Origin of the sequence: Psychromicrobium silvestre (genome assembly GCF_013408295.1) — a bacterium.
In the GTDB taxonomy this organism is placed as follows: domain Bacteria; phylum Actinomycetota; class Actinomycetes; order Actinomycetales; family Micrococcaceae; genus Renibacterium; species Renibacterium silvestre.
The window spans coordinates 856,457-1,316,626 of sequence record NZ_JACBYQ010000002.1 but is presented as its reverse complement, the minus strand read 5'-3'; the positions used below and the strand labels follow the sequence as shown (position 1 = coordinate 1,316,626).

Genomic DNA, 460,170 nt, shown 5'->3' with positions numbered 1-460,170 from the left:
TATCGCGGTTTGCTGCTGCCCCGGTCCGAGGCTCTCGCCATCATCACCTTCCGCACCGAGGTCAGTCACCTGCTCCGTGAAGCGATTTTGAACGACGCCGGCCCAGACGCCTTCCTGCAATATCTGCGGCTTCCCGAGGTGGCTCAGGATGATATCGCTTGGCGCGCCGCGCTGAGCCTACTACCGCCGCGCTCCCCGAGACGGGCCGCCGTCGTCGCACATTTGGAGAGGCTAGCGCGGGAGACCCCCTGAGTCGGCTTGAGTCGCACAGCTTCGTGCAACCTGAGTGCAACGTGCGATTCCCTATCCTGACTGCTAAGGACAACGAGGTCTTCCAGCGATTCAAGGAGTCAGCGAATGAGCGTCTATGTAGCCCCGGGACAGCCTAATTCGAAAGTCACTTTCAAGACTCGATACGAGAACTGGATTGGCGGTGAGTGGGTTGCTCCGGTCAAGGGTCAATACTTCGAAAACGTCTCCCCGGTCACCGGCAAGGTGTTTTGCGAGGTGGCTCGCGGGACCGCCGAGGATATCGAACTGGCGCTTGACGCCGCACACAAAGCGGCTCCGGCCTGGGGCAAAGCCTCGGTTGCCGAGCGGGCTTCGGCCTTGAATAAGATCGCAGATCTAATGGAGGCGAACCTGGAGCTCCTTGCGGTGGCGGAAACCTGGGATAACGGCAAGCCGATCCGGGAGACGCTCAATGCGGATCTGCCGCTGGCCATCGACCACTTTCGCTACTTCGCCTCCGCGATTCGAGCCCAGGAAGGTCATCTCTCCCAACTCGATGAGGACATGACCGCGTACCACTACCATGAACCGCTCGGCGTGGTCGGTCAGATCATTCCCTGGAACTTTCCCATTCTGATGGCGGTCTGGAAGCTCGCCCCCGCACTCGCGGCGGGAAACGCCGTGGTGCTCAAACCGGCTGAGCAGACCCCGGCGTCGATCCTGGTGTTGGTGGAGTTGATCGCCGATCTACTGCCTGCGGGCGTGCTCAATATCGTCAATGGCTTCGGTGTGGAGGCAGGGAAGCCGTTGGCCTCCAGCCCCCGGATTCGCAAGATCGCCTTTACCGGCGAAACCACCACGGGGCGGCTGATCAGCCAGTACGCCAGCCAGAATCTGATTCCTGTCACCTTGGAATTGGGCGGTAAGAGCCCCAATATTTTCTTTGCCGATGTGGCCGCGGCCAATGATGATTTCTACGATAAGGCTCAGGAGGGATTCACCCTTTATGCCTTCAATCAGGGTGAGGTCTGCACCTGTCCCTCTCGGGCGCTGATCCAGGACTCGATCTATGACAGCTTCATGGCGGATGCCCTGGCACGTTCCGAGAAGATCATTCAGGGCAATCCCTTGGACACCGACACCCAGCTCGGAGCTCAGGCTTCGAACGACCAGTTGGAAAAAATCCTTTCCTATATCGATATTGGTGTCCAGGAGGGGGCAAAACTGCTCACCGGCGGGGCCAGGACCCAGCTCGACGGCGACCTGGCCGAAGGTTACTACGTGCAGCCCACGATCTTCGAGGGCAACAACAGCATGCGCATCTTCCAGGAGGAGATCTTCGGGCCGGTGGTTGCGGTGACTCGGTTCTCCGATTATGCCGAGGCGATGCAGCTCGCCAATGACACCCTCTACGGGCTGGGGGCCGGTGTCTGGTCTCGTAATGGCAATGTGGCCTATCGGGCAGGCCGTGAGATCCAGGCCGGGCGAGTCTGGGTGAATAATTACCACGCCTACCCGGCCGGTGCCGCCTTCGGAGGTTACAAATCTTCCGGGATTGGCCGAGAGAACCACGCCATGATGCTGGATCACTATCAGCAAACGAAGAACCTACTGGTCAGCCACAGCGAGACCAAACTGGGCTTCTTCTAAACCCTAGGCTCCCGTCGTCGGGAGAATCTTCGGCTTTGCACCCCTAGATGTAAGGTCGCGGATTCCTCCCGGCGGCGGGTTATTTCTTAGCTTTCGCCAGCCCTTTCTCCTTGCTCGCTCTGCCCTTTCACTCCGGAAGGAGGCACCATGTCGGAATTCTCTGCTTTGGGTACTTTGAATGCTGAGATAGTAATTCCCGGCGAGACGGAATCCAGGGTCGCGCTCACCGCCGCCGCCGTGGAACTACTGCATAAGCTGTGGCAACAACACGGGCCACTGATGTTCCATCAATCCGGAGGATGTTGCGACGGTTCCTCGCCGATGTGTTATCCGGTCGGCGATTTCCTCACCGCCGAAGCCGATCTGCTGCTCGGCGTATTTCGGCTGCCGGAGGGTGAGCTCGGATTCTGGATGTCCAAGGAGCAATTCAACTATTGGTCTCACACCCACCTGACCGTGGATGTGGTGAAAGGCCGGGGCAGCGGCTTCTCGGTGGAAGCTCCCGAGGGGGTGCGTTTCCTGATCCGTTCACGACTCGTAGAGGGTTTTGTAGAGTCCCTACAATAAAACATAGAAATACACGCAGATTTGGCATGATGCGTGGGCGAAAACCTCATAAAAGCGCTAGGCTCCAAATGGATGACGTAGAAGGAGTTTTAGTGTCGAATCACAGCCTGCCCACTATCACCAAGGTGTTGATTGCCAATCGCGGTGAGATAGCAGTCCGGGTGGCCCGCGCAGCGCGGGACGAGGGCATTGCCTCCGTCGCCGTCTATGCAGAGCCGGATCGCGATGCGCTACATGTGCGGCTCGCGGATGAAGCTTGGGCACTGGGCGGGCAAACCGCCGCAGAGTCCTATTTGGTGATGGACAAGCTGCTTGAAGTGGCAGCCCAATCCGGCGCCGATGCCGTTCACCCCGGCTATGGCTTCCTCTCCGAAAACGCGGAATTTGCGCAGAAGGTGATCGACGCCGGACTGGTCTGGATCGGCCCCTCACCGAGCGCTATCTCCCAGTTGGGCGATAAGGTGCAGGCTCGGCACATTGCCGAGAAGGTGGGCGCTCCGCTGGTCCCCGGCACCAAAGATCCGGTACAGAGCACCCAAGAAGTTTTGGATTTCGCCGATCAATACGGTTTACCGCTAGCGATCAAGGCAGCCTATGGCGGCGGCGGGCGGGGCATTAAGGTAGTGCGGCAACGCGAAGAGATCGCCGAGGCTTATGAGTCCGCGGTCCGCGAAGCCACTGCGGCGTTTGGCCGCGGAGAGTGTTTCGTCGAACGCTTCCTGGACTCCCCCCGGCACGTCGAGACTCAGTGCCTAGCCGATGCGCACGGCAACGTCGTGGTGGTCTCCACTCGCGACTGCTCCCTGCAGCGTCGTAATCAGAAACTGGTTGAGGAGGCGCCCGCGCCGTTCCTCAGCAACGAGCAGAACACTCGCCTCTACGAAGCCTCAAAGGCCATTCTCCGCGAAGCGAATTATCAAGGTGCCGGAACTTGCGAGTTCCTGGTCGGGCAAGACGGAGTGATTTCCTTCCTGGAGGTAAACACCCGACTGCAGGTGGAGCACCCCGTCTCCGAAGAGGTTTCCGGTATCGATCTAGTCCGCGAGCAGTTCCGTTTGGCTCGGGGTGAGGAACTGGGTTACCAAGATCCCGAGATTCGCGGACACTCCATTGAATTCCGGATCAACGGTGAGGACCCGGGCCGTAATTTCATGCCCGCGCCGGGCACCGTTGACACCCTTAAGTTGCCCACCGGGCCGGGCGTACGGGTTGATTCGGGCATCGAGTCCGGTGAGGTGATCGGCGGCAACTTCGATTCCATGCTGGCCAAGCTCATCGTCACCGGCGCGAGCCGGGGCCAGGCCTTACAGCGGGCGCGGCGGGCGCTGGCCGAGATGGAGGTCACGGGTATGCCTACCGTGCTGCCCTTCCATCGGGCCGTGGTGGCAGACCCAGCCTTCACCGAGAGCCCCTTCCGGGTACACACCCGCTGGATCGAGACCGAATTCGTCAATGATCTGCCCGCCTTTGTCGCTGCCGCAGTGGCTGAGTCCGAGGAGGACACCGAGCGCCAGCGGGTCACGGTGGAGGTTGGCGGCAAGCGTTTGGAAGTGGTTTTGCCAGCTTCACTTGCAGTCTCCGGCAATAGAGGACCGGCGGCCAAGGGTAAGCCGAAGAAAGCCGGGCGGGCCCGTGGCGCAGCCTCGGCAGCGGCCGACGGAGATGCTCTCACCTCCCCTATGCAAGGCACCATCGTCAAGGTGGCAGTGAACGACGGCGATACGGTCACCGAGGGTGATCTCGTCGTCGTGCTAGAGGCCATGAAGATGGAGCAGCCGCTGACCGCGCACCGTTCCGGCGTGCTTCGGGGTCTGAGCGCGAAGGCCGGGGACACCGTCTCCGCCGGGGCCGTGATCGCCACCATAGAGGACTAGCTACAACCTTTGTAAACTCCGCGAGTGTGGAGATCTGCACCTTATGACCCGTTCATAAGGTGCAGATCTCCACACTCGCTGGTGGTTAAGGGCTAAGAGCTCTGTTCGATCAGGTCCGCATCTTTGGTTTCCTTGGAGAGGAACAATGCCAGCAGGGTCAGCAGAGCCATTGCACTGAGGTAAACGCCCACCAGCCAGGTGCTGCCGTGTGCGGCTTGCCAGAGCGCCACCGCAATAAACGGAGCCACCGCGGCACCCAGGATGCTGGAGAGGTTGTAGCTGACCGCTGAGCCGGTATACCTGACATTGGTGGGAAAGAGCTCCGGCAAGAAGGCTCCCATCGGGCCGAAGGTCAGGCCCATTAGGGTGAAGCCGAGGATCAGCCAAGCCATCGCTCCGAAGAACCCACCGGCAACCAGCGGCACAAAGCACAGTCCAAAGACGAAGATCAGGATGGTAATCACCATAAGCGACTTCCGGCGACCATACTTTTCCGCGAGCGGACCGGCCACCAGGGTGAAAATTCCGAAGAAGACCACGCCCACAATAAGCATCAGCAGGAAGTCGTTTCGGGAGTATCCCAAGCCAGGGACAAAAGAATCGATAGCGGCCTGAGCCATTGGCTTACCACTCTTCACAGCGGCAGCCTTGGCGGCATCCAAGCTGGCCGCCGTGGTGCCAAAGGTCAGCGTGAAGGTGGTCATTAAATAGAACAGCACATAGGTCGCCAGCATGATGAAGGTGCCGAGGATTAGCTGGCGCCAACTGCTCCGGAAGACCCTGCCGATCGGCAATTTGGAAACCTCGCCCTGCTCCACGATCTTCTGGAAGGCCGGAGTCTCCACCAGCTTGAGCCGGACGTAAAGACCGATAATCACCATCACGGCACTAGCCAGGAAGGGAATCCGCCAGCCCCAGGCCGCAAAGGCATCCGCGGAAAGTGTCAGGTTGAGCACCAGGAACAGAACATTGGCGATGATGAAGCCAATAGGGGCACCCAACTGCGGAAAGGTCCCGTAGATCGCTCGTTTGTTCTTCGGCGCATTCTCGGTGGCCAGCAGTGCCGCTCCACTCCACTCGCCGCCCAGCGCCAGACCTTGAGCGAACCGCAGCACGACGAGCAAGGCCGGGGCCCAGAAGGTCCAGCCAGCAACCTGCGCGGTGGGTAGGCAACCAATCAGAAAGGTCGCTATGCCCATCGTGAGCAGCGACGCGATCAGGGTGCCCTTCCGGCCAATCCGATCACCGAAATGGCCGAAGATCACCGAACCGATCGGCCTGGCGACAAAAGCCACGCCAAAGACCGCGAAGGAGCTCAAAAGTTGGGTGACGCCGTCGGCATTGGGGAAGAAAATCTTGGGGAAGACTAGAACGGCCGCCGTGGCGTAAACGTAGAAGTCGTAGAACTCGATCGAAGTGCCAACCAGGCTGGCCACAATGACTCGCCCTCGCGTATTGGCTTTAGGAATAACAACATCCGTCGCTGACATGGTTAGGTGCTTTCCGCTAAAGGCAGGCTCACCCGTTCCCCTAGACATCCCGTGCAGCCTGCCGCGTCCTCAATGATCTTGTCATCGTAGACCCGGAGGGCGGGCATTTCTCCATTAGCTGGACGGCGAGTCCACTATGTGAACAATCTCCGCTACATGTGGACGTGCAGGCGGCGGGCAGCTTCGGAGATCGAGCCGGAGAGCGAGGGGTACACCGTGAAGGTGGAAGCCACATCATCCACGTGCATCTTCTGGGTCACCGCGAGCGCGATGGGGAAGATCAGCTCGGAGGCATTTGCACCAACAACTACCCCACCGATCACCGTGCCGGAGCCTTTCCGGGCGATGATCTTGACGAACCCGTCAGTGGTGCCGCGCATCTTTGCCCGGGCATTGGTGCGCAGCGGCAGTTTGATCACATCGCCTTGATAACGATCTGCGATCACATCGGCTTCCGAAACACCCACCGAAGCGATTTCCGGCGAGGTGAAAATATTGGAAGCCACCTGCATAAGTTTGATCGGCCGCAGCCCGTCGCCCAGCAAATGTGCCATGGCGATTCGCCCCTGCATGGCTGCCACCGAAGCAAGCGCCAGCACGCCGGTGCAGTCCCCCGCCGCGTAGACATTGGAGGCCGTAGTGCGGGAGACGCCGTCGACCCTAATGTGACCGGTCTCGGTGAGCTGCACGCCCGCGTTTTCCAGACCAATTCCCTCGGTATTGGGGATCGAGCCCACGCAGACCAGGCAATGCGTTCCGGTGACCTGGCGACCATCGGACAGGGTGACCAGCACACCGTCCTCGGTACGCTCCACCGAGTCCGCGCGGGATCGTGAAAGCACCGTCATGCCGCGCCGAGCAAACACATCTTCCAGCACCTGAGCGGCGTCGGAATCCTCACCCGGCAAAACCTGGTCCCGGGAGGAGATCAGCGTGACCCGCGAACCCAGCCCGTCATAAGCCGAGGCAAATTCGGCGCCGGTCACCCCGGAACCAATCACGATCAACTCACGCGGCAATTCGGTGAGTGAATAAATCTGGGCCCAATTCAGAATGCGCTCGCCGTCCGGCTTAGCGGAGGGCAACTCACGCGGATGCGCACCGACGGCGAGCAGCACCGAGTCCGCTGTCACGGTCTCGACGCCGTCCTCCCCCGTCACCTCAATGGTGTGTCCATCGAGCATTCGGCCTTCGCCGATGATGATCCGGACTCCGAGTTTTTCCAGCCCGGCCTTAATATCGGCGGACTGCTCGCGGGCCAGGCCCAGCAAACGGTCGTTGACCTGCTTCATATCCGCGCGCATCAGCGGCACGCAATCTCCCCCGTCCACGTCGAACCGGACGCCCAGGTCGCTCGCCCCGGCGAAGCGGTTCATCACATCGGCCGTGGCGATCAGAGTCTTGGACGGCACCACATCGGTCAGCACGGCGGAACCGCCCAGGCCGTTGCGCTCGATAATGGTCACTCGGGCTCCGAGGGAGGCGGCTACTGTCGCCGCTTCATAGCCACCGGGCCCGCCACCCAGAATTGCCAGCGAGGGAAGATGCAGATCATTTTGAAGGGTCACAGTCCACTATTCTCGCCCATCCGGCGGCCCGCACCAAGCCTGGACACTCCTTTACATACTCCTGACCCGGCTCTGCCGGTATGTTATGACGGTGAGCAATTTTCAGGAAGCATTCGACGCCGCCGCCGAAGCGGCCAATTACATCGCCGAACAGACCGGCGTCCCGCAGCACGACGTAGCGCTGGTATTAGGTTCGGGCTGGGGTGCAGCGGCCGATCTCATCGGTGAGACCACGGCTACCCTGCAAGCCACCGACGTCCCAGGATTCTCTGCGCCAGCAGTGGCCGGACACGTCGGCACCATCCGCTCGGTGCTGACAAAAGAGGGCAAACGCGCGCTCGTACTTGGCGCCCGCACTCACTACTACGAGGGCAAGGGCGTCCGGGCGGTAGTACACGGCGTCCGCACCGCTGCGGCCACCGGCGCAAAGACACTGGTGTTGACCAATGGCTGTGGCGGGCTCAACCCGGCGTGGACCCCAGGCACCCCGGTATTGATCAGCGACCACATCAACCTGACCGCGGCCTCCCCACTGGAGGGTGCCACCTTCGTGGACCTGACGGATCTGTACTCCTCGCGACTGCGCGATCTGGCTCGAGAGGTCGACCCTTCCTTGGATGAAGGCATTTACGCTCAGTTCACCGGCCCGCACTACGAAACCCCGGCCGAAGTGCAGTACGCCAAGCACATCGGCGCCAGTCTGGTGGGCATGTCCACGGCGCTGGAAGCCATCGCGGCGCGACACGTTGGTATGGAGGTCTTCGGCATCTCCCTGGTGACCAATCTGGCGGCCGGAATCTCCGATACTCCACTAAGCCACCAGGAGGTTATCGAGGCTGGTGAAGCCGCAGGTCCACGGATCTCCGCGCTGCTGGCCGAGATCATCGGACGGCTCTAATAGCTTCAGTTCAACGAATTGTTTCGGCGTGAAGCACGATAGGTTAGAACCATGAGTCCCCTCGACCCCCAGCTCCTCAAGAGTGCCCAAGAATGGGCGGATGCCGATCCGGATCCCGCAACAGCAGGCGAATTGCGAGCATTGCTCGAAGCGGCTGAGGCGCACGACGTCGATCCAGATTTGGCTGCCCAAGCCCACCAGGAGCTCCAAGACGCCTTCGCCGGCACCCTTCAGTTTGGTACCGCCGGGCTACGAGCAGCACTGGGCGCCGGTCCGAACCGGATGAACCGGGTGGTGGTACGTCGGGCGGCCGCCGGACTAGCCGCTTTCTTATTGGAGCAGGCAGCTCAGGCTTCCGAAGCTTACCGGCCACGCGCCGTCGTCGGCTTCGACGCCCGACACAATTCCGATATCTTCGCCCAGGAAACGGCAGCAATCTTCACGGCAGCGGGGATCGAGACCTTTTTGATGCCCTCAGCCCTGCCTACCCCGCTGCTCGCCTTCGCGGTGCGCGCACTCGGTTGCGAGGGTGGCGTGATGGTCACCGCCAGCCACAACCCACCACAGGACAACGGCTATAAGGTCTACCTTGGCGGACGGGCGGTGGAAGAATCCGGCCGCGGTTCACAGATCGTGGCTCCTTTCGATGCCCTGATTGCCGCCAAAATCACCGCGGTTGGCGAACTGAGTTCCATCCAGCTAGCCGATTCCGGCTGGCAGAGCGTGCCGACCGAGCTGATCGCCGGCTACCGTCAAGGACTCGTCGAACTGCTCAAACAGGAAGCGTTCCCGGCCCGCGAGCTAAAGATCGTGTTGACGCCGATGCATGGGGTGGGCGGGGAGACCGCCGAGCAGGTGCTGCGGGCCGGTGGATTCCAGGACGTCACCCTGGTCACCGCCCAAGCCGCACCCGATCCCGATTTCCCTACTGTGGCTTTCCCTAACCCCGAAGAGCCGGGCGCCTTGGACTTGGCTTTGCAGACCGCAGCCGAGGTTGGCGCGGATATCGTGCTGGCCAACGACCCCGACGCCGACCGAGCCGCAGTGGCCGCACTGGACCCGAGCAGCGGATCCTGGCGGATGCTTCGCGGTGATGAGGTAGGAGCCTTACTGGGCGCCCATATTGTCGCCCGATTGGATGCCGGCCGAGCCAAAGGCGGCCAGCCGGATACTTCCGGCTCCCGCGGGGTGTTCGCTAATTCCATCGTTTCCTCCCGCCTGCTGGCCAAGATCGCCGAAGCCAATGGCTTCGGCCATGTCCAGACGCTCACCGGATTCAAGTGGATCTCCCGGGTTCCCGGCCTGACTTATGGCTATGAAGAGGCACTTGGTTACTGTGTGGCTCCGTCTCTGGTGCGAGATAAGGATGGCATTTCCGCCGCCCTGCTGCTCGCCGAGTTTGCCGCCGATGCCAAAGCCGCTGGTCGCAGTATCTTCGACACCCTGGACGAGCTGGCGTTGCGTCACGGCTTGCATGCCTCCGATCAGCTCAGCGTTCGGGTGGCTGATCTTGGACTGCTAGGCGCGATGATGAATAGGCTACGGGAGCACCCGCCGCAGAGTTTCGGTGGCTCGGCAGTAGAAACCTCGGTGGATCTTGCGGTCGGCAGTGAGAGCCTGCCGCCGACGGATGGCTTGTTGTATTTGACTCGGGACGGCAGCCGGGTGATCATTCGCCCCAGCGGGACCGAGCCGAAATTGAAGTGCTACCTCGAGGTGATCGTGCCGGTGGAATCAGCGGCCGATGCCCAGCAATCCCGGCGTAAGGCCAGGGCAGCGCTCGACGCCGTGCTGGACGATGTGCGCGAGGCCCTGGGACTCTGAGAGAATCAGTGCATGACTGAGAATCTGGCCCCGTTCATCGACCATACGCTGTTGAAGCCGGAGGCCTCTCAGACCGATATCCTTCGGGTCTGCGCCGAGGCCGTGCAGTACGGTTTCAAATCGGTCTGCGTCAACCCGGTGTGGATCAAGACGGTACACAATGCCTTGCGTGATTCCTCCGTGCTAAGTTGCTCGGTGGTCGGTTTCCCGCTGGGCGCTACCCCCACCGATGTCAAGGTCTTCGAAGCTCGCGGGGCGACGCTGGACGGTGCCGATGAGGTGGATATGGTGATCAATATTGCCGCCGCCCGGGCCGGAGACAAGGGTGCCCTGGTCGATGACATCGCTGCCGTTGCCGAGGCGGTACACGCCGGTGGCGCCATTTTGAAGGTCATTATCGAAACTTCGCTGCTCAGCGATGAGCAGAAGGTGCTGGCCTGTCAGGCAGCCGTTGAGGCTGGGGCGGATTTCGTCAAAACCTCCACTGGCTTCAATGGCGGTGGAGCCACCGCCGAGGACGTCGCCCTGATGCGTTCGGTGGTCGGGCCTTCTATCGGTGTCAAAGCTTCCGGTGGGGTGCGTAGCCGTGAGGACGCCGAGGCTATGATCGCCGCAGGGGCCAGCCGAATCGGTGCCAGCTCCGGCATTGCGATCGTCACCGGTGGTACCGGTACCAGCTCGTATTAGAATTATCTCGACGTCGATTCCAGGAGGAAATTTTGTCATACCAAGAACCTGAGCGGGAGAACAGCCTGCTCTCCTCAATCCTGCTTTTCCTGCTTTTCTTCGTCCTCTTCCTGGGCGGCATCGTGGCCTTCTCCTGGGGCACCTTGCAGAATGTCTGGCCGTTCGCCATCGGCCTTGGCTTGTTCTTCCTCTCCTTCTGGGTTCCGCAGACCTTCCTGGGCCGCTCGGACACCGGACGCAAGTCAATGGTGAAGACCGCCAAGCGGAAGCCCTCCGGCGAGTTCTAAACCGCACTGGCTCCTAGGCCGAGGCTGCGCATCTAAGTGCTCAGCCTCGGTTTTCTTTGCGTCGGACAAACTTCAAGCCCGACCAATCGTGATCCAGCGCGGCAACCTTCACATCAACCAGCCCCAAGGGCAAAAGCAGCTCACGCAATGAATTCTCGGTAATATCGCTGCGGTGCCCGGCCGCCTTCCGCGGCCAAGCGATCCAAAGCATTGCCCGGTCATCAAGTTCCAGAGCCAGTTTCGAGCTGGCGGCACGCAGAACTGTCAGTTCGCGAAAGAAGGCAAGTACGACGTCGGCTTCCGGGCTGTCCTCCGCCCTCACCTCGGTATCAAATTCGGTGACCTGTTCCGGTAGTCCCGGTAGTTCCCATCCTTCGGGTCGCCCGCTGAACCGCAGTCGATGGCCAGCCTTAATGCCGATTTTCCTCACCAGCGGCGTGCCGGAATAGCCGGCTGAGCCGGACTGATTGTTCGTCATGGCCACACCATACTGCACATTTTTGCGCAGTAGACGCGCAAAAGTCGCGCTTGATGCGCAAGGAACGAAACTGAATACTCCTAAACTAGAAGTGTGTTCCGCCTCACAATGGACAAAGCTGTTGTGGTGAGGTGATGCACCTGTAGCTACAGGGAGGTAGTCAGTGCCAAATAGCAGTCAAACCGCACCTATTCCATCGGGGGAAAGCACGGTCGGAGCAACCAAACAGAACGGGCTCAAGCGGGTGGTAATGGCCTCGATGGCCGGAACCGTTGTGGAGTGGTACGAATTCTTTCTCTACGCCACCGCGGCCACCCTGGTGTTCGGCAAGATCTTCTTCCCGGATACCGGCAATGTGCTGGATGGGATCATCAAAGCCTTTCTGACCTATGCCGTTGGTTTCGTAGCCCGCCCCATCGGCGGGGTGATATTTGGCCATTTCGGCGATAAGTACGGCCGTAAAAAACTGCTGCAATTCGCGATTATCCTGGTCGGCGTAACCACCTTCCTAATGGGCTGCCTGCCCACCTTCGGACAGGTTGGCTACCTGGCCCCGGTGTTCCTGATCATCTTGCGCTTCCTGCAGGGATTCGCGGTGGGCGGTGAATGGGGTGGTGCAGTCCTACTGGTGGCTGAGCACTCCCCCGACAAGGAACGCGGTTTCTGGGCCAGCTGGCCGCAAGCAGCGGTGCCGATGGGCAATATTATTGCCACCTTGGTGCTCCTGGTGCTCTCCGGCACCCTGAGCGCGGACGCCTTCCTGGCCTGGGGCTGGCGGGTGGGCTTCTGGCTCTCCGTGGTGATTGTCGCCGTCGGCTATTACATCCGCTCCCGGATCACCGACGCCCCCATTTTCCAGGAGGCCAAGCGCGAGCTAGAGGAGAATCAGAAGGCCGGCTACGGCGTCTTCCAGGTTTTCCGGCTTTACCCGCGCGGCGTCTTTACCGCAATGGGTCTACGCGTAGGCGAGAACATTCTCTACTACATGGTGGTGACCTTCTCCATCACCTATCTGAGTTCGCAGCTCAAGATGGTCACTTCCACCATTCTGATCTTGTTGCTAGGTGCGCATGTGCTGCATTTCATCGTGGTTCCCCTGGTGGGCCGTCTCACCGACACAATTGGGCGACGCCCGCTCTATGCGCTGGGAGCCGCGCTGATGATCGTTTGGGGCTTCATCTGCTTCCCGCTCTTTAACACCAAAAACGATTGGATCATCCTGCTCACGATCTGTCTGGGGCTAATGGTTCACGCGCTCATGTACGCGGGTCAGCCCGCCATTATGTCGGAGATGTTCCCCACCCGGATGCGGTACTCGGGTGTTTCGCTGGGGTACCAGGTGACCTCCATTGTGGCGGGTTCACTCGCTCCGGTGATCGCTACCTCGCTGTTGAATCAATTCGGCAGCTGGGTGCCCATCTCCATCTACATGGCAATCGCGGCGGTAATCACCTTGGTTGCCGTCTATTTCCTCCGCGAAACCAAGGGCTCTTCCTTGCGAGAACTGGATGAAGTGGATCGGCAGCGATTGGCTACGGCCTAGGCGGCACCTCTATCAGCGCTACTGTCGATGCTCTGTTATCGATGCTCTGTTATCGATGCTCTACTGTCGATGCCTGCGGCGCCTTTGCTCTGCAGAGCATCGATAGTGGCGGCCACCACGGGATTACGCATTGCCTCCTCCCGGACCACCGCCCAGTAGGACAAAGGATGCGCATATTCCTGGGCGAGCAGCCTCCGCAAGCCGGGACGCTGCTCGCCCAGGTAGCTGGGCAGCAGACCGATGCCCGCCCCGGCTTCGGTGGCGGCGACGTGGGCGAAGACGCTCGTGGAGTCGATGCCGCGGCGGCATTGCGGAAGGCTTTCGGTGGCCCGATCCAGATCGTCGATGCGCAGGGCTGACTCGATATAGAAATTAATCCGGTGCCCGGCCAGCTCCGGCAGGCCCTGTGGGGTGCCGAAACGGTCCAGATAGTCCTGGCTGGCGTAAAGTCCGAGCTCATAGTCCATCAGCCGTACGGCGATCGCCTTGTGTACGAACGGCTTGCCCACCACCACTTCCAGGTCCACCCCGGAACGATTCTGCCGGACTCGTTGGGTGGCGCTGATCAGCTCGACCGTGAGACCCGGATTTTGCTGTTGTAATCTAGCCAGCGCGGGCACCGCGAACTCGGTGGAAAAGGCATCCGGCGCCGCCACCCGGATCATCCCCTTCATCTCTCCGTCCTGGCTACGCTGTGCCAAGGACGCCAGCGCCCGCTCAATCTCTTCGGCGGTGGTCAAGGCTTGACGACCCAGGCCGGTGACCTCCCAGCCGGTGGGCGTGCGAACCAGGACCCGCCCACCCATCGCCTTCTCCAACGAGCGGATCCGCCGGGAAACGGTGGAATGGTTCACTCCCAACGCTTCACCGGCCGCGTTGTATCGACCTAGCCTGGCGACCGCCAGGAAAGTCATTAGGTCCTCGAGGTGTCGGTGTTCATCAAAGCCTTGCTCCATCCATACATTGTGCATTCATGCACAGGATGCTTGCAAGATTGGTTCTGTTTGTGCGTTGATCGGCATCTACGTCCGTCATAGAGTGGTTTTCATCACAGCGACTGAAGGAGGACTCGTGACGAATTACGGATGGATCGGCCTGGGAAATATGGGCGGACCGATGACGGCGAATCTGGTCAAGGCGGGCCACCGGGTACGGGCTTTTGATCTAAACCCCGAGGCCTGCGCCGCTGCCGCTGCTGAGGGCGTGGAGATCGTGGAGAACATCGCGGCCGCTGTGTTGGATGCCGAGGTGGTATTTACCATGCTGCCCAAGGGCGAACATGTGCGCAGCGTCTTTGACGGCCCGGAAGGAATCTGGGCCAATGCCAAGACCAGCACGCTGCTGGCGGATAGCTCCACGGTGGATATCGAGACCTCCCGCTTCTGCCATGAGCAATCCGCAGCCCGTGGATTCCGCTTCGTCGATTCCCCGGTCTCCGGGGGCATCAGCGGTGCCGCCGCCGGAACGCTGGCCTTCATGCTAGGCGGCGCGGACGACGCCGTCCGGGACGCCACCGGCTTTATCGAACCAATGTCCGGAAAAGTCATCGCAGCCGGCGCGGCCACTGCGGGTATTGCAGCCAAGATTTGCAATAACATGATGCTCTTCATCGATCTGATGGCCGCTTCCGAAGGTTCCCAGCTGGCCGAGCACCTCGGCTTGGACCCGCAGGTGTTCTGGGAGATCGCCTCGGTCTCCTCGGCTCGCTCCTGGGCCCAGCAGACCTGGTACCCGGTGCCCGGAATCGTGCCAACCTCGGCAGCCAATCACAACTTCGATGCCACTTTCCGCGTTGATCTGGCCCGGAAAGACATCGGGCTGGCCTTGCAGGCGGGGATCGCGACCGGCGTCAAGCTACCCGCCGCGGGCCTGGTTCGCGAGCACCTGGACGCACTGATCGACGAGGGACTCGCGGATAAGGATTGTTCGCTCATCGTCAAGCAGGTTTCCCCCGATGGCAGCGTCCGGGGTTACCTACCCGAAAGTTCCTAAGCACCGACCGGTGTGGGAGCTGAACGCTCGAAGGCGTCTCCTACCGCTCAGCACAGCGGCAGGAGACGCCCCGATGAAGGTGCGAGCCTCAAGGTTACTTGGAGCCGGTCTTAGCCCCCATCTCCTGCACCCCGGTCACGTTGTACGACTTATCGATCTGCACAATGATCTGGGTACCGTCGGTGCGCACCATATGAGCCTCGTAGACGCCATCCGAATCGGTCTCGACTCGCTGAATGGTCGCCGTCGGCTCCTTAGCCTTGGCCGCCGCGGTCACCTTGGTGGCCACATCCCCGGTGAGCAGTTGCTCATCGGTTCGCATCGGCTTTGAGGGATCGGTGTTGCCGTTCCCCTCCGGCGCTTGATTGCTTGGCTGCGTCGAGGAGGTGCTGGTACTGCTGCTGGTCGAGGGCGTCTCGGTTGCAGCGTTAGCCAGGGTGGCTCCGCCCGCTCCGAGCGCAATCACCGCAGCAACCCCGGCCCCGGTCAGGGCCAGTTTGGTTTTGTTCTCCATGGTGCTCCTTTGCTAGTTGCTTGAAACTCCATGGTTGAACCACCAACTGTGCCCGACTTAAGCCTGGTGTAGTCCTCCGCTGAGCATCAGGCCGGCGTCTCGGTGAAAATCGCATTCAGCACCTGTTCCGCCCACGCCAGGATTTCCGAATCCACCAGATCCCGTCCGCCAATCCGGGCGGTCTTTGGCTTGGGCACCAAGATCTGGGACAACGCGGGCTTCACCAAGGAGCCCGGATAGAGCCGCTTGACCCGCATCACCTTGGATTCCGGAAGGTCAGCCGGGGCGAACTTCACGAAGTTCCCCTGCACAGCGACGTCGCTCAGCCCCAGTTCGCGTGCGGCAACCCGGAAACGGGCGACGGCGATCAGGTTCAGTACCGCGGCCGGCGGCTCACCGTAACGATCGGTGAGTTCCTCGAGCACCTCGTCAATGGCTTCGGCGCTCTGTGCCGAGGCGAGTTTGCGATAAGCCTCCAGTCGAAGCCGCTCCCCCGGCACATAATCGTGTGGCAAGTGTGCGTTAACCGGTAGTTCGATTTTCATCTCCGTGGACTTATCATCGGTCTCACCACGGAAATCGGCCACGGCTTCGCCGACTAGTCGAATGTAGAGGTCGAAGCCCACTCCGGCGATATGGCCCGATTGTTCGCCACCCAGCAGATTGCCTGCGCCACGGATTTCCAAGTCTTTCAGCGCCAGTTGCATGCCAGCGCCCAACTCATTGTGCGCGGCCACCGCTTTGAGCCGCTCCAGGGCTACCTCGCCGAGTGGTTTCTCCGCCGGATACAGGAAGTAGGCATAGGCCCGTTCCCTTCCCCGGCCCACCCGGCCACGCAATTGATGCAATTGGGACAGGCCATATTTATCGGCCCCGTCCACGATCAGGGTGTTCGCGTTGGAGATATCCAAGCCGGTCTCGATGATCGTGGTGCAGACCAGTACATCGAATCGCTTCTCCCAGAAGTCCACGATGATCTGTTCCAGCCGTGATTCGCTCATCTGACCGTGTGCCACCGCGATCCTCGCTTCCGGCACCAATTGCTGCACATGCGCGGCGATCCGCTCGATGGAGGATACCCGGTTGTGCACGAAGAACACCTGGCCTTCACGCATTAATTCGCGACGGATCGCCGCGGAGGTCTGCTTATCGGTATAGGGACCGACGTAGGTCAGCACCGGATGCCGTTCCTCGGGCGGGGTCGCAAGCGTCGAGGTCTCGCGGATGCCGGTGAGGGACATTTCCAGGGTGCGCGGGATCGGCGTGGCACTCATCGCCAGCACGTCCACATTGGTGCGCATCTTTTTGAGCTGTTCCTTGTGTTCGACGCCGAAGCGCTGCTCCTCGTCGACAATCACTAAGCCGAGGTCCTTGAAGCGGAAGTCTTTGGAAAGCAATCGGTGGGTTCCGATCACCAGATCCACCGAACCATTGGCCACGCCCTCAGCAGTTTCCTTGGCTTCCTTACCAGCCTGGAAACGGGAAAGCGGCTTGACCCGCACCGGAAAGCCGGAGAAACGCTCAGTGAACGTCTCGTAGTGCTGCTGCGCTAACAGCGTGGTCGGCACCAACACGGCGACCTGCTTACCATCCTGGATCGCCTTGAAAGCCGCGCGCACCGCGATCTCGGTCTTGCCGTAACCGACGTCCCCGGAGACCAGTCGGTCCATCGGGATTTCCCGCTCCATATCGGCTTTGACCTCATTGATCGTGGTTAGCTGATCGGGGGTCTCCACATAGGGGAAAGCCTCCTCCAGCTCTCGCTGCCATGGGGTGTCCGGGGCGAAGGCGTGCCCCTTGGAGGCCATCCTGGCCGAATAAAGCCTGATCAGCTCACCGGCGATCTCCTTGACCGCGCGGCGAGCCTTGTTCTTAGTGGAGGCCCAGTCGGAGCCACCCATCTTGCTCAGTGCGGGGGTGTCCCCGCCCACATAGGCGGTGATCTGATCGAGTTGATCGGTGGGCACAAAGAGCTTATCCCCGGGTGCTCCGCGCTTTGCCGGTGCGTATTCCAGCACCAAGTATTCGCGGCTGCCCTCGGTCCCGGCCACCCGGCGCTGAATCAGCTCCACAAATCGGCCGATGCCGTGCTGCTCATGCACCACTGAGTCTCCGGCCCGCAATTGCAGCGGGTCCACGGCATTGCGCCGTTTGGAGGGCATCTTGCGCATGTCCTTGGTGGAGGATGCGGAACTTTTACCCAGCAGATCGGCTTCGGTCAGCAGACCCAGTTTCAAACCGTCCAGCACAAAACCATGTCCGACGGCGGCAGTGGTCACCTCGATGATTCCGGGCTGTGGCTCGGAATCAAGGGAATCGACCCGGCTGGCCGGGATATCCGCATCATGGAAAAGCTCCGCCAGCCGCTGCGCGGGACCGGGACCATCGGTGGCCACCACAACGCGCCATTGGTCCTTAATCCGACCACCGATGAAGTCGAGCATTTCGGCGACATTGCCCTGATAACCTCGTGGCTCCCGCGCCGGGATGCTCAGCACATCCAGCTCCGGGTTCAATTCGGCATCGGTACCCAGCGCTGAAACCGACCACCAACTTGCCCCGGCCAATAGAGCCGAACTGCGGGTATCCGTCAGGGAGGCGAAGCTAGCACTGGCCAACTGCTGATTGAGCCCACCCACATCGAGTGGCGCCGTACCGCCGTCGGAAGCTGTGGACCACGCTGCCTCCAGGAACTCTTCATTCGTCGCTTCCAGATCGTGTGCCCGGCCGCGCACGCGCTCCGGTTCCAGCACCACGACGATCGATCCGGGCGGCAGTTCGGAGACTACCGGGACCATCCGGTCCACCAGAACCGGGGTGAGCGATTCCATTCCTTCCACAGCAATGCCGCCGGCGATCTTCTCCAGCATGGCCGCCGCTGCCGGGAACTGGTCCTTGAGTTTGGCCGCCCGGGATTGCACGGCAGCAGTGATCAGCAGCTCCCGGCAGGGTGGGGCGTACAGCGATTCGGGATGGCTGATGGTTCCGCTCACCGAGGTCAGCGAGCGCTGATCGGCCACCGCGAACCAACGCATCGAGTCAACTTCGTCGCCGAAGAATTCGACCCGGATCGGATGATCGTCGGTGGGTGGGAAAACGTCGATAATTCCGCCGCGAACCGCGAACTCACCGCGGTGGGTGACCATATCCACCCGGGCGTAGGCAGCATCGGCGAGTTTACGTACTACCTCGTCAAAGGCAATCTGCTGGCCGAGCCGTAGCTCCACCGGCTCCAGCTCGCCCAGGCCCGCGACGATGGGTTGCACGACGGCCCGGATCGGCGCCACCACTACCTTCAGCTGCGGGTCCCGCTTCAGGCGGCGCAGCACCGCGAGTCGTCGTCCCACGGTGTCCGAACGTGGCGAGAGTCGCTCATGCGGCAACGTCTCCCAACTGGGAAAATCCACCACGGTCTCGTCCGGGAGATAGGCCCGCAAGGCTTGGACCAGATCTTCGCTCTCCCGCGAGGTTGCCGTCACCACGAGTAGCACGCCGGGGCTGGAAGCTGTTTGGCCCTCGATCGAGCTGGCCTCCGGCATGGCCTCGGCGATCTCAGCGAGCAGCGGGGCACGGAGGCCATTCGGGGCGCCGATCTGCAGGTCGGTACTGCGCTGGGCATGTGCCCGGGCGGCCTCCCGTCGGACCCTGGCAATGCTCGGTTCCTCGCGCAAGGAGCTGCGCAAACCATTCAGACCCATGGATTCTCCCCATCAGTTGGCAGCACCGGCAGAACGGCCAGCACAAAAGCCCGAAATTCCTAAGAACTCCGGGGTGATGCTTCCATCATATTCCGTCGAGTGTGGAGATCTGCACCTTATACCCCGGTCTTAACGTGTATATCTCCACACTCGGCGGGGGTTAGAGCGGGCCGTAAGATAGTTGAGAACGAAACCACGTGATTACCAAATGATTGAGGAGCACCATGGCCCTGTCCACGTCCGCGTCGTTATCCGCCGGAGTAGAGCAAGTCGTCGAACTGTTCAGCAGCGAAGACTTCGTCCGTCAGGTCAGCGAAGCCGCTGGGGGTACCTTGGAATCCTTCACGCTCACAGGAGACCGGGCGGCTGCCTTCAGCACCGTCTCGGTGCGCTCGATGCCAACCGATCGGCTTCCCGAGCTGGCGAAGAAGTTCGTTGGTGCCCGGCTGAACGTGCAGCAGCAGGAACAGTGGTCCGCGCCCGCGGCGGATGGTTCCCGCGAGGTACAGATCAGCGCCAAGATCTCCGGTGCGCCGGTGGAGGCCAAAGCCGTGCAGCGGATCGTGGCCGAAGGTGCCAGCACCAGGATCGAGCTGGAAGGCACCGTGACCTCCAGCATTCCGCTCTTCGGCAATAAGATCGTGCAAGCAGCCGAGCCCGCGCTGGCCAAGGCACTCAATCTGCAGGTCAGCGAAGCCCGGAAAGTGCTCGAGTCCGCATGAGCCTCCCTCCCTTTCTCAGCCTGGTTCTGATTCTCGCCGGACTATGGTCGTTGATCGTTTGGCCTCCCTTCCTGCGCAGGATTCTCAAGGATCCCCGCGCCCGCGACGAGTCCGGCAAGGCCACCAGATTCTTAATGGTGCATTTCATGCTGGTGAGCATCTCGATGATCCTTGGCTTGGCTACTGCGGTCATCGGCATCCGCACCCTCATCAACGGCTAACCTGATCAACCGCTAACCTCCTTGAGGGTTAGCCTGCGGGGGCGGGACAAAACCAGCTAAACTAGATCATGGTGCGCCGGGAAGTCTGGTCGGCAGTCATTTGCGAGCCCGAATCTTCCTGAGGATCAGCCATGATCACGCACCGTCCCGCCCTGCGGATTTTCCGCCGTAGTTCCTCCTCCGAGCAGTTGCGGATTAGCGCAATCCTGCGCAAGGAAACTGTGGGTGGTGCGCTCTTGTTAGCGGCCACCATTGCCGCCCTGCTCTGGGCTAACTCGCCCTGGTCGGCAGGCTATTTTTCACTACGGGAAGCCAGCTTCGGCATCGATTTCCTGCACCTCAATCTGAGCCTGGGAAGTTGGGCTTCGGATGGCTTATTGGCGGTCTTCTTCTTCGTGGCCGGCCTGGAACTCAAACGCGAATTCGTAGCCGGCGATCTGCGACGTTTCGATCGAGCCATCGTTCCGGTGGCTGCTGCCATTGGTGGGGTGGCCGCGCCAGCGATCATCTACAGCCTGATCAATCTGAATTCAGGCAGCGAGGCGCTGCACGGTTGGGCCATTCCAACGGCGACCGATATTGCCTTCGCTCTCGCCGTGCTGGCGGTAATCAGCACCCATCTACCAACGGCCCTACGGACCTTCCTGCTCACCTTGGCTGTGGTGGATGATCTGATCGCTATCGCCATCATCGCCGTTTTCTATCCGCACGGTCTGCAACCGCAGTATTTACTGCTCGCTCTGCTCCCGCTCGGCCTGTTCAGCTGGCTAGTCCAAAAACGCATTCGTAGCTGGTACTTGCTACTCCCCCTGGCCGTACTGACCTGGGCTTTAGTGCACGCCTCCGGGGTACATGCCACGGTGGCCGGAGTGCTGTTGGCTTTCGCTGTACCGGTCCTGCGTAAGGACCGGAAACCAGAAAACGGCCCGGGGTTGGCGGAGCACTTCGAACATCGGTTTCGACCACTCTCCACCGGGTTGGCCGTACCGGTCTTCGCATTTTTCTCGGCGGGAGTCGCAATCGGCGGCTGGCAGGGCTTCAGCTCGGCACTGGGCGACTCGGTAGCCCTGGGCATCGTGCTGGCCTTGGTGCTGGGCAAGATGGTGGGGGTTTTCGGAGCCACCTTCTTGGTGACCAAAACCACCAGGGCGAGCCTCGACGACGGCTTGGCCTGGATCGATGTGCTGGGCCTGGCGATTCTGGCGGGGATTGGTTTCACCGTCTCCTTGTTGATCAGTGAGTTGGCCTTCGGCAGCGATTCGGCTCATAACGATCATGCGAAAATCGCCATCCTGAGCGCCTCTGTACTAGCTGGTCTGCTGGCCGCGATACTGCTGAGAGCGCGCAACCGGCACTATCGGAGAGCGGCGGAACTCAGCAGGTGAAGGACTTGATCACCAGGGTAATGCTGTAACCAATAGTCCTAGTGGAAACCGGACTAACCCAGTTGGTGCCGGTGATCACCGAATCCACCAGCACGGTGAGTCGACCACTGCTCAGCCCAAGCCCACCCAGCAATGCGCCATCGAAGGCATAGGAGTGTCCGGTACCCACCATCACCGTGCCATTAATTATCCCGCTATAGCGGATCCTGAACTGCGCCCCGGCCGGGAGAGCAGCCGTGGAGTTCCAGGAGACGGTGGCCGAAGAGGGCACGCCGCTCGCAACGCAGTCCGGTGGATTTGGCAGTGGCTGCGGCAGGCTCGCCCCGGTGAAGGTGCCGGAGGTGGCTACCGAGGTGTCCTGGAACACCGCCATTGTGCTTTGTGCCCCGGCGAAAACCAACCCGCCGCTGAGTCCGAGCAGAGTGACAGCGGTGAACAGGCCGCGCCGGCGCCTCGGGGGCTTGGCTGCGCCGACTGTGGCTGCGCTGACTGTCGTCGTGCCGATCGTGGCTTCCGCCGATTCGGGCGAGGCATTCCGACCTCTACTGCCCGGTCGGAACGCCAGCATCAGCAGCACTCCCACCAGCAAGCCGCCCAGGAAAATCGCCCAGGGGCTCTGCAACCAGGCCAATAGATAGCCTAGAATCGGCACCGAGAAAAACACCCGATCGGCCTTGCTGAGCTGATAGGTCTGAACATCAGGCTGCGGATTGGCATCCCCCTTCAGGGTCAGCAGCATTTCTCCATTGCTCATACCCTGAATACCGACCACTCGGTGGGTGACCCGTTCCTGATCTGCGTTTTGCACACTCACCACATCGCCAAGCTGCAACCGGGTAGCTGGCACCTGCTGGACCAGGGCGAGTGCGCCAGTGTCAATGGCCGGAGCCATTGATCCGGAGCGGAAGATCACCGGAGTGATACCGAAAAAGACACCGACCAGCGCGGCTAGCACGCAGAGCAAGCCAAGAATTGCACCCACCGTCAGGGTGATTTCACGGAAAAGTCGCGGACCGCGGTGAAGCTTGAGGGATTCAGTCATTAGGGCACCTGCGTCGCGGTAAAGGAGAGGGTAATGGTGCCGCTCTGACCTTGCAGGGTGTTCGCGGCTGCAGTATCCAGCCAGGCCAGAACACAGAGCGGGTCAGTCGCCGCCGGAACCAGGGTTCGCGAGGCGGTCGCCGCACCACCGATCTTGCCCGAATAGATCGCACCACTGTTGCTCACCATGGTGGGATCACACGTTGCGCTCGCAAAGATTTTGATATCCAAGCCGGTGCTATCGGTCACCAGGGTGCCTGAACCACTCACCGCGATTTGATAACCGAACTTAATGGTGGCGCCATTTTTTACCGTCAGGGATTTCGCCACGGCCGCGCTGATCGGAGTCATCCCGCTGCCGGTGAAGTCGGTGAAAGCAAAGCTCTGCCCCACACCAACCGCACCGTCTGTGCCGGAAGAAGCCTGCCGCAAGGTCAAGTCGATGGTCCCGGCACTGAAAGTTCCTGAGGTGGTGGTGGCGGTGTCCTGCCAAGCGGCCAGGGTGCCCACCGCCCCCAGTCCCAGCACCATGCCCAGACAGAGCAGAACCCGAACCTTGAACCAGGTGGTGTGCGCGGCAAAGTTCTTCACTGCGAGCCACCTCCCGCACTGAATCCCTGCTGAGCCGAGAGACCCGCCTCGGTTGATTGCCGCCGTCGTGCACTCCAGACTGCTAGATAGCCTCCGATAGCGAGCGCGCTACCGAGGAAAAGCGGAAGCAGCACCACCCCGGTATTAGGCAGCGCAGGCTGTACCGTGGCGCCCGATTCCACCGATTCGCTCAGGATCAGTTGGAGGCTCACGGGGACCTTTCGAAGTTGAGTGTCATTGGCCGCAGCGGCAGCCAAGCTGGCTTGCAGGGTCAATTTCTGTCGGCTGCCGGGGGCTATCTGTGCCACTAGCAGTCGTGGACTCTGCCCGGAAGAAGCGTTCCAGCTGGTGCCGCTGCTTGAAGTAAGGCTCAACCCCAGTAAACCGCTCTGCAATAGCTCCCCGAGGGCGCCGTTCAATTCAACGGAGAGCTTGCCCGCCGAGGCCGCCCCATTGCGAACCCAGAACTCCGCACTAATGCTGCTGCCGGGTACCAGTTTCTGGGCGGAATCAAAGAGCGGTCCCGGCAGCGATTGACCCCAGCTGCTACCGTCGCGGCTCAATTCAAGCTCGCCAGCAGCCTGAGCCGCCGGGGCGAAGCAAAGTGAAGCACCCAGGATCAGAGCCAGCATCAGCACAGAATGGCGCCAAAGTTTCATGGGGTCACCTTGCGCTTCCGGCCCAGATAAGCGCTCAGCAGCATATAGGCGGCGTAACCGAGCAGTAGCCCGACGACGATCCAGAGTAACCAGATATGTGCCCCACCGCTGATGGAGCTGTTCAAATACCCAGCCAAGGGAATGGCGTACCAAAGTTTTCCCCTGATCTGCACGGGACGAACGCTCTTGGCATCCGGCGCATTATTGGCATCCCCCTGGGTGATAAACCTCAGCTGCCCATCGGTCGTTGCACTTAGGCCGACAATCCGGTGAGTGACCACCTCGGGTTTCCCCGACTCCAACTGATAGGTGACCACATCACCAATTGCCAGGTCCTTGGGGTCGATCGTTTTGACCACCACTAGGGTTCCCGGTGGGTATCGATGCTGCATTGACCCGGTGAGCACGGTGTAGGCCTGAGCTCCGGCGAATCTGGGGATTCCAATCGCGGCCAGCAACCAAGCCAGGGCGAGGAAAAGCACCAGCCACGACAGGATCTGCGCGCACCACCACAGCAAGCCCTTGGGCTTGCGAAATCTGCGGCCCGCTAGCGGCTCTGCTGGAGCCGGAAAGGGAGTCGGTGAACTCAGCTCTACGCGGCTCATCGTAATTGATCCGCCCGCCAATTGAAGGTCAGGGCGAGCTGCCCTGCCGCACTAGTTTGCGGAGCGGAAGCATTGAAAGTGACCCGCAAGCAGAGCAGACCGGTGGTGGCCGGAAGTAAGGTTTGCACCGCACTGAACTGCGCCGAGGAGGATACCGGTCCGCTGTACAAGGAGGTGCCGGTGGCAGCAGTTCCGTTAACGGGACACTGAGCCGCCGTGCCGACCGCAACAATGCTCACGGTCAGCGCGGATTGGAAGGCCACCGAGGCTGCGTCCCCCGGATTTCCGGTGATCCCGACCAGTCCGTAGGTGAATTTCGTGGTTCCCGCATTACGGATGGTCAGCGGTGCCTGCGCCGACTGCCCGGGCGACATAGCGGTCCCGGAGAGCGCCGCGAAGAGGTAGTTCTTGAGTTGGCTTCCGGAATCTCCGTTGAGTAATACCAGGTTTCCGGTAGTCACGGTGCCAGGGTTAATGGAGGTCTGCGAGCGCCACAAAGCAGCCGTACCGGCCCCGCCCAAAAGGACGAAGGCCAGCACGACCGCGAGGGACGCGAAAATGAACCTCCTGCGCATGAACTGCCAGACTCTCCTTCAGTCCTTGACGGACTTAGTGGATATTTACCAGATCACACCCGCATTAAGGCCGGATTTGTTCCAGTTTGAGCGCAAGGCCGTTCAGATTGGCGCTTTGATTCTCAATCGTCTCGTCATCGGTGCCCGAGGCATTGGTGCCCTTGGCAAAGGCGACCGTGATGCCAACGTCAAAGGTGTAGCTTCCGGGTGCGCTGAAGCTCAGCACCCCGGCTGTGTTGGTGATTCCGGCCGGTAGGTTCGCCGGGGCCACGGTGATGGTGATGTAGGGCTGCCAGGCTACCGGAATGGCTGCCTGCACAGTGGACTGATCAATGGTCAGCTGGCCTTTGAGGTTATTACCGCTCGCCAGAATGGTTAGATTCTGGGTGAAGGCGATAGTGTCCCCGGGAACCAGCTTGAAGGTGGCCGGATCGATGGTCGGAGCGCCGGTAACATCGGTGGAAACGTCTTTCCACACTCCAGCGGCTCCCAGGTTGAGTTTGAGCTGGCCGGTTTGCACCGTACCAGCGTCGACGGTCTTGCTATCCTGCCAGAGCGCGTAAGTGCCAGCGCCCCCGAGCAGAAGGATTCCTGCGATACCGGCAGCGACGCCGGCCTTTGCAACTTTGTTCATTTTCCCTGTCCCCTTATGGTGTTCTGCTCCCCCGGCGCATCTCTTTGAAGATACCGCTATCGGTTAGCGAAGAACATGATATTTGTCCCCAAACGTGTCAATAATGAATAACGTTTCAGCGAAAGAGAATTTCACGACGAAGGCGCGTCTGATTCACACCGAATATTCATTACTGGAATGCCCCAAAAGTCTCGGCTCAGGACAGCTGATTCAGCGCGTCCTCGGCGGCGACCCAGCATAGCATAGCGCATTTTACTCGAGCCGCATAACGGGAGACTCCACCGAAGGCTGCGGCCTCACCCAACACTTCCTCGTCGGGGACGATTTGGCCGCGGGATCGCATCATAGTGCGGAACTCATCGATCAGTTCCCTGACCTCTGCCCGATCCAGTCCTTTGAGTAGATCGCTCAGCACGGAAGCCGAGGCCATCGAGATAGCACAGCCCGCACCGTCCCAACTCAGCGCTTCGACTCGATCCCCTTCAAGATCGAGCCGGACGGTGATCTCATCGCCACAGACCGGGTTCAGCTGATGCGAAGAGGCACTGCGGACGCCGTCACTCCCTGGGGGTTCAGCCAGCGGAGAGCCGTGCCTGGCCTTCGAATGTTCCAAGATGATGCTCTGATACAACGAGTCCAAACCACTCATCGATTCATCACCCCAGTCCAAAGTAGCCACGGACCTCGGAGACCCCTTGCAGGAAGGCCTCAACCTCAGCCGTGGTGGTGTATAGATAGCCACTGGCCCGGGTGCTTGCGGTCAACCCAAGCCTGCGATGCAGCGGTTGTGCGCAATGGTGACCAACCCGCACGGCGATGCCTCGGTCATCCAGGAACTGGCCGACGTCGTGCGCGTGCACACCCTCTACATCAAAAGCCGCCAGACCCAGCCGTTCCACACCGGGAGCCGGGCCGAGTACCCGGACGCCGGGAATCTCCGCCAAACCGGATACCAGCAATTGCCCAAGCTGCGCTTCCCAAGCGGCAATCCGGGACATGCCGGTTTCGCTCAGATAATTGGCCGCAACTGCCCAGGCAATCGCCTGCGAGATACGTTGGGTGCCGGCCTCAAAGCGCTGCGGCGGCGGCAAGTACCCGGCGGATTCCATCGTGACCGAGGTGATCATCGAACCGCCGGTCAGGAAGGGAGGCATTGCGCTGAGCAGCTCGGCGCGGCCATAGAGCGCGCCGATGCCGGTAGGGGCCAGCATCTTATGCCCGGAAAACACCGCAAAATCAACATCCAAGGCTTTTACGTCGACCGGAAGGTGCGGCACCGACTGGCAAGCGTCCAACACCACTAAGGCACCAACCCGATGGGCTAATTCGACAAGTTGCTGGACAGGATTGATGGTACCCAGCACGTTCGAGGCGTGAGAGAAGGCGAAAATTCTGGTCCGCGGCCCGATCAGTTCCGCGGCCCGCTCAAGGTCCAGCTCGCCGTCGTCGGTAATCGGCACGAATTTCAGGCTGGCCCCGGTCCTCCGGGCCAGTTCCTGCCAAGGGATAAGGTTCGCGTGGTGCTCCATCTCGGTCACCAAAAGCTCATCACCCGGGCCGAGCGCGAACCGCTTGGCTTCCGTGCTCACCTCCCCAATGCTGGCATTAGAGAAGGAATAGGCCAGCAGGTTGAGCGCCTCGGTGGCATTGGAGGTCCAGACCAGTTCGTTTTCTTCCGCCCCAATAAAGCTGGCGACGACGGCGCGGGCGGACTCATAAGCTTCGGTCGCCTCCACGGCGAGCCAGTGCGCACCGCGATGGACGGCGGCGTTGCGCTGTTCGTAGAATTCTTGCTCGGCTTCCATCACGCTCAGCGGGTTCTGCGAGGTGGCGCCGGAATCCAGGTAGATCAAGGGAGAGCCATTAACCTCTTGATGCAGCACCGGGAAGTCATTGCGAATGCGTAGCACTTCGATATCAGTCAATGGTGAATCAGTCACTTAACAATTCTCCCACGCTTCACGCGATTGCTTCGGGCCGGAATGCCCTCCGAGCCTATTTAGGGGCGTGAAACTTCTGCTGTGCCTCCAGCAGACCGGTCAGGATAAGGGTTTCGGCGGCGTCCGCGGCATCCTGGATCAGGAACGGTAATTCCTTCTTCTCCGCTGCGGAAAAACCATTCAAGACATGATCCGAGGCGCTGCCGTGCGAGGGGCGGCCCACTCCCACCCGAACCCGGTAATAGTCCTTGGTGCTCAGGGTTCGGCTGATATCGCGCAAGCCGTTGTGGCCGCCCTCTCCGCCGCCAAGCTTGAGCTTGATGGTGTTGAAGGGCAGGTCGATCTCATCTTGGAGCACAATGGTGTGATCGGCCGGGATGCCGAAGAATTTAGCGAGCGCGGCCGTGGGTGCACCGCTTAGGTTCATAAAGGTCTGGGGTTTAGCCAGCACCAGTTTGGGCCGCTCGCCCTCCGAGTCACGCTGGGTGAGCCGCCCTTCGGCGAGCAGGGCTCGGGATTTATGGCTGCGGAAGCTCGCGCCAATCCGTCCGGCTAGTTCGTCGGCTACCAGGAAGCCAATATTGTGCCGGGTACGACTGTAGTCGGGCCCGGGGTTACCGAGCCCGACTACTAGCCAGGTATTGCTCATCTACCGTGAAGGACCGGAATTACTCGGCGGCAGGGGCTTCGGCGGCGGGAGCTGCCTCAGCACCCTCGCTCTCCTCGCCCAGATCCTGAACGGACGGCTCGGAGATGTTCACGATCAACGTCTCGGCGTCGGTCAGCAAGGAAACACCCTTGGGCAGTTCCAGATCGGAGGCGTGCAGGTGCTGGCCTGCCACGCGGCCCTCGATGCTGACCTCCAGGTGCGCGGGGAGGTGAGTAGCCTCGGCCTCAACGCTGACCACATTGGCTTCCTGGTTGGAGACGGCGCCCGGGGCAACCTCACCAATCAGGATGACGGGGATATCGACGGTGACCTTCTCGCCGCGGCGCACGGTCAGCAGGTCGATGTGCTCGATGATCTGCAGTACGGGATCACGCTGGATGTCCTTGACCAGGGCCAGGTGCTCCTCGCCGTTAATGTCGAGGGTAAGCAGTGCGTTAGCGGCACGGGCAGCACGGGTGGTTTCCCGCTCCGGAAGCGCGATGTGTAACGGCTCAGCGCCGTGGCCGTAAATGACGGCGGGGATCTGGTTAGCGCGGCGGGCCCGACGAGCGGCGCCCTTACCGAATTCGGTGCGCAGTTGCGCGGCAAGCTTGATATCAGCCATGAGAACTCCTTCTAGATTGTTCGAGCAAGGACGACTGGGTCGAAACCTCGGAAGGAGTTCGAACCGTGTCGATCACGGAAAACCAAAGGTCTTCCCTCGCCAAGGTACCGACCAAGTTTAGCACCGTTTTTCCGCGCGAATTCGCGTCCTAGTCACCAATTCGCCTGAACTAACAGGCGAATCCGAGACCAAGGCGCGAACTCGCGTGAAAAGAGTGGAGCGCCCCAATCCCTAGGCTTGGCCGTCGAAGAGGGAGGTGACGGAGCCGTCCTCGAAAACCTGCCGGATGGCGTTGGCGATCAGCGGTGCAATCGAGAGCACGGTGAGCGAGGGGAAACGCTTCTCCGGCGGAATCGGCAAGGTGTTGGTCACCACTACCTCGCGAGCACCGCATTCGGCCAGTCGCTGTGCGGCTGGATCGGAGAAGACGGCATGCGTTGCCGCGATGATGACGTCCCGGGCTCCGGCGTCTTTGAGGACCTTGACGGCTCCGGCAATGGTCCCGCCGGTATCGATCATGTCGTCAATCAACACACAGGTGCGACCCTCAATCTGGCCCACCACCTGCTTGGAAACAGCCTGGTTGGGCATGGTCAGGTCCCGGCTCTTGTGCACGAAGGCCAGCGGTGCCCCACCCAAGCGGTCCGCCCACTGCTCGGCTACCCGGACTCGACCGGTGTCCGGGGAGACCACGGTGATCTCTTCGACGTTGACCTTGGTGCGGATGTAGTCAGCCAATAAGGGAGTGGCCATCAGGTGATCCACCGGGCCATCGAAGAAGCCCTGGATTTGGGCGGTGTGCAGATCCACGCTGAGCAATCGATTGGCACCGGCGGTTTTGTACATATCGGCCACCAGCCGGGCAGAAATCGGCTCCCGACCGCGGCCCTTTTTGTCCTGCCGCGCGTAGGGGTAGAAGGGCGAGACCACGGTAATTCGCTTGGCCGAGGCGCGCTTGAGTGAATCGATCAAAATGAGCTGCTCCATCAACCAGTGATTGAGCGGAGCCGGATGGGCTTGCAGAACGAAAACGTCGGTACCACGCACGCTCTGCGCAGAACGGACGTAGATCTCTCCGTTGGCAAAGTCATAAGCGTCGATGGGCAGTAACTCAGTACCCAGTTCGGCCGCAATCTGCTGAGCCAGCTCCGGATGGGCGCGGCCGGAGGCCAAGAGCAGTTTCTTCTCGCCGTGGGCGGTAATTGCACTCATAACTACTTGCCTTCCCCTGATGGAGCATCGATCGACTGGTTGGATGAAGCTTCGAGAGCAGTCAGGGCGGCTTGCGCCAGCTCGGCCGAGCGCGATCCAGGCCGGTGATTAATAACCCATTCCTCGGCATTGCGCTGAGCGGCGATGCTGAGGGCCAGGGCACCCGGTGGCACCGAATTGCGCAGCACAGCTCCGGCGCCGCTGTAGGCGCCGTCGCCGACCTCCACGGGGGCCACGAAAACAGTGTTGGAACCGGTGCGCACCCCGGAGCCGATCACGGTGCGGTGCTTCTTCTCGCCGTCGTAATTAGCAGTGATATTGCCGCAGCCAATATTGGTGTCTTCACCGATCTCCGCATCGCCGGCATAACCGAGGTGGGAAAGCTTGGAGCGTGCGCCGATCCGGACGTTCTTCGTCTCGTAGAAGGCTCCGATTTTGCCTTGCTCCCCCAGCACAGTGCCGGGACGCAGGTAGCTAAAGGGTCCCACGCTGGCACCGGCCGAGATGATGGCTCCCGAACCATGGCTGCGGGTAACCGTGGCGGCTTCGCCGATCTGCACATCGGTGAGGGTGCAATCCGGCCCCACCACTGCGTCGCGCTCGACAGTGGTGTTGCCGTGCAACTGGATTCCGGGGAGCAGGGTGACGTCCTCGGCCAGCACCACCTGAACATCAATCCAGGTGCTGGCGGGATCCACCACGCTCACCCCGGCACGCATCCACGTCTCCAGCAGCCTTCGGTTCAATTCAGCGCCTAGCGCGGCGAGCTGCACCCTGTCGTTGGCGCCCTCAACCTGCCAGCGGTCATCGGTCGCGACGGCGGCGACCCGGCCGCCGTCCTGCGCTGCCAAGCTCAACACATCGGTCAGGTACATCTCGCCCTGCGCGTTATCCGTGGTGACCTGGTCCAGTGCCTTGCGCAGCACCGCAGCGTCGAAGGCATAGATACCGGAGTTGATCTCCCGGATTTCCCGTTCGGCTTCCGAGGCGTCCTTATGCTCGCGGATGCCGGAGACCGTGCCATCGGCGGAGCGCAGAATACGGCCGTAACCGCTCGCGTCGTCGAGTACCGCGCTCAGCACGGTGACGGCATTGGCCTCGCTGCGGTGATGCTCAACCAGTTCCCGCAGGAGTTCGGTGGTCAGCAGCGGTACATCGCCATAGCTCACCACCACGGTGCCGACGGCGTCGGGCATGGCTTCCAGGGCTACCTGCACCGCACGTCCGGTGCCAGGGATCTCGTCCTGGTCCACGATCAGTGCGGCCGGATCGAGCTGGGAAATCTTCGCGGCGACCAGATCGCGTTCATGCCGGACCACTGCAGCCAAGCGCTGTGGCTTCAAGCCACGTGCCGCGGCAAGCGCGTGACCGATCATCGGCAGGCCGCCAATTTCATGCAGAATCTTCGGCGTTCGGGATTTCATTCTGGTGCCGGCTCCGGCAGCTAGGACTATGACCGAGAGTTCGGTGGCCTCAGGGGCCTCGGACGGCACGGAATTCAACCTGAGCACTCCTGTTGTTCGCTTGCGCTTGCCCCAGCCGCTCGGCGAACGACCGGTACTGGGTGATGAGGACCATTCTACCTAGTCGATGCCCCCACACCCTTCCCGACGCAAACCGCCGGGGTTCCGCCCATAGGATTCGAACCTATACTCCACAGCTCCAAAGGCTGGGGTGCTGCCATTACACCAGAGCGGATCGTGCACTGTTGGCACGGACATCTAGTCTGCCATGACTGCGGCCCACTGCGCGAGTCGAGCGCGGAAAGGATGGCCCCAAGCCGCCCTTAGCCCAGCACTTCAGCCGCCTCAAGCCACTCCAGCTCCAAGTTCTCCTTTTCTTGCTGCAGCTCGCGGAGCGAGGCGTTCAGCTGTCCCAGTTGATCAAAGTCTCCGGACATGGAGGCCTCCTCCATTTGCTGGTGGACCCGTTCTTCCTGCTGAGTGAGCTTCGCCAGTTGGCGCTCGATCCGGTTCACATCCTTGCGAGCTTGCCGCAAATCGGCCTCCGAAGCACCCTGGCTTGAAACCGCCTGCGGCGCTGAGGCGACTGCCGCCTCCATGCCGTGCCGCAGCTCCAAATACTGATCCACGCCGCCCGGCAAATCCCGCAATTTTGCATCGCCCAGCAGCGCCATCTGACGATCGGTCACCCGTTCCAGCAGGTAACGGTCGTGAGAAACCACCACCAGGGTTCCGGGCCAGCCGTCAAGCAAGTCCTCCACGGCAGCCAAGGTGTCGGTGTCCAGGTCATTGGTGGGCTCATCGAGCATCAGCACATTCGGCTCCCCCACCAGCAACCGCAGTAGTTGCAAACGACGGCGCTCACCACCGGAAAGCTCGCGGACCGGCGTCCACTGTTTGTCCTTGCTGAACCCGAGCTGCTCGACCAACTGCCCGGCCGTAACCTCTCGGCCACCGATGCTGACCACTCGCTTCTCGGCTTCGATCACCTCAAGAACCCGCAGCTCGGAAACCTCATCGAGTTCGGTGACCTCCTGGCTGAGCAGGGCGGTCTGCACGGTCTTACCGCGTTTTAACCGGCCCGAGTCCGGTGCCAACTGGCCGTTGAGCAGTCGCAGCAGGCTGGTCTTCCCCGCCCCGTTGACCCCGACAATGCCGAGCCGTTCGCCGGGAGCAAGCCGCAGCGTGAGCTTATCGAAGAGGGTGCTCTCCCCCAGCCTCAGGCTGACGTTCTCAAGATCCAGCACGTCCTTGCCCAGCCGTGCGGTGGCGAGCTTATTCAAGGCCACGGTGTCTCGCGCCAGCGGCACATCGGCGATTAATTGGTTCGCCGCTTCGATCCGGAACTTAGGCTTTGCGGTACGGGCCGGGGCACCGCGGCGCAGCCAGGCCAGTTCCTTTTTGACCAGTTGAACCCGCTTGTTCTCCACCACCGAAGCCATTCGATCCCGCTCTGCCCGGGCCAGCACATAGGCGGCATATCCGCCGTCGAAGGCGTCAACGGTGGCGTCATGGACCTCCCAGGTCCGATTACACACCTCGTCCAGGAACCAGCGATCGTGGGTAACCACCAGGAAGGCGCCCTCGTTGGCTCGCCAACGGGTTTTTAAGTGTTCGGCAAGCCAGGCCACGCCTTCCACATCGAGATGGTTAGTGGGCTCGTCCAGCATGATCACCTCATGCTCACCGATCAGCAGTTTAGCCAAGGCCACTCGGCGCTTCTGACCGCCGGAAAGCGATGACACCTTGGCTTCCCAATCGACTTCACTGACCAAGCCACCCATCACTTCTCGGACCTTGGGATTTGCCGCCCACTGGTGCTGTGCGCTTTGGTCGTGGGCGCGTTCACCGACAATCGCGGCACCCACAGTGGAATCGCCGTCGAGCACATCGGATTGATCCAGGTAACCCACATTCAGTCCGCGACGGGCAGCCACCCGGCCGGAATCAGGGCTCTGCCGTCCGGCCAGTAACCGCATCAGGGTGGACTTTCCGTCGCCATTGCGCCCCACCATGCCGATCCGGTCGCCGTCCTCCAGCCCAAGGGTGAGCGAATCGAGCACCGTACGGCTCGCGAAGTGGACGGTGAGGCTTTCGCCGCCTAGTAAATGTGCCAAGGTGTCCTTCGAACTAGTGAATCAAATCGGAGACGATTTTTGCACCATGCACGGGCGAATGCACAGCGAGCGCGCTTCGTCCCGAGAGGCTTAGTCGCTCGGCGAGCTCCGCGGCATGTTCCTCGGAACTCGCAAGCAAGGCCACGGTTGGCCCGGAACCGGAGACGATACTCGCCAGTGCACCGAATTCAGTACCCTGTTCCAGCATTTCGGCAAGTTGTGGGGCGAGCTTGGTGGCGGCCGGCTGTAGATCATTGTGCAGCACCCCGGCCAGGCTCTGGGCATCCCCTGCGCGCAGCGCACGCAGAATAGCCGGATCGATCTGTTCGGGCTCCTTTGGCTCCTTGCCGCGAGCCACCCGAAGCCGGTCCAGGGCGGTGAAAACGGTGGGGGTGGAAAGGCCGAAGTCTGCAAACACCAGGGCCCAGTGCAGCGGATTCGGAGCCAAAGCGGGCGTGAGCTCGTCACCAACCCCAAGCCCGACAGCGGCCCCTCCTAACAGCGCGAAGGGCACGTCCGCGCCCAGCTCAGCGGCCAGATGGGTCAGCTCCTCACGGGATAGCCCCGAGTTCCAGAGCGCATCGCAGGCGAGCAGGGTCGCTGCTGCATCGGCCGAACCGCCGCCCATCCCGCCCGAGATCGGTACCCGCTTGGTGATCTCCAGGTGCACGCCGGTGGCCTGCTCACTCACATCGGCCATTAGCCGGGCGGCCCGGACTGCCAGGTTACTTTCGTCCAAGGGAAGATTCTGTCCCAGGGATCCTGCTCTCAGGCTTACCGTGATTTCTCCCGCGGGCGCGGTGGTTGCCGCGATTTCCTCGTAAAGGGACACTGCCAAGTAGACACTGGCCACCGAGTGGTAACCATCGTCCCGGAGCGGTCCTACCGAAAAGGAGACATTGATCTTCCCTGGGGCCTTCACCCGGACGGTGCGGCGCTGCGTAGGAGCCGGTGCTGGGGTGGCGCGTGATGGCGTCATAGCCCTAACCTATCAATGCTTGGGCCTCTCAACGCTCGGGAGCTCAGGAGTCCAGCCTGGCTTCGGCGATCCTGGCAAAGGCGGTAACGTCCAAGACTTCGCCGCGGGCGCTGGGATCAACTCCGGCGGCCAGGATGAGTTCCTCGGCGCGCGCGCCACTACCGGCCCAACCGGAGAGCGCGGCCCGCAAAGTTTTACGCCGCTGGGCGAAGGCCGCATCGATAACCTCAAAGACCTGAGCCCGCTCGGCGCGGCACTGCGGAGGTTCGCGGCGGATGAACTCAACCAGCCCGGAAGAGATCTTGGGGGCTGGCCAGAAAACGTTCATTCCAATCACGCCAGCTTTGCGGACCCCGGCGTACCAGGCCGCCTTGACCGAGGGAACCCCATAGGTTTTATTTCCGGGGGTCGCGGCTAAGCGGTCCGCCACCTCGTCCTGAACCATCACCAGCCCATGCTGCAAGGACGGGAAGTGCTCCAGTAGGTGCAGTACCACGGGAACGGCAACGTTATAGGGCAGATTGGCCACCAGCGCGGTCGGCTGCCCCGGTAGTTCGGTGACCTTGAGCGCGTCGGCGGCAACGACGTCGAGCGCGGCCACCTTTTCCGGCCGAAATTCGGCAATGGTTTTCGGTAGCCGAGCGGCCAGCCTCGAATCTATTTCGACGGCGATCACCCGCTCAGCGGCATCCAGCAAGCCTAGCGTCAGCGAACCCAGACCCGGCCCAACCTCTAGCACGGTTTCCCCGGGCTGCAACTGGGCAGCCAGCACGATCCGCCGAATGGTGTTGCCGTCAATGACGAAGTTCTGCCCCAGCGTCTTGGTGGGCCGAAGATCAAGTTCGGCCGCCAATCGGCGGATGTCGGCAGCCCCCAATAATGGCAAAGGGGATTCAGTATTGGACGGCGGCAAGCTCACCAGGGAAGTCTACTAGCCGGCAGCGCCCGCGCAGCCCCACGGTCCCAGTCCAGCCTTGGCGTAGTACGTGTTTGCGACTGCGATCTGCTGGGCCCGGGTAGCCAAGTCGGCGCGCGGGGCGTAAGCGCCACCACCGTTGGCGAGCCAGGAACCGGCGTCGAACTGCAGTCCACCGTAGTAGCCGTTACCCGTGTTGATCGCCCAGTTTCCGCCGGACTCGCACTGCGCAATCCGATCCCACATGCCATCGTTCGCGGTGGCCGGAGGCGTTGCCCCGGTATTTGAAGCGGTGCTGGTCTTCGTGTCAGCACTGCTCGTGTCGGTGCTGCTCGCATCGGTGCTGGTATCGGTTGTCTTCGGCCGGTCCTTGCCACCGATGGTGACCTTCTGAGTCACCGGAGCCACGCTCTCAACCTGGCTCAGCAGCGTCCGGTTCACCTCGTGACCGTCGATGGTGAGAATCTGATAAGTCTTGTCGAGCTTACCCACCACACCCTGCTGCGTTACCTTCTTCTCATCCTTGAAAGTCTTAGGGTCAACCGTTTCCACCGTCTGGAAGGGCACGTCCTGGCTCAGCGTCGCCTTGCCGTCCGTCTTCAGGCGGGAAACCTTGATCACCATATCGGCCACAACAGGGGCGGAACCGGGAACGGAGACCAGGTCCTTGGCTCCCACCGTCACGCCAGCTGCCTTGAGCACATCGGCAACCTTGGTCGCCGTCGTGGTCTGCACCTTCCGCTTACCATCGGCAATCACCTGAACCTCTTTCGGGGTGGTGATTTCCAGCTGAGTTCCGTCTTCGGCTAAGGGGGTGTCCTGGGCGACATTGACCACCGCGTTGGAAGCGACGCCCAGTTGACTGATCAGATCGGCAACCTTACCTGCGTAGGTCTGCACCACGGTCTGCGCACCATCGAGGGTGACCGTGACATCCTTTGAGGTGTTCACCGTAATGGTGGAACCATTGGAAACCGAGGCGTCCAGGGCCGGAGCGACATTGTCCTGGGCGGAAACCTTCACATTGGCGCTGTGCAGAACATCGGCCACCGAACCGCCAAAGGTCTGCACCGAGCTTTGCGCTCCATCCACCGTCAGTTTGACGGTTTTATTGGCGCTGATGAATCCGACCAAACCAATCACCAGTGCAATAAGCACCAGCGACTGCCCACCGATTTTCACCCAGCTCAACTTGCCATTACTTGTGAAGAAATTCGCCACAAAGAACTCTTAACTACTCAAGGGTCCGGGCACGGAGACAAGCGCATAGCGATCAACTGACCCGGTACAGACCGAGCCCGATGGGCATAACGCACCGCCTGCACCTGAAAATAGCCGCGAAAAGCTATGTTTTCACGGCTGACGTGAGCCCTCCGAGTTGCCTCGACGAGGGTTCACGTTTCTAGAACCTTCAAGTGCGACGATGTCCGCAGGTCTTCCCCGACCCCGGCTATTCCCCTCCACTGTAACCGAACCGTTACCAATTCACCAAGAAAAGTAACAAAATGATGTGAGCCAGGACACATTACTGTCACCTCGGGCACCGTTTCAGCCTTAGGCAGCATTAGTCCCAGGAGCCATAAACAGCCTCGGTATTAGCTCTCAACTGAGCCCCGAATTTGGCCAGATCCGCTGCCCTCAGCTGAGCCATCGATCGCACCGTATAGGGCACCAAATAGCTCGCATTCGGCTGCCCGCGGAAGGGGTGCGGGGTGAGGAAAGGTGCATCGGTTTCCACCATTAGCAGCTCCTCTTCCGCCAGCAATAACGCTTCCCGCAAGGGGGCAGCATTCTTGAAGGTCACGGTTCCAGCAAAGGACATGTACCAGCCCTGCTCATTGCAGATCTTGGCCAGCTCGGCATCGCCCGAAAAGCAGTGGAAAACCACCGTGTCCGGCGCCCCCTCCTCACGAAGCAGCCGGATAACATCCTGATGCGCGTCCCGGTCATGGATCTGCAGGGCCAGCCCGAGCCGCTTAGCCACATCGATATGCCGACGAAAGGAGTGGTGCTGCTGCTCCCGACCGTCCACGCCGGTGCGGAAATAGTCCAGGCCGGTCTCGCCAATGGCTCGGATCCTGGGATGCGCGGCGAGTTCTTCGATTTCCTGCAGGGCGGCCTCTAGCGACCCGCTTTCAGCCAGCAACGGGGCATCATTGGGATGGATCGCCACCGCTCCAAGCAGCCGTCGGTCCGCTTGCACCGCTGCCACCGTAAATCGGGACGATTCCAGATCACAGCCCACTTGGACCGCCCCTTGCACTCCGACCGCCTGTGCAGCATCCAAGGCCTGGCGAACGGAGACTTCCAGTAGCCCGTCGCGGAAGTCCAAATGGGTGTGGTTATCGATCACCGGCTCGGGAAGCGGCTCCGGCGCGGGTGGGTAATCGAGCTTGCGACGGCGGCCGCCCTCGTCCACCGAAGCGCGAGCCTGGCTGGAGTCTAAGGATGCTTCGACGTCGTCCGGGGCACGGTAGGCCAGCGGGATCTCAGAACTCATGGACACCACTCTAACCAGCTAAGGACGCCCAACAAGCTCCCGGATTGGCGGCGGAACCCGGCGCACCCTGCCAAGCACCGGGCCAAGATAGTAACCTTGATCACACCAGCCAAGCGAGCAGGTAGATGTGGGGAGCATTAGATTGAGTCAACCGCAGTTTCACACCGAACAAAATCATCGTGACCAGCACCCTGTTCCGGCAACTGTTTCAGCGGAGCAATTCCAACTTCTCAGCAGCAATATTCTTCGCGAGATCAACACCGTAATGGATGGCAAGGCGGAAGCCGCTCGATTGGCGCTGACCGTTTTGCTTGCCGAGGGTCATTTACTGCTGGAGGACGTTCCTGGAGTGGGCAAGACCATGTTGGCCAAAACCCTGGCCCGCACCATTGACTGCTCGGTGAGCAGAATCCAGTTCACCCCGGACCTGCTGCCCTCCGATGTCACCGGAGTTTCAATCTTCAACCAGGCATCTCAACAGTTCGAATTCAGGCCCGGTGCTGTTTTCGCCAATATTGTGATCGGTGACGAGATCAACCGAGCCTCCGCGAAAACCCAGTCGGCGCTACTGGAATGCATGGAGGAACACCAGGTCACGGTGGACGGGCAGTCCTACTCGCTGGGTGAACCGTTCATGGTGATAGCCACCCAGAACCCGATCGAGATGGAAGGCACCTACCCGCTACCGGAAGCCCAGCGTGACCGCTTTATGGCGAGGATTTCAATGGGCTATCCCGATGCGGCGGCGGAGCTCGAAATGTTGGAAACCCATCAGTCGGTCTCACCGCTCAACGAAGTGCGTCCGGTGGCCACCGGAAACGATATTGCCGCCATGATCAGAACGGTCCACTCAATCTATGTCTCCCCCGCGGTCAAAGAATATATTGTCGCGCTGGGGCAAAGTACCCGGGAGCATCCGCAGATCAGGCTCGGCGCTAGCCCCCGCGCACTTCTACAACTGCTGCGGGCCGCCAAGGCCACAGCTGCCCTAGCCAAACGCGACTTCGTGCTTCCCGATGACGTTTCAGCCATTGCTGGCGCTGTGCTCTCACACCGGATCATTCTGGACCGCAAGGCGGTGGGAGCCGGGGAGACGCCGGGCGGCATCCTCACCGCTATCCTGGCCAAGCTGCCGGTACCGCAGCAGAGCTCCCCACGGGGTTAATACCGTGGAAGCGTCTAGAGCCAAGTTTCTCAGCACCCGAGGGTGGGGGCTGATTGGCGGGGGCTTGTTCTGCATCGTGCTGGCTCAAATCATGGGTCGCAAGGATTTACTCACGCTGGGACTCTTCCTGTTCCTGCTGCCGCTACTGGCCGCCCTCGGGCTGCGTTTCATCGCCCCCAAATTCACCGTTTATCGGGAGTTCGAGCCGGCTGTCGTCGAAGCCGGTTCCACCACAGCGGTTGACCTGGCAATCGCCAGCCCGGCCAAACTCGGCGCTAAAGTCCGGATGCGGGAGACCCTGCCGGGCAGATTCGGACGCTCCCCGGAATTCAGTTACCCCGGTCGGGTGCAGAACACGGCCGACGTCGGGCAGCGCAGCTCGCGCTATCAGTATCACTTGCGCTCGGCTAACCGCGGACAGTTCGTGATTGGTCCGGTCAGCGCCGAGCTTGGCGATGCCTTCGGCCTGAGTCACCATTTGCGTTCACTGCCCGGCACCGATGTTTTGACGGTCACCCCGCAGGCCGTTGAGCTGCCGATCAACGTGCTCTCCGGGGCGCGCGGCAGCGATGGAATGACGGCCACCCGGCAGCAAGCCAATCCGAGCGATGACGATGTGATGACTCGGGAGTATCGGCACGGCGATCCGATGCGCCGGGTGCATTGGCCAGCAACCGCTCGGCATGGCGAGCTGATGGTCCGGCAAGAGGAATCGGTCACCACGCCCGAGGCCACGATTCTGCTGGACCAACGGGCCAGCAGCTTTGGCCAGGCCGAAGGCTCAGCGCATCGGGGTTGGGAGGAGGAACATCCGGAGCTTCGAAGCACTGCAGGTTTTGAGTGGACGGTCGTGGCCGCGATATCCATCTGCACGCATTTGATCGAGCGGAATTTCGACCTGCGAATGCTTGATGTCTTGGGGCATCCGGGTTTGGCAAGTTCACGTTCCGCGCCGGAGCCGATGGTGGAGGAATACGCTGGCACGGCAGGGCTAGCCAGCATTGCGGAGTCTCTTGCCGCCCTTGAGCTCCAGGAATCCGGCACGGAAGAAGCCTTCAACGATCGGCTACTGGATCGGCTGTCGCTGAACAGGCAACGTGGGCCGATCATCGCACTGCTCGGACAGCTGAGTCCCGATCAGGCACGAACCCTAGCTCCAGCCATCGAGGGCGCCACGGCGGGCTGTGCCATCATCGTCTCCGCTCATCCGGAAGGCGTCGATGAGGCCGGAGCAATCCTCCGACAGGCGGGCTGGCGGGTGGTGCAAGTCGATGAACATAGCAGTCTGGCCGGCGCCTGGAGCTCCTTCGACACCCGCCCGGTGGAGGACCTGGCGGGATATTATTCCGACGCTCAACCAGGACGGCGGCCATGACCTCGCTGCTGGAACACCGGGAGCAGGCCACTCACCAGGCGCAAAAGTCCTCGAAGCGGCAACAGCGGCCACGGCCGGGCTCCGCTCCCTGGGCGATGGCAGCAGCCATCTTCTTGGCCATCTGCGGTACCTCGATTGGCATGGTTGGGGTGTTGCGTGGCAGTAATTGGATTTTCCCCATCGCCTTGACCGTTGGTACCGTGCTGGCTGCTATTGCACTGAGTCGAACGCTCAGGTTGCCTTCAGCCCTGGCGCCCGCCTTCGGTGCCGTGGCGCTGGTTCTGGTGTTGGATCTGTTGTTCTTTGCGGACACCGCCTTCCTGGGGCTGATTCCCAGCCAGGCTAGCCTGGAGCAACTCGGCCCACTGTTCCAGCAGACCTCCGATTCGGTGGTCCGGGAGGTTGCACCAATAGCGGTAAACCCCGGCGTGCTTTTTGTCCTCTGCTTGAGCATTGGTTTGATTACCATCCTGACCGACCTACTCGCCGTCGGACTACTCATGCCTGCTACCAGCGGCCTGCCCTTGGTGGCTATTGCACTGGTTCCTGCAATGATCAAGGCGGATAGTCTCGGAGTGCTCGGTTTCGTCCTGGGGGTCGCCGGCTACTTGCTCATTCTGGTCTCCAGCCGCCGTTTTCAATCGGATTCCGCTGGCCGAAGCTCCACCTCGCAGTGGCTGCGAGTCGGCTCGGTGGGCGCCGGGGCTCTGGTGCTAGCTCTGGTGCTATCGATCATCACCCCGGGTTTCACCTCGGGCACCTTCCCGCAAGGGTCTCGTTTCAACCCCTTCGGCCAGGTAGCCGGGCTAAGCCCTTTCCTTGCCCTGGGGAACGATCTGCGCAACCCCGATGGAGCAGGTCAGGTGATCTATGCGACCTCAGCGGATCATGCCCCCTATTTGCAGACCGTGACGATCGACAATTTCGACAGCGATAATTGGGAACCCACCGACCGGGGAAATGCCATCCAACTGGACGGCGAGATCTCCGATGCGTACGCAGCCCAGGGCGTCATCAACACCCAGGTGAGAACCCAGCTGAGCACGGCAAACTTCTCCAATAGCTGGCTCCCGGTTCCCTACGCGCCTCAGCAGGTGACCGGCCTGATCGGTCGCTGGAGTTTGGACCCCAAGACCTTGAGCATCAAGGCGATTGACCAGAATACTTTGGGTCAGTCATATCAGGTGCAGAGCCTTGAACCTGTGCTCACCCCGGAAATCCTGCGCAGCGCAGTTGGGCGGCCGAGGACCGGCTTTGATCCCATCTTTATGACCCTGCCGCAAAACACTCCCACGATCGTCCGCGAGCGGGCGCACGAGCTCACCGACCGCTCACCCACCCCCTATGACAAGGCAATGGCCATCCAGCAGTACCTCCGAGGCGAAAACTTCAGCTATTCACTACAAGCCCCGGTCTCCGGTGGCTACGACGGCAGCAGCATGGATGCACTGGCTAAGTTTCTGGAGGTGAAGAGCGGCTACTGCGTGCACTTCTCCGCCGCAATGGCATTGATGGCCCGGGTGGCGGGGATTCCAAGTCGAATCGCCGTTGGCTTCGCCCCCGGCACTAGTACCGGGCAAACGGTCACTGTGGGCGATCAAAAATGGAAGCAGTACACCGTGGATGCCCGGCTAGCTCACGCCTGGCCAGAATTGTATTTCGAAGGCCTGGGCTGGGTTCCCTTCGAGCCCACCCCGTCCCGCGGGCAGGTCCCCGATTACGCCATCCCGCCAAGCGGACCGATCTCCAACGATCAGCCACAGGATGAGGTACCTAAGCCCACCTCAAGCCGAAATCCCAGCGAGCAGCCGAGCACCCCAGAGCCTCAAGCCGTCGAAAGCGGAAACTCCTCCTCGGGCTTCAACCCATGGTGGATTGCCTTGCCGCTTGGCTTGCTGGCAGTTCTTGCCGTTCCGGCACTGAGCCGAGCAAGCCTACGACGACGGCGCGCTGCCACCGACTCGGCCACGTCGGCCTGGGGTGAGCTACGGGACAGCGCCGTCGATTATGGCGTGGACTACAGACCGAGTGACACGCCGCGACGCTTCGCGAACCGATTGAAAGACTCTGGCCAGGCCGGATCCAGCGAAATCACGACGCTGGTCCAGGACTTCGAGCGAAGCAGCTACGGACCACCGGGTGATTCCGGATCGAGCTTGAGCGCCGCGGCTCGTACCGAACTGGAGCACACCCGAACCTCGCTGCGCCTGCTGGCTCCCTTAGGGCGGCGCTGGCGCGCGGCCCTCTTACCGGCCTCCACGCTGCGCCGCTGGAGCTCCGGGGTGACTAAAGCGCTAAATCGACTACGCGGCTCCCGGGGGCACTAGCTCTCCTTAGCTGGGATCAGCGATGCCGATGTACTGCGTGTACAGGTATTCTTCGATACCCTCCAGGCCGCCCTCGCGGCCCAGACCGGACTGTTTGACGCCGCCAAAAGGCGCTGCCGCATTGGAAACCACCCCTGCGTTGAGGCCCAGCATGCCGGTCTCCAGCTTCTCCCCCATCCGCAGTCCGCGGTTCAGGTTCTGGGTGAAGACATAAGCCACCAGGCCGTATTCGGTGTTATTAGCCAGCCGAACGGCTTCTGCCTCATCCCGGAAGGTCACAATGGGTGCCACCGGTCCAAAGATCTCTTCGCTCAGGATCCGGGCATTGGCGGGCACATTGCTGAGCACAGTGGGCTGATAGAAGTAGCCGGGGCCCTCCACGGGCGCACCACCGGTTAGCGCCACGGCACCGCCAGAAACCGCGTCGGAGACCAGCTCGTGCACCTTGTCCCTACTCTTCTGGTCAATCAGCGGGCCGACCTTGGTGCTGTCCTCGATACCCGGCCCGGTGGTCATCTCGGCCACCTTGGCGGCAAATTTGGAGCTGAATTCTTCGGCCACTGACTCGTGCACGATAAAACGGTTAGCTGCGGTGCAGGCTTCGCCCATGTTCCGCAGTTTGGCGATCATTGCGCCAGCCACCGCGGCATCAAGATCGGCATCTTCAAATACCACGAACGGTGCATTGCCGCCGAGTTCCATTGAGGTTCGCAGCACATTGTGCGAGGCATCGGCTAGCAGCCGTTGACCAACTTCGGTGGAACCTGTGAAGGAGAGTTTGCGCAGTCGCGAATCCTTCACCAAGCCACCGGTGGTAGCACCGGCGGTGCTTGTGGTGATCACATTGAGTACGCCTGCGGGCAGACCGGCTTCAATCATCACCGCAGCGAATAGCTGCGAGGTCAAGGGGGTCAAGGCGGCGGGCTTGAGCACCATGGTGCAGCCCGCCGCGATGGCGGGGGCAATCTTGCGAGTGGCCATGGCTAGAGGGAAGTTCCAAGGCGTGATCAGCAGGCAGGGACCGACCGGCTTCTTGGTCACCAGCAACCGGGACTTACCATCCGGAGCCACCGAGTATCGCCCAAAGGCCCGTACCGCCTCTTCGGAGAACCAGCGTAGGAACTCGGAGCCATAGGCTACCTCGCCACGAGCTTCGGCCAGCGGCTTCCCCATTTCCAAGGTCATCAGCAGGGCAAAGTCATCCGCTCGCTCGGTAACTGCCTCAAAGGCTCGGCGCAGGATCTCGCCGCGTTCTCGGGGCGCAGTAGCAGCCCAGGATTCTTGTGCCGCGACGGCAGCATCCAGTGCGGCAGCAGCGTCGTCAGCTCCGGCATCGGAGATCGTCAGCAGTACCTCGCCGGTGGCGGGATTGTGCACGTCAAGGGTTTTCCCACTCGCTGCAGGCCGCCACTCACCACCCACCAGAAGACCGGTGGGTACCGACGCTAGAAGTGTTTTGATCCGATCAGCGGAGACAGTCATCGATCATCCTTGAGGTAGAGAGTGGGTTGGAGAATTATCCTCGCGTGTGCCTGCTCTCACGTTATTGCCGAGGATAGCCACTGTCCATGCACGTAAGGTCCTATTAAAGGGAAATTATTTGTGCATTTGACCAGCGTCTAGGAGCTTGATTTCGCAGCCAGCACAGCCTCATAGAGTTCCCTTTTGCTCACTGCCGAGGACTCCGCCACCATCGATACCGCGTCCTTGACTCGCATTCCACCGCTGGATAGCTCCAGCACCGCAGCAACCTGCTCCTCAATCGAACGCACGACGCCGGTGCTGCCGCCCACTACCACCGCAATCTCGCCCCGAACTTCGGAGGAAGAAGCCCAGGAGTGAAGTTCACTCAAAGAGCCACGCAACACTTCCTCGAAAGTTTTTGTCAGCTCTCGCGCCACCGCGGCTTTCCGGGTCCCACCGAAGGCCTCGGCCAGAGCACCCAACATGGGCTCCAAGCGATGCGGCGCCTCAAAGAAAACCAAGGTACGTTTTTCCGCGGCGAGTTCCAACAGCTTACTCATTCGCTCCCCTGCCTTGCGGGGCAGGAAGCCCTCGAAGCCGAAACGGTCAGTCGGCAGCCCGGAGAGGGCAAGCGCGGTTAGCACTGCCGAGGGGCCGGGGATTGCGGTGACTCGGGTACCGCTGGCAATGGCGGCCTGGACCAGCCGGTAACCGGGGTCAGAGACAGCCGGCATTCCGGCGTCGGAAACCATGAGCAGGTTCGCGCCGCCGCGGACCTGCTCAATCAGTTCCGCGGTTCGGCTCGCTTCATTATGTTCGTGGTAGCTGACGATTCTGCCGCTCACGCTCACCCCGAGCGTTGAAGCGAGCTTAAGCAGCCTACGGGTATCCTCGGCTGCAATCAGCTCGGCGGTAGCCAGCCATTCCAGCAATCTCGGTGAGGCATCGCCAGGATTGCCGATCGGGGTAGCACCGAGGACGATCTGACCGGCCGAATCGGCCTCCCGCGAGGACTGCATGCCTTCAAGCCTAGTCTCCGCCGCCATAGTTCCAAGACCCTCCCGGTAGCATGGCAGGGTGAGCCTGAACCTCCTCGACCCCGCGCCGCCGTCGCCCAGGTCCGCCAAGAAGCCAGCTGCTAGCTGGCTGGCCCACCCCAGGGGCGCTTTCAGCTACTCCCAATTGCTACGCAGACTGCAGGGCAATCGTTGGCGTTTCCTGGACACCCCCTTGTCGCTACGGCTCTGGTATTGGCTGACGCCGGTCCTGATGGCGGCCATCGGCGGGGTGCTGAGATTCGTCAATTTGGGCGATCCCAAAACGCTTGTCTTCGATGAAACCTATTACGTCAAAGACGCCTACTCCTTCCTGGTCAGCGGCTATGAGCGCGGCTGGACGGAGAAAGCCAACGATAAGTTCAATATCGGCGACTTCTCCGGCTTACTCAATACCCCCGAATATGTGGTCCATCCGCCGGTTGGCAAATGGATGATCGCCTTTGGGATGCAGATCTTCGGCCCTTCGAGCACTTTCGGCTGGCGCTTTAGCAGCGCCCTAGTCGGCACTCTTTCCATCCTGGTCGTGGCGTTACTGGCCCAGAAACTGTTCCGCTCCACCATTCTGGGCGGCATTGCCGGACTGTTCATGGCCATTGACGGGCACGCCATCGTGCAGTCCAGAACTGCGCTTCTGGACAACTTCGTAATGTTCTTCGCCCTACTCGCTTTTGCCGCGCTGGTGATGGACCGCGACGACGGCAGGAGACGCCTAGCTCGCAGGCTTGCGCTCAAGCTCTCCATCGAACCCAATAAAGCCGATTCCAAAGCCTTGCTCTACGGTCCCTGGCTAGGCATTCGGCCCTGGCGGATCGCGGCAGGCATTGCCTTGGGCTTGTGCACCGGGACCAAATGGTCGGGCCTGTTCTTCATCCTGGGTTTTGGTTTGCTGACCGTTTTCTGGGATATCAATGCGCGCCGGATCGCCGGGGTTCGGTATTGGTTCACGGGGGCTCTACTGAAGGACTCCCCCATTGCATTCCTGACCATCGTGCCGGTCGCACTGGCCACCTATTTGGCGAGTTGGACGGGCTGGTTCCTTTCCTCCGATGGCTGGGGACGGCAATGGGCAGCTAGTCACCCGTCGCCTGGTTGGGACTGGATTCCGGGGCCCTTGCGCTCGCTCTGGAATTATCATTTGGAGGCTTACTCCTTCCACACCGGCCTCGATTCGGATCATCCTTATAAGGCCAATGCTTGGTCTTGGTTTGTAATGGGTCGGCCCACCTCTTTTTACGCTGAATACCCGGATAATCAGTGCGGTTCGGACAAATGCGCCCAGGTGGTCTCCTCAATGGGTAATCCGCTGATCTGGTGGGCTGGCTCGGCCGCGCTGGTGTTCCTGATCGGTTATTGGATTCTGCGCCGGGATTGGCGTGCCGGAGGCATCCTGTGTGCCTGGGCGGTCGGTTATCTACCTTGGCTGATGTACCCGAACCGCACCATCTTCTTCTTTTACGCCATTGCCTACGAGCCCTATATGATCCTGGCTCTGGTGTTCTGCCTGGGACTGGTGTTAGGAAAGCCCAAGGACCCACCCTGGCGCAGACAACAAGGCGCCGTGATGGTCGGCTTCTTCGTGGTGCTCGCCGTGCTACTGAGTGCGTATTTCTATCCGATCTGGACGGCCGAGACCATTACCTATGACTATTGGCGGAGCCATATGTGGATGCCCAGTTGGATCTAAGCAGGTAGCCCTCAAGAATCGAGTACCCCTGAGAGGAGTCGGGAGATCGTGAAGGAAGCCAGTACCCCGCTGATCGTCGAGCTACCAGCCGAGTCGAATATCACCGACCTGCTGTTGGAACGAGTCCGCGCCGATCCACAGGCAGCGCTTTACGAACGCAAGATCGCCGGTCAGTGGGAACCTGTCAGCGCCCAAAACTTTCTGGAGCAGGCAAGCTCCTTGGCAAAGGGCCTCATCGCCTCGGGAATCAGCTCCGGTGACGCGGTGGCCGTGATGTCCGGCACCCGCTACGAGTGGAGTGTATTGGACTTCGCCATCTGGTTGGCTGGTGCCGTCACGGTACCGATATATGAGACCTCCTCGCGGAGCCAGATCGAATGGATCCTGGCAGATTCCGGGGCCCGGCTGGTGGTGGTGGAAGATGCCGGGAAACTTGAGCAATTGCGTGGCGTGATTAGCACCTCGGCGCTGCTCGGACAGGGACCGATTTCGCTCTGGTGCATTGAGGACGACGGCGACTCACCCCACCTCAGTGCCCTGGCCGCCGTCGGAAGCGGAGTGAGCGAGGCCGAACTAGAGGCCGCCCGCAGCACGGCTACGCTAGCTTCGGTTGCCTCCGTGGTCTATACCTCCGGAACCACCGGCCGACCCAAGGGTTGCGAAATCACGCATGGCAACTTCGCCTTGGTGGCCAAGAACGCCATCCCCTTCCTGCCCGAATTGCTCGCCACCGGCAATACCCGCGCGCTGATGTTCCTGCCCTTGGCGCATGTGCTCGCCAGGGCTGTCCAGGTGATCTGCCTGGCCTCCGGCACCACTCTGGGGCACAGCGGTAGCGTCAAGGAATTATTGGCTGATCTGGGCGATTTCCGGCCCACCTTCCTGCTGGTGGTGCCGAGGATCTACGAGAAAGTTCAGGAAGCTGCGCAGCTCAAAGCGGAAGAGTCTGGCCGGGGCCGGATTTTCGCTTGGGCATCGAGTACAGCCGTGCGCTATTCCCAGGCCCTCGATGCACGTTCCCGGGGTTTAGCCGGGCCGTCCCCGCTGCTGCGTACCCGGCACTGGGTCTTCGACAAATTGGTCTATGCGAAATTGCGTCAGACCTTCGGCGGACAAGCAAGATACACGGTTTCGGGTGCCAGTGCGCTCGGCGAACAACAAGCCCACTTCTTCCGAGGAGCGGGCATCGCGGTGCTCGAGGGTTATGGCCTCACCGAATCCACCGCTCCTTGCACGGTCAATACCCCGGAGCACACCCGCGTGGGCACGGTGGGCATTCCGTTGCCGGGCACCACCATCCGGATCGCGGACGACGGTGAGGTCCTGGTCAAGGGAATTGGCGTCTTCAAGGGTTACCACGCAAATCAGGCGGCCACCTCGGAAGCCTTTGTCGAGGACTTCTTCCGAACCGGTGACCTGGGATCCCTCGATTCGGACGGCTTCCTCACCATTACCGGTCGGAAAAAGGAACTAATCGTGACAGCCGGCGGCAAGAACGTCTCCCCCGGCCCGCTGGAGGCCGCACTGCGCAATTCCCCGCTGATTTCCCAGGCCGTGGTGCTCGGCGAAGGCAAGGCTTTTGTCAGCGCGCTACTGACCCTCGACGTAGCGGCTTTCGAGCGTTGGCGGGTTCAGCATGGCCTGAGCGTGGAGCTTCGGCAAGCGGATTCCTCCGCCCCACTCCGCGCCGAGCTCCAGCTGGCCGTCGACGCCGCGAATAGCACAGTTTCCCGAGCCGAATCCATTCGCGCCTTCGCCGTTCTGCCGGAGGATTTCAGCGTTGAGTCCGGGCAGTTGACTCCCTCACTCAAGGTCAAGCGCGCCACCGTGCTGAGCGATTACCAATCGGTCGTCGACCGCCTCTACCCCAAGCCTTAACCTCAAAGCGCGAGTTCGCGTCTAACTCTCGGATTCGCCTGTTTTTAGAGGCGAATCCGAGAGCGACAAGCGAACTCGCGCTAGGTAATCGGGCTAGGCGGCGGCTCGGCGGCCTTGGCTGGGTCGGCCGGCTTTAGCGGCCAATTCACGACGACGCCGGGTGGGCCAGCTGAAGGCGAAAGTCAGCGAAGCGGCCAGCAGAACCAGCACCCCGATAACGGCAGCGGAATCGGTCCAGAACTGCTCGGGGAATAGCCGAATCAGCGTATCCGAGAGCTGGAATGTCCAGGTTCCGTTGGCGAAGAAGAGCTCGTGGAAGTCGGTGAAGAAGCGCTCCCAGCCGAGCAGAGCGAAGACCGCGATCCCGATAATAATGACCAAGGTGGCAATGGAGCCCGCGAACAGCGCACGACGAACGCCGCCAACGCTACGCCGGGAAAGGTAGAACATCCCGATGATCATCAGCACCAGGAGGACCAGACCGATCAGCATCGAAATCTGATAAACACCCTTCACATCGGCCATATGACTCACCTCGCCCGGCTGGAAGAGCTTTGTGGTGCCGTCGCCACCCACCAGGTCACCGAGGAAACGAGGAGCGGTGAAATTGTTCAGGTAATCCACCGCGTAGGAGCCAAAGGTCACCCGGTCTTCAACCCCGAAGCCAAAGGTGTCAACAGGAAAGCCCGGACGGTTGTATTCAATCCAGAGGAATGCTGGAGTGGCAATTGCCCGAATCGCCAAGGTGAGCAGCACGATCGGGAAGAACACCGCGACCAAAACCTGCCAGATCCTCGGTGCCAAAGGGCGCACTTTTGCGGCCTGTTCCCGTTCGGCAGCCCGGCGTCCGACTTCTTCTTCCGGGGGCCGGATTGCCAACATGGTGGTCTCGGTTGGGACGTCCTTCTGAGCCGCGAGCGGAGCCTTCTGCAAGGCTTCCGGCTTCGGCTGCCCCACTTTCTCCTCGGCCTTCTCGGCGGGCTTCGCAGCCTTCTCCGCAGGTACGGCTGGCTTCTCGTTCGATTTTGCCGTCGGGGAAGCGGCGGCCATCCATCCGAAGGCGGGCTCGTTGCTGGCCGAGCTTTGGTGCTCCTTCAGCTCCTTGGCCAGGTCATCTGCTCCCTGCTGGGTGCTGCCGGTGGGGGTATCCGGTTTCTTGTCCTCAGGCTTGCCCGCGGGCGGCTGTACTTTTTCACTCACACAGCGAGATTACCCGCCCGAACCTGCCGGATCGCGCTGCCACCCCGCACGAAACCGGATTAGACCGCCGGAACTGTCGCTCCGGCGTCCTCCTCGGCGAGGTCCGAACTCCGGCCTGCCTTGAATGCTCGGCCGCCCAGCAGCAGCGCGTAACACCAATACGCCGCGAGAACAGCCGCTCCGATGCTGATCTTCAACCAAACCGGAAGCGGTGAAGGAGTAACAAAGCCTTCCACCAACCCAGAAACCAACAGCACCAGAACCAAGCCAATGGCTACCGTAATGAGCGAGCGCCCCTCCTGAGCCAAGGACTCGATACGGCGACGCGGGCCGGGAGCAATCCAAGCCCAGAAAATCCTCAGTCCCGCCGCTCCGGCAATGAAAATCGCTGTCATTTCCATCATGCCGTGCGGCAGAATGTAGCTGAAGAACACGTCTCCACGGTTATAGGCGAACATTACCCCCGCCGACATGCCAAGACTTGAGGCGTTCCCGTAAATCATCGCGGGCACAAAGACCCCGGTAATACCGAAGGCCACTGATTGAGCCGCGATCCAGGCGTTATTCGTCCAAACCTGGCCAGTGAAGGAGGCCGCGGGGTTCTCTGAATAGTAATTAACGAAGTCTTGCTCCACATACCGACGGAATTGCTCATCGCTGCCGAGCGCCTTGAGCACCTCAGGATTGCCGGATACCCACATCCCGTAGAACAAGGAGATCAGCACAAAGGCTACGCCGATGGAAACGGTGAGCCAGCGCAAGCGGTAAAACGCTACGGGAAGGGAGACCACGAAGAAAGTGGAAATGTCCTCAAAGACATTGGATCGAGCGCCGGTGAACTTGGTGCGGGCCTGAGCTAGCAGGGCGGAAAGCGAGGCCGAAAGCGCACCCTCCGGTGCCACCGATCGAATCATCGATAGATGGGTGGAGGTCGATTGGTATAATTTCAGCAGTTCGTCGGCCTCTTGTCCGCTCAGCCGACGGCGCGCGGAAAGCGCTTTGAGCCGGGCCCAATCGTCACGGTGCACCACGGTGAAAGCGTCCAAATCCACAACACCACCCTACTGGATGGCTCGGTCCGGGTGGCAGAGTCACATAGGCTTATCGGCATGAGCAGCATCGTCACGGGTGAAGCGGTTGTCCTGGAACTACGGCCTGCCTCTTTTGCGGCCCGCAGCCTAAGCGCCCTGATCGACGTAGTCACCATCGTGCTGCTCTACATTCTCAGCCTGCTCGTCATTTTCTCGACCATCCGGAACCTCGACCAGGCGGCAGGAACCGCAATTATTACCGGCCTACTGATCTTCTACACCGTCATTGTCCCGGTCACCCTCGAAACTCTGACTCGTGGGAAGTCGCTGGGCAAGTACGCGATGGGCCTACGAGTGGTGCGCGACGACGGTGGCTCCATCCGCTTCCGGCAAGCCTTAATCCGTGGCTTGCTGGGGTTCTTCGAGTTCTACATGAGCTTCGGCACCATCGCTTTTCTGGTGTCGATCTTCAATCAGAAGTCCAAGCGCCTCGGTGATCTGGTAGCCGGAACCTACGCAATGCGCGGGCGGGTGCCCGCCACCCCAGAACTACGGCTGAGCACGCCGCCCTATTTGCTGGGCTGGTCCCAACTGGCAGATATTGCCAGGCTGCCTGATGGACTTGCCCGCCGGATTTCGCAATTCCTTAACCAAGCCCCCAAGATGACCCCAGTTTCCCGGGATAATCTGGCTCGCAGCTTAGCCGACGAAGCGAGCGGATGGGTTTCCCCACCGCCACCCGCTGGCACCATGCCGGATGCGTTCTTAGTGGCCTTGAGTGTTGAGCGTCGAGAACGTGATTACCGTCGCCTGATAGCCGCCAAGGTCCGCTCGGACGCGCTGGGGGCCAGGCTCAATAGGCTGCCCTTCGAATAACTGCTCGTCCGCTACGGCTTAGCCATTTCCCGAAGCGTAGCTCTTGAAGGGGACGTTCCAATCGCCGAAGCCATCGTCATTGGCGATGGTCTCATTGGGTGAATTGATAACGTGCACCACGGAGCCGAACAGGAAGTTATCAAACATGAACTTCGCGTTAGGGGCGTCCATACCGATGCAACCGTGTGACAAGTTAGTCACGCCAATATAGGGCAAGGCGCTGTCGGTAGCCTGGTGAATGAACTCACCGCTGAGGCTGAGCCGGGTAGCATGTCGCACCGTGATCACCCCATAGTCGGCCGGATCGCCGGGCTTAAGGCCAATCGTGGAAGCCTTGAACACTGCAGGGTCCTGCTTATCCCGGAGCACCACCAGATAACCGGAGGCGGAGGGGAACCGTTCGTCACCCATGGTGACTGGAATGGTCTTGACCAGCTTGTCGTTCACGTAATACTTAGCAACGTGGTTGGCTGCATCCGCTTCAAGAACCTGCTTATCGCCGATCTTCATGGTGATGGTTTTGTTGAAGTTACCAATCTGACCATTTCCGAAGTCCACCCCGAAAAGCTTCATATCGACGGTAACGGTGCTGCCAGCCTTCCAGAAAGCGGCCGGCCGCCAGCGGACCATGGTATCGCCGTACCAACGGAACGCCCCGGTCTGGCCCGAAGTGGAAGTGACCTTAATGGCTTTTTCCACGGCCTTCTTGTTCAGCACAGGTTCACTAAACGTCAACTGCACGGGCTGCCCCACGCCCACAACTGAGCCGTCCGGGGTGTAGCTTGAGGCGTCGGCTTCATTGGCTGCGGGGACCGTGCTAAAGGTTTGTGTCTTGCTCGTTTCGTGATTGGCCTGATCCACCACGGTGAATTTGTAGGTGTAGCCGCTATCGAATTTGAGCTGCTCGCTTGCCGTCCAGGTGGAGCCGTCCGCGCTGATTGCACCCTTCACGTCCGCGCCGGAAGTGTTGTTGATCAAACTAACGCTTTTCACCGTGCCATTCGTTGCTTTGACGACGGCGGGAGTCGCCGGGTTGACCTGCAAGGCACCACTGGTGGGGGTAACCCCCACGGTCATCGGCTTGATCACCGGAGCCGCCAAGCTGGGATCGCTGTTTGCGGGTTTCTGAGCGTCCGAAGCATCCGAAGCGACCGAGGCAGCGTTGCTGCTGCTGTTCCAGGTCTGCGCGGTGGCCGCGCCTACCCCGCCAGCGACCGCCAAGGCACAGACCGTGGCGATAACGCCGATCTTCCAGCCCTTGCGGCTCTTTTTGGCCTGCTCAGTGGTTTCAGTCACAACTTGCTCCCCGCGCCGCAGCTCGCACCGGTCTCCCGGCAAAATGTATATCAATTATTTTATCCCATGCCCGAGCTTAAACCCGGCCATGACGTATCTCAGTCCGGCAACGAATTGCTGTGAAATCCTTAGTAGCGGTAATGCTCCGGCTTATAAGGGCCCGCAACGTCCACATCCAGGTATTCGGCCTGCTCCTTGCTCAACTCGCTCAGTTCGACGCCGAGCGCCGACAAATGCAGCCGGGCCACCTTTTCGTCCAAGATCTTCGGCAGCACATAGACCTGATCTTCGTACTCGCCGTTGCCATGCTTGCTGAACAACTCGATCTGAGCAATGGTCTGGTTTGCGAAGGAGTTGCTCATCACGAAGGAAGGATGCCCGGTGGCATTTCCTAGGTTGAGCAGCCTGCCCTCGGAGAGCACGATGATCGAACGCTCCTGCTCACCGCCCTGATCGAAGACCCATTCGTGCACCTGTGGCTTGATTTCAACCTTCTGCACACCAGGAACCCTGCCCAAACCAGCGATGTCTATCTCGTTATCAAAGTGGCCGATATTGCCGACGATCGCCTTGTTCTTCATGGCCAGCATCTGATCGGCCATGATCACGTCTTTATTGCCGGTGGTGGTGATGAAAATATCGCCTTGACCGAGCACCGAGTCGAGTTTGGCCACCTGGTAACCGTCCATTGCGGCTTGCAAGGCACAGATCGGATCTATCTCGGTCACAATGACCCGGGCACCTTGGCCCCGTAGCGCCTCGGCTGCACCTTTACCGACGTCTCCGTAGCCACAGACCACCGCGACCTTGCCGCCGATCAGCACATCGGTGGCGCGATTCAAACCGTCCGGCAAGGAATGCCGGATGCCGTACTTATTGTCGAACTTGCTCTTAGTCACCGAATCATTGACGTTAATGGCGGGGAAGAGCAGCTTGCCCTGTTCGGCGAGCTGGTAGAGCCTGTGTACGCCGGTCGTGGTCTCCTCGGTGACACCTTGGATCCGAGCGGCTATTTTGGTCCATTTCTGCTTGTCCTCGGCTTGGGCGGCACGCAGGCGTTCCAGCACAATCTGCCATTCCTCGGAGTCGTCTTCGGCGGCTGAGGGAACGCCGCCTGCCGCTTCGTACTCCACACCTTTGTGCACCAACATGGTGGCGTCGCCACCGTCGTCCAGAATCATATTGGGGCCAAGTTCCGGATCCTGGTCCGCGCCTGGCCAGCTCAGGATCTGTTCCGCCGTCCACCAATACTCTTCCAGTGATTCACCTTTCCAGGCGAAGACGGGAACACCGCTCGGGTTCTGCGCGGTCCCCCGGCCCACCACCACGGCGGCCGCGGCTTCATCCTGGGTAGAGAAGATATTGCAGGAGGCCCAGCGCACCTCAGCACCGAGGGCCACCAGGGTCTCGATTAGGACGGCGGTCTGCACCGTCATATGCAAAGAACCGGCGATCCGGGCTCCCTTGAGTGGTTGGCTCTCGCCAAACTCCGCGCGCAGGGACATCAGCCCGGGCATCTCGTGCTCGGCAAGCCGAATCTGGTGACGACCGGCTTCGGCTAATGAGATATCGGCGATTTTGTAATCGAAAGACACAAGGGCTCCTCAGGCGTTTTCGCCATGGCTGGGGGTGCTGGGACGATCTTCAGTGGCGCTGCTATAGGCCTCTGTGGGTAGCAGGATGGCGATGCCGTCCTGAATGGGGTAACGCAGCAGCTGCCGTTCGGGGCCGGGCAGTTCACCGATCAACTCATCGTTGTCCTGGTGAAGTCGCGAACCGGTAACTGGGCAGCGCAGGATGCTCAGTAAGCTGCTCTGAAGACGAGACATTTTCCTAGCCTACTGCGTTCGATTCAGTCCCGGAGAATTCTCAGGTGCCCTCGCCGGGTGGCGTGGCTCGGGCCGTCACCGCGCTCGGTAGGAGACTCCAGCGGAGGTGGGGTAGTGCGTTGCGCCGTGCCAGGGCCTGAGGGCTGCTCGGGTGGTTCGGCAGCCGCTTCCCGCACCGCATCGGCCAAGGCTAGGAGATCATCGGGATTGGGCGGCGGCGGACCGTCCGGCATTGCCAGTCGGAGCACTTCCCAGCCGCGCGGCGCGGTGAGCCGCTCGGCGTGCAGCGCACAGAGGTCATAGCTATGCGGCTCGGCGTAGGTAGCCAAGGGACCAAGCACAACCGTTGAATCCGCGTAGACATAGGTCAGCGTGGCTACCGCGGACCGCTGGCACCCAGAACGTGAACACTGACGCATCTTTCCCACGAATATGTAGCCTACCCGTCCGCGCAGACAGTTCACGCCAAGAACGGGATCGAAGGCGGAGATGTCGCTGGATCTGGCATCCAGGACTAGCATCGGAGTATGGAGTTCGAGCAGGTAAAAGGATGGCGGTTCAGGTTCGCCGCAACCGCCGAAAGCTCCGGAGCGGCAGCACATTCCGGGGGCAGATCCTTTCTGGAGCGACGCCGGGATCGGCACGGCCGTGGTCTACGCGGTGCGCTGCTGATAGCTCCGCTCCCCGGAGCCCGCAGCCGCTCGGAACGCTTCGACGATCTAGTGGTCGACTCAGCGGAACGGCTGGAAGATATCTGGGGCGCGTCGATGGACCGTTTGCAATTTGCTGTGGAGGAAATCCCGGGAAACCTGGAAGAACTGGTCGCCTCGGGCGATAGCGCACCATTTGCTGCCTATCGTCCAGCCCAAGACGCCGCCCCCGCAAGCATTACGATTTTTCGTCGGCCCATTTTGCAAAGGGTGGAAAGCGATGAGGATCTGCGTGAGGTAGTACACGATGCCGTGGTGGAACAGGTCGCGGTGTACCTCAATCTCAGCCCCGAAGCGGTTGATCCGCTCTACGGCCGAACCCGACGGTTCTAAGCTTCCACTCGGGCTATAACGGAAGAGTCCCTGCCCAGCTCAGTACCCCAAGGAAATCGGTACGCTCGACTGATTGACCACGCTCCGCGGGATGGCCAGCATTGTCAGCCCGTTGCCACCCTTCTGATTGATCAACTGCGAACCGTAGGCTGCGTCTCCACTTGCCGAGACCAGAAATCCCACCACCCCCGCGCCAGCGAGTTGAGTCGGATCCAGTAGCACCGTGGTGCCACCGTTCAAATCCAAGCTCTTAGCTGCTTGCAGCGTCCCATCTTGTTGGACCGGGGTCAGCGAAAGCTTTGCTTTTCCGCTGGGTGCCGTGAAAACCAGTCTGCTAGCGACTCCGGCGGGCAAGGTGATCAGTTGATTATCGGCCAGCTTCGTGGCTGCGGCGCTGCTTGCCAGGTCAACCGGTTCGCCCGTCTTACTGCCGCGTACGCTGCGCACCGAAGCGGTGATCTGCGCATCTGCAGACAATTCAACGGTGTAGGCTCCTGCCGGTAATCCGCTCAGTGCCAGTTCGGAAACGGCCCCAGCCTTGGCGGTGAAGACACCACCATTCGGCAAGGCTGCCGGACCGCTCTGGCCGTATACCTTGACCTGAACGACGGTATCGGCCGCTCCCGGCACGGCGACCTGCAAGGTGGTCTGCGCGTCGGCATAGTCGGACTGGCTAGAGATCTGGCTGGCCAGGCTTGGGGCCATGGTCAGCACACCCGGAATCACCTGATGCTGGTTCGGGGCAGCCACGGTGCCAAGATTCTCCACTCCCCCAGGAGTCAGTCCGCGCAACACCGATTGCTGTATCACTGCGCTGACCGCGCCACCGGTGGAGCGCAGGTGGACCGCCAATTCCTTCTGGCCTGGAGCCAGGCCTGCCAGCACAATGGCTCGGTTGGTTCCTGGTGCCACCAGCAGCCCCTTGGCCCCGGGATTCTGGATCTGCCCGGCTGAGCCGTAAAGGTCAAGGTTCACCGTGGCAGGAGTGCTGGAGGAATTCGAAAGGTTTAAGACGGCGGTCCGCCCCACCTCGGTGCTGGCGCCCAGCAGCCAGGCATCGTTGGAAGGCGACTGGCAACTGCTCCCAGCCAATCCTCGTAGATCACCATCGCTCGCACTGAACAACTGAACGGCGGAGGCGGGCGTGCGCTGGTCATTGACCGGGTCCACTCGCAGTACCGATGGGCTGTTGGTCGATTTGGCCTGCAGGGCGGCAGCCTTACCCAAACTCGGGGCTGCTCCTGGCGTAGCGCTCGGAACGCTGCTGGGCTGGCTGGAGATTTTGGCCAGCGGAGCGGTCGTGGAGTCAGCCTTGAGCGAGCTCAACACGCTGTTGGGCAGTACCGATTTATCGTTACTCAGCACGAGCGCGCTGATCTCATTCTTTGCGCTGGTAGAGGCGGCTGAGAACTGCGGATCGGTGCCATCTGCACTGGCCTGCAGTAACTGCGCCGGTCCAACGCAGTTGGCAATGGTCTGGCCGGCGGGCAATTGAGCGGCCTGCGCCTCCAGTGATTTACCCGCTGCAGCACCCGGGAACAGGCTGCCCGCGGCCACCACAGCACCGGCAAGAACTGCGATACCTGTTCCGCTGAGCACACCAAAGACAGTTCGCGACTTAGCCGCTGCTCGGGTTTTGGATTCAGCCATTATTGTCCGTCACCATCTCTATTGGAACTATCACTTTCAGCAGCACCACCGGAATCAGTAACTTTCGCGGCAACTCGTTTTTCCGGCGCTACGGAAGCACCCCGCGCTCGGCTGACTCGACTGATCCGGCCGCGACCGGCGGGCATCGGGATAGCGAGCAGTGCGGTCAGGCCCAGCACCACTATCTGGGCCACTATCCACCAAGGTGCCCAGGGCTGTTGGTAGCGCACCTCCAAATGGCCTCCGCCAGCGGGGAGCTGAAATGCTTGAGCCCATTCTGAGCCCGATGGACCAGTCACCGAGTTGAGCTTCTGACCATCGAGCCAGGCGGTCCAACCTGGATCGGCGCGTTCGGCGAGCACCAGCAAGCGTCCATCTTGCCCGGTCGAAAGCTGGGTGCCGACGCTTTCCAGTTCGGAGGGAAGGTAACCAACCGTGGCACCCTTTCCATCCTCGATCCGTACTCGGCCGACGGTATCCGAGGCGTTCGCCACGGAATCGTTGGTCTTCACCTCCGGAGTCACCCGCCAGAGCCAGCCCTGATCGGTCGGCCCCACAGTGGCCAGTCCGGGCACCGCATCGATTTGGCTAGCCAGTAGCTCGGCTGAGGTATCTCCTTGACGGAGCACAACGAACCCTACTCCGAGGCCGTTTAGCTGGGGCAGCGGATTGACACCGGTACCCGCCACGATGGCAGCGACCGCGCTGCGTAGCTGCGCGTCAACGGAATCACCAGAGCTAATGCTCTCTGCGCCGGGCAAGCCGCTGATGCCTTGGGACTCTGCGATGCTGGACAGCGCATCGAGTGTGGTCCCGCCGCCGCGCATCAAGCTGGCAGAGAATTGCCCCTCCGAGCCGACCGTGATCACCAAGGTGCGGCTCTGGTCCTGGCCAAGGCCACGGTCTGTCGCGGTAGCTGGGAGGCTGCGATCGGCAGCTGTCTGAACCGCGGTGCCGCCGCTCAGATTTTGGGAGAGCCACATACTCAAGCTGAGCACGGGAGAGATCAGCAATAGCACCGTGAGCACCCCGGCAACGGTACGGGGAAGCCCGCGCCCCTTGCCTTCGCTACTACCCGCCGAACGCCAGCTCTGCACGCCGTCGAGGCCGATCATGGCGGCACCGAGTAACGCGAATACCAGCACCGAAACAGCGGGGCCACTGAAGGGGGTAACCAAGTCATTGGCTCCCAGAGCAGTGCCAATCATGCTTACGGCGTATCCCAGAACGATCGCCAGTACGGCCACTAGCCAGAGCACCCGCACGGTGGCAGGCCTACGCTTTGGCCAGACCAGGGCGGCCAGAGCCAGCAGCACAAGCGGTGCCCCGATCAGCAGTGCTGCCAACCAAGCCCAAGGAAATCCGCTAGGCAGCCAAGATGCACCGGCTACGGTTGCGTCACTTCCCAGCAAGATCGGTTGGCCCAGTAGCTGCTGCCAACTAGGCGCGTTATTGAAGGCCAGCGGCAGGCCGGGATCGGCCAGCAGCGCACGCGGACGGTCCAGCACCGAAGCGACAAAAGGTCCGAAAAGTACCAAGCTGGGCAGCAATGTCCACCACAGGGTACGGGCGCGTCGGCCGCCGAACACCATCAAGAAAATCACCATCACGACGGCGAAGGGCAGTAGGATCGGTGCACTCGCGGTAAGCACGGCGAGACCAAGGCCAGCGGCCGCGGTGGCCGTCCAGGACACCCGAACGGCCGTATTATTGGCACCCGGTTTACCGATAGGCAAAGCTGCGGTGCTTGCGGGATCCGCGGCGCTACGTCGGTGTGCGGCTCCCATGGCCCGAATGAACCCCAGGAAAACCCAAGGGATCATTAGATGCGCGATCAGAGTGCCGAGCCGCCCCTGGCCCAACGAGATCAGCAGGACCGGAGCGCCAGCCCAGATCAGGGCGGCCAGCAAGCGCGGCCAGCGACTCTTACTCAGAGCCCCGGCACAGAACCAGGCACCCAGACCGGCCAGCGGAAGGGCCAGCAAGACCAGCCAGGTCACCGCAGCAGAGCCATTGCCCAAGCCGAGAACTCCCAGCACCCAAAGAACCAGGTCGAAGGGCTCACCGTGCCCGGGCCAGCCGGCACCCAGCCCCACCCACCAGCTCGTTGCATGCTGCCAAATATCGGACAGCTTGCTGGAGAGCGGCAACAGGGCTCCTCCGGTCAGCGCCTCGGCACCGATGAACCTGAAAAGCGCCACCACGGATACCAGGCCAAGTAGCACGACGGCGAGAACGGCACCGCTGCCAACCCACAGTCGGCGGGAGCTGCTCAGCGCGGCAAAATCATCTTGGGCATCGCCACTGGGCACGTATTCGGCAGAATCCAGCGGCTCGTCCTCGGCATCTTGACCGGTTTCGGTGAGCGATTCCAGTAACGCCCTGCGATAGCTACGTACATCGGGGCCGCTCACCTGGAGGCCTCGAATGACCTTTCGGGATACCCGCCGGCTGCGGTTCGCGGCCGATCGCCCTCTAAAAACAGCGCCGGGTCTAAACAATGCGGCAACGGTAGCCAGCAGCTGTCGAAGGCCGTGTCCGGGATCTTTAAACAGAATCCCGGCCAACAATTGCCAGAAGCCGCCTAGTAGCGCGCCAATCCAGAAGAACGGAAGCTGCCACCAGCTAGCGTGCTTGAGTCGCAGATGGACCTCGGCTTTTCGGGCAACTTGGGCGGTATTGAGGCTGCCCGGACGGTCGCGCAAATGGGACATCCGGGCGCTCGGAACCACCACCACCCGGTGCCCTGCCAGGCGGTTCCGCCAGCACAGATCGACGTCGTCCCCGGTACCCGGCAGCGCCGGATCAAAGCCGCCCAGTTGTTGCCAGACGTCTCGGCGCACCAGCATGCCGGCGGAGTTGACGGCGAACATATCGGTGCGTCCGTCGTATTGGCCCTGGTCCTGTTCGTCGAGCTCAATCATGGTGAGCCGCTCGCCCCAGCGCGAGGTGCTCAGGCCAACGTCGATCAGGCTGCGCTCGTCGTCCCAGTCCAGTTGTTTACAACCTGCGATGGTCACCGATGGGGCACGCTCAACCGCTCGGAGCAGTTCGCCGAGAGCTTGCGGAGCGGGTGCCGAGTCATCGTGAAGCAGCCAGAGAAACTCCGTTTCCGGGGATTCGCCTACCTTCGCCAACTCGGCAAGTCCGGTACGCACCGCCGCGCCAAAACCGGCCCGGCTCTCGGTGTTCCGACCACCTAGTTGGACAACATTTGCCCCACCCAGTGCTTCTTTGAGGATCGCCGCCGATTGATCCGAGGAACCGGAGTCCACGGCGATCAGCCGGTCAACGGCTCTGCTTTGCGCCTGGATGGCTTTGAGAACTCTCGGTAAATACGCAGAGCCGTTGTGGGAGACCACAACGGCTGTGACGCGGATAGCTTCGGAAATCAGACTGCTCGCTTCCGTAACCGGCGACGTTCGCGTTCGGATAGACCGCCCCAAATACCAAACCGCTCGTCGTTAGAAAGTGCATATTCAAGGCATTGACTGCGCACATTGCAGGAGCCGCAGACCTTCTTGGCATCGCGGGTGGAGCCACCCTTCTCGGGAAAGAAAGCTTCGGGGTCCGTCTGCGCGCACAGCGCATCGGCTTGCCAACCAAGTTCGCCTTCATCGGCAGGATCTCCCACCGAGACACCGGGTAGGCCGATCCAGATCGCCTGGCTGACCGAGTGCGGGGCGGCATGGCTCAGGTCGAGCTCTGGTTCCACTCCGGGATACTGCGCTGGATTGCTGTCCAGTTCTTCGTGCGCAGCTAGGAAAGCGGTGGCGGCGTCTTCAAGGGATTCCTTTTGAGTGGCCTGATAGCGTTCGGCGGCCTGCGGATCAGCGGGATCGACATACCAGTCACTAGGAATGCCGCGAGAACGATAAACCGAGGCGGCTTGCGCCGCAATCGCCGATTCGTCGTCGAAGTCTTCGGCCCGCCCGTCCGGAGTGAATTCACTACGCTCCGCTTGCCCCATGCTGGTCCTCCTGGTCATGCCGCAGCTGTATTGCTTTGGTCTTGCATTGTTTGATTCGCTGTTACAGGTTGCTCTGCCGCGGCTTTCGTCCTCTAATTACAACGGTGTAATACGATGTCCGTCAAGTGCAAGGCCGGAATTTTAGCCATCTTCCGAGACAATTCTCGGCTACGCCACGCCCGGGATTTTCCCAGACTCTCCGGCGTGTTGGCTCCACCACGAAGTTTTGAATATCGAAATAGTACTGACCACCGCGAAGAAGGATACCCAGCCGATGCACAGCATTGACCGTCTACTCAGCGAATTTCGCCGCTCCTCCCCCGGCTCACCGCGCCTCACCTGGTACGGTCTTGGCGGCGAACGAGTGGAGCTTTCCGGCAAAGTCCTGGACAACTGGGTGGCTAAAACAGCCAATTTTCTGAGCGAAGAATTCGACTTCGGTCCAGGCCACACATTGGACCTAGCCTTGCCTGCTCATTGGAAATCGCTCTGTCTAGCCCTGGCCGCCCTGTCCTGTGGCGGCGCCGCATCCGCCCTCTCAGGCGATGAAGCTACTCATAACAGCAAGGAATTATTAGCAAGCTCGGAGCCTGGTCCACTGTCCACCCACCCAGGCCCGGTCATCGCCGTCGCTCTCGGAGCCCTTGCTCTGCGCTGGGATGGTGAGCTGAGTGCACAAGCCAGCGACTATGCAGCCGAGGTGCGCAGCTTCGCGGACAGTTTTGATCGTTTCGAGGAGCTCGACGACGACGCGGCAGCCTTGCGCCTAAACGGCAAACAACATGGCGGAGGTAGCCTGAAGCATCGAGAGCTATCTAAGCTCGCGGAACGCTACCCTGAGGGCAGTAGGGTGGCACTGAGCGCACAGCGCGGGCTAGAGGATGTCCTTCTGGCCGCGCTGGCTTCCTGGTCCTCCGGCGGTTCGGTAGTGCTGTTTGAGGACGACACTTTAATCACCGAACAGCTTCTGTCCAGCGAACGGGCCGAACTGCACGAGGGGCGCTGAAACAGCTCAAGGCTTCGGTCCCGGACGGCCTTTCTCAGTCGCGCACTGCCTCACGATGACCGTCCTTAGCCTCGACCAGTTCGTGGTCATGAGCGAACTCCGGCTCGGCATCGAGCTCTTCGGTGAAGACGAAGAAACGATAGGTCAGGAAGCGGAAGATAGTGCCTAGGATCAGCCCGATCACACCGCCGGAAATGAAATCAGCTGCGTAAGTCTCAAATCCCAGTACATATCGGGAAATGTATTGGCAGCCCACCGCGATGCCCATGCCTATCAGGCTCATCACGATGAAAAGGAAGAATTCCCGCCACGGCTTATCGCCGCGGCGATGCCGGAAGGTCCAGTACCGATTGGCGAACCAAGAGAACAGAATAGCCACGCTGGAGGAGATCACCCGGGCCTTGAGCGTACTGTCGGACATCGGTCCGTGCCAGAGCAAGGTGAAAAGACCGTTGTCGATCACCCAGCCCAGACCGCCTACTACGCCGAACTTGGCAACCTCTCGCCACAGCAGGGCGACCAGGCCTTGTACGCGCTGGAACACTGTTTGAATCATGACCCTCCAGGGACTCGCTCCGGTGCATGATCTCGATATTCATGCTGGCGGTCCCGAACTTCGACCAAGCGCCCATTTTACTCGGTTTTCATCGGGCAGGGTGCATCTTCGCTCGCTGCAACCCCCCTTTGGCACTGTGAATTGTGCATAGATTAACCGTTCGCCACGCCGGGAAGGCCGATGCTCAGGCTCAATCGGTACTCTTGATCTTGTGACTTTTCCAGTGATCGGTGTGGTGGGCGGCGGCCAGTTGGCGCGAATGATGGCACCCGTAGCCGTCGAATTGGGTCTTGAACTAAGGGTTCTGGCCGAAAGCCCGGAGGTTTCGGCGGTGGCGGCGGTTCGGACGGCACCGGTTGGGGATTACCGGGATCTAGATACCTTGCGGGCTTTTAGCCGTCAGGTGGATGTGCTGACTTTCGACCACGAGCACGTGCCCAGTGAGCACCTGCGCACCTTGATCGCCGAGGGCGTCAATGTGCAGCCGCGCCCCGCGGCTCTGCAGCACGCCCAGGACAAGCTGGTGATGCGCGCGGCCATCGATCGACTCGGCTTACCTAATCCCTCCTGGGTCGCAGTCAGCTCGGTGACGGAGATCGTCCGCTTCGCGGATCAAAACGGGTGGCCGGTGGTGTTGAAAACGCCACGTGGTGGCTACGACGGAAAAGGCGTGAAGGTACTTGCCTCGACCGGGGAAGCGGAGGCAGCTGCGGAGTGGTTCGACGCCATGACACCGCTTTTGGTGGAGGCAAAGGTTGATTTCAGCCGAGAGCTCTCCGCCCTAGTGGCTAGAACCCCCAGCGGTGAGGCAAAGGCTTGGGCGGTTGTCCAGTCCAATCAGGTCGATGGCGTCTGTGACGAAGTGATTGCCCCGGCACCGGACTTGGCTCCCGAGGTTGCCACGGCCGCGCAACGGGCCGCGCTGCGGATCGCGGAAGAACTCGGAGTCACCGGAACGATGGCGGTGGAGCTCTTTGAAACCCCGGGGCTCGGTGAGGGTTTCCTGATTAACGAGCTTGCGATGCGCCCGCATAACTCCGGGCACTGGAGCATGGACGGTGCCTTGACCGGCCAATTCGAGCAGCATTTACGAGCCGTTGCAGACCTGCCGCTTGGCGACCCCCGCGTTCTGGCCCGCACCGTGATGAAGAACATCCTGGGCGGCGCGAACGAGGATCTCTACGCCGCCTATCCGGCCGCGCTGGCAGCCGAACCCGGGGTCAAAATCCACGTCTACGGCAAGTCCGTTCGCCCCGGTCGCAAGATCGGACATGTCAACGCCCTGGCCACAGCCGAGGAATCCTTGGAATCGGTGCGCGAGCGCGCCAGCCGAGCGGCTCGGCTGATCCGGGACGGCGGAACCGAGAATACCGAGCAAACGCCCGCGCAAACCACGTTGAAAGAGGAGCTCTCATGAGCCAAGGAAAACCCCTGGTCGGGTTGGTGATGGGCTCGGATTCAGATTGGCCGGTAATGCAAGCAGCCGCCGAAGCCCTGGACGAGTTCGGCATCGATTTTGAAGCCGATGTGGTCTCCGCACACCGGATGCCCCTGGAGATGATCGACTACGGCCGGAAAGCTGCGGAACGGGGCTTGCGGGTGTTGATCGCCGGGGCCGGCGGCGCCGCTCACCTCCCCGGTATGCTCGCCTCGGTCACCGAATTACCCGTGATCGGGGTACCGGTGCCGCTGAAGACCTTGGACGGCATGGATTCCTTGCTCTCCATCGTCCAGATGCCCGCCGGTGTGCCGGTCGCCACCGTATCTATCGGCGGCGCACGCAATGCCGGACTACTGGCGGCCCGCATCCTAGCTTCGGCAGACGATCAGTTGGCCAGCAGGCTACGCCAGTCTCTTCGGGAGTTTGCCCAGAATTTGAATCGGCAAGCCAGCGCCAAGGGCGCGTTGCTGCGCACGAAGGCCAGCGAAGCCTTCCCCGACACAGCCTCCGGCCTACCGGAAGGCAGCCTATGAGTTTCTCTTCCGCTGATACCACCAAGGCTTCTAACCGGCCCCCGGTGCTGACCAATCCGGTTCGGTACCCACAGTCCGCCAATGCACCAATGCGCACCAAACGCGCAGTATTACTGCTCATCATGAGCCTCTTCATCCCCGGCTCGGTCCAAACGGTAGCCGGAAACCGGCGGCTTGGTCGGATTGCGCTCCGAGTCACCTTCACGGTGTGGGCCTTGCTAATCCTGGCCTTACTCTTCTTCCTGATCAATCGTGGACAGTTCCTCAATCTGCTGACCAATCAGCTGATTTCGCTTTTGCTCATCGGTGCGCTGATCGTGCTCGCAGTTGGCTGGGCGTTTATCTTCATTGACACGCTGCGGATTATTCGGCCCGTGCTACTCGCTCCGGGCCTGCGCGCGGTGATCCCGGCCGCCGTCGTCGTACTCATGGTGGTGACTTCCGGAGGCCTGGGGTACACCGCCTGGCTGATCAACTCGGGACGCAATGCGATCGGTAATATCTTCGGTGCCAATGGTCCGGATATGACTCCCGTCGATGGTCGTTACAACTTTCTGGTGATGGGCGGCGATGCCGGGGCAGATCGCTCGGGACGGCGCCCGGACAGCATTATCGTGCTGAGCATTGACGCGAACACCGGTAAAACGGTGACCATCTCGATCCCCAGGAATCTGGAGAATGCCCAGTTCAGTGCGGATTCGCCGATGCGGAAGATCTATCCCGATGGTTATAACTGCGGTGACAATTGCATTATCAACTTCCTCTATACCGAGGTAACCGATAAGTACGCCGATCTGTACCCGGGCAAACAAGACCCGGGGGCGCAAGCCATGATGGACGCTGCCGGGGGTACCCTGGGCCTAACCATCCAGGGCTATGTGCTGATCGATATGGGCGGTTTTTCGCAACTCGTCGATGCTCTTGGCGGCGTGAAGATCAATGCCGGTGGCTGGGTGCCGATCAGCGGTGCGGCCACCGCAGACGGCGGGCATCTGCCGCCGGAGGGCTGGATCGCGCCCGGAGAACAAACTCTGAACGGCCAGCAAGCACTCTGGTACGCCAGATCCCGCGAGTGGGTCACCGACTATGCCCGCAGCCAGCGGCAGCAATGTATTCAAGCCGCCATTCTGAAGCAAATGGATCCAGCCACCGTACTCACCAAATTCGACGCTATCGCCAATGCCGGTGCCAAGGTGATTGAATCCGATCTGCCGCAACAACAGCTCGGTAGCTTCCTCGACTTGGCCATTAAGGCAAAGAGTTATCCCTTGGCTCGACTGACCGTTGGACCGCCAGACTTTGATTCCAGTTTCCCGGTCTCCCCCGATTTCACGGTGCTTCATCAAAAGGTCAAAGATCTGATTGCGGACAAGACAGCACCGGCCACCAGCAAGGCGACGACGAGCTCCGCTGCCAAGCCTGCCCAGGGCAGCACCCCCGCTAAGGCTCCCGCCCCAGCCGCGCAGACGCAACAACAGTCCTCGCAGAGTCAAGCCCCTGCCGTTACCAAGGACTACCTCCAGCAACTCGCGGTGAACGGCAATACCACCGAATTGACCAGTTTGCTGGCCAATAATGGCAAGTGCACCCCGGGCTAGACTCGTAACCGAATCCGGCGTCAATTCAGGGCTATGCAGGGTTTTTCAAGGCTAAGGAACCAGATGTACAAGTTGAGCAATGTGCTGCGCCCCTACGCTTGGGGCTCCCACACCGCAATAGCCGAGTTGCTAGGACGTCAGGCTTCGGGTGGGCCGGAGGCCGAGTTGTGGATCGGCGCTCACCCCGATGCGTCCTCGACGCTGCTGCTGGCAGACGGAGCGGAATCCTCCGATTCCTTGGAGCAGCTGATCTCTGCCCACCCCTCCGCGGCCTTAGGTGAAGCTTCTCGGGCGGCTTTTGGAGACCGTCTGCCGTTCCTGATGAAGGTGTTGGCAGCCTCCCAGGCGCTCTCCTTGCAGGTACATCCTCATTTGGCTCAAGCTGCGGCCGGATTCCGAGCTGCGGAGGAAGCCGGAGTACCGCGGAATGCGGAGTACCGCAATTACAAGGACGATAACCACAAGCCGGAGATGATCTTTGCACTGAGCCCTTTCGAGGCGCTGTGCGGGTTCCGCCCGGTCAGCCAGTCGGCGGAGATCTTTGAGCAGCTTGAGCGCGGCTTCCGGGGCGCGGGCATCGAGCCCCCGGCCATCTTGCATTGGGTAATCGAGGATTTACGCAGTAAAGACAGCGCGATAGCCCTCCGAAACGCCTTCGAACGATTGATTAGCGGCGGGCAAGAAGTGAGATCCGCGGTCAACTCCGTCGCCGAGTTACTGCACTCCGGAACCGAGTTGGCTCCCTTCCAGACCGAGCTAGAGACCGTGCTGAGCCTGGACTCGGATTTCCCAGGAGATCCAGGCGCCCTCATCTCGCTTTTGATGAATCGGGTGCATTTGGAGCCGGGCGAATGCTTTGCGATGCAGGCCGGCAATGTACACGCCTATCTGCAGGGACTAGGGATCGAGGTGATGGCTAGCTCCGATAATGTGCTTCGCGGTGGACTCACCTCCAAGTTCATCGATGTTCCGGAACTACTCAAAACCGTTGATTTCCAGGAATTGCCGGTACCGATGGTCCAGGCTTCGGTGAGTGCGCTGGGCCAAGAACTTTATGTGCCAGGCTTCACCGAATTCCAGTTGCAGCGCGTTGAGTTGGGGCCAAATGGTTCCCCCGTCCCGCTCGCCCAAAACGGTGCCCTGCTGGTATTGCTAGTCAGCGGCAAAGCACTGCTGGACTCGCCACGCGGCGACCTTGAGCTTGAGCGAGGTGAGAGCGCCTTCATTCCGGCCACGGAAGCCCCGGTGATGTTGCATTCGATCGAAGGATGCACCGCCTTCGCGGTGACCACGGGCTTGGGCCTCAGCGTTTGAGCAGTCCGCGCACTTTGCGGATGCCCTTCCTAGCCATTGGCAACGCCTTGGCGTACAGGCTGTAGAGCGGCGAGAGCGGCTTATCCCAGCTGCCAGCCAGTAGGTCTTCATGGCTGGCGAATCCGAACTTGAACTGCGAAACCCCATCGTTCAGCAAGCCGTTGAAGTCATAGCGAGTCACCCCGAGCTCCTTCATTGCTGTGATCGCCGCCCATTTGAGTGCATAGTTTGCGCGTAGCTGTGAGCCTTCCTCGGTCATCCCGCCGTAGAGTTCGAAGGCCGTGGTATCGCTGTGGGCGAGCCAGAGGAAAGCCACCACGGTTTCCCCTTGAAAAGCGCCAAAGACGGGAGACTGGGTACCTAGGTTGTCGAAAATATCTAGGTAGTAGCTGTCTTGATGAATGCTAAAGCCCGCACGCTGCGCGGTGAGTTTGTAGACCTCAAGACATTGTTGCAGTTCCGTCCGCTCAACCAAGCGGAAATCCAACTCCTCGCGCCCGGACTTACGAATGTATTGCCGGGTCTTCTTGGTCATCTCGGCAAGTAGTTCGTCCTCGCTGCGCCGAAGATCCAAGATGAGCGTGCGTGGAATCAGAATCTGGGTGGCAGCAGTTCGCCAACCTTCGGTTTGTAATGCCGCAGTTCTTTGCTCAGCGGCCTCCCAATCGGGTTCTGCGGTCAGCACAACGGCATGATGCCGACGCACCGAACGCTCAACTTCGGCAAGCACGACGGCGAGTTTACCCACCTCAGCTTGTGGTCCCCGCGGAATATAAGCCAGCGAACGGAAGGGGAAAGGAAGGGCCCGGTAGAGCACTTGAGCCGAACCGATCAGGGTATCCCCCTCGCGAACTAGCAGGCGTTCTGCTCTCCAGCCATGCTGGGCCTTGGACTGCCCCCAGCCCCAGAGCTGCATAGGGTGACCCAACTGAGCATTGACCGCGGCATCCCAACGGGCACGATCCGGGCATAGCTCAGTATTCAGCGAAGAAGTCGAAGTCATCCATTAACCCTAACCGGCCTAACCGCCCATAATTCCAGTTCGGCGCGGGGCCTCGGCAATCCTTTGGGTGGGTTGCTGAGGTGCCGCTGTGGTCTTTGCCGCTTTCAGCCCCTGGATGTCCAGGCTCAGCCCGCGGGATTCTACAATGACAGTTAGTCCCAGGGGATTCAGATACGGCCAACACAAGTGGCCATGCTCATCGACCATTTTGAACCGCACCTGAGCAAGACTTGGATACCGCGTCACCGTGATATCTACGGAGATCATCGTTGCCTCGCCGGGAAGGGTGTGAGGCACGGCCACGAAATCTGGTGAGTAAGGATAGGTCGCCGAATTCGGGGTCATCCGCTTTAACTGCCTATTGTTCCACGGCACGTTACCCGAATTCCGTAAGGTCCAGGTTTTGGTAAAGGTGGAGCCAAAGGGGAAGATCGTGCCGTCCGGAATGGTCTCGGAGACCAACTCTGCTACGTCACTCCCAGACTCATTCCGTTGAACTTCCGATCCGGGAGGGTTCACACTTTCGCGGTTATCAGCTGCTTGCGATGCACGGAAATCTTGCCAATTCTCACAACAGAACCTCACTGCCCTCGATAGTGCAGCTTGGAAAGACGCCCGGTGGATCTGACCAGACTTGGAACTATAACTAGTCTCCCCCTGTGGGGAAAGGGTGCGCTTGTAGTTCATAAAAGCCCAAGTATCCCGGACCTGCTTCGTCTCTACCCGAAAGTTTTTGAGATTCGGATTTCCGCGTTGTATCAGGAACCTGTCGTGCTCCTTGGGCTGTAAGCAGAGCAAATATGCCAATCCGCCGCGAACCCGGGCACGCTCATCCCTGGATTCGAGTGACTCTTGATAGCGCTCTGCCATCAGCAGGATCAATTTATTCAGGTCTGACGTCTCAACTACATCCTTGTCGAAGACCTCAAGCGATAGCTTCGACAGCGCCGGACAATTCTCGGGTGAAAGGCTAGGGTCCGGTTGTTTAGGGGCGAATCGTCGGGCGACCTCCTCAGTACAAGTCACCGCAAGTAATGAATCCATCCGATCCCCGCATTTCTCTCAAACTAGCTCTTAAATAAATTCAATAAGACTCATTCCTGCCAGGGACGATGTCGGTTACCCGGTTCTCGATGAGCCCACACCAAGTTCCTCGTCTCAATCGCCAAGGTGGCCCCGTAGGGGTACTCATCCGGCCAGCAGAGATTCCCCTGAGCATCGACCATCTTGAACCTGACTTCGGTAAACCCGGGAACATTTCTGGTGGTGACCTCAACGGAGATAACCACCAGTTCACCGGGCAAGGTCCGGGGTACCGGCACCATTGACTCCGACGTGGGGTACAGCGCCGTGTCCGGTGTCAACCTTTTGAGCGATCTACCAATCCAGGGGACTTCACCGACGTTCTTGAGTGTCCAGCTCTTCGTGAAAGTCGTGTTCAGTGGTAGCAAGGTCCCGTCTGGAATCGTCTCCGAAACATATTCAGATGCGTCGATCAATCCACTGCGGATCGCCGCTTGCTCGGCTGCCTCACCGGGACCTACCAAGAGGCGGCTCGCTCGCTGGGCTTGCCTCAGCTCCAAAGCCATCCCCTGGAAGGTGGTCCACATACCAAAGGCATAGCGAATAGCCTCGAGCAAAGCATCCCGGAAGGTGGGGCGTAAGGTCTGCCCTGGTTTTGCCGTATAGCTCTGTTCTGGATCGAACAACAGGGTGCGCTTATAGATCATAAAAGCCCAGGTATCCCTGACCCGTTTGGTTTCGGTGTGATTCTTAGCCACTGTGGGGCTGCCCTGCCGGATCAGTGAGTAATCGCGATCATCTGGTACATACCGGCAAAAAAGAAAGGCCAGTCCGGCTCGAACATAAGCGCTCTCATCCCGCGAGTTGGCTGACCCTTCATAGTATTTAGCAGCGAAGGAGACGAGGTTGTTGAGATCGTGATCGCTTGGGGAAGCAAGCCCAAAAAGTTCCTTGGCCACAGCAGATAACGCCGGGCAAAACTCTACCCTCAAGCTTGAAACGGCTTGCCGCGGCGCGAAGCGGTCCGATATCTCATCTAGACAGGACTTCAAGAGGGACGGTTCCAAACCACTCCAATCTCAATAACGCGGCGACTGCCTCTGATCCTAGCCCATGCTTATAGCAGTGCTGACCGGGAAAAATCCGAGTATTGGGTCAGAGATTCCGGGGTAATTACCGAGAGCAAAGTGTCACCTACGTGATATTAGATTCTGGAATCACCTGTTGTGATCGCGCGAATATCTATCTCAAATCTCACGGAGCCCAGAAGTTGCCTCTTCCGCCTCGGAAGAAAGAGCCAGCTGAGCTCATCAGGACTAATGCTCCGACGCTCATCACTCCCTAGTGTTGAGCGTCGGCTTCCGCCGAAAACCGATATCAAAACGATACCTAGGGGCAATGCCTCTCTCGCGAACTTCGGGGGGTCTACCGCCGCGCGTAGGACTCCCATTTGTTCGCGTGGTGCTCGGCCTCAACAAACCGTACGGTCCCGGATTTCGAGCGCATCACGATCGATTCGGTCTTCACCCGGTCCTTGGAATAGCGCACGCCGCGGAGCAGATCTCCATCGGTAATGCCGGTGGCAGCAAAATAGCAGTTATCGCTGGTGACTAGATCGTTAGTGGAGAGCACTCTGTCCAGGTCGTGACCGGCGTCGAGCGCCTTTTGCTTCTCCTCATCGGAGGTGGGCCACAGGCGCCCCTGGATCACACCGCCCAGAGCCTTGATGGCACAGGCCGCGACGATCCCCTCCGGGGTGCCACCGATGCCCATTAGGGCATCCACGCCGGTTCCGGAGCGAGCAGCCGCAATAGCGCCGGCCACGTCACCGTCCATGATGAACCGGGTACGCGCCCCGGCATTCCGGATTTCCTCCACCAAGGGTTTGTGCCGATCCCGGTCCAGGATCATCACGTTGAGCTGATTGACCTTGACGCCCTTAGCCTTGGCAATCAGGTGCAGGTTCTGTTTGACCGGCAGTCGCAAATCGACCATATCGGCCGCTTCCGGGCCGGTCACCAGCTTTTCCATGTAGAACACCGCGGAGGGATCGAACATGGTGCCGCGTTCCGCCACCGCCAGCACCGCCAACGCATTATTAATGCCCAACGCCGTCAGCCGGGTTCCGTCGATCGGATCCACGGCAACGTCCACCTCGGGGCCGGTGCCGTCACCCACTCGCTCACCGTTGAAGAGCATCGGGGCTTCGTCTTTCTCGCCCTCGCCAATCACCACCACGCCGTTGAAATGCACGGTTTGGAGGAAGGAGCGCATAGCGTCTACCGCAGCGCCGTCGGCTTTGTTCTTGTCGCCGAAACCCACCCAGTGTCCGCCTGCGATTGCCGCAGCCTCGGTGACCCGAACAAGTTCAAGGGCCAAGTTGCGGTCCGGCTCGTCATCGCCCACGGCGAGCGCAGAAGAGAGGGTGGAGTATCGGGCTTCTTCAGGAAGGCCTGCGGGAGTTGTCACGGTAGTTCCTCATCATTGAGCGGTCGTGTTCCCTTCAAGCATAGTTTGGCTTGGCGGCACCGAGAACTCGCGGCGAAGTATTGTGATGGACGCCTCAAATGGTGTTCGACGGCCAGAGTGCGCGATCATAGAGGTATGAATGAGGCACCCGAGCGCACCACCGCGGCAGAATCGGAAGGTTCTGCCGACCCGGCTAAGCCAGTCGAGGCTGCACCCTACGACGGCGCCTCCCCGGTTTTGCTGCAGGCTTCGGCGGCAAAGCGGGCAAATGCTTCGGTGATCGGCATGCTGATCGCCGTTTTGGTCTGCCTCGTGCTCGCACTGCCCCTGGCGTTTTTTACTGCAAAGCCCAAAGACCAGGGTTACCGCCCGGAAGTTGATGTCAGCGCGGCGGCTACCGACGCGAAGGGGGTCGCCGGTTTCCAACCACTCGCTCCTGCACTGCCTGCGAACTGGTCGGTGAACTATGCGCGCTGGAATCCGGCGGGAAGCGACGGCGTCGCCTTCTGGGAAGTTGGTTATGTCACCGCGGCCCAGCAATTCATTTCACTGACCCAGACCGCCCAGCCGAACCCCACCTGGCTGGCCGGCCGAACCGATAACGCTCCGGTGACCGGAACCCGGCCCGAGTCCAGCACGCAGTGGGAGCTGCGGGATAAGCCGGGAACCTCCACCTCGCTGATCCTCAAGTCCACGGCCAGCACCGTGGTGCTACGCGGCGAGTTCAATAACACCGCGGTACCGCTGAGTGACCTCGATGCCCTGGCCCTGGCCGTGGTGCAGGCGAACGGTAACGTCCGATGAGCGGTCTGACTCCCGAGCAAGCCTGGTTGCGGCTGCGCGCCGGAAACGAACGCTTCATCAACGGCACCTCGCAGCATCCCAATCAGGATTCCTCTCACCGGGAGTCCCTGGTTAGGCAGCAGAATCCCTTTGCGGTGATCTTCGGCTGTTCCGATTCGCGGTTGGCCGCGGAGATCATCTTCGATCTGGGCCTGGGAGACGCCTTTGTGGTGCGTACCGCGGGGCAGGTCATAGATCTAGCTGTCCTTGGCTCCATTGAATACAGTGTGGCCGCCCTGGGAGTGCCACTCATCGTGGTGCTCGGTCACGATAACTGTGGCGCCATCACGGCAACCAAGGAAGCCGTGGATACCGGTGAAATGCCGCGCGGCTATCTGCGCAACCTGGTGGAGCGAATCACTCCGTCTGTGCTCGCATCTCGGCGGGATGGCGGCCAAGGGGTCAATGACTACATGGTGGAGCACATCAAGCAGACCTCCGCCAGGCTCGTGGAGACCTCACGCGTGGTAGCCGAGGCAGTGGAAAAGCAGCAGGTCGCCGTCGTCGGATTGGCTTACCGCTTGAATGAGGGCCGTGCGGAGCTGGTCAGCAGCCTCGGCTCCATCTGAGCCGCCAGCGGGCTTTCGGATTTCCGGAGTTCGCCGGGACAAAGATATTCTTGAGCCATGACTGAGACTGGCGCCCTTTCCAACGCAGAATTCCGGATTGAACACGACACGATGGGCGAGGTCCGGGTTCCGGTCAACGCCCTTTACGGAGCGCAGACACAACGCGCTGTGGAGAACTTCCCGATCTCCGGTAACACCCTGGAGCGCACCCACATTGAGGCTCTGGCGCGGATCAAGAAGGCAGCAGCTACCGCAAATGCTGAACTGGGAGTGCTCGACGCCGAGCGTGCCCAGGCGATTGAGTCGGCTGCCGATGAGGTAGCTTCCGGTAAGTACGACGGCGACTTCCCGATTGATGTCTTCCAGACCGGTTCCGGAACCTCCTCTAACATGAACACCAATGAGGTCATCGCAGAACTGGCCAACCGCGCCCTCAAGGCAGCAGGCAGCGAGACCACGGTTCACCCCAATGACCATGTGAATGCTTCACAGTCCTCTAATGATGTGTTCCCCACCTCGGTTCATGTCGCGGCAACCTCTGCACTTAGCAATGACCTGATCCCCGCCCTTGAGTACCTTGCCGCCTCGCTGGGGCGCAAGGCCGAGGAATTCAAGACTGTCGTGAAGTCCGGCCGCACCCACCTCATGGATGCCACCCCGGTCACCCTGGGGCAAGAATTCGGTGGTTATGCGGCCCAGGTGCGCTACGGCGTCGAAAGAATCCAGTCCTCACTCCCCCGGGTGGCCGAGGTTCCGCTCGGTGGCACCGCGGTGGGCACCGGCATCAACACTCCTGCGGGTTTCCCACAACGGGTCATTTCCTTGCTCGCACAGGACACCGGGCTGCCACTGACCGAGGCCCGCGATCACTTCGAAGCTCAGGCGAACCGTGACGGCTTGATTGAGGCTTCCGGGCAGCTTCGCAATATCGCTTACTCGCTGATGAAGATCAATAACGATCTGCGCTGGCTCGGCTCGGGCCCGAACACCGGCCTGGGCGAAATTGCTATCCCCGACCTACAGCCCGGCTCCTCGATCATGCCGGGCAAGGTGAACCCGGTGATCTGTGAGGCCTCGATCATGGTCTGCGCTCAGGTGATTGGAAATGACACTACGATTGCGCTCTCCTCCACTAACGGTGCCTTTGAGCTCAATGTCGGCATCCCGGTGATGGCCGCGAACCTGCTGCAGTCGATCCGCTTGCTGAGAAACACCGCGAAGGTGATGGCCGATAAGATGATCGACGGCATCACGGCCAATGTGGAGCGGGCTCGCTTCCTGGCCGAGGCTTCGCCTTCTATCGTGACCCCGCTGAATAAGTTCATCGGCTATGAGAATGCGGCCAAGATTGCCAAAAAAGCCGTTGCTGAGGGCCTCACAGTTCGTGAAGCTGTTGTGGCGCTGGGCTTCGTAGAGCGCGGCGAACTGACCGAGGAGCAGCTAGACAAGGCACTTGATGTGCTCTCCATGACCCGTCCTCCGCAGTAGTCGAAGCAACTGAAACTAAGGCGGAAACGCCTCCGACCGGCGGTGATGCAAATCACCGCCGGTTTTTTTGCACTCTCAGAGAAATAGTGCAAAAGTATACTTCGTGATTGATAGTGCAATAATCTCGCCCGACGAGTTGAAAGTCAACGAACCGAGCCTCCGCGAGCGCAAAAAACAAGCGACTCGTGCGGCTATTGTCGCCACTGCCCGCGAACTAACCCTGGAACACGGCTTCAATGGCTTCACCTTGGAGCAACTCTGTGAGCGAGTCGGGGTCTCCCGAAGGACGTTATTCAACTACTTCGGAAGCAAGGAAGACGCCGTCCTCGGCTGGGACGGCCTAGATTTCCCCGAGGATCTGCAAGCAGAATTTATTGCTCCCGGCAAAAACACCTCAGCAACCCAGGGGGCACTCACCCCGACTCTGCTTGAGGATCTACTACAGATGATTATCAGCACGACCAATCGCAGCCCGGAGACTCTGGAGCAGCATCGACAACTGCACCAGGTGATCTTGAGCGAACCCCAGTTCCTGCTCAAGGCCCGGGAGAGCTTCGAAAAGCGTGAACGACAAATCCTGGAGTTGGTCGCCAAGCGAGAGAACGCGAATGCCGATGATCCTCGGATTCAGATGGCTGTGACGCTAGTCGGAGCAATCATGCACAAGGCTACCGAAGAGTCCTTCCGTGCAAATCCGGCGAATGGCGACGAAGAGGCAACCCAGATCATGCATCGTTATCTGCACGCAGCCAAAAACCTAATAGAAAATTCCCAGCTAGAGAATAAAGGATCGCTATGAGCACACTCAGTGCAACACAACCGTTTCTTCTGACTAAACGAAGAATCTGGACCATTTTCGCGGCTCTGATCGCCGGAATGCTACTTTCCAGCCTCGACCAGACGATTGTCTCCACCGAGCTACCCACCATCGTCGGTAAGCTCGGCGGCGTGGAGAACCAAGCCTGGATTACCACCGCTTACCTGCTAGCCACCACCATCGTGATGCCGATCTACGGCAAGTTTGGTGATGTTTTGGGGCGTCGAAACCTCTTCTTGATCGCCATCGCACTCTTCACCCTGGCTTCGGTTGGCTGTGCCTTTGCCTCCGACTTTTGGATGTTCGTAGTCTTCCGCGCCCTCCAGGGCTTGGGCGGTGGCGGTTTGATGATCCTCTCGCAGGCGATCATCGCCGATATTGTGCCCGCCAATGAGCGCGGCAAGTACATGGGCCCACTCGGTGGCATCTTTGGCCTCTCCGCTGTGGCCGGTCCGCTGCTGGGCGGTTTCTTCGTCGATCACCTGACCTGGGAATGGGCTTTCTACATCAATATCCCGGTCGGCATTGCTGCCTTCTTGATCGCCATCTTCGCGCTTCGCTTGCCCAGCAAGAAGGCCGAGAAACGCATTGATGTGCTCGGCGTCGCGCTGCTCTCCATTGCCACCACCTGCCTGATCTTCTTCACCGACTTTGGCGGTAAGAAGAATGCTTCCGGCGAGACTCTCTATGGCTGGGGTGGCTGGGGCACCTGGGCTTGGGGCGCTGGCCTGGTCATCGCCGCCGTACTCTTCGTACTGGTGGAGCGCAAGGCCGAAGACCCGGTGATCCCGCTCAGCCTGTTCAAGAACCGGATTTTCGTCAATGCCACCGCCATTGGCTTCACGCTAGGCCTGGGCATGTTCTCAGCACTGGCCTTCATCCCCACCTTCCTGCAGATGTCCTCCGGCGCCTCGGCTGCCGGTTCCGGCTTGCTGATGCTGCCGATGATGGCAGGCTTGTTCGGTACCTCGATCTACTCCGGTATCGCGATCAGCAGGAGTGGCAAGTACAAGATCTACCCGATTATCGGCACCATTTTGACCATCGTGGCCATGCTCTGGATGACCACGCTGACCGCAGATACCCCACTCTGGCTAATCTGCGTCCAGCTATTCATCTTCGGCGCAGGCCTGGGCTTCATCATGCAGGTCATCGTGATGGTGGTGCAGAATGCGGTTCCGCCCACTCAGATCGGTACCGCCACCAGCACCAATAACTATTTCCGTGAAGTTGGCGCTTCGCTCGGTGTGGCCGTCTTCGGCACCATCTTCACCAGTCGCTTGAACGAGTCGCTGACGAATGTCTTCGCTGGGCTGCCCGGCGGTGCCGCGAATGCCTCGCAGGCCGCTGCCACCCTGGACCCGCAGAAGCTCTCCCAGTTGCCGGACGGGGTGCGGGATTCGATCGTGAACGCCTACGCTGACTCGCTGGCTCCGGTGTTCTGGTACCTGGTGCCGTTCATCGCCATTGCACTCATCCTGGCGATAACCCTCAAGCAGATCCCGCTCTCTGACACCTCAGGCATGGTGGCTCGTGGTGAAGCAATCGCCGGAGAAGAGGCCGAGCGTTTAGAGGCGGAGCTAGAGGAGCAGAAGGGTAAAGGCACAACAGCCGGTTCCGTGAGTTCCAACCGCTCTTCCGCTACGGAGGATCCCGGGGACGACGGCAATCCCAAGCTAGAGGATGCCCGGCGCTAAGCCACAGCACCAGCAAGCGCTCTTGTGGATGAGTTCCCTCGTCCACAAGGGCGCTTGTTTTTAAACCGGAAGCATCAAGGCCGCAAAAGTCCCCGCGAACATGAACGGGCCGAAGGCGATACCTGACTTTCGATTACCACGGTGACTAAGCACTAAGTACAGAGCGTAGGAACCGCCCAATAGGAAAGTTGCCAGCACCGAATACAACAGCTCCAGCCAGCCCAGCAACCCCAAATAGGATCCCAGCAGCAAAGCCAGCTTCACGTCTCCCCAGCCCATCCCTTGCGGGGAAAGAAGCCTGAGCAGTAGATAAGCCGCGCTGAGCACCATGGCCGCCAGTGGAACCCGCAGCACAGCCTCCCCGTCCCCCGAGATCAGGGCAACCAGTTCCAGCAGCACGACGGCGATCAGCACCGAAGGGTAAACGATCCGGTTGGGTAGCAAACGGCTTCGCAGATCGATCACGCTCAGCCATAGCGACACCACCAAAAGTCCGGTGCATGCCACCGCGAGCACGAGGAACCCTGGCCATTGCTGCTGCGCTAGCGCGGCAAGGCGAGAAATCATGGATCGGATGTTACTGGATTGTTCACTGCCCCAACAGAGCGCGAGCGTAGACTGTGGATATGGACCTCCAGGCCGATGGTTTCCGCGCCTTATGCCGATCTTCGCCGTGGAAATGGCGCAGTTTGCGCTTCCAACTGCGCTACCTGCCGGAAGCCGTGGACACCCCGGCCGTGAAGGGATGGTTACGCCGCCCGCTGGCCCTGCGGATCGAATCCCTCGACGGCACCGTGCTGCACAGCACCGCCGGAATCAATGACTCGAAAGACTCGCTCTTCACCTCCGGATCGCGTAAGCCCTGGCTGCTCCCTCCGCATTTAGTCACCCCCGGCTATCAAAGCGACGGTTTGGTACGCCGCAGGCCGGAGGCAGCCTATGGCGAACCCGGCTACGGGCTAGACCCCGCTGCGGCCGGGCGGTTTTCCGCCTGGCTCGATCCGGTTGAACTTGCTGGCAATGCTCCGGTACCGATTGAATTCCCCTTCGCCAATGTTGCCGATCCCGGAGAGCTCACTCTTGTTGAGCATGAGGGGCGGGAAGCCTTGGAAACGGTACTCAGTCCCAACCCGAGCTACCAGCCCCGGTATCCGGGCTCGCCGATTCTCTTCCCGGGCCAGACCGCGGTGCGGATCGACACCGGTACCGGTGTTTGTGTGGCAAGTCAGTCGATGGATGGCCCCACTGCGGGGCAGGGCCATTGGCTCAGCATCCTGGCGGTGGACGAGTATATGTTGGATGATTTGTTCACCCAGGAATCCTCCATGTTGACCGATGTCCGCCAGCACATCGAGTGGGAACTCCCCCAGGCGCAGTGATCACCGCTGAGTGCGCCCAGATTTCTAGGCACACTCAGATTTCGGCACCCTCCAGAAGCTCTGTCACAAGGGCGGCAATCGGCGAACGCTCGGAACGACTCAGTGTCACGTGGCCGAAGAGCGGATGTCCTTTGAGGGTTTCGACGACGGCGGCAATCCCGTCGTGTCGACCAACGCGCAAGTTATCCCGCTGAGCCACATCGTGAGTGAGTACGATTTTGGAGTTCTGCCCGATCCGGCTCATCACCGTCAATAAAACGTTCTTCTCCAAGGACTGGGCTTCATCGACAATGACAAAGGCGTCGTGCAGTGAGCGACCGCGGATGTGCGTCAGTGGCAGTACCTCCAGCATGCCGCGATCCATCACTTCCTCCACCACCTCTTGAGAGACCAGCGCGCCCAGGGTGTCGAAGACCGCCTGTGCCCAGGGATTCATCTTCTCGCTCTCCGAACCCGGTAAGAAACCAAGCTCCTGGCCGCCCACGGCGTAGAGCGGCCGAAAGACCATTACCTTGCGGTGTTCACGGCGCTCCAGCACCGCCTCCAGCCCAGCGCACAGAGCAAGTGCCGACTTGCCGGTACCCGCCCGGCCACCCAGTGAAACGATGCCCACTTCCGGATCCATCAACAGATCGATGGCGAGCCGCTGCTCCGCGGAACGTCCATGCAGGCCAAAGACATCTCGGTTCCCCTTGACCAAGCGGACCTGCTTATCTGCGCCTACTCGGCCTAGCGCTGAACCGCGGTTAGAGAGCAGGACCAGCCCGGTATTAGTGGGCAGTTCGGCGGCCGCCGGAACGAAAACCGGCTCATGGTTATAGAGCGCCCCGATCTCCTCATCCACCACATCGACCTCGGCTACGCCGGTCCAGCCGGAGTCCTGGACTAACTCATTACGGTATTCCTCGGCCTGCAATCCCATCGCCGAAGCCTTGACCCGCATTGGCAAGTCCTTGGATACCACGGTGACGTTGAAGCCCTCATTAGCCAGATTTTTCGCTACTGCCAAGATCCGGGCATCGTTATCGCCGCTGCGGAACCCCGCCGGAAGCACCTCGGTGGAGATGTGATTGAGTTCAACTCGCAGCGATCCGCCCTCTTCCCCGAGTGGGATCGCCTTGTTTAAACCACCATGCTCAACGCGAAGATCGTCCAAAAGCCGCAAGGCTTTCCGGGCGAAGTAGCCAAGCTCCGGATCATGCCGCTTCGCTTCGAGTTCGCTGATCACCACAATCGGCAAAATCACCTCATGCTCAGCAAAGCGCATAATCGCCCGCGGATCGGAGAGCAGGACCGAGGTATCCAGCACATAAGAACGCGAAAGACCGGCAGCGTTCTGCGCTTTACCGGTCTTTTTGTCCTGCTTGGATTTCGTCGAGCCGCGCTGGGCGGAAGAGGCCACGACAGTTGGATTATTTGTTAGTGCCACGAGACTCCAGACCCCGGGCCGCAACCCGGTTTCCTAAGGTGCGGCGGGTCAGCCAAAGGCACGGCGCGAGGCCGCTCTCGCCTGGGTGATGCGAAGAATCTCACGGTTCCGCTGGCCTTCCCGATCGACGCCCGGGTGGGTGCCGATAAGACAAAATCTACGCCTGCGCGCAAGCACTGGAAGGAGCAAGCGGCGGCGTGTCGGGTTAACTCAGTGTGAACTCTCCACGCCTAGCGGATTCAGGAGCCGTAGCGTCGGTGCCGTCCGGCGTAGTCACGCAGTGCGCGGAGGAAATCGACCTTACGGAAGGCTGGCCACAGCACTTCGCAGAAGTACATTTCGCTATAGGCACTCTGCCAGAGCAGGAAGCCGGAGAGCCGCTGCTCACCGGAGGTGCGAATCACCAGATCGGGGTCACGCTGGCCACGAGTGTAGAGGAATCGGGAGATGTCCTCGACGTCGAGGGTCTCGGCTAGTTCTGCCATGTCTTGGTGCTGGGCGACGGCGTCGCGCAGCAGTTCGCGTACGGCGTCGACGATTTCCCTCCGGCCGCCGTAACCCACCGCCAGGTTGACATGTAATTTTTCCTTGGCGGGCTTGCGCTGGGTAAGTCGAATCAGCCGTTCGGCCAGATAGTCGGGCAGCAACTCGGGTGCGCCCATTGCGCTGACGCTAATCGTGTCGTCCGAATCGAGCCGGTCCATCATGGTGGCGATGATCACCAAAAGCTCATCGAGCTCCTCCTTGGAGCGATTCACGTTTTCGGTGGAGAGCATGTACAGGGTGACCACCTGCACACCGAACTCTTGGCACCAGCCCAGGAAGTCATGGATCTTCTCGGCACCTACCTGGTGCCCATGCCCCACCGAGGCATTGAGCTGCTTGGCCCAGCGTCGATTGCCATCGACCGTCATCGCGATGTGTTCCGGTATCCGCTGCCCGCGCAGCGACCTTGCCAGCCGACGTTCATAGAGCCCATATAACGGATGCGGCCTTCGCCTAGTCACCGTTCCGCACCCCCTTCCAGCCCAGAGCCCGGTTGAGCTGTTCGAGCTGTTTGATCTCTCCATAGGTTACCCGGAACCGACGAGAGAGTTTGTCCACACGCGGATTCTCAGGGATTACCAATGAGTAACTTACCTTAGGGCGGGGCTGCCGTGGGCTACCATTGGAGCATGGCTCGCCCCACATCCAAGGCAATAGACGGCCTCCCGGAGGCGGCCGTAACGCAGAGTCCTGGGGCTCTGGAGAGCAAGCCCAGCTGGCGAGGTTGGATTCACCTGGTCGCCACCCCAGTGGCAATTGCTGCCGGAATCGTGCTGATCTGCGTGGCACCAACAACCATAGCTAAAATCACTTCGGCTATATATGCTTTTACCGGCATGCTTCTATTTGGGATTAGCGCGCTCTATCATCGAGGCAACTGGACACCCGGCGTCAAGGCTGTACTGAAGCGGCTCGACCACACGAACATCGTGCTAGTCATCGCCGGAACCTACACGCCGTTGGCGGCCTTACTGCTCCCTCAACCCAAGGCAGCGCTACTCCTCTGGCTGATCTGGGGTGGCGCCGTTGCCGGAGTTGCCTTCCGAGTTTTATGGGTGGGGGCACCACGCTGGCTCTATGTGCCGATCTACTGTGTCCTTGGCCTGGCCGCAGTATTCTTCTTCCCCGATTTCTTCGCCGCCTCGGTCCCTGCCTCGGTGCTGATCTGCGTGGGCGGCGCCTTCTACATTGCCGGAGCGGTGTTCTACGGCATCAAGCGCCCGAATTTCTCTAAGGCTCATTTTGGCTTCCACGAGTTTTTCCACGCATTCACCGTGGTCGGCTTCACCTGCCATTTCATCGCGATTATGCTCGCGGTGTTCACCCACTAGAATCGCGGCCGGGGCCCGCTCTGTAGTGTTCTAATCGGTGGAGCCTTGTTCAATAGCGCTTTGTTCAGCGGTGCTTGCCGGCTTTGTCTTCCGGCGGAGCCGCCGATTTCACTTCGCGGGGCACCTCCGCGCTCAGCTCGTCCTCCGGGATCACCGGCAGCGGAAGCTCTCCGGCAACCTGCGCCCGATAGCGCACTCGCCGAATCCTTCGCACCATGTCCACGATCAGGAACACCATAATGGCCACCACAAAGAAGGTGGCTAAGAATCCCAGGAAGCCGGGACTGACCTGATCGGGCGTTAAACCGTCTTTGAGCGAAGGAGTGGGTGAAGGGGTCTGCGAGACAGTGTCTAACAGCAAAATCAGAGAGTGCACCTCATCATTCTCCCGCCAAGCTAGGCTCAGGACGAAATCAGGGCGCCGTGTTCTGGTCGTTCCGCTGGGCTCGGTCAGCGCAGCCCGGCGAAAAGATCATGCTCTGGAAGCTCGCTCTGCACCCTGGACTCGATCAAAGAGTAGTCTTCCCAGGGCCAGACCTTGCGCTGCAAATCGGTGGAGACCGCAAAGAAGAAGCCCTTTGGATCGACTTGGCTGGCGTGGGCGCGCAGCGCGTCTTCACGCACCTCAAAGAAATTACCACAGTCGATCTGGGTGGTCACCGGATGCCTGCCACGAGGTGGTTGATGCCCTTCGGCATCGGACTCCAACCAGGAAGCAATCCACTCAGAGTAGGGCGACTTTATCCCAGCCTCTTCAAGCGCAAAATGCAAAGCCCGGAAGCGCCCAGGGTTAAAAGCCAGGTCGTAATAGAGCTTGCTGGGCTGCCAGGGCTCTCCCGCGTCCGTGTACCGCTCCGGATCCCCCGCGGCTTGGAAGGCTTCAACGGCCACTCGGTGGGCCATGATGTGGTCCGGATGAGGATAGCCGCCGTTCTCGTCATAGCTAATAATCACCTGCGGCTTGAACTCACGCACCAGCCGCACAAGCGGTGCTGCGGCACGCTCCAGAGGCTGGAGCGCGAAGCAGCCTTCGGGCAACGGGGGAAGGGGATCGCCTTCCGGCAGCCCCGAGTCCACAAAACCCAGCCAGCGGTGTTCAATACCGATGATCGAAGCGGCCTTGGCCATCTCCTGGCGACGTAGTCCCGCCATATCGCGCAAGGCATGCGGATCGGACTCCAAGGCGGGATTCTGCACATCACCGCGCTCGCCACCGGTGCAACTGGCCACCATCACCCTGGCGCCCTGAGAAAGATAACTGGCCATCGTGGCGGCACCCTTGCTCGACTCGTCGTCAGGGTGCGCATGCACCGCCAAAAGCCGCAGTCCGCCGTCGTCCATCATTTCCTGACCTGCCATTTCAACCTTCCGATGTTTAGCCTCGTCACATCAGAGGCATTGAGCGAATTAGACTGGAGACCAGCACCTTTTCAGATGCTAAGCAAAACACACGTCCAAACCATAAGTCACTGATGGAACCGGCAGGAGTCAAGGTGTCCAATCCAGCCCCTGCGCAGCGAGTAAGCTCCAGCCTAGCTAATCGCTACGGCAGGCCCCAAAGTAAACTCGGTCGGCGCGGAAAAATCTGGTTGATCGCCGTCGCAGCTGTGCTGATCATCACCTTCGTCAGTTGGCTGACTTTTGGCAATGGACCTACGGCGGATAGCAAGTTGGTTGGATTCACGGTAGTCAATGCCACCGAGACCACCGTCAATTTCCAGGTCAGTAAGGATCCTGCTTCCACCGCTCAGTGCGAGCTGCAAGCCTTAGACAATTCTTTTGCAGTGGTCGGCTGGAAGGTCGTTACGGTCGGACCAAACGGCAGCGATCAGGGCACCGAGGGCGGCCGCACCACGGTGCAGAAGGTCGATTTGCTCACCGACACCCTCGCGGTTTCCGCGGATGTGGACAGTTGCTGGATCGTGAACGAGAACAGGGGCTGAGCGCGGCTCGTCTACCGGATTTTCTGAGATATCTTTTGGGACACAAAGACACGCTCAAGACCAACAGCTCTTGGGTTATTCCAGCGACTTGCCTACACTAGGGAGATATCTCCACCCCGCTTGATGGTCTAGGACAGCGTCTTGGACCAGAGCAGGCGGGGTCTTTGCTTGTCAAACCACGAGGAGGACACCCGTGTCTACCCCTAACGCACCCACCGCCTGGCTCACCCAGGAGGCTTTCGACCGCCTCAGTACCGAACTGGAGCAGCTTTCCGGGCCGGGCCGGGTCGAAGTGGTCAAGAAGATCGAGCAAGCTCGCTCCGAGGGCGATTTGAAGGAGAACGGCGGCTACCACGCTGCCAAGGAAGAACAGGGCAAAATCGAAGCCCGGATCCGTCAGCTCACCGAATTGCTACGTGACGCTCAGGTCGGCGAGGCTCCGGAAGACAATGGCATTGTGGAGCCCGGCATGCTCGTAGTGGCGAAGATCGCCGGCGAGAAAACGACTTTCCTGCTCGGTAGCCGCGAAGTTGCCGGAGACACCGAACTCGATGTTTTCAGCGAGAAATCTCCGCTAGGCGATGCCATTCATGGGCATAAAGCGGGCGATAAAATCAGCTACACGGCGCCGAACGGCAAGGACATCAAGGTGGAGATCATCTCCGCCAAGCCCTACACCGGCTAGGCTGCCCCGCGAGATCCGGTCTAGGCTCCACCCGGCTCCCGGCACCGAAGTCGATTCAGCGCGCAATCTCCTCAGTGCACCACTATGGGCTGGAAGCCTTCGGCGCGCAGATTCATCAGCACCTGTTCGCAGTGCTCATGCCCCTTGGTCTCCATGTTCACGGTGATCGAAACGTCACCCATGCTAATGGCACCACCCACTCGGGTGTGATCTACCCCGGTGACGTTGGCGTCCGATTCGGCAATGATCCGTGAGATGGTGGCCAGCGAACCCGGTCGGTCGTCGAGCAGCATTCGCACGGTCATGAACCGGCCGGCCGCTGAAAGTCCTCGCTGGATGACTTTCAGCATCAGCATCGGGTCGATATTGCCGCCGGACAGGATGACGGCAGTGGTACCGGGTTTTGCGCCGTCCAAGTTGAGCGCACCATCGAGCAAGGCCGCGACACCGACCGCACCCGCCGGTTCCACCACCATCTTGGACCGCTCGAGCAAGAAGATCAGGGCCCTGGCCAGCGAGTCCTCGCTGACTGTTATGACGTCATCGACGAGTTCACGAATGATGGAGAAAGGGATCTGCCCCGGCCTACCGACGGCGATGCCATCGGCCATTGTGGAAACCTTCGCTAAGGGCACCAAGGCATCTGCGGCTAAGGAAGGCGGATAAGCGGCAGCATTTTCCGCCTGGACGCCAATGATTCTGATCTCGCGACCGAGTTCGCGTGCTCGGCTCTTAATAGCCACCGCCACACCGGCCAGCAGCCCGCCGCCACCCACGCCCATTAGCACTGTTTCAACCTCGGGGACCTGCTCCAAGATCTCCAGACCGATGGTGCCCTGCCCAGCCACTACATCGACATTGTCAAAGGGATGCACGAAGACCGCGCCGCTTTGATCGGCATAGCGTTGAGCCTCGGCTAAAGCCTCGTCCACGGTGACTCCGTGCAGCACCACCTCTGCTCCGTGCCCTTGGGTCGCGGCCAACTTGGGTAGTGCGACGCCGAGGGGCATGTAGATTCGGGCCTGAATACCCAGCGCTTTAGCCGCCACCGCAACGCCCTGTGCATGATTTCCGGCGGATGCTGCCACCACGCCACGCGCCTTCTCCTGTGCGTTCAGTCGTGCCATTCGCACATAAGCGCCCCGGACCTTAAAGGATCCGGCACGTTGCAGATTCTCACATTTAAAAAAGACGTCGGAACCGATCATTCTAGCTAAGGCCCGGGAGCTCTCCACCGGGGTCCGCTCGGCAATTCCGGCAAGTAGTTTCTGGGCTTGGTAGATGTCTTCCAGGCTCACCGGAAGCTGCGGAAATGCTGGTGTCGAATCCACTCGTTGCGCTCTTTTCCATCCTGTTACCGCTGCGGCCCAGAGAGCCGGCTACGCTTGTGGATCAATCATTCCGCAGCGGGCATCAATTGCGAAATCCCCTTGCTTCACAATGCCGGAAGCGCTCAGAGTGAGGCTTGGATGCCCCATTCAATACTGAAAATTTGCTCGGGCTCCAACCAGCGCAGCCCCTCCCCGCTATTGAAAGCATTGGCAGGAGCGCTCATTGGTTCGATGGCAACCGCTTTATTCCGGCCAGGATATCCCGTACTGACATATATATGCACAAATTGGCATGTATCGCGCTGCCATAGACTCACCGAGCGCCCATCCGCGGCCTGCAGAGTATGCACCGCAACTCCCCGCTCGTCGAAAGCCAACTGAGTATAGGCGCGATCCATCTCCAGCTCTGCTACCTTCCGACCAGCCCGGAGATCCGTTTCCTCAGTGACCCCTTGCCGCCTGGAAGGAATTAACCGCTCATCCGCCTGCAAGCTCTGCTCAGCCCGGACAGTCAACTCCAGCTCCTCCGTGGGTAGCTCACCCAGCCGCAAGTAGGGGTGCGCCCCCAAGGCGACCGGCGCCGACCGAGTCGAGGCGTTTCGCAGACTCTGCTGCACCCAGAGTGACTCATCGGCCAGAAGTCTGTATTCCACCCGATGTTCCAGCTCGAAGGGGTAGCCGTGCTGGGGATAAATCCAAGCCGCGAGTTCCACCGAGGCTGCCGAGGCAGCGAGCACGGTATAACCGCTATTGCGTAGCAAGCCATGAATGGCGTGCCCTCGAGCCACTTCGGTGATGTCCAATTGCTGGGGCTGACCCTCTAGTGTCCAGCGACCGCCGTCGATTCGGTTGGGCCATGGGGCGAGGGTGATCCCTGATGCGCCCGGGGGCACCGGTTCCAGGGATGGTTCGGTGAGCTGCACCCCTTCGCGGGAGTAACTCCGCAGAGCGGCAGCCAGCAGGGAAATCACTGCTTGGGCGGCACCTTGGGTCAAGGTCACAAACTCGGGCATAGGATCACGGTAACACTAGCCGAACGATTGAATTTGTTAGATTATTTGGTATATTTTGTTTGAATAAGTTCTCAACTGGATCGAGCCTCATGCTGTCACCGGAACGCCACACCCGCATTCTGCAAGCACTGACCGAAAGTCCTGCCGTTCGGGTTGCCGATCTGGCGGCTACCCTCGGAGTCAGCGATATGACCATCCGGCGTGACATTGACCTACTCGACGAAAAACATCTTCTGAAGAAGATCCATGGCGGGGCCAGCCGCCTCGATGTACTCAGCTCAATTGAACCGGGCTTCGCCTATCAGGCGGATAAGCAACTGCGGGCAAAACGGCATATTGCCGCTCGGGCTCGCCAGCTGATCGCGGACGGCATGACCATCGCCCTCGGCGCTGGCACCACGACGGTACAGCTCGCCGGAATGCTGGTTGACGTCGAGCGACTCACCGTAATCACTAACTCAATCAAAGCTGCGGAAAAGCTCTATGCGCTGGATCCCCGCAACACCACGGTGATCCTGACCGGAGGCCAGCGGACTCCCTCCGAAGCGCTCGTCGGCCCGCTCAGCGTTGCCGCCATCAACTCGCTCAAGGTAGACCTCTGCTTCCTCGGTGTGCACGGCATCCACCCGAGCGGGTTGAGCACCCCAAATCTTCCCGAGGCACAAAGCAATGCGGCATTCATCAAAGCTTCCCGCAAGCTGGTCATTCTCGCCGATCACACTAAATTCGGGCTTAGAGCCCTGGCCAGCTTTGCCTCCTTGGATCAGGTGAATGTCCTGATCACCGATTCTGGCCTGCCTAAAAAGACTGAAGAAGACTACCGGGCGTTGGTTCCCGAATTGCTGGTGGCCGCGTGAGCATTTTTATTAGCAGCACGGAACTGGCCGATGGCAGAGAGCTGATCTTCTTCGACGAATCCGAACAACGGCGCACCCAGCGAGACAGTCGTCCGCTACCAGCGCGCAGCGCAGAGGATACCGGGCAGATCCGTTTCGATGCACTGACCGGGGATTGGGTCGCCATTGCCCAGCACCGTAGTACTCGCACCTATTTACCCCCCGCGGATCAATGCCCGCTTTGCCCCAGTACCCCTGAAAACCCCTCGGAAATTCCGGCCGAAAATTATGATGTGGTGGTCTTTGAGAATCGCTTCCCCTCACTGGGGCCAGCCCTCGGCCAGGCCCCACAGCATGCTTCCTGGGGCACCCGGAGCGTAGGCTTCGGACGCTGTGAGGTGGTGGCCTTCACGAGCGAACACGAAGGCTCTTTCGGTTCGCTCAGCCCGAGCCGCGCGCGCACCGTGCTGAGCGCCCTGGCTCATCGCACCAGGTTCCTCAATACCCTCCCTGGCATCGCACAGGTCTTTGCCTTCGAGAATCGTGGCAAGGACATCGGCGTAACCCTGCATCACCCGCATGGTCAGATCTATGCCTACCCCTATCTACCGCCGCGCGCCGAGGTAATGGCCCGCGCAGCGCTCAAACACCAGCATGAGTACGGCAGCATCCTGCTGGAGCATATTCTGCGCTCGGAGCGAGACTCCGGTGAGCGGATGGTGTTAGAGGGCGAACATTTCAGCGCCTATGTGCCCTTTGCCGCACATTGGCCCCTCGAAGTGCACCTGACTCCGCACCGACAGGTGGCAGATTTGGCTGAACTAAACGAAGCCGAACTCGATGAGTTAGCTCCCTTCAGTGTTGAGCTGATGCATCGGATGGACCGAATCTACGACTCCCCTACCCCATATATTGCCGCCTGGCAGCAAGCACCGACGGATCCGCTACTGCGCGCCGCGAGCCGCCTGCACCTGCAGATCACCTCACCGCGCAGGGCGGCCGACAAACTGAAATACTTAGCCGGCAGCGAGGCCGCCATGGGTGCCTTCATTAATGACAGCACCCCCGAGCAGATCGCCAAACAACTTCGAGAGGCTGGAAAGTGACCCTGGTTGAAAACCACTTGGCAGCGCAGTTCGCCGCCCGTTTCGGCGAGCCACCAGCGGGAATCTGGCGGGCTCCAGGCCGGGTCAATCTCATCGGCGAACACACCGACTACAACAATGGATTTGTGCTGCCTTTTGCCATTGACCGGCAAGCCTCGGTGGCAGTGCGTCTGCGGACCGATCAACAGATCACCCTGATTTCCACCAATCCCCTGGTCAATGACGTACATTCTTCGGTTCCCCGGCTACGGGAAGCCACCGGCTGGTCCGGCTATCTGCTGGGCGTCGCCTGGGCCTTGGCGGAGAGCGGATTGCCGGTCCCCGGTTTCGATCTTCTCCTCGAATCCACCGTTCCTAGCGGGGCCGGGCTCTCTTCCTCCGCAGCGTTGGAAAGTGCAACAGCCTTAGCCCTGAACGAGCTCCTGGGCGGGAGGCTGAGCCGTGAGGACCTAGTGCTCATTGGCCAGCGCGCGGAAAACGAGGTGGTGGGAGCACCCACCGGAATCCTGGACCAGTCGGCTGCCTTGCTCGCTGCCGAGGGTCAGGCGGTCTTCCTGGACTGCAAAAGCAGGCATTGGGAACTGGTTCCACTCGATCTCCCCGCCGCGGAACTAGCCATGTTGGTGATCGACACCAAGGTTTCGCACGCGCATGCCGATGGCGGTTACGCCGCCCGCCGTGCCTCTTGTGAGCTCGGAGCCCGGGCGCTGGGTCTGAGCAGTTTGCGTGAGCTTACGGTTTCCGAACTCTCCCGAGCGGAAACCCTACTGGACGGCGAGACCTTCCGCCGGGTTCGGCATGTGGTCACCGAGAACGAGCGGGTATTGCAGCTTGTCGAGGCCTTACGCTCGGAGGGTCCGACGGCGATCGGTGGGCTTCTGAACGAAAGTCACCTCTCCATGCGGGATGACTTCGAAATCTCCTGCCCGGAATTAGATCTAGCCGTCAGCACCGCTCAAGCGCACGGCGCGATCGGCGCCCGAATGACCGGCGGCGGCTTCGGCGGTTCGGCCATTGCGCTGGTGCCGGTGGCGCGCCTTGACCTCATCCGCGAGGCCATTCTGCTGAGCTTCGCCCAGGCGGGGCTAAGCACTCCGGAATTGTTCGCCGTCGTTCCCGGTCCGGGGGCTCACCGGCTGAACTGAACAAGCTGAACTGAAACAAAAAGCCCCGCACCGGCGGCCTCAATTTTGGGCCGCTAGTGCGGGGCGTTTCTAGTGGTGTGTCAGTCGTTACCGCGCAGGATGGCCAGCACCCGCAGGATCTCCACGTACAACCACACCAAGGTGACCGTGAGGCCGAAGGCCGCGGACCAGGAGTATTTGGCCGGCAAGCCATTTTTCACGCCTTGTTCGATCGAGGTGAAGTCCAGCATCAGGGAGAAGGCAGCCAAGCCGATCGCCAGGATGCCGATGATCACACCCAGCGGGATTCCGAAGACCTCAACGCTGCGCAGCCCCCAGGGCTGATTGGTCACGTTGAACATCATTAGGCCAAAGTTCACCAACGAGAAGATGGCGTACCCGCCGAGCGCAATCATAAAGAACTTGGTCATCTTCGGGGTGGCCCGGAATTTGCCGCTCTTATAGAGCACCAGGGTAAGGGCGAAGACAATTAGGGTGCCGAGTACGGCTTGAACCACGATGCCCGAGTAGAGGTTTTCCAGAATGCCGGAGATACCGCCCAGGAACATGCCTTCGAACAGCGCATAAGTGAGGATAAGAACCTTGGATGGTTCGCGCTTGAAGGAGTTCACCAAGCCCAGCACCAAGCCGATAATCGCACCAGGAAGCGCCAAGACCGGGAAGACCCAGCCAAGACCCGCACCAACCAGCACAACGAGCAAGGTACCGATGGTTTTAACGATCACATCGTCAACGGTCATCCGGCCCATCTGTGCGTTGGACGCGGGGGGCTGGTTGTACATCTGCTGCAACTGCTCGGGCGATAAAGGCTGCTGTCCGGGAGCGTAACCGGTGGGGGCGTATCCCTGCTGAGCGTAACCTTGTGTGGGCGCGCCGGGATAACCCTGAGGGTAACCCTGCGGTGCAGCCCCTGGGAACTGCGGCGGTTGTTTGCCGAAGTTCTTGTCGTTGGCGAACACCGGGTTTCCGAGAGCCATTTTTCGTCCTCTTTTCTTGGGCGAGTGATAAATCAAGCCTAATACGACCACGTCCGGCCAGTGCCGAAAGTTCCTCACAATATGGTCAATTTTGATTCAAGTTGTTGCAAATTCGAGGCTTTCCCCCAGCCAAGCCGCCGAAAGAGCTCAGAGTCGGAAGCCGCCGTCGCTGGTCAGCACCTGGCCAATGATCCAACGCGCGTCCTCGCTGGCCAGCCAGGAGATTAATCGTGCCGGATCCTCCGGTGCCCCGAAACGGCCAAAGGGCAGTCGTTTGAGCGCTTTCTGCAATCCCTCAAGCGGCCGGTCAGCCGTGTCCGGGTCCATATAACCGGTGTTCACCGGTCCGGGATTTACGGTGTTCAGAATGATGCCCCTGCTGAGCAGTTCGCTCGCTACGGTTCCGGTCAAGCCTGCCAAGGAAGCCTTCGAAGCAGCATAGGAAACCTCACCGGGCATCGGTCCGTCTAATTGCCCGGAGGTCATCCAGATCACCCTTCCGGTGGCTAACTCGTCCTGCGGCTCCCGGTGCTGACGCACGCCAGGCTCGGTGCGCTGAGCCACCGCCGGTCGGAACTGCTCGGCGAAGTAGCGGGTCAGCAGCAACGTGGAGCGGGCATTCACCGCCCAGTGCCCATCCAAAATCTCCGGCGTCATCTCGAAGATTGAGCCGTCAGAGCCGCTGCGGGCATGATTACAGACCAAAATATCTAAGCGCCCCAGCGCTGCGCCTGCGGCTTTCACCACGGTTTCCGACGACGTCGGCTGGCCCAGATCGGCGGAGAGCTCGCCAAAGCGGGCGTCCGGAACTTGCGCTGCCCGCAGTTCAGCCGTCAATTCGGTGAGCTTGTCATCACCCCAAGGCTGGCCGACATCGTGCGGACTGTAGTGCTGAATGAAGACATTGGCGCCCTGCCCGGCAAAGCGGCGGGCCACCGCGAAGCCGATGCCCCGCCGACGCGAGACTCCGGTAATCAGGGCATTGCGGCCGAGCAGCGGAAGAACTGTTGAATGACTCATCTGATAACGCTATCGCGGCTTTCCGGATCCCGGCCTTGATGTCTACTGGTCCTGAATGCCTAGCGACCTTAGATGTCCAGCGGAGGCAACCGCCGTGCCCCCGGACCTTCCTCCGCCAGGCTGTCCGAGGGATTGAGCAGGCGGCACCGATTCATTGACAAGCAACCGCAACCGATGCAACCGGTCAACTCCGCTTCCAACCGTTCGATCTCTTTCCGGCGGGCTTCCAGGTGCTGTTTCCATCTTCGCGAGATCAGCTCCCAGTCCTTTTTCTTCGCCACCCGGTCTGCGGGCAGCCCTGCAAAGACCTCTGCGACCTCAGAAAGCGGAATGCCAAGCCGCTTAGCCACCTGCACCAGGGAGATTCTGCGCAACATATGGCGCGGGTAGCGACGCTGATTTCCCGAGGTCCGTTCGGCAAAGATCAGCCCCTGGCTCTCGTAGAAATGCAGAGCCGATACCGCTACCCCGGTACGCCGGGAAACTTCCCCGACGGTGAGCAGGTCCTCAGGCCGCAATGGCATTGGATCACCTTTCATAACAGTGACCTCAAGCCTACTGAAGATTCCGCTACGCCCTCTAGTGCGTATGTTTCCTTCGACGCAGGATCAGCAAGGTACCGCCAATAACAATTGCTGCCAGTCCCACTAAGCCCACCACCAGGGTGCTCCCTGCACCCGTTGAGGCGAGCTCACCCGAGCCAGGCGCATTGCTTGAAGCGGTAATAATCGGCCCGCTGCCTGCAGTGGAGGTCGTGCTCGATGCTTGCGCACTGGACGTCGAGGCGCTGGGCATCGGAGTACTGGATGTTGAGGTGCTGGACGTCGAGGCGCTGGGGGTCGGGGTACTGGGCGTGGAAGTGCTGGGCGTTGGGGTTGAAACCGGGGTACTCGGAGTCGGGGTTGCGCTGCCATCACCTTCACCGCCTGCGGCATATCGTTGGACGGTGTTCGTCACCGGAAGGCTTAGACCGTCAACCGTGACATCTGCCGAGTTGGAATAACTGCTCAGCGAGGGGTCGGTGACCACAACATCGTAAGCGATACTGACCACCTGGCCGCTAGGAACCGGGGCGATAGTGGCCGAAAGGCTCGTGGCGGTGCAGGAAGTAATGTTGTAGCTGCTCGCTGGCAAGGGGGTCCAGGCGAGGATCTGGCCTTGTGCATCGAAGCCAGTGGACACCGAGGCGGTGACGCTGGTGCAATCGTTTTGCTGGCCGGCACCCACTTGATCGGTGATCGAAGCCTGGTTAAACGGGCCTTGCGGTGATTCAACAATCCAGTGAATCCGATTGGTAGGGGTAATCGAGATATTGCCCTGTGAATCAACCCAATTTCCAACCTTTTGCGAATCAGCCCGATCAACGGGTACAAACCCGCCGGGAGTGATGGTCAAGGTGGCGGCGGTACCGAAATTCAAGGTGATGGGCTGTCCCGGCGTTACCACCTGAGCGAAGTTGGTGTCGAAGTAGGCAGTGCCTTGGACGGCGGTATGGGTGGTTTTGAAATCGGTCAGGGTGAATGTCACGATTCCACCGCTGACCTGCGCCGTCGCCACTACTTGCCCCGCGCTATTGGTGACGTTGAAGCCGGTAGTCAGTGCAATCAGTTGAGAAGGCAGGGTCAAGGAGAAGGTATCCCCAGCCTGAGCGCTATCGGGCACCGACCAGGCGACCGCAACATGAATCGGATCGTACTGGCTTGGATTCGCTGGCGTAACGGTTACTGAGGTAACCGCCCCGGGGATAACTGCGGCTTGGGCTGTTCCCGCCAATCCGAGCAAGGCCGCGAGGGCGATAACTCCGGAGCAAAGCACGGTCAGAATCGACACCCGGAGCAGTGCCTTTCCTCTGGTTATATGAGCTTCTAATTTCAGTGACATTAATCCTCCAAATATGGTTTAGGGAAACTGCTTCATCCTGGGTCAAGACAGGCGACTAAGCCCATTCCCAGGTGTCTGGTTCGGTCGCCTGCTGGGAAGCGCCGAACAAGGGAAAAGTCGAGGTCATTTGCGCGATCGCGGCAGCCGGGGAATACCCATCGGCAATCAGCTTTGCCAAAGCCGCGATCCGGGTGCTGGCGGTACCGTCTCCATAGGGAGAGGAGACGTTTTGTAACGTGTTCGGTGTTGCTAGCAGGCCTCGTGCGGTGGCGGTAATGTCCTCTCCCGGGCCAACTAGCACGGAGAACCCCACCTCGGAGGACTCCGGCCTTTCGGTACTACGCCGGACAACTAGCAGCGGAACCTTGAGTACCGTGCATTCTTCTTGTAGCCCGCCGGAGTCGGAAATCAGTAGTGCGGAGGCTTGGGCATAGCCCAGAAACTCGTGGTGCTGGATCGAATCGATCATCCAAAGGCTCTTGGCGTAGTGCTCCAAGCCATAGCGGCGCATCGCGTTTTTCGTTCTGGGGTGTGCCACGAAAAGCACCGGGAGCGGAAGCGTTGCCAAGGCGGAGAGCACTCTTTCGAGAGCCGCCTTGCTGTCCGTGTTCTCGGGGCGGTGAATAGTGGCCAGCACGAACGGTTCTTCCGGGATCGATAAAGGTGGCGCGGCGGCGAGAAGCGAGAGGGAGTCCAAGGTGGCCTCCACTATCGGGTTGCCGGTCACCACAATCCGCGAATTATCGATGCCTTCTAGGATCAGATTTCTGCGGTTTTGATCCGTCGCGGCGCAATGTACATCGGCCAGCACCCCGGTAAGTAAACGGTTGATCTCCTCCGGCATCCCCCGGTCATAAGAACGCAAGCCGGCCTCGACGTGGAGCAAAGGAATTCCGGCGAAGTTCGCAGCCATCGCCCCGGCCGCTACGGTATTTGTATCGCCCTGAACAATCACCGCCTTCGGCCTGGAGCGGGTAAATTCTTGAGTGAGAGCGCTCAGACAGCTTGCGACCTGGGTTGCCCGAGTCTCCCCTCCCACTCCGGTGAGTACGACGTCGGCCTCCGGCAGTCTCAGCCCCAAGCGGACTTTTTCGCTCAACTCGTCGTCGAAATGCTGGCCGGTGTGGATCACTCTGGCGCGCTCACCCAACTGACGGATGATGTGCGCCAGCTTTATCATTTCGGGCCGAGTGCCCATAACGACCGCGATATCTGAATCGATCATGTCTGTTCCCCTGAATTGTTTGAGATAGCTGCTCTACCCTGGCGCCTGCGGGATTTTCCGGGCTTGAAGGCAATAAGGAGCACGATGAGAAAACCCAGCGCAAACCCGATCAGGGCAAGTACCGAACCTATGAAGCGATGCCCGAGCGGATAACCGAAGTCAATCCCCCAGATTTGGGTAGTAAGGGCAATCACGGCGAGTCGAAGTTGATTGACCAGCAATACCGAGAAGGCGGCAACGAGCAGCCCCAACCCTGCCCGCAGCCAGCCGATCTTGGTAAAAGCCAACAAAAAGGCGCTCAGGCCCAGCACCGGCATCAGCAGCAGCAGGACGGTGCACTCTTGAGTGATATCGAAAGCGACCAGCTGCCCCGAGGGGATGGTTATCAGAAACCGGGTGTCGCTGGAGCTCACACCATTCGGTAAGAGCGGTGAGAGCCAGAGCGCAAGCAGTTTCGACTCCAGTGCCCGCACTTGATAGTTCTGCAGCAGAAGTAGCACCGCTAAAGCTGCCACGCTCAAGGCAACAACCCCGCGCAGAACCCGCGATAACCGGGGACGCCTGATGGTCGTCGCCCGATGGGAAATCGGCAATGCGCTCATAATTTGGCCTCTCTCAGGGCTTTGCTCGGTTCGGAGGTGCGAGCGGTCTTGGTCCAACCGTGTTCCTTGCGAAGAATGCGGACGAGGGCACGCCAGACACAGGCATAAGACAGATAATTAGTGATCACGAAGGCGTGGCCCATCTTCAATGCTCCCCAAGCCGTCATAGTGTGGTCCCGCCGATGTGCGATCACCGCTGTCACCAATGCCGGCCAAAAGCCCAGAAAATAACCGAAAACCGGATATACCACCAGGGACGCCGGACCCCACTGGAAGAAATCGACCTGGAACAATGCCAAGGCCAACTCAATCAACACCAAGTGATACAAAATTGACCACGGCAAATCGAAAATCCAAGGCACCAGGATGTACAACATCATCTCGATCGCGGCAGCATGGCCCATCCGCGCCGAACGAAGGATCTCAGGTATCCGTTTCGCGGTGAGCATGTGCCCCTGGTACCAACGGGTACGTTGCTTTAGCAGAGCCGGGAACTTCTCCACCCCTTGTTGGTCGACGGCGGCTCGCGGCGTCGAACTCGTCTTCCATCCCATCGTGGCCAAGCTCACGGTCAAATCGAGGTCCTCGGTCAGGGAGCCCGACCACGGACGCTCCCCTACCTGGAGCAAGGCGCTCAACCGGGCGAATTGTCCGTTTCCACCCAAGCTCACACTGTTCGTGCGCACCCGGCCAAGCTGGGTCAGCGCCGACTGCGACCAAAACTGATAGTCCTGAAACCTCAACAGGAAATTCGTGCTTCGATTACGAATCCGCACGGCCAGCTGAACGCCACCGACCTCGGCGTCATCGAATAACGGCAATACCTCCGCCAGGGCTCCTTCTGAGAGTTGCCCATCGGCATCCATCACACAGACAATTACCTTGGTCGGATCAAGTCGCTGTTCGCGAACTTGGTGCACAATCGTGCCAAATCCAGCGTTCAACGCCGCGCCCTTACCTTGCCTAGCCGAAGGTAGCTCCCGGCGAAGCAATGCCACCTGCCCCTGGCCTGCCGTCACCGCTATCTCACCGGTAGCATCATCGCTGGCATCGTCAATCACCACGATCCGTTGTTCTCCAGCCGGGTTAAGCAAGCCGGTAACGGTCGGGCCAATCACGGCTTCTTCATTGAGGCAAGCCACTATGAAGAACACGGTGTAATCCGTTTCAAGTTCCTTCCCGGCAGCGACGAAGGGACGGCCGTATTCCAGATGGCTTTGGAACTCCAAGGTCGTCCGATCGGTGCGCAGCTGAATCAGTCCCATTCCCACGGTCAAGAAGAAATAAGCTGCGGAAAAGGCCATCACGAACGTTGCTAACCCATTCGTGACGGCCCAGAAAATACTCATCACAAACCAGCATTTCCCTCACGGTTCACAGGCTGCTTACGCACCGCGAGAACTCGTAGCAAGACCGTCCCGCAAGCAACCAAACACACCGCGAACAACGCAACAGCAAAAGAGCTGAACCCGGTGTAGGCCAGCGAACCTACTCCCGCGACCCCACTACCAAGAGCAGTCACCAAACCGCCACCACCAATGTTCGGACCAGAACCATACATCGGGGCTAACCCCTCGTCCTGGGCAACGCCGCGGTGGTGCCAATCAACCCAGCTGGCAAACTCTTAACTTCACTGCTCATATTTACAACTCCAGATCTAATCTCTCGTCCTGTCCCGTCGAAGGATCGAGATCAAGCACCTCAACTAGGGGTGCCTGTCTATCGGTGATTCTTTGGGGCGATCATCATTCCGCCCGGACGGCGAACTGCTTTTCGTTGCTAGCAGTAGCAATCCGCCGTCCGGATTCGGAATCGGTGGGTCTGAGCTCTAAATCTCAGCAGCCTGCCGACGACGGCGCACTAAGAGAATTACCGCTCCGACCATCAACCCAACGGTCAGAACACCGCCGCCAACCAAGGGGTCAACAAGCGGTGAGCCGAGGGTGGTGTAAGGCACTACCGCTGTTGAGGGTGCAGAGACCACCCCGGAGCCGGTTGGTGGGGTACCCGAGGCTACCGCCGTATTCGTAACGCTCCCCGCGTCGATATCCGCCTGGGTCACGCTATAGGTAGCCGTACAGGTCACCGAAGCACCCGCAGCCAAAGAAGCAGCGCCCGCGGGACAGCTGATGGCTGGAGCCGAACCAGTGCCAGAGAACGCGGTCTCCGCCACCGTCACGGGGGCAAGAGTCACATCCCCGGTGTTGGTCACCAGGAACGAGTAGTGCAGTACCTGGCCCGCACTCGTCAACGCCGTTTCAGCTACAGACTTCACCAATGAGATCGCCGGGTTGCTCGGCGGAACAGCATCAGGAATCGTGAAGGTGACCGGGAAAACATCCCAGCCATGCATCTGAGCAGCAGTTCCCGAATGCAGTGCTGTAAAGGAACCGATATTGAACGTCAGTGAAGTGACCAAGCCGGTGAACGTCACGGTGCCACAGCCCGGAGGCGCACTCACCGTTGAACAACTCAAGTCGTAGGTATCAGTGACAGTGCGAATTGTATTTCCGCCAACGATCTGGAGATTAGTCCCCGATGCAACGGCCATGGTGACACCTGGGGTAACCAAGGTCAGGTTCGTCGCCGTATCATTCTTCGTCGCAGTACACACGCTATTAACACAACTAGAAGACTCGGTATAGGAGCCTAGCTCATCAATATGCATACTCGGATTAAGCACTGGCTCCGAAAAAGTAAAGGTAATCGTGCCTAAGCCAGAACACTGACCGTAATCCGGACATAAGGTATTACTGCCGGGAACACTCACCATAAACGCTGGGCTCTGATCCGGAACAGTTGGGGTCCAATCACTGGCTGTGTACCCATAACCATCCGTGGTACCAAAACCATCAGCCGAGGCTGGAGCAGAAATACCATCGGGTCCACTCGTCGTGGCGGTTACCGTCACTCCGGAAGGATAAGTCAGAGCGCCGCCAGCGCCCGAGGAAGGTACCTGAGCTGCATTAGCTGGCGAAACCGCAACAAGCGCCCCCACCACAAATACAGCTAGAGCGGCGAGCACGAGCCCCGCCTTACGGAACAAACCCTTAGGCCGAACCGCCTTACGCCGATACAAAAAATAGCTCATACGCCATCCCCTTTCCTGAGGAATCCACCCGGCAAAGTCATCGATCGGTGCATGTCTCCGGTCCCAGCTCGTTTCCAAAAAATTCGATTTAATCGAAATTCTCTGCGGCTTTTCCGAACACGCATCACTCTTCTAATCCCAGCGCGAGAATTAATTCGGAGCCGGAATCCGGTATACGGATGCCGACCTTACGTTTCGAGGTGTCGACATAAGACAATTAGTGCCGCGAAAGTTTCGCATTTTTCGGCTAAGAATGGTTCAGCTACTTTTTAGTGATCAAAACTGACGTTTCAAGGCACCAAAGAAGGAATTGTTATCACAGCCTGCGGCGGCTGCTTAGGACCTTTTCCGACGCCGGGAGGCGAGTAGAGCCGCGCCACCGAGCAAGCCAGCAATAAGGCCCAGCGGTAGCAGCGTCGTGTTGCCTCCGGTGAAGGCCAGCGCGGAATCCAGCCCCCGCTCGAGTGGCGTGGTGACAGAGGCACTTCGGCTGAGCAGCGCTCGCGGTGGGGTGAGCGCCGTCGTGGTGGCTATATTTGTGACCTGACCGGCATCAATATCGGCTTGGGTGATTGTGTAACTCGCGACGGCGGTCACCGACTGGCCTGGCGATAGCCTGCCCGGTGCTCCGGGCCAGGTATAGCTCAGTTGGGACAAACCATCCAGACCATCGGTGATTTTTACACTCGTTAAACTGAGGTTCCCGGTATTCGTCGCGGTGAAGTGATAGGTGATCTTTTCGCCCACCTGTGCGGGCGAGGTGATCCCACTCGCATCCGCTGTCTTCGTCGACCGCAGGCCAGGCACTTGTCCCAACGGAGTATCAGTAGACGCCGGGGGTGGTGTGAGCACTGGGCCCGAGGACGGCGTTCCGGTAGTGGTTGCCGCGTTGGTGACGTGACCGGCGTCGATATCGCCTTGGCTGAGGTGATAGCTCGCGGTCGCTGTAACGGTTTGCCCTGGTGCCAAGACACCCGGCATACCGGGCCAGCTATAGGTCAGAGCGGAAAGGCCAGCAAGTCCATCCGTAATAGACACCTTCGTCAAGGTGACGTTACCGGTATTACTTGCAATCAAGCTATAGGTGATGAGCTGCCCCGGCTGAGCCGGCGAAGTCACCGCGGATGCCTCAGCAGCCTTGGTGATCGTCATCGCCGGAGTCTGGGTGGCCAGGAGTTGTGCGCTCGACGGAGTCGAGAACACAGCAGGACCAACTTGTGGAGTACCCGAGGCCACCGCCGTATTGCTGACTTTCCCCGCCTCAATATCCGCCTGAGTCACCGTATAGCTAGCCGTACAGGTTACCGAAGCACCCGGAGCTAATGACGTCGCCTCTGGCGGACACGAAACAACCGGTTCCATCCCCGTCCCCGAAAATGCCGTCTCGCTGACCGAGACCGGAGCCAAGGCAACATCCCCCGTATTGGTGACCACAAAGGAGTAGTGCAGTACCTGGCCTGCACTGGTCAATGCCACTTCAGCTACGGACTTCACCAATGAAACCGCCGGGTTACTGGGTGGAGGAGCATCAGGAATCGTGAAGGCTACTGGGAAGGCATCCGAGCCGTGCATTTGGGCGGGAGTTCCCGCATTCAGCGAGGTGAAGGAGCCCACATTGAACGTTAAAGACGTGACCAACCCAGTAAAAGCGACAGTGCCACAGCCCGGAGGCCCAATCACCGTCGAGCAACTCAAGTTATAGGTATCGGTGAGGGTTCGGATCGTATTGCCACCGACGATCTGGATATTCGTCCCCGAAGCCACCGCCATGGTGATACCCGGGGTGACCAAAGTTAGGTTCGCCGCCGTGTTGTTGCTTGTCGACGTGCACACATTATTGACACAGCTGGAAGCGGATTGGAGCGACCCTAGCTCGTCAATATGCATACTCGGATTGAGCACCGGCTGAGAAAAAGTAAAGGTCATCGTGCCCAGCCCAGAACACTCACCATAATCTGGACACAGCGTATTGCTGCCCGGAACACTCGCCGTAAACCCAGGACTCTGATCCGGCACTGTCGGACTCCAGGCACCGGCAGAGTAACCGAAACCGTTAGTACTGCCGAAACCGTTGTTTGAAGCCGGGGCAGTGATGCCGTCAGGCCCGCTCGTCGTCGAGGTCACCGTTACTCCGGAGGGATATGTCAGCGTATTTCCAGCCCCGGACGAGGGCACCTGGGCTGCACTGGCCGGCGAAACCGCGACAAGAGTCGTCATCACCAAAACAGCCAAGGCCACCAGTAAACGCAACAAGCCGGTAGACCGAGTTGCCCTACGCCGGTTCAAAAAGGAACTCATACACCGCCCATTTCCTATCCACATCCCCACTCTCGTCCAGCTCCCCCTGAAGTGTTGGGCCGCAGGGGCCGCCTATCAGTTGGTAGTACCACCAAGGGGCCAATAGTGTTACGGAAATCTGAACTTCCAATTCGACAAATCACCACCGCCCTATGATTTGAATCACATCTGAAAATCTCGCAACACTATCTAGCTATGCTTCGAACAACTAACTATGGACGGAAGTGAAGTGGGGATCCAGGCTCGATTGGTCAGCCCCGTGTCCGAAGATGAGCCCTCTAAGATCAGTGATGCCCAGCTTATTGCCAACTCCCGAGCGGGCGACGAAACCGCCTTTGAGATCCTCTACCTGCGGCACTACCCCGTCGCGCTTAGCGTGGCCCGTCAAAATGTCGATCGGATAGCAGACGCCGAGGACGTTGCCTCCGAGGCTTTTGCCGATGTGATGAGCCGTCTAAAGGCCGGGGTGGGCCCGGAAATGTTCTTCCGTTCCTACCTACTTACTGCAGTGACGAGAATCGCTTATAAAACTAACTCCAAAGCCATGCGGATCCGCCCCACCGATAATGAGCAGACCCTCGATGACCCAAAGGAAGCCGCCGACCCGGTCTTGGCAGCCTTCGAATCGCAAGCCATTGCGCGAGCTTTCAAGCAGCTACCAGAACGCTGGCAAGCCGTCCTTTGGTATATCGACGTTGAAGGCTTACAAAGATCAGAGGTAGCTGCAACCCTGGGGATCACTCCGAATGCTGTTTCAAACCTGATAATGCGTGCCCGCAAGGCCTTGCGAACCAGCTATTTGCAGAGCCATCTGACAAGTGATGAGACGAAGGCGCATCATCCCATCGAACAAGACTTGGGCTCTTACGTTGACAGGACTCTGCGCCGAGCGCGGCGAGACGAAATTGACCAGCATCTCGCTCACTGCGCGAAATGCAGCGCGCTCGTTGTGGAGCTCAACGATATTCGATCCACCATGCGCAGCGCACTCGTTCCCCTGGTCACTGGATTAGGGGTCACCCAATACGCCAGCTTGGCCAACTCGCCAATGGTGCTGACCCCAACAACGCGGGCACTCTCAACCGGTAAATATCTGGCCAAAACTTGGACATCCTTGGTAATGACCGGAATGCTCGTTTTCCTTGCTGCAGATGGAATCCAGATCTTTCAGCAGCCGGAGCCTGCCGCTAGCCCAACGGTTACCTTATCGCCGTCGACCATACCTGCACCTTTGACGACACCGGCGCGAACCCCCACCCCGCGACCAGCCTCTTCCGATTCCCCGAGCATACTTGCGCCTATCCCCACACCCACCCCCGCGCCTCCGACCACTTCCACACCCCCTTCACTCCCGGTTGTTCCGCAAATCCCGACGCCTACCCCAACTCTTGCTGCGCCGTCGAAAGTCATCGCTCAGATCACATCCGGAGCTGCCGCGAACGGTTCCTCTGTCGCTACGGTTAGCTTCAAATCCGCAGGCTCTTACCCCATCACTGTGGCAACGGTTACCCTCGCTCTGAGCGGCGGTAGGACATTTCAGACGCAGCAGCCGCAGCAAGCTAGTGGTTGGTCCTGTGCACTGGAGTCAGCCTCCTTGATGCGTTGCCAAAGCCAGGCAGCTGACTCATCAGTAGCTTCGCTTATGACATTTATCGGCGCCGGACCGGCCAGTACCCTGACGGCGAGCATCTCCGGAAAGAACCTCCAAGACGAGACGATCAGCGAAGCTATCTAAGCCCAATGGCCTTCCTAGCGGTAGGAGTGCCAGGTAGCTAACGGGGGCCTGGCCGGAAATTTTCTGGGATCCGTTGTGTGCTACATCAGTTTAAGCTAACATTATTATTAAATCGATTTTTATAATAATGAGGGGTGGTGTTTTGGTGGTTGGTTTGAGGGTTGACGTGCAGGCTTTCACTGCTGCTGCTAAGGCTCTTGTTGCTGCTGGTTCGAAGGTTCAGGACACGAAACCTTTGAGGGATGGCGATCTCGGTACTTCCAACCTGGAACACCAGATCGTTGTCCTTGCCCCGTCATGGTCCAAGGGTACGGCCGCGTTTATTGCCGCGTTGACCTCTGCCGGGAAGCAAGTCGCCCATGCCGGGACCGAGTTCATCCAGGTCGATAAAGCTTTGGCCGGGAAGTTCGGAAACCAATGATGGACAAACACCGTCGGAATCGGTCGGGACGAGAAATGGGTGGTATCCGCCATGGTTAGGCCTGGTGATTGGGAATTATTGGGTGGTTCTGATCCTTGTCCTGGCAGTATCGATGATGTCCAGGCTGCTGCGAGGACGTGGCAGGATAACTACAACATTCTCAACGAGGTCCGTTCCGGACTGGCCTCTTCCGGGATCACCGGTAACGGTCAAGCAGTCACCGCTGTCCGAACCCTCCTAAACCGAAACGCAGCCCTAGCCGGTGCCATCGCCGACCGGGCACAAAGCAACGCTGACGTGTTCTTCACCTGGGGTGGTCAACTCACCCAGTTTCAAGCCGACGCCGACCGACTCCTCACCCAAGCCATCCAGGCCGATGAAGATCGCCAACAAGCCCTCGCACTCATGGCAGCCTCCGGTGGCGGAATACCCACCCCCACCCTCCAATCACCCTTTACCCAGAACACCCAGAACGCACCGGCTTCCCCGTTCCCAGCTTCTACTGATGCGGGGTTGGCGGGGTTGCTTGAAGACCAAGCCCGGGAAGCGGATAGGCAGCGTGGCCAAGCCCTGTTGAATCAAGCCCAACAACACCTCGATGACCTGTCCCGCCAAGCAGACGAACTCCACCAAGCCCACCAAGACGCCGGAAATACATGCGCGAAAAACCTGCAACCCCTCGACCTCGCCGCAGTCACCCACGACTCAGGGATCGATCCAAGCCTCCCCGGTCGGCGCAGGCGCCCTCACCGCGTTGCTGAATCCGGGTAAAGACCCGGACCTGAAAAAACTTGACACCCTACACAGCAAAATCAACACCGGTAACAACTCGGCCCGGAACGACTACCTGGAACAGTTAGCCAAACTCACCCCAGAACAACTCGTCCTCTACAAGTTGTGGAAACCAGAACAAACCCGCAACCCACTCCCCGCCCTCCCCGGCGAAGACGTACCCAGTGCAAAGAAATGGTGGCAAAACCTCAACAAAACAATTCAACTCGCCCTCATGGGAGCCGTCCCCGGCATCATCGGCAACCTCAACGGCATCCCCTACACCACCCGTAGCAAAGCCAACGACGCCCTCATGAAAGAACTCAAAGACGACCCCACCACCAACAAAAACACCCTCACAGCACTGAACGTCATCGAGGACAAACTTGTCCTTGACAACGGTAAGAGAAACCCGGATCGGTCGATCATTTCCTTCGACCCGAACAACGGCAAACCCCTCGCCGCCCTGGCCATCGGGAACCTGGACACAGCCGGGAACGTGACCTGGAACGTCCCCGGCATGAACACCACCGTCTCCGACGGCATGGAATCCTGGGCCGACTCCGCCCAAGACCTCTACAAGAACCAGACCGAGGAGTTCAAACGGCTTCACAAGGACGGGAAGAATGCCGTGGTGGCGTGGATTGGGTACGACACTCCACCGGCACCACCGGCCAGCTGGGGTGTTCTCTTCACAGATGCGGCCGTCAAGGGAGCCGATAAACTTCAGGTCGCCCTCGATGGTTTCCAAGACACCCGCGGACCCGGTAACGGATACACGATCAACGTGGCCGCTCACTCCTACGGCACCACCACCAGCTCCATAGCCCTGACCCACACAAAGTATCCGGTAGACACCGTGGCATTCTTCGGCTCCGCCGGAATCGACCCCGACCGAGTCCCCAACGCCGCAGCCATGCACGTCAACCACGGCACAGACGGCCAACCCGCAGTCTACGAAACCCATGCCAGTGATGACATGATTGCACCGTCAGGGATCGTGGGTTCTAACCTGGGCAAAGCAGTTCCGATCATCGGTGCCTATATCCCCGACCCGTTCGGCCTGGACCCCCGCGAAGATCCCACCGATCCTTGGTTCGGTGGACATAACTTCTCTTCCGAGGGCGGCTACGACACTGCAGGAAATGTTTATGACCGGGTGACCGGCCACGACGCTAACGGCAGTCAACCAGTGAGAACCCTACTCTTCGCCTCAGAAGACCACGGATACTTGAACCAGAAGACCGAATCAGGCCACAATATCGCGCTCGTTACTACCGGGCAGGGTGAGAAGATTCAGACACTCTCCCCGTTGAAGTACAACCCAGACGGCTCCCTGGATGACTCAAAATTCTACGGATCCAATAGGCCACACCAAGGTTGGCAACCCTCTGACTGGGATATCAACGCAGCACATAGGACAGACCCGAACCATCCACTATTCCCGCAGCCGAACCCATCGATAGAGATACCTCAATCAAAACCGCCGGTCGTGCTGCCGCAAAGTAAACTACCACCGATGTTTCCTCAGTCACCTCTTCCTCCTTCGGAGCACTAATGCACCCAGTAGACCGTCGCCAAAAACCTGCCCGCGGCCAGAACACCCTCACCCTTTTAGCGGCATGCGGTGTGTCAGTAATCTTGTTGGCTGGGTGCGCGTTATTCGTTCAAAACCCGACTGGAGACCCCGTGGAAAGCAATGGAGGCACCGACCCGGCTCGCCCCTTCAACGGCACCCGCCCCACCAAAGTCGTCAAACAAGCTACTTACGACACTATCGAGGACATCGTGAAACACTCCGGAGCAAAATTCCCCACCTGGAACCGCGCAGACCCACCAGGTCTTACCTTTAATTCCTGCGAGGCTGGCAGCCAAAAGGGCACCAGCTATTACCTGTGGCTGGAGGGCAGTGCGATTACTGACCCCAAAGCTTCCACAAAGTCGATGGAAGCGCACTGGGAATCCCAGGGTTATAAGATCGGCAACATTTTCGATGAAACTGACAAGCCTTCTCCCGGCATCGATATGTACGCCACTACAGCAGAAGGTGCTGAGGTCAGCTTTTCCCCTGGCACTAATGGTTCATCTATCACTATCAAGAGCGAATGCACCCTCGACCCCACAGCCGACGATCGCCCCTCTCCGAGCACTAATCCAACGCCCTAGATTGGGAAAAGATGTTCGTCGCAGAATCAAAAGAAAAGCTCAGAAATATCTCGTTATTAGCGATCTTTAGCGTGTCAGTGGTGGTGTTGAGTGGATGTGCGTTATTCGTTCAAAACCCGAATGGAGTCCCTGTGGAAAGCAATGGAAGCACCGACTCGGCTCGCCCCTTCAACGGCACTCGCCCTGCAAAAGTGGTTGAGAAGGATTTCTACGACACTGTCGAGGACATCGTGAAGCACTCCGGAGCGAAATTCCCCACCTGGAACCGCGCAGACCCGAAAAGCATTAGCGTCGACTACTGCGTCGTAGGCGATCACAAAGGCACCAAATATTCAGTGACCTTGGAGGGCGGCCCGGTTTCTGACTCGGACAAGGCTATCGAGACGATGAGAGCGCATTGGGAATCCTTGGATTACACCATTGGCAACTACTTCCCAGACATGGGGGCCAACACAACAGGGCGGCAACTGAACGCCACCAGCCCCGTCGGAGCCGAAGTCCAATTCACCCCTGCTGAGGATGGCAGCTATATCAATGTCAAGAGCGAATGCACCCTCGACCCCACAGCCGACGATCGCCCCTCTCCGAGCACTAATCCAACGCCCTAGATTGGGAAAAGATGTTCGTCGCAGAATCAAAAGAAAAGCTCAGAAATATCTCATTACTAGCGATCTTTAGCGTGTCAGTGGTGGTGTTGGCTGGATGTGCGTTATTCGTTCAAAACCCGAATGGAGTCCCCGTGGAAAGCAACGGAAGCACCGACCCGACTCGCCCCTTCAACGGCACTCGCCCTGCAAAAGTGGTTGAGAAGGATTTCTACGACACTGTCGAGGACATCGTGAAGCACTCCGGAGCGAAATTCCCCACCTGGAACCGCGCAGACCCGAAAAGCATTAGCGTCGACTCCTGCGTCGTAGGCAATCATAAGGGCACCAAATATTCAGTCACCTTGGACGGCAGTCCAGTCTCTGACTCGGATGAAGCCATCACCACCATGAAAGCGCATTGGGAATCCTTGGATTACACCATCGGCTTATATTTCCAAGATATGGGAGGGAACACCACCGGACGGGAGCTCAACGCCACCGGCCCCGTCGGAGCCGAAGTCCAATTCACCCCGGCGAAACACGCAGCTACATCAGCGTCAAGAGCGAATGCACCCTTGACCCTTCGGCAGGGGATATAGACTTCCCGACCAGCACCTCGAGTTCTTGAGAGCTGCCAAGACCAGTTTTATTCTGTGTAGTTCCCGATTATCGATGTGATGGGCGTCTTGTCAGAAGGCGAATTTGAAGGTTTCGTATGGTGAGTTGGATGCTGCCGGTACCCAGTTGGACAACGGCCAGGCTGATCTAGAGGGCACGCTTCTGAATTTCAGCGTCAGTTCCAGTCCCTAGTCGCTTCCCGGTATGTGACGGATTCCTCATCGATAGCGTTCGAGACCGCGTATGCCTGGTACACAGCAGACCGTGAGTGGTTTGGATCGTTTAGCAGCGTAATGCGGCTCAGACCTTAGGTCTACGGATCAGCAGTTCGCTTCTAACGTGGCGCGAATCTCCTCGGACGATCGAGCAATTAACCCGGCGGAGCGACGTGCACACCACAAATTTTCATAACCGATAAAATGATCCTGAAAAGAAGAAAGGCCCTGACCGGAAGCTTCGAAACGCTTCTGGCCAGGGCCTTTACCTTGTACCCCAGGTGGGACTCGAACCCACACTGAACAGATTTTAAGTCTGGTGCCTCTGCCGATTGGGCTACTGGGGCGCAGCGTCCAGTGTACAAGGCCAAACACCGACTCGGCCAACGGAACCTGCTTCTAAACTTGAAAGATGACTCATCCGGGAACGCTCATCGAACAAGGCGTGAAGGAATATGGCTACGAGTTGATGATCCAGGCCACCCTCGAACTACTTTGCGGTGAAGTTCCGGCAATCCCCTTACAGGCTTTCGGTGGCACCTCCGGATGGCAACCCTATTGGCTTCCCACCTGGGGTGCCCGAGCCTGCCTCTACCTTTGGCACGAAGACTGCACGGAACCGATTCTTGCGGGCCTGGGTTCCGAATTTTGGCGAGCCCGCGAAATGTGCGCAAAAGTCTGTCGCTATCGGGAAGTTGGCCTGAGCGAGCTATCACCCCTGCTAAACGACCCAATCCCACGGGTTCGGGCTGCGGCGGCTCGAGCCATCGGAAGCTTGGGCGAGGTGGAGCATGCCCAAGGATTGAAGAAGTTACGCACGGATCCAGAGGCTTCGGTCCGCACCGCCGCGAACAGCGCGCTCAAGCAACTCGCGGAGAGGCTAGACCGGCCAATGGACTAAGAGCGCGAGCCGAGTCGGCAAAACCGAAACCGAACAGGAACGCACAGGAGACGAAAAAGGGCGTCCACCGCATTCGAACTGCGAGGACGCCCTTTGACGGCAAAACTACTTAGCTTCGGCTGGTTCCTTAGCCGGTTCGGCAGCCGCATCTGCTGCCGCCGGAGCGGCGGCAGCGGCAGGCTTGGGGGCCGGAGCGGCCGCGGCCCGGAAAGATGCCCTGGGCTGGTCCAGATCCATCAGCGGAGCGATATCGCGCCCCATCAAGAAGCTCAAGATCCAGCCAAAGATCACCCGGACCTTGCGCTCCGCCGTCGGCATTGCCAAACCGTGGTAACCGCGGTGCATCAGCCAAGCCAGCGGTCCACGGAAGCCGAGCTTGCCAACCTTGGCCACGCCCTTCCACAGACCCAGCCCCGCTACCGCACCAATGGTCTTGTGGTTATAGTCCTTCAGCGGCTTATCCCAGCGGGAAGCCCAAAGGTTCTTGGAGAGCCGCTTGGCCTGCCGGATCGCATGCTGTGCGTTCGGCACGCAGAAACCGCCCACGCCGCCACCGCTCAAATCGGGAACGGCAGCCACATCGCCCGCGGTCCAGGCATTCTCGACAGGTCCGAACTCGCCGGTGATCCGCAGATCGGCACCAGCCTTGATCCGGCCACGCTCATCGATCGGGAAATCGGTATTGCGGGCTGCCGGGTTGGCCTGCACGCCAGCGGTCCAGATCAGGGTATCGGTCTCAAACTCATCAGCTGCGGACTTATCCGGCATATTGATCAGCTTGAGGCGACCGCCCTCGGCATCCGCCAGCGAGGTGTTTAGCAGCACCTCAACATTGCGGGAGCGCAGGTGTTCGACCACCCATTCGGCCTGGCTCTCGGTGACTTCGGGCATAATCCGCCCCATCGCCTCGACCAACACGAAGCGCAGCTCGGAAACCTCGAGTCGCGAATTCTTGGAAGCGAGGTTGCGCGCCAGGTCTTCCAGCTCGGCAATGGTCTCGACGCCAGCAAAGCCGCCACCCACCACAACAAAGGTCAGCGCGCGACGGCGTTTGGCCGGGTCGGTTTCGGTGGAGGCGAGCTCGATCCGCTCAGTCACCTGGTTGCGTAGCGCCACCGCTTCTTCGATGGTCTTCAGACCAATGCCCTGCTCGGCCAGGCCGTTGATCGGGAAGGTGCGGGTAATCGACCCAGCCGCCATGACGACGTCGAAATAGGGGATCTCGAAGGAAGGTCCACCGTCAGCGGGCTCAACTACGGCCTTACGGCTCTCGTGGTTGACCGAGGTGACCTTGCCCTGAATGAACTCGGTCTGCGGCAGGTGCTTACGGAACGACACCACGGCATGACGCGGTTCGATGCTGCCGGCCGCCACTTCGGGCAGGAACGGCTGGTAAGTCATATAGGGCAGCGGATCAACCAGGGTGACGATGCCCCCGGCCTTGGCGATCTTCTTCTGCAGTTTGAAGGCAACGTAGAGGCCGACGTATCCGCCGCCTACCACGAGCACGCGCGGACGGTCTTCGAGCTTGAGGGTGGTAGCCATAACCCAAGTCTAACGCTCTTTGTGAAAAAATTCACGAAGTGTTCTGAGATCGCTCCTCTGTTACGGAACGACGCCGCAAAATCAGCAGATGAGTGGCTCCTCCGAGCAGAATCAAGACCAGCAGTACACCGAATCCGATCACCAAAGTCGCCGGAAGGGCGGAGTCTAATTGCTCCGGTGGCAGGGCTACCGGGGTGGTCGGCTGCGGCAAGCTGGAGCTTGGGTTGGCGGTGCCCTGGCTAGGCTGGCTTGTCGACGACGGCGGCGGGCTGGGCTGATTGCGACGATGGATAGTGATCCACTCCTGCAAACTCGGCAGCGGGCTCACCGTTACCGGGGCAACGTCGGCATTGACCGCTGCATCGGCGTCGAGTATCCCCCAGCCGTAAATGCTATTCGGCACCGGTTTCCCGGCAGGTTTGGCGGACCGAATGATCCGATTGATCACCTGGGCAGCCTTCATATCCGGATACTTCGAGCGGATCAGCGCGGCGACTCCGGCGACTATCGGAGCTGCCCCACTGCTTCCACTCCAATTCGCGTACCCCGTTCCTGGAACCGCGCCAACCAGGCCTTCGGCCGGGGCCGAGACCGCGATCGTAATGCCCTGCGTTGAGGAACCTTGGGATGGTGAGCCATCCTTCTTCAGCCCCGCCACCGCTACCACCCCGGGGATGGTCGCGGGTGCACCAACCTGGGTCATCCCGGACTCGCGATTACCTGCGGCCGCGACGATCACCACATCATGCTGTTCGGCATAGAGGAATGCGCTGTCCCAGCTCACCGGCCAAGCCGGCGAGGTACTGCTGAGCGACATATTGATCACCTTGGCGCCGTGATCTACAGCCCAGCGAACCGCTTCCGGGATCTGCTCGTCGATGCCCTTGCCTGCCGGATTATTACTGCCAAGCCAGGTGGAAACCGTGAGTAATTGGGCTTCTGGTGCCACCCCTACGACGCCGTCGGGCCGGGTGGCGTTACCCTTACCTCCGTGGCCCTTGCCGGCCAGCAGGGATGCCACCAAGGTGCCATGAACCGGCTCTTCGCCGATGCCTTTCTGTCCGTTGGAGCTGCCCGCACCAGAGACGTCGGTGCCGCCAACGACGGCACCCTTGAGGTCCGGGTGGCTGCCATCAACGCCACTGTCGATGATCGCTACCTTGACCCCGGCGCCCTTGCTACTCTTCCAAGCATCGGTAATGCCGTACTCGTCAAGCCAGTATTCGTTGTCTCGCATGCTGTCCGCATGAGCGGGTACCGCAACAAATAGGCTGAGCAAAGCAGCCACCGGCATCCCCCAAGCTAGGGCTGCAGGCCAGCGGGGCCTTCGACCGGTACTGCGCATGTGATGCTCTGCCTTCCGGCTTGGGATTGCGGATTGGGCTCGGAGGTGGGCAGGCTAGCCCATCGAGAGCGCAATTCCGTCAAGAATATCGTGTTCGCTGCTGGTAGCTCCGGATATCCGGCCTCCGGTGAGCTCCGCTAAGTCACTAAGGATGGTTGACCAGAGCAAAGCGCCCGCGCCAATTACATCAACCCGCCCAGGGTGCATATAGGGCAAAGCGGCTCGTTCTGCCCTACTCATCCCGAGTAATGAGACCGAGGCAGTGTGTAGCTGATCCAGGCTCAGGGTGCGTCCATCAATCGCATCGGGCTGGTATTTCGGCAGTGCCAGCGCGTGAGCGGTCACCGTGGTAATTGTGCCAGCCACTCCGATCACCCGATCCACCCGATCCAAGGGAATTTCGGCAGCCACACCCGCAACGATCCGCTGCACCTCGGCCTGGGCCGCGACGATTTCCTCCGGACTCGGAGGATCAGACTTCAAGTAGCGCTCGGTGAACCGGACGCAGCCCATGTCCACGCTTTGCGCCGCCGTCACTCCCCCGGCGGTGCCGATCACAAATTCCGTGCTACCACCGCCCAGGTCTACCACTAAGGTGCTCTGCTCTTTGGTTCCGGGAAGCACGCTGGCGGCTCCGGCGAAGGATAAAGCTGCCTCCTCGGAACCGGGAACCACATCTGGTTCCACCCCGAGTCGCTCCCTGACACCGTCGATGAACAACTGACGGTTGGCTGCGTCCCGGGTGGCGGAGGTCGCGACGAATCGAACTCGATCAACCTGGTGCTGCCGGATTAATTTGGCATAGTCATCAATCGCGGCAAAGGTCCGCTGCAAGGCGTCCGCGGCAAACTCTCCGCTGGCGTCAACGCCTTGTCCAAGTCGAACGACCCTCATCTCACGGTGCAGATCAGTCAGTTGCCCGGCTTCCAACTCGGCGATCAGCAGCCTAATTGAATTGGTCCCGCAATCAATGGCGGCTACTCGGCTCATTCCTGTCCCCGCTCGGTCTCGGCCTGTTCGGTCTCGGCTTGTTGCTCCAGACGTTTGACATGCCTACTCAGATCCTTTGTTGGGACCGGCGCCGTTGCGTCCCATGCCCCGGCGCAGTAACACTTCTCCGCCGTCCACCAGGGCCGGATGAGTTCTAGGGTTTCATCACCTAGCCGATTCACTCCCGGCCCGGCAGCCAGTGCGTGCCCCACCAGTACATGTAGACATTTGACCCGCTGCGGCATACCCCCCGCGGAGATGCCATCGATCTCGGGGACCGGGCCGGTTCCCGCCAGCTGTCCTATTTCGGCTCGGGCACAGAGATAGGCTTCGTGAGCGCGGCGGTGGGCAGCGGCTAGCTCAACATCGCTTTCCAACTTGCTATTCATCTGGTTCATCACGCCGTCGGCCTCAAGTCGCGACACGGCAGCGGTCACCACCGGATGGGTGAGATAGAAGGTGGTGGGAAAGGGGATGCCATTGCTGAGCCTCGGTGCGGTTGCCGCTACCAAGGGGTTCCCGCAAACGCAGCGTGCCGGAATGCTCACCACATCGCGCACCGGACGCCCGAGTTGCAAACTCAGGGTGTCAAGGTCCGCTTTGCTCGGTAAATCTCGGGCGGATGCCTCGACGCTGCTCACGGGGTGCTCCTCAGCTTGTTCTCATTCGGTGGCCGACCTGACGATCGATTGCCAAAGGCCGTCTACCCACGGCAGGGATTCGGGATTGACGCTTGTGCCCGCCTGCTGCGGAGCCGCCGGAGTGCTTCCACCACCGTAGACCCAGTAACCAGTCTCACCGGGCATCATCATATTAACCCGATCCCGGGCTTGCTGCTTGACGTAGGCGGGGTCGTTCCAACGCGAAATCTCCGTTTGGAGATCCTTTTGTTGCTGCTGCTGAGCTGCGATATCCGCTTTCAGGCTGGCGATATCGGCACGCTGATGCAGGTAGTTATTCACCGATGGCGCAAGCAACACGGCCACCGCAATTAGGACAGCAACGAGCGCGATCAAGCGCCCGGAGAACGACCGTGCCGCAACCGGAACCGGCGGCTCAACCTGGGCCTTGGCCCGGCTATCTGAGCCCACCCGGCCTGTTCCAACTCTAGAAGAACCGGCAGTTCGCCCGGTTTTTGTGAACCCGCTTCGACCGGATGGGGAGCTGGTAGGTCTAGCTTTCGGGGCTTTGGTGCTACTCACTTTGCTGCTATTAGCCGTGCTGCCGTTCGACTTAGCGCTGCCTGCCTTAGTCGCTGTGCCCTTAGTCGCGGCTGTCTTGGCAGCGATCCGGGGTTCCGCGCTTGGCTGAGGCGCCTCGACCGAGGGTTCCGCCGAGGCCGGTCGAGGCGCACGGGGCACCTTGGGACGACGTGTGGCCATAGTGGAACCTTCTTCGAAAGCGGGCGGGGCTGGCTAAAGTCCTTTCAGCATAGCCAGCCCCATCGCTCAGTTGGTCGAGAAACGCGGGAAAGCGCTACGACCCGCATAACGAGCCGCATCGTCCAGGTCCTCTTCGATGCGCAGCAATTGATTGTATTTGGCCACCCGCTCGGAGCGAGCCGGGGCGCCGGTCTTGATCTGGCCCGCGTTCGTGGCCACCGCGATATCCGCAATCGTGGTGTCCTCGGTCTCGCCGGAACGATGCGAGGTGATCGTGGTGTAACCGCTACGCTGCGCGAGCGAAACAGCCTCCAGAGTTTCGGTCAGCGAACCGATCTGGTTGACCTTAACCAGGAGCGAGTTCGCCGCATTGGAGTCAATACCGCGCTGCAAACGCTCGGGGTTGGTCACGAAAAGATCGTCACCAACAATCTGCACCTTGTCACCGATCGCGGCGGTCAGCGTCTGCCAGCCTTCCCAGTCCTCTTCGTCGAGCGGATCCTCGATGGAGACCAAGGGGTAATCGCGGACTAGCTCTTCGTAGTAAGCGCTCATCTCGCCGGCAGATTTCGCCTGGCCCTCGAATTGATAGGCACCGTCCTTGAAGAATTCGCTAGAGGCCACGTCGAGGGCCAGGGCGATGTCCTGGCCGGGGGTGTAACCGGCACGCTTGATGGCCTCGGTGATCAAATCCAAAGCGGCCCGGTTGGAGGGCAGGTTCGGGGCGAAGCCACCCTCATCACCTAGGCCGGTCGCCAGACCCTTTTCGTGCAGCACCTTCTTAAGTTCGTGATAAACCTCAACGCCCCAGCGCAGACCCTCGGAGAAGGTGCTGGCACCGAGCGGAACCACCATGAACTCCTGGATATCGACGTCGGAGTCGGCATGGGAGCCACCGTTCAGGATGTTCATCAGCGGCACGGGCAGGACATGTGCGTTGGGCCCACCGAGGTAACGGTAGAGCGGAAGATCCGCCGAATCGGCGGCGGCGTTGGCCACCGCCAGGGAGACGCCAAGAATGGCGTTGGCACCCAGCTTGCCCTTATTGGGGGTACCGTCCAGGTCGATCATGGTCTGATCGATGAGTCGCTGATCGGTAGCGTCGAAGCCCAGCAGGGCCGGGGCGATGACATCAAGGACGGCCGATACGGCGTCCAAAACGCCCTTGCCTAGGTAGCGGGTTTTGTCCCCATCGCGTTTCTCCACGGCTTCGAATGCGCCGGTGGATGCGCCGGAGGGGACGGCCGCGCGGCCGACCGAACCGTCGTCGAGCCCGATCTCAACCTCAACCGTGGGATTGCCGCGGGAGTCCAGAATTTCGCGTGCATGAATGGCGTCAATAATGGCCATGAATTGCTCCTTGAGCGTTCAGATGATGCATGCGTGCTACGCGCACGCACTTCAGGACAACTGTCCCTCTAAGACTAGGGCATTTTCGCTCCCGGCCGCGGATAGGTTACCGACTTCGGGATAGGTCAAAGACCGACCATTGGGCTATCCCCAAGCCGGAGGGCTATCGCAAAGCCACTTGAAGAAGGAGTTGACGAAAGAATAATAGCGATATATCGTTGACGTATCGCGATAGAAATCGTGATATCTATCAGAAGGAAGATTCATAATGAGAACCCAAGAACATCACCACGAAGAGCGCCGCTTTCACCACGATCCCCGTGGCCTCGGCGACGAAGAGCAACGCGAGCCCCGAGGACGCGGTCGAGGACCTCGCCGGGGCGGATTCAATCCCGGCGGCCCGCATCGCGGCCGGGGCTTTGGTCCCGGATTCGGACCCGGTTTTGGTTTTGGCCCAGCAGGCCGCGCCAAGAAAGGCGACGTCCGCAGCGCGATCCTCTCGCTACTGAGCCAGTCCAGCTACAACGGCTACGGGCTCATCAAGGCCATTGCCGTTCATTCCGATGGAGCCTGGCGTCCCAGCCCCGGCTCGGTCTACCCCGCTCTCACCCAATTGCAGTCCGAGGGGTTGATCGTTTCCGTCGGCGAAGGCCGTCGCACCGAATTCGAGCTGACCGAGACCGGTCGTAACCATGTGGCAGAGCATCAGGCCGAGTTGGCAGCGGTTTGGGAAGAGGTCAATGAGGAAGCCGGAGCCGCCCAGGACCTGAGGCTGAGCGTGGGCAAGTTGATGGGCGCCGTACATCAAATCGGGCTAGATGGCTCCGAAGAGCAATTGCGCACCGTAACTGCGGCGCTGGATGAAGCCCGGCGCACGATCTACAAGCTGCTTTCCGACTAGGCTCATGACCGTCCTCGACAGAGCAACTACTCGGATAGCGAGCCGTCTGTGGTCAAACACCCGATGGCTCGCTATCCAACCGCGGAGCCCCTCATTCAAGTAGATTGGGTAAATGTCGAATTTCCCACCTCAAGGTTCCCTGAGGCAGCTCCAGGATTTCGTCGCCGAGGTAGAGATCGAACTCGGCTTTCAGAACACCACGGTGGCTCAGAAGTGCCTCTTGCTGGCCGAAGAGGTCGGCGAACTGATCAAATCGCTCCGCAAAAGCCATTTGGGCATGCGGCTGGGCAGCCCCGGCTACGTCCCCGATCCGGAGGCCGAATTAGCTGATGTGCTCTTTGTTGCCCTTGGCATTGCCAATCGTTTGAACATCGATCTGGAACAAGCTCTGGTGAAGAAAGCGGCTTTGGCTGCAGAACGCAGCTGGAGTTAATCGAACCGCCACTGCCGAAAAACCCTGTTGTCAGAAAGCCTGAGTGCCGGAGAGAACGGTTATCGGAGCGCTGGATTACCAGGCAATCCAAGCCCAGGCTTAGAGCTGAAGTTTCATTCCCTGGTGGCTCATCCTGAAGCCCAGCCGCTGATAGAAGCGGTGTGCAGCCGTTCGCCGTTTATCCGTCGTCAGCTGCACCAAAGAACATCCACGACGTCTAGACTCGGCGATAGCCCACTCCACCATTTGGGTACCGATACCGCTGCCACGTAAGGAATCTGCCACCCGAACAGCTTCGAGCTGAGCGCGCAGCGAGCCCCGGCGGGCTAAGCCGGGGATAAAGGAAAGCTGGAAGGTGGCTACCACCTCCCCGTGCTGCTCCCCCACCACCAGGAGCTGAGCGGGATCCCCGTCGATGGCTTCGAAGGCGGCTAGATACGGCGCCAGATCGCCGCCCTCCCGGCTGACTCCTAGCTGATCGGCTATCAGAATCTGAACGATCCTCGGCACATCGGCGGCGGTCGCCCGCCGGAAGGACACCCCCGAAGGGGTGGTGAACAAAGCAGTTGTGAATAACTCAGCCATTCTCTCCCTCTCGATAACGACGCACGGCCAGCCGCAGCGCTCGCTCGGCATCGAGCTCCGGGGCAGCTTTGAGTAACTCTAATAAGCGCTCCCCGAGTTCTTCTTCGCTCAGGGGCGTATCACTAACCGGCTCACCCCGACCGTTCGAGGCCTCAATCGCACCGCGACGCAAGGTCTTCTGCGCCAGGGCAAGGGCCGGTAACCCCGCGGGGATACCTTCGAACCGGCCGCGAGCAGGCTTTTCCTCCGCCTTGACTCGATGCCAGCTGTCGACAATTTCCGCCACCGTGGCGGGGAAGGAGTCCTGCAGTGAACCATCGGCACGGAAGACATGCGGATTCCTCCGCACCATCTTCTCGGTCAAACCACGGGCTACCTCGGGAAAGCCGAAGTCCCCAGCCTCCTCGGCAAGCCTGGCATGCAGCACCACCTGGAGCAACACGTCACCCAACTCGCCTTGCAGTTCGGCGGCGGGGTGAGCGTCCTCGATAGCCTCGACCAGCTCATAGCTCTCTTCGATGAGGTACTGCACCAGGGATTCATGTGTCAGCGCACCCATCCACGGGCAGTGTTCCCGCAATTGAGCAATAACCTCAATAAGCCGGTCTACTTCGACTGACACCCTGAAAGACCCGTCCGCTCAGCGCAACCCCGCGTAAGCCTCAGTGATCTGCTCAACAAGAGATTCACGCTGTTCCAGCGGCAGGAAGGCTGCCTCCGCGGCATTGAGAGTGAGTTCGAGCAGATCGTCCAGGTCATACTCAAAAGTCTCCACCAGGAGTTCGAATTCACTACTCAGGGTGACCGCGCTCATCAGCCGGTTATCGGTATTCACCGTCACTCGGAAGCCCGTCTGGTAAAGCAAATCAATCGGGTGCTGCTCCACGCTTTCACCCCAGGCCGCGATGGCACCGGTCTGCAGGTTTGATGAAGGGCACACCTCTAAGGCAATGCCCCGGTCGCGAACCCAGGCGGCTAGCGGCCCCAAGGTGACCATGCCCAGATCGGCCTCGTTGGCTTCATCGGTGCTGAATTCCACCGAAATGTCCTCGGCAATCCGCACCCCGTGGCCAAGCCGCAGCGCACGCCCATCGACGAGAGCCGACTGGATGCTCTCCAAGCCTGCCGCCTCCCCCGCGTGCACCGTGGTGGGGAAATTCTGCTCTGCCAGGTACCGGAAGGCCTCGGCAAATCGGGAAGGCAAGAAGCCATCTTCCGCGCCGGCGATATCAAACCCGACCGCGCCCTTATCTCGATGCCGCACCGCCAGCTCGGCGATCTCTTGACCCCGATCGGCATGCCGCATCGCGGTGATCAGCTGACCTACCTGGATTCGACCGCCACTCGCCTCAATGGCTTCCTCAATGCCGGCCTGCACGGCTTCAACAGCTTCGTCCAGGCTCAGTCCCTTAGTCAGATGCTGCTCCGGTGCCCAGCGAATCTCGCCGTACACCACGCCGTCGGACACTAGATCCTCAACAAACTCGCGGGCTACCCGCTGGAGGCCCTCTCGATTCTGCATAACCGCAATAGTGTGATCGAAAGTCTCCAAATAGCGCACCAAGGAGCCGGAATCGGCGGATTCCCGGAACCATTCACCCAGCGCCACCGGATCGGTGGAGGGCAGCGTGTGGTCAATCTCCGCAGCCAGTTCGATAATGGTTGCCGGACGCAGGCCACCGTCCAGGTGATCGTGCAAGGAGACCTTGGGCAGGCTACGGAAGTCGAAGGGAACGGTGGGGGAAGTCTGAGCAGCTGTAGTCACTCTTAAACCTTACTTTAGGCCTGCGGCTCGCCGCGTACGGCGACTTTCGGTGCTTCATCCTGGACATCGGGGAGCTCTGCAGCGGCCGCCATCGAGTTTTCCGAGGAAGCCGAGGAAGATGAGGAAGATTCGGAACGCTTAGCCAGCCACTGGTGGAACAGCTTCACCAAGTGATCCACTAGGAAGCCAATAATGATCGCAAAGACAATGGCAATACCCACACCCAACAGGTGATTGTTCTTGATCCAGTGCCCCGCAAAGGTGCCAATGGCTACCCCATAGGCGGACCAGGTAATACTGGCGATGGCGTCCAGCCAAACGAACTTGCGCCAGGGGTATCTGGTGGCTCCGGCCGTAAAGTTCACTGCCACTCGACCCACCGGGATATACCGAGCGGTCAGCACCAGCACGGCGCCGCGCTTGTCCAGTTCCATCCTGGCCCAGTCGAAGGCTTTAGCCACCCTGGGCCTGCGCATCCAACGGAATCGGGAGGTCCCGATTTTGCTGCCGATCCAATAGGCCATGTTGTCACCCAGAATGGCCCCAAAAGCACCACCGGCCATCAGCAGCCAGATATTCGGCTCACCGGTGTGCAAGGCGATCGAAGCCAGTGCGACAATTGCCGTCTCGCTCGGCAGGAAAAGGAAGAAGCCATCGATAAAGCAGAACAAGGTCACTATGGGCACAACCCACCACTGACCGGCCGAATGCGCGATCAGCTCATTCAGGCTGCCAAAGAATGCGATCAGGTTCACGGAGGAAAGGCTCCTTTGAGGGTGAAAGGACCTATCAATCGTCCTAAGTCAATCGTCCCATGCTGCAGAGCCCCGCGCTATCGCTCCTAAGGGTGAATCTATGTGCTTTTCGGCTCACCCCTGGGTATGAGATTTCAGGCGATCCGGTCAATGATCAGCTGATGGTCCGGGCGCGAGCCCTCTGGCGCAATCACCACGGCCTCTGCCAAGGCTTCTTTGGCTCGCTCAAAACGGTCCGGAGTGTCCGTCAGCAGGGTCATCAGCGGCTCCCCGGCACGCACGACGGCGCCCGGCTTAGCATGCATCCGAACTCCAGCCCCAGCCTGCACCTGGTCTTCCTTACGGGCACGCCCGGCGCCTAAGCGCCAGGCGGCAACGCCCACGCTCAGCGCATCCAGGCCTACCAGCACCCCGTCGGCGGGCGCGTAGATGGTCTCGGATTCCTTGGCAACCGGCAAGGTCGCTCGGGGGTCCCCGCCCTGCGCCTCAATCATCCGGTTCCAGGCGTCCATTGCGCGCCCGTCCTTGAGTGCGGCAGCCGGATCGGCACCGTGTACCCCGGCCGCTTCCAGCATTTCCTCGGCCAGCCGCACGGTCAGTTCCACCACGTCCTCCGGTCCACCACCGGCAAGTACCTCAACGGATTCCTCAACCTCGATGGCGTTCCCTGCGGTCAGGCCGAGCGGGGTACTCATATCGGTGAGCAGTGCCACCGTCTTCACCCCAGCATCGGTGCCCAGGGCGACCATGGTCTCGGCCAGTTCCCGAGCCTGAGTAACGTCTTTCATAAATGCGCCGGAACCCACCTTGACATCGAGCACCAACGAGCCGGTGCCTTCCGCGATCTTCTTGCTCATAATGGAAGAAGCGATCAACGGGATGGCTTCCACCGTGCCGGTCACATCGCGGAGCGCATAGAGCCGCTTATCTGCCGGAGCTAGGCCGGAACCGGCTGCGCAGATTACCGCACCGACGTCCTGTAATTGGCGCATCATCTCGTCATTGCTCAGTGCTGCGCGCCAGCCGGGAATCGCCTCTAGTTTGTCCAGGGTGCCTCCGGTGTGGCCTAGCCCACGGCCGGAGAGCTGTGGAACCGCCACCCCGAAAACGGCGACCAGCGGGGCCAACGGCAAGGTAATCTTGTCTCCCACACCGCCGGTCGAATGCTTATCCGCGGTCGGCTTGCTGCCGCTCGAATTGACCGGGCCACCGGCCACCGGTCGCAGCGCGGAAAAGTCCATCCGCTCCCCCGAGGCGATCATCGCGGCCGTCCATTGCGCGATCTCTGCACGGTTCATGCCATTGAGCAGAATAGCCATATTGAGCGCGGACATCTGTTCCTCGGCAATCACCCCGCGGGTATATGCGTCGATGGTCCAGGCAATCTGCTCGGCAGAAAGCACGCCGTGATCACGCTTGGTGCGGATAATATCTACGGCGTCGAACGATTCAGCCATGGTTATGACTCCTCAAGATCTAAGTTTTCGGGTCCAAAGGCATCCGGCAAGACCTGATCCATGGTCTTGATCCCGGAGACCGTCATCAGTTGCATGCCGGGGGCACGGTGTTCATAAAGCAATTGTCGGCAGCGACCGCAGGGCATCAGCACATTGCCTTCGCCGTCCACGCAGTAGAAGGCTGCCAGCCTACCGCCGCCGCTCATCTGCAGCGCACCCACCAAGGTGCATTCCGCGCAGAGAGTCAGACCGTAGGAGGCGTTCTCCACATTGCAGCCGGTGACCAGCCGCCCATCCTCGGTGAACGCCGCGGCTCCCACCGGGAAGCGGGAGTAAGGGGCGTAGGCATGGCTCATGGCTTCTTTGGCCGCCTCCGCCAGCGCCGCCCAATCCACCTCAGCCGCATCCAACTTGGCTCCACCCACTTCAGGCCGGGAGTCGCCGTCGTGTCGAGCCATCTCAGCCCTTGACATAGGGCTCGCCAGAAGCCGCGGGTGGTCTGGAACGTCCCACCAATCCGGCCACCGCGATGATGGTCAAAACATAGGGCAGCATCGCCATAAACTGTCCAGGAACCGGCGATCCGATAATTGTGATAATCGATTGCAAATTATCCGCGAAGCCGAATAACAAGGCTGCCAGGAAGGCGCCAATCGGATTCCAACGACCGAAGATGAGTGCAGCCAGGGCAATATAGCCCTTACCGGCGGACATGTCCTTGCTAAAGGCATCGGCCGAGACCAGGGCGAAGAACGAGCCACCAATACCCGCCACCGCACCGCCCAGCAAGACGTTCCAGAACCGGGTGCGGTTGACGTTAATTCCCACGGTATCCGCGGCCTGCGGATGCTCACCAACGGCCCGCACGCGCAGGCCCCACTTGGTGTAGTAGAGGCCGAGATAGACCACGATCACCGCGATATACATCAGGTAGCCGATGAGCGACTGCCGGAACAGGATCGGGCCGATGATCGGGATTTCCGAAAGGAAGGGAATGGTGATCGGATCCAGCCTGGGCGGCTGGTTGAACTGCTCCGGGTTAGCGGTGAGCACGGTGGAGAACAGGAAGCTGGTCAAACCCGAGACCAGAACGTTGAGCACCACGCCAACAATGATCTGATTCACCAGGTACTTGATGCTCACTACGGCAAGCACCAAGGACACCAGGGCCCCCGCAACGGCGGCAGCCAACAGTCCAATAAAGACATTGCCGGTAATCGTACCGACCACGGCCGCGCTGAAGGCACCGAGCAGCAGTTGGCCTTCGATCGCGATATTCACTACACCCACGCGCTCACTGAGCACGCCGGAAAGCGAACCAAAGACCAGCGGTACTGCCAAGGTGACGGCTCCGGCGATCAGTCCGAGCAAGGAAATCGAGGGCAAGTCATCGCGGCCACCGGCCACAATCCAGACCAGGAAACCAAAGACGAAGAGGAGCGCGAAAACGCCACCCAGCCAGCCCGGAAGCTTCCGCTTCTGCGTGGTTAGCCACACGGCATAGGCCGCGAGTAAGCAGAGCAAGATCGCCACCACCCAGCCAAAGGGGGCTGCCGGCACGCTAATCACCTCCACCTTGGTGACGCCCAGCAGGGCAAGCACCGCAACCACGACGGCGGTCACTAAAGTTACCGGTAACCAGCGAGCTTGCGCTTTGCCACGACCAGCCCACCAGCGGAATCCGAGCCAAGCCACCGCCGCTACCGCGACAACCAGGGTGACCCAGGCGACGACGCCGGCGGTGCCAGCATCCTGAACATCGGTGATTCGGAAACCGGCCGTTTTGTTATTGGCCAGGAAGCCAAAGAGAACCAGACCTAACAACGCCAGCAGGCTCAAGCCGACGCCAGCTTTCCAGCTCACCAGTTCAACTTTTACCGGATTGCGATGTGCACCGTCGGAGGCGCTTTTTGGAGTTTGAGTCACGGTGCTCATACGGTTGCTCCGCCCGTCAGAGAAGTTTCGGCTGAGGCCGGTTTAGCCTTGGTCTTTTTCTTGCGCTTGTTCAGGCCGAAGATGGCCCGCACGAGCGGCGGGGCTGCGATAAACAGGACGATCAAGGACTGAATGACCAGCACAATATCGATAGGGGTTCCGGTTTCCGATTGCATCACCACGCCACCGGCCCTGAAGGCTCCGAAGAGCAGGCCCGCGAAGAAGGTACCCCAGGGGGTAGAGCGACCGAGCAAAGCCACGGTGATCGCATCGAAGCCAATGGAGGCAGAAACTCCGCCGGAAAGGTATTTCTCCGTTCCGGATACCTGCATAACGCCCGCCAGCCCCGCCAGGGCACCCGCAATCGCCATCACCACGATGGTGCTGCGCGCCACGTTGATACCCGCAGTCTTAGAGGCGTGGGGGTTAGCGCCGACGGCCCGGAATTCGAAGCCCAGTGTGGATCGGTTCAAAAGCCACCAAACCAGCACGGTAGCTAGCACGGCCAGTAGGAACCCCGCGTGCAGACGGAACTGTGAACCCAGTAGCAAGGGGAACTGGGCGGTGTCATCCAGGAAAGGTGAGATCGGGTTGCTGGAGCCCGGCCGCTGAAACGCCGGCAGGGTCAGCAGATAAGCCAGCAAGAAATTGGCTACGTAGTTGAGCATGATGGTCACAATGACCTCGTGAGCGCCGGTTCGCGCCTTCAGGAGGCCAACCACGCCACCCCAGATTGCCCCACCCAAGAGCCCAGCAAGGATCACCAGAATCAGATGCAGCCCCCAGGGCAAGTGCCAGGCGAAACCGATATAGGCGCCGAAGAACGCACCAATAATGATCTGGCCCTGGGCACCGATGTTGAACAGCCCTGCCCGGAAGGCGAGCGCCACGCCCAGCCCGGCACAGATCAGCGGCGTGGCCACCGTGAGGGTTTCGGTAATCGGGTAGAACTTAGCCGCAGCATCAACACCTTCCCAGTTGAAGATGCTGCCCTGGATCAAGGCTCCGAAGGGCCTGAGCACCTCGGCGATTAGATCCCCCGGTTTGGCGAAGAAGTATCCCGCGGTCTCAGCCACCTTGGGATTGGTGATGGCCATCAGGATGCCGCCAATAACGATGGAAAGCACAATGGCCAGCACCGAAACCATGGCATTGCCGGTAAAGATTTGCCGCAAGAGCGAATCTTGCTGTTCGGCAGGTTTTGCCGGAACCACCTTGGCTGGCGGTTCGGTTGAGGTCTGGGGTTCAGACATGGCTGCCTCCATTAGCCGAAGGGTCAATCGAGTGCTGTTCGGTGAGCTGTTTCTCGGCGTCCTCCACGGAGAGCCCGGCCATCATTAAGCCGAGCACATCCCGAGAGGTATCCGGCGGCACAATGGAAACGAGTTTGCCCTGGTAGAGCACCGCAATCCGGTCCGCCAGCTCGACGACCTCATCGAGCTCGGTGGAAACAATCATTACCGGGGTACCGTGGTCACGCTCGGCGATCACCCGTTTGTGTACGAATTCAATAGAGCCGACATCCAGGCCACGCGTTGGCTGGGAGGCGATAAAAAGGCTAAGCGGCCGTGAGAGCTCTCTGGCCAACACCACCTTCTGCTGGTTGCCACCGGAGAGCGAGCTTGCCGGAGTGCTGATCGACGGCGTCCGCACGTCAAACTCTTCGACCTTGGCTTGCGCTTGTTTCGCGATGACGCCCGGTTTCATCGCGATTCCGCTCGCAAAAGGAGCCTTGTCGTAAAGATCCAAGACCATGTTTTCGGCGATACTGAAGCTGCCCACCAAGCCATCGACATTGCGGTCTTCCGGGACAAAACCGACTCCGGAGCCGAGTACGTCCTTAACGCTCTTGCCGAGCAGTTCCTGGCCATCCAGCTTGATCGATCCGCTGGTGTGCGCCTGCACGCCCAGGATCGCCTCGGTCAACTCGGTCTGGCCGTTACCTTGCACCCCGGCGACCGCGAGCACCTCACCCTTGGCGATGTCGAAGGACAAATCGTCCACCACATGCTGGCCGTTCTGATCGATCACGGTCAGATTGCGCACCTGGAAAGTCACTTCACCCGGCTGCGCAGGAGCCTTATTCAGGCTCAGGCTCACGGCGTGACCGACCATGGCAGAGGCAAGTTCGGTAGGGCTGGCGCTGGGCTCTGCCGAGCCGACAACCTTCCCTCGACGAATGATGGTGATGGTGTCCGAAATCGCCTTGACCTCGCGCAGCTTATGCGAGATGAAAACAATCGACTTCCCATCTTTTTTGAGCTGCCTGATGATCTCCAGCAACTCATCCGTCTCCTGCGGGGTGAGTACCGCCGTCGGCTCATCCAAAATCAGGATTTCGGCGTCCCGGACCAGCGCCTTAATGATTTCCACTCGTTGCTGGACCCCAACCGGCAGGTCCTCGACCATTGCATCGGGATCTACATCGAAGCCGTATTGCTCAGAAATCTGCCGGATCTTCTTCCGGGTGGCTTCCAGATCCAGCATTCCTGCTGCTTTGGTGGTCTCATTGCCGAGCGCCACGTTCTCTGCAACGGTGAAGACCGGAATCAGCATGAAGTGCTGGTGCACCATGCCAATACCGGCCGCCATCGCATCCCCGGGGTTCTTGAAGACGACTTCTTTGTCATCGACTAAAATCTCCCCCTCGGTGGGGTCGTAGAGTCCGTAGAGCACGTTCATCAGGGTGGACTTGCCAGCACCGTTCTCACCCAAAAGGCAATGAACTTGTCCGGCCTCCACCACCAGGTCTATGTGGTCATTGGCGACTAGGGAACCAAATTTCTTGGTGATTCCCCTGAGTTCGAGTTTCACTTTTTACCTTCCAACGCCGAAAACGCGCTGCCCTTCGGCCCGGCTGATGCCGTGCACCAAAGGGCAGCGCGCCCATCGAGTTCAGCTATTATTTCGGGCTGGCCTTGGATTCGACCTTGATAGCACCGGAGACGATATCCGTTTTGATCTTATCCAATTCGGTCTTCAACTCGGCCGGTACGGCGGAATCTAGATCGTGGAACGGGGCCAGGCCCACGCCACCATTTTCCAGGGTTCCAACGTACGGGGTGGAGTCGAACTTGCCTGCGGCATCGTCCTTGATAACGGCCTCAACCGAGGTGGACAGTCCCTTGGTGACCGAGGTCAGCAGCACCGACTTGTAATCAGGGGCGGAGACGTAGCCATCGGTGTCAACCCAAATCAGCTTGGCGTCCTTGCCAGCAGCCTTCGCGGCCACAATAGCGGCACCTGCACCGGCACCGACCGGACCAGCAACCGGCATCACGATATCCGCGCCCTGATCCAGGAAGCCCTGGGTGAGCACCTTACCCTTGTCGACCTGCTTGAAGTCACCCACGAAGGTGCCGTCCTGCTTGTCTTTGTCCCAGCCGAGCAGTTGGACAGACTTGCTCTTCTGGGTGTTGTAGTACTTCACACCATCGGCAAAGCCATCCATGAAGATGGTCACGGTAGGAATATTGGCGCCGCCGAAGGTCGCTACCTTGCCGGTCTTGGTGGTGCCTGCGGCCAGGTATCCGGCCATGAAGGCTGCCTGAGCCGTATCGTAAACAATTGATTTCACGTTCTTAGGGAACGTGGGGTCACTGTAATCGACAATGGCGAAGTGGCTGTTCGGGTTCGCGGTGGCGATCGACTTCGTTGAGTCTCCCAGCAGGAAGCCGACCGTGACCGTCAGCTTGCAGCCTTGCTGAACCATGGAGCGCAGGTTCGGATCGTAATCGGTGTCAGCCTTCGACTGCACCGACTTCTGCTGGATGCCCAGGTCCTTTTCGGCGGCTAGCAGGCCGTCGTGGCTGGACTGGTTGAACGATTTATCGTCGAACCCGCCCGAATCAGAGACCATGCACGCCAAGAAGTCGCTCTTGGCTGAGCCTGAGTCCGATGAACTGCTGCTCGGTGCGGCCCCACAGCCAGTAAGCAACAGTGCAGTTGCGCTCAAAGTCACGGCGCCAAGGGTGGCTCCGCGTAGTGCGACGCGTTGCAGTGAGTTTTTCAATGTTCCTCCAGAAAGTCCCGCCAGATACGAGCAACACGATGAGTATTCAATGAGTGGCCGTTCCCCCTGGCGCGCTGCGTCAAGAGCATCTCTGTTTTCACTGAGGTCCCGTGGTGCTGCGCTACACGCTCTTCCTGAGAAAAGCCTTAGCGCAATGATCACCTTATCCTAGTGTGACGGTGCCCACTGAAGGCAAGCTCTCACCTCCAGCAGCGGGCATCGTTGGGAATTCGTTACCAACGATGCCCGGAATGCTCACCAGTTCTGGGCCAGCGCCTCAAGAGTGTTGATGCGGTCCTGGAGGTCGTAGGTGTAACCGGTGATCATTAATTCGTCTGCACCGGTCTGTTCTACTAGCGAACGCAATTGAGCCACCACAGTTTCTGCCGTGCCAACGGCCTTGATCGCTGGAAGTCGATCCATGGCGGCCAGCTCGGCCTCGCTGAAGCCCCGTTCGGCGGCTTGTTCCGGGGTGACAATCGGGCCGAGCATGCCGCTGCGCAGGGCGAGCGCCTGTACCCGGCTCGGTCCGGCCAGGAATTCGGCTCGCTCGGCGGTCTCGGCGATCAGCGCGGAGGTTGCGATCATCACATGTGGCTTGTCCAGCGCGGCCGAGGGTTGGAAGGAACGGCGGTAAAGTTCGACGGCGGCCAGGGCGTCGGGCGCAAAGTGGTGAGCGTAGCTGTAGCGCAAGCCCAGCATTCCTGCCATCTGGGCACTGTAGCCCGAGGAACCGAGCAGCCAGACCTCCGGATAGGAGCTGGCGTTTGGGGTGGCCGAAAGCGGTTGGCGAGTTCCTAGAGCTTCAATGAGTTCGGGCCGCACATCGCCAAGCATTGCCATGGTCTCCATCACGTGCAGTGGGAAGTCCTCGATACTCATGGCATCGGTATGCCGCCGTAAGGCTTGAGCGGTTAGGCCATCGGTGCCCGGCGCTCGACCGATCCCCAAATCAATCCGGCCCGGATGCAGCGCCTCCAACAGCGCAAACTGCTCGGCCACCACCAAAGGCGCGTGATTGGGCAGCATCACTCCCCCGGAACCGAGCTTGATCCGCTCGGTGTGTGCGCCGAGATGAGCGAGTAGCACGGGCGGGTTGGTGGAGGCCACGGCGGGCATATTGTGGTGCTCCGCTACCCAGAACCGCGCATAGCCGAGCCGATCCGCGGCCTGGGCGAGCGCCGTCGAGCTTTGCAGCGCTTGGCCAGAACTTCGCCCCACCCCCACACTGGCCAGGTCTAGAACGGACAGTGGAACTGAGTTGTCGTGGGGGTGAGGCGAAGTGTCAGTCAAGGGAAATGACCATCTTTCCGGTATTGGCGCCGCCGAGCATATCGATGAAGGCCTGCGCGGTGTTCTCGATACCGTGCACAACCGTTTCCTCGGAGTGAATCTTCCCGGCTGCCAGCAGCGGGGCCAGGAACTGCGCATATTCATCCGCGTACTGCGCGTAGGAGCCCACAATGAAGCCCTTGATGCTCAGCTGTTTGCCAATGGCAAGAGCCAGGTTGCGTGGCCCGCTCGGCGCATTGCCGGAGGCGGGGTCCAGGTTGTACTGACTAATCGCTCCGCACAGCGCCACTCGACCGAAGGGATTCAGCGCCGAGATGGCCGCTTCCAGATGCTCACCACCAACATTGTCGAAGTAAACATCGATACCGGGCTCATCGCCCAGGGCAGCCTTGAGCTGATCCTTCACCGGGCCGTCGTGGTAATTGAAAGCCGCATCGAAGCCCAGGTTCAGCAACTTGGCGACCTTCTCCGGGGATCCCGCACTGCCAATCACCCGGGAAGCCCCCAATTGCTTAGCGATCTGGCCCACCAGGGAGCCGACCGCGCCAGCCGCGCCGGAGACGAAGACGACGTCCCCGGCCTTGAACTCCGCAACCTTGAGCAGACCAGCATAGGCGGTCAGCCCGGTCATTCCGAGCGCGCCCAGATAAGCTGTGGCCGGGGCCAGCGAAAGGTCCACTTTTTTCGCCGCCTGAGCCGGGAGCACAGCGTGCTCGCGCCAGCCCAAGCCGTGAACGACGACGTCACCCGGCTCGGTGCCCGCAGCCCGGCTCGCCAGCACCTCACCCACGGCGCCACCTTCGAGCGGCTGATCGAGCTGGAAAGGCGGCACATACGATTTCACATCGTTCATCCGGCCGCGCATATAAGGATCCACCGAGACGGCGAGGTTCTTGACCAGAATTTCACCTTCGTTCAGGGTGGGCAGCTCGGCCTCGGCGAACCTGAAGTTCTCGGCCACCGGCCATCCTTCTGGACGCGAGGCTAGTTCGAATTGCCGGGTGCTGGTGGGCAAGCTCATGCGGCAGCCTCTACCACGGTCAGCTCGACCTCGATATTGCCGCGAGTGGCATTGGAGTAGGGGCAGACCTGGTGCGCGGCCTCGACTAAAGCCTGAGCGGTGGCTGCATCAACTTTGGGCAAGGAAACCTCAAGGTGTACACCCAATCCGTAGCCACCCTGGCCGTTGGCACCAAAGTCCACCTTGGCGCGGACGCTTGAATCGCTCACATCTGCCTTCTGACGGCGGGCCACCACCCGCAGCGCGGAGTGGAAACAAGCGCCATAGCCGGCCGCGAAGAGCTGCTCCGGGTTGGTACCCTCGCCGTTACCGCCGAGTTCTACCGGGCTAGCGAGCTTTACCTCGAGCTTGCCGTCCGAGGTACGGGCTTGCCCGTCCCGTCCTTCTCCGGTGGCCAATGCTTCTGCGGTGTAGAGGACTTTCATGATGCTCCTATTTGATAGTGATTCAGAGTTGAGGTGTTCAGAGATTGTCGCGAAGTGAATTATTGAGCTTCGCGAGGATTTGGCAGAGTTGCTCCGCTTCCTCGGCCGTGATTCCGGCTTTCGCAGCCAGCTCCTGCTGAACGGAAGTGACTCGCTGATGGAGCGCTACGCCGTCGTCGGTCAGTTCCACTTGAACCCGACGCTCATCTTCGGCCGCCCGGTGACGCCTGATGAGACCAGCCGTTTCCATCCGTTTGAGCAGTGGTGAGAGCGTGCCAGAGTCCAGCTGCAAGGCCTCGCCAAGTTCGTTGACGCTTGCCTGATCTTGCTCCCAGAGCAACAGCAGGACCAGGTATTGCGGGTAGGTCAGGCCGAGTGAGTCTAATAGCGGCCGATAGGCGGCGGTAAAAGACCGAGAGGTCGAATACAGCGCGAAGCAGGTTTGCTTCTTGAGCGCTTGGCGTTCCGTCATGATTTGATCGTAGTCCACAATTAAATTGTGCACAACTTAATTGTGAAACCTCGATGAGGCAAAACCTCGCTCAGAGGAGGAAGCCGCCTAGTGCTGCTCGCCGATAGTGCGTAATGCTGCCGCCGCGAGCACCCTGATGCCATTGGCCAGCGCGTCTTCATTGAGCACATAATCGCCGCGATGTAGATCGTAGACCTCACCGCCAGGGGTGTGCGTCCCCAACCGCATCATGGCACCCGGAATATCCTGCAAGAACCAGGCGAAGTCCTCACCGCCCATCGACTGCGGCGTCAGCACCACAGCGTCCTCCCCCAACTCGGCGCGGGCTGAAGCCTCAATAATCGCCGTCTCGTGCTCGGAGTTGACCACCGGCGGAACGCCGCGGATGTGTTCCAAATGCACGTCCACGCCGTAGGGGGCCGCAACCTGCTGCACCACTTCGTCGAGCAGCTCACCCGCGGAATGCCAGGCATCCCGATCCAAGCAGCGCATGGTGCCAGCCATGAAACCATTTGCCGGGATCGCGTTCGGCGCAGCTCCGGCCTGGATCTGTCCCCAAACCACTGAGACTCCGCTGCGCACATCTATCCGGCGGGACAGTACGGCAGGCACATTAATAGCAATCTCGGCAAGCGCGAAAACTAGATCTTCTGTCAGATGCGGCCGAGAGGTATGCCCGCCGCGGCCGGTCAGCTCGATCTTAATGGTGTCCGAGGCGGAGGTGATGGCTCCGATTCGGGTACCCACCTTTCCGACGTCGATCCGTGGGTCACAGTGCAAGGCCATGATCCGCGGCACTCCGACCAGAACATCTTGCGCAATGCAGTCCAGCGCACCGCCCGGCTGAGTCTCCTCGGCAGGCTGGAAAATGATTCGTATCGTGGCACCCAGCGGCCTATCCCGATGGATTTCGGAGAGCACCAAGGCAATGCCGAGCATCGTGGTGGTGTGCACATCGTGTCCGCAGGCGTGCGTCACTCCGTGATTAGTGGAGGCGAAAGGTAAGCCAGTTTCCTCGATCACCGGCAACGCGTCGATGTCGCCGCGCAGCGCGGTCGCAATCGGGCCTTCCCCGATATCCACCACCACGCCGGTGCCCTTGAGCCTGCGCGGCTCCAAGCCCGCGGCGCTGAGCCGCTCGGAGATCTTATCGGTGGTTCGGTGTTCCTGCCGGGAGAGCTCGGGGTGTGCGTGCAAATCCCGTCGGAATTCGAGTAGTTCGCCGAGCAGCGGTTCCAGCCAGGGGCCGATCAACTCGGTCGATTCAGTTTCCGGAGAGTAATTGCGCACAACGAAACTCTAGCGACTGGCTGCCACTTCCTCGATACCGCTGCGTAACAGGGCGTTCATCTAAGCCCCACCCAAGGCGCGAGTTCGCTTCCGCTTCTCGGATTCGCGGGGTTTTACGGGCGAATTGGTGACTAGGACGCGAACTCGCGCTCAAGAAAAGCTAGAGTACGTCCATATCGCCATTGGCCTTGAGTGCATCGACCGCGGCCTTGACTCGCTGGGCGTGCGCCGTCGTTGTTACCAGAAGCGCGTCGGGAGTGTCCACGATCACCACGTCGTCAATGCCAATCAGCGCGATCACTCGCTTGGTATCGGTCACCACCACACCCGAGGCATCCTCGGTGAAGACCCGGGCACCATCGCCAAGAACCGTCACATCATCCACTTCATTGGCACTGTTGAGCCTGCCAATGGCAGCGAAATCGCCAACGTCGTCCCAGCTGAAAGCCGCCGGAATCACTGCCACATCGCCCGCCGCGGCGGCCGGCTCGGCAACAGCGTAATCAATGGCGATCTTCGGCAACGTGGGCCAGACCCGCGCGGTCACTTCATCTCTTTCGGCGGTGTCCCAAGCATCGGCGATCTCGGTGAGGCCAGCATGCAATTCGGGTTCATTCGCAGCCAGATGTTGCAGCAGCAGTGCCACCGGGGCAACGAACATCCCGGCGTTCCAGCTGTAGTCACCGCTCTTGAGATACTTCTCCGCGGTTGCCTGATCCGGTTTCTCGACGAACTCGACGACGGCGTGAGCGTTCGGTGCGCCGGCGACTTCCAGAGGTGCGCCGGTCCGGATATACCCAAAACCGGTGGAGGCGTGTGTGGGCGTGATCCCGATGGTCACGATCTTCCCGGTAGCGGCCGTGAGGATCGCCTCGTGCACCGCGGACTGGAAAACCGAGTCGGGACTGATCACATGGTCGGCAGCAAAAGACCCCATAATGATCTCCGGGTCGCGTCGGTAAAGGATCGCGGCAGCCAAACCAATGGCCGCGGCCGAATCCTTGGGCTCGCTCTCCAAAACCAGTTCAGAATCAGGCACCTCGGGCAACTGCCGGCAGACCGCTTCGCGATGAGCGACGCCGGTCACCACCATCATGCGGTCACTCGCCAAGGGTGTCAGCCGGTCATAGGTGGCTCGGAGTAAGGTGCTGCCGGAGCCGGTCAGGTCATGCAAAAACTTGGGGGCTGCGGCGCGGGAAAGCGGCCAAAGCCGGGTACCAACCCCGCCAGCCGGAATCACTGCATGGAAATGGTCTAGCGCCGTCTGCTGCTCGTCGCTCAAATCGTTGGAAGTCATTGCGGACTACTTTAGCCTGTTTGCCTCATGAACCCCGGCATTTCCCAAGGTTGAATCGAGTGGCCATTACCGCCGTCCTACTTCCTGACTTGGCTCTCCGGCAGCCCTGGGGCCGAGAATTAGCGCCTTGTGACCTGCTGCACAGAGAAAGGGAAGCCTAAGTTGAGTAAGCTGTGAGCGAAGCCTAGATTTGGCTTAGGCGAGCAGCACCTTGCACAAATGTTGCTGTGCATTACCAGGAGGTTTATTCAGTGCCGACGAAACCAGCTGGCACCCTATACCGCGGCCATGAAGGCATGTGGTCCTGGGTGGGGCATCGAGTCACCGGTGTGGTGATTTTCTTCTTCTTATTGGTCCATGTTCTGGACACCTCCTTGGTACGCGTTTCACCGGAGGCTTACAACGCCGTAATCGGCACCTACAAGAATCCGCTGATGGGACTGGGCGAGGCTGCACTTGTTGCCGCAATCGTCTTCCATGCCTTCAACGGCCTACGGATTATCTTGGTGGACTTCTGGAAGAAGGGCCCCAAGTACCAGCGTCAGTTGCTTTGGGGTGTGCTCGGCCTGTGGGTCGTCACCATGGTCCCCTTCCTGATCCGACAATTGAGCATTGTGCTCCCGCCACTGTGGGGAGGCCACTAATATGACCGCCATCGAAGCTCCCCGTAGCGGGAAAGCGAGCAAATCGCAGGTCAAATACAGCCGGAACAAGGGTTCAGGCTCTAAGTTCGAGATGTTTGCCTGGCTCTTCATGCGGCTCTCCGGCGTAGTTCTGGTAGTGCTCATCTTTGGCCACCTCTTCGTCAACCTAATGGTCGGCGAGGGCGTTCATGCCATCGACTTCGGCTTCGTGGCTGGTAAGTGGTCCAGCCCGTTCTGGCAGATCTGGGATCTACTCATGCTCTGGCTCGCCATGCTGCATGGCACCAACGGCGTGCGCACCATCATCAATGACTACGCGGAACGCAACGGCACCCGAATCACCCTGAAGACCGTGCTGTACATCGCCACCGTGGTCATTATCACGCTGGGCACCCTGGTGATCTTCACCTTCGATCCCTGCGCGGTCGGAGCGGACGGCGTGCCGCTGCAGGGCAGCTTCTGCCCCGCCCCCTAATTTTCTCTCAGATTTTCTTTTTGCCTCTCAAGGAGTGGTTGCATGCAGGTTCATAAGTACGATGTGGTGATTGTCGGAGCCGGCGGTGCCGGTATGCGCGCTGCCATCGAATCCGGTCAACGCGCTCGAACCGCTGTGCTGACCAAGCTCTACCCCACCCGCTCGCACACCGGTGCAGCCCAGGGCGGTATGTGCGCGGCATTGGCTAACGTCGAAGAAGACAACTGGGAATGGCACACCTTCGATACCGTCAAGGGCGGTGACTACCTGGTTGATCAGGATGCCGCCGAGGTGATGGCGAAAGAAGCTATCGACGCGGTACTGGATCTGGAGAAGATGGGGCTGCCCTTCAACCGGACCCCAGAAGGCCGGATTGACCAGCGCCGCTTCGGTGGTCACACCCGTGATCACGGTAAGGCTCCCGTGCGTCGCGCCTGCTACGCCGCTGACCGTACCGGGCACATGATTCTGCAGACGCTCTACCAAAACTGCGTCAAGCATCAGGTTGAGTTCTACAACGAGTACTACGTGTTGGACCTGCTCACGGTGGAGGACGCCGATGGTCAGAAGCGGGTGGCTGGTGTGGTTTCCTATGACCTGGCTTCCGGTGAATTGCATGTCTTCCAGGCCAAATCCGTGGTCTTCGCTTCGGGCGGCGCTGGCAAGGTTTTCAAGACCACCTCGAACGCACACACCCTGACCGGTGATGGCATGGCCATCGCCTTCCGTCGCGGCATCCCCTTGGAAGATATGGAGTTCTTCCAGTTCCATCCGACCGGCTTGGCTGGTCTGGGCATTCTGCTTTCCGAAGCCGCCCGCGGCGAGGGCGCGATTCTGCGTAACTCGGAGGGTGAGCGCTTTATGGAGCGCTACGCTCCCACCATTAAGGATCTGGCACCGCGCGATATCGTGGCTCGCTCGATGGCCAATGAAGTCCGCGAAGGCCGTGGTTGCGGCCCGAACAAGGACTACGTGCTGTTGGATCTGACCCACTTGGAGCCGGCGCATATCGACGCAAAACTGCCCGATATCACCGAGTTCGCCCGTACCTACCTCGGTGTGGAGCCCTATACCGAGCCGGTACCGGTATTCCCCACCGCGCACTACGCGATGGGCGGCATCCCGACCAATATCACCGCCGAGGTCCTCCAGGACAATGACACCGTGATCCCGGGCCTCTACGCCGCCGGTGAGGTCGCCTGCGTTTCGGTTCATGGCTCCAACCGGCTGGGCACCAACTCCCTGCTGGATATCAATGTCTTCGGCAAGCGGGCCGGTATCGCCGCCGCTGAATATGCCAAGACCGCTGACTTCGTTGAGCTTCCCGAAGATCCCGAGGCTTATACGCTGTCGCTGCTCGATCACATCCGCACTTCCGACGGCGGCGAGAAAGTGGCTGCGATCCGCAAGGAACTGCAGGACACCATGGATGCGAACATGCAGGTGTTCCGCTCCGCGGAGACCCTGGATAAGGCGCTGGCCGATATTGCGGCGCTGGAAGAACGTTACTCACGGATCACGGTTCAGGACAAGGGCAAGCGCTTCAACCTGGACCTACTTGAGGCCATCGAGCTGGGCTTCCTGCTGGAGCTGGCCAAGGTAATGACCGTCGCCGCGCTGCACCGTCAGGAATCCCGTGGCGGTCACTTCCGTGAGGACTTCCCGGACCGTGACGACGAGAAATTCATGAAGCATTCAATGGCTTATTTGGATGACAAGGCCGAATCCGAGCACATCGCCGGGATCCGTTTGGACACTAAACCGGTGGTATTCACCCGCTATGAGCCGATGGTGAGGAAGTACTGATGACAAGCACAATCGAGACCGCCGAGACCGCTCCGGAGCCGGCGTCTAAGGTCACCTTGCCCGCAAGCGTTGGCGGTGGCGGGGAGATTCCGACCTTCGACATCACTCTGCGGGTGCGTCGCTACAACCCCGAGGCCGGCGGCCCCGATGGGGAAGAAGCGCACTGGGACGAGTGGAAACTCACCATGTACGGCACCGACCGGGTGCTAGATGCCCTGCATAAGGTCAAATGGGAGCACGACGGCACGCTGTCCTTCCGCCGTTCCTGCGCCCACGGTGTCTGCGGTTCGGATGCGATGCGGATCAACGGCCGCAACCGCTTGGCTTGCAAGACCCTGCTGAAGGATCTCGACACCAAGAAGCCGATCACGGTTGAGCCGATTAAGGGCCTGCCGGTGGAAAAAGACTTGATCGTGGATATGGAGCCCTTCTTCCAGTCCTACCGCGAGATCATGCCCTTCCTGATCAATAAGGGCCACGAGCCCACCAAGGAGCGCTTGCAGTCCGCCGAAGAGCGTGAGCGCTTTGACGACACCACCAAGTGCATCCTGTGTGCGGCCTGCACCTCAAGCTGCCCGGTGTTCTGGACCGATGGACAGTACTTCGGCCCGGCCGCAATCGTGAACGCGCACCGCTTCATCTTCGATTCTCGCGATGATGCCGGGGATATGCGCCTGGAGATCCTCAATGACAAGGAAGGCGTCTGGCGCTGCCGGACCACCTTCAACTGCTCGGAAGCTTGCCCCCGCGGCATTCAGGTCACCAAGGCCATCTCCGAGGTCAAACAAGCCATCCTCAGCCGCCAAATCTAATCCACCCCTCCCTCTTCTTTACCCAGTTGTCCCACTGCATGTGACTGGTGTGACGGATGTGAACCTTTCGGGTTCACTTCTGCCTCATCCGCAACATTCAGTGGGACAACTGGGTTAAGGGAGCGGGTAAGAGGGGGTTATGCACGACGGCGTTGAGTTGGCTTTTGGTCCTCGACCCGTACCGCTCCCCAACCGGCCGCAATCAGATACACCTGGGACAGTAAGTAGAACCAAACAAAGAGGCCGAGGATCACCGAGAACGGCGCGAGTAGAGGATTCCTGGCGACATTCGCCAGCAGAAAACCGGAGAGACAGCGGAGCAACGTCGATCCCACGGCGGCGATCAGGGCGGTCTGCCAGAGCGTTGCCCGGGGCATCTCCACTTGGGAAGCCACCCGAAAAAGGACAATCGCCACCACAAAGTCGAGCAGTAGAGCCACCACCGTGGACAGCAACCAGCCAGCCGCCGCAAAGGAGTCCAAGCCAATCAAGCCCAACAACCCCTGCAACACGGTGGCGGCCCCCAGCCCGATCGCCGAGGTCAGCAGCAGCGCGACCCCCAGACCGATCAGCGTCGCGGCATCCTTGAGGATCCGCAGCACCGGGTTGGCCTGGGCCGCTTCAAGGCCGAATACGCCACGAATCCCCTCTCGCAGCCCCGAGATCCACCCCAGAGAAGTAAAAAGCAGGGTCAGCAGCGAAACGATCAGGGTAATGCCGAAACCGCCGCCGCTACCGAATAGATCGTCCGGTTTCGCCAAGCCGCCTTGTCCGGTGTCGATAAGTCCGGGAGTGGATTTGGCCACCGTTTGCACCACAAAGTCCTGTAAATCCTTGTTGTCCGCCGCCACCAGGCCGAAAATCGAGAACCCCGCAACCAGCATGGCCGCGACCGAGAAGAACATATTGTAGGCGGAGCCCGCTGCCATCAGGGGACCGTGCCGCAGCGAATAGAGCTGTAGCGCCCGCACCGGGCGGAGCAGGTTGGCCTTTGCCTGAAGCAGACCGATACGGGTGAGCAAAACCGGGAAGAAACCCTTGGCTTCCCGTCTGGCTTTGCCTAGCTTGACCGTGGCAAGAAGCAGTCGGCGTTCTAATTCGATCCGGTCCTGTGGAGCCGGAGCGGCCGTATCGGCAGCTTGGGCTTGCCTAGCCTTCTTCTTCCGTACCGCCACCAAAGCGTAGCTCCTCCTGTAGCTGCCAGACGCCGTCGTCGTCGTGCTCATAGAGTCCCATACTTCGGACTGGGAAGCTGGCTTGATAATCGCTTAGGCGCTCGGCAGCCTCGTCCAGCCCAAGTTCTGAAACGTCGTGCGCCACCGTGACGTGCGGGTGGAACGGGAAGGACAGCTCCCGCTCCAGTACGCCGCGTTGCAGGCGCTCATGCAGTTCTACGCAGTCCTCGAAGCCTTCAACCACTTTCAGATACACCACGGGCGAAATGGGCCGAAATTCACCGGTTCCTTGCAAGGTCACCTGGAATTCTCGCTGATCAGCGGCCACCGCCCGGACATGTTCCAATACTGCGGGCCAGTCTTCAGTGGGGGTGCTGGTCACCAAGGTGATATGGGCTGGCACGACGTCAGCCAAGGGATCCCCGAAGGAGGCTCGCCAACGCCTCAGCTCAGAGGCATAGGGTTCCGGTAGCGCGAGCACCACACCGACAGAGCTGATGCTCCTGCCGGTTGCCGCGCTCCCCCTGGTCTCGGTCATCGGGCGATCAGGCCTGGACCTTCGCCGCCGCGCGGGCCGGCAGGAAGCCTACCTTGCGGTAAACCTCGTCGATGGTGCCCGCCGCGAAGCCGCGCGCTTTCTCCGCGCCGACCGCCAACAAACGGTCCAGTTCGGCAGGATCGGAGAGCAATTCTTCGACGCGTTGCCGGATAGGGCTGAGCCGTTCCACCACGATCTCCGCCAACTCCACCTTGAGGTGGCCATACATCTTGCCCTGGTAATCCGTTTCCAACTGAGCCACCGGGGTGCCGGTGATAACCGATTGGATGGTCAGCAAATTGGAGATACCCGGCTTGGATTCACGGTCGAAGCGAATCTCGGAGCCATCGTCGGTTACCGCGGATTTGATCCGTTTAGCGATCGTCTTCGGATCATCCAGCAGATTCACTAGTCCCGCCGGGGACTGCGCCGATTTACTCATCTTGGCGTTTGGGTGCTGCAGATCGTAGATCTTCGCGGTGTCCTTCTGGATGGCGGGCTGCGGCACCACAAAGGTCTCGCCAAACCTCGAGTTGAAGCGCTGCGCCAGGTCCCGGCTCAGCTCCACGTGTTGACGCTGATCCTCACCCACCGGTACTAGCTGCGGGTTGTAGAGGAGAATATCCGCGGCCTGCAAGATCGGGTAGGTGAACAAGCCGACGCTGGCGTGATCGGCACCTTGCTTCTGGCTTTTGTCCTTGAACTGGGTCATCCGGGAAGCCTCACCGAAGCCGGTCAGGCAGTTGAAAACCCAGGCCAGCTGAGCGTGTTCCGGAACGTGTGATTGCACGAAGAGCGTGCACTTCTCAACGTCTACGCCACCCGCGATGTACTGTGCGGCCGTGATCCTGGTCCGGCGGGCCAAGATCTCCGGATCCTGGGGCACCGTGATGGCGTGCAGGTCCGGGATGAAGAAGAAAGCATCATACTCATCCTGCATCCGGACCCAGTTGAGCAGCGCCCCGAGGTAATTTCCTAGGTGCAGGGAATCGGCCGAGGGCTGCATTCCGGAAAGAATGCGGGCTGGAGTGTTCTGAGGCATCAGAGAGTTCGGACTTTCCTTGACTGATCAGCGAATGCTGTAATCGACAACGAGCGGGGCATGATCGGACCAGCGGCCATCGTAGCTGGCGGCCCGGTCCACCACAGCTGAACTCGCGGTAGCAGCCAGCGCCGGGTTAGCCATCTGGTAATCGATCCGCCAGCCCGTGTCGTTGTCGAACGCCTGGCCGCGCTGGGACCACCAGGTGTACGGTCCCTCCACGGGGCCGGAGAGCTGGCGGTGAACGTCAACCCAGTCCAGGCCACCCTCGACCCCTTCGGCGCTGAAGAACCGGTCGAAGTAGGCGCGTTCCTCGGGCAGGAAGCCGGCGTTCTTGACGTTGCCCTTCCAGTTCTTAATATCCAAGGTGGTGTGCCCCACGTTCAGGTCGCCGACAATGACGGCGTAATCCGAGGCGGCGGCAAGGGCGGGAAGTTTCTCCACCATGACGTCTAAGAAGCGGTACTTATCGACCTGCTTAGGGGTATCTACCTCGCCGGAGTGCACATAGGCGCTCACCACGGTGAGTTGTTTGCCATCAGGCAAGCGGTAATCGGCCTCAACCCAGCGGCCGGAGGTGGCGAAGTAATCATCGCCGATGCCCACCCGGGTGGCGATTGGCTCAATGGAGTCTTTGCGGGAGGCGATAGCCACACCAGCGCGGCCCTTGGCTTCCGCCTCGGCAAGCAGCAGGTGCCATTCCTCTCCGAGGAAGTCCTCCACCACGGAATCGGGTGCCCGGACCTCTTGCAGGCAGAGGATGTCCACATCGCGGCTGGCTAACCAGTCGGCCATTCCCTTGCGGAAGGAGGCACGGATTCCGTTCACATTGACGGTGGCAACCCGCAGGGTGTTCTTCGCTTTTTCAAGGCTTGGAGTACTCACTCGGTCAACTCTACCCGTCGATCACTACGCCGGTCACCGGTTCTTCGCCAGGACCTTCTTTCTTATCCACTCCGATCATGTCGCGGCCGTTGTGCGCGGTGATCTGAATGGTCTCCAAGGCGCGTTCGATGCTCTCTTTTGCGGCCGCACTGGCCGCTCCACCGGCTTCGGAGGCAGCGAGCTGCTCGGCAATAACCCGGGCCTGCACCTGAACGATCTTGAAGCTATGATCAAGCTTCATATCTCGCACCCCATCGCTCGGTGCGCTGTCCACCAAGGTGGTTCCGCCGTCGTCGGCTGTACTGCCTTGCTGATTCTTCTGCAGGGTGGACTGGGCGCGGCGGATCTGATCGGCCCCGAATCGCGCGGCTCGGTGGACGCCGACGTACACCAGCGTGGCCAGAACCAGCCAAGCTAGGGCCACCACCACAATGAACCAGCCCAGCACCGTATTGTTATTGGCGGCCATCACCAGGGCCACCAGGAACACCACGGCCAGGACAATAGGCCCGACGGCGGCCCAGCGGCCGGGGCTGCGACGGTTACTTGTGGATTCGGCACCTGAAGGGAACATATTTCTATTCTCCCAGGGCAACTGGGCAGGTGGGGGCGCTTCCGCGCCGGGCGAACGATTGGTGCTCAGGTTCTCGCCCTTAGTTCGGTACGATCCGATAGCTGAATCGGCCGGAGTATTCATAGAGCAATCCCAGCTGAGGTTGCTCTAAACGCATCGATACCTGCTGCTGACCAGACTCCGAATCGAAGCGTTCACTAATGCAGACCTTGGGCGCTATCGCGGTGGGAATTCGGAGTTTTCTACCGAAGAGACGCAGCCAAAGCGTCTTGCTGCTGAGCACTAGCCCGCCTTGTTCGGAGGTGGGGTTCAGGGCGACGATCAGCCTGCCGTTATGACCGAGATAATCGCTGAGGGTGCCATCCCGCTCCGCTGTAATGGCATCGACCATAACCCGCGTGCCGGAACGGAAGTGAAAGATACGCCGAGCCGAAATCGCCACCCTGCCTCGGGTATCAATAACGGGCCTATTCTCCACCTCAAAAGACACCTCTCGTTCCCACGCCGGAAACACCACACCGTTCCTAGCCAGTACCACGAGCACCGGCCAGAGCCACCGTCGCGGGGTACCCACGCACGCAAAAACCCCCTGACCTCGACCGATCCGCCCAGGCGGAATCTCGCCGAAATAGGGTGCCAGCCCTGGTTCCAATTCAGTCAGCAGTTGCGGGGCTACTAGCTCCCATACCGAACTCATGCTGAGAGCCTACGTCTTGCAGCTTGCTGCTTTTGAACACTGCTTTTGAACACCTGGTTCCGGACTACCACCGTGCAGATCAGATTTTCATCCCACCGGTCGGTGCCGCAGAACAAGGGGGTGCTACCTTCGGCCGGTATTCCCGTGGGCGATGAATCCGGCTCTCGGATGCTCGATAACTTACCGTCGCGGATCGCTGCCCTTCGGCTCGCAAATTTGCGAGCAACTCCTTGACAACCCGAGCCCGTTCAGCCCGTCGGGTCAATTCCCGCTCCTGAAAACCGTACAACTCAAACATCTTGTCTCTTCCCATCGACCAGTACCGATGATGAAATCAATCATTCAGCGTTTGGCCAGCACGGAGAAGGGTATTGCGGACAGCATGAGTCCGCGATCAAGGACCGAAATCAGCGCAGGAAAAGCTTGCGCAATCTGCTCGTGGTCAGCACTAGGCCGAAGGCGATCATTACCAGGTAATACAGAAGATGCCAGAGCGTTCCCAGCCCGATTACTCCAGCACCGAGTTCGCGCAGAAGCTCCACTCCGTGCCATAGCGGCATGGCTTGAATCAACCACTGAATCGGCTCGGGGTACACCGAAAGTGGGTAGAAGGTTGCGGAAAACAGAAACATCGGCAGCATCACGAAGTTGATCCAGTCCATCTGTTGGAAGGTCTTCATGAAACTGGTGATGCCCATACCAAAGCTGGCGAAGCCGAAGGCGATGAAGACCGAGGCCGGAATCATCAAAAGCGCCCACCAGGAGGTGATCAGTCCCATTACGGCCATCACCAGGGTGAAGCCGGTGGCATAGACCAGGCCACGCAGCAAGGCCAGGAAGATCTCCCCTAGCGCTACATCGAGCGGCCCCAGCGAGGTGTAGAGCATGCCTTGGTAGAGCTTGGCGAAGTTCATCTTGAAGAACACGTTCCAGGTGGAATCGTAAACCGCACCGTTCATTGCCGAGGTGGCCAACAGCGCTGGGGCGATATAGGCGGCGTAACTGACCGGCTGGCCACCCGGTCCCATCACGGTACCCACCAGCGCACCCAAGCCAACACCCATTGAGAGCAGATACAGCACGGGCTCGAAGAAGCCGGAAACCATCACTAGCCAATTGGTGCTCTTAGTGGCCAGCAGGCCTCGAGCGATGACCGATCGGGCGTTGCCGGAATACAGCGCGCCAAATCGACGGCTTTGGCGCGGTCCATGCTCGGGAGCCGACAACCCCAGCTGACGCTGCACCGTCTGGCTCATACGTTCATCCTTTTCGCGAAGTTGCGCTGGATGAGCACCCAACCCAAGGCGGCCAGCGCCAAGAGGTAAACGAGATGCACGATGCTCAGCCAGCCTGGCTCCTGATAACCAAAGCTGAGCGCCCTGCCCAGCTCGGTGGCGTGCCAGAGTGGGGAAATCCAGCCGATCCACTGCAAGAACCAGGGCAGCTGGGTGAGCGGGAAGAACGTGCCGGAGAACAGGAAAAGCGGCATCACTATGAACCGCTGTACGACGGCGAACTGGCCGGCGTCGTTTTTCAAGGTCGCGGTCCAGGCCATCAGCGGCAGCCCAAAGCTCATGGCAGCCAGGGTGGCGGTCAGCACGGAGAACCAGCCCCAGGGACTCGGAGCGGCCTGGAACAGCAGCACGATCACGTAGTAAATCGCGGTGGGCAACAGGATCCGCAGGAAGACCGCGATCACATGTCCCTTAGCGATTTGTTCCGGAGTGAGCGGAGAGGCGTGCGGGCCGAAATACAGCCGGCGCCACTTGAAGCCGTCCATCACCGGGAACATGAATTCGCCCGCCGCGGACATTAGCGCCGTGGAAGCGACCAGGGCTGGAGCGATGAAGGTTTGATAGCTGACCCCACCAAATTGGTTCTGCGCGCTGGCATTGACCAAGGAGGCCAGTCCCATGCCCATTGCGAAGAGGTAGGCGAGTGGTGATCCGATCGAATAAGCGATCACCGACCACAGATAAACCCGCATCTGCCGCAACACCTGCTCGGCAAAATACCAGGACCCGAAGCGAACCGCCTTGGCTGCGGATTCCTCCGGGCTGAGCGGAACGGGAAGCGGCGTACGTAGCTCAGTCAATGAGACTCCTCCCGGTCAGCCGGAGGAAAACATCCTCAAGGCTGGAACGTCTCACCAGGGAGGTCAGCGGGTGTAGCCCACGGTTAGAGACCTGCTCAAGCGCGGCCTCGCCGTCGTCGGCATAGATTAGTACCCGATCCGGCAGCGTCTCGCTGCGCTCCCCGATCCCCTTCAGCTCCTCGGCCACGGTGGCGTTCCGTTCCGAACCGAAGCGCAGCTCCAGGACCTCGCGGGTGGAGTATTCACGGATCAAGGACGACGGCGAGCCCTCCGCCATGATCCGCCCCTTATCCACCACGACCAAGCGGTCGCAAAGCTGTTCCGCTTCGTCCATATAGTGCGTGGTCAAGATCAGCGTGGTGCCGGCCTCCTTGAGTCGGAACAAGCGATCCCAGAGGATATGCCGAGCCTGCGGGTCTAGGCCGGTGGTTGGCTCGTCGAGGAGCAGAATCTTGGGATCGTTGACCAGCGAGCGGGCAATGGTCAACCGCCGTTTCATGCCGCCGGAGAGCGAATCCACCTTGGCATTGGCCTTATCGGTCAGCTGAGCAAATTCGAGAAGTTCATCGGCCTTGGGCTTGAGATAGCTCAACGGCAGACCGAAATAGCGACCATAAATGATCAGATTGTCCCGGACCTTGAGTTCCTCGTCCAGATTGTCCTGCTGCGGCACCACGCCAAGGTGAGCCCTGACCTGCGGGCCGTGCTGCTCCGGGTCCAGACCCATAATGTTCAACTGGCCGGAAGTGCGTTGGGAAACACCGCCGATCATCCGCATCGTGGTGGACTTCCCGGCGCCGTTGGGGCCAAGTAGACCGAAAGACTCCCCCGGGGCCACATCAAAGGAAATACCGTCGACGGCGGTGAAGTCACCATACGTTTTGCGCAGCTCCTTGGCCGAAACCACTGGTGCGTTCCGTTGATTTTGGGCTGAGGATGCCGGGGCGAGTTCTTCGTTGAGCACCAGAATAGGCTAGTACAAATATTCGATTTTGATAAGAGGTCGCTGGCGTTTTGTGGTGGCAGGTTTGGGCATTTGCCTTCCACCTTTGGGCTACCCCTCGGCCGGTGGTCGGGTGCGGAAGATCCTGGCGCCCATCATTAGCGGGAATATCCCATGTTTTCGGGTGGGCCAGATGTGATTTCTGTGCAAGAACTGCCAAGACTTGACGGCGGCATTCGCTAAAGCCTTCCACCGACCATCTTCGATGAGCGCGTCTTCATGAGGTCAGAAAGATCATCTGCCACTAAATCGAAAAATATTTAGAGCGTTATTCATTATCTCACTATGAGTTTTAGTATTTTTTGAACTCCCCCTTCATCCGCGTTACTTAGAAAAACACTCTTGGCCAGTCGAATCTTTTAAGAACGTTACTTGCAATTACCCTGCTCTCAAGTTCAAGCTTTTTAAGGGAAACGGAACTTCGTTGACCTAGATCTACGTAATCCAAATAATCAGAATATCCAACACTCAGGGCGATTACCACATTTAGCTCCACAGGAACATCACTCAGCGAGCTATAGATCTTATTTATGACAACCTATAAGTAAAAAGCAAAATTTAGAGAATTCAAAACTCCCAGTGAAACCATTCTAGCCAGATACAATACAACATGAAGGTATTGATCATCACTATTGATCGCAGGAAAATTTAGCTGCCCTGCAATCGTCCGAGAAATAGCGGTCCTCATCCCTGAATCAAGACTCTCGGAATAAGCGGCCAACTCCATTTGTGAAGCACTGTCCACGCCTGCCGCCAAGGCATCGGACGATAATCTACCTAAGTCAATAACCCCAGGAAGATTTAGCTTGTTGGTAACCCGGCGGAATATTCATAAGAGTTCATACAAGTTTCGACTCTCGTCATATTTAAATTTGTTCACCAGCGCCACCTGCGATGATAATGAATTCCTGCCTCCGAGCATTGAGCCTCTTCAATCAAATCATTTCTACGCCGCGGAAGTATAATTCCTTCAAATTATCGAATAAAGACTGAAACTCTGATCAGCGATTAGGCCGATACTCTTATAAGCCTCTTGACCCATAGCCCCCCTCTCGGAGGACCATAATGAATTTCTTCATCAGTAGAGGGGCGTGAAATTATGGGTGCTGTGGCAGACTTAAAACTATTCAAGCTCAAAAAGGTCACCATCTTGATCAAGATTGATACTTACCCAAATCAACGCATCATCCTTATCAAGTTCTTGGGGAGCAGGGCCGCGGAGCTCCAATGTATCCAAAAAGTTTCTTTAGAACGACGTATCCTTCATAAAAAAGTATGCTTGAGCGTTCTCATGGATCCTCGTCCAGCTATTCCTGGTGATCGATTTTATCAATTTGACGAGTGAATACTTAACGGACTAACTCTGACCGTCTTCTAGCATTGAATTACTTTGGAAATAGTAGACTGCTGCCCTAGCATCAAAAAAGCTTCCGCATCATATATAGTGACAATTACAGCCTGGATTGTAGCAGAGATTTTCGACTGCTGATCTACAGTAATCGTAACTCCTGATTCAATTTTAAGCTCCTCTGAGGATACATTGGAAACGTAAGCTACCATTGGATATCCTGTAGCACCTTCCCTCATAAGAGTCACAAGATCCTTAGGACTGTCGGAGAAACTTCGCCATCGTATTACTGTTTCATCAAGGTAGGCTATCTCTCCAAGCGAAGAGTCGTTCCGGACCGGAATATCATCCTCGACGATCAAGGTTTCCATACCACACAATGCTAATCTTTTCATGACATTCTCAGCCACCGTATCACTGTGATTCATTTCAATAAGTCTAGATGTATTATCCACCTCAATTACACTCTTTCCCTGAGGGGGGGCCAAAATAATTGCTGCCGTAAATCGATCAAGAGACTTTGAAATTAATTTATCTAGTTCAGGACCATTCATAAGACAATCCTCGACCCAGGAAATCGCCTGAGATAAATCTGAAGGTACGTCTAGAGATACTTTCATTCCAGCTCACTTCCCGCCTTTAAGAATTATCTTGCCATTTTCAAATATTCTATAAGCTATCTTTCCGGGGGCTGTCCAATCCCAATGAGGCCCAACCGGTGGTCCATGCTTAAGATCCGGATGCAGAGACTCTTTCATACTGGGTTTGAACGGGCTCTTCCTCTTCGCTACTCGCATCACTATTCGCAGCCTTCGTCGCAGCTTCCTCGTGCAGAGCCACCACCTTTGCGCCCTCCACATCAACATCCGGCAGAATTCGATCCAACCAGCGCGGGGTCCACCAGGCAGCCCTACCCAGCAGGTGCATAGCCGCCGGAACAATGGTCATCCGGACCACGAAGGCATCGAGTAATACTCCGAACGCCAGGGCAAAGCCGAGCGGACGAATCATGGTCAGATGGGAGAAGATGAAGCCCGAGAAAACGCTGGCCATGATGATCGCGGCCGCGACTACTACCCGCGCCGCATGACTGAAGCCGCTGCGCACCGCTTGCTGCGGGGTCTCGCCGTGAGCAAAGGACTCCCGCATTCCCGAGGTGATGAACACTTGATAGTCCATCGCTAGCCCAAAGAGCACCCCGATCACGATAATCGGCAGGAAACTCAGCACCGCAGCGGGGTCGTGCACATCGAAGAAACTGCCCAGCCAACCCCATTGGTAGACCGCTACCACGCCGCCGAAAGCGGCTGCCAAGGAGAGCAGGAATCCGCCGGTGGCCAGCAAGGGAACCAGGATCGACCGGAATACCAGAAGCAACAGGATCAGCGATAGACCCACCACAATGGCGAGATAGGGCGGCAGAGCTTCGCCCAGCTTATTGGAGACATCCACGTTCGCCGCGGTCTGCCCGGTGAGACCAATTTGGACGCCGGTCGCGGCCTTAATGCTGCCGCCATCAGCTCGGAGGTCGGAGACTACCTGGACAGTACTGGCACTCGCCGGACCTTCTGCGGGGATCACCTGGAACACCGCGGTGCGCCGGTCATCGCTCAGCACTACCGGGACCGCAGCCTTGACATTGTTGATCTTGCGCAGCCGATCTGCCACATCGTATTGCTTCTGCTTGGCCTGTTCGGCGCTCAATCCGGCGGGCAGATCACCCACCACCACGATGGGGCCGTTCATCCCTTGACCGAAGTTGTCGCCCACCAGGTGATAGGCCTGATAGGCACTGGATTCGACCGGTTCCGAGCCGCCGTCGGGCAGCGCCAAACGCAGGTTCAGCGCGGGCAGAGCCACCACACCGAGTACGATGATACTAGCGACCAAGGTCAGGATGGGATGCCGGGTCACCAAACCTCCCCAGCCACTCCCACGCTTCTCAAGCTCAGCGCGGGCCCCACGTGACTGTGGGCCCACCCAGCCACTCCCACGCTTCTCAAGCTCAGCGCGGGCCCCACGTGACTGTGGGCCCACCCAGCCACTCCCACGCTTCTCAAGCTCAGCGCGGGCCCCACGTGACTGTGGGCCCACCCAGCCACTCCCACGCTTCTCAAGCTCAGCGCGGGCCCCTCGTCCAGTGGACTCGACAGACTCAGCCGGCTGAGCGCCGTCGGCCGCCTGCTTTTGAGACTTTTCCGCAGCTGCCCCCGCGTTCCGCCAAGCCCGCTTGGAAACAATCCGGTTCCCCACCAGGCTCAGTATGGCCGGGGTCAGGGTGAGCGCGATCAACACCGCAATCGCTACCGTGGCCGCCGCAGCCAAGCCCAACACCGCCAGGAACGGCAGGCCGGTGACGGAGAGCGCTGCCAGCGCGATCACCACGGTCAAGCCAGCGAAGAGCACCGCGTTACCGCTCGTGCCGGTGGCCTTGGCAATCGATTCGCGCAGCTCCATCCCGGCCAGCAACTGCTGCCGGTGCCGATTCACAATAAAGAGCGAATAGTCGATGCCAACGGCAAGGCCCAGCATGAGCGCGAGCATTGGCGAAATCGAGCTCATCTCGATCACTCCGGTCAGCGCGAAGGTACCGCCGACGCCAATACCCACGCCGATCACCGCCATCACCAGCGGTAGGCCAGCCGCAATCAAGGTGCCGAGCATCACCATCAGCACAATGGCTGCGATGACCACGCCGATGATCTCCGCGGTGCCAAAGATTTCCGAAATGTCCTGGGTGATCTCCTTATCGTAGAAAACCTTCACCCCGGAGCTGGTGGCCGCGTTGACCACATCCTGGATTTGCTGCCGATCACTGGGCTGCAAGCTATAGAGCGATACCTTGAACTGCACCTGAGCCATCGCCACTTGATTGTTCTCCGAAACAAACCGCAGTCCCGCTGCGGCGTCAATCGGCTTCCGCTCGGCATCGATCTTCGCCTGACCAGCGACCAATTGAGCCTTCGCCGCGGCCAACTGCGCCTCTTGGGCGGAAAGTTGTGCGCTCGCTGCCTGATACTGGGCCACAAGAGCGGGAGGATTGGGCGGCACTGCCTCGGCCAGGGTCGCCTTGAGCTGCCCCACCTGAGTGCGGGCAGCCTCTAGCTCATTGTCCTTTGAACTGAGCTGGGCATTGCCATCGTCAATTTTCTTCTGCGCAGCGGCCAGTTGTGCCTTGCCGTCGTCAAGTTGCTTCTGCCGCTCGAAAGGATCGGCTATCGCCTGCACATAGTCTTTACTTGTCAAGTCTTTAAGAGCCGCAGCCACCGCCGTCTTTTGCGCGGCAGTGAAACCGTTCTCCGATTGAAAAACGATGCCAGCGCTACCCCCGGCAGAAGACGGCAAATCGCGCTCGAGCTGATCGAGCACGCGCTGCGTTTCGGTGCCCGGAATCTGGAAGTTATTAGACATCTGGCCGTGGAAAGCCGCCGCGGCGCCACCGGCGCCGAGCAGGATGACCAGCCAGACCACCACCACCGACCATCGGTGTTTAGCGGAGAATTTACCCAATCTGTACAACAAAAGCGCCATTGTAGAGTCCGTTCTATTCTTGAGAGTCTTGGGGGCTGCTGAGCACGAAACCGTCGCGCAAGTGGCCGATGGCTTCGATGAGAAGTTTTTGTAGGTCGTCCAGCGATTCAGGGCTGATCGTGGTGCCGTGCTTAGCGAACCAGACCTCCATCGAGGCCTTTCCGCAGGCCATAATGGAGCCGATCAGCGACCGCAGATAGAGCACATTCGCTTCCGGGTCGATTCGGAGGGCTGCCGCCTCGACAAGCTTCGCTTCGCAGTCACCCCAGATCTCTGACTGAAAGCGCCCGATCGTATCGTATTGCCAGGTCAGGCTGTACACCTCTGCCACGATGGCCAACTTGGTTGGATCGGCGAGCGCACGGAGCGCCTGCAGGGCGGAGTCCAACAGTGGTTCCTGGGCAGGGCGTTCAGAAAATTTCTCGGTGATCTGTTCCAGAAATGCTTCCGACGTCGAGGCAATAGCGGCTTCCGCAGAGGAAAAGTAATTGAAAAAGGTTCGCCGGGAGATTCCTGCGGCCTCAGCCACATCCTCCACGGTGAAATTGTTCAGGCCCTTGCTCCGCAGCAGTTCCAGGGCCGCATTCACAATTGCTTCTCTGGTCGCCGCCTTATTGAGTTCACGCCGATTCGGCGCCTCGGTGCTTTGATTCACGTAAATACACTAAGTGCAACTTTGCACTATGTGCAAATCAAAAGAAAACGCTGTGATCCTTGGAACCGTTTTGAGTGAACAAGAACGGTTCCAAGGATCACAGCGTTCGAAAAGCCTGGCAGAGCTAGCGGTGGTCCGCGCGCAGCACCTCCAGCCGGGCCCGGTATTCGGTCTCATCCACCTCACCACGGGCGTATCGCTCCCGGAGCACGGACTCCGCCCCTTGCCGGGAAGTGGTTTGGCGGTTCCGCCACCACATCCGACGGCCGAAGAAGATGAAGAAACCGATCAGCAGGATCCAGATGAAGGGGAAGATCAGGAACAAGGGAAAGAATCCGGGACCAGCCCAGGCGCCGTGCGCCGCAACCGCTGTGACCATTGATGTAAACATGACAACTCCTCAGATTGATGCAGCCGCTTTGGCCTTATCTCAAGTCTGTTTCTTCGACACGGGAAGTGCGTCCGACGGCGGGAGTCACCTGAGCGGTCCGGCGTACTCCCCTGGGTTTACGAGCCGGGCTATGAGCCTGAGTACGGGTCCCGTTCTAAACGGCCCAGTTGCACCAGCCCGGACTCATAGGCCAGCACCACTAGTTGCGACCTATCTCGCGCCCCCAACTTAGTCATAATCCTTGAGACGTGAGTTTTCGCAGTCAACGGGGTGATGAACAATCGATGCGCAAGCTCCGCGTTATTGCAGCCCTCACCCACCAAGCTCAGTACCTCACGTTCTCGTTCGGTCAAGGCGTCAAACCCCGGTGGTAAGTGCACGGTGTGGGCACGCTGCGCCAGCTGGGCAAGCATCTTCCTGGTGACCGAGGGCGAAAGCAAGGCATCCCCCTCTGCCACCACCCGGATTGCTCTAAGCAGTTCGGCTGGCTCGGTGTCCTTGACCAGGAACCCCGCCGCTCCGGCCCGGACTGCCTCAATAATGTACTCGTCCAGTTCGAAGGTGGTCAGGATGATCACCTTTGTGCCCGCGAGCGCGGGTTCGGCGCTGATTTTTGCGGTAGCAGCCAAACCATCACCATCGGGCATCCTGATATCCATCAGCACCACCTCGGGGCGGTGCTGTCTGGCCAGTCTGAGCGCTTCCGCACCGGTGCCGCATTCGGCCACCACCTGCATATCTTCTTCCGCGTTAATTAGCGCGGAGAATCCGGCTCGGATGAGCTTCTGATCGTCGGCTAGCAAGACGGCGATGCGCTCGCTCATGGCTTCACCTTCTCTTGGGACAAGGGAACGGCAACCTGAACACTCAGGCCGGGATGCCGTGGCTGGAACTCAACGGTGCCACCCAGCCCGGACACTCGCTCCCTGATTCCCGGCAGGCCATTTCCTTCGGCGTTCCCCTGAAGTCCGCGGCCGTCGTCGTCCACCGTGATCCTCAACCAGCCAGCAGCACTATTGAGCGCCACCGAAACTTGCTGGGCACCCGCGTGCCGGACAATATTGGTCAGGGCTTCCTGGATGATCCGATAGCTGGCTGCCTCCTGCTCGGCACTGAGCGGCTGGCTCAGATTGCTTTGCAGGCTGACCTGCAGGCCGGTACCGCGGGCGTCTTCGATCAGTTTGGGTAGCCGTTCCAGCAGGCTGGCGGGTACCAGCGGTGCGTCCTCTCGGAGTACCCCCAGCAGCTCGCGAACCTCATCGAGCGCTTCCTTGCTGGTGCTCTTGATCGCTTGCAGGGCTGGCTCAATCTGGCTCGGATCCTTCTGTGCCAGGTGCAAAGCCACCGAGGCCCGGACATTGATAGTTGAGAGCGAATGCGCCACCACATCGTGAATATCTCTGGCCAGCGCAAGCCTTTCGGCACTTCGAGCGGCCGCCATCCTTTCCTGACGGCGACGCCTGCTCTGCTCGATTCGCTCCACTCGTAGCCGGATCCCGGTGCCAATCAAGCCCAGGATGATCAACCAAGCACTCAGGGCGGAGGCTTTGACAGCCCAGTACTCCCCGCCCGCCAGGGCGTTGACCACGACAACCCCGAGCACTCCCAGCCCGATGCCGATCCAGGCAGCCAGCCGACGACCCGCGATTAACGCAAAAATGATTGCCACCACAAAGGTGAGCGCCTGCGGGCCGGTCGGGTATCCCCGCACGAGATAGAGCCCACTAAAAAACAGCGCACAGCCCACCATAAGGACAGGGAACTTGTGCCGCAGTAGCAGGCTAAGCGGGCCAGCAACTAAGCAGAGATAAGCCCAGAAATCCAGATGCCTAGCCTCGGGCTGCCAGCGGAGCGCAAATCTGCTACCAGCCACGCCTATTAGCACCAGCAGCACAACAATCACCGCGGTGCGAACATAGGCTGCCCGGAATTTCACTTCTCGAGCCTAGCGTTTCCGGGCAGCCGCCATGTACTCCCCCGGGAGTATCTAGCCCGGGAGTATCTAACGCAGGAGTATCTAGCTCAGGCGCTTAGCCGCTCAGCCGCCGCGACCACATTGCTCATCAGCATGGCTCGGGTCATCGGACCCACTCCGCCGGGGTTCGGCGAGAGCCAGGCCGCCACTTCAGCGGCCGCCGGGTCAATATCTCCCAGCAATTTCGGTTTACCGGTAGCTTCATCGAACTCCCGTGACACTCCGACGTCGAGCACCACCACACCGGGTTTGAGGTCTTCCGCCTTGATCAGGTGCGGCACACCAACCGCTGAGATAACGACGTCGGCCTGCCGCAGGTGGGCGGGCAGATCCTTGGTTCCGGTATGGGTGAGAGTGACAGTGGCGTTGATCGAACGTCGAGTGAGTAGCAGCCCGAGGGCCCGGCCCACGGTGATGCCACGGCCGACCACCACAATGTTCTTACCCGCCAGCTCGATGTCATTGCGGAGCATGAGTTGGATGGCTCCGACCGGGGTGCAGGGCAGCGGTGAGTCGATGGGGCCGTTCACGTTGAGCACCAGTTTGCCGAGATTGACCGGATGCAGACCATCGGCGTCCTTGGCTGGGTCAATCCGTTCCAGCACGGCTTGCTCATCCAGGTGCTTGGGCAGCGGGATCTGCACCAAAATGCCGTGCACCTCCGGATTGGCATTGAGCTCATCGATCACCGCGTCGAGCTCTTCTTGACTGGTTTCGGCGGGTAGCCGACGCTCGAACGAGGCGAAACCCAGCGCCGAAGCATCCCGGTGCTTCATCCGTACATATGCATGGCTGGGGGCATCATCCCCCACCAGAACGGTAGCCAGGCCAGGAGCTATCCCACGAGCAGTCAGCGCGGCGATCCGCTCCACGAGTTCGGATTTGACCTCGGTAGCCGCGCGTTCGCCGTCCAAAATCTGAGCCGTCATGTTCAGCCCTCCAATCCGGGGTAAAGCGGGAAGTCCGCCGCCAGCTTGTCTACCCGGGCGCGTAGTTCCTCAACGGAGCTTCCGCCCTTCAGAGCCAAAGCAATAATCTCGGCGACCTCGGTAAATTCGGTGCCACCAAAGCCGCGGGTAGCCAAGGCCGGGGTGCCGATTCGCAGACCGGAGGTGACCATCGGCGGACGCGGGTCAAAGGGCACTGCGTTGCGGTTCACCGTGATCCCGATGCTATGGAGTAGATCCTCAGCCTGCTGTCCGTCCAGCGCAGAGTTGCGCAGGTCCACTAGTACTAAGTGAACATCGGTACCACCGGTCAGCACCGAAACACCGGCCGCGGTCAGATCGGGCTGGTTCAGACGATCCGCCAAGATTCGGGCACCTTCTAGCACTCGTTCCTGGCGCTCCTTGAACTCGGCCGAAGCTGCCACCTTGAAAGCCACCGCCTTGGCCGCAATGACGTGCATCAGTGGGCCGCCTTGCTGCCCGGGGAACACCGCGGAATTGAGCTTCTTCGCCCAACGTTCCGAATCATTTGCCAAGATCACACCGGAGCGCGGACCCGCCAGAGTCTTATGCACGGTGGAGGTCACGACGTCGGAATAAGGCACCGGCGAGGGGTGCAGTCCGGCGGCGACCAGGCCTGCGAAATGCGCCATATCGGTCCAGAGCAGCGCGCCGACCTCATCGGCAATGGATCGGAAAGCCGCGAAGTCCAGGTGCCGCGGGTAGGCCGACCAACCGGCGATAATCACCTGCGGACGCTCGGCCTTAGCCTGCTCCCGTAGCTTGTCCATATCGATTCGGAAGGTATCTTCCTCCACCTGGTACGCGGCTACCTGGTATAGCTTCCCGGAGAAGTTCAGCTTCATGCCGTGCGTCAAGTGCCCGCCATGAGCCAGCGAGAGGCCGAGAATCTTCTCGCCCGGGTTGAGCATTGCCGCAAGAGCAGCCGCATTGGCCTGCGCGCCAGAATGCGGTTGCACATTGGCATAGTTGGCTCCGAAGAGCGACTTAACTCGGTCAATGGCGAGGTTCTCGGCGACGTCAACGTACTCGCAGCCACCGTAATAACGCCGCCCGGGGTAACCTTCGGCATATTTATTGGTCAATACCGAGCCCTGGGCTTCCAGCACGGCACGGGGAGCGAAGTTCTCCGAGGCGATCATTTCCAGGGTGTCGCGCTGACGGCCCAATTCGTCCTTGAGGACCTGGGCAATTTCGGGGTCGAGTTCGGCAAGGGGAAGATTCGAGGGATCGTTCGACATGGATGCTCCTGAAGACGAAGGGATTTCTACTGGTCAGACTACCGGCTGATACTCACGACATCAGCGGCAGAGATGACCCCGGTCCCAGGCGTTCGATCCATGGTCTGCGTGTGGGGTTGCCCCCGTGTCGCTCCCCGGTGGTGGACCACCTTACGCCAGTCGCGACCTCCTCAGTTTAGCTCAGCCCATGGCCCGAGTCAGCATCCGCGACGATCGAGAATTCCTGCATTGCTCTGTCTTGGCTCAGTCTTGCCAATCCACCGGCGTGGTTTGGCCGGTCTCAAAGTCTTGACGCAAGATCGCATAGGCCACCGAGTCCAGGTAGCGGCCATCCGCCGTCGGCCAGCCTTGACGGTAATGCGCTTCTTTGACGAAGCCGTTCTTGAGAAAGGTCCGACGCATCGCCAAATTGTCCTGCCTGGTCTGTCCCTCGAAGCGACGAACGTCCGGAAAACGTTCAAAGACCAAGGCGGTCAACGCCCCAAGTGCGGCAGCCGCGATGCCCTGGCCCCTGACGCTCTCGGCAAGGCGGAGATCGAAGAGTGGGGCGTCGTCCTGAAGGTCCTCCAGGACTGCGATCCCTACCCGTTCCGGAGTTTCGATCCAAAAAGTCTGCCTATCCTCATTCACATATGCGCCTTCGGCAATCCTGGTACGTACCCCTTCCAGGGTCAGCTCGCTGTAGACGTGGAAGGGCCAGCGATTCTCGCTCAGAAATTTGGCGAGTTCTTCTGCCTCGGATTCCGGTTCAAAGGAGCGGAGACTAATCTGCATTCGGTCAGCCTAGCAACGCCAGTGATCGAGCGATCAGGCATCCCAGTGCCTTCCGCGGGAATTACCACCCGGTTTGGCTCGTTGACCGAAACATGTATCAGATCATCGTCATCGGTGCAGGCCAGGCAGGGCTCTCGGCCGCGTATCACCTCAAACGCCGCGGCCTGCGCCCGGGCATTGATTTCTTGGTGCTGGACGCCAATGCGGGTCCCGGAGGAGCCTGGCGGCATCGCTGGCCCTCCTTGACCCTGGGTGCGGCTCACGGCATCCATGATCTACCAGATTTCCCGATGGGTAGCCCGGACCCGGGCCGTCCGGCATCCGAATTGGTGTCCGAATACTATGCCGCCTTCGAAGAGCGTAACGACCTACAGGTGAAGCGCCCGGTCCGGGTTACTGCGGTGCAGTCTGCACCCGAAACTGTGGAAACTCCAGCCGACGACGGCGGCCCCCTCACCGTTGCGGCCGAGGCCGGCAACTTCAGCACTCGGCTGGTGATCAGTGGCACCGGAACCTGGGATAAACCCTATTGGCCCTATTATCCGGGTGCCGCCGATTTCCGCGGTCGCCAACTGCACACCCATGATTTCCGCAGTGCGGAGGAGTTTGCGGGTGAGCGGGTGCTAGTGGTGGGTGGTGGCACCTCCGCAGCCCAGTTCCTTTTGCAATTGGCTGCGGTGGGAGCCCATACCTTTTGGTCGACTCGCCGTCCGCCCGAGTTCCGGTGCCTGGACAAGAACCCTGATTGGGGTCGCGACGTCGAACAGGCTGTCAATGAGCGCACCCGGGCTGGGTTACCGCCGATTAGCGTGGTCGGGGTCACCGGCTTACCGATGACCCAGATGTACCAGAACGGCATCGACTCCGGCATCTTAGTCTCCCGCGGACCACTGCGCTCGCTCGGCGAGCACTCCGCGGTTTTCGACGACGGTACTGCGGAACCGGTGGACGCTGTGCTCTGGGCCACCGGGTTCCGGGCCGCACTGGATCACCTAGCCCCACTCCGACTTCGCGAACCGGGTGGTGGAATTGTGATGGACGGCGTCCGAGTGATCAAAGAACCCCGGCTGCTCCTGGTCGGATATGGAGCCTCGGCTTCCACCTTGGGCGCCACCCGCGCCGGACGGGCAGCCGCTCTGGCCGCGGTGAAACAACTTGAAGCCTTAGACCGGCAACCAGTGGCCTGAGCGACCCACTAGATTGGAACCATGACTGTCCAGGACCCCACCAGCTACGCCCTGACGCTTTCCTGCCCGGATCGACCCGGCATTGTGCATGCCGTGAGCGGGGCGCTGCTGGAAGCAGGCGGGAACATCGTGGAGTCCCAACAATATGGCAGCCCTGCGGCAGCAAAGCAGCAAGGCCGTGCGGAGCAGCCCAGCGGCCGGTTCTTTATGCGTGTTGAGGTGGCGACGTCGTCGCCCCTAGAACCTTTGCGCGGCCAACTGGCACCGGTGGCCGCAGAATTTGGGATGGAATGGACCTTGCATCCCGTGGGCGCACCGGTACGGACCCTGATCATGGCCTCCAAAGAAGCGCATTGCCTTAATGAGTTGCTTTTCCAACAACGCTCAGGAACGCTGCCCATCACGGTTCCGGCCATCGTCTCCAACCACCCTGAGCTAGCCGAGATGGCTGCCTTCTACGGGGTGCCCTTCCACCATGTGCCGGTGGCTTCCAAAGCCGAAGCCGAGCAAGAGCTGCGCCGCATCATCGAAGATGAGAATATCGAATTGGTAGTCCTTGCCCGATACATGCAGATTCTCTCTGATGAGCTGTGCCGGGATCTGACCGGACGAGCCATTAATATCCACCACTCCTTTCTGCCCTCCTTCAAAGGCGCAAGACCCTATGCCCAGGCCCACGCTCGCGGTGTCAAACTAATCGGAGCCACCGCACATTACGTCACCGGTGATCTTGATGAGGGGCCGATCATTGAACAAGAAGTGATTCGGGTGGATCATGCCCATCCATCCGAGCGCCTAGCGCAGATGGGCCGGGCGGTGGAGGCGCGGACTCTCAGCCAGGCAGTGCGCTGGCATGCCGAGCACCGGGTCTTGCTGGACGGTAACCGGACCGTTGTCTTTAGTTGATCCGATGCTGACCCTGGGTCCTGCTCGATGCAGCGAAACGACGGTACGGTAAGAACATGAGCCCTGTTTATGAGTTCTCCGGAAATGCCCCTGCCGTCGCCGAAGACGCCTTCGTGGCCCCGAATGCCAGCATTATTGGCCGGGTCACCCTCGGTTCGGGGTCAAGCGCTTTTTATGGTGCAGTGCTGCGCGGCGACGTCGCGGACATCAAGGTGGGCAGCAATAGCAACCTGCAAGACAATGTAGTGCTGCATGCCGATCCTGGTTTCCCCACCTCTATTGGCGATGGCGTCAGCGTGGGCCACGGGGCCGTGGTGCACGGCTGCACCGTGGAGAATGATTGTCTGATTGGGATGGGAGCAACCGTGATGAACGGGGCCGTCATCGGAGCCGGGTCCTTGGTGGCTGGTGGGGCTGTCGTCCTCGAGGGCACCCAGATCCCGCCGCGTTCCTTGGTTGCCGGCGTTCCGGCTAAGGTCCGCCGAGAGATCAGCGATCAGGAGTTCGTCGGAATCCAAGAGAACGCCGAGCACTACCGGAAGTTGTCTCAGGAACACCGGAAACTCCACGGCTGAGGCCGGCCTCAGCCCGCTACAGCTATCCGCGCGAGTTCGCGTTTCGGTCTCGAATTCGCCTGTTTTTATCCGCGAATACGCGATTCAAAAGCGAACTCGGCGAGAGTTATTGCGTTCACTTCTTGACGACAAACTCAAAGTGATGCAGGCTACCTATATGTCTGTCGAACCACGTCCAACGACGAAAACCCGTCGCAACCCTGGCTCGCAGTCGGCACTCCGCCAGCTCAATCAGCAGCGCATTGTCGAGACTCTACTGGGCACCGGCCCACTCACTCAGGCGGAGATCTCTCGGCAGACCGGGCTCTCCACCGCCACGGTGTCGAATATTGTCAAGATCATGTCCGACGACGGTTTGGTCTCCACCACGCCGACCACCAGTTCGGGGCGGCGAGCGGTCTCGGTGCGGCTGAATTCGGAGGGGGCAGTCGCCGTTGGAATCGACGTTGGCCGCACCCACGTGCGGGTGATCATCGCCAGTCTGGACTATCGGATTATCGCGGAACGTGCGGTCCCGCTGCCGCTGGGCCATCTGGCGATCGAGGGAGTCGAAGCCGCGGCCAGGCTGCTCAACGAACTTCTGGAGGAGTCCGGATTGCAGCACAGCGCTGTGGTGGGTGCAGGCGTCGGCATCCCGGGCCCCATCGACAGCAGAACCGGCACCGTCATCCAGGGTGCTATTCTGCCCGAGTGGGTCGGTATCAATATCTTGGAACTGCTGGAAAGTGCTCTGGAAGTCCCGGTTTATATCGACAACGACGCGAACCTCGGGGCGCTGGCGCAAGTTACCTGGGGCCCGCACAGCACGATCAGCGATTTGATCTTCGTGAAAATTGGCAGCGGCATCGGCGCCGGGCTAATTCTTGGCGGCAGCCCACACTACGGCCACTACGGAGTCACCGGAGAAATCGGCCACGCCACCATTTTCGAGCAAGGAATGATCTGCCGTTGCGGCAATCGCGGCTGCCTGGAAACCGTTGCTTCCACCGCGATCATGATCGAACTGCTCTCCCGAGGTGCCCCGGAACCAATCACCACGGAGGATATCGTCCGGCTCGCCTTCGAACGCGATCCCGCCACGCTACGGGTGATTGACGACGCCGGTCAGGCAGTTGGGCGGGCGATGGCCAATGTGGCTAACCTACTCAATCCCGAAGTCATCGTGGTGGGTGGCCCGCTGGCTGAACTGGGCGAGCTATTGCTCGATCCGATCCGCCGCGGCCTGATTCGTCACGCCGTCCCCTCCGTGGGTGAGTCCACTCAGATCGTGATGTCTTCACTAGGTAACCGGGCCGAGGCACTGGGCGGCGCCACCCTGGTTTTTCAACAGCAAGGCATCCACTCCGCACTCTGAACGACGCGGTAAGGACATAACCACACGAAGAACTGAGAACTGTTACAGAGCTGTTGTGTTCAAGACTTGACGACAAGCAGTGTGACCTAGTTTACTTTTCTTGAGACATAAGCCTGGAACGAAGTCGTTCCGGAAGCACCACTGGGAGGGATGTTTCATGTCAAACAGCAACACTGTTGCTGCTCCGGTGATTCTGGAGATGCGATCAATCACTAAAGAGTTCCCGGGCGTCAAGGCGCTTTCCGAGGTATCAATCACCGTGCGTGCAGGAGAGATCCACGCCATCTGCGGCGAGAACGGTGCCGGTAAATCGACCCTGATGAAGGTGCTCTCCGGCGTCTATCCCTTCGGAAGCTACGAAGGCGACATTGTCTATCAGGGCGAAGTTTGCCGGTTTAAGGACATTCGCGCCTCCGAGGCCGCCGGCATCGTCATCATCCATCAGGAGCTCGCCCTCATTCCGGAGCTTTCCATCACGGAGAACATTTTCCTGGGCAACGAGCCCACCAAGTTCGGTGTGATCAACTGGGGTGAGGCCCGCAGGACGGCCATCGAGCTGCTGGCTCGGGTAGGTCTGAAGGACGATCCAGATACCCCGGTCAAGGAAATCGGCGTCGGCAAGCAACAGTTGGTGGAAATCGCTAAGGCCCTGAATAAGTCCGTGAAGCTGCTTATTCTGGACGAGCCGACCGCCGCCCTCAACGAATCGGACTCGCAGCACTTGCTGGATCTGATTCGTGGCCTCAAGGGCAAGGGCATCGCCTCGATTATGATCAGCCACAAACTTAATGAGATCGAAGCCGTTGCCGATTCGATCACCATCATCCGGGACGGAAAGTCCATCGAAACCCTCGATGTGAAAGCCGACGGCGTGGATGAGGACCGGATCATCCGCGGCATGGTGGGGCGCACCTTGGAATCTCGATTCCCGGATCACACGCCAAATATTGGCGAGGTGTTCTTTGAGGTTAAGAACTGGAACGTCGCGCATCCCCAGATCGCCGATCGGATGGTCTGCAAAAACGAATCGTTCGCGGTTCGTCGCGGCGAAATCGTCGGCTTTGCGGGCCTGATGGGAGCCGGACGAACCGAGTTGGCTCGTTCCATCTTCGGCCGTTCCTACGGCCGCTTCCTCTCCGGCACCATCATCAAGGATGGCAAGGAAATCACCCTGCACAATGTGACCCAAGCGATCAACCACGGCCTCGGCTACGTCACCGAGGACCGGAAGAGCCTGGGGCTCAACCTGCTCGATGACATCAAAACCACCACGGTTGCGGCGGCCCTCAAGAAGATCACCCACAATATGGTGGTCAACGACGACGAGGAATACTCCGTCGCTGAGGATTACCGGAAGCAACTGCGAACCAAGACGCCGAGCGTCGAAGAGGGCATTTCCAAGCTCTCCGGTGGAAATCAGCAAAAAGTTGTGCTGGCCAAGTGGATGTTCACCGATCCGGATCTGCTGATCCTGGACGAACCTACTCGGGGCATCGATGTCGGAGCTAAGTACGAGATTTACGGCATCATTCAAAAGCTCGCTGATCAAGGCAAGGGTGTCATTGTGATCTCTTCCGAGCTGCCGGAGTTACTCGGCCTTTCTGACCGGATTTACACCATCTTCGAGGGCGCCATCACCGGCGTCCTAGACAAAGACGAAGCCAGTCAGGAAAGCCTGATGAAGCTTATGACAGCCGCTAAAAAGACCGCCTAAGCGAAGTTTTCAGGGAACAGGGACTTTCAACGATGAATAACGTCAAACAAATCTTCGGCGGCAATCTCCGTCAGTTCGGCATGATCGGTGCACTGGTCATTCTGATCTTATTGTTCCAAGTGCTTCACGGCATGAGGCTCGACGATGCCTATAACGGGATGAATTTCTTCAACTTCTTCCCCCGAGCCTGGGACGGGTTCCTAGACGGTCGAATGCTTACACCTGTGAACATGATCAACCTAGTCAACGGCAACGCTTACATTTTGATTCTGGCTATTGGCATGGTGCTGGTCATTATTGCTGGTCACATCGATCTCTCAGTTGGCTCGGTAGCGGCTTTTGTCGGAATCGTGGTCGCTCTGGTGATCCAAGACTGGGGCGTGCCGTGGTGGCTCGGGATCATCATCGGTCTAGCGCTTGGGGCCCTTATTGGCGCCTGGCAGGGGTTCTGGGTCGCTGTCGTAGGTATACCGGCGTTCATTGTGACGCTGGCGGGAATGCTGTTATTCCGTGGCCTAAACCAAGCCATCGGGCACTCCGCGACGGTCCCGGTGCCTGAGGAGATCCAGTTCTTAGGCGGCGGATTCCTCCCCGAGGGAGGGCCAGACACCGGTTTTAATAACCTAACCTTACTTCTCGGTCTGCTCGGTATCGCTGCCGTCATCTTTGGTGAGCTCCGTTCTCGCAGTAACTCAGTGAAGATCGGTTCTACTGTGCCGCCGCTTTGGGTTACGGTAACCAGGATTGGGCTAGTCGGAGTAGTTATCATTTACGCTACATACCTATTCGCTACAGGGAACAAAGGCACTTCGTTCCCCTTCTCCGGGGTCATCCTAGGCATCCTCGTTCTGATCTACGCGTTCGTCTCGTCCAAGACCATTTTGGGCCGACATGTCTACGCGGTGGGTGGAAATAAGCACGCTGCTGAACTCTCCGGAGTCAAGAGTCGCAAGATCAACTTCCTCGTCATCATGAATATGTCCATCCTGGCCGCGGTTGCTGCCATGGTCTTCATTGGACGCGCTGGCGCATCTGGTCCCGGAGATGGTACGGGCTGGGAGCTGGATGCTATCGCTGCCGTCTTCATTGGCGGCGCAGCGGTCAGTGGCGGTGTAGGCACCGTGATCGGTTCAATGATTGGTGGACTGGTGATGGCAGTACTCAACCAAGGACTTCAGCTTATTGGAATGGGCGCTGATATGACTCAAGTCATCAAGGGCCTGGTGCTGCTGATCGCTGTTGCTATCGATGTCTATAACAAGTCGCAGGGTCGTCCCTCGATCATTGGCTTGATGATGAAAAACACCAACCGCAAGGAAAAGGTGGGCTTGCAGTCGCCCACCGAGCAAGTCCCAGTAGAGACCTCTACAAAATAGTCCCCTTATTTGAGAAGAAAGCGATAACCATGGTGAAATTCACTAAGACGCTGACGTCGGTTGCGGCCATCGCGGCGATTTCGGCATTAGCCCTGACCGGATGCGGTCGAAGCGATTCTGGCAGCGGCTCTAGCTCTAGCGGCGCTGCCGGCTTCGACAAAAGTTCGTTGATTGGTGTGGCACTGCCGCAGAAGACCTCCGAGAACTGGGTCCAAGCAGAAGGCTTGTTCAACGACGGTTTGAAGAACGCTGGGTTCAAGGGCGAGGTTCAGTTTGCCAATGGCGGCGTTACCGAGCAACAGAATCAAATCAGCTCGATGATCACTAACGGTGCCAAAGTTATTATTGTTGGCGCCGTCGACGGTGGTCAGCTGGGCACTCAGGTCAAACAAGCCAAGGATGCCGGCGCGACTATCATCGCCTACGACCGAGACTTAACCAAGACTAGCGACGTTGATTACTACGTGGCTTACAACAACTTCAAGGTTGGTGAACTGCAGGGGCAAGCACTATTGGCTGGCATGAAGGCCAAAAAGCCCAACGGTCCCTACAATATCGAGGTCTTTGCTGGTTCCAACGATGACGCTAACTCGAAGCCGTTCTTCGACGGCGCGATGAGCGTACTCAAGCCAAAAATTGATGACGGCACCGTCAAGATCGTATCCGGGCAAAGCACGCAAAACGCTGCTGCTACCGCTGGGTGGCTTGCCGAGAACGCTCGCAAACGGATGGACACTTTGCTGGCAGGCTCGTATTCAACGGCAACACTGGATGGCGTGCTCTCGCCAAATGACACCCTAGCTCGCGCTATTATTGGCTCTGTCAAGGCCGCTGGTAAGCCCATTCCAGTGATAACTGGCCAGGATTCCGAAGTTGACTCGGTCAAGTCGATCATGGCTGGGGAGCAGTACTCCACCATCAACAAAGACACCAGCAATTTGGTGACTGCGGCCATTCAAATGGTGAAGGATCTGCAAGAAGGCAAGACTCCGACCACCAACGAAAAAGACAATAATGGCTCCAAGGAAGTACCAACTCAGTACCTTGAGCCGGTCATCGTCACCAAGGCCAATGCAGCAGAGGCCTACAAGAACAACCCCACCCTGGAAGCGCTGACCAAGTAAGTCCCAGCCTTCCTACTAGAACGACGGCGGTGCCACCTCGCGAAGGTGGCACCGCCGTCGTTTGTCTTTCCAGGCCGCTTTCAATCTTTGGTCCCACCGAGATGGGCAACTCGCTGGGACCAGGCATCATGCCCCAGCGAGACCGCAGACTCAGGGGGTTGGGGTCCCGGGTTCCCCCCTTTGCTCAGGTAAATCATCTGGACCAGCGGAATCAGCTGAATCGGGTTCCGGCCTAGGCTTAGCATCGGGGTCCAGCTCGGGATCCTTGTCCCAGCCGCGAGCAGCAATATATCTCACCGCAGAGTTGGTGACTGCGAGGGTCGGAACGGCGAAGAGCGCCCCGGGGATACCCGCCAGGAAGGACCCCGCGGCAACTGCCAGGATCACAGCCACCGGATGCAGGGAGACTGCCTTGCCCATCACGAGGGGCTGCAGCACATGACTCTCCAATTGCTGTACAACGAGCACCACGATCAGCATAATGAGGGCGTTGACCGGGCCATTAGCAACCAGCGCCAACAACACTGCCACCGCACCTGTCACCAGGGCACCGACAATCGGAATGAAAGACCCCAGGAAAACTAGGACGCCAAGCGGCAAGGCGAGCGGAACCTGCAAGATTGCCGCGCCAACACCGATGCCGACCGCGTCCACAAAGGCCACAAAAACCTGTACCCGAACGTAACTAACCATTGAGGCCCACCCTTTACGGCCAGCCCCATTAGTTGCCGCTCGCGCCCTGCGGGGCATAAGTCCCACCAGGAAAAGCCAGATCCGTTCCCCTTCCAGAAGGAAGAAAATCAGAATGAAAAGCGCCAGGATCAGTCCGGTGCCGAAGTGCCCAGCCGAACTACCGAAGGACAGCGCGCCGCTCACAATGCTGTCGCTATTGCCTTCCAGAGCCTTACCGGCTTGCTGCAGGTAGCCGTCAATCTGGGTTGCGGAAAGATGCAAAGGCCCGGTCGATAGCCAGTCCTGTACCTTCTGCACCCCGAGTAGGGCCTCGGACCAAAGGTCGTGGAAACCCACCACCAGCTGCCTACCGACCAGGGTGAGAGCGGCAACCAGGACGGCGAGCATGCCGAGTTCGGTAATAGCCACGGCCAAGCCACGGGAAACCTTGTGCCGGACGAGCCACTTCACCACGGGCATCAGCAAGCCCGCCAAAAGGGCGGCGACCAGCACCGGGATAATCAGGAAACTGACGAAGCGCAGCAGCCAAATAATGCCACCCGCCACCACCAGGATAGCTCCGAGCCGCCAAGCCCATTCCGCCCCAATGCGCAGCGCATAGGGGATGTCTTGGGCTTCTTGCGCGGCTTTCGCCGTAGTACGGCCTGTTTCATGGTCGGTCATGGATCAATACTTGCCTATCCAGCGCGCAAAACGAAAGCTACCAGGGAAGCTAGAACCTAATCGCGTCGATGACTTTCACCCTGACTGCTACCAAGGCGGGCAAAGCCCCGGCGAGGGCACCAGCCAGCACGGCCGAGGCCAGTCCAATCAAGGCAGCACTGATGGGGAAAGGCGGATAGTCCGCGATTCCCGGACCAATAAAGGACTCCAATTGAGGATTCTTCACAATCGCGATGGCGAGCATCACTCCGAGTATCCCGGCAATAGTGGTCGCCACCACGGACTCCATCAGCACTCCAAAGAACACTCTGGCTCCGGTGGCGCCGAAACTGCGCCGAATGCCGATTTCCCGAACCCGATGCTTGATCGTCACCATAGAGATATTGAGCAGGGAGAGAATCCCCAGGAACATCACCACCCCCGCGATAGCACCAACAACGAGTTCGATCTGCAGATAAGGATCTCCCATGGCTGCGTAATCGGAGCGATTGACCGATACCTGCGCGGCCGGGAAAGCCGACTGTAGATCCCCTCTTAAGCTAGCGGTGAGCTGGTCAGCTTGCCCCACTTGCGACCAGATTTGAGCGTTGAATCCGGCGTCCAAGGCACCCACTCCCAATGACGCGGCGGCCTCCGGTAGTAGATAAGCACTAGCGGGTTCCAGCGGTCCATACTGATTCGGTAGCACGCCAATGATGATCATGCTGGTGCCCTTCTCCCCGGTTGCGGAGATTTCCGGGTCGGTGTTCAGATTCGGACTACCGATTGACTGGTAAAAAGTCTGGTTGACTACCAAGGCTGGCGCCAGCCGCTGCGCGTCATCCGGAGCAAACCAGTGACCCTTGAACAGCTTGAGACGATGGATCACCCCGTAGGCTGGATCGACGGCGCTCGCCTGCGCCTGCTGCACTCCATTGGGAAACTGAAAGGACAGCTGGAATTGCTGTTCGGTACTGAAATACTCCAGCTGGTATTGCTTCATCACCGCTATGAATTTCTGCCGTGAACTCGTCATGGTGACACCGGGACCCGGGCTGATGTAGGCGCTCACCGTAGCCGATCGCCCACCGGAGCGTTCCTGACTTTGCTGAATCGACTCTCGGGCCAAGTCCCCCATTCCTACCACTGTGCTGAGCGCTGCTACCGAAAGAGCAACGCCAATTAAAGAGAGCAGCACTCGGGTTTTGTGCACTTTGAACTCGCCCCAGGCCTCAACCACGGCGGCGAAGAAGCCGGTCATGCCAGCACCTCAGCGGCCTGAAGGAGGCTAGAATCCTCGGTGAGCACACCGCCGTCCAAGCGATAATGCTGACGAGCTAGTCGCGCGATGTTCACGTCATGGGTGATGGTGAGCAGTGCAGCCCCGCTCTCCGCAGCCACCCCATCCAGTAGCTTCATCACGCTCTGGCCGGTTTCGACGTCGAGTGCTCCGGTAGGTTCGTCCGCCAAGATTAGCTGCGGCTTCCGGACCAATGCCCGGGCGATCGCAACTCGCTGCTGCTCTCCGCCGGAGAGCAGCGCCGGTATGGTATCCATCCGCTCCGCTAGCCCTACCTGTTCAAGCATCTCCGCAGCCAGTCGGCGCCGACGCCAAAACGCGGAACCAGCCGAATAGAGCAGCGGCATCATCACATTCTCCAGAGCGGAGCGACCGGGCAACAGGTTGAATTGCTGGAAGACGAAACCAACCGCCGAGCCTCGCAATTTGGCTCGGGTCCGTTCACTCAGATTGCCAGCGTCTCTCCCAACAAAGCGGAGCTGCCCGCTGCTAGGTAGGTCCAACAGCCCGAGTAAGTTGAGCAAGGTCGATTTTCCGGAGCCGGAGCGTCCCACAATCGCGGTGTGGTCCCCTTTTCGCAAACACAAATCAACGCCACGCAAAATATGCAAAGGTTCGTCGTTGGGCAGCACAACGGTTCTGGTCACCTGTTCTAATTCGACCAAGATCTCCTGATCCCTACGGTCCGAAATCTTCGTATCCGTTCGAGGACTCGCCATCTCAACCACCCTGCACCATGACGCCAGGCATCCCCGGCTGCTGCTCACCCGGGGCACCGGGGACATATTGCAAAATGGTCTCCCCCTCAGCCAGCCCCTTGATGACCTCGATCAGCTTTCCATCGTTCAGTCCAAGTTCTACCTTGCGTTCCTCGGCGGCCTGCTGTTCCTTTTGTACCCAAACCACGCCATTCTGGAAGCTTCCTTTGACTGCCGAAAGCGGCACCGCAATCACGTTCTTAGCGGTACCCGCGGTCAGCGCGATCTTCGCGCCCAAGCCCGCGAACACCGGAGTTCCGGTGGGCACCTTGCAACTCACCGTTCCTGAGGTGTCTGCGTTCTCGGCCGTGCCGCTTCCAGCGGAGCCGCTTCCGGTGGTACCGCCTGGTCCGCTTTGTGCCAGCGGCACTGAAAGGCCCCCGGTCCCAGCTCCTAGACCGGTCCCACTCACCCCGGAGCTCCCTGAGGTATCGGAGTTCCCAGAGTCTCCGGGAAGCTTCGCGCTTCCGATGGCCACCCCGACGCAATCAAACGGCGCAGGTCCGCTGTTTACCGTCACGACCGCCGTCGCAGGTTTCTTCATCAGCCGGAACTGCTGATCGGTGCTCATGTCACCCTCAACGGAGAGCGTCTGTGGATTGATGCTGCCGAGGTTTTGTCCCACGCTGAGCTGCTGCTCCAGCAACACCGGAAAACTGTCCAGCACCCCAGAATTAGCAGCAACGACGTCGAGGTATCGATACTTCGGTTGGGCTGCCGCTTTTAGATTCTCATCCACACTGGCCGGCACCTCAGACTTCACCTGAAGCAGCAAATCGCCAACGCTGACCTTCTCCCCGAGCTTCACATAGAGTTGCACCACCTGGCCAGCTGCGGTGGAGAGAATAGGGATTGCCGGATCGTTGCGGATGGAAGCCTTTATCTCCACCACGTTATTGATGGTGGTTTTGCCAACGGTGAGCGTAGCAGGGGTCAGCTGAGCGGCGGGAGCTTCGGCCACGCTCTGGTTCTCAAGTCCACTCCCAAAGGCGATCTTCACCAGAGCCACCGCAATAATCGCGAAAACAGCCAGCCAGAGCACGGGAAATACCACCCGACGCATTATTTTCACCGGAGCACCTCGAGGTTTCTCAATAGTTAGTAGTATTTAAAACCCTCCCACAGCGCCTTAAATCGGACAAGAGAAGCTAACGGTTTTCATCCTCCAGGATGAAAGAATGAATTCATGAGTGCAGACGCTCCAGCCATCCCCACCTTTATAGCCCGCCCCGAGTGGTATGGGGATGGTTCGCCGAACCCCCTGCCCGCTTCCGGCCGAGCGCTGCGCTGGGGAGTGGTGGCCACCGGCTCGATTTCCAACACTGTAACCGCTGACTTAGCTCTGCTAGAGGATGCTGTTTTGCAGGCCGTTTCATCCCGCTCGGAGCAAAGCGCCGCCCAGTTCGCGCGAAAGTTCGGCTTCGCCAGTAGCTATTCGGATCAGGACGGCGTACCGGGCTACCAGCGAATGTTCGACGATCCACTGGTCGACGTGGTGTATATCGGGACCCCGCACGGTCAACATTTCGAGGTAGCCAAGGCGGCATTACTCTCGGGAAAACATGTGCTCTGCGAAAAAGCCCTCACCATCAATGCCCGGGAGGCCGAGGAATTAATTCGGCTGGCTGGTGAGCGTGGGCTATTCCTAATGGAAGCGCTGTGGTCTCGGTTCACTCCGGGGGTGCAGCGAGCGGTGGAGATTGTCTCCAGTGGTGCGCTTGGCGAAATCCACTGGGTACGCGCGGACCTCGGCTTTCCGGCACCGCAAGATTTGAACTCCCGGATTTGGGCTCCGGAAGCCGGAGGCGGCGCGCTCTTAGACCTCACGGTCTATCCCCTGGTCTGGGCCTGGGGCATGCTGGGCGCACCGGATTCGGTTCAGGCTAGCGGAACCCTGACTGACTGGGGCGTGGATGCGCAGAATGCCATCACCTTGGAATACTCGCGCGGTGCACATGCTCAGTTGATGAGCTCATTGCTGGCCCAAGGACCCCGGCAGGCCAGTGTGGCTGGCAGCAAGGGCTGGTTGAGCACACTCGGCTCTGTTCCCAACCCCTCGGGCTTATCTATCCGTTATGGCTGGAACGGCTCCGGCTGGGACGAGGAACGCAGCGAAGAATTCAGCCCGGTGGGCTCCGGCTACACCTATCAGCTTCGCGAAGTCAGCCGATGTATCCAACAAGGACTCCAGCAAAGCCCCACCATGCCCTGGCAGGATTCCTTGGATATTATGCGGCTTTTCGACGGCGTGCGGGCGCAACTAGGCGTTAGCTACCCTAACGACCAGCGCTGAGTAACCAACCCGACTCGATCTAAATACCCCGACTCAGGTCCAGCGGTAAAGGATGTACCACTTGTAGATATCGCTCCAACTACAAGTCTGGACAATAACTGCGCCGTAACTCTTCAGTTCGTAATAGCGATTGATGCACTCCTGCGAGGTCGGGTAATAGCTCATCTCTGTTGCGCCAACTACCGCAGGCCTGGCCGGAGCGGTGCTGACCGCGGCCGCTCCGGCGGGGGCCGCCGTCGCCAGCGCCCCCATCGAAAGTCCCAGCGCCAACACGGCAGAGGCGATGATTCTGTGATTCTTCATTTTTCAACTCAATCCACTGAACAACACTGAGGTGCCAATGCGCCTTAGGCTACACCCAAGTAGGCTTCTTTGATGGCGGGATTGCTGAGCAATTCCTTACCGGTGCCACTGTGCGTGATCTCCCCGGTCTCCAGAACGAAAGCCCGGTGCGCCCGAGCCAGCGCCTGATTGGCGTTCTGCTCGACCAGCAAGATCGTGGTGCCCTGTTTATTGATCTCGGTGATGATCGAGAAGATTTGCCGGATAAATTGCGGGGCCAGACCCATCGAAGGCTCATCGAGTAGCAGCAGCTTAGGGCTGGACATCAGCGCCCTACCGATGGACAGCATCTGCTGCTCTCCACCGGACATGGTGCCCCCAAATTGCTTCTGCCGTTCCTTCAGTCGAGGGAACAAATCGAAGACCCGCTCTAGATCCTGCTCCAGACCGGATTTATCGGCGCGGCCGAAGGCTCCCATATCGAGATTCTCCATCACGGTCATCCCGGGGAAAATCCCGCGACCTTCGGGAGCCTGCGAAATACCCCGAACCACTCGGATATGCGCCTTCACCTTGGTCACGTCCTGACCTTCGAAGGTGATCGATCCCGAGCTCGGATTGAGCAGACCTGAAATGGTTTTCATGGTGGTTGTCTTGCCAGCACCATTCGCCCCGATCAGCGAGACAATCTCGCCCTCTTCGACCTTGAAGGACATCCCTCTGATCGCCTGGATCCGGCCGTAGAAAACATCGACGTTCTTCAACTCAAGCAAGGTCATCTTCAGGCACTCCCAAGTAGGCCGCAATCACTTTCGGATCTTCGCGGATATCGTGCGGCAGGGCATCGGCGATCTTCTTGCCGAATTCCAGCACCACAATCCGATCGGTCACCCCCATCACCAATTTCATATCGTGCTCAATCAGCAACACGGTGTAGCCATCGTCGCGAATGGTGCGGATCAGCGCCATCAGCTCCTCTTTTTCCGCCGGATTGAATCCCGCGGCAGGCTCATCGAGGCAGAGCACCTTCGGATCGGTGGCCAGGGCTCGGGCAATCTCCAACCGGCGCTGGTAACCATAGGGCAGATTCTTTGCCAAGGTCTCACCGTGATCGGCAATGCCAACGAATTCCAGCAAGGCAATGCCTCGCTCAATCGCTGACTTCTCCTCACGGATGTGGCGAGGCAATCTCAACAAGGCACCCACCACGCTAGTCTTGTGCCTGGCATCCAGCCCAACCACCACATTCTCCAGTGCCGTCATTTCACGGAACAACCGAATGTTCTGGAAGGTCCGGGCCAGTCCAATTTGGGTGATCTTGTGTCGCCGCTTCCCACCGATTGAATGACCCTCCAGCAGCACCTTCCCGCTGGTGGGTTTGTACACGCCGGTCATGGCATTGAAGCAGGTGGTCTTGCCTGCACCGTTGGGACCAATGAGCCCGAGGATCTCCCCCCGCTTAATGTTGAAGGAGACATTGTCCAGTGCGGTCAGACCACCAAATTTGACCGTGAGGTTCTGGACCTCGATCAGATTGTCGCCAACCTGGACCTCATAATCCCGATCCGGGGCGGCCTTCTCAGCCACCTCCAGATCAACGCCCTCGGCTGCCAGCGCGGCTTCGTCCACGGAATCCGTACTCATGCCTGCGCCTCCTTACCTTCAACCACGGTGGGACTCAGCTCAGCCGGGGGGGACCCGCCGTCGGACTTCTTTCTTAGCTGGGCATAGGCTCTCCGCCCGTAAGCCAGAAGATTCTGCCGGGCGGCCAGCAAGCCGTGGGTCCGGAAGATCATCAATAGCACCAGCGCCAAGCCGAAGATCAGATACTTGTAATCGGCAATCGCGGTGAAACGTAATGGAATATAGGCCACCACAGCACCACCGATGATCGCGCCGACCTTGTTCCCAGCACCGCCAAGGACAACTGCGGCGAGGAAAAGCACCGAGGTCTGCACATCGAATTTCTGGTTATTGACGAATCCAATCTGGCCGCCATAGAGCGCGCCAGCCATACCACCAACGGCAGCACCGAGCGCGAAGGCCCAGACCTTGTACTTGAAGGTGGGCACCCCCATGATCTCGGCCGCGTCCTCATCTTCACGAATCGCTACCCAAGAGCGTCCAACTCGGCTACGTTCCAGATTGCCCACGAGCAAGAGCACGATAATAATCACCGTCAGGGTGAGCCAATACCAGGGAATACCGTTGGAATTAGCGAAGAGCGGTGTCCCATCGGACTGCTCACCGGGGGGATGCCCAACATCCTGGAAGCCAACCTGACCACGCATGGCCGGGATAATGGTAGCCAGAATACGAACGATCTCGCCGAAACCCAGGGTGACAATGGCCAGATAATCACCGCGCAGACGCAGTGTTGGCACGCCCAAGATCACCCCAAAGAACATGGTGATCGCCATTGCCACCGGCACCGTCCAGAGGAAGGGAATCTTCAAGAACGGTGAATCCGGACTAGTCAGCATGGCCGCTACATAGGAACCGACCGCGAAGAATGCGACATAGCCCAGATCCAGCAGACCGGTGTAACCGACCACAATGTTTAGGCCAACCGCGACCAGGGCATAAACCGCCATCTGAGCACAGGTGATGGCAAAGTTATTGCCCGGCTCGGTGGAGATGATAGGTGGGTTAATCACGGGCAGTAAATAAGCCAGTACCACCGCAATAATGAGCCACATCCATTGCTGTGGCCGTGGAAGTGCCCTCCAACGAGTACCAAGATTGGTAAAGAAGGTTCTCATGCTTTACTCCTTCCCAGCGACGTTCCCAGAATGCCTTCTGGCCTCACCAACAACACCAGAACCAGCACTACGAAGGCCACTACGTCGGTCCACTGCGAGTTACCGAGCAAAATTTGACCGTAGTTACCAATGACGCCCAGTAGTAAGCCACCTAGCAGAGCGCCACGTACGTTTCCGATACCGCCAAGAACCGCTGCGGCGAAGGCCTTGATCCCGAGCACGAAGCCACCACTGTATTGCACACCGGAGGGGATTTTCATCACATAAAACAGTGCTGCCGCACCGGCTAGTACGCCGCCGATCACGAAGGTGGTGATGATAATCCGATCCTTATTGACACCCATTAAGGTAGCCGTATCCGGATCCTGAGCAACCGCCCGGATGCCGCGGCCAGTGCGGGATCGGCTGATGAACTGGTCAACGACGATCATCATGATGACGGCGGCGATCACGATCACCAGTTGCTGAGAATCGATGATGGTGCCGAAGACATCAAAAATGGGGGTTGGCTTGAACATAATAAGCGCTGGCTCGGGGTTCGGACCGCGCCATAGGAAGATCGCGTATTGGATCACGAAGGAGGCACCAATAGCGGTGATCAGGAAGACCAGTCGAGGCGCTTTCCTTCTCCGTAGCGGTCTGTATGCCAGTCGTTCCAGTAAGAAGGCCGTCAACGCTGACGCCGCCATACCGACAATCATGGCTAAGAGAAGATTGAGAATGATAGACCAGATGCTCAGATTAGGAGCTGAGGGACCGAAGCCCAATCCAGCCAGGGTGAAGACAACGCCGTAACAGCCGACGATAAAGACTTCGGAGTGGGCGAAGTTAATCAGGTTGAGAACGCCATAAACCAAGGTGTATCCGAGGGCGACCAGAGCGTAGATAGCTCCAAAGGTCAGTCCGTCAAAGGTGGCACTCCAGAAATTTTGTCCTAAGGAGGCGACGTCGAAGCTAATCCATTCGCCGTCGGTGGGAACAAGCTGCGGAACAGCGTGAATGAAAGATGCGAGCATATTGTGTCCTGGCTCTAGGGAGGGCTAATCAAAAAATGTGCTGTGGGGTCCGAGCTGCGGACCCCACAGCACACCTGCAATGAGCGTTATTCGCCGATCGGCCCGATCGGTACGATCTTGCCGTTCTCTACCTTGTAGCCGTAGACGGTCGGGGCCTGCAGCTCGCCCTTGTCGTCCCACTTGTAGTGCTTGCTCAAACCGTCCTTGTCGTAGCTCTTGACCCAGGACAGCAGATCCGCACGAGTCTGCTTACCGGCATCAATACCGGACAGCAGCACGGTGGTTGCGTCATAACCTTCGATGGAATAGGTGCCAGGTTCCGAGTTGGTCAGTTTCTTATACGCTGATTCGAAGGTCGGGATCAGCTCGCCCGGGATACAGGGGCAGGTAAAGTAGGCGTTCGATGAGGCATCGCCGGCCAGCTTGATGAATTGGTCGTCTTTCACCCCGTCCGGGCCCACGAAACTTCCGGTGAAGCCCTTGCTGGCCAACTGCTGATCGAAGGGCGCGCCCTCAGCGTAGTAGCCCGCGTAGAACACGGCATCTGCCTTTGAGTTCATGATCTTGGAAATGATGGCGGAGAAATCCTTCTGCCCCGTGGTCACCTTGTCGCTGCCGGCCAGCACATCACTGCTGAGTGCGGCCGTAGTGGAGGTTCCCAAGCCAATGCCGTAATCGGAATCGTCCTGAACCACGTAGATCTTCTTGGCCTTCAACTTGTCCGTGAGGAACTTAGCGGCGGCAGGACCCTGCACGGCGTCATTACCGAGGCCTCGGAAGAAGGTCTTCCAGCCATTCTGAGTCAATCCGGGGTTCGTGGCAGAGGGTGTGATGTGCACCAGACCCTTCTGATCGAAGATACTTCCGGTAGCCTTCGATTCGCCGGAGAACGGCAGACCCACAACGCCGATGATGTCAGACTCGGAGACTATCTGAGTCACCGGGCCAGTGGCCTTATTCGGATCACCTTCGGTATCGAACTTCTTGAACTGAACTTGGCAACCCGGATTAGCCTCATTGTGCTCGTTGATGGCTAACTGAATGCCATTGAAGATATTGATGCCGAGTTGAGCGTTGGGGCCTGTTTCCGCACCACCGTAGGCAATGGTTGTAGTCGCCGGGCAGGTAGCCTTGCCATCCCCTTTGGGGAGAACTGCGTCCTTGGGTACATCGACCGTAGTGATCGCGGGAATGTTAATACCGCTTCCGCCCCCAGCAGAGCTGCTTCCCCCCGAGCTAGCTTGATTGGCACAAGAGGTCATCAGCAAGCCAGCAGTGGCGGCAACCGCCAGGCCGGCGAGCACTTTCTTCCGGTTCATAAATATCCCTTCCAACTGTGATCAGTGCCAGGCGTGCGAGTAAGCCCAGCATCAGACCGAATATGTTTCCTGACACTACAGCCAATTTTGTGTTTTTGGACACATTTTGTGGCAAAGATCAGATAACGAATGAGGGTCGATCATGTTACTTATTGTGATCCGGGTCACATTATAGACCTGGGTGAGTCACCCCGGGCAAGCGAGTTGATCCTCCCCCGGGGTGAAAGGCGTTAAACGAACGACGGCGCCCCCTCCAAAGAGGGAGCGCCGCCTTAAGTTTCTAGCTGCTTTGGCTCGGCTGGACTATGCTCGCCGGACTGTTTTTATGAGTCTATGCAGCCAAACGCGCAGAGAGGTTTTCGTCCAGAGCAGCCAGGAAGTCCTCGGTGGTCAGGAAGGCCTGATCGGGGCTGACCAGCAGCGCGAGGTCCTTGGTCATCTTGCCGGATTCCACAGTCTTGATAACCACATCTTCCAGGGTCTCCGCGAAGGTGATGACCTCGGGGGTGTTATCGATCTTGCCGCGGTGCATCAAGCCACGGGTCCAGGCGAAGATCGAGGCGATCGGGTTGGTCGAGGTGGGCTTGCCCTGCTGGTGCTGACGGTAGTGACGAGTCACGGTGCCGTGTGCAGCCTCGGCCTCGACGGTCTTGCCGTCCGGGGTCATCAGCACGGAGGTCATCAGGCCGAGCGAGCCAAAGCCCTGCGCCACGGTATCCGACTGGACATCGCCGTCGTAGTTCTTACAAGCCCAGACGTAGCCGCCTTCCCACTTCATCGCGGAAGCCACCATGTCGTCGATCAGCCGGTGCTCGTAGGTCAGGCCCGCCGCATCGAACTGAGCCTTGAACTCGTTGTCGAAGACCTCCTGGAAGAGGTCCTTGAACTGGCCATCGTAGGCCTTCAGGATGGTGTTTTTGGTGGAAAGGTAAACCGGGTAATTGCGCTGCAGGCCGTAGGCAAAGCTGGCCCGAGCGAAGTCCTTGATCGAGGCGTTGAAGTTATACATGCCCATTGCGACACCGCCCTCTTCGGGGTAGGTGACAACTTCCTGCTTGATCTCCTCGCCGCCGTCGGACGGGGTGAAGGTCAGGGTCAGCGTGCCGGGGCCGGGGACCTTGAAGTTGGTGGCGCGGTACTGATCGCCGAAGGCGTGACGGCCGATGATGATCGGCTTGTTCCAGCCGGGTACCAGGCGCGGGATATTGGAAATGATGATGGGCTCGCGGAAGACCACGCCACCGAGGATGTTACGGATCGTGCCGTTAGGGGAAACCCACATCTTCTTCAGACCGAATTCCTCGACGCGGGCCTCATCGGGAGTGATGGTGGCGCACTTAACGCCAACGTGGTGCTCCTTGATGGCGTTCGCCGCGTCGATAGTCACCTGGTCATCGGTGGCGTCGCGGTTCTGAATGGAGAGGTCGTAATAGCGCAGATCAATGTCCAAATAGGGGTGGATCAGACGATCCTTGATGAACTGCCAAATAATGCGGGTCATCTCGTCGCCGTCGAGTTCGACTACCGGCCCTACCACTTTGATCTTGGACACTGCTTCTCCTTGAATTTTCTTCGGGATTCTCTTGCTAACTATGCCACGAGCGCCCTATCGGGGCTAAATCCGAGAGGCAAGGCGTCGATGCACTAGCACCGATGAAGCTCCCCCGGATTCTGGCTTCAGCCGCCCCAAAAACGGCACCCGTTTCCCCCAAATGCGCCTGTAATTACGGATGCATTTAGGGGAAACGGGCGCCGAAATCGGGATCGCTCGGGATCGCTCGGGATCGGGTCGGTTATGTCGGTAAGCCGGTTAGGCCGGTTAGGCAGTTGGATCTGTGGGTTGCTGAGCGGTTTGCTGCTCCGTGGGATACGGCTGGTTCTGGTTCTGGCCCAGATAAGGCTGCTGGTAGTCCTGAACATTCGGAGCAGCCTGCGCATTCTGCGTGGGATACGGCTGGCTCGGGTACTGCTGACCTGCATTCGGCTGCGCAGGGTAGGCCTGCGCGGGATACTGCTGTGCCGAGTAAGCCTGGCCCTGTGCGGGGTATGCCTGGCTCGGATCCGGCTGTGCCCCCGGCTGGCCTTGCGGGTAGTAACCCGCCGGTCCATGGTTTTCCACCTGCACCGGAGGAGTCTTCTTGAAAGCTGCCGAAAGGTTAGTCACCAGCACCGCGAAAGGCACGATAAACATGTACGCGCTGATGAAAATATCCGTGGTGGAAGGCAACGAAACGTAAATGCCATAGCCAAGGAAAAGTACGCCGAAGATCACAGCGGCTACTCGCTGTCCGGTCTTCAGGCGCGGCAAAAAGGCAGAGCCAATCATGAGAGCACCCGCGATGATGAGACCCCAGACCATGGTGTTGGTCATCGCGTCGTTGAACATTATCTTGGCGGGTAAAGAGGCAAAAGCAGCGAGCATAAGAGGATCCCCCAGTGGATTCAGATGAGCAATACGGCTAAACATTAGTCATAAAACTCCAGGGGCGCCATGGGGAGTTCCTCTATGACGCGGGCCCAATTTCATCCTTCACCAAACCGTTTTAGTGAACAGCGCCAGGCCAAGGTTCTAAAACACTGAGCTCCCGCCTGCCGGAAGAGCCCACCGTTTTAGAAGAGCTAGTGGAAGAAGTGCCGGGCCCCGGTTAGATACAATGTGACGCCCGCTGCCTGCGCCGCCGCGATAACCTCTTCATCGCGCTTGGAACCGCCAGGCTGCACGACGGCGCGTACCCCGGCGTCGAGCAAGATCTGCAAACCGTCCGCAAAGGGGAAGAAGGCATCCGAGGCGGCAACCGCACCGCGAGCTCGCTGCACCGGGTTGCCGTCCGCATCCAGCGACAGGCTGTTCGCCCGCTCCACGGCAAGCTTGCAGGAATCGACCCGATTGACCTGTCCCATCCCAACGCCAACCGCGGCTCCTTCGTGCGCCAGCAAGATGGCGTTGGATTTGACCGCCCGGATGGCGCGCCAAGCGAAGACCAGATCAGCCAGAGTCTGTTCATCGGAAGCCTCGCCGGCAGCAAGTTCCCAGTTGCTCGGATCGTCGCCGTCGGCCGCAATGGTGTCGCTCATCTGAACCAGCACACCACCGGAAACCTGCCGGTACTCGGCCGGGTCGCGACGGTAGCCTTCGGGCAGGGTGAGCAGTCGAATGTCCTGCCGTAGCTTCAGTCGTTCTAGGGCTTCGGGTTCAAAGGAGGGCGCAATGATGACCTCGGTCAGCACGCCCTTGAGATTTGCCGCCAGCCCTGCGGTCACCGGACGGTTCACCGCGATAACGCCACCATAGGCGCTCATCGGATCACAGGCATGAGCCCGCGCATGGGCATCGGCTACCGGATCAACGGCTCCGGGCGAGGCCACCGCGATACCGCAGGGGTTGGCGTGCTTGATGATCGCCACGGCCGGCTCGTCGAAGTCGAAGGCGGCGCGCAGCGCAGCATCGGCGTCCACAAAGTTGTTGTAGCTCATGGCCTTGCCGTGCAGCTGATCGGCTTGGGCGATGCCGGGCGTCGCGGCTTTGTCCACATAGAGCGCGGCGGCCTGATGCGGATTCTCTCCATAACGGAGTACCTCGGAGCGTTCCAAGGACAAACCCGCATAGGGGGGCCAGTTATTCTCCGGATCGGTGCCATCGCCAAACTGAGCAGCCGTCCAGGAAGCCACCGAATTATCGTAGCTCGCGGTATGCGCGAAGGCAGCCGCGGCAAGCTGCTGCCTTTCGGTCAGCAAGAATCCGCCGTCCTGAGTGGCTCGCAGCACCTCCGAGTATCGACGTGGATCGACCACCACGGCTACAGAAGCATGGTTCTTAGCAGCCGCCCGCACCATCGAGGGACCGCCGATGTCGATCTGCTCAACCACCGCGTCCTGATTGGCTCCGGAACGCACGGTCTCAACAAAGGGGTAGAGGTTGACCACCACCAGGTCAAAAGCTTCGATCTGATGATCGGAGAGTTGCTGCAGATGATCCTCCAACCGTCGATCAGCCAGGATTCCGGCGTGAATGCGCGGATGCAGGGTCTTTACCCGGCCATCCAGCATTTCTGGTGATCCGGTCACCTCTTCGACCCCGGTTACCGGCACCCCGGAAGCCTTGATCCGGGCAGCGGTTGAACCGGTTGAAACGATGGTCACGCCCGCGGCGTGTAAGCCGGCAGCCAATTCCTCCACACCGGTTTTGTCGTAGACGGAGATCAGCGCGCGGCGGATCGGGACACGGTCGAATTCAGTGGGAGTCACCATCCAAGTTTATGCCACATCCCTTCACCTAAGCTTGGGGCATGCTTAATACTGGCTCCGATTCGGCGGAACCCACGCAGGAAGAACTACGACGGCTAGTGAACAGCGTCATCTGGCCAGGATTCCACGGAACAACCCTGCCCAGCTGGCTGCGAAAGGTGCTGGGCGAAGGGCTGGCCGGGGTGGTGTACTTCAGCCAGAATATCGATCCGGACTCCCCCGGTCAGATTGCCAAACTATCCGCCGAAGTCCGCGCCGCTCATCCGCTTGCGGTGATCGGCGTGGACGAAGAGGGCGGCGGGGTGAGCAGGTTACAAGCCAAACGTGGCTCGCTGGTGCCGGGAGCGGCACTGCTGGGCAGGCTGGACGACGTCGAACTCAGCGAAGCGGCCGGCCGCACCTTGGGCAGGCTCTGCCGGGAAGCCGGAATCAACCTCAATCTTGCACCGGTCGCGGATGTCAACACCAACCCACTCAACCCGGTGATCGGGGTGCGTTCCTTCGGCGCGGACACCGCATTGGTCGGCCGACACACAGTGGCTGTGCTGCGCGGAATCCAAGCTTTGGGTGTCGGTGCCTGCGTCAAGCACTTCCCCGGTCACGGCGACACCGTGACGGATTCACATTTAGGCCTGCCGCGGCTTGATCTGAAACCCGAGGTGTTGAAGGCACAACATCTGCCGCCCTTCCAGCAGGCAATTGAAGCCGGTGTGCAAGCCGTGATGACTGCCCATATTGTGGTACCCGGCCTGGGGGATCCAGCCCAGTCCGAGACTCCGGCCACTCTCAATCCCGCAGCCGGTGAGCTGCTGCGTAGTTTGGGCTTCCGGGGTCTGCAGATCACCGACGCCTTGGACATGGGTGCCATCAGAGCCACCGTAGGTTCCGGGCTGGGGGCCGTGCAGGCCTTACTCGCCGGGGCCGATCTGCTCTGCTTGGGCAATCCGGCGAACGCGGGCAGCAAATCCGAAGAAGCGGAGTACCTGGAAGTTTTCGACGCCGTGCTGGCCGCGGCTCAGAACGGCCAACTGCCGCGAGAGGTGCTGGAAACGGCGAGCGGGCGAGTAATGGCTTTCGCACGCTGGAGCACCCAAGCCATGGAGGCAGCGGCAGACACCCGCGGCGGAGCCGTTGAGCAGGACTGGGCGGCCAGAATCGTCAACGCCTTCAGCCTCAGCGAACCGCCGAGCGAACCCGGGGAAATCAGCAGGACTACAAATGAGCTCGAAGAATTGGCGAAAAAGCTGGCTTGGCCGACCGGGACGGAGCTGCACTTCCTCGATGCTCGGCGTGGCCACAATATGGCTGCCGGACCAAGCGGTAACTTCTTCGCGGCTGCCCTCTCCGAGCACTACCAGTTGAGGCGAAGCAGCCTGGACCAGCTGAGCTCAACTCCGGGAGCCGTCGTCGTACTCGCTGATGCACTACAACCCGGAAGCGAACAACTAGAAGCGCTTACGCAACTCGCCAAAAAAGCACCGAAGGCTATTTGCATCAATGCCGGAATGGCACCGGGAGTTCAGTTGCCGCTGAGCACCGTGAATTGTTTCGACTCTTCGCGGATCACCGCCCGGGCCGTTGCTGCACTGCTGAGCGGGTCCGTTCCAGGGCGTTGATGGTGGACTCGTAACTGCGCTGGGCGATGGCCACAAAAAGGCAGTCAACAAGCGCCAATTGGGCGATGCGGGAGGCCATTGCACCGGAGCGGAAGGCCGTCTCCCGCACCACGGTAAAGAGGCTGAGGTCCGCTTCGGTCACGATCCGCGACTTCCGAACATTGGTCATCGCTAAGCTGGCACCTCCTGCTGCCTTAGCGGCGCGCAAAAACTGTACCGTTTCCGGAGTTTCGCCCGAATGCGAAAAGGCCACCACCATATCGTTGGGACGCAAAAGAGCCACCCCCATCAGTGCGCCGTGTAGATCGGGATAGGAGATGGCTGTTCGACCGATCCGGGAAAGCTTGTACCGGAAGTCCTCAGCCACCACCGCTCCGGCTCCAATGCCGTAGAGCAATATTCTCTCCGCCTGGTCGAGTTGCTCGGCTGCCCGCCCCAGGGTGTCCAAATCCACGGTCGCCAAGGTTTCCTCAATGGCCATCAACTCGGTGAATCTCACCTTGTCCACGGCATCCGCGAGTGAATCTGTGGGGCTGATATCGTCGCCGAACCGTCTTGGCTCTGGTTCTACGGCAGTTTCCCTGCCGATCTCGGTGGCTAGTGCAAGTCGCAACTGGACATAACCGCTAAATCCGACGGTCCGGCAGAACCTCACCACCGATGGTTCGGAGGTCTGACATTTCTGCGCCAGTTCCGAGATGGTATTCCGCAGCACCACGCTGGGATCAGCGACAATGAGCTCGGCGATCCGACGCGCGGTGGGTGGTAGCGTCGGCAGGAGCGAATGGATGGTGGATTGAATGCTCATGTTGTAAATTTACAGCCCATTAAAGGACAATGTAGGTAATTTACAGATCGTCGAGACAGGACACATGGCAGGCACCGATAAATACACTGCACTACGGGCCGAGTTGGCGACCCTGGTGACCGAATCCTCCAATCCTGCTCTCGAGGATCTGGGCAGCATGAGCACCCTGGAACTCGCCGCCGCTATGAACCGAGAAGATAGCAAGGTGCCACAAGCAATAGCGGCTGCGGTACCGATGATCGCCTCCATTATTGACCAAATCGCCGCGCGAATGAGCCGTGGTGGCCGATTGATCTATATCGGTGCGGGCACCCCGGGCCGGATCGGGGTGCTGGACGCGAGTGAATGCCCGCCAACTTTCGGCACCGATCCGGGACAAGTAATCGGGGTGATCGCCGGTGGCGAGGGTGCGATCCGCAGCGCCGCCGAAAACGTCGAGGACGACGCCGCAGCCGGTGCCGCAGATCTGGGAGCCCTGAACCTGACCGAGGCGGATACCGTGATTGGCATCTCCGCCTCCGGCCGCACTCCCTATGTGCTCAGCGCCATTGAGGCGGCCCGGGCCGTCGGGGCGTTCACCGTCGGCTTCGCCTGTAACAGCGGATCACCGCTGGGTAAGCAGGCCGAGTTGCCGCTCGAAATCGAACTCGGCCCGGAGTTCCTGACCGGCTCCACCCGGCTCAAGGCAGGCACCACGCAAAAGCTGGTGCTCAATATGATCAGTACCATCACCATGGTGCGGCTAGGCAAGACCTACCGGAATCTCATGGTGGACCTGCGCGCCAGCAACGAAAAACTGCGTGCCCGCAGCGAACGCACCGTTATCCGGGCCACCGGGGTGGAAGCCAGCGCGGCGGCCGAGGCTTTGGCCTCGGTCGGCGGATCGGTCAAAGCAGCAATCTTGGTACTGATGACGGGTTTGAGCCCGGCAGAAGCCTCGGAGGCCTTGGAAAAGCAGCATGGCTTCTTACAGGAAGCCATCGATCAGGCTTGAAAACCGGCCTCAGGGAACCGCGCTGAACTCTAGTTCCTGAACCTCGGGAGCGTCCAGTGGGCTAAGCGAGAAACTGCATTTGAGTCGCCCTCGAGTCGCAGGCATGGTCCACTCCAGCTGAGCAGGGTTGCTGGAGTACCCGGCCGACCCTGGCTCCTCAAGCAAAGGGCCCAGTTGTTCCAGTAAGCCCGCCAGGCTCCCCCGCCGTTCGGCCATGGGGATGTCCAATTCGACATTCTCGGCGAAGATGCTGCGCGCTAGGGAATCATCCCAGCCCCGAACCAGCCGCTCGACCACGGCGCGGATCGCGAGCGCCTCCGGCCAGGGTTCCGCCCCCGGAAACTGCCCCTGATCGCCGTGAGCTTCGCGCGCCAAGAGCTCGCCGGCCAAAAGTTCTTCTAAGGCAGCGGCTACCGCTACCCCGACGTTCGCATAGCTGGCGTTCTCGAACCCCGCCAGCACGGTTGCGCTGCCCGGATGCCAACGAAACTGCGAAGAGAATCCGGGATATCCACCCGAGTGATAGATGATCCTGCCATGCACAGGGCTCTGCTGCACCATCAAACCGTAGCCGTAGCCAAGGAGTGAGCCATCCGGAGGCGTGAGCGGCATCAGTTGATGAATCTGCTGCATCTCCCGCCGAGCCGCCCGAGAAAGCACCTGATCAGCCTGACCTCCCTCCGGTTCTTCATCGAAAGCCGCCGCGAGCCAGCTCCCCCAGCGGCCCAGATCCTCCAGGGTGCTGAAGAGTCCACCGATCGCGGAGAACTCGCCCGGGGCGCTGAACGGTAGCAACTGCCAACCGTGGGCAAGTTTGCGAAAGCCGCGGGCCACCCCGCCAGCGGCCGGAACTGAAGAGTCGAATCCCGTCGATAAGAGCCCAAGCGGATGCAATAACTCGGCTTCGACAAAGTTCTGATAGGGCATTCCGGCAAGCTTCCGGATCACCTGACCCAGCAAGGCATAACCCAGATTGGAGTATTGATAATCGCTTCCGGGAACTCCTGCTAACCGGACCCCGGCGGACATGAGCTCCTGCATCTGTTCCACACTCAGGCTCTCCTGCCGGTCCGCCCAAGGATTGTCGGTGGGCAATCCGGAGGACATGGAGAGCAGCATTCGAAGCGTGGGCACAGCAGAGCCGACGATTCGCAAGCCGGGGAGGAAGGTGCTGATCTCATCATCCAAGCTGAGTAGCCCGCGCTCCCGGAGGATCAGCAAAGCCGCTGCCGTGAATGATTTTGTGCAAGAGGCAATTCGGTAGGCGGTATCCAGCCGGGGCTGGATACCGCTGCCGTCGCTGTCCCCAGCCAGATAGCTGACCAGCGGCTCGCCGTTCCGCCAGGCAGCCACGGCCAGCGAGGGGGCCAGCCCCTGGGCTAACCGTTCCGTCAACATGTCCGCCAGCCAAGTTCCGGCGTCCAATCCGGTGCTAATCATCCGGATCACACCTCACTCAGGAAGTCTTGCAAAATCTGCTGGCCGCCCCGCACGCTATGCACCGGAATCCGCTCATCCACCCCGTGCACACCCTGGTAGCTGCGGCCCTCCGGATCTGCGGTCAGCGGCGAGAATCCATAGCAGGAAATTCCGAGCTTACTGAAGGCTTTGGCGTCGGTGCCGCCACCCATACAGTAGGGAACCACGACGGCGGCCGGGTCGTGACGCAGTAGGCTCGCCTTCATGGACTCGAACCAGGGCGAATCGATGGCCGAGTTGGTGGGTGGTTCATGGGCGATGAAGCTCCTGCTCAGCCCCGGACCGAGTAAGCCGTCAATGGTTTCTAGGGTGCTTTCCTCGGTACCCGGTAGGCAGCGGATATCGATATCGGCTTCGGCAACTCCGGGAATGACGTTCACCTTGTAGCCAGCGCGCAACACCGTGGGGGTGGAGGAGCAGCGCACCGTCACTCTGGCCACTTCACCGGCCTCCCCCATCGCCTCGATCGCTGCAGCCACGCCCTCTTCGCTCTCCAAGTTCGCCGCAAAGCCGAGGGCCGCCGTCGTCTGCTCCAGATAGCCACGCACTACCGGGGTGAGCTTCAGCGGCCACCGGTAGACCCCCACTCTTTGCAGGGCAGCGATCAGATTCTTGACCGCATTGACCTCCACCGGGCGGGAGCCGTGCCCGGAGTTACCTTCCGCGCGCACCCTGATATGTAGCGTTCCGCGTTCCGCTGCCGCGACCGGATAGAGCCGGACCGAAGAGCCGTCCTGAGCGGTGAGTAGGTTCGCTGTACCACCGGATTCGCCAATAGCGGCCTGGACTCCGGCGAACAGCTCTGGGTGTTCATCCACCAGCCAGCCCGCGCCGTAATCTCCTTTGTCCTCTTCATCGGCGACAAAGGCCACCACAATGTCCCGGCGGGGCCGAAGGCCGGATTCCGCCCAGTTCAGTAAGGTGACCATCGTCATCGCCACCATGTCTTTCATATCGCAAGCACCTCGCCCGTGGATATAACCATCCTCGATCAGGCCGCTGAACGGGTCCCGGCTCCATTGTTCGGCCTCAGCGGGAACCACATCCAGGTGCGCATGTACCAAAAGTCCCGGAAGATGACGTTCCGTACCAGGCACTCTCAGCAGCACCGAGGAACGTTCCAGATTCGGGCCGAGAATCATTGGCTGATACCCCGCTTGTTCGAGCTTCTGCGCAATGAATTCAGCAATCTTGTGCTCACCATGACTCTTGCCTTCGCCGAAGTTGCTAGTGTCGAATCGAATCAGTTCTGCGCACAGTTCGGCTACGTCCACGCTCACGTTATTCCTCCTGGGGTTCTCTTCCTCACTTTGAGACTATATTGTGCTTGTAAGTGGTTTGCGTCACTGTTAACATTTTTGTAGCTTATTTACACCACGCTCGGTCCGCATCGCATTTGAGTCGAACTAAGGGGTTCTTGGCAATGAAATCGATCACCACTAAACGTTGGGCGGCGGGCTTAATCGCCGCTGCCGTCGCCTTAGCCCCGGCTGCGGTGAGCCTGCCGGCAGCAGCAGCGGATAGCAGCAGCAGCTCTCAGGGAACCAACCTCAAACTTGCCTTGATCGGTGACATTGACTCTCTCAATCCCTTCGTCTCGATCACTGCCCAAGGCACCAACATTCTGGTCCTGCAATATCAGAATCTGGTCTCCTGGGGTACCGACAACCAGGTAGTTCCCGGCCTGGCGGATAAGTGGACAACCTCCCCCGATGGCAAGGTCTGGACCTTCGATCTGCCCGCCGACCGGAAGTGGTCCGACGGCGAGCCCATCACCGCCAATGACGCGGTGTGGACCTTCAATGCGATCAAGGGCAATGAGAAGCTCAAACAAGCCAACGGCGCACTAGTGGAAAACGTGAAGAGCGTCGAAGCCAAGGACGCACAGACCTTGGTGATGACCCTCAACGCCGCCCAGGCACCCAATCCGGGCGGCGATCTGCCGATCATGCCCGAGCATGTCTGGTCCAAGCAGGCAGATCCGGCAAGCTACGCCAACGATAAGGACACGGTTGGCTCCGGCCCCTTCGTGATCTCCAGCTACGATAAGGCCGCTGGCGTGACCATGAAGGCGAACCCTTATTACTGGAAGGGCAAAGCCAAGATCGACGGCATCATCTGGGCTCCGTACCAGAACAGTGATGCTGCGGTACAGGCGTTGAAGAACGGTGAAATCGACATTGCCGGTGGCCTGACTCCGGCTCAGTTCCAGTCCCTCAAGGACCAGCCACATATCACCACCAATGCCGGTCAGGGCCGGCGCTACAGTGCGGTGGGCATCAACCCAGGCACCAAGGCCAAGACCGGCAAACTACTGGGGGATGGAAATCCGGCGCTGCAGGACGTGAACCTGCGCAAAGCCATCGTGATGGCGATCGACAATAAGACCTTGCTGGAAAAGGTGCTCCAGGGTCTGGGTGATCAAGCTACCGGCGAAATCCCCTCGGCCTACCCGCTCTACCACTGGGACACCACGGATTTGCCACTGAAGTTCGACCCGGCGGCCGCGAATAAACTGCTCGATGAGAGCGGCTACACCAAGGGCGCCGACGGCATCCGTTTGGATAAGACCGGCAAGCCGCTGAATCTACGCCTCTTGGGCCGGAACACTGACCCCACCCACCAGCAAATGGCGGATTACATCAAGCCTTGGCTGAAGAACATCGGCATTAACGTCACTACCACTATGAAGTCGAGCGGACAGGTTGGCGAAGATTCGGCTAAGGGCAACTTCGATCTCTACTTCACTGGCTGGGGCATCGGCCCGGACCCGGACTACCAGCTCTCGATCAACCAGTGCTCCTCACTGCCCGATGAGGACGGCTCGGGTAACACCACCGAGAACGCTATGTGTGATCCCAAGTTCGATGCACTGTACAAGCAACAGCATGCCGAGCTGGATCAAGCAAAGCGCAGCGAACTGGTCAAGCAGGCTCAGTCAATCATCTACAACAACGCGGTCAATGACGTGATTTACTACGCCAACTCCCTAGAGGCCTACCGTTCGGATCGATTCCAACCCTTCACCACGCAGCCCGAAAAGGGCGGTGTAATCACCGGCCAGAACGGCCCCTGGGGCTACTACAGCGCCACTCCGGTAAGTTCAAACACGACTGCAGTCGACACCGGCTTCAGCTGGGTTTGGGTGATTGTTCCAGCGATCGTCGTGGTCCTGGCCGCCCTGGCCTTCCTCCTGCTGCGCAGGCGTTCCGCTAGCGCAGACAACAGGGAGTAGCGGTGGCATTACCGCTGATCGAGGAACTCTCCGGTGCGGAAGCCAGGAAGGACTCGGACACCGACGAACCGCGTCGGGGTTCGTCCTGGCTCCGTTACCTGGGACTCAAGGCCGGTGGGACGGCGATCTCCTTGGTCTTGGTGGTGATCCTTGGCTTCTTCGCCTTCCGGGTCCTTGGTGACCCGATCAAGAGCCTGACCGAGGGTCGCAACGTCACGGCGGGTCAGAAGGAAATCCTGATCAAGCAGTACGGTCTGGATCAGCCCCTGCTTGGTCAGTTCTGGCGTTACCTCACGGACCTGGCGCAGGGAAAACTGGGCGATTCCTACTACTACAGCAAGCCGGTCGCCAGCCTCATTGTGGAGGGGCTAGGACCTACTCTCTTGCTCACCGGAAGTGCAGCCTTACTCTCGATCGTTCTCGGTCTCTGGCTGGGACAACGAGCGGCATGGAAACGCAATAGCACCTTCGATAAAAGCCAGACCGGCCTAGCACTGATCTTCTGGTCGGTACCGACCTTCTGGCTGGGCCTGCTCATGTTGCTGCTATTTTCCGGCGGACTGCACTGGTTCCCTTCGGGAGGCATGGTGACGGCGGGCAGCAGTTTCACCGGCTTTGCCTATTTCTGGGATGTGCTGCGGCATATGGTGCTTCCCGTGCTGACCATGGTCGCGGTGGTCTATGCGCAGTATCTGATGGTGATGCGCGCCTCCCTGTTGGAGGAGATGTCCGCCGACTATCTAGTCACGGCTAGAGCTAAGGGCTTGCGGGAAGATTTGGTACGACGGCGGCACGCGGTTCCCAATGCACTGCTCCCCACGGTGACGCTCATCTTCTTGACCATGGGCGGCCTGGTGGCCGGTGCGGTCACCGTGGAAACCGTGTTTTCCTGGCCTGGCCTAGGCCTTATGACGTTCAAGGGGCTTTCCACCCCGGACCTCCCATTGCTGCAAGGAACCTTCGTGGTCTTTTCATCCATTGTCATTCTGATGAACTTCGTAGCGGATATCGTCTACCGCCTAATCGACCCCCGGTTGCGTGCCGCATGAGCGCGACTAAAACCATGAACGTGGTGGCCGCGAGGCGTCTGCAACGTGCCAAGGAGGTCTGGACCGAGTTCGCGGCCACCCGCACCGGGTTAATCGGGCTCATCGTGCTGCTCGCCGTCGTCGCCCTGGCTCTTTTGGCACCGGTACTTGCCCCCGCAGAAACCCTTGATGTCACCCTGATCACCGCGCCGCAAAATCAGCCCCCCAGCTGGGCCTATCCCCTAGGTACCGATCCAGCTGGCCGCTCAGTGCTGGCGATGTTAATCTGGGGTGCCCGGATTTCCTTGTTGGTGGGCTTTTCCGCCACCGTGGTTTCGATGGTTATCGGCACCCTGATGGGCATGGCTGCGGGGCATTTCCCGGGCGTTGTGCAAGCCGTTTTCATGCGGGTGATCGATTTCTTCCTGGTGCTTCCCGGCTTGATCCTGGCAATTGTGCTCTCCATGGTGCTGGGGCCGGGCGCACTGACCATTATTATCGCCATCGGGGTCACCTCCTGGGCGGGCACCGCCCGGCTGGTGCGCTCACAAACCCTCACGGTGGAAGCACGCCCCTATATCGAGCGTAGTTGGGCACTCGGCGCCTCGAACTGGCACATTATCGGCAAGCACGTCTTGCCCGCGGTGATGCCACTCGTGCTTGCCAACACCACCTTGACGGTCGGTTCAGCAATTATTGCCGAATCGACCCTGTCCTTCCTGGGCTTGGGTGATCCGGGCAGCATCTCTTGGGGCTCGATGCTCAAATCCGCGTTGGATACGGGCGCGGCCACTGCGGGCTTCTGGTGGTTCATCCTGACCCCGGGTGTGGCTATCGTGCTGGTGGTACTCTGCTTCACCCTGGTCGGGCGGGCGCTGGAATCCGTGATCAATCCCACCCTGAGAGGTCGCTAATGCTCGGCTTGACGTTCACCGATTTCAGCGTGAGCTACCAGACCCAGACCGAAAGTGGGCCAGGCACCATTAAGGCCGTTGACGGGGTGTCCCTGCAGGTCGAACCGGGTTCCACGGTGGGCCTGGCCGGTGAATCTGGTTGCGGCAAGTCCACCTTGGCGATGTCCGTATTGCGCTTACTTCCGGCCAATGCCAGCATCACCGGGACCGTCCAGCTGGGGCAGGAGGATGTCTCCTCATTGAGTTGGGGGCGGCTGCGTGCGGTGCGCTGGACCGAGGCGGCCATCGTCTTCCAGGGGGCCATGCACTCGCTCAACCCGGTACGCAAGATCCGGGATCAGATCGCCGAGCCACTGCTCATCCACGCTAAAGAGGTCGATAGCGCTTATCGTGAACCCGCGGCCCGGGAAGCCCGGGTGCGCGAGCTGCTGCAGTTGGTTGACTTGCCCGTGAGCAAGGCCGCCAGCTACCCGCATGAGCTCTCCGGAGGACAAAAGCAACGGGTAATGATCGCGATGGCGCTGGCCTGCGATCCGGAGCTGATCATCGCCGATGAGCCGACCACGGCACTAGACGTGGTGGTTCAGGACCAGGTGTTAAACGTGCTCAAGGAACTGGTTTCCAGCCGGAATCTGACCCTGGTGATGATCAGTCACGACCTCTCTGTGCTCGCAGCCACCTGTGACCGGATTGTGGTGATGCAGCACGGGAAAATCGTGGAGGATGGCCCTTCCGCCGAGGTGATGAAGAACCCGCAGCACCCACACACCCAGGCGCTTGCCTCAGCCTTTCCCTTGATCGGCGACCCGGCCTCCCGGCGTAAGCTCCCCGGCTACTCTGCTCCCGAGTCGAGCCGAGAGGAGGCCGAAGAAAAGCCAGTAGCGCTGGAAGCTCGAAACCTCTCGGTGCTCTTTGGCGGTCGGAACGGGAACGTGCGCGCGGTCAATCAGGTGAACCTGAGCTGCCGAGAAGGAGAAATTGTTGCTCTGGTGGGCCAGTCCGGTTCAGGTAAGACCACCCTGGCCCGGACCCTGCTGGGCTTGCAGAAACCATCAGCCGGTGAAGTTCTGTTCCGCGGCAAGCCGCTTGATCAGCACCGCAAAGCCTTGAAGGCTTATCGAAAGTCTGTGCAGTTCGTGCTGCAGGATCCGAGCGCCGCGCTCAATCCCAAGCACACCGTGTACGAGGCCGTCGCCGAAGGGCCGCGGCTGCACCGGCTGCCCGGCGATGAAAGGGCGCTCGTGGTAGAAGCGCTACGCAAAGCAGAGCTCTACCCACCGGAACGCTACCTTTCGGCCATTCCCCAGGAACTCTCCGGTGGCCAACGGCAGCGAGTGGTGATTGCCGGTGCGCTGGCGCTGGATCCGGAGTTCTTGGTGGCCGATGAACCGGTGGCGAGCCTGGACGCCTCAGTGCGAGCGGAAATCCTGGCCTTGTTGCTCCGGCTGCGCTGCGAGTTGGGCTTGGGCGCCTTGGTCATCACCCACGATCTTGGTCTGGCCTGGAATATCGCGGATCGGGTGGTGGTGATGTATCAGGGGGAAATCGTCGAACAGGGAACAGTGGAAGAAGTCCTTTTGGACCCGCAGCACGAATACACCCGCAAGTTGCTCAGCGTGGTGCCAAGCAATAATCCGGTGCGCTGATGACTTCACTTGGTCCGCTGCGCCCGGGTGACCGGGTAGCCGTGCTCTCTGCCTCGGGTCCGCCCGCCGCGGAGTCCTTCGAACGGGGCATCGCGCTCATCGAGTCCTGGGGCTTACAGCCTGTGGTCGATGCGGACTTCCATACTCCCCACCCACGCGCGAAGTATTTGGCTGGTCCGGATGCCTACCGGGCCAGCCAGCTTCAGCAGGCCTGGTGCGACCCACAGATCGACGGAATCTTTTTCGCCCGGGGTGGCTACGGAGCCGTAAGGGTCTTGGACCTCTTGGACGTCGATGCTCTGCGGGCGGCGAGCCCTAAACCTCTTTACGGCTCCTCGGACGTCACCGCCATCCACGAATTCTGGGAACACCGCGTGGGCGAGCCCACCTGGTTCACTCCCATGGTGGCCACCGCGGATCTATTCAACGATCAAGAAGCCACCCGCCAACTGCGAGAAGCGGTTTTTGAGCCCTTTTCGGGACGAGAGTTCAGCAGCCCCGAGGCACTCAGCCTGGTGCCCGGCCACGCCAAAGGAACACTCACCGGCGGTAATCTCAGCCTGCTCTGCATGACCCTCGGCGCCCATAACCAAGTAAAACCTTCCAACGCCGGCAAAATCGGCCTACTGGAAGACGTCACCGAGGATGTCTATAAGCTCGACGGCTATCTACAGGCACTAATGCGAGCCGGCTGGTTCGAGGGCCTCAGCGGCCTGGCTCTCGGCTCCTGGAAATCCTGCGGAACCCTGCCAGAAGTCAAAGCCCTCTGCGAAGAACTACTAGTCCCGTTGGGCATTCCACTGGTCTGGGAACTGGGCTTCGGCCACGGTCCGGCGGCCCATAGCATTCCACTGGGCGTAGCCGCCCAACTAATCGCGAACGACAACCCTAGGCTGGTACTGAACTGATGACCTCGAAGCTTCGCAACACCCTGGAAGATCTCATCCGCCGCGCGGTGGCCGAAGGGGTTACCCCTTCGGCGGTTTGCGCTGTTGCCTCCGGCGGTGAACGGCTGGAACCCATTGCGGTAGGCGATGCGGTACGTTTCGGCGAGAACGGTCAGGAGCTGCCTGAGGCAGAACGAGTCCGGGCCGAGGCAGGCACCAGCTACGACTTGGCCTCCGTCACCAAGATCTTTACCACCATCACCGCGCTGAGCCTGGTGGATGACGGGACCCTTAAACTCGATCAGCCGATCGGAAGCCAGCTTCCGCAATATCGGATCGGAGCCAAATCTCAGGTCACCCTCCGGCACCTGCTCACCCACACCTCGGGGCTGCCTGGAAGCTGGACCGGATGGCTCCGAGCCCTGGAGCGGGCCGAAGGCTTCGAGCGCGAACGTCTACTCAAGGATCTCTTGGCCACCGAGCTCGAGGCAGCCCCCGGAAGCCGTTTTGAGTATTCCTGTGTGGGTTTCAATACCGTGATGGCGCTGGCCGAGACCGCAACGGGCCGGCCCTGGGCCAAGCTAGTGCAAGAACGCCTGCTGGACCGGCTGCCAACTACCGAACTCACCGGGGCTCCGGAGATTGAGCGTTGTGCGGCCACCGAGTTTCAACCGGAGCTGGGTAGAGGGATGGTGCGAGGGATTGTGCACGACGAAGCCGCTTGGTCGCTGGGCAGCGGGCAAGCGGGAGGCTTATCGGGCAATGGCTTGTGCGGCAACGCCGGTATGTTCGGCACGGCCGCGGCACTCTTGGAACTCGGCGAGGCACTGCGGACGGCGCTACCTGGCATCCTCTCCCCCGGCTTGGCCGCGGAAATGTGGCGGAGTCAACTGCCCGAGGGACTCGCTGAAAAGAGCGGTATAGATTTCGGTCATAGCCTGGGGTTACGGATCGGCCAAAGTAGTTGGGTGGGTGATCACTCCGAAGCCAGAGGCCACAACGGATTCACCGGAACCTCGCTTCTGGTGGATCAGCAGGCTGGGATCAGTGTTGTGCTGCTGAGTAACCGGGTGCACCCACGTCGTGAGCTCTCCGATGTTCAGGCCTTCCGACGATCGATTTCGGATGCTGTCTATCAAGAACTAGCTGTCTAGGACTGCCGTGTCCCTGACCTCCGATTACAGCGACGGTGTGCCGGTTGCCAGCTATTGCCTCAGTACCCTGGCGGGTGAGGTGCTGGCCGAACGCAAAGCGGACACCCGATTCTATTCAGCCAGTACCATCAAACTGGCCGTTCTCGTTGCGGCCATCACCGCCGTCGAACGTGGTGAATTGAGCCTGGAACAAGAACTCATCTCGACGCACACCTTCAGTAGTCAGGCGGGCGGCAGCTTCTCCTTCGAGCCTGAGGAGTACGACGTCGGGATGGCGGCCGAGGGTGCCACCATGACTCTCCGCGAGGTACTTGGCCGGATGATTTCGGTGTCCTCCAATGAGGCCACCAATCTGGTAGTCGAGCTGGTGGGTTTCCCCGCGGTGATGACGGCTTTGCGGGCTTGCGGCGCCACCGATTCCAAGATGGAACGCCTAATCGGTGATATTACCGCGCTTGAGCAGGGCCTTACGCACGAGGTCACGGCTAGGGATCTGTGCCGAGTCATGGGCGCCATTGTCCGCGGCGAGGTGGCCAATGACGAGCATACCGAGCTCATGCTCGGCTGGCTGCGCGCCCAAGAATATCCGGTGATCGGCACCGAGTTATCGACTTTCGCCCCGGTTCCGGAATGGGGCAGCAAATCGGGTTGGGTTACCGGTATCCAGCACGATGTAGCCTTCATTTTCCCGGCGAGTTCTGTCGCGGCGAACTCCGCTGCGAGGCAGGGATTTTTGCTGGCCATCTGCACCCGGGCCTATCCGGAACCCGACGCTGCGGAACTAATCCACGCCTTGACCCAGGCTCTACTCGGCCCGCTCCTGGAGCCTACCCCTTAGTCCCTATCCCTTAGTCCTCGGCCCGCCAGAGCGGTAACGCCAAGACCCGGAACATCTGGCAAGGTGATTTCGGGGCCTTGGTAAACGGCCCCGCCAACTACCGGTGAAGACCGCAGCCAGAGCCCGCCGTCCAAATCCTGGGCCATCTCCGGCAGGGTGGCGGCGAGCGCGGCGGCTGCAGAAATGGCTACCGGGCTCTCCAACATGCAGCCGATCACCACTTCAAGTCCCTCAGCGAGCGCGCGGGTCAACATGGCTCGGGCGGTTAGCAAGCCACCTGTTTTGGCCAGTTTAAGGTTGACCATTGGCGCTGCCTTCAACCTCAGCAGCTCCTCCAGGTCCGCCATCGACCAGACACTCTCGTCCGCCATCACGGGAGTGTCCACCGCGGCGCTCACCAAGGCCAGGCCACTCAGGTCATCGGCACGTACCGGCTGCTCGACCAGGCTGAGGCCGACGTCGGCATCCTCCATGGCGCGGATCACCCGGATTGCGTCCCCCGCTTCAAAAGCCTGGTTCGCATCGATGCGTAACTGCATCGCTGGACCCACCAGTTCACGGATGGCCCGCAGCGCGGCGACGGCATCGTGATGGGCATCAATTTTAATTTTCAGGCAGTCGAATCCCTGATCCAGATGATCCCGAACCTTGGGGATTAGCTCTTCGGTGGAAGCAACCGAAAGCGTCATATCAGTGCGCAATCGCAGCCTTCCCGCTCCTATCAGTCGAGCCAGCGGTAGGCTTGCGCGCTGGGCGATCAAGTCATGCAAGGCGCAGTCCATTGCCGAACGGATTGCGGCTGGCTCGCCGCTGACCGCCAGCTTCGTGAGCGCCTCCTCCGGATTCCCGGCAGCGAGGACCAGCGCGCGCAACGGGCCTTCCAGGCTGCGGACGCTGGTCCTCGAAGACACTCCGGTGACCTTACTAGCGGGCACTTCGCCCCAGCCGCTTCGGCCATCCTGATCGGTCAATTGCAGCAGCACGGTGTCTAGTTCCGTGGCGCTGCGCACCGAGGTGGTGAAGGGGCTCAGCAACGGCACTCGAACAGGATGGGTGGTCAGGGAGCTAATGAACGGTGCTATGCGGAATACCCCTTCGGTGGAATCAGGGTGGCCAGTTGATCGAAACTCAGCCAATAGTGATTATTGCCGCTAAAGTTCGCGGGGTCGGCAATATAGACCTGCCAGGTATCGGGGTTATATCCGATGATCGTGAAGTAGTGATAGATCGTCTGGTCGGAGGGGTATCCCGGAGGTTGATTTCCAGGAGGAGCCACAATATTGGCAACAATCGGATAGTTGTTGTTGATATCCAGCACGATATCCCGCCAGAGCAGATCCTTTTGGGCTTGGCTGGGTGGATCGTTGGGCATGTTCTTGGTTTCGTACCAGCCGGTGCCGAGGTAGTTGTTCAGCACCCCGGTTACCTGGCCAATATAGTCCGTGCCGTTGACAGTGGTACCCAGGGCATTGGCCAAGGTCTGCTGGCTAGGCGGGGCAATCCGCGCCGAGAGGGCTATTCTTGTTGCGGCCGGGCCGCACCAGTACCCGGTGGCTTGAGCTTGGTATTCGTGGTTGAGCACCACCCAATTGGCCGCCTGCGCCGGAGCAGCGCTGGTGAGAGTTGCGGCCGAGCCCGCGGCCACCGCGAGCGCCGATATCGCGCCGGTCTTGAGCAGAGTTCGGCGATCAACATTGCTGGTCATCTTGTTCCTCAATCTCTTCGGATCCGATAGTGACCTCACACAGCGGAGTGTTGCCAATCTACCTAAAACATTGTCAATTGGTCAATGATTTTCATACATTCCCCGTTCAGACCATAAAACCTAGGGCACAACCTCCCAGCCGGCACGCCAGAAGGTAGATTAAAGGTGCGCTATCTGCAAATAGCTTGGTGAAAGGACACCCTTGAGTATCCAGTCGACGATCTTGACGGCAAAAAGCTCGTTTTCCCCGTCAATGACCCGGGTGGCCGAGGCAGTGCTGACCAACCCTCGCTTGGTACTGGAAAAGACCATTACCGAGCTAGCCCAATACTGCCAAACCTCGGAAACCACCGTTGTACGCTTCTGCCGCGGAATCGGCTTGGCTGGATATGTTCAGCTACGCTTCGAACTAGCCACCGAAATCGGCAGAGAGGCCGCCCAGTTTAGCGCCGGCGTCGGCCATGGGGCGGATCTCAACTCCGGCAATACCCTAGTGGACACCGTCGCCAGAATCGCCTTCGCAGAGGTGATGAGCATCGAGGAAACCGTGGGGAAGCTGGATGTCGAGGCGCTGGCCAAGGTGATCGACGCCGTGGACCAGGCCCGATCGATTCTGCTCTTCGGAGTAGGCGCGAGCAACCTTGGCTCCCAAGATCTGCGCCGCAAGCTTTTGCGGATCGGCAGAATGGCGCTGGAGTTCACCGATGCGCACGACGCCATCTCCTCGGCCGCCCTGATCGGACCGCAAGACGTCGCCATTGGCTTCTCCTATAGCGGCAATACCTACGAAACCGTGGAGTTCCTGAAACTGGCAAAAGCCTCCGGCGCCACCACTGTGGGCATCACCAACTCCGGTAACTCAAAACTCGCCACGATCGCCGATCACGTTCTGCTGACCTCGGCTCGAGAGACCACCTTCCGGGCCGGTGCAATGGCTAGCCGGATTGCCCAATTAGCGATGGTGGACTTCATTTTCACCGGATTGGCCGAGCGTAATTACGACTCATCGGTAGCCGCCCTCAAAGCGACCTTCGACTCCGTGGAACCCTTGAAAAAGACCCGCTAAAGCGGCGTTAAGCCTGTCTTCGGAGCGACTGAACCTTAGCTACGAGTTTCTCTAAATTTCGTAAATTTATTTCATTAACCTCTGGTGCTCAGCAGATTCACAGGGTGTACTGGTTGGGACGGTTCAGTGAAAACTTTCCTCAACTCCGTCGGAAAGGTAACGAAGCCATGTTCAAACTGTCCAAGTTTCGAACCCTGTCCATCGCCGCCCCAATCGCCCTTTCGCTGGGCCTGGTTGCCGCCAGTGCACTGCCTGCGCAAGCGGCTCCTACCGGTCCGCCAGGCATCGATGTGGCCAGCCATCAGGGCAATGTGGACTGGAACGCGGTCAAGGCAGCCGGCGTGCAATGGGCCTACGTGAAAGCCACCGAGGGCAACTACTACCAGAATCCCTATTTCGCCCAGCAGTACAACGGCGCCTATGACGTCGGACTGATTCGGGGCGCCTATACCTTCGCCACTCCGAATGATTCCTCCGGAGCCAATCAGGCGAACTACCTGGTGGATCACGGCGGTGGCTGGTCGGCCGATAATAAGACCCTGCCGCCCATGCTGGATATTGAAGCAAACCCCTACGGCGCCACCTGCTACGGCCTGAGCCAGTCCGCTATGGTTTCCTGGCTACACGATTTCGTCAATACCATCCACACCCGTACCGGCCGCTACCCCACCATCTATACGGCGACCAGTTGGTGGACTCAGTGCACCGGAAATAGTGCCGAATTCGACGATAGCGCGCTCTTCATCGCCAGTTGGTCCAGCACCCCGGGTACCCTGCCGGCAAGTTGGAGCTACACCACTTTCTGGCAGTACGCCGATAGTGGCCCACTACCTCCCGGCGGCGACCAGGATCTTTTCAATGGCAGTTCCGCCGGCTTGCTGGCTTACGCCAACGGCCACCCCTAAAGAGCTCCAAACAAAGATCCAAGCTAAGATCCAAGCTAAAGCTGAGGCAGTTGATCCCGCTCAGCGCGGGGTTAGCTGCCTCAGTGTTTCTATGAGCAGATCCCGTTCGGCAATCTTGATCCGCTCGTGCAAGCTTTCCTCGGTATCCCCGTCGAGCACCTCGACGGCGCGCTGGGCAATGATCGGGCCAGTATCCACCCCGGCATCGGCATACATCACGGTGCAACCGCTCACCTTGACGCCATAGGCCAGCGCATCCCGCACGCCATGTGCCCCAGGGAAAGCGGGCAACAGGGCAGGGTGCGTGTTGAGATACCGGCGCGGGAAAGTCTCGATGAACTCCGGGCCGACAATGCGCATAAACCCGGAGGAAACCACATAGTCCGGCCGGTAGGAAAGCACCTTCTCCAGCAGCGCCGCATCCCAATCGGCGCGCTCGGCGAAGGCTTTGAAATCCACCACAAAGGTTTCGATCCCGGCAGCCGCCGAGCGCTCGATGCCAAAGGTACCGGGTCGGTCCGCGCCAACAGCGACGAGTGAGATGTCCAGCAACCCTTCGGCCACGGCGTCGATCACGGCTTGTAAATTGGACCCCGTGCCGGAGACCAGAACCACTATGCGCATAGCTTGAATCCTACGACTCTTCAAAAGGCTCAAAGTCCTCATCGAGCGAGCTGCGTTGCCGGGCACCTTCAAGCCAGGGCGCGACGGCGTGCCCCAGCACCACGCCAATGGCCACCTCGCAAGCCAGCCAGGCCGCCGTCGTGAGCGGATCAGGCCCCAAATTTGTCAGTCGGCCAAAGCCAGCCGATCCACTCGAAAGCCAGGCCATCACGGCCCCAAAAACACCTGCACAAGCGCCAACCAGAAGGCCGAGCCCCAGGGTGGAAAGCGAAGCACTGATCCAGCGTTGTGGAACCTTAATAGCCAACCACTCGTCGAAGTGATTCTCACCCTCACGCAGGAACCACCAACCGGCTAGCACCCCGGCCAGCACCGGCAGGATCAGGGCGAGCACGCCCCAACTCAACTGGCCAACCGGCAATGCTCCCAGTAGCGGAATCGCCGGAACCGGAGGCACCACGGTACCGAGTGGTCCGATGCTGGAGCCCACCCCGAAGGCGAAACCCGAACCTGAGCTCCAAGCCATCGTCCAGACCGCAAGATTGGGGAAATACCCTAGCTGCGCCAAGGTCAGCGCGGCGCTACCCATCGGCCCTGCCTTAAGGCCCTCATAAACCGACACCACATCGGCCCAATGCACGGCTAGATTAACGGCAAAAAGCAAGGCTGAGGCGGCCAATAGGACCACGATGGCCAAAAACGCCGCCCGCAGCGCGGACCAGACATAGGAACCGGTCCAACGCGAATACTGACTGGACTTCGCCATCCAAGCCACCGCATCGACCCCGATTAATCTGCCCCAGGAGCCGGCCTCACGACGCGCGCCAACAACCAGGCCCAGCCCAATCGGTAGCAGCGGAATCAAGGTGGCGGCAGCGAGCGAGGCGGAGACGTTCGCGGTGCTGCAAATGTAGCCGGTGGCAAGACCCAGCGCGGCATAAACGGCAAGCGCACCGAGCAAAGCTTGCCAAAGCTGATCGGCATACGATGCTCGGGCCAGCCTTCGCCCGGCCCGCCAGGCAAAGAGGAAGGGAATCAAGGTGAGACCGTAGGGGATCAAGCTCAGCAGCCCGCTTTGGATATCTCCTGAGGAGGCTCCGGTGAGCACCTCGACCTGCAGGGGAACGGCATGGATCAGCAACCAGGCCTGACCTGCCAGCCGGGCGGCGGCGTCGAACCCTTGATTGCCGAAACCGCCGGAGAAGTAAACCGCCCCCACTGGCACCATCACCAGCAGGGCAACAATGATCGCTAACTGCGCCGATTCCAGGGCTCCTTGCAGCCATAAGGGCATTGGGATGCCATGTTGACCGCTCTGGCCCCTAGTCAGTTTCACCAGATCCATGCTGCCACGTTTGACGTCGGGCACGTGCTGACCTCGCCGCTGAAGGGCTATTTCACCCCTCGATTTCTCCCTCCGCAGCTTCCATATCGCCTCCTATGTAATCCCCCTCGTCATCTTCCAGGCCGTAGCTGCCCGGATGGCTATGCTGGGATACATAAACGATGTAGTAATTCGGCTGGGGAACAGGAGCGAATAATGCGATGGTCAGGTTCAAGGAAAGCACGCACGACGGCGGTCGGTCTGGTGGCGCTTTTAGCCCTCGGTCTAGCGGCTTGCAGCCCGGAAGCTTCCTCCGACAGCAGCAGTTCGAGCGCGGGTTCCAGCTATGACGAACTGATCAACGCGGGTCCGACGGCGGATGATGCCACTATCTCGGCGAATCAATGGGCTAGCCAGGTGAAAAAGAACGGCGTGCTGCACGTCGGCGGCACCCAGACTTCACAGTTGTTTAGCTTGCTGGACCCTGCCACCGGCAAGGCCGTCGGATTCGATGCGGGACTCAGCCAGTTGCTGGCCAAGTACATTATTGGCAAGCCGGAAACCAAGCTCGATCAGGTGACCGTGGACACTCGCGAGGATCTGCTGGCGAATAAGAGCGTGGACGCAATTTTCGCTACCTATTCGATCACGGCTAAGCGCGAGGCTCGGGTTGATTTTGCCGGCCCGTACTACTCTTCGCAAGCAGCAATCCTGGTCAAATCGACTAACACCGACATTAACTCGCTCGCTGACCTGGCCGGAAAAACGGTGGCCACTCAGGCTTCTTCTACCGGAGTGACCTTGCTGGAACAGGAAGCCCCGCAGGCTAAGATTCTTGCGCTGCCGGATCACGCTCAGGCTCTCGCTGCGGTGCAGCAAGGCCGAGCCGACGCCTATGTGATCGACCAGACCTTGCTGCTGAACGCAATCACCGCGAGCAAGGACGTCAAGATCGTGGGCGAGCCCTTCGGCCCCAAGGACAACTATGGAATCGGCCTGACCAAGGGTACCGATGCCAAGGCTTTTGTTAACGCTTGGTTGAAAAAGATCATCGCGGACGGTACCTGGCAGAAGCTCTGGCAAGCCACCATCGGCGCAAAGACGGGCACCAGCACGGCTCCGGCGCCACCGACCGTCGGCTAGCTGGTGGAAATCCTGCTCAAGCAGTACCTGGGTAGTTTCGGCCAGGGGCTGTGGCTGACCGCTCAGTTGACGGTTGGCGGCTTCTTGGGTGCCATTGTGCTGGGCTTGGTACTGGCCACCTTCCGGATCGGCCCGGTGCGCTATTTGCGAGGCGTCGGGCTGGTCTATGTGGAGATCTTCCGCAACGTCCCACTGGTTTCGTTGCTGATCCTGATGGTCTACGGCCTGCCGGAGATCGGGGTCACCATTGCCTATGTGCCTTCGGTGGTACTCGCCATGATCCTGGTCGGGGCAGCTTTTGCCTGCGAGGTTTTCCGCACCGGGGTGAACGCTATTCCGGCCGGGCAAATCGAGGCTGCGCGGGCAATCGGCTTGGGGTTCTTTGGAATCCTGCGGGAAGTCGTCTTCCCTCAGGCGGCTCGCGCCATGGTCCAGCCACTGGTGACCCTTTTCATCGGGGTGCTGCTCTCCTCCTCGCTAGCCGGCGTCGTCGGGGTGATGGATCTGACCGCTCAGGTGAGCTTCATCAATAATAAGGAAGCCCTCGGGCTGACCACCTTCCTGGTGGCCGCGGTGATCTATGCTGCAATTGCGTTAGGGGCTGGGGCCATTGGTTCCCGGCTCGAAGTGAAGCTGCGGGTGCTGCGATGAGCGCGCTCTTTGACGCCCCGGGGCCGCGCACCAAGCGGCGGATTCGCTGGCTCACGGTGTTGAGCATCTTGGTCAGCATAGGTCTGCTCGCGCTGGCTTATGCCCAGTTCTACCGTAGCGGTCAGCTCGCGCCGTCCAAATGGGCGGAGTTCCGAGTCTCCACCAGTTGGCTCTACCTTTTGGGCGCGCTGGGGAACACCGCACTGGCCGCTCTCGGGGCGGCAGCTATCGCACTGCCCTTGGGCCTGTTCCTGGCCCTGGGCCGGCTGTCTAAGCTCAAGCTCTTGCGCTGGCCAAGCACCGCGGTCATCGAGTTTTTGCGTTCGGTGCCACTGTTGTTGATCATCTACATCTTCATGTCCGGGCTGCCCAATTACGGTGTTAATCCGGACGTGTTCTGGAAACTGGTGATCCCGATTGGCATCTGCTCGGGAGCTACCATCGCCGAGGTCTTCCGTGCTGGCATTCTGGCCCTTCCGCAGGGGCAGAATGAGGCTGCTATTGCACTTGGTCTTTCCAAGCCGCAGGCGCTCCGGCTTGTGGTGCTCCCGCAAGCGGTGCGGATTGTCCTTCCTGCACTCATTGCCCAGGTGGTCATCCTGCTCAAGGACACCACCTTGGGCTATGTGGTCTCCTATGGTGAATTGCAGCAGGCCAGCAGCGTTCTGGTGGCCTCGACGGGGCATCTGGTGCAGACCTATTTGATCGTCACCGTGATCTACATCGGCTTGAACGTGCTGATCTCCAATGCCGCCAATGCGATCGATCGACGGCTGGCACGACGGCGTGCGGGCACCGGTAGCGCTGAGCGAGGCACCATGGCTTAGCCCGCCCTGGCAATTCTCAGGCGGAGCGGCTAGGTTCAAGAAAGGACGACAGAGAGAAGGAACATCATGGGAGTTCGACTCAGCCACGTTGCCTTGCGCCTGGCCAGCGGCGCCTTCATCCTCAACTCCGGGGTGGGCAAGCTCAACCTGGATGCCGAGGGTGCCGGACATTTACAGCAGCTCGCGATCAATGCCTTTCCGCAGCTTGGGGATCTGGAGCCAGAGAAGTTCGGCAAACTTCTGAGCTACGGCGAATTGGGCCTGGGCGGAGCCCTGCTGGCCCCGTTCCTGCCGAGCCGCCTGGTGGGGCTGGCGCTCACCGGCTTTGCCGGTTCACTGGTTTATATCTATTTGAAAACCCCGGGGATGACCCAGCCAGGGAGTATTCGACCCACTCAACAGGGCACCGCTCTGGCCAAGGATTTCTGGTTGCTGGCCATTGGCTTGGCGCTTTTACTGGACCGTAAGAAGCAGAAAAAAGTTTCCGCTTAGCAAACGCAAAATGCTGGCCCCATCCGTTGCGGATGGGGCCAGCATTTTTGTTGTTGCTTTTCTCGTTAGCTCTTGGCACCCTTGCGTCCGGTGATCATTCCGTAGACCAACAGCACAATGATCGAACCAACGATGGCCAGGATCCAGGTGGGCAATGACCAGAAATCGGTGAGCGGCTGATTGAAGATCAAGCCGCCCAGCCAGCCACCCAGGAAGGCACCGATGACGCCGAGAATCAAGGTTGCGATCCAGCCACCGCCCTGTTTACCCGGCAGAATGAACTTCGCAATGGCACCGGCCGCGAGGCCGAGAATCAAGAAGCCGAAAAATCCCATAATGTATTTCCCTTTCAGCTCCCCGGTGGGGAGCACAATGGTCCCCCTGAGCGGGGCCCTTCGCCCGCTCTATCCATAAGTAGGTCGGGTCGAGTGGCAAAAATGTCACGCGGGAACGCGAACTTTTTCCCGTGTTTCGATCCCCGGACTATTAGCATGGGCGGATGGAACGAATAGCGCTAATCTCCGATCTGCACGGAAATGTCACGGCTTTCCAGGCGGTGCTCGAGGACTTGGCGAAGCGGGGCATCGAGACGATTTACAACCTGGGTGATGTGGCGGGCAAGGGCCCGCGAGGTTCCGAATGCGTGCGGCTGAGCCAGATCCATTGCACTCAAACCATCCGGGGGAATTGGGACGACTTCCTGCCAAGAGAAGAGGACCCCGAGCGGAATGAGGCCGGCTGGTGGTGGCATCGCGAGCTCACCGACAGCGACCGGAGGTGGCTGCTGGAACTTCCGCTGGTGCATACCTTAGAGCTGAGCGGCCGGACCATTCGCCTGGTGCACGCCTCCTCGGAGAGCGTCTATACCAGGGTGCACTTTGCCCACACCCCGCAAGAGTTCGAGGCAATGTTTGCCACTACCGAGATGACCGGCTCAAGCCCAACTCCCTCGGTGGTCTGCTACGGGGATATCCATGACGCCTACCTCGAGGTCCATCAGGGCCGAACCCTGCTCAACGTAGGCAGCGTAGGGAACCCGCTCGATGAGCCCGTTCCTTGCTATGTGATCCTCGAAGGCACACCGGGTGGAACCTTAGCCGATAGCTTTAGCGTGCAATTCGTCCGAGTGCCCTATGACACCGAAAAAGAGATCGCCATTGCCACTGCTCTGGGCATGCCCGATTTGGAGGCCTACGCCGTCGAGCTACGCACCGGTATCTACCGAGGACAGCACGCTAAGCTCGGCCTGCGCTAGCTAGTCCTTCGGTGCCTCAGTTTTCGGCGGTGATATTCGCGAGCAGCTGCTCGAAAGGCAAGGACTCCATGGCTGCGGCTTGGCTCGGCCGGGAGACGCCGTGCAGCACGGCTGCCAGCTCCGCAGCGGCTTGGGATACTCGCTGCGCCATTCTGCTATCGCCCCAATCGTCTGGACCGGCAAAAACACCTGTCGGCATCACCCGGGCACGCAAGTACCCGAACAGCGGGCGCATCGCGTGTTCGATCATCAGCGAGTGCCGCGCCGTACCTCCGGTAGCGCCGAGCAGCGCGGGAGTTCCATCGAGAGATTTGGGGTCAATCAGGTCAAAGAAGGTCTTGAACAAGCCACTGTAGGAGGCAGAGAAGACCGGGGTCACCGCGATCAAGGCATCTGCCTGCGCCACCTGGTCGAGTACCCGTTGCAAAGCCGGGGCAGCATATCCGGTGACCAGGTTATTGGCCATCTCCACGGCCAGATCCCGGAGCTCAACGGTGTGTACCGTAGCGGGTTCTCCCAGCTTGCCCAGCTCCGCGAGGCTTGCGGCGGAGAGTTGGTCAGCCAGCAGTCGACTGGAAGAGGGCGAGCCCAGGCCCGCCGAAATCACCACAACAGAGCGTTCCATGACTATTCCCTCGATTCATACGTTTGCATTCATTATGGTGAACCTCGACGGTTTGAGGATTATTCCGTCCTTCGCCTCACCGGAATGCCGGAACAGTCTTACTGAACGGTTTAGGACATGCTGAACTGGTACTCGTCCGGAATCGGCTCGCTCGGGAAAAGCTGCTGCCAGAGCTGGGCAAGGGAGTTCTCCCCTTCGCGGATATCAGCCACCTGCAGACCCGTTTGCAGAATGGCACTTGCCTCCGCAGTTCGTCCGACGGCGGCGAGTGCCTGAGCGCTCAAAAGGGCCAGTCGCCCCTTGGCCGCCAGTTCGGCACCGTAGCGGGGTGAACCCTCCAATAAGCCAAGTGCTTCCGTGGCTTTCCCGGCGGCTAGTAACGCTGTCACTGCCTCGGTGAGCAGGGCTCGATCGGCCGGTCCCGCGGCACAGGCGGGAAGGTAGTGCTCCACATTGTCCTCGGCGAGAGCGAGGCAGCGCCAAGCCATGGCGCTCTGCCGAAACTCCAGCGACGTCCGATAAAGCTCGCTGGCCGCATTGAGATCGCCTTCGGCTTGAGCCAGAATTCCGCTATGCAGGGCTATTTGTGCGGTATCTCCTTGAGCCGTTTTGAGCAGCTCCCGCCAGCCTGACCCCGAAACGTAGCTCGTTGCACCATCGAATGTTCCGTCTTTGAGCAGTTGGAGCCAGGGCCGCTGGGCCTCCCCCAGGCTCTCGACCGGGAAGGGGGTACCGGCGAGCTGCCACTCCGAGCCAGCGTGACGCCGTCGTGCTGCTTCCAGCGCGCCCCAGCCTGACCCCAGTTGGATCTGCTGCTCAGGCACTAAATCTGCCCAGCCTTGCCAACGGGCGAAGCTCTGCTCCACAACATCCTTAGGTAGCCGTACAGCCAGTCGCTCCTCGGCATGCTGAACTGCGGCCGGCCAGGCGGCATGCGCGGGCTCGGCATCCAGCCCGGCATTGCCGTAACACTCCAGCCAGGACCAGGATTCGTTGGCCGGCAGCGGCAGGTTCTCGAACTGGGTCTGCGCTAAGCCTGCTTGAATTTCGGCGTAACGGCCGCCGTCGGGACTTAGCCACTCCTGCCAGCGTTGGCCACCTTGACCTTCCCCCCAGACGAAGAGCTTCCGGCCCCGTAGCCGCGCCGTGGATAGCATGGCCAGTCCGTCTCCCTGGGCGTCGCTGACCGCAATCCAACGGCGTTGTTCGGGTGCAAGATCGAAAAAGAAGTCCGCCGCAGTGGAATTGCGCATCGGCCAGCTATGATCAACGCCGTCAAGGTTTTGCGGGGTTTTTCTACTAATCCCCCGCTGATAGTCACTGGCGAAGGCACTCTCCGCGGGCGCGATCACTCGGGTCTGCGAATCCTGCGGAACGGCTGCATTGCTCCACCAGTAGATCGGCTTTGGCTGCGGATGGGGATTGCTAATCCGGATCGCGACCTGCAAATAGGCAGAGTCCTCGGGCAGCCAGGCATCGATCTGGAAAACAACCTCCCTCAGCCGGTCGAATTCCCACATCCGCAGCACCTCTACCCCGTCAGGAGTGGTGAGCTTTGCGGCGTGCAGGGGTGAGCAGGTGCTAGGCGAGTGGCCGCGGGTGCCGATATTCCATTCCACTCCACCGGCGAACCAGGCATTCCGCAGGGCCAGATTACCCAACTGAATCTGTCCGGGGGTATGCAGCAGGTTCTTGCCGCTAGCCAGGTCGGTTAGCTCCCAGAGCCTGCCGCCCAACTCGGGCAGAAAGCTGGCCCGCAGGTGTTGATTCTGCAAGGTCACCACGGTTTGCTCAATGCCTTTGAGTTCCCGACTGTACTGGTCTTGAAGCTGGTAGGGATGCAGGGTCAGCGGGTGGCCGTAGCGTGAGTTCTCAATGATCTCGAAGGGAATCGCCCCACCAATTTGATAGGGGTCTTCGAGCGGCTTGCCGAGATTCGGCAGCGGATTGAGCGGACCTGGTTCGGCAAGCCTCAGCCGCCGCCTTTCAATGTGCATATTTGATTGTATTACGCGCTTTGCAGTCATGAATCATCATCAGAGGATTTTTTCTCGCCGTTTTCCTCTGGTTTCCCTCCGGGCGGCCACCGGAAGGTTTACTGTTCCCCTAGGGGAGTGAGTAGCAGACGAAGGCTGGCTCAAGACCGGCCTCGGCAGCCCGAAGGAGTAAACCATGCGAACACTGAGCGTCGTGAACAATATCAGCCTGGACGGAGTCACCCAGGCCCCGGGCAGTCCGGATGAGGATACTCGAAACGGCTTCAGATACGGCGGCTGGTCCGCAGCCTATAACGACGAAATCCTGTCCCGAACCATGAGCAAGGGGATGGCGGGAGAAGGAGCCATGCTCTTCGGCCGACGAACCTATCAGAACTTCGCCTCCTACTGGCCCTTTCAAGGTGATAACCCCTTCACGGTCTATATGAATCGGGTTCAGAAGTTTGTCGCATCGAACGGCCTCAACGAACCCCTCCCCTGGGCCAACTCGGTTCTCCTCAGCGGAGACACTCTACAAGCCATCGCTGAACTAAAGGCCAGCGAGGGTCCGGATCTCACCGTGATCGGCAGCGGCGAGCTGGTACGCTCCCTGCTCGCCGCCCGCCTAGTGGACAAACTCACCCTGGTGATCCACCCCCTGCTTTTGGGAAACGGTCATCGACTTTTCGACGAACGCCCGGAACGGCAGAACTTCCGCTTAGTGGAATCCACCCCGACCAGTACCGGGGTCATTATCGGTGAGTACGAACTGGTTCTCCAGGAATAGCTCAGAGATGCGTGGGAGCGAACATCTGCAAAAGGGTTTCTACCACAACAACATTGGGCCCCTCGGAGGCGAAAGCCTCCACAAGCGCCTGCCGCACCTCGCCTACCTCGACTCGCTTCGCGGGCACCCCGAAGGATTCCGCGAGCTTGACGAAGTCCGGGCGCGATAGCTCCGTGTGAGTGGCCTTACCGAAAGCGCCGACCATGTATTCGCGCAGAATTCCGTAACCGCCGTCGTCAACTATTAGCCAGGTGACCGGGACGTTATGCTGCCTAGCGGTAGCCAACTCGGCAATCGAGTACATCGAGGAACCATCGCCGGAGACCGCGAGGACTCTGGAATTCTTGCCCTGCACGGAGAGCCCGACGGCGCCACCAATGGCGGCGGGGAAGCCGTAGCCCAGCCCGCCCGCACCCTGAGCTGAGTGGAATTGCCCGGAACGCGCGTCCCAGCAGCTCCAGCCCCAGTAAGCGGAGATGGTCATATCCCAGAAGGTTTGCATATCGTCCGGCACGGCGGCCCGAATATCGGCCATGAACTGCCGTTCCTTGGCCAGGTCCTGGCTATCCAGCCGGACCATCACCTTGGCCAGGGTCGCGGCAACCACGGATTCCGGGCTTTCGCCACTCCAATCGGAGTCATGTCCGCTCAGCAGCTCCGGAGTCAGGGCCGTGTCAATGGCTTCGAGCGCCTGGCCCGCATCGGCACGAATGCCCAGGGCCGGACGATTCGACTCCAAAACCCGTGGCTCGGCGTCGATCTGAATAATCCGGCCACGAGGCTCCAGGGTGAAGTAGTTGCTGGTCACCTCCCCGAGCGAAGAACCAACCACCACCAGCACATCGGCTTCCTCCAGCACCTCGGTGACGTGACGGTCCTCGACCCAGGACTGCAAGGAAAGCGGGTGCGTCCAGGGGAAAGCACCGTTACCTCCCGGCGAGCAGACCACAGGAGCCCTGAGCTTCTCGGCAATGGATCGCAGTTGGGCTTCCGCGTGGCCGCGGCGAGTGCCGCCGCCGGCCACGATCACGGGACGCTTCGACTCGGCCAGCCAACGAACAGCCTCCCGCACCAACTCAACCCTAGGCGGGTTATCGAAGGGCTCGGCGAGCGCGTCCTCCACCTGGGGAACCATCACCGGATCTAGCAAGACATTCTGCGGTATTTCGATCCAGACCGGTCCCTGCGGCGAGGAGACCGCCTCGGTCCAGGCATCCTGGATCGCACTAGGAATCCCGGAAGCGTGCTGGATGAGTCGCTGGCTCTTGGTAACATTTGCGGCCGAAGCCTTCTGATCATCGAGCTGATGCAGCATGCCCTTGCGCCGGGCACCCAAGCCATCCAACGGAATCTGCGAGGCAATCACGATCATCGGCACGCCGGTGGCATAGGCCTCCTGCAGTCCGGCCAGGGAGGTGAGTGCGCCGGGGCCGGTGGAGAGGAAAAGCACCCCGACCTCATTGGTAGCCCGGGCGTAGCCATCGGCGGCAAAAGCTGAATTGTTCTCCACCCGGGAGGAAACGAAGTGCAGCTCGGAGCGGCTCAGCGCATCGAAGAGCCCTAGGGCGTGCTGCCCGGGAATTCCGAAAACTGTTTTCGCGCCCAGCGCGGCGAGCGTCTCCACCACCAGATCGCCACCGTTGCGGACATCCCGCTCCACGTTCTCGGCGCGTGCATCGCTCATCGCTTGATCTCCGTATTATCCGTATTGGTAGTAGAAGCCTTGTCCCGGGCTACCCCATCGGCCAGCAGGCTGACCAGATCATAGGCCACATGAGAGGCGGCCACGCCGGTGATCTCGGCATGGTCATAAGCCGGGGCAACCTCAACGACGTCGGCACCCACCAGATTCATGCCGCGCAGCCCGCGCAGGATTTCCAGCAATTCGCGACTGGTGATGCCACCAGCTTCCGGGGTGCCGGTACCCGGCGCATGCGCCGGGTCGAGCACATCAATATCAATGGAAACATAGAGCGGACGATTGCCGATCCGGTCCCGGAGTTTGGCCACCACCTCGTCAACACCCTGCCGGAAGACATCGGAGGAGGTGACGATGCCGAAGCCGAAGCGCTTATCGTCCTCCAGATCCTTCTTCCCATAGAGCGGTCCGCGAGTGCCAACATGGCTAATCGCCTCGGTATCCAGGATTCCCTCCTCGACGGCACGCCGGAAGGGGGTGCCGTGAGTATATTCGGCACCGAAGTAGGTGTCCCAGGTGTCCAGGTGCGCATCGAAGTGCAGCAGAGCCACGGGAGCACCAGCACGCTCGGTGGCGGCTCGGAGTAGCGGCAAGGCGATGGTGTGATCGCCACCCAGGGTGAGTAGCTTTGCGCTCCGACCCGAGGCACCGGGGGCAGTTAGATCGAGGGCGTTCTGTTGAATCTCCTCAATAGCTTCATTGATATTGAAGGGATTGACCGCCATGTCCCCGGCATCGGCTACCTGAGCGAGCTCGAAGGGCGAGAGTTCCTGGGCCGGGTTATAGGGCCGCAGCAGCCGTGAGGATTCGCGCACGTGATTGGCTCCGAAGCGGGCGCCCGGCCGGTAGGAAACACCGGTATCGAAGGGCACTCCGACGACGGCGATATCGGCTTCAGCGACCTGGTCCAGGCGCGGTAAGCGGGCGAAAGTCGCGGCCCCGGCGTAGCGCGGGATACGGGAGGAATCGATAGGTCCGAGGTTGCCATTGACCTCGATGCGCTGCTCATTCATGTGACCCATGCTACAACGCAAAGTTGCCTTATGTGAATCAAATGTTTTCCAATCAGCACCGCCGAGTGTGGAGATCTGCATCTTATGAACCCGTCTTAAGGTGCAGATGTCCACACTCGGCGGAGGCTGCGGACGTAAAGATTCCGTAAAGACCACGGTAATCCGGATTCTTGAGTGCTACGCTCCATTCGCTGGGCCGAGTAGGTCCCTGAAAGGACCATGGTGACTTCGCTTTATAAAGCCCCTGCAGAACCGGGTGACCGCTCGCGGCCAAAACGTGCCGAAGCCTTCAAGAGCTGGCTGCTCGAGGGAATGCCCAGTCCCTCCGGAAAACCGCAACAGCCACATCAGGAAACCGAGAAACCACAGTCCTGGTGGCGGGTGATGTGCCTGACCGGCCTGGATTACTTCTCTACCCTCGGCTACCAACCGGCCATCGCAGCCTTGGCAGCCGGAGTGCTAGCTCCGCTAGCAACTATCGTGCTGGTCATCGTCACCCTACTCGGTGCACTTCCGGTCTATCGCCGGGTGGCTCGTGAGAGTCCTCGCGGTGAAGGCTCGATCGCCATGCTGGCGAAACTTTTCCCGAGGTGGTGGGGCAAGCTCTTCGTGTTGGCGCTACTGGGTTTCGCAGCGACCGACTTCATGATCACCATCACTCTGTCCGCCGCCGACGCCACCGCGCACGTGATCGAGAACCCCTTTGCCCCAGACTTTCTGCACGGTCAGAACATAGCCATCACCTTGGTACTGGTGGCCCTGCTGGGTGCCGTCTTCCTCAAGGGCTTCAAGGAAGCCATTGGGGTGGCCGTGATCCTGGTGTTCAGCTATCTGGTGCTCAACGCCGTCGTGGTGGTGGTCGCGATAGCCAACACCGTGGAAAGCCCCTTGCAGGTTGGCGATTGGTGGGGTGCGCTGACCACCCAGCACGGCAATCCCGTAATGGTCATCGCCATCGCCCTCCTGGTTTTCCCCAAACTTGCGCTAGGACTTTCTGGCTTCGAAACCGGGGTGGCAGTGATGCCACAGATCAAGGGCCGCGACTCAGATACGCCGGAAAATCCGGCCGGGCGAATTAAGGGAGCCCATCGGCTACTCACCACCGCCGCCCTGATTATGAGCACCTTCCTGATCACCTCCAGCCTGGCCACTACGATCCTGATCCCGGCGGCCGAGTTCCAGCCCGGGGGTAAGGCCGACGGCCGAGCCCTGGCTTACCTTGCTCATGCCTTGCTCGGTGATGGTTTCGGCACGGTCTACGATCTGAGCACTATCGCGATCCTATGGTTCGCCGGAGCCTCTGCAATGGCTGGGCTGCTCAATCTGGTGCCGCGCTACCTGCCGCGTTTCGGCATGGCCCCCGCCTGGACGCGAGCGCTCCGACCGCTTGTGCTGGTCTTTATTGCCATTGCCTTCGCTATCACCCTGATCTTCCGCGCCGATGTGAACGCTCAGGGCGGGGCCTATGCCACCGGCGTACTGGTGTTGATCACTTCGGCCGCAATCGCCGTCACAATCTCCTGCTATCGCAAGCGACAGCGCGGGAAGACAATCGCCTTCGGAGCCATCTCCGCGGTATTCCTCTACACCACGGTAGCCAATTCCTTTGAGCGCCCGGATGGGCTGAGAATTGCGGCACTATTCATCCTGGGTATTCTGATCGTCAGCCTGCTCAGCCGGCTCCGCCGCTCCTTTGAGCTTCGCGCCACCCACATTCGGCTGGACTCCCGAGCGCTGGAAATGCTGGCCGCAAATGAGGACGGGCCGCTGCGGATCATCGCCCACGAACCGAAGAAGCTCAGCGCTGCCGAGTACCGGCATAAGATCGAGCACGCCATCGAGGTGAGCCACCTGCCGGACCCACGCCTGGCCCTGTTCATTGAAGTGCTCGTTGACGATTCTTCGGATTTTGAACAGGCCCTGGAGGTGCACGGGGTACATCGACACGGCTTCAACATCCTGCAAGTTCATAGCAATAACGTGCCGAATACTATTGCCGCTGTGCTGCTTCATATCCGCGACGTGACCGGCTTAATGCCACATATCTACTTCCGCTGGACCGAGGGCAACCCGATCACCAATATGCTCAAATTCCTCTTTGTTGGCGAGGGCGAAATAGCCCCGGTGACCAGAGAGGTGCTGCGGGAGGCGGAGCCGGAACTCATTAAGCGACCCTGGGTGCATGTGGGCTAGCCTGGGCCGTTACAGCTAGCTACCCGAAGCCGCCGGAACCAGTATCCAAAGCGCTTCGACCGGCTCCTCGGTGTGATTGATCCAGCTATGCGGTTCCCGCCCGGGGAAAGAAAGCGTATCCCCGGCGGAGAGGTCGTAGCTTTCGTTCGTCATCAGCAGGGTCAGCGTGCCGCTAATGATGTGCAGCACGTCCACTTCACAATCCACCGCGTAGAGCTCACTCTCACCGCGTCCATGCGGGGCGATCTGGGCACGTAGGATCTGTAAGCGGCGCTCCGAGCGGGCGGTTAGCAATCGCTCCACGATGCCATCACCACCGAGGGAAATCCGTGGCCCTTCTTCATGCCGAACCAGGTGAGTTTCCGGGACTGCGAACAGCTCCCCGATCGAGATGGAGAGCACCTGGCACAGGGTGACCAGAGAAGCAACACTGGGCGAGGTCAGATCCCGCTCCACCCGGCTGAGAAAGCCTTTAGTCAGCCCAGTGGCATCGGCCACTTGGTCTATCGTGAGTCGCTGCGCCTGGCGGGCGGCTCGAATCCGGGAACCAATCGCCACCGGCGCGCTGCTCGGCTCGACCGATAGTGCTTTCACCTGTCAGTCCCTTCTCGCTGCTCCGGCTCATCTGGCTTGGTCTGGCTTGGCTGTAATCCTCAGATAACACTCAAGACCCCGTCTATCGTAACTTCCGGTTGACGCTTGACTGTTAGCTAGCTCACCTCTTAGCCTAACAAACAACATATGTTGCCCATAGGGCAATTTTCTCAGGGGACTCTTATGGACATCAATGTCATCATCGTTATTGCCTACCTTGTCGCTATGCTGCTCTTCGGCTTTTGGGGTAAAAGCCGAACCAAGAACAACAGCGACTTTCTGGTAGCCGGACGCCGCCTAGGCCCGGTGCTCTACACCGGCACCATGGCCGCAGTGGTACTCGGCGGCGCTTCCACCGTAGGCGGTGTTGGCTTGGGCTATAAGTTCGGCATCTCCGGGATGTGGCTCGTGGTGGCAATCGGCGTAGGCGTGCTGCTGCTCAGTCTGGCCTTTGCCGGAACCATTCAAAAGCTCAAGATCTACACGGTCTCGCAGATGCTCAGTCTGCGTTATGGGCACAAGGCCACCCAGACCTCCTCGATTGTGATGCTGGCCTACACCTTGATGCTCTGCGCTACCTCAACCAGCGCCTATGCCACCATCTTTGTGGTGCTCTTCGGCTGGGAACGCTGGGTGGCTATCGCGGTGGGTGGCGCGATCGTTCTGGTCTACTCCACGATCGGCGGAATGTGGTCAATCACCTTGGCCGATATGGCCCAGTTCGTGATCAAGACCATCGGCGTTTTTGCCCTCATGTTGCCGTTCGCGCTCAACGCGGCTGGCGGCTGGGATGGCATCCGCAGCCGGGTCGATGAGAGCTTCTTCCAATGGGACGGCATCGGTGCGCAAACCATTGTCACCTACTTTGTGGTTTACACCTTGGGCTTGCTGATCGGTCAGGACATCTGGCAGCGGGTCTTCACCGCCAAGTCCCCCACCGTGGCTCGCTGGGGTGGCTCCACTGCCGGGATCTACTGCATCCTCTACGGCGTGGCTGGGGCGATGATCGGCATGGCAGCCTCCGTTGCCTTGCCGAAGATCGATATTGCCAAGCTCGGTAAGGATGCGGTCTACGCCGAGGTAGCTTCAAATCTGCTGCCCATCGGTTTGGGCGGACTGGTGCTCGCGGCCGCTGTCGCCGCCATGATGTCCACCGCTTCCGGCGCGCTGATCGCTGCCGCTACGGTGGCCCGCGCCGACGTCGTGCCCTTCGTGGCTGGCTGGTTTGGCCGCACCGTGAATAGCTCTGACACCGATAATCCGGAACACGATGTACGGGCCAACCGATACTGGGTGCTAGGCCTGGGCGTGGTCGCCATCCTAATCGCGATCATCACCCCGGACGTGGTCGCGGCGCTGACCATCGCCTATGACATTTTGGTTGGTGGCTTGCTGGTAGCGATCCTGGGCGGGCTGCTTTGGAAACGCGGCACCGGCTGGGGTGCGGCTCTTTCGATGGCCGTGGGAACCGTGGTAACGCTGACCTTCCTCACCCTCTACGCAAGTGGTGCTATCCCCAGCGCCGATGGCATCTTGGCCAATGAACCGATCTATTGGGGGCTAGGGACCTCACTGCTGACCTACCTCGTGGTGTCGCTACTCACCAAGCCGACGCCGGAGACCATCTGGGCTGCTTGGCGAGCCCGCGTTTCCGGCGCGATGGCCAAGGAACCGGTCCTAGAACGGGCGTAACATTACGCCGCAGCGCCTTGCCGCGTACTCCAGCGGAGTTAGAGTGGGTTTGCTTCATGAGTTGTGGTGCCAAGCTCCGACTGGCCACACGCCAACCCCAAGTTCACGGGTGGCTCGGATGAGGAAGCGACCCAGCGGGCCGCGAGACAAACCCGCCGGGTAAGAGCTCTCTGGCGGAGGCGCGCGGTGCGCAGATCTTCAATAGTCCTACCCGTAGTGGATGCTGTGCTGGGCACGGTGTCCTTCGGGTGCGACGGCGAATGGCACAGTTTTTGGGTCAACGAACCGGCCGCCCTGCTCGCCGCCCTGGCCAATCCGGCGCGTCCCAGCCACTGGAGTCCAGAAGCCGGGGAGTTGGTGGTGACCGTGGCCCGTACCGGGAGTCGAGCAGGCGAACCGCTAAGTTTCAGCCTCACCCTCTTGACCGCCGTCCCGCACCACCAAGCCCCGACCGGTTCAAGATAGCCAAATAGCTTCGGGATACCCCAATGACGCGCCAATGGGCTATCCCGAAGTCAACGGACTATCGCGAAGCCGGGAGGAGGAACGATGTGGCGGACCCGACCGGAGTGGCGAAGGAAAAGTTGAGGCACACCGAAGCTTTCGGCTAAGGATTCCCAGCCGAAAAACCCGCAAAAATCCGGCTAAAGTAAGGCTGTGTCCAGCAGTCCTTCACTTCCCGCGCAAGCCAGCAAAGCTCAGATTAAACGTTGGCGTATGCACCTGGCCGATGAGCGTGCCGAGGCTGCCGTTTACCGCGCTCTAGCAACCAAGCGGCAGGGCGAAGAACGCGAGATCCTGCTTGCCTTGGCGGAAGCCGAAAAGCGGCACGAGAACCATTGGCTCCAATTGCTCGGCGAGTATGCTGGGCAACCCCGTCGAGCTTCTTTGAATAACCGAGTGCTGGGTTTTTTGGCTCGACACTTCGGCTCGGTCTTCGTACTGGCCTTAGCGCAGCGCTCCGAAGCCCGCTCCCCCTACGCCACCGACGCCGATGCCACCCCGGCAATGGCTGCCGACGAGGCAATCCACGAAGAAGTAGTGCGCGGCTTGGCCACTCGCGGGCGCAATCGGCTCTCGGGAACCTTCCGAGCCGCGGTCTTCGGTGCCAATGACGGCCTGGTCAGCAACCTTTCACTCGTGATGGGTATGGCAGGGGCCGGGCTCGCTCCCCATCTGGTGTTACTTGCCGGAGTGGCTGGGCTATTGGCCGGTGCGCTTTCGATGGGCGCGGGCGAATACGTCTCGGTACGTTCGCAGCGCGAACTGCTGAGCGCTTCCCGCCCCACCCAAGTCACCCTTTCAGCCGCCAAAGCCTTAGATATCAATGCCAACGAACTCGTCCTGGTCTATCGGGCCCGCGGGATGAGCCAGGCCGACGCGGAGCACCGAGCCGCCGAACGGATGGGCCAATTCGACTGCGATTGCGACCCAAGCCTGTCCTATCAACCGGAGCCAAGGCCCTCGACCAAGAAGGAGCCGGAAGCCGATGAACACGAGACCATCGGCACCGCCCTGGGCGCCGCGCTTTCCAGCTTCTGTTTCTTTGCCTCCGGAGCGATTATCCCGGTGCTGCCTTACCTCTTCGGATTGACCGGGCTGAGCGCGATCATCGTGGCCGCCACCTTGGTGGGCTTGGCACTCTTGGCGACGGGCGCCGTCGTTGGCCTGCTCTCCGGTGCTCCGCCGCTATCCCGCGGCATGCGGCAATTACTGATTGGCTTCGGCGCCGCGGCAGCCACCTATCTCTTGGGGCTACTTTTCGGCACCACCTCGGCCTAAGAATCGAATTATCCCGCAACCCCCAACAGCCAAAGTTTCTGACGAACTTGATCGTAACGAACATGTTCGTTACGATCAATCCATGAGCTCAGAACAGCAGTCCAGGAGCCGTCGTAACCGACCAGCAAAACCGGCCCTGACAAAGCAATGGATTGTTGAAGTTGCCGCGCAGATTATGCGCGCCGAGGGGCTTGAGAAAGTCACCATGCGGCGCGTCGCTCAGCAGCTCGATACCGGGCCGGCCTCGCTCTACGTCTACATCCCTAATACCGTCGGCCTGCACGGCGAAATCCTGGACCAGGTGCTGGGCGGACTGAGCCTGGACAGCGACGGAAGCTGGCGGCAGCAGCTAGATCGACTGCTCGGAGACTACACAGCGCTCCTCTTCGAGAATCCCGGGCTGGCCAGATCCGCTCTGGTCACCCGCCCCACCGGACCCAATTCACTCCGACTCTTCGACCTTCTGATGGGCTTGTTGCTACAAGCAGGCGTGAGTCCCGGTCAGGCAAGCTGGGGTGCCGATTTATTGATCCTGCTGGTCACCGCGACGGCGGCCGAACATTCGCCAAGTCGGCCGGACGACGTCGAAAGCCCCGAAGAGGCCGCGGCCAGTTCGGCGCGGCTACAGGCCACAGTGCAAGGGCTGAACGCCGAGAGCTATCCCGCACTATCGCAACATGCCGAGGTGGCACTGGCCGGAACCCCGGCACAGCGCAGCAGCTGGGCCATTCGCTCAGTGCTGGCGGGTATCACCGCAACCGAACTTCCCAACGATCTTTCCCATCACTCATAAAGCTAAGGAAAAAGATGACTACCGAACACTTCCCGATCGCAATTATCGGCGGCGGCTTGGGCGGGCTTACACTCGCCAGAGTGCTGCACGTCAAGGGCATCGCCTCGACCGTTTTTGAGCTTGAGGCTTCACGGCAGGCCCGCACCCAGGGCGGCATGCTCGATATCCACGAGTACAACGGCCAGCGTGCGCTCCACGCTGCGGAGCTCTTCGAGACCTTCAAAGGACTGGTACACGAGGGCGGCGAGGCAATGCGGATTCTTGATTCGCAGGGTGTGGTGCACCGCGAGGAGCCCGATCAGGGCAACTTTGAACGCCCAGAGGTAGACCGCGGCGAATTACGCAATATGTTGCTCGACTCGCTGCCGGAAGGCAGCATCCGCTGGGGAAGCAAGGTCGTCGCCGTGCGGAAGGTTGAGCGGACACCTGAGCAGGAAGACGCCCGCTATGAGGTGGAGCTCGCCGACGGCACCGTTTTCAGCACCAGCCTGCTGATCGGCGCAGATGGTGCCTGGTCGAAGATCCGACCGCTGCTAACCGAAGCCACGCCAGAGTACACCGGAGTTTCCTTCGTCGAAACGGATCTTCGCAACGCCGATCTTGACCACCCCGCCGAAGCCGAAATTATGGGTTCGGGGATGCTGTTCGCCTTACAAGGGCAGATCGGAATCCTCGGACACCGAGAGAGCGACGGCAGCCTGCACGTCTATTTGGGGCATCGCGCGCCAGAAAACTGGTTGGACAGCATCGATTTCGACGATCCGCAGAGTGGACAAGCCGCCATCCTGAATCTGCTCGAAGGCTGGCATGACGACCTCCGAGGCCTGATCAAGCATGCTGACACTCCCCTCATTCCCCGACGAATCAATGCCCTCCCGGTGGGGCTCTCCTGGCCTCATCAACCGGGCGTGACCTTGCTGGGCGATGCGGCTCACCTGATGTCTCCCTTTGCCGGCGAAGGCGCCAATCTCGCCATGTATGACGCCTCCGAACTCGGCCTGGCTATTGCAGCCTCGCCTGGCGACGTCGAAAAGGCACTGCTGCAGTACGAGGAGAGCATGTTTGCCCGGGCGGCCGAGGCTGCTGCGGATTCGGCGTCCAGCTTGGACGTTATCTTTTCGCCGGATTCACCCAAGGGAATCCTCGAAATGTTCGGTTCATACGACGATGAACGAGCCGAAGCCTAATCCTCAAGGCCAAGCTGGGCCGAGCGAGCTAGCCGAGGCTGACGCCCTCGGCCAGCTTGCTCGGCTCGAACTCGATCACCGAGTATTCGGCAATGCCCTGGCTGTTAAACGGGTCCTCGGCCAGCCGCCGATCCAGCTCGGTCCGCTCCACTCCCGAAGCGAAGATCACCCCTCCGGTGCGGGGAACTTTTCGACCCGATGCTAGGAAGATGCCGTCCGAATAGTTCTTTTCCAGCCACTCAATATGAGCTGTCATGAACTGATCGACGCGTTCCAGCTCAACCAGATAATTTAGCGAGATCACGAACACTGCGGGCTCCTCAACTGACTCGACGTTCTTTCCAAGATCCAACTTACCCGGACTATTGAAAGCACGCTCGGCTGGTCAAGGGTTATGGCTCGCTCCCGGCTGGCCGTGAGCGAGACCGGAAACCGAGGCTGCCCGATCCCGAGTTACTCCAGGAAGTCGAGAGCCTCTTGGGCAGAGTCGGTGAGCAGGATCCGGCTGGCCATTCCGCGGCCCTCGGCAAGCTTTCTCAAGAGCGGCCACACCGGGAGTTGATCGGTCCAGTATTCCCGGCCAAGCAACACCATGGGTGCCACCGCCGCACCAGAGGCATAGTAGTTCTCACAACCGTCCTGGAAAATCTCTTGGACGGTTCCGGCGGCTCCCGGCAGGAAGATAATCCCACCCTGGGACCGCTCCAGAAGAATGGCCTCCCGGACCGCATTGGCAAAGTACTTAGCAATCCGGCTGGCAAATATATTAGGTGGTTCATGACCGTAGAACCAGGTGGGAATCCCCAGGTTGGTGGCGCCCTCGGGAAAGCGCGCCAGCACTTGTTGAGCGGCGAGAGCCCACTGCTGCACCGAGGGGCGGAAGTCCGGGACCTCGGCGAGCCGTTCCAACGCCCAGTCGAGCGCAGAAGTCGGCTGCGGACTGAGCCAGGCACCCAGGTTGGCGGCCTCCATTGCCCCAGGACCCCCTCCGGTGGCAACCGTAAATCCGGCAGCACCCAGTGCCGCACCAAGCCTGGCGGCCGCAGCATAGGACTCGCTACCCCGGCTCGAAGCGTGACCGCCCATCACTCCGACGACCCGCTGACCCGCCAATTCATGATCGAAAAGTTCCTCGAACGCATCCCCAATCGAGTGGTCGTGCATTGCGGTGGCCAGGCTTGTGTCCAGGCTCCTCTCGGTGGCTAGGCTCCACTGGTAGATCCGGCCATCCAGGCTTTGCTCATACCCTTCCGATAGACCGTCATACAGCTCTGCCCCCGAATACAGGCGGCTACGGTAAGGATCAAAGGGCACACCGGGAATCTGCGGGAAAAGCAGGGCGCCCCGAGCGCGCAGCTTGAGCTCCACACCCTCATCAAGTTGGCAGCCCAAAAAAACGGCCCCGCTGACCCGCAAGCCACTGAAATCCTGGCCACGCAAATCGAGGGATTGCAGATGCCAGCCACTCATCGAACGTTCACCGTCGGCAACTAAGGCCCGGAACTGGCTGAGGTCCTCGACTTCGAGATTGCGGGCGCTCACCTGCTCAGCATATCCGGAGCTTCGGACTCCGCTGGATCCTCGGCGTCGAACCCCTCTCCAGTGCGGCATCTAGCCGCCAGCGATGATCTACATCGTGGCGGGCTTACTGATAGCTGGGAAAATCCGGCTATCGCTCTCAAGTTACCTTTTGGCTCCCGAGCCTCACCCGAAACTTCCCTACGAGAGTCCCGGGATTCGGTCAATGATTGACACCACCCAGCTCTGCTCCTATCTTCAATAGCAGGAACCCCACCGAACCGAGGCCGCTTTCCAGCCCGTAGCTGAACATCATGGTGACCGGGCGCCCCAGAAAGCGAGCTGAGCATGAGCACACCCCGGCATCCCGGAACGAATTCGGCAAAAACCGCTTTCGAGGGATTCACCGGTTTCTCCACCCGGGAACTCGATCGTTTGGCCATCGCCCACGATGCCTCCCACTACCTACTGGTGCCGGAATCGGTGCTCACCCCGGCCGATTTCGCCGAGGTTGGCCGGGTGATGACGGCCGCCGCAGCCACCGGCTCCCCCGTGGTGTTCCGCTCCGGCGGCACCTCGTTGAGCGGCCAGGCTCTCACCGACAGCGTCTTGGTGGATACTCGTCGGAACTTCCGCTCGATTCAGGTGCTCGACGGCGGCACCCGGGTTAAGTTAGGCCCCGGCGTCACGGTGCGCAGCGCCAATGCCCAGCTTGCCCGCTACGGGCGTAAGCTGGGGCCCGATCCGGCGAGCGAGAGTGCATGCACGATCGGCGGCGTGGTGGCCAATAACTCCTCCGGGATGGCGTGCGGAACCGAGTTCAACAGCTATCACACTCTCGATTCCTTAGTCTTTGTGCTGCCCTCCGGCACCGTGGTGGACAGCGCAGATCCCCAGGCTGATCAGTTACTCCGTGAACGGGAACCGGAGCTCCACGAAGGGCTGCTCCGCTTGCGCCGCAGAATTATCGGCAATCCCGATTCGGTGCGTACCATCGAGCGATTGTTCGGGATGAAGAACACCATGGGTTACGGGCTGAACTCCTTCCTGGATTTCGACTCCCCGGTGAAGATCTTGGAACATCTTATGATCGGCTCGGAGGGCACCCTGGGATTCATCGCGGAGGCCACCTTCCGAACCATCCCGCTATTGCCGCACGCCGCCACCGGCCTGATCACCTTTCACACCTTGCATGATGCGGCTTCGGCACTTCCCGAACTCGTCGCCTCCGGGCTGGCCACCATCGAGTTAATGGATGCTGCCTCATTGCGGGTTGCCCAAAAGCAGAGTGGCACCCCGGATTCCTTGGCTGAACTACTTGTTGACCGGCACACCGCGCTACTGGTGGAGCATCAGGCCGCCAGCGCCGAAGAACTTGAGCAAAAACAAAGGCACAGTCAGGAGCTTTTCGGTTCTTTTGACCTGGCCGCTCCCTTCGGTCTCTCCGGCAATGCCAAGGAGCGTGCAGCACTCTGGCATATCCGAAAAGGTCTTTACACCACGGTTGCAGGAAACCGCCCACAGGGCACCAGCGCGCTACTGGAGGATATCGCGGTGCCGGTACCAGCCTTGGCTGAAACCTGCGAGGACCTACTGGAACTCTTCCGACGGCACGACTACCGGGACAGCGTGATCTTCGGGCACGCCAAGGACGGCAACATCCATTTCATGCTGACCGAGCGTTTCGACGATGCAGCTCAGCTCAAACGCTACGAGGATTTCACCGAGGATATGGTCAAGCTTGTGCTGGACCGGCAGGGCACCCTCAAGGCCGAGCACGGTACCGGCCGGATCATGGCACCCTTCGTTGCCCGTCAATACGGTGCGGAACTGCACGAGGTAATGAGCAGAGTAAAGCGGCTCATCGATCCGGTTGGACTACTCAATCCCGGCGTTGTGCTCTCCGAAGATCCGCGTTCTTATCTGGACCATCTCAAAATCGCCCCGGCCGTAGAGGAAGAGGTTGATCGCTGCGTCGAATGTGGTTACTGCGAGCCGGTTTGCCCCAGCAAGGATCTGACCTTGACCCCACGGCAACGAATCGTTATTCGGCGGGAGATCGCGGCCGCACTAGGGCGGGGAGAAACCGAATTGGCGGAGCGGCTGCGCCGGGACTACGAGTATGACGGGTTGCAGACTTGCGCCGTTGACGGCATGTGCCAAACCGCTTGCCCGGTGTTGATCAATACCGGAGATCTGGTCCGGCGGCTACGTTCGGAGAACCAGAATGCGGTGGCTGCCGCCGGCTGGGATGCGGCCGCCCGAGGCTGGGGTCTGGTCACCACAGCGGGTGGCTTGGGACTCAAACTGGCCAAGGCAGTTCCCGCTCCGCTCGCTAGCGCTGTCACTCGGGGTGGCCGCAAGCTACTCGGCACCGAGAACATCCCCCTGTATAACGCCGAGCTCCCCGGCGGCGGAAGCAGACGGCCTCGCCGGATGAGCTCGGAGGCATCCGGCACCCTGACGGAGCAACGGGTCGAGGCGGTCTACTTCCCGGCTTGCATCGGGGCCATGTTTGGACCCGCTGACGATAGCGAGGGAAGCCCCGGTAAAGGAGCGAGCCTGGCCTTCCAAGAGCTTGCGGCACGCGCCGGAGTGGGGCTGCGAATTCCGGAAAACATTGAGGACCTCTGCTGCGGTACGCCTTGGAAGTCCAAGGGTTTCGTCACTGGGTATAACCGAATGCAGAGCAAGGTGTTGCCGCTGTTGTGGCAGGCCAGTGAACAGGGCAAGCTACCGGTGATCTGCGATGCTTCTTCCTGCACTGAGGGCTTGGAAACCATGCGGGAGGCGGCCAGCCACAGCGATCCGCAGAGCGGCTATGCAGGATTACGTTTTATCGATTCGGTTCAATTCGCTCACGACCGGCTACTGCCCGGGCTTGAGATCCGCCGTCGGCTGGCCTCGCTCGCCCTACACCCCACTTGCTCCTCCACCCAGCTGGGAATCAATGAGGCGCTGAATGGCTTGGCCAGGTCGATTGCCGAACAAACCATCCTCCCGCAGAACTGGGGCTGCTGCGGCTATGCAGGGGATCGCGGCCTGCTGCACCCGGAACTCACTGAGTCGGCCACTAGGCTGGAAGCCGCCGAAATAGGGCAAGGCGACTATGCCGCCTATGCCTCGACCAATCGAACCTGCGAATTGGGCATGACCCAGGCTACCGGAAAGCAATACCGTCACATTATCGAACTGCTCGAGGAAGCAACGCGTCCCGCATCCGAGCTCAGCTAGGCCGGTGGTCCCCGGTGCTTCCATCAATCAATTCCCGCACGATGTCCATGTGCCCAGCATGCCGTGCCAGCTCCTCGATCATGTGGATGAGTACCCAGCGCAGGGTCACGATGGGCCCGTACCAGGCGGTGCCGGTGTCTTCTACGGCGTACTTCTCGATCACCAGGTCTGCTGCTTTTCTGGCGCGCTCGTAATAGGTCAGAATCTGCTCGGCGCTCTCCCCCTCATCCACCCGAAGATCAGCCTCAGGGTCCGCGGTGTCGAACCAAGGTTGCTCAGAGGGTTCACCGAAAGTCTCGCAAAACCAGCCGTACTCGACGTAGCCGAGATGCTTCGCCAGGCCAAGCAAACTGGTGCCCGAAGGAGTCACCTTACGGCGAAGCTGCTCCTCGTCCAGTCCCTCTAGTTTCCAAAGAATCGCCTCGCGGTGCCGATTCAAGCTCGCCTGCAGGGTCGTCTTCTCATCGGCTTGATAAGGAACGCGCATAGGCTGAGCCTACCTCTCGGCGCGCACCTCTGACAGGGAATTCCGGTAACTGTCTGCTTAGCGGTAGATTGCAGGCTTCTCTTCCAGCACGACGGCGGTTACCTCACCGGAGCGCTGGGCTGTCACGCCCGCCTCGCTGCCCCCTTCATCGTCCGGCAACCCGGACGATGCCTAAAACCGATCTGGATGCAGCGCCGGTCTAAGCTTCTCGGGATTGGCACTGGTCGGCTCCATTGCCGCGATGTCCTGCCCGATTCCCAACATCAACGGAAAGTTTTCTCCTACAACACTCCAAAACCACTTCGATAGCCATGGAGCAGCTCTCGGTGCGAAAACCCCTGAAGAATATCAGAGCATGGCAGCAGAATTCCTTCAAAAACCTCACGCAGATTCAGGTCTCGAGCAGTTCATACGTCCTTCTTCAGGGGACATAACACGCTTTGACCCACAAACTGGTGCGTTCGGCGTTATAGGCAAGGATGGAATTATCAGAACCTATTTTATCCCAACTCCCGAAATGAATGGCGGCATGACCCCTTATCAGTATTGGCTGGACCAGATTCGACGGTGGTCATAAATGACTAGTTTCATCTGCCCGATCTGCGGATATCCTGGTTTGGATGCCCCACCATTCGATCAATATGGCGCAGAGAGCTTCGATATCTGCCCCTGTTGCGGGGTCGAATACGGCAATTACGATTTTGTCCTAAAAGTTGAAGATCAACCAGCCCGGCACGAGGAACTCCGAAAAGAATGGATAGCCAACGGAACAACATGGTGGTCGAAGAGTCGTCACGCGCCTCAGGGCTGGTCTCCGCAGGAACAACTAAAGAACCTCCAGTACGTCAACGAGAACGTCCTCCCCTGGATCTACCAATACCCTTTCGATACCGACGCGGACTAGATCAGAGCCCTCAATAACCATCACCCACCAAAACCAACGCGCGAGTGCACACTTAACGCCCAAGTCCGATTGCTCGGATGGGCGTTAAGTGTGCACTCGCGCGGGGACGAGAACGGGAGAGGGGAAGGAGCGGTAGCCTTTAGGAGCGTTGCTCCGCCAGGTCGCCTTCTTCCTCGACGTCCTCCCCGGCGAACTGGGACATGTAGAGCCGGTAGTAGGCTCCCTGTGCCTCGAGCAGTCGCTGGTGGTTGCCCTGTTCGACGATCCGCCCCTCTTCCATCACCAGGATGGTATCGGCATCACGGATGGTGGAAAGCCGGTGCGCAATCACGAAGCTTGTTCGATCGGCACGCAGCGCGGCCATCGCCTTCTGCACCAGCACCTCCGTGCGGGTGTCCACAGAGCTCGTGGCCTCATCCAGAATCAGCAGCGAGGGGTTCGCAATAAAAGCACGAGCAATCGTGATCAGCTGCTTTTCACCCGCGCTAACGTTCTCACCGTCATCGTCGAGCACTGTCTGATAGCCCTCGGGCAGCGCCCGAACGAAGCGGTCGACATAGGTCGCCTTGGCGGCATCCATGATCTGTTCCTCGGAGGCGTCCAGATTTCCGTACTGGATGTTCTCGTAGATGGTGCCACCGAACAACCAGGCGTCCTGCAGAACCATGCCCACCTTAGACCGCAATTCAGCCCGGCTCAGCTGGGTGATATCAACGCCGTCGAGCGTGATCTGACCCGAGTTGAGCTCATAGAAGCGCATCACCAAGTTCACCAAAGTGGTCTTACCTGCTCCAGTCGGACCCACAATAGCCACGGTGGCCCCGGGCCTGGCCGCGAAGGAGAGGTTCTCGATCAGCGGCTTATCCGGGCTGTAGCTGAAGGTCACGTTATTGAACTCCACATGACCATCGGTCTTAGCCGGCAGGTGCTTCTCAACGTTCTCAGGCTCTTGCTCTTCGGAATCGAGGAACTCGAAGACCCGCTCCGCGGAGGCCACGCCAGACTGCAGCATATTGGCCATTCCGGCCATCTGGGTCAGGGGCTGATTGAATTCGCGAGAGTACTGAATGAATGCCGTGGCATCACCCAGAGTCATCTGCCCTGAAGCCACTCGAAGACCACCGATAACCGCGATACCGACGTAGCTGAGGTAATTGATGAACTGCATGATCGGCATCATCAGGCCGGAGGCGAACTGAGCGCCAAAGCTAGCCTTAAACAGGCCCTCATTGCGCTCATCAAAGCTCTCCAGCATGTCTTTTTCCCTACCGAAGAGGGTCACCAGGCTATGCCCGGAGAAAGACTCTTCGATCTGCCCGTTAAGCGCGCCAGTATTCTTCCACTGCGCCGCAAAAAGCTTCTGGCTCCGTCCGCCGATGATTCCAACGACCACTCCGGAAAGCGGAATGGCAACCAAGGCGATCAAGGCCAACTGCCAGGAGACCAGGAACATCATGACGGTGAAACCGGCTAGCAGCAGTACCGAGCTGACCAACTGGGAAAAGGCCTGCTGCAGACCCTGCTGGACGTTGTCCACATCGTTGGTCACCCTGGAGAGGATGTCTCCACGTTGTCCCGAATCGAAGTGGTTGAGCGGCAAGCGGTTGAGCTTAGCCTCTACATCGCTACGCAGCTTACGGATGGCACGCATCACCACGACATTGAGGACATAGCCCTGGAACCAGTTGAACAGTGAAGCCACGAAGTAGATCGAAAGCACCACCAGGATCAGGAAGGACAAGGCGTTGAAGTCAATGCCATGACCCGGAACCACATTGGAAGTCGCGAGCATATCCGCGAAGTCATTATTGCCTTGCGCCCTGGCCCCGGCAATCACCTGATCCTTGCTCAGATTCCCCGGTAGGGTCGATCCGATCACGCCATTGAAAATGACGTCCATGGCTTTACCCAGGACCTTCGGCCCAATCACGGTAAGCACCACGGAAGCCACCACGGCCACGAAGATCGCGGTCAACGCGAGCCATTCGTGTTTGAGCAGACCAATCAGGCGCTTGGCCGACGGCCAGAACGCTTTCGCCTTTTTAGCTGGCATGTCGCCAAACATGCCGCCATCGGCCTCGGTCGGCTTGTATTCTTCCTCGACAAAATCGTCGTCATCAATGAGCAGGTCACCGGGCACGGCTTCCTGCTCAGCCTCGACTACTGCTGCAGCTGCGTCTTTTTTCCGGCTCATGCCATTTCCTCCGCGCTGATCTGAGAGGCCACGATTTCCTGATAAACCTCAGATTGGGCCAAAAGTTCTTCATGGGTACCTCGACCGACAATCTCGCCGTCGTCGAGCACCAGGATCTGATCCGCCTCGGTGATCGTCGCCACCCGCTGAGCCACAATAATCACCGTGGCATCCGCGGTTTTCTCCTTGAGCGCCTTGCGTAGCCGCGCGTCGGTGGCTACGTCTAGGGCGGAGAAGGAATCGTCGAAGAGATAAACCTTCGGCTCGGTTACCAAGGAGCGCGCAATGCACAAACGCTGCCGCTGACCGCCGGAGACGTTGCCGCCTCCCTGAGCGACCTTGGAGTTGAGTCCTTTGCTCTTTTCCCTGACAAAATCAGCGCCCTGGGCGACGGTGAGCGCCTCCCACAGCTCGTCCTCTCCGGCGTTCGGCTTGCCGAAGCGCAGATTGGACTCGATGGTGCCAGCGAAGAGATACGGCTTCTGCGGCACCATGGACACCCGGGAGGTGATTGCTTCACGGCTGAGTTTGGTCACCGGAACCCCATCCAGCAGCACCTCTCCCTCGGCAACATCGTAGAGTCGCGGGAGCAGTGAAAGCAGGGTGGTTTTTCCGCCACCAGTAGAGCCGATGATAGCCACGGTTTGCCCCGGGCTCGCGGTGAAGGAGATGTTCTTCAAAACGGGAGCTTCCGCGCCCGGATAGCTGAAGCTGACGTTGCGATACTCCACCTCGCCGCGTTTCTGGCTGGGCTCGATAGTTTCCTCCGGCAGCAACAGCGTCGCCTTGGTATCCAGCACCTCGGCAATACGCTCCGCACAAACCACCGCGCGCGGGATCATCATGGCCATAAAGGTGCCCATCATGACCGCGGTCAGGATCTGCAGCAAGTACTGCAGGAAGGCGGTAAGCGAACCGACCTCCATATCGTGGGACTCCACTCGCTGCCCACCGAACCACAGCACCGCTGAGGTAGCAACGTGCAGGATCATGGTGATCAACGGGAACATCAGCACGAAGATCGAGCCCACCTTGAGGGAGACCCGGGTGATATCGCCATTCGCGGCGTCGAAGCGCTTGGTTTCAAAGGGTTCCCGGCCAAAGGCGCGAACCACTCGGATGCCGACGATCTGCTCGCGCAGCACGCCATTGATCTTATCGATGAAGCCCTGCATGGACTTGAACAGCGGCATCAGCCGCCAGACTAGGAAGCCCACCACAACGAGAAGCAGCGGCACCGAAACCCAGACCAGCCAAGAGAGGCTAAGGTCCTCGCGGAGGGCCATAATAATGCCGCCGATGCACATGATCGGGGCTGAAACCATGAAATTCAGGCCCATCAGGAGCACCATCTGCACCTGCTGAACATCGTTGGTCCCCCGGGTAATGAGCGTGGGAGCGCCGAAGCTACTGACCTCCTGAGCGGAGAAGTTGGAGACCTTGCGGAAAACTCCTCGGCGCAGATCCCGGCCCACCGCCATCGAGGCTTTCGAACCAAAGTACACTCCGGCTACGGCCGCGGCGACCTGTACGAGCGCAACGAGGAGCATTACACCGCCGACGCGCCAGATGTAGTCGGTGTCGGCCTTGGCCACGCCGTCGTCAATGATCTGGGCGTTCAAGCTCGGTAGGTAGAGAGCTGCAATGGTGGCAATCAATTGGAAAACGAGAACAGCAACCAAGTACGGGATGTACGGCTTGGAATACTGCCTCAGGAGCTTTATGAGCATGCGGAATTGTCCTGACGTGCTGAGGGGATTAGCGAGTGATCGTTAATGGTATTCAAGTTTGTCTAATAAAGGATAACTGATCGCACCGACAGTGTGTCCATAAAAAATTCGAGGTGGTCGGTAGTCTCAGGAATGGAGACTACCGACCACCTCGAAGGGGTCGAACCTAGGTCTTAGAGCGCTGCGTAAATCTCGCGCAGCAACTTGGCGGTTTCCGACGGGGTCTTGCCAACCTTGACGCCGGCCGCTTCAAGCGCTTCCTTCTTGGCCTGCGCGGTTCCTGCGGAACCCGAGACAATGGCACCGGCGTGGCCCATGGTCTTGCCTTCCGGAGCGGTGAAGCCCGCAACGTAGCCAACAACCGGCTTGGTCACGTTCGCCTTGATGAACTCGGCGGCACGTTCCTCGGCGTCGCCACCGATTTCGCCAATCATCACGATTGCTTTGGTCTCGGGATCTGCTTCGAAGGCAGCCAGGGCATCGATGTGAGTGGTGCCGATCACCGGGTCACCACCAATGCCGATGGCCGTGGAGAAGCCCAGGTCACGCAGCTCGTACATCATCTGGTAGGTCAGGGTGCCGGACTTGGAAACCAAGCCGACTCCGCCCTTGCCGGTGATGTTATTTGGGGTGATGCCAACCAGCGACTCCCCCGGAGTGATGATGCCGGGGCAGTTCGGGCCGATAATCCGAGTGACCTGCTGTCCGTTGGCATCCACCTTGGACTGAGCCAGCGCCCAGAACTCGGCGGAATCCTGAACCGGCACACCTTCGGTGATGATCACTACGAGCGGGATGCCCGCCTCGATGGCTTCAACCACGGCATCCTTAGTGAACGCCGGGGGGACGAAGACGATGGAGACATCGGCACCGGTCTTTTCGATGGCCTCGGCCACCGCACCAAAAACCGGAAGTTCGACGGCGTTACCGGCGGCATCCTGATGGCTCACCGTGGTGCCTGCCTTGCGAGCATTCACGCCGCCGACCACCTGGGTACCGGCCTTGAGCATCAGAGCGGTGTGCTTGGTACCCTCGCCACCGGTGATGCCCTGGACGATGACCTTGGAGTCTTTGTTCAAGTAGATAGACATTGTTCTAGAATCCTTTTCTTATCCGGCTCAGACGTTCGCCACGGCGGCGTTGGCGAGCTCGGCAGCCTTATCGGCACCGTCGTCCATGGTGGCGGCCAGGGTCACCAGCGGGTGGTTGGCTTCGGTCAGAATGCGACGACCTTCTTCGACGTTATTGCCGTCGAGGCGGACAACGAGCGGCTTATTGGCCGCGGTGCCCAGGATCTCCAGTGCCTTGACGATGCCGTTAGCAACGGCGTCGCAGGCGGTGATCCCGCCGAAGACGTTGACGAAAACGCTCTTCACCTGCTCGTCGTTCAGGATCACATCCAAACCTGCTGCCATCACCTCTGCCGAGGCGCCGCCACCAATATCGAGGAAGTTAGCCGGCTTCACGTTGCCGTGGTTCTCACCGGCATAAGCGACGACGTCGAGAGTGGACATCACCAGGCCTGCACCGTTGCCGATAATGCCGACTTCGCCGTCGAGCTTGACGTAGTTCAGGTCGTTTTCCTTGGCTTTGGCTTCCAGCGGATCGGCGGCAGCCTTGTCTTCCAGGGCCTCGTGGTCCGGGTGCCGGAAATCAGCGTTGGCGTCCAGCGTGACCTTGCCGTCAAGGGCCAGGATGCGCCCGTCGCCGGTCTTGACTAGCGGGTTGACCTCAACCAGGGTGGCATCTTCCTTCTTGAAGACATCCCAGAGCTTGATGATGGTGGCGATCACGCCGTCGCGCACCTCGGCAGCGAAGCCCGCGGTATCCACGATCTCTTCAGCCTTAGCCTGGTCGATGCCCACGGCTGGATCAACGGCCACCCGGGCGAGTGCCTCGGGGCGTTCAACGGCCAGCACCTCGATCTCCATGCCGCCTTCTACCGAGCACATTGCCAGGTAGTTGCGGTTGGCGCGATCCAGCAGCACGGAGAAGTAGAACTCCTCGGCGATATCTGCACCCTGAGCGATCATCACCTGGTGCACGGTGTGCCCCTTGATGTCCATGCCCAAGATGTCGGAGGCGTATTGGAATGCCTCGTCGGCGGTCTTAGCGACCTTCACGCCACCGGCTTTGCCGCGGCCACCGACCTTCACCTGTGCTTTAACAACGGTGACTCCACCGATTTTCTCGGCTGCCGCCTTAGCTTCTTCTGGGGTGTGCGCTACGATGCCAGCCAGCACGGGGACTCCGTGTGCTTCAAACATGTCACGCGCCTGGTATTCATACAGGTCCACGGGCTCAAGTCCTTCTACGTCGAAGTAGTTCGTTCCTTACGAACGATAGTCCAGTGACGCTAGGCGCCGCTCCCAGAGTACCCGTTTAGTGAGTAAGACCACATCCGAGGCACTTCAATGAAGCTGCTAAGCCTTCACACCGAAGAGCTGATAGCTCTCCTTGGAGACGAAGAAGCCGACGCCATTGGACAGATTGGCACAAGCCACCCCCTCATCCATCGGGGCACATCGATAGCCCATCGCGTCAAGGGAGAGGCCAGCGTCCAGGGAGGGGAACCCAGCGAGCACCTGCTTACTGCTGCTGGAATCCTGGGCCGAGGACTCTAGCCCGGTCAGCCCGGCGCGGCAGGCACCATACTGCACGGCCTTCGGGCTGAGCAGCACTACACCGCCAAGGTAGCCAATTCCGGTGCCTCCACAGTTGTCCTTCACGTCCTTGGCCGCCGGGGCCGGATAGCTAGCCAGTTCGCATTGCACCACCGGCACCACAGCGTAGGGCTGGTTCTTCGAATTCCCATAGTCATTTGGTTCGAGCGGATTATTCACGTGTCCCCCACGCGCGGAGGTGAAAACGCAGGCGATGTCGTGACCGGGAGAAAGAAAGCCTTGGATGCCACTATCAAGGGTCTTGGCCGCCGTGGAGGTGGGCTCAACCGTCTGCGCACTCTTGAGCCGGTCAAGGTAGGACGGCGCCGGGCCAGTTGGGGTGGTGGCGTTCGGGTCGGGAGCGTCCAAGGTGAAGCAAGCCGTGCAGAGCAGCAGGACCGCGAAGGCTGCAGCCAGGGCTGATACCGCCTTGCGGAGTTTGCCAGTCATCCTTGTCATCTGCCTAGCCTGCCGTATCGGAGCCGAATCGCTCAACATTTACCTAGATGTATCTACTTAGACCTTGCTCAGCGGGGCGTAGCGCAGCAACAGGCGCTTTTCTTCACCTTCAAAGCGCACCTTAGCCACCGTTTTATCTCCGCTACCTTCCAGCGCGATCACCGTGCCCAGGCCGAAGCTGGTGTGCTGCACCTTATCCCCCACCGAGACCGAGATAATTTCCTTCTGTGGCTGCACCCTGGCGGCCTTGCTAGCCAGACTGGGCGGTAGCTTGCCGGAATCCCCCAAGGGGCTGCCCGCGCCCCAGTGCGAACCGGAGTAACGATCCCGGCCGAACCCGGAGGAACCAATCGAAGGCATCATTCGGACCGAGCCTTCGCGCTTCCATTCGATCAGTGAAGCCGGGACCTCGTCGATGAAGGGGCTGGCCGGGTTGTACTGGCTCTGCCCCCATAGGCTACGCACCTCGGCTCGGGTCAGATAGAGCCTTTTGCGTGCCCTGGTCAGGCCGACATAAGCCAGTCGGCGCTCCTCGGCAAGTTCCTTTTCGTCGGTGGCAGAGCGGGCATGCGGGAAAATCCCGTGTTCCATCCCGGTCAGGAAAACCACCGGGAACTCCAGGCCCTTGGCGGTGTGCAGGGTCATCAAGGTGACCACGCCGAGCCGTTTGGCCTCAGCCACCGCCGCCTCGGTATCCGAGCCCGGGGCATCTGGGATCTGATCGGCATCGGCGACGAGCGCCACTCCTTCGAGGAAATCGGTCAGCGAGCCCTCCGGGTTGTCGCGCTCGTATTCGCGGACCACGGCGACCAGTTCGGCCAGGTTCTCCACCCTGGATTCATCCTGCGGATCGCTGCTGGCTCGCAGGCCCTCCAGATATCCGGTCTGTTCCAGTACGGCTTCCAGCGCGGTCGCCGCCCCGGAGGTATTCGCCACCTCGGTCAGATCATCGATCAGCTTCACGAATCCGTTCACCGCGTTCAGGCTGCGAGTCGCCATCGCTGGAGCCTCATCGGCGCGCCGCAGCGCGGCCATAAAGGAACTGCGATCTCGTTCGGCGAGCGCCGCCACCGCGCCCTCGGCACGGTCCCCGATCCCCCGTTTTGGCTCGTTCAGAATCCGGCGAAGATTCACATCGTCTTCGGGATTCACCAGCACTCGCAAATAAGCGAGCGCGTCCTTGATTTCCTTGCGCTCATAGAACCTCGTGCCGCCGACCACCCTATAGGGCAGCCCGACCCGCATCAGAATTTCTTCAATCGAGCGGCTCTGCGCGTTGGTTCGATAGAAGATTGCTACATCGCCCGGACGTAAATCCTCTTCGTCCTGTAAGCGGTCAATCTCCTCCGCGATAAAGCGGGCTTCCTCGTGTTCGTTCTCGGCCACGTAACCGATGATTTTCTCGCCGTCGCCCTCCGCCGTCCAAAGCCGCTTGACGGGACGATCCGGGTTCTTCTCAATCACCGCATTAGCGGCGCTCAGTATGGTCTGGGTGGAGCGGTAGTTCTGCTCCAGCTTGATGGTTTGCGCGTTCGGATAGTCCTTTTCGAACTCGACGATATTGCGAATGTCGGCGCCCCGGAAGGCATAGATGGACTGATCCGAATCGCCCACCACCGTCAATTCGGCCTGTTCCGGCTGCCCTGCTGAATTTTCCGCGCCGACAATCTCCCGAACCAGGGCGTACTGCGCGTGGTTGGTGTCTTGGTACTCATCCACCATGACGTGCCGGAATCGCCGCCGGTAATAGTCGGCTACTCCGGGAAACGCTCGGAACATCCAGACCGTCTGGGCAATCAAGTCGTCAAAGTCCAGTGCATTGGCTTGTCGGAGCCGCTGGGTATAGCCGCGGTAGACCTCCGCCACGCCTTGCTCGAAGGGGTCGGTGGCTGTACTGGCGAAGCTGTCATCGTCGATCAGCTCGTTCTTCAGCGCTGAGATTTTGTGTTGAATTGCTTTCGGAGCGAACCGTTTGGGGTCTAGGTCCAGGCCCTTGGCAATGAGCGTGATCAGCCGTAGGCTGTCCGCCGAATCGTAGATGGAGAAACTGGAGTTCAACCCCACTGCGCTGGCCTCCCGGCGCAGAATCCGCACACAGGAGGAGTGGAAAGTGGAAATCCACATGTTCTTGGCCCGCTCACCAATCAGCGCGGCAATTCGCTCCCGCATTTCGGCGGCGGCCTTATTGGTGAAGGTAATCGCCAGAATCTCTCCGGGGTGCGCCCGTCCGGTCGCCAGCAGGTAGGCGATCCGATGGCTGAGTACACGAGTTTTACCGGAGCCAGCTCCCGCCACAATTAGTAGCGCCGAGCCGGAATGGGTGACCGCCGCTTCCTGCTGCGGGTTCAACCCGAGGAGCAGCTCCTGCGCGTCGATCTGCGCAGCTTGGGGTGAAGTTGATCCGGAGTTTGGGTTGGCACGCGGGTCGAAGAGCATATCCATGGTGCTCTTATTCTAGGTGGCCTCACCGACGGTGAGGGCTTCGCCCAACTGAGTGACCGCCGTCGAGCCTCCCGCCAGGAACCAGTTCAGTCCGTTGACACTTACGACGGCGGTGCTGCCGCCAGCGGCTCGCACGATCGCCTTGCCAGGTAGCCAGTCCCAGAGCGCGGTGGAATGCTGGAACCAGCAACCCCACTCCCCCTGCGCCACCCGAGAGAGGTCACAGGAGCCGGAGCCCAGCAAGCGGAAGGTCGCCAGTTGCTGGACCGCTGCAAGCCAAGGTTCCCGAGCCTCAGCACGAGCCATCCAGGTGGGGTGGAGATAGGTGGCGGCACTCAACTGGCTCAGCGGTTCTTCCGAAGGTGCGCTCAGCCGTTCACCGTTCAGGGTTGCCGGCAAGCCCTCGCCGCCCAGCCACAGCTTGTCCTCCTGCGGTTGGTAGACCGCGCCGAGTAGCGCCTCGGGATCGAGCCGGTCCGGACGGCCTGCTTGCAGCGCGATGGCGGAGCACCAATACGTCGATCCGGAAAGGAAGTTGTAGGTGCCGTCCACCGGGTCAATCACCCAGGTCCGGCCGGAGCTGCCGTTCCGACGAGTGCCTTCCTCGCCGAGTAATCCATCGCTCGGCCTAGCCAACAACAACTGCTCGGTAATGTATTTCTCCGCGGCTTTGTCCGCTGCCGTGACCACATCGGATACCGAGGTCTTCTGCTCTCCGCTGAGGCCTTCGGCCCTCATCGCCAAAGCCAGTTGCCCGGCGTTACGCACTAAAGCGGCGGCAAGTTGGGAGTCATCGAGCGTGGGGTCCAGATCCGGCAGAGTCAGCATCCTTCCAGACTACCCAGCGAGAGTGGAGCGGCGGCTTGGCTTTCAAGGAAGCGTACCGGAAAGTGGCTCCGGAAGTGGAAGAATGGCGCTATGGCCAAAACCCCCGCCCAGCGTGCCGCGAAACATGGAGACAAGGCCGTTCCCGGGCCCGCGCCCCTCTATCCTCCAGTCCCTGCTGCGGTGAATCCAAGCGCTCAGGGCAGCCCGGCCGCGGCGCGGAGTAATGGCTACCTCATTGTGATTGCCGGGGTGGTGGCCAGCGCCTTCCTCTTCTGGTACTTCCATTTGCTCACCCTCAATCAGCTAACCCAGCTGTCTAACGGCCAAGCCATGCCGGATTCGATGCTCTTCGGCTTTGACACCGGCTACATTCAAGGTCTCAAATCGGCAATGGACTCCGATGCGCTTGGTCAGTTGCAGTACGTACACAAGACAGCCGGAACCCTCTTCCCGCTCGTTTTCGCCTTTAGCTGGCTTCTGCTGATTGGTCTCAATACCGCCAAAAGATCTCTCCGCTGGGTGCTCTGGGCTGCTCCGGCGCTCTTCGCCGTGGTACAGCTGTGCGCCAATGTGGCGGTTGATTCAATGCTCTCCCACAACCCGGTCGACGGCGGCCAAGTCGCCTTGGCCAGCATGCTTGTGGTCAGCTCCTGGGTACTGCTCCTGCTGTCTTTGCTGGCCTCTGGAGTTGCCCTTTGGGGTTCTAGGCGGAAACAGGCACAACTGAAGCGAACACAGCTAAAAACCGAGAATCTCTGAAGCGCGGGGCTACCGGAGATCGCGGGGGCGCGAAAGCGTCAGATCCGATGCGCGACGGAGCGATCGAGTTCGTTTCTGAGGGATCGGTATTCGGGCTCCGAAGGCTCCAGGACGCCATCTCCCAAAGCTGCCAACTCGCTCCGGCAGAGCCCCAGCAGCAATCGATAACTCGCCTGGTCGGGAAGCAGGAAGTCAATCGAGTGACGACGGTAGACCATCGTCCTTTCCTCGAAGTAATCCATGCAGAGCTCGCCCAGCTGAGCTAGTAAAAACCAGTTGCTCGGCACATCATCGATTCCGCGGACCCGAATCGACGCGAGGCACAGTTGCTCGCCCTCGGCTCGATCACTCAGGTTCAGATCGCGGACCACGCTATCGAAATGCGAGATCGAACTCAGCCCGGTACCCGCATCGACGCAACTGGGAACGGCGAGTGACTCGTTGGCTTCAACCCAGCCTTGAGCCAAGCCTTGCAGGGAGTCCGGATCGATGGGCAGCCCGGCTACGTCGAAAACCACTCGCAGATCGCTCAGGCTTTCTGCGATGCCCACTCCGTAGAAGGCACGCGCGGAGCCCAAGGCGTAAGCAGCTTCAGTCAATGGCTGTTCTGCGGTGAGAAGCTCGACGATGAGTTCGACCTCGGGGACATGCCAATCCGTAGGCATCCGCCAGCCACGCTGAAGCGATTCCGTCCGCCAGCGAATAATCAGGGTGTCAACCATGCCATACGCCTCCTTCGAACCCAGCCTCAGCGCCAATTAAATGAGGCTGTAGAATTGACTGTGACACCTTTTTCTTCGGGTTGTGATGGCTTCTGAGTGAAAATACTCAGCTTCGAGCAAGTAACTTAAGCTGGTAATTCGCCTGGAATCTCTAGGAATCAGAGGAGAAACCGCCGTCATACTTGGGTTTTTGGGTGAAGATAGACGAAAGCGATTTCACATTTCCCATTTCCACGGGCCTTCGGTGTGGTCGTCATTAGCTGTAATACGGGGGCGCTGAAGCTAAGTGAGAGTCCAATGCCAAATCTACCGCTGCGTGTGGCCATTGTCGACGACCAGGATCTCTATCGAGTGATGCTGGCGCAGTTCATCAACAGCCACCCCTCGGCCAAGGTGGTAGCCGCAGCCTCCGGCGCTCAAGAAGCTCGCCGGCTGTTTTCCGAGGTGGAAGTCGATGTTGCCATCATCGATGTGGAGCTCGGCGACGGCAACGGGGTGGCGCTGGGTATTTCCCTGAGACGACTCAATCCCCAGCTCAGTGTGCTGCTACTGTCCAACCACGACGTGATGGACCTGGTGCTTAGCCTGCCCCGCGATCTGATCCAAGGCTGGAGCTATCTGTCCAAATCATCGTCTCTCAGCCCTGAGCTGCTGATCCGTACCTTGATTGATACCGCCAATGGCAAGACAGTACTGGATCCGGGACTTGTCTCCCGCTCGGTGCCACGTCGTGGTTCCCGGATGGCCAAACTAACCGAGCGTCAGTATGAGGTCTTGCAGGCGGTGGCTGAGGGGCTCTCTAATCAAGCGATCGCGCACCGACTTAAGCTCTCCCCGCGTTCGGTAGAAAATCACTTGAACACCGCTTACGAAACCCTAGGACTATCAAACCGGGACACCTTGAACCCTCGTGTGGCAGCTGTCTTACAGCTACTAGAGGAGACCTCGAGGGTCGGATGAGCGGAGAAACCAAGACCTCAGCAGAGAAGCCGCCTCGGGAAGTCACCGTGCCGGAGGCTCAAGCTCGCCGCGATTGGATTCACGATCAGACCAGAATCTTGGCTTTCACCGTTGGCACCCTGATCGTGCTCGCGGTGGCGAGGGCCTTACTCTTCGCCCTTTACATCCCCAACCGGGACCAGATTAGCAGTTGGTCCTCGAATCTCATTGTCGACATCCTTGGCTTGGGCCCGCTCCTGGTCATGCTGTGGTTCGCCGATTTTCCGAGGAAGACGATGCCGCAGAGGGCGCTCCTACTGCTGATCATCGGCGGTCTCACCTATCTTGAGCGAATTCCGATCATGCTTTTGGTGGATGGCTTCATAGGCAGGCTCTTTCTCACTTACTCGATCATCGTGATCGCCGTGACCTTGGGCATGGCAATCCTCGCCGTGATCAATTCAGATGCTGGCCGAAGGTACCGCGAGCGCGTACGTGCCAACGCTGTGCAGCAAACCGAAGCGAGCCAGGCGCTGGCCGCCTTGGGCAAAGAGGAGCTGAGGGTCCGCCAGTTGGTCTCTCAGGGCCTGCACGGATCGGTCCAGCAATCCCTGATCCTGATTGAGCGTGACCTACAGACCCTGAGCAATCACCTCGACGACAAGGACGGCAAAAGTTTGATTGCCGAACTAGACCGCGTGCGCACCCAGATTGAGCAGGTCCGTGAGCGCGACGTCCGCTCGCTCAGTCATTTGCTGCACCCGGTGGGCATCGAATTGGGGGCCCCGCAGGCCATTCGGCTGCTGATGCGACGCATCCCGGCCACCATCGAAACCGAACTCCTTATCGATGAGGAACTAGACAGGCTGGAGACCGTGGAAGCCCCGGGCCTTGACCTGGAGCGCAGACTATTGCTGTTCTCGCTGGTCCAAGAAGGCGTGACCAATGCCCTCAAGCACGGCCACGCCACCAGCCTGCGCGTGAAGCTCACTGTCAGCACATCGGTGCTACCCGAGCAACGAGAGATCACGGTTCTCTTCGAGGACGATGGCAGCGGCCTAGGTGGCCGACTCGGACCGATGAATGAGCTGGAACGATTGAATCGAAGGCTGAGTGATATCGGCGGTAGCATCCGGCTCTCCAGGAGTTTGGATATGGGTGGTGCCCAGCTGTGCGCCAAGCTGCCTATGGAAGACCTGATATTGACGACGACGGCGGCAGATAGACCTGATGGAACTGCCAGCGAGCGCGAGGGCAGCCAACGGAGCTCACTGCCAATCCTGAACAAGCTTAGGGGACGATTCCGGCATTGAGCCGCCCCACCCGGGTGTAGGCTCACAGCACGGAGTCAGCTAGGCTCCCCGATGAGGGAGCGACCATGACCGACAAGTCACCGAGGCAAAATGCCTCGAAAAAATCAGCCAAATCCATTAAGGAAAAACGGGCCGATAAACGCGCCTCCGAGGCCACAAAGAATTCCTCGATCCTGAACGAAAAACCAACCCAGCCCAAGAAACGCTGATTTCCGTGGCGATGCTCACTCTCGGCGTACCTGCGCACTCCCAAAAACCAGCGGAGCGGCGTGCTGCAATTCACCCAGCCCAACTGGAACGTGTTGACGAAGGCCTGCGCGGCCAGATCCTACTGGAACACGGCTACGGTGATCGTTTTGGTCTCACAGATGATCAGCTTGCGCCCCTGGTGGGCGGAATCTGCAGCCGGGAGGAAGTGCTGGCGCGCGCCGACGTCGTACTACTGCCCAAACCGCAGGCAGCTGATCTAGCCGAGCTGCGCGAGGGTCAGGTGCTCTGGGGTTGGCCGCATTGCGTGCAGGACCGAGCCATTACGCAGTTGGCCGTGGATCGGAAATTGACTCTCATTGCCTTTGAGGCGATGAATCACTGGGCTTCCGATGGCGGCTTCGGCTTACACGTCTTCCATAAGAACAATGAGCTCGCCGGCTATTGCTCGGTGCTTCACGCCCTCACATTGCGCGGCATCACCGGCGATTACGGACCTCGGCTGAGCGCCGTCGTGATTGGCTTTGGCGCCACCGCCCGAGGAGCGGTCACCGCGCTCACCGCTCATGGCGTGCACGATGTCCAGGTGCTGACGAATCGTGGTGTGGCCGCCGTCGGCTCACCCATTCACTCGGTACAGATTGTTCAGTTCGATCACGATGCCGAGGCCCCGCATGCCAGCCATGCGATCACCGATCAGGGCCGGGTTCCGTTGGCCCCTTTCCTGTCGAACTTTGACGTGGTGGTGAACTGCACCCTGCAAGACCCCGCAGCGCCTTTGATTTTCTTGAATCTGGATGAGCTTGATGATTTCCACCCGGGCAGCCTGATCGTTGATGTCTCCTGCGATGAAGGGATGGGGTTTAGCTGGGCTCGTCCCACCTCTTTTGCAGACCCGGTCTTCGAAGTGGGTAATCACCTGAGTTATTACGGTGTGGACCATAGCCCCTCCTATCTCTGGGACTCCGCGAGCTGGGAAATTAGCCAGGCAGTCCTGCCGTTCCTGGCCCCGGTGCTGGCTGGGCCCGATGGTTGGGCCGCTAATGAGACGATTTCCCGAGCAATTGAGATCCGCTCCGGGGAGATCCAAAATCCAGCAATTCTGGCCTTCCAGAACCGCTCCCCCGAGTATCCGCACCTTCCGGTGGGCGGGCAGTGATACGCTCTGCGCGATCCGAGCGGGTCCAGATGTTTCGATCGTCATAGACTCATCCCATGCCGAATCCAGCCATTCTCCTCGTCTCCGAGAATCATTCCGATGTGCTTGAGGAGCAATTCTGGCGCTACCAGCGCGACTACGACCTACATACCGTACACAGCGCGACCCAGGCTTTAGCGGTCACAGAACAGATTCACCAGGCTGGCGGGCAGGTTGCGCTCTACGTTGCCGACTCTCGCCTCCCCGATTCTCATGTGCTCAAGGCTTTTCACGAATGGCGAAGCATCGTAGCAACCGCGCGGCGGCTGGTGGTAGCGCACTGGGATAACTTCCGTGAGGATTCGGAGGCGCTGCGTCTGGGACTGGCTAAGGGAAAGTTCGATGCCATGCTGCTAATGCCACGTGGTGTGCGGGACGAGGAATTTCACACCGCGGTGACCGAGATGCTTTCCGACTGGGGCTCCACCGTGGCCGCACCCGAGGTGGATGCGGTTCGGATCATAACGCCGTCGATTGACGCCCAAGCCCTAGCAATCCGGGATTTTCTGTATCGGATGGGCATGCCGGTGCGAACCTACTCCCCGGAGAGCCCGGAAGGTCAGGAAATCCTCGCCATGTTAGACGGCGCGGAGCCGAAGTACCCGATAGTTCGACCGATGAACGGCGATCCGGTCTGTGCCCCCACGGTGCACGATGTGGCCATTTCCATCTACGGTGCACCGAGCGATATCGATCTTGATCAGGTGGTTGACCTGGCCATTGTGGGCGGTGGCCCGGCTGGCTTGGCCGCTGCCGTTTACGGCGCTTCCGAGGGGCTCAATACCGTGGTGGTGGAAGCTGAGGCGATTGGCGGCCAGGCCGGGACCAGCTCGATGATCCGTAACTACCTGGGATTTCCGCGCGGCATCTCCGGTATGCGGCTTGCGCAGCGGGCACGTGGTCAGGCCATCCGCTTTGGCACTCGATTCTTTACCGGCTGGGGAGTGGAGGGGCTCCGGCTGGGCGAGGGAATCCATACCTTGGAGACCGGCGGCGGGGAAATCCGCGCCCGGGCAGTGATTATTGCCAGCGGGGTTTCTTACCGGAAGCTCCGGGTTGAGTCGATCGACTCCCTGGTGGGCCTGGGCGTCTTCTATGGGGCGGCAATGACCGCAGCCAAAGAGATGGAGGATCGCGATGTCTATGTGGTTGGCGGTGGCAACTCCGCAGGACAGGCAGCCGTGCACCTCTCCCGCTTCGCCCGGTCGGTGACCATTCTGATCCGGCGGCCCAGCCTGGCTGAAACCATGTCCGACTATCTGATCAACGAAATCGAGTACAACCCGAGGATTAGCGTCCAGTCCTGCGCCGAAGTGGTCGACGGCGGCGGCGAGGGACGCCTCGATTGGATCGAGATTAAGAACACCGATACCGGTGAGCTGAGTCGGCATGAGGCCGGTGGGCTGTTCTTGCTCCTCGGTGCCGAGCCACAATGTGATTGGTTGCCCGAGCAAGTGGTGCTCGATGAACGTGGTTTTGTGCTGACCGGCCGGGATGTGCCCAAAGAAACCTGGCGGGATGGTCTACCCCCGGGCAACCTGGAGACCACCGCCCCGGGTGTCTTCGCGGTGGGCGACATCCGGGCTGGGTCAATGAAACGGGTGGCCTCCGCGACGGGTGAAGGTGCCAGCGTGGTGCCGCTAGTGCATAACTGGCTGGAGGACCTCCGCTGATTCGGACGTAGTGGCGAGGTTGGCGGGGCCGAATAGCCCTTGCACTGCTTCAAGCCTCGGATAACCCCTGATTTTATTCAAAGAGCGGGCTAAGGAACCTTCGCTCGTAGCGACGGATACATTTGGTGCTGCGAGCCAGTTCAAAAGCGGCAATACACTCCGGGTCCGTCGCGGCGGCCAGCCGGTATTTCTCATAGGCCGCCATCGACTCAAAGGTGAACAAGGCATAGGCCACATCGCTGTCCCCTTCGCTCGGCAGAAAGTAACCGTGATGATTGCCGCCGAGTCGGTTTACCAAGACAATCCAGCGCCTGCCATACTCTTCGAAGTCAGCCAGCTTTTCGGCGTCGATCTCGTAACGTAAATGGATCGTAATCATCCGTGGCGCCCTCTCCGCTCCCCTGCTCTGTCCTTTACAGTATGGGGCAGTAAGCACCCACCTCAGGAAACTTGGGGCTCACCTCGCCTGCAATAATCAAACCGTGAGCTCTCAAGAGGCAGCCAAGCCGATCCGGAAGGACGCCGCACGCAATCGAACTCGCCTGTTGGCCGCGGCCCGTGAAATTTTCGCGCAGCATGGTCTCGATGCGAGCCTCGATGAGATTGCCCGGCATGCCGGAGTGGGCACCGGAACCGTTTATCGCCACTTCGCCAATAAACAGGATCTCGCCGCTGAGGTTCTCAGTGCGGCCGGGCAGCAGATGATTGCCGATGCGGAGGCCGCCTTGTTGATCGAGGACCCTTGGCAGGGATTACTTTTCTTCTGCGAAACCACGGCGGCCCGGCAAGCCGAAGACCGTGGCCTTTATCAGGCTTTGTCCGGACGGGGAGAAACGGAGTTACCGGGACGTCTCTGGCCTAAGGTAATTGAGCCGGTGAGCCAGCTAGTCCATCACGCCAGGCAAGCAAAGGTCATCCGGGACGACGCCGAAGCAATGGATATTGCGGTGATCTTCGCCCTGCTGGGGGCTGCTTTCGAGCTGAGCACCACGACGCCCGATCTTTGGAAACGCTATTTAGCGCTGCTACTGGACGGGCTACGGGCTATCGATCGCCCAGAACTGCCGGTAGCTGCACCCCCGATGAGCCAATTCGAAGCGACCATCTCGACGGCTAAGGCACCTCGCTCCACCACGAAGTAAGGTGTTCACCGGTTCCAGGATCAGCCCGCTGCTACCGCTTCGCTCCAGCCGGAGGCTCTACGGTAAGCTGAGTCCTGTTGTTTCGCGGACCGAATCGACGCCGGGAGTATCTTGGCTGGGATCGGTCCCCGCCTCTGTAGCTCAGCAGGATAGAGCGTCCCTCTCCTAAAGGGAAGGTCGCCGGTTCGAATCCGGCCAGGGGCACTCCTCGCCGTCCGGTAACAGCTTCTTGCCTCCGGCGTCCCAGCCCACCGAGTCAACAATCTCGGTGGGAAGAAATGCCTGATCCCGCTGAGACCCCGAACTCGGTGGGACCTGCTTCCGCGTAGTAGCACTCTGCGTAGTAGCACCGTGGGTCCAGGTAATAGAGTTTCACTCATGCAGCACAGCTATCCCGAGGCAGACACCCTCCGGCAGGACCCCCAGCACTGTTCTGTGGATGCGGCCGAACGAGCCGCCAGGCAGAACCAGGTGCGGAACCAGAACCCGGCCGAGCCGGCCTTGACCGTCCCGGATCTGGCTGCTTTTTTGATCGGTAGTTGGCGAATCGAGCGCACCGTGCTGGATCGTGCCAGCGGACAAAGCGGAACCTTCGAAGGGCAGCTTGTTTTCACTACCCCTCAGCACCCCGAGCTCAAGAACAGCGCCCATGGGGACGGTACCGTGCTGCGCTACAGCGAGACCGGGAAGCTGCGCTGGGCCGGCACGCAGGCGCCAGTAAAACGGGATTACCTGCTGCACAGCACCGATAATCCAGCCGTTCTGGATTGGTATTTCGATTACGGTGGCTATTTTCACAGCCTTGATCTGCGCACCGGACAATGGCGGGCCGAGCATCCCTGCTCGGCGGACCGCTATCGGGTTGAGTACGCCGTGCATTCGGCCGAGCTATTGGAAGTCAGCTGGGATGTTGCCGGGCCGACTAAGGATCAGCTACTGCATTCCCTTTGGCGTCGCTTGCCCGAAAAGCAATCCTAGGCAGGCCGTGAGCGCGGCTGTTCCGGGTCCCGGTAGTGGCTAGCTCTCCTTAGCCGGTTCAGCTCCCCGCCGGGCTCACCGAATCTCCTGGGCTCTGCGCAAATTGGGTTTCGTAGAGTTCGGCATAACGGCCTTGCGCCGCCAACAGTTCTTCATGGCTTCCGCACTCCACAATATTTCCACCTTCGACCACCAGGATCTGATCAGCCTCTCGAATGGTGGAGAGCCGGTGCGCAATGACTACCGCGGTCCGGCCACGTAGCGCCTCCCCCAGGGCCGCCTGGACTGCCGCCTCATTGGTCGAGTCCAGAGCCGCCGTCGCCTCATCCAAAATCACCACGGCCGGCTGCACCAGAAGCAAGCGGGCAATAGTCAAGCGCTGCCGCTCACCTCCCGACAGTCGGTAACCGCGCTCCCCCACCACGGTGTCCAAGCCGTCCGGCATCGAGGCGATCAGATCGTGCAACCGCGCCCTGCGCAGGGCGGACCACAGCTCCTCCTCGCTTGCTTCGGGCTTAGCCAGCAACAGATTGGAACGAATCGATTCGTGGAATAGGTGGCCATCTTGGGTCACCATGCTCATCGAGGCTCGCAGCGAATCGAAGGTGGTATCCCGGAGGTCCATCCCGCCCAGCCGGACCGCTCCCGAATCAACGTCGTAAAGCCGGGAGAGCAGCTGAGCGATGGTCGATTTACCGGCCCCAGAGGACCCGACCAGGGCAATGGTCTGGCCGGGTTTGGCCACAAAGCTCACCCCGTGCAGAACTTCCTCGCCGCCCCTGGTATCCAGGGTGGCTACCTCCTCCAAGGAGGCCAAGGAGACCTTGTCCGCGGAGGGATAACCGAAGCGGACATTGTCGAACTCGACGCTCAGCGGCCCGGTCGGTAACGGCTTGGCTTCGGGCTTCTGTTCGATCAGGGGCTTGAGGTCCAGGATTTCGAAAACCCGGGCGAAACTGACCAGGGCACTCATAATGTCCACCCGAGCACTTGCCAAGGCGGTAAGCGGCGCATAGAGCCTGGTTAGCAGCAGAGCAAGCACCACCACATCACCAGCAGCCAGACCACCACGGATGGCAAAGTATCCACCCAGACCGTAGACCAGGGCCAGGGCGAGGGCCGAGACCAGGGTCAGCGCAGTGACAAAGACGAACTGCATCATGGTGGACCTGACGCCAATATCCCGCACTCGGCTGGCTCGTACGGCAAACTCTCGCGATTCGTCCGCAGGTCTGCCGAAGAGCTTGACCAGGGTGGCACCGGGCGCCGAGAAACGTTCTGTCATCTGGGTGCTCATACTGGCATTTAGATTTGCCGATTCCTTGCGCATCCCAGCCACTCGGGAGCCAAATCTCCGGGCCGGAAGCAAGAAGATTGGCAACAAAATAAGTGCGAGGACGGTGACCTGCCAAGAAGTCCCGAGCATTACGATCAAGGTGAGCACCAGGGTGACCAGATTGCTGACGATCCCGGAAAGGGTGCCGCTGAAGGCCTGCTGGGCACCGATCACATCACTGTTTAGCCTGCTGACCAGTGCACCGGTACGGGTTCGGGTGAAAAAGGCAATCGGCATTTTCTGCACATGGTCGAAGACCGTGGTTCGCAGATCAAGGATCACATCCTCGCCCAGTCGGGAGGATATCCAACGCACCAAAAGGCCCACCCCGGCGTCGAGCACCGCCACAATGGCGATCAGACCCGCCAAGGTGAGAATCAGCTGCAGATCGGTACGCGCCACAATCGCGTTCACGATTCGCCCGGCCAGCAGCGGCGTTGCCACCGCGATGAATGCCGAGACCACCGATAGTGTCACGAACACCACCAGGCGCCAGCGGTAAGGCTTGGCAAAGGCGAAGGTGCGCTTGAGCGTATCCTTCTTGATGCCGCCGTCGTCCTTCTTTGCACTGGCTGTACTCCACAACGAATGCCAAGCAGCGTTCTCCATGCTCATCCGAGCACCATCTCCTCATTTGATAGCTCAACCTGTAGGTTAGCGCGCGGCACCGACGGTTTGTTCCTGCACAGCTCCGAATAACCTCGCCTGGATTACGTCATTTAAGGAAATACAATCGCGCCCACACAACGTTAGCCCTGATACTGTCGCATGCTGGACCAATTGGCTCACCCCGAGCCACCGGAAAGAGGATTGTTGATGAAACGCGGAAAACTCCTGGCCGTTGGCCTGCTCCTCAGCCTAGGCCTGGCTGTTGCGGGCTGCTCCAGCACCCCCTCCAGCGACAGCAATACCGACACCTCACTCAGTGACGTAACCAGCAAAGGCGAACTGGTCATCGCCACCGAGGGCACCTACAAGCCCTTCAGCTACCACGAGAGCGGCTCCGGGAGCCTCACGGGTTACGACGTTGAAATCGCCCAGGCGATTGCCGGAAAACTCGGAGTCAAGGCAACCTTCCAGGAGACCCAGTTTGATGGCATCTTCGCCGGCTTGGATGCCAAGCGCTTCGATGTGATCGCCAATCAGATCTCAATTAATTCGGATCGCCAGAAGAAATACGATTTCTCCACTCCTTACACCGTCTCAGCCGGGGTGATTGTGACCAAGGACAGCAATACCTCGATCAAGAGCTTCGACGATTTGAAGGGCAAGACCACTGCCCAGTCACTCACCAGTAATTGGTACAAACTGGCTCAGCAGAGCGGTGCCAATGTGCAGTCGGTGGAGGGCTGGGCGCAGGCCGTTGCACTGTTGCAGCAGGACCGTGTAGACGCCGCAGTGAACGATAAGTTGACCTACCTGGATTTCGTCAAGAACAACCCGAACGCCGGACTGAAGATCGCCGCGGAGACCTCCGATAAGTCGCTCAGCGCAATCACCGCTCGTAAGGGTTCCACCGCCTTGATCACCGCAATCAACAAGGCATTGGCCGAGCTGACGGCCGATGGCACCTTAGCCAAAATCTCGAAAAAGTACTTTGGCACCGACGTTTCCAAGTAATCCGCCGGTCAAGCTAGGCTGAACCATGACTTGGGATCTTGTGTGGAGCTCGCTCGGGCCCCTTCTACTCGGCGCGGTGCAAGCCACCATTCCGCTCGCGGTCGCTTCTTTCGTGCTCGGATTGATCATCGCCTTGCTGATTGCACTGATGCGGCTGAGCAACAATATTGTGCTCTCTGGAATCGGACGGTTCTACGTTTCAGTGATCCGAGGCACTCCGCTACTGGTGCAGCTCTTCGTGATCTTTTACGGCTTGCCCAGCCTGGGGGTGAAGCTTGAGCCTTGGCCGAGTGCCATTATCGCGCTTTCACTCAACGTAGGTGGCTATGCCGCCGAGGTGATCCGGGCCGCCATTCTCTCCGTGCCCAAGGGGCAGTGGGAAGCCGGGCACATGCTCGGCATGTCGCGATCCCAGTCCTTGCTCCGAATTATCCTGCCGCAGGCCGCTAGGGTCTCGCTGCCGCCGCTGTCGAATACCTTTATCTCACTGGTTAAGGACACCTCGCTGGCGTCCTTAATTCTGGTCTCCGAGCTGTTCCGTGAAGCTCAGCAGATCGCCGCGGTGGGAGGCGAGTTCATGACGCTCTACTTGGAGGCTGCAGTCATCTACTGGCTGATCTGCCTGATTCTCTCCACCGTCCAGTCAATCCTCGAAAAGAGGTTGGATCGCTATGTCGCACACTAACCCCCTGGCAGCCACACAGCCCGCTGGAGAAGTGGTGCTCAACGTTACCGGCTTGCGAAAAGCCTTCGGCAACAATGAGGTACTCAAGGGCATTGACCTGCAGATCCGGCGCGGTTCCGTGGTGGCCTTGATCGGCCCTTCCGGCTCCGGAAAGACCACGGTGCTCAGGTCGCTCAACGGTTTGGAAACGCCCGACGGCGGCTCGGTCACCATTGGTGCCACCACCCTGGACTTCTCCGCTTCGGTCAGCAAAAAGCAAGTGGCCGAGCTCCGCGACCGCTCCGCCATGGTCTTTCAGCACTACAACTTGTTCCCCCATATGACCGTGCTACAAAACGTGATTGAAGGGCCCGTCCAGGTGCAGAAGCGGCCGCGAGCCGAAGCCACCACCGAAGCAGAGTCCTTATTGGCCAGGGTCGGCCTGCTGGAGAAGAAGGACTCCTACCCCTTTGAACTCTCCGGTGGTCAGCAGCAGCGAGTCGGCATTGTGCGAGCCCTAGCCTTACGCCCGCAACTACTTCTTTTCGATGAGCCAACCTCGGCTCTCGATCCCGAATTGGTGGGCGATGTGCTCACGGTAATCAAGGAGCTGGCTCAGGAGGGCTGGACCATGGTGCTGGTCACCCACGAGTTGGCTTTTGCGCGGCAGACCGCTGATGAAGTGGTTTTCATGGACGGCGGAGTCGTGGTTGAACGCGGGCCTGCCGCCGAGGTGCTGAGCGCCCCGCAGGAAGCACGCACCCAACAGTTCTTGCAGCGGGTATTGCACAACTACTGAATGCGGGTGAGGGTGCCTCTTGACGAGCCGTGGTCCGGCGCTGGCTTAGGGCCAGGGAAGCGCGGTGATAGCGGTGTTATTCAGGTAGCTGAGTTTGCCTTCAAGCTCACCGATGGGCCCGCCGCAGGTGAGGAGCACAAGCTGCCTGGCGCCCTTGGCTGAGAAGAAAGCATCGGGCAGTTTTTTCTTGGTGTATTCGGTGGCAGCTATGGCTTTAAAACGCTGTACCGTGCCCTTTTCATCGCTTACGAAGATCGGGGTTCCCTTGGTGATCTTGGCGATATCGGCCATCGGGGCGGGGGCAGCGTTAGCAAAGTTGACGTGCCCGGCAATGAGCGTTGAGCCCTGAGTCGCCTTCAGCGCGGCAGCCTTATCGTAGATGGCTGCGTGGGTTGATTCGGGAATATCTAGCCCACCTTGGACATTGGTACCGGCTAAAACCAGCGGGATTTCCAAGCCAACCGCCGGAATAGCCAGCGTCATGGCTGGCAGCTTTGGTGCGGTGGTATCGCCCTCGAACTGATCTGGTTCGGAGGCGTTGAACGGCGCGGAAAGGGCTGGCGCCGGCGCGTACTCCGTAGTACCGGCAAAGCCGTGTAGTCCAGCGACAAGCAGCACCGCGCTGGCAATCATGAGAACGACGCAGGCGGCAATGATGATTTTGAACCCTACTCGGGGCTTCCTGAGCCGTGCTTCGTTTTCACTTGCGGTGATGATTTGTGACATGTCTTGCTTTCATAGCGGTGAGTGTGGAGGGGGTAGGTTCGTTGCTTGGGGGGAAACTAGGCTACCCCCTCCACGATTACCGCGGAAGCTGATCAGGGGACAGGAGAAACTGCATAGGGGACAGGTCTTCTCCTACTACGCTTCCGCGGTTGTCCGTCCTAGCTCGGAGTGGAAAATCGCTAGAACGGCGGTTTTTGGTTAGTGCTGGCGCCGGGTGCGGAGCTTCGCGGCAGCCAGGGCTAGACCAAGGAGGGCGAGGATCACGCCGACGATACCGCCGCCGACGATCCAGGGGTTCGGGCTAGTGCTTTGCCCAACGGTGCCCGCGTCGACCATCGGCTGAGCTTCGTCAGTATTACCTTGAGGTACGATCGCAGGGGTAGTGCTTGGCTCCTGCGACGGCGTCACCACAGGAGGGGTCGCCGGTGCACTCACGATATTGCTGGTGCTGACCGACGGAGCCTTACTCGAACCGCCACGCACACCGGCACCTTGGCCGGAGACCTGGTTTTTCACGGTCGCACCGTTACTCGCGTTCTGATTTACCGTGACGCTATAGCTAATAGTGACCGTTGCTCCCACGGCAACAGGACCGGTCCAGCTCAGCTTGCCACCGCTAAGTGTGGCGGTTCCCGCACTAGCCGCGATAGACCCCGCATCGACGGTTGCTGCCCCGAGCACCCCGCTGAGATCATCGGTAATCGTAGCCGTGCTCAGATCAATGTTTCCGGTGTTCTTCGCCGTGATCGTGTAATTGATCTTCTGGCCGGGCTTGACCTTAGCGTTTGCGGGATCAGCGGTCTTCGTCACGGTCAAACCGGGTGTTGCAACAACAGCCGTCGCTGCACCAACAGGATCAACGATGTTAATACCGGCGTTACCACCAGCATGAGTGTATTTCTTCGAATTAGCCGGGTCAGTCAGCAGACGGCCGTCGTAGATCAGCGAACCAGTGAAGTAGTAGTAGCCAGGACCCGTGCTGCTCAAAACCGGGAGCGCGCTGCCACGCCCAGCCGTCGCGAAGGTTGCGGTTACCCCATAGCTTTGGCCATTCACGGGGTGCAAGATATTGATCCTGAAGGCATCGAGAGTTCCCGAAGGCGTACCGGCCGGGCTTTGCGCGTTACAGTCAATCGTGTAGTCCGTCCCCACAGTGAGCGGGGTTCCATTCGTAATCGGAAAAGTCGGATTTGGAACGAGAGCAGGCAGCGAGTACACCTTGATGCTCGTGCAATCACCAGTAATCCCGCCATGTGAAGGGACGGTCCCGATGCCACCGGAGCCTATCAACCCGGACAACTGATCAGGGGTAGTTTTCGAGACGATATCGAAGATCATCGAATTGTTCAAGGAGTCAGCGGCGTTGTAGGTAGCCGTGGTGTTCGCTACAAAAGCGTTCGACTGGCTACCACCGTTATCCCCCACCGGTGTAGTCCAGTAGTTTCCATACGTGAAGTTCGAGAGGTTTCCGGACGCAGTGAACGGGATGCTTACAGGGAAGCTTCTACTCCCAGCCTGAACCGTGCCGCTATAGGCCATACCAGCTACCGGGATGGTCGAGGGATCCTTAAAAGTGGCCCCGAAATGCAGGTCACCCTTGAGCTCGGTGTAGTTCGCCACCACCGCACCAAGAGTAATGATCGCGGTGCTACCCGAAGCATCGGCGGAATCAAGAGCGACCGTGCCAACAACGGTCCCATCGGAAAGCAAAACATTGCCGGCTTTGCCGATCAATGCCGTGAACTCAGCCGGGACCTTCACCGTGAACGTATCGCCAGGATTAGGCAGCATAATATCGAAGCCAGCCTTGATGCTGACCACCGGACCTTGTCGTGAGGGGGTTCCCCCGTAAGGTGACTCCAAGGTGACGGCTGTCACGGGAGACGTGCTGTCCAAGGAGGCGGCGTTCGCCGGTGCGGCTGTAATCGCGGCAACAGCCGCGGAAGTAACGAGTAATCCGGTCGTGGCGATTGCCAGGAATCGTCCCCGGATTGACGGTGATTTCATTAAAGTTCCCCTTTTGGACCAACATGATGCAGCGTCCCTGATCAAGACGCCCTAACTCATATAAGTACTTTGAGATCAGAAATCGTTACGCGCCGCCAAGGTGCTAGCGGTCGGTGAGCGGAACTATGCCTTGAATTTGGCCAGCAGAGGCGGACTGCATCAGATATTCGATGCTTCCATCCCCCTGCCCCGAGCCTTGCACAAGCACGAAGCCGATCCTGCCCTCGCTGGCACTCGAGGTGGATTGGCACTTCCACTGTCCAACGGCCCCGGTCCCGACGCATTTCCATCCGGGTGCCGCAGGAACACCACCACTGAGCTGATACGGACCTTTCACCGTGATGGTCATCGTCGTCGTGCCCGGTACAGTTCCTGCCGTAAGTTGAAAGCCCAGCAGAACGCGCCTGGTTGAACCAACTCCGGTCCCTGAGACCGTCACGCCGGTATACGGCAGCAATTTCGACGGCGCAAACACCGAGGAGGTCGGCGAAGCAGTTGAGGTCCCCGACGATGAGGAACTCGGACTAGCCGAGGTCGAGCCCATCGGCGATTGGGCTCCCGAAGCAGTGGGAGACGCAGATTGCAGAGCCACCCCATTGGGGTCATCGGGCGGCGCGGCGGATACATTGGGCTCAGGCAAGGTCAGTTGCCAAATGATCAGCCCGATGCACAGCAGTAACACCGAGCCCGCAGCGATTGCCAGCACCTGCCACGATCGTCTGCCCACAATAGCCGCGACGCGGGTGCTGTGGTCTTCGGAAGGAAGCAGGAAAGCCAAGCCCGTCACGGCAGGGAAAACCACGCCGCGCATGCCGATCTTGGTGTCATCAAGATAGCCCAACAGCCCATTACACCAATGACACTCTGCAGCGTGGGCGCGTAACTCCTCGTTGTCCTTTGCGCTCATGCCAGCCTGGACTAATAACTTGGCCTGATTCTTGAAGTTCTCACACTCCGGAAAGTTCTGCCGTGCAACGTAGTTATCGATGAAGTTTTCCCGGAGGCCACGCTTTGCCCGATTCAACAGCACCGAGACCGCGTTGGCTTTTATCCCGAGAAAGGGCGCCACCTCCCGCGGCTTAAGACCGTCAACCTCGGACAGCCACAACACGGATCGCCAGCGTGGCGGCAAATCGGTGAAGGACTTCGCCACCAACTCGGTCTCAGCCTGGCGAATAACCCGATTGTCATCGATGGTTTCCGTATCGATGACGGACAAATCATCGGTAGGTGTGGTCCGATTATTTACCAGGTTGTACCGCTGGGCGATCCTGGAAACCGCGGTCAGCAAATAGGGCCGAAAAGCCTCCCGAGGACCTTCCCCCGCTTGAATCCGTGCCAAAACATAGGTGAAGGCGTCGGAGAGCACATCATCGGCATCGCTGCTATTTCCGCAATACCGTCGCGCGATCCAATAGCCCTGCTGTCGATGACGGATAAATAACTTCTCAAAGGCCTCGACCTCGCCATCACGCGCGCGAACCAACAGCTCTTCATCACTTAGTCCCACTGCGCCCCCCGGCGTCACAACCACTAGCAGCACTTGGGCCACCCCAGATAACAAAGTATGGCCCACCAGCGGGAGTAGAACCAGCCAGCAGCGTCCAAAAGCAATATTTTTGCAATAAGCTATCGAGTTGGGACACCCGGGAAGTCTGTCGGTTCAGGCGAAGGCGAATACCCGAGGGCTTTGTGAATGTCTGAGTCAGCGCTTGAAGCGCAGCGTCACCAGCTGGAAGGGCCGCAGCATAAGCTCGACCGAATCGCTGCCCAAAACCACCCCAGTGGGAGCCTCGATCGCTTCCTCCAGCAGATCGGTTGCCTGCACAGAAAGCACCGGGAAACATGCCTTGAGCAAGCCGGTAGACCGCTCCCCCAGTGACTCATAGAGCCTGACAATCAGATCGCCGGATCCATCTTCGGCCAGCTTGACGGCCTCGATGACCAAGGCTGCATTGAAGACAGAGAAGAGTGGTTCCACCGGCTCCGCTCCGGCGATGGTGCGGGGTGCCAGATTGGTCCGGTAGCCTTCCTCAACGGCATCCGCAATGGCTGCGCCGGGTCGGATGGTCACGGTCAGTTCATGCTCGCCCTGATCGGAGTGCGGATCGGGCGATTTAGGCGCGCGCAATAGCGACAATCGCACCGAAGTGGTGGTGCCGCCGTCGGAATCTCTTACCGCCCGGGTGACGTCGTGGCCATAACTGGAACCATTGGAGACGGCCACCCCGTAGCCCGCTTCACCGACATGAATCCATCGATGCGCGCAGATCTCAAACTTGGCGGCTTCCCAGGAGGTATTGGTGTGCGTGGGGCGGAAGACATGGCCGAACTGAGTCTCGGACGCGCTACGGTCGGCCCGCACATCAAGCTCGAAGCCGAGTTTGAGCAGTTTCTGGCTTTCCTGCCAGTCAATCTGATTGACAATGCTGAGCGAGGGCGAGCCCGCAGCCAGGCTGATCCGCTGGGTCAGCGGTGAGGCGCCGATTAAACGCTCCACCACAACGACGGCGTCCCAACCGGCGCGTTCCAAAGTCACCGAGTGCGCTTCGGTGCAGTCGGTGACATTGCGGCGGTAGAACTCATCGATGTCCCAGGCATCCCAGGCATTCGGAGTGTCCCGATGCAGTTCCAAGCGGTTACCCACTCCGCCGGGTGCAATGGCTTCTCGACCGGTGGCGTAATCCATCAAGGAGGTGATCTGCCCATTACCGTCAATCACAGCGCGAACGATGGCATTGTCCAACACATAGCCACCATTAACCTCGGTGACTTGAACAGGAGAATCGCTAGTGACCTCGGGGGCAGCGGCGAGCGCCGGCACTCCGGAACGTTCGTGGGGCGTGGCGTTAAAGCTCAGCACGGTATCGCCCTCGCCAACCAACACCTTCATCGAGGCGGTGATGATGGCTTCCAGCTCGGTGGCGATAGCAGCGTAGTTCCGCTCGGCGTCCTGATGCACCCAAGCAATGGAGCTGCCCGGGAGGATGTCATGGAACTGCTGGAGCAGAACCAATTGCCATAACCGCTTCAGTTCCGCGGCCGGGTAGAGAGCGCCCTTCCGAACGGTGGCGGTAGCCGCCCACAGCTCGGCCTCCCGGAGCAGGTGCTCGCTGCGCCGGTTCCCCTTCTTGGTATTGGCTTGCGAGGTGTAAGTGCCACGATGCAATTCCAAGTACATTTCACCGAGCCAGACCGGCGGTGCCGGGTATTCCGCTTGAGCCTGCTCAAAGAAGCTCTTCGCGCTGCCCAACTGCACGGCGGGAGAGCCTTCCAATGCGGCGGTGCGATGCGCAGCCGCTACCATTTCACGGGTTGGTCCACCGCCGCCGTCGCCCCAGCCAAAGGGAACCAGGGAGATATTACTGTTTCCCTTTTCGCGGTAGTTGCTCTGTGCATGAGCCAGTTCGCGGCCGCTCAGCTCACTGTTGTAGGTATCGACTGGCGGGAAGTGGGTGAAGACTCGGCTGCCATCGATGCCTTCCCAGAGGAAGGTGTGGTGCGGCATCACATTGACCTGGTTCCAGGAAATCTTCTGGGTGAGGAAGTAATCGATGCCCGCCGAGGCCACGATCTGCGGCAGCGCCCCGGAGTAACCGAAGGAGTCAGGCAGCCAGGCCTCTTTACAGTCCACCCCGAATTCGCGGCGGAAGAAGCTCTTACCCTCCAGGAATTGCCTAGCCATCGCCTCGCTACCGGGCATATTGGTATCGGATTCAACCCACATTCCACCCACCGGAACAAACTGTCCGGCGGCAACCTTGACTTTGATCCGTTCGAAGAGCTCCGGGTAGAACTCCTTGATCCAGGACAACTGCTGAGCCGAGGAACAGGAGAAAACGAAGTCTGGGTGCTCGTCCATCAGGGCGATCACATTGGAAAAAGTTCGTGCGCACTTGCGAATGGTTTCGCGCACCGGCCAGAGCCAGGCCGAGTCGATATGCGCGTGTCCGGTGGCCACCACTCGGTGTGCCGAGGCATAGGCGGGCTGGCTAAGCACCTGAACGAGCGCTTCACGCCCTGCCTGCGCGGTGCCCGCAACGTCGTCGGGGTCCATTACATCGAGCATCCGCTCCAAAGCGCGCAAGATCTCATGCCGTCTGGGCAACTCCATCGGCAGCTCGTGCATCAACCCCGACAGCGTCCAGATGTCCTGTTTCAGTTCCCAGACGGTTTCATCTAGTTCGGCAATCGCTATGCTGCCCAGTTTGTAGAGCGGTTCGCTGCCTGCGGTGGCCTTATCGCCGATTGGATTGGGTTGGAAGGTCCAGCCTTGGGCGACGTCGGGGTTTGCGGCGGCTTCGATATAGAAATCGATGCTCCGATCCGGCTCCTCCGATCCGGAGAGCTGCTCGAGTGAAACATATTTATTCAACGGCGAAAGCGCCTTCGCTATGCTGCCGTCCTTACGCCAAGCTATGCCCTCGCACTGGAAGCCGGGCATCTCATTGCTGTAGCCGAGCTCCGCGACCACTTCAATCCGGCCGCCCGGCTCGCCGAAGGTCGCAGGCACCTCACCGGTGACATGCAACCATTTGGTGCTCCAAGGGGCACCCCAGGACTCTCCCTGCTGCACTGCTTGATAATCCTGGCCTATCGCTTCGGCAAAGGGCACCGGTTCGTCCGGCACGTCCCACGCGGTCACGGTGAGCGGCAGGGATTTACGGTAGAGCGCCCGGTCTAGGCGTTCGCGGACAAAGCGGTCTAGACGTGCCTCGGTGAGACGACGATCATCGTGCACAGATTCTCCTACGAACACACAGCGGGTTTTTATCTTTGGGATGTACTTAATAGAGCCTAATGGCGTTTTTTCGATTACGCCACCGGAGTTGGCTAAAACTTAGCCTATTCACATGAAATATTCACCGCAAGCCGTCACCTTTCACCAATCAGCGACTAATAGTCTCGGCAATCAGCTCGACCCGCTCCGAGCCCGTGTAGACATTAAGCGAGGTCCCTCGGCTGAAGCCCACCAGGGTAAGACCCAATTGCTTTGCCAGTTCCACGGCCAACGACGACGACGCGCTCACCGCGGCCAGCATCGGGATGCCAGCCATTGCGGCCTTCTGCACTAATTCAAAGGAAGCCCGACCGGAGACCTGCAGAACCGTCCCGCTCAGCGGCAGCTTGTGCTCTCGCAACGCCCAACCCACCACCTTATCCACGGCGTTGTGTCGGCCCACATCCTCGCGCAGGCAGAGCAACTCCCCTTGAGCCGTGAACAGTCCGGCGGCATGTACTCCGCCGGTCTTGCTAAAGAGTTTCTGGCCCGCACGTAATCGCTCCGGTAATTCAGCCAGAGCGCGCGCGGAGAGTCGGAGTGGATCATCGGCTGGGGCAAAGCGAGAGGACTTGCGGATTGCCTCAATCGAAGCGGTTCCACAGATTCCACAAGAACTAGTGGTGTAGACATGCCGGTGCAGATCAGGCACCGAAACGTCCGGCCGGAGTTGAGCCTGGACCACATTAAAGGTCTGCCTGCCATCCTCATCCTCGCCTGCGCAGAACCGCAAGGAGATGAGTTCATCGGCTGCTCCGATCACCCCTTCCGAGACCAGGAAGCCCGCGACCAGGTCAAAATCATCCCCGGGGGTTCGCATCGTCACGCTAAAGGGATCTTCGCCAATCCGGATTTCCAGTGGTTCTTCGGCCGCAAGCACATCCTCCCGCTCGCTGGAGCGCACCGTGGAGGCGCCGCCGTCGAGCGTTAATCGTGTCACTCGCACCCGCTGTATTAACCTGCTCACGGGATAAGCCTAGACTGAACCATGAGCAAAGCTCCTCGGCATGGCATCGACGAATCCGAACTCAGCATCAAGGGGCCGAAGAAGACCTCGGTAGGCATCCCAGGGGTGCTACACGCGCTGCAAATCTCAATGGAGCAGATGGGGCCGCTCCGCTCAGCCGAGACGCTCTTGCGGGTGAACCAGAAGGATGGTTTCGACTGCCCAGGCTGCGCCTGGCCGGAAGGCGATAAGCGACATGTCGCCGAGTTCTGCGAAAACGGGGCCAAAGCGGTCGCCGAGGAAGCAACGAAAAGACGAGTCAGCCCGCAGTTCTTCGCCGAGCATTCGGTTGCCGATTTGCTGCAACAAGATGATTATTGGCTCGGTCAGCAGGGCAGACTCACCCATCCCATGCTTCTCGACGAGGGCGCTAGCCATTACCGCCCGGTCAGTTGGGATGAGGCCTTTACGTTACTTAGCGATGAATTGCTCAGCCTAGACTCCCCCGAGCAGGCTGTTTTCTACACTTCCGGGCGAACCAGCAATGAGGCAGCCTTTCTCTATCAGCTGATGGTCCGCGGCCTAGGCACCAATAATCTGCCGGACTGTTCAAATATGTGCCATGAATCCTCCGGCTCGGCACTTGTCGAGACCATTGGAATTGGCAAGGGCTCCGTCTCCCTGGAGGACATCCACCAAGCCGAGCTAATCCTGATCGCTGGGCAGAACCCCGCCACTAACCATCCCCGGATGCTCTCCGCCCTGGAGAAGGCCAAGCGCAACGGCGCACGCATTATTGCCATTAACCCGCTACCAGAGGCCGGGTTACTGCGCTTCGAGAATCCGCAGACCATCCGCGGCCTAGTTGGTGGCGGCGTGGCGATCGCGGATCAATTCCTGCAAATCCGGTTAGGCGGGGACCAAGCGCTCTTCCAGGCCCTGGGCAAATGCCTAGTGGATGCGGGCGCCTTGGACCGCTCCTTCATTGAGCAGTACACCATTGGTTTCGAGGAATACCAATCCGGTTTACAAGACCTGGATTGGGCCGAGGTGCTCACCGCCACCGGCCTCACCGAAGAGCAGATCCGGGACACCGCGACGGCTTTGATGGCCTCACAGCGCACCATCGTCTGTTGGGCAATGGGCCTTACCCAACACAAGCATTCGGTGGCTACCCTCCGGGACGTGGTGAATCTGCTTCTGTTACAAGGGAACATCGGCAAGGTCGGGGCAGGGGTTTGCCCGGTGCGTGGTCACTCCAATGTGCAGGGTGACCGGACCATGGGCATCTTTGAGAAGATGCCGGAAAGCTTTCATGCCGCCCTGGATGCCGAGTTCGCGTTCAGCTCCCCTCGCAAGCACGGCTTCGATACGGTAGCTGCTATCCAGGCCATGCGGGCTGGGCAGGTACGGGTCTTCATGGGTATGGGTGGCAACTTTGTCAGGGCGACCCCGGACACTGAGGTGACCGAAGCTGCGCTGCGCAACACCTCGCTCACCGTGCAGGTCTCCACCAAGCTCAATCGTTCTCATCTGGTGACCGGACGCAGAGCGCTCATCCTGCCCACTCTGGGTCGCACCGAAAAAGACAGCCAGTCCGGGGGTGAACAGCGCGTTACGGTGGAAGATTCTATGAGCGCGGTGCATGCCTCACACGGCAGGTTGCGACCGGCCTCCGCCGAGTTGCTCTCCGAGGTGGCCATTATTGCGCGACTTTCGGAAGCGCTCTTCACCGATCATGAAGGCAAGAGTAGGCCAGGTGCCCCAGTAGCCAGCTGGGGCTCCCTGAGCGGGGACTACGGGCAGATCCGCCAACACATCGCCGCCGTGGTGCCGGGATTCTCCGATTACGAGCAGAAGATCGATCGGCCCGGAGGCTTTGTGCTGCCCCATGGACCTCGGGACGAGCGACAGTTCAGCACCCCGAGTGGTAAAGCCGTTTTCACCGCAAATCAGTTGGAGTTCCCACGAGTGCCCGCGGGCCGTTTGCTCCTCCAGACGCTCCGCTCCCATGATCAATACAACACTACGATTTACGGCAAGGATGATCGCTATCGTGGGGTCTACGGAGGCCGCCGGGTGGTGCTGGTGAATGCCGAAGACCTGGCCGAACTCGGCTTCGCCGAGGCCGAAGAGGTTAATCTGGTCTCGGAGTGGACCGATCCGGATTCCGGTGTGCTCAGCGAGCGCCGCGCGGAAGCCTTCCGTTTGGTGCCGTATTCGACGCCGCGGGGCTGTGCCGCCGCCTACTATCCGGAGACCAATGTGCTGGTGCCGCTCGAATCAACCGCGGATATTAGCGGCACCCCAACCTCTAAGGCCGTCGTGATTCGGCTGGAGCACCGCTCCTCCTAGGTTTCCTGGCTGAGCCTTTTGGCGGTTCTTTGAGTGCACACCGTCAAGGCGTTGACCAGGGCAAGGGCAAAACCTGCACCGACTCCCCCATCCGCACTCCGTGCGGTGGTACCACCATGATGCCCTCGGCCTGAACCAGGCCACGCAGCATGGCCGCTTCGACCTTGGACACCGGGGAAGCCAGGCCATAGAGTTCCCGATACGGCATCAATCGGGTACGCCCGGCCAGGGGCTCGAAAGCAACACCACAGGCCAATTGGCCGATCTCCGGCAATGCCTCGCCGTTCAGGCCCGCCAGCAGGGGCTGCGCCAAGGTCAGCAAGCCGATAAAAGCAGCTAACGGATTTCCCGGTAACCCCACCAGGAAACGTGGGCCGGAGCCTAGCTCGGGTAAGGCGGCAAGAAAGCTAGGGGCCCCGGGCCGCATCGAAACGCCATCCACGAGCAACTCGGCGCCGATCTCTGCGAGCGCCCGGTGCAAATAATCGGCGTTCGAATGGCCGGTGCCGCCCGTGCTAATCAGCAGCTGCCCATCGTCCTCGGAAAGCGCCGCCACGGTAGCCGGTAGCTCGTCGCTTAGCCGTTGCTGTCCGGTCACCACACCCCCGAGCATTTCAACTGTCCAGGCCAGTTGCGGACCGAAAACATCGCGAACTTGCCCCGGCTCCGGCAACCCGGTTTCGATGATCTCATTACCTGTCAGCAGAAGCCGCACCTTCGGTTTTCCACCCACGGTAAGTTCGTCCACCCCAGCCAGCGCGCCAAGCGCCAGCCGGGCTGGGTTCAAAATCGACCCTGCTTCCAGCAAAACTTCGCCCGCACCGGCCTCTTGGGCTCGCCGTCGAATATGCTGGCCGGCCTTGGGCTCGCCGGGAGCCGCCGTCGTACTCAGTCCCAGCACTGCTAAGCCCTCACCATCTACGGTTTCTTCGCCGCTTTCGCTGCGCAGGACCGCTTTGGCTCCCGGTGGCAACACTCCACCGGTCAGGATCGGGCTAGCTTGGCCGGGATAGAGCCGCTCACCCGGCGGAGCGAAGATCCAGGGGGCACTGCCGCTGACCGCCCAGCCATCCATCGCCGCGGAATCGAAATGCGGCAGGTCCTGTAAGGCTCGCACCTCGGAGGCTAGGGTACGGCCCCCGGCCGCAGCCAAGGGGATTTGCTCATCGGGCAAGCTGGCGGCCGCCTCAAAGGCGAGCTGTCTAGCCTCAAGCCAATCGTGTTTAAGTCGAATCTCAGGCATCGCGCGCCAGAAGCACTTGCCGTGCCGCTTCGATGGCTGAACGCATGGCGAGGTCATCCGAGGCTTGACCGCTTCCGGCGGCCAAGCCTGCCGCGAAACCTGCGATAAAGGTGGTCAGTGGGGCTGCCGGTCGGACCACGCCGTGCGCGGCTTCTCCGGCCAGGGCCAGAACGGCCTGAATATCCACCGGGGTTCCCGAGATCTCCAGTTTCGCCAGCAACTCGCTGCACCATGCATCCAGAATCGCTTGCTGTTCCATTCACTGCCCTTTCTCAATGCCCCACTGTGCCGCATCGGCCCACTCATCGATGTCTTCCGCCGAGCGACCGGGTGCCAGGACTCTGGCAAGCTCCAGCCTAGCAATGACCGCTCCCAGTCTCTGGCTGGAATTGCCGGAGGCGATCACCTGAGCCACAGCGCGGCGGAGTGCCGCAACCCGGTAGAGCCCCAGCAAAAACTGATCTCTACCCTCAGAGTCCTGCAAAAGCACCCCGTCGGGTCCTGGGGCTGCCTGCAATAGTGCTCTCACTCCCTCGGCAGCGGCTGGTTGATCGCTGGCTAGCAGCAGGACGAAGCCCGGGCCGAGGTGCGGTAGGGCGGCGGCCAGCGCGGCTACCGGGCCGCTGAAGGGCGGGTCTTCCCGGGCCCACCGAACTGCCTCGGCTCCGGGCAGGCCGGAAAGCAGAGGTCTCAGTACGACGGCGTCACCCACCACCACGGTAGCTTCACCGCTACCGGCCGAGACCTCCCAGACCTCGGAGAGGAGCCGGGCGAGCAGTGGGGTCCCTTGGTAGTTCAGCCCAGCTTTCAGGACGCCGCCCAGTCGGCTCCCTTTACCCCCGGCAAGCACCGCGAGGGCTGGCGACTCAGGCAGCGGATTCACTGAGGAAGGAATCCCACTCCGGTGTTGGCTTTTCCAGTTCGCGGATCTGCCAGTGCCCGCTTCGCGGCGCCCGCGGGGTCAGACGTAGTTGCCAGTTCATTTCGGCGGGGGTGTGATCACCCTTCAGGTTATTGCAACGCAAGCAGCAAGCCACCAGGTTCTCCCAACTATGAGCACCGCCGCGAGACTTGGGGTGTACATGATCTATTGTGCTCGCGGATTTGCTGCAATAAGCGCATCGGTGTTCATCCCGGCGCAGCACACCACGGCGACTGACCGGTACCTCACGGTTGTACGGCAAGCGAATATATCTGTTCAACAGGATCACCGAGGGGCGTCCTAAAATCTCCTGCGGACCCACCACGGGATCGTCGCCCTCGGCTAGAACAGAGGCTTTGCCTGCCAGGACAAGAATCAGCGCCCGGCGGAAGGTAACCACCGCCAGCGGCTCATAACCAGCATTCAGAACAAGAGTACGCATAGGCGTCGTCCCTCTTCGCTGACCCGGAGTCGTCTCGGCAAAGCCGGCTGCCCTGTCGCAGCTCCAGATCTTGAACTCAACACCAGATTATGCGGAAGTGCCCGGAATGGGCGAATTCTGATATCCCCGCCGTGGACGTGTCGGGGAAAATTCATCGACTGGCAACCTGCAAACGCCCGCTGATACGCAGCATTTTTGCCGTTGTAGCACTAGAGGTGGATATCCGGCGGATTGGTGCCGCCGATCACTTCCAGGTTCTCGAATTCGATCTCCGCACCGCAGCTGGCACAGGTCGCGACGGCATGGAGCTCGGCTCCGCAGTCGTGCCGGAAGATTGCGGTCTGCTCACCACCGCGACACCAGTTGTCGCCCCACTCTTTGAGCGCGAGAAGCACTGGCATGAGATCACGACCCGCTGCAGTAAGCACGTACTCGTCGCGCGGAGGGCGCTGGCTGTACTGCCTGCGCTCGATGACACCTACCTCCACGAGAGTGCTCAACCGGCTGGCGAGCAGGCTGCGTGGTGCTGCAAGCTGCGCGATGAGGTCCACAAACCGCCGGTTGCCGTAGAAGAGCTCACGCACGATCGCCAAGGAGTACCGGTCGCCGAGCACCGCCAGGGCATCAGTGATCGAGCACTCTCTTGGTGTCGGTTTGAAATCTGGACTCATTCAGCTAGGCTACCTCACGGAGTCAGTCCAGATTTCGAACCAACTACTCAAGGAAGACATTCCATGCCGGAGCAGATCCTCACTACCCGCCGCGTCCTGATCGACGGCGAATATATCGTCAACCACTCTCTCGCGAGCCAAGATGGCCAGCCCGTTGCCGTCCGCTTCGACCTTTTCCGTACCAACGGCGACGTCGTTCTCCAGCACTGGACGGACGAGGAGCCTTGGCAGCAGGAGACTGCCAACGGGCATACCCAGATCGATGGGCAGTCGGCTATCAACCTAGCCGCCGACACCGAGGAGACGCGCCGCATTGCCATCGCCACGGTCCAGGCGATCCTCGTCAACGCCGACTATTCCGACATCCCCGCCCACCTTGCCGGGGAAGACTACCTCCAGCACAATCACCGCTTCGCCGACGGCGTCTCCGGCCTGGTCGCTGCCGTGACAGCGCTCGCTCAGCAAGGCATCACGATGAAGTATGACGGCATCCGCCAGGTCGTCGCTCAGGGCGACTTCGCTTATCTGCGCTCCGAGGGCATGTTCGGCGGACAGCCGTTCGTGTTCCATGACCTGTTCCGCGTCGCCGCCGGTCGCTGCGTCGAACACTGGGACGTCATGGTCCCGGCGGTGCGCTCATGACCGGCACGCTCGGGTACGACGTCCTCATCCTCGAGCCCATCCCTCAAAACGTCGATACGTTCGTACCCAACGGCGACCGATTCATGTGGTCACCGCAGTCAACGATCCTCATCTACGGTGAACGGAATGCGATCCTGATCGACCCGCCGTTCACAACTAAACAAGGTCGTCAGGTCGCCGACTGGATCAATGCGAGCGGGAAAAACCTGACCCACATAATCGCCACCCACGGGCACGGCGATCACTGGTTCACGGCCCCGGCACTCGCCGAGGAGTTCGGAGCTCAGCTGGTGGCCAGCCAGGGCACCATCGACCTCATGCGCTTGCAGGTCGAGCAGCGATCGGTGAGCTGGGATATCCTCTTCCCCGGTCAGATCGGTGAAACGCCAATTACCGCAATCGTGCCTCAGGACCTCACGATTAACCTAGAAGGCCACCAGGTCCGCATTGTCGAGGTCGGTCACAGCGACACCGAAGACACGACCGTGATCCACGTCGCGGACCTCGAATTGGTTGTTGGCGGGGATGTGATCTACAACGGTGTCCACCAGTACCTCTCCGAGTCGGCGGGCGGCGGACTGGAGAAATGGCTGACCGCAGTCGATCTGGTCGAGGCGCTCGAGCCAAGGCTCGTCGTCTCGGGTCACAAGAATCCGGCCCTCGACGACGACGCGCCGCGGGCAATCCGCGAGACCCGGGAATACCTCACGACCGCGCGTTCCCTACTCCCCCGCTCCGCAACAGCTCGGGACTTTTTCGACGCGATGATGGAGCGCTTTCCCGACCGACTCAACCCGACAGCGCTGTGGATGAGCGCGTCTGCGCTCTACCCAGAGAGCTAAGCTCCCTTTCTGGGACAATTGAAGGCCCTGAGCGATCAGGAACCCGGTGATCTCAAAACAAGAGGGCCCCCACCATAACGGTGAGGGCCCTCTAAGTTAATGCGCTAATCAGTGACCGATAGCGATGAAAACCGGTCCGCTGCCAACATGTGCGGAGAACAGCGCCGTGGTGTAGCCGTTCCAGCCGCCGTGTACGGCCATGCCGTTGCCAACGTAAACCGCGATATGAGCCTGACCGCCACCGCCGTTGGCGTAGTAGATCAGATCGCCGGGCTGAGCTTCGCCCTCGCTGATGGTACGGCCCAAGGACAGGTAGCCGGCCGGCCAGCCGTGGTAGAAGATGCCCGCAGCAGCCAGCGAGTTGCTGGCCAGAGCGGTGCAGTCCTGAGCCACGCCGAGCTGGGCATACGCCGCAGCCGCGATGGTGGCGCCAATGCCGCTCTTCTGGGGGGTCGAAGTCTTGGTGCTGGCCGCCGTCGTGCTAGCCGCCGGAGCGGTCTGAGCTGCCGGAGTGGTGGCCGCAGCCGCCTGCTGCGCCGCAGGGGTAGTAGCTGCCGGAGCGGCTTCTGCGGTCTGAGCTGCCGGAGTGGTGGTGTTGCTCTCCGCGGCAATAACGGGAGCGGCGATCTCGCTGACCGGCACGGAAGAGGAAGTCTTCGGCGCCTGGAAGGAGATCTGGACCTTCGAGGAGGCGGTGACTGCGGGAGCCAATGCCTGAACTTCCAGGGTGGAGGTGTTGGTGTCCGGCTGAACCTCGGTCGGCTGTGCAGCGTTAGCGGCCAGCCCCGTGGTCAGTACCAGGCCGGAGGCGGCGGCGATAACAGCTGCTTGACGGCCGACCCCACCGGCGTTGTCACTGACAGCCTTGGCGATAACAGCGATGGAGCTGGTCTTAGTGATCGCGGCGCGATGCCGTGCGATCCCTTCACGATTACTCATGAATGCTCTCTTTCAATATTCCTCGGGCAAAGATGCGATTACTTGCTTTCGGTCTGCAGCGGTTTTTCTCATGCGAGCCGCCGCGCCCGCGTTTCAAGCAGTTAGGGCATGGTGTAGAAAACAGCCGAGCCGACGGCCGAAACCGAGGTCAGCAGAGTTCCATCAGAGGGGTTCAAAGCGCCAATTTCCATACCATTACCGACGTAGACAGCAACGTGTGATCCACCGTTCTGAACCACCAGGTCGCCGGGCTTAGGGGTCGTGGTCTGAACCATTACGCCCCACTGGTTGGTGCGCGGGATGGAAATACCGGCCTGTGCGTAGGCCCACTGGACGAAGCCGGAGCAATCCCAACCGGTGACCGGGCTGGTACCGCCGTAAACGTAGGCGTGGCCGATGCCTGCGTAGGCAGCTGCGGCGACGCTAGAGTGTCCACCGGAAACCGCGGCAGCCTGCGGTGCGGCAGCCTGCTTGGTCTGTGTTGCGGCCTGCTGAGGCTGCGCAGCCTGGGTAGTAGTCGTGGTCTGAGCCGCGGTGGTGGTTGCGGCCTCAACGGTCTGCGACTGCTCAACGGTCTGCGACTGGACGGCAACCTCAGGAGCCTCAACGACAGGAAGAGTGGCGTTAGCCACGACCTGCGAGAACTTCAGGGTCAAATTGCTCGGAGCCGAAACCTGCTGGGCAACCTCGGTGGTGATCCGACTGGAGTTTGCTTCCGAAGCGGTTCCCTGATCTGCGTTGGCAACCAGTGCCGGCAGGCCAATGCTGGTAACCAAGCCGGTGGCCACGGCCACAACGGCGGCCTGACGACCGAAGCTTCCAGCATTTGATGAGACAGCCTTAGAGATAACACTCAGCGGGCTAGAACTGACATTGGCAGCACGATGGCGACCGTTAGATGCCTTTGAAGACACGTTTGACCTCTCCCAAAGCCTGCGAGGTAAGCTGTCGGATTCGGATGGGAGTCACCCGGCCGCTTCCATCCATGAGCCTGAACTCATGGACCTCAGCGGCTTCACCCCTAGGACTTCTCGAAAGAAGCCCGCATATGGTTCCCCCGTCTCTGCCAGACGAATGTTGCGAACGGATCCCGGAACAGTGGCAGAGCTAAGCTATCCGCCCGAGAACGCCAACTTCCTAGAGACCTTGGCGCAGCTTCAACGGTACAGGAGGTTCCGTGGAATGTCACATTCCGATCACGGAAAAGTTATTTTGCTTATTTGGCCGTAACTTCTTAGTAATTAGTCCAGCAAGCGGTGTGATTCTAGAGCCAACCCAACGGGTCAACGGTCTTGTCGTTGACCATCACCTCGAAGTGCAAATGGCAGCCGGTGGAGGCGCCGGTGCTGCCGCTCAGGGCGACCTGGTCACCACGATTGACCTTCTGCCCCACCTTTACGGTGAGCGAACTGTTGTGGTTATAGGAGGTGGAAAGACCATTCCCGTGATCGATCACCACCCGGTTCCCACCGCCACCGTTGTGCCAGCCAGCGAAGGTCACCGTACCGCCGGCAGCGGCGAACACCTCGGTGCCACAGGCAATCGCAAAGTCCTGACCGGTATGTAATTCGCCCAGGGCACCGGTCAGTGGGTTGACGCGATAGCCGAAGGGAGAGCTGGGCACCAGCGTGCGCAGCGGAGCGGACAGACTGCCCTTCGCGGCGGCAGGGGTTACCTCGGCCGCCGAAACACTCAGCGTCTCGTGCAACTTGCCATCGGGATCCGGGGAGCCGGTGGAACCCGGTTGAATGAAGCTCAATTCCGCATCAGGAGCCGCAGTTACCGCACCAAAACTACTCTCCGCCACCGATTCGGGCTGGCTTTGCGGCGCTGCCAGATTGGCGGCTGCGCTCGGCACCACAACGGCGAGCGCCAGCGAAGCGGCCGCCAAGACGATTCCAGCACGCTGCACGGTCTTGGGTGAACGCAAGGCTCCCAGCGAACGCGAAGCGCCACGATGAGTCGTGGCGGTTTGCGCTCGACGGCGACCACGTTCCGGAACGCTTGGAAGGTCTCGTTGAGTGAGGAGTTCCACCGCGGACTGTTGGCCAAGGGCGGGCTGGGCCGATTCGATCCGGGCCCTGGCCTGGCGGGCAGCATCGCGCGGTCGTTCGAGCGGGACGGAAGGCTCGACTACTGCCACAACAGGTCTCGCACTGCGGCGTCCGTGTTGCGGGTGCGCGGGAACACTCAAGGGTTGGTCCTCTCTAGAACACTTGCGAGGTTAGCTGTCGGATTCGGGTCAGAGAGCGACCCGGCTTCCGGTCAGAGACACCGATACAGTGTGAACTTTGACCAGAAACTTCACCCCAAGGCCGGTGTGTACCGGTCGGTTGTGGTTCCCCCGTCCTTGCCTGAACTGAAAAATCTCCCGAATCAGAGGCAAGGCTCAGTGCTGATTGGGCTAGCGCCTAGATTGCGACGCCAAGGCATTACTATACGTTATTTGGCGGTTTGATAACAGTTCGTTATACAACCGGCGACGGCTCAGTCAATGGAGACGAAAACGTGCACGGCCACCTCGGGAGGCAATTCGAGAGCCCCCTCGACGCCCGGAACGCGTACCGAGATGTATTCGCCCACCTGTTCAAGCGAGACCTTGGTTCCCGGCCTCAGCCCGGCTTCATCCAATTGGCCGAGTAGTTCCGGGTCAACCTGGATCCGCTCGGACAGCCTGCCGATCACCACTTTAGATTCCGGCCGATAACTCTCCATAGCGGAGACCATATTCACCACTCCATCGGTGAATTCCTGCGCTTTACGCCCGCCGAAGGACTCCAGGCCCGGAATCGGATTGCCGTAGGGCGATTCCTTTGGATGCCCCAGCAACTCAAAGAGCTTGGCTTCGACCTGCTCGCTCATCACATGCTCCCAGCGGCAGGCTTCTTCGTGCACATAAGCCCAATCGAGCTTGATCACATCGGAGAGCAGTCGCTCGGCGAGCCGGTGTTTACGCATCACGCTAGTAGCCCGGTCGCGGCCCAGTTGGGTGAACTCTAGATGCCGATCACCGGAAACCACCACCAGGCCGTCACGTTCCATCCGCGCGATGGTCTGTGAAACTGTCGGGCCTGAGTGGTGCAGGCGCTCGGCAATCCGGGCCCGTAGCGGCACGATCAGTTCCTCTTCAAGCTCCAGGATGGCTTTTAGATACATCTCTGTAGTGTCAACTAAATCAGCAGTCACCTGAATAACGCCCCTCGCCTGTGCTCGCCTACACTCAAAACCTGTCTCTAACTTAGCTTGCCCGGCTATCGGCTGAAAATCCTTCAGACCCTAGCTAATGGCAGAATAAAGAGAGCCAGCCGTCCGACACTGAGCGAGCCCGGTCACTCCGGGCCGGAAAATCCTGGAGTTGCCGTGACCGATCCCGCAGCCGCGTTGAGCATTCCCGCTGACCTTTTACCCGCAGACGGCCGATTTGGGGCGGGCCCGTCCAAGACTCGCCCCGCACAACTTGAAGCCCTGACCGCGGCCAGCCGAACAATACTTGGCACCTCACACCGGCAAGCTCCGGTGAAGAATCTGGTCGGCGAGATTCGCGCTGGACTGGCAGATTTCTTCCAAGCACCCGAAGGTTACGAAGTTATTCTCGGGGTTGGCGGTTCAACCGCGTTCTGGGACGTGGCCAGCTTTGGCTTGGTCGAACGCAAGGCACAGCATCTTAGTTTCGGCGAGTTCGGTTCTAAGTTCGCCACCGCCACCGATAAGGCTCCGTTCCTGGAGGCTTCCTCCATTATTAGCTCAGCGCCGGGCAGCAGCCCGAGCCCCGTCGCCGAGTCTGGTGTGGACAGCTACGCCTGGCCGCACAACGAGACCTCTACCGGAGTCTCCACCACCGTACAGCGGGTGGCCGGTGCTGATCCCGGATCGTTGTTGCTGATTGATGCTACTTCTGCGGCGGGCGGCCTGGCCGTCGATGTTTCGCAAAGCGATGTCTACTATTTCGCGCCACAGAAAAATTTCGCTTCCGACGGCGGCCTCTGGCTTGGGCTGTTCTCCCCCGCTGCGCTGGAGCGGGCGGAGCGGATCAACGCGGGAGATCGCTGGATCCCAGACTTTTTGAATCTACAGACCGCGATCGATAACTCCCGGCTGAACCAGACCTATAACACTCCCGCGCTCAGCACCTTGGTGACCTTGGCGGAGCAAGTGCGCTGGCTCAATGAACAAGGCGGGATGGAATTCGCTGCCTCCCGCACCGCCGATTCGGCTAGCCGAGTTTATGGCTGGGCCGAAGCTTCCGAAGTGGCCACACCTTTCGTCACAGACCCTGCCGACCGTTCGAAGGTCATTGCCACCATCGACTTTGATGATTCGGTCGATGCCGCTGCGGTGGCCAAAACGCTGCGTGCTAACGGCATCGTTGACGTCGAGCCTTACCGAAAGCTCGGCCGTAACCAGCTGCGGATCGCGACCTTTGTCTCGATCGATCCCGAGGACATCAGCGCTCTGACCCGCTGCATCGACTACGTAATCGAGAACTCCTAGCCCAGGCTTAAACGCCGAGTGTGGAGATCTGCACCTTAAACAGGGTCTAAGACGTGCAGATCTCCACACTCGGCGGAAGGCACTCGGCGGAAGCTCGGAAAGCTAGGCTTCGTCGTCCGGCTCGGTCCCGGCTTCCACCGGCTCAACTTCCACCGGCTCAACTTCGGAGGCTTCCGCGAGCACGGTTTCCGAGACCTCAGCTTCTAACGGCTCGGCGTCTTCCGGGCGGACCCGTTCCGACCACGGCAACCACTGGGGCGCCAGCACCGAATCGTCGCTCGGCAGCAAACCCACTTCGCTCACCGTCGCCTGCTTGGCGCGCGGCGCGCGGGCTAGTACGGCGAACCATTGCCAACCCTGGTATCCAGGCTGCGTGCATTCAAACAACTGGGTAACCGCCCGCTCGCCTTCGCTGCGAGCCGCGAGGTGCGCACCAATGTGTTCCGGCTTGGCGATCGAGAGGATTCCTTCCCGAGCCACCTCGACGGCGGCGGCCAGCACGGCATCGGGCTTACCCACCCGCCAGATCGGCACACCATAGCGCTGCACCGGTTTCTCGGCGGCCTTAGCGGTCTCAGGCATCGAGGTCACTGGCCACGGCCCGCAACACTGCGGCGACCTTGGACCCGCTGGCCTTATCGGGGTACTTACCCTTCTGCAGGCCATTGGCGGTGTGTTCCAGCAGCTTGATCAGGTCCTCGACAATCACCGCCATATCTGCAGCTGATTTGCGGCTGGACTTCGCCACCGAAGGCGGCGCATCCAAAATCCGCACGCTGAGTGCCTGGGCACCTTTCTTACCGTCCGCAACACCGAATTCCATCCGGGTGCCAACCTTCACTTCGCTCACTCCAGCGGGCAGCGCGTTGGCATGCAGGAAGACTTCCTGACCGTCGTCGGAGGCCAGGAACCCAAAACCTTTTTCGTTATCGAACCACTTCACCTTGCCGGTGGGCACGTTACTTACCTCTTCACACTCAATGGTTTGTCCTTATAGATTAGCCGCTTTAGCCGCTGTTAGCGTTAAGCCATGACGCACAGCAGCCCGGAGTCCACAGCCTTAGGCTGGCGCTTGGTCAATCTCACAGCCTTGGCCCTGGCAATACTCGGAATCGGCGTGCTGGCTTATCTGGTGGTTATCAGGCTCTCCGGCGGCGAAACCTGGGCTGGGCTCAGCTGGATCGTGATGGCAAGCCTACCGCTAGCCTTCGTCTTAATGGCTGCCTCAATCCTGCGGGCCATTCGCCGCCGTCGTAACTTATAACTACCTTCCTTCAAGCACGGACTATAGCTAATGCCCGGTTCCCGGTAGCTTTAGAAGGATGTCCTCCATTCGAGCACTGAGTCAGGAGCTGGCGGCCCGCAGCGATGCGGCCCTCCGCGAGCTTTTCCTGGCGCGCCCCGACTTGGTTTCCCCGCCGGTGCCGGATTTCGCCGCCCTTGCGGCGCGAGCCTGCGCCAGGATCAGCGTGCAACGAGCGCTGGACACCTTGGATACCCCGCACCTGCAAGTGCTTGAGGCCGTACTGGTTTACCACGAGTTCTCCGAACAGCCCGCGGCTAACTCCGCCACCCTCAAAGCACTCATCACCGGCAGCTCCAAAGCCGGAGTGGAGAAGATCCTTCGTGATCTGAACTCGCTGGCCTTGCTCTACCGGGATTCGGGCGGATTCTCCCCGGTTAGCAGCCTTTACGAAGTGATCGGGGCGCATCCGGCGGGGTTGGGGCGCAGTTATAGCGAGTTGGCTCGCCCCGCCCAGGACTGGATGCGCACGACGGCGGCCGGGTTGGGTTTGGAGAATACGGAACCGGCGCAGGCACTCGCCGCGCGCTTCGAACAGCAGGATTGGTGGTCCGCGCTACTCGCCGAGGCCCCGGAGAAAACCATCGAGCTGCTGGCTAGATTTGAGGAGGGCCCGCTCGGCCTGGTGCCCAAATCCCGTCGCTCCTCGCGCGCGGGACAAGGGGCCGACAGATCGCCCAGCCCGCTGGACTTCCTGCTTGATCACGGCATTCTAGTGCCGCTCGACGCCGAGCACGTTGAGCTCCCGCGGGAGGCCGGAATAGCCTGGCGCGAAGGCCGACTGATAAGCCACTTTGAGTCAAAACCGCCGATAGCGCACACCGTCTCCGCGAGCGCCGCCCGAAGGGACAATGCTGCCCTGGGTTCCATTGCCGAAGTGCTGCGTGAAATTGGCGTGCTGCTGACCGCAATTGCCCAGCAACCGCTACCCACGCTGCGCACCGGCGGTGTGGGCGTGCGAGCGCTACGACCGCTCGCCCAGCAGCTAGAGAGCGATGTCAGCCGGGTCTCGGTGCTTCTCGAACTCTCGGCGGCGGCCGGATTAATCGTGCTGGATGCAGATACCTCAAGCTGGACGGCGGAGCTGGCTTGGTGGGATTGGCCGCGCGAAGAGCAGTGGCTGCGCTTGGCCCTGGGCTGGCTGCGATTGCAGCGCTCCCCCGCGCTGGTCGGTCAAGCGGTACCGGGCGGCCAAGGAACCATCAATCTGCTGGCAGCCGAGGGCCGGCGGGCGGATGCTCCACAATTGCGCCAACTACTCCTGCAGACTCTCGCCCAACTCACCGAAACCTCCGCCGCCGAGGCAGTGATCGCCGTCGAACCTGACTCACTGCTGGCCAGCGTCAAATGGCAACGCCCGCGGCTCTGGCGCAGGTTGCGCAGACTGGCTCCCGGAATCCTGGCCGAAGCCGAATTGCTAGGTCTCACCGGCTCAGGAGCGTTAACGGACTTCGGGCGGCTACTCAGCCGTGGCCAAGCGGAACAGGCCGCCGCATCGCTGCGGGAGCAACTCCCCGCCGCGATCAGCACGGTACTGCTACAGGCCGATCTGACCGCAATTGCGCCCGGCTTCCTGGAACCCCGGCTGAGTGCCGAGCTATCCGTACTGGCAGATCGGGAGGGCCAGGGGCCGGCAGCCACCTACCGGTTCTCGGCAAGTAGTCTGCGGAGAGCCTTAGACGCAGGCCGGGAGCCAGCTAGAATTCTGGATTTCCTGTCCACCCACAGCAGCACCGCCATTCCCCAGCCCCTGGAATATCTGATCCGGGATACCGCGGCACGGCACGGTTTGCTGCGGGTCGAGGGGGTCTCCAGCGTGATCCGCAGCCCGGATGAGGCGCTGCTGAGCAGCCTGCTGCATGAAACCGCCCTACAGGCCTTGGGCTTGCACGAACTCGCTCCCGGGGTGCTGGGAAGCCAGGCCAGCCCCGCTGAGCTTGCCCGGGCGCTGCGCGAACTCGGGATGGCTCCAGCTCTCGGCGGGGCTGATCAGCAACCGGCCCCGGCCCAGCGGAGCCTTGCCACCGCCGGAATCGAGGCCGAACCCGAGGAAACAGCCGAACCGGGCGCTGCTTTTGCCGAACAAATCGCCAGCCTGCGTAGCAAACCCGCCGGGGTCCCCGCCAATTCCGCGGTGGTGCCACAACTGAGCATCGAAACCTTGCGGGAAGCCATCCGAAGTCACCGGACGGTGCGGCTCACCGTAGTTGACGGCTCCGGGAATCCCGAACGGCTCCGGCTTGTTCCACTTGCGGTGAGCAATGGCCGGGTTCGAGTTTTCGATCCGGAGCGAGACACCGAACGAGTGATGTCCATTCACCGCATTGTCGATGTGGATATCCTCGACGAAGCAGACAAGGCAGGGAAGAAACCGTGACCGATGGTCCGCTCATCGTGCAAAGCGATAAGACCGTATTACTGGAAGTTGACCATCCCGACGCCACCGAGGCGCGGCATGCTATTGCGGCTTTTGCCGAGCTGGAGCGCGCTCCCGAGCACGTTCATACCTACCGGCTGACCCCGCTGGGACTCTGGAACGCACGCGCCGCAGGGCTGGATGCCGAGCAGGTACTGGACACCTTATTGAAGTATTCGCGGTTCCCGGTGCCGCATTCACTATTACTGGACATCGAAGACACCATGAGTCGCTATGGCAGGCTGCGGTTGGAAAAGGATCCGGTGCACGGCCTGGTGCTGCGCACCGACGATTTCCCGGTGCTTGAAGAAGTGATCCGAGCCAAGAAGATCGGGGAGCTGCTGGGCCCGCGGATCGATCCGATGACCGTGGTGGTGCACTCAGCACAGCGTGGCGCGCTCAAACAGTTGTTGCTGAAAATCGGCTGGCCGGCCGAGGACCTGGCCGGATATGTCGATGGGACGCCGCATCTGATCGCCCTTGAGGAGAAGGGTTGGGCTTTGCGGCCTTACCAGAAGCTCGCGGTGGAGAACTTCTGGGCGGGTGGCTCCGGCGTCGTCGTACTGCCTTGCGGGGCGGGCAAGACCCTGGTGGGCGCGGCCGCGATGGCGACCAGCGGCACCACCACGCTGATCCTGGTCACCAATACGCTCTCCGCCCGGCAGTGGAAGGAGGAGCTACTCAAACGCACCTCCCTGACCGAGGGCGAGATTGGTGAATACTCCGGTCAGGTCAAGGAAGTCCGCCCGGTCACGATTGCCACTTATCAGGTGCTGACCACCAAACGTGGCGGCCTCTACCCGCACCTGGAATTGCTGGATGCGAACGACTGGGGGCTGATTGTCTATGACGAGGTGCATTTGCTGCCCGCGCCGATCTTCCGGATGACCGCAGACCTGCAGGCTCGACGGCGGCTCGGCCTGACCGCGACCCTGGTCCGGGAGGACGGCCGGGAGGGTGAGGTCTTCTCGCTGATCGGGCCGAAGCGCTACGACGCTCCGTGGAAGGATATCGAAGCGCAGGGCTATATCGCCCCGGCGGACTGCGTTGAGGTTCGAGTGGATCTGCCCAAGGACGAGCGAATGGCCTACGCGATGGCCGAGGACGCCGATAAATACCGGCTGTGTTCCACCAGCGAAACGAAAACTGGCGTGGTGGAACAACTGGTTGCGGCCCATCACAACGAACAACTGCTGGTGATCGGCCAGTACATTGACCAACTCGACGAGATCGGGGAGCGAATCAATGCTCCGGTAATTAAGGGCGGCACCCCGGTCAAGGAGCGGCAGCGACTTTTCGATGCCTTCCGCCGTGGCGAGTTGCATACCCTGGTGGTGTCCAAGGTAGCCAACTTCTCGATCGATCTGCCGGAAGCCTCGGTGGCGATCCAGGTTTCGGGTTCCTTCGGTTCCCGGCAGGAGGAAGCTCAGCGTCTGGGCAGGCTGCTGCGACCAAAGTCCGATGGCCGCTCGGCTCGGTTCTACACGCTGGTGGCGCGGGACACGATAGACCAGGAGTTCGCGGCCCGGAGGCAACGTTTCCTGGCCGAACAGGGTTACGCCTACCGAATCCTCGATGCCAAGGATCTAGCGCAGAGCTGAGCACAAGTACAGTAAGCCCAGGGCGGATGTACATCCCGCTTCCAGAAAACTCCCAGGAAACTGGAGGAAGATGGTGGTGTGAACAACAACGAACCCGAGGCCCGGCTGCTGGTTGTCGACGACGAACCCAATATCCGCGAGCTGCTCTCCACCTCATTGCGCTTTGCTGGTTTCAACGTGGTTGCTGCCGGGAATGGACGAGAAGCGCTCGCCGCAGCGGAGGAACACAATCCGGACCTGGCGGTGCTCGATGTGATGCTGCCGGATATGGACGGCTTCACGGTTACCCGTCGTCTGCGGGCGGCCGGTAAGCATTTCCCCGTGCTTTTCCTGACCGCGCGGGACGACACCGATGACAAGGTCACTGGTCTAACCGTGGGCGGCGACGACTATGTGACCAAGCCCTTCAGCCTGGATGAAGTAGTGGCTCGGATTCGCGCGGTACTGCGGCGCACCCGCCCGCGTGAGGACGACGACGCGATCATCCAGGTTGACGATCTAGAGCTGGACGACGACGCTCACGAGGTTCGCCGGGGCCATCACACCATTGAGCTCTCCCCCACCGAATTCAAGCTGCTTCGCTATTTGATGCTCAACCCGAACCGGGTGCTGTCCAAGACCCAGATCCTGGACCATGTCTGGGAATACGATTTCAACGGCGATGCGTCCATTGTCGAGTCCTATATCTCCTATCTGCGCCGCAAGGTGGATCTAGATCCCTCGCTGCCTGCCCTCATCCAGACCAAGCGCGGTGTGGGGTACGTCTTGCGCACTTCGGAAAAACGGTAGGTCTTGCTTCGATTCTGGCGGCGGGCCTCGCTGCGCTCCCAACTGGTCACGGTGATCAGCGCCCTGCTCGCAGTATCGTTGGTCGCCTTGGGGCTGATCAGCTACTTCCTGCTCCGGGGTTCGCTGATCGATCAGATGGACTCCCGACTAAAAATCTTCCAATCCGCCATTCCCAGCACCGGGTTCTCACCCAGCGGCACAGAGGATATGTACTACCAGATGGTCAGCCAAGAGGGCGTGATCGTGCTGCAGTCTCCGATGACGGCAGCCAAACCGGATCTGACCATCTATTCGCTTCCGGAAGCCACCGCACTGAATGCGAAACCCTTCGACATTCAGGACCATACCGACTCGACCAAATGGCGCGCCATGATCGTGGCGCCGGTGGAGATCCAGGGCGCCGTGCCCAAGGATTCCGGCCCCGGCTACGTGTTGATTGCGATCACTTACACTCGCTTTGACGAATCCATTAACAGGCTCGCTCTGGTGATGTTCTTAGCCGGCGTGCTGGTGGTGGCGGTAGGTACCATGATCGCGTTCTGGACGGTGAGTCGCTCCTTCCGTCCACTGGTCCGGGTGGAACGCACCGCGGCCGCAATTGCGGCCGGCGATCTCTCGCAGCGCGTGCAGATCCAGAATCCAGCTACCGAGGTCGGCCGATTATCCGAGTCGCTGAACACCATGCTGGCGCATATTGAGGCCGCCTTCGAGGCCCGGACCGCCTCGGAGCAGCGAATGCGGCGCTTTATTGCAGATGCCTCGCACGAGCTACGCACCCCGCTGGTGACGATCCGCGGATTCTCCGAGCTCTACCGCCACGGTGCCCTAGCCAGCAACGACGATGTACACACCGCGATGGGCCGGATCGAAAGCGAAGCCAAGCGAATGGGCGCCCTAGTAGAAGACTTGCTGGTGCTGGCGCGCATTGACGAACAACGCCCACTGGACAATAAGCAGATCGATTTACTGGTGCTGGGCAATGATGCCGCCGTGGATGCCCGGGCAAGCGTCAGGGATCGAAGGATCACCGTGGTGGGGCTGGAAAACGGCCCGGCCGTCAATGCCCCCGTGATGGGAGACGAGGCAAAGCTTCGCCAGGTGGTGGTCAATCTGATGGCCAACGCCCTCCGTTACACCCCGGAGGGCACTCCGATTGAGGTGGCTATCGGGACCACCGAAATCGACGGCCAACGATTCTCCACCCTGCAGATTCGCGATCACGGACCCGGCATTGATGAGGAGGAGAGCGGCCGAATTTTCGAACGTTTCTACCGGGCGGAAACCTCGCGCAACCGAGATACCGGAGGTTCCGGGCTTGGCTTGGCCATTGTCTCGGCCATTATCGCCTCACACCGCGGGAAGGTTCGGGTCAGCCAGACCTCCGGCGGCGGAGCAACCTTGACCATCCAGTTGCCCTACCGTCGCAACACACTGATGGAAGAAGTGAACTGAACCGGTTTTGGTCCGCTCTCCTTCTGCTCCAGGGGAGGCCAGTCTAGTCTTGTTCCGGCCTAGTCTTGTTCCGGCGTCGACTGTCGTAGTCTGAGCCGCCACTGCCCGCCCGTGCGGCGCCATATCGAGGTCTGCACGGCAGATCCGCTGGGCCGGGTAGCCCGGTAGAGCAGCAAGGCAGTATCTCCTTCGACGCTCGCGCTGAGCGGCTCCAGGGCCACGGGAGCCTGATCCTCGCTCTCCGCCAGCACCGCATCCCGGCTAATGAACCTGCCGTTGACACCGATTTCCTCGAAGTCCTCCGCCAGCAGCACTGCTACTTCGCTCGGATCGGCGCGAAAAAGCACTCGATCACATTCGCGTAAGGTATCTGCAGGATCCGGCTCGATCAATTCCTCCTCCAGGCTGGAGAACAAATCGGGCTGCTCCTCGGCCGCTACCGCTCCGTGCTGGGTCGCAAGCTGAACTTCTGGGCTCACTAGCTGGCCGGGAAATCCCGGACCACTCACCGGCTCGGCACCGTTCTGATAGGCCGTGGAGACCGCGCGAGCACGTTGATCGGCTGCTTCATTCAGATCGTGACCGGCGTGGCCTTTGACCCATTCGAATTCATAGTGGCGACCCTTGAGGGCGGCGTCGATCTCACGGAGCAGATCGACGTTCAGAACCGGCTTCCCGTCGGCCTTGCGCCAGCCCTTCCGCTTCCAGCCCGGCATCCACTTGGTCACACAATTGATCACATACTGGCTGTCGCAGAGAATGTGCAGCTGCTCTTCCGACACATGTGCGGTGGCTCGAAAAAGGTCAAGCACCGCCATCAACTCACCCTGATTATTGGTGCCATGCGGCCAGCCGCCTGCTCGCCAGCAGTTGTCGTCAACATACCAAGCCCAGCCCGCCGGACCGGGGTTACCCAGGGCAGAGCCGTCCGCCGCCGCAATAATCGTCATGGTTTCATCCTGCCAGACCGCGTCCTCGGCTCCGAACCATCGGCTCTCCTCCTACCCATCGCCCGCGTTCATATCCTCCCCCCCCCAGGCCTCACCCCCGTTCACATCCGCCGAGTGTGGAGATCTGCACCTTTTGGGGTCGATTTAAGATGCATATCTCCACACTCGGCGAGAAATTTTCCCTCTCCCCCCACAAAAAGCTCACGTTTTGAGTCCCCGGGACGTCTTCAAGGTGAAAGCACTTCGGAGAGGTTGAGAGAATGAACGCCATGTACACCGTGATCGATTCGCCGCTGGGCAGCCTGACCCTGCTCGCCTCGACGGAAGCCCTGACCGGGATCTATTTTGAAAAGCATCGCAGCAGGCCCGCGAAGGCCGAATGGGGCGCTGCTGAAACAGATCATCCAATCTTCATTCAAGCCGCGCACCAGCTAGGAGAATACTTTGCCGGGCAGCGAAGCAGCTTTGAGCTGACGACGGCGACTCACGGTTCGGAGCTGCAGGAAAGAGTGTGGGAGCTACTCAAGCGGCTGCCTTACGGACAGACGACGAGCTACGGTGAACTAGCAGCGGAGCTCGGAGACCGCCACCTGGCTCAGGCGGTGGGGGCCGCCGTGGGGGCTAATCCCCTAAGTATCGTTATCCCCTGCCATCGAGTGGTTGGCAAGGACGGCAAGATGACCGGCTACGCCGGCGGCGTAGACCGAAAACTGTTTCTGCTCGAGCTAGAGGAACCGGCCAGTCGCAAAGCAGAAAAACTGTTCTGAGCGATGGTAGCCAAGCAACCCTTCGAACAAGTGGTGCAACTACACGGCGCCACGGTGCTGCGAGTTTGCCGCGCTGTACTGGGGGTGGAGGAAGCCGAAGACGCCTGGTCGGAAACCTTCCTCTCGGCTCTGAAGGCCTACCCGGAGCTAGCCGCGGAGGCAAATATCGAAGCCTGGTTGGTGACCATTGCCCACCGAAAGGCCCTCGATCTCGTCCGCTCTCGGGGCCGAAGAGCTATTACCGTATCGGCCTTACCGGAGCGGGTTTCAACCCTTGGCCTCCCCGGTGAGGGAGAGCCTGAATTACTGGCCGCCGTCGCCGCCTTGCCTGCCAAACAGCGGCAAGCCGTTGCCTACCATTTCCTCGCTGGGCTGCCCTATCAAGGGGTCTCCAGCATTCTCGGCGGCACCCCGGAGGCCGCCCGGCGCGCAGCCTCCGATGGAATCAAGAGCTTGCGCGCAGCCATTGACGTGAAAGGCGAAAGCAGATGAATCAGCAAATCCTGGCTCCTATGATCCACTCGGAGACCGAAGCCTTGACCCGCCTCCATGCTCGACTTGCGGCCGCGGCCGCGGAAAATGGTGAGCTCGACATCGCCTATCGGACGGTAGACAGTCCGCTGGGTACGTTGCTGCTCGCTTCCACTCCGCAGGGACTACTCCGGGTGGCGTATCAGCGAGAAGACCACGATCGTGTGCTGGAATCCTTGGCTAGCAAGGTGAGCCCCCGGATTCTTCGTGCACCACAGCGGCTGGATACGGTGGCCCGCGAACTTGAGGAGTATTTTGCGGGCCGTCGAAAACGCTTCGATTTGCCGCTGGATTTGCGGCTCGCGCACGGCTTCCGGCGCAGCGTTCTCGATCATTTACCGCAGATCGGCTATGGCCAGACCGAAAGCTACGCTCAGGTGGCCTCGGCAGCCGGTAGCCCGAAGGCGGTCCGCGCAGTTGGTAGTGCCTGTGCCAATAATCCGCTGCCACTGATCGTGCCCTGCCATCGCGTGGTTCGCTCCGACGGCTCCTTTGGCGGTTACGTCGGCGGGGAGGAAGCCAAGCGAACGCTCCTGGAACTGGAGGCCAGGGCCAGCTAGGGTCTTCCGGGTGGTCAGAGTCGGGCCGTCAGGGTTGAGCAGTCATTGACTGCGCAAAGAATTCCGTAAGCTCGCCCCGCGCCGACAGCGGCATAATCGCCGCCACATATTGATCGGGGCGCACCACCACAATAGCTCCCCCTCGGGAGATCTCACGCTCCTCGAAGATATCGCTGCCCATCCACGCGCTGGGGCCAGCGGCGTACACCTTCTCCCAATCGGTGAGCCCCAGGGCACCAGTCTGCGGCAGGAAAACTTTGGGTACTTTGCTGATATCGACCTGCTCGAAACGCTGCTGGTAGATCACCTTTACATCGAAAACGGCGTCGCTATCCGCTCCGCTGGGTGTGAACCGGGAGACCGGCGACTCTGGCGAGGATAACCATTCCGCCAAGGCTGCTAGCTCCGAGGCATCGCCAGCGGCTGACGCATCGGCGAAAGCGTAGATGCGCCAACGTCCATCTGCCTTAGCGTGGTGGCCTAGCTGAATGGTATTGCCATCGCCCACGCGCACCACCTCGGCCGATTTGAACCGCTTGCCCAGTGGATACCCAGCCGCCAGGTCTTGGTGAATGTCAGTTGCCGTGATCATTGACGGACCGTACTGGGTCATGAATCCGGAAGGGAACTCAGCTGTTGCCAGATAGTAGGTGGCGAGTTCCTGAGGGTCGGAAATCTCCTCGGGCTTGCGCGCCATCAGGCTCGACCATTCCCTATCGAAGTCGATTAGCTGCTGCGCAACCGGTTGCCGCTCGGCCGAATAAGTGGCCAGCAGCGACTTAGGGCTCTGCCCCGTCAATACTTTCCCAAGTTTCCAACCCAGATTGAAGCCGTCCTGCATTGAAACGTTCATGCCCTGGCCCGCCTTCGCGCTGTGGGTATGGCAGGCGTCGCCGGTGAGGAAGACGCGAGGTTCCCGGTCCGCTCCCTCCGGTACGTCGTCGAACTTGTCGGTAATGCGGTGGCCCACCTCGTAAACACTGTGCCAGGCCACCTGCTTCACCTCCAGGGTGTACGGGTGCAGGATGTCGTTGGCCTTGCGAATAATCGCCTCAATCGGTGTCTGCCGCACCCGGTGGTTATCGTCGTCGGAGACCTCGCCTAGGTCGATATACATCCGGCTGAGGTAGCCGCCCTCGCGTGGAATGTGCAAGATGTTGCCCGCCTCCGAGTTAATGGCGCACTTAGTACGCCAGTCGGGGAAGTCGGTGTTCACCAGCACATCCATTACTCCCCAGGCGTGCAGCGAGGCCGCCCCGACGTGTTTGCGGCCGATTGCCTCGCGAACCTGGCTGCGAGCGCCGTCGCAGCCAGCAACGTACTTCGCTCGCACGGTGCGTTCTTCGCCCGCACGCTCTCCGGTCAAGTAGCGCACCCGGACTTCCACCGGATAATTCCCGTCTTCATGCACGGTGAGCCCTAGGAACTCAACCCCATAATCCGGGATGATCCGCCCCGGCCCCTCCGCAGCGGCTTCGGCAAAGTAGTCGAGGACCCTTGCCTGGTTCACAATGAGGTGCGGAAATTCGCTGATCTTGAACGCGTAGTCTTCGGTGCGCGCGGTGCGAACAATGTTCTGCGGATTCTCCGGGTCCGGACTCCAGAAGTTCATATAAGCGATGTTGTAGGCCTCGGCCACGATGCGCTCGGCAAATCCGAAAGCCTGAAAGGTCTCGACGCTACGCGGCTGGATACCATCCGCCTGGCCCAGCGGAAGCCGCCCCTCGCGACGTTCGATAATACGGGTGGTCAGCTCCGGGAATTGTGAGAGCTGTGCCGAGAGAAGCATTCCGGCAGGGCCAGAGCCGACGACGAGGATATCCATCTCCTTGGGCAGCTCTGAGGGGCGTTCGACGCCGGTTCCGGCTGGGTTCTGCACGCGCGGGTCACCCGAAACGTAGCCGTGATGGTGGAACTGCATGAAACTGGTCTCCTCCCCCGACGCCAGTGTCGGAGCCTGCTTGACAATGTCAGTGGCCAGCCGAAAAGTGTTCTATATTCGAACATGCGATTCTACTGTTGAACAGATCGTATCCGACCGTTCTCGGATCATCAAGAGGCGGGGGCCAAGAAACTCAGGTCGCGGCGCGCCAGCTATTGGCATCTTCAACAATCTTCTGTATCGTTCTACTAGAACGATTTTCTATAACGATACAGATGGTGAGTTAATAACCGTGGCCAACCTGAAGACCGTAGCCGAAAAAGTGGGCGTTAGTGTCTCCACCGTGTCCAACGCCTACAACAAACCGGAACAGCTCTCTACTGAACTCCGAGCCAAAATCCTAGATGCGGCCCAGGAACTTGGATACGCGGGTCCGGACGCGGCGGCTCGGGCTCTGCGCAGCGGAAAAGCGCACACCATAGGAGTGCTGCTCACCGAGAGGCTTTCCTACGCCTTCTCTGACCCCTATGCCGTTCTCATGCTCTCCGGGCTAACCGCAGCCTGCGAAGAGCGGGGCACCGGGGTCTTACTAATGCCGGTAATCGGCAAAGAGGGGCACTCCCTCTCGCTGAACAATGCCGCGATCGATGCGGCCACTGCCTTTTGCTTACACCCGGGGCACGAAGGCCTGAAAAGAATCAAAGCTCGAGGCATCCCCTTTGTGGGCGAGGATATCTCCAGCGAGCCGGACAGCAGCTGGGTGGCAATTGACGAGCGCGCGGCGGGCCAAAGCCTGGGCAAGTACTTACATAAACTCGGCCACCGTAATATCGCCGTGGTGAGCAGCCTCCGGACCGACGGCGGACAGATCACCACCCGCCTTGCCGAACCTTCCGAACTACAAAACCTCGACGACTGGGGCAGGTTCAGTGGCATTCTCGATGAGATGCCGGGCGCTACCGTGCAGGTGGTGGATAGCAGCCCGAACAGTGTTGACTCAGGCCAAGCTGCGGCCGAGCTCATCTTGGATCGACAAGACCGACCGACCGCAATTGTCTGCCTCTCCGATGTGCAAGCGCTAGGGGTGCTTCGAGCGTTCAAAGTACGCGGAATCATCCCCGGAAAAGACATCTCCGTCACCGGCTTCGATGACATTCCGGCCGCCGAAGCAGCAGGGCTCACCACCGTACGTCAATCAGCCTTTGAAAAGGGGCGACTGATTGGCGAGTTAATGCTCACCCCGGATAATCCACACCGCCAAGTGATTTTACCGACCGAATTCATTATCCGTTCTTCCACCGGGCCAGCCCCGCTGGTTCCCTAGTTTGAAGGAAACTCCATCATGTTCCTCCCCTTCACCGCGCTAGACGCAGCTCGTGAATTGGCTCAGTCTGCACTCCCCGATGCCCCCATCATCGAAGACTGGCCCTTGACCGCAGCCCCGGGGCGGCTGCGGCTGAACTTTGCTAAAAAGCTGCATAGCCTGGCCCACCGACTCGAAGGAGCTCAGGCCAGAAGAGACTCCGGCCCGGAGTTCGCACACTAAGTACCCTGTGCACCAGACAAGAAGAAGGGCCCCGCATCAGCTGATGCGGGGCCCTTCTAGGTATTACTGGGGGAAGGAACGGATTAGAATCCGCCCATACCGCCCATGCCACCCATGTCGTCGCCACCAGCAGGGGCAGCCGACTTCTTCTCCGGCTTGTCCGCAACAACCGCTTCGGTGGTCAGGAACAGACCGGCAATGGAAGCAGCGTTCTGCAGAGCAGAGCGAGTCACCTTGACCGGGTCGTTGACGCCGGCAGCCAGCAGATCCTCGTAGACACCGGTAGCGGCATTGAGGCCGTGACCGATCGGCAGACCACGAACCTTGTCCACCACAACGCCGGCCTCGAGACCAGCGTTGATAGCGATCTGCTTGAGCGGAGCGTCGATAGCAACCTTGACGATATTCGCGCCGGTCGCCTCGTCACCCTCAAGCTTGAGGTTCTCGAAAGCCTTCACGCCAGCCTGGATCAGAGCAACGCCACCGCCGGGGACGATGCCCTCTTCAACAGCAGCCTTGGCGTTACGCACGGCATCTTCGATCCGGTGCTTGCGCTCCTTAAGTTCAACCTCGGTAGCCGCACCAGCCTTGATCACCGCAACACCACCGGCCAGTTTGGCCAGGCGTTCCTGCAGCTTCTCGCGGTCGTAGTCAGAGTCCGAGTTCTCGATCTCGGCACGGATCTGAGCGACCCGGCCAGCGATCTGATCGGCGTCGCCAGCACCCTCGACGATGGTGGTCTCGTCCTTGGTGACAACAACCTTGCGCGCCTGGCCCAGCAGGTCCAGAGTTGCGTTTTCCAGGTTGAGGCCAACCTCTTCAGAGATGACCTGTCCGCCAGTCAGGATGGCAATATCAGCCAGCTGAGCCTTGCGACGGTCTCCGAAGCCCGGAGCCTTGACGGCAACGGACTTGAACAGGCCACGGATCTTGTTCACAATCAGGGTCGCGAGCGCTTCGGCTTCAACGTCCTCGGCGATGATCAGCAGCGGCTTGCCAGACTGCATGACCTTCTCCAGGATGGCAACCATATCCTTGACATTGGAGATCTTGGAGTTGACCACCAAGATGTAGGGATCCTCCAGCACGGTCTCCTGACGCTCAGCGTCGGTGACGAAGTACTGCGAGATGTAGCCCTTATCGAAGCGCATGCCTTCGGTCAGTTCGAGCTCCAGACCGAAGGTGTTGGACTCCTCAACCGTGATGACGCCCTCTTTGCCAACCTTGTCCAGAGCCTCGGCGATTAGCTCGCCAATCTGGGTGTCAGCGGCGGAGATCGATGCGGTAGCCGCGATCTCTTCCTTGGTCTCAACTTCCTTGGCGGAAGCGAGCAGCTGCTCGGTAACGGCCGCAACAGCCTTCTCGATGCCGCGCTTGAGGCTCAGCGGGTCTGCGCCGGCAGCGACGTTACGCAGACCTTCGCGAACCAGAGCCTGAGCCAGCACGGTAGCCGTGGTGGTTCCGTCGCCTGCGACCTCATCGGTCTTCTTGGCAACTTCCTTAACCAGCTCGGCGCCGATCTTCTCGTAGGGGTCCTCCAGCTCGATCTCCTTGGCGATGGAAACACCATCGTTGGTGATCGTGGGAGCGCCCCACTTCTTTTCCAGCACGACGTTGCGGCCGCGCGGGCCGAGGGTGACCTTGACGGCGTCGGCCAGGGTGTTCAGGCCCCGTTCGAGACCGCGGCGCGCCTCTTCGTCGAATGCAATGATTTTGGCCATGGAGGCTTCAGTCCTTTCGGGACAATCATGTGAGTTCTTTGACCAGCCACGGTGCCCGCGACGGACGACAGGCATCCGATGAATTCGGTACACCGGATAAGCTGCCTCACCGAGCTGGTCGGCTCTCCGTGCCGCCAACAAGTATTTAGCAGTCGGCATAGGAGAGTGCTAACTCAATAATTAGCACTCGCGAGTGGAGAGTGCAAGCGAGGAAGTGCTTTCTCCGCCCGCGTTCGCTCAGGGAATACCCTCATTGTTCCCTTACTTGGGCAGCCACCTATGGCTTTGTCTGGGGAACTTCGCTAGTGTCGATGCGGGGATATATACCGGAATCGGCATCTATTGATGCCTCAGGCAAGGAGATAGCAATGAGCGAAACCCCGAACATCCCAAACCCGGAGAAGCCGGAAGTCGATCAAGCAGCCGGTCTCGATCCGGAGACGATTTCCGAGCAGGTAGAGGTTCCTACGGCGGCAGAGGCTCCGGCCGCACCAACTGCACCGGATTTCAACCAGCAGCCCGGCTATTCTCAGCCTGCTTATCCGCAGCAGAGCTATCCACAACAAGGCTATGCACAACCGGCTTATGTCGCAGGCGGTGAGCAGAAGTCCAAGATCGCAGCTGGCTTGCTCGGAATTTTCCTGGGCGCCTTTGGCGTACACAACTTCTACCTGGGCTACACCGGTAAGGCCGTTGCTCAGTTGCTAATCACTGTGCTCTCACTAGGCATCCTCTCCTGGGCCTCCTGGATCTGGGGATTGATCGAAGGCATCCTGATCCTGACCGGATCGCAGAACTTCCGCACCGACGCCAGGGGTGTTCCGCTGCGCGATTAGCCGCAAGCCCGAAAGGGCGCTACATGAGGAAGGGCGTGGTCTCGGCAAAGTGCCGCACCCACGCCCTTCCCCTTTCCAAAGTAAGTAAATAAAGCCTTACGGCGCCGCAGCCGATAATTGCACTCCTTCGGCAACCGGAAGATTAGTCTCACCGTAACGATAGGTCACGTAATTCGCCTGGCTAATGTCGCCATTCTGGTCGAAGGCAACCGGCCCAGACACGCCGTCGTAATCAATGGCCTTGGATTGCTTGAGCAAACTCAGACAGGACGACAAGGTGGAACAGCGTTGCCCCTGGCCTTTCCCGCCGGAGACCCCGATCAGCCGGGAAGCCACCGAGGAGCCGGAAGAATCGCCGGCCTGAACGGCAGCCAGGGCAGCTAACATGACCGCATCGTAACTTTCGGCGGCATAAGCCAAGGATTTGAGCTTGGGGTCAACCGAGAGCATCTGCGCCTGGAACTCGGCACTCGGTATTACCCCGGGCAGAATTCCTTGAGCATCCTTGAGCGAGCCCAGAGCTAATTTGGCACCGTAGGAGGCAGTCGCCGCATCGCTCAGCAGGATCGCCGAACTCGGCACCTGCGCGGCGGAAAGCTCCGCCAGCAGTTCCGGCGCTCGGTCCTGAGCCAGTAGCAGCACCGATTCGGCTCCGGACTGTTTAGCCTTTTGCGCCGCTTCGCTAGCGTTCTGCGCCTCCACCGAGACCACAGAAGTGATGCCTTCAGCCGCTAATGCCGCCGTGGTTTTCTGGTTCAATTCCCTGCCATAGTCCCCGGCCTGATAGACAATGGCGACTTTCTTGTTCTTGGAGTTCTGCTCGGCCAGCCTGGCCAGCACCGAAGCCTGCAAGAGCTCGCTTGGTGCGGTGCGGAAATAATAGCCACCGCTATTGAGCTGGCTCAGCGCGGGATCCCCATTGGCGGGTGAGATTAGCAGGGTTCGAGTTTTGTTCAGGGCGGCAACCGCTGTGACAGCCGCGGCTGAGTCGGTGGGACCAATCACCACGGCAGCCTGGCTTGCCGTAATCGTGGTGAGCTGATCGTTCAAGGGACTCCCAGCCTGGCCGGAAGTGACCTGCACCGGCTTGCCGTTCACTCCCCCGGCTGCGTTGATTTGCCGCACCGCCAAGGTCACCGCAGCCGATTGTGAAGCATTGAGGAATTGTCGATCCGCGGGGCTGTCCAGCAGGAGCCCGATTTTCAAGGTTTCGATGCCGGAAGGCTCCGGAGAGGCGATCCGGACATTCCCGGTGGGTCCGGCACAGCAACTCAACCCGAGCGCGATCAGCACAGCCAGTACGCAAGCAACTAATGATCTGATGGCCGTTCCCTCCGCCGTCGTGCAATGCGGTCTGTTCCACACTGTAACGAAGAAGCCTCCGGAAATCAGGCAACCCAGCCGCTGAGAGCTATTACTGCGCGCCCGGTCCCAGCACCACGGCGAGCGGGATGCCCAGCTCCGCGGTATCCACTAGCCTGCTGATGCCCAGCAGTTTGCCGAGTTCCTCGGCGTTCGTCTTTTGCGCGCTACCGTTGTAGAAAATCACCGAGCTGGGCTGCGGGACGCCGCTCCAGTTGGCATTGATCGGCACTACCCATCCGTCGCTGCGGACCTGCTGTGCCACTCGGGCTGCCAAGCCGACAATCCCGGCACCGTTATAAACATTGACCGGCTGAGTCTTATCCAGTGGTGGCGCACTCGGGGTGACCGGCGGCTTCGACGTCGCTGCCGCGGTGGTCTTTGCGGGGCTGCTTGTGGTGGCCTTGGGGGTGGCCGAGGTGGTGTTGGTGCTGGCGGTGGTGCTGCTATTAGCGCTCGGTGTACCGCTGGTCAGCCGTGGAATTAATAGGAAGGCGGCAGCACCGATCAGAAGCGCTGCCGCGGCGAAAGCCACAATCGGCCAGAGCGGCCTGCGCGGTTCCGCCATCACTGAACGGTGGGCGCCCTGACGTGAGGATGACTCCGGAACGTTGTCGAATTCATCCCGCGGGTAGTTGCTCATGGGTGGGGCGTCTTTCCGTGGATTTATCTCTAGCGGGAGCTCACGCCCCTAGTTACCCAGGCGGCGGGCCGTCCTGGCGCGTTGCCGCGTTGTACGTAGTCTACGCAATCTCTTGACCAGCATTGGATCATGGGCCAGCGCGTCTTCGGTGTCGATCAGGGCGTTGAGAATCTGATAGTAGTGCGTCGAGGAGAGGTCAAAGAGATCCCGGATGGCCTGCTCCTTGGCCCCAGCGTACTTCCACCAATGCCGCTCTAGGGAGAGGATTTGCTGATCGCGTTCACTGAGCGCGGTATCGCTGGTGGATATCCCAGCATTCAAATCCTCGATTGTGAGTGGTAACGATGCAGTCACGACACTCCCCTGTTCTATGATCCGACGTCTTGCGTTCATTCCATGATAATGGTGAATCACACGGTTGTCATTTACTCGCTCTTTCGGTGCCGGAGTACCACAATAGTGGGGTGGATGAACTCAGCAATCGTGATGCCCTGGAACTGCTCCGCACCGAGCCGCTGAAGGGGCTCAGCCCCGATTGGGCCGCCGCGCTGGCTCCGGTTGAGGCGCCGTTGAGAACCATGGGCGAATTCCTCAACCAAGAATTCAGCACCGCCCAGCATCACGACGGCGGTCCAGGCTTCCTGCCCGCGCCCAGGAATGTGCTGCGCGCCTTCCAGCAACCGCTCAGCGAGGTCAAGGTGCTGATCGTTGGCCAGGATCCTTATCCGACCCTCGGACACCCGGTCGGCTTATCCTTTGCGGTGGACCGGGACACCCGCCCACTACCGCGTAGCCTCAGCAATATCTATCGGGAGCTGCAGGACGATCTAGGCATCACCCCGGCGGCTCATGGCGAGCTCAGTAGCTGGGCACAGCAGGGCGTATTGCTGCTCAACAGGGTGCTCAGCGTACGTCCCGGAACTCCAGCCTCGCACCGGGGAAAGGGTTGGGAGCAGATCACCGAGGCGGCAATCCGGGCCTTGGTCGCCCGGAATCGACCCTTGGTCGCCATCCTCTGGGGCAACGATGCCCGCAACCTCACTCCGCTCTTGGGCAATACCGCCATTCTGAGTTCGGTGCATCCGAGTCCGCTTTCGGCTTCCCGAGGGTTCTTCGGCTCCAAGCCGTTCAGCCAGGCCAACGAGCTGTTGATCCGCCAAGGCGCCACCGGCATCGATTGGGAAGTGCGCTAGGCTGCTTAGGTAAGCCTAAGTCCCTCAGGAGCCGCTATGTCCAACGCCCCCGTCGCCAAGCCGCGCACCCAGATCGATCTGGAGGTGCTACGCAGCGAATGGCCCAGCGAGCATATGGTGCGGGTGATCCTGGGTGGAGCGGGCTTTGGGGCATTCCAGTCCAAGGGCTTCAGCGATCAGTACGTGAAGCTTCACTTTCTGCAGCCCGGGCTAGATTATGCAGAACCCGTAGATGTCTTCGCCCTGCGGGAGACTCTGCCGCGTGAGCAGTGGCCGGTCACCCGCACCTATACGGTCCGCTGGGTGAATGAGCAGAATCGCGAACTCGCCATTGACTTTGTGGTGCACGGCGACATCGGTTTGGCTGGCCCCTGGGCGGCTGCCGCACAGCCCGGTGATCGACTGATCGTCAGCGGTCCCGGCGGTGCCTATAACCCGAACCCGGAGGCCGATTGGTATCTCTTCGCGGGAGATGAATCGGCGCTGCCCGCCATCTCCGCAGCCATCGAGGCCTTGCCCACCCAAGCCACCGGACTGGCTTTTATCGAGGTCCCTGGCGAGTCCGATATTCAAGAGTTGTCCGCTCCGGAAGGGCTGATCATTAATTGGCTGCCTCGCGGCACCGAAGCTGCGGGTGACAGCACCTTATTGATCGATGCCGTGGCCGGGGCCAGTTGGCCGGAAGGGACCGTCGATGCCTTTGTGCACGGCGAGCGCGAGTACATGAAGGCCCTGCGCGATGTGCTCTTCAAGCAGCGCGGCCTGACCAAGAATCAAGTATCGCTTTCCGGCTATTGGGCGCGGGGACGAACCGAGGACCGCTTCCAGGCGGAAAAACGCCAGGACATCGGCAAGATCCTCTAGTCAAGATCCTCTGACCGCCCCCGGCATCTACGGTAACGACCCAGCGGTGACATTGTCGGTACCGAGCGGCAGAATGTAGCTATGCCCGAACTCCCGGAATTGGTTGGCCTGAGCACTTTCCTCGACACCGAGTTGCATGGCGTCGTGCTTGAATCGCTGCAGATCGCTTCATTCACCGCGCTCAAAACGGCTTCACCCGCCAGTGATGAGTTACTAGGCCGGGCCCTGCAAGGAGTAGGTAGGCAGGGCAAATTCGTTGATTTGCGCTTTGGTCCCTCCACTACCGACGACGGCGAACTGCACCTGATCTTCCATCTCGCCAAAGCCGGCTGGCTGCGTTTCTCTCGGCCAGACCCTGCCGAGAGCGCCTCGGGCAAGCCATTGAAGCCCGGCGGCTATATCACCGCTCGGCTGGGCTTCGAATCGGCTCGGATCGACCTGACCGAGGCTGGAACCAGGAAGAGTCTGGCCATTTATGTGGTCCGGAACCCGAGCGATATTCCGGGCATCGCCACTCTTGGCCCAGATCCGCTAGCCGAGGATTTCACGGTGGAAACTCTGGCCGCCATCCTGGCGCCCAAGCGGGCTCAAATCAAAGGGGTGCTGCGCGACCAACGGATGATTGCTGGCATCGGCAACGCCTATAGCGATGAGATCCTGCATCTGGCCAGACTCTCTCCTTTCGCTCCCAGCAACTCCTTGAGCGAAGAACAAATTGGGGTCCTCTTCCAATCTATTAAGTCCATCCTGGCCGAGGCGATTGCCTCCACTTCGGGCAAACCGGCAGCCGAGTTGAAGGACGCCAAGCGGTCCGGGATGCGAGTCCACGCGCGTACCGGCGAGGCCTGCCCGGTATGTGGAGACACCATCCGAGAAGTCGCCTTCGCGGATCGCTCCCTGCAGTACTGTCCCAGCTGCCAGACCGGTGGAAAGCTGCTCGCGGATCGCAGGATGTCCCGACTGCTGAAGTAGTCTTCGAAGCCCTGAGACCGGGTTCAGCGGCGGCGGTTCCGCCGAGTGTCCAGCACTCCCGACCATTTACCCAGCTTGCTCAGTGGTCTGGCCAAGTTATCACCTAGCACCACGCCTGCGGCTACCCCCATGATGACCACTAGGGCGTTGAACAGGTCGATCACGCCGTCGAGCGCTGAATCGTCGGAGATGGTGAGCGCAAACATCGCCCGGAAAATCGAAAGCCCGGCGAGCAGGAAGAGGATCGAGGGCACCGCCACTACCAACTGAGGCGCTCCGAGTCGCAAAGCCAATAGCCTCGCCACGATGCCGACGGCGGCCGCAGCCACCGCGGGAGCCAGCCGATTGCCCACGCCGAGATGGGAGACGCCGTAAAACACCAAGTAGCCGGCCAGCCCGACTAGGGCGGTGGGTAGCAGCAAGCGGGGAAGCGTCTGCTCCGCTATCCCGATCAGCACGGTGGCGAAGAGAATCAGGATCAGCACGATATACAGCGGAGGCGGAGTTGCGGTCACTGCCTCTGTGACCAGTTTCGCTTCGGCCCCGAGCAACACGCCGAAAGCCGAGGCAACGGCGATGCCGGAGACAATGGCACCGAAGGTCAGGAAAACGGAGAGGAAGCGCCCCGCCGCTGTCACCGGGAAGCCGTTAATGGCGTCCTGCACGGCCGATACCAGCCGTCCGGACGGCAGGAGCAGTAGGATACCGCCGGTCACCACAGCTCCTGGTTGAATCGGAACCTCGAAGCGAACGAAGGTCAGGGCTATTGCGGTGACCAGGAAGGAACTCATTGAGGTGACAAAAAAATCCGGCACCCGCCAACGCGCCAGCGTCCGGCTCAGCACACCGACCAACAGAGTTGAACCGAGGGCGATCAGTGCGCCAATGAGACCGCCGCCGATCACCGCAACCACACAGGCAGCGAAAATGCCGCTGGCCACCGTAACCATCCATCTCGGATACGGTTTCGGATCGCGAAGAATCACTCGGAGTCGGTGCTGAGCCTCCTCCCGGTCCACCTTGGCGGAGACAATTTCGGTGACCAGTTGGTGCACCCGAGCTAGTCCCGCGTAGTTGTTGGTCCACGATCGCACCACTCGAAGCAGCGTGATCGGAGTGGCATTCTTCGGCGCGTAGTTGATACTCACCGATTGGTTGGTGATATCAACCTCGATATTGCGCAGCCCCAGGGCAGCCGTGACCGCGATCATCGTGGTTTCTACTTCAAGAGCTCCCGCCCCAAAACGGAACATCGTCTCGGCAAGCAGCAGGGTGAAGTCAATGGTTTTGCGTGCCGAATTGTCAACGCCGCCCACCTGGATGGTCGGGTTCGCGTAGGGGCTGCCGGCCAGCCGGTCCACAATGCTCATTGGCGCGGTGGGCGGGGACTCACTCCGGACTAGACGCTTGAGGCTTCGCCTCGCAGCGAAATTCTCCCGGGACTGCTGGACGGTGGGAATTTGTTTGGACGAGGGACGGGCTTCGCCGGGCCGGTCGGAACCCGGACGATCTCTCGGCACGCCGCTACCCGTTGGGGAATCCTTCTCAGCGTTCATCTCATCCTCAGTAGAACTGCTGACCGGTACGACGGGTGTAGAGCTGCCGGGCAATCCTCTCCCCGGCCAAGTCCCAGGCCTTGTATTTCATGGGGCTGAGCACCAGATCCCAGCACCCGACAAAGTCGGTCACCGTCTTGGTGAAGGAGGTTTTGAAAAGGCCCAGGCCGTAGTGCGGGTGGCTGGTGTCCTTGAGTTTATCGGCAGGCGGAGTGCCACAGAAGTCGTATTCCGTGATCGGCATACTCGACTGCTTCAAATCGTTTATCGCCACCCATTGCAGCAGATGCGAGTCTCCATAGCGCGAGCGCTTAATCAGCGACCCGCCGTCCTTATAGGTACCTTTGTGCCCGTAGTTAATAACGAAGGCACCTACTGCGGCCTTGCCGTCCTCGTAGACAAAGTAGTGCCTACCCTGCCCACGATCAATGAACCCCTGCCAGAATTTCTGGTAGTAATCGAACTCTCGGAGTTGAGTCTTACCCTTTTCCGCGATGGTCCCGGCCATCAGCTGATACATGGTGCGGAAATTTTCCATGCTCGCAGCTACCTGCTCCACCTCAACGCCCTCGCGTTGCGCCCTTCGGATCGCATTCCGGGCACGGGATGAAAGGTTGCGCAGCAATTGCTGGGGTTCTGCGGTGGTGTCCAAGATCGCGGTGGAGTCATTGGGCTGCAGATTGGGCGTTTTCACCAGCCCGGCACCCTGCAGGATGCGGCGTGCTTCCAGGCTGTCCACAACATCCGGTTCGATGCGCACGGCAAAGACCCCAAGCTTACTAGCGGTAATAAAGTCCCGGAGCGCGGAAAGCGCAGCGGAGGCGTGTTCCACCTCTGCCAAATCGGGGCCCTTGATCAGATACCAGAGTTTGCCCAGCAAGGGGATGGACTTCTCCAAAACCAGGTTGTAGCTGCTGTATTCGGGGCACTCCAAAACCAGGAACCGAGTACTCCAGCCATAGTCGGCCTTGACCTCTGCGAAAGCCTCGGATTGCAGGAGATTGCCGCCTTGCGGATTCGCCGTGACATGGGCATCCCAGTGCTCGCGCTCTTCGGGGCTAGCAAAACGGGCGGTAAAAACAGGCAAGAATATCCTCGCTTCCTGGGCACGGACGATAAAGCAAGTCTATCCGCGAGTGGAAGCTGCGTGACATTTGGCGCACTCAACTCGACTCAAGAGTGAAAGCAATCCCGATCGGCAAGGAGAAAGCCATGAGTGTGGCCACGAATAGCCCGGCAAGCAAGAGCAGCGCGGGAAAGACCACCATCGAGGACGCGGTGGTAGCCAAAATCGTTGGCATCGCCACCCGCGAGGTCACTGGCGTCTACGCGCTGGGCGGCGGCGCGGCGCGTGCCCTGGGAGCCATTCGAGACGCCGTCGGCAATACCGATCTGGCTCAGGGCGTGTCCGTGGAGGTCGGCGAGAAACAGGTAGCGGTAGACATCACCATGGTGGTGGAGTATCCGAATCCGCTCAAGGGCGTGGCAGATCAGGTGCGCTCCGCCGTGTATCAAGCGGTGGAGAAGTTGGTTGGCTTGGACGTCGTTGAGGTAAACATCACTATTAGCGATATCCATATCCCCAGCGACGACAAGCCCGAGGATACCTCCAGCGCGCAGCAGCCCTCCGAAGGAAGCCGGGTCGAATGAACGGCACGGTAGCGGGCATCGCGATCGGGGCTATTCTGGCTTTCGCCGCACTGGCCTTCGGCTTCTGGGGCTTCGCCTTGGTACTGATCTTCATGCTGCTGGGAGCCATCCTGGGCCGGGCCTTCGAAGGAAAGCTCGATCTGCGCGGCGTCCTCAATGCTTTGAGCGGTAAGCGGAGTTCCTGATGAGCACCATCCATGTTGCCCTGCCCGGCTATACCCGGATCAGCCGTACCGCCTTGAGCCGAATGCTGTCGGCCGTAGCGGCCGAAGCCTTCGGCTTGCGGACAGCGCAGGTAAAGGCTTCAGTGAACGACGACGGCGGTAAGTTGGCTATTACGGTCAGCCTCCCACTGCGAGTACCACCGCTCGAAGACCTGGCTCGGGACGAAGGAGTCCTGGCCCGGCACGGCGGCGGCCTGATCGGCAGGGTCCACACCGCCAGCAGGGAGCTAGCTGAGCGGGCTGCGGAACTTAGCGGCTCCGAGTTCGGCCGAATCGATATCGACCTCAACAATGCAATCGTCGATGAGGCACGGCTGGAGAGGCAGGCTCCGCTTTGAGGAGCATCGAGCGGATGATCCGGAGGGAAAACCATCGCTCCCGTGCAGGCGCCTCGGTACTGACCGCCGTCATGCTGATTCTGGTGACCCTCTATCTGGCCACCGAAGTCGTTCTCCATCTTCTGGGGCAACGAGCATTGCTGGCCAGCCCGGCCCAGTTGACTGAGGGGCTAACCCGGTTGCCACAACAGGTGGCTCCGACGGTCTTGCTCGCCTCAGGCCTCGCCGCTGCGCTGCTTGGCTTGGTCCTGCTCGGCCTTGGCTTAGGTTCCGGACGAAGGGCGCGCCGGGCCTTGTTCAGTGAACGGGCGGCCGTGGTGATTGACGATTCGGTCATTACCTCGGCCCTAACGCGTTCGGCCGGTCGCCTGGCCGGGCTCCCCACCGCTCAGGTACTGACCCAAGTTCACCGCGGGCGTGTGAAGGTAGCGGTTCGACCAAGTTCCGGGACTGCCATCGATGACGATTTGCTACGGGCTGGGCTGGCAGCCGAGCTCCGCTCTTGGGGCCTGCGTCAGGAGCTGCGGCTGAGCGTGAGTATCGATAGCAAAGGAGCCGTGGGTATATGAGCAACACCTATCGCGGACTCAATCGTGCTGTCCTCATACTGATCGGGGCATTCCTACTCGCCCTCGGGGTGATAGTCGGCCTGACCGCAAGCTGGCCGCTCGCTGCCCAGCGCTGGGCTGCCTCGGCGGAACAGCTTAGAGGAACCGTGTCTGAGCAGCTCGCAAAAACAGCTTGGCGGCTCGGGGAGACCGAGCTGAGCTGGATCTGGCTGGCCATGCTGGCAGCCGCGCTGACCGCCGTCGTCCTCTTACTACTTTGGATTGCTAGTCAGGGTGGTGGCCGCAGCCCAGTTCTCAGCAAAGTCCAGACGCCCGAGGGTACAGTGACGGTACAGGAGGAGATTGCCACCACAGCGCTCAAAACAGCGCTCTCTCAGGATCCTCGTATATTGCATACCTCGGTCAGCGCGTGGCGGCTGGGTGAGGACATCGGCCTGAAGATATCTCTGCAGGCCCGGAAGGGGGCTTCACCCCGCCAACTGGCGGATGCGGTGGAGCAGCTGGTCATCGGCTTGGACCGCCTTCTGGGCACCAGCTTGCCGACCTTAATTTCGATCAACACTGGTGCACGCACCGGTTGGTCACATGAACATCGGGTGCAGTAAGCCCGGTCAACCGAAAAGAAAACGAAGGAGAGAACCATGGGTATCGAAGACAAGGCTGAAAACAAGCTGCAGGATCTAGCTGGTAACGCCAAGGAAGCTGCTGGAGATCTCACCGGGAATGAGGAGCTTCGCGCGGAAGGGCAAGCCGATCAGGCTGAAGCTGGCGCAAAGGATGCGGTGGAGAACGTCAAGGACTTCGCCCAGGATGCGGTGGAGAACGTCAAGGACTTCGCCCAAGACGCTGGCGCCAATCTCAAAGCCGCTGGCGAGAAACTGCTCGAAGGTTTCAAAAAGAAGGACTAAGCCTCTCCTGAAGAGCGAGTTGCGTCCGGCCTTGGGTTTGCGAACCCCGGGGCCGGGCGCAAGGACCTTCCGGGTAGCCCCGCACCATGAGTTCCCCGAAACAAGCTAGACAACAGGAAAGGCGCACCATGGCCCCCGGCGAGGCGAGCAAAATCAGCTCGGCCAGTGATGCTTTCCTCGTGGAACGCTCCCTGGACGGTGATATTCCGGCTTTCGAGACCTTAGCTCGCCGCTACGCCCTGCTGATGCGTTCCTATGCCGCGCGGCTTTTGAGCTCCACTTCGGAGGCTGAGGATGTGGTCCAGGAAGCCCTAGTGGTCGCCTGGAAAACCTTGGATTCCTTACAAGACCCAGCCAAGGTGAAAACCTGGCTGATGCGCATCGTCAGCCATAAGAGCATTGACCTGCTGCGTAAACGCAAGGACAACAGCCCGCTGGAGTCGATAGAACCGGTTGCCGCAGAGACCGATTCTCCTGAACGCCGAGCAGTAGCCGCCTCACAGCTCAGCGCGCTCTCTGCCGCACTGAGCCAGCTTCCGGAAACACAACGACGATGTTGGGTACTTCGAGAGTTGGGTGCGAACAGCTACCAAGACATTGCGGAGCAGCTCGATTTGAGCGTCACGGCGGTGCGTGGACAGTTAGCCCGGGCCCGAGCGACGCTGCTAGCAGAAATGGAGGAATGGCGATGAGCAAAACACCTGGACTGCTCAGCTGCGGCCACTCCCTTGACCAGCTCAATGACTATCTTGCGGCGGGCAAGACCCCTGTTAATCCCACAGTCGAGGCCTGCCCGGAATGTCAGGCAGCGTTGCGATCCCTGGCCAGGCTCAATGTCTTCATCGACGAGCTAGTGCGGCACGATTCGCAGGCAAATACGGATGAAGACCTTAAATGGCTCGGCTCAATCTTCAGCAATATCGCGCTGGAAGCCCGGGCCGGCCGCGACATTCCGTTGGAGCCCGCCGGTTTGGGGGCTTCCGGCACGGCGCCCGCTGACTTAGTGGATGGCACTTTAGTGGATGAATTGAGCCAAAGCGAGGGTGCGGTCATCGCACTGATCCGCTCCGCTGGTGATGAGCTGGAGGGGGCAATCATCGGACGTTGTCGACTGGACGGGGACGTGACTGATCCTGGAGCCGAGATTAGAGTGGATATTCGGGTCACAGCGCTTTGGGGCCCACCATTATTGGAACTGGCGCAAGAGTTACGAGCCAAGATCCAGTCGACACTGGCGCAGCACACTCAGCTGAAGATCAGCGGGATCGATATTGCCATTGTTGACATTCAGCGCACGGAGGCGGAGGTGGTTGATGACTGAGCCGGGCGGTTTTGAACAGGACGGTGCCGCTCTGGTCGATGCCCTGAACCTCACGGTGCTCGCCGTTCACGGGGTGAGCGAACTCTTCCCGCCGCGCAGCGTCGCTCATTCTGCCGCTGATCAACTCGCGGCTGCGATTCGAGGTGATGAAGCGCCGAAACTGCGCACCGTGCTGATTGAAGAGTACGACGGCGGCGTGAAGGTAACCGCGAGAATTGGGGTCGAGGTGGCGGCCAAGACGCCCGAGGTGGTCACCGCGGTGGCTTCTGCCATCCGCACCTTTATGGCTTCCGAGATCGATGAAAAAGTTCATTGCGTGGCCTCGGTTCAGGCGGTGAGCATCCAATGAAGCTGGAAATCGCGATTGCCTCCGCAGCTGGCGCTGCTGCTGCCGAACGCGGCGGGGCGGATCGAGTCGAATTGTGCAGCGGCCTCGAGCTAGGTGGTTTGACGCCCTCGGCTGGTTTGATCGAAGCCGTACTAGAGGCTACGAACCTGCCGGTGCAAGTGCTATTGCGTCCCAGGCCCGGCGATTTTTGTTACTCCGAGGATGAGCTTCGCACTGCAGAGCGCGAGGCCCGCAGCCTCGCGCACCAGGGGGTGACCGGCGTCGTACTGGGTGCCCTGCTACCGGGTGGTCGGGTGGATCTGGAGACGACCGCCAGGCTAATTTCGGCGGTCCGCACGATTCGCCCGGGAGCAGAAATCGTCTTCCACCGGGCACTCGATCAGGCTGTGGACGCCGTCGAGGCGCTTGAGGGTCTGGCCGCACTGGGAGTGGACCGGGTCTTGACCTCCGGGCAGGCCAGCCGGGCAGCCGGCGGCGTCGTTTGCCTTGCCCGAATGGTCGCCTTGGATTCGGGAATTGAGATTATGGCCGGTGGCGGGGTGGCGCCGAAGGACATTCCAGCGCTCGCCGAAGCCGGAGTAGCGGCAGTGCACCTTTCAGCCAAGCGAAAGGCGACCACCGCATCCTCGGCGGCCCTGGCCTTAGGTTCCGCCGACGGCCAGGACCCGAACGCTTACTTCCTCACGGATGAGGGCCTGGTCCGGCAAGCCGCAAACTACTGCCGGTAGCCGCACTCTACTGGCGGTAGCCTTCAACTTCGCTGCTGGAGCGCAGTTCTGCCTCGTTCGGGTTCTCCCCTGCATCGATGCGCGCCCGGCGTTGCCGGAGCAGATCCCAGAAGCGATCGAGCTGCACCTCAATATTGCGGAGTTCGGAAGCCCGCTCGGTCGGATCGCCCTCGGTGGGCAGTTCGCCGCGCAGGTCCTGCTCGCGCTGCACCAACTCGGAAATGTGGGCGTGAATCTCTTCGCTGTTCATAGGATTCAGGCTACGCCATTTCGGGAGAGTGGCTGTCCGGATGGTGTCCTTGCCGGATCACATGCCACCCACCCGCGCGACCCCACCCACATATGAATGATCCACCCCGTCTCATGGGCCAAGTCTTCCTGGATCGAACCGACGGAAGGACTACCTCAACCCTTACGGCACACCGACTAGAGGGCCACGGACTATAAGCACCTTCTAGGTTTCTGAGCGACAACCACCGACCCGCCTCTGGAAGTGAACAATCGGTAGAGGAGATACCCACAAGACCTAACTACGCCTGTCAGAAGGTAGTGGATTTCGCTGTCAGAACGTTGCTAGCTGGTTCCCAGATAATTCTCAGCGGATACTTGGAAGACTAGTCAACTCGTCCGAAAGGCACATGATGTTGAAACATTTTCGCCGCACTCGCACAGCTAGTTTCCTTGCGATTTCAAGCGTCATCGTCGCCTTGTTAGCTGGCTGCACTCCAGCAAGCGATCCCGGACCCTCGAACACTAACCAAACGCCGTCGACGTCCTCGCCAGCTACAACCGACGCGGGTACTCCAACAGCATCGGGGACTCCGCAGGCCGTTCCTACGAAGTTAGAGCCGCCCTGGATGGATGGTGAAAAGGTCATCGCTAAGTTCGCCTCCCAGCACACGGGCGTGACCGTCGGCCCATACTCCACGAGCACCGGGTTCATTGCCGTCTATATCCGCTGCGTGGGTAAGGGCAAGATCGACATCGAGATACCTGGGAGTGCCGGTTATGCGTTGGAGTGCTCACCTAATGACAGCGATCAAGGAATCCGCAACACCTCGCAAATTCAGACGCCGAAGAGCTTCACTGTCAAGGTTCAGAGCACGAATCTCTGGTCAATCGCCATCACCGAAATCGAGAAGCCGAAGATAGACATCAATTCCACACCTTCCACCTCCGCACCTTCAGCGTAGGCGCAGCAGTTCAATGCGCCGTGTTCCATCGAGATGTCCTACAGCACTATCAAGTAAGGAATCTAAAATTTAATCACCACGAGATATCGTCATGCAGAAATTGTCGTTCAGAGGTTTATTTGCGGCTGCAATCTTGGCAGCTGCTTGCGTGCTCGTGCCTCTGGCCGCTGCTCCCGTGGCATAGACCGTCGGGACGCAGGCAGCAGTCATCCACTCGCCCCAGGGCGCTTGCCAGGCCGCCTGGCATTACCGATCCACCGGCAGGGGCGCGGATACCATCGTCGGCGTCGGAGCGCTGCAAGCGAACCGCAACGGAACAGGCTCAAACCAAGTCTCCAGCTTTAGCGCTCAAGTATCGGGAACCGTCTCCGCGAGCATTTCTGGGAACATCGAAGTTTCCGGGTCGGTAGTTCTCGCGAACATCAAGGGAACTTATAACGTTGGGTAACAGCCAGCCTGACGGCGACCCGGGGCAACAGCGTGTAGGTAACGGCAGCGCCTGGGAGGATTGCCTACGCCCAATACGGAGTATGGCGGGCTTACACCACCGGCGTTGAAGAGTGGAATACGACGAACTGCGCTGTGACAACAACTCACCAGGTCAAGGCGTACAGCCCCTTCCGTGTGAGATGGAATACCTGGGTAATCTGACCAAGGTCTAGCGTTTGCTCTGCCAGAAGCGCCGCCCCAAGTCGAAGGGCGGCGTTGGTGGTTTGCCGGGTTGAAAGTGCCTTTCCGTAACTTCGTCGGAGTGTCCGGCTATTGAGTGGCGCTTAGGCTATCGACATAGTGGTTCGGCATCCGTGCAGCTGCCCAACACTTGAACCCCAGGCTGAACAGCCACATATGACTCTACATAGCGGTTCTAATCAGAAAAGGAACTTATACATGATTGAAGACCTCAGTATCAGAAACGTAGATGCGCGACCAGGCTATCCGTTTCACGACTCAGTGGAATTGCCTGGATGGGAAAATCGGAGCGTTTGGGGTTATGACATACCTTCTCAAACTTTCTATGCACAGCTGTGGTCCAACGCTTCGACTCGGAAAGATCCAGATCTGTGGCTCAGCGGCGTTACTGAGCGGTATCCCTGGCCAGCATGTATCGCCCTCAGAATTTTTTCGTCGCTAGAAGTAAACCCAATTGAAGCTGTCAACGCTCTCGGAATTGGTTCAGTAGATGAGCCTATGCGATCAAAATTGGAAATCTTTGCGAAGTTCGAAGATTTTGATGGAACTAGCGACTACGAAAGAGGAGCCACCCAAGCATTGCAATGGCTTTTAGGTGAGTCTCAGGTCACACCTGGGTCGCAAGAGGCTTGGTATCAAACTTCGCCAGGACGTGATTACGTCAACGCAGAATGGCATATGGTAACAGGCCGTATCTATCTGGAACCCAACAATGAGTTTGTCAAGGGGGTGGATGAAATTCTCTCTTGGATGCAGGATCTACGATGACCGAGATCATCGGCGAATAGTCTCGAAGAACTGGCAGCTTTAGCAAAGCGTAGCCCCCAACCCGAAAGCTGGTGGCTACCTTTACTCATCCACAAATGGCAGTTGAATTTGGCGAGGTCCTGGAATATGTCCATGGACTTTGATAATTGCATTATCTATTTTTAATGCACCCTTGCTTGTCATGGTTTGCTGGGTACGCAATGTGACGCGGAGGGTGTCTCGTGAAGCGAATGCTTCCTCGCCGTTCTCAACTCGCGATATGAAACCAAGGTCTTCAATCGTGGCGTAGAAGGCGCTTCCTCCGTCGCTGAATCTCCACTTGTTGCCTTCAACGAAGTTAACGCTTTCTATGGTCAGTGCCGCTTCTCGTACTACCGGGTCGTATTTCTCGACAATCTGTTCTGGAATTTGAAATGCGTCGCGGTCTTCAGTACGTATAACGACCTTCTCTGATAGCTGCTCAGAAGATAGCGAAATTGAATCGATCCCGTCGCTATCAAGTGGAGCGACAAGAGCCTCGGTTGCCACGCGAAATTGACTGTCTTGGACAACGAGAAGAACCGTGTCAGCTATGACAACCTGTGAACCATCACCTGCCGTGATAATCGTCTTGCCACCTTCCGCCCGGCTCTGCCTGAGGTTCTTTTTCCCCTTGATCCAGATTAGGAAGGTTATAGCCGCAGCTAGATCCTGGAGGAGCTGCGAAGCGGCCAGCGTGGCAGTGATTGGTCTTGATAGCAGTGCGTCTACAGTTGCTTCGACGATTGACGGTGCTTGAATTACAAGATCGACAATAAACGAACCGCCTGTAGTTGCTTTTATCTCAATTTTAGAGGGTGGACTGCCCGGAGCTATTGCGGCTTGTACAGCCTTCGCTGAGCGCGCCAAAGCCAGAAGTGACGGCGCATATTTTTCAACCTCAATAGTATGATCACGTGTTGCTTCACCATCATATGTAAGTTTGAAATGAGCCTGATCAGTAGCCATCTTCCCCTGCTTCAGTTGCCTTCAATCTGAAGATTAACAGTTAGCTAAGACATTAACAACTGATAGCCTTCCGTCCCACCCTGGGGCGGGAACCTACGAGGTCTAGTGTGCAAGCCTGCACCCCACATAGTCGTTGGCACAGCCGATTGCAATCGGCCAGCCTCAGTGAAACTGATACAGGGATCGAACCCCACCAAGAACTTAACGGCAAAGCACTCTCCAATTGGACGGGTTTTGGACGGGATTCCCAAAAACCAGCCAACAAAAAATCCACCTCACTACAGGGATACTTCCCAGCAACGACGCGGATTTTCAATGGAGCCCCCTGCCGGATTCGAACCGGCGACCCCCTGTTTACAAGACAGGTGCTCTGGCCAACTGAGCTAAGGAGGCGCGGGCCTCCGGACCAAACGCCGGAAACCGCCTGCACAAGTTTATCCCAGAAGCGTGGGCTCGAAAAATGCCGCTCGGGGAGTCCAGTCGCCTAGAGCCGGGAGCCTTTCAGCACTGCTCCCAAGGCTCGAAGGGAAATTTACATCTTGGCAGTGAATGAGGTGTGTTCCTCCAACGATCCTGTTGTGCAGCATCCGTGAGTGATTCCATCTGGACTTCAGACCTTGTCAGTGGCGCTCAAAACGGGCGACAATATTGACAGCGCAAATCGCTGTCGAGCAGGAGTAGCTGTCGTGATATTGCATTTATCAAAATGACTAAGGCTCAAACTATCTCCCTACTTGATATTTTCACTAGCAGCCTTAAAACAAGGTAAAGCTCGCCGCCAGAAGGCTAATCCCGCATGATCGAGATCCGCAAGTCTCCAATAAGAAATTCTTGTGCGGAAAGATTTCTCCGTCATGGCGCGACAAGTGGCATAGTGAGCGCAATAAGGCACTCTGCACTCATCCGGCAGAAGCGCTGTTTGTCAAATTTTAGGAATTAATCATCTAAGAACTTACTCACTGAATAACAGGTTATCAATAAATAGGAAATTACACGATATCCACCCACCGACCCGCCCACTTTCAATTCTCGCGTTCCGCAGCACCTGTCTACCGCTAGCCTGGCGTCGAAAGGCCCCTCAGCAGAGGAGAAGACAGGCAAACGATTGGAAGTTTTTTGCAGATCACCTCTCGTGAGGGCCTCCGGATCGCTCCCCATCGAGAGACTCCCCCTGCCTCATGTGGTGCAAAAATCCAGTCTTGAAGCTCACTGATAGAACCGGCAGAGACATCCCCCTAATGGCGAGTCAAACGAAGGTCGAAACTCGACAAAGCCCTGGAGGTATATGGAAAATTACGACTTCTAACAGAGAACCCCATCATCAGATATAAGGCCGCAATCTCTGCCTAAGCAGCAGAGACATAAGGGCCCACTGAACCAAGATGGCGCTCGTTCCGCATCCCCGCGTGTCGAGATAGCGGGTCAAAATTTGAGCGAACGCGCCCCGTTGACAGTCCACAATCACTATGTTTCACTTTCATCGTCGGGCTTAATTCCGGCGCATTTCGAATATTCAAATAGATAGCAAGGATTAATCTAATGACTACTTTGAAAGTTGCATCAGGCGCTCTCGCTGCGCTTGCGATAGCTGGCGGTGCGGTATTGGCGTCCTCCGCTCCCGCGCAGGCAATTAATATTGTCAGCTGTAATAATACTGGATACACAAGGGTTGACTTTTCAAACGCCTCAAGCATTTGTTATGCAAACGGCGGAACAACCTCGGTCCCAGGTTATACGGTTCGACAGGTTTGGGGTGGAAACAACGCAGGCAGCCTTAACACCACCACAGCATGTTGGCTATTTTATAAGTGGTCAGATGTTTATCCCAACGGAAAAGCTATTAACATCATCATTTAGTTACGACTCATAGGTAACCAGATACTGTGATTTACTCAATAACTAGAAGGAAAGCCTTACTTATTCCGGCTATCTTCTCTGTGTTGCTCGTCTCGGGCTGTCAGCAGAATAATGCCGGCAGCCCGAGCTCCGAGCCTCCACTTGAGAAGGCCCAGAGCATCTCCGAAGTGTCCCAAATCAGCAGGCCGATTGACGCGTATCTACCAACAGCGTCGGAGGTCTTGTCGCTAGCAAGGCTACAAATACGTACAACGAACTCCTGCTACGCCAAAAATGGACTTCCACAGGAGTACGCAAAAAATGTTTCAGATTCAAAGTTGCTCGACTTTATCAAGTTTGGGATACGTAACCGGAGTGTCCGATCCGATCTATGGGGATTTTTTGACCCAGCACAACCAGCTAAAGACGGCTACCGGTATCCTTCCGACTTCAAAGGTTTGGAACTCACAAAAGGAAATGTCCCCGATGAGGTCTTTAAATCCTGCGACGATGAGGCAAAGAAGTCTGTCTCCTCGAATTTGGGCTTCCTAGGTTACCTCGGGCAAGAAATACTTCCAAATGGTGGACCGCTAATTCCACTCCAAGATACTCGGTTCGCCTCTATCGCTGGGCAATGGAGCTCTTGCATGACAAGCGAGGGTTTGAGCTACGCGACTCCGATCTCCGCAGTATCCGACTTGAAATGGAGGTCGGGTACTGTGCCAAGTAAAGAAGAGATTGCAGTCGCTGCAGCAGATAAAAAATGTAAGTCTAACGTCAATCTTGTCGGATCTGCGTTGGCTGTTCAGGCCGCCTATGATAAGGCGTACATAGCTCAATACAAGGCTCAACTAGACGGGTTCAAAACGCAGCTCGCCAACCTGGTAAAGGCTAGCTAGGTTCAGCCCTGTTCCTGCTCTTCACGGCCATTCCCGCAGTTGCATAGTTCCAGAATTGGTCAATAAAACGCCCGTTCTCCAAAAGATCTACTTGGAGAACGGGCGTTTTATTGACCCCGGTAGCCTGGCGGATACACCGCTGTCTTTCAATTACTCACGACGTGGCATTCACTTTCAGAACATCTAGACGACTTGGCTCTTGTAATCGATGAACCACTGCAGTACATGGGTCACTCACAAGCTGCCTGATATCTATCTGCTTCAGCCCCAGTCGCTGAGCCGCCTACCGACCTTTACTTGTTCTTAGCAGTAATAACGCTCTGCACGAAGTCCTTGAAATCCGAGTAATTTGTCTGAGACGTACCTTGATACGTTTGACCATCAACCAGGATCGTAGGCGTCCCCTTCAGACCGTGTGCCAGCGCGAGCTGGTTGGTGTAGGCCACTAATGGACGATAGGTTCGACTGTCCACGGCCGAGTCAATGTTGGCGCCAAGGTCCTTTGCGAACTGCTTGAGCTGGTCATTAGTAAGACCAGTGCTGTTCTCCTGGGGCTGGTTCTCATAGAGCTTACCGACAAAGTCCACGTACTTGTCGGGGGCGGTCGCGGCGACTGCAGCAGCAGCAGCAGCAGCTCGTGAAGAATAGTTCGTTCCGGCTGAAGAACTGTCAAGAATGGTAATCGGACGATACTCGTAAGTGATGCTTCCGGCGTTGGCCAAGTCTTTCAGCACAGTTGAGTTGGTTTTCTCGAAATCGTTGCAAAACGGGCACATGAAGTCCAGATAAATCACTACCTGAACAGGCTTGCCCTTAGCAGTTGCCGCAACTCCTATGCCGCTGAGATCGGTCATCGCAGTCGGTGCAGCTGTAGGCAAAGCCGAGATAGTGGTCTTGTCCACATCTCCAGCAGCTTGCGCAGGAGGGATGAGCTTGCCATCTTTACCGATCACGGCACCGCCGTAGGTGTTCATGTTCGCTGGGACCGGCCCCTTATCGGCAATCGGAGCATTGTTCTGCATATTGGTCACCACGATCAGCGCGACCACGGCAATAATCGCTACGACAGCAACCAGGACGCCGCCCCGGATGAGCCAGCCATTGCGTTTCTGCTTTTTGGCTGCTGCCTCACGAATCAGCCTGGCCTGTTCACGTGCTGCCGCAGTGCGCTCGGCTTTGGTCATCTTCGGTTGGTTCTGTGAACTCATCGTTCCTCATGTCTGTGCGCGGCTCACGCCGTGAATAGTCAACCCTCTCATTTTAGGGGCAATTCACGGACGATACCGCATCAGTGCGCTCCAGGGGAGGAAACCCACAGCAGCCACCCAGCGGAATAGGGTCCATTTCTTGCCGCTATATCGGCCGTTGGCAACACCAGATAAGCTGTTATTGGAACCAAAGGCAGGGAGCATGTGATGCCAGCTACTGGCAAAACCAAGAAAAGCACCAAAAAGAATGCCAAAGAATTCGACTTCATTGTGGTTTCAAACCGGCTACCGGTGGACCGGGTCCGGAATGCGGACGGCAAGGACGATTGGCGACGCTCGCCGGGCGGCTTAGTGACCGCGCTTGGCCCCGTGATGGCTAAGTCCGACGGCGCCTGGGTCGGTTGGCATGGCGCCCCCGGTGAGAAGCTCGACGCCTTCGGCCACGAGAACATGAAGCTCATCCCGGTAGAACTTAGCGCGGAAGAAGTCGAGCTTTACTACGAAGGTTTCGCCAACGCTACATTGTGGCCCCTCTATCACGATGTGATCGCCCCTCCTGAGTTTCACCGTACTTGGTGGGAGGCTTACCGCACGGTCAATAAGAGGTTCGCCGACGCCGTCGCCCACTCCGCTGCACAGGGAGCCATCGTGTGGGTACAGGACTACCAACTTCAGCTGGTACCAAAATACTTACGGGAGGCTCGCCCCGATCTGCAGATTGGGTTTTTCAACCATATCCCCTTCCCCCCACTGGAGATCTACGCGCAGTTACCCTGGCGACGAGCCCTGCTGGAGGGTTTGCTAGGAGCCGATTTGCTTGGCTTCCAGCGCCCTAATGACGCCAGCAATTTCCTGCGCTGCGTGCGCCGTTACGTCAATGCCACGGTCAAACAGAATCAGATCACCATCGGTGAGCGAACTGTCCGCGCTGGGGCTTTCCCCATCTCCATCGACACAGCTCAGATCTCGGCTCTGGCGGCCACTCCCGAGGTGCAAGAACGCGCCAAGCAGATCCGAAGGGACCTGGGCAATCCGAAAACGGTGCTCCTTGGCGTGGACCGATTGGACTACACCAAGGGGATCCGGCATCGGCTCAAGGCTTTCAGCGAATTGCTTGAAGAGGGCAGACTGAATGTTGGGGATGTCACCCTTATTCAGGTGGCTAGCCCCAGCCGGGAACGCGTGGAGAGCTACCGGATGCTCCGCGAAGAGGTGGAGGGTACGGTCGGCAGGATCAACGGCACCTTCGACACCATCCAGCACACCGCGGTGCGCTATCTGCACCACAGTTATCCGCTGGCGGAGATGGTCGCCCTATACCTGGCTGCCGACGTCATGCTGGTCACCGCGCTACGCGATGGAATGAACTTGGTGGCCAAAGAGTATGTGGCCACTCGAGCAAATAACGACGGCGCACTAGTGCTGAGCGAATTTACCGGAGCCGCTGATCAGCTCCGCCAGGCTCTACTGATCAACCCGCACGATATCGACGGGCTCAAGGATTCGATGATGGCCGCCGTGGAGATTAGCGCCTCTGAGTCTGCCCGGAGAATGCGGTTGATGCGCCGACAGATCCTGGACCACGATGTGGAACGCTGGTCACAGGAGTTCCTGAGTAGTCTGCGTTCAAAGACATGATTTCCGCGGAACTCGCTCATGCGCTCAACACACTGTGCCGCACCGAGCGGCTGCTCATTGCCTTGGACTTCGATGGCACCCTTTCGCCCTTGGTCCCACGAGCAGAGGACGCGAGACCGTTACCCGCGAGCGCCGCTGCCTTCGCGGAACTCGCCGAGCTGCCGGATACCATCACCGCCCTCATCTCGGGACGAGCCTTGGATAGCCTTCGTTCGGTAGCCTCCCCACCCGCCAGCACACTGCTCATCGGTAGCCACGGCGCAGAAACCTGGTTCGGCCCCGGACAAGCTCCACTGCAATTGGAGCCGGCGCAGCAGGAATTGCTCGGGCAGGGCGTCGAGCTGATCCAAAAAGTCGCCAGCGAGCATCAGGGCACCACGGTGGAACTCAAGCCCGCCGGTGTTGTGCTGCACACCAGGCAAGCCTCCCCTGACGTAGCCGAGCAGGCGGTCTCGGCAGCCAAAGCCGCTTTGAGCGAGCTTGGTGCTCACCTACAGGAGGGCAAGCGGGTGCTGGAGCTCAGCGTGTTGCAGGTAGATAAGGGGCAAGGGCTGGATCTGCTTCGCTCCATCAGTAGGCCGACGGCGGTACTCTTCGCCGGGGACGACACCACCGATGAGGATGGTTTCCGCGCCCTGAGCGGGGCCGACGTCGGGATCAAGGTCGGCGACGGACCCACTGCAGCCGCCTACCGGATCGGTTCGGTTCGAGATACCCCGGAACTGCTGAAAACCATCCTGCGCCTCCGCCGAACGGCAAATAATTCGGCACCCGTCATGTGATGCGGCTCACTCGATAAGTGTGCGATAGTTGACCTACAACTGAATATCAACCATTCACTACGGATCGTTCGGCACGTACCTGCCGATGAAGGGATAGATAACTGTGGCTACAGTTACTTTTGATAATGCAACCCGCTTGTACCCGGGCACCGATAAGCCCGCCGTTGACAAGCTCAACATTGATATCGCAGATGGCGAGTTCCTGGTTTTGGTCGGCCCCTCTGGCTGCGGAAAATCCACTTCGCTGCGGATGCTGGCCGGGCTTGAGGATGTCAACGCCGGCCGGATTCTGATTGGTGACCGCGACGTTACCGATATGCCTCCGAAGGACCGCGATATCGCTATGGTCTTCCAGAACTACGCGCTCTACCCGCACATGACGGTTGCCGACAATATGGGCTTTGCGCTCAAGATCGCCGGCGTCAGCAAGGAAGAGCGGGCTCAGCGCGTTCGCGAGGCGGCAAAGCTGCTTGACCTCGAACCCTATTTGGACCGCAAGCCGAAGGCTCTCTCCGGTGGTCAACGTCAGCGCGTCGCGATGGGCCGGGCGATCGTCCGTAACCCTCAGGTGTTCCTGATGGATGAGCCGCTCTCTAACCTGGACGCCAAGCTGCGCGTGCAAACCCGTACTCAGATCGCTTCCCTGACTCGTCGTCTCGGCGTCACCACGGTCTACGTCACCCACGACCAGGTTGAGGCCATGACCATGGGTGATCGGGTTGCCGTGCTCAAGGACGGTCTGTTGCAGCAGGTAGACACCCCCCGCAACCTTTACGATCGCCCGCAGAACGTCTTCGTGGCCGGCTTCATCGGTTCTCCTGCAATGAACCTATTGGAGCTACCTACCGTTGACGACGGCGTGAAGTTCGGCGGCGTGGTCTACCCGGTTAAGCGTGAGGTGCTGAACGATGCAGCCGGTAACACGGTGACCTTGGGCGTTCGCCCCGAAGATCTGGAAACCGATCCGAGCGGCGAAGGCTTGCCGGTCGAGGTGGATGTTGTCGAAGAGCTCGGCGCTGACGCTTACATCTACGGCCACACCACACTGGATGGCAAGGAACATGACATCGTCGCTCGAGTTGATGGCCGTCGGCCACCGATGAAGGGTGACACCGTGCACGTTCGTCCGCAGCAGGGCCATGTGCACCTGTTCGATAGCAGCTCCGGCCTGCGCCTGGGCGACTAACGGAGTCGGATTCAATATCCAGCTTTAGGTAGCTAGCTAAGATGGCTCTGGACTTCACTCCGCTTAGGCGTAATGAAGTCCAGAGCCATTGCCGTCCTATGAAAGAAAAATCATGACCGACGCCCAATGGCGAGACGAACCCACCGATTTCGAGCAGCTCGGCAAATTGCCGCGCGAATCCGCCCCGCCTGCATCGGTGCTCGGATCGCTCAATATCACCGCGGCGGCTAGTGATCCCGAATTGCTCGACCTACCGTGGCATCTGCGGCTGGAGGATTGGCCGACCGAGTACCTGGCCGCCCTGCCACGAGGCATCTCCAGGCACGTCGTGCGTTTCGCGCACCTGGGCGGTTCGGTGATCGCGGTCAAGGAAACCAGCGAGCACGTGGCCCGGCATGAGTATCACATGTTGCGTAAGCTGCAACGCCTGGACGTGCCCTGCGTTGAACCGGTGGCTGTTATCACCGGCCGCACCACCGTCGAAGGCGTTGCCCTGGACCCGGTGCTGGTCACCCGGCACCTGAAGTTCTCCCTGCCCTATCGCGCCCTGTTCTCCCAGATGTTGCGCAAAGATACCTTGACCCGCCTGATCGATGCTCAGGCCCTGCTCTTGGTGCGCTTGCACCTGATTGGTTTCTATTGGGGCGATGTTTCGCTCTCGAACACCCTGTTCCGCAGGGATGCTGGGGCCTTCGCCGCCTACTTGGTGGACGCGGAAACCGGAGAACTCTATCCCGATCTTTCCAGCGGCCAACGCGAATACGATCTGGAGATCGCTCGAGTGAACATCGCCGGAGAGCTGATGGACTTGCTGGAGGGCGGGCTGATCGACGGCGAGGTGGACCCGGTGGCCACCAGCGAATTGATCATGGACGCCTATCGACGGCTTTGGGCCGAGTTGACCGATCAGGAGTCCTTCGAGCTGGGCGAGCGCTGGCGGGTTGGCGCTCGGATCCGCAGGCTTAATGAGCTTGGCTTCGACGTCGAAGAGTATGCGATCAAGACGAACCCCGAGGGTTCTACCATCCAGCTACAGCCCAAAGTGGTCGACGCCGGCCATCACCAGCGGAGGCTGCTGCGGCTAACAGGTCTGGACGCCCAGGAGAACCAGGCCCGCAGGCTGCTCAACGATATGGATACCTGCCGGGCGGATAACGACCCCGAACTGGACGAGGAAATCAGTGCCCACTCCTGGGTGCGGCATGTTTTCGAGCCGATTGTCCGCTCGATTCCCCGGGAGTTATCGGGAAAACTGGAACCGGCTGAGGTGGTCCACGAAGTACTGGAACATCGCTGGTACATCTCCGAGAAACTGGATCGGAATGTTCCGTTAGCCGAGGCCGTGCAATCCTATATCGACACCGTGCTCCGGCATCGACGAGACGAAGCGGCGCTGATCATCACCGCTGATACCGACACAATGGCGCTGCTAGAGGGCGGGGTCCTGGGCGAAGCCTCCGAAGAGGACTAGGGCCTCTAGCCTCCTGCTGAGCTGGCTCAGGCCTTCCCTGGCCGCTTCAGCGGTGTGCGGCGCGGGGACGATTGAGCGCAAAGACACCCAATGCTCCCGCAGCCAAAACCACAACTGCTGCCAATATCAGTAGCACGGTAACCAGGTTGGGGCCACCGGTATTACTGTGCACCGCTGCGGCGGGGACTGCCGGACTCGAAGTATCAAATGACTCTGTACTGACCGAGCTCGATGGCGTGGGTGTTGCCGAGCTGGCCGTCGGGGAACTGGTTTTCGGGGCGCTGGAAGTGGCAGAACTGGAAGTCGTCGCCGTCGTGCTGGGAGCCGCCGAGCTTACGCTGGGGGTGCTGCTGGGAACCTTAGCGGGTACGCTCACAGCACTGCTTGGCTGTGGGGTGTTCTTCTTTACCGGGACGGGCGCCTTCTGCTGTTTCTGCTCCGGCTGATTCGTCGCTGTGGGATTGGGTGCCAGCGTCGGCAGGGGGACGGAGATCGTCACCGAGACACTACTTGAACTGCCTGCTGTGCTGCTTGGCGACGGGAGGGGTTTTGGCGACTGGGCATGAGCTGCGGCCCCGATTCCCAGGCCAGCGCCCGCGCTGAGCACGACGATAGCAAGTGCCTTGCCAGCGATTGCAGTGGTCTTTAATTTCAACGAAGTTCCCATGATTTCGGCGTAACGAATACTGCCAATGAATATATCATTGGCTGCGGCAAGCGGTGATTGAAATTAAATAGCTTTGCCGGGGTTAAACAGTCCGCTGGGATCAAAGAGTTCCTTCAGCCGGTGCTGCAGAGTGCGCAGTTCCGGGCTCTGCTCTTGGCTCAGCCATTGCAGCTTGAATTGGCCGATACCGTGCTCACCGGTAATGGTTCCGCGCATCTCAAGAGCCAGCTGGACAGACTCGTCCAAGGCCGCATTGAGTCGAGCGATACTCTGTGGCTCGGCATCTTCCGTCCAGAAGGTGGGGTGCAGATTGCCATCCCCAGCGTGCGCCACCACCCGCACGTTGACCTGGTGTCGGAGCGCCAGCTGCTCGGTCTCGGCAATGTAATCGACAAGTCGGGATCGGGGCACCGCAATGTCCTCCCCCACCCTGGTTTGCAAGTCCGCGTCCATTCCGCGCGAGTTCCTACGCAACTCCAGCAAACGCCCGGCCTCCTCCGGATCCTCAAAGGACAGTCGACCGCCCAGTGGAGCAACCGCAGCAGCTACTCCCTCTGCTTCCGCCTCCGCACCGAAGCCATCGGTTTGGATCAACAGCAAGGCGCCTCCCCTGCTACGTAGCGTGGAGTGCATCCGCTCATCGATATCCTGCAGAGAAGCACCGTCCAACAGTTCCATCACGGCAGGCTGGATTCTGGCCTTCCCCACCGCCAGCACCCCTGCCGCGGCGGTACGGAAATCATCGAAAAAGATGGCGAGCGTCCTGGAATCGACGGGCAGGTACTTCAACCGCACGGTCGCCCCCACCACTATTCCGAGGGTTCCCTCCGAGCCAACGAAGAGGCTGGTCAGATCGTAGCCGGCCACCCCTTTGAAGGTGCGATGGCCGGTATGAATCAAGGAGCCATCCGCCAGCACCACGTCAAGGGCTAGGACCGAATCCCGAGTCACCCCATACTTAGCGCAGCGCAGACCGCCAGCGTTGGTGGCGATGTTCCCACCAATAGTGGACATCCGATAGCTCGCGGGGTCCGGTGCGTACATTAGGCCATAGGGTTCGACGGCGGCGTTCAGCTCAGCGTTCACCACCCCGGGTTCGACGATGGCCACCTCATCCTCGGGATTGATGTCCAAGATCCGGTTCATCCGTTCCAAACTCAGGATCAGAGAGTTACGGCTCGCATGTGCACCGCCGGAGACCCCGGTCCCGGCTCCGCGGCCAACCACACTCACTCCGTGTCGTGCGGCCAGCAACACCACATCTTGGACGTCCTCAACAGTACGCGCCCACACAACGGCTAGCGGTAGCTGCAGGTCCAACACCGGGCCCTGATCCACCGCGTATTCGGCCAAGACCTCCTCGGCCAGAGAAATGCTCTGCGCAGGCAATAAGGAGGTCAAGGCATGCAGGAATTCACTGTGCTCAGGCATGAGCCAAGTCTAGTGCCGAGAGCTAATGTGGTGGGTTTGGGTGGTTGTCCAGGCCTGCCACATTGGTTTGGTGGTTTGGTTGTTGGTTTGTTTGTTGTTTGTTAAAGGAAGAGAGCCTCTACGTCTTCGTAGAGGCTCTCTTTACTGGTTGTCCGGCGGTGTCCTACTCTCCCACACCCTTCCGAGTGCAGTACCATGGGCGCTGTGGGTCTTAGCTTCCGGGTTCGGTATGGGTCCGGGCGTTTCTCCCACGCTATGGCCGCCGTAACTCTAACCCCGACCCGTGACCCCCTTTGGTGGGGTGTGGGTGGGAAAATTGTTGGAGTTGTGGTGCTTAGTATCGTGTTATGTAGTTATACGGTTGTTTCCCTTGAACGAACTAACCCTTTGGTGGGTTTGTTGTTTGGGGACCGTAGAGTGGACGCGTGCAAGCAGGTTTTCTTCTCATGCATGGTGTGAATATTCTTTTGAAGGATTATATTCACGCATAAAGAAAGTGTGTTGTAGGTTATCGGCCTATTAGTACCGGTCAGCTTCACGAGTCGTTAGTCCTCGCTTCCACATCCGGCCTATCAACCCAGTGGTCTAGCTGGGGGCCTCTCACACATAAAGTGTATGGAAATCTCATCTCGAAGTGGGCTTCCCGCTTAGATGCTTTCAGCGGTTATCCCTTCCGAACGTAGCTAACCAGCCATGCACCTGGCGGTACAACTGGCATACCAGAGGTTCGTCCGTCCCGGTCCTCTCGTACTAAGGACAGCTCTTCTCAAATTTCCTGCGCGCGCAGCGGATAGGGACCGAACTGTCTCACGACGTTCTAAACCCAGCTCGCGTACCGCTTTAATGGGCGAACAGCCCAACCCTTGGGACCTACTCCAGCCCCAGGATGCGACGAGCCGACATCGAGGTGCCAAACCATGCCGTCGATATGGACTCTTGGGCAAGATCAGCCTGTTATCCCCGAGGTACCTTTTATCCGTTGAGCGACGGCCATTCCACAATGTGCCGCCGGATCACTAGTCCCGACTTTCGTCCCTGCTCGAGATGTCTCTCTCACAGTCAAGCTCCCTTGTGCACTTACACTCGAAACCTGATTGCCAACCAGGCTGAGGGAACCTTTGGGCGCCTCCGTTACTTTTTAGGAGGCAACCGCCCCAGTTAAACTACCCATCAGGCACTGTCCCTGACCCGGATTACGGGCCGAAGTTAGGAATCCCAAGTGATCAGAGTGGTATTTCAACGATGACTCCACCATAACTGGCGTCATGGCTTCAAAGTCTCCCACCTATCCTACACAAACCACTTAGAACACCAATACCAAACTATAGTAAAGGTCTCGGGGTCTTTCCGTCCTGCTGCGCGTAACGAGCATCTTTACTCGTACTGCAATTTCGCCGAGTTTATGGTTGAGACAGCGGGGAAGTCGTTACTCCATTCGTGCAGGTCGGAACTTACCCGACAAGGAATTTCGCTACCTTAGGATGGTTATAGTTACCACCGCCGTTTACTGGGGCTTAAATTCTCAGCTTCGCAATAAATTGCTAACCGGTCCTCTTAACCTTCCAGCACCGGGCAGGAGTCAGTCCGTATACATCGTCTTGCGACTTCGCACGGACCTGTGTTTTTAGTAAACAGTCGCTTCCCCCTGGTCTCTGCGGCCCTTGCCCGCTCCGAGAAGTAAATTCTCATCACAGTCCGGGCCCCCCTTCTCCCGAAGTTACGGGGGCATTTTGCCGAGTTCCTTAACCATAATTCTCTCGATCGCCTTAGTATTCTCTACCTGATCACCTGTGTCGGTTTGGGGTACGGGCGGCTAAAACCTCACGTCGATGCTTTTCTTGGCAGCATAGGATCACCGAATTCCCCCCTACGGGGGTCCCATCACGTCTCAGCCTTCATGTTTCCCGGATTTGCCTAGGAAACGGCCTACCTGCTTAGACCGGGACAACCATCGCCCGGCTCGGCTACCTTCCTGCGTCACACCTGTTAATACGCTAACCGCACCAGATCAAAGAACAACACGCTCCCCCGAAACCAAACACCCCGAAGGGTGTAACAGGCCCGGGCTCGGGCATCGAACATCACTGGATTAGCTTGGGCGGTTTTTCGCCGGTACGGGAATATCAACCCGTTGTCCATCGACTACGCCTGTCGGCCTCGCCTTAGGTCCCGACTTACCCAGGGCAGATTAGCTTGACCCTGGAACCCTTGATCATTCGGCGGACGGGTTTCTCACCCGTCATTCGCTACTCATGCCTGCATTCTCACTCGTGTAGGCTCCACCGCTGGTTTACACCGCGACTTCACTGCCCACACGACGCTCCCCTACCACTCCAGACGACTGAACCACGAAGGCTTGTCACTATCTGAAATCCACAACTTCGGCGGTGTACTTGAGCCCCGCTACATTGTCGGCGCGGAATCACTTGACCAGTGAGCTATTACGCACTCTTTCAAGGGTGGCTGCTTCTAAGCCAACCTCCTGGTTGTCTAAGCAATCCCACATCCTTTCCCACTTAGCACACGCTTAGGGGCCTTAGTTGGTGGTCTGGGCTGTTTCCCTCTCGACTATGAAGCTTATCCCCCACAGTCTCACTGCTACGCTCTCACTTACCGGCATTCGGAGTTTGGCTGACGTCAGTAACCTTGTAGGGCCCATTAGCCATCCAGTAGCTCTACCTCCAGTAAGAAACACGTAACGCTGCACCTAAATGCATTTCGGGGAGAACCAGCTATCACGGAGTTTGATTGGCCTTTCACCCCTACCCACAGCTCATCCCCTCCATTTTCAACTGAAGTGGGTTCGGTCCTCCACGACGTCTTACCGTCGCTTCAACCTGGCCATGGGTAGATCACTCCGCTTCGGGTCTAGACCCAGCGACTCATACGCCCTATTCAGACTCGCTTTCGCTACGGCTGCCCCACACGGGTTAACCTCGCCACTGAGCACTAACTCGCAGGCTCATTCTTCAAAAGGCACGCCATCACTAGAACAAGCTAGCTCTGACGGTTTGTAAGCACATGGTTTCAGGTACTATTTCACTCCCCTCCCGGGGTACTTTTCACCTTTCCCTCACGGTACTAGTCCGCTATCGGTCATTAGGAAGTATTTAGGCTTATCAGGTGGTCCTGACAGATTCACACGGGATTTCTCGGGCCCCGTGTTACTTGGGAAACACATATAGAGCGGCACAAAATATTTCAGTTACGGGGCTCCCACCCTCTATGGCCGGCCATTCAAAACCGTTCACCTATACTCGTGCACTCACCCCCCTAGTCCGGTAGAACCAGGACAATGCGTCCCACAACCCCGTACCTGCAACCCCTACCGGGTATCACACAGACACGGTTTAGCCTGATCCGCGTTCGCTCGCCACTACTGACGGAATCACTATTGTTTTCTCTTCCTGTGGGTACTGAGATGTTTCACTTCCCCACGTTCCCTCCACACAGCCTATGTGTTCAGCTGCGGGTCACTACCCATAACAGGCAGCGGGGTTTCCCCATTCGGACATCCTCGGATCAAAGTTCGGTTATCAACTCCCCGAGGCTTATCGCAGATTCCTACGTCCTTCTTCGGCTCCTAATGCCAAGGCATCCACCATGCGCCCTTAAAAACTTACAACAACAAAAACCAGAAGACACACCCAAACACTCCAACAACCAACCAACCCTCAAAAGGGAAAGCCAGCCATCATCAACGTGCGGCGAAGGGCATGCTTCTATAAGATGCTCGCGTCCACTATACAGTTCTCAAACAACAACCCCACCCCTCACAACACACCAACAACAACCCCCTAAAGAGTCATCACCAGCGATCAGTGAAAGAGAGGAAACCAAAACAACAAACCCCCCAAACCCACACCCCCTCCCCCTAAAGGAAAAGGACACAAATCCGAAGGTCCTGTTGCTTCAGAACCCCAATAGTGTGTTTCATCCAACCCCATCCAGCAACCACCAAGCCCCTTTTCCACACCCACCAAACCCTCACCCGAAAGCAAGAACCCGATCAGTAGTACTAAGAAACCCAGCCATCACCACAACGACAAGATTCACTTCAATTGTTTACACAAAAACGTGTTGTTGATATTCCACCCATGAGCACCCACCAGAACACGAACGGTCCTGCTATGGGCTAACTCCTCACACCCACACCACAAAACATGCGTTCTGCAGCTAGATGTTCGGTGCTCCTTAGAAAGGAGGTGATCCAGCCGCACCTTCCGGTACGGCTACCTTGTTACGACTTAGTCCCAATCGCCAATCCCACCTTCGACAGCTCCCTCCCACAAGGGGTTAGGCCACCGGCTTCGGGTGTTACCAACTTTCGTGACTTGACGGGCGGTGTGTACAAGGCCCGGGAACGTATTCACCGCAGCGTTGCTGATCTGCGATTACTAGCGACTCCAACTTCATGGGGTCGAGTTGCAGACCCCAATCCGAACTGAGACCGGCTTTTTGGGATTAGCTCCACCTCACAGTATCGCAACCCTTTGTACCGGCCATTGTAGCATGCGTGAAGCCCAAGACATAAGGGGCATGATGATTTGACGTCATCCCCACCTTCCTCCGAGTTGACCCCGGCAGTCTCCTATGAGTCCCCACCATTACGTGCTGGCAACATAGAACGAGGGTTGCGCTCGTTGCGGGACTTAACCCAACATCTCACGACACGAGCTGACGACAACCATGCACCACCTGTCAACCAGCCACAAGTGGGGGACCTATCTCTAGGTCTTACTAGTTGATGTCAAGCCTTGGTAAGGTTCTTCGCGTTGCATCGAATTAATCCGCATGCTCCGCCGCTTGTGCGGGCCCCCGTCAATTCCTTTGAGTTTTAGCCTTGCGGCCGTACTCCCCAGGCGGGGCACTTAATGCGTTAGCTACGGCGCGGAGAACGTGGAATGTCCCCCACACCTAGTGCCCAACGTTTACGGCATGGACTACCAGGGTATCTAATCCTGTTCGCTCCCCATGCTTTCGCTCCTCAGCGTCAGTTAATGCCCAGAGACCTGCCTTCGCCATCGGTGTTCCTCCTGATATCTGCGCATTCCACCGCTACACCAGGAATTCCAGTCTCCCCTACATCACTCTAGTCTGCCCGTACCCACCGCAGATCCGGAGTTGAGCCCCGGACTTTCACGACAGACGCGACAAACCGCCTACGAGCTCTTTACGCCCAATAATTCCGGATAACGCTTGCACCCTACGTATTACCGCGGCTGCTGGCACGTAGTTAGCCGGTGCTTCTTCTGCAAGTACCCTCAACCACCCAAAAAGATGGCCTTGTTCCCTACTGAAAGAGGTTTACAACCCGAAGGCCGTCATCCCTCACGCGGCGTCGCTGCATCAGGCTTTCGCCCATTGTGCAATATTCCCCACTGCTGCCTCCCGTAGGAGTCTGGGCCGTGTCTCAGTCCCAGTGTGGCCGGTCACCCTCTCAGGCCGGCTACCCGTCGTCGCCTCGGTAGGCCATTACCCCACCGACTAGCTGATAGGCCGCGAGTCCATCCAAAACCAAAAAATCTTTCCACCACCAGAAGATGCCTTCGATGGTCGTATCCGGTATTAGACCCAGTTTCCCAGGCTTATCCCGAAGTTAAGGGCAGGTTACTCACGTGTTACTCACCCGTTCGCCACTAATCCCCCCAGCAAGCTGGAGATCATCGTTCGACTTGCATGTGTTAAGCACGCCGCCAGCGTTCATCCTGAGCCAGGATCAAACTCTCCGTAAAATTCATTACAAAAAATGATTCCCAGCATCAACCCACCAACACCACACAGGGGCGCAGCATCAGCAGGCAAATACCAAAAACAAAAAACATTGGTATCAACAAAAAACAAAACACACTATTGAGTTCTCAAACAACAGGCCGACTCCGTTTACCGTTTTCACGGCTGTTCGGAGCAACTTTTCTAACTTACCCTTCTCGATTCTCTCTGTCAAATCGTCGGTTTCACCGGCGTTTTCAACTCGATTTTCGAGATGCTTCATGGTTCCCTAAAGGGACCATTCAGCGTTGGATTCGCGTCTTCGGAACGAATATTTCGTACCTTGGCGCGGGAATTAACTGTACCACCAGGTTTCCGCGAACACAAACTCCACCCGAGAACTCCCAAAAATCCGCTAGAACTCGGGGCCACCCCGCTGAAGCGCCTCACTCAGAGCGGAGTGACGTAGGCGCCGGAGATTCCACCGTCCACCAGGAAGGTCGAGGCCGTGATGAACGAAGAGTCGTCGCTCGCCAGGAAGGCAACCGAAGCGGCAATCTCTTCCGGCTCCGCGAAACGGCCCAACGGAACATGGATCAAACGACGGGCAGCCTTCTCCGGGTCCTTGGCGAAGAGCTCCTTGAGTAGGGGCGTGTTTACCGGTCCAGGACAGAGTGCGTTGACCCGGATACCCTGCCGGGCAAATTCAACGCCCAGCTCCCGCGACATCGCTAGCACGCCGCCCTTTGAAGCGGAATAGGAAATCTGCGAGGTAGCTGCTCCCATCACGGCCACAAAAGAGGCGGTGTTGATAATCGAGCCCTTGCCCTGCTCCTGCATATAGGGCAAGGCATATTTGCAGCAGTAATAGACGCTGGTCAGATTCACTTCCTGCACCCGACGCCAGGCGTCAATGCCGGTCTCTAGGATCGAAGCGTCATCGGCCGGTGAGATGCCAGCGTTATTGAAGGCGATATCGACACTTCCGTGGAGCTCCTTGGTTCGCGTAAAAAGTGCCTTGACTTGTTCCTCATTGGTCACGTCCACTTGAACAAAGCTGCCGCCCACCTCTTCCGCGGCCCGCTCCCCCGAGGCCGGGTCGACGTCGGCAATCACCACCTTGGCACCTTCCGAGGCGAAGCGGCGCGCGGTGGCCAGGCCGATCCCGGAGGCTCCACCGGTAATCACCGCGGCGCGATCCTTGAGCCGGTTGGAGACAATCTCAGTCATGGTTTGTTCCTTTCGAGGAGATGAAAACGTTCTTGGTCTCGGTAAAAGCATCCAGTGCATTGGGGCCCAATTCGCGGCCCAGCCCGGACTGCTTAAAGCCGCCGAAGGGAGTCCAATAGCGCACCGAAGAATGCGAATTGACCGAAAGGTTCCCGGATTCCACGGCTCGGGACACTCGCAGCGCGCGGCCAAGATTTTCGGTGAAGATCGAGCCGGAGAGACCGTAATCGCTATCATTCGCCAGTCGGATCGCGTCGGCCTCATCCTCGAAGGGCAGCACGACGACGACGGGGCCGAAGATCTCCTCTCGGCTCACCCGATCGCTCTCCGCCACCGGAGCGAGCACGGTGGGTGGGAACCAAAAACCCGGTCCTTGCGGAGCGCTACCCCGGAAGGCTACTTGGCTCTCGTCGTTCAGGAAAGAAGAGACGGTAGCGAGCTGGTTTGCCGAGATGAGCGGACCCATCACGGTCGATTCAAGCGCCGGGTCTCCCACCGAAACGGCTTTGACCGCGGGCTCCAGCAACTCCATGAACTTCTCATAAACGCTGCGTTGCACCAAGATTCGGGACCGTGCACAGCAATCCTGGCCGGCGTTATCGAAAACGCCGCCGGGGGCAGAGGCGGCCGCCAGCTCCAGATCGGAATCGGCAAAAACGATATTTGCGTTCTTGCCGCCAAGCTCCAGAGTGACCCTCTTGACCTGCTCAGCGCAGCCCGCCATGATCCTCTTGCCGACCGCCGTCGAGCCGGTAAACACCACCTTGCGCACTGCGGGATGGCTAACAAAACGCTCACCAACCACCGAGCCCTTCCCCGGCAGCACTTGAAACACGCCGTCCGGGATTCCCGCCTGCAGGGCCAGTTCGGCCAAGCGGATCGCGGTCAGCGGGGTCAGTTCGGCAGGCTTGAGCACCACGGTGTTCCCGGCGGCCAGGGCCGGGGCGAAACCCCAGGCGGCAATCGGCATCGGGAAATTCCAGGGCACGATCACGCCAACCACGCCGAGCGGTTCGTGGAAGGTGACATTCACGCCGTCGGCCACCGGGATTTGCGCGCCGAGCTGACGCTCCGGGGCGGCCGCGTAATACTCAATCACGTCCCGCGCATTGCCTGCTTCCCAGCGCGCGTTGGAAATCGTATGCCCGGAGTTCCGGACTTCCAGTTGCGCCAGATGTTCCAGATCCCCATCTACCAGATCGGCGAAGCGACGGAGCAGCCGGGCGCGGTCGCCCGGCGCGACGGCCCGCCAGCCGGGGAAGGCCTGCGCCGCACGCTGGATAGCAGCATCGGTGGCGGCGAGGTCGAAAAGTTCTACCTCTTCAAAGGCTTCCGCGGTGGCGGGGTTTATCAGCTGAATGGTACTCATACGGCCTTCCTGGCTGGTCGATTCACGTCGGCATCCCTGACGGTACTGTATTCGCGCGCCGCTTCGACGAATCCGCGGAAGAGACGCAGGTCGTCCGGGTTTTGCTCGGGATGAAATTGCACCCCCAGTAGCCAGCCGAGCCCTTCCCTCTCTACGATCTCCACCACTCCCTCAGCCGTGCTGGCGGTGGCTCGCAGCCCTTCTCCCAAGTGGCCCAAAGCCTGGTGATGATAGGCCGGCGCGGTCGCCGATGAACCGAGCAGGCTGGCACTCAGGCAACCCTCCAGGGTGCGGAATTCGGCCTGGCTATAGACGCCCGGCGCGGTTTGGTAGTCCACCCCGGGCATCGCCTCCGGCAAATGTTGGATCAAATCACCACCGAGTGCCACATTAAGGATCTGAGTACCCCGGCAAATCGTAAAAAGCGGCAGCCCCAGTTCCAGCGCGGCCTTGGTCAAAGCCAGATCATGGTCGTCCCGGTAGGGCATCGGCTTGGTCTCCGGATGGGCCTGCGCCCCGTAATTCTCCGGATCTACGTCAGAACCGCCCACCACGATCAGGCCGTCCAGCAGCTCCAGGACGCTGGTATCTGTCGGTCCCGATTTCGATGGCGGTAGCAACACCGGGGTGCCACCGGCCTCCACTACTCGATCCGGATAAGCAGCGGGTAACAGAGCCGCTGCTTCCGACCAGACCCCCCAGGAAGCTTCCTGGTAGTAGGTGGTCAAGCCGATTTTTGGCCGTCGCGGCTGCTTCGGATCAGAGCCGCTCAAAACCACGGATCTTCTCCCAGTCGGTGATTGCCGCGTCAAAGGCCTTCAATTCGATCGTCGCGGCATTGACATAGTGATCAACCACTTCGTCCCCAAAAGCCTTTCGGGCAATTTCGGATTCCGCCAGCAGGCCGCGTGCCTCGCGCAGTGTGGTGGGCATCTGCTCCGCTTCCGCCGCATAGGCGTTCCCCGCGGTGGGAGGCGGCAGTTCCAACGAGTTCTCAATGCCATGAATGGCGGCCGCAATCAAGGCAGCCACCGCCAGATACGGATTCAAATCGCCGCCGCCCACCCGATTCTCGGCGCGTAGCGAGGCTCCGTGACCGACCACACGGAGCGCGCAGGTGCGGTTGTCCAGCCCCCAGGCCACCCCGGTGGGTGCAAAGCTCCCCTCCACGAAGCGCTTATAAGAATTGATATTGGGTGCCAGGAAATAGCTGAACTCCCGCAGACAGGCCAGCTGACCGGCCAGATACTGCTCCATCAGCGGGCTGAAACCGTACTCACCGCTGCCCGCGAGCGCAGGCTTATCGTCGGTAGACCACAGGCTCAGATGGATATGACAGGAGTTGCCTTCACGTTCGTTGTACTTCGCCATGAAAGTCAGGCTCTGTCCGTGCTGGGCCGCAATTTCCTTGGCGCCGGTCTTATAAATCACATGGTTATCGCAGCTCTGCAAGGCTTCGTCATACCGGAAGCCGACCTCCATCTGGCCGTAATTACACTCCCCCTTTGAAGCCTCAACATAGAGCCCGGCGCCCTCCATGCCCAGGCGGATATCGCGAATCAAAGGCTCCAAGCCGGAGGTACCCAGCAGTGAGTAGTCCACGTTGTAATCAGTGGCCGGATCGAGCTGCCGGTAGCCCTTGGCTCGCGCCTCCGAGAAGGAGTCCTGGAAGGCAATGAACTCCAGCTCGGTGCCGACCTGCGCTTTCAAACCGAGCGCGGCAAGTCGCTCCAATTGATGCTTGAGAATCTGCCGGGGTGAAGGTGCCACCGGAGCGCCGCCGAGATCCAATACATCGCAGAGCACTAATACCGAGCCCGGCAGCCAAGGCACCCAGCGCAGGGTGCTGAGATCGGGCTTCATCAGCAGATCGCCGTAGCCGGATTCCCAGGAAGAGCTGGCATAACCTTCCACCGTGTTCATCTCCACGTCCACGGCGAGCAGGTAGTCACAGCCCTCGGCACCATGCTCCAGCACCTCCTCCATGAAGTAGCGAGCGCCGCACCGTTTCCCCTGTAGACGGCCCTGAGGGTCGGTGATCGCCACAATCACGGTGTCCACCGAACCGTCAGCGACAGCGGCCCGCAACTGCTCGACGTCGAGCTTGCCTTGATTGTCTTGGCTCATTTTCAGCTGGCTCATTTGCCCTCTTCCAATAGTTCATCGACTTGCTTGGTCAGGTGCTCGCTCTCCTCGCTGGAGGCCATGAACTTCCGCTTCCCGCTGGCATACCAGAGCACTATCGCCAGCACTCCGACCGCGATCACTGCAATAGGTGCGTAGTTGAAGGTTTCCGCGGTAATCGGAGCGACAGGCGGCAGCACAAACAGGATGCAGATGAAAACCACCCAGACCACTGCAATCCAGCCAATCAGCGCACTCCAACGGCCTAGGTTCCAGGGTCCGGGGACGAAGTCCTTATTCCGTCTGCGCAGGAACACCGGCACGATATAAGCAACATAGAGCCCAATCACCGCAACCGAGGTAACCGCCAGATATGCGGTGGTATTGAACAGTGCCGGGCTAGCAAGCACGGCTGCAGCCCCGATGCACAGCCAGATCGAGTTGGTTGGCGTGCCGGTGCGGGGATTGACCTTGGCCCATATCCGCGAGCCGGGCAGTGCGTTATCCCGGGAGAAGGCGTAGCTCATCCTGGAGTTTGCGGTCACCGAGGCTAGGCCGCAGAAGAACTGAGCACCGACGATAATACCCAGCAGCAGCTTGGCCACCGTCGGGTTGTTCAGCGAGTCCAGTAGGATCTGCGCCGGTGGCAGGCCGGTATCCGAAGCAAGCAGCGCGGAAAGCCCTGCTTCGCTGTTATCCGGGATGGCAGCCGTGAGGCTGTAGAGCAGAATCCAGCCGCCAATAATGGAAACCAGCACGCTCATCACAATGCCCTTGGGCGCGGCCACCGAGGCATTCCGGGTTTCCTCCGCGACGTGCGCTGAGGCGTCATAGCCGGTGTAGGTGTACTGCGCCATCAGCAAGCCCATCACAAAGACATAGGGCGCGAAGGACCAACCGGTTTCGTTGTGCCAGGCGGTCATGGTCCAGCTGAAGCTCTGATGGCTGGTTGGCAGCAGCCAGAGTACGACGACGATAATCGCCACCCCGAAAATGTGCCACCAGGCGGAGACATTGGAGAGGAAGCTGACCAGAGTAACGCCAACGCTGTTCAGCACGCCGTGGATCACCATCAAGACCAGGAAGAGGATGAAGGTGGCCAGCGCCGTTGGCTCGATGCCCCAGATCAGGGCGGCGAGCGCCATAAGTGAGGTGGCACAACCGAACTCGATGGCCGCGGTAACCGCGATCTCACCGAGGAAGTTGAACCAGCCCACACCCCAGGCCCACTGCCGCTTATTTCGTTTGGCGAGGCGTCCGGCCCAGAAGTAGAGGCCTCCTGCGGTGGGATAGCGGGAGCAGATTTCCGCCATGGCGAGCGCCACGCAGAGCACGAAAACACCGGCTATTGGCCAACCCAGGTTGATCGCGGCTGGCCCCCCGGAACGCAGCGCGATGGCATAAGAGGTGATGCAGCCCGCCAGGATCGAGATGATCGAGAAGGAGACCGCGAAATTTGAGAAGCCGGAGAGGCCTCGATGTAGCTCTTGTTTATAGCCAAGCTCCGCCAGGCTGGCGGCATCGGCGTCTTCTACTTCAGTGCTCATCAGACTCGTCTCCCTAGTGATTGCGAACAGCCAGGTTATTGACAACTCATTTAATGGATCGTTTTCAGTCCATAGTGTTTCAGTCAGCCTCAATCACGGCGATGATTAAGTCAATACTTTTATGGAATATTTCTGGCTTCCGAGGCTCTCAATGGTCTGGGCATGAAACAATAGGGCTGCTAAGGAGGTAGATATGACGGTACTGAGGCCGGTCCGAGTGGGGAATGCCTTCGAAGAAACAGTGGAGCATCTGCTCAAACACATCAAGCTTGGAGTTTTCCCGGCCGGTGAGCGGCTAGCCCCGGAACGTGAGCTATCCGAGGCATTGGGAATCTCCCGAGCAACTTTGCGGGAAGCGCTCAAGGCGCTGGTAGAAGCTGGCTATATTGAGAGCCAACGGGGTCGCTATGGCGGCAATTTTGTCAGCAGCAGCACACCCCTACACGCCTCCGGAAAGGTCCCCTTGAGCGCAACCGAAGTGGAAGATGTGCTGCTTTATCGCGGCGTAGTCGAACCCGCAGCCGCCGAGCTAGCGGCTAAGGCCACGCTCAGCCCGCAGCTTCGGCAGGAACTGATCGCTTGTCTACACGCCACCTCCGAGGCGCAGGCGGCCAACTACCGTCCACTGGATTCGCGCTTACACTTGACCATCGCGGAAGCCACCGGCTCGGCGATGCTGCTGGATGCCGTGGTGGATATTCGGAGCAAAATCAATGAATTACTGGACCGGATTCCGTTGATCCCAGCCAATATCGGGCACTCCAATGAACAGCACCTTGAGTTGGTGGAAGCCATTCTGCACGGTGACGCCGAAAGGGCGAGAGCGGTTGCCACCGATCACTTAGAAGGCACCGCGGCACTCCTCAGAGGCTTCCTGGCCTAACCCGAAAAACTTAACCCAGCTATCCCACTCGGTGGTGCAGATGTGACAGAAGTGCAGCCGAATCGGTAACACCTGCCACTCTGGTCACACCCAATGGGACAACTGGGTTAAGAAGCGGGGGTGGCTGGGTTCGGTAGGGATGGGAGGTGGGGATCTATTTGGATGCCTTGCTCGGCTAGCCACTGTGGGTTGAAGGCCTTGCTGAGATAGTTTCTGCCGGTATCGGGAGCAATCGCAACAATCACCGAACCATCGGGAGCCTCCGCCGCAACCCTTCGCGCCGCAGCGAGCGCCAGCCCCGAGGACGGGCCTAGCAAAAGCCCCTGCCGGTTACGCAGGAAGTGCAGCACCGTATAAGTCTCGCCGTTGCCAATCCGACGGAATTCGTCCACCACCCCAGGGTTGAAGGAACTTGGCCAGAGTTCCTTCGGCCAGGTGTTCCCCACCCCATCGACGCTGATTCGCCCCGGCTCACCGCCGGAATACACGGAGCCTTCCGGATCGGCTGCAATTATCCGGACCGTCCCAGAGCTTGCTTCCTTCAGAAAAGCTCCGGTGCCGCTGACCGTACCACCGGTACCCACCGCAGCCACGAAATGCGTCAGCCTTCCGCCGGTCTGACGCCAGATCTCCGGCCCGGTACCCCGGTAGTGAGCGTCCGGATTTGCGGCATTATCAAATTGTTTGGGCCGCCAAGCTCCGGGGATCCGAGCTGCCATCCGCTCCGCCACGGCACGTGGATTTTCCGCGGAGTCCGCTGAGGCCTCCCAATCGGCGAAAATCACCTCGGCACCGTACCGCCGCAGGGCTTCGAGCTTCTCCGCGGAGATGTCCTGGCTGGTGACAATCAGTACCGGATGCCCCGTCAACGCCCCGATCAGGGCCAGACCAACACCGGTGTTTCCCGAGCTGCTCTCCACGATGGTGGCACCAGGCAGCAGTTCGCCACTGGCCTCTGCCATCTGCACCATGCTGAGCGCGGTGCGATCCTTGATTGAACCTCCCGGATTAGCCGACTCCAGTTTGAGCAACACCCGACTTCGCGAAACTCGCTGCGGCAGCGCCAATCCCTGAATTTCGAGCAAGGGAGTGTTTCCCACCGAGGTGAGTGCCTGGAGTTCGCGCTCCGGTTGCAGGGAAATAGTCATCCAATGCCTCCAAACAACAAACTGCGCGCTTCGTCGACAAGTGCGCTGGCGGGTAGGCGGGCGGCTAATAGCGGGGCTAATTGCTGCACGACGACGGCGGTCCCCGCTCCCAGGGGACGCTCGGCCGTATCTGCCAAGATGAGGAAAGCCGCAGTCAAGGCTTCAATGCTGAGCAATTTCTCCACCACTTCTACCGACCGCTGCAACTGTTGCAAGGCCAGCGGTGCCAACGTCGAGTGATCTTCAATATCGTCCGAAAGACTCGGAGCGCCGAGAGTGACCGGCTGAGCGAGCGCCTTCAATTCAGCCAGTAATCCAGCCGCCGAGTACCAGAGCAGCCCCGGCAGCTCCTCCGCTTCGGGGACCCCTTCTGTGGCAGCGAGCGCGGCCTGCCTGATCAGCCGTTGGGGCGGATACAGCTTGGCAATCCGCCGTTCACTGATAATTCCGAGGTGCCCCAGAGCCAATCGCAGGGATTCGAAACTCAGCGCGAGCGGCAGGACCTGGAAATTCCCACCGGAAATCAATCTCCCGCTCGGCACATCAACCAACGGATTATCGCTGCGTCCCTCCAGCTCTACCTCAAGAGCTTCCGCGAGAGCCTCAATCTGGGCACGTAGCGCTCCATGAGTCTGCGGCGCCGAACGGAAAGACAAAGCATCCTGCACTCCTGAGCTGCGGTTGGGGTTCTGCAGATAGCTTCCCGCGAGCAATTCCCGGACAGCAGAACTACTCGCAGCGAGCCCGGGCAGTCGCCTCGCTTCCGCAACGGGCGCCGAGTACGCGCTCAACGCCGCACTGTCCTGATAACGTCCGATGGCTTCGAGGGAAAGGGCCAGAGCAACATCAGCGAACTCGGCCAGCCGATCCAAACGAAGCAGTTCGAGTGCTCCTAGCCCGACCGAATAGGAGTTGGCGCTGATCAACGCCAGTCCTTCCAACGGACGCAGTACCAATGGTTCCAAACCAACAGCTGCGAGCGCCCTCGCACCCGGTACCAACTCGCCCTCGGCGTCGAAGGCTTGCCCTTCCCCAATCACCACACTAGCTAGCGCGGCCAGCTGAGTCAGGTCCGAGGACCCCACCGACCCATCACGCGGAATCGCCGGATGCACCCCGCGATTGAAGAGTTGCCGGTAGAACTCGACAGTGTCCGGATGTACCCCGGAACCCCCACGGGCAAAACCCACCAATCGGGACAGCATAAGCGCCCGGCTCTGCTCACGATCCAAGAACGGTCCGATTCCGCTCACGTGATAGCGGACCACTTGAACTTGATAGGCCAGTAGTTTCTCGGCAGAAACCGGGGTGTTCCGACCCGAACCGAGCAAGGTGTTCAAGCCGTAGACGGGTTCCGACGAAGCCGCTACCTGATCCACCAATTCGCGGGAACGGCGGACGAGTTTCCAAGCTGCATCATCGAGTTCGACTTGGTGATCCGCGTTCCGCACGAGAGCGGCGAAGTCCCGGGCCGAAAGAGGCGCGTTCCCCAAAACCCAAGTCATTAGAAGTCCCGCAGATTCGCCCGGAACCCACCCGCACCGAAGCTGGTACGCAGCAAACCGCGACGGCGCAACACCGGTACCAGCCGGTCCAGTACCCCGTGCACGGTGCTGGGGTCAACGAAGCCCGAAAACAGGAAACCATCACCGCCCACCGCTTCACCGGTCTCCTCTAGATAATCGGCAATCTCCTCCGGGGTACCGATGATGCTGTCTCCCGCGCCGCCGCTGCGTCGCTTCAAAATCTCACGCAGAGTGGAGCCCTGCGGAGCGGCCGAAGCGAAATGCTCCAGGGTCCCCTGATTGCTATTGGTACTGAGCTTTGGCAGCGGCTCATCCAGATCGAACTTCTTGAAGTCGATCACCGATAGGTAGGAAATCGAGTTGAGCTGGCTATCGATGTCACGTTGGCTGAGCGCCTCGCGTTGAGCGCGCAGGTCTTCCGCCTCCGCCCGGGAGGAAACCACGGTGGGCTTGAGCACGAAAAGTACCTTGACGTCGTCGGGCTGGCGGCCGCTGGCCACCGCCTCGGCCCGGATGGAGTCGCGGTAAGCGCGCATGCCCTCCACCCCTCTGGCCAGGGCCAGGGCAACATCGGCGTGGCCGCCCGCAAAGGCTCGACCGCGCGGCGAGGCTCCGGCCTGAACCAAAACCGGTTCCTCCGGTAGCGGAGCGGTATTGAGCGGTCCGCGAACCCTGAAGAACTCACCCTGATGGTTAATCGGTTGCACCTTGCGATAATCGGCGTAGATTCCGCGTTCGAGGTCTTCGACAATCGCCTCCGGCTGCCAGCTGCGCCATAACTTGCGCACCACGTCAACGAACTCCTCCGCCTTTTCGTAGCGCGTGTCATGTTCGATCTGCTGATCCAGGCCATAGTTCTGCGCGGCCAGATCGCTGCCGGAGGTCACCACGTTCCAGCCCAGTTGCCGATCGGAGAAGTGCTGCAAAGTTGCCAGCAGGCGAGCCGCGGTGAAGGGCGGGTAGAAGGATGCGCTGACGGTGGGCACGATGCCCAGATTCTCGGTGGCCGAAAGCAAGTAGGGCACTAGGGCCAGCGGGTCATGCTTGGGGGCGAAGGAAGCCTGGGCTAAGGACACCTCGGCGCTGCCGCCATAGGTATCGGGAACGGTGAGTGAATCCTCGATGATGAACAGGTCCAGTCCGGAACGCTCGAAATGCCGGACCGCTTCCTGATAGATCTGCGGGCGCTTCCAGTCATACCCCAAGGAATAACCGGGAGTTCCCCAACCCTGAACGCCGAAACCGTGGCCCACAAACCATCCGAAATGCAACATTCCCCGACTATAGGAGCCCGCGTGGATCGGGGCACAGCAGGTTTTCACCTGGCGTCACCCTAGGTCATCTGGCGTTACAAATGCCCGCTTCGTCTCAGCTTCGGACAGGCGTCAGATAGAGCGCCCCGAGCGGGGGCAGGGTCAGTGATGCCGACGCCGGCCGGGAGTCCCAGCCTTCGCTCACCGCCTGGACCTGGCCACCATTACCGACCCCGGAACCGCCGTATTCTTCAGCGTCGGTATTGAGCACTTCCCGCCACTCCCCGGCAAAGGGCAGTCCGACCCGATAGTCATAGTGTGGGTTTCCGGCGAAGTTAACCACGCAGACTAGCGGGTGTCCGGCCCTGTCCCAGCGGACGAAGGAGAGCACATTGTGCTCGGAGTCGTTTGCGTTGATCCATTCGAAGCCACCGCCCGCATTGTCCTGTTCCCAGAGCGCGCTGGTGTTTCGGTAGATCTCATTGAGCTGCCGGACCATTAACTGCAAGCCGCGATGCGGGGGCATATCGGCAAGCCACCAATCCAAGCCGTGCTGCTCGCTCCATTCGGCTTCCTGGCCGAACTCGGTGCCCATAAAGATCAGTTGCTTACCTGGATGCGCCCACTGCCAAGCCAGGAAGGCGCGCAGATTGGCTAGCTGCTGCCAGCGATCGCCGGGCATCTTACGCAACATGGAGCCCTTGCCATGTACCACTTCGTCATGACTGATCGGTAGCAAGAAGTTCTCGGTGAAGGCGTACACCAAGGAGAAGGTCGCGGTGCCGTGATGCCAGCTGCGGTTCACCGGGTCCTCGGAGATGAAGGCCAGCGAATCGTGCATCCAGCCCATATTCCACTTCAACCCGAAGCCCAGTCCGCCCTGATCGGTTGGCGCGGTAACCCCGGGAAAAGCAGTGGACTCCTCGGCAATGGTGACAATCCCGCCGGACCGTTTGTACGCCGTCGCACTCATCTCCTGCAGGAAGGAGATCGCTTCCAGGTTCTCCCTGCCGCCCAGTCGGTTGGGGCTCCACTGCCCTTCTTCACGCGAATAATCCAGGTAGAGCATCGAGGCAACGGCGTCCACCCGCAAGCCGTCGAGGTGGAAAACTTCCAGCCAGTACAAGGCGTTGGCGGTCAAGAAGTTCCGCACCTCGGAGCGGCCGAAATCGAAGATCAGGGTGCCCCAATCGGGATGCTCACCCAGCTTCGGATCAGAATGTTCGTAGAGCGGCCCGCCGTCGAATTGAGCAAGGGCCCATTCATCCTTGGGGAAATGCGCGGGAACCCAATCCATGATGGCACCAATACCGGCCTGATGCAGGGCGTCGACCAGATGCTTGAACTCGTCGGGATGCCCGAAGCGCGAGGTCGGAGCGTAGTAAGAGGTCACCTGGTAACCCCAAGAACCGCCAAAGGGGTGCTCGGCCACGGGCATGAACTCGACGTGAGTGAATCCCATCCATTGGACGTACTCAACCAGTTCCCGAGCGAGGTCCCGGTAGCTCAGTCCCGGCCGCCAGGAACCCAGATGCACCTCATAGACGCTCATCGGGGAGTTATGCGGATCGCGCTGAGCCCGCGCCGACATCCATTCGCTATCTTGGAATTGGTATTCGGAGTGCACCACTCTGGATGCGGTCAGCGGGGGGATCTCGGTGCCGAAAGCCATCGGATCGGCCTTGTCCTGCCAGTGCCCGGAACGGCCCAAGATGTCGAATTTGTAGCGGCTGCCCGCCTCGGCCTCCGGGACGAAAAGTTCCCAGACCCCCGAGGAGCCCAGCGAACGCATCGCATGCTGCCGTCCGTCCCAGTTGTTGAAATCAGCCTTGACCCGCACCGCCTGGGCGTTGGGTGCCCAGACCGCGAAGCTCACCCCGTCCACCTCGCCTAGCTGAGAGGGGTAGCTATGCCGATGCGCACCGAGTACGTTCCACAACTCTTCGTGCCTGCCCTCGCCAATCAGATGCAGATCCATCTCACCGAGTGTTGGCAAGAAACGATAGGGGTCATCTAGGGTCGCCTCAAAGCCATCCGGATAACTGACCTGAATCCGGTAATCGGGGGCGTGTCCGGGCCGTTCGGGTTCAACCAACGCAGTCCAGATACCACCGTATTCGTGCTGCATTTCGGTGCTCCCGCTTGCGGTGACCAGCTGCACTTTCTCGGCCAAATGCCGCAAGGTGCGGATCGTAAGGTTCCCGGCATTGTCGAAATGCGGGCCAAGAACGGCGTGCGGGGCGTGATGTGCCCCCGCCGCGACGCGTTCCAGGGTCTCCTGATCGACCTGAATCGGCTGCTTCCCATTCGCCGGGTTCACTGCGGTGTTCATCGGGGCCTCTTCCGTAGCATCCAACAACCTGCGTACTGCGGCGACCGGAACCGGAAGCCAATCCGGGCGGTTACGAAGTTCGTACACCACCTCGTAAAGCGCCTTATCCAGCCAAAGGGCGTGGAAAAGCGGCGAGTCCACGCCACCGAGCATCGACTCCCCGGCATCCCGGTAACCATCGAGATAGGCGGCACTTGTCTTCGCCACCCAAGCAGCGCCCTCCGCACCTAGCAATCCGGCGCTAGCCGCCGCGTAATCGATGGAACGAAGCAGCCCAACCACATCTCTGAGCGGCACGTCAGGCAAGGAACGCTCCGATACCGGGCGCAACGGTTCACCCTCGAAATCGAGCACCAGCCAGCGCACCGGCTGTTCCGCACGGATCAGTTGGCCCAGATGCAGATCGCCGTGAATTCTTTGCAGAGCAGGCACATCGGCAACCTGCTCCAAGCCTGCCAACAGGGCCTCTACCTTGGCCTGATATGGCCCGACGGCGGCACCAGCCTGAGACCAGGCCCAACGGATTCGCTCGGCCAGGGTGGAGAGAAAGTCCTGGCGCTCCGCTTCACCCAAAGGAGTCTCCCCCAGAGCCTCGCGCATGGTTCGGTGCAAGCGTGCGGTTACCCTACCGAGTTCGGCAGCCTCAGCCGTGAAGTCCCCGCGATCTTCGGCTCCGGCCTCTGCTGACTGGCTGGTTTGCTCGGGGTGGCTGGTTTCCACTGGCTGCCCGGTTTCCACGGGCTGGCTGGCTGGCTCGGACTCATCGCCCTGCGCCGGTTGTTCTGCTTTTTCTCCTGGTTTTTCTTCTAGCAGAACAGCTTCCTTGGCTTTGCCGACGGCAAGCTCCCAAACATCCTGTGCCTTGCCAACAAACTCGTGGAGCACGCAAAGGCTGCCTTCCACCATCCGGTCCGGGCTGAGCTGCCAGCTACCCTGCGCCCAACCATGCAGCCTTGGCGAGTCCAGGCTACCGGCGGCTGTCAACGCTCGTCCGACCTCGATATCCGGATTGGTACCGGCGGCCAGCACTCGGAAGAACTTCAGGATCACCGGTAGTTCACGGTTCCTGATGATCACCGAGCTATTGGACTGTTCCGCGCTCACCACCCTGATCCTGGCCGTAGTGTCTAACTCTCGGGAAGCCTGGAACTCCGCGCTGGAAAAGGCTTTGGTTACCCCGTCGGCGGCACTTGATTGACGGTGTAGGAAATCCAGCCAAGCCGCGACAAAAACTGGATCATGCACGCCGTCGTAAACCCAGCGTTTTCCCAACTCCGAATGCTCGGTGATACCAACCAGATGTGCCTCGGCGTCCACCAGCGGCTCGGCCCGGTAGCTCAGGGGAACCTGCAGCACGTCCACCCGCTCCGCCGATTGCACAGCAACCAAATGAACTTCCAGCCCGACCTCCCCCGCCGGATCCTCAAGCCGGAACCCTCCCGCTCGACGTAGGCTCACCTCCGGATCGGTGGCCGACCTATTTTTGGCCGGGAACCAACGCTTGGAGGGCAACCAGTCCTGCAGCAGTTCGGGAATACTGGGCTTGAGGATGGGCATCAGGGCATAGACCTCTCGGGGGCTGCCGGTCCGCTCGGGGCCGCGATAATGGGCATCGATTGAGTCAAGGGAGACGCTAAATTGGAGGCTTCGGAGCGAAGTCTGAGCCAATAGAAATCATGGCTGCCCAAGGTCAGGGTGAGCGACCCGTCGTCCGTCACGCTCGGGAATGGAGTGCCGCCGAAAACATCCCGCAAGCCCCGGCCCGCATACTGCGGGAGTCGCAACTGCGCGGCTACCGGATGCTGCGAAAGGTTGAAAACGCACAGCACGGCTTCGCCCATCTCGCCCTCAACATTGTCTTCCGGCAGCTCCCGCAGGAAGGCAAGAACCGGCTCCGCGCTGGCTTCCACATTCTGATAACCGCCGAGGCCGAAGGCTGTATGTGCCTTGCGCACGCTGAGAATCTGTCGGGTCCAATTCAGCAGCGAGGAGGAATGAGCCTGCTGAGCCTCCACATTGACCTGGTTGAAGTGGTAGACAAGCGACTGAATGACCGGCAGGTAAAGCTTCCCTGGGTCAGCGCTGGAGAAACCGGCGTTTCGATCCGGGGTCCACTGCATCGGGGTACGCACTGAGTCACGGTCGGTGAGCCAGATATTCTCGCCCATCCCAATCTCGTCGCCGTAGTAGAGGAAAGGGCTACCGGGCAGTGCTAGCAGCAGGGCGTTGATGAGCTCAATCTCGGCACGGGAGTTATCCAGCAGTGGTGCCAGCCGACGTCGGATGCCAACGTTGGCGCGCATCCTGGCATCCGGGGCATACCAGCCCAGCATGGCCTCCCGCTCTGCCGGGGTGACCATCTCAAGCGTCAGTTCATCGTGATTACGTAGGAAGGTACCCCATTGAGCGCCGCCCGGAATGACCGGGGTATCCTTCATGGTTTCAATGATCGGAGCGGCTTTCTGATCCCGCAAGGCGTAGAAAAGCCGGGGCATGATTGGAAAGTGGAATGCCATATGGCATTCCGGTTCCTCTTCGGTGCCGAAATATTCAACCACCTCGTGGGGCGGCTGGTTCGCTTCCGCAATGATGATACGGCCCGGGTACTCCCGCTCCACCATGGCACGCAGATCGCGCAGGAACTTATGGGTCCCGGGCAGGTTCTCGCAGTTGGTGCCCTCTTCCTCGAAAAGGTAAGGGATGGCATCCGCCCGGAACCCGTCGATGCCCTGGTCCAGCCAGAACCGCACCACGTCGAAGATCGCTTCAATCACCTTGGGGTTCTCGAAGTTCAGATCGGGCTGGTGGCTGAAGAAACGATGCCAGAAGAACTGCCGTCGAATCGGATCGAAGGTCCAGTTGGACTCTTCGGTATCGATGAAGATGATTCTGGCATCTTCATACTTCTGGTCGGTATCGCTCCAGACGTAGAAATCTCCGTACGGTCCGTCCGGGTCCTCCCGCGAAGCCTGGAACCAGGCGTGCTGATCCGAGGTGTGGTTGACCGGCAGATCGATGATCACCCGGACGCCACGCGCATGCGCTTCGGAGACCAGCCGTTGGAAGTCGGAGAGGGTGCCGAATTCGTCGAGCACCTGGTAGTAATCGGAGATGTCGTAGCCGCCGTCGCGCAGCGGTGACTGGAAGAACGGCGGCACCCACAGGCAATCGATACCGAGCCATTGTAAATAGTCCAGCCGCTCGATCAGGCCCGAGAAATCGCCGGAACCGTCGCCGTTGGCGTCGTTGAACCCGCGCACCAGCACCTCATAGAAGACCGCCTTGCGGTACCAATGCGGATCATGCTGGAGGCCTGGGGCATTCATGCTGAAGTGGCCGGAGGAAATGCTCATGCAGAACGCCTAACGTGAAGGATGTGGGCGGGTTCGAGGTGTGCGTCTAGGCGCACATAGTTTTCGTTGTTCCATTGCCAGCGCTGGCCAGTTAAAAGCTCGTCGACGGTGAAAGTGCCGTCCGGGTTGAAACCATCCAGTTCCAGGGCGGACAGATCGAGGTAGACGACGCCTTCGCGCACACTGTGCGGGTCAACGTTGACGATCACGATCACGGTGTCCTTTTCTCCGGTGGCTGCGCTGGTCTTATGTTTGCTGAACGCTACTGTAGCGGGATCACTGGTGGCATGGACAGTTAGATTCGACAACTCACCCAGCGCCGGATGCTCTCGTCTGATCTGGTTGAGCTTGGTCAGGAACGGGGCTAGCGAGCGACCGGATTTCTCCGCGGCTTCAAAATCACGGTCCTTGTACTCATATTTCTCATTGTCGATGTACTCTTCGGCACCGGGCCGAGCGACATGTTCAAAGAGCTCGTAGCCGGCGTAGACGCCCCAGAGCGGACTGCCCATGGCGGCTAAGACCGCGCGGATCTTAAAGGCGGCCGGACCACCGTATTGCAGATACTCGGTCAGGATGTCCGGGGTGTTGACGAAAAAGTTAGGTCGGTAAAAAGCTGCCGTTTCATGGCTTACCTGGTGGAAGTACTCTTCGATCTCTGCTTTGTTATTCCGCCAGGTGAAGTAACTGTAGGACTGTTGGAAGCCAGCCCTACCGAGGGCGTGCATCATCGCGGGCACGGTGAAGGCTTCCGCTAGGAAAACCGTCTCGGGGTGCTTCTTACGCACTTTACCGATCAGCCACTGCCAGAACCAGAGCGGTTTGGTATGAGGGTTATCCACCCGGAAGATTTTCACGCCGTGGCTGATCCATAGGAGCACGATCCGCAGGACTTCTTTGCTCAGGCCATCGGGGTCGTTATCGAAGTTGAGCGGGTAGATGTCTTGGTACTTTTTCGGCGGGTTTTCCGCATAGGCAATGGTCCCGTCCAAGCGGGTGGTGAACCACTCCTGATGCTCACTCGCCCAGGGGTGATCCGGCGCAGCCTGCAGGGCAAGATCCAGAGCCACCTCAAGTCCCAGTTCTTTGGCTCTGCCGACGAAGGCATCGAAGTCCGCGAAGCTGCCCAACTCGGGGTGGATCGCGTCGTGCCCGCCTTGTTTGGAACCGATGGCCCAGGGCGAGCCCGGGTCCTGTGGCCCGGCGACCAGGGTGTTATTGGGTCCCTTTCGATTCACCTCACCGATCGGATGGATGGGTGGCAAATAGATCACGTCGAAACCCATCGCGGCCACCCGGTCCAGGCTGTGCGCTGCGGTGCGGAAATTACCGCTGGTCCATTCCCCGGTTTCAGGATGCCTGCTAGCACCCTCGGAACGCGGGAAGAACTCATACCAAGAACCGCGGCCCGCGGCCTCCCGCTCTACCTCAATCGGGTATTTGGCGCTGCGGGTCACCAAATCACGAATCGGATTGCGGGCGACGGCGGCCCGCACCTCCGCGCTGGTGCCGGCACCCAGCCGGGCTAGCACGCCGAGTTCTGGGTTTGCGAGAGCGGCGGTGGCTTCTCTTAAGCTGCGCTGATCCCGAACTGAGCGGGCGCCATCGCCGGCTGCCTTACCTAGTAGCGCGGCGCCTTCTGCGAGCATCAGCTCGACATCGACCTCGGCGGCGATTTTTACCTCGGCATTGTGCTGCCAGGTTGCGTAGCAATCCGACCAGCCTTCGATCGCAAAGGACCACTGCCCAACCTTGTCCGGGGAGAGCCGCCCTTGCCAACGATCGGTCCCATTTCCGAGCGGACTGAGCCGGACGCGTTGGCGTTCCTTACCCTTGGCGTCCAGCAGCACCGCTTCCACTCCCAGCAGGTCGTGGCCTTCCCGGAAGACCGTGGCCGCCACCTCGAGTTCGGAACCAGGAATCGCCTTAGCCGGAACGGTACCGTTCTCAATCACCGGAGAAACCTCGACAATCGGTATCCGCCCAACAGTGGTTTCCGAAAGCACACTCGAAGTGATGGCTTTCTTCTTGGCCGCTGCGAGGGCTCGTCCTTGAGGCGCTGCTTGCTCTGTAGTCACAGTCCACACGTTAGCGAGAATGCGTCCCGATTGCGATGCAAGACCATGATGTTTCAAGAACTCATTTCTTCAACCGTGCTGCCGAACCCACTATCACCCTCACCCGGTTAACCTTTCGGTTAGCCTTTCAGCCCGCCCGCGGCGGTGAAGCCGGTCCCCAGCCGTCGCCCCATCAGCAGATAGAGCACCACGACGGGCATCGAATAGACCAGCGAGAAAGCAGCCAGCTGTCCGTAAGCTACCTGTCCGTACTGGGCGGAGAAGGTGTAAAGACTGACCGATGCCGGGAGATTATCCGGCGAGAGCAGAAGCATGAAGGGCACGAAAAAATTACCCCACATGCTCACGAAGGTGAAGATAGTGACCACCGCAGTACCGGGCCGCATTAGGGGCAACACCACCCAGCGCAAGGCTTGCAAGGTGGAGGCACCCTCGGTCCAAGCGCTCTCCTCAATTTCCCTCGGTACCGCATCCATGAAGTTCTTCATCAAGAAAATGCCATAGGGCAGTGCGGAAGCCGCCAGGAAGAGGGCTGCCCCGGGCAGCGAATCGATCAGATTGACCTGAACAAACATCGCGTAAACCGGGATCATAATCGCGGTGATTGGCAGACCTGTGGCGAAGATTATGGTCAGCAGGAAGCCACGTTTGAGGCGCGAACGATGACGGGAAAGCGGGTAGGCCGCGAGCGCAGCACAGACCACGGTAAGCAAGGTGGCCCCGCCGCAGAGCAGGAGCGAGTTCAGAATCGGCCGGAACGTGGTCTTGGTGTTCATAATGGCTGAGAAATTTTCCAAGCTGGGCTGCTCTGGCCATTCCACCGCCAAGCTGGCCTGCGGATTGATCGAGGCGAACAGTACCCAGAGCAGCGGCACGCAGAAGATGGCCGCGATCAGCAGCAGAATCAGGCTAGTCACTACCTTTTCGACGCTCAGCGGGCGGCGAGCGCGCATCGTGGGGCGCTCGACGTCTTGATTCACTCGGGTGGACAGGCTACTCATAGTTTGTCCTCCTTTGGCAAGAGCTTCAGATAGATCAGGGAGGCGATCCCCCCGATGGCGAGCAGGATCAGTGCGACGGCAGTGCCATAGCCAAGTTGACCGAAGCTGAATGCCTGTTCATACATGAAGAGCGGAAGAGTCTGGCTAGCTGCCCCGGGACCACCCGCGGTCATAATGTAGATCAGCCCAAAGACGGAAAGCGTCTGCAAAGTGATCAGCATCAGGTTGGTCAACACCGAACGCCGAATAATGGGCAGCGTCATGGAGAAGAAGCGGCGCCAAGCACCGGCTCCGTCGAGTTGCGCGGACTCGTCAATATCGGTGGGAACTTGGGAAAGTGCGGCGCGGTAGACCAGCATGCTGAAGGCTGCGCCCCGCCAGATATTAGCGAAAGACACCGCCAGGATCGGAAAACTGATCAACAGGTCTTGAGCGGGCAAACCGAGGAACCCGAGAATATCGTTCAATGAGCCCTGTTGCCCCAGGAAGGTGTACCAGAGGTAACCGGCTACTACCTCGGGCAGTATCCAGGCGGCAACAATAATGGCGCTGGTGAGGGTGCTAACGATCTTGCTCGCCGAGCGCATCAAAAGAGCCAACACCATCCCCAGGATGTTCTGCCCGATCACCGCCGAGATCACCGTGAAAATCAGGGTCAGCAGTACCGAATTCCAGAATGCTGCCGAGCCGAAGGCCGCCCCGAAATTACCCAGCCCAACGAATTCCGTACTGGCCGAACCCTCCCCGCGGAGCGCCCTGTTTGTGAAGGCCAGGTACACGCTATAGAGAATGGGACCTGCCATGAAGGCCAACAACAGGAGCACGGCGGGCAGAATCGGAAGCGCCCTGCGCAGCGTCCGGCCGGGCCGGGATCGATTCGGAGTGACTTCCTGGCTCAGCAGCCGGGTACTCGTACTCATCGGCCACTCGCTCCCATCACCTGATCCGCACCGACGATCTTAGTGATTTGCTCGTCGTAATCTTGCGCCGCTTGCTTCGGCGTGCTGCCGCCAATCATTACCTTCTCCATGGCGAGCTGGATGGAGGCCGAGATTTGCGGATAGGCTGCCAGCGCCGGGCGGAAGGTGGCTCCTTCCACTAATGAGGTGAAGAACTGAATGGTCGGGGTGTAACTGCGATACTTGGGCTGCGCGGCCACGTCCTTGCGCACTGCCACCCCGTTATCCGCAATATTGAAAGCAGTCATATTCGCCGTCGTGGCTATGGTCTGCAAATACTCCCAAGCCAAGTCCGCCTTCTTGGTTCTGGCTGGAATAGCCCAGCACCAACCGCCGGACAGTGTGGTGTACCCCGGGGCCTGAGCCTTCTGGGTTGGCATCTTGGCTTGTTTCATCACTTTCGACCACTCCGGCCACTCCGCTGGGGCACCAGGAACCCAGTTATTGCTGATCCAGCCCCCGTCCAGAGCCACCGCCAGACCGCCCTTGGGCAACCAGTCCGAGTAGACGGTCTCGGTCAGATTGGCGTCCAGGGCCCGGCTCAATGGCGGACCTAGCTTTTCCTGGTAGATCTTCTGCACAAAGTCCAGACTGTCGATAAAGCCTTGGCTACCGGTCAGCCATTTCTTGCGGTCGCCGTCGTAAAGTGTGTCTCCGGTGCCGTACATCAGCATCTCGAAACCCTGCATGGAGGCTTTCTCGCCCTGCGCCTTGCCGGAGAAGATATTGAAGGGGATCACCTCCGGCAACGCCTTGTGTAAGCTGCGTAGATCCTTGAGTAGCTGCGTCCAGTCCTTCGGCTGCCAAGGCATCGGCAGGCCAGCCTTAGCTAGCAGCTCCGAGTTGTACCAGAGTGCCCGGGTATCAGTGCCGGTGGGCATTCCATACACCTTGCCGTCTTCTCCGGTGACCGCGGTTTTGGCTGAGTCGAAGACCTCATTCCAGGGCTGCCAGCCCTCCAGCCGCTGGTTGAGGGGCTGAAGGTAACCAGCGGCGACGTCCGACTTCAGGATGAAGGTATCCTCGCAAACCAGGTCCGGAGTGGTGCTGTCGCTGGACATCATCAGCTCATTTTTGGTGAAGTAGTCATTTTCGGCAGCCACCAAGGGGATTAGCTGAATCTGAAGATCGGGATGTTTGGCCCGGAATTGGCCACTAATGCTGCTTAGGAAGTTCTCCATCACCTTTCCGGAGCCCCACTGCTGGTAGGCAATCCGCAGCGTGTTCGCCGGACTACTGGTGCAGCCGCTCAGGGCGGGCAGCAAGAAACTGCTTGCTGCCACGACGCCCAGGAAAGTACGTCGGCGCAGCGTTCTTTTGTCGATACTGCCGCTCGCAATATTCAACAGAATCTCCATCGTCATCGTTGGCATCTTCTCTGCCACCCTAACCATCCTCACTGACAGCCTGGAGTTAATCGAGACACTTCCAATAACTTCCAGAGAAACTTCCAGTGCTAAATTCCTTCCCCGTTTGCTGGCTAGTTTCGACACGCCGTGTGCGCAAGCGTTTACGCGTCATATAACCAAAAGGATTCCAACCGCCGCTGATCTCCGCTACCGTTATCAGCGTGAAGGCCATCCGCAGATTTACTGTCCGTACCGTTCTCCCCGAGTCGATTGCGCCTCTGGCACGACTCGCCACCAACCTCCGCTGGTCCTGGCACTTGCCGACCCGTGAGCTTTTCGCCTCCCTAAATCCGCAGATCTGGGATGAAAGCGCCCACGATCCGGTCACTTTCCTCGGTTCGGTCAGCCGCGAGCAATTGCAGCAATTGGCCGAAGACTCCGAGGTAGTGGAGCGCGTCCGCAAGGCGGCCGAGGATCTGCAAGGCTATTTGGAGGAACCGCGCTGGTACCAGGGCCTGAGCGAAGAAGCTCCGAAGTGCATCGCCTACTTCTCCCCCGAATTTGGCATTACCGAAGTGCTTCCGCAGTACTCCGGAGGCCTCGGCATTCTTGCCGGTGACCATCTGAAGGCCGCCTCGGACCTCGGAGTGCCGCTGATCGGCGTCGGACTTCTTTACCAGGCTGGTTATTTCAAGCAATCCCTCTCCCGTGACGCCTGGCAGCAAGAAACCTATCCCGTGCTCGACCCGGATGGCTTGCCGCTGACCCTGCTGCGCGAGGAAGACGGCACACCCGCCCAGATCACCTTGCCCTTGCCCGACGGCCGTGAACTGCACGCCTGGATCTGGCGGGCCGACGTCGGCCGGGTCCCCTTGCTGCTGCTGGATTCCAATGTCCCCGGCAACGACGATGCGGCCCGCGCTATTACCGACCGGCTGTACGGCGGCGGCGGCGACCATCGCTTGCAGCAAGAGCTGCTGCTCGGCATGGGCGGCGTGAAGGCGCTGCGGATTTACCAGCGACTCAGCGGCGTTCCGGCTCCCGAGGTGTTCCACACCAATGAAGGTCACGCCGGTTTCCTGGGCATCGAGCGGATCCGCGAACTGATCGAAACCAAGCAACTGAGCTGGGACGAGGCGCTGGCCGCTGGCCGGGCATCGACGGTATTCACCACCCATACCCCGGTCCCAGCCGGTATCGATAGGTTCCAGAAGAGCCAAATCCAACATTTCTTCGAAGCCGGGCTAGCTCCGGGCGTCCCGGTGGAGAACATTCTGGCTCTTGGTTCGGAGAGCTACGACGGCGGCGACTCAGCGGTCTTCAACATGGCCGTAATGGGATTGCGGCTGGCACAGCGCGCCAATGGCGTGGCCAAACTGCACGGCGTGGTTTCCCGCGAGATGTTCTCCGGGCTGTGGCCGGGCTTCGATCATTCCGAGGTCCCGATCTCCTCGGTCACCAACGGTGTGCACGTTCCCACTTGGGTCGATCCGAAGGTCAGCGAGCTCGTGATCGAGCGCTCCGGCGGAAGCTTGCTGGACCAGCCGGACTGGTCGAAGGTTTACCAGATCCCGGATGCTGAATTGTGGTCCTTGCGGGGCGAGCTACGTTCGGCCCTGATCGACGATGTGCGTCGGCGGGTACGCGCCTCTTGGAAGAAGCGCGGCGCCGCTGATGCCGAGCTGGCTTGGACGGATTCCATTTTGGATCCCAATGTGCTGACCATTGGCTTCGCTCGGCGAGTGCCCACCTATAAGCGACTCACCCTGATGCTGCGTGATCCTGCCCGGCTCAAGGCACTCTTGCTGGATGAAAAGCACCCGATCCAGCTGGTCATTGCCGGCAAATCGCACCCCGCGGACGATGCCGGTAAGAAAATGATCCAGGATCTGGTCCGTTTCACCGACGACCCCGAGGTGAGGCACCGCATTGCCTTCCTGCCGAACTACGACATCGCGATGGCCAGGACCTTGTTCCCGGGCTGCGATGTCTGGCTGAACAACCCGCTGCGACCACTGGAAGCCTGTGGAACCTCGGGCATGAAGGCCGCGATCAATGGCGGGCTCAACCTCTCGGTGCTAGACGGCTGGTGGGATGAGATGTACGACGGCGAAAACGGCTGGGCAATCCCCACGGCCAATAATGGGGCCAGCGCCGAAGAACGCGACGACATCGAGGCTGCCGCACTCTACGAGCTTTTGGAGGATCAGGTTGCTCCCCGCTTCTACGGCGTAGGTGGAACCTCCGAGGCAGCGGGAGCCGCTGGCGCTTCGACCGAACCGGATTCCGATTTGCCGACGCACTGGATCTCGATGATCAAGCACACCATAGCTACCCTGGGCCCGGCGGTTTCTGCCGAGCGGATGCTGAACGACTACGTGCACAAACTCTACGAACCGGCTGCCATTGCAGGGCGAGCCATTGTTGCCGATAATTTCGCTGCGGCAAAGGTGCTGGCTGCGTGGAAGTCGAAAGTTACCGCCGCTTGGCCTATTCTCGCGGTGGAACACGTCGATTCGGTGGGAGTCTCCGAGGATCCGCAGATTGGCGATACCCTCACGGTACGCGCCTATGTGAACTTGGACGGGCTCTCCAGCTCGGATGTTCGGGTAGAGGCAGCCTTCGGCAAAGCCTTGGATACCGATGAGCTGAGCGATACCGATTCGGTGGCGTTGCATCCGGTGGAAGACCTCGGCAACGGGCGGCACCTGTTTACCGGCGATCTGGTCATCGACCGCTCGGGCAGCTTCGGCTACACGGTGCGGGTGCTTCCGGAGAACCCGGCTCTGGCCAATCGCGCGGAGCTGGGCTTGGTCACCAGCGCCTAAGCTGTTTCCGACGCTTCGAAGGGGTCTCTCCGGTGTCACCGGGGAGACCCCTTCTATGTCTGTCGCTTCAACCGGCTCCGCACCGGCAGCCTGTTTCAGCTACTTCAGCGCCGTTTGCCCATTTTCGGCTACCGTTTCCCTTTTCGGCACCTCTTGGTAGGGGCGCCGAAAAGGGAAACGGTAGCGGATTTACGGCTTCTCTAGGCGGCTGAGCCACTTCTGCTGAATCGCGGTTTCCAGGTCCACGCCCTCATGTTTGGCCAGTAGCAAGAAATGAGCCAGCACATCGGCGCACTCCTGGGCAAAATCTCCCCGAAGCTCCTCCTCCGTTCGGCCACGAGTGCGGGCCATCCCCTTCATGGCGAGGAAAGCCTGCACCAGTTCGCCCAGTTCCTCCTGGAGTTTCAGTACGAACCAAGTTTCCGTGCGATCAATCTCGAAAACTTCCGCATAGCGAACAGACACTTCTTCGAGGGATTCCTGCAGACGTTGTATTTCCACAGGCAACAGTGTGCCAGCTAATCTCCACTTTTCCGGATTTACGGCTTCTCTAAGTGCCGGAGCTCAATGCGCAGCCTCGCACTTTCCACCCCGTGCAGAATACTCAGGACGCTGGCATAAGCCTTACTGCGCTTGAATTCTGGATCGATGTTCCAGACCAAGGTACTCGGCTCAGCCAGCCCCTCGGCAAAGTCCCGGAGGGAGTCCTCCAGGGCATCGAGGTTATGTCCGAAATAGCTGGGAAAGTCCAAGGATTGCGCGAAGTTCTTGAGCACACCCTCCTTGGATTCGGCGGCCGGGACGTCATAGATCCTGCGCTGCAATTCCGGGGTCATTGGCCCTCCAAGATGAAGCGGAAACTCACATAGTGATCATCGGTGTAATACTTCTCGCCTTGAGCACCCACGATGATCCGCCGCGCTCCGCGATCTGATTCACCGGGGGTCTTCACGGTGTATTCCTTGTAGTAACCGCTGCGCTGTTTCGGCAGCACGCCCTCAAAGTTGCCGAAATTCACCCCGTCCCGATCGTAGGGATAAGGACCGCCCTGATTGATCAAGGTCAGGGTTTGCTGACCCTCCTTGGGCAATTGAGAGGCTTTGATGGTCTGCAACTTCGAAGGGTTGCTCACCGAACTCGTCCCCGCACCCGAGGTGGGACTCTTCGTAGACTTCTTGGCCGACGTCGCACTTTGGTTGCTGTGCGAATTACCGGCCGCGCTAGAGTCGCTGGCGGTAATTCGGTTGAAAAGTAGGGTTCCGCCGATAATCAGGGCGAGCGCGATCAGGGTTGCAATTAGCCCCGCCCACTGCTTCCGCCGCTGTGCTTCAGTTTTTGTCACTGAGACATCATGTCAGACCGCGCCCATCTCCCAAATAAATTCGGCACCCGTTTCCCCTAAGTGCATCCGGAATAAGAGGCGCATTTAGGGGAAACAGGTGCCGATTCTGAAGAAGTGAAGATTCAGGCCTTGTAGATCGTGATGGTGTTCGGGGACAGCCGGGCCGAATCTCCGGGACCGAATATCGCGCCCTGCCCTTGGGGGTAGTCGGCGCCGGTACCGAAACGGTATTCATACCGCCGTCCCTCATCACCTGGCTCCCCCAGCGCTGGCAAGGTCACCGCCACCTCACCCCCGGTGGCATTGAAAATCACCAGCCCGTCCATCATTCCGCCCGGCGAACCGAGCAGCATTTGCAGCACCCGCTGTGAGCCGTCTTGCCACTGTTCCGGAGACAAGGGATGCCCGGAAGCATCGAACCAGTGCAGATAAGACGACTCATCACGCGCGGGATAAGTGGAGGGCTGGGCGGAAAGGTATTCCTTGCGCAGCTTGATCATCCGCCGGGTGGTGCCAAGCATGGTCTCATCCACCGAGGACCAATCAAGCCAGGAAATCTCATTGTCCTGACAATAGGCGTTGTTATTGCCACCCTGAGATTTGCCCAGCTCATCGCCGGCCGTAATCATCGGCACCCCGAGTGAGAGCAGCAGTGTGGCCATGAGATTGCGGGAGCTCTGGGCCCGCCCGGCCAGCACCCCGGCGTCCTCCGTAATACCCTCAACGCCGTGGTTCCAAGACCTGTTGTTATCGCTGCCGTCCCGGTTATCTTCGCGGTTGGCTTCATTGTGCTTGCCGTTATAGGCCACCAGATCGGCCAGCGCGAAGCCGTCGTGCGCGGTAATCATATTGACCGAGGCCAGTTGGCTTCGCCCCGAGGCGGCAAAGAGCCGAGAGGAGCCGGAGAGCGCATCAGCCAACCGAGCCAAGCCACCACCGCTGCCACCGGCAGCCATCGAGGCCTGGTCCGCTAGCCAGAAATCCCGGACCGAATCCCGGAAATGATCGTTCCAGTCCACCCAGCCCACCGGGAAACGCCCGGTCTGCCAGCCGTCGTGGCCCACGTCCCAGGGCTCGGAAATGAGCTTGACGCCGGACAAGGCTCGGTCGGCGCTAGCCGCCACCAAGAACGGATGCTGCGGATTGAAGTTATTCGCGGCATCCCGCCCCAGGGTTACGGCTAGATCGAAGCGGAAGCCATCAACATGGAACTCTTCCACCCAATAACGCAGCGAATCAAGCGCCATCTGGATCACCTTGGGCTCGGAGAAATCCAAGGTGTTCCCACAGCCGGTGGTATCCAGGTAATGATCATCGTGGAAGCGGTAGTAGCGTTTCTCCGCCAGGCCGCGCCAACTCAGCGCCGGCTCATAACGTTTGCCCTCGGCGGTGTGGTTGTACACCACATCCAGGATCACCTCGATACCGGCGGCATGAAGCAACTTCACCATGCCCTTGAACTCGTCCTGCACAGCCTGCGGGCCAGCAGCCAGCGCCGCAGCCGAGGCATAGCCCGCATGCGGAGCGAAATAGCCGATCGTGTTGTAGCCCCAGTAGTTTGGCAGTCCAGAATCGCGCAGGTGCTGCTCGTCCAGGTGCGCATGAATAGGCAAGAGTTCGACGGCGGTTACGCCCAGTTCGCTGAGGTGCTTGATCATCGCCGGATGCGCCAAGCCCGCGTAGCTGCCCCGAATTTCCGCCGGGATCTCCGGGTGTAACTGAGTGAGACCCTTGATATGAGCCTCATAGATCACGCTATCCCGCCACGGGGTATGCGGCGAGGTCTCGTTACCCCAATCGAAGCCGGAGAACATCCGGATGCCCAGCAAATGCTCGGCCTCCTGGTCGATCGCCCGCGCGTAAGGGTCCAGCAAAAGCTGAGCCGTCGCGGGATCAACATCCTCGGAAGCGAAGCCGTAGTGCGAACCGATCGGCATGCCCTCTAGCACTCCGTGATGGACGCCGTCGGAAAACTCTGGCAGCTTGACCGCCCGCCATTCCGATCCGGGCGGACGGAAGTAGACAATCAGCTCTGACAATTCCGGTGCCCAAACGGCCACGTTGACGACCGTTGCCGGGTCACCGTGTAGCGGAGCGCTCAGCCCCAGGGGGAAGGCGCGTGAGGTCGCGGCTCCCAGAACGTTGGCGGTAATGATCTCGGTCATGCTCGTGCTGTGGCGGCTCTCTGTCGGGAAATCTCGTAAAGGCTAATCCCCACGGCCATCGAAGCATTGAGGGATTCCATCGCCGAATCAATCGGAATGGAGACGATCTGATCGCAGTTTTCGCGAACTAGTCGGGACAGGCCCTTGCCTTCCGAGCCGACCACCAGGCACACCGGGTCCGTAGCCACAGCCAACTCGGGCAGCGAGACGTCGCCGTCACCGTCCAAGCCCAGCACGAAATATCCCATCCCCTTGAAGGCTTCCAGGGCTCGGTTCAGATTGGCAGCCCTGGCCACCGGAACCCGCACCGCGGCGCCCGCGCTGGTCTTCCAAGCTGAGGCGGTCACGCCCACGCTACGACGTTCGGGAACGACGACGGCGTGCCCCGAGAAAGCGGAGACGCTACGGATGATAGCGCCCAAGTTACGCGGATCGGTGATGCCATCCAGGGCCACGATGAGCGGAGCGTTATTGATATAGCCCTTACGGGATTTATCTGCGATGTCCTGAGCCAGGTCAATGGCATCGGCGTAGTCGTAGGGTGGAATCTGCAGCGCCAGCCCCTGGTGCACGGCGTCGTCGGTCATCCGATCGAGCTCGGGCTTATGCGTCTCCATCAGCGGGATGCCGCGTTCCGCCGCGAGTTTGAGCGCTTCTTTGACCCGGTCGTCAACTTCGATCCGGACCGCAACATGCAAGGCCTTGGCCGGGATGCCTGCGCGCAGTGCCTCGACCACCGAGTTCCGGCCGGTAACCATCTCTTCGCTGGCTCGGCTCCGGCCGGTGGTCCTGGCGCGAGAGTTGGTGGGGCGCTTTGCCGCTGAGCGCTCGGAGAGCTCCTTGGACCGATAGGCCTTGTGGTAAGGACGGTCCTCGGCCTTGGGGGTGGGTCCTTTGCCTTCTAGAGCCTTGCGACCCAGGCCTCCGGTGCCCTTGCTAGGGCCCTTCTTGCCCTTCGCGGCCCGTGGATTTCCAGCCATTATGAGTTCTTCCGTTCTGTTTCTTTGACCGTTGGCGCCTTGGACAGCGTCCAGCTTGCTCCGTCGGCTGAGTCTTCGATTTTGATGCCGATGGCCGCGAGTTCATCACGGATCTCGTCGGAGCGGGCCCAGTTCTTCTCTTCTCGGGCTTTGGAGCGTTCATTGAGTCGGATCTGGACGAGGGCGTCCAAAGCTCGGGAAGCCTGCCCTTCTGACTTCCTATCCAGAGGCACCACATCGAAGCCAAGCGCCGACGTCATTCTGAATGCCGCAGCACACTGAACCTCTAGAGCCTCAAAATCCTTCGCAGTTAGTGCCGCGTTACCCTTGCGGACAGCTTCATGCAGGACTGCCAGAGCACGCGGGATGTTGAGGTCGTCGTCCATCGCTTCGGCAAAAGCCTGCGGCACATCTCGTAGCCCCAAACCAGAGACCGCGAACCAGCCGCCCTTCGCCCAGGAAAAACCGCTCACCTGACGACTCGGCCCATCGATGACATCCCCCAAGGCCCTAGTTGCTTTGCCGAGGAAGCCATCGATCCGCTGCAACGCGGTCTCCGCCTCGGCCAGCGACTCCGGCGTGTAGTCCAGCACCGAACGATAGTGCGCTTGGCCCAAGAAGTATCGCACCGCCCGTGGGGACGCCTGGCTGAACAACTCGGCCGGGCCGATTACATTGCCGATCGACTTGGACATCTTCTCGCCCGCGAAGTTGACCAGGCCGTTGTGCATCCAGAAATTGGCGAAGCCACGACCCGCGGCCTGCGATTGCGCCATTTCGTTCTCATGGTGCGGAAAGCGCAGATCCAGCCCGCCACCGTGAATATCGAAGGACTCCCCCAGGTACTTCCCGACCATTGCCGAGCACTCCAGGTGCCAGCCGGGACGCCCCGCACCCCACGGGCTAGGCCACGACGCCGTTTCCGGCTCCTCCGCCTTGCGACCCTTCCAGAGCGCAAAGTCACGCGAATCCTTCTTACCCCGCGGATCGGCGTCGGCTGCTGCTTGCATATCGTCGATATTCTGCCGGGTCAGCGAACCGTATTTACCCCAGGAGCGCACGTCGAAGTAGACGTCCCCGGAATCATCGGAGGCCGGGTAGGCATGATCTCGATCAATGAGGTCTTGGATGAGCTCGTGCATCTCCGGGATATGACCGGTGGCCCGTGGTTCGTAGTCCGGGCGGGAGATTCCCAGTGCGTCATAGGCTCGGTTGAACTCCTGCTCATAGCGATAGGCCCGGGCCCACCACTCTTCACCGGATTCGGCGGCCTTAGCCAGAATTTTGTCGTCGATATCGGTGACGTTGCGGACCACGGTGGTCTGGTAGCCGCGGAACTGGAGCCAGCGGCCGAGCTGATCGAAGACCAGGGCCGAGCGCAGGTGTCCGATATGTGGCTCGCTCTGCACGGTGGCACCACAGTAGTACAGCGAGGCGCGGCCCTCTTTAAGGGGCGCGAAGTCGCGTACTTCGGCGGTGGCGGAGTCGTAAAAGCGCAGTGTCACTTATCAAGATTAGCGGATAGAGCGGTTGATCGGCTCATTGCAGCGGGTAAACCAGTGCGGTGGCGAGCGCCGCGATCCCCTCGCTTCGGCCGGTGAAACCCAGCCCGTCCGACGTCGTCGCGGAGATTGAGACCGGCGCACCTGCCGCTTCGGTCAGCGCCGCTTCGGCCTCGGCACGGCGGGGGCCGAACTTGGGTCGTCTGGCCACGAACTGGACGGCGATATTACCAATCTCAAATCCCGCTGAGCGGACGATCCGGGCCGCTTCTCTCAGCAGGGTGGTCCCGGAGGCCCCGGCGTATTCCGGCCTGTCGGTGCCGAAATGGGTACCTAGGTCCCCTAGCCCGGCGGCTGAGAATAAGGCGTCGGCGGCCGCATGCGCTACCGGATCGCCGTCTGAATGACCGGCCAGGCCCCTTTCACCAGGCCAATGCAGCCCTGCCAGGAACAAGCCACCGGGTTCCTGAGGACTCGATTCAGCCAAGGCTTCGGTATCGAAAGCATGCACGTCAATTCCAATGCCGGTGCGCGGAATGACCATCCGGCTATCCGGAGCCCCCGCCGTCATCAGCCCTCCACCCATCGTGGTGCGGCTGGTCCCTCAAGTAATGCCTCAGCAAAGAGCAGGTCATTGGGTGTGGTGATCTTCAGGCTCAGCTCTGAACCACGCACCAAGTAGACCGGGATGCCCTGGGACTCAACCAGCATCGCATCGTCGGTGATCGCCGCAGCCTGGGCATCGGTGAACATGGCGGAGGCATCGTGAGCTTTGCGTAGGGTGGCCAGTTCGAAGCCCTGCGGAGTTTGCACGGCACGGAGCGATTCCCGGATAGGAGTGGAGCGGACCTGCTCAGGAGCAATATCAGGACGTTCCGAGCTGCTTGCTACCTTGATGGTGTCCACAACCGGGATTACCGGGATTACCGCCTTTGCGCCCGATTCCAGGGCGTTCAGCACTCGATGGAAAACCTCGGTGGGAGCCAGCGCGCGAGCTGCATCATGTACCAACACCGCGTCGGTCTCCGAAAGTACCTCCAGCGCATTGCGCACCGAGTCCGCACGGGTAGAACCGCCGTCGACCGTCATCAGTTGCACGTCGTTGCCTTCTTGCAGGCTGGCGACCAAAGCGCGCAGCTCGGTGTCCCCACGGGGCAGCACGACGCAGATCTGCGCGGCGATCTGCGCGGCCAGCACTCCGCGTAGGGCGTGGCCGAGCATCGGTTCGGAGCCGAGAGTGGCGGCCGCCTTGGGAATGCCCTGGCCAAGCCGCTCTCCCGAACCGGCCGCAACGATAATGACCGCGGTGCGCAAGGTCGACTGAGATTCCATGGCCATAGCCTAACCGCCACCCCTCCCACCGAGTAACTCCCGGCCGTCCCACCCCAAAATTCCCGGCCGTCCCACCCCGAAATTCCCAGCCGTCCCACTGAGTGTTACGGAAGTGGCTGTTGTGGCGAAAAAAGCTGCACTTCTGCAACAACAGCACCATCCAGTGGGATAACTGGGTAAGAAACGCCGGGTAAGAAACGCTGGGTGGAAAGTGGTGGGTGGAAAGTGGTGGGGTAAAAGAATAAGGCCCCGATCCTGGTGGACCGGGGCCTTTCTACTTTTATTTAGGAAGCCAATACCTCGTCGAGGACGGTGGCGGCCTTCTCTTCATCCGTCTTCTCGGCCAGAGCCAGCTCAGAGATTAGGATCTGCCGCGCCTTAGCGAGCATCCTCTTCTCCCCGGCCGAAAGGCCACGATCGTGATCTCGACGCCACAGATCGCGCACGACCTCGGCCACCTTGATCACATCGCCGGAAGCCAATTTTTCCAGATTTGCCTTGTAGCGGCGCGACCAGTTGGTCGGCTCCTCGGTGAACTCAGCGCGCAACACATCAAAGACGTGCTCCAAGCCTGCTTTGTCCACCACATCGCGAACCCCAACCAGGTCCACATTCTCTGCCGGTACTTCAATGGTCAGGTCACCCTGGGCCACTTTGAGCTTGAGATACATCTTCTCTTCGCCCCTGATAGTGCGCATTTTGATCTCTTCAATCTTCGCTGCGCCGTGGTGCGGATAAACTACTGTCTCGCCGACCTCAAAAACCATGTGGATACTCCCTTTCCCGCATACCAGTTTATCACGAAATGGTCGCGAACGGGCCCGGAGTTGCTGATATCCCCGCAGGTCAGGGGCATAGTTCGGATTCTCAAGGGGGTATTTTGCCTCTTGACTGGAGAGACAAAAGGTGCATCAAAAAATGATTAGCGCTTCGCGGAGTCGAAGGAAAGTCGCTTTTGCAGATAGTCTGTCTATGAAAATGTTCTGAGCCTCGCTGCGCCAAAAGATCCAAGGAGAATGTACGTGAAACTCGCAACCAGCACCCGGTGGAGCCTTCCCCGGCGCCTTGGCGCTGTCACTGTGATCGGTGCGAGCCTGCTTGGCGTCTCCGCTTGCGGCTATATCGCTCCGCAGCAAACCACCGTGGTCTACTCGGCATCCGACGGCGTCCGCCTCGACCTGGGCAGTGTTGAACTGCGTAATATTCTGGTCGTTTCCGGAGGCGCGGACGAGGCCGGTCGAGTGATCGGCGCGGTGTTCAACACCTCAAAGTCGAACGTCACGGTCACCATTAATGGTTCCAAGGGCTCGCAGACCCAGTTCGTGGTCAAGCCCGGCACACCTTATTACCTGAATGAAAAGAATGACAGCTCGATTCTGAGCACGGTCACGGCGGCCCCTGGCGCGATGGAAACCATCAAGGTGAGCCAGACCGGTAGCGGCGAGGCGAGCAGTGATCTTTCGGTGCCCGTCCTGGACGGTACCTTGGCGGAGTACAAGCCCTATTTGCCCACCAAGGCCGGTTCGAGCGCCAGCCCCAGCAGCACCTCGAGCGAAAGCCCGAGTTCAACCGATATGGCTAGCTCAACCGAGACGGCAACCGATACCGCCAGCTCCTCGCCCAGCGGGCACTAGCAGCTTCCGGGAGCGGTCCCGAGCACTAGGCAATTTTGTAATCGCTAAGTGCCTGCGGTCAGGACTAGAAGCCTCAGGGCTCGAACTTGTATCCCAGGCCTCGAACCGTCACCAAATGCTGAGGCAATGAGGGGTCCGGTTCGATCTTGGAGCGCAGTCGTTTGACGTGTACATCCAGAGTTTTGGTGTCCCCCACGTAATCCAAGCCCCAAACCCGGTCAATCAGTTGCCCCCGGGTGAGCACGCGGCCCGAGTTACGCAGCAGCATCTCCAAGAGTTCAAATTCCTTGAGCGGTAGCGACACCTGCTCGCCGTCGACGCTGACCACATGCCGCTCGATATCCATCCGCACCGGCCCGGCCTGCACCGTCGTCGTCATCAATTCATCCGGCTCACCTTGCCGCCGCAAAACGGCCCGGATCCGGGCCACCAGCTCACGCGAGGAATAGGGTTTGGTGACGTAATCGTCGGCGCCAAGCTCCAGGCCCACCACCTTGTCGATCTCCGAATCCTTGGCGGTCAACATGATCACCGGCACGGAGGAGCGGGCTCGGAGTTGGCGGCAGACCTCGGTACCGGACTGGCCGGGCAGCTGCAGGTCTAGCAGCACCAGATCGGCACCGGCCCGGTCGAATTCGGTGATGGCGTCAATGCCGTTGTCCACCACCTCCACCTCGAAGCCCTCCTTGGCTAGAAGGTAGGACAGCGGGTCGGAAAAGGACTCTTCGTCCTCGACGATCAAGATCCTGCTCACGCAGATACTCCTTGGTTTTCGGTGTGATTCTCGGTGTTGCCGGCCGGATCGCTTTGACCCTTTTCCATCTCCGGCAACCGTACGGTAAAGGTGGAGCCGCTGCCGGGCTGGGACCAGACGGTGACCTCCCCGCCGTGGTTTGAAATCACGTGTTTGACGATACTCAACCCCAGCCCGGTGCCGCCGGTCTGCCGGGACCGCGCTGCGTCCACCCGGTAGAAGCGTTCAAAAATCCGTTCCTGCTCCTCGGCGCTAATGCCATCGCCCTGGTCGGAAATAGAGACCGTGGCCAGCCCTCCGCCTGAGCGCAGGCCAATACCGACTTTGGTGTTCGACGGCGAGTAGCGCACCGCGTTGTCGATCAGGTTACGGAAGGCGGTCACCAACAAATCGGCATCGCCATAGACCGGCTCGCTCACGCTGCCACCGAGGACCAACTCAATGTTCTTGCTCTCGGCCTGCAATTTGGAACGATCTACGGCCTCGGCAATAACCGCGCCCAGGTCGACGGCCTTACCCTGCTGGACAATGTTTGCCCCTTGCAAGCGGGACAACTCGATAATGTCCTGGACCAGGGCCGCCAGCCGAGCCGATTCCTTATGCATCCGTTGCGCAAAGCGACGGACTGCTTCTTCGTCGTCGGGCGATGCCTCCAGCGCTTCGGCGAGCAGCGAGATCGCCCCCACCGGCGTCTTGAGTTCGTGTGAGACGTTGGCTACGAAGTCGTTCCGAATCGCCTCGGTGCGGGTGATTTCGGTGCGGTCATCGGCCAAGATCAGGATGTATTCCTCCCCCACCGGGGCGATCCTAACCTGAATAATAATGGTGCCTTGCCCTAGCGGGCCCCGCGGTAATTCGAGTTCGTGTTCCTCGATCACTCCGTCCCGGCGCACCCTGGCGATCATCTCGAGCAGTTCTTGGTGCACCATGGTGTGGCCCCGGACAAGCCCGAAGGCATAGGCGCCGGGGCTGGCCCGCACCACACCGTCAATTGCGTCCACCACTACGAAGGCTCGGCCCACGACGGCGAGTACCTCAGCGGAACCCGGCGGCAGGCTGGGCTCGTCGTCGGCGTCCAAAACCTTGCGTTGCCGGTCACTGAGCGTGACGGCAAGCACTCCGAAAGCGCCGACAGCCAGGCCAATCAGTCCGGAGACGACTCCGATAAGCAACGGGTCCACAGCACTAGCTTATGCTTAGCTGGAAGGGCCGGAGCTCCGATATCCGCCGCTTGAAGAGCTGATTCAACTAACGTTCATCTTCTAGTGTCCAGGCGTTCACGGTTAGCTGGAAGGCTGAGGCCTAGTGCTATGACCGCGCCGTCAGATGATGTGCGGCCAGCAGGATAAACCGCGAAAGGACGCTCAGTGCGTAAAGTATTCCAGGCCGAGCTCCACCAGGTGGGCGAAGAACTCATCGAGATCTCTTCCCTTGTCACCGAGGCCATCGAGAAGGCCAATCAGGCATTTACCGGTGCCGATGTGGAACTAGCCCAGGAAGTCATTGCCGCAGATGCGCGGATTGACTTCCTGCAGAATGATTTGGATGAACGAGCCATCGACATCTTGGCTCTGCAGGGGCCGGTAGCCTCCGATCTACGAATGATCGTCGGCTCGTTGCGGATGAGCGCCTCGTTGGAACGGATGGGCGATTTGGCTCGCCATGTGGCGCAGTTGGCTCGCTTGCGCTTCCCCGCGAAGGTGATCCCGGCTTCGTTGACCGCCACCTTCGACGAGCTGGCTACCTTGGATATTCAAATCTCCCGGCAGATCACCGAGTTGCTGGAGAGCCGCGAACTGGGCTTGGTCACCGATATCCAGAGCGCCAATGCGCGGATCAATGAATTGCACCGCAGCGTCTTCGGCGCCATCTCCGCTCCTGACTGGAGCGAGACTCCTTCGACCACGGTCGATGTCACGCTGGCTAGCCGCTACTTCGAGCGCTTCGGCGATCATGGAGTCTCGGTGGCCCGCAAGGTCTCCTACCTGGTGACCGGGCAATGGCAGCCGGAGAGCTTCACCAACTAAGAGCTACTTTTTGCCCTGATTCGCTACCGCTTGGATCGATGCGGCGGCGGCCTCGGGATCGAGGTAACGGCCGCCCGGGGTCACCGGCTTTAAGGACTCGTCCAGCTCATAGACCAGCGGAATGCCGGTTGGGATGTTCAGCCCGGCGATATCGTCGTCCGAGATGCCGTCCAAGTGCTTGACCAGTGAGCGCAGCGAGTTGCCGTGCGCCGCGATGAGTACCCGTTTTCCGGCGCGCAGGTCAACCGAGATATCCGATTCCCAATAAGGCAGCAGCCGCTCCAGCACATCCTTGAGGCATTCGGTGCGCGGCAACGCATCGCCCAGGTCTGCATAGCGTGGGTCCCCCACCTGGGAGAACTCGGAGTCATCGGCCAGCGGTGGCGGTGGAACATCGTAGGAGCGGCGCCATTCCATGAACTGCTCCTCGCCGAACTCGGCCAGGGTTTGCGCCTTGTCTTTGCCCTGCAAAGCGCCATAGTGCCGCTCGTTGAGCCGCCAGGAGCGCTTCACATCGATCCAGCCGCGATCCGCCTCAGCGAGTGCGATATTGGCCGTGTTGATAGCCCGCTTCTGCCGCGAGGTATACAGCACGTCCGGCAGCAGGTCGTTCTCCACCAGGAGCTGGCCGCCGCGCACCGCCTCTGCCCGGCCTTGCTCATTGAGATCCACGTCCACCCAACCGGTAAACAGATTCTTAGCGTTCCATTCACTGTGTCCATGACGCAGCAAGATCAGCGAGTAAGTCATGACTCCAAGCTTATCGTGAACGATCTCGGAGAGGGTTGTCGGGGAGGTAAGTTTGGAGGGTGGTGCAGCGAGCCCAGAAAATTCGGACGACGGCGTCGGCCAAGCCGGTCGGCAATGTCACCCGGGGCACCACCAACCCGAATCGCTTGCGCCGGGTAGATCGTTGGCTGGCCGGTGCTCAAGCCTGGCGTTTACGCACCGAATCGGAGCCGCTCGTCGTGGACCTGGGCTACGGCGCCAGCCCGGACACCGCCGTCGAACTCTATCAACGGCTCGCGAAGGTGCAGCCAGGAGTACGGCTGACCGGCATCGAAATCGAGCCAGAACGGGTAGCTCGGGCCCAAGCACTAAGCACCGAGAAGCTGAACTTCATCCTGGGCGGTTTCGAGATTCCGACCGAGCAACAGCCCACCATTGTGCGTGCCTTCAACGTACTGCGCCAGTATGAAGAGGAAGATGTCGCGGAAATCTGGCGAACCGTGCTGGCCAGGTTAAGCCCCCAGGGGCTTTTTGTGGACGGTACCTGTGACGAGATCGGCAGACGTGCGGCCTGGGTTGCGCTCGAAAAAAGTGGGCCGGTCTCGCTGACCATTGCGCAACGTTTTGGCAGCTTCGAACTACCTTCGGAAGTTGCCGAACGCCTACCCAAGGCACTGATCCATCGCAATGTGCCCGGAGAGAAGGTGCACGGCTTCCTGCAAGCCCTTGATCGAGCCTGGCTGGAAGCCTCCGCGCTTTCCACGTTCGGCACCCGGCAACGCTGGCAAGCCAGTTGCCAGGCACTCAAAGACGCCAGCTGGCCGGTCCTGGATGGACCAAGCCGCTGGCGCCTGGGCGAGCTCACGGTAGCCTGGGACGCCGTCTCCCCGCGAGCTACTCACTCGCCTTGAGTTGTCGAAGCCTTAGCTAGCGCCAACGATCTTCAGCAGCGCCGGATCGGTGAGCGGAGATTCGCCCTTCACCGGGCCAAAGACCTTTTCCATCTGAGCCTTTAGCTGATCGATGTGCTGCCGATCCCGCATAAAGGAGAGGAAGTCCGCCGGGCTGGTGTTCTTGTATTCGCTCAACGGCTTGAGGTCAGCGCCCACTGCCACATCATCCCGGGTGGGCCACATCGCACCGGCTGACTGGTATTCCTTGCTGGCAACGAAGGCCAGGAAGAGCTTGCCCGCTGCGGGATGCTGAGCCTTGTTGAAGAGCGCGGCGCGCTGCGTCCAGGTAATAAAAGGGTCTTCGGTAGGAATGAAGGAAACCGCTGGCTGGCTGGGCGCCGTGGCGTAGCCGGTCAGATTTCCTAGGTAGTTTCCGGTGCCCACCATGGCCGCGGGAGCGGCTGTGCCACGGACGAAGCTCGGCTTCTGCGCGGCCAGCTTGGTCAGGAAGTCCACCCCATACTTCTTAATGATCTTGTCGTAGACATAGAGCACTGCATCGTCGTCATGCGGTGGGGTGAGGACCAGCTTGCCCTTGAACTCCGGTTTGAGGAAGTCCTGGTAAGAGGTCGGTTTGCTGCTCAGCCCTTGTTTGGCGTACTCGGGCAGGAAGGAGAAGATGTTTGCGGTCAGGAAGGCTCCATCCGGATCGGCATAGCCGGGCAACTGGTGGTCGAACCCTGCGGGTTTGAAATTCGTTAGCTCCCCCTCGGCCTTCCACCGCTCAAAGTCCTGGCTGGTCTGCAACATGGCGACATCAGGAGTGAGCTTGCCCTCCTTGAGCTGCTTGTCGATCTCAACATCGTGATCCTTGGACAGGTTCACTACGATATCGATGGGCACCTGTGGGAACCTCTGCTGGAAGGCTTTTTGCAGCGCCTCCTGCTGGTTCGGTGCGTCTCCGCCCGCCCAGACGGTCAGCTTGCCACCTTCCGCGATCGCGTCCTGGTAGAGCTTCTGCAGTTCGTCCGTCTCGTTTCCCAGCTGCTGGGTGTTCGCTGCTGCTGCCCCCAAGGTAGCGGCTGGTGTGCTGGCAGAACCGGAGGCTCCGCCCTGCCCACATGCCGCCAGCAGCATCACCAGGGCGGCAAGCCCCGCTGCGGCCGGGATACTAAATCTTTTCGAACGATGCCTCATCGTCTCACTTCCAATAGCTGGTCATTCACTCATCGGTGAAGGCGGGAACCCGTCTTCGAAAACCAGCATAGAACAAATTAACTTGAAGCTTCAACTAAATGTGAGAAGGCCAACTCTTGATCGATTCAGGAATAAAAAGACGAAGCCGGGCTTAAAGACCTAGCTCGTTACCACGGTCCGTAAGGACCCATCGGACGGTTTCCGCCGCGACGCACTTGACGCAGCGTGGGCCGCACATCGGCCAAATAAACACCGGCGGCCACGCAGGCAGCCACTTCGAGCAGGGTGGAGAAGCTAGGTATCGGGGCAATCAAATAAAGCAGCCCCATAATGGCGGAAGCCACCGTAATCGCCAGCCAAAAGCCCTTGCTCCGCTTATCGGCGCGCTCGAAGTCGCTCGGCTTAGCCATCAGGCAATCGGCCACGGCCCAGATCTGTACCGCGAGGGCGATCAGCCCGGCCAGCAGCATGATCCAATAAGAAATCAATCCAGCAATCACGAGCCCAGCCTATCCTGGACAGCACCCAAAGCCTGGGACAAATCCGCCCAGAGATCCTCGACGTTCTCGATGCCGACACTTAGCCGCAAGAGATTCTCCGGTACCGTGCGCGGCTCATTGGAGTGCCGACGTCGGCGTTCCACCAAGGATTCCACCCCACCCAAGGAGGTCGCGGGCGTCCATAAAGCAAGTCGATCCACCACCTCGGTGGCGGCCGCTTCTCCGCCAGGTACCTGAAAACAGACAATCGAACCGAATCCGACCATTTGCGCGCTGGCCCGCTGGTGCCCAGGATCACTCGGCAGCCCGGGATAACGCACCGCTTCCACCCCCGGATGCCCCAGTAGCCGCTCCGCGAGGATCCCGGCACTGGCCTGGGAGCGTTCCACCCGGAGCGCTAGCGTACGCAAGCCGCGCAATGCCAGCCAAGCTTCAAACGGCCCGGCAATTCCGCCGTGGATGGAACGATGATGCAAAAGCTTCGCCCGCAATGCGGCGTTAGAAGTCACCAGCGCACCCAGCACCACATCGGAATGCCCGGCCAGATATTTGGTCACGGAATGAAGTACGACGTCGACGCCCCAGGCGAGCGGGCGCTGCACCAAAGGCGTCGCGAAAGTATTGTCCATCACCACCACGGCCTCGGGGTTCGCGGCTTTCGCAGCCGAAACCAGCGCCGGCACGTCGGCGATCTCCAGCATCGGGTTGGTCGGGCTCTCCAGCCAGAGCACGCTGACCCCAGCGAGCGCCGCGACGACCTGCTCAGTTTCCGCGATATCCACCACTCGCAACTCGAAAATGCCCTTGGCCGCGAGTTCCGTCGCCATTACCAGGGAGCCTTGATAAGCATGCCGAGGAATTACCAGTACACCGCCCGGCGGGACTAATTCCATCGCCGCCGAAGCCGCCGCCAAGCCAGAGGAAAACAACAAAGCTGGCAGCTCAGCACCTTCCAGTTCGGCAAGCGCGGCTTCGAAGGGGTCCCAGCTCACATTGGAATACCGACCATAGGCGCGGTCACCATCAACCACCGGACCGCTCCCGTGGAAGGTCGAAGAAAGCACAATAGGCGGATTGACGGGAGCATCATGCTCACGCGGTGGCCGCCCTGAGCTGACCACTACGGTGTCTGGCGCGAGCGGGAGATGTGCGGTTGGTTTCCGTCCGGTTTCTTCCATTCCCCCAGCTTAGTGGCGCAGAAACGGCTTGTCGGTGATTGTCGATAGGCTTGGTGAGTGAGCACAAGCACCCACTCCACAAGCGGCGGCCTCTTCATCGCGCTCGAGGGCGGCGATGGCGCGGGTAAATCTACGCAGGCCAATTTACTCGCCCAGGCCTTGCAGTCGAGTGGGTACCGGGTGGTCCGAACCCGGGAACCGGGTGGCACCGAAGTGGGTGAAAAGCTGCGGAGCATTGTGCTAGACCATGGTCAGGGCGAGATCGATGCGCGCACCGAAGCTCTGATTTTTGCCGCCTCCCGGGCCGCGCACGCCGAGCAATTGATTCGCCCCGCCCTGGCCGAGGGAAAAATCGTGATCACCGATCGTTATATTGATTCCTCGGTGGCTTATCAGGGCGCGGGGCGGGAACTGGGCGAGCAGCGGATCAGGGAACTCAATGAATGGGCCACCTCCGATCTACTCCCCGCACTCACGGTGCTGCTCGACGTCGCCCCCGAAGAGGCTAGGGAACGCCGAGCGGAGGCGGAGCCGGACCGGCTTGAGTCCGAACCTGATAATTTCCATGAACGGATCCGAACGGCCTTTCTGAACCTTGCGCAAGCACGGCCGCGGGATTACCTAGTGCTCAACGCCAGGAGCCCGGTGGAGGAACTGCACGGCGTTATCCTGCAAAGGGTTCGGGAGCTGTTATGAGCGTCTGGGACGATGTTCAAGGCCAGGGGCCGGTGGTGGAGCAATTGCGTCGCGCCACCCTGGAAGACACTCCGACCCATGCCTGGTTGCTCACCGGGCCACCAGGATCGGGGCGTTCCAATGCGGCGCGGGCCTTTGCCGCCGCGCTGGTCTGTGAGCAACCGGATCCGGTGAATCGCGGTTGCGGAGAATGCCACGCCTGCCACACCGTGCTGGCCGGAACTCACTCCGATGTCACCGTGCTGGAAACCGAAAAGACCACCATCAGCATCGAAGAAGCCCGGGAGCTGGTGACTAAGGCTCAAGACCGGCCGGCTTCCGCGCGCTGGCGAATCATCATCATTGGCGATGCCGACCGGATGGTGGAACGCACCACCAATGTGCTGCTCAAAGCCATTGAAGAGCCCCCGCCAAGGACCATTTGGGTGCTCTGCGCTCCCAGCCCGGCCGATGTGCTGGTCACCATCCGTTCACGCTGCCGAATGGTGACCTTGCGGGTGCCGCCAGTCAAGGATGTTGCCGATTTACTGGTGCGACGCGACGGCGTGGAGCCGGCTTTAGCACTCGCCTCTGCGCGGGCGGCGCAGAGCCACGTAGGCATTGCCCGGCGTTTGGCACGAGACGAGGGCGCGCGCGGACGCCGGGACGCCATCGTCAGGCTGCCACTCAGTTTGCGCGGGGTATCCGGCGCGGTCAAAGCAGCGGCCTCGCTGGTCGAATTGGCCACCGCGGAGGCGGCATCCTCCAATGAGCAACGAGACGCTGCGGAAAAAGAGCAGTTGCTGCGTTCATTGGGTGCGCCGGAGAGCGGTACCCTACCGCCATCGCTACGCGCCCAGGTTCGGCAGTTGGAGGAAGACCAGAAACGCCGTTCAAAGCGCTCCATTACCGATACCTTAGACCGAGCGCTGACCGATCTGATCTCCTTTTATCGTGACGTGATGCTGCTTCAGCTCTCGGATAACCGGGCAAGCGATGACGAACTGGTGAACTCCGGTATGCGCACCGAGCTGAGCACCTTCGCGGCCCAGGGCAGCTCGGAGCAAAGCCTGAACAGGATCGAAGCGATCAATGAGGTGCGCCGACGAATTGTCAGCACGAACGTGGCACCGCTGCTGGCCATTGAGGCGATGACGGTCAGCCTGTTATAAATCCTGCTCGAAAATCCCCGACCAGTGAGCTGGCACGGCCCGAGCAGGATAGATTTAAGCGGTATGCCCACCGATGCAGGAGCCGCTATGAAGACCGCTCGTCCGCCCCGGTTGCTCAGCCGAGCTACCAAGTCGCTCACCGTCGTCGTGATTGGCTTACTCAGCCTCACTGCCTGCGTCCCGCTTTTCCCGGGTACCGGCACGAATACTCAAGGCAGCCAGGACCCGACGGCGATCCAGGACGTTCCGCAGAACCTGCTGGAGTTCTACACCCAGCAGGTGACCTGGACCAGTTGCGAGCAAGCGATGCGCTGCGCCAAGGTCAAGGTGCCGATGGACTACAGCCATCCGGAGGGGCAGAGCATTGAACTCGCGGTGGTGAAGCTGCCCGCCAGTGGCACCAAAAAGGGCTCCCTGTTGATCAACCCCGGTGGTCCAGGCGGCTCCGGCTACGATATGGTCGCCGACAGCAGCAGCTTGTTTTCCTCGAAGCTGCGCGGCTCCTACGATATCGTCGGCTTCGACCCGCGCGGGGTGAAACGTTCGGCTCCGGTGAAGTGCATTAGTGACGCAGCCATGGATGAGGAACGCCAGCAAGACTACGACCTGGACACCAATGCCGGCTTGGCTGCCTACGAGACTCAGAATAAGAGCGATGTGGCGCAGTGTGTGAAGAACACCGGAGACGTCCTAGGTTTCGTGGACACAGTTTCCTCGGTCAAGGACATGGACATTTTGCGCGGCGTGCTGAACGAGCAGAAGCTGGACTACCTGGGCTTCTCCTACGGCACCAAGCTCGGGGCCAGCTATGCCGATCTATTCCCGAGCAAAGTGGGCAAATTCGTCCTTGACGGTGCGCTGGATCCGACTCTGACCGTGGAGACCCTGGGCATGGGCCAGGCCAAAGCCTTCGAGGCGGCACTGCACTCCTGGGCCGAGCAATGCGTCCAGTCCGCCGATTGCCCAGTGCGAGGAACCGCCGACGAGGCCGTGCAACAAATCAGAGACCTCAATGCCAGCTACGAGAAAACTCCCCAGAAGACGCAGGATGGGCGCCTGCTCACCGGCTCGGGTTTCAGCTCGGGGCTATCGCTGGCAATGTACTCCACAGATTTGTGGGACGTCCTGCAGAAGGCCCTGACCGATGCCTTCAACGGTGATCCGAATGCCATGATGTCGCTGGCCGATTACGCAGCGGACCGCGATCCGAACACCGGAAAGTACAGTTCTAACTCCGCCTTCGCCTTCACCGCAATCAATTGCCTGGACTACCAAATGACCACCGATATCACCGCCCTGCGCGCCGAATCGAAGGCCCTGCAAGCCGCCTCCCCCACCTTCGGTAAATACCTGGGCTACTCGGGATTGACCTGCAAGGACTGGCCCTATAAATCCAAGGTCACCCCGCACCCCATCGCGGCCAAAGGTACCGGCCCCATTGTGGTGATCGGCACCACTCGTGATCCAGCCACGCCCTATCAGTGGGCGCAGGCCCTGCGGAAGCAGTTGGCTTCCGGAGTATTGGTCACTTGGGACGGCGACGGACACACCGCCTATGGGCGTTCCAATGCCTGTGTGCAGAACGCCGTGGACTCCTACTTTGTGGATGGCAGCACCCCGAAAGATGGCTTGCAGTGCTAGCTCCGGCTTAGCCCACTAGCAAGGTGGGGAGTTCGGCAACGGAGGGCACGACGTCGTGCGCCCCGGCCACTCTCAGCGCAGCCTCTGTATGCACACCGGTGCGCACCCCCACTACCAGGGACGCCCCGGAACGCAGCCCGGATTGGATATCCGAGGTGGTATCCCCCAGTACCAGGACTTGTCGTACGTCCGCGAGGTCCAGGGCCAATACGGCGGTCAGGATGATGTCCGGATAGGGGCCACCACGGCCCGCATCCGCGGGGCAGAGGCTCAGATCCGCCAGGCCCATCCAGCCCAGCGACTCCAACATGCTGTTCTGGGTGTGGCGAGCGAATCCGGTGCTCAGGCATACCTTGATGCCGTCGCTGCGGAGGTGGTCAATGGTGGCTTCGGCACCGGGGATGGCTTGTAAGCCACCGGCAGAAATTACCTGGTCATAGCCCTGCTCGAAGGATCGGTTGACCCGTTCGGCTTTCTCCGGGCTGTCGCTGAAGAGGTTTTGGAAAACCGAGATCTTGGACAGGCCCATGTTTTCTCGAAAGTATTCGAGCATGGTGTGGAACCGCTCGCTGCCCCGGAGAACTCCTTCGGGAGCCACCGCCCCGGCAAAGGCTTCTTCCACCAAGCCACCATCGGTCACCGTCGTGCCGGACATGTCCAGGACGGCGAGCCTGAGCTCGGATGCCGGAGCCTGCCCTTCACTTCTCTGCTTCGCAAAGCTCATGCTGCTCCCCTCCGTTAGTGGCGAAAGCACCCTGGCCAACCACCGTGTTGTCCATTCCAGGATGCCCGCAGCAGCGGGCGGGACCTTGAATGCCGGGAGAAAGCCGGGTGAACAGCGGGAAACGTTTTGACCCAGCCGAGAGTCTCACTTAGAGTTGTTTGGTGCGTCGTTCCAGCCTTGGCTGGGGACGACCACGCCTCCTTAGCTCAGTCGGTAGAGCGTTTCACTCGTAATGAAAAGGTCAACAGTTCGATTCTGTTAGGAGGCTCAGTCTTTCGGCCGTCTCAATGTGCCCGGTAACCTGTGCAGCCCGGCGCGCGACGGCGTCCACCGCCTGCAGCTCCCCCGTCAACCTAGCCATTGCCACGGCCTCGGCGGCAGTGGCCAGAGCAGTTCCGGCCCTGGTGAGTTCGCGATGAATCTCGGTGAATCGCCCCGGGGGCACGTCAAGCCCCTCGCTGGGCGCCCGTCGCTGCGCAGCCACACACACCGTGCGCACTCTGGGCAGCAGATCCGCTAATTCATTGGCCACCGGCACTAGCTGCTCAAGCAGCTCGTCTTGATCAATGCCTTCTAGCATCTGATGGAATCTATCCAGGCCACGGCGAAACCGATCATGCGCCCGCCGCCATAGTCCGCGGCCAAGCTCGGACTCATCACGGCGCGCTGCGGAGAATCTGCCGAAAAGCGCCATCACCGGTGAGCCCTACTCAGAGATACTGTCCGGGCGATTGCGCACCGTCATCTTGCGCAGGAGCTTGCGAATGACCGGGGGCTCGCTGCGGCTCACCGTTCTCTCCGATCACCACTCCGGGGGCGATCATGGTGCCCGGTGGGAGCTGACGCAGCTGAAGCTGCGCGGCGGTGTGCTGGTTGGCGAGCTGCTGGGCTGCCATGGCCGTCTGGATGCCGTGAAAGAGTCCTTCTAGCCAGCCCACCAACTGCGCCTGCGCGATCCGCAGCTCGGCCTCGGAAGGCACCACGTCATCGGTGAAGGGCAGGCTGATTCGGTGCAATTCCTGCACCAAGTCTGGAGACAGGCCATCCTCGAGTTCCTTAATGGATCGCTGGTGAATCTCAGCCAGTCGAGTTCGCGCAGCTTCATCGAGGGGCGCACTCTTCACTTCCTCCAACAGCTGACGGACCATCGTTCCGATCCGCATTACCTTAGCGGGCTCGTCCACCAGTTCCTGCACCCCGTTACGAGGGCGCAAAGGTTCCTGCTGGGCAGGATTATCGCCGGCCGCCGGTCGACCTTCTGCAGCGGATTCCTGCGAGTTCTCGGGATAGGGATCGCTCATAATGCAATCCTCTCACGAGCAGCCGAGCTACCCATCTGCTGTTCCCCAGCACAGCTAACGAGGTTCGCGGTGAGGGAGTCTATTCAATTTACGCAGCCTGGTCAGAGCATCCGGATCAACCGGCCTGGCCATCTCAAAGAGCACGGTCAACGGCACCCCCAGAACTTGGCAGATCCGAGCAGCCAAACCCGCTGTACAGGAGGTCCGTCGCCCCGCCAATAAATGCGAGATGAACCCCTTCGAGCACTTAGCGTCAGTCGCCAAAGCACCGATGGACAAATTCTCTTGCCTCATCAATGCACGCATAGTTTCTGCGCTCTTTAGCCTCACCTCACACCTCCTAACAAATGGATAAAACTGCGATAAGTGTCCCTTACTGGTTTATTTTATGTCAATTAGTGGTATACGATCTTATGACAATTGGTAGACGCCTAGCTGGGGCCCAAGGCGCGATTGCCTTTAGAACGTTGAGAATTAACACCGCCACATCATCAACTTTTAGTAGACGGTTAGGTAAGCTTTTCGTGTCGTCAACTGACAACCCGAACAGGGGTTGCCAGCTCCCATGGAAGAGATTTAGCCGAATGCAATCGATCAGTGAATTGATTAGGACCGAGCGGGCCGCTTCCGGACTGTCCTATCGAGACCTCGCTGCCAGGGCAGAATCGGCCGGCTACAGCTTGAAATTTCAATACCTCCATGAGTTGGCGAACTCTGGACCGAAAAGCTGGCCGAAGAACACCGATACCTTTCGCGCGCTCAGTGAGATGCTGAAAATTCCGGTCCGTGAAGTCATCCTCGCCTATGCCGTGGACCTCGGATTGGACGTCGAAGGCGTCAACTCAGAACTCGCCACCAGACTCCCGGAGCGCACCGAGAACCTGTCATCCGAGATGACCGAGGCGCTGCTGAGATTGATCAGAACCGCAGTCTCGGAATCCGCAGAGGATGCAGCTCCGGCCAGTAGCAAGGACGTCAGAAAAGCCTCGAAAAAGTCCTCCGACGAACTCTCACTCGCGGCAGACTCCAGCGATAGCGCGGGCAAACAAGCCGAACAGGGTTTCGACACCATCGGCGAAGAAACTCAAGAGTCCAAGCAGCGCTGGCGCAGGAAATAAGAACAGCCCGTAGCCCGGCTCACTGTCAGAGCCCTTGCATATGATTGCAGCATGTTCCACCCTTGGCGCTTGCTGCGGGAGATGCCGCAGATCACCGTGATTTGGACTGAGCTAAATCACAAAAGCGCGCTGACCGACGGCGTCTCGCAGATTTGGCTGGATCGTCGCCTCTTCCAGGTCGAGCGGCGCTGTTCGCTCACCCACGAGCTGATCCACATCGAAAGAGGGCATACCAGCAGGCAGAGTGCGGCAATCGAAGAAGCCGTCCGGGCAGAGACCGCCCGGCGGCTAATCCCCTTCGATGAACTGCTCCGACATAAACGCTGGGCGCTCTCCATCGAAGAGCTCGCAGACAGCCTCTGGGTCACCACCTCGGTACTCAAAGACCGGATCAACCACCTCGATAAAAAACAAAGCAGGCTCTTTGCCAAGGCCTATTGTGATACCGGAGCGGATTAACCTACCGACGAGTAACGTCTGCGGTACTTTAGGTCCATGGACAATTCGACAACAGAACGCAGTCGCTCTCTCAGCTGGCAGGATCCGATGATCGGCGCCGAGTTGAGCAAGACCATGAGCGGCTTGGAATACATGCAAGCCATGATTGATGGAAAGATTCCGCCGCCACCCATCACCGGGCTGATGAATATGACGGCGGTCTCGGCTGAAACAGGCAAGGTCACCTTTAGCTGCCTCCCCGATGAGTCTCAGTACAACCCCATCGGCACGGTGCACGGTGGCGTGGTCTGCACCCTGCTGGACTCGGTCTGCGGCTGTGCCGTTCAAACCACCCTCCCGCAGGGTCAGGGTTACACCTCACTGGAAATCAAGATCAGTTACCTCCGACCGGTGCTCGCCAGCACCGGGGAGCTAACCGCCGTCGGGCTGGTGACAAAACCGGGCAGTCGAGCCGCCTTCGCCGAAGGTCAAGTCTTTGATGCGGCTGGGAAGTTGATCGCTACCGCTTCCAGCACCCTCTTAGTCTTCCCGTACTAGCAGCACCTGCCCTGTGGATTTGCATCTTGCCGGTCCATTTTGTCCCGCCAGAACTCACGCTCCGTGAGCATCGGCACTCCCGGATGGGTGGCCAGCCGATGCTCACGGTACTTGAGATAGGAATCCTCGCCCAGCACGCCCTTGACATACCAGGACAGCGATCCGATCAGTTTTCGAATCGCGCCGCCCTGCCCCGCGGTCGGATTAGTGTCCATGACTAACCCTCCGCTCCGCCTCGGGTAACGCGTCCCATTCGGCTTGAATTTCCTTCTCCGCCGCACTGGCAATGAGGCCCGCTGGAGCAAAGATCTTCGACCGCACGGCCGGGTCTTCATTGCTCGTCACGGTCCGATCCCTGAAGGCTCGCGCGGTCATCCACAGAGCCACCAAGATCACGATGATCGAAAGCACCACGAAGATCACCGAAAGCACTCCTTGGATCATGGTGTTTCGAATCACAGCTTCCATGGCGGGTACCGTTTTGGCGGTGCCGAAGGAGGTCTTGCCGTCGGCCAGTGCCTGAGAGAAGGCTGCATTCTGTGCGAAGTAGCCGACCGCGGGCACCGGCGAGAAGATCTTCTGATACGACGCCGTAATGGTCACCACGGCAGCGAAGGCTAGCGGCAAGCCCACGATCCAAAGATATTTCCAGCTACCGTTCCGAGCCACGATCACCAGGCAAACTGCGAGCGCAATTGCCGCCAGCAGCTGATTGGCAATGCCGAATAGCGGGAAGAGAGTGTTGATTCCGCCGAGTGGATCGGTTACTCCCATTAGCAACACGGCGCCCCAGGCGATCACCATAATCGCGGTGGTGGCCCAGGCTCCTGGGCGCCAGGAAGTGTCCTTGAGCTTGGGTATGAAGTTGCCCAGAGCATCCTGCAGCATGAACCGCGAAACCCGAGTACCGGCGTCGACCGCGGTCAGGATAAAGAGAGCTTCGAACATAATGGCGAAGTGATACCAGAAGCTCATGAAGGCCTGGCCGCCAACAAACTGGTGCATGATCTGCGCCAAGCCCACCGCAAGGGTCGGGGCGCCGCCGGTGCGAGAGATGATCGATTGCTCACCAACGTTTTGCGCGGTCTGAGTGAGCAGATCCGGGTTCAGGTCAACGCCGCTCAGGCCTAAGGAATTCACGAAGGCAACGGCGCCCTCCACGGTTCCACCGGTTGCCCCGGCTGAGGAGTTCATAGCGAAGTAGATGCCGCGATCAATGGAGAGCGCAGCGACCAGGGCCATGATGGCAACGAAGGATTCCATCAACATGCCGCCGTAACCGATGAACCGAGTCTGCCGCTCCTTTTCGATCAACTTAGGCGTGGTTCCAGAGGAAATTAATGCATGGAAGCCGGATAACGCCCCGCAGGCTATCGTGACGAAGAGGAAGGGGAAGATCGATCCGGTGAAAACCGGGCCATTGTCCTTGCTGGCAAACTCGCTGAAGGCTGGCACCTGGATCTCTGGGCGGACAATGATGATGGCTAGAGCTAGCATCACGATCACCCCGACCTTCATAAAGGTTGAGAGGTAGTCGCGCGGAGCCAATAGCAGCCAGACCGGCAGTACGGCTGCGATGAAGCCGTAGATGATGATGCCCCAGGCGATGGTCACCTTGTCCAAGTGGAAGAAGGCCTCCCCCCACTCGGTGTGGCTGACCCAGCCGCCGCCGATTATCGCCAGCATCAGTAGGGCAAAGCCAATAATCGAAATCTCGGTGACCTTACCGGGCCGAATGAACCGCAAATAGCAGCCCATGAAGAGCGCAATCGGGATGGTCATCGAGACCGAGAAAACACCCCAAGGGCTCTCCGCCAGCGCGTTCACCACCACCAAGGCAAGGATCGCCACGATGATGACCATAATGACGATGGTGGCGATCAAAGCAGCTGTGCCGCCGATAACGCCAAGCTCATCGCGAGCCATCTGGCCGAGTGAACGGCCGCCGCGGCGCATCGAGAAGAACATCACCAAATAATCCTGAACCGCCCCGGCTAGCACCACGCCCACGATGATCCAGAGCGTGCCCGGCAGGTAGCCCATCTGTGCGGCCAGCACCGGGCCCACCAGCGGACCGGCTCCGGCGATAGCGGCAAAGTGATGCCCGAAGAGGATCCTTCGATCGGTGGCTGCATAGTCCTTGCCGTCAGCCTTGTACTCGGCCGGAGTTGCTCGCCGATCGTCCGGTTTGAGCAGGTATTTCTGAAGGTAGTTGGAGTAGAAGCGATAGGCGATGAAGTAGGTGCATACCGCCGCAAAGACGAACCAAATAGCATTCACCGTCTCACCGCGGACCACCGCGATCATCACCCAGGCGAAGCCGCCGAGCAGAGCGATCAGCACCCAGAGGATAACCTTCGCCGGAGTCCACTTCCGGCTCTCGGCCTCTAGTCGCTCGGCATCCACCGCCACCGGCGGCAGAGCGGGATCCTGTTGCAGTGCCGTAGACGTATCTTTGGCCATGTCTCCTCCTTGAGAGTCAGCTGTGAACACCAGGCTACCCGAGGGGCATACTGAAGAGATGAACCGAGAAGCCATTGACCTTGAAGAACGCTTCAGTCATTTCGATGAGGTTTGGTCTCCTAAGGTGATTGCCCGGCTGAATGACTACGAGATTAAACTGGCCCGCCTGGACGGTGAGTTCGTCTGGCACAGCCATCAGGAAACCGACGAGCTATTCCTGGTACTTTCCGGCTCGCTGACCATTCAATTGCGCGATGGGAATGTTTCGCTCGGCCCCGGCCAGCTTTTCGTGGTGCCACGTGGAGTGGAGCACTGCCCGATCACCGACGGCGGCCAGGTCAGGGTGATGCTGATCGAACCAGCCGGAGTCATCAATACCGGTGAAGCCGGTGGCGAGTTAACCGCCTCGCACGACGATTCCCTCGCCTAAGCCCGTTTCCCCTTTCTTCCCCTTTCTCCCTTTCTGCGGCTATTCCCCCTTTCTGCAGCTGCTCCCGCTTAGAGCACCCGTTTCCCCTTAGGGCTACCGTTTCCCCTCGAGGTGCCTCTTGCCCCAACACCCCCGTCATCGAGTGTGGAGATCTGCACACTAAGAGAGCCTCAAAAGATGCAGATCTCCACACTCGATGTACACGCTCAACCTCCCAAATCGATCGGCCCACTTGGTCGGCCCGCTTGGTCGGCTCGCTTCCTCGGTTTACTCAGCTCGTTCGCCATCGCTCCACCCAGTCCCCAGTCCCCGCTCTCGGACGCCGGATCGACCCGAGCGGGATGCCGGACCGGATCGACCCCAGAGCGGAATCGACGCCGGAAACCGGAGCGGACCCGGAAACAGCCCCGGACCCGAATACTTGAACATGTTCAAATAATCTGCTTTACTCATATTTGAACACGTTCGAATATTACGAAGACGGCAACGATCTTCAGACGGCGAGAACGACAAAAACCACAAGGACGGCAGCAACACCATGACTGCGAAGAGTGAGCAAACCCGGCAATTGGTGATAGATACCGCGCTCGGCATGTTCCGAGAACGTGGCTTCGAAAAAACCACTATGCGGGCAATAGCCCAGGAAGCCAGCATCTCCCTGGGCAGCGCCTACTACTACTTTGAGTCCAAGGATGATCTGGTTCAGGAACTCTATTCAAGAATCCAACTCGAACATCGAGCCACCGCGATAAACGCCATCCGCACGGAAAGTTCACTCAGCAAGCGACTTCAGGCCGTGTTCGCCGCCGGATTCACCGTCATGGAGCCTTACCACGACTTCGGTACCGCTTTCCTGCAAACTGCCATCTCGCCGTCGAACACGGCCAGCCCCTTTCACGAAGCTTCCTCCGACTCCAGAGAGGACGCCATTGAGCTGTTCCGGCTCGCTTTGGACGGCGCCTCCCCGGCGACTCCCGCCAGCCTAAGACAGGATTTACCGGAGCTGCTCTGGCTCGGATATATGGCCCTCGTCTTTTTCTGGGTCAATGACCGTTCGGAGAATCAATACCGAAGTAAGGCACTGGCGAACGGCATCGCGCCCCTGATCACCCGGTTGTTGACTTTGGCCAAGCTACCGATTGCAAGGAAAGTCGTTGAAGATGCGGTGAGTCTGATCCGGAAGGCTCGATCATGACTGAAAAAGTCGTAGTGCTGGCAGGAGCAAGCGGCTTTATTGGAAAGTTCTTGCACCGTCGTTTCGTCGAAGAAGGTTGGCAGGTACGCCTGATTGCCCGAAATGCGACCGCCCGCTGGGGCGATACCGCTGGGCTCAGCCAGCTCCTGGATGGCAGCGAGCTGCTGGTGAACCTCGCGGGAAAGAGTGTGAGTTGCCGCTACAACGAAGCGAATAAGGCCGAGATCTTCGCCTCCCGAACTGAAACTACGAGCGAACTCGGCAGAGCCTTGGCCGCCTGCACCCATCCTCCGCGGGACTGGTTCAATGCCAGCACCGGGACGATCTACCGGCACGCGGAGGACCATGCCCAAAGCGAGGACGACGGCGAGCTAGGCTCAGGCTTCTCGGTCGAGGTAGCCAAGGCTTGGGAGGCGGCGCTGGCTCAAGCGGATACCTCCGGAGTCCGAAAGATTGCCCTGCGAATGTCGATCGTGATGGGCCCTGCCACGAGAACCGACCGCAGGAGCGGGCCGGGAGGCGGGGGCGTCATGAGGCCCTTCCAGATTCTGAGCCGTTTCGGCCTGGGCGGACGAATGGCTAAGGGCACCCAGAAGTACAGCTGGATTCATGTCGAGGACGTTTTTCAGGCAATTTTGTTCCTTCATCAACATCGTGAAATTACCGGACCGGTCAACCTGGCCAGCCCCGAGGTGGTGGATAACACCGAACTAATGCGCCAGGTGCGCAGCGCACTGCGAATTCCGTTCGGGATTCCCACCCCGCGCTGGCTCCTTGAGTTCGGGGCGGTGGTGATTCGCACCGAACCGGAGCTGGTACTCAAGAGCCGCTGGGTTGAGCCGCGCAAACTGGCACAGGCTGGTTTCCAATGGAAATACCCCACGCTTTCGACGGCGCTCCAGGCGATCCTCACGGCTCAAGATAGCTCAAAGACTTCGCGATAGCCCACTGACGAGCCAGTAGGCTATCGCGAGGTCAGTGGACTATCGCGAGGCGGGATCAGCCGATTCGGAGGACTCCGCGGCTCCGGCGGACTCGGTCGATTCCGCGGCTTCGGCTGGACCGAAGGCATTGCCCTCTTCCTTGTCGAGTTGAGTCGGCCCCTTATTGCGGAAGGCCCAGATGTAGACGACGAGCGAAACCGCAATGCACACAGTGACGTAGGTGAAGAAAACCCCGTCGGCTTTCGCCTCGTGCAGCGCCTTGCCAATATAGGGCGCGGTTCCACCGAAGACCGCGTTGGCGATGCCGTAGCCCAAGCCAACGCCCAGTGCCCTGATTTCGCGTGGGAAGATTTCCGATTTCACCAATGCGTTGATCGAGGTGTAGCCGAGCACGATCAACAGCGCCGACATCATCAGCAAGAAGGACAGCACAGGGCTGTTAGTACCGCTCAGCGCGCTCATTATTGGCCAGGTCAGCAAAACCCCGCCGATGCCGAACCAGAGCAACAAGGGCTTGCGTCCAATCCGGTCGGAAAGCGCGCCCGCCACGGGTTGCAACAACATAAACAGCAACAGCGCGAAGAAGTTCACCCAGCTCACCGTGGGCTTGTCCTTGAGGGTGCCGTTCATCAGGATCTGCATATAAGAGGTGAACGTGTAGAAAGCTACTGTGCCGCCCATGGTCAGTCCGATCACCACAAGGAAAGGCTTCCAGTACCTGGACAACAGCCGGAAGGTGCCCGGCGCAGCCTCACCGGCCTTGGCATTCTTCGCGGCATCTAGCTGAGCTTGCGGCACGGATTCGACCATGCCTCGCCGAATCCACATCACCGTAACGGCGGCAAGCGCACCAATCACGAACGGAATGCGCCAGCCCCACTCACGCAGCGCATCCTGACTCAGCACGGATTGCAGAACAATCTGCACCAGCAGCGCCAGTACCTGACCGCTGACTAAGGTGACGTATTGGAAGCTGGAGAAGAACCCACGGCGGTTTCGGGTGGCCATCTCCGACATATAGGTGGCGCTAGTACCGTACTCGCCACCCACCGAGAAACCTTGCAGCAATCGGGCCAGGAACAGGATGACCGTGGCTCCGACGCCGATCTGTGCCACTCCTGGCGAAACGGCGATCAGCAGAGAGCCACCCGCCATCAGAATGACGCTCAAGGTGAGTGCCGCCCGGCGGCCGTTTCGGTCGGCATAACGCCCAAAGAACCAGCTACCCACCGGTCGCATAATGAAGCTCGCCGCAAAAACTCCCAGCACACCGAGGGTGTCCTTATCCTCGGAGCCACTGGCGAAGAAGACGTGGCCGAAATAGGAAGCAAAAACGGTAAAGGAATAGAAGTCGTACCACTCAACCATGTTCCCTGCGGAGCCCCTGAGGATGTTCCCCACCACCGAGCGGGCCTTGAGCGCCTCGCGCTCCGGATCGTGTGTCAAAGTCATTGGCAATCTCCACTTCGTCATGTTGCGCCGTCGTTCAGGCTATGCGCAGCGACGGGCGTCAGGCAACACTATCGGTGCTCATAGCAATCATTTTTCCAGCTTGCTATGAATTATGAACAGCCCATTCACAGCCAGGACTTAGTCCCGTAGTGTTTGTGAGAGCGACCCATCAGGGCCGTTCTCTTCGAAAGATGCTGCGGCCAAGAGTCGCGGATACGAGAGCAGACATGCGTCCGTTGCGGCACACCGCGACGGACTCCGTTGTGAAGGAAGAAGATGACCTTTGCCTCAAAAAGGCGAGTGAGAGCAGTCACTGTGGCTGGCCTCACCGGCATCGCGCTTCTGTGCGGAACTGGGCTCCAAGCCCAGGCCACAGAAGCCCCCAAGAATCCGACCAATGACGCCAACAACTCGGTGACAGTTCCCGCGGACAAGATCAGCGGAAATCTAGCAGACGCTAAGGGCCCGGTTTCGGTCTACGTCCAGCTCTCCGGCCAGGGTGCCTTCGCGGCGACTCAGTCCCAAGCTGTTAAGCAGAAGATCAGCAGTCCGGTAAATGCCTCGGCAACCGTGAAACAGCTCCGCAAGAACATCGAACAAACTGCCCAGTCCGTGACGCAGCAGGCCTCGGCAACCAAGCTTTACACCACCACCAACTCGCTTCCCGGCGTCGTTATCAAAGGTGATGCCGACGCCATCCGGGATCTAGCCAAGCGGACCGACGTCGTCAAAATCACCCCGATTGTGCCTAAGAGCATCCCGGACAATAAGTCCACGGACGTCGACACTCGGGCGCTGAACACTTGGGCGCAGACCGGACAGACCGGCAAGGGAATCAAGATCGCGGTAGTGGACAGCGGCCTTGATTACACCCACACCGACTTCGGTGGTCCGGGCACCAAGGAGGCTTACTCAACGGCGAGCGCCTCCCCCACCCTGGTAGCGGGCACTTACGATCCCAATAAATTCCTCGGTGGTTACGATCTAGCCGGCGATGATTACAACGCCGACCCTACTAGCCCCAGCTACCAGCCAGTCCCGCATCCAGACCAGAACCCGCTGGACTGCGTCACCGGCGGGCACGGCACCCATGTGGCGGGCACCGCAGCCGGTTATGGCGTGAATGAAAATGGTTCGACTTTCACTTCCGGCACTAATGGAAACCCAAAATACTCCGAGCTGAACGCAAACCAGGTCAACGGCCTGCGCATCGGGCCCGGTTCGGCTCCCGAGGCAGGGCTGTACTCCTTCCGAGTCTTCGGTTGCGGCGGCAGCACCGACCTAGTGATTGATGCCCTGGACAAGGTGCTTGACCCGAACGGTGATGGCAACTTCAGCGACCGCGCGGATATCGTCAATATGTCGCTCGGCTCGGACTACACGCCGACGGATGACCCGGAGAACGACGTCATCAACGAGCTGACGAAAACCGGCGTCCTGTCCGTAGTGGCTTCCGGTAATGCGGGAGATTTCTACGATATTGGCGGCTCCCCGGGAAATGCCAAGACCTCACTCACGGTCGCAAACTCGGTTGGCTCGCAGAGCGCCCTGGACCGCATTGATGTGCTCGCCCCGACCGTTGGGCAAGCCGCTGGTCAGTACTCCTCCAGCTTCGACTTCACTAACCCCGCAGTCACCCCGGCGCAGCTTACCGGCACCGTGGTGATGGGACCGAGTGGAACTAACTCCGATGGTTGCGCTGCCTTCTCCGCCGCCGATGCGGCCCGGGTGGCGGGCAATTGGGTCTGGCTGACTTGGGACGATAACGATGCCACTCGTAAGTGCGGCTCGGCTGCTCGGTTCAATAATGCTCAGGCTGCCGGTGCCACCGGCGTCGTACTGGATTCCACTTTGGATGCCTTCGCCGCCGGCATTGCTGGTAACGCCACCATCCCCGGCGTTCAGCTGAACAAGACCTATTCTCAGCAATTGCGCCCGGCCGCAGAGGCTGGCACGCTGAAGCTCCAGCTCAAGGCCGAGTACCGAGGCACCGCAGGTGGCGCTACGAACGCTCTGGACACCTTAAACACCAGCTCCTCTCGTGGTGTGCACGGTTCCAACGGCATCGTTAAACCCGATGTTGCGGCACCGGGCACCTCGATCGGCTCCGCCGGAGTTGGTACCGGCAACGGGGCTAACGTGAAGAGTGGCACCTCGATGGCGACTCCACATGTGGCGGGGATCGCGGCCCTGGTGATGGCTCAGACCAAGCTGTCCGCTTTGCAGGTCAAGTCCATCGTGATGAACACCGCAACGCATGATCTATTCAAAGGACAGTTCGCCTTTGGCCCCGGCCGCGTTGGCTCGGGTCGAGTTGATGCGCTGAACGCAACCACCACCAATGTGCTGGCTTATGCCACCGACGACGCGGAACTGACCAGCATTAACTTCGGAGTGCTTGAGTTGGCCGATAAGCCCCTGAGCATCACCAAATCGGTGACGGTCAAGAGCTTCGGTGGACCGGCTCGTAACTACGCGGTGAAGTATCTTCCCGCTACTACCGTGCCGGGTGTGGAGTACGTGACTTCACCGACGGTCTCGGTGAAGAGTGGCGGCAGCGCTACCTTCACGGTAACCCTCAAGATTGCCGACCCGAAGCAATTGCGCAAGACCCTGGACCCGACCATGGATGCCACTCAGCTGGGCACCGCGCGGCAGTTTATTGCCGAAGCCTCCGGCCGAGTGGAGCTCTCCAACGCGGGCGCTCCGAGCCTGCGGGTTCCGGTTTATGCGGCTCCTAAGCCGACGTCAGCGATGACGGCGGGCAAGGTGCTGAACTTCGGCACGGCAACCCAGGCTCCGGTTGCTTTGACCGGTCGGATGCTTCAGCAGGGCAATGTTGACGCTAATGGTTACAACGCTCTGGTGGCTCCCTTCGAACTGCAAACCTCCAGCCCTCGGATCGAGACGCTAGATGAGACCGCAGCCGCGGATGCCAAGGAAAATCTGGCAATGCGTTCGATGGATCTGCAGGACGTCGGGGTTTCTTCGACCATTCCGGCACTTGCTCAGCTGGGTGCGGACGTCAAGGATGGCGAGATCGCCTTCGGGATCAGCACCTGGGGCAACTGGGCGGCGCTGACCAAGTTCATGCCGGTCTACGTCGATATCGACACCAATAACGACGGCGTGTACGACTTCCAGCTCCGCACCGGGACTGCTACCGGCTTGGATTTGCCCCTGGTGGTCATCTCCAAGTACCTGGCGGATGGTTCAGCGCAGTCTCTCGGCACCGTGCCGCTCAACGGACTCGATGGTTCGTTGGATTCCAACACGATGGATTCCAACGTGATGAAGCTGTCGGTGCCGGCATCCATTCTGGGTATTGACGGGTCAAAGGCAGCCCCGTTCACCTACCAGGTCTCCACCTACTCCATCTACAAGGAGAAGGACGGAAATCTGGTCCCCGTGGATCAGACTGCCCCGCTGAAATACGATCCGGTGAACCCCGCGCTCTGGTTCGAAGACGGCAGTGCCAGCACTCTCTTCTTCGATCAGAGCAATGCCGGAATCAACGCCCACCGCGCACCGGGTAACACCACTGCCAAGGCGCTATTCCTGCACTTCCACAATGCCACCGGCGATCTAAGCGCCACCGGCGACGGCGGGAAGAAGGCTGAGATTGTTCCAATCAAGGCCAGCAACCCGGTTCAGCCCACGGTTTACCTGGCACCCAAGACGGTTTTCCAAGGCACCTTCACCATCGCCATCGGGCAGAAGTTCAGCCCGAACTCCAAGGTCACCGTGACCGCGGAAAACGGCGCGGTGCTAGGTACCGGAAAATCGGACTCCCGTGGCAATGTGATCGTCCTAGTCACCGTGCCCAAGTCGTTGACGGTGGGAACCCACACCCTCAAGGTCGCCGATGCGAGCGGTAAGAGCGGCACCGCTCAACTACTGGTCAAGGCCTGGCCGAAACGCTAGCCAGCTAGTCTGACAATAAACTCCGGCAATACAGAGGGAGGGGATGCTGAGCATCCCCTCCCTCTGTATTGCCGGCTAGGCTACGCTCCGGCCCGGATTTATTGATGAGCTGCCAGTTGTCGGATATTTACGAAATAGCTGCCAGGCGTGACGCTATATTCCAGTGAACCCGGCTCGGATGACCAGATCTCACATCGGGGAACAGCGCGCTCATCGATCTGCCTAAACTTGCCGCGGTTCGACTGTTTCGGCAGGTAAGAGAAGGGTTGTCTCAAAAGACCTCCCCCGACACTACCTCCCGGAATAGGCCTTACCTTGGGGGAATGATCTGATCGACATCGAAACCGCATCTCCATGCCTCCTCAGCAATCCTCAGTTGCGCTGAGCCTGAATTTCATCTCGCCGATCTAGAGAGCTCCGAAAGGAATCCCTGGAAAGCATTATGAATTCCGCCGAGGCGTGAGCTGAATCCATTCGTTGTGAAAGGTCACATTTCGTGAGTAAGAATTTTCTATCCGGTGGGAGACACTCCGTCTCACTGCCCAAGCGCGCTCAGCTTGTCGGCGCCGGGATGTGCTTATCCGTTGCGGTGCTCGCGAGTCTCGCCGCGGTTCCAGCCGAGGCTGCTGATCTCAATGCGCAGAGTCCTGTCACCGGCGTATCCGTAGTCTCGATCGACAACTTCACAACCCCGGTCAAGACCCCCAACGCCGTCCTCCCGGAGCTCGGGCTCAAGGTGACTTTCGACGTCAAAAATCCGGTAGCCGGGGACACTTTCTCCGTCCTTCTTCCTTCGGATGTCAGGGCGACTATCGCGGCCACCGGCCAGATCGCTACGGCCAACGGAACCGTCGTTGGAACCTTCAACCTAGATCCTGCCGATGCCAGCGGTCGAACCGTGCTGGTCACCTTGGGCAATGCCGTGACAGGTTCGGTTGATCTGTCCGGAAACTTCGTGTTCCAGTCCTCCTTCAAGCCGGGCGCACTGCAAATTGCCGGCGGAACCTACAGCGGAACAGTAATCTCCGGCAGCAAGAATTTCACGATCGCCGACGGCTACCCGACCGCAGCTCCTTACATCGCACCAACCTCCATGATGTATAGCGATTGGACGTCACCAAAGGCCGATAATGGCGGATCGCAAGCAGCCGCCATCAGCGCCACCTACTTGGCTACCGGAGATGCAACCGCACCCGGCGGGCAATGGATCGGCTTGTCCGCTATGACGGATAACCCGGGCCTGGGCGCTGCCACCCCGGATTGCGCCTCCGTAGTAGTTCGGTCGGTTCCTGCCGGAACCTATTCGGCCGCCCTGCCCTCCTCGACGGTGGGTACCGTGCTGACACTCGGCGTTGACTACACGGTCAATTGCGCTGATGGCACCTTGGGAGCGGGCAGTACCCCCACTACCGGTGTGACGATCCTGAATCCCAGCAGCTCGGTGGACTACAGCGTCTCGGAGACCTTCTCCACAGTCAGTCGGGCGCCGTTGCCAAGCAGCAGCGCAGCAGCACCCTTTGGTGGCTATGCCAGGTACATCACCGCGGGCTTGGCTTCCTCGGTGGCAGCTCATCTGGCCGACCCCACCGCTGCGGCCGCTTTCCGTGGCGGCATCATCTTGCTCGACCCTGCGGGAACAGCCACCCTGGTAGCCGCTAAGCCTGCCATCGGGCTGACCCTTACGGCCAACCCGGCGACGGGAACCACGGTCGCGGCAGGCCAGGAAATCAGCTACACGCTGGCCGTCAAGAACAATGGGGACGACGCCCTCAGTACCGCAAGCGCGATCGCAGACTTGAGCAAAGTGCTCAACAACGCGACGCTGGTCTCGAATTCCATCACCGCCAGCACAGGCAGTGCAAGCCTCACCGGAAGCTCACTGAAATGGTCCGGCGCCCTGCCGAAACCGGGTGCGACGGCGGTAATCAGCTTCAAGGTCACCACCGGCTCCACGACAGTCGCCGGTACTAAACTCATTGCCACGGCAACCGCCACGGGCACAGATCTGGGCCAAACCACCGTCAAGGCAAGCGCCGAAACAGTACAGCACTCGCTCCAGGTAACGGCAGCAGCACCGTCACCGTCAACCGAAGCGGCCGTTCCCTCCGCAACAACGACCGCGACCGCCTCCCAGTCGCCAGAGGCTGCGGTAAGCGATATCGCAACACCGCAGGAGAGCCTGGCGTACACCGGTTCAAACTCTTCATTGCCGCTTCTGCTCGGCGGGGCACTGCTTGTGGGCGGTTCCGCACTTGCCCTCGCTTCTCGTCGTCGTAAGAAGGCACAACACTAGAAGACACAACATTAGAAAGCTCGAGGGAGTGTTTATTCGGACGACCGGATAGACACTCCCTCGAGCTTTAAGCCGAGCGGATACGGTGGGGTCCCTGGAAGAAACTCCCCGGCCGCATTTCAGCCAAGATTCCGAAGATTTCAGGCCCCTGCGTGTGCTGCCAGGAAGCGGTAAACCTCGGTCTCGTCCACCCCAGGGAACACCCCTGGCGGCATCGCGGCGAGCAGATGGGAATGCGCCCTGGCGCTCGGCCAGGCGTTCCCGCTCCAGGCAGTCGCTAGCTCGGCCGGTGGGCGTTTACAACAACTCTCGTCCGGACAGCGAGATCGTGAGCGAGCCGTGGTGTCCCTGCCCCGGAACCACTTCACATGCGCATAGGGCACCCCAATACTGAGCGAGAACTCTCCCCCACTGGAGCGTTCGGTGCGGGCTGTGCACCAGTAGGTGCCCGCCGGTGTATCGGTGTATTGGTTGTAGGCACTGAACCTATCGCTCACCTCGAAGACCTCACGCGAGGTCCAGTATTTACAGATCGGCTGCCCTTCGATAGCTCCGGTGTGATCGGTGGGAAAGGTCACGCCGTCGTTCTCGTAAGCCTTATAGACAATCCCGCTCTCGTGCACCTTCTGGAAATGAGTCAGAATACCCAGATGCTCGGTGGCCAGATTGGTGAAACGATGAGCCGCGGTTTCATAGGACACAGCGAAGGCGTCCCGAATATCCTCCACCGCGATCCGTTTCTCGGCCTTGGCTTGCTGCAGGAAATCCACAGTCTGCTTCTCCGGCAGTAGCAGCGCGGCGGCAAAATAGTTTGTAGCCACCCGCTGGGAAAGGAAATCACCGTAATTGGTGGGTGGCTGATGACCCAGAACGTAGTGCCCCAAGGCTTGTAGCAACACCGAACGGGGGTCATGCTCGCTCCGACCGGACTGGGTCAGATAAATTCGACGATTCTTCAGATCCGTCACGGATCGGGTTGAATGCGGCAAATCACTCACATGGTGCAGGGTGAACCCGAGATGATCCGCAATGTCCGCAATCACGTGTTGGGAGAGCGGCCCACCGGAATAGCCGACGCCGGTGAGCACCTTGGCAGCCTCGCTCTCGTATTCGCCAAAATAGTTATTTCGTTCGCGCATTTGTAGCCGTAGCGCAGTATTTGCCCGGCGTGCCTCTTCCGGGGTGGCCACCTGTTCATTGAGCCGTCGTTCCAGTTCGGCTTGTAACCCCACTAGTGCCTCCAAGGCATCCATCGAAAGCCTTGAGGAGACGCGGACTTTCGGCAATCCGAGCGATTCGTAGAGCGCACCGCGTTGTGCGCGTTCGAGCTCTATTTCCAAGGCAGCCCGACGGCTCGGCGGCTCGGCTCCCAGCAGTTGATCAATGCTCACCCCAAGCACCCTGGCCAGCGCGTTCAGCAGGCTCAGTTTGGGCTCGCGTTTGCCATTCTCGATCAGGCTTAGCTGTGAGGGCGCGGCGTCGACCCGAGCACTCAGGTCATCCAAAGTCAGACCGGCACTTTTGCGCAGATGACGCACTCGCCTGCCCAGGCTGATCACATCGATTTCGCTGCCCTGAGCAACCACTGGGTCACCGGAAACTGGACGCTGCCAGCCTTGAGTTGTCATTTCTTGATCATAAGTGAAGAAATGCAAATCTTTCCAGGAAATTTTCTAGATAGCGGCTCAAAATCGGAGAAAAGTTGGTCATGCGAAGAAGCGCAGCAGAAGTTCACTCCGGTCTTCCCCACTGGAGTACAACCAAGGAGCGGGACATGTCAGAGCAGCCACGTACTAATCAGCAAACGTCAGCGGAGGCGCTGGAGCTGGAATGGGCCGCCAACCCCCGCTGGGAAGGCGTGCGTCGAGATTACTCAGCGACCGACGTCGTAAAGCTGGCCGGTCGCGTTCAAGAAGAGGCCACCCTGGCCCGCCGCGGTGCAGAGAAACTGTGGGATCAACTACGCAGCGCCGGCACCGAGGGTTACACCAATGCCCTCGGCGCGCTCACCGGAAACCAGGCCGTGCAGCAGGTCAAGGCCGGGCTCAAAGCCATCTACCTTTCCGGCTGGCAGGTGGCCGCCGATGCGAACACTTCCGGAAACACCTATCCGGATCAGTCGCTCTACCCGGTCAACTCGGTGCCCACCGTGGTCCGTCGAATCAATAACGCCTTACTCCGCGCGGATCAGATCGAGTTCTCCGAAGGCAAGCAATCCGTCGAGGACTGGCTGGTGCCGATCGTCGCCGATGCCGAGGCCGGATTCGGCGGTCCGCTGAACGCCTACGAGCTGATGAAGTCGATGATTCAGGCGGGCGCTGCGGGCGTGCACTGGGAAGACCAACTCGCCTCGGAAAAGAAGTGCGGCCACCTCGGTGGCAAGGTCTTGATCCCCAGCCAGCAACACGTCCGGACCTTGAATGCGGCTCGGCTCGCGGCCGACGTCGCCGGTGTTCCTTCCGTTATCGTGGCCCGCACGGATGCGGAAGCCGCAACCTTGATCACCTCCGATGTTGACGAGCGGGACCAATCTTTCTTGACTGGAGAGCGCACCGCAGAAGGTTTCTATAAGGTTCGCAATGGCTTGGAACCGTGCATCGCCCGGGCCAAGGCCTATGCTCCCTACGCCGACCTGATCTGGATGGAGACCGGCACCCCCGATCTGGAGTTGGCGAAGAAATTCTCCGAAGCGGTGCGTAGTGAATTCCCGGACCAGATGTTGGCCTATAACTGCTCACCCTCGTTCAATTGGAAAAAACATTTGGACGACGACACGATTGCCAAGTTCCAGCGTGAACTCGGTGCCATGGGCTTCAAGTTCCAGTTCATCACCCTGGCTGGCTTCCATGCGCTGAACTACTCGATGTTCGACCTGGCCCATGGTTACGCCCGGAACGGGATGAGCGCCTATGTCGAACTGCAGGAAAAGGAGTTCAGCTCCGAGGATCGCGGCTACACCGCAACCAAGCATCAGCGCGAGGTGGGCACCGGCTACTTCGACCTGGTCGCCACTGCGCTCAATCCGAGCGGCAGCACACTCGCTTTGGCTGGCTCCACAGAAGCTCAGCAATTCCACTAACGGTTATCCATTGTTCAGAAGGATAAAGATCATGACTTCCCAAGACATCACCATTACCGCCCCACCCATTGAGCGCCAAGACGAGATTTTGACCCCGGAGGCACTGAGGTTCCTCGGCGCTCTGCACCAGATCGCCGCCGGTCGCCGCCAGGAGCTATTACAAGCTCGGCAAGAACGGCGAACACAGATTGGCAATGGGGTGGATCCGCGATTCCTGCGGGAAACCTCAGAAATCCGCGAAGACCCGAATTGGCGCGTTGCCCCGCCGGCGCCGGGTCTGGAGGATCGCCGAGTTGAAATTACCGGTCCAGTGGATCGCAAGATGACCATTAATGCGCTCAATTCCGGGGCCAAGGTTTGGCTGGCCGATATGGAGGACTCCTCCACCCCGAGTTGGCAGAACGTCATCGGGGGGCAGCTCAATCTGGTTGATGCGCTGGAGCGCCGGATCGACTTTGTTTCAGCCGAGGGTAAGGAGTATCGGCTGGGTGAGCAAACTCCGACCATCGTGGTCCGTCCCCGAGGCTGGCATCTGCCGGAGAAGCATCTGCTGGTGAATAATCAGCCTATCGCCGGAGGCATTGTCGATTTCGGACTGTACTTCTTCCACAACGCCCAGCGGCTGATCAATCAGGGACGTGGGCCGTACTTCTACCTGCCGAAGATCGAAAACCATCTGGAAGCCCGGCTGTGGAACGATATCTTTATCCTGGCTCAGGATCTGCTGGGCATCCCGCAGGGCACCATCCGGGCCACTGTGCTGATTGAAACGATTACCGCTGCCTTTGAGATGGAGGAGATCCTCTATGAGCTGCGCGATCACGCTTCCGGTTTGAATGCCGGTCGCTGGGACTACCTGTTCTCGGTGATCAAGAACTTTCGTACCCGTGGCCCGCGCTTTGTGCTGCCGGATCGAAACCAGATCACCATGACCGCGCCGTTCATGCGGGCTTATACCGAGCAACTGGTCCGAGCCTGCCACCGTCGCGGGGCAATGGCCATCGGCGGGATGGCCGCCTTCATTCCAAATCGCCGTGACCCGGAAGCCAATGAGATCGCGCTGACCAAGGTTCGGGCGGATAAGACCCGGGAAGCGAACGACGGCTTTGACGGCTCCTGGGTTGCGCACCCGGATCTGGTTCCGGTGGCGATGGAGGTGTTCGACGGCGTCCTGGGCGAGCGCCCAAACCAGCTGAGTAGGCTGCGGGAGGACGTCATCCCCGACGATAAGGCGTTGCTGGACATCGCTGCCACCGAGGGGTCGATCACCGAGGCCGGGGTGCGGACGAATATCGAAATCGGCATTCGCTATATCGAATCCTGGCTGCGCGGCAATGGTGCGGCTGCCATTCATAATCTGATGGAAGATGCGGCCACCGCGGAGATCTCTCGGTCACAGATCTGGCAGTGGATCTACGCGGAGGCGATCACCGACCAGGGTGAAATCATCACCGAGGACTGGGTGCGCGAAATGGCCCAACAGGAGTTTGAGCGGCTCGAGCGCTTCGACGGGGATCGCTTTGACGATGCGCGAGAGATCTTCGAAGAGGTAGCACTGGGTGAGGCCTTCCCCACCTTCCTGACGGTTCCTGCCTATGCGCGCTTCTTGCACGAATCCGGAGCGCCACAATTGGCCGCGAGCGCGGCCTGAATAAGCTTGGCTGACTCGTAGTTACGCCTCAGGAGGTCCGAAATCCGGATCCATGAGCCAGCCACGAAACTAAGGGGTGCCCCGTAACCACGGGGCACCCCTTAGTCACGAACTCATCGCTATTTTTAATAGAAGCACTTTTACGGTGTGCTGGATTGGCTCTAGAATCAGTGCATTGGGCATTGCCGCCCGAACCCCACAGCGGAGGACGCACTATGCCTATGCTCACCACACTCCTGAGCAAGCTCCTCGGACTTTCGGAGCGGCCGAATAGAGCCCTCAGCATTATCAAAGACTTTCCCATTCCGATGCTCGACGGCACCGAGCTACTCGCCGATCGGTACCTGCCCCACGGCGACCCCGATGCCAGCGGTCCGGTGGTTTTGATGAGAACCCCCTACGGCCGCGGCGGTGTTCTAGGACGTATACATGCCAACCTGATGGCTGGTCAAGGCTTGCAGGTTGTGGTGCAGAGCACCAGGGGCAGCTTTGGCTCGCAGGGTGAGTTCCGCCCCTTTCAGACCGAACGCGAAGACGGCGTGGCCACTGCCGAATGGATCCGCCAACAACCCTGGTGCGACGGCCGCTTGGCGATGGCTGGCGGCAGCTATGTTGGGCACACCCAGTGGGCGGTCGGCCCCTATCTGGAACCGCCGCTAGAAGCCATGTGCCTTGCCGTCACCACCTCAAACTTTGTTCCGAATTTCTATCCGGGCGGCACCTTTGCCGCCGATGACATGGTGTCCTGGTCAGCCATCATCGGCCTCCAGGAGGAGCCCTTTGCGGCCCTCCCCAAACCCTGGCAGCTCCGTCGAACGCAGGCTGCTATGCGCGGCTTACCACTCGGACGTGCCGATCAAGCCGCGATCGGCAAAGAGGTGAAGTTCCTACAGGACGTGGTGGCCCACGCGGGCCAAGACGATGGCTACTGGAAAGGTCGAGCCGATCACAGTGAAGCTCTGCCAACGCTCACCGTGCCCACCACCATGGTCAGCGGCTGGTACGACCCGTTTCTAAAGGCACAGCTGGAGGATTTCAAGGCTTTGGGGGCCGCCGGCCACCCCAGCCGGATCACAATTGGCTCTTGGCGGCACGGAGAGCCGGCCAGCCTAAAAGTGATTCTGAGTGACCAAATTGGTTTCCTCAAGGCGACGTTCGACGGCGATCCGGCACCATTGCAGCGAGCCCCGGTCAGGATTGCCCTCCAGCACTCCGGCCAGTGGCTCGACTTCGATCAGTGGCCGCCGCCGTCGAACCCGGTGGAATTCTTCACCACTGGTAGGGGCAAACTCGCTGCCAAAGCTGCCGAATCCTCTGCAGAGTCCTTCGACTACTCCCCCGATGACCCAACGCCAAATATTGGTGGTCCGCTGCTGATGGGCGAATCGAAGCAACGCGATAACGCGGCCCGCGAATCCAGGCCCGATGTGCTGGTTTACAGCGGCGAACCGCTTGAGCAGCACCTCGACGTGATCGGGGAACTACAAGCCACCATATTCCTGCGCTCAACTCACCCGAAGCTGGATGTTTTCGTTCGGCTCTGCGACGTCGATCCTCAGGGCGTTTCCTGGAACGTCTGTGACGGCGTCCTGCGGCTCACCGACCCCGCAGAAGCCGCCGAAGTCCGCGAGGTCACGGTGCAGCTTGATCCAACCGGCTATCGCTTCCAGGCCGGGCATCGGTTACGCCTGCAGATCTCCGCCGGTGCCTGGCCTCGCTACGACCGGAACCTGGGCACAGCGGAAGCTCTCGCCACCGCCAGCTCCGGGATCCCAAACCGAATCGAGATCCTTTCCGGCACCGACCATCCGACCACGATCACCTTGCCGATCTGGAAGCCCTAAGTCTGCTGACGAGAATTGTCCCATCCGTTGTGGCATTGCCGCCGTGTGGCATCTCTGACAGCCGCTTTCACCGTGTCCATGCTCCGTCCGATCATTAGCAGAGTAAGTCGACGGTCAGTCAGGTCACTGGCGCAGCATCGAGGAAAACTGCCTGTTTCGGCTCGAACTCCGAGTTCCATTGGGCCAGGTTGGAACGAACCGTGGCCTCGTCATCCTCGCCGTAATCAGGGATCCGGTCCAGGCCCGGCACGTCACCAGTAAAGAACGCCGCGCTCTCGGCAACCAAGACAAGTTGGGCGCCTGGATGCAGCCCTGAGAGTCGAAGATCGAACAGCCGATCTGCGATGCCAATCGTGGAACCAGCAACTACCCATGCAAACCGGGGACGCGGCGACTGCCCTCCCGTCGACCACGATATCTCCCGAACGCCTCGAGCGATCAACACACCGGTATTGGCTTGCCTCAACTGCAAGGCAGTCCTCAGCTCGAACAACACTCCTACTGTCGATCGCAGCGCGTCGAAACGCACATCGAGTATTTGTGCTTCTTGTAACGCATCGTCCTCAGTGAGTGGATTCATCTCGGGCTGCGCCCCGTACCAGCGCAACCCCGGATCGGGTAGGAGTAAGTCCTCGATAGTGATCATGGCAGACCGATGTGTGCGTAAGGATCTGACGGCGCTATCACCTGGCCGGTCAACGGATTGACGGTCTGGCTCTCGCTGTTCATGTAGACAGCATAGCCGTTTGGATACGCATAGGTACCAGAGGTTGGCCCCATGATCCGAATCTGGGTAACCCGCGGATCGAGCTCAGGAGTGCCCTTCGGAATCGCGTACGTGAGGCCCTTACCACTGTCCGTGACTGTGCCGACGATGCCCTTAGGTACACCAGGGAGCTTCAGACCCCCTATCCGAATGACCTGCGGGGTAATGCCCGCGACACCGTCTGCGGCACCGGCTTCGCCCGCGGCACCCGTACGAATCGGTAAAAGTCCCATGAGCAGCTTGTCCACCGCTTGGAGCATGAGGCCACGAACTACACGAAGTTGTTCGCAGTCGCCGCTAGTGTCACTGGTCGGACAGACTTCCGGGTGGCTGCAAGGAATGTGGGCGTATCCACAGACCGGGCTCGCCACGTAGTGGCCGCTATTGCTGCTGGGGTTTTCTTGTTGAGCCGGCGGGGTTGGTTGGGCGGGTGGGCCTGCGTATCCGGGTTGCCAATCGAGGCGACTGCTGTTCACGGTGTTGCCAGGTGAGGGTTGTGGGGGTGCGGGTTGCCAGTCGACTTGGCTGCTGTTCACGGTGTGCGCGGACGGGGCCGGTGTCACTGGGTTGTACATATAGTTGCGACATTGCAGCGTGTTACAGCCAACATAGGCGGGTTCGTTACCGCCGCGGTCGATAAGGGTGGTCGGGTTGTCGAGCACGTAGGTGTACTTATTCAACGTGCCCGGACGCGCTAGAACCCCACCCCAGGTATCGGCTTGAATCCAGGCCGCGGTGCCGGGTTGGTAGTCGCGGGCCAGGTAGTGCTGTAGCCCGGCGGCGGGGTTAGTTTGCTCGGCCGTGTAACCAACCGGGGTCTGGGTCGTCGCTACCGGTAAATGCACGGCCGTAGCTTTGTCTTCTTGGCCCGGCGCCGCCTCGGTACCCGCACCGGCGTATAAGGTTCCGGCACCTGGTTCTAGCACGCCGAAGTCGGTATACGAAGACGCGCTCGTTGTGACCCCGTCCGAGCCAGCAGTGACACGCACGGTGCCTTGCCGGTCTAGGTACAACCACGACGTGTTCACGCCCGTTGTTTTCGTGGTGATTTGGTGCTCGGGTCCAAGCGGTCCGTAGACGAGGTTGCTTGACAGGCTATCGCCGCTCCAACTGATCGGTGTCACTCCGTCGTAGAACACGCGGGTGGTGGCACCGCCGAACATTGTCAGGTCTCCGGTGCCGGGGCAGCCCGGTGTGGTCCCACCGATGCCGCACCCCGTGTTGTGGGGTCCTGCGCCGGTACCGTTCTTCTTGTTCGTTTTGTCAGACACGGCCTGACCTGTTGGCAGGGACTGCGTCGCTGTGCGGCCCAGCCCGTCGTAGGTGTAGGCCGTGTTCTGCCCGTCATCACGTATCTGCGTGAGCAGGTGATTCGTGTAATCGTAGGTGTTCTTTGTTGTCACCGTGGTGGTGTCGGTGTGGCTGCTGTTTCCCTGGACTCCGCGGGTGCTAGAGGTCGTCTGGACGGTGAGGTTCCCGGCGGAATCGAAGGTGTTACTCACCACGGTCTCGGCCGGACCATCTAGGCTCAGCCCGGCAACCGGGGAGGTCGTCCGCTTCACCAGCTGATTAGCCGGGTTGAACGTAGCCGAGACTTTCACCAGCTGCCCGGTGAGACGATCCGTCTCCGTCCCGCTTGTCTGGTTACCGTTCGCGTCGTAGGAATACGTCGCTTTGGCGCCGTCGGTGCGGGTAGAGGCGGTCAGGCGTCCGAGCGGATCGTAACTGTAGCCTGTAGTCAGCGTCTTCGTCGCTGATTCCTGCACCAACTGCGTCGTGTTTCCGGCCTTATCGTAGGTGTAAGCCAGGTGCATCGGTAGGCCGTCAGCCGCCGTCAGCGCTGCCATCGGGCAGCCCGGCGTCACACCCCCGTTGCCGCAACCGGGCCCGGTCGTCACCGAGGGTGCGCTCGGGGTTGGCGTACTCGACGGGGTAGGACTCTGAGTGGGCGACGGCGTGGCAGTGGGTGTCGTTGCCGGGCAGCCTGGCGTTACTCCACCATTGCCGCAACCGTTGCCAGCACCGTTGCCGTTGCTGCTCGATGTCGAGGAGGACGTTGCGGTCGGCGACGGCGACGGCGTCGGCACCTGTGCCGTCGGGGTCGACGGCGTGAGTGTGGGCGTAGTCGGGCTGGGTGCGACCGTGGCGCCTGGGGTCGCCGTGGCATTCGGCGTTGGATCTGCGGGTGCCTGCGTGCTCGCCGTGGTCTTATTGGTTGTCACCGTGGTCCCGGTGTGTTGGATGTCAGAAACACGGCCGACGGCGTCGTATCCGTAGCTGCTCTTAGTGCCGTTAGAGTGGGTGGCGGTCGTCAGCAAACCGGAGGGGTTGTAGGCGTAGGCGCTAGTCCCGGTCTGGTCAGCGATGCTGGTGACTCGACCTGCCTTATCGAGGGTGTAGGCGACCTTGCTGCCGTCCGGGTAGGTCAGACCGGTGCGTGCCCCGCCGAGATCGTAGCTGAACGACACTGCTTCCGCGCCTGCCGTGCCTGCCTTCGTCGTCTCGGACGCCACAAGCCCGTCTGGGGTATAGGCCCATGCCGTCTTGCCGGTTGGATCAACCATGGCGGTAAGCTGCCCCGCCGCGTCATAGGTGTACGTTGCCGAGCTCACACCCTGAGGACTGACGGTGGTGATGCGGCCGTCGCCATCGCGACCGTATGACGTGGTTTTTCCGTTACCGTCGGTGACCGCTGTGGTCTGGCTAACGGCGTCGTAGCTATAGCTAGTGACGTTACCGAGCTGGTTGGTGCTCTTTGTCAGCGCGCCCAGCGGGTCATACGCGTACGCCGTGGTCCCGCCCTTCGCATCCGTGACCTTCGCGAGTCGGTTCGCCGGATCATAGGCATAGTTCGTCGTGACGTTCGCGTCCACGGTGGAGCCGCTGCCTGCCTGCGAGTTCTCGACGACCTGAGTCAGGTTCCCGTTCTTGTCGTGCCCATACGCCGTCGTCACGCCCAAAGGATTCGTGACTGCGGACAGAATCCCGGCAGCGGTGTACCTGTACCCGGTGGTCTCGCCATTCTGGTTCGACTGCGCCCCCAGCAGGTTCGTCGGCGTGTACGAAAGCGTGATGGTGCCACCACGCGGGTCGGTGACTCCGGTGATGTTTCCCACCCCGTCGTACGCGTACCGGGTGCTCGCACCCTCTCCGTCCGTCGCCGAAGTCAACTGTCCGGCCGGGTCGTAGGCAAACGACTGCGTCCGACCGGCACCGTCTGTTTTCTTCGTCACCCGCCCCGCCGGGTCGTACTGGTACGAGGTCACACCACCTGCGGGCGCGGTGACGGCAACAGCCTGGTTGAGCTTGTCGTAACCAACGGTCGTGGTATGCCCGTTAGGATCGGTGCTGCCGACCACATTCCCCGCCTTATCGTAGGCGTAGGCGGTCACTGCCCCGGTCGGGTCGGTGACCTTCACAACACGACCGGCCTTATCGTAAGCGTAGGACGTGGCTGCCTTGTTTGCATCAGTCACCTTCGTGACCCGGCCCGCAGCATCGTAGGCGTAGCTGGTCTTACCGCCTTTCGCGTCCGTGACAGTGATTGGCCGGTTCATCGTGTCATAGCCGAACGTGGTGACAGCACCGATGGCGTCGGTGACTTTCGTAACGTTCTGGTTGGCGTCGTACTCCTTCGAGGTGACGCCCCCGTTCGGGTCAGTGACCTTCGTGAGCAGACCCTCCCCGTTGTATTCGTACTTGGTCACGGCGCCGTCCGGGTTCGTCACCGAGGTGCGCCGGTACTCGGAGTCGTACCCGTACTTTGTACGCCCACCCGCAGGATCGGTGACCGTCTCGACCTGGAGCCCAGCGTTATACGTGTAACTCGTCTTGCCGCCATTCGCGTCGGTGACCGCGGTGACCTTATCGGTCGCGTTGTACGCGTAGCTGCTTGTCTTGCCGTCTGGGTTCGTCCGAGAGGTGAGATTGCCAACCGCGTCATATCCGAACGTCGAAACGCCGCCCGCAGCGTCCGTCACCGAGGTCAGCCGGTTCGCAGCGTCATAGGCAAGGGTAGTCACGCCGCCCGCAGCGTTCGTGGTGCTCCTCAGATTGCCACGTCCGTCGTAGCTGTAGCTGGTCAGGTGACCATTCGGATCTGTCCGACTCGTAAGGTTCCCCGCGTCGTCGTAGGTCGAGGCCCATGTCGCATTGTCGGGCTCAGTCACACCCGTCACGCGGCCCTTCCCATCCACCATGTAGGTGGTCACACCACCGTCTGCAGCGGTCTGCGATGACACGTCACCGTCGGAAGTGTAGGCAACCTTCGTGGAGGTCCCGTCCGGCGATGAAACCTGCACAGCCCGCCCCTGGGAGTCGTACTGATACGACGTGAGGTTGCCGTTCGCGTCCTTCTTGGTAGACGTCGACCAGTTTTGGTAGCCGGTGCTGATGGTGTGTCCGAGTGGGGTGGTGACCTTTACTACCCGGCCTTGGGTGTCCGTGGTGAAGGTGGTCTTGGCCCCGGTAGTGTCCGTATAGGTAGTCGTTCCATCGGCGTTATAGGTGATGGTAGAGGTTTTGCCGTCTCCGTTGGACTGGGCGATGACACGGCCTTGTCCGTCAAAAGTATTGTGAACATAAACGACGCCGTCCGGTGCGGTTACCGTGACCATCCTCCCAACAGTGTCGTAACTGTAAGCGGTAGCGTGGCTCAGCGGATCACTGACGCTGACCAGGTTCCCGGCCGCATCGTAAGACAGCGTCCAGTCCGCACCGTCAGGTCGGGTAACCTTGGTGACCCTGCCCTTGGCGTCGTTAGAGAAGGCGATCTTCTGCCCGCCTGGATCGGTGATCGAGGTCAGCGCGCCGAGGGAGGTGTAACTAGTTGAGGCTGCACCACTCCCACCGCTGGAACCGTCCGGGGCTACCGGCCAAGGGTTAGTTGTTCCAGGGACCGTGACCGTAGTGGTGGCGTAGTCATAAACCCACCGGTGACCGGCCCGGTCAGTCCGAGCGGTCAGCACACCCGCACCGGTGTGGGAATCCTCGGTAAAGGTCTGCTTGGACCCGTCCGGCCCCGTCAAAACCAAAGTATCCGCACTTGTTCGGGTGAGGGTGTTGAAGACGCCCGCCGGCGCCTGGTAAGAGCCGTCCAAATTGGCACTATAGGCCGTTGCTGAACCATCCGTACCGGTGATCAGGACAGACTTGTCCGTATACGTTTGGCTTCGACTATCCAATCCGGCAGACCAACCATGACCGAAACGGGAGGACCTGTTATCGAGTGAATTGTAGGTGAGTTCGATCGGGGTAGAACTACCGCCCGGACCCGAAACAGTGAACAGCTTAGCGCTCTGCAAGAAGTTACCCGTGGCAAAGTTGACCGGGTCCGCCCCATACCGCATCCAATTCCCGAACCCCAGGGAGAACAATGCTGCAAGCTGGGCAGCCGTTGGCGGGGCGGGGAAAGAAGCTTGCCCCGTACCGGTATTACCGCAAGTAATTCCCTGCGCCTGCAACTGGCGTCCGATAGCGGTCACCACCGCGTTCACCACCGGTGAATGAACACCAGAAACCACACCAATCGAGGGGGCATCGAAATTATGGTCCATGAACCCGAAGAACGTCTGTGCATACGTACTGGAAAGTGCCGCAAACTCTGGATAAGGCAGAGCCGTGCCATTCGTGGCGCCCTGATTCGGTCCACCAGCATTGGTTCGACCGGTAAACCTAGTCCATTCGTCCAATGACTTCTGCGCCAACGCGGTGTTATTGCTATAGGAAGTCGACCAACCCTGCGCGCCCCCATCAACGGAAGTACCCCACGGCGTACCAGTGAGGTCGTTCAAAGAAATTGTCATCGATACGTCCGCGCCAGACATCATTGCAGCACGCTGCGCACGAGGGACCGTGTCTTGGGAGGCATCACGGGTGATAACTACGGAAGTGTCACACAATGCTTCCAGCTTGGTCTTCACGGTCTGACTGATCGCATAAGTGATCGGTAGTTCCTTATACGTCGTTCCGCCCCAGATCGCGAAGCTGTAATTGTCATCCGGATCCAACACCACCTTGCCAGTGGGCGCAGGCGCCGCATGGGCAGTCGATACCGGGCCAACCATGCCCACGATCAAGCCGAGCCCGACCAGCACGCCCAGCATCATCCGGAAACGACGCGAGAATGACCGCGATACCCAAGCAACCATCAGTGACTCCTACCGCACAGCATCAACAACACGGACAAAACAGAAAGTACAAAACTCGCAAAAGCCAACCATCACCGACGATGGCGCTTACTTACCGCCAAACCCCGCTCATGGGGAGATAACCCACACCAGGACGTACCCAGTGATGATGCCGTCCTCGCGATGCGGGCCTAAAGCAAAGCCAAGATGACCAGCATCCTTGCCTAGTAAGGGAGAAGAACCAGTCTGCGTGCTCCCATAAGCCGCTTTAGCCTGCCCAACACCGCTCGGATCAGAACCAGCAACCCAACCCCACTGCACCGACCCACACGAAGAGGGAACGGTAGTAGGCACCGCGCCCTGATCGAACGGTCCAGCCAGCCCAGCCGCCAAAGTATCCAAACAAGCCGAATCAGCAAGAGGTTTGCGAGCAAGACCGGAACGAACACCAGCCAAGACCTTTTTCACGCCAGCCCGATCCACCACGATCGGTTGATCACTCGCCGCGACCGGAACAATAGTCCCGCGAGGCAACGACGTAACAGCAGAACCGCCACCCATCGAGGAACAAGCAGTTAGCACCGTGATCGCCAGCACCACAAAGATGCCCAGTAACGTTTCCTTCGCTCGCACAGCACCCCCAACGGAACATGAAGCTCAGCAAAAATGAAGTAAATAAAATCGATAAAGCAACAAACTGGCCTTATCGTAACGATCCTGTGACCTAAACCACAAGAACTAAGCCGTAAAAGAAGTCCTCACGTAACACAACCAGTGCGACTGGCAGGGACGCTTCAAGTAGCTCGAACACTATTCAGCCGCAAGCAATGGAGCAATAGCCCCAGAGAAACTTCCAATCACTTCCAACAAAACTTCCAATGGAGCGGATACGCCGATGCTCTGCACGCTGGCGACCTGGGCGGCTAGGCCAAGCAAAGAATCACGAGGGAATTGTTCCGGACACCACGGCGTTGCCGAGAACGTGAAGATTGAGATCTGGTCAGATATTGCCTGTCCCTGGTGCTACATTGGCAAGCGCCGTTTCGAATCGGCGCTCTCCGCTTTCGCCCACCGCGACGAAGTGCAGCTCGAGTGGAAGAGCTTCCAACTCGATCCCACCATCCCGGAGCACTACGACGGCACCGAGCTGGACTATCTGAGCAAGCGCAAGGGCATGCCCGCCGCAAGTGTGGCGCAGATGTTCGAGCACGTGAAGACGCAGGCCGCAGGCGAGGGACTGAACTACGACTTCGACACCCTGACCGTGGCCAATAGCCACCTGGGCCATGAACTGATCCACTTCGCGGCCCAGCAAGATCTTGACGGGCAGCTCGGCCTGCAGGATGCCGCCAAGGAACGGCTGCTCAAACTGCATTTCGAAGAGGGCGGAGACATTGGTGACCTGGACACCCTGGTCAGCATCGCCGTCGAACTTGGCCTAAACGCCGAGAAAGCCCGCGAGGCACTGGCCGAGCGCGACTTCGAAGAAGCCGTGGATCAAGACATCGCCGAGGCACACGCCCTGGGCATTCAGGGCGTGCCCTTCTTTGTGATCGACCGTAAATACGGCATCTCCGGCGCGCAGGGCTCCGAGGTTTTCAGCCAGACCCTCAACGAGGCCTGGGCCGAAAGTCACCCGCTGATCATGACCACTGAGAAGGGCGAAGCCTGCGGCCCGGACGGCTGCGCGATCTAGACCTATTCACCGAAACTATTTCACCGCCCCGGCGGTAAGTCCGGCCACGAAGTTCTTCTGCAAGAAGAGGAACCCAACCACCACGGGGATGCTCACCACAAGTGAGGCCGCCATGATCTGATTCCAGTACACATTGGTCTGGGTCGAATAGAGCTGGAGCCCGACGGCGAGGGTGCGGTTCTCATCGGTGGTCATCACCGAGGCAAAGAGCACCTCTCCCCAAGAGGTCATAAAGGAGTAGATCGCCACCGCGATCAGGCCCGGCCGGGCCGCTGGAATCACCACTCGCCAAAGCGCACCCATCGGTCCCGCCCCATCCACCTTGGCTGCCTCGTCGAGTTCACGCGGAATGCCATCGAAGTAACCTGCCAGCATCCAGATCGAGAACGGCAGCGAGAAGGTCAGATAGGTGATGACCAGACCAAGCCGGGTACCCACCAGCTGAATACCAAGCGTTGAGTTAATGTTCACGAAGATCAAGAACAGCGGCAGCAGGAAAAGCACACCGGGGAACATCTGAGTGGAAAGCACCGTAGTGGAGAAGAGCGTGCGGCCGAAGAATCGGTAGCGACTCATCGCATAGGCGGCGAAAATGGCGATCAGTAGGCTTACCGCGGTAGCCGAGCCCGCCACGATCAGCGAGTTCAGGAAGTAGCTGGCCAGCGGAACGGTCTGCCAGATATCGATGAAGGGCTGGATGGTCAGCGTGCTGGGCCACCAGGAGAAATCGCCCTGCACATCTCCTAGGGGCTTCAGTGCGGAGATGATCATTACGTAGACCGGCACCGCCACGAAGATGCCCAGCACAATGAGCACTGTGATCCGGAAGACTTTGCTTCCCTTGGTTTCATGCACGCTTGGACCTCCGGTTCACAATCAACAAGTAGATGCCGCTAATCAGCAGCAAGAAGAGCAGTAGCATCACGGACATCGCCGAGCCCGAACCGAAGTTCCAGGTCAGGAACGAGGCGTTGTAAATATGGAAGGAAATCAGATCTCCGGCCGGCGGCTGCGCATTGCCAAACAGCACGAAAGGGGTGTTGAAGTCGTTGAAAACCCAGAGGAACATCACCAGCAGCAGCACCATATTCACCGGGCGCAGCATCGGCAGCGTAATCGAGGTCCACTGCCGGAAGGGCTTGGCCCCATCGACCGAAGATGCTTCGTAAACCTCGGTAGGAACGGACTGCAACCCGGCCATCAGCATCAGGAAAGCGAAAGGCCACATTTTCCAGATCGCTACCACCACGACGGCGGCGAAGGCATTGTCTCCAATCAGCCAGAACGGCTTGTCCCCCGGCAGATGCAGCATGTCATAGAGGATGTAATTGATCGCACCGGTGTCCTTCTGGAACATGAATTTCCAGGTGATGATCGCCGCATAAGTGGGCAGAGCATAAGGAATCAAGAACAAGGTGCGTAAGAATCCCCGGCCAAAGAACTTACGTTGCAGGGCCACCGCCCCGGCCATTCCGAAGGACCAGGAGAACCCGACCACCAGCACGGTGAAGCCACAGGTCACCAGGAAGGATTGCAGCAGGCCCTGGCCAACAGCTCCATTGAAATCAACCGCTATCGAGTAATTTCCCAGGCCCATAAAAGGCGCACTGGACCAGTTGGCGATGAACACCTTGGTGAGTTTGAAGAAGCTGACCCAGATGCCGAAGATCATCGGGATAACGTGGATGAGCAGTTCAAAAAGGACGGCGGGGGCAAGGAGCGCATAGGGCAGCCAGCGGCCTACCTGCTTCCTCTTGCCTTGCTGCTTTGGCCCTCGTGGGGCGGCTTTTGCCGGACGCTTCACGGTTTCGGATGCGGACACAACGGACACTCTCCCTGAATCGGTGGGGCGGAGATCGTAGGGGGCGCGCCATCGCCTGCGAATATCGCTTTGACATCACTTCGATATCGCCGCGTGCAAGAGTGCGTGCAAGAGATGGAGCGCCCCCAGCGGTCTTATCCGGCCGCGGCTACCTGCTGCTGGGCGGTTTTGAGCGCTTCGCGGATCTCGTCGGCGCTCACCGTGCCGCCGGAAGCGATCTTCGCGAAGAACTGGTTCATAGCCTTGCCCACCGTGCTCTCAAACTGGTCCTCATTGGCCGTCAACGGTAGCGGCTTGGACTTATTGGAGTAGATGTCCGCGAAGGTTGCTGCCTCCTCGGCGTTATCGGTAAACACCGGCTTGGCATCCTTGAGTACCGGCAGCGAGGAGAACGGCTTACCCAGGGTGGTCTGCGTCTCCGAGCTAGTCATGAACTTCACGAACTGCAGCGCGGCATCCTTGTTCTTGGTGTTCTTGAAGACGGAGAGGTTGATCCCTGCCACGAAGCTGGCGACCTGCTGCTTCGCGCCCTGCGGTGACGGGAGGGGAACCACGCCGTAGGCATCGCTCTTCATGCCATTGGCCACGATCGAGTTATCCGCATTGTTCTGGGTCAGTGCCATCGCGACTTTGCCGGTCGCGAAGTCATTGACCACCTTGGTCGCATTGTCATACTGAACATTCGCCACATCGGCCACTTTGTCGGTCTGCATCAGGTCCAGGTACCGCTTGATTCCGTTCACCACTCCGTCTGAGTCGAAGGTCGGCTGAGCGTTCCCGTCGAAGAGCTCGGCGCCTTCCTGGGCGGAGTTAATGAAAGCGAAGTGCGCGTTCTCGGTGTAGCTACCAGCTGCCAAGGCGAATCCGTGCTTGCCCCCTGTGGTCAGCTTCTTGGCATCCGCCACCATGTCTTCCCAGGTGGTCGGCGGCTTTAAGCCAGCGGCGGTGAACATCGCCTTGTTGTAGTACAGGCCATAGGCAAAGCCGTAGAGCGGCACCGAGGTCGGCGGCTGCCCGGCCGCGCCTCCGGTATCCAGCGCGGTCTTCACGAACTTATCTGCACCGCCAATTGCCTGCATCTCGGCGTCGCCATAGGGCAAGAAGGCTCCGGTGGCTTGCAGCGAAGAAGCCCAGGTATTGCCAATATTGACCACGTCGGGCGCCTGGCCCGAGGTGACAGCGGTCTGGATTCGGGTCTGCAGATCGTTCCAGCCGATCACTTCGAGATTGACCTTGATTCCAGTCTGTTGCTCGAATTTCTGCAGCACCGGAGTCAGGGTCTGCTTGTCATTGTCCAAGCTAGTGCCCTGGTTGGAGGCCCAATAGGTCAGGGTGCCACCGCCGGAACTGCTGTTACTAGAGCTGTTCCCCCCGCAAGCGGCGGTACCGAGTGCGAGAGCTGTTATGGCCGCGAGTGCAGCAATTTTGCGAACTTTCACTTTTGACTTCCTTGTCGATGGTGTGGCGCCGGACGATCTCATCCCCATGAGTCCGCGCCAAAGTTGTACTCAACATAGAGCAACTTATGCCAATCGTCAATCAAAAGTCGGACAAATCTCGACATTTCTAGCAAAGAATTATCGAAATTAGCCGTTCAACTGTTCAGTGCCGCATCAATCCGGGCCGCTGAAAGCACGTGATCGCTAACCATCCGGCTCGCTCCAAGCACTCCTGCCTCACCTGCCGCCCTGGATTGCACAATCTGCAGCCGCGAGGTGGCCAGCGGCAGCGAGCGGCTATAAACCACCTCACGCACCCCGGCAATCAAATGCTCACCGGCGGCAGCTAGCGATCCTCCGATCACTATCACCGCTGGGTTCAGCATGCTGACACAGGTTGCCAGCACATCACCAACGTCGCGCCCGGCCTGCCGAATCGCCTGGATCGCCTGGACATTGCCCGCCCGCACCAGGGACAGCACTTCTTCACCGTCGACGGCTGGCAGCCCGGCCTTACTCAGCGCACGCGCAATAGCCGGGCCGGAGGCGATCGCCTCCAAACAACCTTCGTTGCCGCAACGGCAGAACACTCCGGAGCCACGCGGTACTCGAATGTGCCCCAAATCCCCGGCGGTGCCATCGGCCCCCCGCTGCAGTAGCCCACCGCAGACTACCCCGGACCCAATTCCGGTGGCCACCTTAACGAAAAGCAGATCCTGGGCTTCCGACCAGAAAGCCGCCCGCTCCCCCAATGCCATAATGTTCACATCGTTGTCCACTAGCACCTGCGTATCAAAGCTGCCCTGGATATACCCCGGCACATCGAAACGATCCCATCCCGGCATAATCGGGGGGTTAGTCGGCTTGCCACTGCTGTGCTCTACCGGCCCGGGCAGCCCGATCCCTATCCCGGCGAGCTCCCCGGAACTCCGCCCGGAGGCGGCCAGGAGCTGAGTAGCCAGCTCGACCATCTGATCAAGTACCACCTCCGGCCCGCCGGCGATGTCCGTACCGGCCCGCCGCTCATCAATCAGTCGGCCACTCAAATCGGTGAGTCCAACCAGCATGTGGGTGGCACCGATATCTGCGGCCAAAATCACCGCGGAGGCTGGCTTAAAGGCAACCCGCGACGGCGGCCTTCCGCCCGAGGAGAGCGCCTCACCAGCGGGACCAATCAGGCCGAGGGCGGTCAAAGCGTCCAGCCGAGCGGCCACCGTAGAACGAGCCAAGCCGGTCATTTCGGCCAATTCGGCGCGAGTCCGAGCCTGCCCGTCCCGAAAAATCTGAAAGAGCTCCCCGGCGCGGGTGAGTGTGCCCACTGGGCTACTCTGGGCGAATGAGGTGCTGCGCTGCGGCGTAGACATGAACTCAGTGATAGCACGGCAAAGCCCTGCATGTCACAAGTATTGTCGGTTTTATGTCTACTTTTGCTTGACCATTGGTAAAAGTTAACTACAGTAGATGGTGATCCACGGCTCACCCAGTAACCACAAGGAGCGACACATGACCCAGCCTTTCCAACTCCCACTTCAGCAGCTTTCGGTCCAGCTCTACTCGGTCCGTCGCCAACTGGAAGACGATCTCGCCGGAACCATTGCCAAAGTTGCTGAACTGGGGTTCCTCTCGGTGGAACCCTACAATTTCGTGGCTCTCGCCGCTCCGCTCTCCGAAGCGCTCGGCAAACACGGCTTAACCGCCCCGAGCGGGCATGCACCCTTACTCAGCTCCGATCAGGACGAAATCTTTCAAGCAGCCAAGACCCTCGGTATCGGCACCGTCATTGATCCCTTCATCCCGGAGGAACGCTGGAAGACGCGGGCCGACGTCGAACAGATTGCTGCCGGGCTGAACGCGGCTGCCGCCAAGGGCACCGAATACGGCATTACCGTTGGTTACCACAACCACTGGTGGGAGCCGGGCACCGAAATTGACGGAACCACCGCCTTGGAAGTGCTGACCGAAACCCTTGATGACGCCGTCGTGCTCGAAGTGGATACCTATTGGGCTGCGGTCTCCGGCCAGGACCCTGCAGAGCTGCTGCGCCGACTGGGCGACCGGGTGAAATTCATCCACCTCAAGGACGGGCCGCTCAGCACCGAACCCTTGGACCAGCTTCCCGCAGGGCAGGGCAAAGTAGATATCGCTGCCGTTCTCGCGGCGGTTCCAGCCCTACAGGTCGGAGTGGTGGAATTCGACGACTTCCGCGGCGACATCTTCGAGGGCCTGGCTCAGAGCCTGGCTTACCTCAAGGCTGACTCATGAGCCCGGTGGGCGTAGCCGTCATTGGCGCTGGCGTCATCAGCAAGCAGTATCTGGAGAATCTCACAGCCTTCCCGGACCTCAAGGTCCACGTGGTAGCCGATCTTTTCGAGGCCGCAGCCGCCGAGCGGGCGGCAGAATTTGGGGTTGAGAGCCACGGCGGAGTTGAGACGGCGCTGAACCACCCCGAGGTGGAGATCGTGGTCAATCTGACCATTCCAGCCGCCCACGTGGAGGTCGCCAGCGCTGCGGTGGCCGCCGGAAAGCATGTCTGGAGCGAGAAACCTTTCTCCCTGGACCGGCAAAGTGGTCTCGGCCTGCTAGCGGCAGCGGAGGTAGCCGGGCTACGTCTGGGCTGCGCTCCGGATACCTTCCTGGGTGCCGGACTGCAAACCGCGCGTCGAATGATCGAAGGTGGAGATATTGGCCAACCGCTAACCGCGCTCACTTTGTTCCAGTCCCCCGGCCCGGAATCCTGGCACCCTAATCCGGCCTTCCTCTTCCAGCAAGGCGCCGGCCCGCTTTTCGATATGGGTCCTTATTATCTGACCGCCCTGATGCAGACCTTCGGTTCCATCTCCCAGGTCGCGGCCCTTGGCTCAAAGGCTCAAACCTCGCGCGTGATCGGCTCCGGCCCGAAGGCCGGGGAAAGCTTCGAGGTGGAGGTACCCACCCATATTGGCGCGCTATTGCAGTTCGCGGAGGGCGGTTCGGCGCAGAGCACCTTCAGCTTTGACTCCCCCAAGCCGCGGATGGGCTTCGTCGAGATTACCGGCAGCGAGGCGACTATCGCGCTTCCCGATCCGAATAATTTCGACGGCGACATTAAGATCTGCGCGAAAGGTTCCGATGAGTGGACCACGGTGCCGAGTTCCGGGGCTGCCGCGGGCAGAGGGCTTGGCGTACTCGATTTGGCTCGCTCGCTGCGTGCCGATCAGCCACATCGGGCCACTGGAGCTCAGGCGTACCATGTGGTGGATGCCATGGTGGCGATTGCAGAATCCGCAGAACGCGGCGAATTCGTTCGCCTCAATTCCACGGCACCGCGCACCGAGGCCCTGCCCGAGGGCTGGGATCCCTACGCAAAGACCTTGGAAGGCTGAGCCGTGGATGCGTTAGGAGTCGCGGTCATCGGCTATGCCTTTATGGGCAAAGCCCACTCTGCTGCCTGGCGCAATGTCGGCGCAGTGTTCGACGTGCCGCGTTATGAACAGAAGGTCTTGGTGGGTCGTGATGCCACCGCCACCGCGGCTGCCGCCGAACGCTATGGCTGGGCCGAGTCGGAAACGGACTGGCGACGCGTTCTAGAGCGTGACGATATCCAGGTTGTGGATATTTGCACGCCGGGTTGGACGCATGCCGAGATCGCGATCGCCGCCCTGGCTGCGGGGAAGCATGTGCTGGTTGAGAAGCCGTTAGCCAATTCTGTTACCGAGGCTCGGAACATGGTTGAGGCTGCGGCGAGGGCTGAATCGCGTGGGGTGTTCTCCATGGTGGGTTACAACTATCGGCGGGTACCGGCTCTCGCGCTGGCTCGGGAACTCGTCGCCGCCGGCAGGCTCGGCACCATCCGCCAGGTCAAGGGCAGTTACCTGCAGGACTGGCTGGCTGATGAGAACGCCGGGATGAGTTGGCGGCTACGCAAGGAAACCGCAGGCTCGGGTGCGCTCGGCGATATCGCAAGCCACGTCGTCGACCTTATTCAGTTCGTGCTGGGCGAGAAGGTGCGTTCGGTCTCCGGCAGACTGCAGACCTTTGTGCCTTCCCGTCCGGGACCCGATGGCTTGGAGCCGGTGACGGTGGACGATGCGGCCTGGGCCACCTTGGATCTTGAGTCGGGGGCACTGGCTAGCGTTGAGGTGTCCCGGGCTGCTACCGGCCGGAAGAACGCTCTGCAATTGGAAATCTACGGCAGTCGCGGTGCCCTTCGCTTCGACCTGGAACGGCTGAACGAGCTTGAGTTCTTCGATTCCGACTTGCCGCTCGGAGAGCAAGGTTTCCGAAAGATTCTGGTCACCGAAGCTAGCCATCCGTATCTAGACGCCTGGTGGCCACCGGGTCATGTGATCGGCTGGGAGCACAGCTTCAGCCACCAGATCCGGGATTTCCTGCTCTGCATCGAAGCCGGCCGGCCGCCCTCGCCGTCCTTCGCCGAGGGTTTGCAGGTACAGACGGTGCTCGATGCGATTAGCCGATCAAGCGCCGCCCAAGGCACCCGCCAACCCCTCTAACCCCACCACCACCCCAGATCTCTACCCAGTTGTCCCACTGAATGTTACTGGTGTTGCAGATGTGACGTTTTTGAGAAGACTTCCGCCACTTCAGCACCACGCAGTGGGACAACTGGGATTGCAGGGTGGGGGTTTGATGACGGAATCGGCTAAAGTGTCTACATGCCACGTATTCTCGCCTCCAGCAACGCCGAACAGCGCGAGCTGACTCAGCGCAAGGTACTCGACGCTTTCGGGGAGCTCCTCTTCACCCATGGGCTGCCCGGTTTGACCATGACCGATGTGGCCCGGCGAGCAGGAGTGGGCAGAACCGCAATCTACAATTACTTCGCCGATCTGGAGCAGTTGCTGGTCGCCTACGCGCTCGATGAAACCGGGCGCTTCCTCACTGATTTGAAACATGAGCTGGCCGGACTGGATAATCCGGTGGATCAGCTAGCCTGCTACGTTCGAGCACAAATCGAAGATCTCTCGAAGCGCCACCTACCGCCGGGACCGGCGATGCGCTCGGTTCTCTCCGCGGAGTCTTTCGCCAAGCTCTCCGTGCACGTTGGGGAACTGAGCAAACTTTTACAAGACATCCTGCAGGCGGCGGTAGATCAGGGTTACTTGCCACGCACGGAAGTGACCGACCTGGCCCACCTAATTCACGGTTCACTGACCGCGAGCGCCTCCCGGACCACAGCAGATGAGTCAGGGATCGAGGCTGCGGTACGTTTCATCCAAGCAGGAGCCGGGGCGCGCTTCGACGCCGCGGGAAACGCTATAAAAATCACCAGCGGTGCCGCCTAAACGACTACTACTGGATCGCGTAGTCCTGAGCGAACGTCGTGATACCCGGTGCGGAGTACTCGTAATGCAAGATCGTCGAACCGCTTGCGCCGTGAGCATGTATGTAACCTGCAAAACTCAGATCGCTGCGCGAGGGCTGGGTCGAGACGCAGGTCACCGTGGTTCCAGCCGTCTGGCAGTTCCAGCCCACAGGCTGATGTACCCAATTGCCGAAGGAGGAATTGGGGTTGCCCCGCAAGCTGAAGGTCACCTTAGCGGGACCGAGCGATGCCGATCCGGAGGCGGAAAAACTTACCGTGGTCAGATGGTTCGGCCGTGATCCAGAACCATTGGCCGTGCCGGTTATCGTGGTAGCAGCAGCCGGCGTAGTAGGAACCACTATCGGAGCCGTGGGAGTTTTGGTGGCAGCCGGCGGAGTCGTGGCTTGGGCTGCCGGTTCAGACGGAGCCGACGACGGGGAGTTCGTCGCCGTAGGCTGCGAAGAGCTGGCCGCAGTAGGCTGCGGAGAACTGGTCGGCGCGCTACTTGGCTGAGCTGGGGTCTGCGCGGTCGCGATCGGCAACTGCGCAGGTGCCGATGTGGGGGCGCTTGCACCGGCGGATATCTCCGAGGCCTGACTTCCCATGGAGGAGGACGGAGAAGCCTGCGCAGAGGACTTCTGCGAAGCAGTCTGCACCTGGGAGACCGAGATCCCCACCGGCTCGTCCGCTTGCGGGGTGGGCTCCTTCCAGGCACCAAAACCGGAAGTGGCCACGGCGGTGGTGGCTACGGCGGCTGAAATTACCACTCCCGCGGCAGTGGTAAGAGCGAAAGCTCCGAGGCCGTGTAGCTGAGACACCCCTGCACTAGCCATGCTCTTAACCGGCGCCCAAGCGAGCGCCAGTTTCCCGGCTCCTGCCGCAGCGGGGGAAAGGCTGAGCCATTCGGCGAAGCCGAAGCCCACCACGCCAGGCAGCACGAAGGCTTTCATGGCGGCACCAACATCGCTTAGATCGAGCAGGGCCGCGGTGCAACGGAGACAATCATCCAGATGCGCCTTTACCTCTAGCCGACTCGAACGGCGCAAGGTGTGCATGGCATAAGCGCCGAGCTTGGAAGCATAGGGCGAGCAAGGATCGCTCTCGGTGGTCTGCCGGACATGGTTTTGCAAATATTCCTTGCGCAGACCATCCCGGGCTCGCAGCGCCAAGGCGGAAACAGCATTCGCAGACAAGCCCAGCAACGGCGCTGCCGCCGCGGGCTTCATCCCCTCAATGTCCAGGTACCAAAGCACCGCCTGCCACCGTTCGGGCAGGCTCTTGAAGGCGTGAGAAACCGCGTCGTTCTCGAACTCGGCAAGCACCGTATCTTGGGACTGTACGGGCTGATCGAGTAGTAACTCGTCATCCGTTGCGGCCACCCTTCCGGCAGCAACATTTCGGCGCCGGGCAACCCTGGTGATAACGGTTAGCAAATAGGCTCTGAAGAAGGAATCCGGGCCCTTCCCCTCCCGCAAGGACTGGAAAACTGAGGAGAAGGCTTCTGATACAGCGTCTTCAGCATCTGAAGCATTATCAGAATTTTTACGCGCAACAAGGAGCGCCACCCCTTGGTGACGTTGGAACAATATTTCGAATGCTTCGGTGTCCCCGCCGCGAACCCTGGCTATCAGTTCGCCGTCCCCTACCGTTTCGGTAAGTTGAGACCCGCCCAAGCGACCCTTTTCCTCCTGCATAAACCTGCTCCCCAAACTCTGCTCTCTGATCAAGCGAGCCTCTCTCTAGTGTGCCGCTGAAAGTGCAGTCAAGCAAACAGGTGGGCATCAGCGGCGCATCTTAGCAAGAATTCGATTGCTAGAGCCGCTAAAACGCACTTTTCGATCAACAAGTAATTCGTCCTCTCACAGCTACTGCAAGGCTCGGTAAAAAGCCATTCTCAAACGCCGTCACGATCCGTGGCACTGGAACACTTAATGAATATGGAACTTGTCGACCAATACAGCCCGGTGCCCCGTGGAGTGATCTCCCGGCAAATGCTCCGACGCTGGCGGACTATCAGCAGTCGCGCGCACTGGAGGGTCGCCCAAGACTGGTGGATGCCGGAAGTTGAGCAAGTAATCGATCAGGGCTGGCAAGGAGCCTCACTCCTTGACTCCGCGAGGCAACTTGGGGCTGCGCGCTGCCGACAGGGCGTTGGGGTCACGGAGGCACTCATCGACTTCCGTTGCTATTTCAAGGCGAGCCTAAGACACCCCAACCTGAATGCCATTCAGGCCTTCGTCGAGGGCTGGGTTACTCAGACCGAAGAAACTGATCCATTCTCCTGCACCGACCCGGTAACTGGGCTCGGCACCAAAGCACATTTCTCCAGGATGCTCTACGACTTACAGCTTGCCGGGGACACGGCACCGATCGTACTGGCCGCGCTCACCCTGTCACCGAAGTACGACAAGGTGGAACCACTAACTTGGACTCAGCTGACCGTTCTCGGCTCGATTTTCCTGGAGGTTTTCCGCGGCATCGAAGCCACCATGATGTACGAGGGCAGCACGGTATACATCCTGGCTCCGAAATCACCGGATTTTTTTGCGGCGCTACTTAACTGCCAGGCAAAAATATCGATTTCCCTGAAGTTCCAGAATTTTCATAGCAAGTTGACCTGCGAGCCACTTCCGCAGCAGGAAGCGAATTTTCAGCAGTTACTGAACAGTATGCATCGCTGAAAATTGGGGCAGCGATCAAAGTTAAAAAAGAAATTTCCGTGGATGCCGTCATGAATTGCCGGTAACTCACACTCAACAAATGAACGGTCTTCAGGGGGCCGTTCATGCGGTTCGGCAGAACCACAAGGATACATTTCTAAAAATTGGGGTATATAGGATGCAATCCAGATTTATCGATCAATTGGTCGTGGCATGACACAGGTTGATCAGCGTAGAAACACCATCCATCACGGGCACCATACGCCCGTGCGGACTCATCGCACCGCGCCGCTGAGCTCCTTCGGGGTTCCCGAGGCACCCGCGGCCAACGGTCATCGACGCAGTTCCGGCAGGTTTGTCGAGTTACTCGTTGTTCTCGATCTGTCCGTAGTGGCCGTCGTCATCTTAGGATCGTTGATCTGGCCCTTCGCTAATTTCCGCGAGTTCTGGCTGACTCTGGCCGCCGCTGCAATGTGGCTTACTTGTTTAGCCGGGATTAGGGGCTTCTCGATGGAGCGGGCTGCTTTGCCCCGCCCCACACTGTCGGTCTGGGCTGCCAGCCTGGTGATGGCGATCGTGAGTTTGATCAATCTAGTCTTCGGCCAGCAGATTCCCCTGGCCCGACTGACCTTGACCCTGCTGGCACTGACCGCATTGGACGTGCTTGGTCGGTTCATCCTGAAGCAGTTCCGCGGGAACCATGTGGTCTCGGTGGTGACGGCAGAATCACCTCTCGAAGATAGCTCCGGTTCCCGTAGAGCAGTTCATACCTTCATGCTGAGCCAGGAGCAGTTAGCCCAGCCCGAAGAGTTCATCCGCAGGCTCTCCCAATACATCAAGTTCACTAAGGCGACCGCCGTCGAACTTCCGCTCGACTTGCAGATCGATCGAGATCTGATCGACCGGCTCAGCTGGGAATTGCGGAAAATGCACGTCACCATTCGAATGGTCTCCTTTGGCCACCCGATCAGCACCACTAGGACGCGCACCCGCACCGAAGGCAATAAGCTGATGGTCGAAATCGACGCCCCCTACCAGCATCTGGGTACCCGAGCCGGAAAACGCGTGATGGATATTGTCGGTTCCGGATTGCTCATCCTGGTCTTCTCGCCCTTGTTGGCCGTGCTGGCACTTATCGTCAAGCTGAGCAGCTCCGGCCCGGTGTTCTACAAACAAGAGCGAATCGGCATTGATGAACAGCCCTTCAATATCTTGAAGTTCCGCTCCATGGTGGTTGGTGCGGATGCCCAACTACAGGCTCTACTCAAGGCTCAGGGCAGTGCCGACAAGCCGCTCTTCAAGGTTGATTCGGACCCACGGATCACCCGGATTGGCGGCGTAATGCGTCGACTCTCGCTTGACGAGTTGCCCCAATTGTTCAATGTCTTCGGCGGATCGATGTCGTTGGTCGGCCCCCGGCCGCAGCGTCCCGCAGAGGTCGCTTTATACGACCAGACCGCCAAGCAGCGCCTCGGTGTGCTGCCGGGGATGACCGGAATGTGGCAAATCAGCGGCCGTTCACGGCTGAGCTGGGAAGAAGCCATTATGCTGGATCGCTACTACGCCCAGAATTGGAGCCTGGCTCAGGATCTCCGCATTCTGGCACGAACGGTCTCCGCGGTTGTCAGGGGTGATGGTGCGGTCTGAGCAGGACTCGCCCCGGCGTATCCTGCATATCACCGAGGCCATGGGAGCCGGGGTCTCCACCGCGCTTTTCGATTACGTGCACAACACCTCAGAGTTCGAACATCACTTGCTCTATGTGCCGCGCGACGAAACCGAAGCACTGGGTACCGCTTGGTCTGCCGCTTTTGAATCGGTCGGGCAACTCCCGGCTGGCCATCGGCAGCGGATCCAAGCGGTAGCTGAGCGGGTCCGGCAGTTGCGGCCCGACGTCGTACACGCCCACTCTTCCTATGCCGGTTTTTACAGTCGGCTTGCGGTCAGCAAATCCCGGACCTTGAAACAGGTCTATACACCGCATTGCTATGCCTTCGAACGGCAGGATCTAGCGGCACCACTTCGGCTGGCTTTACGCGCCATCGAATGGGGGCTGGCGTTCAACACCACGGTGATTGCTGCCTGCTCGCCCCGCGAGGCTCGGCTCTCCCGACACTGGCCCGGCTCACCGCAGCTAAGCTATATTCCCAATGCTGCCATCGAGATCGGAACCGCTGACACCGCACCAGATTCCGTCTCCGTGCACACCGAGACCTTGGCCGTGGCCGGGGCGGGGCGGCTGGGACCGCAAAAGGACCCCGAATTCTTCCTAGCCTCGATCGAGGCTTTGCGGGAGCGGGGCTATCAGGTGAAGGCCAGCTGGCTTGGTGGCGGTGACCAATCCTCCACCACCAAGTTAGAAGAAGCAGGCATCGAGGTGACCGGCTGGATTCCCCGCGCCGAGCTGCTCCAAAGGCTAGCTGCCCAGGACATCTATCTGCACACCGCCGCCTGGGAGGGCTTCCCCTTGGCCATCTTGGAGGCGGCTGCCCTGCGGGTGGCCACCGTGGTCCGGGATATCCCAGCCTTCACTGGAATCGATCTTCCCCTTCGCATCAAGGCGCCCAAGGAGCTTCCGGCACTGTGGGACTCACTCCGCGATCCGTTCTACCGAGCCGAGGCGGTCGCCGACAGTCGGGCGGCGCTCAGCGGCAATAACGCAGAGGCTCAACGGGAAGCACTATTGAAGGTGTACCGGAATCACACCAAGAAAACAGTGCAGTCCGGGAACCTTGGCGCCCGAGTTTGAAAAGCACTCATCGCTCGCGGAAGGTACGCGGCGGCACCTCGATCACCCTGATCTCGCTCCTGCTGACCGGGCTACTGACAATTTCGGCTTGTGCGGGTGTGGCAACTTCGGAGCAGACGGTAGCTCCGTTCCTCACCTCCTCGGACTATCAACAGCCCAGCCACGGCATTCAGGTCCTCAGTGCGAACAAGATTAGTGATCGCACCTATGACCTGAAAATCACCACCCCCCTTATCGACGACGGCGCTACCTCCGGGGGGAATGGCTTCAGGATCACGCTGCCCACGGACTATCAAGCCTCCCGCAGCTACCCCGTGGTCTACCTATTTCCGGGCACCAGCCCGGATAGCAGCTATACCGACTGGACGGAGCAGGGTGGTGCCGAGTCGATCTTGAGCGGCCAGCAGTTGATTGCAGTGATGCCCGACGACGGTAAGGCCGGCTGGTACTCGGATTGGACAGACTCCCCCGACTTGAGTCAGAACTGGGAAAGCTTCCACCTCGATGAATTGCTCCCCTGGGTGGATGGTCATCTGAAGACCATTGCGAATCGATCGGGCCGAGCGATCATCGGCGCCTCTGCGGGAGGGTATGGAGCCATCCACTACGCCGAGGACCGGCCTGAGCTGTTTTCCTTCGCGGCGAGCCTCTCCGGGCCGCTGGATTGGGGCTTCCCGCAGATCCGATCGTTGATAAAAAGCGAATCCAAAACGCTCACCGGTTCCTCGGATGCTATCTTCGGGCAGGGCTCCACAACTAGCGAGGCTCAGTGGACGGCGCACGATCCACGGACCAAGATTGGCGCGCTGACTCAGACCACTGTGGTTCTCTATGCCGGGAAGGGCACCACGGGCAACAATCTGGACGACCCTCAACAGTTGGAATGGCAGCTACGGCAAAGTTCCACGGACTTCGCCCAGTTGATGTTCCAAATCGGTAACAAATTTGTCAATCAGATCGGGGAAAGCCTCCCGGGCTGTGATGGCGGGCATAATTGGAATTGTTGGGGAGCCGCCCTGCGTCATCTGATGCCGCAGCTGGCGGGTTCGCTCGCACTGGCGAATACATCGGGTATAGGGAACCCCTGATGAAACTCCGCAGCTATCGAACACTAAACGACAGGTTGACATGGAATTGAATATTGGGGAAAAAATCCGTGACGTCATTGCCGAACACGCCAAATTGGCGGTAGGAATCGAAGAAATCACTCCGAGCAGCGATCTTTACGCTGCCGGGATGACCTCCCATGCCAGCGTCAATGTGATGCTGGCGCTGGAAGATGCTTTCGATGTGGAGTTTCCGGAGGAAATGCTGACTAAGGCAACCTTCTCCTCCGTGCAGAGCATCGCCGACGGCTTGTCGGAGATAGGCCGTGGTTAGGCCGGTTCGGGAGACCGAACGGATCGAAGAAGATAGCCTTCAAAACGCCATCGACCGCTTGGTGGAAGTCGCAGCCCAACATGCTTTTGAGGTAGACGAAAATTCTCGGTTCCCGGTCGAAGCGATCGAAGCCGCCCGAGCGGGCTCGCTTTTGGGGGCTGCCGTACCGGTGGAACTGGGAGGACTGGGCCTAGGCATCACAGAGCTCTGCCGAATCCTCGAGCAGTTGGGACGAGTTTGTTCCTCTAGCGGGATGATTCTGGCCATGCATTACATCCAGTTGCTCTGCCTGGCTCGGCATGGCCGCTCCGAATACTTGCTTCAGGTTCAACGTGACTGCGCAAGCAATCAGCTCTTGCTGGCCTCTGCCACCACCGAGGTGAACATCGGTGGCGACAGCCGGACCTCCTCCTGCGCCGTCCGCACTCTCAACGACGGCCGGATCGAGCTGAAAAAGACCTGTCCGGTAATCTCGTACGGACGCTTCGCCGATGCCATTCTGGTCACCGCTCGAAGAAATGAAGAAGCCGTCGGCAGCGATCAGGTTCTGGTCTATCTCCCCGCCGGAGACAATACGCTGAACAGAACTTTCGGCTGGGACGCGCTCGGCATGCGCGGCACCTGCTCCGAAGGCTTTGAACTCTCCGGAACAACTACGGCCGCCGGCGTTCTGGACGATCCGTTTGAAAAGATTTCCGCCGAGACCATGCTTCCGGCGGCTCATACCCTCTGGGCCTCGGTCTGGCTGGGGATGGCAACCCAGGCAGGCGGTCAGGCTCGTTCGGTGGTACAGAAAGCGGCCCGAAAGACGCCGGAGAACCCGCCGCCCTCGGCCCTCAGATTGGCGGAGCTAGAGGTCAGCCTCCAATCCATGACAGATCTAGTGCGGTCCGCCGTGCATCGCTACCAGCAGGCTTGGCAAGAGCCCAAGACTCTGGAAAGCCTGCAATTCGCCATCTCAATGAACACCCTTAAGGTCTCTGCGGCGGATCAAGTGCGGAAAATCGTCGGCGACGCCATGGTCATTGTTGGTATCGCCGGGTTCGCGAACCGATCACCGCTGAGCCTAGCTCGGCTGTACCGGGACAGCATAGCGCCTTCCATCATGGTCAATAACGACCGGATCTACCAGCACACTTCCACCCTGCTATTGGTTTCCCGAGGAGAACGATGAGCACCGTCCTAGACCAGCAACGGATCGAATTTGGCCAGAAACTGGTCGAGCACGGCTGGCTCATTCCCACCCTCGCCCGGGGAGTGAACGGTTTGGGTGGCGCGGCCGAGGCCGTGGTGACTGGATTGCAGACGCTGAGTTCCAGAATTGCTGGAGAGCAGGACTACCCGGCCCTGAACACTCTGCGTTTCCCTCCGGTCAACAGCCAGGAGCTGCTGAGCCGTACCGACTATGTGGCGTCCTTCCCGCAGTTGCTCGGCTTGATCAGCACCTTCTCTGGCGATAGCAAGGCACATGGTTCGCTGCTGGCTGCGGCAGCGACCGGAGAACCTTGGGAAGAACAACTGGACCCCAGCGGTTTTGCCCTGATCCCGGCGGTTTGTCACCCGCTCTATGCGCATTTAGAAGGCAGCACGGTGCGCGGCGAGTGCTATCAGCTCACCGGTGATTGTTTCCGAAATGAGCCTTCCGACGATCCGTTCCGGATGGTGGCTTTCCGGATGCGTGAGTACGTTGTGCTTGGCACCGAGGAGCAAGCCCGCGGGCACCGAGACCTCTGGCTTCGATTGAGCCAGGAATTACTGGAGTCCCTCGGCCTGCAGATCACAGTAGAGAGCGCCAACGATCCCTTCTTCGGTCGAGCCGGGCGACTCCTCGCCTCGGGTCAGCGCGAGGCCAAACTCAAGTTTGAGGTACTCACCGAGGTCTTCCCTGGGCACCCGACGGCGATCGCCTCCGGAAACTGGCACCAAAGCCACTTCGGCGAGAACTTCTCCATTACCGCGGAGGACGGCTCGGTTGCGCATAGTGGCTGCTTCGGTTTTGGGCTAGAACGGATCATGCTAGCTCTGGTTGCACGCCACGGCGTCGAGGTTTCAGCTTGGCCTTCAGCGGTGCGAACCGCGCTGGACCTCTGAAGCCGGGAGGGGCTCAAGATGCAGACCTCAACCAGCACAGCCATCACTGCATCGGCTCTGCCAACGCTCAATCCGGCAAACTTTCGGAAGCACCGCCTGCACCAGGAGGAGTCCGAATGGTCCAGCACTAACTGTTATCTGGATATCTGGATCGAGTTGCTGGCTTCACTCGACTTGGATCCGATTCCGGCGTTGGCCTGCGCATTAAGCTCAGAATTCGTCGGAGATCAGTGGGAATTCCTCAAGGTCCGCACCGAGGACCTTGAAAAACTCTATGGCATCCGTTTCGGTGAGTACGATACCTGGAAACCGCTATTGGACCACCTGGTCACCCAGTTGTCGGCAGGGAACCTAGCCATCGTCGAAGTGGATTCCTTCTATCTGCCGGATACCGAAGGCATCTCGTATCGGATCGAGCACACCAAGACCTCGATTGCCCCGACCCTGCTGGATCCGGTGGAACGGACACTCGATTATTTCCATAACGGCGGGCTCCATCGGCTCAGCGGCGAAGACTTCGACCATGCCTTGGGTGAAAAGTCCGCGGAGAGCATCGTTCCCCGTCCCTATGTTGATCTCATTCGGCTAGCCGGCTTGCGCCGTCCAAACCCTACCGAGTTTTTCGGCTTGGCTAAAGAGGTGCTGCGAAGCCACTTGGACCGGATCGCTCGTTCCGAGCAGGCAAACCCGGTGGCTCAACTGACCGCCTATATTGTCAGCAGCCAGGGCGAACTGGCCGGACTTGGGCTGGCCCACTTCCACCAGTTCAGCTTTGCCACCACCCGGCAGGCTGGGCTGAGTGCCATGCTCTCCGGCGAAGTCTGCTCCTGGTTTGCCGCCGCCGAACAAAATCCCGAGGCTCGCTCACTGCTCGAACGGGCCGCCGAAGCCTTCTTGGCTTGCAGCGCCGCGAGCAAGAAGCTGCAATTCCAGCTGGCTCGGACGGCAGCCGGACGGAATCCAGACTTACTCCCCACCACCGAGACGATGAACGAGCAGTGGAGCCTCGGCGTGAGCCTGCTGCGGGAATGGAATGCGGGAGATGTTTGAGCCCCCATCCACCGAGTTGTTGGCCGGGGCTCGCTGGACCTTGATCCGTTGCACCCCGGGTGCTGCCCAAGATCCGGTCGAGCTGGAAGCCCTGCCTGCCGAGCAAACTGTGCGCTTGCCCGCGCGGGCCCCGGGCACTGCGGCGGCATCCTGGCGCGACGCTTTCGGCATGGCCGCGGTCCAGCAACTCGATCCCGAAGCCTGGGATTGGTGGTTCCTGGCGGACTTTGAGATCGAGCCCGGAAGTAAGCCGGATTGGCGGCTGCACTCCGAAGGAATTGCCGGCTATGCCACGATCTGGCTGGACAATCAGCCGCGAGCGCAGAGTTCCGGAGGTTTTGACGAGGTGCGCTTTGACCTCCCATTAGCTCCAGGTCGGCACCGGCTAGCCATCCACATTCGCCCGCTCTCGTCGGTTTCGGTTCCCCGCAAGCCGCGGCCACGCTGGCGCAGCTCGCTGGTCTTCGATACGTCCTTGCGTTGGCATCGCACCCCCTTGATGGGCCATATTCCGTGGTTTGGTACGGCGAAGGTACTCGGCCCCTGGGCCGCTATTACCTTGCGACCCGAGCCTGGCTTCGAACTGAACACCCTACGGACCGAATTGGGCGAATCCTCGGCGCGGAACGCCGTCGGGCGGGTGATCCTTGGAGCCAGCGGCAAGCCAAGCAAGCGAGTTACCGTGAAACTGCATGACCCACTCGGCACCATGGTGCTGGAGGAGGAGCTGGAGCTGGCCAATAATGGCGCTGTCGAGACCGTTCTAGAGCTGGCAGACCCCCGGCGTTGGTTCCCGCACAGTCACGGCGAGCCCGAGCTCTACCAACTGCTGCTCGACGACGGCGAAACCCGGCAAAGCTTCCAGCTCGGCTTCCGTGAGGTACGAGTAGATCGCATTGGCGGCGGATTCGAGCTTTCGGTCAACGACGTGCCGATCTTTACCCGCGGTGTAGTCTGGGCTCCGCCGGATGCGCTGAGCTTGGCGGCAAAGGACGAGGACTATCGGCAGATCATCGATTCCTTGGTTCGCGCCGGGGTTAATATGATTCGGATCAGCGGCACGGGCGGCTACGAACACCCGAAGTTCTACCAGGAGTGCGATAAGCGCGGGATCTTACTCTGGCAAGACTGCATGCTGGCCACCCTGGACCCGCCGGAAGATGCTGATTGGCTGGCTCGATTCGGGGCAGAAACGGCGAGTTGGCTGCGCAGGCTCGCTCGCCATCCCTGCCTAACAGTGCTCAGCGGCGGAAATGAGACCGAACAGCAGCCCACTTTCTGGGGGCTTCCCCCGGACCGTCGCAGGATGACCGTTATTTCCGAGCTGATTCCTGCCCTGGCGGCGGAGCATCTACCCGGCGTGGTTCACGTTTCTTCAAGCCCGGGAGACGGAGATAATCCGATCGAGATCCGGCAGGGCGTAAGCCATTACTTCGGCGTCGGCGCCTATCAACTGCCGCTCACCGATGCCAGGACCTCGGGGGTCCGCTTCGCCTCGGAGGCACTGGCCTTTGCCAGCCCGCCGGAGCCATCCACCGTGCAGCGGCATTTTTCCCCGGTACCGAATGTGCCCCAGGAACCAGTTGGCTGGACGGAAGCGGTAGCCGCCGACCCGGGCGCCAACTGGACCTTCGAGGACGTGACCGCACACTACGCCGCGGAGTTCTTCGGAACCGAGCACGAGCCGAGCTGGGACCGACGAATGGACCGGCACCGAGCGGCGCTGCATCACGCCGTGGCGCAGACCATGGTTGAGTGGCGTCGGCCTGGCTCTGCCTGCGCGGGTGCACTGGTCCTATCGGCCCGAGATCTGGCACCCGGAGCTGGCTGGGGCGTGACCGACGTCGAGGGTAGGCCGAAATCGACCTGGTATGCGCTAAAAGCAGCTTGCGCACCAACCGCCTTGGCTTTCCACCCGGAAGACTTGAACGGGGTGGATCTGCATCTATTCCATGATCGGCCCGAGGCGCTGATAGGGACCCTTGAGGTGGCCGCGATTTCGGTCAGCGGACGTCGTTGGGAACCGGTGCGAGTCCCGGTTCAGTTGGCCGGTCGGGGTAGCCTGCGTTGGACCGCCGACGAGCTATTCGGTGGCTTCCGCGATCTGGATTACATTTGGAAGTTCGGTGAACGGGAATACGACGCCATCGAAGCCGTGTTACTTAATCCTGGTGGGAGAGAAATTGCGCGGACCGTCCGCTTGCTTGGCGGGGTGAGAAGAGAGCGAGTCGATACCGGACTGCGGGCCGAAGCCGGGCAAGACAACCACGGTAGTTACCTAGATTTGAGCACCGATTTACTGGCCAGCTTTGTCGCCATTGATCTGAGTGACCATGATCCAGAGGACAACTACTTTCATCTGGGTCCGAACAACTCTCGGCGGATCTATTGTCTTCCGCGGCCAGGAAGTACCACGGATTCCCTTGCCGGTACCGTGCGTGCGCTCAATGATTTATCGGCAACCCGTCAGATTCATCCGGCTCGTCCGGAGCAAAGCATCAGCTCGAAAGGAGCCTCCACATGACCGAACTGGGAGTGGCCAGCTGGATCCCCCTTCCGGATCGCTCGCTCTATAGCTGGGTTCATCGACCCCAGAATGGGGAAGCCAAAGGCGCGGTAGTGATCGCTCCGCCTTTAGCAAGGGAGCAGGTAATCAGTTACCGCACCCTGCGCATGCTCGCGATTGAACTTGCCAGGCAAGGTTGGGTTGCCATTCGCTTCGCCTGGACTGGCACCGGAGAATCCGCCGAAATGCCCGAGGGCGCCGACCCTGCTGCGCTCTGGAAAGAGGATCTTGCGGCAGTCACCGAATTTGCCGGCACCCTGGTGGGAACCGACCGGGTGCACGCGATTGGTCTCCGCGCCGGAGCAGCCCTGCTGGCCGCTACGGAGGCCCCTTTGCAGAGCAGGCTGCTCTGGGAGCCGGTGGGAGGAAAGATCTTCCTCCGCCAACAGTCGATGCTCAGGAATGTCTCCCTCGATCTAGCCACCGTTCCCAGCACGGTGGGAACCGAGCTGGGCGGCACCATCTACTTACCTCATCAGGCCAAGTCCCTGGCCAGTGTTGTCGATCCGGCGAAGCTGCCTGCCGATGCCTTGCCGACGGGCAGCCGGGTAGTGATCGAAAGGGATCAGGTGGTGGCCCGGAAAATCTATGCCGTGGCTTCACTTTTCGCCACCGTGCCACCAGAATCATTGCAAAGGTTGATTGAGCTGCTTCCTGGCACGGCGGAGTCCCGTCCGGTACCGGAGTGGACCCCGGTCTTACAGTCCGAAGTCAAAGTTCCGGGTTTCGATCAAGCCGTGATTGAAGAGATCCTTGAGGTCGGCACGAATAAACTTCCCGGGGTACTCAGCAGGCCGCTACAGGAGCTTCCAGAGGGCTCTGAGACGGTGCTGTTGGTCCCGGCCTCGGCCGAGCCTAAGGACGGCGTCACCGCGCTTTGGGTGCTCTCCGCCCGACGACTGGCTGCGCAGGGCGTGCCCACCATCCGTACCGAACGTCGCGGATCCGGGGATCTGGGTTGCCCCGATGCGGTGCGAGACCCCAATCCATACACCGCCGAAGCCGTCAACGATATTGAGCAGTCCGCGACCTGGCTGCACAAACGTTTCGGCGGGCCGGTCACCGGCGTTGGCCTTTGCGCCGGCGCTTGGCTAGTGGGGATGGCTAGCGAACACTCACCGATTGATCGCGTGCTGATGCTCAATAATGTGGCCTGGCGTGATCATCTGGGCTACTACCATCGGATTTACAACGAGCTCGATGTCGAAGAAATCCTGGCCGGGGAACGCAGATTGGTCGAGGGAACCGAGGTCAAGACCTTCAAATCCAGGGTCAAAACCTTGCTGCGCCACTTTGGTCCGTATCAAGTCTGGCTTGCCCTCGGACGGCGCGGAATGATCAATGTTCCGGAGGTCTTAATGGAGATCTCCTCTCGGCAAGCAGAGCTGATCATGCACGTCGGGGGTGACGATCATGGGCTCTTCGCCATGGAACGCGGGGAGCAAGGGTTGAAGCGGTTGCAGAAGTCCGGGCGGAAGGTCGAGCTAAACGTCGATCCCTCGATGGATCATGCCTTGCTGGGCTATACCTCTCGGGTGAAAGCCATCGAAATCATTGAGCGAACCCTGTTGCAGCATCCGGCGGAGCCTTCGGCCGTGCGCTAGCGGCCCTTAGGGGTGCGTGATTGCTTGGTATAGGGCGTGGTAGCTGGCCGCGGTGACCCGCTCGTCGAACTTCTCTTCGGCGAGCGCCCTGGCATTCTCTCGGGCTTGCCGGTAGTCCGTCGGTTCGAGGTCCAGGAGCTTGGCCAGGGCGGCGGCCAGTTGCTCTGGGTTGCGCGCCGGAACCAGATAATCGGGGCCGATAGCCAATTCGGAACAATCGCCGACGTCGGTCGTCACCACGGGCAGCCCGGAGCCGAGCGCTTCAATCCCGGCCATCGGCAACGCCTCATGGGAGCTGGAAATTACCATCCCCTTGGCTTGCTCCAAAAGCAGACCCACCTGAGAGACCGAGCCGTGTGTGGTGACGATATCGGCAACCTGATGGCGTACTAGCAGCTCCTGCAATTCCTGGTTGGCGGAATCGATGCCCAAACCAGCGCAGTCCAGCCTCACCTGAGGATGAGTCTTACTCAGTAATTTCAAGGCGGCGAACAAGTTGCCGTGATCTTTCACCTGATGCCAACGGCCCAGGTGTACCAAACGATCCCCCGGCGTTGCCGGATCATCGGAGCGGGTCTGGAGCAGGGTGCCATTGAAGATGGTCTCTGCTTTACGGCGGTAGCCAGAGGTACTGAGATAGTCGTGGGCCGAGGGAGAACAGGCCACCACCGCATCGAAGCGACCGCTGAGCCGTACCACTGCCTTGCGGACCAGTTGCGAGGCACCCCTGGTCTCATAGGAAGCGCTCGAGTGGACGGTGCTGAGGCGTGCGGCTTTCATCGGAGTCAGCAGACTGATCAGATCCGATTGCATAAGGTGCGAATGGATCAGGTCGATCCGACGCTCACGCACGATTCCGCGCAATGCGCGAATAGCCCCTAGCGGATTGAGATCCCGCTGTTTCATTCCGGCATAGGTCACCGAATCTGCGATCCGGGAAAATCTTGAAGAGAGCGCACCCTCGGTCATGAGTACCAGTAGGTGGAACTCATCGCCCGGACTCTTCTGCCGTCCGAGAGCTTCGATCAGAGTTTGCGCGCCGCCAGTCTCGGCGTCATTGACCACATGCAGAATACGCACTTTGCTCCTTATAGATTGCCTCACCGCAGACTTGTCCGCTCCTTTCAGCCGCCATGGCCGGAAAGGGACGGACAAGTACCACGAGTGATCTGCGTCGGTCAACGCCCAAGCAGAGGCCCCCAATTGACCCTGCTCGCAATGTTAAAGTGATGCAAGATTGAATATCGTGACGCAAAGAATCGGAAAATCTTTAAAATTCTTTATTTTGTCTCTTATTTGCCGCTCGGGGTGGCGCTGGGCTTCCGACAGCTGAGCTTCCCCGCGGTGTGATCTACCTTCTCGGCTTTGGTCAACGCGGAGAAACCTGAGGACAGGTAGACATCGACGCTATTATCGCTGCGTCCATCGTGCTGGTACTCCGTATTGGGCAGGTTTCGTTGCAGATTGAAGGCGGCGGCTTCACCCGCTGAACCGGAGACGATAACGGCTGCGCCACTACCAATTATTTTGCCGTCACCGATAGTTCCTACCTGATAGCCGCGCTTCTTAAGTTCGGCTGCCACCGAGGCGGCCAAGCCCGTCCGTAAGGTGCTATTGAAGACATTGACGGTGATGCTCAGATTGTCCAGGTATTCGAAGGTGCCGCTTGGGCAGCTCGTAGTGGCAGCCGCTGAGGAGGCCGGACTGGGCAGTTTGATCACGCCACGCCAGATCAGCAGGGCAAGGACGACCGCAACTACGAGGACGACAGCCAGGAACGAAATGGTGATTCGATGCAGCAAGTGCCATTTTTGACGGGCCCGCTCGACCTGCTCATCTTCGCTGAAAACCGTTTCTAGATCGTCGGCTACCACCACCCGATGGCCGTGATATTCGGCCCCTGGAGTGCCGCTGAACAAATGTTCGCCGCTGCGCTGGGCTCGTTCGGCCCGGGCAGTCGCCGCGCGCCGCCGTCGTTCCTCGCGCTGACGCTCGCGACTCAGTTTCCGAGGCTCCAAAGGCGGCCTCGGCGGGATAATCTGCGGAGGTCTCGGTTCAGTCATCCAAGACCAACACGCGGGCGTGCAGGACAGATCGTTGATGCAGGGCAGTGCGTACGGCGCGGTGCAGGCCGTCTTCTAGATAGAGCGTCCCGCGCCATTGCACAATATGCGGGAAGAGATCGCCAAAGAAGGTTGAATCCTCAGCCAGCAGAGCCTCCAGATCCAGGGTGCTCTTGGTGGTCACCAATTCATCCAGGCGCACCTGACGAGGGGCGACGCCGGCCCAATCTTTAGGGGTGAGGTAGCCGTGGTCAGGATAGGGCTTGGTATCGCCCACTGCTTTGAAGATCACGTAACCCACCCTAGAGAACTTATTCCGACAACTGAACTTATTCTGACCGTGGTTTGCTTGTTGTGGCCAAAAGGTTACGCCGCTTAGCGGCAGGAGAGGTCTTTATTTTGGTCTTGTGAAGACTAATATTCAGACCTAAAATGAAGGTATGCAAACGCTACCTCTATCCACTGTGAAGGCAAAGCTCTCCGAGTTGGTCGACTCCGCCTCTACCACCCACGACCAGGTAGTGATTACTAAGAACGGTCTACCCGCAGCAATCATCATTGGCACCGATGAATGGGAATCCCTCCAGGAGACACTTTTCTGGTTGTCGCAGCCGGGGATCCGCGAAGACCTTGCCCAGGCCCAGCGGGACATCACCGAAGGACACACCTACACCGAGGAACAGATCCGCCAGGAATTCGGCGTTTCCAAGAGGCAGGCGTCCTAAGCGGTGGCCTACGAGATTGTCTTCTCGGCCACTGCTCGCAGGGATCTTCGCAAAGTTCCACCGCGCATTGTGCCGGCAATCATCGAATTCGTTTATGGCGATCTCGCAAGGAACCCGCAGCGAGTCGGCAAGCCGCTTGAACGCGAACTCGCCGGCTTCCATTCTGCCCGTAGAGGGCCCTATCGAGTCATCTACTCGATCAACAACGAGAAGGTCACTGTCGAGTTGCTGCGGATCGATCACCGCGCCGATGTCTACCGAAACAGGTAATCAACCGCTGCGCTAGCTCTGCTCGGAACTCTGGGTGGCCGTGAAGCCTACGCCTTAGCCAGCTAGCGCCTTTTCAATGGCTTCGGAAACCTCGGCGGCGTCCGGCTCCACATTCGGCGCGAAGCGGGCCACAATCTGCCCCTCGGAGTTGATCAGGAATTTCTCAAAATTCCATTTGATCAGACCGGGCAGAATACCGTTTTTGAACTTCGTCAGCTCAGCGTAGAGCGGGTGCTGATCCTTGCCACGAACATCCGCTTTTTTACTCAGCGTGAAGGTCACCCCGAAGTTACGGCTGCAGAACTCCTGAATATCCTCATCGGTGCCCGGCTCCTGACCGGCGAACTGGTTACAGGGAACACCTAGCACCTCAAAGCCCTGATCACGGTACTTCTCATAAAGCGCCTCCAGACCCGCATACTGCGGAGTGAACCCGCACTGCGAGGCGACGTTGACCACCATCACCGTCTTCCCCTTGAACCGGCCGAAGTCAGTTTCAGTGCCATCGTTAAGGGTCAATTTGATGGGGTAGAGATCGGTCATCGGAGTGTCCTTTTTCGGCTTGTGCTTACGGTACTGGAACGCACTCCAGGCCAGGCGATATTCCCCCCCTCCATCCTGGCACGTTCTGCTGCAGGAAATATATCGCGAGTCTGCTCGGCTCCCACCGCCCCGCATGATTAGCTAGGGACATTCCAGAGTGAAAGTTGACCCCAATGACTATTGACCCGAGCCCCAATTGGTGGCGTCAGGCCGCGGTGTACCAGGTGTATCCGCGCAGTTTTGCCGATCAGAATGGTGATGGCCTAGGCGATTTGCCCGGCCTGACCTCACGGATTCCCTATCTGCAGCAATTGGGCATCGATGCCATCTGGCTCAGCCCCTTTTACCCCTCGGCGCTTGCGGATGGCGGGTACGACGTCGATGATTACCGCAATGTAGACCCGCGGCTGGGAACCCTGGACGATTTCGACACCCTGGTGGCCGAGGCGCATGAAGCCGGGATCAAGGTGATCGTCGATATTGTGCCGAACCACTCCTCGGACCGGCATCTCAGCTTCCAGAAAGCGCTGCGAGCGCAGCCGGGTTCGGCTGAGCGTGCGCTCTATCACTTCTATGACGGACAGGGCCCGGACGGTAGTCAGCCACCTTCGGATTGGGTCTCGCACTTCGGCGGCGGAGCCTGGACTCGGGTTACCGCGGAGATGGCCGACGGCGAGGCAGTCACCGAAGGTAAGCTCGGCGCACAGTGGTACCTACACCTCTTTGCTCGTGAGCAGCCGGACTGGAACTGGGAGAACCCGGAGGTCCGAGAAGACTTCCTGCACACCCTGAGGTTCTGGTCGGATCGCGACGTGGACGGTTTCCGGGTGGATGTGGCACACGCGATGGCGAAGGATATGTCGCTGCCCTTGCGCTCCAAAGTGGGTACCGAATCCTCGATTGGTGATGGCACGGATCCCTTGTATGACCGGGATGAGGTGCACTCCATCTTCGAAGGCTGGCGATCTGTCCTTAACGACTACGAACCGCCGCGCACTGCGGTGGCGGAAGCTTGGGTGTCTTTCCCCGAGCGGCAGGCGCTCTACGCTAGGCCCAGTGAATTGGGTCAAGCCTTCAATTTCGACCTGCTGCGCGCTGATTTCAATGCCGCAGAATTCCGTCAGATCATCGCCAAGTGCCTTGCGGAGGCCGCTGCCACTGGATCTTCCTCGACCTGGGTATTTTCCAATCACGACGTCGTCCGGCATGCCTCACGCTATGGCTTGCCCGCCGGGTTGAGCCTTTCCGGCGAAGATGCCTGGTTGATGTCCGACGGAACCCAGCCAGTTCTGGACCCTGCACGTGGCACGCGGCGAGCACGCGCAGCTACCCTTCTCATGCTGGCTTTGCCCGGTTCTGCTTATCTCTATCAGGGCGAGGAGCTAGGTCTTTTCGAAGTTGCTGATTTACCCTCAGAATCCCTGCAAGATCCAACGTGGGATCGCACCGGCCATCAACGCAAGGGCAGGGACGGCTGCCGGGTTCCGATCCCCTGGACCTCGCAGGGCAGCTCCCTCGGATTTGGTCCCGATGATGGCGCCAAGCCCTGGCTACCTCAGCCTTCCTGGTTCGCTTCCTTCGCTGCCTCCGCCCAGGATGGGGTGCCCGGTTCCTCACTGGAGCTCTATCGGGCTGCTCTCGCCGCTCGGAAAGCGCTGCAGGCCGAGGAGACGTTGGAATGGCTCTCCTTGCCGGAGAAGGCTTCCGGTGCCGAAGGATTGCTACATTTCCGCAGGCCAAACGGCTGGCAGTCGGTGACGAACTTTGGCAGCACTGCGGTGAGCATGCCCAGCGAAACCCTGGGTGCCGCCGTCATACTCGCCTCGGAACCGGGGCTGGCACCGGATACGGTGGTGGATTCTTCACTCATCTTGCCTGCCGAGACGACGATCTGGCTGCACCGCTAATCTGATCCCATGAGCAATCCCATCCGTCGTTGGCAAGCCGAGCTGAAGAAGACCTTTACCGGTCATTCCGAATCGCGGCCGGCCTGGGTGGAGCAGCTCGAGGAAGGCGAGGATGCCGGGTACTTCCTGCCAACTTCGGTGGTCTGGACCGTGCACTCCTCCATGACAACTATTGTGGCCGGGGTGCGGGCACTGCTTCTGCAGGCCCTGCATCCCGGAGCATTGGCCGGCGTTTGGGATCATTCGCGCTTCCGCGAAGACCCGCTCGGTAGGCTGGCGGGCACCATCCGCTGGATCTTCACGGTGACCTACGGTTCTACCGGTGCCGCTCGGGGAGCCTCGAAATGGGTACTGCGGCTGCACGAGTCCGTTCGCGGTAACTTCGTCGACGGCCACGGAGTTGCTAGGCCCTACTCGGCGGCCGACCCGGAGCTGCTGCGCTGGGTGCATATCGCCTTCACCGACGCCTTCCTCTCCAGCTATCAGGCTTATGGCTCCGGCCGCATTTCTGCGGACGATTATGTCCGCGAGTGGGCGGTGGCGGGTGAGTTAATGGAGGTCTCGAAACCTCCGCGCAGTGAGCTTGAGTTGCGTGAAGCCTTAGCGAAGTACGACGGCGAACTGCGGTCTGACGAGCGGGTGGCCGAAGTGGTGGCTTTCATCCGCCGACCCCCGCTACACCCCTCGATGCGACTGGGATACAAAGTGATTTTCGCTGCCGCAGTAGAAACTCTGCAACCGGAGCATCGACGGTTACTGGGCTTGCGGCGTTCGCGATTCTGGTGGCTACTCAAACCCGGAGTGCGAGTTTTGTTGGGAATTATCCGGCTTGCCCTAGGCCGGGTTGGCCCTTCCGAGCAGGCCGCTCTGCGAAGAATCAAGAGATTGCGGGCTACTGTCCCAGGCAATCCTTAAGCACGGCACGCTGGGTTTTCGCTGCGGCGGTATAGACCTCGCAACCTTTATCCGTCAGCATCACGTTCATGCTTCGACGATCATCGGTGCAGGCAGCCCGATCCACTAGACCGGCCTTTTCCAGACGGTCCACAATCCGGGAAAGCGCGCTCTGGGTGAGCGGGGAAACCAGGGTGAGATCCTTCATTCGGCAAGGTTCCTCGGTGTATTCCGCCAATAAGTCCAGGATTTCGAACTCGCTACAACCGATATTGAACTTGCTTTCCAGCTCGCGTTCAATCGCGTTCGACGTACGTAGATAGGCGTCCTGCACCGAGCGCCACTGCTCTACCAACCCGGCTTCAGCCTCAGAAACCGCGGCGCTGGAGTGCGCTCCAACAGTCTTCGTCATGACCGCCACTATACCATGATGAAGAATTATTTTCTAGATCATCTTTTTCCTTGTCATTCAATGATGCGTCATATAGTTTGGTCTCATGACCGCGACAGAACTCCTCAACAACGCATCCCCGCAAGGGACAGCGGAGGCGCAATCAACTTCTTCTAGCAAATGGTCGAGCCGGCAGGTCATGCTGCTGATCGTGCTCTGCACGGTGCTCGCCCTCGACGGCCTGGACGTCTCCATGGTCGGTGTGGCCCTGCCTTCGATGGGTCACGAACTCGGCCTGAACACGGAATCCCTGCAGTGGATCGTTTCGGGCTATGTTCTCGGTTACGGCAGCCTATTGCTGCTCGGTGGCCGGATGGCCGATCTGCTGGGCCGCCGTCGTATCTTCCTGATCGCCCTGACCGTCTTTGCGCTAGCTTCCTTGCTGGGCGGACTGGTCAACGATCCCACTCTGCTCATCGTGACCCGATTCATCAAGGGCTTGGCCGCAGCCTTCACCGCTCCCACCGGGTTTTCAATCATCACCACCAACTTCGCCGAGGGTAAACCCAGGAATCGAGCCATCTCGATTTACTCGACCTTTGGTGCCAGCGGCTTCTCACTGGGCCTAGTGCTCGGTGGTCTGATGACCACGCTGAGCTGGCGCTGGACCTTCCTGATCGCGGTGCCGATTGCGGCGGCCGCTGTACTGCTCGGCCTCAAATTCATCCCCAAGGACAGCCCGAGCGCAGAGGGCGGTCACGATATCGGTGGGGCGGTAACCCTCGCGCTAGGCATGCTCGGACTGGTCTATACCGTGGTGTCCGCGCCAGAAGTGGGTTGGGGAGCACCACAAACCATTATTGGCTTCGTGGTTTCCGCCCTGATCCTGGCCGCCTTCGGGGTGATCGAAACTCGGGTCAAGCATCCCCTGATCCGCTTCGGCATTCTGCGCCAAGGCTGGGTAGCCAAGGCCAATCTGAGCATTATCGGACTTTTCGGCTCCTACCTGAGCTTCCAGTTCATCCTGACCATGTACCTGCAGAATGTGCTGGGCTGGTCGCCACTGGGAATGGCTTTGGCCCTGCTGCCGACTGGGTTGATCGTGATGGGCAGTTCACCCTTTGCCTCCAAATTGATCGACCGGATTGGAGCCACCCGACTGATCGTGGCCGGGCTGATCGCACTCACCCTGGGCTATGTACTCTTCCTGCGAGTGGGAACCAGCCCGAACTATGCGGCGGACATCCTGCCCTCGGTAATCCTGCTCGGCATCGGCTTCGCACTCGGCTTCCCCTCGATTAATGTGCAGGCGACAGCAGGGATTGACGACGACGAGCAGGGCTTGGCCGCCGGATTGATCCAGACCAGCAGCCAGGTAGGTGCGGCTCTGGTATTGGCTGTCACAACAGCGATTGTCACCGGCTCGCAGGCCGCGGCTTCGGACACCGGTCCGGCTGCGATGCTGGATACCTTCCGTCCCGGCTTGATCCTGAGCGCGGCGGTGGCTCTAGCTGCTTTGCTGATCGCTGCTGCACCGCAACGGCGTCGCCACCAGGATAAGGTCCTGGCCGAATAGCGTCCTGGTTTCGGCTCGCGCCGATTATCCGGTGGAGCCCGATTCGCGCGGATTCGCGCGGTGGAGCCCGCTGAGTCCGGTAACTCGTTGGGACTTGATGAGCAGGTCCCAACGAGTGTGCCAACTGACTGGGACCAGTTCAACCGACATCCGTTCCACCAGCACTGCCGAAAGGAAGAACTATGACCAACCGTCATTTTGTTTTCATCGAAGGTAGCTCTCGCTCGGAGGGCAATACGGCGGCCCTGGCGCGAAGAGCCCAATTGCATTTGCCGGCGGGAACAAGCTCCGAGTGGATCAGTCTCGCCGAGCTTCCGCTCCCCGACTTCGAAGATCCACGAAGTCCCGGCAGCACTCCGCCGATTTACCCGGATGGCAATGAGGGTTTGCTTTTAGCTGCAACCTTACGAGCAACCGATTTGGTCATCGCCTCACCTCTTTATTGGTACACCATTTCCGCGCCGGTAAAACGCTATTTGGATTACTGGTCTAATTGGCTAAAGATTCCGGGCCTAAACTTTCGTCGCCAAATGAGCCAGGGAGCACTTTGGGGAATCACCGTTGGACACACAGATGATGAAAGTAAAACCGAGGGCCTGGCTACCAGCCTCCGATTTAGCGCGGAATACCTGGGTATGCAATGGGGCGGCTTGCTCTACGGCTCGGGTGGATATCCGGGTGAGATTTTGCAAGACCAGAACGCACTGCAAGGCGCTGAGCAATTCTTCGCCCGAAACTTGATGCCACTCGGTTAGTCCTCCGTCGAGGAACTATTTCTTCGGCTCGCAAGCAATTCCATCGTGATCGCCATCAAGCCCGCTCCGATATCCCGGCTGATTTGCATACAACGGAGCGGCACCTGCCTGACGAACCGCATCGCAGTTCTTGTAATAAACGGTGCTTGGTGCCGGAGCCGTTACTGGAGCGGGCACCGGTACAGGTTTGGGTGCAGGTGCTGGCTTGACCAGGGGCACAGGGGCCGGAACCGTGGGCTTCGGCGCGGCCGCCGCCGGAGTCGGCACGGTAGCTTCGGGAGATTTCACCGCGACCGTCGTTGGTGCGGGAACCACTGGCTTGAGTGTCGCCGTCGGGCTAGGTTTCGGAGTCGCAGAAGGGGCAATTACGCTCGGCTTCTCGGTGGAGGCGCTATCCGATGAGGAGGCGGTCGGCGTACTCGCGGCATCGACCGGAGTGATCTTTGGCGGCGCGGACAACCCGATCAGAACAGCCCCCACAACGAGCGTGGCGAATGCGGCACCCAAAACCGCCCCCGCCCGGCCGCGAGACTTCATCCAGGCCCAATTCCCGCGGCCGAAAATAAGAACCACCAGCGCGATGATGATAGTCAATAAACTGAAAACCAAGAGGAATCCGCCAAATCCTCCGCCCAAGCCCAGAAGTGAAAAAAGAGAAACTATTCCCAAAATGACCCAAGGTACCGCCCTGTGCCCACCGGAAGCTTTGGGAGCTGGAGCAGATTCAGCTGCTGCCGGGAGATAGTCCGGCGAACCATAAGAGTTCATTTTTTCCATTCTTTACTTATCGTTGATCGAATTGTACTGCGAATGTCGACCCCCGGAATCTAAAACCCGAAAACCGCCCGTGAATATCGTTCGGTGAAAATTCAGGAAGGGTGATTACGCTGGAGGAACCCGACGAAAGGTTTCAACCGTGCAGATCGATCTCTCCGGCAAAACAGCACTTATCAGCGGATCCACCCAGGGCATTGGCCTCGCAATTGCCCTGGGCCTGGCTGGCTCCGGCGCCAAGGTGGTAGTGAATGGAAGGCGTGAGGTTGCGGTGGCGAGTGCCGCCGAAACGATCCGTTCCAGCGTTCCCGGGGCCGACGTCGTCGAGCTGGCCGTGGATATCGCCACCGAGGAGGGGGTGGCTCAAGCCCTGAAGCTGGTGCCCGAGGTGGACATCCTGGTCAATAACTTGGGCATCTTTGGAGCCAAGGAAGCTCTTGAGGTGAGTGACGAGGAGTGGCGGCAGTATTTTGAGGTCAATGTGCTGGCTGCGGTGCGACTAACCAGAGCCTATTTGCCCGCCATGATCTCCGCTGGCTGGGGCCGAGTGAGCTACATCGCGAGCGATTCCGCCATTGTCACCCCGGTGGAAATGATTCACTACGGGGTTTCTAAAACTGCTCTGCTGGGAGTTTCCCGAGGCTTCGCGAAAGCGGCCTCGGGCACCGGCGTCACGGTGAACTCGGTGATTGCCGGGCCTACACATACCGGCGGAGTCGAGGACTTTGTCTACGAATTGGTAGATAAGTCGCTCCCTTGGGAGGAAGCCCAGCGCGAGTTCATGCGCCTGCACCGGCCTCAGTCCCTGATTGGGCGCCTGATCGAGCCCGAGGAGATCGCCAATCTGGTGGTCTATCTCTCCTCTCCGCTCGCCTCCGCCACCACTGGTGCAGCGGTTCGGGTGGATGGTGGTTATGTGGACTCGATCCTGCCCTAGGCTATGGGAATGACGAATTGGACGACGGCGGAGATCGCCGATCAGAGCGGCAAGACTTTCATTGTTACCGGCGCGAACAGCGGCTTGGGCGAGGTGACCGCTCGGACTCTGGCGGCAAAGGGTGCGCATGTGATCCTGGCCTGCCGGAATCTGGCCAAGGGCGAAGCAGCTGCTGCCGGCATGTCCGGATCAACCGAGGTCCGTCATCTCGATTTGTCTGATCTCTCCTCTGTGGCGGAATTCGCCGCAGGCGTTGAGCAGGCGGATGTTCTGGTAAACAACGCCGGACTCATGGCTGTGCCGGAGGGACGTACCGCCGATGGTTTCGAAATGCAGTTCGGCACCAACCATCTGGGGCATTTCGCCTTGGCCGGACGCCTGCTGCCGAAGCTCCGCGACCGCGTGGTCGTGTTGTCCAGCTCTGCACATAACTTCGGCAAGATCGCTCTCGACGATCTGAACTGGGAGAGCCGTTCGTATAAGCGCTGGGCGGCTTATGGACAGTCCAAATTGGCTGATCTCATGTTTGCTTACGAGCTGCAACGCCGTTTAGTATCCACCGGTTCCTCGCTGCGGGCGGTGGCCGCCCATCCCGGTTACGCGTCCACAGAGCTGCAAGGCAAAACGGAGTCTTTCCAGGATCAGCTAATGTCCTTTAGCAATCGGCTCATCGCACAGCCTGCGGAGATGGGTGCGCTGCCGAGCCTCTATGCGGCCACCGAGCCGTCCGTTCCCGGCGGAGCCTTCATCGGCCCGGACGGTTGGGGGCAACTGCGTGGCTACCCGAAGCAGGTTGGCTCCTCCAAAGCGAGTCACGATGAAGCCGTTGCCCGGCAATTGTGGCAGCGCTCCGAAGAACTCACCGGAGTCAGCTTCCCCTGATTCTTGTTGGGGGTCTGCGTTCCCTAAAGAGTCCGAAGCTGTAGCGACTTCGTTTCCTTGAACCGCTCGCCTTCCCCTTGAGGCAGGCCCCACTGACCCGGACAACTCGCTGGGTTCTGCTGCCCAGTCCCAATCAGTACGCCGACTCGCTGGGACCTGGGACTCGCTCAACACAAAGAGCCATGCAAAAAGCCCCTGATCATCGAAATGATCAGGGGCTTTCGCGGAGGATGGGGGATTTGAACCCCCGAGGGCGTTAACCCAACACGCGTTCCAGGCGTGCGCCATAGGCCGCTAGGCGAATCCTCCTTAGCAACCTCCACGGCACCGCACTAGGCGGAACAATAGAAGAGCAGACTTTAGAATACCCGACCTCGACGGCCTCAGTGAAATCCCGGCCAGAAAGCGGGGCTAAAGCCTCGGTTCGGTATGGCGTCCAGCTTCCAGTAGAATGGACGGCAGCCCCTCGTGTGGCGTTATCCTGCGAACTCCCCCAGGACCGGAAGGTAGCAAGGGTAAGTAGGCTCTAGCGGGTACACGAGGGGTCCTCCAGTTTAAGGAGCGCAGTCAATCCAATGATCCCCGCAGGCCGTTTCGCGCCCAGCCCTTCCGGTGATCTGCACCTGGGGAATCTGCGCACCGCAGTGCTGGCCTGGCTCTTCGCCCGGCAAACCGGCCGCCGTTTCCTACTCCGCATCGAGGATCTGGATCGAGCCCGTTCCGGCGCCGAAACGGCACAAATTCGGGATCTACAGGCCCTGGGTCTCGATTGGGACGAAGCACCCACTCGGCAGAGCGAACGCACCGAGTTCTACTCCGAGGCGATTGACACCCTGAATAGTCAAGGGCTGCTCTACGAATGCTTCTGCACCCGGCGGGACATCTCCGAAGCTGCATCCGCCCCGCACACCGTCCCCGGCCAGTATCCGGGAACCTGCCGTAACCTCAGCGAGGCTGAAAAAGTCCGACGACGGCGTGACCGGCCTGCCGCGCTCCGCTTACGTGCCGCCGTCGAACGCTTCACCATCCGCGACCTGCTGCATGGCAGCTACACCGATGCCGTGGACGACTTCGTGGTGGTCCGCAATGATCGCGTGCCCGCCTACAATCTGGCGGTGGTGGTGGATGATGCCGCGCAGGGTGTGGACCAGGTGGTCCGTGGCGATGATCTACTCAGCTCCGCTCCCCGACAGTCGTATCTGGCGAAGCTCCTCGGCTATCCCGAACTGGAGTATGCCCACGTTCCGCTCGCCCTGAATTCTTCCGGCCAGCGGCTTGCTAAACGAGACGGCGCGGTCACCCTGTCGCAACTGGGCGTTAATCGCAGCCGGGAACTGATTTTTGCCTCGCTCGGACTGCCCGCCTCGCTGCCGGAGGCCTTGAAAGCCTTTGATCCCCGTCTACTCCCGCGTGGACCTTGGATTTTTTCGGAGCGGGCGGAGGACGATGGACTCGGCAATGATGAAACTGTCGGGCGCAGCCACTAAGGTTTCTTAAGTGACCACAGCTCTTTACCGCCGGTATCGCCCAGACACGTTTGCGGACGTGATCGGTCAAGAGCATGTCACCGAACCGCTCATGACGGCGCTGCGGAAGAACCGGGTCAATCACGCCTATTTGTTCTCCGGGCCACGTGGCTGCGGAAAGACCACCTCTGCCCGGATTCTGGCTCGTTGCCTTAATTGTGCACAGGGCCCTACCGACACCCCTTGCGGAACTTGCGATAGCTGCGTTGGCTTAGCTCGCGGCGGCTCCGGAAGCCTCGACGTGATCGAAATCGACGCGGCCAGTCACGGCGGTGTCGACGACGCCCGGGACTTGCGGGAACGCGCCACCTTCGCTCCGGTGCGGGATCGCTACAAGATCTTTATCATCGACGAAGCGCATATGGTCACCAGCGCTGGATTTAACGCCTTGCTGAAGATTGTCGAAGAGCCACCGGAACACATTAAGTTCATCTTCGCCACCACCGAGCCGGACAAGGTGATCGGCACCATCCGATCCCGCACTCATCATTACCCGTTCCGGCTGGTTCCGCCGGAACCACTGATGGCCTATCTGAATCTGCTCTGCGAACAGGAAAACGTCCCGGTGGCCCCGGGCGTGCTTTCGCTGGTGGTCCGGGCCGGCGGCGGTTCTGTGCGTGATTCGCTCTCTGTGCTGGATCAGCTGATGGCCGGAGCCGGTGAACGAGGTCTGGACTACGAACTTGCGGTGTCGCTGCTCGGCTACACCCATGCTTCTCTGCTGGACGATGTAGTGGATGCCCTGGCTGCTTCCGATGCTGGCACGGTCTTCCGGGCGGTGGATCGAGTGGTCCAGACCGGCCTGGACCCCCGTCGCTTTGTCGAAGATCTGCTGGAACGCTTCCGCGATCTGATCATCGTCCAGGCCATGCCGGAGAGCGCTCGGGCGATTCTGCGCGGTATGCCTGAGGATCAGATCGCCCGGATGCAGACTCAATCGACCCAATTGGGCCGGGCTGAGCTCTCCCGAGCGGCCGATGTGACCAATAATGCCCTCACCGAGATGACCGGGGCTACCTCGCCGCGGCTGCACCTGGAACTGCTCTGCGCCCGGTTGTTATTGCCTGGCGCGGATCAGAGCGAACGCGGCATCACGGCGCGGGTGGACAGGATAGAACGCAGGCTCTCCTACGCTGCCCCTGCCGCCGACAATGCTGCAGTACCAAGCATCGAGGCTCCCGCTCCCGTCATTCAGGAGCGTCCGAGCGATCCATCGGTAGCCGAAAGGCAGCCGGCAGCTTCGGAAGTTTCGCCCTCCGCACCGAGCCCCGCAGTAGCGACCCCCAACACTCCAGTGGACGATGGTTGGGGATTGCCTGAAAACCCCCAGCCGGCTTCTACCCCCATCCGGGAACCGGAAAGAGCTCCAGAACCGGCACCCAGCTCCGCCCCAGATACTATCCCCGGTCCAAGCCAGGCTCCTGCCCCGAGCTCCGCCGCAGACCCCACATCGCAATCGGCTTCACAACCGGCTTCGCGAGCAACCTCGCAGCCCAGTAGTGAGGCGGCGGATGGCATCGATATGTTGCGCAGGGCTTGGCCGGACGTGCTCGATCAGCTGACCAAGATCAAACGTTCCAGCTGGGCTCTGATCGCGCCTAACGCCGTGCCGCAAAGTTTCAATGGTCAAGAATTGCAACTGACTTTCAGCACCGAGGGATTGGCCATGGCCTTCACCCGCGGGGAACATTCTGTCAATCTGCGGGCCGCAATCAAGGCAACCCTGGGCATCGATTGCCAGATCTCGGCTGGCAGCGGCAACATCGCTCTCACTGAGTTCTCCCCACAAAGCTCGGGGAGCGCTGCGCCAAACCCAAAAGACCTGACTGAACCCGAGGAACCCGTCCGCGAAGAAGCCCCACCCTTCGAGGACCCCCCGGAACCGGAAAATCCACGCGAACAGGTCTGGCAGCGACCGGTCCAAGAGCCGCAGCGTCAGCACGCCCCCGCGGTGGAGGACCGAACCCAAACCGCACCGGCACCGAGCACCTTCCGGCCGACCGCTCCCCCGGTCGCGGAACCTGGTTGGGGCGATTTGGGGCAAGCCCCCGACTGGATCAGCGGTTCCGGGCAGCCAGATTCAAGCCAAGAAAGCCCTGCTCAGCAACCGGATTCCCAGGAGCCGAGCCAAGAGGAATCGCCCCGGCAGAGCGCCACTCAGGCCGGTGCTGAGCTGCAGTCCAGCGCAAAGGAGCCTGGGGACGGCAACGGTCCCAGTCTTTACCAGCGTTTGCGTCAGCAAGCACAAGCAGCGGAGCCGGAAGAACCCGAAGCCCCCACAGCTTATGTCGAGGACATTCCGAGCGCCGATGATGAGACCATTGAGGAATCCGGGCTGGTCGGTCGAGCTGCGGTGGAACGCATTCTTGGCGGACGACTGATCGAAGAGCGGCCGCTCAACCGGCCCTGAGGAGAGTAAAAGTGTACGAAGGCGCAGTTCAGGAGCTCATTGATGAGCTGGGAAGGCTGCCTGGAATAGGCCCGAAGTCCGCGCAACGACTGGCTTTCCACATTCTCGAGGCTGATCCGGAAGACATGAAGCGTCTGGTCACCTCGATTGTCACAGTCAAGGAGCGAGTCAAGTTCTGCAGTATCTGCGGAAACGTCACGGAAGAGGACACCTGCAGCATCTGCCGGGACCCGCGTCGCGATCCCACCGTGATCTGTGTTGTGGAGGAGTCCAAGGACGTGATCGCTGTGGAGCGCACCCGTAGTTTCCGCGGCCGCTATCACGTTCTAGGCGGCGCCATCAATCCCATTGCCGGGATCGGCCCAGACCAGTTGCGCATCCGGGAATTGCTGAATCGACTTAGCGACAGCCAGATCGAAGAGATCATCATCGCCACCGACCCCAATCTAGAAGGCGAAGCGACAGCCACTTATCTGGCCAGAATGCTCAAGACCATTGGTATCGCCGTCACCCGGCTCGCCTCCGGCCTACCGGTGGGCGGCGACTTGGAGTATGCGGATGAGATCACCCTGGGCCGCGCCTTCGAAGGCCGCCGCAACGCGCTGAGCTAGCGTCTGACCCGGAAGCCGACGAAACAAGCCAGATAACGCAATATTCCTCAGCCAATTCACCTGCACAGGTCGGTACCGATAAGCTGAAAGGACTTCCCTCGATCTTTTAGGAAACTAGCACCATGGCTTTGATCGTTCAGAAATATGGGGGGTCCTCGGTTGCTGACGCCACCGGGATCAAGCGGGTTGCGCAGCGCGTGGTTGCCAGCCAACAAGCCGGGCACGCCGTCGTCGTGGTGGTCTCTGCGATGGGCGATACCACCGATGAATTACTTGACCTGGCCGCGCAGGTCTCGGAGCACCCCCCAGCCCGGGAACTAGACATGCTGATGACCGCCGGCGAGCGGATTTCAATGGCGCTGCTGGCAATGGCGATCAGCGGTCAGGGCGCCGTGGCTCAGTCATTCACCGGTAGCCAAGCCGGCATGATCACCGATAGCATCCACGGCAAAGCCCGGATTATCGACGTCGATCCGCACCGAGTGCGTACCGCCCTGGACAAAGGACATATCGCTATCGTGGCCGGTTTCCAGGGGATGAGCCGGAGCACCAACGAGATCACCACCATGGGTCGCGGTGGCTCGGATACCACCGCAGTTGCCCTCGCCGCCGCTTTGGACGCCGATGTCTGCGAGATCTACACCGATGTTGATGGCGTCTACACCGCAGATCCGCGAGTGGTACCCAGCGCCCGGAAGATCGACAAGATCTCCAGCGAGGAAATGCTGGAACTGGCGGCCTCCGGAGCCAAGATTCTGCACTTGCGTAGCGTCGAATATGCCCGACGCTTCGGCTTACCCATCCACGTCCGCTCCTCCTTCAGCGATCAGGAAGGTACCTGGGTGCTGCCCAGCGAACCCGCGCGGACCATCAAAGAAGGAGTCGCCTTGGAACAGCCCATTATCTCCGGCGTTGCACACGATCGGTCCGAAGGTAAGGTCACCGTGGTCGGCGTGCCCGATATTCCTGGCAAGGCCGCCGATATCTTCGGAATCATCGCCTCCGCACATTCAAATATCGACATGATTGTGCAGAACATCTCCACTCATGGTTCCGGCCGCACCGATATTTCCTTCACCCTGCCAATGGTCGAAGGAGCAGATGCCTTGCAGGCACTCAAGGATGCCCAGGCTTCGGTGGGATTCGAGGATCTGATCTATGACGAGGAGATCGGCAAACTCTCCCTGATCGGCGCTGGGATGCGTTCACATCCCGGGGTTTCCTATAAGTTTTTCAAGGCTCTTTCCGATGCTGGGGTGAACATCGACCTGATTTCCACCTCGGAAATCCGGATCTCGGTGGTAACCCGAGCCGATCTGCTAGATACCGCGGTGCGCGCCGTGCACCAGGCCTTCGATCTGGACGGCACCGAAGAAGCCACCGTCTACGCTGGAACCGGGCGCTAAGCACTCTCCTCCGCACCGGCGTCCGGCCCTCCGCTGCGCCGGGTAAGTTCGGGTGAGTCTCGGATTGGTACGGTTTTACGGGTGAACCCGAGGGTGACAGACGAGCTCACGAACTACGAAGGAGACAGACCGTGGAAGAGATCCTGCTGCTCTTGGTTGGGGCGCTGGCGGTAACCGTCGTCGCGAGGAAACTGGGGCTGCCCGCACCACTGCTGGTCACCGCGGTAGCCCTCGGAGTCTCTTTTATCCCCGGGGTAGATTTCGAGATCGATCCCGAAAGCATCCTGACCATTGTGCTGCCTCCGCTGCTCTTCTCTGCCGCACTGGACATCTCCTTCCAAGACTTTGCCAACTCCCTCCGGCAGATCAGGAGGCTTGGCATCATGTTGGTCATCCTCACCGCCATTGTGGTCGGCGGGGTGGCCAATATTTTGGTGCCAGACCTCACGCTCCCTGCAGCGCTCCTGATCGGAGCTATTGTGGCACCGCCGGATGCCGTCTCAGCCACCGCAATAGGCAAGAAACTGGGCTTGCCCCGCCGGGTAATGACCGTCCTCTCGGGTGAAAGCCTGATCAATGACGCCGCAGCATTGACGCTCTTCAAACTCTTCCTGGTCACCGTGCTGGCCGGTGCTAGTAATTTTGACCAAGGCCTTATCGGCCAAGGCCTCTTGCTGCTGCTGGTTAATATCGTGATCGGCGTCGGCTTCGGCTTGCTCGTGGCTTTTGTCGTTCAGTTCATCCGAGAACGCGTCAACGACTCTCTGATCGAAACCGTGATTGGCTTATTGGCGCCCTTCGTTGCCTATATTTTCGCGGAGCAGATTCATTTCGAACTGGGTGGTCTGGAATATGGTGGCTCGGGTGTGTTGGCCGTGGTCGCGGCCGGTCTGTCGCTGGGCTACAACGCACCCAAGGGCAGCTACACCATGCGCTTGCAGGAACAACCCATTTGGGCCTCCGTTGATGTGCTGTTGGAAGCCTTCGTCTTCGCCTTGATCGGTCTGCAATTCAAGAAGGTTATCGAGGACGCAATAGCCAGTCCGCACGGCCTCGGGTTTAGCCTGGGGGTAGCATTCATCCTGCTCGCGGTGACCATCCTGGTGCGTCCGGCCTATGTCTTCTTCAGCTACTACCGGCGTCGAACGCCCCGAGCCATCCGACGCCAACAACGCCGCGGCCGAATAGAACAGCAGATGAGCTGGCAGGACCTCACCGTAATTTCCTGGACCGGTATGCGTGGTGTGGTCACCCTAGCCTCCGCAGCGACGGTGACCGGCCTGGCCGCCCAAGGTGCTGATATTCCGGCGCAGGACATCATCTTCCTCACCGCTTTCGTGGTGACCATCGGAACCCTGCTGATCCAGGGAGTCACGCTGCCCTTCGTGATCAGGTGGCTCAAGGTCACCGATCCGGACCAAGCTAAGCGCGATGCCGCCGCCGAGCGCGATTTGATTACCAAGACCTACCAGGTGGCAATGGAAGAGATGAAGCCACAGTGGGAGCAACTTGCCGAGAAAATTGGTAAGGAGAAGGCGCAGAAGTTCCTGGAGCGAATCCAGTTCGCCGCGACCGCTCAGTTCCAGGCTCAGCAGGCCGACGAGGAATTGGAAGAGGCCGCGAGCCAGGAGGAGGCTGCTGCCAGGACCTCGCAAGGTCCATCGGCACAACAGCGCAAGGAGTTCGGCAAGCTGATGAACGATATGCGGCGCAAGCTCAATGACGTCCGCCGCGAGGTGATCATCCGGGAGCGCGATGCCGGAAACCTGGACGAAGAAGTGATGCGCACCGTACTAATGGAACTCGATACCGAGGCTTTTGCAATGGATAAATCCTGGCAGAACAGGATGCGCTCTTAATCGCGGGCCCTCGCGGAGCGCCCCGAAACCATGCTGTGACCCGCGCGAGTTCGCGGGTGCCTCTCGGGTTCGCGGGGTTTAGCGGGCGAACCCGAGAACGACAAGCGAACTCGCGCTTGGTAGCGAGCGCTGGGATACTGGGAGTATGGTCCGAGTTCTGAGTGAAGCCGAATGGCTACCGCTTGCCCGGGCCCATGAGGCTCGAGTGGATCGTTATGCGGAACCCTATTTACGGCGGCGCTCGGCCGCGAAGCCGCACCCGGTAGAGGACTTCCTGTTCACCTATTACACCCTCAAACCGGGGCAGTTGCGCCGTTGGCACCCTGGCAGTGCCGTGGTTCTGCTCGGCGAGGCGGCGCTGGAGCGGCTGAAGTGGAAGCATTACCGTTCGGTGTCCGACGGCGAGCGGGCAGCTTTGGCGCTGAGCCCGACTGAGCCAGGGGTCGCCGTCGACACCGAAGGTTTCCTCGCCGACCGGAGCGCCGCCGTCGACTTTGCCCTACTCATCCTGGCAAAAACCGCGAGCCGACCAGCCCAATTCGGCTGTTTCGGCCTGCACGAGTGGGCCATGGTTTACCGCAGCGCATCGAACGGAGTGCGGCACGATTATCTGGATTTACGCTTGGGAGCCGCCGCCACGGATCAAGTGGTGGAGAGCAACCGCGTGCGCTGCTCGCACTTTGACGCTTTCCGTTTTTATACCCCGGAGGCAATCCCGCTCAATGAATTGCAGCCGAGCCGGGAGAATCAGCGGGACCTGGAACAACCCGGCTGCCTGCATGCCAATATGGACCTCTATAAATGGACTTACAAATTGCTGCCGCTGCTTCCCAGCGAGTTGTTGATGGACGCCTTCGAACTGTCTTGGCGGATCAGGGCCATGGATATGCAAGCCTCGCCCTATGCTTTGGCCGAGTGGGGGTATTCGCCGATCAAAATCGAAACCCCGGAAGGCAAGGCTGAATACGTCGGCTTGCAGCGTGGCTTTAGCCAGGAGTCTGCCGAGCTGCGGTCACGGTTGCTGCACGATCTGCGGTCCCGGCTACCGGAGCGGGCGGCTCGGGCTTAGGCTGGGAACATCCGAAGGGAGCCTCTGATGGCTAGACGACGAACCCCATCGGTACCGGCCTCACCGTTGGTGCTGACGCTGCTGGCCCTCTTGGCATTGTTCTTGGTTTCGTGTGCCCCATCGTCGAACTCCAATACCCCGAGTTCGACCTCCAACCCACCGGCGAGCGCCAGCGAGACCTCCCTTACTATCGAGGTCAAAGCCACTCCAGAATCCAACTCTTCATCAAGCGTTTTGAACTGTACCGGGGCAAAGTCCCTCGACGGCTCGACGGTGAAGCTAGCCGATGCGGCCTGCGCTGCCCTCGAAAAAGCCGGACCGGGAATTTTCCAGGCACCTATCACCCCGCAGTCGTGCACCATGCAAATGGGTGGACCGCAGACAGCCAAGGTCAGCGGAACTTTTCATGGCTCCGTGGTGGAGAAGACCTTTGATCAACACGACGGTTGCGCCATCGCCGAGTGGAATCAGTTGGCACCACTCTTTGGTTCGGATGCTGCGGATGGCAAGCTGTAATCCGGTCCGAAAAGGTCTTGCCCAGCTCCTGCTTCGCTGCCATGATTAGCATAGTGAAAACATTTCAATGTTGAACTAAATCAAGCCATGCGGAGATTCAGAGACGGCAAGGAGCATCATGGGACTGTTCGATCGAGCCAAGAACGCCTTCGGCGGCGGAACCGACGACTGGGCAGCGCAGGCGAAGGCGGCTCAGGAATTAGCCGGTCAGCACCTGCGCGATGCTGGTTACACCGATGGCAGCGCCGTCACCATGGCCAACGCGGGGCAGGTCTCCGGCCAAATGCAGGCAGACCACGATGTGCTGAATGCCTACGGGCAGGAACTCAACCGGATCATTGCGATTGGAGCCACCGGAAGCTCGGTGGTCACGGACTTAGTGGACACCGGGGATCGCACCGCCGGAAACCCCTGGTATGAGCTGGAAGTTCAGGTCACCCTTCCCGGCGCCGAGCCGTATACGGTGCGCAAGCGGGAGATGGTTCCTGCTCAGTTCCTCGCAAATTACGCGGTGGGGACTACGCACGAGGTCAAGGTCGATCCCGCGGACCCGAAGAGCATCGCGCTCACCAGTTAGGAGCTCCGATGGGTGTTTTGAGGGATTTTTTCCGTCTGGCTGATGCGGGAATGCGACAGCGGGAAAGAACGGATTGGCGGGAAAACCTCCGTCAATCCGCAGACCTGGCGGAGCAATTCAGCAATACCCCCGAAGCCTATGGCGTCTCCGAAGCGAACCCCTTCAAAAACCTGACGCTCTACGCGAGCATGATCCAGGGCAATGGCACCGTGATCTCTCTGAACCAGACCAGCCAAGCTCCGGACGGCACCCCGATCTATACGGTCGAACTGGAGCTGAGGTTCCCGAATCAGGCACCCTATCGATCGAACTACCGAACCATGATCGCGCTCAGTGCCCTGCCAGGCTGGCAACCGGGTGCCATGTTCCCTTTTCGGGTCAGTCCCGACGATCCGAATGCACTCATGCTCGGCTAAGAATGTTCCAGTGCAAATGCCCGGTAGAATGGTGTTGCAAGCTCGCGGAGCGCTACTTATCTTTAACCGGAAGAGTGGCGTGAGACGGCACCGTTTTGCTGCTGCCTAGCAGCCTCCGCGACCCTCCCTTCCTTGAGAAAACAGGAGTTCCCGGATGCCCCGGATCGTTGTCGATGTCATGCCCAAGCCCGAAATCCTCGATCCGCAGGGTAAAGCCATTGTTGGGGCACTCCCCCGGCTGGGCTTTACCGAATTCAGCGGCGTTCGCCAAGGCAAGCGTTTCGAGTTGACCGTCGACGGCGAAATCACCGAAGCGGTCATGGCCAAGGCCCGCGAAGCCGCCGAAACACTGCTCTCGAACCCGGTTATCGAAGATGTGGTGAACGTGGAGCTCGTCAATGACTGAGGTTTCCGCAGTAGATTTGTCCGCTGCTGATTTGTCCGCTGCTGATTTGTCCGCTGCTGATTTGTCCGCTGCTGATTTGTCCGCTGCGCGGGTTGGCGTGGTCACCTTCCCCGGCACCTTGGACGACCGAGACGCAGCCCGTGCCGTCCGCCTCTCCGGGGCGACCGCCGTCGAACTCTGGCATGCCGATGAGGATCTCAAGGATGTTGACGCCATCGTCATCCCGGGCGGCTTCTCCTACGGAGATTACCTGCGCGCGGGTGCCATTTCGCGTTTTGCCCCACTGATGGCCAAGGTAATCGACGCCGCGAACTCGAATGCCAAGCTTCCCGTGCTGGGTATCTGCAACGGCTTCCAGATCCTGACCGAATCTCATCTACTGCCGGGCTCGATGGTCAAAAACGATCATTTGAAGTTCATCTGTCGGGACCAGACCCTGCGGGTAGAGAATGCTTCAACCGCCTGGACCAACGACTACAGCGCGGGTCAGGACATCACCATTCCGCTGAAAAACCAGGACGGCCAATACATCGCGGACGAGAAGACTCTCGACGCTCTGGAGGCCGAGGGTCGCGTGGTGTTCCGCTACGTCAGCGTGAACCCCAATGGCTCGCGCCGGGACATCGCCGGAATCTCCAACGCCGCGGGCAATGTGGTCGGTCTGATGCCGCATCCGGAGCATGCCGTGGAGACCGGTTTCGGACCGTTTTCCGAAGCAGGCCCGCACACCGGCACCGACGGAGCCGGTTTCTTCACTTCCGTTCTCAATACGATCCTTGCAGGGGCTAAAGCGTGACTTCTACCGCCAAGACCAACTTCAATATCGATACCGTAGCCAATGCTGCCTCCACCCCGGAGACCGAGCTGCCCTGGGCCGAATTGGGCCTGAAGGACAATGAATTTACCCGGATCAAGGAGATCCTAGACCGCCGCCCCACCGCCGCCGAGCTGGCGATGTATTCGGTGATGTGGAGCGAACACTGCTCCTACAAGTCCTCAAAGGTGCACTTGCGCCAGTTCGGTGACAAGGTCACCGAGGAGATGAAGGAACACCTGCTGGTTGGCATCGGCGAGAACGCCGGTGTGGTGGATATTGGCGATGGTTGGGCGGTCACCTTCAAGGTCGAATCGCATAATCACCCCTCCTTCGTGGAGCCCTACCAGGGCGCAGCCACCGGCATCGGCGGCATCGTCCGGGACATCATCTCGATGGGCGCCCGTCCGGTTGCCGTGATGGACCCGCTACGCTTCGGCGCTATCGACCACCCGGACACCGCCCGACTGGTGCACGGCATCGTCTCCGGCATCGGCGGCTACGGCAACTCGCTCGGCTTGCCGAACATCGGCGGCGAGGTCGTCTTCGACTCCGTTTACCAGGGCAATCCGCTGGTCAATGCGCTGGCAGTTGGCGTGCTGCGACACGAGGATATCCGGCTGGCGAATGCTTCCGGCGTGGGCAACCGCGTGGTGCTCTTCGGCGCACGCACCGGTGGCGACGGCATTGGCGGCGCTTCCGTGCTGGCCTCGGAATCCTTCGATTCCACCAAACCCTCAAAGCGACCGGCCGTGCAGGTGGGCGATCCCTTCGCGGAAAAGGTTCTGATCGAGTGCTGCCTAGAACTGTTCAAGGCCTCGATTGTGGACGGTATTCAGGACCTGGGCGCGGCCGGCATTTCGTGCGCCACCTCTGAGCTGGCCTCCAACGGCGAGGGCGGCATGCACGTCGAACTCACCTCAGTGCTGCTGCGTGACCCCACCCTGACTCCGGGCGAAATCCTGATGAGCGAATCTCAGGAACGCATGATGGCCGTGGTCACCCCGGAGAACGTCGCGGCTTTCGAAGCCGTGATGGCGAAATGGGACGTCGAATACTCCTGGCTGGGCGAGGTCACCGACACCGGGCGACTCATTATCGACTGGGACGGCGAGACGATTGTTGACGTCGATCCGCGCACCGTGGCCCACGACGGCCCGGTCTACAACCGGCCCTTCCACCGCCCGGAGTGGCTCGACGGCGTGCAGGCCGATTCCTTCCTGGCCTCCGAGAAAGCCGAGCTGCCCACCGATCTGGGGGCTGCCGTCGTCGAACTCATTTCTTCGCCGAATATGGCTTCGAAGTCCTGGGTCACCGACCAATACGACCGCTACGTGCAGGGCAATACCGCGCAGGCTATGCCGGATGATGCCGGTGTGATCCGGGTGGATGAAGAGACCGGGCTGGGCGTGGCCCTGGCTACCGATGCCAACGGCCGCTACTGCTATCTGAACCCGTACGACGGCGCCCGGCTGGCTTTGGCCGAGGCGTACCGGAATGTGGCCACTTCCGGAGCGCGGCCGCTCGCCGTCACGGATTGTTTGAACTTCGGCTCCCCAGAGGACCCCGAGGTGATGTGGCAGTTTGCCGAGTCGGTGACCGGTCTGGCGGATGCTTGCCAGGAGCTGGGTGTGCCGGTGACTGGTGGCAATGTCTCGTTGTATAACCAGACCGGCGGTGTGGCGATTCACCCGACCCCCGTGGTGGGCGTGCTGGGCGTCTTCGACGACGTCGCTCGACGCACGCCGTCGGGCTGGCGCGAAGACGGCCAAGCGATTTATCTGCTGGGCGTGACTCGGGCCGAACTTGATGGCTCAGAATGGGCTAACCTGCGCGGACACCTCGGCGGTAAGCCTCCTGTGGTGGACCTGGCCCAGGAGAAGGCTTTGGCTGAGATCCTGATCAATGCCTCCCGTGATGGCATGGTTGACGCCGCACATGACCTTTCCGAGGGCGGCCTTGCTGCCGCTCTGGTGGAGGCTTCGCTGCGCTTCGGCGTGGGCGCCAGGGTGGGCCTGGATGAGTTGGCCGCGCGGGACGGAGTTTCCGTCTTCGAGGCGCTGTTCTCGGAATCTCAGGCCCGCGCGCTGGTCTCGGTGCCGCGTTCCGAAGAGGTTCGGTTCAATGACATGTGCTCCGCGCGTGGCTTTGAGCACCTGCGGATCGGCGTGGTTGATGCAGCCTCCGAGGCGCTGGAAGTACAGGGCGCCTTCACTCTGACTCTGGCCGAGCTGAGCGAGGCGCATGAAGGGACCCTGCCGAAGTACTTCGGCTAGCACTCCCTGCCGCGCCCCCGCTTCCGTTCCTTGTCGAGTTCGCTCTTCGGTCTCGAATTCGCCCGTTAACACAGGCGAATTCGAGACTTAGGCACGAACTCAGCGCGGGTCGGCGGGGCGCGGGTTGACGGGTGGGCGCGGCGCTAGCGAAACAGGTCGGCTACTCGGAGCAGTGTTTGCCAGACGCCGTAGGCCAAGGGCACCCCCACCAGCAGCCAGGCTAGCGTGACTCTAAGAGTTGTTACTTTCATCGCTCGCGCCTTTCAGGACCTTCGCGTCCGCCGAGATCTTTTCGTGGAATTTCGCGTTGACCGGGCGAACCAGGAGATTCGCGACAAAGCCGATCACCAAAAGCACCACCATGGTCAGCAGTGCCGGTTGATAATTATGAGCATTCAGTGTGCCAGGCTTCCCCTGCGCATCCAGAATGCCATTGACAATCAGTGGCCCGGCCACACCCGCGGCGGACCAGGCGGTCAGCAGCCTGCCGTGGATGGCGCCGACCTGGAAGGCGCCAAAGAGATCCCTTAAGTAGGCGGGAACAGTGGCAAATCCGCCACCGTAGAAACTCAGAATAATCAGCGCCAGGATCACGTACATGACGGTGCTGGAGCTACCCAGGAACGCCAGCACCAGATACACCACCGCGCCCACGCCCAGATACATCATGTAGATAGGTTTTCGCCCGATGAGATCGGAGGTACTGGACCAAGCAAATCTGCCCAACATATTTCCGATCGAAAGCAGCCCAACAAAGCCTGCGGCTGCAGCTCCCGCCACCAATGATGCGCCATTGCTCTGCCTAAAGAAATCTTGAATCATCGGGGCTGCCTGCTCCAAGATGCCAATTCCCGCGGTTACATTGCAGAAAAGCACCACCCAGAGGAGCCAGAATTGCGGGGTACGAATAGCGTTGTTTGCGCTCACCGATGCAGTGGTCACCAAGGGTTTGCTGCGGATCGAATCCGGGTTGAACCCTCGTGGCGCCCAGCCGGGAGGGGGCACCCGAACAGTAAAAGCACCCGCCATCATGTACACCAGATAGATCAGCCCCAGCACAAGGAAAAGCTTGCCGACGGCGTCCCCACTGGGCACCCAGGCGGCGGAACCTGAGCCGGGATCAAACCAACGCATAAGCGCGGTGGAGAGTGGGCTCGCGATCAGGGCACCGCCGCCAAAACCCATAATCGCCATTCCGGTCGCAAGCCCCGGCCGGTCCGGAAACCACTTGATTAGGGTGGAGACCGGTGAGATATAGCCGATTCCCAAGCCGATTCCACCGATCACACCGTAGCCAAGGTAGACCAGCCACAGTTGCTTGCTGAAGATTCCCGCTGCCCCGATCAAGAACCCGGCGGCCCAAAAACAAGCTGCGGTGAACATCGCCATTCGTGGCCCATTGCGGTCCACCCAGGTCCCCATCACCGCGGCCGATAAGCCCAGCATTACAATCGCAATGGAAAAGATCACGCCTATTTGGGTCTGACTAACCGCAAAATAGTTGACCAAGGAGGTCTTGTAAACGCTCGTCGCATAGACCTGCCCGATGCATAAATGTACTGCGAGCGCGGCGGGTGGGATGAGCCACCGATTAAAGCCGGGTTTTGCGATGGTGCGGTCTCGCGCTAACCATTTCATGTGCAGTCTCCCTCGACTCCCCCATGCGGCTACGGCTACAAACTTCTTCCATCGCCCTGGATTACATGCCTTTGCTCAAGCTGGGCACCACCATATCAGGTGCGAGTTTGCGGCTCGCCGCCAAACGACGGTGACCAACCGCCGTCGCCCCTTACCTTCTAGCTCGCCAGTTCCTTGGCAGCCCGAAGGTACCGCCGCGTGACCAATCCCTGGATAAGCCGACTCACCGGCGCTCCGAATGTGTAGATTCCCGGAGCGGGCTTGCTGAAAGCCAACACCAAGAAATAGACGGTGCCATCGGCTCCCAGTTCCGCGGCAAAGGCTTCCTCGCCGCGAGCAGGATGCCCCGGTAACGTTCCGTAGCCAAAGCCTCGTAACCGCGCATCCTCGAACTCCGACCAGACGACACGGCAGGGTGTTGGAAGCCGGAAGGGCCCCCAACCAAAGCCGCAGACCACACGAACGCCTGGCCGCGCCGGCCCTTCAGCCTGTGGACGGAGTCCCGCGCCGCGCTGAATGCCCCAGTTCAAAATGCCGTCGGCCAGGCTTAAGAAAACCTCCTCGCCCTGTCCGACCGGAACACGGTGGAAGACCCGACGGTACCCTTCGGGCCAGTTCTCCGAGGACTCCATCCCGCTCTCCAGCAGGGATCGACTCAAGCCAATCTGAGAGTAGCCAAAATCTTCAGTCATCGCTGCCCCGATCAACCAGACCACGCCAGCCGAGCGCTTCCCGCTGAGCCTTGGACAAGGTGGATACCACCAAATCGTAGGAATCCTCGATCAGATCCCGGATCATTTCTTCGGGCAAGCCTGCCGAGCAGTCGATGGTATTCCAGTGTTTTTTATTCATGTGATAGCCGGGAATGATCTCCGGATGGGCGGCGCGCAGTTGTTCGGCTAGCGCCGGATCGCATTTGAGATTGACAGTAAGCGGAGACCTCTCCGCCCGGAACAGGGCAAACATTTTGGTCTCATGGCGGGCTGGAACGCTTGTTGGGGCCTTGATCTTCATTACCGAGGTATCCGGCCCGAAGGGCCAGTCCTCAAATACGCCGGGCAGCCCCAGACAAATCTCACGTAGTGTCCGAACGTCCATCAATGCACCTTGAGGAAATCTTCGAGCAAGACTACCTTCAGGCCAGCGGCTTTCTGCGCGGCCAGAAAAGCTCGCAGATCCCGGGAAAACTCACGGCGGAAGTGCATCAGCACAATGTCGCCGGGACGCAATGTTTTCCCCTCCTGATATTTCACCGAACCGCCTATTACTTCGACGTTCCAATCGATAATAGCCTTGATCCCACACTCAGCTGCAGCCTTCCGGAGCGCTTGCGTGTATGGACCACCGGGGGGCCTGAAAAACACCGGCGAGCGCCCGTACTTCTGTCGCTCATAATCAGACATGCCACAGATCTCCTTCTTCTGCTCCTTGAAAGGAAGGCTGATCAGGTTGAGGGGGTGGGAGACGGTGTGATTTTCGATTTCGCTGCCATTGGCCTGCATGGCTTTGAAGAAATCCGGGTTGTTGGCGATGAAGAGATAGGCCAAAAATAATGTCGCTTTGAGGTTTTCCCGCTTAAGCAGAAGGACCTCTTCTGCTGTCTTATACGCTCCGTCATCGATGGTCAGAAAGACGACCTTCTGCCGGGTGGGAATCTTAGTCAATACCGGCACTAAGCCGTTCCTGATAGGCAACAACTCGAAGCCAGCGTGGTTGCCCGAGCTCTCGGGGACAGCGGTTAGGGGCCTTGGCGCTTCGAGTGCTTCACTGGGCCAGGGGTTAAAAGTCTGGGGGTTCGGCACGGACACCTTCGAACGATTAGCTAGCGGAGTTTCGTGCCGGATTCCGTCCGTGCCAGAGGCCGTGACGAGAAGGACGCAGATCAGCAAAAGAGCCCAGCGGAAGGGCTTGGTCTTCCGGGGTAGCTGATGAGGCATGGGCGGATCCTCGCTCTAAGCGCGGTGAACAGGATTCCCCCTTAGAGCAGGTTATCCGACTAGTCAGCCCAAACCGAGCAATGGCGCCTCAATTGCTGGGCAGGTGTCCATCACCACTTCAAGTCCGGCAGCTTTTGCCCGCTCGGCGGCTTGCTCGTCGATAACACCAAGTTGCAGCCAGACGGCTTTCGCGCCGGACTCGATGGCTTGGTCCACAATCGCACCCACTCGATCCGAGTTCACAAAACAGTCCACCACGTCGATCTGCCCCGGAATCTCGCTGAGCCTGGTGTAACCCTTGACGCCGTAAACATCCTCCCCCCTGGGATTGACCGGAATGATCTCCATTCCCAGCCTTTTTTGGAGAAATCTAGAGACCTCGAAAGCGGGCCTAAGAATGTTGGTGGAGAGGCCGACGACGGCCCAGCGCCCGGGCGCACTCAGCAACTTTTTGATGGTCTCCGGATCATTGAGATGGCTCATTCTCTTAGCCTACGCCGAGTTCTAGCTCCTCCCACTTCTCCTCCCCAAGGGTCGATTTTGAAAGCTTTCCTCACATCGATGAGTTCCTCTCTTTCCTGCCCTCCCGGGTCTTGGCACAGTGATGACTCCATCTCATTCAGTTACTCAGGAGGATCCCCTGTGAAGTTCTTCATCCGCCTTTGCGGCGTGACAATTCTCGCCCTCGCACTTCTGCTCCCCGGAGCCCTCGCCGAAGCGGTTTCGGCGGGCTGGCGTCTGGGCGCAGGCATGGGTTCAGCAAAGCTTTGGGTCGGGCAGCAGCAAAATCGTGACGGCTTATTGGTTTACTGCACCGACTTCGAAAGAGGTGCCCCAGACGCTCAAGCCAAATACACGGATGGGCATCAGGGTGGCTTCGTGCGCAGCGATGGAAGCGTCCTGAGTGCGCATGAGAACGCGGCAATTTCTTATTTGTTATTGCGTTGGGGAAAGAGCAAAGACAATGCCACCGCTGCCGCAGTCCAACTGGCCATCTGGTCCCTGAGTTCCTCCGGACGTGCCTGGGGCAGCCCGGGGATGGCTCAGATCCTCGCAGAGGCAGCGCTGCCTGCCTCGGTGGTGGCCTTGGGTCGATCCTTGACCGACCAAGCCTTGCGTTATGCAGGCCCCTATCGGGTCACCGCCAAGCTGGTACGTCCCGGGGCGGCGGAGGTGCAAGTATTCAGCTCCACCGGCGTCCAGACTCCAGGTCTGGCTGTTCAGCTCACCACCAGCGGTTCGCTAAAGCTCTCGGGCGGCCCCAGCCACTGGCTGAGCACGAACCAGAGCCAGTTGGTACCCGTCCAGCGAACAGACTTTGGGAAGGGCAGCTTGACTGCCATGATCACTGCCGCACCGCTACCCATTTTGCGCTGGTTACAGCCCGCTGCCGCTGGTCAACAGCGCTTGATCACCTCGGCGGTGACCGGCCTAGTGACGGGCAGTCTGACAGTGCCAGCAGCCACCGCATTTCAGGCGGTGGTCCGGACGACAACTTCGACGGCGAGCCTGAGCGGTCCGGGAAAGTTACACGACAATCTGGTGATTTCGACGACGGCAGCTGGGCCGTGGCTACAGGATCCCGGTACGGGTAAGCCGGTCCAAGCCACGGTGGTTTCAACTCTCTGGGGCCCCTTCAAAACACCTCCAGTGGAGGCAGCCGTCGCTCCCTCCGGCGCTCCGACAGTCGGCACCGTGAGCACCAACATCAGTGGTACCGGCCAATACAGCACCACTGAGCTAGCGGTCAGTGCACCAGGCTATTACGTCTGGACGGAACGGATCGATGCTTTGAGCGCTAGGCCTTCCTCCGCGCGCGATTATTTGAAGCCTTGGAGTGGAAGGTTCGGATTGGCGCCGGAAACCACCTTGCTTCGCTGGTCTCCTGTACTGACCACCGAGTTATCCGGTCACCTTGCCACCGTGGGAAGTAAGATCGTCGATCGGCTCAGTGTCGCTGCTGCTCCTCCGACAACGCGGGGCGTTCAAGTGACCTTGAGCATGTATGGGCCCTTGCCCGTGCAGCCTGAGCAATCAAAGGACGTTCCTCCTGGAAGTCCGCTCCTCACCAAGCTAACCCTTCCGCTAGCCGACGGAGCAACTGCGAATTTCGGGAGTCTGAACAAGGTTGGCTGCTATACCGTAGTTGCCACTCTGCCGGAGTCAGCAGCGGTGAATAGCTTCCACGATGACTTCGGAGAACCAAGCGAGACCGTCTGCCTGCAAACCGCGCCGGCTGCGCCCCCTCAGGTAGTTGTTCCGAAACACCCGCAGGCCCCCGCCCGAGTTCCGGTGTCAGCCGCTAAGCCCGTGCCAGTTCAAGCAGCGATTCCGTTGGCGAATCCGCTGGCGCCCCATCCTGAAGCACCTCCTCAGCTTGCGGCCACCGGTACCACTGCGGAAGGAGGATTTGCTCTGGGGGCGGCTGTGCTGATCGGCAGCGGTATAAGTCTGCTCTTGGTGGCTCGCGGACGAAAACTGGGAAGGCTCGGAAAACATCGTGGCTAGGCCCGACTATCCGCTGAACAAAAGGTGCGCATGGGCAACGAGCGGCGAACCTAGACGAGTCTCAACGTGGCGTCAGGCCCCGCAACAGCACCTCGATCACGGCATCTAGCTGAGCTGATACTTCCGGATCGTTCCACTGCCAGGCATGTACGGGAGCGTGGAAAACCACTGTTGCATTGAAAATAGCCCGCCCCCGGGATGCCGCATCTCCTCCGGAGAACTCCGCAGCGTCCTGACCGTCGGCAACGATACGGGACAGTTGGCCGATCAATTCAGCCAAATGTGCCTGAATCACCTGCCCATTCTGCTCTTCCACCAGGGCAGAATAGGTGCGGAACAGCTCGGGATCGTCCAGAGCCTTGTGCCGCTTGGCCTCGTGCAGGGCACGAAGCCAAGCGGCCAGCCGTTCCGCCGCCGGGGTGTTGGAGGAAGCGATCTCGGCCAGACCGGAGTGAGCCTGATCCAGCCACCGAGCTGTCACAGCCTCTCGCAGCGCCGATTTTGACGGGAAATGTCGATAGATACTCCCGTGGCTCACTCCAAGCACTCGAGCAACATCCACCACGGTGGCTTTAGCCGGACCATACTTACGCAAAACATCCTCGGTCGCAGCCAGAATCGCCTCTTCGGTCAAGATTCCGTCCGCCATCATCTGCTTCCTAGCGCTCGCTGTCCAATATGGCCATCTGTGATTCATCGTATCGGCTTCCCGCGGCCGCATCGGCGGGAACCGCGGCCTCAATGGCTGCCAGATCTTCCGGAGTGAGACTCACCAATTGGGAAGCGAGTGACTCCTGAAGCCGCTCGCGGGTGCGGGCACCAATCACCGGGATAATATCGCCGCCCTGAGCTGCCACCCAGGCAATAGCCAACTGAGCAACAGTGGTTCCGCGAGCCTCCGCGATCAACCGAAGCGTTTCGACCAGAGCTAGATTGTGTTCCAGGTTCCCTCCTTGGAACCGAGGAGAGAACGCCCTGAAGTCACCTCCCGAAGTTGGCCGCTGAGCGTTCCAATGCCCGGAAAGCAAGCCCCGAGAAAGCACCCCGTAGGCGGTAACACCGATACCCAGCTCCCGCAAAGCAGGCAAGATCGCCGCTTCAATACCCCGGGAGATCAAGGAATATTCGATCTGCAGATCGGCTATTGGATGTACCGCGGCAGCCCGCCGAATGGTGTCCACTCCTACTTCGGAGAGCCCGATATGCCGAATGTAGCCAGCCTGAACCAACTCGCCGAGCGCCCCGATGGTCTCCTCGATCGGTACCGCCGGGTCCAAGCGAGCAGGTCGATAGATGTCAATGTGATCGGTGCCCAACCGCTGGAGCGTGTAAGCCAAGAAATTTTTGACCGCCATCGGACGATTATCGGTACCGCTCCAGCCACCGGAAGGGTCACGCAGACCGCCGAATTTCACACTGATCTGAACCTGCTCTCGGGGAATCTCCCGGAGCGCCTCACCGATCAGCATTTCGTTGTGTCCGGAACCATAGAAATCTCCGGTATCCAGCAAGGTCACGCCCGCATCGACAGCGGCATGGATGGTGGCGAGGGATTCGGCTCGGTCCGAGGGACCGTACATTCCGGACATACCCATACAGCCCAGGCTGAGGGCCGAAACAACCGGTCCGATGGTACCTAATTGACGTGTTTCCATGAGTCCTCCTACTAGATCGTCGAAAGCGATGTGACACCAACCCTAGAACATCAAATGACATAAATCAATATCTGTCATTTGATGTTCTAGGGAAAACGAAGCCCCGGTATCGAGGTAATGAACCTCGGTACCGGGGCCTGGAAAGCCTGAACTTATCCGACTCGGGACGCGGATGAGAACCTATCGGGACTAGTGTGCCGGGACAATTTCTCGGACGGACTTAATCCGGCGATTCTTCAGCACCGGCAAGAATTCACGCACCTCGGAAATCCGCTTGGTCGTGACATCTGCGGTCGCTACACCTTCCGGTTCATCATTGAGGAAGGCAGTGGGCACCCCCATCGGGTCGAGGATCACCGAATGACCGATGCAATGCTCACTCGTGGTACCCGCCGCAGCCACCCAGCAAGTATTTTCCACCGCTCGCGCCTTGAGCAGGGTCTCCCAGTGATCGATCTTGTGTTCGCCCTTGAACCAGGCGGCGGCCACGCACATCAGATCAACGTCTTGTTCGGCTAGAGCCCGCGCCAGCTCCGGGAAGCGCAGGTCGTAGCAGGTCATAATGCCGATATTGAGGTCACCTATTCGCAGCACGGTCAGCCCGCCGTCGCCCGGCAAAATTCTCTTTGATTCCTGGTAAGAGAACGCATCGTAGAGGTGCAGCTTGCGGTAGGTACCGAGAATGGCACCATCGGAGCCAATCGCCACCAAGGTGTTGTAAGGGCGCTCCTCACCGCTGGATTCATAGCCGCCGGCAATCACTGCAATCTCCAGCTCGGCGGCCAGGAAGGAGAGTTGCTGCACAAAGATACTCCAGCCAGCGTCAACCGCCGCACGGAAATCGGAGCTTACCTTACCCACTGAGAACATGGCTTCTTCCGGGAACAAGACCAGCCCGCTGCCCGCTTCTTTGGCTTCCACCGCAAGCCTGCGCATCACCGCAATGTTTTCGGCGACCTCGCCACCCGGATTGAACTGCCCTACGCTGACCTTCATCTGGTCACCTCTTCTCTCAGCCATGCTTGACGCTACTGCACCCAGGATAACCACAAGCCCGGGTTCTCTTCGGTTGTTACCGTGGGGGAACCCCGCAATAACAACTGAAGAACGAGGCCAAGAAACGGATGGTTCCTGGCCTCGGCGATAGCCTCAGCTATCGATCAAATCATGCCGGACGATGGTCTGATCGCGATCCGGCCCCACCCCAATAGCGGAGAACCGGGTACCGGAGAGCCGCTCTAACTGGAGTACATAGTTACGTGCGTTCTCCGGAAGCTCCTCGAGCGTTGTGGCCGCGGAAATATTCTCGGTCCAACCGTCGAAGTACTCGAAGATCGGTTTGGCATGATGGAAATCAGTCTGCGTCATCGGCATTTCGTCGTGCCGAACACCGTCCACATCGTAGGCCACGCACACCGGGATTTTTTCGAGACCGGTGAGCACGTCTAGCTTGGTCAGGAAGTAGTCGGTGAATCCGTTGATCCTGGAGGCGTGGCGAGCCAAAACCGCATCGTACCAGCCGCAGCGACGCGGCCGTCCGGTGTTTACACCGAACTCGCCACCGGTTTTTTGCAGATAGTCGCCCATCTCATCGAAGAGTTCGGTGGGGAACGGCCCCGCACCCACACGAGTCGTATAAGCCTTGATGATGCCCACCACACGGGTGATCCGGGTGGGACCAATGCCGGAACCCACCGAGGAACCGCCAGCCGTTGGATTCGAAGAGGTGACGAAAGGGTAGGTGCCGTGATCGACGTCGAGATAGGTGGCCTGGCCACCCTCCATCAACACCACTTTGCCCTCATCCAGAGCCTTGTTCAGCTCGATGGTCGCATCAATCACCAGCGGCTTCAGGCGCTCGGCAAAGCCAAGGAAATATTCCACCACCTCATCGACACTGATCGCCCGGCGGTTGTAAACCTTCACCAGTAGTTCGTTCTTCTGTGCCAGCGAGCCTTCCACCTTCTGCCGCAGAATGGACTCGTCAAAGACGTCCTGGACTCGGATGCCGAGCCGGGCGACCTTGTCCATATAAGCCGGGCCGATGCCTCGTCCGGTGGTGCCAATCGCGCGCTTACCTAAGAATCGCTCGGTCACCTTATCGAGGACCTGATGGTAGGGCGCTACCAAGTGGGCGTTGGCCGAAATACGCAGCCGAGAGGTGTCTGCACCCCGAGCCTGCAGCGCGTCGATCTCCTCGAAGAGCGCCTCCAGATTGACCACGCAGCCGTTACCGATCACCGGAATCGCATTGGGGCTCAGAATGCCCGCGGGAAGCAGCTTGAGTTCGTATTTCTCTCCGCCGACGACGACGGTGTGCCCGGCGTTGTTTCCGCCGTTCGGCTTCACGACATAATCGACGCGACCGCCGAGAAGATCTGTCGCTTTACCTTTGCCTTCGTCGCCCCACTGGGCGCCGACAATGACGATTGCTGGCATGGGAACCTCCCCCATTCATGACGACGCCCCCGGACTCCCGCTATCCGCCAAAACACTGAGAATCGGCTAGGACAGAGTAAGAGTTCAGGGGCTCTTACCCACCAAGTTTAGCGGACGGAGCAGCCGGGCCGAAGTTGAGACGCCGTTTGCTACAGCGAATAAACTAATTGCTGCCGACTTAGCCTTAATTAGCCCTAGTTAGCCCTTGATCCTTAGTTGCAACGCTGCCTGGGCAAAGCCCAGCCAGCGTTCTTCAAATTCAACCGGGATCTCTACCCAATCCTTGAAGGGCCGGTGCATTCCGGAGGGATCAAAGAGCGTTGCCCCGGCCAGGGCTAAAGCCTTGGCATGTTCGCTCGAATCTCGGCCGAGTTTGAAGGCCATCGCTTCGCCGTGCAGGCAGGCAATGGCCTTTTTATCAACCATCAGGGCTCGCGCGCCGAAGGTATTGCCAGGCACCGTACCCGAGCCCGCGAGTTCTTCCGCTACAGCCTCAAAAGCGGCAACGGCCTGTTCCGAGGATTCCATGATGTCCATCCGAGTATCATCCCAAAGTCGGCGGCTCACCGCTATGATCGAGAGTCCCCTCTTCATTCCAGAACCGGAGTCTGCAATGCGTTTCCCCACCATGGTCCGCCGCGACCCGCGCCAAGCGCATCGGGTTTCAACCCCGCTTGAGCTCTTCTTCGACTTGGTTTTTGTGGTCGCAGTTGGCGCGGCGGGACGTAGCCTCCTGAACTTCGAAGTCGAAGGACACTTCAATGTGGCAGTCCTCGGCTACGTCATGTCCTTCTTCGCCATCTGGTGGGCTTGGATGAACTTCACCTGGTTTGCCAACTCCTATGGAACCGACGACTGGTATTACCGGATTCTGACTCTGGTGCAAATGGGCGGTGCCCTGGTTTTTGCTGCCGGCGTGCCCGGTATTGCCAACCCGGAGCACCAGGATTTCACCCTCGCCATTGCCGGTTACCTCATCATGCGGGTGGCGATTATCGCGCAATGGTTGCGGGCCGCCGTCGGCGATCCAGAGGGCCGGAAAACAGCTCTCGCCTATGCCATCGGCATCGGCATCGTCCAGGTCTATTGGGTCTTCCTGCCCTTCCTGGGAACCGCTGAAATCAAGCCCTGGATGTTTCTACTGGGCGCCCTGGCCGAAATCAGCGTCCCCCTGCTCGCCGAGCGTTTCAAACTCACCCCTTGGCATCGGCACCACATCACCGAACGGTACGGCTTGTTCACCATCATTGTGCTGGGTGAATCCATTTTGGCGGCAACCACTGCGGTGATCGAGGCAAGCCATGACAGCGACCAACTCGCGGAACTAATGCTGATCGCTGGAACCGGTTTTGTCATCGTGGCCTGCTTATGGTGGATTTACTTCTCGTTGCCACAGCACGAGTTGCTGACCAGCCTGCGCACCTCCCTGGCCTGGGGCTATGGTCATTTCTTCCTCTTCGCGGCGGCAGCAGCTGTTTCTGCGGGTATTGAGGTGGCCCTAGCGGTGGAAACTCATCACGCCTCACTTGAATCCGCTGCGGCCGCAGCCACGCTTTGCGTGCCGGTAGCCGTTTTCGTGTTCTTTGTCTGGCTGCTGATCATCCGACCGCAATGCACTCCGCTGAGCAATGTGCTGATGCCACTGGCCGCTGTATTGATCGTTCTTAGCGCCTTTGCGCCCTATTCGCTCCAACTCACGGCGTTGATCTTGGTGGCCCTGGTGATCTTATTGACCGTGTACACCGCGCCGCGGAGGACCAGACACTTAGCCGAATAAACCCGGACAAGATCCCCAAAAATTGATGAGCCTCGGCCTGGTGGCTGAGGCTCATCAATGTACTTTGCTAGCTCAATTAACTTTGAATAGCTCGGCTTATTTCTCCAGTTGGGAGAGAGCCTGAGGGTCCGAATCGTTCAGGAATTTGGCTACCCGATCGGCTTCTTCCGTTTCACCGATAGCGCCAGCGGCACGACCGAGTGAATACAGGGCCCTGAGGAAGCCACGGTTCGGCTCATGCTCCCAGGGAATCGGGCCAACACCTCGCCAGCCGTTCCGACGCAGCGCATCCAGGCCCCGATGGTAGCCGGTCCGCGCATAGGCGTAGGCCTCCACGTTTCGGCCTTCGGCAAGAGCCTCCTGCGCCAGTAAGCCCCAGGCAAGTGAGGAGGCGGGATAGGCAGCAGCGATATCCACCGGCTCGTCTCCGGCTTCAAGCCGCGCCGAAACCTCGGGTTCCTCGGGTAGCAGGGTTGGCGCGGGTCCGGTAGAGATCTCGGAGCCGATCAGGTTTTTACGAAACTCGTCAGACATCCTAGTGTCCTAGGCGCTTTTGCCGGCGGAGCCGAGTTCTTGGGCGGCGAGGACGAGGCGGGCCGCGAGGCCTTTCTCGGCCGAAGCGCCCCAGACTCGCGGATCGTAAGTCTTCTTATTACCAACTTCACCATCGACCTTGAGGACCCCGTCATAGTTCCGGAGCATATGGTCTACGACCGGACGGGTATAGGCGTACTGGGTGTCAGTATCAATGTTCATCTTGATCACACCATAGGAAACCGCGTCCGCGATCTCCTGCGGACTCGACCCCGAACCACCATGGAACACCAGGTCGAAGGGGTTCGCCTTCCCCAACTTCGCTCCGACTTGTTCCTGAATGTCCTTGAGGATCTCCGGACGCAACTTCACGTTCCCCGGCTTGTACACCCCGTGCACATTACCGAACGTCAACGCCGTAATGTACCGGCCGTTCTCCCCAGAGCCCAACGCCTCAACCGTCGCTAAACCATCAGCAACCGTGGAATACAGTTTGTCGTTAATCTCGTTATCCACCCCGTCTTCCTCACCACCAACAGCACCGATCTCAACCTCAAGAATCATCCGGGCAGCAGCCGTCCGCGCTAACAGTTCTTGCCCGATCCGTAAGTTCTCCTCCAACGTCTCAGCCGAACCATCCCACATATGCGAGTTAAACAACGGATCCCGCCCAGCCTTCACCTCCGCCTCCGAAGCAGCCAGCAAAGGCAACACGAAACCCTCCAACTTATCCTTCGGGCAATGATCGGTATGCAAAGCAACCTTGATCGGATACTTCTTCGCTACCTCACGAGCAAAAGCCGCGAACCCCAACGACCCCACCACCATGTCCTTCACCGAAGCACCCGACCAATACGCCGCACCACCAGTAGAAACCTGAACAATGCCATCCGACCCAGCATCCGCAAAACCCTGCAAAGCAGCATTCAACGTCTGCGACGACGTCACATTCACCGCAGGATAAGCAAAACCGCCCGCCTTCGCACGATCAATCATCTCTGCATATTCATCCGGTGTCGCGATAGCCATACAAACTCCTTGATGGTCCTCTAATGGGTCAACCTCATCTTAACGCAACACTCTCGCACCCAGGGCAGGTATGACGCGTTTAAAAACCCTGAATGCGAGAGTGTTGTGAAGCGACTAGGTCAGTGGCTGACCAGCCAGATGAGTGCCGCCATTTTGTAGTTCACGCTGCCCAAGCCGGTCACGTCGTCGTAACCGGTTGTGGTCTTGAGCGAGGTGTCCTGGTCAAAGGTAACCAAGTACCGGTTGCCCAGCGCACTCGTGTAGGAGAGCGCATTTTGAGCACTACTCGGCTTGACGTCGGTGAACACCCCCGGCACCAGTTTGCTCAGCTTGTACAGCGCGGGGTTTGCGAACCCCAGCGCCCCACCACCGAACTGCTGGGCGACGGCGGCCTGGCCGGCGACCAGCGGAGCGGCAAGTGAGGTGCCACCCACCGACCCGGTCTCGTAGGCTCCGGTGGCCAGGGTTGAATCGTCGATGATCGGGCTAGTACCGACCATCATTCCGGTATAGGGATCCGCCAGCGAGGAAACATCTGGGGAGACCCGGTGTCCGTTGGCCAAGGCATCCGGGACGACGCCCTTCTGGTAGGCAGGTTGATCGAAGACGGCGCTGGTTCCGCCACCAGCTCCACCGGCCTGGATGTTCCCGGGTAAGGGCGCAACATAGCTCTGTGAGCCATCGGCATTGGTGAGAACCTTGTCGAGGGCGTTGCCCCAGCCGGTCTCAAAGAGGTACTTACCCTTCTTATCGACCTCCAAGGAGGTTCCGCCCACCGAGGTAACCCAGGGCGAGCTGGCCGGGAAGTCCGGTGACGGGTAGCCCAGATTGGCTGACTGATCCCCGTTGTCTCCGCTGGAGAAGTAGAGGCCGATGCCCTCGCCTGCGGCCTGTAGGTGGATGTTCACGGTGCCGTCAATAACGTCCTGAGGCAGTGCTTCCCCAACGTTGCCGTAGGAGTTCGAGACGATATTAGCCAGCTTGCCGTCCAAGATTTTGGACATGGCCACGTCCAGGCCGCCACCGCAGTTGAAACCGCCAACGTAGAGAATATTGGCTCGCGGTGCGGCGGTGTGTACGGCATCCACATCGAGCGACTGCTCACCTTGCCAACCACTCGGGTACTGGCAAGCTTCCTGATCGACGAACTCGCTCGGCTTCGGCACGATCTCCCGATAGCTCTTCTTGTCCATCTGCGGCAGCCCGTAGTCCTTGGAGTACTGGTTGACGTCCTTGAGCATGGTCGGGGAGGCATAGGCGTCAATGATCGCCACGGTCTGACCCGCTCCGGCGAAAAGCGACTGCGCCGAGCCCACGCCATAGGCGCTTTGGATCTGCTTCGGGGTATAACCACAGGCGTAGGTGCTGAACTGAGTCTGGCCATAAGCCGTCGGCATGGTGTCAACGTATTGCTTGTAGTAGTTCGAGCAGGGTGCCGGAGTGGTGGAGCTTGCTTGCGGGCTGCGAGCGCTGAAGGATTTGCTCTGCGCACTGGGATCGCTGAAATCCCCGGCGCTGATGTTATTGGGCTTGGTATTGAGCCTGCCCTGATCGATGCTGACTCCCTGTACCAAAGCGGCAACACTCTGCGGCAGCTTTGGCGCGGAGTTGGGGCCGGACAGGGTCTCGCCGTGGAAGGAGTAATTGTGCAGCTGGGTGTTGAAGGCGGCAGACACCTGGGAAGCCGTGCCGCGGAAGACGACGTAAAGCCGACTCTGCGGTACCGAGGAGATGGTTAGCCCCTGGGACTTCAGATGGTTGATCACCGTGGCCGCGTCCTGCTTGGTGGGTGAGAACCGGTTGATCCAGGCGGTTGGACTGAGCCAATGCTTGTACTGCGGATTCCCCGGTGTGGAGACCGCCGTTGCCAGCGCCTCTGCTCCGGCTTTATCCCGCAAGGGAAGGTAAATTTCTCCTTCAACCGTGACGTCGCCAGCGGTCTGGCCCTGATCGTTGGCTGTTTTGGCCCAACTGGGCATGGCGTCGGGAAAACTGTCTGCCTTAGCCGGCAGAGCCACAGCGGCGGCACTGCCCAGGCTAACGGCACATGCCGTCGTCGCACCGATGGCGAGGGCTTGCTTCCACCACCCGTGCTTCAAAGATGATTTCTTCATCGGAGATCTTTCAGTCTTCAGGCACCCTTTGTGCCCACACGATGATGATCGTAGACCCAGAAATCGTCAGAAAATAGGAATCTCAGGCAATTACTTTCAGAAGATTCAAATTTTCTTCACAGTTGGCCTAAAGGCATTTTTTGCTGAAAATATGCTGGGAATTCACGGAGAATTCCCAGCATATTTTAGAGTGATCGACAGTTGCTGCTTGCCGGGAGCCCGGCCACCCGTGCTTCCATAAACGCGAAGAGGTCGGGAAGCAGTCCGGCGTAGCCGCCAACATGGGTGGGCAGCAATGTGGTGG

Annotated in this window: 416 protein-coding genes, 6 tRNA genes, 3 rRNA genes, 1 other RNA gene, 1 pseudogene and 4 riboswitches (2 of these 431 only partly in view); of the genes and pseudogenes, 192 read left to right on the top strand and 235 right to left on the bottom strand. The window is 59.9% G+C overall.

Annotated features, from left to right (window positions below; all coding sequences use genetic code 11):
• The 4 genes from FHU41_RS14070 to FHU41_RS14055 form a co-directional block, all read left to right on the top strand.
• Positions 1-252 carry the end of a GAF domain-containing protein gene (locus FHU41_RS14070; RefSeq protein ID WP_179390232.1) on the top strand. It extends 1,077 nt beyond the left edge of the window, so 252 of the gene's 1,329 nt are visible here — the last part of the coding sequence; its start codon lies beyond the left edge, outside the window; its stop codon occupies positions 250-252.
• Positions 253-357: 105 nt separating this feature from the next.
• Positions 358-1,881 carry an acetaldehyde dehydrogenase ExaC gene (exaC, locus tag FHU41_RS14065; protein WP_179390231.1) on the top strand — a complete coding sequence of 508 codons (1,524 nt, stop codon included), beginning with the start codon at positions 358-360 and terminating at the stop codon, positions 1,879-1,881.
• A 147-nt stretch (positions 1,882-2,028) separates the two neighbouring features.
• Positions 2,029-2,448 carry a DUF779 domain-containing protein gene (locus FHU41_RS14060; RefSeq protein WP_179390230.1) on the top strand — a complete coding sequence of 140 codons (420 nt, stop codon included), beginning with the start codon at positions 2,029-2,031 and terminating at the stop codon, positions 2,446-2,448.
• A gap of 92 nt (positions 2,449-2,540) precedes the next feature.
• Complete coding sequence (locus tag FHU41_RS14055) at positions 2,541-4,322, top strand: acetyl/propionyl/methylcrotonyl-CoA carboxylase subunit alpha (RefSeq protein WP_343046343.1); 1,782 nt, start codon at positions 2,541-2,543, stop codon at positions 4,320-4,322.
• A gap of 92 nt (positions 4,323-4,414) precedes the next feature.
• Here FHU41_RS14055 and FHU41_RS14050 read toward each other — a convergent pair whose 3' ends face one another.
• Together FHU41_RS14050 and FHU41_RS14045 are read right to left on the bottom strand one after the other, a co-directional pair.
• Positions 4,415-5,812, bottom strand: coding sequence for an MFS transporter (locus tag FHU41_RS14050; RefSeq protein WP_179390485.1), 1,398 nt, complete (start codon positions 5,810-5,812; stop codon positions 4,415-4,417).
• 152 nt (positions 5,813-5,964) lie between these two features.
• Positions 5,965-7,362, bottom strand: a complete 1,398-nt coding sequence (locus FHU41_RS14045) for an NAD(P)H-quinone dehydrogenase (protein WP_218847360.1) — start codon at positions 7,360-7,362, stop codon at positions 5,965-5,967.
• A gap of 109 nt (positions 7,363-7,471) precedes the next feature.
• Here FHU41_RS14045 and FHU41_RS14040 point away from each other — a divergent pair, with 109 nt between their 5' ends.
• From FHU41_RS14040 to FHU41_RS14025, 4 genes are read left to right on the top strand one after another with little or no spacing between them, the layout of a single operon-like run.
• Entirely contained in the window at positions 7,472-8,278 is an 807-nt protein-coding gene (locus tag FHU41_RS14040; protein WP_425503314.1) for a purine-nucleoside phosphorylase, read from the top strand.
• Between the two features lie 51 nt (positions 8,279-8,329).
• Positions 8,330-10,102, top strand: a complete 1,773-nt coding sequence (locus tag FHU41_RS14035) for a phospho-sugar mutase (RefSeq protein ID WP_179390226.1) — start codon at positions 8,330-8,332, stop codon at positions 10,100-10,102.
• A gap of 12 nt (positions 10,103-10,114) precedes the next feature.
• Positions 10,115-10,789: a deoxyribose-phosphate aldolase gene (gene deoC, locus FHU41_RS14030; RefSeq protein WP_179390225.1), complete on the top strand. Its 675-nt coding sequence runs from the start codon at positions 10,115-10,117 to the stop codon at positions 10,787-10,789.
• A gap of 32 nt (positions 10,790-10,821) precedes the next feature.
• Positions 10,822-11,076, top strand: a complete 255-nt coding sequence (locus tag FHU41_RS14025; protein WP_218847231.1) for a hypothetical protein — start codon at positions 10,822-10,824, stop codon at positions 11,074-11,076.
• A gap of 40 nt (positions 11,077-11,116) precedes the next feature.
• Here FHU41_RS14025 and FHU41_RS14020 read toward each other — a convergent pair whose 3' ends face one another.
• The gene (locus tag FHU41_RS14020) at positions 11,117-11,554 is read right to left on the bottom strand and encodes a DUF3052 domain-containing protein (RefSeq protein ID WP_179390224.1); all 438 of its coding nucleotides are present in this window, start codon (positions 11,552-11,554) and stop codon (positions 11,117-11,119) included.
• Positions 11,555-11,804: 250 nt separating this feature from the next.
• Here FHU41_RS14020 and FHU41_RS14015 point away from each other — a divergent pair, with 250 nt between their 5' ends.
• Positions 11,805-13,097 carry an MFS transporter gene (locus FHU41_RS14015; protein WP_179390483.1) on the top strand — a complete coding sequence of 431 codons (1,293 nt, stop codon included), beginning with the start codon at positions 11,805-11,807 and terminating at the stop codon, positions 13,095-13,097.
• 35 nt (positions 13,098-13,132) lie between these two features.
• On the opposite strand, the gene FHU41_RS14010 is transcribed toward FHU41_RS14015, so the two are convergent.
• Positions 13,133-14,068: a LysR family transcriptional regulator gene (locus tag FHU41_RS14010; RefSeq protein WP_246279622.1), complete on the bottom strand. Its 936-nt coding sequence runs from the start codon at positions 14,066-14,068 to the stop codon at positions 13,133-13,135.
• Positions 14,069-14,168: 100 nt separating this feature from the next.
• Between FHU41_RS14010 and mmsB the strand changes: the two genes are divergently transcribed.
• On the top strand, positions 14,169-15,089 hold the full coding sequence (mmsB, locus tag FHU41_RS14005) for a 3-hydroxyisobutyrate dehydrogenase (protein WP_179390223.1): 921 nt from the start codon (positions 14,169-14,171) through the stop codon (positions 15,087-15,089).
• Between the two features lie 94 nt (positions 15,090-15,183).
• Here the strand turns inward: mmsB and FHU41_RS14000 are convergent, their stop codons facing one another.
• Both FHU41_RS14000 and mfd read right to left on the bottom strand, forming a co-directional pair.
• Positions 15,184-15,603 carry a hypothetical protein gene (locus tag FHU41_RS14000; RefSeq protein ID WP_179390222.1) on the bottom strand — a complete coding sequence of 140 codons (420 nt, stop codon included), beginning with the start codon at positions 15,601-15,603 and terminating at the stop codon, positions 15,184-15,186.
• Between the two features lie 86 nt (positions 15,604-15,689).
• A complete protein-coding gene (gene mfd, locus FHU41_RS13995; RefSeq protein ID WP_179390221.1) occupies positions 15,690-19,301 on the bottom strand; it encodes a transcription-repair coupling factor in 3,612 nt (1,203 codons plus the stop codon).
• 224 nt (positions 19,302-19,525) lie between these two features.
• On the opposite strand from mfd, the gene FHU41_RS13990 reads away from it, so the two are divergent.
• The 3 genes from FHU41_RS13990 (at position 19,526) to nhaA (ending at position 21,629) form a co-directional block, all read left to right on the top strand.
• Positions 19,526-20,023, top strand: coding sequence for a DUF2505 domain-containing protein (locus FHU41_RS13990; RefSeq protein ID WP_179390220.1), 498 nt, complete (start codon positions 19,526-19,528; stop codon positions 20,021-20,023).
• On the top strand, positions 20,020-20,244 hold the full coding sequence (locus FHU41_RS13985; RefSeq protein WP_179390219.1) for an SCO4848 family membrane protein: 225 nt from the start codon (positions 20,020-20,022) through the stop codon (positions 20,242-20,244). Before FHU41_RS13990 ends, FHU41_RS13985 begins: the two co-directional genes overlap by 4 nt.
• A gap of 131 nt (positions 20,245-20,375) precedes the next feature.
• On the top strand, positions 20,376-21,629 hold the full coding sequence (gene nhaA / locus FHU41_RS13980) for a Na+/H+ antiporter NhaA (RefSeq protein WP_179390218.1): 1,254 nt from the start codon (positions 20,376-20,378) through the stop codon (positions 21,627-21,629).
• Here nhaA and FHU41_RS13975 read toward each other — a convergent pair.
• The 18 genes from FHU41_RS13975 to FHU41_RS13890 form a co-directional block, all read right to left on the bottom strand.
• Positions 21,619-22,671 carry a signal peptidase I gene (locus FHU41_RS13975; protein ID WP_179390217.1) on the bottom strand — a complete coding sequence of 351 codons (1,053 nt, stop codon included), beginning with the start codon at positions 22,669-22,671 and terminating at the stop codon, positions 21,619-21,621. The two genes, nhaA and FHU41_RS13975, sit on opposite strands and share 11 nt — an antisense overlap.
• A complete protein-coding gene (locus tag FHU41_RS13970; RefSeq protein ID WP_343046342.1) occupies positions 22,671-23,261 on the bottom strand; it encodes a SipW-dependent-type signal peptide-containing protein in 591 nt (196 codons plus the stop codon). The genes FHU41_RS13975 and FHU41_RS13970 overlap by 1 nt, the downstream gene beginning before the upstream one ends.
• Positions 23,258-23,920 (bottom strand): hypothetical protein, encoded by a 663-nt coding sequence (locus tag FHU41_RS13965; RefSeq protein ID WP_179390216.1) that lies wholly within the window; start codon positions 23,918-23,920, stop codon positions 23,258-23,260. The genes FHU41_RS13970 and FHU41_RS13965 overlap by 4 nt, the downstream gene beginning before the upstream one ends.
• Complete coding sequence (locus FHU41_RS13960) at positions 23,917-24,525, bottom strand: signal peptidase I (RefSeq protein ID WP_179390215.1); 609 nt, start codon at positions 24,523-24,525, stop codon at positions 23,917-23,919. The genes FHU41_RS13965 and FHU41_RS13960 overlap by 4 nt, the downstream gene beginning before the upstream one ends.
• Entirely contained in the window at positions 24,522-25,100 is a 579-nt protein-coding gene (locus FHU41_RS13955) for a SipW-dependent-type signal peptide-containing protein (RefSeq protein WP_179390214.1), read from the bottom strand. The genes FHU41_RS13960 and FHU41_RS13955 overlap by 4 nt, the downstream gene beginning before the upstream one ends.
• A gap of 64 nt (positions 25,101-25,164) precedes the next feature.
• Complete coding sequence (locus FHU41_RS13950) at positions 25,165-25,734, bottom strand: alternate-type signal peptide domain-containing protein (RefSeq protein ID WP_179390213.1); 570 nt, start codon at positions 25,732-25,734, stop codon at positions 25,165-25,167.
• 196 nt (positions 25,735-25,930) lie between these two features.
• Entirely contained in the window at positions 25,931-26,383 is a 453-nt protein-coding gene (gene sufU / locus FHU41_RS13945; RefSeq protein ID WP_179390480.1) for a Fe-S cluster assembly sulfur transfer protein SufU, read from the bottom strand.
• A 7-nt stretch (positions 26,384-26,390) separates the two neighbouring features.
• Positions 26,391-27,674 carry an aminotransferase class V-fold PLP-dependent enzyme gene (locus FHU41_RS13940; RefSeq protein ID WP_343046341.1) on the bottom strand — a complete coding sequence of 428 codons (1,284 nt, stop codon included), beginning with the start codon at positions 27,672-27,674 and terminating at the stop codon, positions 26,391-26,393.
• Between the two features lie 55 nt (positions 27,675-27,729).
• Positions 27,730-28,323 carry an aminoacyl-tRNA hydrolase gene (gene pth / locus FHU41_RS13935; RefSeq protein WP_179390212.1) on the bottom strand — a complete coding sequence of 198 codons (594 nt, stop codon included), beginning with the start codon at positions 28,321-28,323 and terminating at the stop codon, positions 27,730-27,732.
• 19 nt (positions 28,324-28,342) lie between these two features.
• A complete protein-coding gene (locus tag FHU41_RS13930; protein ID WP_179390211.1) occupies positions 28,343-28,948 on the bottom strand; it encodes a 50S ribosomal protein L25/general stress protein Ctc in 606 nt (201 codons plus the stop codon).
• Between the two features lie 231 nt (positions 28,949-29,179).
• Complete coding sequence (locus tag FHU41_RS13925; RefSeq protein ID WP_179390210.1) at positions 29,180-30,160, bottom strand: ribose-phosphate diphosphokinase; 981 nt, start codon at positions 30,158-30,160, stop codon at positions 29,180-29,182.
• 2 nt (positions 30,161-30,162) lie between these two features.
• Positions 30,163-31,584 carry a bifunctional UDP-N-acetylglucosamine diphosphorylase/glucosamine-1-phosphate N-acetyltransferase GlmU gene (gene glmU / locus FHU41_RS13920; RefSeq protein ID WP_425503329.1) on the bottom strand — a complete coding sequence of 474 codons (1,422 nt, stop codon included), beginning with the start codon at positions 31,582-31,584 and terminating at the stop codon, positions 30,163-30,165.
• Positions 31,585-31,786: 202 nt separating this feature from the next.
• A tRNA-Gln gene (locus tag FHU41_RS13915) sits at positions 31,787-31,858 on the bottom strand.
• A gap of 88 nt (positions 31,859-31,946) precedes the next feature.
• Positions 31,947-33,740, bottom strand: coding sequence for an ABC-F family ATP-binding cassette domain-containing protein (locus FHU41_RS13910; protein ID WP_179390208.1), 1,794 nt, complete (start codon positions 33,738-33,740; stop codon positions 31,947-31,949).
• A 13-nt stretch (positions 33,741-33,753) separates the two neighbouring features.
• Positions 33,754-34,719 carry a 4-(cytidine 5'-diphospho)-2-C-methyl-D-erythritol kinase gene (locus FHU41_RS13905; protein WP_179390207.1) on the bottom strand — a complete coding sequence of 322 codons (966 nt, stop codon included), beginning with the start codon at positions 34,717-34,719 and terminating at the stop codon, positions 33,754-33,756.
• 43 nt (positions 34,720-34,762) lie between these two features.
• Entirely contained in the window at positions 34,763-35,638 is an 876-nt protein-coding gene (gene rsmA, locus FHU41_RS13900) for a 16S rRNA (adenine(1518)-N(6)/adenine(1519)-N(6))-dimethyltransferase RsmA (protein ID WP_343046340.1), read from the bottom strand.
• 12 nt (positions 35,639-35,650) lie between these two features.
• Positions 35,651-36,856: a transglycosylase family protein gene (locus FHU41_RS13895; protein WP_179390206.1), complete on the bottom strand. Its 1,206-nt coding sequence runs from the start codon at positions 36,854-36,856 to the stop codon at positions 35,651-35,653.
• A 343-nt stretch (positions 36,857-37,199) separates the two neighbouring features.
• Positions 37,200-38,135: a TatD family hydrolase gene (locus FHU41_RS13890; RefSeq protein ID WP_179390205.1), complete on the bottom strand. Its 936-nt coding sequence runs from the start codon at positions 38,133-38,135 to the stop codon at positions 37,200-37,202.
• Between the two features lie 142 nt (positions 38,136-38,277).
• Here FHU41_RS13890 and FHU41_RS13885 point away from each other — a divergent pair, with 142 nt between their 5' ends.
• Genes FHU41_RS13885 through FHU41_RS13875 form a run of 3 tightly spaced genes read left to right on the top strand, consistent with a single transcriptional unit; the run spans position 38,278 to position 43,002 of the window.
• Entirely contained in the window at positions 38,278-39,300 is a 1,023-nt protein-coding gene (locus FHU41_RS13885; RefSeq protein ID WP_246279621.1) for an AAA family ATPase, read from the top strand.
• A gap of 4 nt (positions 39,301-39,304) precedes the next feature.
• The gene (locus FHU41_RS13880) at positions 39,305-40,675 is read left to right on the top strand and encodes a DUF58 domain-containing protein (protein WP_179390204.1); all 1,371 of its coding nucleotides are present in this window, start codon (positions 39,305-39,307) and stop codon (positions 40,673-40,675) included.
• The gene (locus FHU41_RS13875; RefSeq protein ID WP_179390203.1) at positions 40,672-43,002 is read left to right on the top strand and encodes a transglutaminase TgpA family protein; all 2,331 of its coding nucleotides are present in this window, start codon (positions 40,672-40,674) and stop codon (positions 43,000-43,002) included. The genes FHU41_RS13880 and FHU41_RS13875 overlap by 4 nt, the downstream gene beginning before the upstream one ends.
• 6 nt (positions 43,003-43,008) lie before the next feature.
• Here FHU41_RS13875 and FHU41_RS13870 read toward each other — a convergent pair whose 3' ends face one another.
• Together FHU41_RS13870 and rsmI are read right to left on the bottom strand one after the other, a co-directional pair.
• Complete coding sequence (locus FHU41_RS13870; protein WP_179390202.1) at positions 43,009-44,484, bottom strand: NAD-dependent succinate-semialdehyde dehydrogenase; 1,476 nt, start codon at positions 44,482-44,484, stop codon at positions 43,009-43,011.
• A gap of 137 nt (positions 44,485-44,621) precedes the next feature.
• Positions 44,622-45,485 carry a 16S rRNA (cytidine(1402)-2'-O)-methyltransferase gene (gene rsmI, locus FHU41_RS13865; RefSeq protein WP_179390201.1) on the bottom strand — a complete coding sequence of 288 codons (864 nt, stop codon included), beginning with the start codon at positions 45,483-45,485 and terminating at the stop codon, positions 44,622-44,624.
• 58 nt (positions 45,486-45,543) lie between these two features.
• On the opposite strand from rsmI, the gene FHU41_RS13860 reads away from it, so the two are divergent.
• Together FHU41_RS13860 and FHU41_RS13855 are read left to right on the top strand one after the other, a co-directional pair.
• Positions 45,544-47,208 carry a dolichyl-phosphate-mannose--protein mannosyltransferase gene (locus FHU41_RS13860; RefSeq protein WP_179390200.1) on the top strand — a complete coding sequence of 555 codons (1,665 nt, stop codon included), beginning with the start codon at positions 45,544-45,546 and terminating at the stop codon, positions 47,206-47,208.
• A gap of 48 nt (positions 47,209-47,256) precedes the next feature.
• The gene (locus FHU41_RS13855; RefSeq protein ID WP_179390199.1) at positions 47,257-49,086 is read left to right on the top strand and encodes an AMP-binding protein; all 1,830 of its coding nucleotides are present in this window, start codon (positions 47,257-47,259) and stop codon (positions 49,084-49,086) included.
• Between the two features lie 93 nt (positions 49,087-49,179).
• On the opposite strand, the gene FHU41_RS13850 is transcribed toward FHU41_RS13855, so the two are convergent.
• Positions 49,180-50,286, bottom strand: coding sequence for a TIGR01906 family membrane protein (locus FHU41_RS13850; RefSeq protein WP_343046339.1), 1,107 nt, complete (start codon positions 50,284-50,286; stop codon positions 49,180-49,182).
• Positions 50,287-50,345: 59 nt separating this feature from the next.
• Positions 50,346-51,338, bottom strand: a complete 993-nt coding sequence (locus FHU41_RS13845) for a stage II sporulation protein M (protein WP_179390198.1) — start codon at positions 51,336-51,338, stop codon at positions 50,346-50,348.
• 57 nt (positions 51,339-51,395) lie between these two features.
• On the opposite strand from FHU41_RS13845, the gene FHU41_RS13840 reads away from it, so the two are divergent.
• Positions 51,396-52,193, top strand: coding sequence for an RDD family protein (locus tag FHU41_RS13840; protein WP_179390197.1), 798 nt, complete (start codon positions 51,396-51,398; stop codon positions 52,191-52,193).
• 18 nt (positions 52,194-52,211) lie between these two features.
• On the opposite strand, the gene FHU41_RS13835 is transcribed toward FHU41_RS13840, so the two are convergent.
• The 4 genes from FHU41_RS13835 to FHU41_RS13820 all read right to left on the bottom strand — a co-directional run bounded on the left by FHU41_RS13835 (position 52,212) and on the right by FHU41_RS13820 (position 55,746).
• Entirely contained in the window at positions 52,212-53,489 is a 1,278-nt protein-coding gene (locus FHU41_RS13835; RefSeq protein ID WP_179390196.1) for an Ig-like domain-containing protein, read from the bottom strand.
• Positions 53,490-53,617: 128 nt separating this feature from the next.
• On the bottom strand, positions 53,618-55,084 hold the full coding sequence (gene ahcY, locus FHU41_RS13830) for an adenosylhomocysteinase (protein WP_179390195.1): 1,467 nt from the start codon (positions 55,082-55,084) through the stop codon (positions 53,618-53,620).
• Between the two features lie 9 nt (positions 55,085-55,093).
• The gene (locus FHU41_RS13825; RefSeq protein ID WP_179390194.1) at positions 55,094-55,318 is read right to left on the bottom strand and encodes a Trm112 family protein; all 225 of its coding nucleotides are present in this window, start codon (positions 55,316-55,318) and stop codon (positions 55,094-55,096) included.
• Positions 55,319-55,341: 23 nt separating this feature from the next.
• Positions 55,342-55,746, bottom strand: a complete 405-nt coding sequence (locus FHU41_RS13820) for a DUF3499 family protein (protein ID WP_179390193.1) — start codon at positions 55,744-55,746, stop codon at positions 55,342-55,344.
• 99 nt (positions 55,747-55,845) lie between these two features.
• Here FHU41_RS13820 and FHU41_RS13815 point away from each other — a divergent pair, with 99 nt between their 5' ends.
• Entirely contained in the window at positions 55,846-56,361 is a 516-nt protein-coding gene (locus FHU41_RS13815) for a metallopeptidase family protein (protein ID WP_179390192.1), read from the top strand.
• A 39-nt stretch (positions 56,362-56,400) separates the two neighbouring features.
• On the opposite strand, the gene FHU41_RS13810 is transcribed toward FHU41_RS13815, so the two are convergent.
• The 3 genes from FHU41_RS13810 to FHU41_RS13800 are packed head-to-tail and all read right to left on the bottom strand — an operon-like array spanning position 56,401 to position 61,999.
• On the bottom strand, positions 56,401-58,011 hold the full coding sequence (locus FHU41_RS13810) for a DUF5719 family protein (protein WP_179390191.1): 1,611 nt from the start codon (positions 58,009-58,011) through the stop codon (positions 56,401-56,403).
• Positions 58,011-61,373, bottom strand: coding sequence for a glycosyltransferase (locus FHU41_RS13805; protein ID WP_425503313.1), 3,363 nt, complete (start codon positions 61,371-61,373; stop codon positions 58,011-58,013). The genes FHU41_RS13810 and FHU41_RS13805 overlap by 1 nt, the downstream gene beginning before the upstream one ends.
• Before the next feature lie 29 nt (positions 61,374-61,402).
• Complete coding sequence (locus FHU41_RS13800; RefSeq protein ID WP_425503312.1) at positions 61,403-61,999, bottom strand: WhiB family transcriptional regulator; 597 nt, start codon at positions 61,997-61,999, stop codon at positions 61,403-61,405.
• A 208-nt stretch (positions 62,000-62,207) separates the two neighbouring features.
• Between FHU41_RS13800 and FHU41_RS13795 the strand changes: the two genes are divergently transcribed.
• Entirely contained in the window at positions 62,208-62,987 is a 780-nt protein-coding gene (locus FHU41_RS13795; RefSeq protein WP_246279620.1) for a TIGR03089 family protein, read from the top strand.
• A 34-nt stretch (positions 62,988-63,021) separates the two neighbouring features.
• Here the strand turns inward: FHU41_RS13795 and FHU41_RS13790 are convergent, their stop codons facing one another.
• Positions 63,022-63,543 (bottom strand): GtrA family protein, encoded by a 522-nt coding sequence (locus FHU41_RS13790; protein WP_179390190.1) that lies wholly within the window; start codon positions 63,541-63,543, stop codon positions 63,022-63,024.
• Between the two features lie 211 nt (positions 63,544-63,754).
• Between FHU41_RS13790 and FHU41_RS13785 the strand changes: the two genes are divergently transcribed.
• The 4 genes from FHU41_RS13785 to manA all read left to right on the top strand — a co-directional run bounded on the left by FHU41_RS13785 (position 63,755) and on the right by manA (position 68,429).
• Positions 63,755-64,960: a 5-(carboxyamino)imidazole ribonucleotide synthase gene (locus FHU41_RS13785; RefSeq protein WP_179390189.1), complete on the top strand. Its 1,206-nt coding sequence runs from the start codon at positions 63,755-63,757 to the stop codon at positions 64,958-64,960.
• On the top strand, positions 64,957-65,517 hold the full coding sequence (gene purE, locus FHU41_RS13780; protein ID WP_179390188.1) for a 5-(carboxyamino)imidazole ribonucleotide mutase: 561 nt from the start codon (positions 64,957-64,959) through the stop codon (positions 65,515-65,517). The genes FHU41_RS13785 and purE overlap by 4 nt, the downstream gene beginning before the upstream one ends.
• Positions 65,514-67,115 carry an LCP family protein gene (locus FHU41_RS13775; protein ID WP_179390187.1) on the top strand — a complete coding sequence of 534 codons (1,602 nt, stop codon included), beginning with the start codon at positions 65,514-65,516 and terminating at the stop codon, positions 67,113-67,115. Before purE ends, FHU41_RS13775 begins: the two co-directional genes overlap by 4 nt.
• A gap of 63 nt (positions 67,116-67,178) precedes the next feature.
• Positions 67,179-68,429, top strand: coding sequence for a mannose-6-phosphate isomerase, class I (gene manA / locus FHU41_RS13770; protein WP_179390186.1), 1,251 nt, complete (start codon positions 67,179-67,181; stop codon positions 68,427-68,429).
• Here manA and FHU41_RS13765 read toward each other — a convergent pair.
• The 4 genes from FHU41_RS13765 to glpX form a co-directional block, all read right to left on the bottom strand.
• A complete protein-coding gene (locus FHU41_RS13765) occupies positions 68,419-69,432 on the bottom strand; it encodes a lipid II:glycine glycyltransferase FemX (RefSeq protein WP_179390185.1) in 1,014 nt (337 codons plus the stop codon). The genes manA and FHU41_RS13765 overlap by 11 nt on opposite strands.
• Positions 69,433-69,450: 18 nt before the next feature.
• Positions 69,451-69,951, bottom strand: a complete 501-nt coding sequence (locus FHU41_RS13760) for an NBR1-Ig-like domain-containing protein (RefSeq protein ID WP_179390184.1) — start codon at positions 69,949-69,951, stop codon at positions 69,451-69,453.
• Positions 69,952-70,526: 575 nt separating this feature from the next.
• The gene (locus FHU41_RS13755) at positions 70,527-71,213 is read right to left on the bottom strand and encodes an NBR1-Ig-like domain-containing protein (RefSeq protein WP_179390183.1); all 687 of its coding nucleotides are present in this window, start codon (positions 71,211-71,213) and stop codon (positions 70,527-70,529) included.
• A 667-nt stretch (positions 71,214-71,880) separates the two neighbouring features.
• Positions 71,881-72,924 carry a class II fructose-bisphosphatase gene (gene glpX, locus FHU41_RS13750; protein WP_179390182.1) on the bottom strand — a complete coding sequence of 348 codons (1,044 nt, stop codon included), beginning with the start codon at positions 72,922-72,924 and terminating at the stop codon, positions 71,881-71,883.
• Between the two features lie 135 nt (positions 72,925-73,059).
• Here glpX and FHU41_RS13745 point away from each other — a divergent pair, with 135 nt between their 5' ends.
• The 5 genes from FHU41_RS13745 to FHU41_RS13725 all read left to right on the top strand — a co-directional run bounded on the left by FHU41_RS13745 (position 73,060) and on the right by FHU41_RS13725 (position 78,338).
• Positions 73,060-73,728, top strand: a complete 669-nt coding sequence (locus tag FHU41_RS13745; protein WP_179390181.1) for a DUF4245 domain-containing protein — start codon at positions 73,060-73,062, stop codon at positions 73,726-73,728.
• On the top strand, positions 73,725-74,336 hold the full coding sequence (locus FHU41_RS13740; protein WP_179390180.1) for a carbonic anhydrase: 612 nt from the start codon (positions 73,725-73,727) through the stop codon (positions 74,334-74,336). Before FHU41_RS13745 ends, FHU41_RS13740 begins: the two co-directional genes overlap by 4 nt.
• Positions 74,337-74,393: 57 nt before the next feature.
• Positions 74,394-75,824, top strand: coding sequence for a class II fumarate hydratase (locus FHU41_RS13735; RefSeq protein WP_179390179.1), 1,431 nt, complete (start codon positions 74,394-74,396; stop codon positions 75,822-75,824).
• A 103-nt stretch (positions 75,825-75,927) separates the two neighbouring features.
• Positions 75,928-76,623 carry a TetR family transcriptional regulator gene (locus FHU41_RS13730; protein WP_179390178.1) on the top strand — a complete coding sequence of 232 codons (696 nt, stop codon included), beginning with the start codon at positions 75,928-75,930 and terminating at the stop codon, positions 76,621-76,623.
• A complete protein-coding gene (locus FHU41_RS13725; RefSeq protein ID WP_179390177.1) occupies positions 76,620-78,338 on the top strand; it encodes an MDR family MFS transporter in 1,719 nt (572 codons plus the stop codon). The genes FHU41_RS13730 and FHU41_RS13725 overlap by 4 nt, the downstream gene beginning before the upstream one ends.
• 60 nt (positions 78,339-78,398) lie before the next feature.
• Here FHU41_RS13725 and FHU41_RS13720 read toward each other — a convergent pair whose 3' ends face one another.
• Entirely contained in the window at positions 78,399-78,905 is a 507-nt protein-coding gene (locus FHU41_RS13720) for a prepilin peptidase (RefSeq protein WP_179390176.1), read from the bottom strand.
• A gap of 59 nt (positions 78,906-78,964) precedes the next feature.
• Between FHU41_RS13720 and FHU41_RS13715 the strand changes: the two genes are divergently transcribed.
• Positions 78,965-79,717 (top strand): hypothetical protein, encoded by a 753-nt coding sequence (locus tag FHU41_RS13715; protein WP_179390175.1) that lies wholly within the window; start codon positions 78,965-78,967, stop codon positions 79,715-79,717.
• A gap of 34 nt (positions 79,718-79,751) precedes the next feature.
• On the opposite strand, the gene phoH2 is transcribed toward FHU41_RS13715, so the two are convergent.
• Both phoH2 and FHU41_RS13705 read right to left on the bottom strand, forming a co-directional pair.
• Positions 79,752-81,026, bottom strand: coding sequence for an RNA 5'-3' helicase PhoH2 (gene phoH2 / locus FHU41_RS13710; protein ID WP_179390472.1), 1,275 nt, complete (start codon positions 81,024-81,026; stop codon positions 79,752-79,754).
• A 359-nt stretch (positions 81,027-81,385) separates the two neighbouring features.
• Complete coding sequence (locus tag FHU41_RS13705; RefSeq protein WP_343046337.1) at positions 81,386-82,153, bottom strand: isoprenyl transferase; 768 nt, start codon at positions 82,151-82,153, stop codon at positions 81,386-81,388.
• Between the two features lie 168 nt (positions 82,154-82,321).
• On the opposite strand from FHU41_RS13705, the gene trhA reads away from it, so the two are divergent.
• A complete protein-coding gene (trhA, locus tag FHU41_RS13700) occupies positions 82,322-83,023 on the top strand; it encodes a PAQR family membrane homeostasis protein TrhA (protein ID WP_179390173.1) in 702 nt (233 codons plus the stop codon).
• A 64-nt stretch (positions 83,024-83,087) separates the two neighbouring features.
• Here trhA and FHU41_RS13695 read toward each other — a convergent pair whose 3' ends face one another.
• Together FHU41_RS13695 and mca are read right to left on the bottom strand one after the other, a co-directional pair.
• Positions 83,088-83,399, bottom strand: coding sequence for a hypothetical protein (locus FHU41_RS13695; protein ID WP_179390172.1), 312 nt, complete (start codon positions 83,397-83,399; stop codon positions 83,088-83,090).
• A 74-nt stretch (positions 83,400-83,473) separates the two neighbouring features.
• Positions 83,474-84,382: a mycothiol conjugate amidase Mca gene (mca, locus tag FHU41_RS13690; RefSeq protein WP_246279619.1), complete on the bottom strand. Its 909-nt coding sequence runs from the start codon at positions 84,380-84,382 to the stop codon at positions 83,474-83,476.
• A gap of 134 nt (positions 84,383-84,516) precedes the next feature.
• On the opposite strand from mca, the gene FHU41_RS13685 reads away from it, so the two are divergent.
• Both FHU41_RS13685 and greA read left to right on the top strand, forming a co-directional pair.
• Positions 84,517-84,966: a DUF4307 domain-containing protein gene (locus tag FHU41_RS13685; RefSeq protein ID WP_343046336.1), complete on the top strand. Its 450-nt coding sequence runs from the start codon at positions 84,517-84,519 to the stop codon at positions 84,964-84,966.
• Positions 84,967-85,159: 193 nt separating this feature from the next.
• Entirely contained in the window at positions 85,160-85,651 is a 492-nt protein-coding gene (gene greA / locus FHU41_RS13680; RefSeq protein ID WP_179390170.1) for a transcription elongation factor GreA, read from the top strand.
• A 71-nt stretch (positions 85,652-85,722) separates the two neighbouring features.
• On the opposite strand, the gene ilvA is transcribed toward greA, so the two are convergent.
• Both ilvA and FHU41_RS13670 read right to left on the bottom strand, forming a co-directional pair.
• The gene (gene ilvA / locus FHU41_RS13675; RefSeq protein WP_179390169.1) at positions 85,723-86,982 is read right to left on the bottom strand and encodes a threonine ammonia-lyase; all 1,260 of its coding nucleotides are present in this window, start codon (positions 86,980-86,982) and stop codon (positions 85,723-85,725) included.
• 122 nt (positions 86,983-87,104) lie between these two features.
• Positions 87,105-87,995, bottom strand: coding sequence for an aldose 1-epimerase family protein (locus tag FHU41_RS13670; protein WP_179390168.1), 891 nt, complete (start codon positions 87,993-87,995; stop codon positions 87,105-87,107).
• A gap of 89 nt (positions 87,996-88,084) precedes the next feature.
• Between FHU41_RS13670 and FHU41_RS13665 the strand changes: the two genes are divergently transcribed.
• The 3 genes from FHU41_RS13665 to galK are packed head-to-tail and all read left to right on the top strand — an operon-like array spanning position 88,085 to position 91,082.
• The gene (locus FHU41_RS13665; RefSeq protein WP_179390167.1) at positions 88,085-88,852 is read left to right on the top strand and encodes a DeoR/GlpR family DNA-binding transcription regulator; all 768 of its coding nucleotides are present in this window, start codon (positions 88,085-88,087) and stop codon (positions 88,850-88,852) included.
• Positions 88,849-89,937, top strand: a complete 1,089-nt coding sequence (gene galT / locus FHU41_RS13660) for a galactose-1-phosphate uridylyltransferase (protein ID WP_179390166.1) — start codon at positions 88,849-88,851, stop codon at positions 89,935-89,937. Before FHU41_RS13665 ends, galT begins: the two co-directional genes overlap by 4 nt.
• Positions 89,934-91,082, top strand: a complete 1,149-nt coding sequence (galK, locus tag FHU41_RS13655; protein WP_179390165.1) for a galactokinase — start codon at positions 89,934-89,936, stop codon at positions 91,080-91,082. The genes galT and galK overlap by 4 nt, the downstream gene beginning before the upstream one ends.
• 80 nt (positions 91,083-91,162) lie before the next feature.
• Here galK and FHU41_RS13650 read toward each other — a convergent pair whose 3' ends face one another.
• The 9 genes from FHU41_RS13650 to FHU41_RS13610 form a co-directional block, all read right to left on the bottom strand.
• Positions 91,163-92,059: a Bax inhibitor-1/YccA family protein gene (locus FHU41_RS13650; protein WP_179390164.1), complete on the bottom strand. Its 897-nt coding sequence runs from the start codon at positions 92,057-92,059 to the stop codon at positions 91,163-91,165.
• A gap of 147 nt (positions 92,060-92,206) precedes the next feature.
• Positions 92,207-93,079: an SDR family oxidoreductase gene (locus FHU41_RS13645; protein ID WP_179390163.1), complete on the bottom strand. Its 873-nt coding sequence runs from the start codon at positions 93,077-93,079 to the stop codon at positions 92,207-92,209.
• A gap of 68 nt (positions 93,080-93,147) precedes the next feature.
• Positions 93,148-93,603: a redox-sensitive transcriptional activator SoxR gene (gene soxR / locus FHU41_RS13640; RefSeq protein ID WP_179390162.1), complete on the bottom strand. Its 456-nt coding sequence runs from the start codon at positions 93,601-93,603 to the stop codon at positions 93,148-93,150.
• A gap of 55 nt (positions 93,604-93,658) precedes the next feature.
• The gene (locus FHU41_RS13635) at positions 93,659-94,960 is read right to left on the bottom strand and encodes an Ig-like domain-containing protein (RefSeq protein WP_179390470.1); all 1,302 of its coding nucleotides are present in this window, start codon (positions 94,958-94,960) and stop codon (positions 93,659-93,661) included.
• A gap of 55 nt (positions 94,961-95,015) precedes the next feature.
• Complete coding sequence (wecB, locus tag FHU41_RS13630) at positions 95,016-96,185, bottom strand: non-hydrolyzing UDP-N-acetylglucosamine 2-epimerase (protein WP_179390161.1); 1,170 nt, start codon at positions 96,183-96,185, stop codon at positions 95,016-95,018.
• Positions 96,182-96,787, bottom strand: a complete 606-nt coding sequence (locus tag FHU41_RS13625; protein WP_179390160.1) for an exosortase/archaeosortase family protein — start codon at positions 96,785-96,787, stop codon at positions 96,182-96,184. The genes wecB and FHU41_RS13625 overlap by 4 nt, the downstream gene beginning before the upstream one ends.
• Positions 96,784-98,136 carry a glycosyltransferase gene (locus FHU41_RS13620; RefSeq protein WP_179390159.1) on the bottom strand — a complete coding sequence of 451 codons (1,353 nt, stop codon included), beginning with the start codon at positions 98,134-98,136 and terminating at the stop codon, positions 96,784-96,786. The genes FHU41_RS13625 and FHU41_RS13620 overlap by 4 nt, the downstream gene beginning before the upstream one ends.
• 479 nt (positions 98,137-98,615) lie before the next feature.
• Entirely contained in the window at positions 98,616-99,878 is a 1,263-nt protein-coding gene (locus FHU41_RS13615; RefSeq protein ID WP_179390158.1) for a DUF7507 domain-containing protein, read from the bottom strand.
• A gap of 336 nt (positions 99,879-100,214) precedes the next feature.
• Entirely contained in the window at positions 100,215-102,176 is a 1,962-nt protein-coding gene (locus FHU41_RS13610; protein WP_179390157.1) for a DUF7507 domain-containing protein, read from the bottom strand.
• 214 nt (positions 102,177-102,390) lie between these two features.
• On the opposite strand from FHU41_RS13610, the gene FHU41_RS13605 reads away from it, so the two are divergent.
• From FHU41_RS13605 to FHU41_RS13575, 7 genes are all read left to right on the top strand, one after another.
• On the top strand, positions 102,391-103,911 hold the full coding sequence (locus tag FHU41_RS13605) for a sigma-70 family RNA polymerase sigma factor (protein WP_179390156.1): 1,521 nt from the start codon (positions 102,391-102,393) through the stop codon (positions 103,909-103,911).
• Between the two features lie 166 nt (positions 103,912-104,077).
• Positions 104,078-104,332, top strand: coding sequence for a hypothetical protein (locus FHU41_RS13600; protein ID WP_179390155.1), 255 nt, complete (start codon positions 104,078-104,080; stop codon positions 104,330-104,332).
• Between the two features lie 51 nt (positions 104,333-104,383).
• Positions 104,384-105,103, top strand: a complete 720-nt coding sequence (locus FHU41_RS13595; protein WP_179390154.1) for a hypothetical protein — start codon at positions 104,384-104,386, stop codon at positions 105,101-105,103.
• Positions 105,087-106,661 (top strand): alpha/beta hydrolase, encoded by a 1,575-nt coding sequence (locus FHU41_RS13590; RefSeq protein ID WP_179390153.1) that lies wholly within the window; start codon positions 105,087-105,089, stop codon positions 106,659-106,661. Before FHU41_RS13595 ends, FHU41_RS13590 begins: the two co-directional genes overlap by 17 nt.
• Positions 106,662-106,792: 131 nt before the next feature.
• Complete coding sequence (locus FHU41_RS13585; RefSeq protein ID WP_179390152.1) at positions 106,793-107,269, top strand: hypothetical protein; 477 nt, start codon at positions 106,793-106,795, stop codon at positions 107,267-107,269.
• Positions 107,270-107,400: 131 nt separating this feature from the next.
• Entirely contained in the window at positions 107,401-107,877 is a 477-nt protein-coding gene (locus FHU41_RS13580; RefSeq protein ID WP_179390151.1) for a hypothetical protein, read from the top strand.
• Positions 107,878-108,008: 131 nt separating this feature from the next.
• On the top strand, positions 108,009-108,455 hold the full coding sequence (locus FHU41_RS13575; RefSeq protein ID WP_179390150.1) for a hypothetical protein: 447 nt from the start codon (positions 108,009-108,011) through the stop codon (positions 108,453-108,455).
• 507 nt (positions 108,456-108,962) lie between these two features.
• Here FHU41_RS13575 and FHU41_RS13570 read toward each other — a convergent pair.
• Positions 108,963-109,036 (bottom strand) — tRNA-Leu (locus tag FHU41_RS13570).
• 65 nt (positions 109,037-109,101) lie between these two features.
• On the opposite strand from FHU41_RS13570, the gene FHU41_RS13565 reads away from it, so the two are divergent.
• A complete protein-coding gene (locus tag FHU41_RS13565; protein ID WP_179390149.1) occupies positions 109,102-109,590 on the top strand; it encodes a HEAT repeat domain-containing protein in 489 nt (162 codons plus the stop codon).
• Between the two features lie 105 nt (positions 109,591-109,695).
• Here the strand turns inward: FHU41_RS13565 and FHU41_RS13560 are convergent, their stop codons facing one another.
• The 5 genes from FHU41_RS13560 to FHU41_RS15440 are packed head-to-tail and all read right to left on the bottom strand — an operon-like array spanning position 109,696 to position 114,561.
• Positions 109,696-111,135, bottom strand: a complete 1,440-nt coding sequence (locus tag FHU41_RS13560) for an NAD(P)/FAD-dependent oxidoreductase (protein WP_179390148.1) — start codon at positions 111,133-111,135, stop codon at positions 109,696-109,698.
• Positions 111,136-111,166: 31 nt separating this feature from the next.
• Positions 111,167-112,480 carry a S8 family peptidase gene (locus FHU41_RS13555; protein ID WP_179390147.1) on the bottom strand — a complete coding sequence of 438 codons (1,314 nt, stop codon included), beginning with the start codon at positions 112,478-112,480 and terminating at the stop codon, positions 111,167-111,169.
• Between the two features lie 54 nt (positions 112,481-112,534).
• Positions 112,535-113,470 carry a Ppx/GppA phosphatase family protein gene (locus tag FHU41_RS13550; protein WP_179390146.1) on the bottom strand — a complete coding sequence of 312 codons (936 nt, stop codon included), beginning with the start codon at positions 113,468-113,470 and terminating at the stop codon, positions 112,535-112,537.
• Positions 113,467-114,111 carry a DUF501 domain-containing protein gene (locus tag FHU41_RS13545; protein WP_179390145.1) on the bottom strand — a complete coding sequence of 215 codons (645 nt, stop codon included), beginning with the start codon at positions 114,109-114,111 and terminating at the stop codon, positions 113,467-113,469. Before FHU41_RS13545 ends, FHU41_RS13550 begins: the two co-directional genes overlap by 4 nt.
• 21 nt (positions 114,112-114,132) lie before the next feature.
• On the bottom strand, positions 114,133-114,561 hold the full coding sequence (locus FHU41_RS15440; protein WP_343046335.1) for an FtsB family cell division protein: 429 nt from the start codon (positions 114,559-114,561) through the stop codon (positions 114,133-114,135).
• Positions 114,562-114,607: 46 nt separating this feature from the next.
• Between FHU41_RS15440 and FHU41_RS15435 the strand changes: the two genes are divergently transcribed.
• The gene (locus FHU41_RS15435; protein WP_218847227.1) at positions 114,608-114,781 is read left to right on the top strand and encodes a hypothetical protein; all 174 of its coding nucleotides are present in this window, start codon (positions 114,608-114,610) and stop codon (positions 114,779-114,781) included.
• 137 nt (positions 114,782-114,918) lie between these two features.
• On the opposite strand, the gene eno is transcribed toward FHU41_RS15435, so the two are convergent.
• Positions 114,919-116,202, bottom strand: coding sequence for a phosphopyruvate hydratase (gene eno / locus FHU41_RS13535; RefSeq protein WP_179390144.1), 1,284 nt, complete (start codon positions 116,200-116,202; stop codon positions 114,919-114,921).
• Positions 116,203-116,470: 268 nt separating this feature from the next.
• Between eno and FHU41_RS13530 the strand changes: the two genes are divergently transcribed.
• On the top strand, positions 116,471-117,103 hold the full coding sequence (locus FHU41_RS13530; RefSeq protein ID WP_179390143.1) for a PadR family transcriptional regulator: 633 nt from the start codon (positions 116,471-116,473) through the stop codon (positions 117,101-117,103).
• 112 nt (positions 117,104-117,215) lie between these two features.
• A complete protein-coding gene (locus FHU41_RS13525; protein WP_179390142.1) occupies positions 117,216-117,536 on the top strand; it encodes a MazG nucleotide pyrophosphohydrolase domain-containing protein in 321 nt (106 codons plus the stop codon).
• A 99-nt stretch (positions 117,537-117,635) separates the two neighbouring features.
• Here FHU41_RS13525 and FHU41_RS13520 read toward each other — a convergent pair whose 3' ends face one another.
• From FHU41_RS13520 to FHU41_RS13445, 16 genes are all read right to left on the bottom strand, one after another.
• Positions 117,636-118,121 carry a GNAT family N-acetyltransferase gene (locus tag FHU41_RS13520; RefSeq protein WP_179390141.1) on the bottom strand — a complete coding sequence of 162 codons (486 nt, stop codon included), beginning with the start codon at positions 118,119-118,121 and terminating at the stop codon, positions 117,636-117,638.
• Positions 118,114-118,680 carry a MazG nucleotide pyrophosphohydrolase domain-containing protein gene (locus FHU41_RS13515; protein ID WP_179390468.1) on the bottom strand — a complete coding sequence of 189 codons (567 nt, stop codon included), beginning with the start codon at positions 118,678-118,680 and terminating at the stop codon, positions 118,114-118,116. The genes FHU41_RS13520 and FHU41_RS13515 overlap by 8 nt, the downstream gene beginning before the upstream one ends.
• 81 nt (positions 118,681-118,761) lie before the next feature.
• Positions 118,762-119,886 carry an adenosine deaminase gene (locus tag FHU41_RS13510; RefSeq protein WP_179390140.1) on the bottom strand — a complete coding sequence of 375 codons (1,125 nt, stop codon included), beginning with the start codon at positions 119,884-119,886 and terminating at the stop codon, positions 118,762-118,764.
• 14 nt (positions 119,887-119,900) lie between these two features.
• The gene (locus tag FHU41_RS13505; protein WP_179390139.1) at positions 119,901-120,641 is read right to left on the bottom strand and encodes a VTT domain-containing protein; all 741 of its coding nucleotides are present in this window, start codon (positions 120,639-120,641) and stop codon (positions 119,901-119,903) included.
• A gap of 134 nt (positions 120,642-120,775) precedes the next feature.
• A complete protein-coding gene (locus tag FHU41_RS13500; protein ID WP_179390138.1) occupies positions 120,776-122,098 on the bottom strand; it encodes a thymidine phosphorylase in 1,323 nt (440 codons plus the stop codon).
• A 2-nt stretch (positions 122,099-122,100) separates the two neighbouring features.
• Complete coding sequence (locus FHU41_RS13495) at positions 122,101-122,556, bottom strand: cytidine deaminase (RefSeq protein WP_179390467.1); 456 nt, start codon at positions 122,554-122,556, stop codon at positions 122,101-122,103.
• Position 122,557: 1 nt separating this feature from the next.
• Positions 122,558-124,033: an ABC transporter permease gene (locus FHU41_RS13490; RefSeq protein WP_179390137.1), complete on the bottom strand. Its 1,476-nt coding sequence runs from the start codon at positions 124,031-124,033 to the stop codon at positions 122,558-122,560.
• Positions 124,030-125,286, bottom strand: a complete 1,257-nt coding sequence (locus FHU41_RS13485) for an ABC transporter permease (protein WP_179390136.1) — start codon at positions 125,284-125,286, stop codon at positions 124,030-124,032. Before FHU41_RS13485 ends, FHU41_RS13490 begins: the two co-directional genes overlap by 4 nt.
• Entirely contained in the window at positions 125,279-126,847 is a 1,569-nt protein-coding gene (locus FHU41_RS13480) for an ATP-binding cassette domain-containing protein (RefSeq protein ID WP_179390135.1), read from the bottom strand. Before FHU41_RS13480 ends, FHU41_RS13485 begins: the two co-directional genes overlap by 8 nt.
• 88 nt (positions 126,848-126,935) lie before the next feature.
• Positions 126,936-128,045, bottom strand: a complete 1,110-nt coding sequence (locus FHU41_RS13475) for a BMP family lipoprotein (protein WP_179390134.1) — start codon at positions 128,043-128,045, stop codon at positions 126,936-126,938.
• A 255-nt stretch (positions 128,046-128,300) separates the two neighbouring features.
• Positions 128,301-129,338: an LLM class flavin-dependent oxidoreductase gene (locus FHU41_RS13470; protein WP_179390133.1), complete on the bottom strand. Its 1,038-nt coding sequence runs from the start codon at positions 129,336-129,338 to the stop codon at positions 128,301-128,303.
• Entirely contained in the window at positions 129,331-130,359 is a 1,029-nt protein-coding gene (locus tag FHU41_RS13465; RefSeq protein WP_179390132.1) for an NADP-dependent oxidoreductase, read from the bottom strand. Before FHU41_RS13465 ends, FHU41_RS13470 begins: the two co-directional genes overlap by 8 nt.
• Entirely contained in the window at positions 130,356-130,784 is a 429-nt protein-coding gene (locus FHU41_RS13460; RefSeq protein WP_179390131.1) for an organic hydroperoxide resistance protein, read from the bottom strand. Before FHU41_RS13460 ends, FHU41_RS13465 begins: the two co-directional genes overlap by 4 nt.
• A 37-nt stretch (positions 130,785-130,821) precedes the next feature.
• Positions 130,822-131,256: a MarR family winged helix-turn-helix transcriptional regulator gene (locus FHU41_RS13455; protein WP_179390130.1), complete on the bottom strand. Its 435-nt coding sequence runs from the start codon at positions 131,254-131,256 to the stop codon at positions 130,822-130,824.
• A gap of 87 nt (positions 131,257-131,343) precedes the next feature.
• Positions 131,344-132,546: an amidohydrolase gene (locus FHU41_RS13450; RefSeq protein ID WP_179390129.1), complete on the bottom strand. Its 1,203-nt coding sequence runs from the start codon at positions 132,544-132,546 to the stop codon at positions 131,344-131,346.
• A 160-nt stretch (positions 132,547-132,706) separates the two neighbouring features.
• Complete coding sequence (locus FHU41_RS13445) at positions 132,707-133,843, bottom strand: mannose-1-phosphate guanylyltransferase (protein ID WP_179390128.1); 1,137 nt, start codon at positions 133,841-133,843, stop codon at positions 132,707-132,709.
• A 251-nt stretch (positions 133,844-134,094) separates the two neighbouring features.
• On the opposite strand from FHU41_RS13445, the gene sdhC reads away from it, so the two are divergent.
• From sdhC to FHU41_RS13425, 4 genes are read left to right on the top strand one after another with little or no spacing between them, the layout of a single operon-like run.
• Positions 134,095-134,487: a succinate dehydrogenase, cytochrome b556 subunit gene (gene sdhC / locus FHU41_RS13440; protein ID WP_179390127.1), complete on the top strand. Its 393-nt coding sequence runs from the start codon at positions 134,095-134,097 to the stop codon at positions 134,485-134,487.
• A 1-nt stretch (position 134,488) separates the two neighbouring features.
• Complete coding sequence (locus tag FHU41_RS13435) at positions 134,489-134,962, top strand: succinate dehydrogenase hydrophobic membrane anchor subunit (protein ID WP_179390126.1); 474 nt, start codon at positions 134,489-134,491, stop codon at positions 134,960-134,962.
• 42 nt (positions 134,963-135,004) lie between these two features.
• Complete coding sequence (sdhA, locus tag FHU41_RS13430; protein WP_179390125.1) at positions 135,005-136,768, top strand: succinate dehydrogenase flavoprotein subunit; 1,764 nt, start codon at positions 135,005-135,007, stop codon at positions 136,766-136,768.
• Positions 136,768-137,580 (top strand): succinate dehydrogenase iron-sulfur subunit, encoded by an 813-nt coding sequence (locus FHU41_RS13425; protein WP_179390124.1) that lies wholly within the window; start codon positions 136,768-136,770, stop codon positions 137,578-137,580. Before sdhA ends, FHU41_RS13425 begins: the two co-directional genes overlap by 1 nt.
• A gap of 137 nt (positions 137,581-137,717) precedes the next feature.
• On the opposite strand, the gene FHU41_RS13420 is transcribed toward FHU41_RS13425, so the two are convergent.
• From FHU41_RS13420 to FHU41_RS13335, 18 genes are all read right to left on the bottom strand, one after another.
• A complete protein-coding gene (locus FHU41_RS13420) occupies positions 137,718-138,806 on the bottom strand; it encodes a YihY/virulence factor BrkB family protein (RefSeq protein ID WP_179390123.1) in 1,089 nt (362 codons plus the stop codon).
• On the bottom strand, positions 138,730-139,293 hold the full coding sequence (locus tag FHU41_RS13415) for a 2'-5' RNA ligase family protein (RefSeq protein WP_179390122.1): 564 nt from the start codon (positions 139,291-139,293) through the stop codon (positions 138,730-138,732). Before FHU41_RS13415 ends, FHU41_RS13420 begins: the two co-directional genes overlap by 77 nt.
• Positions 139,294-139,300: 7 nt before the next feature.
• A complete protein-coding gene (gene trpS / locus FHU41_RS13410) occupies positions 139,301-140,335 on the bottom strand; it encodes a tryptophan--tRNA ligase (RefSeq protein WP_179390121.1) in 1,035 nt (344 codons plus the stop codon).
• 27 nt (positions 140,336-140,362) lie between these two features.
• Positions 140,363-141,220 carry an exodeoxyribonuclease III gene (locus FHU41_RS13405; RefSeq protein WP_179390120.1) on the bottom strand — a complete coding sequence of 286 codons (858 nt, stop codon included), beginning with the start codon at positions 141,218-141,220 and terminating at the stop codon, positions 140,363-140,365.
• Positions 141,221-141,230: 10 nt separating this feature from the next.
• The gene (locus FHU41_RS13400; protein ID WP_179390119.1) at positions 141,231-141,794 is read right to left on the bottom strand and encodes a hypothetical protein; all 564 of its coding nucleotides are present in this window, start codon (positions 141,792-141,794) and stop codon (positions 141,231-141,233) included.
• A 79-nt stretch (positions 141,795-141,873) separates the two neighbouring features.
• Positions 141,874-142,491 carry a DUF4166 domain-containing protein gene (locus FHU41_RS13395; RefSeq protein WP_179390118.1) on the bottom strand — a complete coding sequence of 206 codons (618 nt, stop codon included), beginning with the start codon at positions 142,489-142,491 and terminating at the stop codon, positions 141,874-141,876.
• Between the two features lie 407 nt (positions 142,492-142,898).
• The gene (locus FHU41_RS13390; RefSeq protein WP_179390117.1) at positions 142,899-143,747 is read right to left on the bottom strand and encodes an ABC transporter permease; all 849 of its coding nucleotides are present in this window, start codon (positions 143,745-143,747) and stop codon (positions 142,899-142,901) included.
• Complete coding sequence (locus FHU41_RS13385) at positions 143,744-144,586, bottom strand: ABC transporter permease (RefSeq protein ID WP_246279617.1); 843 nt, start codon at positions 144,584-144,586, stop codon at positions 143,744-143,746. Before FHU41_RS13385 ends, FHU41_RS13390 begins: the two co-directional genes overlap by 4 nt.
• Positions 144,579-145,550: an ATP-binding cassette domain-containing protein gene (locus FHU41_RS13380; RefSeq protein ID WP_179390116.1), complete on the bottom strand. Its 972-nt coding sequence runs from the start codon at positions 145,548-145,550 to the stop codon at positions 144,579-144,581. The genes FHU41_RS13385 and FHU41_RS13380 overlap by 8 nt, the downstream gene beginning before the upstream one ends.
• A gap of 1,413 nt (positions 145,551-146,963) precedes the next feature.
• The gene (locus FHU41_RS13375; RefSeq protein ID WP_179390115.1) at positions 146,964-147,491 is read right to left on the bottom strand and encodes a hypothetical protein; all 528 of its coding nucleotides are present in this window, start codon (positions 147,489-147,491) and stop codon (positions 146,964-146,966) included.
• Between the two features lie 175 nt (positions 147,492-147,666).
• Positions 147,667-150,468 (bottom strand): MMPL family transporter, encoded by a 2,802-nt coding sequence (locus FHU41_RS13370; RefSeq protein WP_179390114.1) that lies wholly within the window; start codon positions 150,466-150,468, stop codon positions 147,667-147,669.
• A gap of 13 nt (positions 150,469-150,481) precedes the next feature.
• Entirely contained in the window at positions 150,482-151,123 is a 642-nt protein-coding gene (locus tag FHU41_RS13365; protein ID WP_179390113.1) for a TetR family transcriptional regulator, read from the bottom strand.
• A gap of 124 nt (positions 151,124-151,247) precedes the next feature.
• Positions 151,248-151,514 (bottom strand): SHOCT domain-containing protein, encoded by a 267-nt coding sequence (locus FHU41_RS13360; protein ID WP_179390112.1) that lies wholly within the window; start codon positions 151,512-151,514, stop codon positions 151,248-151,250.
• A 128-nt stretch (positions 151,515-151,642) separates the two neighbouring features.
• Positions 151,643-152,338, bottom strand: a complete 696-nt coding sequence (locus tag FHU41_RS13355) for a response regulator transcription factor (protein ID WP_179390111.1) — start codon at positions 152,336-152,338, stop codon at positions 151,643-151,645.
• Positions 152,335-153,450, bottom strand: a complete 1,116-nt coding sequence (locus tag FHU41_RS15430) for a histidine kinase (RefSeq protein WP_179390110.1) — start codon at positions 153,448-153,450, stop codon at positions 152,335-152,337. Before FHU41_RS15430 ends, FHU41_RS13355 begins: the two co-directional genes overlap by 4 nt.
• An 86-nt stretch (positions 153,451-153,536) precedes the next feature.
• Complete coding sequence (locus FHU41_RS13345) at positions 153,537-154,418, bottom strand: bifunctional methylenetetrahydrofolate dehydrogenase/methenyltetrahydrofolate cyclohydrolase (RefSeq protein WP_179390109.1); 882 nt, start codon at positions 154,416-154,418, stop codon at positions 153,537-153,539.
• Between the two features lie 2 nt (positions 154,419-154,420).
• Positions 154,421-155,698, bottom strand: coding sequence for a serine hydroxymethyltransferase (gene glyA, locus FHU41_RS13340; protein ID WP_179390108.1), 1,278 nt, complete (start codon positions 155,696-155,698; stop codon positions 154,421-154,423).
• Between the two features lie 75 nt (positions 155,699-155,773).
• A riboswitch (ZMP/ZTP riboswitch) is annotated at positions 155,774-155,871 on the bottom strand.
• Positions 155,872-155,941: 70 nt separating this feature from the next.
• Positions 155,942-156,472, bottom strand: coding sequence for a GNAT family N-acetyltransferase (locus tag FHU41_RS13335; protein ID WP_179390107.1), 531 nt, complete (start codon positions 156,470-156,472; stop codon positions 155,942-155,944).
• Positions 156,473-156,564: 92 nt separating this feature from the next.
• On the opposite strand from FHU41_RS13335, the gene FHU41_RS13330 reads away from it, so the two are divergent.
• From FHU41_RS13330 to FHU41_RS13300, 7 genes are all read left to right on the top strand, one after another.
• Positions 156,565-157,659 (top strand): FAD-dependent oxidoreductase, encoded by a 1,095-nt coding sequence (locus FHU41_RS13330; RefSeq protein ID WP_179390106.1) that lies wholly within the window; start codon positions 156,565-156,567, stop codon positions 157,657-157,659.
• A 21-nt stretch (positions 157,660-157,680) separates the two neighbouring features.
• Complete coding sequence (purU, locus tag FHU41_RS13325; protein ID WP_179390105.1) at positions 157,681-158,565, top strand: formyltetrahydrofolate deformylase; 885 nt, start codon at positions 157,681-157,683, stop codon at positions 158,563-158,565.
• Positions 158,566-158,621: 56 nt separating this feature from the next.
• Complete coding sequence (locus tag FHU41_RS13320) at positions 158,622-159,140, top strand: gamma carbonic anhydrase family protein (protein ID WP_179390104.1); 519 nt, start codon at positions 158,622-158,624, stop codon at positions 159,138-159,140.
• A 157-nt stretch (positions 159,141-159,297) separates the two neighbouring features.
• A complete protein-coding gene (locus FHU41_RS13315) occupies positions 159,298-160,494 on the top strand; it encodes an ROK family transcriptional regulator (protein ID WP_179390103.1) in 1,197 nt (398 codons plus the stop codon).
• A gap of 157 nt (positions 160,495-160,651) precedes the next feature.
• Positions 160,652-162,208 (top strand): multiple monosaccharide ABC transporter ATP-binding protein, encoded by a 1,557-nt coding sequence (gene mmsA / locus FHU41_RS13310; protein ID WP_179390102.1) that lies wholly within the window; start codon positions 160,652-160,654, stop codon positions 162,206-162,208.
• Positions 162,209-162,240: 32 nt separating this feature from the next.
• The gene (locus tag FHU41_RS13305) at positions 162,241-163,584 is read left to right on the top strand and encodes an ABC transporter permease subunit (protein ID WP_179390101.1); all 1,344 of its coding nucleotides are present in this window, start codon (positions 162,241-162,243) and stop codon (positions 163,582-163,584) included.
• A 29-nt stretch (positions 163,585-163,613) separates the two neighbouring features.
• On the top strand, positions 163,614-164,708 hold the full coding sequence (locus tag FHU41_RS13300; RefSeq protein WP_179390100.1) for a substrate-binding domain-containing protein: 1,095 nt from the start codon (positions 163,614-163,616) through the stop codon (positions 164,706-164,708).
• 150 nt (positions 164,709-164,858) lie between these two features.
• Here the strand turns inward: FHU41_RS13300 and FHU41_RS13295 are convergent, their stop codons facing one another.
• Genes FHU41_RS13295 through FHU41_RS13280 form a run of 4 tightly spaced genes read right to left on the bottom strand, consistent with a single transcriptional unit; the run spans position 164,859 to position 169,164 of the window.
• On the bottom strand, positions 164,859-166,064 hold the full coding sequence (locus tag FHU41_RS13295; RefSeq protein ID WP_179390099.1) for an AI-2E family transporter: 1,206 nt from the start codon (positions 166,062-166,064) through the stop codon (positions 164,859-164,861).
• 49 nt (positions 166,065-166,113) lie between these two features.
• A complete protein-coding gene (locus tag FHU41_RS13290) occupies positions 166,114-167,304 on the bottom strand; it encodes an ABC transporter permease (protein ID WP_179390098.1) in 1,191 nt (396 codons plus the stop codon).
• Positions 167,301-168,062: an ABC transporter ATP-binding protein gene (locus FHU41_RS13285; RefSeq protein WP_179390097.1), complete on the bottom strand. Its 762-nt coding sequence runs from the start codon at positions 168,060-168,062 to the stop codon at positions 167,301-167,303. The genes FHU41_RS13290 and FHU41_RS13285 overlap by 4 nt, the downstream gene beginning before the upstream one ends.
• A 1-nt stretch (position 168,063) precedes the next feature.
• Positions 168,064-169,164, bottom strand: a complete 1,101-nt coding sequence (locus tag FHU41_RS13280; protein WP_484573232.1) for a permuted SH3 domain-containing protein — start codon at positions 169,162-169,164, stop codon at positions 168,064-168,066.
• A 123-nt stretch (positions 169,165-169,287) separates the two neighbouring features.
• Here FHU41_RS13280 and FHU41_RS13275 point away from each other — a divergent pair, with 123 nt between their 5' ends.
• Positions 169,288-170,394, top strand: coding sequence for a Gfo/Idh/MocA family protein (locus FHU41_RS13275; protein ID WP_179390095.1), 1,107 nt, complete (start codon positions 169,288-169,290; stop codon positions 170,392-170,394).
• A 33-nt stretch (positions 170,395-170,427) separates the two neighbouring features.
• Here the strand turns inward: FHU41_RS13275 and FHU41_RS13270 are convergent, their stop codons facing one another.
• The 9 genes from FHU41_RS13270 to purH all read right to left on the bottom strand — a co-directional run bounded on the left by FHU41_RS13270 (position 170,428) and on the right by purH (position 180,018).
• Positions 170,428-170,697 carry a hypothetical protein gene (locus FHU41_RS13270; protein WP_179390094.1) on the bottom strand — a complete coding sequence of 90 codons (270 nt, stop codon included), beginning with the start codon at positions 170,695-170,697 and terminating at the stop codon, positions 170,428-170,430.
• Between the two features lie 44 nt (positions 170,698-170,741).
• Complete coding sequence (locus tag FHU41_RS13265) at positions 170,742-171,455, bottom strand: ABC transporter ATP-binding protein (protein WP_179390093.1); 714 nt, start codon at positions 171,453-171,455, stop codon at positions 170,742-170,744.
• Positions 171,442-172,320 carry an ABC transporter ATP-binding protein gene (locus tag FHU41_RS13260; protein WP_179390092.1) on the bottom strand — a complete coding sequence of 293 codons (879 nt, stop codon included), beginning with the start codon at positions 172,318-172,320 and terminating at the stop codon, positions 171,442-171,444. Before FHU41_RS13260 ends, FHU41_RS13265 begins: the two co-directional genes overlap by 14 nt.
• Complete coding sequence (locus FHU41_RS13255) at positions 172,317-173,438, bottom strand: branched-chain amino acid ABC transporter permease (protein WP_179390091.1); 1,122 nt, start codon at positions 173,436-173,438, stop codon at positions 172,317-172,319. The genes FHU41_RS13260 and FHU41_RS13255 overlap by 4 nt, the downstream gene beginning before the upstream one ends.
• Positions 173,435-174,454, bottom strand: a complete 1,020-nt coding sequence (locus FHU41_RS13250; RefSeq protein WP_179390090.1) for a branched-chain amino acid ABC transporter permease — start codon at positions 174,452-174,454, stop codon at positions 173,435-173,437. The genes FHU41_RS13255 and FHU41_RS13250 overlap by 4 nt, the downstream gene beginning before the upstream one ends.
• Before the next feature lie 86 nt (positions 174,455-174,540).
• Positions 174,541-175,773, bottom strand: a complete 1,233-nt coding sequence (locus FHU41_RS13245; protein ID WP_179390089.1) for a branched-chain amino acid ABC transporter substrate-binding protein — start codon at positions 175,771-175,773, stop codon at positions 174,541-174,543.
• A gap of 331 nt (positions 175,774-176,104) precedes the next feature.
• Entirely contained in the window at positions 176,105-177,325 is a 1,221-nt protein-coding gene (locus tag FHU41_RS13240) for an NADP-dependent isocitrate dehydrogenase (protein ID WP_179390088.1), read from the bottom strand.
• 267 nt (positions 177,326-177,592) lie between these two features.
• Positions 177,593-178,195: an ABC transporter permease gene (locus tag FHU41_RS13235; RefSeq protein ID WP_179390087.1), complete on the bottom strand. Its 603-nt coding sequence runs from the start codon at positions 178,193-178,195 to the stop codon at positions 177,593-177,595.
• 197 nt (positions 178,196-178,392) lie between these two features.
• Positions 178,393-180,018 carry a bifunctional phosphoribosylaminoimidazolecarboxamide formyltransferase/IMP cyclohydrolase gene (gene purH / locus FHU41_RS13230; protein ID WP_179390086.1) on the bottom strand — a complete coding sequence of 542 codons (1,626 nt, stop codon included), beginning with the start codon at positions 180,016-180,018 and terminating at the stop codon, positions 178,393-178,395.
• Positions 180,019-180,059: 41 nt separating this feature from the next.
• Here purH and FHU41_RS13225 point away from each other — a divergent pair, with 41 nt between their 5' ends.
• Entirely contained in the window at positions 180,060-181,634 is a 1,575-nt protein-coding gene (locus FHU41_RS13225) for a glycoside hydrolase family 3 protein (RefSeq protein ID WP_179390085.1), read from the top strand.
• Here FHU41_RS13225 and FHU41_RS13220 read toward each other — a convergent pair.
• A complete protein-coding gene (locus FHU41_RS13220) occupies positions 181,582-182,442 on the bottom strand; it encodes a MurR/RpiR family transcriptional regulator (RefSeq protein ID WP_179390084.1) in 861 nt (286 codons plus the stop codon). The genes FHU41_RS13225 and FHU41_RS13220 overlap by 53 nt on opposite strands.
• 64 nt (positions 182,443-182,506) lie before the next feature.
• Between FHU41_RS13220 and murQ the strand changes: the two genes are divergently transcribed.
• The gene (gene murQ, locus FHU41_RS13215) at positions 182,507-183,436 is read left to right on the top strand and encodes an N-acetylmuramic acid 6-phosphate etherase (protein ID WP_179390083.1); all 930 of its coding nucleotides are present in this window, start codon (positions 182,507-182,509) and stop codon (positions 183,434-183,436) included.
• Positions 183,437-183,445: 9 nt separating this feature from the next.
• On the opposite strand, the gene FHU41_RS13210 is transcribed toward murQ, so the two are convergent.
• Together FHU41_RS13210 and FHU41_RS13205 are read right to left on the bottom strand one after the other, a co-directional pair.
• On the bottom strand, positions 183,446-184,876 hold the full coding sequence (locus FHU41_RS13210; RefSeq protein ID WP_179390082.1) for a serine hydrolase domain-containing protein: 1,431 nt from the start codon (positions 184,874-184,876) through the stop codon (positions 183,446-183,448).
• Between the two features lie 5 nt (positions 184,877-184,881).
• Positions 184,882-186,210: pseudogene (locus tag FHU41_RS13205) on the bottom strand (M20/M25/M40 family metallo-hydrolase); the annotation flags it as partial.
• 128 nt (positions 186,211-186,338) lie between these two features.
• Here FHU41_RS13205 and FHU41_RS13200 point away from each other — a divergent pair.
• The 7 genes from FHU41_RS13200 to FHU41_RS13170 are packed head-to-tail and all read left to right on the top strand — an operon-like array spanning position 186,339 to position 194,617.
• Complete coding sequence (locus FHU41_RS13200) at positions 186,339-188,150, top strand: ABC transporter substrate-binding protein (RefSeq protein WP_179390080.1); 1,812 nt, start codon at positions 186,339-186,341, stop codon at positions 188,148-188,150.
• A 2-nt stretch (positions 188,151-188,152) separates the two neighbouring features.
• Complete coding sequence (locus tag FHU41_RS13195) at positions 188,153-189,199, top strand: ABC transporter permease (protein WP_343046333.1); 1,047 nt, start codon at positions 188,153-188,155, stop codon at positions 189,197-189,199.
• A complete protein-coding gene (locus FHU41_RS13190; RefSeq protein WP_179390079.1) occupies positions 189,196-190,092 on the top strand; it encodes an ABC transporter permease in 897 nt (298 codons plus the stop codon). Before FHU41_RS13195 ends, FHU41_RS13190 begins: the two co-directional genes overlap by 4 nt.
• Positions 190,092-191,738, top strand: a complete 1,647-nt coding sequence (locus FHU41_RS13185; protein ID WP_179390078.1) for a dipeptide ABC transporter ATP-binding protein — start codon at positions 190,092-190,094, stop codon at positions 191,736-191,738. The genes FHU41_RS13190 and FHU41_RS13185 overlap by 1 nt, the downstream gene beginning before the upstream one ends.
• Entirely contained in the window at positions 191,738-192,646 is a 909-nt protein-coding gene (locus tag FHU41_RS13180; protein WP_179390077.1) for a S66 peptidase family protein, read from the top strand. Before FHU41_RS13185 ends, FHU41_RS13180 begins: the two co-directional genes overlap by 1 nt.
• Positions 192,646-193,779, top strand: coding sequence for a serine hydrolase domain-containing protein (locus FHU41_RS13175; RefSeq protein WP_179390076.1), 1,134 nt, complete (start codon positions 192,646-192,648; stop codon positions 193,777-193,779). The genes FHU41_RS13180 and FHU41_RS13175 overlap by 1 nt, the downstream gene beginning before the upstream one ends.
• Positions 193,780-193,786: 7 nt before the next feature.
• Positions 193,787-194,617, top strand: a complete 831-nt coding sequence (locus FHU41_RS13170; RefSeq protein WP_179390075.1) for a serine hydrolase — start codon at positions 193,787-193,789, stop codon at positions 194,615-194,617.
• Here the strand turns inward: FHU41_RS13170 and FHU41_RS13165 are convergent.
• Both FHU41_RS13165 and FHU41_RS13160 read right to left on the bottom strand, forming a co-directional pair.
• Entirely contained in the window at positions 194,614-195,753 is a 1,140-nt protein-coding gene (locus FHU41_RS13165; RefSeq protein ID WP_281360683.1) for a mandelate racemase/muconate lactonizing enzyme family protein, read from the bottom strand. The two genes, FHU41_RS13170 and FHU41_RS13165, sit on opposite strands and share 4 nt — an antisense overlap.
• On the bottom strand, positions 195,696-196,322 hold the full coding sequence (locus tag FHU41_RS13160) for a C39 family peptidase (RefSeq protein WP_179390073.1): 627 nt from the start codon (positions 196,320-196,322) through the stop codon (positions 195,696-195,698). Before FHU41_RS13160 ends, FHU41_RS13165 begins: the two co-directional genes overlap by 58 nt.
• Before the next feature lie 202 nt (positions 196,323-196,524).
• On the opposite strand from FHU41_RS13160, the gene FHU41_RS13155 reads away from it, so the two are divergent.
• Positions 196,525-197,388 carry a MurR/RpiR family transcriptional regulator gene (locus FHU41_RS13155; RefSeq protein WP_179390072.1) on the top strand — a complete coding sequence of 288 codons (864 nt, stop codon included), beginning with the start codon at positions 196,525-196,527 and terminating at the stop codon, positions 197,386-197,388.
• Between the two features lie 167 nt (positions 197,389-197,555).
• Positions 197,556-198,293: a lysozyme gene (locus FHU41_RS13150; RefSeq protein ID WP_179390071.1), complete on the top strand. Its 738-nt coding sequence runs from the start codon at positions 197,556-197,558 to the stop codon at positions 198,291-198,293.
• A 60-nt stretch (positions 198,294-198,353) separates the two neighbouring features.
• On the opposite strand, the gene purN is transcribed toward FHU41_RS13150, so the two are convergent.
• Together purN and FHU41_RS13140 are read right to left on the bottom strand one after the other, a co-directional pair.
• Complete coding sequence (purN, locus tag FHU41_RS13145; protein ID WP_179390070.1) at positions 198,354-198,917, bottom strand: phosphoribosylglycinamide formyltransferase; 564 nt, start codon at positions 198,915-198,917, stop codon at positions 198,354-198,356.
• Positions 198,918-198,927: 10 nt separating this feature from the next.
• Positions 198,928-200,253: a cell division protein PerM gene (locus FHU41_RS13140; protein WP_179390069.1), complete on the bottom strand. Its 1,326-nt coding sequence runs from the start codon at positions 200,251-200,253 to the stop codon at positions 198,928-198,930.
• A gap of 204 nt (positions 200,254-200,457) precedes the next feature.
• On the opposite strand from FHU41_RS13140, the gene FHU41_RS13135 reads away from it, so the two are divergent.
• From FHU41_RS13135 to FHU41_RS13120, 4 genes are all read left to right on the top strand, one after another.
• On the top strand, positions 200,458-201,384 hold the full coding sequence (locus tag FHU41_RS13135; RefSeq protein WP_179390068.1) for a glutamate ABC transporter substrate-binding protein: 927 nt from the start codon (positions 200,458-200,460) through the stop codon (positions 201,382-201,384).
• A 3-nt stretch (positions 201,385-201,387) separates the two neighbouring features.
• Complete coding sequence (locus FHU41_RS13130; RefSeq protein WP_179390067.1) at positions 201,388-202,035, top strand: ABC transporter permease subunit; 648 nt, start codon at positions 201,388-201,390, stop codon at positions 202,033-202,035.
• The gene (locus tag FHU41_RS13125) at positions 202,032-202,862 is read left to right on the top strand and encodes an amino acid ABC transporter permease (RefSeq protein WP_179390066.1); all 831 of its coding nucleotides are present in this window, start codon (positions 202,032-202,034) and stop codon (positions 202,860-202,862) included. Before FHU41_RS13130 ends, FHU41_RS13125 begins: the two co-directional genes overlap by 4 nt.
• Before the next feature lie 66 nt (positions 202,863-202,928).
• Entirely contained in the window at positions 202,929-203,354 is a 426-nt protein-coding gene (locus tag FHU41_RS13120) for a hypothetical protein (RefSeq protein ID WP_179390065.1), read from the top strand.
• Positions 203,355-203,419: 65 nt separating this feature from the next.
• On the opposite strand, the gene FHU41_RS13115 is transcribed toward FHU41_RS13120, so the two are convergent.
• On the bottom strand, positions 203,420-203,689 hold the full coding sequence (locus tag FHU41_RS13115) for a GlsB/YeaQ/YmgE family stress response membrane protein (protein WP_179390064.1): 270 nt from the start codon (positions 203,687-203,689) through the stop codon (positions 203,420-203,422).
• A gap of 164 nt (positions 203,690-203,853) precedes the next feature.
• Between FHU41_RS13115 and FHU41_RS13110 the strand changes: the two genes are divergently transcribed.
• Positions 203,854-204,609 carry a metallophosphoesterase family protein gene (locus FHU41_RS13110; protein WP_179390063.1) on the top strand — a complete coding sequence of 252 codons (756 nt, stop codon included), beginning with the start codon at positions 203,854-203,856 and terminating at the stop codon, positions 204,607-204,609.
• A gap of 16 nt (positions 204,610-204,625) precedes the next feature.
• On the opposite strand, the gene FHU41_RS13105 is transcribed toward FHU41_RS13110, so the two are convergent.
• On the bottom strand, positions 204,626-205,234 hold the full coding sequence (locus tag FHU41_RS13105; protein ID WP_179390062.1) for an FMN reductase: 609 nt from the start codon (positions 205,232-205,234) through the stop codon (positions 204,626-204,628).
• Between the two features lie 110 nt (positions 205,235-205,344).
• Positions 205,345-207,231: a DUF5107 domain-containing protein gene (locus tag FHU41_RS13100; protein ID WP_179390061.1), complete on the bottom strand. Its 1,887-nt coding sequence runs from the start codon at positions 207,229-207,231 to the stop codon at positions 205,345-205,347.
• 175 nt (positions 207,232-207,406) lie between these two features.
• Between FHU41_RS13100 and FHU41_RS13095 the strand changes: the two genes are divergently transcribed.
• Positions 207,407-207,997, top strand: a complete 591-nt coding sequence (locus FHU41_RS13095) for a dihydrofolate reductase family protein (RefSeq protein WP_179390060.1) — start codon at positions 207,407-207,409, stop codon at positions 207,995-207,997.
• Between the two features lies 1 nt (position 207,998).
• Here FHU41_RS13095 and FHU41_RS13090 read toward each other — a convergent pair whose 3' ends face one another.
• Positions 207,999-209,681: a thiamine pyrophosphate-binding protein gene (locus tag FHU41_RS13090; RefSeq protein ID WP_179390059.1), complete on the bottom strand. Its 1,683-nt coding sequence runs from the start codon at positions 209,679-209,681 to the stop codon at positions 207,999-208,001.
• Positions 209,678-210,709, bottom strand: coding sequence for an agmatinase (gene speB / locus FHU41_RS13085; protein WP_179390058.1), 1,032 nt, complete (start codon positions 210,707-210,709; stop codon positions 209,678-209,680). Before speB ends, FHU41_RS13090 begins: the two co-directional genes overlap by 4 nt.
• Positions 210,710-210,928: 219 nt before the next feature.
• Between speB and FHU41_RS13080 the strand changes: the two genes are divergently transcribed.
• Positions 210,929-212,902 carry an APC family permease gene (locus FHU41_RS13080; RefSeq protein WP_218847225.1) on the top strand — a complete coding sequence of 658 codons (1,974 nt, stop codon included), beginning with the start codon at positions 210,929-210,931 and terminating at the stop codon, positions 212,900-212,902.
• A 15-nt stretch (positions 212,903-212,917) separates the two neighbouring features.
• Here the strand turns inward: FHU41_RS13080 and FHU41_RS13075 are convergent, their stop codons facing one another.
• On the bottom strand, positions 212,918-213,496 hold the full coding sequence (locus FHU41_RS13075; RefSeq protein WP_179390057.1) for a cupin domain-containing protein: 579 nt from the start codon (positions 213,494-213,496) through the stop codon (positions 212,918-212,920).
• 183 nt (positions 213,497-213,679) lie between these two features.
• Here FHU41_RS13075 and FHU41_RS13070 point away from each other — a divergent pair, with 183 nt between their 5' ends.
• The 5 genes from FHU41_RS13070 to FHU41_RS13050 all read left to right on the top strand — a co-directional run bounded on the left by FHU41_RS13070 (position 213,680) and on the right by FHU41_RS13050 (position 218,950).
• Positions 213,680-215,188 carry a sodium:solute symporter family protein gene (locus FHU41_RS13070; protein WP_179390056.1) on the top strand — a complete coding sequence of 503 codons (1,509 nt, stop codon included), beginning with the start codon at positions 213,680-213,682 and terminating at the stop codon, positions 215,186-215,188.
• 52 nt (positions 215,189-215,240) lie between these two features.
• Positions 215,241-215,360, top strand: a riboswitch (SAM riboswitch).
• A 14-nt stretch (positions 215,361-215,374) separates the two neighbouring features.
• The gene (locus FHU41_RS13065) at positions 215,375-215,653 is read left to right on the top strand and encodes a hypothetical protein (protein ID WP_179390055.1); all 279 of its coding nucleotides are present in this window, start codon (positions 215,375-215,377) and stop codon (positions 215,651-215,653) included.
• A 252-nt stretch (positions 215,654-215,905) separates the two neighbouring features.
• Positions 215,906-216,970 (top strand): VIT1/CCC1 transporter family protein, encoded by a 1,065-nt coding sequence (locus FHU41_RS13060; RefSeq protein ID WP_179390463.1) that lies wholly within the window; start codon positions 215,906-215,908, stop codon positions 216,968-216,970.
• Positions 216,971-217,052: 82 nt separating this feature from the next.
• Complete coding sequence (locus FHU41_RS13055; RefSeq protein ID WP_179390054.1) at positions 217,053-217,763, top strand: TetR/AcrR family transcriptional regulator; 711 nt, start codon at positions 217,053-217,055, stop codon at positions 217,761-217,763.
• Between the two features lie 14 nt (positions 217,764-217,777).
• Complete coding sequence (locus tag FHU41_RS13050) at positions 217,778-218,950, top strand: FAD-dependent oxidoreductase (RefSeq protein ID WP_179390053.1); 1,173 nt, start codon at positions 217,778-217,780, stop codon at positions 218,948-218,950.
• 28 nt (positions 218,951-218,978) lie between these two features.
• On the opposite strand, the gene FHU41_RS13045 is transcribed toward FHU41_RS13050, so the two are convergent.
• Positions 218,979-219,260 carry a YciI family protein gene (locus tag FHU41_RS13045; RefSeq protein ID WP_179390052.1) on the bottom strand — a complete coding sequence of 94 codons (282 nt, stop codon included), beginning with the start codon at positions 219,258-219,260 and terminating at the stop codon, positions 218,979-218,981.
• 143 nt (positions 219,261-219,403) lie between these two features.
• Positions 219,404-220,492, bottom strand: a complete 1,089-nt coding sequence (locus FHU41_RS13040; RefSeq protein WP_179390051.1) for an SLOG cluster 4 domain-containing protein — start codon at positions 220,490-220,492, stop codon at positions 219,404-219,406.
• 324 nt (positions 220,493-220,816) lie between these two features.
• Between FHU41_RS13040 and FHU41_RS13035 the strand changes: the two genes are divergently transcribed.
• On the top strand, positions 220,817-223,702 hold the full coding sequence (locus FHU41_RS13035) for an FAD-binding and (Fe-S)-binding domain-containing protein (RefSeq protein ID WP_179390050.1): 2,886 nt from the start codon (positions 220,817-220,819) through the stop codon (positions 223,700-223,702).
• Here the strand turns inward: FHU41_RS13035 and FHU41_RS13030 are convergent.
• A complete protein-coding gene (locus FHU41_RS13030) occupies positions 223,695-224,189 on the bottom strand; it encodes a DinB family protein (protein WP_179390049.1) in 495 nt (164 codons plus the stop codon). The two genes, FHU41_RS13035 and FHU41_RS13030, sit on opposite strands and share 8 nt — an antisense overlap.
• Positions 224,190-224,403: 214 nt before the next feature.
• Here FHU41_RS13030 and FHU41_RS13025 point away from each other — a divergent pair, with 214 nt between their 5' ends.
• A complete protein-coding gene (locus FHU41_RS13025; RefSeq protein WP_179390048.1) occupies positions 224,404-224,766 on the top strand; it encodes a hypothetical protein in 363 nt (120 codons plus the stop codon).
• A gap of 466 nt (positions 224,767-225,232) precedes the next feature.
• Here the strand turns inward: FHU41_RS13025 and FHU41_RS13015 are convergent, their stop codons facing one another.
• The 7 genes from FHU41_RS13015 to FHU41_RS12985 form a co-directional block, all read right to left on the bottom strand.
• Entirely contained in the window at positions 225,233-227,287 is a 2,055-nt protein-coding gene (locus FHU41_RS13015; RefSeq protein ID WP_179390046.1) for an ABC transporter ATP-binding protein, read from the bottom strand.
• Positions 227,284-229,017 (bottom strand): ABC transporter ATP-binding protein, encoded by a 1,734-nt coding sequence (locus tag FHU41_RS13010; RefSeq protein WP_179390045.1) that lies wholly within the window; start codon positions 229,015-229,017, stop codon positions 227,284-227,286. The genes FHU41_RS13015 and FHU41_RS13010 overlap by 4 nt, the downstream gene beginning before the upstream one ends.
• A gap of 173 nt (positions 229,018-229,190) precedes the next feature.
• Positions 229,191-230,108 (bottom strand): succinate--CoA ligase subunit alpha, encoded by a 918-nt coding sequence (gene sucD, locus FHU41_RS13005; RefSeq protein ID WP_179390044.1) that lies wholly within the window; start codon positions 230,106-230,108, stop codon positions 229,191-229,193.
• A 27-nt stretch (positions 230,109-230,135) separates the two neighbouring features.
• The gene (sucC, locus tag FHU41_RS13000) at positions 230,136-231,314 is read right to left on the bottom strand and encodes an ADP-forming succinate--CoA ligase subunit beta (protein ID WP_179390043.1); all 1,179 of its coding nucleotides are present in this window, start codon (positions 231,312-231,314) and stop codon (positions 230,136-230,138) included.
• 126 nt (positions 231,315-231,440) lie between these two features.
• On the bottom strand, positions 231,441-232,139 hold the full coding sequence (locus tag FHU41_RS12995) for a hypothetical protein (protein ID WP_179390042.1): 699 nt from the start codon (positions 232,137-232,139) through the stop codon (positions 231,441-231,443).
• 57 nt (positions 232,140-232,196) lie between these two features.
• Positions 232,197-234,581: a DNA helicase PcrA gene (gene pcrA / locus FHU41_RS12990; protein ID WP_179390041.1), complete on the bottom strand. Its 2,385-nt coding sequence runs from the start codon at positions 234,579-234,581 to the stop codon at positions 232,197-232,199.
• A 12-nt stretch (positions 234,582-234,593) separates the two neighbouring features.
• Complete coding sequence (locus FHU41_RS12985) at positions 234,594-235,409, bottom strand: inositol monophosphatase family protein (protein WP_179390040.1); 816 nt, start codon at positions 235,407-235,409, stop codon at positions 234,594-234,596.
• Between the two features lie 90 nt (positions 235,410-235,499).
• Between FHU41_RS12985 and FHU41_RS12980 the strand changes: the two genes are divergently transcribed.
• On the top strand, positions 235,500-236,168 hold the full coding sequence (locus FHU41_RS12980) for a hypothetical protein (RefSeq protein ID WP_179390039.1): 669 nt from the start codon (positions 235,500-235,502) through the stop codon (positions 236,166-236,168).
• Positions 236,169-236,206: 38 nt separating this feature from the next.
• On the opposite strand, the gene FHU41_RS12975 is transcribed toward FHU41_RS12980, so the two are convergent.
• Positions 236,207-236,890 (bottom strand): hypothetical protein, encoded by a 684-nt coding sequence (locus tag FHU41_RS12975; protein ID WP_179390038.1) that lies wholly within the window; start codon positions 236,888-236,890, stop codon positions 236,207-236,209.
• 297 nt (positions 236,891-237,187) lie between these two features.
• On the opposite strand from FHU41_RS12975, the gene FHU41_RS12970 reads away from it, so the two are divergent.
• The 5 genes from FHU41_RS12970 to FHU41_RS12950 all read left to right on the top strand — a co-directional run bounded on the left by FHU41_RS12970 (position 237,188) and on the right by FHU41_RS12950 (position 242,220).
• Positions 237,188-237,850, top strand: a complete 663-nt coding sequence (locus FHU41_RS12970; RefSeq protein WP_179390037.1) for a response regulator transcription factor — start codon at positions 237,188-237,190, stop codon at positions 237,848-237,850.
• Entirely contained in the window at positions 237,847-239,142 is a 1,296-nt protein-coding gene (locus FHU41_RS12965) for a sensor histidine kinase (RefSeq protein WP_179390036.1), read from the top strand. Before FHU41_RS12970 ends, FHU41_RS12965 begins: the two co-directional genes overlap by 4 nt.
• 65 nt (positions 239,143-239,207) lie before the next feature.
• On the top strand, positions 239,208-239,351 hold the full coding sequence (locus tag FHU41_RS12960; RefSeq protein ID WP_179390035.1) for a hypothetical protein: 144 nt from the start codon (positions 239,208-239,210) through the stop codon (positions 239,349-239,351).
• Between the two features lie 11 nt (positions 239,352-239,362).
• On the top strand, positions 239,363-240,508 hold the full coding sequence (locus FHU41_RS12955; RefSeq protein WP_179390462.1) for a N(5)-(carboxyethyl)ornithine synthase: 1,146 nt from the start codon (positions 239,363-239,365) through the stop codon (positions 240,506-240,508).
• A 56-nt stretch (positions 240,509-240,564) separates the two neighbouring features.
• The gene (locus FHU41_RS12950) at positions 240,565-242,220 is read left to right on the top strand and encodes an NAD(P)/FAD-dependent oxidoreductase (RefSeq protein ID WP_179390034.1); all 1,656 of its coding nucleotides are present in this window, start codon (positions 240,565-240,567) and stop codon (positions 242,218-242,220) included.
• Positions 242,221-242,293: 73 nt separating this feature from the next.
• Here the strand turns inward: FHU41_RS12950 and FHU41_RS12945 are convergent, their stop codons facing one another.
• Entirely contained in the window at positions 242,294-242,599 is a 306-nt protein-coding gene (locus FHU41_RS12945) for an NIPSNAP family protein (protein ID WP_179390033.1), read from the bottom strand.
• A gap of 103 nt (positions 242,600-242,702) precedes the next feature.
• Here FHU41_RS12945 and FHU41_RS12940 point away from each other — a divergent pair, with 103 nt between their 5' ends.
• The 3 genes from FHU41_RS12940 (at position 242,703) to FHU41_RS12930 (ending at position 244,340) form a co-directional block, all read left to right on the top strand.
• Entirely contained in the window at positions 242,703-243,362 is a 660-nt protein-coding gene (locus FHU41_RS12940; protein WP_218847223.1) for a TetR family transcriptional regulator, read from the top strand.
• A gap of 130 nt (positions 243,363-243,492) precedes the next feature.
• A tRNA-Arg gene (locus tag FHU41_RS12935) sits at positions 243,493-243,566 on the top strand.
• A gap of 174 nt (positions 243,567-243,740) precedes the next feature.
• Complete coding sequence (locus FHU41_RS12930; RefSeq protein WP_179390032.1) at positions 243,741-244,340, top strand: DUF6314 family protein; 600 nt, start codon at positions 243,741-243,743, stop codon at positions 244,338-244,340.
• Between the two features lie 58 nt (positions 244,341-244,398).
• Here FHU41_RS12930 and FHU41_RS12925 read toward each other — a convergent pair whose 3' ends face one another.
• Positions 244,399-246,291: an ABC transporter ATP-binding protein gene (locus FHU41_RS12925; protein ID WP_179390031.1), complete on the bottom strand. Its 1,893-nt coding sequence runs from the start codon at positions 246,289-246,291 to the stop codon at positions 244,399-244,401.
• Positions 246,292-246,492: 201 nt separating this feature from the next.
• On the opposite strand from FHU41_RS12925, the gene FHU41_RS12920 reads away from it, so the two are divergent.
• From FHU41_RS12920 to FHU41_RS12910, 3 genes are read left to right on the top strand one after another with little or no spacing between them, the layout of a single operon-like run.
• Complete coding sequence (locus tag FHU41_RS12920; RefSeq protein WP_179390030.1) at positions 246,493-247,296, top strand: amino acid ABC transporter substrate-binding protein; 804 nt, start codon at positions 246,493-246,495, stop codon at positions 247,294-247,296.
• Between the two features lie 25 nt (positions 247,297-247,321).
• Entirely contained in the window at positions 247,322-247,981 is a 660-nt protein-coding gene (locus FHU41_RS12915) for an amino acid ABC transporter permease (RefSeq protein ID WP_179390029.1), read from the top strand.
• A complete protein-coding gene (locus tag FHU41_RS12910) occupies positions 247,968-248,759 on the top strand; it encodes an amino acid ABC transporter ATP-binding protein (protein WP_218847222.1) in 792 nt (263 codons plus the stop codon). The genes FHU41_RS12915 and FHU41_RS12910 overlap by 14 nt, the downstream gene beginning before the upstream one ends.
• Before the next feature lie 45 nt (positions 248,760-248,804).
• On the opposite strand, the gene FHU41_RS12905 is transcribed toward FHU41_RS12910, so the two are convergent.
• From FHU41_RS12905 to fdhD, 5 genes are all read right to left on the bottom strand, one after another.
• Positions 248,805-249,485 (bottom strand): class F sortase, encoded by a 681-nt coding sequence (locus FHU41_RS12905; RefSeq protein WP_179390028.1) that lies wholly within the window; start codon positions 249,483-249,485, stop codon positions 248,805-248,807.
• Between the two features lie 198 nt (positions 249,486-249,683).
• Positions 249,684-251,492: a DUF7927 domain-containing protein gene (locus FHU41_RS12900; RefSeq protein ID WP_179390027.1), complete on the bottom strand. Its 1,809-nt coding sequence runs from the start codon at positions 251,490-251,492 to the stop codon at positions 249,684-249,686.
• A 103-nt stretch (positions 251,493-251,595) separates the two neighbouring features.
• Positions 251,596-253,035, bottom strand: a complete 1,440-nt coding sequence (locus tag FHU41_RS12895) for an RNA polymerase sigma factor (RefSeq protein ID WP_218847221.1) — start codon at positions 253,033-253,035, stop codon at positions 251,596-251,598.
• Between the two features lie 162 nt (positions 253,036-253,197).
• A complete protein-coding gene (locus tag FHU41_RS12890) occupies positions 253,198-256,233 on the bottom strand; it encodes a glycoside hydrolase family 38 N-terminal domain-containing protein (RefSeq protein ID WP_179390025.1) in 3,036 nt (1,011 codons plus the stop codon).
• A 148-nt stretch (positions 256,234-256,381) separates the two neighbouring features.
• Positions 256,382-257,239 carry a formate dehydrogenase accessory sulfurtransferase FdhD gene (fdhD, locus tag FHU41_RS12885; RefSeq protein WP_179390024.1) on the bottom strand — a complete coding sequence of 286 codons (858 nt, stop codon included), beginning with the start codon at positions 257,237-257,239 and terminating at the stop codon, positions 256,382-256,384.
• A gap of 21 nt (positions 257,240-257,260) precedes the next feature.
• Here fdhD and FHU41_RS12880 point away from each other — a divergent pair, with 21 nt between their 5' ends.
• The gene (locus FHU41_RS12880) at positions 257,261-259,573 is read left to right on the top strand and encodes an FdhF/YdeP family oxidoreductase (RefSeq protein WP_179390023.1); all 2,313 of its coding nucleotides are present in this window, start codon (positions 257,261-257,263) and stop codon (positions 259,571-259,573) included.
• 43 nt (positions 259,574-259,616) lie between these two features.
• On the opposite strand, the gene FHU41_RS12875 is transcribed toward FHU41_RS12880, so the two are convergent.
• The 5 genes from FHU41_RS12875 to FHU41_RS12855 form a co-directional block, all read right to left on the bottom strand.
• On the bottom strand, positions 259,617-260,816 hold the full coding sequence (locus FHU41_RS12875; RefSeq protein ID WP_179390022.1) for a molybdopterin molybdotransferase MoeA: 1,200 nt from the start codon (positions 260,814-260,816) through the stop codon (positions 259,617-259,619).
• The gene (locus FHU41_RS12870; RefSeq protein WP_179390021.1) at positions 260,809-261,075 is read right to left on the bottom strand and encodes a DUF6457 domain-containing protein; all 267 of its coding nucleotides are present in this window, start codon (positions 261,073-261,075) and stop codon (positions 260,809-260,811) included. The genes FHU41_RS12875 and FHU41_RS12870 overlap by 8 nt, the downstream gene beginning before the upstream one ends.
• Entirely contained in the window at positions 261,076-261,699 is a 624-nt protein-coding gene (gene mobA, locus FHU41_RS12865; protein WP_179390020.1) for an NTP transferase domain-containing protein, read from the bottom strand. It lies immediately after the preceding gene.
• On the bottom strand, positions 261,683-262,180 hold the full coding sequence (locus FHU41_RS12860; protein WP_179390019.1) for an HNH endonuclease: 498 nt from the start codon (positions 262,178-262,180) through the stop codon (positions 261,683-261,685). The genes mobA and FHU41_RS12860 overlap by 17 nt, the downstream gene beginning before the upstream one ends.
• A 209-nt stretch (positions 262,181-262,389) precedes the next feature.
• On the bottom strand, positions 262,390-262,851 hold the full coding sequence (locus FHU41_RS12855) for a winged helix-turn-helix transcriptional regulator (protein ID WP_179390018.1): 462 nt from the start codon (positions 262,849-262,851) through the stop codon (positions 262,390-262,392).
• A 63-nt stretch (positions 262,852-262,914) separates the two neighbouring features.
• Between FHU41_RS12855 and FHU41_RS12850 the strand changes: the two genes are divergently transcribed.
• The gene (locus FHU41_RS12850) at positions 262,915-263,493 is read left to right on the top strand and encodes a nuclear transport factor 2 family protein (RefSeq protein WP_179390017.1); all 579 of its coding nucleotides are present in this window, start codon (positions 262,915-262,917) and stop codon (positions 263,491-263,493) included.
• Positions 263,490-264,335: an MBL fold metallo-hydrolase gene (locus tag FHU41_RS12845; protein ID WP_179390016.1), complete on the top strand. Its 846-nt coding sequence runs from the start codon at positions 263,490-263,492 to the stop codon at positions 264,333-264,335. The genes FHU41_RS12850 and FHU41_RS12845 overlap by 4 nt, the downstream gene beginning before the upstream one ends.
• A 108-nt stretch (positions 264,336-264,443) precedes the next feature.
• Here FHU41_RS12845 and FHU41_RS12840 read toward each other — a convergent pair whose 3' ends face one another.
• The 4 genes from FHU41_RS12840 to FHU41_RS12825 all read right to left on the bottom strand — a co-directional run bounded on the left by FHU41_RS12840 (position 264,444) and on the right by FHU41_RS12825 (position 268,430).
• A complete protein-coding gene (locus FHU41_RS12840) occupies positions 264,444-265,274 on the bottom strand; it encodes an NlpC/P60 family protein (RefSeq protein ID WP_179390015.1) in 831 nt (276 codons plus the stop codon).
• Positions 265,275-265,375: 101 nt separating this feature from the next.
• Positions 265,376-266,188, bottom strand: coding sequence for a C40 family peptidase (locus FHU41_RS12835; RefSeq protein WP_343046332.1), 813 nt, complete (start codon positions 266,186-266,188; stop codon positions 265,376-265,378).
• 2 nt (positions 266,189-266,190) lie between these two features.
• A riboswitch (cyclic di-AMP (ydaO/yuaA leader) is annotated at positions 266,191-266,366 on the bottom strand.
• A gap of 172 nt (positions 266,367-266,538) precedes the next feature.
• The gene (locus tag FHU41_RS15425; RefSeq protein WP_343046331.1) at positions 266,539-267,417 is read right to left on the bottom strand and encodes a M23 family metallopeptidase; all 879 of its coding nucleotides are present in this window, start codon (positions 267,415-267,417) and stop codon (positions 266,539-266,541) included.
• A gap of 55 nt (positions 267,418-267,472) precedes the next feature.
• Positions 267,473-267,666: riboswitch (cyclic di-AMP (ydaO/yuaA leader) on the bottom strand.
• A gap of 95 nt (positions 267,667-267,761) precedes the next feature.
• On the bottom strand, positions 267,762-268,430 hold the full coding sequence (locus FHU41_RS12825) for a metal-dependent transcriptional regulator (protein ID WP_179390457.1): 669 nt from the start codon (positions 268,428-268,430) through the stop codon (positions 267,762-267,764).
• Positions 268,431-268,634: 204 nt separating this feature from the next.
• Here FHU41_RS12825 and serC point away from each other — a divergent pair, with 204 nt between their 5' ends.
• On the top strand, positions 268,635-269,765 hold the full coding sequence (gene serC, locus FHU41_RS12820; RefSeq protein WP_179390014.1) for a phosphoserine transaminase: 1,131 nt from the start codon (positions 268,635-268,637) through the stop codon (positions 269,763-269,765).
• A gap of 102 nt (positions 269,766-269,867) precedes the next feature.
• Here serC and FHU41_RS12815 read toward each other — a convergent pair whose 3' ends face one another.
• Complete coding sequence (locus tag FHU41_RS12815; protein WP_179390013.1) at positions 269,868-270,347, bottom strand: DUF3027 domain-containing protein; 480 nt, start codon at positions 270,345-270,347, stop codon at positions 269,868-269,870.
• On the bottom strand, positions 270,340-270,723 hold the full coding sequence (locus FHU41_RS12810; protein ID WP_179390012.1) for a cold shock domain-containing protein: 384 nt from the start codon (positions 270,721-270,723) through the stop codon (positions 270,340-270,342). The genes FHU41_RS12815 and FHU41_RS12810 overlap by 8 nt, the downstream gene beginning before the upstream one ends.
• Before the next feature lie 72 nt (positions 270,724-270,795).
• On the opposite strand from FHU41_RS12810, the gene FHU41_RS12805 reads away from it, so the two are divergent.
• From FHU41_RS12805 to FHU41_RS12785, 5 genes are all read left to right on the top strand, one after another.
• Positions 270,796-271,029: a hypothetical protein gene (locus tag FHU41_RS12805; protein WP_179390011.1), complete on the top strand. Its 234-nt coding sequence runs from the start codon at positions 270,796-270,798 to the stop codon at positions 271,027-271,029.
• A gap of 58 nt (positions 271,030-271,087) precedes the next feature.
• Positions 271,088-273,445 (top strand): helicase-associated domain-containing protein, encoded by a 2,358-nt coding sequence (locus FHU41_RS12800; RefSeq protein WP_179390010.1) that lies wholly within the window; start codon positions 271,088-271,090, stop codon positions 273,443-273,445.
• Positions 273,442-275,085 carry a DNA repair helicase XPB gene (locus FHU41_RS12795; RefSeq protein ID WP_179390009.1) on the top strand — a complete coding sequence of 548 codons (1,644 nt, stop codon included), beginning with the start codon at positions 273,442-273,444 and terminating at the stop codon, positions 275,083-275,085. The genes FHU41_RS12800 and FHU41_RS12795 overlap by 4 nt, the downstream gene beginning before the upstream one ends.
• Before the next feature lie 78 nt (positions 275,086-275,163).
• Complete coding sequence (locus tag FHU41_RS12790) at positions 275,164-275,874, top strand: response regulator (RefSeq protein WP_179390008.1); 711 nt, start codon at positions 275,164-275,166, stop codon at positions 275,872-275,874.
• A 3-nt stretch (positions 275,875-275,877) separates the two neighbouring features.
• Positions 275,878-277,326 carry a sensor histidine kinase gene (locus tag FHU41_RS12785; RefSeq protein ID WP_179390007.1) on the top strand — a complete coding sequence of 483 codons (1,449 nt, stop codon included), beginning with the start codon at positions 275,878-275,880 and terminating at the stop codon, positions 277,324-277,326.
• Positions 277,327-277,385: 59 nt separating this feature from the next.
• Here the strand turns inward: FHU41_RS12785 and FHU41_RS12780 are convergent, their stop codons facing one another.
• Complete coding sequence (locus FHU41_RS12780; protein WP_179390006.1) at positions 277,386-278,276, bottom strand: ribonuclease HI family protein; 891 nt, start codon at positions 278,274-278,276, stop codon at positions 277,386-277,388.
• 260 nt (positions 278,277-278,536) lie between these two features.
• On the opposite strand from FHU41_RS12780, the gene FHU41_RS12775 reads away from it, so the two are divergent.
• Genes FHU41_RS12775 through FHU41_RS12765 form a run of 3 tightly spaced genes read left to right on the top strand, consistent with a single transcriptional unit; the run spans position 278,537 to position 280,134 of the window.
• Positions 278,537-279,043 carry a methylated-DNA--[protein]-cysteine S-methyltransferase gene (locus FHU41_RS12775; protein ID WP_179390005.1) on the top strand — a complete coding sequence of 169 codons (507 nt, stop codon included), beginning with the start codon at positions 278,537-278,539 and terminating at the stop codon, positions 279,041-279,043.
• Between the two features lie 3 nt (positions 279,044-279,046).
• Positions 279,047-279,535, top strand: a complete 489-nt coding sequence (locus FHU41_RS12770) for an RNA polymerase sigma factor (RefSeq protein WP_179390004.1) — start codon at positions 279,047-279,049, stop codon at positions 279,533-279,535.
• A complete protein-coding gene (locus FHU41_RS12765; protein ID WP_179390003.1) occupies positions 279,532-280,134 on the top strand; it encodes a methylated-DNA--[protein]-cysteine S-methyltransferase in 603 nt (200 codons plus the stop codon). The genes FHU41_RS12770 and FHU41_RS12765 overlap by 4 nt, the downstream gene beginning before the upstream one ends.
• Positions 280,135-280,162: 28 nt before the next feature.
• On the opposite strand, the gene FHU41_RS12760 is transcribed toward FHU41_RS12765, so the two are convergent.
• Positions 280,163-282,055 (bottom strand): FAD-dependent monooxygenase, encoded by a 1,893-nt coding sequence (locus FHU41_RS12760; protein WP_179390002.1) that lies wholly within the window; start codon positions 282,053-282,055, stop codon positions 280,163-280,165.
• A 253-nt stretch (positions 282,056-282,308) separates the two neighbouring features.
• Between FHU41_RS12760 and FHU41_RS12755 the strand changes: the two genes are divergently transcribed.
• Positions 282,309-283,340, top strand: a complete 1,032-nt coding sequence (locus tag FHU41_RS12755; RefSeq protein WP_218847219.1) for a substrate-binding domain-containing protein — start codon at positions 282,309-282,311, stop codon at positions 283,338-283,340.
• An 18-nt stretch (positions 283,341-283,358) separates the two neighbouring features.
• Positions 283,359-283,562 (top strand): hypothetical protein, encoded by a 204-nt coding sequence (locus FHU41_RS12750; RefSeq protein ID WP_179390000.1) that lies wholly within the window; start codon positions 283,359-283,361, stop codon positions 283,560-283,562.
• A gap of 83 nt (positions 283,563-283,645) precedes the next feature.
• On the opposite strand, the gene groL is transcribed toward FHU41_RS12750, so the two are convergent.
• Positions 283,646-285,283 carry a chaperonin GroEL gene (groL, locus tag FHU41_RS12745; protein ID WP_179389999.1) on the bottom strand — a complete coding sequence of 546 codons (1,638 nt, stop codon included), beginning with the start codon at positions 285,281-285,283 and terminating at the stop codon, positions 283,646-283,648.
• A gap of 368 nt (positions 285,284-285,651) precedes the next feature.
• Here groL and FHU41_RS12740 point away from each other — a divergent pair, with 368 nt between their 5' ends.
• Entirely contained in the window at positions 285,652-286,119 is a 468-nt protein-coding gene (locus tag FHU41_RS12740; protein ID WP_179389998.1) for a TM2 domain-containing protein, read from the top strand.
• 96 nt (positions 286,120-286,215) lie between these two features.
• On the opposite strand, the gene FHU41_RS12735 is transcribed toward FHU41_RS12740, so the two are convergent.
• The 3 genes from FHU41_RS12735 to FHU41_RS12725 form a co-directional block, all read right to left on the bottom strand.
• Entirely contained in the window at positions 286,216-287,412 is a 1,197-nt protein-coding gene (locus FHU41_RS12735) for an ABC transporter substrate-binding protein (protein ID WP_179389997.1), read from the bottom strand.
• A 121-nt stretch (positions 287,413-287,533) separates the two neighbouring features.
• Complete coding sequence (locus FHU41_RS12730) at positions 287,534-288,124, bottom strand: LytR C-terminal domain-containing protein (RefSeq protein ID WP_179389996.1); 591 nt, start codon at positions 288,122-288,124, stop codon at positions 287,534-287,536.
• Positions 288,125-288,172: 48 nt separating this feature from the next.
• A complete protein-coding gene (locus tag FHU41_RS12725; protein WP_343046329.1) occupies positions 288,173-288,478 on the bottom strand; it encodes a DUF3263 domain-containing protein in 306 nt (101 codons plus the stop codon).
• Positions 288,479-288,588: 110 nt separating this feature from the next.
• Between FHU41_RS12725 and FHU41_RS12720 the strand changes: the two genes are divergently transcribed.
• The 3 genes from FHU41_RS12720 (at position 288,589) to FHU41_RS12710 (ending at position 291,153) form a co-directional block, all read left to right on the top strand.
• Positions 288,589-289,317: a uracil-DNA glycosylase gene (locus tag FHU41_RS12720; protein ID WP_343046328.1), complete on the top strand. Its 729-nt coding sequence runs from the start codon at positions 288,589-288,591 to the stop codon at positions 289,315-289,317.
• A gap of 36 nt (positions 289,318-289,353) precedes the next feature.
• On the top strand, positions 289,354-290,181 hold the full coding sequence (locus FHU41_RS12715; RefSeq protein ID WP_179389994.1) for a siderophore-interacting protein: 828 nt from the start codon (positions 289,354-289,356) through the stop codon (positions 290,179-290,181).
• 81 nt (positions 290,182-290,262) lie between these two features.
• Positions 290,263-291,153, top strand: a complete 891-nt coding sequence (locus tag FHU41_RS12710) for an Fpg/Nei family DNA glycosylase (RefSeq protein ID WP_179389993.1) — start codon at positions 290,263-290,265, stop codon at positions 291,151-291,153.
• Positions 291,154-291,176: 23 nt separating this feature from the next.
• Here the strand turns inward: FHU41_RS12710 and FHU41_RS12705 are convergent, their stop codons facing one another.
• Positions 291,177-292,709: a threonine/serine exporter family protein gene (locus tag FHU41_RS12705; RefSeq protein ID WP_179389992.1), complete on the bottom strand. Its 1,533-nt coding sequence runs from the start codon at positions 292,707-292,709 to the stop codon at positions 291,177-291,179.
• A 7-nt stretch (positions 292,710-292,716) separates the two neighbouring features.
• Positions 292,717-293,796: a lipid II:glycine glycyltransferase FemX gene (locus tag FHU41_RS12700; RefSeq protein ID WP_179389991.1), complete on the bottom strand. Its 1,080-nt coding sequence runs from the start codon at positions 293,794-293,796 to the stop codon at positions 292,717-292,719.
• A gap of 125 nt (positions 293,797-293,921) precedes the next feature.
• Between FHU41_RS12700 and FHU41_RS12695 the strand changes: the two genes are divergently transcribed.
• The 10 genes from FHU41_RS12695 to FHU41_RS12650 all read left to right on the top strand — a co-directional run bounded on the left by FHU41_RS12695 (position 293,922) and on the right by FHU41_RS12650 (position 298,796).
• Positions 293,922-294,359, top strand: coding sequence for an Asp23/Gls24 family envelope stress response protein (locus tag FHU41_RS12695; protein WP_179389990.1), 438 nt, complete (start codon positions 293,922-293,924; stop codon positions 294,357-294,359).
• Positions 294,356-294,544 (top strand): DUF2273 domain-containing protein, encoded by a 189-nt coding sequence (locus tag FHU41_RS12690; protein WP_179389989.1) that lies wholly within the window; start codon positions 294,356-294,358, stop codon positions 294,542-294,544. Before FHU41_RS12695 ends, FHU41_RS12690 begins: the two co-directional genes overlap by 4 nt.
• Entirely contained in the window at positions 294,544-294,921 is a 378-nt protein-coding gene (locus FHU41_RS12685; protein ID WP_179389988.1) for a hypothetical protein, read from the top strand. The genes FHU41_RS12690 and FHU41_RS12685 overlap by 1 nt, the downstream gene beginning before the upstream one ends.
• Before the next feature lie 14 nt (positions 294,922-294,935).
• Complete coding sequence (locus tag FHU41_RS12680; RefSeq protein WP_179389987.1) at positions 294,936-295,490, top strand: DUF6286 domain-containing protein; 555 nt, start codon at positions 294,936-294,938, stop codon at positions 295,488-295,490.
• Positions 295,487-296,095 (top strand): hypothetical protein, encoded by a 609-nt coding sequence (locus tag FHU41_RS12675; RefSeq protein ID WP_179389986.1) that lies wholly within the window; start codon positions 295,487-295,489, stop codon positions 296,093-296,095. Before FHU41_RS12680 ends, FHU41_RS12675 begins: the two co-directional genes overlap by 4 nt.
• Before the next feature lie 36 nt (positions 296,096-296,131).
• Complete coding sequence (locus tag FHU41_RS12670; protein WP_179389985.1) at positions 296,132-296,398, top strand: CsbD family protein; 267 nt, start codon at positions 296,132-296,134, stop codon at positions 296,396-296,398.
• Positions 296,399-296,484: 86 nt separating this feature from the next.
• Positions 296,485-297,090, top strand: coding sequence for an RNA polymerase sigma factor (locus FHU41_RS12665; RefSeq protein ID WP_246279616.1), 606 nt, complete (start codon positions 296,485-296,487; stop codon positions 297,088-297,090).
• Positions 297,087-297,719 carry a hypothetical protein gene (locus FHU41_RS12660; RefSeq protein ID WP_246279615.1) on the top strand — a complete coding sequence of 211 codons (633 nt, stop codon included), beginning with the start codon at positions 297,087-297,089 and terminating at the stop codon, positions 297,717-297,719. The genes FHU41_RS12665 and FHU41_RS12660 overlap by 4 nt, the downstream gene beginning before the upstream one ends.
• On the top strand, positions 297,712-298,068 hold the full coding sequence (locus FHU41_RS12655) for a hypothetical protein (RefSeq protein ID WP_179389983.1): 357 nt from the start codon (positions 297,712-297,714) through the stop codon (positions 298,066-298,068). Before FHU41_RS12660 ends, FHU41_RS12655 begins: the two co-directional genes overlap by 8 nt.
• On the top strand, positions 298,065-298,796 hold the full coding sequence (locus FHU41_RS12650; RefSeq protein ID WP_179389982.1) for a copper homeostasis protein CutC: 732 nt from the start codon (positions 298,065-298,067) through the stop codon (positions 298,794-298,796). Before FHU41_RS12655 ends, FHU41_RS12650 begins: the two co-directional genes overlap by 4 nt.
• Before the next feature lie 7 nt (positions 298,797-298,803).
• Here the strand turns inward: FHU41_RS12650 and FHU41_RS12645 are convergent, their stop codons facing one another.
• Complete coding sequence (locus tag FHU41_RS12645; protein WP_179389981.1) at positions 298,804-299,046, bottom strand: DUF2630 family protein; 243 nt, start codon at positions 299,044-299,046, stop codon at positions 298,804-298,806.
• Between the two features lie 607 nt (positions 299,047-299,653).
• On the opposite strand from FHU41_RS12645, the gene FHU41_RS12640 reads away from it, so the two are divergent.
• The gene (locus tag FHU41_RS12640) at positions 299,654-299,989 is read left to right on the top strand and encodes a hypothetical protein (protein ID WP_179389980.1); all 336 of its coding nucleotides are present in this window, start codon (positions 299,654-299,656) and stop codon (positions 299,987-299,989) included.
• An 888-nt stretch (positions 299,990-300,877) separates the two neighbouring features.
• Positions 300,878-301,447 (top strand): hypothetical protein, encoded by a 570-nt coding sequence (locus tag FHU41_RS12635; RefSeq protein WP_179389979.1) that lies wholly within the window; start codon positions 300,878-300,880, stop codon positions 301,445-301,447.
• Between the two features lie 81 nt (positions 301,448-301,528).
• On the opposite strand, the gene FHU41_RS12630 is transcribed toward FHU41_RS12635, so the two are convergent.
• A complete protein-coding gene (locus FHU41_RS12630) occupies positions 301,529-302,434 on the bottom strand; it encodes an LAPAL motif-containing putative phage structural protein (protein WP_179389978.1) in 906 nt (301 codons plus the stop codon).
• Positions 302,435-302,750: 316 nt separating this feature from the next.
• A tRNA-Thr gene (locus FHU41_RS12625) sits at positions 302,751-302,827 on the bottom strand.
• A 1,146-nt stretch (positions 302,828-303,973) separates the two neighbouring features.
• Here FHU41_RS12625 and FHU41_RS12620 point away from each other — a divergent pair.
• On the top strand, positions 303,974-304,291 hold the full coding sequence (locus FHU41_RS12620) for a hypothetical protein (protein ID WP_179389977.1): 318 nt from the start codon (positions 303,974-303,976) through the stop codon (positions 304,289-304,291).
• 26 nt (positions 304,292-304,317) lie between these two features.
• A complete protein-coding gene (locus FHU41_RS12615; RefSeq protein ID WP_179389976.1) occupies positions 304,318-305,169 on the top strand; it encodes a hypothetical protein in 852 nt (283 codons plus the stop codon).
• Positions 305,170-305,462: 293 nt separating this feature from the next.
• Here FHU41_RS12615 and FHU41_RS12610 read toward each other — a convergent pair whose 3' ends face one another.
• Positions 305,463-306,377 (bottom strand): DsbA family protein, encoded by a 915-nt coding sequence (locus tag FHU41_RS12610; protein ID WP_179389975.1) that lies wholly within the window; start codon positions 306,375-306,377, stop codon positions 305,463-305,465.
• Between the two features lie 207 nt (positions 306,378-306,584).
• Between FHU41_RS12610 and otsA the strand changes: the two genes are divergently transcribed.
• The 5 genes from otsA to FHU41_RS12585 all read left to right on the top strand — a co-directional run bounded on the left by otsA (position 306,585) and on the right by FHU41_RS12585 (position 311,900).
• Positions 306,585-308,015, top strand: coding sequence for an alpha,alpha-trehalose-phosphate synthase (UDP-forming) (gene otsA, locus FHU41_RS12605; protein ID WP_179389974.1), 1,431 nt, complete (start codon positions 306,585-306,587; stop codon positions 308,013-308,015).
• The gene (gene otsB, locus FHU41_RS12600; protein ID WP_179389973.1) at positions 308,012-308,797 is read left to right on the top strand and encodes a trehalose-phosphatase; all 786 of its coding nucleotides are present in this window, start codon (positions 308,012-308,014) and stop codon (positions 308,795-308,797) included. Before otsA ends, otsB begins: the two co-directional genes overlap by 4 nt.
• 103 nt (positions 308,798-308,900) lie before the next feature.
• Positions 308,901-309,983 carry a sn-glycerol-3-phosphate ABC transporter ATP-binding protein UgpC gene (locus FHU41_RS12595; protein WP_179389972.1) on the top strand — a complete coding sequence of 361 codons (1,083 nt, stop codon included), beginning with the start codon at positions 308,901-308,903 and terminating at the stop codon, positions 309,981-309,983.
• A 112-nt stretch (positions 309,984-310,095) separates the two neighbouring features.
• Entirely contained in the window at positions 310,096-311,454 is a 1,359-nt protein-coding gene (locus tag FHU41_RS12590) for a DUF4032 domain-containing protein (protein ID WP_179389971.1), read from the top strand.
• Positions 311,455-311,525: 71 nt separating this feature from the next.
• Positions 311,526-311,900, top strand: a complete 375-nt coding sequence (locus tag FHU41_RS12585) for a hypothetical protein (protein ID WP_179389970.1) — start codon at positions 311,526-311,528, stop codon at positions 311,898-311,900.
• A 284-nt stretch (positions 311,901-312,184) separates the two neighbouring features.
• Here FHU41_RS12585 and FHU41_RS12580 read toward each other — a convergent pair whose 3' ends face one another.
• The 9 genes from FHU41_RS12580 to FHU41_RS12540 all read right to left on the bottom strand — a co-directional run bounded on the left by FHU41_RS12580 (position 312,185) and on the right by FHU41_RS12540 (position 325,534).
• Positions 312,185-313,552 (bottom strand): FAD-binding oxidoreductase, encoded by a 1,368-nt coding sequence (locus tag FHU41_RS12580; protein ID WP_179389969.1) that lies wholly within the window; start codon positions 313,550-313,552, stop codon positions 312,185-312,187.
• A gap of 150 nt (positions 313,553-313,702) precedes the next feature.
• Positions 313,703-313,819: ribosomal RNA gene (gene rrf, locus FHU41_RS12575) — 5S ribosomal RNA — on the bottom strand.
• Positions 313,820-314,051: 232 nt separating this feature from the next.
• Positions 314,052-317,177: ribosomal RNA gene (locus FHU41_RS12570) — 23S ribosomal RNA — on the bottom strand.
• 573 nt (positions 317,178-317,750) lie between these two features.
• A 16S ribosomal RNA gene (locus FHU41_RS12565) occupies positions 317,751-319,287 on the bottom strand.
• Together the 16S, 23S and 5S rRNA genes form the textbook arrangement of a ribosomal RNA operon.
• Before the next feature lie 427 nt (positions 319,288-319,714).
• On the bottom strand, positions 319,715-320,494 hold the full coding sequence (locus FHU41_RS12560; RefSeq protein WP_179389968.1) for a 3-oxoacyl-ACP reductase: 780 nt from the start codon (positions 320,492-320,494) through the stop codon (positions 319,715-319,717).
• Entirely contained in the window at positions 320,487-321,863 is a 1,377-nt protein-coding gene (locus FHU41_RS12555; protein ID WP_179389967.1) for an aldehyde dehydrogenase family protein, read from the bottom strand. The genes FHU41_RS12560 and FHU41_RS12555 overlap by 8 nt, the downstream gene beginning before the upstream one ends.
• Entirely contained in the window at positions 321,860-322,642 is a 783-nt protein-coding gene (locus FHU41_RS12550; protein ID WP_179389966.1) for a gamma-glutamyl-gamma-aminobutyrate hydrolase family protein, read from the bottom strand. The genes FHU41_RS12555 and FHU41_RS12550 overlap by 4 nt, the downstream gene beginning before the upstream one ends.
• A complete protein-coding gene (locus FHU41_RS12545) occupies positions 322,623-324,005 on the bottom strand; it encodes a glutamine synthetase family protein (RefSeq protein WP_246279613.1) in 1,383 nt (460 codons plus the stop codon). The genes FHU41_RS12550 and FHU41_RS12545 overlap by 20 nt, the downstream gene beginning before the upstream one ends.
• Entirely contained in the window at positions 324,002-325,534 is a 1,533-nt protein-coding gene (locus FHU41_RS12540) for an amino acid permease (RefSeq protein WP_179389965.1), read from the bottom strand. Before FHU41_RS12540 ends, FHU41_RS12545 begins: the two co-directional genes overlap by 4 nt.
• Positions 325,535-325,727: 193 nt before the next feature.
• On the opposite strand from FHU41_RS12540, the gene FHU41_RS12535 reads away from it, so the two are divergent.
• A complete protein-coding gene (locus FHU41_RS12535) occupies positions 325,728-326,417 on the top strand; it encodes a FadR/GntR family transcriptional regulator (RefSeq protein WP_179389964.1) in 690 nt (229 codons plus the stop codon).
• Positions 326,418-326,524: 107 nt separating this feature from the next.
• Here FHU41_RS12535 and FHU41_RS12530 read toward each other — a convergent pair whose 3' ends face one another.
• The 9 genes from FHU41_RS12530 to FHU41_RS12490 all read right to left on the bottom strand — a co-directional run bounded on the left by FHU41_RS12530 (position 326,525) and on the right by FHU41_RS12490 (position 341,431).
• Positions 326,525-327,565: a PLP-dependent cysteine synthase family protein gene (locus FHU41_RS12530; protein ID WP_179389963.1), complete on the bottom strand. Its 1,041-nt coding sequence runs from the start codon at positions 327,563-327,565 to the stop codon at positions 326,525-326,527.
• A complete protein-coding gene (locus tag FHU41_RS12525; protein WP_179389962.1) occupies positions 327,562-329,070 on the bottom strand; it encodes an aromatic amino acid ammonia-lyase in 1,509 nt (502 codons plus the stop codon). Before FHU41_RS12525 ends, FHU41_RS12530 begins: the two co-directional genes overlap by 4 nt.
• Positions 329,070-330,365: an NtaA/DmoA family FMN-dependent monooxygenase gene (locus FHU41_RS12520; RefSeq protein ID WP_179389961.1), complete on the bottom strand. Its 1,296-nt coding sequence runs from the start codon at positions 330,363-330,365 to the stop codon at positions 329,070-329,072. Before FHU41_RS12520 ends, FHU41_RS12525 begins: the two co-directional genes overlap by 1 nt.
• 94 nt (positions 330,366-330,459) lie before the next feature.
• Positions 330,460-334,233, bottom strand: coding sequence for a 1,4-alpha-glucan branching protein GlgB (gene glgB / locus FHU41_RS14915; RefSeq protein WP_246279612.1), 3,774 nt, complete (start codon positions 334,231-334,233; stop codon positions 330,460-330,462).
• Positions 334,233-336,029 (bottom strand): maltose alpha-D-glucosyltransferase, encoded by a 1,797-nt coding sequence (treS, locus tag FHU41_RS12510; protein WP_179389960.1) that lies wholly within the window; start codon positions 336,027-336,029, stop codon positions 334,233-334,235. The genes glgB and treS overlap by 1 nt, the downstream gene beginning before the upstream one ends.
• Complete coding sequence (locus FHU41_RS12505) at positions 336,026-338,107, bottom strand: alpha-1,4-glucan--maltose-1-phosphate maltosyltransferase (RefSeq protein WP_425503308.1); 2,082 nt, start codon at positions 338,105-338,107, stop codon at positions 336,026-336,028. The genes treS and FHU41_RS12505 overlap by 4 nt, the downstream gene beginning before the upstream one ends.
• A 119-nt stretch (positions 338,108-338,226) precedes the next feature.
• On the bottom strand, positions 338,227-339,108 hold the full coding sequence (locus FHU41_RS12500) for a carbohydrate ABC transporter permease (RefSeq protein ID WP_179389959.1): 882 nt from the start codon (positions 339,106-339,108) through the stop codon (positions 338,227-338,229).
• Positions 339,105-340,028 (bottom strand): carbohydrate ABC transporter permease, encoded by a 924-nt coding sequence (locus tag FHU41_RS12495; RefSeq protein WP_179389958.1) that lies wholly within the window; start codon positions 340,026-340,028, stop codon positions 339,105-339,107. The genes FHU41_RS12500 and FHU41_RS12495 overlap by 4 nt, the downstream gene beginning before the upstream one ends.
• A complete protein-coding gene (locus tag FHU41_RS12490) occupies positions 340,025-341,431 on the bottom strand; it encodes an extracellular solute-binding protein (RefSeq protein ID WP_246279611.1) in 1,407 nt (468 codons plus the stop codon). Before FHU41_RS12490 ends, FHU41_RS12495 begins: the two co-directional genes overlap by 4 nt.
• A gap of 206 nt (positions 341,432-341,637) precedes the next feature.
• Here FHU41_RS12490 and glgP point away from each other — a divergent pair, with 206 nt between their 5' ends.
• Positions 341,638-344,244 (top strand): alpha-glucan family phosphorylase, encoded by a 2,607-nt coding sequence (gene glgP, locus FHU41_RS12485; RefSeq protein WP_179389957.1) that lies wholly within the window; start codon positions 341,638-341,640, stop codon positions 344,242-344,244.
• A gap of 189 nt (positions 344,245-344,433) precedes the next feature.
• Here the strand turns inward: glgP and FHU41_RS12480 are convergent, their stop codons facing one another.
• From FHU41_RS12480 to FHU41_RS12440, 9 genes are all read right to left on the bottom strand, one after another.
• Complete coding sequence (locus tag FHU41_RS12480) at positions 344,434-344,745, bottom strand: pyrophosphohydrolase domain-containing protein (protein ID WP_179389956.1); 312 nt, start codon at positions 344,743-344,745, stop codon at positions 344,434-344,436.
• Between the two features lie 38 nt (positions 344,746-344,783).
• Positions 344,784-345,080, bottom strand: coding sequence for a barstar family protein (locus FHU41_RS12475; protein WP_179389955.1), 297 nt, complete (start codon positions 345,078-345,080; stop codon positions 344,784-344,786).
• Complete coding sequence (locus FHU41_RS12470) at positions 345,077-345,586, bottom strand: ribonuclease domain-containing protein (protein ID WP_179389954.1); 510 nt, start codon at positions 345,584-345,586, stop codon at positions 345,077-345,079. The genes FHU41_RS12475 and FHU41_RS12470 overlap by 4 nt, the downstream gene beginning before the upstream one ends.
• Positions 345,587-345,708: 122 nt before the next feature.
• On the bottom strand, positions 345,709-347,751 hold the full coding sequence (glgX, locus tag FHU41_RS12465) for a glycogen debranching protein GlgX (protein ID WP_179389953.1): 2,043 nt from the start codon (positions 347,749-347,751) through the stop codon (positions 345,709-345,711).
• Positions 347,748-348,731, bottom strand: coding sequence for a 23S rRNA (guanosine(2251)-2'-O)-methyltransferase RlmB (gene rlmB / locus FHU41_RS12460; protein WP_179389952.1), 984 nt, complete (start codon positions 348,729-348,731; stop codon positions 347,748-347,750). The genes glgX and rlmB overlap by 4 nt, the downstream gene beginning before the upstream one ends.
• The gene (cysS, locus tag FHU41_RS12455) at positions 348,731-350,236 is read right to left on the bottom strand and encodes a cysteine--tRNA ligase (RefSeq protein WP_179389951.1); all 1,506 of its coding nucleotides are present in this window, start codon (positions 350,234-350,236) and stop codon (positions 348,731-348,733) included. The genes rlmB and cysS overlap by 1 nt, the downstream gene beginning before the upstream one ends.
• A gap of 34 nt (positions 350,237-350,270) precedes the next feature.
• On the bottom strand, positions 350,271-350,777 hold the full coding sequence (gene ispF, locus FHU41_RS12450) for a 2-C-methyl-D-erythritol 2,4-cyclodiphosphate synthase (RefSeq protein ID WP_179390451.1): 507 nt from the start codon (positions 350,775-350,777) through the stop codon (positions 350,271-350,273).
• 26 nt (positions 350,778-350,803) lie between these two features.
• A complete protein-coding gene (gene ispD, locus FHU41_RS12445) occupies positions 350,804-351,565 on the bottom strand; it encodes a 2-C-methyl-D-erythritol 4-phosphate cytidylyltransferase (RefSeq protein ID WP_246279610.1) in 762 nt (253 codons plus the stop codon).
• A gap of 284 nt (positions 351,566-351,849) precedes the next feature.
• Positions 351,850-352,332, bottom strand: coding sequence for a CarD family transcriptional regulator (locus FHU41_RS12440; RefSeq protein ID WP_179389949.1), 483 nt, complete (start codon positions 352,330-352,332; stop codon positions 351,850-351,852).
• 255 nt (positions 352,333-352,587) lie between these two features.
• Between FHU41_RS12440 and FHU41_RS12435 the strand changes: the two genes are divergently transcribed.
• Positions 352,588-353,199, top strand: coding sequence for a hypothetical protein (locus tag FHU41_RS12435; RefSeq protein WP_343046327.1), 612 nt, complete (start codon positions 352,588-352,590; stop codon positions 353,197-353,199).
• Positions 353,200-353,272: 73 nt separating this feature from the next.
• On the opposite strand, the gene FHU41_RS12430 is transcribed toward FHU41_RS12435, so the two are convergent.
• Complete coding sequence (locus FHU41_RS12430; protein WP_179389948.1) at positions 353,273-353,953, bottom strand: winged helix-turn-helix domain-containing protein; 681 nt, start codon at positions 353,951-353,953, stop codon at positions 353,273-353,275.
• Positions 353,950-355,134, bottom strand: coding sequence for an ATP-binding protein (locus FHU41_RS12425; protein WP_179389947.1), 1,185 nt, complete (start codon positions 355,132-355,134; stop codon positions 353,950-353,952). The genes FHU41_RS12430 and FHU41_RS12425 overlap by 4 nt, the downstream gene beginning before the upstream one ends.
• A 186-nt stretch (positions 355,135-355,320) precedes the next feature.
• Here FHU41_RS12425 and phoU point away from each other — a divergent pair, with 186 nt between their 5' ends.
• A complete protein-coding gene (phoU, locus tag FHU41_RS12420) occupies positions 355,321-355,980 on the top strand; it encodes a phosphate signaling complex protein PhoU (protein ID WP_179389946.1) in 660 nt (219 codons plus the stop codon).
• A 3-nt stretch (positions 355,981-355,983) separates the two neighbouring features.
• Here the strand turns inward: phoU and FHU41_RS12415 are convergent, their stop codons facing one another.
• Positions 355,984-356,730: a phosphoglyceromutase gene (locus FHU41_RS12415; protein WP_179389945.1), complete on the bottom strand. Its 747-nt coding sequence runs from the start codon at positions 356,728-356,730 to the stop codon at positions 355,984-355,986.
• Between the two features lie 59 nt (positions 356,731-356,789).
• Here FHU41_RS12415 and FHU41_RS12410 point away from each other — a divergent pair, with 59 nt between their 5' ends.
• Positions 356,790-357,620: a class I SAM-dependent methyltransferase gene (locus FHU41_RS12410; protein ID WP_179389944.1), complete on the top strand. Its 831-nt coding sequence runs from the start codon at positions 356,790-356,792 to the stop codon at positions 357,618-357,620.
• 12 nt (positions 357,621-357,632) lie between these two features.
• Here FHU41_RS12410 and FHU41_RS12405 read toward each other — a convergent pair whose 3' ends face one another.
• The 3 genes from FHU41_RS12405 to FHU41_RS12395 all read right to left on the bottom strand — a co-directional run bounded on the left by FHU41_RS12405 (position 357,633) and on the right by FHU41_RS12395 (position 360,477).
• Positions 357,633-358,799 carry an ABC transporter substrate-binding protein gene (locus FHU41_RS12405; RefSeq protein ID WP_218847217.1) on the bottom strand — a complete coding sequence of 389 codons (1,167 nt, stop codon included), beginning with the start codon at positions 358,797-358,799 and terminating at the stop codon, positions 357,633-357,635.
• A 167-nt stretch (positions 358,800-358,966) separates the two neighbouring features.
• On the bottom strand, positions 358,967-359,299 hold the full coding sequence (locus FHU41_RS12400; RefSeq protein WP_343046326.1) for a DUF2516 family protein: 333 nt from the start codon (positions 359,297-359,299) through the stop codon (positions 358,967-358,969).
• Positions 359,296-360,477, bottom strand: coding sequence for a trans-sulfuration enzyme family protein (locus FHU41_RS12395; protein WP_179389943.1), 1,182 nt, complete (start codon positions 360,475-360,477; stop codon positions 359,296-359,298). The genes FHU41_RS12400 and FHU41_RS12395 overlap by 4 nt, the downstream gene beginning before the upstream one ends.
• 57 nt (positions 360,478-360,534) lie before the next feature.
• Between FHU41_RS12395 and tmk the strand changes: the two genes are divergently transcribed.
• From tmk to FHU41_RS12380, 3 genes are all read left to right on the top strand, one after another.
• Positions 360,535-361,173: a dTMP kinase gene (gene tmk / locus FHU41_RS12390; RefSeq protein ID WP_179389942.1), complete on the top strand. Its 639-nt coding sequence runs from the start codon at positions 360,535-360,537 to the stop codon at positions 361,171-361,173.
• The gene (locus FHU41_RS12385) at positions 361,170-362,324 is read left to right on the top strand and encodes a DNA polymerase III subunit delta' (protein ID WP_179389941.1); all 1,155 of its coding nucleotides are present in this window, start codon (positions 361,170-361,172) and stop codon (positions 362,322-362,324) included. The genes tmk and FHU41_RS12385 overlap by 4 nt, the downstream gene beginning before the upstream one ends.
• Before the next feature lie 63 nt (positions 362,325-362,387).
• Positions 362,388-363,965 (top strand): alpha/beta hydrolase, encoded by a 1,578-nt coding sequence (locus FHU41_RS12380; protein WP_246279609.1) that lies wholly within the window; start codon positions 362,388-362,390, stop codon positions 363,963-363,965.
• A gap of 7 nt (positions 363,966-363,972) precedes the next feature.
• Here the strand turns inward: FHU41_RS12380 and FHU41_RS12375 are convergent, their stop codons facing one another.
• Positions 363,973-364,689 carry an HAD family hydrolase gene (locus FHU41_RS12375; RefSeq protein ID WP_179389940.1) on the bottom strand — a complete coding sequence of 239 codons (717 nt, stop codon included), beginning with the start codon at positions 364,687-364,689 and terminating at the stop codon, positions 363,973-363,975.
• A 195-nt stretch (positions 364,690-364,884) separates the two neighbouring features.
• On the opposite strand from FHU41_RS12375, the gene FHU41_RS12370 reads away from it, so the two are divergent.
• Positions 364,885-364,957: transfer RNA gene (locus FHU41_RS12370), tRNA-Thr, on the top strand.
• On the opposite strand, the gene FHU41_RS12365 is transcribed toward FHU41_RS12370, so the two are convergent.
• From FHU41_RS12365 to FHU41_RS15535, 3 genes are read right to left on the bottom strand one after another with little or no spacing between them, the layout of a single operon-like run.
• Entirely contained in the window at positions 364,931-365,383 is a 453-nt protein-coding gene (locus FHU41_RS12365) for a hypothetical protein (RefSeq protein WP_179390446.1), read from the bottom strand. The two genes, FHU41_RS12370 and FHU41_RS12365, sit on opposite strands and share 27 nt — an antisense overlap.
• 16 nt (positions 365,384-365,399) lie before the next feature.
• On the bottom strand, positions 365,400-365,990 hold the full coding sequence (locus FHU41_RS12360) for a bacterial proteasome activator family protein (protein ID WP_179389939.1): 591 nt from the start codon (positions 365,988-365,990) through the stop codon (positions 365,400-365,402).
• A 54-nt stretch (positions 365,991-366,044) separates the two neighbouring features.
• Positions 366,045-366,296: a helix-turn-helix domain-containing protein gene (locus FHU41_RS15535; protein WP_179389938.1), complete on the bottom strand. Its 252-nt coding sequence runs from the start codon at positions 366,294-366,296 to the stop codon at positions 366,045-366,047.
• A gap of 278 nt (positions 366,297-366,574) precedes the next feature.
• Here FHU41_RS15535 and FHU41_RS12350 point away from each other — a divergent pair, with 278 nt between their 5' ends.
• Genes FHU41_RS12350 through FHU41_RS12340 form a run of 3 tightly spaced genes read left to right on the top strand, consistent with a single transcriptional unit; the run spans position 366,575 to position 368,104 of the window.
• Complete coding sequence (locus FHU41_RS12350; protein WP_179389937.1) at positions 366,575-367,108, top strand: hypothetical protein; 534 nt, start codon at positions 366,575-366,577, stop codon at positions 367,106-367,108.
• 51 nt (positions 367,109-367,159) lie between these two features.
• A complete protein-coding gene (locus tag FHU41_RS12345; RefSeq protein ID WP_218847215.1) occupies positions 367,160-367,567 on the top strand; it encodes an ImmA/IrrE family metallo-endopeptidase in 408 nt (135 codons plus the stop codon).
• A gap of 36 nt (positions 367,568-367,603) precedes the next feature.
• Positions 367,604-368,104, top strand: coding sequence for a PaaI family thioesterase (locus tag FHU41_RS12340; RefSeq protein ID WP_179389936.1), 501 nt, complete (start codon positions 367,604-367,606; stop codon positions 368,102-368,104).
• Here FHU41_RS12340 and FHU41_RS12335 read toward each other — a convergent pair.
• Both FHU41_RS12335 and FHU41_RS12330 read right to left on the bottom strand, forming a co-directional pair.
• On the bottom strand, positions 368,101-368,319 hold the full coding sequence (locus FHU41_RS12335; protein WP_179389935.1) for a YbdD/YjiX family protein: 219 nt from the start codon (positions 368,317-368,319) through the stop codon (positions 368,101-368,103). The genes FHU41_RS12340 and FHU41_RS12335 overlap by 4 nt on opposite strands.
• Positions 368,309-370,567, bottom strand: a complete 2,259-nt coding sequence (locus FHU41_RS12330) for a carbon starvation CstA family protein (protein ID WP_179389934.1) — start codon at positions 370,565-370,567, stop codon at positions 368,309-368,311. The genes FHU41_RS12335 and FHU41_RS12330 overlap by 11 nt, the downstream gene beginning before the upstream one ends.
• 58 nt (positions 370,568-370,625) lie before the next feature.
• Between FHU41_RS12330 and FHU41_RS12325 the strand changes: the two genes are divergently transcribed.
• The 3 genes from FHU41_RS12325 (at position 370,626) to FHU41_RS12315 (ending at position 373,136) form a co-directional block, all read left to right on the top strand.
• Complete coding sequence (locus tag FHU41_RS12325) at positions 370,626-370,997, top strand: cupin domain-containing protein (RefSeq protein ID WP_179389933.1); 372 nt, start codon at positions 370,626-370,628, stop codon at positions 370,995-370,997.
• Between the two features lie 538 nt (positions 370,998-371,535).
• The gene (locus FHU41_RS12320) at positions 371,536-372,192 is read left to right on the top strand and encodes a TetR/AcrR family transcriptional regulator (protein WP_179389932.1); all 657 of its coding nucleotides are present in this window, start codon (positions 371,536-371,538) and stop codon (positions 372,190-372,192) included.
• On the top strand, positions 372,189-373,136 hold the full coding sequence (locus FHU41_RS12315) for a TIGR01777 family oxidoreductase (protein WP_179389931.1): 948 nt from the start codon (positions 372,189-372,191) through the stop codon (positions 373,134-373,136). The genes FHU41_RS12320 and FHU41_RS12315 overlap by 4 nt, the downstream gene beginning before the upstream one ends.
• A gap of 39 nt (positions 373,137-373,175) precedes the next feature.
• Here the strand turns inward: FHU41_RS12315 and FHU41_RS12310 are convergent, their stop codons facing one another.
• On the bottom strand, positions 373,176-374,588 hold the full coding sequence (locus tag FHU41_RS12310) for an MFS transporter (protein ID WP_179389930.1): 1,413 nt from the start codon (positions 374,586-374,588) through the stop codon (positions 373,176-373,178).
• A gap of 300 nt (positions 374,589-374,888) precedes the next feature.
• On the opposite strand from FHU41_RS12310, the gene FHU41_RS12305 reads away from it, so the two are divergent.
• Complete coding sequence (locus tag FHU41_RS12305) at positions 374,889-378,512, top strand: S8 family serine peptidase (protein ID WP_179389929.1); 3,624 nt, start codon at positions 374,889-374,891, stop codon at positions 378,510-378,512.
• A 496-nt stretch (positions 378,513-379,008) separates the two neighbouring features.
• On the top strand, positions 379,009-380,805 hold the full coding sequence (locus tag FHU41_RS12300; RefSeq protein ID WP_179389928.1) for a DUF7927 domain-containing protein: 1,797 nt from the start codon (positions 379,009-379,011) through the stop codon (positions 380,803-380,805).
• A 140-nt stretch (positions 380,806-380,945) separates the two neighbouring features.
• On the opposite strand, the gene FHU41_RS12295 is transcribed toward FHU41_RS12300, so the two are convergent.
• Positions 380,946-382,460, bottom strand: a complete 1,515-nt coding sequence (locus tag FHU41_RS12295) for a helix-turn-helix domain-containing protein (RefSeq protein WP_425503306.1) — start codon at positions 382,458-382,460, stop codon at positions 380,946-380,948.
• A 119-nt stretch (positions 382,461-382,579) separates the two neighbouring features.
• Here FHU41_RS12295 and aceA point away from each other — a divergent pair, with 119 nt between their 5' ends.
• The 3 genes from aceA to FHU41_RS12280 all read left to right on the top strand — a co-directional run bounded on the left by aceA (position 382,580) and on the right by FHU41_RS12280 (position 387,379).
• On the top strand, positions 382,580-383,884 hold the full coding sequence (aceA, locus tag FHU41_RS12290) for an isocitrate lyase (protein ID WP_179389926.1): 1,305 nt from the start codon (positions 382,580-382,582) through the stop codon (positions 383,882-383,884).
• Between the two features lie 31 nt (positions 383,885-383,915).
• Complete coding sequence (aceB, locus tag FHU41_RS12285; RefSeq protein WP_179389925.1) at positions 383,916-385,535, top strand: malate synthase A; 1,620 nt, start codon at positions 383,916-383,918, stop codon at positions 385,533-385,535.
• Positions 385,536-385,750: 215 nt separating this feature from the next.
• The gene (locus tag FHU41_RS12280; RefSeq protein ID WP_218847214.1) at positions 385,751-387,379 is read left to right on the top strand and encodes a CocE/NonD family hydrolase; all 1,629 of its coding nucleotides are present in this window, start codon (positions 385,751-385,753) and stop codon (positions 387,377-387,379) included.
• 118 nt (positions 387,380-387,497) lie between these two features.
• Here the strand turns inward: FHU41_RS12280 and FHU41_RS12275 are convergent, their stop codons facing one another.
• From FHU41_RS12275 to FHU41_RS12265, 3 genes are all read right to left on the bottom strand, one after another.
• Entirely contained in the window at positions 387,498-388,025 is a 528-nt protein-coding gene (locus tag FHU41_RS12275) for a hypothetical protein (RefSeq protein ID WP_179389924.1), read from the bottom strand.
• A complete protein-coding gene (locus tag FHU41_RS12270; protein ID WP_179389923.1) occupies positions 388,022-394,294 on the bottom strand; it encodes a DUF6531 domain-containing protein in 6,273 nt (2,090 codons plus the stop codon). Before FHU41_RS12270 ends, FHU41_RS12275 begins: the two co-directional genes overlap by 4 nt.
• Before the next feature lie 108 nt (positions 394,295-394,402).
• Positions 394,403-394,906 (bottom strand): hypothetical protein, encoded by a 504-nt coding sequence (locus FHU41_RS12265; RefSeq protein WP_179389922.1) that lies wholly within the window; start codon positions 394,904-394,906, stop codon positions 394,403-394,405.
• 349 nt (positions 394,907-395,255) lie between these two features.
• Between FHU41_RS12265 and FHU41_RS12260 the strand changes: the two genes are divergently transcribed.
• Positions 395,256-395,969 (top strand): DsbA family protein, encoded by a 714-nt coding sequence (locus FHU41_RS12260; RefSeq protein WP_179390443.1) that lies wholly within the window; start codon positions 395,256-395,258, stop codon positions 395,967-395,969.
• A 15-nt stretch (positions 395,970-395,984) separates the two neighbouring features.
• On the opposite strand, the gene FHU41_RS12255 is transcribed toward FHU41_RS12260, so the two are convergent.
• The 4 genes from FHU41_RS12255 to FHU41_RS12240 all read right to left on the bottom strand — a co-directional run bounded on the left by FHU41_RS12255 (position 395,985) and on the right by FHU41_RS12240 (position 400,594).
• Positions 395,985-396,824, bottom strand: a complete 840-nt coding sequence (locus FHU41_RS12255) for an ABC transporter permease subunit (protein ID WP_179389921.1) — start codon at positions 396,822-396,824, stop codon at positions 395,985-395,987.
• Positions 396,817-397,791 carry an ABC transporter permease subunit gene (locus tag FHU41_RS12250; protein ID WP_179389920.1) on the bottom strand — a complete coding sequence of 325 codons (975 nt, stop codon included), beginning with the start codon at positions 397,789-397,791 and terminating at the stop codon, positions 396,817-396,819. Before FHU41_RS12250 ends, FHU41_RS12255 begins: the two co-directional genes overlap by 8 nt.
• Before the next feature lie 134 nt (positions 397,792-397,925).
• On the bottom strand, positions 397,926-399,230 hold the full coding sequence (locus FHU41_RS12245) for an ABC transporter substrate-binding protein (protein ID WP_343046325.1): 1,305 nt from the start codon (positions 399,228-399,230) through the stop codon (positions 397,926-397,928).
• Positions 399,231-399,385: 155 nt separating this feature from the next.
• The gene (locus FHU41_RS12240) at positions 399,386-400,594 is read right to left on the bottom strand and encodes an ROK family transcriptional regulator (RefSeq protein WP_179389918.1); all 1,209 of its coding nucleotides are present in this window, start codon (positions 400,592-400,594) and stop codon (positions 399,386-399,388) included.
• A 139-nt stretch (positions 400,595-400,733) separates the two neighbouring features.
• Here FHU41_RS12240 and FHU41_RS12235 point away from each other — a divergent pair, with 139 nt between their 5' ends.
• The 4 genes from FHU41_RS12235 to FHU41_RS12220 all read left to right on the top strand — a co-directional run bounded on the left by FHU41_RS12235 (position 400,734) and on the right by FHU41_RS12220 (position 404,512).
• A complete protein-coding gene (locus FHU41_RS12235) occupies positions 400,734-401,492 on the top strand; it encodes a sugar phosphate isomerase/epimerase family protein (RefSeq protein ID WP_179389917.1) in 759 nt (252 codons plus the stop codon).
• A complete protein-coding gene (locus tag FHU41_RS12230) occupies positions 401,489-402,592 on the top strand; it encodes a Gfo/Idh/MocA family protein (protein WP_179389916.1) in 1,104 nt (367 codons plus the stop codon). The genes FHU41_RS12235 and FHU41_RS12230 overlap by 4 nt, the downstream gene beginning before the upstream one ends.
• 3 nt (positions 402,593-402,595) lie before the next feature.
• Positions 402,596-403,720 (top strand): Gfo/Idh/MocA family protein, encoded by a 1,125-nt coding sequence (locus FHU41_RS12225; protein WP_343046324.1) that lies wholly within the window; start codon positions 402,596-402,598, stop codon positions 403,718-403,720.
• A gap of 162 nt (positions 403,721-403,882) precedes the next feature.
• Positions 403,883-404,512, top strand: coding sequence for a TetR/AcrR family transcriptional regulator (locus FHU41_RS12220; protein ID WP_179389915.1), 630 nt, complete (start codon positions 403,883-403,885; stop codon positions 404,510-404,512).
• Positions 404,513-404,519: 7 nt separating this feature from the next.
• On the opposite strand, the gene FHU41_RS12215 is transcribed toward FHU41_RS12220, so the two are convergent.
• Positions 404,520-406,226, bottom strand: coding sequence for a sigma-70 family RNA polymerase sigma factor (locus FHU41_RS12215; RefSeq protein ID WP_179389914.1), 1,707 nt, complete (start codon positions 406,224-406,226; stop codon positions 404,520-404,522).
• 237 nt (positions 406,227-406,463) lie between these two features.
• Here FHU41_RS12215 and FHU41_RS12210 point away from each other — a divergent pair, with 237 nt between their 5' ends.
• From FHU41_RS12210 to FHU41_RS12165, 10 genes are all read left to right on the top strand, one after another.
• Positions 406,464-407,213 (top strand): hypothetical protein, encoded by a 750-nt coding sequence (locus tag FHU41_RS12210; RefSeq protein WP_179389913.1) that lies wholly within the window; start codon positions 406,464-406,466, stop codon positions 407,211-407,213.
• A 246-nt stretch (positions 407,214-407,459) separates the two neighbouring features.
• Entirely contained in the window at positions 407,460-408,839 is a 1,380-nt protein-coding gene (locus FHU41_RS12205; protein ID WP_218847212.1) for an exopolysaccharide biosynthesis polyprenyl glycosylphosphotransferase, read from the top strand.
• Complete coding sequence (locus FHU41_RS12200) at positions 408,826-409,941, top strand: glycosyltransferase family 4 protein (protein WP_179389911.1); 1,116 nt, start codon at positions 408,826-408,828, stop codon at positions 409,939-409,941. Before FHU41_RS12205 ends, FHU41_RS12200 begins: the two co-directional genes overlap by 14 nt.
• Positions 409,938-411,029 carry an alpha/beta hydrolase gene (locus tag FHU41_RS12195; RefSeq protein ID WP_179389910.1) on the top strand — a complete coding sequence of 364 codons (1,092 nt, stop codon included), beginning with the start codon at positions 409,938-409,940 and terminating at the stop codon, positions 411,027-411,029. Before FHU41_RS12200 ends, FHU41_RS12195 begins: the two co-directional genes overlap by 4 nt.
• Positions 411,030-411,069: 40 nt before the next feature.
• Positions 411,070-411,321, top strand: coding sequence for an acyl carrier protein (locus FHU41_RS12190; protein ID WP_179389909.1), 252 nt, complete (start codon positions 411,070-411,072; stop codon positions 411,319-411,321).
• On the top strand, positions 411,314-412,495 hold the full coding sequence (locus tag FHU41_RS15420) for an acyl-CoA dehydrogenase family protein (RefSeq protein ID WP_179389908.1): 1,182 nt from the start codon (positions 411,314-411,316) through the stop codon (positions 412,493-412,495). The genes FHU41_RS12190 and FHU41_RS15420 overlap by 8 nt, the downstream gene beginning before the upstream one ends.
• On the top strand, positions 412,492-413,412 hold the full coding sequence (locus FHU41_RS12180; RefSeq protein ID WP_179389907.1) for an aminoacyl--tRNA ligase-related protein: 921 nt from the start codon (positions 412,492-412,494) through the stop codon (positions 413,410-413,412). The genes FHU41_RS15420 and FHU41_RS12180 overlap by 4 nt, the downstream gene beginning before the upstream one ends.
• Positions 413,413-413,430: 18 nt before the next feature.
• On the top strand, positions 413,431-414,462 hold the full coding sequence (locus tag FHU41_RS12175; RefSeq protein ID WP_179389906.1) for a DUF1839 family protein: 1,032 nt from the start codon (positions 413,431-413,433) through the stop codon (positions 414,460-414,462).
• Positions 414,455-416,986, top strand: a complete 2,532-nt coding sequence (locus tag FHU41_RS12170; protein WP_179389905.1) for a glycoside hydrolase family 2 protein — start codon at positions 414,455-414,457, stop codon at positions 416,984-416,986. The genes FHU41_RS12175 and FHU41_RS12170 overlap by 8 nt, the downstream gene beginning before the upstream one ends.
• Complete coding sequence (locus tag FHU41_RS12165) at positions 416,983-418,632, top strand: alpha/beta fold hydrolase (RefSeq protein WP_179389904.1); 1,650 nt, start codon at positions 416,983-416,985, stop codon at positions 418,630-418,632. The genes FHU41_RS12170 and FHU41_RS12165 overlap by 4 nt, the downstream gene beginning before the upstream one ends.
• A 6-nt stretch (positions 418,633-418,638) precedes the next feature.
• On the opposite strand, the gene FHU41_RS12160 is transcribed toward FHU41_RS12165, so the two are convergent.
• From FHU41_RS12160 to FHU41_RS12150, 3 genes are all read right to left on the bottom strand, one after another.
• Positions 418,639-419,712, bottom strand: coding sequence for a glycosyltransferase (locus FHU41_RS12160; RefSeq protein ID WP_179389903.1), 1,074 nt, complete (start codon positions 419,710-419,712; stop codon positions 418,639-418,641).
• Positions 419,713-419,924: 212 nt separating this feature from the next.
• Complete coding sequence (locus FHU41_RS12155; RefSeq protein ID WP_179389902.1) at positions 419,925-420,695, bottom strand: LytR C-terminal domain-containing protein; 771 nt, start codon at positions 420,693-420,695, stop codon at positions 419,925-419,927.
• Positions 420,688-420,987: a type II toxin-antitoxin system VapB family antitoxin gene (locus FHU41_RS12150; RefSeq protein ID WP_179389901.1), complete on the bottom strand. Its 300-nt coding sequence runs from the start codon at positions 420,985-420,987 to the stop codon at positions 420,688-420,690. Before FHU41_RS12150 ends, FHU41_RS12155 begins: the two co-directional genes overlap by 8 nt.
• A gap of 148 nt (positions 420,988-421,135) precedes the next feature.
• Between FHU41_RS12150 and FHU41_RS12145 the strand changes: the two genes are divergently transcribed.
• Together FHU41_RS12145 and FHU41_RS12140 are read left to right on the top strand one after the other, a co-directional pair.
• Entirely contained in the window at positions 421,136-421,420 is a 285-nt protein-coding gene (locus FHU41_RS12145) for a type II toxin-antitoxin system Phd/YefM family antitoxin (protein ID WP_179389900.1), read from the top strand.
• A 3-nt stretch (positions 421,421-421,423) separates the two neighbouring features.
• Positions 421,424-421,690, top strand: coding sequence for a type II toxin-antitoxin system RelE/ParE family toxin (locus FHU41_RS12140; RefSeq protein ID WP_179389899.1), 267 nt, complete (start codon positions 421,424-421,426; stop codon positions 421,688-421,690).
• Positions 421,691-421,744: 54 nt separating this feature from the next.
• Here FHU41_RS12140 and FHU41_RS12135 read toward each other — a convergent pair whose 3' ends face one another.
• Positions 421,745-422,233 (bottom strand): glutathione peroxidase, encoded by a 489-nt coding sequence (locus tag FHU41_RS12135; protein ID WP_179389898.1) that lies wholly within the window; start codon positions 422,231-422,233, stop codon positions 421,745-421,747.
• Between the two features lie 173 nt (positions 422,234-422,406).
• On the opposite strand from FHU41_RS12135, the gene FHU41_RS12130 reads away from it, so the two are divergent.
• Together FHU41_RS12130 and FHU41_RS12125 are read left to right on the top strand one after the other, a co-directional pair.
• Positions 422,407-424,140 carry a glycoside hydrolase family 13 protein gene (locus FHU41_RS12130; protein WP_179389897.1) on the top strand — a complete coding sequence of 578 codons (1,734 nt, stop codon included), beginning with the start codon at positions 422,407-422,409 and terminating at the stop codon, positions 424,138-424,140.
• A 9-nt stretch (positions 424,141-424,149) separates the two neighbouring features.
• Positions 424,150-425,055 (top strand): oxygenase MpaB family protein, encoded by a 906-nt coding sequence (locus FHU41_RS12125; protein ID WP_179389896.1) that lies wholly within the window; start codon positions 424,150-424,152, stop codon positions 425,053-425,055.
• Here the strand turns inward: FHU41_RS12125 and FHU41_RS12120 are convergent.
• Complete coding sequence (locus FHU41_RS12120; RefSeq protein ID WP_179389895.1) at positions 425,033-425,446, bottom strand: MarR family winged helix-turn-helix transcriptional regulator; 414 nt, start codon at positions 425,444-425,446, stop codon at positions 425,033-425,035. The genes FHU41_RS12125 and FHU41_RS12120 overlap by 23 nt on opposite strands.
• Before the next feature lie 85 nt (positions 425,447-425,531).
• Between FHU41_RS12120 and FHU41_RS12115 the strand changes: the two genes are divergently transcribed.
• Positions 425,532-427,001 (top strand): MFS transporter, encoded by a 1,470-nt coding sequence (locus FHU41_RS12115; protein WP_179389894.1) that lies wholly within the window; start codon positions 425,532-425,534, stop codon positions 426,999-427,001.
• 182 nt (positions 427,002-427,183) lie between these two features.
• Positions 427,184-427,756 (top strand): flavodoxin family protein, encoded by a 573-nt coding sequence (locus FHU41_RS12110; RefSeq protein WP_179389893.1) that lies wholly within the window; start codon positions 427,184-427,186, stop codon positions 427,754-427,756.
• A gap of 15 nt (positions 427,757-427,771) precedes the next feature.
• On the opposite strand, the gene FHU41_RS15325 is transcribed toward FHU41_RS12110, so the two are convergent.
• Positions 427,772-428,350: an excalibur calcium-binding domain-containing protein gene (locus FHU41_RS15325; RefSeq protein WP_281360671.1), complete on the bottom strand. Its 579-nt coding sequence runs from the start codon at positions 428,348-428,350 to the stop codon at positions 427,772-427,774.
• Positions 428,351-428,672: 322 nt separating this feature from the next.
• On the opposite strand from FHU41_RS15325, the gene FHU41_RS12100 reads away from it, so the two are divergent.
• Complete coding sequence (locus tag FHU41_RS12100; RefSeq protein ID WP_179389892.1) at positions 428,673-429,467, top strand: SDR family oxidoreductase; 795 nt, start codon at positions 428,673-428,675, stop codon at positions 429,465-429,467.
• 9 nt (positions 429,468-429,476) lie between these two features.
• The gene (locus FHU41_RS12095) at positions 429,477-430,349 is read left to right on the top strand and encodes an oxidoreductase (RefSeq protein WP_179389891.1); all 873 of its coding nucleotides are present in this window, start codon (positions 429,477-429,479) and stop codon (positions 430,347-430,349) included.
• Between the two features lie 224 nt (positions 430,350-430,573).
• On the opposite strand, the gene FHU41_RS12090 is transcribed toward FHU41_RS12095, so the two are convergent.
• Positions 430,574-430,658, bottom strand: a tRNA-Ser gene (locus FHU41_RS12090).
• A 148-nt stretch (positions 430,659-430,806) separates the two neighbouring features.
• On the opposite strand from FHU41_RS12090, the gene ffs reads away from it, so the two are divergent.
• The 13 genes from ffs to purL all read left to right on the top strand — a co-directional run bounded on the left by ffs (position 430,807) and on the right by purL (position 444,235).
• An RNA gene (gene ffs / locus FHU41_RS12085) (signal recognition particle sRNA small type) lies at positions 430,807-430,902 on the top strand.
• A 22-nt stretch (positions 430,903-430,924) separates the two neighbouring features.
• Positions 430,925-431,836, top strand: a complete 912-nt coding sequence (gluQRS, locus tag FHU41_RS12080) for a tRNA glutamyl-Q(34) synthetase GluQRS (RefSeq protein ID WP_179389890.1) — start codon at positions 430,925-430,927, stop codon at positions 431,834-431,836.
• A 10-nt stretch (positions 431,837-431,846) separates the two neighbouring features.
• Positions 431,847-434,285, top strand: coding sequence for a DNA polymerase III subunit gamma and tau (locus FHU41_RS12075; protein WP_179389889.1), 2,439 nt, complete (start codon positions 431,847-431,849; stop codon positions 434,283-434,285).
• Positions 434,286-434,296: 11 nt separating this feature from the next.
• Positions 434,297-434,896, top strand: a complete 600-nt coding sequence (gene recR / locus FHU41_RS12070; RefSeq protein ID WP_179389888.1) for a recombination mediator RecR — start codon at positions 434,297-434,299, stop codon at positions 434,894-434,896.
• 122 nt (positions 434,897-435,018) lie between these two features.
• Positions 435,019-436,302 carry an aspartate kinase gene (locus tag FHU41_RS12065; RefSeq protein WP_179389887.1) on the top strand — a complete coding sequence of 428 codons (1,284 nt, stop codon included), beginning with the start codon at positions 435,019-435,021 and terminating at the stop codon, positions 436,300-436,302.
• Between the two features lie 131 nt (positions 436,303-436,433).
• Positions 436,434-438,161, top strand: a complete 1,728-nt coding sequence (locus FHU41_RS12060; RefSeq protein WP_179389886.1) for a cation:proton antiporter domain-containing protein — start codon at positions 436,434-436,436, stop codon at positions 438,159-438,161.
• A 145-nt stretch (positions 438,162-438,306) separates the two neighbouring features.
• Entirely contained in the window at positions 438,307-439,230 is a 924-nt protein-coding gene (locus tag FHU41_RS12055) for a 3-methyladenine DNA glycosylase (protein WP_179389885.1), read from the top strand.
• Between the two features lie 27 nt (positions 439,231-439,257).
• On the top strand, positions 439,258-439,746 hold the full coding sequence (locus tag FHU41_RS12050) for a serine protease inhibitor (protein WP_179389884.1): 489 nt from the start codon (positions 439,258-439,260) through the stop codon (positions 439,744-439,746).
• A 118-nt stretch (positions 439,747-439,864) separates the two neighbouring features.
• The gene (locus FHU41_RS12045) at positions 439,865-440,323 is read left to right on the top strand and encodes a hypothetical protein (protein WP_179389883.1); all 459 of its coding nucleotides are present in this window, start codon (positions 439,865-439,867) and stop codon (positions 440,321-440,323) included.
• 8 nt (positions 440,324-440,331) lie between these two features.
• On the top strand, positions 440,332-440,739 hold the full coding sequence (locus FHU41_RS12040) for a hypothetical protein (protein WP_179389882.1): 408 nt from the start codon (positions 440,332-440,334) through the stop codon (positions 440,737-440,739).
• 154 nt (positions 440,740-440,893) lie between these two features.
• A complete protein-coding gene (gene purS / locus FHU41_RS12035; RefSeq protein WP_179389881.1) occupies positions 440,894-441,145 on the top strand; it encodes a phosphoribosylformylglycinamidine synthase subunit PurS in 252 nt (83 codons plus the stop codon).
• Complete coding sequence (gene purQ, locus FHU41_RS12030) at positions 441,138-441,941, top strand: phosphoribosylformylglycinamidine synthase subunit PurQ (protein WP_179389880.1); 804 nt, start codon at positions 441,138-441,140, stop codon at positions 441,939-441,941. Before purS ends, purQ begins: the two co-directional genes overlap by 8 nt.
• A complete protein-coding gene (gene purL / locus FHU41_RS12025; RefSeq protein WP_179389879.1) occupies positions 441,938-444,235 on the top strand; it encodes a phosphoribosylformylglycinamidine synthase subunit PurL in 2,298 nt (765 codons plus the stop codon). Before purQ ends, purL begins: the two co-directional genes overlap by 4 nt.
• Positions 444,236-444,378: 143 nt before the next feature.
• Here the strand turns inward: purL and FHU41_RS15530 are convergent, their stop codons facing one another.
• The 6 genes from FHU41_RS15530 to FHU41_RS12000 form a co-directional block, all read right to left on the bottom strand.
• A complete protein-coding gene (locus FHU41_RS15530; protein WP_425503305.1) occupies positions 444,379-444,486 on the bottom strand; it encodes an MFS transporter small subunit in 108 nt (35 codons plus the stop codon).
• The gene (locus tag FHU41_RS12020; RefSeq protein WP_179389878.1) at positions 444,467-445,873 is read right to left on the bottom strand and encodes an OFA family MFS transporter; all 1,407 of its coding nucleotides are present in this window, start codon (positions 445,871-445,873) and stop codon (positions 444,467-444,469) included. The genes FHU41_RS15530 and FHU41_RS12020 overlap by 20 nt, the downstream gene beginning before the upstream one ends.
• 158 nt (positions 445,874-446,031) lie before the next feature.
• On the bottom strand, positions 446,032-446,565 hold the full coding sequence (locus FHU41_RS12015) for a DUF1990 domain-containing protein (RefSeq protein ID WP_179389877.1): 534 nt from the start codon (positions 446,563-446,565) through the stop codon (positions 446,032-446,034).
• Positions 446,558-446,971, bottom strand: a complete 414-nt coding sequence (locus tag FHU41_RS12010; protein WP_179389876.1) for an MmcQ/YjbR family DNA-binding protein — start codon at positions 446,969-446,971, stop codon at positions 446,558-446,560. The genes FHU41_RS12015 and FHU41_RS12010 overlap by 8 nt, the downstream gene beginning before the upstream one ends.
• Positions 446,971-447,810 carry a polysaccharide deacetylase family protein gene (locus tag FHU41_RS12005; RefSeq protein ID WP_246279607.1) on the bottom strand — a complete coding sequence of 280 codons (840 nt, stop codon included), beginning with the start codon at positions 447,808-447,810 and terminating at the stop codon, positions 446,971-446,973. Before FHU41_RS12005 ends, FHU41_RS12010 begins: the two co-directional genes overlap by 1 nt.
• A 63-nt stretch (positions 447,811-447,873) precedes the next feature.
• Positions 447,874-448,293, bottom strand: coding sequence for a CoA-binding protein (locus FHU41_RS12000; protein ID WP_179389875.1), 420 nt, complete (start codon positions 448,291-448,293; stop codon positions 447,874-447,876).
• A gap of 159 nt (positions 448,294-448,452) precedes the next feature.
• Between FHU41_RS12000 and FHU41_RS11995 the strand changes: the two genes are divergently transcribed.
• Positions 448,453-450,318, top strand: coding sequence for a hypothetical protein (locus FHU41_RS11995; protein WP_179389874.1), 1,866 nt, complete (start codon positions 448,453-448,455; stop codon positions 450,316-450,318).
• Between the two features lie 61 nt (positions 450,319-450,379).
• Here FHU41_RS11995 and FHU41_RS11990 read toward each other — a convergent pair whose 3' ends face one another.
• From FHU41_RS11990 to FHU41_RS11970, 5 genes are all read right to left on the bottom strand, one after another.
• Positions 450,380-450,970 (bottom strand): TetR/AcrR family transcriptional regulator, encoded by a 591-nt coding sequence (locus FHU41_RS11990; RefSeq protein ID WP_218847210.1) that lies wholly within the window; start codon positions 450,968-450,970, stop codon positions 450,380-450,382.
• Positions 450,971-450,977: 7 nt separating this feature from the next.
• Positions 450,978-451,973 carry an aldo/keto reductase gene (locus tag FHU41_RS11985; RefSeq protein ID WP_179389873.1) on the bottom strand — a complete coding sequence of 332 codons (996 nt, stop codon included), beginning with the start codon at positions 451,971-451,973 and terminating at the stop codon, positions 450,978-450,980.
• A gap of 189 nt (positions 451,974-452,162) precedes the next feature.
• Complete coding sequence (locus FHU41_RS11980) at positions 452,163-452,969, bottom strand: carbon-nitrogen hydrolase family protein (RefSeq protein ID WP_179390438.1); 807 nt, start codon at positions 452,967-452,969, stop codon at positions 452,163-452,165.
• Between the two features lie 153 nt (positions 452,970-453,122).
• The gene (locus FHU41_RS11975; RefSeq protein WP_179389872.1) at positions 453,123-454,412 is read right to left on the bottom strand and encodes an adenylosuccinate synthase; all 1,290 of its coding nucleotides are present in this window, start codon (positions 454,410-454,412) and stop codon (positions 453,123-453,125) included.
• 198 nt (positions 454,413-454,610) lie between these two features.
• Entirely contained in the window at positions 454,611-454,949 is a 339-nt protein-coding gene (locus FHU41_RS11970; protein ID WP_179389871.1) for a hypothetical protein, read from the bottom strand.
• 34 nt (positions 454,950-454,983) lie between these two features.
• On the opposite strand from FHU41_RS11970, the gene FHU41_RS11965 reads away from it, so the two are divergent.
• Entirely contained in the window at positions 454,984-456,189 is a 1,206-nt protein-coding gene (locus FHU41_RS11965) for a low temperature requirement protein A (protein WP_246279606.1), read from the top strand.
• A gap of 96 nt (positions 456,190-456,285) precedes the next feature.
• On the opposite strand, the gene FHU41_RS11960 is transcribed toward FHU41_RS11965, so the two are convergent.
• From FHU41_RS11960 to FHU41_RS11945, 4 genes are all read right to left on the bottom strand, one after another.
• Complete coding sequence (locus FHU41_RS11960) at positions 456,286-456,723, bottom strand: DUF3151 domain-containing protein (protein WP_179389870.1); 438 nt, start codon at positions 456,721-456,723, stop codon at positions 456,286-456,288.
• A 9-nt stretch (positions 456,724-456,732) separates the two neighbouring features.
• Positions 456,733-457,752, bottom strand: a complete 1,020-nt coding sequence (gene fbaA / locus FHU41_RS11955; protein WP_179389869.1) for a class II fructose-bisphosphate aldolase — start codon at positions 457,750-457,752, stop codon at positions 456,733-456,735.
• A gap of 119 nt (positions 457,753-457,871) precedes the next feature.
• A complete protein-coding gene (locus FHU41_RS11950) occupies positions 457,872-459,866 on the bottom strand; it encodes a S53 family peptidase (RefSeq protein ID WP_246279605.1) in 1,995 nt (664 codons plus the stop codon).
• 185 nt (positions 459,867-460,051) lie between these two features.
• Positions 460,052-460,170 carry the end of a lipase family protein gene (locus FHU41_RS11945; RefSeq protein ID WP_179389868.1) on the bottom strand. 1,165 nt of this gene lie beyond the right edge of the window, so only the last 119 of its 1,284 coding nucleotides appear in the window; the start codon falls outside the window, past its right edge; the stop codon is at positions 460,052-460,054.

What these genes read in the sequence shown, in the direction of transcription:
- FHU41_RS13465 (WP_179390132.1), bottom strand. Translation starts at nt 130,359, where the DNA reads ATGAGCTTGCCCACCAGCACCCGGCAATTCGAACTAGCCTCGCGTCCA.
- FHU41_RS12235 (WP_179389917.1), top strand. Translation starts at nt 400,734, where the DNA reads ATGACCCAGCCTTTCCAACTCCCACTTCAGCAGCTTTCGGTCCAGCTC.
- FHU41_RS12620 (WP_179389977.1), top strand. Translation starts at nt 303,974, where the DNA reads ATGACTACTTTGAAAGTTGCATCAGGCGCTCTCGCTGCGCTTGCGATA.
- FHU41_RS12540 (WP_179389965.1), bottom strand. Translation starts at nt 325,534, where the DNA reads ATGAGCACTGAAGTAGAAGACGCCGATGCCGCCAGCCTGGCGGAGCTT.
- FHU41_RS12330 (WP_179389934.1), bottom strand. Translation starts at nt 370,567, where the DNA reads ATGGCCAAAGATACGTCTACGGCACTGCAACAGGATCCCGCTCTGCCG.
- FHU41_RS13645 (WP_179390163.1), bottom strand. Translation starts at nt 93,079, where the DNA reads ATGAGTCATTCAACAGTTCTTCCGCTGCTCGGCCGCAATGCCCTGATT.
- FHU41_RS13740 (WP_179390180.1), top strand. Translation starts at nt 73,725, where the DNA reads ATGAGCGGTCTGACTCCCGAGCAAGCCTGGTTGCGGCTGCGCGCCGGA.
- FHU41_RS13460 (WP_179390131.1), bottom strand. Translation starts at nt 130,784, where the DNA reads ATGAAAGTCCTCTACACCGCAGAAGCATTGGCCACCGGAGAAGGACGG.
- FHU41_RS13125 (WP_179390066.1), top strand. Translation starts at nt 202,032, where the DNA reads ATGAGCGCGCTCTTTGACGCCCCGGGGCCGCGCACCAAGCGGCGGATT.
- FHU41_RS12125 (WP_179389896.1), top strand. Translation starts at nt 424,150, where the DNA reads ATGAGCAATCCCATCCGTCGTTGGCAAGCCGAGCTGAAGAAGACCTTT.
- FHU41_RS13485 (WP_179390136.1), bottom strand. Translation starts at nt 125,286, where the DNA reads ATGTCTGAACCCCAGACCTCAACCGAACCGCCAGCCAAGGTGGTTCCG.
- FHU41_RS12010 (WP_179389876.1), bottom strand. Translation starts at nt 446,971, where the DNA reads ATGGACGTTCGGACACTACGTGAGATTTGTCTGGGGCTGCCCGGCGTA.
- nhaA (WP_179390218.1), top strand. Translation starts at nt 20,376, where the DNA reads ATGATCACGCACCGTCCCGCCCTGCGGATTTTCCGCCGTAGTTCCTCC.
- glgB (WP_246279612.1), bottom strand. Translation starts at nt 334,233, where the DNA reads ATGCCCATCCTCAAGCCCAGTATTCCCGAACTGCTGCAGGACTGGTTG.
- FHU41_RS12705 (WP_179389992.1), bottom strand. Translation starts at nt 292,709, where the DNA reads ATGAACGCTGAGAAGGATTCCCCAACGGGTAGCGGCGTGCCGAGAGAT.
- FHU41_RS13355 (WP_179390111.1), bottom strand. Translation starts at nt 152,338, where the DNA reads ATGAGCGAGCGCATCGCCGTCTTGCTAGCCGACGATCAGAAGCTCATC.
- FHU41_RS12110 (WP_179389893.1), top strand. Translation starts at nt 427,184, where the DNA reads ATGACCAACCGTCATTTTGTTTTCATCGAAGGTAGCTCTCGCTCGGAG.
- FHU41_RS12280 (WP_218847214.1), top strand. Translation starts at nt 385,751, where the DNA reads ATGCCTATGCTCACCACACTCCTGAGCAAGCTCCTCGGACTTTCGGAG.
- FHU41_RS12000 (WP_179389875.1), bottom strand. Translation starts at nt 448,293, where the DNA reads ATGAGCCATCTCAATGATCCGGAGACCATCAAAAAGTTGCTGAGTGCG.
- FHU41_RS12495 (WP_179389958.1), bottom strand. Translation starts at nt 340,028, where the DNA reads ATGAGTACGAGTACCCGGCTGCTGAGCCAGGAAGTCACTCCGAATCGA.
- FHU41_RS13055 (WP_179390054.1), top strand. Translation starts at nt 217,053, where the DNA reads ATGAGCTCAGAACAGCAGTCCAGGAGCCGTCGTAACCGACCAGCAAAA.
- mca (WP_246279619.1), bottom strand. Translation starts at nt 84,382, where the DNA reads ATGGCAGGTCAGGAAATGATGGACGACGGCGGACTGCGGCTTTTGGCG.
- FHU41_RS12345 (WP_218847215.1), top strand. Translation starts at nt 367,160, where the DNA reads ATGTTCCACCCTTGGCGCTTGCTGCGGGAGATGCCGCAGATCACCGTG.
- FHU41_RS12005 (WP_246279607.1), bottom strand. Translation starts at nt 447,810, where the DNA reads ATGCCTCATCAGCTACCCCGGAAGACCAAGCCCTTCCGCTGGGCTCTT.
- FHU41_RS13100 (WP_179390061.1), bottom strand. Translation starts at nt 207,231, where the DNA reads ATGCACATTGAAAGGCGGCGGCTGAGGCTTGCCGAACCAGGTCCGCTC.
- FHU41_RS13890 (WP_179390205.1), bottom strand. Translation starts at nt 38,135, where the DNA reads ATGAGTTCTGAGATCCCGCTGGCCTACCGTGCCCCGGACGACGTCGAA.
- FHU41_RS12525 (WP_179389962.1), bottom strand. Translation starts at nt 329,070, where the DNA reads ATGACTTGGGTTTTGGGGAACGCGCCTCTTTCGGCCCGGGACTTCGCC.
- FHU41_RS12530 (WP_179389963.1), bottom strand. Translation starts at nt 327,565, where the DNA reads ATGACTATTTCCCTGCAACCGGAGCGCGAACTCCAGGCACTCACCTCG.
- FHU41_RS11970 (WP_179389871.1), bottom strand. Translation starts at nt 454,949, where the DNA reads ATGGACATCATGGAATCCTCGGAACAGGCCGTTGCCGCTTTTGAGGCT.
- FHU41_RS12210 (WP_179389913.1), top strand. Translation starts at nt 406,464, where the DNA reads ATGAATATGGAACTTGTCGACCAATACAGCCCGGTGCCCCGTGGAGTG.
- FHU41_RS12320 (WP_179389932.1), top strand. Translation starts at nt 371,536, where the DNA reads ATGACTGCGAAGAGTGAGCAAACCCGGCAATTGGTGATAGATACCGCG.
- FHU41_RS12880 (WP_179390023.1), top strand. Translation starts at nt 257,261, where the DNA reads ATGAGCAAAGCTCCTCGGCATGGCATCGACGAATCCGAACTCAGCATC.
- FHU41_RS11950 (WP_246279605.1), bottom strand. Translation starts at nt 459,866, where the DNA reads ATGAAGAAATCATCTTTGAAGCACGGGTGGTGGAAGCAAGCCCTCGCC.
- FHU41_RS11960 (WP_179389870.1), bottom strand. Translation starts at nt 456,723, where the DNA reads ATGTCTGACGAGTTTCGTAAAAACCTGATCGGCTCCGAGATCTCTACC.
- FHU41_RS13595 (WP_179390154.1), top strand. Translation starts at nt 104,384, where the DNA reads ATGGTTAGGCCTGGTGATTGGGAATTATTGGGTGGTTCTGATCCTTGT.
- FHU41_RS13635 (WP_179390470.1), bottom strand. Translation starts at nt 94,960, where the DNA reads ATGTCACTGAAATTAGAAGCTCATATAACCAGAGGAAAGGCACTGCTC.
- FHU41_RS13615 (WP_179390158.1), bottom strand. Translation starts at nt 99,878, where the DNA reads ATGAGCTATTTTTTGTATCGGCGTAAGGCGGTTCGGCCTAAGGGTTTG.
- FHU41_RS12490 (WP_246279611.1), bottom strand. Translation starts at nt 341,431, where the DNA reads ATGACGATGGAGATTCTGTTGAATATTGCGAGCGGCAGTATCGACAAA.
- FHU41_RS12675 (WP_179389986.1), top strand. Translation starts at nt 295,487, where the DNA reads ATGAGCAACACCTATCGCGGACTCAATCGTGCTGTCCTCATACTGATC.
- purS (WP_179389881.1), top strand. Translation starts at nt 440,894, where the DNA reads ATGCCCCGGATCGTTGTCGATGTCATGCCCAAGCCCGAAATCCTCGAT.
- rsmI (WP_179390201.1), bottom strand. Translation starts at nt 45,485, where the DNA reads ATGCAGTCCTCGCGGGAGGCCGATTCGGCCGGTCAGATCGTCCTCGGT.
- FHU41_RS12765 (WP_179390003.1), top strand. Translation starts at nt 279,532, where the DNA reads ATGAATCAGCAAATCCTGGCTCCTATGATCCACTCGGAGACCGAAGCC.
- FHU41_RS12855 (WP_179390018.1), bottom strand. Translation starts at nt 262,851, where the DNA reads ATGAGTCCAGATTTCAAACCGACACCAAGAGAGTGCTCGATCACTGAT.
- FHU41_RS13225 (WP_179390085.1), top strand. Translation starts at nt 180,060, where the DNA reads ATGCTTAATACTGGCTCCGATTCGGCGGAACCCACGCAGGAAGAACTA.
- FHU41_RS13010 (WP_179390045.1), bottom strand. Translation starts at nt 229,017, where the DNA reads ATGCTCATAAAGCTCCTGAGGCAGTATTCCAAGCCGTACATCCCGTAC.
- FHU41_RS14020 (WP_179390224.1), bottom strand. Translation starts at nt 11,554, where the DNA reads ATGACGAACAATCAGTCCGGCTCAGCCGGCTATTCCGGCACGCCGCTG.
- FHU41_RS12730 (WP_179389996.1), bottom strand. Translation starts at nt 288,124, where the DNA reads ATGAGCAACTACCCGCGGGATGAATTCGACAACGTTCCGGAGTCATCC.
- FHU41_RS13930 (WP_179390211.1), bottom strand. Translation starts at nt 28,948, where the DNA reads ATGGCTGATATCAAGCTTGCCGCGCAACTGCGCACCGAATTCGGTAAG.
- FHU41_RS13050 (WP_179390053.1), top strand. Translation starts at nt 217,778, where the DNA reads ATGACTACCGAACACTTCCCGATCGCAATTATCGGCGGCGGCTTGGGC.
- FHU41_RS12240 (WP_179389918.1), bottom strand. Translation starts at nt 400,594, where the DNA reads ATGTCTACGCCGCAGCGCAGCACCTCATTCGCCCAGAGTAGCCCAGTG.
- FHU41_RS13745 (WP_179390181.1), top strand. Translation starts at nt 73,060, where the DNA reads ATGAATGAGGCACCCGAGCGCACCACCGCGGCAGAATCGGAAGGTTCT.
- eno (WP_179390144.1), bottom strand. Translation starts at nt 116,202, where the DNA reads ATGGCCATTATTGACGCCATTCATGCACGCGAAATTCTGGACTCCCGC.
- aceA (WP_179389926.1), top strand. Translation starts at nt 382,580, where the DNA reads ATGTCAGAGCAGCCACGTACTAATCAGCAAACGTCAGCGGAGGCGCTG.
- FHU41_RS13520 (WP_179390141.1), bottom strand. Translation starts at nt 118,121, where the DNA reads ATGGCTGAGTTATTCACAACTGCTTTGTTCACCACCCCTTCGGGGGTG.
- purN (WP_179390070.1), bottom strand. Translation starts at nt 198,917, where the DNA reads ATGCGCATAGTGGTTCTGGTCTCCGGCACGGGGTCCAATTTACAAGCC.
- FHU41_RS13665 (WP_179390167.1), top strand. Translation starts at nt 88,085, where the DNA reads ATGCTGTCACCGGAACGCCACACCCGCATTCTGCAAGCACTGACCGAA.
- otsB (WP_179389973.1), top strand. Translation starts at nt 308,012, where the DNA reads ATGATTTCCGCGGAACTCGCTCATGCGCTCAACACACTGTGCCGCACC.
- FHU41_RS13255 (WP_179390091.1), bottom strand. Translation starts at nt 173,438, where the DNA reads ATGAGAACCTTCTTTACCAATCTTGGTACTCGTTGGAGGGCACTTCCA.
- FHU41_RS13990 (WP_179390220.1), top strand. Translation starts at nt 19,526, where the DNA reads ATGGCCCTGTCCACGTCCGCGTCGTTATCCGCCGGAGTAGAGCAAGTC.
- FHU41_RS12670 (WP_179389985.1), top strand. Translation starts at nt 296,132, where the DNA reads ATGGGTATCGAAGACAAGGCTGAAAACAAGCTGCAGGATCTAGCTGGT.
- FHU41_RS12630 (WP_179389978.1), bottom strand. Translation starts at nt 302,434, where the DNA reads ATGGCTACTGATCAGGCTCATTTCAAACTTACATATGATGGTGAAGCA.
- glmU (WP_425503329.1), bottom strand. Translation starts at nt 31,584, where the DNA reads ATGAAATCCCGAACGCCGAAGATTCTGCATGAAATTGGCGGCCTGCCG.
- FHU41_RS13445 (WP_179390128.1), bottom strand. Translation starts at nt 133,843, where the DNA reads ATGACTTCCAACGATTTGAGCGACGAGCAGCAGACGGCGCTAGACCAT.
- FHU41_RS13210 (WP_179390082.1), bottom strand. Translation starts at nt 184,876, where the DNA reads ATGATTAGCACCGGATTGGACGCCGGAACTTGGCTGGCGGACATGTTG.
- FHU41_RS13285 (WP_179390097.1), bottom strand. Translation starts at nt 168,062, where the DNA reads ATGGCGAGTCCTCGAACGGATACGAAGATTTCGGACCGTAGGGATCAG.
- FHU41_RS12340 (WP_179389936.1), top strand. Translation starts at nt 367,604, where the DNA reads ATGGACAATTCGACAACAGAACGCAGTCGCTCTCTCAGCTGGCAGGAT.
- FHU41_RS12680 (WP_179389987.1), top strand. Translation starts at nt 294,936, where the DNA reads ATGATCCGGAGGGAAAACCATCGCTCCCGTGCAGGCGCCTCGGTACTG.
- FHU41_RS12960 (WP_179390035.1), top strand. Translation starts at nt 239,208, where the DNA reads ATGACCGACAAGTCACCGAGGCAAAATGCCTCGAAAAAATCAGCCAAA.
- gluQRS (WP_179389890.1), top strand. Translation starts at nt 430,925, where the DNA reads ATGATCCCCGCAGGCCGTTTCGCGCCCAGCCCTTCCGGTGATCTGCAC.
- FHU41_RS13765 (WP_179390185.1), bottom strand. Translation starts at nt 69,432, where the DNA reads ATGACTTCGACTTCTTCGCTGAATACTGAGCTATGCCCGGATCGTGCC.
- FHU41_RS13375 (WP_179390115.1), bottom strand. Translation starts at nt 147,491, where the DNA reads ATGAATGGTCCTGAACTAGATAAATTAATTTCAAAGTCTCTTGATCGA.
- FHU41_RS13875 (WP_179390203.1), top strand. Translation starts at nt 40,672, where the DNA reads ATGACCTCGCTGCTGGAACACCGGGAGCAGGCCACTCACCAGGCGCAA.
- FHU41_RS12555 (WP_179389967.1), bottom strand. Translation starts at nt 321,863, where the DNA reads ATGAGTACCATTCAGCTGATAAACCCCGCCACCGCGGAAGCCTTTGAA.
- FHU41_RS13290 (WP_179390098.1), bottom strand. Translation starts at nt 167,304, where the DNA reads ATGACCGGCTTCTTCGCCGCCGTGGTTGAGGCCTGGGGCGAGTTCAAA.
- FHU41_RS13435 (WP_179390126.1), top strand. Translation starts at nt 134,489, where the DNA reads ATGACCGCCATCGAAGCTCCCCGTAGCGGGAAAGCGAGCAAATCGCAG.
- FHU41_RS13360 (WP_179390112.1), bottom strand. Translation starts at nt 151,514, where the DNA reads ATGTTTACATCAATGGTCACAGCGGTTGCGGCGCACGGCGCCTGGGCT.
- FHU41_RS13330 (WP_179390106.1), top strand. Translation starts at nt 156,565, where the DNA reads ATGTATCAGATCATCGTCATCGGTGCAGGCCAGGCAGGGCTCTCGGCC.
- deoC (WP_179390225.1), top strand. Translation starts at nt 10,115, where the DNA reads ATGACTGAGAATCTGGCCCCGTTCATCGACCATACGCTGTTGAAGCCG.
- FHU41_RS12415 (WP_179389945.1), bottom strand. Translation starts at nt 356,730, where the DNA reads ATGACTTACTCGCTGATCTTGCTGCGTCATGGACACAGTGAATGGAAC.
- FHU41_RS12325 (WP_179389933.1), top strand. Translation starts at nt 370,626, where the DNA reads ATGAACCGAGAAGCCATTGACCTTGAAGAACGCTTCAGTCATTTCGAT.
- FHU41_RS12910 (WP_218847222.1), top strand. Translation starts at nt 247,968, where the DNA reads ATGTCGCACACTAACCCCCTGGCAGCCACACAGCCCGCTGGAGAAGTG.
- FHU41_RS14010 (WP_246279622.1), bottom strand. Translation starts at nt 14,068, where the DNA reads ATGCACAATGTATGGATGGAGCAAGGCTTTGATGAACACCGACACCTC.
- FHU41_RS13605 (WP_179390156.1), top strand. Translation starts at nt 102,391, where the DNA reads ATGGACGGAAGTGAAGTGGGGATCCAGGCTCGATTGGTCAGCCCCGTG.
- murQ (WP_179390083.1), top strand. Translation starts at nt 182,507, where the DNA reads ATGGCAGGCACCGATAAATACACTGCACTACGGGCCGAGTTGGCGACC.
- FHU41_RS12270 (WP_179389923.1), bottom strand. Translation starts at nt 394,294, where the DNA reads ATGGTTGCTTGGGTATCGCGGTCATTCTCGCGTCGTTTCCGGATGATG.
- FHU41_RS12920 (WP_179390030.1), top strand. Translation starts at nt 246,493, where the DNA reads ATGAAACGCGGAAAACTCCTGGCCGTTGGCCTGCTCCTCAGCCTAGGC.
- FHU41_RS12200 (WP_179389911.1), top strand. Translation starts at nt 408,826, where the DNA reads ATGGTGCGGTCTGAGCAGGACTCGCCCCGGCGTATCCTGCATATCACC.
- FHU41_RS13120 (WP_179390065.1), top strand. Translation starts at nt 202,929, where the DNA reads ATGGGAGTTCGACTCAGCCACGTTGCCTTGCGCCTGGCCAGCGGCGCC.
- FHU41_RS14015 (WP_179390483.1), top strand. Translation starts at nt 11,805, where the DNA reads ATGGCCTCGATGGCCGGAACCGTTGTGGAGTGGTACGAATTCTTTCTC.
- FHU41_RS12710 (WP_179389993.1), top strand. Translation starts at nt 290,263, where the DNA reads ATGCCCGAACTCCCGGAATTGGTTGGCCTGAGCACTTTCCTCGACACC.
- FHU41_RS12545 (WP_246279613.1), bottom strand. Translation starts at nt 324,005, where the DNA reads ATGAGCCAGCTGAAAATGAGCCAAGACAATCAAGGCAAGCTCGACGTC.
- FHU41_RS12980 (WP_179390039.1), top strand. Translation starts at nt 235,500, where the DNA reads ATGGCCAAAACCCCCGCCCAGCGTGCCGCGAAACATGGAGACAAGGCC.
- FHU41_RS13275 (WP_179390095.1), top strand. Translation starts at nt 169,288, where the DNA reads ATGAGTGCAGACGCTCCAGCCATCCCCACCTTTATAGCCCGCCCCGAG.
- FHU41_RS12365 (WP_179390446.1), bottom strand. Translation starts at nt 365,383, where the DNA reads ATGGCGCTTTTCGGCAGATTCTCCGCAGCGCGCCGTGATGAGTCCGAG.
- FHU41_RS12095 (WP_179389891.1), top strand. Translation starts at nt 429,477, where the DNA reads ATGACGAATTGGACGACGGCGGAGATCGCCGATCAGAGCGGCAAGACT.
- purU (WP_179390105.1), top strand. Translation starts at nt 157,681, where the DNA reads ATGACTGTCCAGGACCCCACCAGCTACGCCCTGACGCTTTCCTGCCCG.
- FHU41_RS13490 (WP_179390137.1), bottom strand. Translation starts at nt 124,033, where the DNA reads ATGAGCACCGTGACTCAAACTCCAAAAAGCGCCTCCGACGGTGCACAT.
- FHU41_RS12825 (WP_179390457.1), bottom strand. Translation starts at nt 268,430, where the DNA reads ATGTATCTAAAAGCCATCCTGGAGCTTGAAGAGGAACTGATCGTGCCG.
- purE (WP_179390188.1), top strand. Translation starts at nt 64,957, where the DNA reads ATGAGCCAAGGAAAACCCCTGGTCGGGTTGGTGATGGGCTCGGATTCA.
- FHU41_RS12360 (WP_179389939.1), bottom strand. Translation starts at nt 365,990, where the DNA reads ATGAGCGATCCCTATCCCGAGAACTCGCAGGAATCCGCTGCAGAAGGT.
- FHU41_RS12115 (WP_179389894.1), top strand. Translation starts at nt 425,532, where the DNA reads ATGACCGCGACAGAACTCCTCAACAACGCATCCCCGCAAGGGACAGCG.
- FHU41_RS13515 (WP_179390468.1), bottom strand. Translation starts at nt 118,680, where the DNA reads ATGGGTGCGCTGACACATGAATCCCTGGTGCAGTACCTCATCGAAGAG.
- FHU41_RS12750 (WP_179390000.1), top strand. Translation starts at nt 283,359, where the DNA reads ATGTTCCTCCCCTTCACCGCGCTAGACGCAGCTCGTGAATTGGCTCAG.
- FHU41_RS13725 (WP_179390177.1), top strand. Translation starts at nt 76,620, where the DNA reads ATGAGCACACTCAGTGCAACACAACCGTTTCTTCTGACTAAACGAAGA.
- FHU41_RS12120 (WP_179389895.1), bottom strand. Translation starts at nt 425,446, where the DNA reads ATGACGAAGACTGTTGGAGCGCACTCCAGCGCCGCGGTTTCTGAGGCT.
- FHU41_RS12535 (WP_179389964.1), top strand. Translation starts at nt 325,728, where the DNA reads ATGACGGTACTGAGGCCGGTCCGAGTGGGGAATGCCTTCGAAGAAACA.
- FHU41_RS13965 (WP_179390216.1), bottom strand. Translation starts at nt 23,920, where the DNA reads ATGAAACTTTGGCGCCATTCTGTGCTGATGCTGGCTCTGATCCTGGGT.
- FHU41_RS12870 (WP_179390021.1), bottom strand. Translation starts at nt 261,075, where the DNA reads ATGGAACAGCAAGCGATTCTGGATGCATGGTGCAGCGAGTTGCTGGCG.
- FHU41_RS13395 (WP_179390118.1), bottom strand. Translation starts at nt 142,491, where the DNA reads ATGAGTTCGGTATGGGAGCTAGTAGCCCCGCAACTGCTGACTGAATTG.
- FHU41_RS11990 (WP_218847210.1), bottom strand. Translation starts at nt 450,970, where the DNA reads ATGATGGCGGACGGAATCTTGACCGAAGAGGCGATTCTGGCTGCGACC.
- FHU41_RS13810 (WP_179390191.1), bottom strand. Translation starts at nt 58,011, where the DNA reads ATGGCTGAATCCAAAACCCGAGCAGCGGCTAAGTCGCGAACTGTCTTT.
- FHU41_RS12900 (WP_179390027.1), bottom strand. Translation starts at nt 251,492, where the DNA reads ATGAAATCACCGTCAATCCGGGGACGATTCCTGGCAATCGCCACGACC.
- FHU41_RS13775 (WP_179390187.1), top strand. Translation starts at nt 65,514, where the DNA reads ATGAGTTTCTCTTCCGCTGATACCACCAAGGCTTCTAACCGGCCCCCG.
- FHU41_RS13560 (WP_179390148.1), bottom strand. Translation starts at nt 111,135, where the DNA reads ATGGCTACCACCCTCAAGCTCGAAGACCGTCCGCGCGTGCTCGTGGTA.
- FHU41_RS13650 (WP_179390164.1), bottom strand. Translation starts at nt 92,059, where the DNA reads ATGGCTCTCGGAAACCCGGTGTTCGCCAACGACAAGAACTTCGGCAAA.
- FHU41_RS11985 (WP_179389873.1), bottom strand. Translation starts at nt 451,973, where the DNA reads ATGGAAACACGTCAATTAGGTACCATCGGACCGGTTGTTTCGGCCCTC.
- FHU41_RS13975 (WP_179390217.1), bottom strand. Translation starts at nt 22,671, where the DNA reads ATGACTGAATCCCTCAAGCTTCACCGCGGTCCGCGACTTTTCCGTGAA.
- FHU41_RS12405 (WP_218847217.1), bottom strand. Translation starts at nt 358,799, where the DNA reads ATGAGGCATCGTTCGAAAAGATTTAGTATCCCGGCCGCAGCGGGGCTT.
- FHU41_RS14050 (WP_179390485.1), bottom strand. Translation starts at nt 5,812, where the DNA reads ATGTCAGCGACGGATGTTGTTATTCCTAAAGCCAATACGCGAGGGCGA.
- FHU41_RS13090 (WP_179390059.1), bottom strand. Translation starts at nt 209,681, where the DNA reads ATGAGCGATGCACGCGCCGAGAACGTGGAGCGGGATGTCCGCAACGGT.
- FHU41_RS12215 (WP_179389914.1), bottom strand. Translation starts at nt 406,226, where the DNA reads ATGCAGGAGGAAAAGGGTCGCTTGGGCGGGTCTCAACTTACCGAAACG.
- FHU41_RS13245 (WP_179390089.1), bottom strand. Translation starts at nt 175,773, where the DNA reads ATGAACCGGAAGAAAGTGCTCGCCGGCCTGGCGGTTGCCGCCACTGCT.
- FHU41_RS12815 (WP_179390013.1), bottom strand. Translation starts at nt 270,347, where the DNA reads ATGCCTGAGACCGCTAAGGCCGCCGAGAAACCGGTGCAGCGCTATGGT.
- FHU41_RS13235 (WP_179390087.1), bottom strand. Translation starts at nt 178,195, where the DNA reads ATGCTCGCTGCTTTTGCCTCTTTACCCGCCAAGATAATGTTCAACGAC.
- ispD (WP_246279610.1), bottom strand. Translation starts at nt 351,565, where the DNA reads ATGGAATCTCAGTCGACCTTGCGCACCGCGGTCATTATCGTTGCGGCC.
- trpS (WP_179390121.1), bottom strand. Translation starts at nt 140,335, where the DNA reads ATGCCTCAGAACACTCCAGCCCGCATTCTTTCCGGAATGCAGCCCTCG.
- pth (WP_179390212.1), bottom strand. Translation starts at nt 28,323, where the DNA reads ATGAGCAATACCTGGCTAGTAGTCGGGCTCGGTAACCCCGGGCCCGAC.
- FHU41_RS12985 (WP_179390040.1), bottom strand. Translation starts at nt 235,409, where the DNA reads ATGCTGACTCTGCCGGATCTGGACCCCACGCTCGATGACTCCCAACTT.
- FHU41_RS12840 (WP_179390015.1), bottom strand. Translation starts at nt 265,274, where the DNA reads ATGAGTAATCGTGAAGGGATCGCACGGCATCGCGCCGCGATCACTAAG.
- FHU41_RS13800 (WP_425503312.1), bottom strand. Translation starts at nt 61,999, where the DNA reads ATGACCAGGAGGACCAGCATGGGGCAAGCGGAGCGTAGTGAATTCACT.
- mmsA (WP_179390102.1), top strand. Translation starts at nt 160,652, where the DNA reads ATGTCAAACAGCAACACTGTTGCTGCTCCGGTGATTCTGGAGATGCGA.
- rlmB (WP_179389952.1), bottom strand. Translation starts at nt 348,731, where the DNA reads ATGGCTGGAAATCCACGGGCCGCGAAGGGCAAGAAGGGCCCTAGCAAG.
- trhA (WP_179390173.1), top strand. Translation starts at nt 82,322, where the DNA reads ATGGCTCGCCCCACATCCAAGGCAATAGACGGCCTCCCGGAGGCGGCC.
- FHU41_RS12475 (WP_179389955.1), bottom strand. Translation starts at nt 345,080, where the DNA reads ATGACCCCGGAATTGCAGCGCAGGATCTATGACGTCCCGGCCGCCGAA.
- FHU41_RS13735 (WP_179390179.1), top strand. Translation starts at nt 74,394, where the DNA reads ATGACTGAGACTGGCGCCCTTTCCAACGCAGAATTCCGGATTGAACAC.
- FHU41_RS13335 (WP_179390107.1), bottom strand. Translation starts at nt 156,472, where the DNA reads ATGCAGATTAGTCTCCGCTCCTTTGAACCGGAATCCGAGGCAGAAGAA.
- FHU41_RS14035 (WP_179390226.1), top strand. Translation starts at nt 8,330, where the DNA reads ATGAGTCCCCTCGACCCCCAGCTCCTCAAGAGTGCCCAAGAATGGGCG.
- FHU41_RS13270 (WP_179390094.1), bottom strand. Translation starts at nt 170,697, where the DNA reads ATGAAGAATCACAGAATCATCGCCTCTGCCGTGTTGGCGCTGGGACTT.
- FHU41_RS12845 (WP_179390016.1), top strand. Translation starts at nt 263,490, where the DNA reads ATGACCGGCACGCTCGGGTACGACGTCCTCATCCTCGAGCCCATCCCT.
- FHU41_RS13790 (WP_179390190.1), bottom strand. Translation starts at nt 63,543, where the DNA reads ATGATTCAAACAGTGTTCCAGCGCGTACAAGGCCTGGTCGCCCTGCTG.
- FHU41_RS12740 (WP_179389998.1), top strand. Translation starts at nt 285,652, where the DNA reads ATGAGCGAAACCCCGAACATCCCAAACCCGGAGAAGCCGGAAGTCGAT.
- FHU41_RS12780 (WP_179390006.1), bottom strand. Translation starts at nt 278,276, where the DNA reads ATGACGATTATTGCGGCGGCGGACGGCTCTGCCCTGGGTAACCCCGGT.
- FHU41_RS13495 (WP_179390467.1), bottom strand. Translation starts at nt 122,556, where the DNA reads ATGGCTCGACACGACGGCGACTCCCGGCCTGAAGTGGGTGGAGCCAAG.
- FHU41_RS13260 (WP_179390092.1), bottom strand. Translation starts at nt 172,320, where the DNA reads ATGAGTACGGATTCCGTGGACGAAGCCGCGCTGGCAGCCGAGGGCGTT.
- FHU41_RS13190 (WP_179390079.1), top strand. Translation starts at nt 189,196, where the DNA reads ATGAGCGCGACTAAAACCATGAACGTGGTGGCCGCGAGGCGTCTGCAA.
- FHU41_RS13105 (WP_179390062.1), bottom strand. Translation starts at nt 205,234, where the DNA reads ATGGAACGCTCTGTTGTGGTGATTTCGGCGGGCCTGGGCTCGCCCTCT.
- FHU41_RS12020 (WP_179389878.1), bottom strand. Translation starts at nt 445,873, where the DNA reads ATGAAATGGTTAGCGCGAGACCGCACCATCGCAAAACCCGGCTTTAAT.
- FHU41_RS13295 (WP_179390099.1), bottom strand. Translation starts at nt 166,064, where the DNA reads ATGACCGACCATGAAACAGGCCGTACTACGGCGAAAGCCGCGCAAGAA.
- FHU41_RS12015 (WP_179389877.1), bottom strand. Translation starts at nt 446,565, where the DNA reads ATGACTGAAGATTTTGGCTACTCTCAGATTGGCTTGAGTCGATCCCTG.
- FHU41_RS12800 (WP_179390010.1), top strand. Translation starts at nt 271,088, where the DNA reads ATGTCCTCCATTCGAGCACTGAGTCAGGAGCTGGCGGCCCGCAGCGAT.
- FHU41_RS12395 (WP_179389943.1), bottom strand. Translation starts at nt 360,477, where the DNA reads ATGGAAGAAACCGGACGGAAACCAACCGCACATCTCCCGCTCGCGCCA.
- FHU41_RS13530 (WP_179390143.1), top strand. Translation starts at nt 116,471, where the DNA reads ATGAGAACCCAAGAACATCACCACGAAGAGCGCCGCTTTCACCACGAT.
- FHU41_RS12970 (WP_179390037.1), top strand. Translation starts at nt 237,188, where the DNA reads ATGCCAAATCTACCGCTGCGTGTGGCCATTGTCGACGACCAGGATCTC.
- FHU41_RS15535 (WP_179389938.1), bottom strand. Translation starts at nt 366,296, where the DNA reads ATGCGTGCATTGATGAGGCAAGAGAATTTGTCCATCGGTGCTTTGGCG.
- FHU41_RS13095 (WP_179390060.1), top strand. Translation starts at nt 207,407, where the DNA reads ATGCGAACACTGAGCGTCGTGAACAATATCAGCCTGGACGGAGTCACC.
- pcrA (WP_179390041.1), bottom strand. Translation starts at nt 234,581, where the DNA reads ATGGATATGCTCTTCGACCCGCGTGCCAACCCAAACTCCGGATCAACT.
- FHU41_RS14060 (WP_179390230.1), top strand. Translation starts at nt 2,029, where the DNA reads ATGTCGGAATTCTCTGCTTTGGGTACTTTGAATGCTGAGATAGTAATT.
- FHU41_RS12385 (WP_179389941.1), top strand. Translation starts at nt 361,170, where the DNA reads ATGAGCGTCTGGGACGATGTTCAAGGCCAGGGGCCGGTGGTGGAGCAA.
- groL (WP_179389999.1), bottom strand. Translation starts at nt 285,283, where the DNA reads ATGGCCAAAATCATTGCATTCGACGAAGAGGCGCGCCGCGGTCTCGAA.
- FHU41_RS12965 (WP_179390036.1), top strand. Translation starts at nt 237,847, where the DNA reads ATGAGCGGAGAAACCAAGACCTCAGCAGAGAAGCCGCCTCGGGAAGTC.
- FHU41_RS13925 (WP_179390210.1), bottom strand. Translation starts at nt 30,160, where the DNA reads ATGAGTGCAATTACCGCCCACGGCGAGAAGAAACTGCTCTTGGCCTCC.
- FHU41_RS12155 (WP_179389902.1), bottom strand. Translation starts at nt 420,695, where the DNA reads ATGACTGAACCGAGACCTCCGCAGATTATCCCGCCGAGGCCGCCTTTG.
- FHU41_RS13035 (WP_179390050.1), top strand. Translation starts at nt 220,817, where the DNA reads ATGAGCACACCCCGGCATCCCGGAACGAATTCGGCAAAAACCGCTTTC.
- FHU41_RS12760 (WP_179390002.1), bottom strand. Translation starts at nt 282,055, where the DNA reads ATGCAGTTCCACCATCACGGCTACGTTTCGGGTGACCCGCGCGTGCAG.
- FHU41_RS11975 (WP_179389872.1), bottom strand. Translation starts at nt 454,412, where the DNA reads ATGCCAGCAATCGTCATTGTCGGCGCCCAGTGGGGCGACGAAGGCAAA.
- FHU41_RS13400 (WP_179390119.1), bottom strand. Translation starts at nt 141,794, where the DNA reads ATGTTCCCTTCAGGTGCCGAATCCACAAGTAACCGTCGCAGCCCCGGC.
- wecB (WP_179390161.1), bottom strand. Translation starts at nt 96,185, where the DNA reads ATGATCGATTCAGATATCGCGGTCGTTATGGGCACTCGGCCCGAAATG.
- FHU41_RS13160 (WP_179390073.1), bottom strand. Translation starts at nt 196,322, where the DNA reads ATGACCAGCAATGTTGATCGCCGAACTCTGCTCAAGACCGGCGCGATA.
- FHU41_RS12640 (WP_179389980.1), top strand. Translation starts at nt 299,654, where the DNA reads ATGGATGGTGAAAAGGTCATCGCTAAGTTCGCCTCCCAGCACACGGGC.
- FHU41_RS12775 (WP_179390005.1), top strand. Translation starts at nt 278,537, where the DNA reads ATGAACGCCATGTACACCGTGATCGATTCGCCGCTGGGCAGCCTGACC.
- FHU41_RS13015 (WP_179390046.1), bottom strand. Translation starts at nt 227,287, where the DNA reads ATGAGCCGGAAAAAAGACGCAGCTGCAGCAGTAGTCGAGGCTGAGCAG.
- FHU41_RS12175 (WP_179389906.1), top strand. Translation starts at nt 413,431, where the DNA reads ATGCAGACCTCAACCAGCACAGCCATCACTGCATCGGCTCTGCCAACG.
- FHU41_RS12655 (WP_179389983.1), top strand. Translation starts at nt 297,712, where the DNA reads ATGACTGAGCCGGGCGGTTTTGAACAGGACGGTGCCGCTCTGGTCGAT.
- FHU41_RS12145 (WP_179389900.1), top strand. Translation starts at nt 421,136, where the DNA reads ATGCAAACGCTACCTCTATCCACTGTGAAGGCAAAGCTCTCCGAGTTG.
- FHU41_RS13870 (WP_179390202.1), bottom strand. Translation starts at nt 44,484, where the DNA reads ATGACTGTCTCCGCTGATCGGATCAAAACACTTCTAGCGTCGGTACCC.
- FHU41_RS12310 (WP_179389930.1), bottom strand. Translation starts at nt 374,588, where the DNA reads ATGACTTTGACACACGATCCGGAGCGCGAGGCGCTCAAGGCCCGCTCG.
- FHU41_RS12660 (WP_246279615.1), top strand. Translation starts at nt 297,087, where the DNA reads ATGAGCAAAACACCTGGACTGCTCAGCTGCGGCCACTCCCTTGACCAG.
- fbaA (WP_179389869.1), bottom strand. Translation starts at nt 457,752, where the DNA reads ATGGCTATCGCGACACCGGATGAATATGCAGAGATGATTGATCGTGCG.
- FHU41_RS12925 (WP_179390031.1), bottom strand. Translation starts at nt 246,291, where the DNA reads ATGAGCATGGAGAACGCTGCTTGGCATTCGTTGTGGAGTACAGCCAGT.
- FHU41_RS13300 (WP_179390100.1), top strand. Translation starts at nt 163,614, where the DNA reads ATGGTGAAATTCACTAAGACGCTGACGTCGGTTGCGGCCATCGCGGCG.
- FHU41_RS11980 (WP_179390438.1), bottom strand. Translation starts at nt 452,969, where the DNA reads ATGAAGGTCAGCGTAGGGCAGTTCAATCCGGGTGGCGAGGTCGCCGAA.
- treS (WP_179389960.1), bottom strand. Translation starts at nt 336,029, where the DNA reads ATGAGCATTTCCTCCGGCCACTTCAGCATGAATGCCCCAGGCCTCCAG.
- FHU41_RS12045 (WP_179389883.1), top strand. Translation starts at nt 439,865, where the DNA reads ATGGGACTGTTCGATCGAGCCAAGAACGCCTTCGGCGGCGGAACCGAC.
- FHU41_RS12685 (WP_179389988.1), top strand. Translation starts at nt 294,544, where the DNA reads ATGAGCACCATCCATGTTGCCCTGCCCGGCTATACCCGGATCAGCCGT.
- FHU41_RS12315 (WP_179389931.1), top strand. Translation starts at nt 372,189, where the DNA reads ATGACTGAAAAAGTCGTAGTGCTGGCAGGAGCAAGCGGCTTTATTGGA.
- FHU41_RS12975 (WP_179390038.1), bottom strand. Translation starts at nt 236,890, where the DNA reads ATGGTTGACACCCTGATTATTCGCTGGCGGACGGAATCGCTTCAGCGT.
- FHU41_RS12275 (WP_179389924.1), bottom strand. Translation starts at nt 388,025, where the DNA reads ATGATCACTATCGAGGACTTACTCCTACCCGATCCGGGGTTGCGCTGG.
- FHU41_RS13670 (WP_179390168.1), bottom strand. Translation starts at nt 87,995, where the DNA reads ATGCCCGAGTTTGTGACCTTGACCCAAGGTGCCGCCCAAGCAGTGATT.
- FHU41_RS12905 (WP_179390028.1), bottom strand. Translation starts at nt 249,485, where the DNA reads ATGTCACAAATCATCACCGCAAGTGAAAACGAAGCACGGCTCAGGAAG.
- FHU41_RS13625 (WP_179390160.1), bottom strand. Translation starts at nt 96,787, where the DNA reads ATGAGCGCATTGCCGATTTCCCATCGGGCGACGACCATCAGGCGTCCC.
- FHU41_RS12135 (WP_179389898.1), bottom strand. Translation starts at nt 422,233, where the DNA reads ATGACCGATCTCTACCCCATCAAATTGACCCTTAACGATGGCACTGAA.
- FHU41_RS12875 (WP_179390022.1), bottom strand. Translation starts at nt 260,816, where the DNA reads ATGCCTGAGATTCGACTTAAACACGATTGGCTTGAGGCTAGACAGCTC.
- exaC (WP_179390231.1), top strand. Translation starts at nt 358, where the DNA reads ATGAGCGTCTATGTAGCCCCGGGACAGCCTAATTCGAAAGTCACTTTC.
- FHU41_RS15530 (WP_425503305.1), bottom strand. Translation starts at nt 444,486, where the DNA reads ATGAAAGTAACAACTCTTAGAGTCACGCTAGCCTGGCTGCTGGTGGGG.
- FHU41_RS12560 (WP_179389968.1), bottom strand. Translation starts at nt 320,494, where the DNA reads ATGACTGAGATTGTCTCCAACCGGCTCAAGGATCGCGCCGCGGTGATT.
- glyA (WP_179390108.1), bottom strand. Translation starts at nt 155,698, where the DNA reads ATGTCGAACGATCCCTCGAATCTTCCCCTTGCCGAACTCGACCCCGAA.
- FHU41_RS13110 (WP_179390063.1), top strand. Translation starts at nt 203,854, where the DNA reads ATGGAACGAATAGCGCTAATCTCCGATCTGCACGGAAATGTCACGGCT.
- sucD (WP_179390044.1), bottom strand. Translation starts at nt 230,108, where the DNA reads ATGTCTATCTACTTGAACAAAGACTCCAAGGTCATCGTCCAGGGCATC.
- FHU41_RS12040 (WP_179389882.1), top strand. Translation starts at nt 440,332, where the DNA reads ATGGGTGTTTTGAGGGATTTTTTCCGTCTGGCTGATGCGGGAATGCGA.
- FHU41_RS12995 (WP_179390042.1), bottom strand. Translation starts at nt 232,139, where the DNA reads ATGACAAGGATGACTGGCAAACTCCGCAAGGCGGTATCAGCCCTGGCT.
- FHU41_RS13955 (WP_179390214.1), bottom strand. Translation starts at nt 25,100, where the DNA reads ATGCGCAGGAGGTTCATTTTCGCGTCCCTCGCGGTCGTGCTGGCCTTC.
- sufU (WP_179390480.1), bottom strand. Translation starts at nt 26,383, where the DNA reads ATGAGTGGTTTGGACTCGTTGTATCAGAGCATCATCTTGGAACATTCG.
- FHU41_RS12380 (WP_246279609.1), top strand. Translation starts at nt 362,388, where the DNA reads ATGCCCACCGATGCAGGAGCCGCTATGAAGACCGCTCGTCCGCCCCGG.
- FHU41_RS13825 (WP_179390194.1), bottom strand. Translation starts at nt 55,318, where the DNA reads ATGTCTCGTCTTCAGAGCAGCTTACTGAGCATCCTGCGCTGCCCAGTT.
- purQ (WP_179389880.1), top strand. Translation starts at nt 441,138, where the DNA reads ATGACTGAGGTTTCCGCAGTAGATTTGTCCGCTGCTGATTTGTCCGCT.
- FHU41_RS12170 (WP_179389905.1), top strand. Translation starts at nt 414,455, where the DNA reads ATGTTTGAGCCCCCATCCACCGAGTTGTTGGCCGGGGCTCGCTGGACC.
- FHU41_RS13345 (WP_179390109.1), bottom strand. Translation starts at nt 154,418, where the DNA reads ATGACGGCTCAGATTTTGGACGGCGAACGCGCGGCTACCGAGGTCAAA.
- FHU41_RS13525 (WP_179390142.1), top strand. Translation starts at nt 117,216, where the DNA reads ATGTCGAATTTCCCACCTCAAGGTTCCCTGAGGCAGCTCCAGGATTTC.
- FHU41_RS12050 (WP_179389884.1), top strand. Translation starts at nt 439,258, where the DNA reads ATGGCTAGACGACGAACCCCATCGGTACCGGCCTCACCGTTGGTGCTG.
- FHU41_RS12850 (WP_179390017.1), top strand. Translation starts at nt 262,915, where the DNA reads ATGCCGGAGCAGATCCTCACTACCCGCCGCGTCCTGATCGACGGCGAA.
- FHU41_RS13425 (WP_179390124.1), top strand. Translation starts at nt 136,768, where the DNA reads ATGACAAGCACAATCGAGACCGCCGAGACCGCTCCGGAGCCGGCGTCT.
- FHU41_RS12165 (WP_179389904.1), top strand. Translation starts at nt 416,983, where the DNA reads ATGACCGAACTGGGAGTGGCCAGCTGGATCCCCCTTCCGGATCGCTCG.
- FHU41_RS13315 (WP_179390103.1), top strand. Translation starts at nt 159,298, where the DNA reads ATGTCTGTCGAACCACGTCCAACGACGAAAACCCGTCGCAACCCTGGC.
- FHU41_RS12180 (WP_179389907.1), top strand. Translation starts at nt 412,492, where the DNA reads ATGAGCACCGTCCTAGACCAGCAACGGATCGAATTTGGCCAGAAACTG.
- FHU41_RS12520 (WP_179389961.1), bottom strand. Translation starts at nt 330,365, where the DNA reads ATGTTGCATTTCGGATGGTTTGTGGGCCACGGTTTCGGCGTTCAGGGT.
- FHU41_RS12375 (WP_179389940.1), bottom strand. Translation starts at nt 364,689, where the DNA reads ATGAGCTTTGCGAAGCAGAGAAGTGAAGGGCAGGCTCCGGCATCCGAG.
- FHU41_RS12690 (WP_179389989.1), top strand. Translation starts at nt 294,356, where the DNA reads ATGAACGGCACGGTAGCGGGCATCGCGATCGGGGCTATTCTGGCTTTC.
- FHU41_RS13060 (WP_179390463.1), top strand. Translation starts at nt 215,906, where the DNA reads ATGCACCTGGCCGATGAGCGTGCCGAGGCTGCCGTTTACCGCGCTCTA.
- FHU41_RS12190 (WP_179389909.1), top strand. Translation starts at nt 411,070, where the DNA reads ATGGAATTGAATATTGGGGAAAAAATCCGTGACGTCATTGCCGAACAC.
- FHU41_RS12665 (WP_246279616.1), top strand. Translation starts at nt 296,485, where the DNA reads ATGAGTTCCCCGAAACAAGCTAGACAACAGGAAAGGCGCACCATGGCC.
- ispF (WP_179390451.1), bottom strand. Translation starts at nt 350,777, where the DNA reads ATGGTCATTCCGCGCACCGGCATTGGAATTGACGTGCATGCTTTCGAT.
- FHU41_RS13960 (WP_179390215.1), bottom strand. Translation starts at nt 24,525, where the DNA reads ATGAGCCGCGTAGAGCTGAGTTCACCGACTCCCTTTCCGGCTCCAGCA.
- FHU41_RS13565 (WP_179390149.1), top strand. Translation starts at nt 109,102, where the DNA reads ATGACTCATCCGGGAACGCTCATCGAACAAGGCGTGAAGGAATATGGC.
- speB (WP_179390058.1), bottom strand. Translation starts at nt 210,709, where the DNA reads ATGAATGAGCAGCGCATCGAGGTCAATGGCAACCTCGGACCTATCGAT.
- FHU41_RS13415 (WP_179390122.1), bottom strand. Translation starts at nt 139,293, where the DNA reads ATGACCGAGACCAGGGGGAGCGCGGCAACCGGCAGGAGCATCAGCTCT.
- sdhA (WP_179390125.1), top strand. Translation starts at nt 135,005, where the DNA reads ATGCAGGTTCATAAGTACGATGTGGTGATTGTCGGAGCCGGCGGTGCC.
- FHU41_RS13815 (WP_179390192.1), top strand. Translation starts at nt 55,846, where the DNA reads ATGGAGTTCGAGCAGGTAAAAGGATGGCGGTTCAGGTTCGCCGCAACC.
- FHU41_RS12635 (WP_179389979.1), top strand. Translation starts at nt 300,878, where the DNA reads ATGATTGAAGACCTCAGTATCAGAAACGTAGATGCGCGACCAGGCTAT.
- FHU41_RS13175 (WP_179390076.1), top strand. Translation starts at nt 192,646, where the DNA reads ATGACCTCGAAGCTTCGCAACACCCTGGAAGATCTCATCCGCCGCGCG.
- FHU41_RS12695 (WP_179389990.1), top strand. Translation starts at nt 293,922, where the DNA reads ATGAGTGTGGCCACGAATAGCCCGGCAAGCAAGAGCAGCGCGGGAAAG.
- FHU41_RS12350 (WP_179389937.1), top strand. Translation starts at nt 366,575, where the DNA reads ATGCAATCGATCAGTGAATTGATTAGGACCGAGCGGGCCGCTTCCGGA.
- FHU41_RS13185 (WP_179390078.1), top strand. Translation starts at nt 190,092, where the DNA reads ATGCTCGGCTTGACGTTCACCGATTTCAGCGTGAGCTACCAGACCCAG.
- aceB (WP_179389925.1), top strand. Translation starts at nt 383,916, where the DNA reads ATGACTTCCCAAGACATCACCATTACCGCCCCACCCATTGAGCGCCAA.
- FHU41_RS13150 (WP_179390071.1), top strand. Translation starts at nt 197,556, where the DNA reads ATGTTCAAACTGTCCAAGTTTCGAACCCTGTCCATCGCCGCCCCAATC.
- FHU41_RS13390 (WP_179390117.1), bottom strand. Translation starts at nt 143,747, where the DNA reads ATGAGCCAGACGGTGCAGCGTCAGCTGGGGTTGTCGGCTCCCGAGCAT.
- FHU41_RS13200 (WP_179390080.1), top strand. Translation starts at nt 186,339, where the DNA reads ATGAAATCGATCACCACTAAACGTTGGGCGGCGGGCTTAATCGCCGCT.
- FHU41_RS13320 (WP_179390104.1), top strand. Translation starts at nt 158,622, where the DNA reads ATGAGCCCTGTTTATGAGTTCTCCGGAAATGCCCCTGCCGTCGCCGAA.
- FHU41_RS13840 (WP_179390197.1), top strand. Translation starts at nt 51,396, where the DNA reads ATGAGCAGCATCGTCACGGGTGAAGCGGTTGTCCTGGAACTACGGCCT.
- FHU41_RS13180 (WP_179390077.1), top strand. Translation starts at nt 191,738, where the DNA reads ATGACTTCACTTGGTCCGCTGCGCCCGGGTGACCGGGTAGCCGTGCTC.
- FHU41_RS12645 (WP_179389981.1), bottom strand. Translation starts at nt 299,046, where the DNA reads ATGAACAGCGAAGAGATTCACGCCCACATTTCCGAGTTGGTGCAGCGC.
- FHU41_RS12220 (WP_179389915.1), top strand. Translation starts at nt 403,883, where the DNA reads ATGCCACGTATTCTCGCCTCCAGCAACGCCGAACAGCGCGAGCTGACT.
- glgX (WP_179389953.1), bottom strand. Translation starts at nt 347,751, where the DNA reads ATGACCGAGATCATTACCGCCAACGTTCTGGGAGCCGCGACCTCACGC.
- FHU41_RS12950 (WP_179390034.1), top strand. Translation starts at nt 240,565, where the DNA reads ATGCCGAATCCAGCCATTCTCCTCGTCTCCGAGAATCATTCCGATGTG.
- otsA (WP_179389974.1), top strand. Translation starts at nt 306,585, where the DNA reads ATGCCAGCTACTGGCAAAACCAAGAAAAGCACCAAAAAGAATGCCAAA.
- FHU41_RS14000 (WP_179390222.1), bottom strand. Translation starts at nt 15,603, where the DNA reads ATGGAGAACAAAACCAAACTGGCCCTGACCGGGGCCGGGGTTGCTGCG.
- FHU41_RS13080 (WP_218847225.1), top strand. Translation starts at nt 210,929, where the DNA reads ATGGTGACTTCGCTTTATAAAGCCCCTGCAGAACCGGGTGACCGCTCG.
- FHU41_RS13135 (WP_179390068.1), top strand. Translation starts at nt 200,458, where the DNA reads ATGCGATGGTCAGGTTCAAGGAAAGCACGCACGACGGCGGTCGGTCTG.
- FHU41_RS13220 (WP_179390084.1), bottom strand. Translation starts at nt 182,442, where the DNA reads ATGAGCATTCAATCCACCATCCATTCGCTCCTGCCGACGCTACCACCC.
- FHU41_RS13620 (WP_179390159.1), bottom strand. Translation starts at nt 98,136, where the DNA reads ATGAGTATTTTCTGGGCCGTCACGAATGGGTTAGCAACGTTCGTGATG.
- FHU41_RS12945 (WP_179390033.1), bottom strand. Translation starts at nt 242,599, where the DNA reads ATGATTACGATCCATTTACGTTACGAGATCGACGCCGAAAAGCTGGCT.
- FHU41_RS13500 (WP_179390138.1), bottom strand. Translation starts at nt 122,098, where the DNA reads ATGGCTGAATCGTTCGACGCCGTAGATATTATCCGCACCAAGCGTGAT.
- FHU41_RS13370 (WP_179390114.1), bottom strand. Translation starts at nt 150,468, where the DNA reads ATGGCGCTTTTGTTGTACAGATTGGGTAAATTCTCCGCTAAACACCGA.
- FHU41_RS12915 (WP_179390029.1), top strand. Translation starts at nt 247,322, where the DNA reads ATGACTTGGGATCTTGTGTGGAGCTCGCTCGGGCCCCTTCTACTCGGC.
- FHU41_RS13030 (WP_179390049.1), bottom strand. Translation starts at nt 224,189, where the DNA reads ATGCGCGTTCCTTATCAAGCCGATGAGAAGACGACCCTGCAGGCGAGC.
- FHU41_RS13420 (WP_179390123.1), bottom strand. Translation starts at nt 138,806, where the DNA reads ATGAGCACGACGACGACGGCGTCTGGCAGCTACAGGAGGAGCTACGCT.
- FHU41_RS13905 (WP_179390207.1), bottom strand. Translation starts at nt 34,719, where the DNA reads ATGACGCCATCACGCGCCACCCCAGCACCGGCTCCTACGCAGCGCCGC.
- FHU41_RS12770 (WP_179390004.1), top strand. Translation starts at nt 279,047, where the DNA reads ATGGTAGCCAAGCAACCCTTCGAACAAGTGGTGCAACTACACGGCGCC.
- FHU41_RS12805 (WP_179390011.1), top strand. Translation starts at nt 270,796, where the DNA reads ATGACGCACAGCAGCCCGGAGTCCACAGCCTTAGGCTGGCGCTTGGTC.
- FHU41_RS12130 (WP_179389897.1), top strand. Translation starts at nt 422,407, where the DNA reads ATGACTATTGACCCGAGCCCCAATTGGTGGCGTCAGGCCGCGGTGTAC.
- FHU41_RS12055 (WP_179389885.1), top strand. Translation starts at nt 438,307, where the DNA reads ATGGTCCGAGTTCTGAGTGAAGCCGAATGGCTACCGCTTGCCCGGGCC.
- FHU41_RS13305 (WP_179390101.1), top strand. Translation starts at nt 162,241, where the DNA reads ATGAATAACGTCAAACAAATCTTCGGCGGCAATCTCCGTCAGTTCGGC.
- FHU41_RS13070 (WP_179390056.1), top strand. Translation starts at nt 213,680, where the DNA reads ATGGACATCAATGTCATCATCGTTATTGCCTACCTTGTCGCTATGCTG.
- FHU41_RS12860 (WP_179390019.1), bottom strand. Translation starts at nt 262,180, where the DNA reads ATGCGTACTCTTGTTCTGAATGCTGGTTATGAGCCGCTGGCGGTGGTT.
- FHU41_RS12930 (WP_179390032.1), top strand. Translation starts at nt 243,741, where the DNA reads ATGCAGCACAGCTATCCCGAGGCAGACACCCTCCGGCAGGACCCCCAG.
- FHU41_RS13950 (WP_179390213.1), bottom strand. Translation starts at nt 25,734, where the DNA reads ATGAACAAAGTTGCAAAGGCCGGCGTCGCTGCCGGTATCGCAGGAATC.
- FHU41_RS13555 (WP_179390147.1), bottom strand. Translation starts at nt 112,480, where the DNA reads ATGCGCAGTACCGGTCGAAGGCCCCGCTGGCCTGCAGCCCTAGCTTGG.
- FHU41_RS13250 (WP_179390090.1), bottom strand. Translation starts at nt 174,454, where the DNA reads ATGCTCGCATCTTTCATTCACGCTGTTCCGCAGCTTGTTCCCACCGAC.
- FHU41_RS13985 (WP_179390219.1), top strand. Translation starts at nt 20,020, where the DNA reads ATGAGCCTCCCTCCCTTTCTCAGCCTGGTTCTGATTCTCGCCGGACTA.
- FHU41_RS13720 (WP_179390176.1), bottom strand. Translation starts at nt 78,905, where the DNA reads ATGATTTCTCGCCTTGCCGCGCTAGCGCAGCAGCAATGGCCAGGGTTC.
- FHU41_RS13550 (WP_179390146.1), bottom strand. Translation starts at nt 113,470, where the DNA reads ATGAGCCGAGTAGCCGCCATTGATTGCGGGACCAATTCAATTAGGCTG.
- FHU41_RS13610 (WP_179390157.1), bottom strand. Translation starts at nt 102,176, where the DNA reads ATGAGTTCCTTTTTGAACCGGCGTAGGGCAACTCGGTCTACCGGCTTG.
- FHU41_RS12500 (WP_179389959.1), bottom strand. Translation starts at nt 339,108, where the DNA reads ATGAGTAGCCTGTCCACCCGAGTGAATCAAGACGTCGAGCGCCCCACG.
- FHU41_RS13455 (WP_179390130.1), bottom strand. Translation starts at nt 131,256, where the DNA reads ATGACGGAACGCCAAGCGCTCAAGAAGCAAACCTGCTTCGCGCTGTAT.
- soxR (WP_179390162.1), bottom strand. Translation starts at nt 93,603, where the DNA reads ATGCCATTGCGGCCTGAGGACCTGCTCACCGTCGGGGAAGTTTCCCGG.
- FHU41_RS11965 (WP_246279606.1), top strand. Translation starts at nt 454,984, where the DNA reads ATGATCGAGAGTCCCCTCTTCATTCCAGAACCGGAGTCTGCAATGCGT.
- FHU41_RS13115 (WP_179390064.1), bottom strand. Translation starts at nt 203,689, where the DNA reads ATGGGATTTTTCGGCTTCTTGATTCTCGGCCTCGCGGCCGGTGCCATT.
- FHU41_RS12610 (WP_179389975.1), bottom strand. Translation starts at nt 306,377, where the DNA reads ATGAGTTCACAGAACCAACCGAAGATGACCAAAGCCGAGCGCACTGCG.
- FHU41_RS12955 (WP_179390462.1), top strand. Translation starts at nt 239,363, where the DNA reads ATGCTCACTCTCGGCGTACCTGCGCACTCCCAAAAACCAGCGGAGCGG.
- FHU41_RS12440 (WP_179389949.1), bottom strand. Translation starts at nt 352,332, where the DNA reads ATGGTTTTTGAGGTCGGCGAGACAGTAGTTTATCCGCACCACGGCGCA.
- manA (WP_179390186.1), top strand. Translation starts at nt 67,179, where the DNA reads ATGTACAAGTTGAGCAATGTGCTGCGCCCCTACGCTTGGGGCTCCCAC.
- FHU41_RS12715 (WP_179389994.1), top strand. Translation starts at nt 289,354, where the DNA reads ATGTCCAACGCCCCCGTCGCCAAGCCGCGCACCCAGATCGATCTGGAG.
- FHU41_RS13265 (WP_179390093.1), bottom strand. Translation starts at nt 171,455, where the DNA reads ATGACCTTGCTTGAGTTGAAGAACGTCGATGTTTTCTACGGCCGGATC.
- FHU41_RS12335 (WP_179389935.1), bottom strand. Translation starts at nt 368,319, where the DNA reads ATGGACACTAATCCGACCGCGGGGCAGGGCGGCGCGATTCGAAAACTG.
- FHU41_RS12580 (WP_179389969.1), bottom strand. Translation starts at nt 313,552, where the DNA reads ATGCCTGAGCACAGTGAATTCCTGCATGCCTTGACCTCCTTATTGCCT.
- FHU41_RS13715 (WP_179390175.1), top strand. Translation starts at nt 78,965, where the DNA reads ATGGACCTCCAGGCCGATGGTTTCCGCGCCTTATGCCGATCTTCGCCG.
- FHU41_RS13280 (WP_484573232.1), bottom strand. Translation starts at nt 169,164, where the DNA reads ATGCGTCGGGTGGTATTTCCCGTGCTCTGGCTGGCTGTTTTCGCGATT.
- FHU41_RS12065 (WP_179389887.1), top strand. Translation starts at nt 435,019, where the DNA reads ATGGCTTTGATCGTTCAGAAATATGGGGGGTCCTCGGTTGCTGACGCC.
- FHU41_RS12230 (WP_179389916.1), top strand. Translation starts at nt 401,489, where the DNA reads ATGAGCCCGGTGGGCGTAGCCGTCATTGGCGCTGGCGTCATCAGCAAG.
- FHU41_RS12590 (WP_179389971.1), top strand. Translation starts at nt 310,096, where the DNA reads ATGACCGACGCCCAATGGCGAGACGAACCCACCGATTTCGAGCAGCTC.
- mfd (WP_179390221.1), bottom strand. Translation starts at nt 19,301, where the DNA reads ATGGGTCTGAATGGTTTGCGCAGCTCCTTGCGCGAGGAACCGAGCATT.
- FHU41_RS12650 (WP_179389982.1), top strand. Translation starts at nt 298,065, where the DNA reads ATGAAGCTGGAAATCGCGATTGCCTCCGCAGCTGGCGCTGCTGCTGCC.